The sequence below is a fragment of the Micromonospora sp. KLBMP9576 genome (assembly GCF_050941805.1).
Lineage (GTDB): Bacteria > Actinomycetota > Actinomycetes > Mycobacteriales > Micromonosporaceae > Micromonospora.
This window is the reverse complement of record NZ_CP194567.1, coordinates 2,710,686-3,165,453: the sequence shown is the minus strand read 5'-3', so window position 1 is coordinate 3,165,453 and position 454,768 is coordinate 2,710,686. Positions and strand designations below refer to the sequence as shown.

At 73.2% G+C, this 454,768-nt stretch carries 403 protein-coding genes, 10 pseudogenes, 2 CRISPR repeat arrays and 1 riboswitch (2 of these 416 only partly in view); of the genes and pseudogenes, 176 read left to right on the top strand and 237 right to left on the bottom strand.

The window, feature by feature from the left end:
• A protein-coding gene (locus ACQ452_RS14155) for a CHAT domain-containing tetratricopeptide repeat protein (RefSeq protein WP_433393853.1) crosses the window boundary here: on the bottom strand, positions 1-848 show its beginning. The gene continues 2,080 nt to the left of window position 1, outside the view; only the first 848 of its 2,928 coding nucleotides appear in the window; its start codon is at positions 846-848; the stop codon falls past the left edge of the window.
• Positions 849-887: 39 nt separating this feature from the next.
• Between ACQ452_RS14155 and ACQ452_RS14150 the strand changes: the two genes are divergently transcribed.
• The gene (locus ACQ452_RS14150) at positions 888-1,292 is read left to right on the top strand and encodes a hypothetical protein (protein ID WP_433393851.1); all 405 of its coding nucleotides are present in this window, start codon (positions 888-890) and stop codon (positions 1,290-1,292) included.
• Between the two features lie 9 nt (positions 1,293-1,301).
• Here ACQ452_RS14150 and ACQ452_RS14145 read toward each other — a convergent pair whose 3' ends face one another.
• From ACQ452_RS14145 to ACQ452_RS14125, 5 genes are all read right to left on the bottom strand, one after another.
• On the bottom strand, positions 1,302-1,388 hold the full coding sequence (locus ACQ452_RS14145) for a zinc ribbon domain-containing protein (RefSeq protein WP_433394143.1): 87 nt from the start codon (positions 1,386-1,388) through the stop codon (positions 1,302-1,304).
• Positions 1,389-1,596: 208 nt separating this feature from the next.
• Positions 1,597-2,043: a DUF6194 family protein gene (locus tag ACQ452_RS14140; protein ID WP_433393849.1), complete on the bottom strand. Its 447-nt coding sequence runs from the start codon at positions 2,041-2,043 to the stop codon at positions 1,597-1,599.
• A 258-nt stretch (positions 2,044-2,301) separates the two neighbouring features.
• Positions 2,302-3,132 carry a nitroreductase/quinone reductase family protein gene (locus ACQ452_RS14135; protein ID WP_433393848.1) on the bottom strand — a complete coding sequence of 277 codons (831 nt, stop codon included), beginning with the start codon at positions 3,130-3,132 and terminating at the stop codon, positions 2,302-2,304.
• Positions 3,133-3,461: 329 nt separating this feature from the next.
• Positions 3,462-3,938, bottom strand: a complete 477-nt coding sequence (locus ACQ452_RS14130; protein ID WP_433393847.1) for a DUF1992 domain-containing protein — start codon at positions 3,936-3,938, stop codon at positions 3,462-3,464.
• Between the two features lie 68 nt (positions 3,939-4,006).
• Positions 4,007-4,537 (bottom strand): GNAT family N-acetyltransferase, encoded by a 531-nt coding sequence (locus ACQ452_RS14125; RefSeq protein WP_433393845.1) that lies wholly within the window; start codon positions 4,535-4,537, stop codon positions 4,007-4,009.
• Between the two features lie 132 nt (positions 4,538-4,669).
• On the opposite strand from ACQ452_RS14125, the gene ACQ452_RS14120 reads away from it, so the two are divergent.
• Positions 4,670-5,320 carry a LysE family translocator gene (locus ACQ452_RS14120; RefSeq protein ID WP_433393843.1) on the top strand — a complete coding sequence of 217 codons (651 nt, stop codon included), beginning with the start codon at positions 4,670-4,672 and terminating at the stop codon, positions 5,318-5,320.
• A 36-nt stretch (positions 5,321-5,356) separates the two neighbouring features.
• On the opposite strand, the gene ACQ452_RS14115 is transcribed toward ACQ452_RS14120, so the two are convergent.
• The 4 genes from ACQ452_RS14115 to ACQ452_RS14100 are packed head-to-tail and all read right to left on the bottom strand — an operon-like array spanning position 5,357 to position 8,733.
• Entirely contained in the window at positions 5,357-5,866 is a 510-nt protein-coding gene (locus tag ACQ452_RS14115) for an NUDIX hydrolase (RefSeq protein WP_433393841.1), read from the bottom strand.
• A 9-nt stretch (positions 5,867-5,875) separates the two neighbouring features.
• Positions 5,876-6,700 (bottom strand): SDR family NAD(P)-dependent oxidoreductase, encoded by an 825-nt coding sequence (locus ACQ452_RS14110; protein ID WP_433393839.1) that lies wholly within the window; start codon positions 6,698-6,700, stop codon positions 5,876-5,878.
• Positions 6,697-8,022, bottom strand: a complete 1,326-nt coding sequence (locus tag ACQ452_RS14105; RefSeq protein WP_433393838.1) for a flavin-containing monooxygenase — start codon at positions 8,020-8,022, stop codon at positions 6,697-6,699. Before ACQ452_RS14105 ends, ACQ452_RS14110 begins: the two co-directional genes overlap by 4 nt.
• A gap of 60 nt (positions 8,023-8,082) precedes the next feature.
• The gene (locus ACQ452_RS14100; protein WP_433393836.1) at positions 8,083-8,733 is read right to left on the bottom strand and encodes a TetR/AcrR family transcriptional regulator; all 651 of its coding nucleotides are present in this window, start codon (positions 8,731-8,733) and stop codon (positions 8,083-8,085) included.
• 71 nt (positions 8,734-8,804) lie between these two features.
• On the opposite strand from ACQ452_RS14100, the gene ACQ452_RS14095 reads away from it, so the two are divergent.
• Positions 8,805-10,151: an MFS transporter gene (locus ACQ452_RS14095; RefSeq protein WP_433393834.1), complete on the top strand. Its 1,347-nt coding sequence runs from the start codon at positions 8,805-8,807 to the stop codon at positions 10,149-10,151.
• Between the two features lie 35 nt (positions 10,152-10,186).
• Complete coding sequence (locus ACQ452_RS14090; protein WP_433393832.1) at positions 10,187-11,323, top strand: hypothetical protein; 1,137 nt, start codon at positions 10,187-10,189, stop codon at positions 11,321-11,323.
• A gap of 170 nt (positions 11,324-11,493) precedes the next feature.
• On the opposite strand, the gene ACQ452_RS14085 is transcribed toward ACQ452_RS14090, so the two are convergent.
• From ACQ452_RS14085 to ACQ452_RS14075, 3 genes are all read right to left on the bottom strand, one after another.
• The gene (locus ACQ452_RS14085) at positions 11,494-11,916 is read right to left on the bottom strand and encodes an SHOCT-like domain-containing protein (RefSeq protein WP_433393831.1); all 423 of its coding nucleotides are present in this window, start codon (positions 11,914-11,916) and stop codon (positions 11,494-11,496) included.
• A gap of 10 nt (positions 11,917-11,926) precedes the next feature.
• The gene (locus tag ACQ452_RS14080; protein WP_433393830.1) at positions 11,927-12,100 is read right to left on the bottom strand and encodes a hypothetical protein; all 174 of its coding nucleotides are present in this window, start codon (positions 12,098-12,100) and stop codon (positions 11,927-11,929) included.
• Between the two features lie 83 nt (positions 12,101-12,183).
• Positions 12,184-12,561, bottom strand: a complete 378-nt coding sequence (locus tag ACQ452_RS14075; protein WP_433393829.1) for a DUF2089 domain-containing protein — start codon at positions 12,559-12,561, stop codon at positions 12,184-12,186.
• Between the two features lie 207 nt (positions 12,562-12,768).
• Here ACQ452_RS14075 and ACQ452_RS14070 point away from each other — a divergent pair, with 207 nt between their 5' ends.
• Positions 12,769-13,374, top strand: a complete 606-nt coding sequence (locus ACQ452_RS14070) for a pyridoxamine 5'-phosphate oxidase family protein (RefSeq protein WP_433393827.1) — start codon at positions 12,769-12,771, stop codon at positions 13,372-13,374.
• Between the two features lie 9 nt (positions 13,375-13,383).
• Here ACQ452_RS14070 and ACQ452_RS14065 read toward each other — a convergent pair whose 3' ends face one another.
• Complete coding sequence (locus tag ACQ452_RS14065) at positions 13,384-14,865, bottom strand: peptide MFS transporter (protein ID WP_433393825.1); 1,482 nt, start codon at positions 14,863-14,865, stop codon at positions 13,384-13,386.
• A 209-nt stretch (positions 14,866-15,074) separates the two neighbouring features.
• Here ACQ452_RS14065 and ACQ452_RS14060 point away from each other — a divergent pair, with 209 nt between their 5' ends.
• Positions 15,075-15,416: an RNA polymerase-binding protein RbpA gene (locus tag ACQ452_RS14060; RefSeq protein ID WP_433393823.1), complete on the top strand. Its 342-nt coding sequence runs from the start codon at positions 15,075-15,077 to the stop codon at positions 15,414-15,416.
• Positions 15,417-15,487: 71 nt separating this feature from the next.
• Here the strand turns inward: ACQ452_RS14060 and ACQ452_RS14055 are convergent, their stop codons facing one another.
• From ACQ452_RS14055 to ACQ452_RS14015, 9 genes and pseudogenes are all read right to left on the bottom strand, one after another.
• The gene (locus ACQ452_RS14055; RefSeq protein WP_433393821.1) at positions 15,488-16,018 is read right to left on the bottom strand and encodes an FxsA family protein; all 531 of its coding nucleotides are present in this window, start codon (positions 16,016-16,018) and stop codon (positions 15,488-15,490) included.
• 84 nt (positions 16,019-16,102) lie between these two features.
• Positions 16,103-16,909, bottom strand: coding sequence for a polyprenol monophosphomannose synthase (locus ACQ452_RS14050; RefSeq protein ID WP_433393819.1), 807 nt, complete (start codon positions 16,907-16,909; stop codon positions 16,103-16,105).
• Positions 16,902-18,454 (bottom strand): annotated as a pseudogene (gene lnt, locus ACQ452_RS14045) (apolipoprotein N-acyltransferase). The gene ACQ452_RS14050 and the pseudogene lnt overlap by 8 nt, the downstream one beginning before the upstream one ends.
• A 552-nt stretch (positions 18,455-19,006) precedes the next feature.
• Positions 19,007-20,344 (bottom strand): glutamate mutase L, encoded by a 1,338-nt coding sequence (locus ACQ452_RS14040; protein ID WP_433393818.1) that lies wholly within the window; start codon positions 20,342-20,344, stop codon positions 19,007-19,009.
• A complete protein-coding gene (locus ACQ452_RS14035) occupies positions 20,341-20,733 on the bottom strand; it encodes a hotdog domain-containing protein (RefSeq protein WP_433393816.1) in 393 nt (130 codons plus the stop codon). The genes ACQ452_RS14040 and ACQ452_RS14035 overlap by 4 nt, the downstream gene beginning before the upstream one ends.
• Positions 20,730-21,431, bottom strand: coding sequence for an OAM dimerization domain-containing protein (locus ACQ452_RS14030; protein ID WP_433394141.1), 702 nt, complete (start codon positions 21,429-21,431; stop codon positions 20,730-20,732). Before ACQ452_RS14030 ends, ACQ452_RS14035 begins: the two co-directional genes overlap by 4 nt.
• Before the next feature lie 71 nt (positions 21,432-21,502).
• A complete protein-coding gene (locus ACQ452_RS14025) occupies positions 21,503-23,089 on the bottom strand; it encodes a lysine 5,6-aminomutase subunit alpha (RefSeq protein ID WP_433393814.1) in 1,587 nt (528 codons plus the stop codon).
• A gap of 64 nt (positions 23,090-23,153) precedes the next feature.
• Positions 23,154-24,722 (bottom strand): amidohydrolase, encoded by a 1,569-nt coding sequence (locus ACQ452_RS14020; RefSeq protein WP_433393812.1) that lies wholly within the window; start codon positions 24,720-24,722, stop codon positions 23,154-23,156.
• 5 nt (positions 24,723-24,727) lie between these two features.
• Positions 24,728-25,777, bottom strand: coding sequence for a zinc-binding alcohol dehydrogenase (locus tag ACQ452_RS14015; protein WP_433394140.1), 1,050 nt, complete (start codon positions 25,775-25,777; stop codon positions 24,728-24,730).
• Positions 25,778-25,931: 154 nt separating this feature from the next.
• Here ACQ452_RS14015 and ACQ452_RS14010 point away from each other — a divergent pair, with 154 nt between their 5' ends.
• Entirely contained in the window at positions 25,932-27,338 is a 1,407-nt protein-coding gene (locus ACQ452_RS14010) for a KamA family radical SAM protein (RefSeq protein WP_433393810.1), read from the top strand.
• Positions 27,339-27,564: 226 nt separating this feature from the next.
• A complete protein-coding gene (locus ACQ452_RS14005; protein ID WP_433393808.1) occupies positions 27,565-28,176 on the top strand; it encodes a histidine phosphatase family protein in 612 nt (203 codons plus the stop codon).
• Here the strand turns inward: ACQ452_RS14005 and ACQ452_RS14000 are convergent.
• The 3 genes from ACQ452_RS14000 to ACQ452_RS13990 all read right to left on the bottom strand — a co-directional run bounded on the left by ACQ452_RS14000 (position 28,106) and on the right by ACQ452_RS13990 (position 31,374).
• Positions 28,106-28,612: an Lrp/AsnC family transcriptional regulator gene (locus ACQ452_RS14000; RefSeq protein WP_433393807.1), complete on the bottom strand. Its 507-nt coding sequence runs from the start codon at positions 28,610-28,612 to the stop codon at positions 28,106-28,108. The genes ACQ452_RS14005 and ACQ452_RS14000 overlap by 71 nt on opposite strands.
• Positions 28,613-29,119: 507 nt before the next feature.
• A complete protein-coding gene (locus ACQ452_RS13995; protein WP_433393805.1) occupies positions 29,120-30,262 on the bottom strand; it encodes an acyl-CoA dehydrogenase family protein in 1,143 nt (380 codons plus the stop codon).
• Positions 30,259-31,374, bottom strand: coding sequence for a M24 family metallopeptidase (locus ACQ452_RS13990; RefSeq protein WP_433393803.1), 1,116 nt, complete (start codon positions 31,372-31,374; stop codon positions 30,259-30,261). The genes ACQ452_RS13995 and ACQ452_RS13990 overlap by 4 nt, the downstream gene beginning before the upstream one ends.
• 195 nt (positions 31,375-31,569) lie before the next feature.
• On the opposite strand from ACQ452_RS13990, the gene ACQ452_RS13985 reads away from it, so the two are divergent.
• From ACQ452_RS13985 to ACQ452_RS13970, 4 genes and pseudogenes are all read left to right on the top strand, one after another.
• Complete coding sequence (locus tag ACQ452_RS13985; RefSeq protein ID WP_433393801.1) at positions 31,570-32,301, top strand: dienelactone hydrolase family protein; 732 nt, start codon at positions 31,570-31,572, stop codon at positions 32,299-32,301.
• A gap of 159 nt (positions 32,302-32,460) precedes the next feature.
• Positions 32,461-33,360, top strand: coding sequence for a 5'-3' exonuclease (locus ACQ452_RS13980; protein WP_433394139.1), 900 nt, complete (start codon positions 32,461-32,463; stop codon positions 33,358-33,360).
• Between the two features lie 101 nt (positions 33,361-33,461).
• Positions 33,462-34,009 (top strand): annotated as a pseudogene (locus ACQ452_RS13975) (DUF4158 domain-containing protein).
• An 11-nt stretch (positions 34,010-34,020) separates the two neighbouring features.
• Positions 34,021-34,266, top strand: coding sequence for a hypothetical protein (locus ACQ452_RS13970; RefSeq protein ID WP_433393799.1), 246 nt, complete (start codon positions 34,021-34,023; stop codon positions 34,264-34,266).
• A 184-nt stretch (positions 34,267-34,450) separates the two neighbouring features.
• On the opposite strand, the gene ACQ452_RS13965 is transcribed toward ACQ452_RS13970, so the two are convergent.
• A complete protein-coding gene (locus ACQ452_RS13965) occupies positions 34,451-35,065 on the bottom strand; it encodes a TetR/AcrR family transcriptional regulator (RefSeq protein ID WP_433393797.1) in 615 nt (204 codons plus the stop codon).
• 46 nt (positions 35,066-35,111) lie between these two features.
• Here ACQ452_RS13965 and ACQ452_RS13960 point away from each other — a divergent pair, with 46 nt between their 5' ends.
• A complete protein-coding gene (locus ACQ452_RS13960) occupies positions 35,112-35,987 on the top strand; it encodes a lysostaphin resistance A-like protein (protein WP_433393795.1) in 876 nt (291 codons plus the stop codon).
• A 291-nt stretch (positions 35,988-36,278) separates the two neighbouring features.
• Here ACQ452_RS13960 and ACQ452_RS13955 read toward each other — a convergent pair whose 3' ends face one another.
• From ACQ452_RS13955 to ACQ452_RS13940, 4 genes are all read right to left on the bottom strand, one after another.
• Entirely contained in the window at positions 36,279-36,464 is a 186-nt protein-coding gene (locus tag ACQ452_RS13955; RefSeq protein ID WP_433393793.1) for a hypothetical protein, read from the bottom strand.
• A gap of 94 nt (positions 36,465-36,558) precedes the next feature.
• Complete coding sequence (locus ACQ452_RS13950; RefSeq protein ID WP_433393791.1) at positions 36,559-37,113, bottom strand: 2'-5' RNA ligase family protein; 555 nt, start codon at positions 37,111-37,113, stop codon at positions 36,559-36,561.
• Between the two features lie 160 nt (positions 37,114-37,273).
• Complete coding sequence (locus ACQ452_RS13945; protein WP_433393789.1) at positions 37,274-38,158, bottom strand: MHYT domain-containing protein; 885 nt, start codon at positions 38,156-38,158, stop codon at positions 37,274-37,276.
• Positions 38,159-38,303: 145 nt separating this feature from the next.
• Positions 38,304-41,108, bottom strand: a complete 2,805-nt coding sequence (locus ACQ452_RS13940; protein WP_433393787.1) for a DEAD/DEAH box helicase — start codon at positions 41,106-41,108, stop codon at positions 38,304-38,306.
• Positions 41,109-41,194: 86 nt separating this feature from the next.
• Between ACQ452_RS13940 and ACQ452_RS13935 the strand changes: the two genes are divergently transcribed.
• Together ACQ452_RS13935 and ACQ452_RS13930 are read left to right on the top strand one after the other, a co-directional pair.
• The gene (locus tag ACQ452_RS13935; protein WP_433393784.1) at positions 41,195-41,968 is read left to right on the top strand and encodes an HAD family hydrolase; all 774 of its coding nucleotides are present in this window, start codon (positions 41,195-41,197) and stop codon (positions 41,966-41,968) included.
• Between the two features lie 60 nt (positions 41,969-42,028).
• A complete protein-coding gene (locus ACQ452_RS13930; RefSeq protein WP_433393782.1) occupies positions 42,029-42,739 on the top strand; it encodes a TetR/AcrR family transcriptional regulator in 711 nt (236 codons plus the stop codon).
• Between the two features lie 90 nt (positions 42,740-42,829).
• On the opposite strand, the gene ACQ452_RS13925 is transcribed toward ACQ452_RS13930, so the two are convergent.
• Positions 42,830-43,765, bottom strand: coding sequence for a diacylglycerol kinase family protein (locus tag ACQ452_RS13925; RefSeq protein WP_433394137.1), 936 nt, complete (start codon positions 43,763-43,765; stop codon positions 42,830-42,832).
• 213 nt (positions 43,766-43,978) lie between these two features.
• Here ACQ452_RS13925 and lanKC point away from each other — a divergent pair, with 213 nt between their 5' ends.
• The 5 genes from lanKC to ACQ452_RS13900 all read left to right on the top strand — a co-directional run bounded on the left by lanKC (position 43,979) and on the right by ACQ452_RS13900 (position 50,468).
• A complete protein-coding gene (lanKC, locus tag ACQ452_RS13920; RefSeq protein ID WP_433393780.1) occupies positions 43,979-46,573 on the top strand; it encodes a class III lanthionine synthetase LanKC in 2,595 nt (864 codons plus the stop codon).
• A 6-nt stretch (positions 46,574-46,579) separates the two neighbouring features.
• Positions 46,580-46,699, top strand: coding sequence for a SapB/AmfS family lanthipeptide (locus ACQ452_RS13915; protein WP_089003486.1), 120 nt, complete (start codon positions 46,580-46,582; stop codon positions 46,697-46,699).
• 71 nt (positions 46,700-46,770) lie between these two features.
• On the top strand, positions 46,771-46,890 hold the full coding sequence (locus tag ACQ452_RS13910) for a SapB/AmfS family lanthipeptide (protein ID WP_089003486.1): 120 nt from the start codon (positions 46,771-46,773) through the stop codon (positions 46,888-46,890).
• A gap of 72 nt (positions 46,891-46,962) precedes the next feature.
• The gene (locus ACQ452_RS13905) at positions 46,963-48,693 is read left to right on the top strand and encodes an ATP-binding cassette domain-containing protein (RefSeq protein WP_433393778.1); all 1,731 of its coding nucleotides are present in this window, start codon (positions 46,963-46,965) and stop codon (positions 48,691-48,693) included.
• The gene (locus tag ACQ452_RS13900; protein WP_433393776.1) at positions 48,690-50,468 is read left to right on the top strand and encodes an ATP-binding cassette domain-containing protein; all 1,779 of its coding nucleotides are present in this window, start codon (positions 48,690-48,692) and stop codon (positions 50,466-50,468) included. The genes ACQ452_RS13905 and ACQ452_RS13900 overlap by 4 nt, the downstream gene beginning before the upstream one ends.
• Before the next feature lie 38 nt (positions 50,469-50,506).
• On the opposite strand, the gene ACQ452_RS13895 is transcribed toward ACQ452_RS13900, so the two are convergent.
• The 8 genes from ACQ452_RS13895 to ACQ452_RS13860 form a co-directional block, all read right to left on the bottom strand.
• Complete coding sequence (locus ACQ452_RS13895) at positions 50,507-51,085, bottom strand: response regulator transcription factor (protein ID WP_433393775.1); 579 nt, start codon at positions 51,083-51,085, stop codon at positions 50,507-50,509.
• A gap of 171 nt (positions 51,086-51,256) precedes the next feature.
• A complete protein-coding gene (locus ACQ452_RS13890) occupies positions 51,257-51,862 on the bottom strand; it encodes a LuxR C-terminal-related transcriptional regulator (RefSeq protein ID WP_433393773.1) in 606 nt (201 codons plus the stop codon).
• A 200-nt stretch (positions 51,863-52,062) separates the two neighbouring features.
• Positions 52,063-53,454 (bottom strand): hypothetical protein, encoded by a 1,392-nt coding sequence (locus tag ACQ452_RS13885; RefSeq protein WP_433393771.1) that lies wholly within the window; start codon positions 53,452-53,454, stop codon positions 52,063-52,065.
• Between the two features lie 246 nt (positions 53,455-53,700).
• Complete coding sequence (gene tatC / locus ACQ452_RS13880; RefSeq protein ID WP_433393770.1) at positions 53,701-54,651, bottom strand: twin-arginine translocase subunit TatC; 951 nt, start codon at positions 54,649-54,651, stop codon at positions 53,701-53,703.
• A 17-nt stretch (positions 54,652-54,668) separates the two neighbouring features.
• Entirely contained in the window at positions 54,669-54,992 is a 324-nt protein-coding gene (tatA, locus tag ACQ452_RS13875) for a Sec-independent protein translocase subunit TatA (RefSeq protein ID WP_433393768.1), read from the bottom strand.
• Between the two features lie 201 nt (positions 54,993-55,193).
• Positions 55,194-55,442, bottom strand: a complete 249-nt coding sequence (locus tag ACQ452_RS13870) for a hypothetical protein (protein ID WP_433393766.1) — start codon at positions 55,440-55,442, stop codon at positions 55,194-55,196.
• 10 nt (positions 55,443-55,452) lie between these two features.
• Positions 55,453-56,532, bottom strand: a complete 1,080-nt coding sequence (locus ACQ452_RS13865; RefSeq protein ID WP_433393765.1) for a helix-turn-helix transcriptional regulator — start codon at positions 56,530-56,532, stop codon at positions 55,453-55,455.
• Entirely contained in the window at positions 56,529-57,527 is a 999-nt protein-coding gene (locus tag ACQ452_RS13860) for a helix-turn-helix transcriptional regulator (RefSeq protein WP_433393763.1), read from the bottom strand. Before ACQ452_RS13860 ends, ACQ452_RS13865 begins: the two co-directional genes overlap by 4 nt.
• Before the next feature lie 126 nt (positions 57,528-57,653).
• Here ACQ452_RS13860 and ACQ452_RS13855 point away from each other — a divergent pair, with 126 nt between their 5' ends.
• Together ACQ452_RS13855 and ACQ452_RS13850 are read left to right on the top strand one after the other, a co-directional pair.
• Positions 57,654-58,619 carry a cation diffusion facilitator family transporter gene (locus ACQ452_RS13855; protein WP_433393761.1) on the top strand — a complete coding sequence of 322 codons (966 nt, stop codon included), beginning with the start codon at positions 57,654-57,656 and terminating at the stop codon, positions 58,617-58,619.
• A 61-nt stretch (positions 58,620-58,680) separates the two neighbouring features.
• On the top strand, positions 58,681-59,766 hold the full coding sequence (locus tag ACQ452_RS13850) for a DUF3866 family protein (RefSeq protein ID WP_433393760.1): 1,086 nt from the start codon (positions 58,681-58,683) through the stop codon (positions 59,764-59,766).
• A 108-nt stretch (positions 59,767-59,874) separates the two neighbouring features.
• Here ACQ452_RS13850 and ACQ452_RS13845 read toward each other — a convergent pair whose 3' ends face one another.
• From ACQ452_RS13845 to arc, 9 genes are all read right to left on the bottom strand, one after another.
• A complete protein-coding gene (locus ACQ452_RS13845) occupies positions 59,875-60,063 on the bottom strand; it encodes a hypothetical protein (RefSeq protein WP_433393759.1) in 189 nt (62 codons plus the stop codon).
• Positions 60,064-60,096: 33 nt separating this feature from the next.
• Positions 60,097-60,282 (bottom strand): hypothetical protein, encoded by a 186-nt coding sequence (locus ACQ452_RS13840; RefSeq protein WP_433393757.1) that lies wholly within the window; start codon positions 60,280-60,282, stop codon positions 60,097-60,099.
• Positions 60,283-60,351: 69 nt separating this feature from the next.
• A complete protein-coding gene (gene pafA / locus ACQ452_RS13835) occupies positions 60,352-61,710 on the bottom strand; it encodes a Pup--protein ligase (RefSeq protein ID WP_433393755.1) in 1,359 nt (452 codons plus the stop codon).
• Between the two features lie 201 nt (positions 61,711-61,911).
• Positions 61,912-62,733, bottom strand: a complete 822-nt coding sequence (gene prcA, locus ACQ452_RS13830) for a proteasome subunit alpha (protein WP_433393753.1) — start codon at positions 62,731-62,733, stop codon at positions 61,912-61,914.
• 61 nt (positions 62,734-62,794) lie between these two features.
• Positions 62,795-63,634, bottom strand: coding sequence for a proteasome subunit beta (prcB, locus tag ACQ452_RS13825; RefSeq protein WP_433393752.1), 840 nt, complete (start codon positions 63,632-63,634; stop codon positions 62,795-62,797).
• Positions 63,553-63,789, bottom strand: coding sequence for an endonuclease domain-containing protein (locus ACQ452_RS13820; protein ID WP_433394136.1), 237 nt, complete (start codon positions 63,787-63,789; stop codon positions 63,553-63,555). The genes prcB and ACQ452_RS13820 overlap by 82 nt, the downstream gene beginning before the upstream one ends.
• A gap of 426 nt (positions 63,790-64,215) precedes the next feature.
• On the bottom strand, positions 64,216-64,431 hold the full coding sequence (locus ACQ452_RS13815) for a ubiquitin-like protein Pup (RefSeq protein ID WP_266322224.1): 216 nt from the start codon (positions 64,429-64,431) through the stop codon (positions 64,216-64,218).
• A 105-nt stretch (positions 64,432-64,536) separates the two neighbouring features.
• Positions 64,537-66,054, bottom strand: coding sequence for a depupylase/deamidase Dop (dop, locus tag ACQ452_RS13810; protein WP_433393750.1), 1,518 nt, complete (start codon positions 66,052-66,054; stop codon positions 64,537-64,539).
• A 165-nt stretch (positions 66,055-66,219) separates the two neighbouring features.
• Entirely contained in the window at positions 66,220-68,001 is a 1,782-nt protein-coding gene (gene arc, locus ACQ452_RS13805; RefSeq protein ID WP_433393748.1) for a proteasome ATPase, read from the bottom strand.
• Between the two features lie 177 nt (positions 68,002-68,178).
• Here arc and ACQ452_RS13800 point away from each other — a divergent pair, with 177 nt between their 5' ends.
• Entirely contained in the window at positions 68,179-68,475 is a 297-nt protein-coding gene (locus ACQ452_RS13800) for a ferredoxin (protein ID WP_433393746.1), read from the top strand.
• Between the two features lie 84 nt (positions 68,476-68,559).
• Here ACQ452_RS13800 and ACQ452_RS13795 read toward each other — a convergent pair whose 3' ends face one another.
• From ACQ452_RS13795 to ACQ452_RS13785, 3 genes are all read right to left on the bottom strand, one after another.
• Positions 68,560-69,132, bottom strand: a complete 573-nt coding sequence (locus ACQ452_RS13795; protein WP_433393745.1) for a hypothetical protein — start codon at positions 69,130-69,132, stop codon at positions 68,560-68,562.
• Between the two features lie 81 nt (positions 69,133-69,213).
• Entirely contained in the window at positions 69,214-70,290 is a 1,077-nt protein-coding gene (locus ACQ452_RS13790) for a tRNA (adenine-N1)-methyltransferase (protein WP_433393743.1), read from the bottom strand.
• Positions 70,287-71,378: a site-2 protease family protein gene (locus ACQ452_RS13785; RefSeq protein ID WP_433394134.1), complete on the bottom strand. Its 1,092-nt coding sequence runs from the start codon at positions 71,376-71,378 to the stop codon at positions 70,287-70,289. The genes ACQ452_RS13790 and ACQ452_RS13785 overlap by 4 nt, the downstream gene beginning before the upstream one ends.
• Before the next feature lie 144 nt (positions 71,379-71,522).
• On the opposite strand from ACQ452_RS13785, the gene ACQ452_RS13780 reads away from it, so the two are divergent.
• From ACQ452_RS13780 to ACQ452_RS13765, 4 genes are all read left to right on the top strand, one after another.
• Positions 71,523-72,434 (top strand): RecB family exonuclease, encoded by a 912-nt coding sequence (locus tag ACQ452_RS13780; RefSeq protein WP_433393741.1) that lies wholly within the window; start codon positions 71,523-71,525, stop codon positions 72,432-72,434.
• Complete coding sequence (locus ACQ452_RS13775; protein WP_433393739.1) at positions 72,431-73,117, top strand: response regulator; 687 nt, start codon at positions 72,431-72,433, stop codon at positions 73,115-73,117. The genes ACQ452_RS13780 and ACQ452_RS13775 overlap by 4 nt, the downstream gene beginning before the upstream one ends.
• A 371-nt stretch (positions 73,118-73,488) precedes the next feature.
• Positions 73,489-74,256 (top strand): ABC transporter ATP-binding protein, encoded by a 768-nt coding sequence (locus tag ACQ452_RS13770; protein WP_433393737.1) that lies wholly within the window; start codon positions 73,489-73,491, stop codon positions 74,254-74,256.
• Positions 74,256-76,802, top strand: coding sequence for an ABC transporter permease (locus tag ACQ452_RS13765; protein WP_433393735.1), 2,547 nt, complete (start codon positions 74,256-74,258; stop codon positions 76,800-76,802). Before ACQ452_RS13770 ends, ACQ452_RS13765 begins: the two co-directional genes overlap by 1 nt.
• Before the next feature lie 52 nt (positions 76,803-76,854).
• Here ACQ452_RS13765 and ACQ452_RS13760 read toward each other — a convergent pair whose 3' ends face one another.
• From ACQ452_RS13760 to ACQ452_RS13750, 3 genes are all read right to left on the bottom strand, one after another.
• The gene (locus ACQ452_RS13760; RefSeq protein WP_433393734.1) at positions 76,855-77,508 is read right to left on the bottom strand and encodes an HAD family hydrolase; all 654 of its coding nucleotides are present in this window, start codon (positions 77,506-77,508) and stop codon (positions 76,855-76,857) included.
• A 154-nt stretch (positions 77,509-77,662) separates the two neighbouring features.
• Complete coding sequence (locus ACQ452_RS13755) at positions 77,663-78,406, bottom strand: neutral zinc metallopeptidase (protein WP_433393732.1); 744 nt, start codon at positions 78,404-78,406, stop codon at positions 77,663-77,665.
• Positions 78,407-78,557: 151 nt separating this feature from the next.
• Entirely contained in the window at positions 78,558-79,658 is a 1,101-nt protein-coding gene (locus tag ACQ452_RS13750; RefSeq protein ID WP_433393731.1) for a calcium:proton antiporter, read from the bottom strand.
• 198 nt (positions 79,659-79,856) lie between these two features.
• Here ACQ452_RS13750 and ACQ452_RS13745 point away from each other — a divergent pair, with 198 nt between their 5' ends.
• On the top strand, positions 79,857-80,927 hold the full coding sequence (locus ACQ452_RS13745) for a methyltransferase (protein ID WP_433393729.1): 1,071 nt from the start codon (positions 79,857-79,859) through the stop codon (positions 80,925-80,927).
• A 75-nt stretch (positions 80,928-81,002) separates the two neighbouring features.
• On the opposite strand, the gene ACQ452_RS13740 is transcribed toward ACQ452_RS13745, so the two are convergent.
• The 3 genes from ACQ452_RS13740 to ACQ452_RS13730 all read right to left on the bottom strand — a co-directional run bounded on the left by ACQ452_RS13740 (position 81,003) and on the right by ACQ452_RS13730 (position 82,485).
• Positions 81,003-81,677, bottom strand: a complete 675-nt coding sequence (locus ACQ452_RS13740; protein ID WP_433394133.1) for an HAD family hydrolase — start codon at positions 81,675-81,677, stop codon at positions 81,003-81,005.
• 107 nt (positions 81,678-81,784) lie between these two features.
• Positions 81,785-82,108 (bottom strand): DMT family transporter, encoded by a 324-nt coding sequence (locus tag ACQ452_RS13735; protein WP_433393727.1) that lies wholly within the window; start codon positions 82,106-82,108, stop codon positions 81,785-81,787.
• Positions 82,105-82,485, bottom strand: a complete 381-nt coding sequence (locus ACQ452_RS13730; protein ID WP_433393726.1) for a DMT family transporter — start codon at positions 82,483-82,485, stop codon at positions 82,105-82,107. The genes ACQ452_RS13735 and ACQ452_RS13730 overlap by 4 nt, the downstream gene beginning before the upstream one ends.
• A gap of 406 nt (positions 82,486-82,891) precedes the next feature.
• On the opposite strand from ACQ452_RS13730, the gene ACQ452_RS13725 reads away from it, so the two are divergent.
• The 3 genes from ACQ452_RS13725 to ACQ452_RS13715 all read left to right on the top strand — a co-directional run bounded on the left by ACQ452_RS13725 (position 82,892) and on the right by ACQ452_RS13715 (position 87,111).
• Positions 82,892-84,334 (top strand): SDR family NAD(P)-dependent oxidoreductase, encoded by a 1,443-nt coding sequence (locus tag ACQ452_RS13725; protein WP_433393724.1) that lies wholly within the window; start codon positions 82,892-82,894, stop codon positions 84,332-84,334.
• Between the two features lie 126 nt (positions 84,335-84,460).
• Entirely contained in the window at positions 84,461-85,738 is a 1,278-nt protein-coding gene (locus tag ACQ452_RS13720) for a glycoside hydrolase domain-containing protein (RefSeq protein ID WP_433393722.1), read from the top strand.
• Between the two features lie 326 nt (positions 85,739-86,064).
• Positions 86,065-87,111 carry a LacI family DNA-binding transcriptional regulator gene (locus ACQ452_RS13715; protein WP_433393720.1) on the top strand — a complete coding sequence of 349 codons (1,047 nt, stop codon included), beginning with the start codon at positions 86,065-86,067 and terminating at the stop codon, positions 87,109-87,111.
• A gap of 15 nt (positions 87,112-87,126) precedes the next feature.
• On the opposite strand, the gene ACQ452_RS13710 is transcribed toward ACQ452_RS13715, so the two are convergent.
• The 7 genes from ACQ452_RS13710 to ACQ452_RS13680 all read right to left on the bottom strand — a co-directional run bounded on the left by ACQ452_RS13710 (position 87,127) and on the right by ACQ452_RS13680 (position 99,549).
• On the bottom strand, positions 87,127-88,761 hold the full coding sequence (locus ACQ452_RS13710) for a fucose isomerase (protein WP_433393718.1): 1,635 nt from the start codon (positions 88,759-88,761) through the stop codon (positions 87,127-87,129).
• Positions 88,758-90,290, bottom strand: coding sequence for an FGGY-family carbohydrate kinase (locus ACQ452_RS13705; protein WP_433393716.1), 1,533 nt, complete (start codon positions 90,288-90,290; stop codon positions 88,758-88,760). Before ACQ452_RS13705 ends, ACQ452_RS13710 begins: the two co-directional genes overlap by 4 nt.
• Positions 90,291-90,350: 60 nt before the next feature.
• Positions 90,351-91,355 carry a substrate-binding domain-containing protein gene (locus ACQ452_RS13700; RefSeq protein ID WP_433393715.1) on the bottom strand — a complete coding sequence of 335 codons (1,005 nt, stop codon included), beginning with the start codon at positions 91,353-91,355 and terminating at the stop codon, positions 90,351-90,353.
• A 26-nt stretch (positions 91,356-91,381) separates the two neighbouring features.
• Positions 91,382-92,464 carry an ABC transporter permease gene (locus ACQ452_RS13695; RefSeq protein ID WP_433393713.1) on the bottom strand — a complete coding sequence of 361 codons (1,083 nt, stop codon included), beginning with the start codon at positions 92,462-92,464 and terminating at the stop codon, positions 91,382-91,384.
• Positions 92,461-94,023: a sugar ABC transporter ATP-binding protein gene (locus ACQ452_RS13690; RefSeq protein WP_433393712.1), complete on the bottom strand. Its 1,563-nt coding sequence runs from the start codon at positions 94,021-94,023 to the stop codon at positions 92,461-92,463. The genes ACQ452_RS13695 and ACQ452_RS13690 overlap by 4 nt, the downstream gene beginning before the upstream one ends.
• Before the next feature lie 127 nt (positions 94,024-94,150).
• Positions 94,151-96,271, bottom strand: a complete 2,121-nt coding sequence (locus tag ACQ452_RS13685) for a family 43 glycosylhydrolase (RefSeq protein WP_433393710.1) — start codon at positions 96,269-96,271, stop codon at positions 94,151-94,153.
• The gene (locus tag ACQ452_RS13680; RefSeq protein WP_433393708.1) at positions 96,271-99,549 is read right to left on the bottom strand and encodes a DUF2961 domain-containing protein; all 3,279 of its coding nucleotides are present in this window, start codon (positions 99,547-99,549) and stop codon (positions 96,271-96,273) included. The genes ACQ452_RS13685 and ACQ452_RS13680 overlap by 1 nt, the downstream gene beginning before the upstream one ends.
• Positions 99,550-99,843: 294 nt before the next feature.
• On the opposite strand from ACQ452_RS13680, the gene ACQ452_RS13675 reads away from it, so the two are divergent.
• The 4 genes from ACQ452_RS13675 to ACQ452_RS13660 all read left to right on the top strand — a co-directional run bounded on the left by ACQ452_RS13675 (position 99,844) and on the right by ACQ452_RS13660 (position 106,123).
• Positions 99,844-101,292 (top strand): FG-GAP repeat domain-containing protein, encoded by a 1,449-nt coding sequence (locus ACQ452_RS13675; RefSeq protein ID WP_433393706.1) that lies wholly within the window; start codon positions 99,844-99,846, stop codon positions 101,290-101,292.
• A 20-nt stretch (positions 101,293-101,312) separates the two neighbouring features.
• Complete coding sequence (locus ACQ452_RS13670) at positions 101,313-103,385, top strand: N-acetylmuramoyl-L-alanine amidase (protein WP_433393704.1); 2,073 nt, start codon at positions 101,313-101,315, stop codon at positions 103,383-103,385.
• Positions 103,386-103,459: 74 nt separating this feature from the next.
• A complete protein-coding gene (locus ACQ452_RS13665; RefSeq protein WP_433393702.1) occupies positions 103,460-104,449 on the top strand; it encodes an alpha/beta hydrolase in 990 nt (329 codons plus the stop codon).
• Between the two features lie 153 nt (positions 104,450-104,602).
• Positions 104,603-106,123: an FG-GAP-like repeat-containing protein gene (locus ACQ452_RS13660; protein WP_433393701.1), complete on the top strand. Its 1,521-nt coding sequence runs from the start codon at positions 104,603-104,605 to the stop codon at positions 106,121-106,123.
• A gap of 92 nt (positions 106,124-106,215) precedes the next feature.
• On the opposite strand, the gene ACQ452_RS13655 is transcribed toward ACQ452_RS13660, so the two are convergent.
• On the bottom strand, positions 106,216-107,592 hold the full coding sequence (locus tag ACQ452_RS13655; protein WP_433393699.1) for an FAD-dependent oxidoreductase: 1,377 nt from the start codon (positions 107,590-107,592) through the stop codon (positions 106,216-106,218).
• Between the two features lie 618 nt (positions 107,593-108,210).
• Between ACQ452_RS13655 and ACQ452_RS13650 the strand changes: the two genes are divergently transcribed.
• Positions 108,211-108,483: a hypothetical protein gene (locus ACQ452_RS13650; RefSeq protein ID WP_433393697.1), complete on the top strand. Its 273-nt coding sequence runs from the start codon at positions 108,211-108,213 to the stop codon at positions 108,481-108,483.
• 69 nt (positions 108,484-108,552) lie between these two features.
• Here the strand turns inward: ACQ452_RS13650 and ACQ452_RS13645 are convergent, their stop codons facing one another.
• Together ACQ452_RS13645 and ACQ452_RS13640 are read right to left on the bottom strand one after the other, a co-directional pair.
• Positions 108,553-109,365 (bottom strand): TIGR02452 family protein, encoded by an 813-nt coding sequence (locus ACQ452_RS13645; protein WP_433393696.1) that lies wholly within the window; start codon positions 109,363-109,365, stop codon positions 108,553-108,555.
• Positions 109,366-109,507: 142 nt separating this feature from the next.
• Positions 109,508-110,791, bottom strand: coding sequence for a multidrug effflux MFS transporter (locus ACQ452_RS13640; RefSeq protein ID WP_433393694.1), 1,284 nt, complete (start codon positions 110,789-110,791; stop codon positions 109,508-109,510).
• Positions 110,792-111,295: 504 nt separating this feature from the next.
• Between ACQ452_RS13640 and ACQ452_RS13635 the strand changes: the two genes are divergently transcribed.
• The 5 genes from ACQ452_RS13635 to ACQ452_RS13615 all read left to right on the top strand — a co-directional run bounded on the left by ACQ452_RS13635 (position 111,296) and on the right by ACQ452_RS13615 (position 121,382).
• A complete protein-coding gene (locus ACQ452_RS13635) occupies positions 111,296-116,752 on the top strand; it encodes a carboxyl transferase domain-containing protein (protein ID WP_433393692.1) in 5,457 nt (1,818 codons plus the stop codon).
• 397 nt (positions 116,753-117,149) lie between these two features.
• Positions 117,150-117,977, top strand: a complete 828-nt coding sequence (locus tag ACQ452_RS13630) for a carbohydrate ABC transporter permease (RefSeq protein ID WP_433393691.1) — start codon at positions 117,150-117,152, stop codon at positions 117,975-117,977.
• The gene (locus ACQ452_RS13625) at positions 117,974-118,804 is read left to right on the top strand and encodes a carbohydrate ABC transporter permease (RefSeq protein WP_433393689.1); all 831 of its coding nucleotides are present in this window, start codon (positions 117,974-117,976) and stop codon (positions 118,802-118,804) included. Before ACQ452_RS13630 ends, ACQ452_RS13625 begins: the two co-directional genes overlap by 4 nt.
• 20 nt (positions 118,805-118,824) lie before the next feature.
• On the top strand, positions 118,825-120,234 hold the full coding sequence (locus ACQ452_RS13620; RefSeq protein ID WP_433393687.1) for an ABC transporter substrate-binding protein: 1,410 nt from the start codon (positions 118,825-118,827) through the stop codon (positions 120,232-120,234).
• Positions 120,235-120,446: 212 nt separating this feature from the next.
• Positions 120,447-121,382: an SMP-30/gluconolactonase/LRE family protein gene (locus tag ACQ452_RS13615; RefSeq protein WP_433393685.1), complete on the top strand. Its 936-nt coding sequence runs from the start codon at positions 120,447-120,449 to the stop codon at positions 121,380-121,382.
• A 75-nt stretch (positions 121,383-121,457) separates the two neighbouring features.
• Here the strand turns inward: ACQ452_RS13615 and ACQ452_RS13610 are convergent, their stop codons facing one another.
• Positions 121,458-121,760, bottom strand: coding sequence for a GNAT family N-acetyltransferase (locus ACQ452_RS13610; protein ID WP_433393683.1), 303 nt, complete (start codon positions 121,758-121,760; stop codon positions 121,458-121,460).
• Positions 121,761-121,790: 30 nt separating this feature from the next.
• Entirely contained in the window at positions 121,791-123,299 is a 1,509-nt protein-coding gene (locus tag ACQ452_RS13605; protein WP_433393681.1) for a carboxylesterase/lipase family protein, read from the bottom strand.
• Positions 123,300-123,480: 181 nt separating this feature from the next.
• On the opposite strand from ACQ452_RS13605, the gene ACQ452_RS13600 reads away from it, so the two are divergent.
• Positions 123,481-125,103: an SLC13 family permease gene (locus tag ACQ452_RS13600; protein ID WP_433393679.1), complete on the top strand. Its 1,623-nt coding sequence runs from the start codon at positions 123,481-123,483 to the stop codon at positions 125,101-125,103.
• Positions 125,100-126,158, top strand: coding sequence for a tartrate dehydrogenase (locus ACQ452_RS13595; protein WP_433393678.1), 1,059 nt, complete (start codon positions 125,100-125,102; stop codon positions 126,156-126,158). Before ACQ452_RS13600 ends, ACQ452_RS13595 begins: the two co-directional genes overlap by 4 nt.
• Before the next feature lie 93 nt (positions 126,159-126,251).
• Here ACQ452_RS13595 and ACQ452_RS13590 read toward each other — a convergent pair whose 3' ends face one another.
• Positions 126,252-126,695, bottom strand: coding sequence for an N-acetyltransferase family protein (locus ACQ452_RS13590; RefSeq protein WP_433393676.1), 444 nt, complete (start codon positions 126,693-126,695; stop codon positions 126,252-126,254).
• 58 nt (positions 126,696-126,753) lie between these two features.
• Complete coding sequence (locus tag ACQ452_RS13585) at positions 126,754-127,212, bottom strand: rhodanese-like domain-containing protein (protein WP_433393674.1); 459 nt, start codon at positions 127,210-127,212, stop codon at positions 126,754-126,756.
• A 70-nt stretch (positions 127,213-127,282) separates the two neighbouring features.
• On the opposite strand from ACQ452_RS13585, the gene ftrA reads away from it, so the two are divergent.
• Positions 127,283-128,287 carry a transcriptional regulator FtrA gene (gene ftrA / locus ACQ452_RS13580; RefSeq protein WP_433393673.1) on the top strand — a complete coding sequence of 335 codons (1,005 nt, stop codon included), beginning with the start codon at positions 127,283-127,285 and terminating at the stop codon, positions 128,285-128,287.
• A gap of 37 nt (positions 128,288-128,324) precedes the next feature.
• On the opposite strand, the gene ACQ452_RS13575 is transcribed toward ftrA, so the two are convergent.
• Positions 128,325-129,827 carry a pyridoxal phosphate-dependent decarboxylase family protein gene (locus tag ACQ452_RS13575; protein ID WP_433393672.1) on the bottom strand — a complete coding sequence of 501 codons (1,503 nt, stop codon included), beginning with the start codon at positions 129,825-129,827 and terminating at the stop codon, positions 128,325-128,327.
• A gap of 305 nt (positions 129,828-130,132) precedes the next feature.
• Here ACQ452_RS13575 and ACQ452_RS13570 point away from each other — a divergent pair, with 305 nt between their 5' ends.
• From ACQ452_RS13570 to ACQ452_RS13555, 4 genes are read left to right on the top strand one after another with little or no spacing between them, the layout of a single operon-like run.
• Complete coding sequence (locus ACQ452_RS13570) at positions 130,133-130,552, top strand: YbaB/EbfC family nucleoid-associated protein (RefSeq protein WP_433393670.1); 420 nt, start codon at positions 130,133-130,135, stop codon at positions 130,550-130,552.
• The gene (locus ACQ452_RS13565; protein ID WP_433393668.1) at positions 130,530-130,859 is read left to right on the top strand and encodes a type VII secretion target; all 330 of its coding nucleotides are present in this window, start codon (positions 130,530-130,532) and stop codon (positions 130,857-130,859) included. Before ACQ452_RS13570 ends, ACQ452_RS13565 begins: the two co-directional genes overlap by 23 nt.
• On the top strand, positions 130,856-131,998 hold the full coding sequence (locus ACQ452_RS13560; protein ID WP_433393666.1) for a hypothetical protein: 1,143 nt from the start codon (positions 130,856-130,858) through the stop codon (positions 131,996-131,998). Before ACQ452_RS13565 ends, ACQ452_RS13560 begins: the two co-directional genes overlap by 4 nt.
• Positions 131,998-132,282 carry a hypothetical protein gene (locus ACQ452_RS13555; RefSeq protein ID WP_433393664.1) on the top strand — a complete coding sequence of 95 codons (285 nt, stop codon included), beginning with the start codon at positions 131,998-132,000 and terminating at the stop codon, positions 132,280-132,282. The genes ACQ452_RS13560 and ACQ452_RS13555 overlap by 1 nt, the downstream gene beginning before the upstream one ends.
• A 28-nt stretch (positions 132,283-132,310) precedes the next feature.
• Here ACQ452_RS13555 and ACQ452_RS13550 read toward each other — a convergent pair whose 3' ends face one another.
• The 3 genes from ACQ452_RS13550 to ACQ452_RS13540 are packed head-to-tail and all read right to left on the bottom strand — an operon-like array spanning position 132,311 to position 136,184.
• Positions 132,311-134,302 (bottom strand): hypothetical protein, encoded by a 1,992-nt coding sequence (locus ACQ452_RS13550; RefSeq protein ID WP_433393663.1) that lies wholly within the window; start codon positions 134,300-134,302, stop codon positions 132,311-132,313.
• Positions 134,299-135,459, bottom strand: coding sequence for a purine phosphorylase (locus ACQ452_RS13545; protein WP_433393661.1), 1,161 nt, complete (start codon positions 135,457-135,459; stop codon positions 134,299-134,301). Before ACQ452_RS13545 ends, ACQ452_RS13550 begins: the two co-directional genes overlap by 4 nt.
• Positions 135,456-136,184, bottom strand: coding sequence for an NUDIX hydrolase (locus ACQ452_RS13540; RefSeq protein WP_433393659.1), 729 nt, complete (start codon positions 136,182-136,184; stop codon positions 135,456-135,458). The genes ACQ452_RS13545 and ACQ452_RS13540 overlap by 4 nt, the downstream gene beginning before the upstream one ends.
• Positions 136,185-136,356: 172 nt before the next feature.
• On the opposite strand from ACQ452_RS13540, the gene ACQ452_RS13535 reads away from it, so the two are divergent.
• The 4 genes from ACQ452_RS13535 to ACQ452_RS13520 all read left to right on the top strand — a co-directional run bounded on the left by ACQ452_RS13535 (position 136,357) and on the right by ACQ452_RS13520 (position 141,969).
• Complete coding sequence (locus ACQ452_RS13535) at positions 136,357-139,170, top strand: M14 family zinc carboxypeptidase (RefSeq protein WP_433393657.1); 2,814 nt, start codon at positions 136,357-136,359, stop codon at positions 139,168-139,170.
• A gap of 152 nt (positions 139,171-139,322) precedes the next feature.
• The gene (locus ACQ452_RS13530; protein ID WP_433393656.1) at positions 139,323-140,159 is read left to right on the top strand and encodes a lysostaphin resistance A-like protein; all 837 of its coding nucleotides are present in this window, start codon (positions 139,323-139,325) and stop codon (positions 140,157-140,159) included.
• On the top strand, positions 140,159-141,313 hold the full coding sequence (locus ACQ452_RS13525; RefSeq protein WP_433393654.1) for a sensor histidine kinase: 1,155 nt from the start codon (positions 140,159-140,161) through the stop codon (positions 141,311-141,313). Before ACQ452_RS13530 ends, ACQ452_RS13525 begins: the two co-directional genes overlap by 1 nt.
• Positions 141,310-141,969 carry a response regulator gene (locus tag ACQ452_RS13520; RefSeq protein ID WP_433393652.1) on the top strand — a complete coding sequence of 220 codons (660 nt, stop codon included), beginning with the start codon at positions 141,310-141,312 and terminating at the stop codon, positions 141,967-141,969. The genes ACQ452_RS13525 and ACQ452_RS13520 overlap by 4 nt, the downstream gene beginning before the upstream one ends.
• A gap of 68 nt (positions 141,970-142,037) precedes the next feature.
• On the opposite strand, the gene ACQ452_RS13515 is transcribed toward ACQ452_RS13520, so the two are convergent.
• Positions 142,038-142,631, bottom strand: coding sequence for a UvrD-helicase domain-containing protein (locus ACQ452_RS13515; protein WP_433393650.1), 594 nt, complete (start codon positions 142,629-142,631; stop codon positions 142,038-142,040).
• A 600-nt stretch (positions 142,632-143,231) separates the two neighbouring features.
• Here ACQ452_RS13515 and ACQ452_RS13510 point away from each other — a divergent pair.
• The 3 genes from ACQ452_RS13510 (at position 143,232) to ACQ452_RS13500 (ending at position 150,366) form a co-directional block, all read left to right on the top strand.
• Complete coding sequence (locus ACQ452_RS13510; protein WP_433393649.1) at positions 143,232-147,467, top strand: DNA/RNA non-specific endonuclease; 4,236 nt, start codon at positions 143,232-143,234, stop codon at positions 147,465-147,467.
• A gap of 2 nt (positions 147,468-147,469) precedes the next feature.
• Positions 147,470-148,012: an SMI1/KNR4 family protein gene (locus ACQ452_RS13505; protein ID WP_433393647.1), complete on the top strand. Its 543-nt coding sequence runs from the start codon at positions 147,470-147,472 to the stop codon at positions 148,010-148,012.
• 188 nt (positions 148,013-148,200) lie between these two features.
• Positions 148,201-150,366, top strand: coding sequence for an FG-GAP repeat domain-containing protein (locus ACQ452_RS13500; RefSeq protein ID WP_433393646.1), 2,166 nt, complete (start codon positions 148,201-148,203; stop codon positions 150,364-150,366).
• 65 nt (positions 150,367-150,431) lie between these two features.
• Here ACQ452_RS13500 and ACQ452_RS13495 read toward each other — a convergent pair whose 3' ends face one another.
• Positions 150,432-151,514 carry a hypothetical protein gene (locus ACQ452_RS13495; protein WP_433393644.1) on the bottom strand — a complete coding sequence of 361 codons (1,083 nt, stop codon included), beginning with the start codon at positions 151,512-151,514 and terminating at the stop codon, positions 150,432-150,434.
• A 213-nt stretch (positions 151,515-151,727) separates the two neighbouring features.
• On the opposite strand from ACQ452_RS13495, the gene ACQ452_RS13490 reads away from it, so the two are divergent.
• The 3 genes from ACQ452_RS13490 to ACQ452_RS13480 are packed head-to-tail and all read left to right on the top strand — an operon-like array spanning position 151,728 to position 155,169.
• Positions 151,728-152,336, top strand: coding sequence for a peptidase inhibitor family I36 protein (locus ACQ452_RS13490; RefSeq protein ID WP_433393642.1), 609 nt, complete (start codon positions 151,728-151,730; stop codon positions 152,334-152,336).
• Positions 152,337-152,344: 8 nt separating this feature from the next.
• Positions 152,345-152,917 (top strand): peptidase inhibitor family I36 protein, encoded by a 573-nt coding sequence (locus ACQ452_RS13485; protein WP_433393640.1) that lies wholly within the window; start codon positions 152,345-152,347, stop codon positions 152,915-152,917.
• Positions 152,918-152,970: 53 nt separating this feature from the next.
• Positions 152,971-155,169 carry an FG-GAP repeat domain-containing protein gene (locus ACQ452_RS13480; protein ID WP_433393638.1) on the top strand — a complete coding sequence of 733 codons (2,199 nt, stop codon included), beginning with the start codon at positions 152,971-152,973 and terminating at the stop codon, positions 155,167-155,169.
• 124 nt (positions 155,170-155,293) lie between these two features.
• On the opposite strand, the pseudogene ACQ452_RS13475 reads toward ACQ452_RS13480, so the two are convergent.
• The 3 genes and pseudogenes from ACQ452_RS13475 to ACQ452_RS13465 all read right to left on the bottom strand — a co-directional run bounded on the left by ACQ452_RS13475 (position 155,294) and on the right by ACQ452_RS13465 (position 158,614).
• Positions 155,294-156,459: pseudogene (locus ACQ452_RS13475) on the bottom strand (IS701 family transposase).
• Positions 156,460-156,995: 536 nt separating this feature from the next.
• The gene (locus ACQ452_RS13470) at positions 156,996-158,267 is read right to left on the bottom strand and encodes an RNA polymerase sigma factor (protein ID WP_433393637.1); all 1,272 of its coding nucleotides are present in this window, start codon (positions 158,265-158,267) and stop codon (positions 156,996-156,998) included.
• Between the two features lie 5 nt (positions 158,268-158,272).
• Positions 158,273-158,614 (bottom strand): YciI family protein, encoded by a 342-nt coding sequence (locus ACQ452_RS13465; RefSeq protein ID WP_433394131.1) that lies wholly within the window; start codon positions 158,612-158,614, stop codon positions 158,273-158,275.
• Positions 158,615-158,992: 378 nt separating this feature from the next.
• Here ACQ452_RS13465 and ACQ452_RS13460 point away from each other — a divergent pair, with 378 nt between their 5' ends.
• From ACQ452_RS13460 to ACQ452_RS13445, 4 genes are all read left to right on the top strand, one after another.
• On the top strand, positions 158,993-160,108 hold the full coding sequence (locus ACQ452_RS13460) for a DUF4185 domain-containing protein (protein ID WP_433393636.1): 1,116 nt from the start codon (positions 158,993-158,995) through the stop codon (positions 160,106-160,108).
• A 134-nt stretch (positions 160,109-160,242) separates the two neighbouring features.
• Positions 160,243-161,370, top strand: a complete 1,128-nt coding sequence (locus ACQ452_RS13455) for an FtsX-like permease family protein (protein ID WP_433393634.1) — start codon at positions 160,243-160,245, stop codon at positions 161,368-161,370.
• Positions 161,367-162,044 carry an ABC transporter ATP-binding protein gene (locus ACQ452_RS13450; RefSeq protein WP_433393633.1) on the top strand — a complete coding sequence of 226 codons (678 nt, stop codon included), beginning with the start codon at positions 161,367-161,369 and terminating at the stop codon, positions 162,042-162,044. The genes ACQ452_RS13455 and ACQ452_RS13450 overlap by 4 nt, the downstream gene beginning before the upstream one ends.
• Positions 162,045-162,058: 14 nt before the next feature.
• Positions 162,059-162,640, top strand: a complete 582-nt coding sequence (locus ACQ452_RS13445) for a TetR/AcrR family transcriptional regulator (protein ID WP_433393631.1) — start codon at positions 162,059-162,061, stop codon at positions 162,638-162,640.
• 96 nt (positions 162,641-162,736) lie between these two features.
• On the opposite strand, the gene ACQ452_RS13440 is transcribed toward ACQ452_RS13445, so the two are convergent.
• The 3 genes from ACQ452_RS13440 to ACQ452_RS13430 all read right to left on the bottom strand — a co-directional run bounded on the left by ACQ452_RS13440 (position 162,737) and on the right by ACQ452_RS13430 (position 164,181).
• Complete coding sequence (locus ACQ452_RS13440) at positions 162,737-162,991, bottom strand: potassium transporter TrkA (RefSeq protein ID WP_433393629.1); 255 nt, start codon at positions 162,989-162,991, stop codon at positions 162,737-162,739.
• 89 nt (positions 162,992-163,080) lie between these two features.
• Positions 163,081-163,836, bottom strand: a complete 756-nt coding sequence (locus ACQ452_RS13435; protein WP_433393627.1) for a rod shape-determining protein — start codon at positions 163,834-163,836, stop codon at positions 163,081-163,083.
• A 138-nt stretch (positions 163,837-163,974) separates the two neighbouring features.
• Complete coding sequence (locus tag ACQ452_RS13430; protein ID WP_433393625.1) at positions 163,975-164,181, bottom strand: hypothetical protein; 207 nt, start codon at positions 164,179-164,181, stop codon at positions 163,975-163,977.
• Positions 164,182-164,358: 177 nt separating this feature from the next.
• Between ACQ452_RS13430 and ACQ452_RS13425 the strand changes: the two genes are divergently transcribed.
• From ACQ452_RS13425 to ACQ452_RS13405, 5 genes are all read left to right on the top strand, one after another.
• On the top strand, positions 164,359-164,799 hold the full coding sequence (locus tag ACQ452_RS13425) for a hemerythrin domain-containing protein (RefSeq protein ID WP_433394130.1): 441 nt from the start codon (positions 164,359-164,361) through the stop codon (positions 164,797-164,799).
• A gap of 428 nt (positions 164,800-165,227) precedes the next feature.
• The gene (locus tag ACQ452_RS13420) at positions 165,228-166,589 is read left to right on the top strand and encodes an endo-1,4-beta-xylanase (RefSeq protein WP_433393623.1); all 1,362 of its coding nucleotides are present in this window, start codon (positions 165,228-165,230) and stop codon (positions 166,587-166,589) included.
• Between the two features lie 105 nt (positions 166,590-166,694).
• The gene (locus ACQ452_RS13415) at positions 166,695-167,651 is read left to right on the top strand and encodes a bifunctional helix-turn-helix transcriptional regulator/GNAT family N-acetyltransferase (RefSeq protein ID WP_433393621.1); all 957 of its coding nucleotides are present in this window, start codon (positions 166,695-166,697) and stop codon (positions 167,649-167,651) included.
• 74 nt (positions 167,652-167,725) lie between these two features.
• On the top strand, positions 167,726-169,057 hold the full coding sequence (locus ACQ452_RS13410) for an extracellular catalytic domain type 1 short-chain-length polyhydroxyalkanoate depolymerase (RefSeq protein ID WP_433393619.1): 1,332 nt from the start codon (positions 167,726-167,728) through the stop codon (positions 169,055-169,057).
• 312 nt (positions 169,058-169,369) lie between these two features.
• Positions 169,370-170,422 (top strand): hypothetical protein, encoded by a 1,053-nt coding sequence (locus ACQ452_RS13405; protein ID WP_433393617.1) that lies wholly within the window; start codon positions 169,370-169,372, stop codon positions 170,420-170,422.
• Here the strand turns inward: ACQ452_RS13405 and ACQ452_RS13400 are convergent.
• The 4 genes from ACQ452_RS13400 to ACQ452_RS13385 form a co-directional block, all read right to left on the bottom strand.
• Positions 170,397-171,050 (bottom strand): RNA polymerase sigma factor, encoded by a 654-nt coding sequence (locus ACQ452_RS13400; RefSeq protein ID WP_433393615.1) that lies wholly within the window; start codon positions 171,048-171,050, stop codon positions 170,397-170,399. The genes ACQ452_RS13405 and ACQ452_RS13400 overlap by 26 nt on opposite strands.
• A 324-nt stretch (positions 171,051-171,374) precedes the next feature.
• Positions 171,375-171,851, bottom strand: coding sequence for a hypothetical protein (locus tag ACQ452_RS13395; RefSeq protein ID WP_433393614.1), 477 nt, complete (start codon positions 171,849-171,851; stop codon positions 171,375-171,377).
• A 7-nt stretch (positions 171,852-171,858) separates the two neighbouring features.
• Positions 171,859-174,528, bottom strand: coding sequence for an ATP-binding protein (locus ACQ452_RS13390; RefSeq protein WP_433393612.1), 2,670 nt, complete (start codon positions 174,526-174,528; stop codon positions 171,859-171,861).
• 112 nt (positions 174,529-174,640) lie between these two features.
• A complete protein-coding gene (locus ACQ452_RS13385; protein ID WP_433393610.1) occupies positions 174,641-176,926 on the bottom strand; it encodes a phospholipase A2 in 2,286 nt (761 codons plus the stop codon).
• 509 nt (positions 176,927-177,435) lie between these two features.
• Here ACQ452_RS13385 and ACQ452_RS13380 point away from each other — a divergent pair.
• Complete coding sequence (locus tag ACQ452_RS13380; RefSeq protein WP_433393608.1) at positions 177,436-178,113, top strand: CHAP domain-containing protein; 678 nt, start codon at positions 177,436-177,438, stop codon at positions 178,111-178,113.
• A 100-nt stretch (positions 178,114-178,213) separates the two neighbouring features.
• Here the strand turns inward: ACQ452_RS13380 and ACQ452_RS13375 are convergent, their stop codons facing one another.
• Together ACQ452_RS13375 and ACQ452_RS13370 are read right to left on the bottom strand one after the other, a co-directional pair.
• Complete coding sequence (locus tag ACQ452_RS13375; RefSeq protein ID WP_433393606.1) at positions 178,214-179,617, bottom strand: endo-1,4-beta-xylanase; 1,404 nt, start codon at positions 179,615-179,617, stop codon at positions 178,214-178,216.
• 301 nt (positions 179,618-179,918) lie between these two features.
• On the bottom strand, positions 179,919-180,839 hold the full coding sequence (locus tag ACQ452_RS13370; protein ID WP_433393604.1) for a hypothetical protein: 921 nt from the start codon (positions 180,837-180,839) through the stop codon (positions 179,919-179,921).
• A 422-nt stretch (positions 180,840-181,261) separates the two neighbouring features.
• Here ACQ452_RS13370 and ACQ452_RS13365 point away from each other — a divergent pair, with 422 nt between their 5' ends.
• Complete coding sequence (locus tag ACQ452_RS13365; RefSeq protein WP_433393602.1) at positions 181,262-183,136, top strand: adenylyl cyclase; 1,875 nt, start codon at positions 181,262-181,264, stop codon at positions 183,134-183,136.
• Between the two features lie 156 nt (positions 183,137-183,292).
• Here ACQ452_RS13365 and ACQ452_RS13360 read toward each other — a convergent pair whose 3' ends face one another.
• The 9 genes from ACQ452_RS13360 to map form a co-directional block, all read right to left on the bottom strand.
• Positions 183,293-184,012 (bottom strand): alpha/beta fold hydrolase, encoded by a 720-nt coding sequence (locus ACQ452_RS13360; RefSeq protein ID WP_433393600.1) that lies wholly within the window; start codon positions 184,010-184,012, stop codon positions 183,293-183,295.
• A 48-nt stretch (positions 184,013-184,060) separates the two neighbouring features.
• Positions 184,061-184,729, bottom strand: a complete 669-nt coding sequence (locus ACQ452_RS13355) for a M23 family metallopeptidase (RefSeq protein ID WP_433393599.1) — start codon at positions 184,727-184,729, stop codon at positions 184,061-184,063.
• Positions 184,730-184,833: 104 nt separating this feature from the next.
• Positions 184,834-185,550: a GAF and ANTAR domain-containing protein gene (locus ACQ452_RS13350; RefSeq protein ID WP_433393597.1), complete on the bottom strand. Its 717-nt coding sequence runs from the start codon at positions 185,548-185,550 to the stop codon at positions 184,834-184,836.
• Positions 185,551-185,654: 104 nt separating this feature from the next.
• The gene (locus ACQ452_RS13345) at positions 185,655-186,359 is read right to left on the bottom strand and encodes a GAF and ANTAR domain-containing protein (protein WP_433393595.1); all 705 of its coding nucleotides are present in this window, start codon (positions 186,357-186,359) and stop codon (positions 185,655-185,657) included.
• 115 nt (positions 186,360-186,474) lie between these two features.
• The gene (locus tag ACQ452_RS13340; protein WP_433393593.1) at positions 186,475-186,930 is read right to left on the bottom strand and encodes a DUF4383 domain-containing protein; all 456 of its coding nucleotides are present in this window, start codon (positions 186,928-186,930) and stop codon (positions 186,475-186,477) included.
• Between the two features lie 113 nt (positions 186,931-187,043).
• A complete protein-coding gene (locus ACQ452_RS13335) occupies positions 187,044-188,039 on the bottom strand; it encodes a ribonucleotide-diphosphate reductase subunit beta (RefSeq protein ID WP_433394128.1) in 996 nt (331 codons plus the stop codon).
• 38 nt (positions 188,040-188,077) lie between these two features.
• On the bottom strand, positions 188,078-190,492 hold the full coding sequence (locus ACQ452_RS13330; protein ID WP_433393591.1) for a ribonucleoside-diphosphate reductase subunit alpha: 2,415 nt from the start codon (positions 190,490-190,492) through the stop codon (positions 188,078-188,080).
• Positions 190,493-190,627: 135 nt separating this feature from the next.
• Positions 190,628-190,842, bottom strand: a riboswitch (cobalamin riboswitch).
• Between the two features lie 235 nt (positions 190,843-191,077).
• Positions 191,078-192,142 carry an N-acetylmuramoyl-L-alanine amidase gene (locus tag ACQ452_RS13325; protein ID WP_433393589.1) on the bottom strand — a complete coding sequence of 355 codons (1,065 nt, stop codon included), beginning with the start codon at positions 192,140-192,142 and terminating at the stop codon, positions 191,078-191,080.
• Between the two features lie 379 nt (positions 192,143-192,521).
• Positions 192,522-193,340: a type I methionyl aminopeptidase gene (map, locus tag ACQ452_RS13320; protein WP_433393587.1), complete on the bottom strand. Its 819-nt coding sequence runs from the start codon at positions 193,338-193,340 to the stop codon at positions 192,522-192,524.
• 88 nt (positions 193,341-193,428) lie between these two features.
• On the opposite strand from map, the gene ACQ452_RS13315 reads away from it, so the two are divergent.
• Positions 193,429-193,695 carry a helix-turn-helix domain-containing protein gene (locus ACQ452_RS13315; RefSeq protein ID WP_433393585.1) on the top strand — a complete coding sequence of 89 codons (267 nt, stop codon included), beginning with the start codon at positions 193,429-193,431 and terminating at the stop codon, positions 193,693-193,695.
• A gap of 385 nt (positions 193,696-194,080) precedes the next feature.
• Complete coding sequence (locus ACQ452_RS13310; protein WP_433393583.1) at positions 194,081-194,497, top strand: hypothetical protein; 417 nt, start codon at positions 194,081-194,083, stop codon at positions 194,495-194,497.
• A gap of 53 nt (positions 194,498-194,550) precedes the next feature.
• Here the strand turns inward: ACQ452_RS13310 and ACQ452_RS13305 are convergent, their stop codons facing one another.
• A complete protein-coding gene (locus tag ACQ452_RS13305; RefSeq protein WP_433393581.1) occupies positions 194,551-195,399 on the bottom strand; it encodes an AraC family transcriptional regulator in 849 nt (282 codons plus the stop codon).
• Positions 195,400-195,452: 53 nt separating this feature from the next.
• Between ACQ452_RS13305 and ACQ452_RS13300 the strand changes: the two genes are divergently transcribed.
• Positions 195,453-196,661 (top strand): MFS transporter, encoded by a 1,209-nt coding sequence (locus ACQ452_RS13300; protein ID WP_433393579.1) that lies wholly within the window; start codon positions 195,453-195,455, stop codon positions 196,659-196,661.
• Here the strand turns inward: ACQ452_RS13300 and ACQ452_RS13295 are convergent.
• Positions 196,648-199,008: pseudogene (locus tag ACQ452_RS13295) on the bottom strand (vitamin B12 dependent-methionine synthase activation domain-containing protein); the annotation flags it as partial. The gene ACQ452_RS13300 and the pseudogene ACQ452_RS13295 overlap by 14 nt on opposite strands.
• Positions 199,009-199,309: 301 nt before the next feature.
• On the opposite strand from ACQ452_RS13295, the pseudogene ACQ452_RS13290 reads away from it, so the two are divergent.
• Together ACQ452_RS13290 and ACQ452_RS13285 are read left to right on the top strand one after the other, a co-directional pair.
• Positions 199,310-199,837, top strand: a pseudogene (locus ACQ452_RS13290) (PAC2 family protein); the annotation flags it as partial.
• A gap of 84 nt (positions 199,838-199,921) precedes the next feature.
• Positions 199,922-200,713 (top strand): GntR family transcriptional regulator, encoded by a 792-nt coding sequence (locus ACQ452_RS13285; protein ID WP_433393577.1) that lies wholly within the window; start codon positions 199,922-199,924, stop codon positions 200,711-200,713.
• A gap of 201 nt (positions 200,714-200,914) precedes the next feature.
• On the opposite strand, the gene mshC is transcribed toward ACQ452_RS13285, so the two are convergent.
• The 4 genes from mshC to ACQ452_RS13265 all read right to left on the bottom strand — a co-directional run bounded on the left by mshC (position 200,915) and on the right by ACQ452_RS13265 (position 204,548).
• The gene (gene mshC, locus ACQ452_RS13280) at positions 200,915-202,153 is read right to left on the bottom strand and encodes a cysteine--1-D-myo-inosityl 2-amino-2-deoxy-alpha-D-glucopyranoside ligase (protein WP_433393576.1); all 1,239 of its coding nucleotides are present in this window, start codon (positions 202,151-202,153) and stop codon (positions 200,915-200,917) included.
• Between the two features lie 100 nt (positions 202,154-202,253).
• A complete protein-coding gene (locus ACQ452_RS13275; protein WP_433393574.1) occupies positions 202,254-203,069 on the bottom strand; it encodes an SCO1664 family protein in 816 nt (271 codons plus the stop codon).
• Complete coding sequence (locus tag ACQ452_RS13270; protein ID WP_433393572.1) at positions 203,066-203,668, bottom strand: DUF3090 domain-containing protein; 603 nt, start codon at positions 203,666-203,668, stop codon at positions 203,066-203,068. Before ACQ452_RS13270 ends, ACQ452_RS13275 begins: the two co-directional genes overlap by 4 nt.
• A gap of 157 nt (positions 203,669-203,825) precedes the next feature.
• A complete protein-coding gene (locus ACQ452_RS13265; RefSeq protein WP_433393570.1) occupies positions 203,826-204,548 on the bottom strand; it encodes an MSMEG_4193 family putative phosphomutase in 723 nt (240 codons plus the stop codon).
• A gap of 154 nt (positions 204,549-204,702) precedes the next feature.
• Here ACQ452_RS13265 and ACQ452_RS13260 point away from each other — a divergent pair, with 154 nt between their 5' ends.
• Positions 204,703-205,422, top strand: coding sequence for a DUF1275 family protein (locus ACQ452_RS13260; protein ID WP_433393568.1), 720 nt, complete (start codon positions 204,703-204,705; stop codon positions 205,420-205,422).
• A gap of 35 nt (positions 205,423-205,457) precedes the next feature.
• Here the strand turns inward: ACQ452_RS13260 and ACQ452_RS13255 are convergent, their stop codons facing one another.
• The 12 genes from ACQ452_RS13255 to ACQ452_RS13200 all read right to left on the bottom strand — a co-directional run bounded on the left by ACQ452_RS13255 (position 205,458) and on the right by ACQ452_RS13200 (position 217,424).
• Entirely contained in the window at positions 205,458-207,119 is a 1,662-nt protein-coding gene (locus ACQ452_RS13255; protein ID WP_433393566.1) for an ammonium transporter, read from the bottom strand.
• 26 nt (positions 207,120-207,145) lie between these two features.
• Positions 207,146-208,171, bottom strand: a complete 1,026-nt coding sequence (gene yut, locus ACQ452_RS13250) for an urea transporter (protein WP_433393565.1) — start codon at positions 208,169-208,171, stop codon at positions 207,146-207,148.
• 22 nt (positions 208,172-208,193) lie between these two features.
• Positions 208,194-209,111 (bottom strand): urease accessory protein UreD, encoded by a 918-nt coding sequence (locus tag ACQ452_RS13245; RefSeq protein WP_433393563.1) that lies wholly within the window; start codon positions 209,109-209,111, stop codon positions 208,194-208,196.
• Positions 209,108-209,737: an urease accessory protein UreG gene (gene ureG / locus ACQ452_RS13240; RefSeq protein ID WP_433393561.1), complete on the bottom strand. Its 630-nt coding sequence runs from the start codon at positions 209,735-209,737 to the stop codon at positions 209,108-209,110. The genes ACQ452_RS13245 and ureG overlap by 4 nt, the downstream gene beginning before the upstream one ends.
• A 93-nt stretch (positions 209,738-209,830) precedes the next feature.
• The gene (locus tag ACQ452_RS13235; protein ID WP_433393559.1) at positions 209,831-210,508 is read right to left on the bottom strand and encodes an urease accessory protein UreF; all 678 of its coding nucleotides are present in this window, start codon (positions 210,506-210,508) and stop codon (positions 209,831-209,833) included.
• Between the two features lie 24 nt (positions 210,509-210,532).
• Positions 210,533-211,096 (bottom strand): urease accessory protein UreE, encoded by a 564-nt coding sequence (gene ureE, locus ACQ452_RS13230; RefSeq protein ID WP_433393557.1) that lies wholly within the window; start codon positions 211,094-211,096, stop codon positions 210,533-210,535.
• Between the two features lie 87 nt (positions 211,097-211,183).
• Positions 211,184-212,902 carry an urease subunit alpha gene (locus ACQ452_RS13225; protein ID WP_433393555.1) on the bottom strand — a complete coding sequence of 573 codons (1,719 nt, stop codon included), beginning with the start codon at positions 212,900-212,902 and terminating at the stop codon, positions 211,184-211,186.
• A gap of 48 nt (positions 212,903-212,950) precedes the next feature.
• Positions 212,951-213,412, bottom strand: coding sequence for an urease subunit beta (locus tag ACQ452_RS13220; protein WP_433393553.1), 462 nt, complete (start codon positions 213,410-213,412; stop codon positions 212,951-212,953).
• Between the two features lie 42 nt (positions 213,413-213,454).
• Positions 213,455-213,757 carry an urease subunit gamma gene (locus tag ACQ452_RS13215; RefSeq protein WP_433393551.1) on the bottom strand — a complete coding sequence of 101 codons (303 nt, stop codon included), beginning with the start codon at positions 213,755-213,757 and terminating at the stop codon, positions 213,455-213,457.
• 172 nt (positions 213,758-213,929) lie between these two features.
• Entirely contained in the window at positions 213,930-215,360 is a 1,431-nt protein-coding gene (locus tag ACQ452_RS13210; protein ID WP_433393549.1) for a sugar porter family MFS transporter, read from the bottom strand.
• Positions 215,361-215,538: 178 nt separating this feature from the next.
• Positions 215,539-216,375 carry an undecaprenyl-diphosphate phosphatase gene (locus tag ACQ452_RS13205; protein WP_433393547.1) on the bottom strand — a complete coding sequence of 279 codons (837 nt, stop codon included), beginning with the start codon at positions 216,373-216,375 and terminating at the stop codon, positions 215,539-215,541.
• Positions 216,372-217,424, bottom strand: a complete 1,053-nt coding sequence (locus tag ACQ452_RS13200; protein ID WP_433393545.1) for an LLM class F420-dependent oxidoreductase — start codon at positions 217,422-217,424, stop codon at positions 216,372-216,374. Before ACQ452_RS13200 ends, ACQ452_RS13205 begins: the two co-directional genes overlap by 4 nt.
• Positions 217,425-217,601: 177 nt before the next feature.
• Between ACQ452_RS13200 and ACQ452_RS13195 the strand changes: the two genes are divergently transcribed.
• Positions 217,602-218,573, top strand: a complete 972-nt coding sequence (locus ACQ452_RS13195; protein ID WP_433393543.1) for an aldo/keto reductase — start codon at positions 217,602-217,604, stop codon at positions 218,571-218,573.
• 57 nt (positions 218,574-218,630) lie between these two features.
• Here ACQ452_RS13195 and ACQ452_RS13190 read toward each other — a convergent pair whose 3' ends face one another.
• From ACQ452_RS13190 to ACQ452_RS13180, 3 genes are read right to left on the bottom strand one after another with little or no spacing between them, the layout of a single operon-like run.
• Entirely contained in the window at positions 218,631-219,530 is a 900-nt protein-coding gene (locus ACQ452_RS13190) for a hypothetical protein (protein WP_433393541.1), read from the bottom strand.
• A 22-nt stretch (positions 219,531-219,552) separates the two neighbouring features.
• Positions 219,553-220,602: a WXG100 family type VII secretion target gene (locus tag ACQ452_RS13185; protein ID WP_433393539.1), complete on the bottom strand. Its 1,050-nt coding sequence runs from the start codon at positions 220,600-220,602 to the stop codon at positions 219,553-219,555.
• Positions 220,599-220,928 carry a hypothetical protein gene (locus ACQ452_RS13180; protein ID WP_433393537.1) on the bottom strand — a complete coding sequence of 110 codons (330 nt, stop codon included), beginning with the start codon at positions 220,926-220,928 and terminating at the stop codon, positions 220,599-220,601. The genes ACQ452_RS13185 and ACQ452_RS13180 overlap by 4 nt, the downstream gene beginning before the upstream one ends.
• Positions 220,929-221,021: 93 nt before the next feature.
• Between ACQ452_RS13180 and ACQ452_RS13175 the strand changes: the two genes are divergently transcribed.
• The 3 genes from ACQ452_RS13175 (at position 221,022) to ACQ452_RS13165 (ending at position 222,625) form a co-directional block, all read left to right on the top strand.
• A complete protein-coding gene (locus ACQ452_RS13175) occupies positions 221,022-221,441 on the top strand; it encodes a YbaB/EbfC family nucleoid-associated protein (protein WP_433393535.1) in 420 nt (139 codons plus the stop codon).
• Entirely contained in the window at positions 221,438-222,349 is a 912-nt protein-coding gene (locus ACQ452_RS13170; RefSeq protein ID WP_433393533.1) for an SseB family protein, read from the top strand. The genes ACQ452_RS13175 and ACQ452_RS13170 overlap by 4 nt, the downstream gene beginning before the upstream one ends.
• 84 nt (positions 222,350-222,433) lie before the next feature.
• Positions 222,434-222,625, top strand: a complete 192-nt coding sequence (locus tag ACQ452_RS13165) for a DUF5703 family protein (protein WP_433393531.1) — start codon at positions 222,434-222,436, stop codon at positions 222,623-222,625.
• Positions 222,626-222,673: 48 nt separating this feature from the next.
• On the opposite strand, the gene ACQ452_RS13160 is transcribed toward ACQ452_RS13165, so the two are convergent.
• Complete coding sequence (locus tag ACQ452_RS13160) at positions 222,674-223,324, bottom strand: hypothetical protein (protein ID WP_433393529.1); 651 nt, start codon at positions 223,322-223,324, stop codon at positions 222,674-222,676.
• 60 nt (positions 223,325-223,384) lie between these two features.
• Positions 223,385-224,707: a M20/M25/M40 family metallo-hydrolase gene (locus tag ACQ452_RS13155; protein WP_433393527.1), complete on the bottom strand. Its 1,323-nt coding sequence runs from the start codon at positions 224,705-224,707 to the stop codon at positions 223,385-223,387.
• Positions 224,708-224,878: 171 nt separating this feature from the next.
• On the opposite strand from ACQ452_RS13155, the gene ACQ452_RS13150 reads away from it, so the two are divergent.
• The 3 genes from ACQ452_RS13150 (at position 224,879) to ACQ452_RS13140 (ending at position 226,866) form a co-directional block, all read left to right on the top strand.
• Entirely contained in the window at positions 224,879-225,487 is a 609-nt protein-coding gene (locus tag ACQ452_RS13150) for a hemerythrin domain-containing protein (RefSeq protein WP_433393525.1), read from the top strand.
• A 121-nt stretch (positions 225,488-225,608) separates the two neighbouring features.
• The gene (locus ACQ452_RS13145) at positions 225,609-226,604 is read left to right on the top strand and encodes a LysR substrate-binding domain-containing protein (RefSeq protein ID WP_433393523.1); all 996 of its coding nucleotides are present in this window, start codon (positions 225,609-225,611) and stop codon (positions 226,602-226,604) included.
• Between the two features lie 19 nt (positions 226,605-226,623).
• Positions 226,624-226,866 carry a hypothetical protein gene (locus ACQ452_RS13140; RefSeq protein WP_433393521.1) on the top strand — a complete coding sequence of 81 codons (243 nt, stop codon included), beginning with the start codon at positions 226,624-226,626 and terminating at the stop codon, positions 226,864-226,866.
• 50 nt (positions 226,867-226,916) lie between these two features.
• Here the strand turns inward: ACQ452_RS13140 and ACQ452_RS13135 are convergent, their stop codons facing one another.
• From ACQ452_RS13135 to ACQ452_RS13125, 3 genes are read right to left on the bottom strand one after another with little or no spacing between them, the layout of a single operon-like run.
• On the bottom strand, positions 226,917-227,267 hold the full coding sequence (locus tag ACQ452_RS13135; protein WP_433393519.1) for a DUF3140 domain-containing protein: 351 nt from the start codon (positions 227,265-227,267) through the stop codon (positions 226,917-226,919).
• The gene (locus ACQ452_RS13130) at positions 227,267-227,434 is read right to left on the bottom strand and encodes a hypothetical protein (RefSeq protein ID WP_433393517.1); all 168 of its coding nucleotides are present in this window, start codon (positions 227,432-227,434) and stop codon (positions 227,267-227,269) included. The genes ACQ452_RS13135 and ACQ452_RS13130 overlap by 1 nt, the downstream gene beginning before the upstream one ends.
• Before the next feature lie 13 nt (positions 227,435-227,447).
• Positions 227,448-230,003 (bottom strand): ATP-dependent Clp protease ATP-binding subunit, encoded by a 2,556-nt coding sequence (locus ACQ452_RS13125; protein WP_433393515.1) that lies wholly within the window; start codon positions 230,001-230,003, stop codon positions 227,448-227,450.
• A 128-nt stretch (positions 230,004-230,131) separates the two neighbouring features.
• On the opposite strand from ACQ452_RS13125, the gene ACQ452_RS13120 reads away from it, so the two are divergent.
• The 5 genes from ACQ452_RS13120 (at position 230,132) to ACQ452_RS13100 (ending at position 235,645) form a co-directional block, all read left to right on the top strand.
• The gene (locus ACQ452_RS13120; protein WP_433393513.1) at positions 230,132-230,539 is read left to right on the top strand and encodes a hypothetical protein; all 408 of its coding nucleotides are present in this window, start codon (positions 230,132-230,134) and stop codon (positions 230,537-230,539) included.
• Between the two features lie 124 nt (positions 230,540-230,663).
• Positions 230,664-230,924 carry a hypothetical protein gene (locus ACQ452_RS13115; protein ID WP_089000636.1) on the top strand — a complete coding sequence of 87 codons (261 nt, stop codon included), beginning with the start codon at positions 230,664-230,666 and terminating at the stop codon, positions 230,922-230,924.
• Positions 230,925-230,932: 8 nt separating this feature from the next.
• Positions 230,933-232,321 carry a hypothetical protein gene (locus tag ACQ452_RS13110; RefSeq protein WP_433393511.1) on the top strand — a complete coding sequence of 463 codons (1,389 nt, stop codon included), beginning with the start codon at positions 230,933-230,935 and terminating at the stop codon, positions 232,319-232,321.
• On the top strand, positions 232,314-234,983 hold the full coding sequence (locus ACQ452_RS13105; protein WP_433393509.1) for an FtsK/SpoIIIE domain-containing protein: 2,670 nt from the start codon (positions 232,314-232,316) through the stop codon (positions 234,981-234,983). The genes ACQ452_RS13110 and ACQ452_RS13105 overlap by 8 nt, the downstream gene beginning before the upstream one ends.
• The gene (locus ACQ452_RS13100) at positions 234,980-235,645 is read left to right on the top strand and encodes a hypothetical protein (protein ID WP_433393507.1); all 666 of its coding nucleotides are present in this window, start codon (positions 234,980-234,982) and stop codon (positions 235,643-235,645) included. The genes ACQ452_RS13105 and ACQ452_RS13100 overlap by 4 nt, the downstream gene beginning before the upstream one ends.
• Positions 235,646-235,714: 69 nt before the next feature.
• On the opposite strand, the gene ACQ452_RS13095 is transcribed toward ACQ452_RS13100, so the two are convergent.
• Together ACQ452_RS13095 and ACQ452_RS13090 are read right to left on the bottom strand one after the other, a co-directional pair.
• Positions 235,715-236,983, bottom strand: a complete 1,269-nt coding sequence (locus ACQ452_RS13095) for a cupin domain-containing protein (RefSeq protein WP_433393505.1) — start codon at positions 236,981-236,983, stop codon at positions 235,715-235,717.
• Positions 236,984-236,993: 10 nt separating this feature from the next.
• Positions 236,994-237,296 (bottom strand): hypothetical protein, encoded by a 303-nt coding sequence (locus tag ACQ452_RS13090; RefSeq protein WP_433393503.1) that lies wholly within the window; start codon positions 237,294-237,296, stop codon positions 236,994-236,996.
• Between the two features lie 201 nt (positions 237,297-237,497).
• Between ACQ452_RS13090 and ACQ452_RS13085 the strand changes: the two genes are divergently transcribed.
• A complete protein-coding gene (locus ACQ452_RS13085) occupies positions 237,498-238,373 on the top strand; it encodes a DUF72 domain-containing protein (protein WP_433393501.1) in 876 nt (291 codons plus the stop codon).
• A gap of 68 nt (positions 238,374-238,441) precedes the next feature.
• On the opposite strand, the gene ACQ452_RS13080 is transcribed toward ACQ452_RS13085, so the two are convergent.
• From ACQ452_RS13080 to ACQ452_RS13045, 8 genes are all read right to left on the bottom strand, one after another.
• On the bottom strand, positions 238,442-238,870 hold the full coding sequence (locus ACQ452_RS13080; protein ID WP_433393499.1) for a DUF2267 domain-containing protein: 429 nt from the start codon (positions 238,868-238,870) through the stop codon (positions 238,442-238,444).
• Positions 238,863-239,048 (bottom strand): hypothetical protein, encoded by a 186-nt coding sequence (locus ACQ452_RS13075; RefSeq protein WP_433393497.1) that lies wholly within the window; start codon positions 239,046-239,048, stop codon positions 238,863-238,865. Before ACQ452_RS13075 ends, ACQ452_RS13080 begins: the two co-directional genes overlap by 8 nt.
• Positions 239,049-239,163: 115 nt before the next feature.
• Complete coding sequence (locus ACQ452_RS13070; RefSeq protein ID WP_433393496.1) at positions 239,164-240,036, bottom strand: DUF72 domain-containing protein; 873 nt, start codon at positions 240,034-240,036, stop codon at positions 239,164-239,166.
• 48 nt (positions 240,037-240,084) lie between these two features.
• Complete coding sequence (locus ACQ452_RS13065; protein ID WP_433393494.1) at positions 240,085-240,483, bottom strand: TraR/DksA family transcriptional regulator; 399 nt, start codon at positions 240,481-240,483, stop codon at positions 240,085-240,087.
• Between the two features lie 159 nt (positions 240,484-240,642).
• A complete protein-coding gene (locus ACQ452_RS13060) occupies positions 240,643-241,281 on the bottom strand; it encodes a uridine kinase (protein WP_433393492.1) in 639 nt (212 codons plus the stop codon).
• 81 nt (positions 241,282-241,362) lie between these two features.
• Positions 241,363-241,962: a winged helix-turn-helix domain-containing protein gene (locus tag ACQ452_RS13055; protein ID WP_433393491.1), complete on the bottom strand. Its 600-nt coding sequence runs from the start codon at positions 241,960-241,962 to the stop codon at positions 241,363-241,365.
• A 377-nt stretch (positions 241,963-242,339) separates the two neighbouring features.
• Positions 242,340-242,798: a rhodanese-like domain-containing protein gene (locus ACQ452_RS13050; protein WP_433394127.1), complete on the bottom strand. Its 459-nt coding sequence runs from the start codon at positions 242,796-242,798 to the stop codon at positions 242,340-242,342.
• 166 nt (positions 242,799-242,964) lie between these two features.
• Complete coding sequence (locus ACQ452_RS13045; RefSeq protein WP_433393489.1) at positions 242,965-243,342, bottom strand: signal peptidase I; 378 nt, start codon at positions 243,340-243,342, stop codon at positions 242,965-242,967.
• A 64-nt stretch (positions 243,343-243,406) separates the two neighbouring features.
• Between ACQ452_RS13045 and ACQ452_RS13040 the strand changes: the two genes are divergently transcribed.
• Positions 243,407-243,805 (top strand): ankyrin repeat domain-containing protein, encoded by a 399-nt coding sequence (locus ACQ452_RS13040; protein WP_433393487.1) that lies wholly within the window; start codon positions 243,407-243,409, stop codon positions 243,803-243,805.
• A 53-nt stretch (positions 243,806-243,858) separates the two neighbouring features.
• Entirely contained in the window at positions 243,859-244,806 is a 948-nt protein-coding gene (locus ACQ452_RS13035; RefSeq protein WP_433393486.1) for a DUF3500 domain-containing protein, read from the top strand.
• A 24-nt stretch (positions 244,807-244,830) separates the two neighbouring features.
• On the opposite strand, the gene ACQ452_RS13030 is transcribed toward ACQ452_RS13035, so the two are convergent.
• From ACQ452_RS13030 to ACQ452_RS13010, 5 genes are all read right to left on the bottom strand, one after another.
• Positions 244,831-245,334 (bottom strand): DUF2231 domain-containing protein, encoded by a 504-nt coding sequence (locus tag ACQ452_RS13030; protein ID WP_433393484.1) that lies wholly within the window; start codon positions 245,332-245,334, stop codon positions 244,831-244,833.
• Positions 245,335-245,611: 277 nt separating this feature from the next.
• On the bottom strand, positions 245,612-246,307 hold the full coding sequence (locus tag ACQ452_RS13025; protein WP_433393483.1) for a GAF domain-containing protein: 696 nt from the start codon (positions 246,305-246,307) through the stop codon (positions 245,612-245,614).
• Positions 246,308-246,489: 182 nt separating this feature from the next.
• Positions 246,490-248,781, bottom strand: a complete 2,292-nt coding sequence (gene secA2 / locus ACQ452_RS13020; protein ID WP_433393481.1) for an accessory Sec system translocase SecA2 — start codon at positions 248,779-248,781, stop codon at positions 246,490-246,492.
• A gap of 206 nt (positions 248,782-248,987) precedes the next feature.
• Positions 248,988-250,076, bottom strand: coding sequence for a zinc-dependent alcohol dehydrogenase (locus ACQ452_RS13015; RefSeq protein ID WP_433393479.1), 1,089 nt, complete (start codon positions 250,074-250,076; stop codon positions 248,988-248,990).
• Positions 250,069-251,076 (bottom strand): Gfo/Idh/MocA family protein, encoded by a 1,008-nt coding sequence (locus ACQ452_RS13010; protein WP_433393477.1) that lies wholly within the window; start codon positions 251,074-251,076, stop codon positions 250,069-250,071. The genes ACQ452_RS13015 and ACQ452_RS13010 overlap by 8 nt, the downstream gene beginning before the upstream one ends.
• 226 nt (positions 251,077-251,302) lie before the next feature.
• Here ACQ452_RS13010 and ACQ452_RS13005 point away from each other — a divergent pair, with 226 nt between their 5' ends.
• From ACQ452_RS13005 to ctaD, 5 genes are all read left to right on the top strand, one after another.
• On the top strand, positions 251,303-252,286 hold the full coding sequence (locus ACQ452_RS13005; RefSeq protein ID WP_433394125.1) for a glucosyl-3-phosphoglycerate synthase: 984 nt from the start codon (positions 251,303-251,305) through the stop codon (positions 252,284-252,286).
• A 73-nt stretch (positions 252,287-252,359) separates the two neighbouring features.
• Positions 252,360-253,514: a glycosyltransferase gene (locus ACQ452_RS13000; protein WP_433393476.1), complete on the top strand. Its 1,155-nt coding sequence runs from the start codon at positions 252,360-252,362 to the stop codon at positions 253,512-253,514.
• 168 nt (positions 253,515-253,682) lie between these two features.
• The gene (locus ACQ452_RS12995; protein WP_433393475.1) at positions 253,683-254,147 is read left to right on the top strand and encodes a DUF4383 domain-containing protein; all 465 of its coding nucleotides are present in this window, start codon (positions 253,683-253,685) and stop codon (positions 254,145-254,147) included.
• Between the two features lie 114 nt (positions 254,148-254,261).
• The gene (locus tag ACQ452_RS12990; protein WP_433393474.1) at positions 254,262-254,990 is read left to right on the top strand and encodes an ATP-binding protein; all 729 of its coding nucleotides are present in this window, start codon (positions 254,262-254,264) and stop codon (positions 254,988-254,990) included.
• A 107-nt stretch (positions 254,991-255,097) separates the two neighbouring features.
• Entirely contained in the window at positions 255,098-257,101 is a 2,004-nt protein-coding gene (gene ctaD, locus ACQ452_RS12985; RefSeq protein ID WP_433393473.1) for an aa3-type cytochrome oxidase subunit I, read from the top strand.
• A gap of 82 nt (positions 257,102-257,183) precedes the next feature.
• Here the strand turns inward: ctaD and ACQ452_RS12980 are convergent, their stop codons facing one another.
• Positions 257,184-258,323 carry a SigB/SigF/SigG family RNA polymerase sigma factor gene (locus tag ACQ452_RS12980; RefSeq protein ID WP_433393472.1) on the bottom strand — a complete coding sequence of 380 codons (1,140 nt, stop codon included), beginning with the start codon at positions 258,321-258,323 and terminating at the stop codon, positions 257,184-257,186.
• A gap of 229 nt (positions 258,324-258,552) precedes the next feature.
• On the bottom strand, positions 258,553-259,965 hold the full coding sequence (locus ACQ452_RS12975) for a hypothetical protein (RefSeq protein WP_433394123.1): 1,413 nt from the start codon (positions 259,963-259,965) through the stop codon (positions 258,553-258,555).
• 211 nt (positions 259,966-260,176) lie between these two features.
• On the opposite strand from ACQ452_RS12975, the gene ACQ452_RS12970 reads away from it, so the two are divergent.
• The gene (locus ACQ452_RS12970; RefSeq protein ID WP_433393470.1) at positions 260,177-260,407 is read left to right on the top strand and encodes a CDGSH iron-sulfur domain-containing protein; all 231 of its coding nucleotides are present in this window, start codon (positions 260,177-260,179) and stop codon (positions 260,405-260,407) included.
• A 41-nt stretch (positions 260,408-260,448) separates the two neighbouring features.
• Here the strand turns inward: ACQ452_RS12970 and ACQ452_RS12965 are convergent, their stop codons facing one another.
• The 3 genes from ACQ452_RS12965 to ACQ452_RS12955 are packed head-to-tail and all read right to left on the bottom strand — an operon-like array spanning position 260,449 to position 264,468.
• On the bottom strand, positions 260,449-261,540 hold the full coding sequence (locus ACQ452_RS12965; RefSeq protein ID WP_433393469.1) for an iron-containing redox enzyme family protein: 1,092 nt from the start codon (positions 261,538-261,540) through the stop codon (positions 260,449-260,451).
• Between the two features lie 50 nt (positions 261,541-261,590).
• A complete protein-coding gene (locus ACQ452_RS12960) occupies positions 261,591-263,351 on the bottom strand; it encodes a thiamine pyrophosphate-binding protein (RefSeq protein ID WP_433393467.1) in 1,761 nt (586 codons plus the stop codon).
• Complete coding sequence (locus ACQ452_RS12955) at positions 263,344-264,468, bottom strand: Vms1/Ankzf1 family peptidyl-tRNA hydrolase (RefSeq protein ID WP_433393465.1); 1,125 nt, start codon at positions 264,466-264,468, stop codon at positions 263,344-263,346. The genes ACQ452_RS12960 and ACQ452_RS12955 overlap by 8 nt, the downstream gene beginning before the upstream one ends.
• A gap of 143 nt (positions 264,469-264,611) precedes the next feature.
• On the opposite strand from ACQ452_RS12955, the gene ACQ452_RS12950 reads away from it, so the two are divergent.
• A complete protein-coding gene (locus ACQ452_RS12950) occupies positions 264,612-265,157 on the top strand; it encodes a hypothetical protein (protein ID WP_433394121.1) in 546 nt (181 codons plus the stop codon).
• Between the two features lie 70 nt (positions 265,158-265,227).
• Positions 265,228-266,088: an alpha/beta fold hydrolase gene (locus tag ACQ452_RS12945; protein WP_433393463.1), complete on the top strand. Its 861-nt coding sequence runs from the start codon at positions 265,228-265,230 to the stop codon at positions 266,086-266,088.
• Positions 266,089-266,117: 29 nt separating this feature from the next.
• Here ACQ452_RS12945 and ACQ452_RS12940 read toward each other — a convergent pair whose 3' ends face one another.
• Positions 266,118-266,480, bottom strand: a complete 363-nt coding sequence (locus ACQ452_RS12940; protein WP_433393461.1) for a DUF3817 domain-containing protein — start codon at positions 266,478-266,480, stop codon at positions 266,118-266,120.
• 185 nt (positions 266,481-266,665) lie between these two features.
• Between ACQ452_RS12940 and ACQ452_RS12935 the strand changes: the two genes are divergently transcribed.
• Positions 266,666-268,144 (top strand): glutamate--cysteine ligase, encoded by a 1,479-nt coding sequence (locus ACQ452_RS12935; RefSeq protein WP_433393459.1) that lies wholly within the window; start codon positions 266,666-266,668, stop codon positions 268,142-268,144.
• A 55-nt stretch (positions 268,145-268,199) separates the two neighbouring features.
• Here the strand turns inward: ACQ452_RS12935 and ACQ452_RS12930 are convergent, their stop codons facing one another.
• Together ACQ452_RS12930 and ACQ452_RS12925 are read right to left on the bottom strand one after the other, a co-directional pair.
• Positions 268,200-268,466: an alcohol dehydrogenase catalytic domain-containing protein gene (locus tag ACQ452_RS12930; RefSeq protein WP_433393457.1), complete on the bottom strand. Its 267-nt coding sequence runs from the start codon at positions 268,464-268,466 to the stop codon at positions 268,200-268,202.
• A gap of 74 nt (positions 268,467-268,540) precedes the next feature.
• Entirely contained in the window at positions 268,541-269,227 is a 687-nt protein-coding gene (locus tag ACQ452_RS12925) for a GNAT family N-acetyltransferase (protein WP_433393455.1), read from the bottom strand.
• A gap of 152 nt (positions 269,228-269,379) precedes the next feature.
• Between ACQ452_RS12925 and ACQ452_RS12920 the strand changes: the two genes are divergently transcribed.
• From ACQ452_RS12920 to ACQ452_RS12910, 3 genes are read left to right on the top strand one after another with little or no spacing between them, the layout of a single operon-like run.
• A complete protein-coding gene (locus ACQ452_RS12920) occupies positions 269,380-269,838 on the top strand; it encodes a DUF2975 domain-containing protein (protein WP_433393453.1) in 459 nt (152 codons plus the stop codon).
• A complete protein-coding gene (locus ACQ452_RS12915; RefSeq protein ID WP_433393451.1) occupies positions 269,838-270,056 on the top strand; it encodes a helix-turn-helix domain-containing protein in 219 nt (72 codons plus the stop codon). Before ACQ452_RS12920 ends, ACQ452_RS12915 begins: the two co-directional genes overlap by 1 nt.
• Positions 270,053-270,250 (top strand): hypothetical protein, encoded by a 198-nt coding sequence (locus tag ACQ452_RS12910; RefSeq protein WP_433393449.1) that lies wholly within the window; start codon positions 270,053-270,055, stop codon positions 270,248-270,250. Before ACQ452_RS12915 ends, ACQ452_RS12910 begins: the two co-directional genes overlap by 4 nt.
• Here ACQ452_RS12910 and ACQ452_RS12905 read toward each other — a convergent pair.
• From ACQ452_RS12905 to ACQ452_RS12895, 3 genes are all read right to left on the bottom strand, one after another.
• Positions 270,240-271,412, bottom strand: a complete 1,173-nt coding sequence (locus ACQ452_RS12905; protein ID WP_433393447.1) for a zinc-dependent alcohol dehydrogenase — start codon at positions 271,410-271,412, stop codon at positions 270,240-270,242. The two genes, ACQ452_RS12910 and ACQ452_RS12905, sit on opposite strands and share 11 nt — an antisense overlap.
• Before the next feature lie 25 nt (positions 271,413-271,437).
• Positions 271,438-272,391 carry an SRPBCC family protein gene (locus ACQ452_RS12900; protein ID WP_433393445.1) on the bottom strand — a complete coding sequence of 318 codons (954 nt, stop codon included), beginning with the start codon at positions 272,389-272,391 and terminating at the stop codon, positions 271,438-271,440.
• 165 nt (positions 272,392-272,556) lie between these two features.
• The gene (locus tag ACQ452_RS12895) at positions 272,557-273,111 is read right to left on the bottom strand and encodes a dihydrofolate reductase family protein (RefSeq protein ID WP_433393444.1); all 555 of its coding nucleotides are present in this window, start codon (positions 273,109-273,111) and stop codon (positions 272,557-272,559) included.
• A gap of 265 nt (positions 273,112-273,376) precedes the next feature.
• Between ACQ452_RS12895 and ACQ452_RS12890 the strand changes: the two are divergent.
• Positions 273,377-273,737: pseudogene (locus ACQ452_RS12890) on the top strand (sigma factor); the annotation flags it as partial.
• 211 nt (positions 273,738-273,948) lie between these two features.
• Here ACQ452_RS12890 and ACQ452_RS12885 read toward each other — a convergent pair.
• The 3 genes from ACQ452_RS12885 to ACQ452_RS12875 form a co-directional block, all read right to left on the bottom strand.
• Positions 273,949-274,290, bottom strand: a complete 342-nt coding sequence (locus ACQ452_RS12885; RefSeq protein WP_357096199.1) for an ArsR/SmtB family transcription factor — start codon at positions 274,288-274,290, stop codon at positions 273,949-273,951.
• Positions 274,291-274,454: 164 nt separating this feature from the next.
• Positions 274,455-275,597, bottom strand: coding sequence for a helix-turn-helix domain-containing protein (locus tag ACQ452_RS12880; RefSeq protein ID WP_433393443.1), 1,143 nt, complete (start codon positions 275,595-275,597; stop codon positions 274,455-274,457).
• Entirely contained in the window at positions 275,584-275,745 is a 162-nt protein-coding gene (locus ACQ452_RS12875; protein WP_433393441.1) for a hypothetical protein, read from the bottom strand. The genes ACQ452_RS12880 and ACQ452_RS12875 overlap by 14 nt, the downstream gene beginning before the upstream one ends.
• A 241-nt stretch (positions 275,746-275,986) precedes the next feature.
• On the opposite strand from ACQ452_RS12875, the gene ACQ452_RS12870 reads away from it, so the two are divergent.
• The gene (locus ACQ452_RS12870) at positions 275,987-277,345 is read left to right on the top strand and encodes a hypothetical protein (protein WP_433393439.1); all 1,359 of its coding nucleotides are present in this window, start codon (positions 275,987-275,989) and stop codon (positions 277,343-277,345) included.
• Between the two features lie 38 nt (positions 277,346-277,383).
• Entirely contained in the window at positions 277,384-277,872 is a 489-nt protein-coding gene (locus ACQ452_RS12865) for an NUDIX domain-containing protein (protein ID WP_433393438.1), read from the top strand.
• Between the two features lie 240 nt (positions 277,873-278,112).
• Positions 278,113-280,467: a CRISPR direct-repeat array (repeat unit 29 nt; unit sequence CGGAAGACCCCCGCGCGTGCGGGGAAGAC).
• 18 nt (positions 280,468-280,485) lie between these two features.
• Here ACQ452_RS12865 and cas2e read toward each other — a convergent pair.
• From cas2e to cas3, 8 genes are all read right to left on the bottom strand, one after another.
• Positions 280,486-280,764, bottom strand: coding sequence for a type I-E CRISPR-associated endoribonuclease Cas2e (gene cas2e / locus ACQ452_RS12860; RefSeq protein ID WP_433393436.1), 279 nt, complete (start codon positions 280,762-280,764; stop codon positions 280,486-280,488).
• On the bottom strand, positions 280,761-281,750 hold the full coding sequence (cas1e, locus tag ACQ452_RS12855; RefSeq protein WP_433393434.1) for a type I-E CRISPR-associated endonuclease Cas1e: 990 nt from the start codon (positions 281,748-281,750) through the stop codon (positions 280,761-280,763). Before cas1e ends, cas2e begins: the two co-directional genes overlap by 4 nt.
• Before the next feature lies 1 nt (position 281,751).
• A complete protein-coding gene (gene cas6e / locus ACQ452_RS12850) occupies positions 281,752-282,486 on the bottom strand; it encodes a type I-E CRISPR-associated protein Cas6/Cse3/CasE (RefSeq protein WP_433393432.1) in 735 nt (244 codons plus the stop codon).
• 5 nt (positions 282,487-282,491) lie between these two features.
• Positions 282,492-283,301 (bottom strand): type I-E CRISPR-associated protein Cas5/CasD, encoded by an 810-nt coding sequence (gene cas5e / locus ACQ452_RS12845; RefSeq protein WP_433393430.1) that lies wholly within the window; start codon positions 283,299-283,301, stop codon positions 282,492-282,494.
• Entirely contained in the window at positions 283,301-284,491 is a 1,191-nt protein-coding gene (cas7e, locus tag ACQ452_RS12840) for a type I-E CRISPR-associated protein Cas7/Cse4/CasC (RefSeq protein ID WP_433393428.1), read from the bottom strand. The genes cas5e and cas7e overlap by 1 nt, the downstream gene beginning before the upstream one ends.
• Positions 284,492-284,551: 60 nt before the next feature.
• Positions 284,552-285,142, bottom strand: a complete 591-nt coding sequence (gene casB / locus ACQ452_RS12835; RefSeq protein WP_433393426.1) for a type I-E CRISPR-associated protein Cse2/CasB — start codon at positions 285,140-285,142, stop codon at positions 284,552-284,554.
• 25 nt (positions 285,143-285,167) lie between these two features.
• Positions 285,168-286,736: a type I-E CRISPR-associated protein Cse1/CasA gene (gene casA, locus ACQ452_RS12830; RefSeq protein WP_433393424.1), complete on the bottom strand. Its 1,569-nt coding sequence runs from the start codon at positions 286,734-286,736 to the stop codon at positions 285,168-285,170.
• 106 nt (positions 286,737-286,842) lie between these two features.
• Positions 286,843-289,608: a CRISPR-associated helicase Cas3' gene (cas3, locus tag ACQ452_RS12825; protein ID WP_433393422.1), complete on the bottom strand. Its 2,766-nt coding sequence runs from the start codon at positions 289,606-289,608 to the stop codon at positions 286,843-286,845.
• Between the two features lie 434 nt (positions 289,609-290,042).
• Positions 290,043-291,778: a CRISPR direct-repeat array (repeat unit 28 nt; unit sequence GTCGTCCCCGCACACGCGGGGGTCTTCC).
• 249 nt (positions 291,779-292,027) lie between these two features.
• Between cas3 and ACQ452_RS12820 the strand changes: the two genes are divergently transcribed.
• Entirely contained in the window at positions 292,028-293,593 is a 1,566-nt protein-coding gene (locus tag ACQ452_RS12820; RefSeq protein ID WP_433393420.1) for a hypothetical protein, read from the top strand.
• 125 nt (positions 293,594-293,718) lie between these two features.
• Here ACQ452_RS12820 and ACQ452_RS12815 read toward each other — a convergent pair whose 3' ends face one another.
• A complete protein-coding gene (locus ACQ452_RS12815) occupies positions 293,719-294,882 on the bottom strand; it encodes an epoxide hydrolase family protein (protein WP_433393418.1) in 1,164 nt (387 codons plus the stop codon).
• Between the two features lie 114 nt (positions 294,883-294,996).
• A complete protein-coding gene (locus ACQ452_RS12810) occupies positions 294,997-295,821 on the bottom strand; it encodes an alpha/beta fold hydrolase (protein WP_433393416.1) in 825 nt (274 codons plus the stop codon).
• Between the two features lie 244 nt (positions 295,822-296,065).
• Here ACQ452_RS12810 and ACQ452_RS12805 point away from each other — a divergent pair, with 244 nt between their 5' ends.
• Genes ACQ452_RS12805 through ACQ452_RS12790 form a run of 4 tightly spaced genes read left to right on the top strand, consistent with a single transcriptional unit; the run spans position 296,066 to position 299,623 of the window.
• Positions 296,066-296,974, top strand: a complete 909-nt coding sequence (locus tag ACQ452_RS12805; protein ID WP_433393414.1) for an ABC transporter ATP-binding protein — start codon at positions 296,066-296,068, stop codon at positions 296,972-296,974.
• Between the two features lie 10 nt (positions 296,975-296,984).
• A complete protein-coding gene (locus tag ACQ452_RS12800) occupies positions 296,985-297,725 on the top strand; it encodes an ABC transporter permease (RefSeq protein ID WP_433393412.1) in 741 nt (246 codons plus the stop codon).
• 3 nt (positions 297,726-297,728) lie between these two features.
• Positions 297,729-298,997 (top strand): sensor histidine kinase, encoded by a 1,269-nt coding sequence (locus ACQ452_RS12795; protein ID WP_433393410.1) that lies wholly within the window; start codon positions 297,729-297,731, stop codon positions 298,995-298,997.
• Entirely contained in the window at positions 298,994-299,623 is a 630-nt protein-coding gene (locus tag ACQ452_RS12790; protein WP_433393408.1) for a response regulator, read from the top strand. The genes ACQ452_RS12795 and ACQ452_RS12790 overlap by 4 nt, the downstream gene beginning before the upstream one ends.
• Positions 299,624-299,690: 67 nt before the next feature.
• Here the strand turns inward: ACQ452_RS12790 and ACQ452_RS12785 are convergent, their stop codons facing one another.
• Entirely contained in the window at positions 299,691-300,332 is a 642-nt protein-coding gene (locus ACQ452_RS12785) for an FMN-dependent NADH-azoreductase (RefSeq protein WP_433393407.1), read from the bottom strand.
• A gap of 94 nt (positions 300,333-300,426) precedes the next feature.
• Here ACQ452_RS12785 and ACQ452_RS12780 point away from each other — a divergent pair, with 94 nt between their 5' ends.
• Positions 300,427-300,954, top strand: a complete 528-nt coding sequence (locus ACQ452_RS12780; protein ID WP_433393405.1) for a MarR family winged helix-turn-helix transcriptional regulator — start codon at positions 300,427-300,429, stop codon at positions 300,952-300,954.
• 36 nt (positions 300,955-300,990) lie between these two features.
• On the opposite strand, the gene ACQ452_RS12775 is transcribed toward ACQ452_RS12780, so the two are convergent.
• A complete protein-coding gene (locus tag ACQ452_RS12775) occupies positions 300,991-301,542 on the bottom strand; it encodes a YciI family protein (RefSeq protein ID WP_433393403.1) in 552 nt (183 codons plus the stop codon).
• Positions 301,543-301,648: 106 nt separating this feature from the next.
• Here ACQ452_RS12775 and ACQ452_RS12770 point away from each other — a divergent pair, with 106 nt between their 5' ends.
• The 5 genes from ACQ452_RS12770 to ACQ452_RS12750 all read left to right on the top strand — a co-directional run bounded on the left by ACQ452_RS12770 (position 301,649) and on the right by ACQ452_RS12750 (position 307,760).
• The gene (locus ACQ452_RS12770) at positions 301,649-302,491 is read left to right on the top strand and encodes a CHAP domain-containing protein (protein ID WP_433393401.1); all 843 of its coding nucleotides are present in this window, start codon (positions 301,649-301,651) and stop codon (positions 302,489-302,491) included.
• 101 nt (positions 302,492-302,592) lie between these two features.
• Complete coding sequence (locus ACQ452_RS12765) at positions 302,593-303,207, top strand: GNAT family N-acetyltransferase (protein WP_433393399.1); 615 nt, start codon at positions 302,593-302,595, stop codon at positions 303,205-303,207.
• 118 nt (positions 303,208-303,325) lie between these two features.
• Positions 303,326-304,201 carry an alpha/beta fold hydrolase gene (locus ACQ452_RS12760; protein ID WP_433393397.1) on the top strand — a complete coding sequence of 292 codons (876 nt, stop codon included), beginning with the start codon at positions 303,326-303,328 and terminating at the stop codon, positions 304,199-304,201.
• A gap of 67 nt (positions 304,202-304,268) precedes the next feature.
• A complete protein-coding gene (locus ACQ452_RS12755; protein ID WP_433393395.1) occupies positions 304,269-305,030 on the top strand; it encodes a hypothetical protein in 762 nt (253 codons plus the stop codon).
• A gap of 198 nt (positions 305,031-305,228) precedes the next feature.
• The gene (locus tag ACQ452_RS12750; protein ID WP_433393394.1) at positions 305,229-307,760 is read left to right on the top strand and encodes a hypothetical protein; all 2,532 of its coding nucleotides are present in this window, start codon (positions 305,229-305,231) and stop codon (positions 307,758-307,760) included.
• Between the two features lie 98 nt (positions 307,761-307,858).
• Here ACQ452_RS12750 and treZ read toward each other — a convergent pair whose 3' ends face one another.
• The 3 genes from treZ to glgX are packed head-to-tail and all read right to left on the bottom strand — an operon-like array spanning position 307,859 to position 314,044.
• Positions 307,859-309,592, bottom strand: coding sequence for a malto-oligosyltrehalose trehalohydrolase (gene treZ, locus ACQ452_RS12745; RefSeq protein WP_433393393.1), 1,734 nt, complete (start codon positions 309,590-309,592; stop codon positions 307,859-307,861).
• On the bottom strand, positions 309,589-311,925 hold the full coding sequence (gene treY, locus ACQ452_RS12740; RefSeq protein WP_433393391.1) for a malto-oligosyltrehalose synthase: 2,337 nt from the start codon (positions 311,923-311,925) through the stop codon (positions 309,589-309,591). Before treY ends, treZ begins: the two co-directional genes overlap by 4 nt.
• A gap of 1 nt (position 311,926) precedes the next feature.
• Entirely contained in the window at positions 311,927-314,044 is a 2,118-nt protein-coding gene (glgX, locus tag ACQ452_RS12735) for a glycogen debranching protein GlgX (protein ID WP_433393390.1), read from the bottom strand.
• A gap of 274 nt (positions 314,045-314,318) precedes the next feature.
• Between glgX and ACQ452_RS12730 the strand changes: the two genes are divergently transcribed.
• The 4 genes from ACQ452_RS12730 to ACQ452_RS12715 all read left to right on the top strand — a co-directional run bounded on the left by ACQ452_RS12730 (position 314,319) and on the right by ACQ452_RS12715 (position 319,831).
• Complete coding sequence (locus ACQ452_RS12730) at positions 314,319-314,984, top strand: response regulator transcription factor (RefSeq protein ID WP_433393388.1); 666 nt, start codon at positions 314,319-314,321, stop codon at positions 314,982-314,984.
• A 267-nt stretch (positions 314,985-315,251) separates the two neighbouring features.
• Positions 315,252-317,345: a M14 family zinc carboxypeptidase gene (locus ACQ452_RS12725; RefSeq protein WP_433393386.1), complete on the top strand. Its 2,094-nt coding sequence runs from the start codon at positions 315,252-315,254 to the stop codon at positions 317,343-317,345.
• A gap of 89 nt (positions 317,346-317,434) precedes the next feature.
• Positions 317,435-318,121 (top strand): fasciclin domain-containing protein, encoded by a 687-nt coding sequence (locus ACQ452_RS12720; protein WP_433393384.1) that lies wholly within the window; start codon positions 317,435-317,437, stop codon positions 318,119-318,121.
• 315 nt (positions 318,122-318,436) lie between these two features.
• On the top strand, positions 318,437-319,831 hold the full coding sequence (locus ACQ452_RS12715) for a glycosyltransferase family 4 protein (protein ID WP_433393382.1): 1,395 nt from the start codon (positions 318,437-318,439) through the stop codon (positions 319,829-319,831).
• Between the two features lie 179 nt (positions 319,832-320,010).
• Here ACQ452_RS12715 and ACQ452_RS12710 read toward each other — a convergent pair whose 3' ends face one another.
• The 4 genes and pseudogenes from ACQ452_RS12710 to ACQ452_RS12695 all read right to left on the bottom strand — a co-directional run bounded on the left by ACQ452_RS12710 (position 320,011) and on the right by ACQ452_RS12695 (position 325,362).
• Positions 320,011-321,294 carry a citrate synthase gene (locus ACQ452_RS12710; RefSeq protein ID WP_433393381.1) on the bottom strand — a complete coding sequence of 428 codons (1,284 nt, stop codon included), beginning with the start codon at positions 321,292-321,294 and terminating at the stop codon, positions 320,011-320,013.
• A gap of 303 nt (positions 321,295-321,597) precedes the next feature.
• A pseudogene (locus tag ACQ452_RS12705) lies at positions 321,598-323,574 on the bottom strand (sulfatase-like hydrolase/transferase); the annotation flags it as partial.
• Between the two features lie 205 nt (positions 323,575-323,779).
• Positions 323,780-325,204, bottom strand: a complete 1,425-nt coding sequence (locus ACQ452_RS12700) for a class I SAM-dependent methyltransferase (protein ID WP_433393379.1) — start codon at positions 325,202-325,204, stop codon at positions 323,780-323,782.
• Between the two features lie 8 nt (positions 325,205-325,212).
• On the bottom strand, positions 325,213-325,362 hold the full coding sequence (locus ACQ452_RS12695) for a hypothetical protein (RefSeq protein ID WP_433393377.1): 150 nt from the start codon (positions 325,360-325,362) through the stop codon (positions 325,213-325,215).
• Between the two features lie 190 nt (positions 325,363-325,552).
• Between ACQ452_RS12695 and ACQ452_RS12690 the strand changes: the two genes are divergently transcribed.
• Complete coding sequence (locus ACQ452_RS12690; protein ID WP_433393376.1) at positions 325,553-325,945, top strand: VOC family protein; 393 nt, start codon at positions 325,553-325,555, stop codon at positions 325,943-325,945.
• 120 nt (positions 325,946-326,065) lie between these two features.
• On the opposite strand, the gene ACQ452_RS12685 is transcribed toward ACQ452_RS12690, so the two are convergent.
• Complete coding sequence (locus ACQ452_RS12685; RefSeq protein ID WP_433393375.1) at positions 326,066-326,752, bottom strand: helix-turn-helix domain-containing protein; 687 nt, start codon at positions 326,750-326,752, stop codon at positions 326,066-326,068.
• 37 nt (positions 326,753-326,789) lie between these two features.
• Between ACQ452_RS12685 and ACQ452_RS12680 the strand changes: the two genes are divergently transcribed.
• Positions 326,790-327,644: an arginase family protein gene (locus tag ACQ452_RS12680; RefSeq protein ID WP_433393374.1), complete on the top strand. Its 855-nt coding sequence runs from the start codon at positions 326,790-326,792 to the stop codon at positions 327,642-327,644.
• A gap of 18 nt (positions 327,645-327,662) precedes the next feature.
• Here the strand turns inward: ACQ452_RS12680 and ACQ452_RS12675 are convergent, their stop codons facing one another.
• The 3 genes from ACQ452_RS12675 to ACQ452_RS12665 form a co-directional block, all read right to left on the bottom strand.
• Positions 327,663-329,105, bottom strand: coding sequence for a HAMP domain-containing sensor histidine kinase (locus ACQ452_RS12675; protein ID WP_433394119.1), 1,443 nt, complete (start codon positions 329,103-329,105; stop codon positions 327,663-327,665).
• A gap of 28 nt (positions 329,106-329,133) precedes the next feature.
• On the bottom strand, positions 329,134-329,880 hold the full coding sequence (locus ACQ452_RS12670) for a response regulator transcription factor (protein WP_433393372.1): 747 nt from the start codon (positions 329,878-329,880) through the stop codon (positions 329,134-329,136).
• Positions 329,881-329,956: 76 nt separating this feature from the next.
• Complete coding sequence (locus tag ACQ452_RS12665; RefSeq protein WP_433393370.1) at positions 329,957-330,190, bottom strand: hypothetical protein; 234 nt, start codon at positions 330,188-330,190, stop codon at positions 329,957-329,959.
• A gap of 174 nt (positions 330,191-330,364) precedes the next feature.
• Here ACQ452_RS12665 and ACQ452_RS12660 point away from each other — a divergent pair, with 174 nt between their 5' ends.
• The 3 genes from ACQ452_RS12660 to ACQ452_RS12650 all read left to right on the top strand — a co-directional run bounded on the left by ACQ452_RS12660 (position 330,365) and on the right by ACQ452_RS12650 (position 333,011).
• Entirely contained in the window at positions 330,365-331,303 is a 939-nt protein-coding gene (locus ACQ452_RS12660; RefSeq protein ID WP_433393368.1) for a serine/threonine-protein kinase, read from the top strand.
• 175 nt (positions 331,304-331,478) lie between these two features.
• On the top strand, positions 331,479-331,907 hold the full coding sequence (locus ACQ452_RS12655; RefSeq protein ID WP_433393366.1) for an OsmC family protein: 429 nt from the start codon (positions 331,479-331,481) through the stop codon (positions 331,905-331,907).
• Positions 331,908-332,192: 285 nt separating this feature from the next.
• Complete coding sequence (locus tag ACQ452_RS12650) at positions 332,193-333,011, top strand: hypothetical protein (protein ID WP_433393365.1); 819 nt, start codon at positions 332,193-332,195, stop codon at positions 333,009-333,011.
• Between the two features lie 42 nt (positions 333,012-333,053).
• Here the strand turns inward: ACQ452_RS12650 and ACQ452_RS12645 are convergent, their stop codons facing one another.
• The 5 genes from ACQ452_RS12645 to ACQ452_RS12625 form a co-directional block, all read right to left on the bottom strand.
• Complete coding sequence (locus ACQ452_RS12645; RefSeq protein ID WP_433393363.1) at positions 333,054-333,587, bottom strand: ATPase; 534 nt, start codon at positions 333,585-333,587, stop codon at positions 333,054-333,056.
• A gap of 167 nt (positions 333,588-333,754) precedes the next feature.
• Positions 333,755-334,201: a response regulator gene (locus ACQ452_RS12640; protein WP_433393361.1), complete on the bottom strand. Its 447-nt coding sequence runs from the start codon at positions 334,199-334,201 to the stop codon at positions 333,755-333,757.
• A gap of 70 nt (positions 334,202-334,271) precedes the next feature.
• On the bottom strand, positions 334,272-334,619 hold the full coding sequence (locus ACQ452_RS12635) for an STAS domain-containing protein (protein ID WP_433393359.1): 348 nt from the start codon (positions 334,617-334,619) through the stop codon (positions 334,272-334,274).
• 83 nt (positions 334,620-334,702) lie between these two features.
• A complete protein-coding gene (locus ACQ452_RS12630; RefSeq protein WP_433393357.1) occupies positions 334,703-335,755 on the bottom strand; it encodes a cobalamin B12-binding domain-containing protein in 1,053 nt (350 codons plus the stop codon).
• Complete coding sequence (locus ACQ452_RS12625; RefSeq protein WP_433393355.1) at positions 335,752-337,497, bottom strand: PP2C family protein-serine/threonine phosphatase; 1,746 nt, start codon at positions 337,495-337,497, stop codon at positions 335,752-335,754. The genes ACQ452_RS12630 and ACQ452_RS12625 overlap by 4 nt, the downstream gene beginning before the upstream one ends.
• A gap of 244 nt (positions 337,498-337,741) precedes the next feature.
• On the opposite strand from ACQ452_RS12625, the gene ACQ452_RS12620 reads away from it, so the two are divergent.
• Positions 337,742-338,101 carry an STAS domain-containing protein gene (locus ACQ452_RS12620; protein WP_433393354.1) on the top strand — a complete coding sequence of 120 codons (360 nt, stop codon included), beginning with the start codon at positions 337,742-337,744 and terminating at the stop codon, positions 338,099-338,101.
• A gap of 56 nt (positions 338,102-338,157) precedes the next feature.
• On the top strand, positions 338,158-338,523 hold the full coding sequence (locus ACQ452_RS12615; protein WP_433393353.1) for an STAS domain-containing protein: 366 nt from the start codon (positions 338,158-338,160) through the stop codon (positions 338,521-338,523).
• Between the two features lie 127 nt (positions 338,524-338,650).
• Here the strand turns inward: ACQ452_RS12615 and ACQ452_RS12610 are convergent, their stop codons facing one another.
• Positions 338,651-338,962, bottom strand: coding sequence for a hypothetical protein (locus tag ACQ452_RS12610; RefSeq protein WP_433393351.1), 312 nt, complete (start codon positions 338,960-338,962; stop codon positions 338,651-338,653).
• A gap of 219 nt (positions 338,963-339,181) precedes the next feature.
• Here ACQ452_RS12610 and ACQ452_RS12605 point away from each other — a divergent pair, with 219 nt between their 5' ends.
• On the top strand, positions 339,182-340,162 hold the full coding sequence (locus ACQ452_RS12605; protein WP_433393349.1) for a DUF2267 domain-containing protein: 981 nt from the start codon (positions 339,182-339,184) through the stop codon (positions 340,160-340,162).
• Positions 340,163-340,222: 60 nt separating this feature from the next.
• Positions 340,223-341,014, top strand: coding sequence for a spermidine synthase (locus ACQ452_RS12600; RefSeq protein ID WP_433393347.1), 792 nt, complete (start codon positions 340,223-340,225; stop codon positions 341,012-341,014).
• Positions 341,015-341,165: 151 nt separating this feature from the next.
• On the opposite strand, the gene ACQ452_RS12595 is transcribed toward ACQ452_RS12600, so the two are convergent.
• The 5 genes from ACQ452_RS12595 to ACQ452_RS12575 all read right to left on the bottom strand — a co-directional run bounded on the left by ACQ452_RS12595 (position 341,166) and on the right by ACQ452_RS12575 (position 348,426).
• The gene (locus tag ACQ452_RS12595; protein WP_433393345.1) at positions 341,166-342,467 is read right to left on the bottom strand and encodes an NAD(P)/FAD-dependent oxidoreductase; all 1,302 of its coding nucleotides are present in this window, start codon (positions 342,465-342,467) and stop codon (positions 341,166-341,168) included.
• 58 nt (positions 342,468-342,525) lie between these two features.
• A complete protein-coding gene (locus ACQ452_RS12590; RefSeq protein WP_433393343.1) occupies positions 342,526-344,679 on the bottom strand; it encodes an amylo-alpha-1,6-glucosidase in 2,154 nt (717 codons plus the stop codon).
• A 306-nt stretch (positions 344,680-344,985) separates the two neighbouring features.
• Positions 344,986-346,005: a TerC/Alx family metal homeostasis membrane protein gene (locus tag ACQ452_RS12585; protein WP_433393341.1), complete on the bottom strand. Its 1,020-nt coding sequence runs from the start codon at positions 346,003-346,005 to the stop codon at positions 344,986-344,988.
• Between the two features lie 227 nt (positions 346,006-346,232).
• A complete protein-coding gene (locus ACQ452_RS12580; protein ID WP_433393339.1) occupies positions 346,233-347,258 on the bottom strand; it encodes a glycosyltransferase family 9 protein in 1,026 nt (341 codons plus the stop codon).
• Positions 347,251-348,426, bottom strand: coding sequence for a glycosyltransferase (locus tag ACQ452_RS12575; RefSeq protein ID WP_433393337.1), 1,176 nt, complete (start codon positions 348,424-348,426; stop codon positions 347,251-347,253). The genes ACQ452_RS12580 and ACQ452_RS12575 overlap by 8 nt, the downstream gene beginning before the upstream one ends.
• A 75-nt stretch (positions 348,427-348,501) precedes the next feature.
• On the opposite strand from ACQ452_RS12575, the gene ACQ452_RS12570 reads away from it, so the two are divergent.
• On the top strand, positions 348,502-349,668 hold the full coding sequence (locus tag ACQ452_RS12570; protein WP_433393335.1) for a CaiB/BaiF CoA transferase family protein: 1,167 nt from the start codon (positions 348,502-348,504) through the stop codon (positions 349,666-349,668).
• 69 nt (positions 349,669-349,737) lie between these two features.
• On the opposite strand, the gene ACQ452_RS12565 is transcribed toward ACQ452_RS12570, so the two are convergent.
• Positions 349,738-350,148, bottom strand: coding sequence for a DUF2267 domain-containing protein (locus tag ACQ452_RS12565; RefSeq protein WP_433393333.1), 411 nt, complete (start codon positions 350,146-350,148; stop codon positions 349,738-349,740).
• Between the two features lie 154 nt (positions 350,149-350,302).
• Here ACQ452_RS12565 and ACQ452_RS12560 point away from each other — a divergent pair, with 154 nt between their 5' ends.
• Positions 350,303-350,575 (top strand): DUF2795 domain-containing protein, encoded by a 273-nt coding sequence (locus ACQ452_RS12560; protein WP_433393332.1) that lies wholly within the window; start codon positions 350,303-350,305, stop codon positions 350,573-350,575.
• Between the two features lie 125 nt (positions 350,576-350,700).
• On the top strand, positions 350,701-351,354 hold the full coding sequence (locus ACQ452_RS12555) for a DUF1345 domain-containing protein (RefSeq protein WP_433393331.1): 654 nt from the start codon (positions 350,701-350,703) through the stop codon (positions 351,352-351,354).
• Between the two features lie 276 nt (positions 351,355-351,630).
• Here ACQ452_RS12555 and ACQ452_RS12550 read toward each other — a convergent pair whose 3' ends face one another.
• From ACQ452_RS12550 to ACQ452_RS12530, 5 genes are all read right to left on the bottom strand, one after another.
• Positions 351,631-352,296: a hypothetical protein gene (locus tag ACQ452_RS12550; RefSeq protein ID WP_433393330.1), complete on the bottom strand. Its 666-nt coding sequence runs from the start codon at positions 352,294-352,296 to the stop codon at positions 351,631-351,633.
• A gap of 48 nt (positions 352,297-352,344) precedes the next feature.
• Positions 352,345-353,316 (bottom strand): pirin family protein, encoded by a 972-nt coding sequence (locus ACQ452_RS12545; protein WP_433393329.1) that lies wholly within the window; start codon positions 353,314-353,316, stop codon positions 352,345-352,347.
• Between the two features lie 116 nt (positions 353,317-353,432).
• Positions 353,433-354,023, bottom strand: a complete 591-nt coding sequence (locus tag ACQ452_RS12540) for a hypothetical protein (protein ID WP_433393327.1) — start codon at positions 354,021-354,023, stop codon at positions 353,433-353,435.
• Positions 354,024-354,470: 447 nt separating this feature from the next.
• Positions 354,471-355,301: a DedA family protein gene (locus tag ACQ452_RS12535; RefSeq protein ID WP_433393326.1), complete on the bottom strand. Its 831-nt coding sequence runs from the start codon at positions 355,299-355,301 to the stop codon at positions 354,471-354,473.
• 96 nt (positions 355,302-355,397) lie between these two features.
• On the bottom strand, positions 355,398-358,778 hold the full coding sequence (locus ACQ452_RS12530; protein WP_433393324.1) for a BTAD domain-containing putative transcriptional regulator: 3,381 nt from the start codon (positions 358,776-358,778) through the stop codon (positions 355,398-355,400).
• A gap of 147 nt (positions 358,779-358,925) precedes the next feature.
• On the opposite strand from ACQ452_RS12530, the gene ACQ452_RS12525 reads away from it, so the two are divergent.
• The 3 genes from ACQ452_RS12525 (at position 358,926) to ACQ452_RS12515 (ending at position 360,961) form a co-directional block, all read left to right on the top strand.
• Entirely contained in the window at positions 358,926-359,804 is an 879-nt protein-coding gene (locus ACQ452_RS12525) for an alpha/beta fold hydrolase (protein ID WP_433393322.1), read from the top strand.
• A gap of 108 nt (positions 359,805-359,912) precedes the next feature.
• Positions 359,913-360,137, top strand: coding sequence for a hypothetical protein (locus ACQ452_RS12520; RefSeq protein WP_433393320.1), 225 nt, complete (start codon positions 359,913-359,915; stop codon positions 360,135-360,137).
• Positions 360,134-360,961 carry an MOSC domain-containing protein gene (locus tag ACQ452_RS12515; RefSeq protein ID WP_433393318.1) on the top strand — a complete coding sequence of 276 codons (828 nt, stop codon included), beginning with the start codon at positions 360,134-360,136 and terminating at the stop codon, positions 360,959-360,961. The genes ACQ452_RS12520 and ACQ452_RS12515 overlap by 4 nt, the downstream gene beginning before the upstream one ends.
• Before the next feature lie 7 nt (positions 360,962-360,968).
• On the opposite strand, the gene ACQ452_RS12510 is transcribed toward ACQ452_RS12515, so the two are convergent.
• From ACQ452_RS12510 to ACQ452_RS12485, 6 genes are all read right to left on the bottom strand, one after another.
• Complete coding sequence (locus ACQ452_RS12510) at positions 360,969-362,555, bottom strand: protein kinase domain-containing protein (protein ID WP_433393316.1); 1,587 nt, start codon at positions 362,553-362,555, stop codon at positions 360,969-360,971.
• 169 nt (positions 362,556-362,724) lie between these two features.
• Positions 362,725-362,928 (bottom strand): hypothetical protein, encoded by a 204-nt coding sequence (locus ACQ452_RS12505; protein WP_433393314.1) that lies wholly within the window; start codon positions 362,926-362,928, stop codon positions 362,725-362,727.
• A gap of 2 nt (positions 362,929-362,930) precedes the next feature.
• Positions 362,931-363,767 (bottom strand): substrate-binding domain-containing protein, encoded by an 837-nt coding sequence (locus ACQ452_RS12500; protein ID WP_433393312.1) that lies wholly within the window; start codon positions 363,765-363,767, stop codon positions 362,931-362,933.
• Between the two features lie 93 nt (positions 363,768-363,860).
• The gene (locus tag ACQ452_RS12495; RefSeq protein WP_433393310.1) at positions 363,861-364,709 is read right to left on the bottom strand and encodes an SAM-dependent methyltransferase; all 849 of its coding nucleotides are present in this window, start codon (positions 364,707-364,709) and stop codon (positions 363,861-363,863) included.
• Positions 364,710-364,816: 107 nt separating this feature from the next.
• Positions 364,817-365,698, bottom strand: a complete 882-nt coding sequence (locus ACQ452_RS12490; RefSeq protein WP_433394118.1) for a helix-turn-helix domain-containing protein — start codon at positions 365,696-365,698, stop codon at positions 364,817-364,819.
• Between the two features lie 156 nt (positions 365,699-365,854).
• On the bottom strand, positions 365,855-366,094 hold the full coding sequence (locus ACQ452_RS12485) for a DUF397 domain-containing protein (protein ID WP_433393308.1): 240 nt from the start codon (positions 366,092-366,094) through the stop codon (positions 365,855-365,857).
• A 263-nt stretch (positions 366,095-366,357) separates the two neighbouring features.
• Between ACQ452_RS12485 and ACQ452_RS12480 the strand changes: the two genes are divergently transcribed.
• Entirely contained in the window at positions 366,358-367,008 is a 651-nt protein-coding gene (locus ACQ452_RS12480; protein WP_433393306.1) for a GGDEF domain-containing protein, read from the top strand.
• 85 nt (positions 367,009-367,093) lie between these two features.
• Positions 367,094-367,744, top strand: coding sequence for a flavodoxin family protein (locus tag ACQ452_RS12475; protein WP_433393304.1), 651 nt, complete (start codon positions 367,094-367,096; stop codon positions 367,742-367,744).
• Between the two features lie 3 nt (positions 367,745-367,747).
• On the opposite strand, the gene ACQ452_RS12470 is transcribed toward ACQ452_RS12475, so the two are convergent.
• The gene (locus tag ACQ452_RS12470) at positions 367,748-368,230 is read right to left on the bottom strand and encodes a type II toxin-antitoxin system PemK/MazF family toxin (RefSeq protein WP_433393302.1); all 483 of its coding nucleotides are present in this window, start codon (positions 368,228-368,230) and stop codon (positions 367,748-367,750) included.
• A gap of 88 nt (positions 368,231-368,318) precedes the next feature.
• On the opposite strand from ACQ452_RS12470, the pseudogene ACQ452_RS12465 reads away from it, so the two are divergent.
• The 5 genes and pseudogenes from ACQ452_RS12465 to prfH form a co-directional block, all read left to right on the top strand.
• Positions 368,319-368,477, top strand: a pseudogene (locus tag ACQ452_RS12465) (DUF4291 family protein); the annotation flags it as partial.
• A gap of 8 nt (positions 368,478-368,485) precedes the next feature.
• On the top strand, positions 368,486-369,166 hold the full coding sequence (locus ACQ452_RS12460; protein WP_433393300.1) for a hypothetical protein: 681 nt from the start codon (positions 368,486-368,488) through the stop codon (positions 369,164-369,166).
• Positions 369,167-369,272: 106 nt separating this feature from the next.
• The gene (gene blaOXA / locus ACQ452_RS12455) at positions 369,273-370,214 is read left to right on the top strand and encodes a class D beta-lactamase (RefSeq protein WP_433393298.1); all 942 of its coding nucleotides are present in this window, start codon (positions 369,273-369,275) and stop codon (positions 370,212-370,214) included.
• 222 nt (positions 370,215-370,436) lie between these two features.
• Positions 370,437-371,612: an RNA ligase RtcB family protein gene (locus ACQ452_RS12450; protein ID WP_433393296.1), complete on the top strand. Its 1,176-nt coding sequence runs from the start codon at positions 370,437-370,439 to the stop codon at positions 371,610-371,612.
• Positions 371,609-372,304, top strand: a complete 696-nt coding sequence (prfH, locus tag ACQ452_RS12445) for a peptide chain release factor H (protein ID WP_433393294.1) — start codon at positions 371,609-371,611, stop codon at positions 372,302-372,304. The genes ACQ452_RS12450 and prfH overlap by 4 nt, the downstream gene beginning before the upstream one ends.
• On the opposite strand, the gene ACQ452_RS12440 is transcribed toward prfH, so the two are convergent.
• Entirely contained in the window at positions 372,293-372,979 is a 687-nt protein-coding gene (locus ACQ452_RS12440) for a macro domain-containing protein (protein WP_433393292.1), read from the bottom strand. The two genes, prfH and ACQ452_RS12440, sit on opposite strands and share 12 nt — an antisense overlap.
• A gap of 187 nt (positions 372,980-373,166) precedes the next feature.
• On the opposite strand from ACQ452_RS12440, the gene ACQ452_RS12435 reads away from it, so the two are divergent.
• Positions 373,167-374,786 (top strand): ADP-ribosyltransferase domain-containing protein, encoded by a 1,620-nt coding sequence (locus tag ACQ452_RS12435; protein WP_433393290.1) that lies wholly within the window; start codon positions 373,167-373,169, stop codon positions 374,784-374,786.
• Between the two features lie 146 nt (positions 374,787-374,932).
• The gene (locus ACQ452_RS12430; protein ID WP_433393288.1) at positions 374,933-375,808 is read left to right on the top strand and encodes an alpha/beta fold hydrolase; all 876 of its coding nucleotides are present in this window, start codon (positions 374,933-374,935) and stop codon (positions 375,806-375,808) included.
• A 46-nt stretch (positions 375,809-375,854) separates the two neighbouring features.
• Here ACQ452_RS12430 and ACQ452_RS12425 read toward each other — a convergent pair whose 3' ends face one another.
• Entirely contained in the window at positions 375,855-376,502 is a 648-nt protein-coding gene (locus ACQ452_RS12425) for a hypothetical protein (protein WP_433393286.1), read from the bottom strand.
• An 89-nt stretch (positions 376,503-376,591) separates the two neighbouring features.
• Between ACQ452_RS12425 and ACQ452_RS12420 the strand changes: the two genes are divergently transcribed.
• Entirely contained in the window at positions 376,592-377,863 is a 1,272-nt protein-coding gene (locus ACQ452_RS12420) for a serpin family protein (protein ID WP_433393285.1), read from the top strand.
• A gap of 18 nt (positions 377,864-377,881) precedes the next feature.
• Here the strand turns inward: ACQ452_RS12420 and ACQ452_RS12415 are convergent, their stop codons facing one another.
• From ACQ452_RS12415 to ACQ452_RS12400, 4 genes are all read right to left on the bottom strand, one after another.
• Complete coding sequence (locus tag ACQ452_RS12415; RefSeq protein ID WP_433393283.1) at positions 377,882-378,817, bottom strand: TauD/TfdA family dioxygenase; 936 nt, start codon at positions 378,815-378,817, stop codon at positions 377,882-377,884.
• A 31-nt stretch (positions 378,818-378,848) separates the two neighbouring features.
• Positions 378,849-379,589, bottom strand: a complete 741-nt coding sequence (locus ACQ452_RS12410; RefSeq protein WP_433393281.1) for a thioesterase II family protein — start codon at positions 379,587-379,589, stop codon at positions 378,849-378,851.
• Between the two features lie 249 nt (positions 379,590-379,838).
• Positions 379,839-380,228 (bottom strand): DUF2267 domain-containing protein, encoded by a 390-nt coding sequence (locus tag ACQ452_RS12405; protein ID WP_433393279.1) that lies wholly within the window; start codon positions 380,226-380,228, stop codon positions 379,839-379,841.
• Positions 380,229-380,322: 94 nt separating this feature from the next.
• A complete protein-coding gene (locus tag ACQ452_RS12400) occupies positions 380,323-380,820 on the bottom strand; it encodes an N-acetyltransferase family protein (protein WP_433393278.1) in 498 nt (165 codons plus the stop codon).
• Positions 380,821-381,019: 199 nt separating this feature from the next.
• On the opposite strand from ACQ452_RS12400, the gene arsB reads away from it, so the two are divergent.
• The gene (gene arsB, locus ACQ452_RS12395) at positions 381,020-382,129 is read left to right on the top strand and encodes an ACR3 family arsenite efflux transporter (protein WP_433393276.1); all 1,110 of its coding nucleotides are present in this window, start codon (positions 381,020-381,022) and stop codon (positions 382,127-382,129) included.
• Between the two features lie 29 nt (positions 382,130-382,158).
• Here the strand turns inward: arsB and ACQ452_RS12390 are convergent, their stop codons facing one another.
• From ACQ452_RS12390 to ACQ452_RS12380, 3 genes are read right to left on the bottom strand one after another with little or no spacing between them, the layout of a single operon-like run.
• Complete coding sequence (locus ACQ452_RS12390; protein ID WP_433393275.1) at positions 382,159-383,571, bottom strand: MGH1-like glycoside hydrolase domain-containing protein; 1,413 nt, start codon at positions 383,569-383,571, stop codon at positions 382,159-382,161.
• Complete coding sequence (locus ACQ452_RS12385) at positions 383,568-384,386, bottom strand: TIM barrel protein (RefSeq protein WP_433393273.1); 819 nt, start codon at positions 384,384-384,386, stop codon at positions 383,568-383,570. The genes ACQ452_RS12390 and ACQ452_RS12385 overlap by 4 nt, the downstream gene beginning before the upstream one ends.
• A complete protein-coding gene (locus ACQ452_RS12380; protein ID WP_433393271.1) occupies positions 384,386-385,423 on the bottom strand; it encodes a zinc-binding dehydrogenase in 1,038 nt (345 codons plus the stop codon). Before ACQ452_RS12380 ends, ACQ452_RS12385 begins: the two co-directional genes overlap by 1 nt.
• A gap of 116 nt (positions 385,424-385,539) precedes the next feature.
• Here ACQ452_RS12380 and ACQ452_RS12375 point away from each other — a divergent pair, with 116 nt between their 5' ends.
• Genes ACQ452_RS12375 through ACQ452_RS12360 form a run of 4 tightly spaced genes read left to right on the top strand, consistent with a single transcriptional unit; the run spans position 385,540 to position 389,419 of the window.
• Entirely contained in the window at positions 385,540-386,934 is a 1,395-nt protein-coding gene (locus ACQ452_RS12375; RefSeq protein WP_433393269.1) for an ABC transporter substrate-binding protein, read from the top strand.
• Positions 386,931-387,893, top strand: coding sequence for a carbohydrate ABC transporter permease (locus ACQ452_RS12370; RefSeq protein WP_433393267.1), 963 nt, complete (start codon positions 386,931-386,933; stop codon positions 387,891-387,893). The genes ACQ452_RS12375 and ACQ452_RS12370 overlap by 4 nt, the downstream gene beginning before the upstream one ends.
• Entirely contained in the window at positions 387,893-388,759 is an 867-nt protein-coding gene (locus ACQ452_RS12365; protein WP_433393265.1) for a carbohydrate ABC transporter permease, read from the top strand. The genes ACQ452_RS12370 and ACQ452_RS12365 overlap by 1 nt, the downstream gene beginning before the upstream one ends.
• A gap of 54 nt (positions 388,760-388,813) precedes the next feature.
• Positions 388,814-389,419 (top strand): class I SAM-dependent methyltransferase, encoded by a 606-nt coding sequence (locus ACQ452_RS12360; RefSeq protein ID WP_433393263.1) that lies wholly within the window; start codon positions 388,814-388,816, stop codon positions 389,417-389,419.
• Positions 389,420-389,441: 22 nt separating this feature from the next.
• On the opposite strand, the gene eccB is transcribed toward ACQ452_RS12360, so the two are convergent.
• On the bottom strand, positions 389,442-390,830 hold the full coding sequence (gene eccB, locus ACQ452_RS12355) for a type VII secretion protein EccB (RefSeq protein ID WP_433393261.1): 1,389 nt from the start codon (positions 390,828-390,830) through the stop codon (positions 389,442-389,444).
• A 202-nt stretch (positions 390,831-391,032) separates the two neighbouring features.
• Between eccB and ACQ452_RS12350 the strand changes: the two genes are divergently transcribed.
• From ACQ452_RS12350 to ACQ452_RS12325, 6 genes are all read left to right on the top strand, one after another.
• Positions 391,033-391,302, top strand: coding sequence for a metal-sensitive transcriptional regulator (locus ACQ452_RS12350; RefSeq protein WP_433393259.1), 270 nt, complete (start codon positions 391,033-391,035; stop codon positions 391,300-391,302).
• Between the two features lie 125 nt (positions 391,303-391,427).
• Positions 391,428-392,831, top strand: coding sequence for an MBL fold metallo-hydrolase (locus ACQ452_RS12345; protein ID WP_433393257.1), 1,404 nt, complete (start codon positions 391,428-391,430; stop codon positions 392,829-392,831).
• 98 nt (positions 392,832-392,929) lie between these two features.
• Positions 392,930-393,535, top strand: a complete 606-nt coding sequence (locus ACQ452_RS12340) for a rhodanese-like domain-containing protein (protein ID WP_433393256.1) — start codon at positions 392,930-392,932, stop codon at positions 393,533-393,535.
• Entirely contained in the window at positions 393,532-394,395 is an 864-nt protein-coding gene (locus tag ACQ452_RS12335) for a sulfite exporter TauE/SafE family protein (RefSeq protein ID WP_433393254.1), read from the top strand. The genes ACQ452_RS12340 and ACQ452_RS12335 overlap by 4 nt, the downstream gene beginning before the upstream one ends.
• 117 nt (positions 394,396-394,512) lie before the next feature.
• The gene (locus ACQ452_RS12330; RefSeq protein ID WP_433393252.1) at positions 394,513-395,226 is read left to right on the top strand and encodes a spermidine synthase; all 714 of its coding nucleotides are present in this window, start codon (positions 394,513-394,515) and stop codon (positions 395,224-395,226) included.
• 239 nt (positions 395,227-395,465) lie between these two features.
• Positions 395,466-397,154, top strand: coding sequence for a long-chain-fatty-acid--CoA ligase (locus ACQ452_RS12325; RefSeq protein WP_433393250.1), 1,689 nt, complete (start codon positions 395,466-395,468; stop codon positions 397,152-397,154).
• Positions 397,155-397,171: 17 nt separating this feature from the next.
• Here the strand turns inward: ACQ452_RS12325 and ACQ452_RS12320 are convergent, their stop codons facing one another.
• Positions 397,172-397,537 (bottom strand): hypothetical protein, encoded by a 366-nt coding sequence (locus tag ACQ452_RS12320; protein ID WP_433393248.1) that lies wholly within the window; start codon positions 397,535-397,537, stop codon positions 397,172-397,174.
• 65 nt (positions 397,538-397,602) lie between these two features.
• Positions 397,603-399,414 (bottom strand): acyl-CoA dehydrogenase, encoded by a 1,812-nt coding sequence (locus ACQ452_RS12315; RefSeq protein ID WP_433393247.1) that lies wholly within the window; start codon positions 399,412-399,414, stop codon positions 397,603-397,605.
• 460 nt (positions 399,415-399,874) lie between these two features.
• On the opposite strand from ACQ452_RS12315, the pseudogene ACQ452_RS12310 reads away from it, so the two are divergent.
• Positions 399,875-401,448, top strand: a pseudogene (locus ACQ452_RS12310) (pectate lyase family protein).
• Between the two features lie 95 nt (positions 401,449-401,543).
• On the opposite strand, the gene ACQ452_RS12305 reads toward ACQ452_RS12310, so the two are convergent.
• The 4 genes and pseudogenes from ACQ452_RS12305 to ACQ452_RS12290 form a co-directional block, all read right to left on the bottom strand.
• The gene (locus ACQ452_RS12305; protein ID WP_433394117.1) at positions 401,544-402,209 is read right to left on the bottom strand and encodes an alanine--tRNA ligase-related protein; all 666 of its coding nucleotides are present in this window, start codon (positions 402,207-402,209) and stop codon (positions 401,544-401,546) included.
• A 143-nt stretch (positions 402,210-402,352) separates the two neighbouring features.
• Positions 402,353-402,715 (bottom strand): annotated as a pseudogene (locus ACQ452_RS12300) (alanine--tRNA ligase-related protein); the annotation flags it as partial.
• A 258-nt stretch (positions 402,716-402,973) separates the two neighbouring features.
• Entirely contained in the window at positions 402,974-404,116 is a 1,143-nt protein-coding gene (locus tag ACQ452_RS12295; RefSeq protein WP_433393246.1) for a fatty acid desaturase family protein, read from the bottom strand.
• A gap of 15 nt (positions 404,117-404,131) precedes the next feature.
• Positions 404,132-405,226: a ferredoxin reductase gene (locus tag ACQ452_RS12290; RefSeq protein WP_433393244.1), complete on the bottom strand. Its 1,095-nt coding sequence runs from the start codon at positions 405,224-405,226 to the stop codon at positions 404,132-404,134.
• 84 nt (positions 405,227-405,310) lie between these two features.
• Between ACQ452_RS12290 and ACQ452_RS12285 the strand changes: the two genes are divergently transcribed.
• The 8 genes from ACQ452_RS12285 (at position 405,311) to ACQ452_RS12250 (ending at position 415,613) form a co-directional block, all read left to right on the top strand.
• Positions 405,311-406,549, top strand: coding sequence for a PucR family transcriptional regulator (locus ACQ452_RS12285; RefSeq protein WP_433393243.1), 1,239 nt, complete (start codon positions 405,311-405,313; stop codon positions 406,547-406,549).
• Positions 406,550-406,788: 239 nt separating this feature from the next.
• Entirely contained in the window at positions 406,789-408,174 is a 1,386-nt protein-coding gene (locus tag ACQ452_RS12280) for a hypothetical protein (protein ID WP_433393242.1), read from the top strand.
• Positions 408,171-409,253: a transporter substrate-binding domain-containing protein gene (locus ACQ452_RS12275; RefSeq protein WP_433393240.1), complete on the top strand. Its 1,083-nt coding sequence runs from the start codon at positions 408,171-408,173 to the stop codon at positions 409,251-409,253. Before ACQ452_RS12280 ends, ACQ452_RS12275 begins: the two co-directional genes overlap by 4 nt.
• A 14-nt stretch (positions 409,254-409,267) precedes the next feature.
• A complete protein-coding gene (locus ACQ452_RS12270; protein ID WP_433393239.1) occupies positions 409,268-410,137 on the top strand; it encodes a hypothetical protein in 870 nt (289 codons plus the stop codon).
• Entirely contained in the window at positions 410,134-412,359 is a 2,226-nt protein-coding gene (locus ACQ452_RS12265; protein ID WP_433393237.1) for a tetratricopeptide repeat protein, read from the top strand. Before ACQ452_RS12270 ends, ACQ452_RS12265 begins: the two co-directional genes overlap by 4 nt.
• Before the next feature lie 35 nt (positions 412,360-412,394).
• Complete coding sequence (locus ACQ452_RS12260) at positions 412,395-413,366, top strand: VWA domain-containing protein (RefSeq protein ID WP_433393235.1); 972 nt, start codon at positions 412,395-412,397, stop codon at positions 413,364-413,366.
• Positions 413,367-413,368: 2 nt separating this feature from the next.
• Positions 413,369-413,881 carry a hypothetical protein gene (locus tag ACQ452_RS12255; RefSeq protein WP_433394116.1) on the top strand — a complete coding sequence of 171 codons (513 nt, stop codon included), beginning with the start codon at positions 413,369-413,371 and terminating at the stop codon, positions 413,879-413,881.
• Between the two features lie 7 nt (positions 413,882-413,888).
• Entirely contained in the window at positions 413,889-415,613 is a 1,725-nt protein-coding gene (locus ACQ452_RS12250; protein WP_433393233.1) for a hypothetical protein, read from the top strand.
• Positions 415,614-415,653: 40 nt separating this feature from the next.
• Here the strand turns inward: ACQ452_RS12250 and ACQ452_RS12245 are convergent, their stop codons facing one another.
• Positions 415,654-416,004, bottom strand: coding sequence for a VOC family protein (locus ACQ452_RS12245; RefSeq protein WP_433393232.1), 351 nt, complete (start codon positions 416,002-416,004; stop codon positions 415,654-415,656).
• 50 nt (positions 416,005-416,054) lie between these two features.
• Positions 416,055-416,372 (bottom strand): DUF5988 family protein, encoded by a 318-nt coding sequence (locus ACQ452_RS12240; protein WP_433393230.1) that lies wholly within the window; start codon positions 416,370-416,372, stop codon positions 416,055-416,057.
• A gap of 525 nt (positions 416,373-416,897) precedes the next feature.
• On the opposite strand from ACQ452_RS12240, the gene ACQ452_RS12235 reads away from it, so the two are divergent.
• Positions 416,898-418,301 (top strand): acyl-CoA synthetase, encoded by a 1,404-nt coding sequence (locus ACQ452_RS12235; RefSeq protein ID WP_433393229.1) that lies wholly within the window; start codon positions 416,898-416,900, stop codon positions 418,299-418,301.
• Positions 418,302-418,326: 25 nt separating this feature from the next.
• On the opposite strand, the gene ACQ452_RS12230 is transcribed toward ACQ452_RS12235, so the two are convergent.
• Positions 418,327-418,854 carry a 4'-phosphopantetheinyl transferase family protein gene (locus ACQ452_RS12230; protein WP_433393227.1) on the bottom strand — a complete coding sequence of 176 codons (528 nt, stop codon included), beginning with the start codon at positions 418,852-418,854 and terminating at the stop codon, positions 418,327-418,329.
• 22 nt (positions 418,855-418,876) lie between these two features.
• On the opposite strand from ACQ452_RS12230, the gene ACQ452_RS12225 reads away from it, so the two are divergent.
• From ACQ452_RS12225 to ACQ452_RS12210, 4 genes are all read left to right on the top strand, one after another.
• Positions 418,877-421,366, top strand: a complete 2,490-nt coding sequence (locus ACQ452_RS12225) for a LuxR C-terminal-related transcriptional regulator (RefSeq protein ID WP_433393225.1) — start codon at positions 418,877-418,879, stop codon at positions 421,364-421,366.
• 387 nt (positions 421,367-421,753) lie between these two features.
• The gene (locus ACQ452_RS12220; protein WP_433393223.1) at positions 421,754-424,588 is read left to right on the top strand and encodes a helix-turn-helix transcriptional regulator; all 2,835 of its coding nucleotides are present in this window, start codon (positions 421,754-421,756) and stop codon (positions 424,586-424,588) included.
• Between the two features lie 107 nt (positions 424,589-424,695).
• Complete coding sequence (gene crcB / locus ACQ452_RS12215) at positions 424,696-425,094, top strand: fluoride efflux transporter CrcB (RefSeq protein WP_433393221.1); 399 nt, start codon at positions 424,696-424,698, stop codon at positions 425,092-425,094.
• Positions 425,094-425,489 carry a fluoride efflux transporter FluC gene (locus ACQ452_RS12210; protein ID WP_433393219.1) on the top strand — a complete coding sequence of 132 codons (396 nt, stop codon included), beginning with the start codon at positions 425,094-425,096 and terminating at the stop codon, positions 425,487-425,489. The genes crcB and ACQ452_RS12210 overlap by 1 nt, the downstream gene beginning before the upstream one ends.
• A gap of 28 nt (positions 425,490-425,517) precedes the next feature.
• On the opposite strand, the gene ACQ452_RS12205 is transcribed toward ACQ452_RS12210, so the two are convergent.
• Together ACQ452_RS12205 and ACQ452_RS12200 are read right to left on the bottom strand one after the other, a co-directional pair.
• On the bottom strand, positions 425,518-426,240 hold the full coding sequence (locus ACQ452_RS12205; RefSeq protein ID WP_433393217.1) for a VOC family protein: 723 nt from the start codon (positions 426,238-426,240) through the stop codon (positions 425,518-425,520).
• Positions 426,241-426,387: 147 nt separating this feature from the next.
• Positions 426,388-427,227, bottom strand: coding sequence for a LysR family transcriptional regulator (locus ACQ452_RS12200; RefSeq protein WP_433393215.1), 840 nt, complete (start codon positions 427,225-427,227; stop codon positions 426,388-426,390).
• A gap of 106 nt (positions 427,228-427,333) precedes the next feature.
• On the opposite strand from ACQ452_RS12200, the gene ACQ452_RS12195 reads away from it, so the two are divergent.
• Positions 427,334-428,065 carry an SDR family oxidoreductase gene (locus ACQ452_RS12195; RefSeq protein WP_433393214.1) on the top strand — a complete coding sequence of 244 codons (732 nt, stop codon included), beginning with the start codon at positions 427,334-427,336 and terminating at the stop codon, positions 428,063-428,065.
• Between the two features lie 347 nt (positions 428,066-428,412).
• Positions 428,413-428,766, top strand: a complete 354-nt coding sequence (locus ACQ452_RS12190) for a DoxX family protein (RefSeq protein WP_433393213.1) — start codon at positions 428,413-428,415, stop codon at positions 428,764-428,766.
• 54 nt (positions 428,767-428,820) lie between these two features.
• On the opposite strand, the gene ACQ452_RS12185 is transcribed toward ACQ452_RS12190, so the two are convergent.
• Genes ACQ452_RS12185 through ACQ452_RS12165 form a run of 5 tightly spaced genes read right to left on the bottom strand, consistent with a single transcriptional unit; the run spans position 428,821 to position 435,592 of the window.
• On the bottom strand, positions 428,821-430,317 hold the full coding sequence (locus ACQ452_RS12185) for an MFS transporter (protein ID WP_433393212.1): 1,497 nt from the start codon (positions 430,315-430,317) through the stop codon (positions 428,821-428,823).
• A complete protein-coding gene (locus ACQ452_RS12180) occupies positions 430,314-432,140 on the bottom strand; it encodes an IucA/IucC family protein (protein ID WP_433393211.1) in 1,827 nt (608 codons plus the stop codon). The genes ACQ452_RS12185 and ACQ452_RS12180 overlap by 4 nt, the downstream gene beginning before the upstream one ends.
• Entirely contained in the window at positions 432,137-432,703 is a 567-nt protein-coding gene (locus ACQ452_RS12175; protein WP_433394114.1) for a GNAT family N-acetyltransferase, read from the bottom strand. Before ACQ452_RS12175 ends, ACQ452_RS12180 begins: the two co-directional genes overlap by 4 nt.
• 5 nt (positions 432,704-432,708) lie before the next feature.
• The gene (locus ACQ452_RS12170; protein ID WP_433393209.1) at positions 432,709-434,007 is read right to left on the bottom strand and encodes a lysine N(6)-hydroxylase/L-ornithine N(5)-oxygenase family protein; all 1,299 of its coding nucleotides are present in this window, start codon (positions 434,005-434,007) and stop codon (positions 432,709-432,711) included.
• Positions 434,008-434,035: 28 nt separating this feature from the next.
• Complete coding sequence (locus ACQ452_RS12165) at positions 434,036-435,592, bottom strand: pyridoxal phosphate-dependent decarboxylase family protein (protein ID WP_433393207.1); 1,557 nt, start codon at positions 435,590-435,592, stop codon at positions 434,036-434,038.
• A gap of 284 nt (positions 435,593-435,876) precedes the next feature.
• Between ACQ452_RS12165 and ACQ452_RS12160 the strand changes: the two genes are divergently transcribed.
• Positions 435,877-437,946 carry a penicillin acylase family protein gene (locus tag ACQ452_RS12160; protein ID WP_433393205.1) on the top strand — a complete coding sequence of 690 codons (2,070 nt, stop codon included), beginning with the start codon at positions 435,877-435,879 and terminating at the stop codon, positions 437,944-437,946.
• 73 nt (positions 437,947-438,019) lie between these two features.
• Here the strand turns inward: ACQ452_RS12160 and ACQ452_RS12155 are convergent, their stop codons facing one another.
• The 3 genes from ACQ452_RS12155 to ACQ452_RS12145 form a co-directional block, all read right to left on the bottom strand.
• Positions 438,020-439,477, bottom strand: coding sequence for a cellulase family glycosylhydrolase (locus ACQ452_RS12155; protein WP_433393203.1), 1,458 nt, complete (start codon positions 439,475-439,477; stop codon positions 438,020-438,022).
• Between the two features lie 262 nt (positions 439,478-439,739).
• On the bottom strand, positions 439,740-440,975 hold the full coding sequence (locus ACQ452_RS12150) for a S8 family peptidase (protein WP_433393202.1): 1,236 nt from the start codon (positions 440,973-440,975) through the stop codon (positions 439,740-439,742).
• A gap of 77 nt (positions 440,976-441,052) precedes the next feature.
• On the bottom strand, positions 441,053-441,235 hold the full coding sequence (locus ACQ452_RS12145; RefSeq protein ID WP_433393200.1) for a hypothetical protein: 183 nt from the start codon (positions 441,233-441,235) through the stop codon (positions 441,053-441,055).
• 276 nt (positions 441,236-441,511) lie between these two features.
• Here ACQ452_RS12145 and ACQ452_RS12140 point away from each other — a divergent pair, with 276 nt between their 5' ends.
• Positions 441,512-442,363, top strand: a complete 852-nt coding sequence (locus tag ACQ452_RS12140) for a hypothetical protein (RefSeq protein ID WP_433393198.1) — start codon at positions 441,512-441,514, stop codon at positions 442,361-442,363.
• Between the two features lie 78 nt (positions 442,364-442,441).
• Here the strand turns inward: ACQ452_RS12140 and ACQ452_RS12135 are convergent, their stop codons facing one another.
• Positions 442,442-445,354 carry a BTAD domain-containing putative transcriptional regulator gene (locus ACQ452_RS12135; protein WP_433393196.1) on the bottom strand — a complete coding sequence of 971 codons (2,913 nt, stop codon included), beginning with the start codon at positions 445,352-445,354 and terminating at the stop codon, positions 442,442-442,444.
• A gap of 318 nt (positions 445,355-445,672) precedes the next feature.
• Here ACQ452_RS12135 and ACQ452_RS12130 point away from each other — a divergent pair, with 318 nt between their 5' ends.
• Positions 445,673-445,924, top strand: a complete 252-nt coding sequence (locus ACQ452_RS12130; protein WP_433393195.1) for a hypothetical protein — start codon at positions 445,673-445,675, stop codon at positions 445,922-445,924.
• Positions 445,925-446,053: 129 nt separating this feature from the next.
• Here ACQ452_RS12130 and ACQ452_RS12125 read toward each other — a convergent pair whose 3' ends face one another.
• Together ACQ452_RS12125 and ACQ452_RS12120 are read right to left on the bottom strand one after the other, a co-directional pair.
• Entirely contained in the window at positions 446,054-447,685 is a 1,632-nt protein-coding gene (locus tag ACQ452_RS12125) for an MDR family MFS transporter (RefSeq protein ID WP_433393193.1), read from the bottom strand.
• Positions 447,682-448,149, bottom strand: a complete 468-nt coding sequence (locus tag ACQ452_RS12120; protein ID WP_433393191.1) for a MarR family winged helix-turn-helix transcriptional regulator — start codon at positions 448,147-448,149, stop codon at positions 447,682-447,684. Before ACQ452_RS12120 ends, ACQ452_RS12125 begins: the two co-directional genes overlap by 4 nt.
• A gap of 110 nt (positions 448,150-448,259) precedes the next feature.
• Between ACQ452_RS12120 and ACQ452_RS12115 the strand changes: the two genes are divergently transcribed.
• On the top strand, positions 448,260-448,877 hold the full coding sequence (locus ACQ452_RS12115; RefSeq protein WP_433393190.1) for a TetR/AcrR family transcriptional regulator: 618 nt from the start codon (positions 448,260-448,262) through the stop codon (positions 448,875-448,877).
• Positions 448,878-448,909: 32 nt separating this feature from the next.
• Here ACQ452_RS12115 and ACQ452_RS12110 read toward each other — a convergent pair whose 3' ends face one another.
• The 4 genes from ACQ452_RS12110 to ACQ452_RS12095 all read right to left on the bottom strand — a co-directional run.
• Positions 448,910-449,938 (bottom strand): ParB/RepB/Spo0J family partition protein, encoded by a 1,029-nt coding sequence (locus tag ACQ452_RS12110; protein ID WP_433393189.1) that lies wholly within the window; start codon positions 449,936-449,938, stop codon positions 448,910-448,912.
• A 220-nt stretch (positions 449,939-450,158) separates the two neighbouring features.
• On the bottom strand, positions 450,159-452,162 hold the full coding sequence (locus ACQ452_RS12105) for a tachylectin-related carbohydrate-binding protein (protein WP_433393188.1): 2,004 nt from the start codon (positions 452,160-452,162) through the stop codon (positions 450,159-450,161).
• A gap of 155 nt (positions 452,163-452,317) precedes the next feature.
• A complete protein-coding gene (locus ACQ452_RS12100) occupies positions 452,318-454,699 on the bottom strand; it encodes a hypothetical protein (RefSeq protein ID WP_433393187.1) in 2,382 nt (793 codons plus the stop codon).
• Between the two features lie 63 nt (positions 454,700-454,762).
• A protein-coding gene (locus ACQ452_RS12095; protein WP_433393186.1) for a polymorphic toxin-type HINT domain-containing protein crosses the window boundary here: on the bottom strand, positions 454,763-454,768 show its final stretch. 9,654 nt of this gene lie beyond the right edge of the window; the window shows 6 of its 9,660 coding nt (coding positions 9,655-9,660); its start codon lies beyond the right edge, outside the window — the gene reads right to left on this strand; its stop codon occupies positions 454,763-454,765.

Here is a 454,768-nt window from a genome sequence, read left to right as displayed (position 1 = left end):
TCCGCCGCCGCGGCGTGGCCCACGAACACCAGTCGCGACCACGTCTGCGAGCGCAGGGTCACGGCCAGTTCGGCGGCCGAGCAGCCCGCCGCCGCGTCGGCGCCGAGCAGCGCGTCGCCGTCGCCGGTGCGCTCGCGCCACTGCGCGGGCACCCCGTCGGGATAGATGCGGCCGACGCCGGCCGCGGTGGGGTCGACGACCCGCAGCGCCCGGCCACCGCCGGTCCAGGCCGCCGCCGGCGCGGCCAGGTTGACCAGCAGGCCCGGGCTGATCCCACCGAGGACGCTCGCGTGTTCGACCAGGCGTACGTCGTGCTCGTCGTCGATGACGAGCAGCTCCCACGGTACGGTCGCAAGCCCCGGGCCGGGCGCGACGACGACGCTCGTGTGTTCCGCGTCCGCCGTCCTGATCCGCTCTCGCAGCTCGCGGGGCAGCAGGATGGTGCCCAGTTCACGGCAGAGCGCGAGGTTCTCGGCGGGGGTCACCATCGCGCCGGTCCACGAGCGCCGCGCGGCCGAGTTGAGCAGCGCGACCCGTTCGCCGAGAAGCTCTATCCGGCTCGCGATGACCGACGCCGTCGACGTGGGGTCGGCGTCGGTCGGTACGGCCTGCCGGATGCGGCTGTCGATCCCGGCCAGAGCCGCCCGCTCCTCGGCGAGCAGGCCGGGTAGCGCGGCCTGCAACGCGGCCAGGGGCCGGGCCAGCCGCTCGGCGGGAATCGAACCCACCGCCAGCGGACCGGGTTCGGCCACGAGGCGCATGTCCGAGCCGAGCCACCAGTGCACGTGCTCGGCGGTCCGCCAGAAGCCGAGCCACCATACCTGGGCCGGCACGGGGTGACTCTTCACGGGCTCCTTCCCGGTGCGGCGGTCTGCCAGCATGTGCGCATGACGCAACTGATCGTGTCGCTGGACGACGGTTCCTCTCTCCTGCTCGACGGGCTCGTCGAGGAGGAACTGTCGGCGGCGGCGCACACCCTCGACGTCGGTGACTTCCTGCGGGAAGCCGTCCTGGCGGGCGTCACCGGGAACTTCAGCTATGACGTGCTGAAGGCCGTGGCGACCCAGCTGCGCGCCCGCGGTTTCCTGCTGCGGCGGCCCGCGCCGACGGCAGCCGGCATCGCGTCGACGATCACCGCTCATCTGAGTTCGACCGGGTACCGCACCATCGAGATCACGCAGGTGGCGCAGCTCGTGGACAGGTCATGGTCGGCGGAGGGTACCGCCGACCAGCGCCCGTTCGATGTGCGTACCGACCCGGAGGGGCAGGTCATGCAGGTCAGGGTGCGGTGATCGGCTGACTCAGCCGTTGCCGCAGTGCGGGCACTTGTTCACCCGATCGGACTTCGGCTGCCCGCAGTAGGCGCACTCCACCGTTTCCGCGATCATCGATGTTCCCTTCCGACGTCGATCGGCCCCAGGTCACCGCTTCGGCACCGTACGTTACCCGCTTTCGACGCGCCCATCACCGATCGAAAGGGCGACCGGAGCGTCCCCATCGGTCGGTGCCGGGCGACCGACGGCCCGTGTCCACCGTCGACCGGCTCCGCTCGATCGTGGACGGTGGCCGCCGCCGTCGTGGCCCGTGGGGCCGATCTCAGGACGGGTCCCGCCGGGACCGGTGGTTGGCGTGCTTGCGGGCCGCGAAGTCGTACGCCTCGGCGAGCAGCCGCCGCACCACGTCCACGCTCGCCTCGCCGGGGTTCACCACGCACACCCAGTGCTGCGGGGCGTAGACCGGGTGCGGCAGCACGGTGTCCGTGACCGCGTGGTCGACGGCACTGTCCGGCCCCCGCCGGGGTGCGAACAGCGCCCGGTAGGTCGCGCGGGTCAGGCCGATGTTGAGCCGCCACGCGCCCGTGCGGTCCAGCGCGGAGGCGTCGTCGTAGCGGTCGCCGGTCACGATCGTCGCGAACGGCAACTGCCGCTCGGCGGGCAGGTCCCGCCCCGGGTCGTAGACGAAGAAGGTGTCGCCGTTCGCCTCGAGGGTGTCGACCCCGTCGAAGCTCTCGCAGACGTACCGCTTCAGATCCGCTATCTCCATGCCTCAATTTTTTCATTGAAATGGTTGTTGAGGCTTCTGGTCGATTTGCGCTGTTCCTGGCCGGGAAAGCCTCAAATCCGGGCGCAACCCGGCGGGTGCCGGACGCGGCCCTGACCGGACCCGCGTCGGGCTGAGCTGCCGGCCCACGACGGCTGAACCCGGCCGCCGGCCGGGACGGGCCGCCCCGGTGGCACGGCTTACGCCCGCGACCGGGGCCGGCCGGCCGCCGGATCCGGTCGCGGGCGCTGCCGCCTGCCGTTACCGGGTGCCGTCGAGCACGGGAATGAGCTGCTCCTCCTCGTACGTCAGGTGGTCCTCCAGTTCCGTGGTGAGGCGCTCCACCTCCCGGCGGGCCTCGGCGGGGTCGGCGTCGGGGTCGCCGACGACCTGCTGGAGACGGTCGACGAGCGCCGCGATACGGCGGTGCTCGTCGCGCAGCCGGTCCAGGGTCGCGGCGAGGTCCGGGCGTTGCCCGTCGAGCGCGGCGAACATGCCGTCGTCCTCGTTGCGGTGGTGGTGGTGCAGGCCGTGGCAGAAGGTCAGGCAGTTCACCCGCAGCTGCGCGCCCAGGCCGGTGCCGGAGCGGGCGACCTCGGCGCGGATCAGCGCCAGTTCCCGGCGGAACGCGTCGTGGACCAGCTTGAGCGCCGCTCCCCAGGACGCGGCCTCGGGTGGCCCGCCCGCCACCTGGTGCAACGCCACCACGGGAATCACCCGCGTCGTCTTCTCCTGGTACGCGGCCCATCCCGGGTCGGCCTGCACGGCCCGGGCGAAGATCGTGTCGCGTTCGGCGCCGGTCAGCACCTGCGCGCGGGCCCGGTAGGTGAAGACCCCGTCCTCGACGGTGGCGTGTGGATCGGCGAGCAGGTTGTGGTACCAGTGTGGGTGTTTCGGGGCGCCGCCGGCCGAGGCGATGACGAGGATGCGTTCGCCGTCGGGCAGATAGCCGACCGGGGTGGTGTGGGGGGACCCGGAGCGGGCGCCGGTGGTGGTGAGCAGGATCAGCCGGGCACCGGCGAAGGGCCCACCGACCCGCCCGGAGTTGGCGCGGAACTCGTCGATGATCTGCTGGTTGAAGTCGTTGGGCAAGGCTCTGCTCTCTGCTCGGGCAGGAGGATGCGGCCACGGTGGATCGCCCGCCCGGCGACCGGTGGCGGCGAGGACGCGGATACGCCGGCGCGCGGCCGGCGTGGACGGTGGGTTGGAGCGCGCTGTGGTGGGACGGGGTGTCGAACACCCGCGGGGGCGCAGCGTCGGCGGCGCACGGGCCCGCCCCCGGCTCACCTGTCGGCCGGGTGCCCTGTCCGCTCGTGGCCCATGGCCGACCCGGCAGTCACGGATCTGACCCTAGTGCTGGCGGCCCCGGCCGGCAAGCACGTGCGGTCGGCGGGCGACCGACGACGGCTTCCTGCTCGCGGCTATCCCGCCGTGCGGCGGCGCCAGGGCACCCGCCAGCCGCGCCGGCGTGGCGGGGCCGCGGGCTGCTGCGGCGCCGGGGGTGCGGCGGCGCGGCGCTCCCGCTCGGCTCGCCAGCCGGCGAGCACGTCGTCGGTGTTGACGGGTCGCACCGAGACCCGGGGGCCGGTGGGCGTACGCAGCCACGACACGATCTGGGTGTTGAGATCGGCGACGAAGGCGCGCACGGACTCCTCCGTCGGCAGGTCACGCACCTCGTCGGGTAGCTGCTCGATGCGGCGGCGTAGCTGCAGCGGCGTCGGCAGCAGCAGATCGGTGGGCAGCTTCTCCCGCTCCAGGAAACTCTTGATCCACCACGACTCGTCGTACGGTTGGCCGCGGCCGGGAAGGGGCTTTCCCATGCCGGGCAGGTCGTCGAACTCGCCCTGCTCCTGCGCGGCGCGGATGCGCGCCTCGACGCTGGCTTCCCAACTGTCCACCTGCCGGCACCTCCCCCGGCCCCACGGTAGCGCGAGCAGTCCGGGCAGCCGGCGCCGTCGGCCGGGCGTCAGGCCCAGCGGGCGTGGCGGTGCCCGTCGCGGGGAAACGGCGGCCGGGCCGCCAGCACCTCCTGGAAGGGGTAGCCGGCCTTCTCCGCGACCCGGCAGGACGCCGGGTTGTCGACCTGGTGCATCAGGTCCAGCCACCGCAGGGCGGCGAACCTGGCGAACGCCCAGTCGGTGACGGTCGCCAGGGCGTGCCCGGCCACCCCCCTGCCTCGGGCGGGCGCGGCGGTCCAGTAGCCGACCTCGGCATGGTCACCGTCGGCGGTGACGTTCTTGAGGATCACCTGCGCCACCAGGGTCTCGCCGCCCGGCGACGGTTCCAGCACGGCGAAGCTGAACCGGCGGCCGTCGGCCCAGTCCCGGCTGGCCGCGGCCAGGAACCGGTGCGCCTCGGCGGTCGTGGTCACCGGCGCGCGCGTCCAGCGCCGCAGCACGGGATCGTGGTATGCGGCGATCAGTGCGTCGGCGTCGGCGTCGCGCCAGGGCCGCAGCAGCAGTTCCGGCAGGAGCGGGGTGGCGGGGGCGTGCAACATCGGGCCAGTGTGCCCGTGGCCGGCCCGGCGGTGGGGGCCGGCGGACCGCTCGGGCGGCACGCCGAAACAGGGCCAACGGCCCGGCGGCGCGCGGCGTAGGGTCGCGGTGAGTCGGGCGAGACGGGGGACACCATGGTCGGTACGGGTGCGCTGGTGGGTATCGCGCTGGTGGCGCTGGGAATGGTGCTGACCCCCGGCCCGAACATGGTCTACCTGGTGTCCCGGTCGGTGACCCAGGGCCGGCGGGCGGGGCTGGTGTCGCTGCTCGGTGTCGCCGCCGGGTTCGGCGTCTACCTGGCCGCCGCCGTCGCCGGCATCGCCACGGTCTTCGTGCTGGTGCCCGCCCTCTACACGGCGGTCAAGCTGGCCGGCGCGGGATACCTGCTCTGGTTGGCCTGGCAGGCGCTGCGCCCGGGCGGGCAGTCGCCGTTCGCGCCGGTGGCGCTGCCGCCGGATCCGACGCGGCGGCTGTTCACCATGGGCCTGGTCACCAACCTGCTGAACCCGAAGATCGCGATCCTCTACGTGTCGCTGCTGCCGCAGTTCATCGACCCGGCGCGCGGGCACGTGGCGGCGCAGAGCCTGCTGCTGGGGCTGACCCAGATCGTGGTGGCGTTGACGGTGAACACGCTGATCGTGTTCGGTGCCGGCGCGCTCGCCGACTTCTTCGCCCGCCGGCCGCTGTGGCTGCGGGTGCAGCGGCTGGTGATGGGCACGGTGCTGGCGGGGCTGGCGGTGCGCATCGCCACCGACCGCTCCCGTGCCGCCGTCGCCCTGCCCTGACCTGACCGGGCGGCACAGCGCGGGCTGACCCGGCGCTCAGAGCGCGTCGGGCTGTCCGAGGGCGGGATGCGCTTCGCCGGGAGCGGCATGCCAGACGGGGCCGTCCGCGCGCAGCGAGGTGCTGATGCGCAGCCGCGACCACTCGTCGAGTTCCGGCGGGTCGGCGGGGTCGAACCAGGCCACCTCGGTGGACTCGTCGTCGTTGACCCGTGGCTCGCCACCCACCGCCCGGCACCGGAACCACACGTTGAGGTATTCGCAGACGTCCCCGTTGGGATAGACGACGGGGTGCGTCGCGACGCCGGCGACCCCCTCGACGCGCACGTGCACGCCGGTCTCCTCGTACACCTCCCGCACGACCGCGTCGGCGGGTTGCTCGCCGGACTCGACGAGGCCGGCCGGCACCGACCAGCGGCCGTTGTCGGCACGCCGGGCCAGCAGCACCCGCCCGGCGTCGTCGCGGACGACTCCGCTGACACCGGGCAGCAGGAGCAGGTCGTGGCCGACGTGGACGCGCAGCTTGGCGACGTACGGGGAGATGCCCACCCGGTCAGGCTAGCCGGCGGCCCCGCGGTGCCGGCGCAGCATCCCGGCGGCCAACGGCGCGGCGTCCAGGTCGCCGGCGGCGATCCGGGTGGCGACGGTACGCCGCACGACCCGGTCGGCCAGCGCCGGCGCGTGCCGGGCGAGGGCCAGCTCCAGGCGCCCGCGTCGGGTGGTGGCCACGTCCCGGGGCGCCCGCCGGGCGGTGGCGGCGCGCAGGATCGCCGCGACGACCCCCTGCACCGGCTCCGGGCGGGACACCCCGTCGAGGGAGAGCCCGGCGTCGACGGTGCTGTCGTGGATCGGCGAGGCGACCATGCTGGGGTAGACGACGCTCACCCCGACGTGGGTGCCCACCTCGTGGCGCAGCGCGTCGGCGTAGGCGACCAGCGCCCGTTTGCTGACCCCGTACGCGGCGGCCAGGGGCAGCGGCAGCAGGGCCATCCGGCTGGCGACGAAGACGACCCGGCCGCGTGCGGCCTCCAGGGCGGGCAGCGCGGCTGCGGTGGTCCGCCAGGCGGCGAGCAGGTTGACTTCCAGCTGCTGGCGCACCACCTCGTCCGGTGGCAGCTCCGCCGGGGCGGGTCCGCCGACGCCGGCGTTGTTGATCAGCAGGTCCAGCCCGTCGAGCCGGTCCACGGCGGCGGCGACCACCGGCGGCACGGCGGCCGGGTCGGTCAGGTCGCAGCCGAGCACCGGCACGCCGTCGATGGTGCCCGGCTGGCGGTCGACGCCGACGACCCGGGCCCCGGCGGCGGTCAACGCGGCGCACAGCTGCCGGCCGAAGGTGCCGCTGGCCCCGGTGACGAGCACCCTGCGCCGCGCCAGCCGGCTCATCGGGTGGCCCCGGCGGCGCGGGCGCGGCGGGTGCCGGCGGCCAGTTCCCGCCCCAGCTCGGCCAGGTACGCGTCGAAGTCCACCCGCATCGCGGGTCGGCGCTGCCCCCACCGGGCGGCGGCGGCGCGCAGCTCGGCCCGGCAGGCGGCGCGCTGCGCCTGCGGCGCGGGCAGGGTGTAGCGGCCGGACAGTTGCGCCGCGACCAGCCTGGCCTGCGCCTCGACCAGCGGGAACGCGGCGCCGGTCGACTGCATCAGCCCCACGAACGCCAGGCCGGGCGCGTCGAGGTGGAACACGTGCCGGTACAGCGGCAGGGTGTCCGCCCCGTCGCCGAGCAGCGCGGGGTCGAGGAACGGAATTTCCACCCGGTAGCCGGTGCACCAGATCACCAGGTCGATCTCGTCGGCGCGGCCGTCGGTGAAGGTGACGCGCGCACCGTCGAAGCCGGCGATGCCGGGGCGGGGCTCGATCTCGCCGTGGGTCAGCCGGGACAGCAACCCGTCCGACAGCGTCGGGTGGTCCTGGAGGAAACCGTGGGTGGGGGCGGGCAGGCCGTAGCGGGTGGGTGTGCCGACGGTCGCGGCGAGCATCCCTTGGGTGACGCGCTGGCGCAGCCGCCACGGCAGCCGTCGGGCCAGCGCGCCGTTGAGGGTGTCGGACGGGCGGCCCAGGAGGTGTTTCGGCACCACCCAGACGCCCCGGCGCAACGACAGCAGGGTGCGTTCGGCCGCGTACGAGGCGTCGACGGCGATGTCCATGGCGGAGTTGCCGCCGCCGACGACCAGGACGCGCCGGCCGGCGAGTTGCTCGGGGCCCCGGTAGTCATGGCTGTGCATCTGCTTCGTGGTGCAGGTGCCCGGGTATTCGGGGGTGGGTGGCTTCGGCACCCGGTTGTGGCCGTTGGCGACCACCACGGCGGCGACGGTGACGTCGGTCGGGCCGTCGGGTCCGTCGGCGTGCACCGTCCACCGGCCGTCGGGTTCGCGCACGACCCGCTCGACGGTGTGCCGCAACCGCACCGCCTCGTGCAGCGCGAAGCGGTCGGCGTAGTCGGTGAGCCAGCCGGCGACCCGGGTGTGGTCGGGGTAGTCGGGCCAGTGCGCCGGCATCGGGTGGTCGGCGAACTGGGTGCGCGCCTTGCTGGTGTTCAGGTGCAGGGTCCGGTACGCGGGCGAGCCGGGCGCCCCGTACACCCAGAGGCCACCGACGGCGTCGGCCGTCTCGAAGCAGACGGCGGGCACCCCGACGTCGGCGAGCGCCTTGAGGGTGGCCAGCCCGGCCGCGCCCGCGCCCACCACCGCCACGGTCGGCTGTGCGCCCATCGCCAACTCCTCCCACTAATCCAACGTGCGTTGGATAATGGCCCCGGCGGCGGTCGTCCGTCAAGGCGTCGCCGGGCCGTACAGGCCGTCGAGGAAGCGGTGCACGAAGGCACGGAACTCCCGCCGCTCGCGCGCCTGCGAACCGCCGCTCGCGGCCAGGGCCACCACGTGACCGTGCACCGCCCACACGAGGCTGCGTACCGTCACGTGCGGCGCCGGCTCGACCAACGCCCCACTCGCCGCGGCGGCGGCCAGCAGATCGGTCACCAGCCGGTAGAGCGGGGCCGCGTACCGCTCGTCGAGTTCGGCGTGCCGTTGCGGCTCCAGCCAGCGGCGCAGCCACAACGAGGTGGTCTCCGGCCGGTCCTCCAGGAAGTCCACGAACACGTCGACCAGCTCGTGCAGCGCACGCCGGGCCTCGGTCGGCCCGCCGTCGAGCGCACCGCGGGCCCGCCCGGCCGCCGCCTGCAGCACCTCCCGCTCGGCGGCGAAGACCCGGGCGAAACAGGCGTCGTAGAGCTGCGCCTTCGTACCCGTGTGGTGCGAGACCGTGGCGACGTCGACGCCGGCCGCCGCCGCGACCTCCCGCAGCCCGACGGCGTCGAAGCCCCGCCGGGCGAACAGCGCGCTCGCCGCGGCGAGCACCACCTCCCGGGTGGGCCGGCTCTGCTCACGACGGGGCCGCCCGGGTCGACGGCGAGGCATGGTCATGGCCGCCATTCTCCCCCTACAATCCAGCATCCGTTGGATTGCGGGCGGCGCGCCCGGAGAGGAAGGCCGCCATGACCGGGCTCCACCACCAGCAGGCCGACACCGACGCCACCACCCTGCCCCGCGGGCCACTGGTCGGCTTCGCCGCCGGTTCCCTCGGCATGGGCGTCTGGGTGACCGTGCCGGGGTTGCTGCTGCTCTACTTCCTCACCGACGTGCTGGCCGTCGCCCCCTGGCTGGCCGGCCTGGCGCTGCTGCTGCCCAAGGTCGCCGACGTGCTGCTGCACCCCTGGGTCGGGCACCGCTGCGACGTCGAGCAGGCCCGCCGGGGCGACCGACGCCGCCTGCTGCTGCTCGGCTGCGCCCTGCCGCTCGCCTTCGCCACTCTCTTCGCCGTGCCCGGAGCGCTCACCGGCGCGCCGGCCGCCGCCTGGGTGGCGCTCGCCTTCGTCGCCGGCAACCTGCTCTTCGCCGCCTACCAGGTGCCCTACCTGGCCACCCCCGCCGACCTGCGGATCGGCTACCACGAGCGGACCCGGCTGATGGCCTTCCGGATGGTGGTGCTGACCCTCGGCATCCTCGTCTCCGGGCTGCTGGCCCCACTGCTGACCGGCGGAGAGAACCCCACCCGGGGCGGCTACCAGCGCATGGGCGTGCTGCTGGCCGTCGGGATGCTGGCCGCCATGCTCATCGGGGTGGCCGGCATCGGCCGGCTGCGCCGGGCCGCCGCCGCGCCGCCCGCACCGCACGTCGGCGGCTGGCGCGGCCTGGCCGAGGCGCTGCGCGACCGGCAGTTCCGTTGGCTGGTCGCCGCGTACCTGGCCATGTCCACCACCACCCACCTGGTCCTCGCCGCGGTGCCCTACTACGCGGAGTACGAGCTGGGTCGCCCCGGCCTGACCACCGTGCTGGTGGCCGCCTTCGTCGCCCCGGCGTTGCTGGTCACCCCGGCCTGGCTGGCGGTGGCCCGCCGCTTCGGCAAGCAGCGCGCGCTGCTGGGCGCGCAGGGCGCCTTCGCGGTCGGCTCGCTGGTTCTCGCCGTCGGCCGCCCGGCGGGACTGCCGGTGCTGGTGGCCGCCGTGGCGGTGCTCGGGGTCGCGTTCGCCGGGATGCAACTGCTGCCGTTCTCGATGGTGCCCGACGTGATCCGTGCCGGCGGCGGCGCCGCCGGCACCTACACCGGGGTCTGGACCGCCACCGAGGCCACCGGCGCGGCGCTGGGCCCGTGGGCGTACTCGCTGTGCCTGGCGGCCGGCGGTTTCGTCGCCTCCACCGCAGGCGACAGCGTCACCCAGCCCGACGGTGCGGTCGACGCGATCCGCTGGGGCTTCGGGCTGCTGCCGGCGGCGGCGATGCTCGTCGCGTTGCTGCTGCAACGCCGCTACACCCTCGACCGGGCGGCCCGCACGGCCGGCTGAGCGGCCGGGCCCCCCGGCAGTAGACTCCGCCCTCGATGGACGCCGAGCCCACCCCTGCCGAGACCCGCCCCTGCGCCCACTGCGGCCGCCAGGTGCCGCAGCGCGCCGGCGCGGGCCGGCCGTTCCGCTACTGCCGCGACAACGACGGCGCCTGCCAGCGGGCCTCACGCAACAGCCGGATGCGGCACCGCAACGCCCCCGGCCTGCCCGGTCAGGTGGCCCGCACCTGGGAGGCGGTGGACCGGCTGGAGCAGGTCGCCGAGAGCCTCGCCGAGGCGCTGCACGCCGAGTTGTCCCCGGTCGGCGTGGAACGCCAGCTCGCGCAGGCCCGCGCCGACGCGGCGACCCAGGTCGCGGCGGCACAGACGGAACGCGACGAGGCCCGCCGCGACGCCGAGGATGCGGCCGCGGACGCCGTCCGGGCCCGCGAGCAGGCCCGCTCCGCCGCCGCCGAGCGGGACGCCGCCCACGACGAGGCCCGGCGCGCCGTCGAGCGGGCCACTGCGGCGCTCGAGCGCGCCGACCGGGCGGAGGCCGCCCGCGACGACGCCCGCCGGCAGGCCAGCGCCGCCGAGGCCCTGCGGACGCAGGCTGAGCGGGACCGCGACACCGCCCGCCACGAGCTGCGTGCGCTGCGCGCCGAGGTGGACGTCGAGCGCCGCCGTGCCGCCGAACTCACCGGCGAGCGCGACGCCGCCCGCGCCGACGCAGACCGGGCGACGCGCGCCGCCACCGAGGCGCTGGACCGCGCGCAGCGCCTGCACGCCGACGCCGAACAGGCCCGCGAGCGTGCCGAGCAGGCCCGCGCCGAGGCTGACGTCGCCCGCACGGCCGCCGCCGAGGCCGACACGGCCCGGCAACGCGCAGACGCCACCCGCCGCGACGCCGAGGCCGCCCGGCAGCGCGCCGACGCGAGCGCCGAACAGGCCCGCGCGGAGTTGGCCGACCTCGCCGGCCGCCACGACACGCTGCGCGCCGACCTGGCCGCCGCGCGCGCGGCCGCGAGCGACGCCGAGGGCCGTGCCGGCGACCTGGCGGTACGGCTACGCGCCGCCGAGACCGACCGCGACGAGGCGCAGCGGCGCACGGCCCAACTCGCCGACCAGGTCAGCCACCTCGCCGCCGCCCTGGCCAACCTCGGCTCCCCCGGCCCCGCCCGGCAGGGCGCCTGAGCGACCCGAGCGGGGCCTTCAGCCGACGCGGGCCTCGCCGGTGTCGACGTAGGCCCGCCCGGCCGAGCGTTAGCATTCAGATTCGCGGTTCAACCGTTTCTGCGGTAGCGGACGCGGCCTCGGGAGGGTGTTCCCGCACCCTCCCGAGGGTCCGTCCGGCTCGACGGCGGCTACTCGCAGAAGACGCGCACCTTGGCATCGGGCTGGTCCACCTCCACGGTCATCTCGTCGAGGTGCTCCACGAGCGTCTCGAGCTGTTCGGGCTTGAGCTGCGTCAGGTCGAACGGCACACCCGACTTGTTCAGTTCGGCGTTGGCGTGGCCCAGTGCCTGCGGCGGGATCAGGGCCGCCAGCCGTACGCCGGCCCGTAGCAGTTGCAGCGGCACCCGTATGTTGACCCGGCCCGGCTCGCCGTCGTCGACGGTGTCCACCACCACCCGCAGGTACTTCGCCTTGTTCTTCGGCCGGGCGTCGGGACTCGACGCCGCCGGCGGCTGGTGGCGCTCCAACGCGGCGATGAGCTGCTCCGCTTCCACTGCGGTGATCTTGCCCTCGGCCAGCATGTCGAGGATGTCCTTGCGTTGTTCGTTCATCGATTACTCCCTATCGGATGGTGACGAGCAGGGCCGTGCGGCCCTGCTCGATGTCGACCCGGGTGCCGGGCAGCGCGGAGACGACGCGCCAACCGGTGCCGAGCGCGCGCGCCACGCTGACGCGGTACGCGAGACAGGCCACGGCCGCCGCCAGCACGACCAGGACCACGAGCGGCGAGAACACGAGCACGACGGGAAGCACCGGGACCCAGATCCGGACGGGACGACCGGAGCGGCGTCGCACCCGTACGGTGACCGACCGCGGCATCACGCGTGGCCCTCCAGCTCGGAGACCGCCTGCTGGGCGGTGATCTCGCCGCGGCGCAACCGGTCGATGACGTCGGCCCGCGACGGCGCCGGATCGGTCTCGACGAAGTCGAGCATCTGCGTGATCCGGTGCAGTCGTGACTTGACCGTCGGGTAGCTCACCCCGAAGATCCGCTCCATCTCCTTGATGGAGCCGTGGCACCGCACGAACGCCGTGACGAAGACCTGATCCGCCACGTTGAGCTGCGCCAGTTGCGGCGGCTCGAACTCGCCCTCGATCGCCACGCCGCTGCCCGCCAGGCGTACCCGCTCGACGACGAACGGCTGACCCCGGGTCAGGTCCGTGAGTTCCTGCCAGTCCATCACCTGCTCTGTCATGTCTAAGTTATATCCACCCTTGAATTAATTTTGTAGATGTTGACCTTGATTTCTTTATTTTGGCCGTGGGGGTCGCTGCTCTCTGACGCCGACGGCGACCGCGTACGGATCGTCGCCGCGTCCTGCTGGGGGAGACATCGGCGAGCTGTCGTACGACGGCGGCGACCCGGGGCAGCAGCCGGGCGGCTGTCAGGTGACGATGTCGGGATGGGAAAGACACACGAACGCGTCGAGGGCCGGCTGCGCAGCTTCATCGAGGCCCAACCGATGTTCTTCACCGCCACGGCCCCGCTGTCGGGCGACGGCACCATCAACCTGTCCCCCAAGGGCTTGCGTGGCTCGTGGGCGGTCCTCGACGCGCACACCGTGGCATACCTGGACTTCGCGGGCAGCAACGCCGAGACGATCGCGCACCTGCGCGAGAACGGCCGCGTCACGCTCATGTGGTGTGCCTTCGAGGGGCCACCGAACATCGTGCGGGTGCACGGGCGCGGCGAGCCGGTGTTCCGCGACGACCCTCGCTGGGGCGAGCTCATGGCGCACTTCCCCGACATCGACACCAGCCTGCACGGCCTGCGGGCCATCATCGTCGTGCACGCCGAACTGATCCGCGACACCTGCGGCTACGCGGTGCCGTTCATGTCCTACGACGCCGACCGTGACCTGCACGCCAGACGGTTCGCCCGGGAGGACGACGCGTCGCTGAGCGCCTACTTCGCCGGCAAGGACCACGTGGCCCACAGCATCGACGGGCTGCCGGGCCTGCCGCTGCCGCTGCCACCGACCCCGGGGCCCACGAGCGCGGGCCGCTGACCGTCCGGGTCAGTGGATGCCGGCCATCAGGGCGCGGATGTGCCGGGCGAACATCACCGCGCCGAGCCCGAGGGCGACCGAGGCGAGGCCGAAGGTGAGAAAGTAGGTGGGTTCTGGCCAGGTGTCGGCCAGCCGCGCCACCTGCCCGCCGACGGCGTCGCCGACGGAGCTGGCCAGGAACCACAGCCCCATCATCTGGCTGGCATACTTCACCGGCGCCAGCTTGGTGGTGACCGACAGCCCGACGGGGCTCAGTGACAGCTCACCGGCGACCTGGATGGCGTAGACGGCCACCAGCCACCACGGGGAGACCAGGTCGCCGCCGACGGCGGCCTGCGCCGCGGCGGCCATCAGCACGAACGACAGACCGTTGAGCACCAACCCGACGGCGAACTTCACCGGGGTGGCGACCCGGTTGCCCAGGCGCAGCCACAGCAGCGCGAACAGCGGCGCCCCGACGATGATCAGGATCGGGTTGACCGACTGGAGCCAGGACGCGGGGAAGGTGAACCCGGCGACGTCACGGTCGGTGTTCTCGGCGGCGAAGATGTTCAGCACCGAACCGGCCTGGTCGTAGATCAGCCAGAACGACGCGGCGAAGACGAACAGCCACACGTACGCCTTCATCCGGCTGCGTTCGGTGGCGCTCAACTCCCGGTCCACCATGATCCGCACGAAGTAGCCGACGGTGATCAGCACGGTGGCCGCGGTCAGCAGGTTCACCACGACGTCGACGGTCAACGCCCCGAACACGGCGAGCACGACGACGGCGAGCACGAGCGCCCCGCTCCCCACGGCCACCCGGATCAACGCCCGCCGGCGGTCCGCCCCGAGCAGCGGATCGGCGGGCCGCGCGCCGGCGTCGCCGAGGTTGCGCCGGCCCAGCACGTACTGGATCACACCGAAGGTCATGCCGATCGCGGCGGCACCGAAGCCCAGATGCCAGTTGATCTTCTCGCCGAGGAGTCCGGTGATCAGCGGCGCGGCGAACCCGCCGAGGTTGATGCCCATGTAGAACAGCGAGAAGCCGGCGTCACGGCGTGGGGAGTCGCGGTCGTACAGGTCGCCGACCATGGTGGAGATGTTGGGTTTGAGCAGGCCCGTACCGACTACGATCAGCGCCATGCCGGCGAACACGCTCCACGGCACCGGGATCGCCATCACGTAGTGCCCGACGGCGATGATCACACCGCCCCACAACACGCTGCGCCGCGCGCCGATGAGCCGGTCGGCGACCCAACCGCCGGGCAGCGCCATCAGGTACACCATGGCGTTGTAGGCGCCGTAGACCGCGCTGGCGGTGGCCTGCTCCATGGCCTGCCCGCCGTCGGCCACCGACGCGGTCAGGTACAGCACCAGGATCGCCCGCATCCCGTAGAAGCTGAACCGTTCCCACATCTCGGTGAGGAACAGCGTGGACAGGGCCCACGGGTGGCCGAAGAACGTCCGCCCGGTGGGTGCTCGGACGCCGAGCGGCGCGTCACCGGCCATCGCAACCTCCGCGGTACGGGGACGGCTAACATCCCCGTTGGCGGTGGAAACACTCCACCCGGCCGACGCGGCCCGGGGCGACCCCGCCGGGCGGTCGCCATGGCCGGCTACCCTTGTGCAGTTACGCCCGGGTGCCCGGGCGGGAATGACCCGGCGGCAACGGGCCGTTACACCGAGAAGACCAGCACCACAACGAGGGGAAGTCGATCATGGGCGAGCGTATGCTGCGTGGTAGCCGTCTGGGCGCGGTCAGCTACGAATCCGACCGCAACACGGAGCTCGCGCCGCGTCAGACCCGCGAGTACCTCTGCGCCAAGGGCCACCAGTTCGAGGTGCCGTTCGCCGTCGACGCCGAGGTCCCCATGACCTGGGAGTGCAAGTTCGACGGCAGCGTGGCCCGGCTGGTCGACGGCAACGAGCCGGAGCAGAAGAAGGCCAAGCCGCCGCGCACCCACTGGGACATGCTGCTGGAGCGGCGCTCCATCGCCGAGCTGGAGGAGATCCTCGCCGAGCGGCTGCAGGAGGTCCGCACCCGCCGCGGCCGCGCCTGAGCCACACCGACAACCACGGCGCCCCGGGAAGCATCCGCTTCCCGGGGCGCCGTGTGTGTGTCGGCCTACGATCAGTTCCGGCCGGGCTCGACGATCTCGCCCTCGATGGCACGCCCACCGTCCACGACGCTCGGCGGCGCGGCCGGCGGCGGTGGCGACGCCGGTTCCTGCGGCTGCCCGCGACGCACCCGCACCCGGCGGGGCCCGAACAGGTCACCGGCGACCATCGACGACACCCGCCGCTCGGCGGCGCCCTGCACCCCGGCACGCGCCAGCCGGCGCACCGGCGGCACCAGCAGCAACAGCCCCACCAGGGCACTGAGCAGGCCCGGCGTCGCCAGCAGCAACGCACCGCCCAGCCCGACGAGACCGTCGGTCACCTGCCCGCCGGGCGGGCGGCCCGCCTGCGCCGATTCCCGGAAACCCCGCCAGGCCCGCATCCCCTCACGCCGCAACAGCACCAGCCCGAGCAGCGACGCCGCGAACACCGCCAGCAGCGCCGAGCCGAACCCGATCGCCCGCCCCACCGCGACGAAAACCACCAACTCCAGCAGCACCGCCACCAACAGGGCCAACGGCACAAACCTCAGTCCTCGGCGCATCTCACCCCATTCGCCTTCGGCGGCACCCCGGCGCGGAGACCCCGCGCGGGCACCGGCGCCCCGTCCAGCATGACACGACCCCGCTCAGGGCCACCGCACCTGACCGGTCGGGGTGCCGTGCAGGCCCCGACGCACCGCCAACCGTCGATCCTGCATCCCCCACGCGCTGATCCGCCACAGCGCCTCCGCCACGATCAGCGGACTCATCTTGCTGCTACCGCGCTCCCGCTCCGCGAACGTGATCGGCACCTCGACGATGCGCGCCCCCGAGCGGTGCGCCAACCGCGACAGCTCCACCTGGAACGAGTAACCCTGCGAACACACCGACTGCAGGTCGATCTCGTCCAGGGCCGCCAACCGGTACACCCGGTAACCGCCCGTCGCGTCGGACAACGGCATCTTCAACGCCAACCGCGCATACAGGTTGCCGCACCGCGACAGCAGCAGCCGCCGCAACGGCCAGTTCAACACCCGCGCGCCCCGCACCCACCGCGACCCGATCACCACGTCGGCGTCGCGGGCCGCCGCCAGCAACGCCGGCAGGTCCTCAGGGGCGTGCGAACCGTCCGCGTCCATCTCCACCACCGCGTCGAAGCCCCGCTCACGCGCCCACGCGAACCCCGCCAGGTACGCCGCACCGAGGCCCTGCTTGCCCTCACGGTGCAGCACGTGCACCCGCGCGTCGGCGGCGGCCAGGGCGTCGGCGAGCGCGCCCGTGCCGTCGGGACTGTTGTCGTCGGCGACCAGGACCTCCACCGACGGCGCGGCCCCGCGCACCCGCGCCACGATCTGCGCCACGTTGTCGGCCTCGTCGTAGGTCGGGATCACCACGAGGACCCGCCCCACGCCCGGATGACCCCCGTTCCCCCGGGTGCCGGTCGTCTCACCCACCGCCGCCCCCCTCCGCCGGCGTACCGGCTGATGTCACCCCGCGTGCTGCCGGCGGCGCAGCACGCCCGCGCCGACCAGGGCCGCCACCGCCAGGGCGGCCAACGCCACCTCCGGCCACAGCCCGAGCCGCGTGGCCAGGGTGCGCCGCTCCGCCAGCCGCAGCTGCCGCACCACGACCTCCCGGGTGTTGAATCCGGTGGCGTCGCTTACCCGCCCATCCGGGGCAACGAACCCCGACACCCCGACCGTGGAGGCCATCAACGCCGGCCGGCCGTGCTCCACCGCCCGCAACCGCACCATGGCCAACTGCTGGCGCGCCTCCGCCACGTCGAACGTCGCGTTGTTGGTCTGCACCACCAGCAACTGCGCCCCACCCGTGACGGTGTCGCGCACCACCTCGTCGTAGGCGACCTCGAAGCAGATCACGTCGCCGAGCACCACCGCACCGGCCCGCAGCACCCCCGGCTCGCTGCCGGGCACGAAATCGGCGCGTACCCGGTCGACCTGCTTGCTGACCAGCCGCGCCACGTCACGCATCGGCACATACTCGGCGAACGGCACCGGATGCCGCTTCGTGTACAACTGCTCCAGATCCGCACCGCTGCCCGGACGCCACAGAATCCCGGCGTTGCGGACCTCCCCCTCCCCCGGGCCACGCAGCACCGCCCCCACCAGGATCGGTACGCCCACCGCGTCGGCGGCCCGCGAGATACGCGCCCCGGCCGCGGCATCACGCAGCGGGTCGATGTCGCTGGAGTTCTCCGGCCACACCACCAGGTCGGGACGCGCCCGCCCCCCGGCGGCCACCTGACCCGCCAACTCGAGCGTCGCGTCGACATGGTTGTCGAGCACCGCCTGCCGCTGGGCGTTGAAGTCCAACCCGAGACGCGGCACGTTGCCCTGCACGATCGCCACCGTGACCGCGTCACCGGTGCCCGAAGCCGCCACCGGCACCGACAACCCCACCGCCGGCACCACGAGCACCGCCGCACCCAGCGCCACCACCGGCAGCCACCGCCGCCCCCCACGGCGCACCTGCCACAAATGCCACAGCGCCGCAGCGAGCAACCCACCGGTGAACGCCACCGCGAACGTCACCAGCGGCGCCCCACCCACCGCCGCCAACCGCAGCAACGGCGAATCGTCCTGGCTGAACGCCAACCGCCCCCACGGGAACCCCCCGAACGGGGTGCGGTCACGCAGCGCCTCCTGCCCCACCCACAACGCCCCGGCCACCACCGGCCAACCCCACCGCCACCGCTGCACGAGCGGCGACGCGTACGCCCCCGCCGCGCCCAGCAGCGCCAGGTAACCGGCCTGCAACAGCGACAGCAGCACCCACGGCAGATACCCGGTGTGCAGGTTCGTCCAGCTCAACAGCGGCGCGAACAACGCCACCCCGGTCAGGAACCCCAACCCGGCGCCCGCGCGCGCCCGCCGGCGATGCGTCGCCGCCGCCAACAACGCCACACCCAGCGGCGCGAGCGGCCACAGCCCGTACGGGGGAAACGCCGCCAGCAACGCCAACCCGGCCACCACCGCCATCGGCACGGCCACCCGCAACGGCACCGCCGGCGCAAGCCCCACCGGCCCGACACCCGGCACGCTGCTGTCGCTGGCCGGCACGCTTCCCACGATCACAGGCCGAAGGCTACCCGCCCGCCCGACACCACCCTCGACACGGCGGACAGGCCGTGCAGGGCCCGGACAACAAATCGGGGCGCGGCCTAAGCCGCGCCCCGATGCTCCCAGGCCCTTCCCGGCCGGTGGGGCGAGAATGAGCTACGCCGACCTTCGGACCGACCTGACGCGGGACTGGCTGCCCCCGCCCGGCCGTTGTCTACTGGCCGTGCACCTCACCCTGCCCGTACACCGGTAACCGCGGCCGGTTCGCGCCGCCCCGCCGACCCCCGCCCGCTGGACCTGGCCGCCGCGACGCACTGCTCACATGTCGCTCGGCCAGCGGACGAAGGGACGAAGCGAACAACAGCCGCTTCCCGTAGTAGGACTCAAAGACGGTACGGCGCGGACCCCCGCCGCTGTCAACCCACCCGGGCCTGTCGTGTGATGCGCCACGGCGTGTCGCGTCGGCGAGTCTCAATCCGTGCCCAGGTGCCGGCGCAGCAACGCCACCGCCGCCCCCGGATGCTCGGCCGCCAACAACCCACCGGCGGCCAACACGTAGTCCGAGTCGACGACCGGCCGGGCCGCCCGCGGCAACGCCCACCCACCACCATGATCAGCCAGCACCGCACCCAACACACCGGCCGAAGCCGCGGCCGAAGCATGCCGCAACACCCCACCGGAACCCACCAACAACCGCACGTCACGCAGGTCCCGGCCAGCCCGCTCCCCCGTGCCCACCCCCCGGGCGTGCCGCCGCAACGCCACCGTCGCCGCCAACGCCGCGATCCGGGCATCCACCGCCCGCTCCGCGTCCCCCGACGGCAGGAAACCCGGATCACCGGCCCGCGCCGCCGCACCCGCCGCCAACTCGTCGCGCTCCGCGTCGCCGAGCAACCGCTCCTCCACGCCCGCCCGCACCACCCCCGGGGCGCTCCACCGCACCCCCAGGTCCCCCTCGACGGTACGGGCCCGCCACAGCGACCCCGCCACCTCACGCCCCGGCCCGGTGGCCCGCTCGTCCGGCGTCAACACCGAATACACGTCGGTGGTGGCGCCACCCACGTCGACCACCACCAGATCACCACCGAGGGCGTCGGCCAGCACCTCCACCCCCGTCAGCACCGCGTCGGGAGTCGCCGCCCGCACCAGCCGCGCAAAACGCGAACCCCGCGACAGCCGCTTGCCACCGATCACATGCCGCAGGAACACCTCCCGGATCGCCGCCCGCGCCGACGACGGCGCCAACACCCCGATGCGCGGCAGCACGTTGTCGGCCACCGTCACCGGCACCCCCGCCGAAGCCAGCAGGGCATGCAGGTCGTCGCGGACATCGACGTTGCCCGCCAACACCACCGGCACCCGCCACCGCGCCCGTGCCAGCCGCGTCGCGTTGTGCGTCAACGTCTCCGCGTCACCGCCGTCGGTGCCACCCACCAGCAACACCACGTCCGGGCGGGCCGCCCGCAACCCGGCCAACTCCGCCGCGCCGAGCCGACCCGCCGCCACATGCACCACGTTCGCGCCCGCCGACAGCCCCACCCGCCGACCCGCCTGCGCCGTCACCAACGGCTCATAGCCGACGACCGCCAACCGCAACCCACCACCGGCCGACGAACACACGTACCACGGCGCCGCACCCACCGCCAGACCCGACGCCGCCGCACCCACCGCCGCGTCCAGGCCGTGCAGCACGTCCGTGCCCACCGTCGTCGGCGCCGCCGACGCCGCCACCAACGCGCCCGCGTCGAGATCCACCACCGCCACCTTCGTGTACGTGGACCCCACGTCGGCGCAGAGCGCGTATCTCACGCCACCGGCGGAACGACCACCGTGCCGGTCGCCGTGACCGCCACGATCGGCTCCGCGAGCACCTCCGCCGCCGACTCACCCCGATCCGGACGCCCCCGGCACACCACCGACGCCACGAAATCGATGGTCCGGCTGCGGGTACCCACCCGCGTCACCGTCGCCGACACCTCCAGCACGTCGCCCGCCCGCATCGCGGCACGAAACTGCACATCCGCGTACGACGCGAACAACCCCTCGTCGCCGTCGGTGCGGATACACACCTCCGTGGCCACGTCCCCGAACAACCCCAACGCGTACGCCCCGTCGACCAGGTTGCCCGCGTAGTGGGCATGCGAATACGGCACGTACCGCCGGTGCACGACCGTCAGACCCACCCGGGAATCACTCATGCCTTCGCCCTCTTGTCCGTGATCAACGCATGCACCAGGAAACTCGCCACCTCACCCGGAGTCGTCCCCCGACCGAAGATGCGATCCACACCCAACTCACCGGCCATCTTCTCGTCGAAGCGCGGCCCACCCACGATCAGCAACGGCCGCCGCCCCGCCGGCATCGCCTCCCGGAACGCCGCCGACATCTCCCGCGTGTTGTGCAGATGCGCGTCACGCTGCGTCACCACCTGCGACACCAGCACCGCGTCCGCCCGCTCCACCCGGGCCGCCTCCACCAACTCCGGCACGCTCACCTGCGCACCCAGGTTCGTGACCTTCAACTCCCGGTAGTACTCCAGGCCCTTCTCCCCCGCGATGCCCTTGACGTTGAGGATCGCGTCGATGCCGACCGTGTGCGCGTCCGTGCCGATGCACGCCCCCACCACCGACACCTTGCGCCGCAACCGCCGCTTCACCACCGCGTTGACCTCCTTCGCCGACAACAGCGGGAAATCACGCTCCACCACCTGCACCGCCGACAGGTCCACCAGATGGTTCACCCGCCCGTACACCACGAAGAACGTGAACCCGTCACTCATCGGCTTGGCGTGCACCAGCATCGCCGGATCGATGCCCATCTTGTTCGCCAACTGCACCGCCGCGCCCTCGGCCCGCTTGTCGTGCGACACCGGCAACGTGAACGACACCTGCACCATGCCGTCGCCCGTCGTGTCACCGTACGGGCGCACGATCCTCTTCCCGGCGTCCCCACCGGCCTCGACGGCACTCACGCCCCCACCACCTCCGCACCCGCCACCGCAGGCGCCTCCAGGATCTCCGTCGCCGGATTGAAATAGTCGGCCTCGTGCGCGGCCACCCCCGCCAACCCCTTGCCCCGGTCCGCCGGCCGCTTCATGATCCCGAACGTGCCCTCGGCGATCGCCGTCAACAACGACTGCTCACCGATGCGCTCCAACAACTCGGTCGCCTCACCGAGCACCCGATTCGCCCGCTGCTGGATGAACCCGCCCGACGCCGGCACGAAGTCCTCGTGCAACCCACCCGCCGCACCCAGCACGTACCGCACGTTCTGCAACGCGATGTCCCGATCCGACAACCACGGCGTCACCACCGCCTCGGTCATCATCCCCACCAACAGGATCCCCTGCCCCGTCAGCGCACCCACCAGATTGAAGAACCCGTCCAGCAGATTCCCCCGGAACACGTCCCCCGTCATGTGCTTCGTCGGCGGCATCCACTTCAACGGCGCGTCCGGGAACAACTCCCGCGCCAACAACGCGTGCGCCAACTCCAACCGCAACGACTCCGGCACATCAGGATTGATCTCGAACGCGTGCCCCAGACCCAACTGCCAGTCCGCCAACCCCGCCTCGTGCGCGAAGAACTCGTTGAGCAACTGCGACACCGTCACCGTGTGCGCCTCGTCCACCGCGTCCGCCGTCGTCAGGTAGTTGTCCTCACCGGTGTTGATGATGATCCCCGCCCGCGCGTGCACCTGACGCGAGAACCGCTGATCCACGAACGTCCGAACCGGATTGATGTCCCGGAACAAGATCCCGTACATCGAGTCGTTCAACATCATGTCCAGCCGCTCCAGGCCCGCCAACGCCGCCATCTCCGGCATACACAGACCCGACGCGTAGTTCGTCAGCCGCACATAACGGCCCAACTCCCGCGACGTCTCGTCCAACGCCGCCCGCATCAACCGGAAGTTCTCCTGCGTCGCGTACGTGCCCGCGAAACCCTCGCGGGTCGCCCCCTCCGGCACATAGTCCAACAACGACTGCCCCGTCGACCGGATCACCGCGATCACGTCCGCACCCGCGCGCGCCGCCGCCTGCGCCTGCGGAATGTCCTCGTAGATGTCGCCGGTCGCCACGATCAGATAGATCCACGGCCGCTGCACCGGATCACCGAACCGCCGCACCAGACGATCCCGCTCCGCACGCCGCCGATCGATCAACCGCACCCCCGCACCGACCGCCCGACGCGCGGACCTACGCGCCGCCGTGGCCGCCCTACCAACCGGCACCTCGAACCGCACCGACCCCGCCGCCGCCTTCTGCGCCAGCAACGTCACGTCCGCGATCTGCTCCCGCACCAACGCGTCGAACACCGGCACCGCCACCCCGTGCCCCAACCCCACGTCCGCGACCACCGCGTCCACCAGCCGGTTCACCCACGGAATCCCGTCCGGATCCGCCCCGGACACCCCGGCCAGCCGCAACACCGCCCGCTCCACCGACACCGTCGTGTGGCTACGCGCCAGATCCACCACCGGCTGACCGGCCCGCCGCGCCAACTCCCGCGCCCGCGCCACCAGCCGCGGATCAAGATCAAGCTTGCCCGTCACACCCTCACCCCGCCCCGCCCCACGACCACGCCCTGCGCCCGTGCCATACCGATGGTTCGCCCGCTCACGAAGACCCTTCCTCGAAGATCACGTCACCGCGCAACACCGTGCGCCGACACACCGGCAACGGCGTCGGATCCTGCGGACCACGCGCCTCCGGATCCTGCGCCAACAACACCGGCAACCCCCGCTCCAACCCCGCCGGCGTCGACCACACCGCGAACGTCGCCGGCGCCCCCAACGCCAACACACCCTCGTTGTCCCGGCGCACCGCCCGCCACCCACCACGCGTATGCGCCGCGAACGCCGAACGCACACTCATCCGCTGCGTCGGACTGTGATGCCACACCGCCGCCCGCACCGCACCCCACGGATCCAACGGCGTCACCGGCGAGTCCGACCCGAACGCCAACGCCACCCCGACGCCGTGCATCGCCCCCACCGGATTCGACGCCAACGACCGGTCCAACCCCAACCGCGACTCGTACATCCGACCCGCGCCACCCCACAACCGGTCGAACGCCGGCTGCACACTCGCCACGATCCCGAACTCCACGAACCCCGCGATCAACCGCTTGTCCATGATCTCCGCGTGCTCGACACGATGCCGCGCCGCCCGCACCCGCTCCGTACCCAGCCGCTGCGCCGCCCCCGCGAAACCCTCCAGCACCGTCGAGATCGCCGCGTCACCGATCGCGTGGAAACCGCCCTGCACCCCGTGCGCCGCACAGTCCAACAGATGCGCCTCCACCTGCCCCGCATCCAGGTACCCGTGACCGCGACCCCCGTCACCATCCAGGTAGTCCCGCGACAGATGCGCCGTACGCGCCCCCAACGCCCCGTCGGCGAACAGATCACCCCCGGCACCCACCGCACCCAGCTCCCGGGCCCGCGCCGCACCCAGCAGCTCACCCCAGTACCCGTACACCTCCGCCACGCCGTCACCCGACAACGCCAACAGCCCCGCGAAGTCCTCCTCGCCGGAAATCTCCGGACCACCACACTCATGCACCGCCGCGACACCCAACGACGCCGCGTGCGCCAACGCCGCCCGCTGCGCCGCCACCCGCTGCGCCGCCGACACCGACCCGAACGCCGCCGCCCGCACCACGTGATGCGCGTCCCGCCGCAACCACCCCGACGCGTCGTACCCCGCCGCCGAGGCCACCCGCGGACACGCCGCCAACATCGCCGCCGACACCAACGCCGAATGGATCGACGCCTGCGACAGATAGAGCCGCCGCCCCCCGGCCGCCCGGTCCAACGCCGCCGCGTCCGGCAGGGCCGCCACCGGCCACGCCGACTCGTCCCAGCCGTGCCCTAGCACCACCGCATCCGACGGCAACCCCGCCGCGAACCCCGCCACGGCCGCCAGCAGCTCCCCCGCCGAACGCACCGCCGACAGATCCAGCCCCGACAACGCCAACCCCGTGTCCGTCGCGTGCACGTGCGCGTCGACGAACGCCGGCGTCACCAACGCCCCGTCCAGGTCCACCACCCGGTCGGCACCCGGCGCATCCGCGTCCGCCCCCAGCCAGGAGATCCTGCCGTCGCTCACCAGCAGGGCCGTCGCACGCGGATCAGCCGGGCAGTGCAGCGTCCCGCCGCGGTACAGGATCGAGGGGTTCGTCATGACCATCAGTCTGCCGCCAGCCGCGCCTCGAACAACGCCCGCACCCCCGACTCCGACCGCAGCAGACCCAGCGCGAACTCCGCATGCCCCGGCACGTACCCGTTGCCGACCAGCATCGTCACGTCCGCCGCCAGGCCCTCCGCCCCCAACGCCGCCGCCGCGAAACTCGTCGCCATCGAGAAGAACACCACGGTGCCGCCATCGGCCGTCGCCAGCACCGCACCGTGCTCACAACCCGGCACGTCCACGCAGACCACAGTCACGTCCGCCGGCGCACCCAACGCCGTCGTCACCGCCGTCGACAACGCCACCGGATCCCGGGCGTCGGCCAACGCCACCGAGTCCGCCAGCCCCACCGCCGCCAGCGCGTCACGCTCCGCCACCACCGGCACCACCCCGACCGTACGGGCGGCACCCGCGCGCCGCGCCGCCGCCAGCGACAGCGACCCGCTCTTTCCCGCACCCCCGATCACCGCCACCCGCACCGGCGTCGGATCCCCGGCCCGCTGACGATCCGCCACGTACCGCGACACCACCCGCGCCGTCAACGCCGGCGCCCCGCACACGTCCAGCACCGCCAGGGACAGCTGCGGATCGAGATCCGCCGGTAGCACCGCCACGATCGACCGGGCGAACAGGATCGCGTACCCGTCACACGGCACCTGCTCACTGCGCCCGTCCCAGCGGGCCAACCCGTCGAGGATCACCAGCGGCGTCAAGGTCAGCGACACCAGGGTCGCCACCCGCTCCCCCGCCTGCAACCCCAGCGGCGAGCGTCGCCCCGCCTGCTCCACCGTGCCGATCAGCATCCCGCCCGAACCCGTCACCGGGTTCTGCATCTTCCCCCGGGCCGACACGATCTGCAGCACCTCGGCGCGCACCGCGTCGCCGTCCCCGCCGTGCTTCTCCCACAACTGCCGGAAACTCGCCGCGTCCAGGTTCAACCGCTCCACCCGGATCCGCACCTCGTTCGGTGCGATCTCCGGACGTGCGTCCAGGCGCCACGCCGCCTGCGGCAGCACCCCCGCCGGTTCGACAACTCGGTGCAGACCCACCGGTGACGTCACGCCGACCTCCCCCTGTCGTACCGCTCGAAGCCCCGGCCAGGGCTCGCGTAACGGGAAAACTTCCGGCAGACTAATTTCTCTGCCGAATATTTTCCAGTAGCCTTCGGTGTCGCTGATCAACCACACACTTCGAGGAGGGGCCGTGACCCAGACCCAACCGGTGGAAACCATCCCTGCGCCCCGCCCGGCGCCGGTCGCGGTCCCCACCGCCGGACAGCCCTACGAATACCGCCGCGCGCCCCTCGTCGAACCCGACTGGACCCGCTTCCCCGGCTGGCGCCACGTCACCCGCGAGCAGTGGGAGAACGCCCAGTGGCAGCGCGTCAACTGCGTCAAGAACATCAAGCAGCTGCGCACCGTCCTCGGCGACGGGGTCGACGAGTCCTTCTACGCCGACCTCGAGGCCGACCAGAAGGCCCTGGCCACCATGTCCATGCTGGTGCCGCCGCAGATGGTCAACACCATGGTCCCGCATGAGCCGATGACGACCGAGGCGTTCCTCGCCGACCCCATCCGGCGCTACATGATTCCCGTCGCCTCCGACCGGCGCACCGACTGGCCCTCCCACCCGTACGCCAGCCGCGACTCGCTGCACGAACACGACATGTGGGTCGCCGAGGGTCTCACCCACCGATACCCCACCAAGGTCCTTGCCGAGCTGCTCTCCACCTGCCCGCAGTACTGCGGGCACTGCACCCGCATGGACCTCGTGGGCAACTCCACGCCCGCGGTCGACAAGCTGAAGCTGACCCTCAAGCCCGTCGACCGCTACGACGCCCACATCGGCTACCTCAAGGCCCACCCCGGCGTGCGTGACGTCGTCGTCTCCGGCGGCGACGTGGCCAACGTCCCGTGGAAGAACCTCGAGTCCTACCTGATGCGGCTGCTCGAGATCGAGACGATCCGCGACATCCGGCTCGCCACCAAGGCCCTCATGGGCCTGCCCCAGCACTGGCTCCAGCCCGACGTCGTCGAGGGCCTCGAACGGGTCGCCCGCACCGCCTCCCGCCGCGGTGTCAACCTCGCCATCCACACCCACGTCAACCACGCCCAGTCGCTCACCCCGCTGGTCGCCCGGGCCGCCCAGACCGCCCTCGACGTCGGCGTGCGCGACGTACGCAACCAGGGCGTGCTCATGCGCGGGGTCAACGCCACGACCCCCGACCTGCTCGACCTCTGCTTCGCCCTGCAGGGCGAAGCGGGCATCCTGCCGTACTACTTCTACATGTGCGACATGATCCCCAACGCCGAGCACTGGCGGGTGCCGGTCTGGCACGCCCAGCAGCTCCAGCACGACATCATGGGCTACCTGCCCGGTTACGCCACCCCGCGCATCGTCTGCGACGTGCCCTTCGTCGGCAAGCGCTGGGTGCACATGCTCACCGAGTACGACCGCGACCGCGGCATCTCGTACTGGACGAAGAACTACCGCACCTCCATCGAGTCCGCCGACGCCGAGGCGCTCGACCGCCGGCACGCCTACTACGACCCGATCGACACCCTGCCCGAGACCGGGCAGCAGTGGTGGGCCGCCCACCGCGACGACTGACCTCCACCCACACGACGCCGCGCCCCCGGAGCCGACCACCGGCCCCGGGGGCGCGGCGTTTTCATCGTGGTCGCTGCGCTCCCCTGCCGCGTTCTCCGTCAGTCCCCGTGTCCCTGGCGCGGTGTGCTGGCTTCTTTCGGTGGTCGTCGGGTCCCGCACACCGGCTAAGGCATCCTAGGACACTAGGTGAACGGTGGGACGGGGTCACCTCTGGTTGACTGGGCGGATGGGAGAGATCCTGCTGATCCGGCACGGCGAGACGACCTGGAGCGCCAGCCGCCGGCACACGTCGTACACCGACCTCCAGCTCACCCCCGACGGCGAGCGACAGGCCCGGGCCCTCGGCCGGATACTCGCCGGCCGCCGCTTCGCCGCCATACTGACCAGCCCCCGCGCCCGGGCCCGGCACACCGCCCGGCTCGCCGGGCTCACGGCCACCGCCACGCTCGACGACCTGGCCGAGTGGAACTACGGCACGTACGAGGGGCGCACCACCGCGGACATCCGCGAAGAGGCACCCAACTGGTCCATCTGGACCGACGGCTGCCCCGGCGGGGAGTCCCCCAACGAGGTCGGCGAACGCCTCGACCGGGTGCTCGCCCGTGTCCATCCGCTGCTCGACCGGGGCAGCGTCGCCCTCGTCGGGCACGCCCACAGCCTGCGCGTGCTCGGCGCCCGCTGGGTCGGCCTACCGCCCTCGGCCGGCGGGCTGCTGCGACTGGACACCGCGACGGTCAGCGTCCTCGGCCACGAGCACGGCCGCCGGGTCATCCTGCGGTGGAACCAGCCGGTTCCCCCGGCGCCCGCGAACGCGCCCGAGTCTGGGGCTCGCCACTGATCTTCGGCGGCCGGTTCTCGTACGGCGTCGACAGCACCACCGTCGTGCGGGTGGTCACGTTCGCCGCCATCCGGATCTCCTGGAGCACCCGCTCCAGGTCGGCGGAGCTGGCCACCCGCACCAGCAGCAGATAGAAGTCCTCCCCCGCCACCGAGTAGCACGAGTCGATCTCGGGCAGATGGGCCAGCCGCTCCGGCGCGTCGTCGGGCTGCGACGGGTCGAACGGCCGGATCGCCACGAACGCGGTCAACGGCAGATCGAGCGCCTCGAAGGAGACCCGCGCGGCGTACCCCTTGATGACGCCGCGCTGCTCCAGGCGACGAACCCGCTGGTGCACGGCGGAAACCGACAGGCCCACCCGCTCCGCGAGATCCGTGTACGACAGCCGGCCGTCAGCGGTCAGCGCGGCGACGATGGCGCGGTCGATGTCCTCCACGGCGTGCAACCTACCGGGAAAACCGCTTTCCGGCGACGACGCGGCCCCGCTGGCCCCCCGACGCGACGCCGGACACGCGCCGCGACGGGGGGCGGTGGCGCGGTCGCGCGGTGGTCGCCACGGTCGCTGCGCGGTGCGGGTGGTCGTCGACGGAGGCGGCCGTGCGTTCGGCGCGCCGATTCGCGCCGGTAACGATCCGTAAGGATCGGGCACCGCCGCTGGCGTCCTGACTACGTGTAACGGATACTTTCCCCGCAGCAGGTCGGTCGATCTCGGACTGGTTCACCGGACGCTACTGACCTGCGGTTTCATCAAATGCCTCGCTACCAGCCCGGCACCCCCCGCGCCCCCTTTGCTCTGCTGCCATATCCGCACCGATCACTCAGGGTGCCCGGTGCGGTGATGGATGCAGAGCAAAGGGGGCGCGGGGAGGAGGGCGGAGACCCAACACCTGTTACCTTCCGTGACCAGGAGCGCCCGCCCCGTCCCCCGCAGCGGGACGGGCCGTCAGGCCTTCGCCAGCGAGCGGGAGATGACCAGCCGCTGGATCTGGTTGGTGCCCTCGACGATCTGCAGGACCTTGGCCTCACGCATGTAGCGCTCCACCGGATGGTCGGCGACGTAGCCGGCGCCGCCGAGGACCTGCACCGCGTCGGTGGTCACCCGCATCGCCACGTCGGTGGCGAAGAGCTTCGCCTTCGCCGCCTCGATGGAGTAAGGCCGGCCGGCGTCGCGCAACCGGGCCGCGGCCAGCATCAGCGCCCGCGCCGCGGAGATCTGGGTCGCCGCGTCGGCGAGCATGAAGCCCAGCCCCTGGAAGTCGACGATCGCGTGGCCGAACTGCCGCCGTTCCCGGGCGTAGCCGACCGCGTAGTCCAACGCCGCCTGGGCCAGCCCGACCGCGCAGGCCGCGATGCCGAGGCGGCCGGAGTCGAGGGCGGACATCGCGATGGTGAAGCCCGCCCCCTCCCCGCCGATCAGTCGCTCGGCCGGGACCCGCGCCGAGTCGAAGGCGACCTGCGCCACCGGGGAGGCGCGTAGCCCCATCGTCCGCTCCGCGGCCTGCGGCCCGATGCCCGGCGTGTCGCGGTCGGCCAGCAGGCAGGAGATGCCCTTCGGGCCCGGACCACCAGTGCGACAGAAGATGTTGTAGAAGTCCGCCACCTGTGCGTGCGTGATCCATGCCTTGGTGCCGTCGACCAGGTAGGCGTCGCCGTCGCGCACCGCCCTGGTGGTCAGTGCGGCGGCGTCCGACCCGCCCTGCGGCTCCGAGAGGCAGTACGCCCCGAGCAGCTCCCCGCCGATCATGTCGGGCAGCAGGGTGCGCTGCTTGTCCGTGCCGAACTGGGCGACGGGGTAGCAGGACAGGGTGTGCACGCTGACGGCCTCGGCGACCGCGAGCCAACGGCTGGCCAGGATCTCCAGGACCTGCAGGTAGACCTCGTACGGCTGGGCGGCGCCGCCGTGCTCCTCGGCGTAGGGCAGCCCCAGCAGGCCGGCCCGCCCGACGGTACGCAGCACCTCGCGGGGGAACTCCGCACGCTCCTCGAACCCGGCGGCCCGCGGCGCGAGCTCCCGGTCGGCGAGTTCGGTGGCGAGGTCGAGCAGGTCGTGGGCCTCGTCGGTGGGGAGGATCCGGTCGACAGTCATAGCGCTATGAGCTCCGTGGGGGTGGTGTTGAGACGCTGCACGCCGTCCGGGGTGCAGACGACGATGTCCTCGATGCGGGCGCCGTGCCGGCCCGCCAGGTAGATGCCCGGCTCGACGGAGAACGCCATTCCCGCGGCCAGCACACGGCCGTTACCGGCCACCACGTACGGCTCCTCGTGGCCGTCCAGCCCGATGCCGTGGCCGGTGCGGTGCAGGAACTCCGCGCCGTAGCCGGCGGCGGCGATCGGTTCCCGGGCCGCCGCGTCGACGTCCTCGGCGGTAACCCCGGGGCGCACCGCCGCCACCGCGGCCCGCTGGGCGGCGTGCAGCACCGCGTAGTAGTCGACGAACTCGGCCGGCGCCGGGGCGCCGGCGACGTAGGTGCGGGTGCAGTCGGAGCGGTAGCCCGAGGGCATGGTGCCGCCGATGTCCACGACGACCGGCTCACCGGCACCGATGGGGCGGTCGGAGGTGCCGTGGTGCGGGCTGGCGCCGTTCGGACCGGCGGCGACGATCACGAAGTCGACGGTGACGTGGCCGGCGGCGCGGATCGCGGCGGCGATGTCGGCACCCACCTCGGCCTCGGTGCGTCCCGGGCGCAGCCACTGCCCCATCCGCTCGTGCACCGCGTCGATGGCCGCGCCCGCCTCGGCCAGCGCCGCGACCTCGGCCGGGGACTTGTGGACGCGCATCTCGCGCAGCACCTCGCCGGCCAGCCGCTGGGTGGCGCCGGGAAGCGCCGCGCGCAGGGCGAGCACCTGCTCGGCCCACATCCGCTCGGCCAGCCCGACCGTCGCCACCGGCCCGCCGAGCGCGGCGACGAGCAGCGGGTACGGGTCGGTGCCGTCGGCGTGGTCGACGATGCGTACGCCGGTGGCCGGTGCCGGGGACGCCTCGGCCGCCGGGCGTTCCAGGGTGGGCACGATCAGCGTCGGCTCGCCGTGCGCGGGCAGTACCAGGCAGGTCAGCCGCTCGCCCTCGTGCGCGTCGTAGCCGGTCAGGTAGCGCAGGTCGGAACCCGGGGTGAGTAGCAGCGCGTCCAGGCCCGCCGCGGCGGTGGCGCGCTGGGCGTCGGTCAGCCGGCGGGGCGGGTACAGCTCGTCAGAGGCCACGCGCTGAGCTTAACGGCCGTTCGGGCGTCGACCCAGTCACCCGGGACGGGAGGACCTTCGGTGGTACCGTCGGCGTCGCCGTGCGCCGCTGCTGACCGAGGAGGTGAGACCCATCGACGCTGTGACAGATCGGGGCTCCCTCCCCCGCATGGTCTAGGGAGTGCCCGCAGCAGGCATCCCGAAAGGCATGAACGCATGCGCTTCACCTCCGAGACCTCGTCCGAGGGCGTCCGAGAGCAGCTCTTCACCGTCGATGCCGTCCCCGGCGTGCTGTGGACGCCGGAGGGTGCCACCGGCACCCGTCCCCTGATCCTGCTGGGACACGGCGGTGGCCAGCACAAACAGGCCCCCGGCATGGTGTTTCGTGCCCGCCGCCTCGTGGGCGAGTGCGGGTTCGCCGTGGCGGCCGTCGACGTGCCCGGCCACGGCGACCGACCGACCGATGAGCGGTACGACCGGATCGCCAGCGACAACCAGGCCCGGGTCGCTGCCGGCGAGGAGATGGCACCGCTGATCGCCGCCTTCCAGGCGCTGGTGGCTCGCCAGACCGTCCCGGAATGGCGGGCGGTCCTGGACGCGCTCCAGGAGCTGGCACACGTGGGTGCTGGCCCGGTGGGCTACTGGGGAGTGTCGCTGGGCTGCGGACTCGGCGTCCCGTTCGTCGCCGCCGAACCCCGGGTCCGCGCGGCGGTGCTCGGCCTGGGCGGCGCGTCGGCGTCGACCGAGGCCGCCGCACGGATCACCGTCCCGGTGCAGTTCCTCGTGCAGTGGCACGACGAGCGCGTGCCACGGGCCGAGAGCCTCGCGCTGTTCGACGCCATCGCCGCCACGGAGAAGACGCTGCACGCCAACCCCGGCAAGCATGGCGAGATCCCGGCCTTCGAGTTGGACGAGCACCTGCGGTTCTACGTGCGGCACCTGGGTTGAGCCCGCCACGGCGGCGCGCGGTCAGCCCGCACCGGGCAGCGCGCCGGCGACTCGACGGCCGAGGTCGTCGCCGGTCTCGGCGCAGCGCCCGGTCGCGCCGTACCCGGAACGTCGGTGGGGTGTGCCAGGCTGTCGGGCGTGGCACAGCGACCCCCGATCATGCTCATCGACGCGCCCAGCCTCTACTTCCGGGCCTACTTCGGCATTCCCGAGTCAGCGGCGCGGGCCGCCGACGGCAGCCCCGTCAACGCGGTACGCGGCTTCCTCGACATGCTGGCCAGCCTGGTCCGCACCCGCCGGCCCGACCGGATGGTCTGCGCCATGGACCACGACTGGCGGCCCGAGTGGCGGGTGGCGCTGCTGCCGTCCTACAAGGCGCACCGGGTGGCCCCCGAGGGCGGCGAGGTGGTGCCCGACACGCTGAGCCCGCAGGTCCCGCTGATCCTGGAGGTGCTCGACGCCATCGGCATCGCCCACGTCGGCGCTGCCGGCTATGAGGCCGACGACGTGCTCGGCACCCTCTCGGTGACCCAACCGGCGCCGGTCGAGGTGGTCTCCGGCGATCGGGACCTGTTCCAGCTCGTCGACGACGCCCGCCCGGTCCGGCTGCTCTACGTCGGGCGGGGCGTGGCCAAGCTGGACGACTGCGACGACGCCGCGGTGCGTACCCGCTACGGGGTGCCGGCGGGCCGGTACGCGGACTTCGCCGCCCTGCGGGGCGATCCCAGCGACGGGCTGCCGGGGGTGGCGGGCGTCGGCGAGAAGACGGCCGCGCGGCTGATCGAGCGCTACGGCGACGTCGCGGGCATCCTCGCCGCCCTGGACGAGCCGGACGCCGGCTTCGCCCCGGGGCTGCGCACCAAGCTCGCCGCCGCACGCGACTACCTGGCCGTCGCGCCGAAGGTGGTCCGCGTCGCCCTCGACGTGCCGCTGCCCGAGCTGGACACCGCGCTGCCGGTCGCTCCCGCCGACCCGGAGCGCCTGCTGGAGCTGGCTGCCGAGTGGAACCTGGCCGGGTCCACCCGCCGGCTGGTCGACGCCCTCGCCGGGCGCGCCTAGCCCTCGAGCGGGCTGGTGGCCGGGCCATCGCTGCCACGTCGAGCCCGTCCGACTTGCAGGATCGTGTAATCAAATGATCTCCGGCTGTGAAACATCCTTTGATGAGTCTTGGGGATCTGGTTGAGCACTGGACGTTGGTCGGTGCTGAGCAGGACCTGGTCGCGGCGAAGCACCGCGATACGCAGCTCGGGTTTGCGCTGTTGCTGAAGTTCTACGGCCGGTTCGGCCGGTTCCCGCGCGGCCGGGCGGAGCTGCATGAGGACGTGGTGGAGTTCGTCGCGCGGCAGCTGGCGTGGAGCCTGGATCGCTGGGCTTCTACGAGTGGGCCGGGCGCACGATCAAGCGGCATCGAGCTGAGATCCGCGCTCATCTGGGGTTCCGGGAGTGCACGGCCGTCGACGCGGAGAAGCTGACGGATTGGCTGGCCGGGGACTACGCGCAGAAGGAACGCCGGTTCGAGCTGGCCAAGGATGCGGTGCTGGCCGAGCTGCGAGCGCCGTCGATCGAGCCCCCGACGCCGGACCGGGTGGACAAGATCGTGCGGTCGGGTCCGCATCAGGCGGAGAAGATCCTCGCCGGGCCGATAACACCCACACCCCGGCCCGGCAACGCCCGCATCTGGCCGTGGTCTGCACCGCCGGCCTGGTAGCCGAACACGACATGGACACCGAACATGGCGTCGATCTCGACGACCTCGATCCACAGCACAGTCTGGTCACCGACCCCACCGTGATGCGGCTGCGCGCGGCCGCGCAGCTGCTCGGCGACGACGTCTGGATCGCCGTCAAACTACCCGGCGAGTACGACGGCGACGACGACCTCGACGACGACGCGGCCATCCGCCGATGGACCACCGTGGCGCTCTACCCCGACGAACTGGGCTGGCTGCGCGGGCCCTGGCGTTGAACGCCGGAGAACCGGACGAAGACCTGGAACCGCTGCTATGAGCAGGTTGAGCGCGGTCAGGATCGAACCGGCGGCCGTCGATCAGGCGGTGTCGTCGTCCAGTGGTCGACGACGTCGCGGAGCAAACTCGCTGCTGATGGCCTCATCCGCAGTTGTCTGACCACTGGTGTCGCGGCTCGGGCGCCTACCGTCCCGCGACGAGGGCCAAGTGCCGATGCACCGCTGCGCGCAGGTCATCGGCCGACATCCGGTCTGGGTAGGTGACCGCCTGAAGTGTCAGTCCGTCAACGAACGCGTGCAAGTGCTGGGCGCACTGCTCGAGGTCGGCGTCGGAGAGTTCGTCACCAGTTGGCTTCGGCACGGCGGCACCGCGACACAACGCGACCGCGAGGCGGCAGATGTGTCGTGTGCCGGCCCACCCCTTGATCCGTAGCTCCTCCAGAGTGTCGTCGAGGCGAGACCGCACGAGACAGGCCAGCCACACATCCGCCTCGACCCGGCGTTGCTCATCCAATGGCAGCAGAGCCTCGATCATCAGCTGGGCGCGGTCCGCAGGGTCGTCGTCGGACTGTAGGAGCGCGGTGACGCGGGCACTGATGTTACTGCCGATGGCGAGGGCCGCGAAGCGCAAAAGTCCTTGCTGGTTGTCGAAGTAATGCCGAAGCCCGCCCATGGATAGGCCGGCCTGCTCCGCGACCCGCCGCACCGTCGCGGCCTCGATCCCGTCGCGACCGATGACGACCCATACCGCGCGGGCGATTTCGGCGCGGCGCTTGTCATGGTCGACCACCTTGGGCACTCCACCGTTATAGCGCACACTTGTGCCGCCCTATTACCGTACAGCTGTGCGGAATAAGCGTGGGTATCTCGGCTCCGTCGTTCTCATCGCTGGCCTGGCGGCGATTGCCATCTCCGCGGTGGCGCTGCTGCTCACCAGCAATGGAGAGGTGCGGTACTCGGCCGACCACAGTGACACCGTTCCCTTCTGGCACCGTTGGGTGCCAGCCCTGGTGGGCATCGGGCTCATCCGGCTCATGCCCGTGGGCGCCAGCCTGCTCGCCGCGCCTGAACCGTTGGTCCGCCCGACCAAAACCCGGCGAATCGAAGCGTTGGTCCTGCTGGCAGCGGCTGTGCTGTTCGCCGTGGGCCTGCGATTTGCCGGTGGCGGTGAACCGGCCCACACGCTGCTGAAGCTGCCGTTGCTTCTCGGCGTACCAGCGGTGCTTTTCTGGGTCGTGCGGCGCCTCAACGATGTGCCAGTCAACGGTGATCGCGGCGGTCTCACTGGACGATGGCGCTGCTGGGGACCGGTCGTCCCCGTGGCGGCGTGGCTCGTCCTGGCGTACGCGAGCCCGCTCGCGGTCCCTGCCGGCGATCTTCCCGACGACGATGCCGTGTCGCTGATCGCGATCATCGTGGTTGGTTTCGCTGTCAACAGCTTGCTGGAGGAGGTCTTCTATCGTCGCTGGCTGCAGACCCGCTGGGAGGCGCTGCTCGGAGCATGGCCGGGTATCGTCCTCGCGTCCCTGCTGTGGGCGGTCTGGCACGTGGGTATCCAGGGCACCGGTTTCCTGGCCGCCGACCTCGCATCGGTCGTGGTCGGCCAGGGCGTTCAAGGCCTATTTCTCGGCTACCTGTGGAGCCGATACCGCATGATGTGGCCCATCCTGACCGTCCACGGAGCAATCAACGCGGCGACAATAGTGATCGCTCTGCTGTAGCGGCAGACGGCCGTCACCCGCCGATGGACCACCGTGGCGCTTTACCCCGACGAACTGGGCTGGCTGCGCGAGGCTCTGGCTCTCAACACCGACGCCTATCGCCCTACCGCTGGTCCCGCCAACGAGGCCGTGGCACGCTCAATCGCTCGGTGGACCGTCGAGCGGGCCACACGAACAACTCGGCCAGCTCGGCACTGGTGTGCTCGCCGGCTTTGTGCAGGGCTACGAGGTGCGCTTCCCACCCGGGCCGGCCCGTGAAGATCAAATATTTGGCCCCTGGTGTCGCGGTTCTTACCAACACCCCGACTTGGCCATGAGCATCAGCAACGACGCACCCTGTTCACCGAGGTGGGTCAGGGCGGAGTGCCGGTACTCGTGTAGGTCCCAGCCCGTGCCCGGTCCGCGCAGGGCGGTGTGCTCGTCGAGCAGCGCGCGGGCCTGCCCGTCCGAGAGGCGGCCCAGCCCGTGTGCGGGCACACGACGCGTGCGCTGACGACCTTGCCTGGTCCCGGGCGGCGCTTTGCCCTCAGTTCTTGGCGATGCTCCTATGGCCAGGTCCGGGTTGCTGCGGCTACCCGCCGATGGGGAAGTCGCGGATGGTGTGCCAGCCGTTGGGTTTCGGCGTCCCGGCGATGAGCCGGACCGTGTCGACGGTTGCGCGGATCGGCAGGAACCCGGCGACCGCATCGGCTGCTTCGATCAAGGCCTGTTTCGGTGCGTCATGGCCAATGGTCAAGTGCGGCACGACGTCGGTGTGCACCCCTTCGTACGGCGGCGCCTGAGGAAAGCGCCGCCATACCGCGGTGGTCAGCGCACGAAACGGATCGTCAGGAGTGGGAGCCAGCCAGACCACGGTGTCGCCGAACCACCGCACGCTCGTGAAGTCGGCCGTGAACGGGGGGATGGATGCGACGACATCGCCGATGGTGCACTGCGCCCCGTCATCGAGCTCCTCTGGGGCCAGGAACGGATACAGAACAGTGACGTGTGCCGGCACGCCCCAGCTCGCGGCTCTGTCGAGCACCGTCCGCCATCGGCCTACGGCCTGCTCCGCCTGCGGTATGGGCACGATCAGCGCTGTCTGCGTGGGTGGCATCGTTGAAGTTTCCGACTTCGACCCGGTCACGGTCCACTTGGTATCGGTCGGCTGTTGACGCCGCGGGAGCCGCCCGGCCGGGCGGGCACGGATCCACCCGTCGCACCCACCCGTGCCCCGCCTCGCGCGGCGAGCGCTGCCGCGCCTACGCCCTCGGACCGGAACAGGCCGAGGCCGCTCGGGGCGACGTTCAGCGTGGCGGGTGGTCCCGGCGGGACGGGAACGGGGTGCCCGGCCGGCCGAGCGTGGATCGGGCCCGCAGCCCCACCGGGTCCGCGGCCGGCACCGGTGGCGCCTGGGACGGCCTCGGTTCCCGCAGCGTGCCGAGGTACGCCGCGGCCGCCCGGTCATCGTCGGTGGGGGCGGCGAGCAGCGCGTAGACCAGCCCGACGACGCCGAACACCACCGCGAGGACGATCGGCACGAGCAGGGTGCTCACGCCGGCCCCGGACATGTCGCCCTGCCCGGCGTGCGAATGCACCGACATGGCGCTCATGCCGGTGTAGTGCATGCCGTTGACCGCGACGGCCATCAGCAGCGCCGCACCGACGATCGCCAGCCCGCGGCGGACGGTCACCGCGAGCCAGAGCGCCACCGTGGCCGCGACCACGGCGATCACGATCGACAGCACGACCCGCGTGGTGTCGTAGTCGATCCGGCCGTTGAGCCGCATCGCCGCCATCCCGGTGTAGTGCATCGCGGCGACCCCCGCCCCGGTGAACAGGCCCCCGGCGAGCAGCCGCGCCGCCGAGAATCGCCCGGTGCCGACCACGGCCAGGCCGATGCCGACCGTGATCACCGCGATCAGCGCGCTGCCGACGGTGAGCGGTACGTCGTACCGGATGCGGGTGCCCTCGACGGCGAAGCCGAGCATCGCCATGAAGTGCATGGTCCAGATGGCGGTGCCGCCGATGGCCCAGGCCGCCAGAATCCCCCACCAGGCGCGCTGGCCGGGGCTGGTGGCGGTGCGGATCCGTCCCGCGCTGATCAGGCCCAGGGCCGAACCCAGCACCGACAGCGCATAGCTGAGCGCGGGGGTGATCCACCCGTACTCGAAGTGATCGATCTCCGCCACGACGGCTTCTCCCAGGTCGACTACCGGCGCGTAACGTGTCGCAGCAATGATCGGGGATGCCTCGCGCAGACACAACAGCACGGGAAAATTCGGGGCGCCGGGGCGGTGTGTCGATCGATCTCGCCGGCGGTGACCGACGCGGCGATCAGGCCGGGCTGTGGTAGGCCAGCACGCCGCGGTTCACCGCGGCGATCGCCTGGCGGGCGGTGGACCGGAGCTCCGCCGAGGCGCCGCCGGAGTCGGCGAGCTGACCGAGCAGGTCGACGACCTGCCGCGCCCACCGGACGAAGTCGCCCGCCGGCATCTCGCCGTCGATCTCGTGGCCGCTGCCGAGCACCTTCGCCAGCGTCTCGCCCCGCGCCCACCGGTAGACCGGCCAGGCGAAGCCCAGGTCGGGCTCCCGGGTCACCGCGAGACCACGGGCCGCCTCGTCGGCCTCGATCTCGCTCCACAGCTTGAGCGTGTCGTCGACGGCGTCGGCCACGGGGCCGCGCGGCAGCGACGCCCGCTCGTCGACGTCGCGGCGGGCCTCGAAGACCACGACGGAGACCGCCGCCGCCAACTCGGCCGGGGAGAGCCCGTCCCAGACGCCGCGCCGCAGGCACTCGGCGACCAGCAGGTCCGCCTCGGTCCAGATCCGGCCCAGCATCCGGCCGGCGTCGGTCACCGAGCCGTCCGGCGTGAGGTAACCCCGGGCGGTGAGTAGCGCGACGATCAGGTCGAACGTGCGGGCCAACGAACCCGTGCGGCCGGACACCCGCTGCCGCAGCTCCTCGGTGTCCTTCTCCAGGCGGCGGCGGCGCTCCGCCCAGCGGGCGTGCTCCTCCCGGTCCGCGCAGGCGTGGCAGGGGTGCCGGCGCAGCTCGGTGCGGAGCTGGCTGAGCTGAAGGTCCTCGCCGGCCGCCGGCCGGGACCGGCCACCCCGGCGACCGGCGTGCCGGTCCAGCCCGGTGCCGCTGATCTCGGCGGCCAGGTCACGCCGCGCGCCCGGCGAGCGGTGGTTGAAGTGCTTGGGCACTCGCAGCCGCGCCAGGACCTCGGCGGGGGTGGTGAAGTCACCGGGGCCGACCCGGCCCGCCCAGCGGTCCTGGGTGAGCACCAGCGGCCGGGGCTCGCCGAAGCCGCCCGTCGCCGGGTCGAGCACGACGGCCAGGCCGGCCCGCCGGCCCGCCGGCACCCGGATCACGTCGCCGACCCGCAGCCGCTCCAGCGAGGTCACCGCGGCGGCCTTGCGCTGGCTCTGCCCCTGTCGGGCGATGGCCCGCTCCCGGTCGGCGATCGCCACCCGCAGCGCGAAGTACTCGTCGAAGTCGCCGTGGTGGCAGGCCGCCTCCGCGCCGTACGCCTCGACGGTCTCGGTGTTGCGCTGCACCTGGCGGGCCAGGCCGACGACGGACCGGTCCGCCTGGAACTGGGCGAACGAGGACTCCAGCAGCTCCCGGGCCGGCTCGACGCCGACCGTGCCGACCAGGTTGACCGCCATGTTGTACGAGGGCCGGAAGCTGGACCGCAGCGGGTAGGTGCGGGTGGAGGCGAGACCCGCCACGTGCCGGGGATGGGTCTCCGGGGACCAGACGACGACGGCGTGCCCCTCGACGTCGATGCCGCGGCGGCCGGCGCGGCCGGTGAGCTGCGTGTATTCCCCCGGCGTCAGGTCGACGTGCGCCTCGCCGTTGTATTTGACCAGGCGCTCCAGCACCACGCAGCGCGCCGGCATGTTGATGCCCAGGGCGAGGGTCTCCGTGGCGAAGACCGCCTTGACCAGGCCCCGCAGGAAGAGTTCCTCGACGACCTCCTTGAACACCGGCAGCATGCCGGCGTGGTGGGCGGCCAGACCCCGCTCGAGGCCGTCGAGCCACTCCCAGTAGCCGAGGACGGTCAGGTCCTCGCCGGGGATGGCGGTGACGCGCGACTCGACGATGTGCCGGATCTCCGCCCGCTCCTCGGCGGAGGTGAGCCGCAGGCCGGCGGCGAGGCACTGCTGCACGGCGGCGGCGCAGCCGGCGCGGCTGAAGATGAACAGGATCGCCGGCAGCAGCCCCTCGCGGTCGAGCCGGTCGACGATGTCGGGGCGCATCGGGCCCCGCCAGCGCGGCCCGCGCCGGCCGCTGCCGGGGCCGGCGCTGCGCCCCTCGCCGAGTTCCAGCCGGCGTACGGTGTCGCGGGTGTAGCGCAGCAACTCGGGGTGCACGTCGTGTTTGCGGGCGGCGTCGGCGTCGTGGAACAGGTCGAACATCCGCTTGCCGACCAGCATGTGCTGCCACAGCGGCACCGGCCGGTGCTCGCTGACCACCACGGCCGTCTCACCGCGCACCGTGACCAGCCAGTCGGCGAACTCCTCGGCGTTGGACACGGTGGCCGACAGGGAGACCAGGGTGACCGAGGCCGGCAGGTGGATGATCACCTCTTCCCACACGCCGCCACGGAACCGGTCGGCGAGGTAGTGCACCTCGTCCATCACCACGTACGCCAGGCCCTCGAGCGTGCTCGAGCCGGCGTAGAGCATGTTGCGCAGCACCTCGGTGGTCATCACCACCACCGGGGCGTCGCCGTTGATGGCGTTGTCGCCGGTGAGCAGCCCGACCTGCTCGGCGCCGTAACGCTCGGCGAGATCGTGGTATTTCTGGTTCGACAGGGCCTTGATCGGGGTGGTGTAGAAGCACTTGCGCCGTGGGGGCGGCGGCCCGTCGGCCGGGGCCGGCGCGGCGGCGGCCGTCGGCGTGCCGCGCAGTGCCAGGTGCACGGCGAACTCGCCGACCACCGTCTTGCCGGCGCCGGTCGGGGCGCAGACCAGCACGCCGCTGCCGCGTTCCAGCGACTGGCACGCCTCTCGCTGGAAGTCGTCGAGCTCGAACCCCAGATCGAGGGCGAACTCGTCCAGCGCCGGAAACTGGGAGGCCTGCGCGGCCCGGCGGCGGGCCGCGGCGTACCGCTCGGCGGGACTCGACATGCCTCCAAGATTAATGCGTACCGCCGACAGCCACCGGGCAAGGCCGACCGGCGGCGCGGTCGGACGTGGTCGGTAGGGTGCACGACGTGCCGGAGCATGCCGAACCTCCCCCCGTTTCGCACGGTGCCGACGACGCCGCTGGCCCGGGTCCGTCCCGCCGGCCGGTGGAGGCGGTCCTGCTCGACTTCCACGGCACCCTGGCCCAGGTGGAGGAGCCCCGGGAATGGGTGCTCGCCGCCGCGGCCGCCTGCGGGGTGAGCCTGGAGCGGATGCGGGCCACCTCGCTGGCCGACCGGCTGCTGACCGCCGGCCGGGCGGGCGGGCCGCCACCGGCCCGGGTGCCGCCCCGGCTCAGCGAGCTGTACGCCGACCGGGATCTCTACCCGCACGCCCACCGGGGCGCCTACACGGGGCTCGCCGAGACCGTGGACGCGGGCATCGAGGGCTTCGCCGAGGCGCTCTACGAGCGGCTGCTGGTGCCCGAGGGGTGGGTGCCATACCCGGACACCGCGGCGACCCTGGCCGCGCTGCGCGACGGTGGCGTCCGGGTGGCCGTGGTCAGCAACATCGGCTTCGACATCCGGCCGCACTTCGAGGCGTGGGGGCTGGCCGGCCTGGTCGACACGTTCGTTCTGTCGTACGAGGTGGGGCGCTGCAAGCCGGACCCGGCGATCTTCCTGCGCGCCTGCGGGATGCTCGGCGTGGATCCGGAGCGGGCGCTGATGGTGGGCGACACCCCGGCCGACGCGGGGGCCGTCGCGGCCGGGTGCGCGGCGCTGGTGCTGCCGGCCGCGGAGGCGGGGCGGGCCAACGGCCTGGGCGCCGTCCTGGACCTGGCCGGGGTCGCGCACCAGCGCTAACGCCACGGCGACAGCGCCGTTAACGCACGCCGCTAACGCGAGGACGTTATCGTCGCTCTCATGATCACTGAGACGTCGCCCCGGGACCGGATCGTCCGGGCCGCCGCCGCCCTGCTCGCCGAGGGCGGCCGGGAGGCGGTCTCCACCCGCGCCGTCAGCCGGGCGGCGGGGGTGCAGGCGCCGACGATCTACCGCCAGTTCGGCGACATGCGTGGCCTGCTCGACGCGGCGGCCAGCTACGGGTTCGCCGCGTACCTGCACGGTCAGGCCGCCGGTGAACTCGCCGGTGACCCGGTCGACGACCTGCGCCGGGGCTGGGACCTGCACGTCGGCTTCGGCGTGGACAACCCCGCGTTGCACGCCCTCGTGTACGGCGACCCGCGCCCCGGGGTGACGCCGACCGCGGCCCGGGTCGCGGCCGACATCCTGCGCCAGCTCGTGCACCGGGTGGCCGAGGCGGGCCGGCTGCGCACCGGCGTCGACGAGGCCACCGAGATGCTGCACGCCACCGGCTGCGGGGTCACCCTCACCCTGATCCGCACCCCACCGCCGCGGCGCGACCCGGCGCTGTCGACCCGGACCCGCGAGGCGGTGCTCGCGGCCCTGGTCACCGACTCCCCCGCCGCCCGGGCGACCTCCCGCGCCGACCGCCCCGTGCGGCACGCGGTGGCCCTGCGCGCCGCCCTCGACACCCTGCGCACCGACCTCACGGCCGCCGAACGCGCCCTGCTCGCCGAGTGGCTCGACCGCCTCGCCCGCACGGCCTCCTGAGCCGCGGCACGCCGGCGCGCGGCACCTCCCGACGAGGCCGGCCGGCCCCCGCACCGCGCCGAACGCCGCCGACGACCGGCGGGGGCCGACTCAACGCAGCAGGCGCAGGGCGGCCGGGGCCGCGGTGACCGTCAGCGGGAGATCCAGGGCGCGCTCGCCGTCGGCGTAGGTGGTGATGCCCTCGGCGGCCAGCTCGACCGTGCGGGCACGATAGCCGCGCACCAGCGGGTGGGCCACGTGGGTGCCCCGGTAGATGCGCGGCTTCACCCGGACCAGGGTGCGCCGGTCGAACCGGCCGCCCACCACGACGTCGAGCAGGCCGTCGGTCGGGTCCGCGTCCGGGCAGATCCGCATGCCGCCGCCGTAGCTGGCGCAGTTGCCCACCGCCACCAGCACGGCGTCCACCTCGTGCGCCACCCCGTCGAGCCGCAGCGTGTAGCGGCGCGGACGCAGCCGGGCCAGCTCCACCAGGATCGCCAGGTCGTAGCGGCGCGGACCACGCGGCCAGCGCATCCGGTTGGCGCGCTCGTTGACGATCGCGTCGAAGCCGGCCGCGAGCACCGACGCGTACCAGCGGCGGGTGCCGTCGGCCGCGGTCATCAGCGCCAGGTCCACCGGGCGGGTACGGCCGGCGCGCAGCGCCGCCGCGATGACGTCGACGGCGGCCAACGGATCGGCCGGCAGGCCGACGTCGGCGGCGAAGTCGTTGCCCGTACCCAGGGGCACGGGACCGAACGGCAGCGCCGTCCCGGCGATCGCCTGCACCGCACGGTGCACTGTCCCGTCGCCGCCGAGGGCGACCAACGCCGACGCGCCGTCGTGCACCGCCGCGCGGCAGGCCGCCTCGGCCTCGTCGGCGGTGCGCGCAGGCAGCACGCGTACGGGCCGGCCGGTGGCCGCGAGCCGGTGCAGGAGCCGCGGCAGCAGCCCCCGCTGCCGTCCCCGCCCCGCCGCCGCGTTGACCAGCACGGCGACGGGCCCGTCGGCGGCGACGTGGGGGTGATCGGCTGCGTTCACGGCGAGCACCGTACCGCCGGCGGGGCGGGCGGGCGCGCCGGCCCGCGCCCCGACCACTGCGGTCCGGCCCGCCGCGCGCAACTGACTTTTGTCACGGCCGACCGTGCGGCTCGCATCCATCCTCATGACTGAACGCACTGGAAGCGCCATGGCCCGAACGGACAGACTCGAATCCATCAGCAGGACGACGGCATCGACCGAACAGCGGAGGGGGTGGTCACGGTGGACGAACGCTACGACAGCTACTGCGCCGCCGACCGGTTGTTCTACGACTCGCTCGGCAGCGCGGTCGAGCAGCCCACCTTCGCGGCGGCACGGCGGCCCGTGCCCGACGGCTGGCGCTCCGAGCCGCTCGACGACTGGCTCATCTACGCCCCGGAGGGCGGCACGTTGCCCCAGCAGGGCTGGAAGATCCACGTGTCGGCGACGCTGGACAACGCCGAGCGGGTGCTCGACGCCGTCTGGGACTACTGCGTCCCGCGCGGGCTGTCCTTCAAGTTCCTGCGCGGCCCGCGCACCCTGCTGCTGCGCAACTCCAAGTACGCCTCCCGGGCGGCAAGCGGCAAGTTCGTCACCGTCTACCCCCGCGACGACGCGGAACTCGAACTGGTCTGCAAGGAGCTCGACGAGCTGCTCGCCGGCGAACCCGGCCCGTACATCCTCAGCGACCTGCGCCACGGCGCCGGCCCGGTGCACGTGCGCTACGGGGGCTTCGCCGCGCGCTACTGCCACTCCCCCGACGGCCAGGTGGTCCCCGCGATCGAGGACGACACCGGCACGCTGGTGCCCGACCGCCGTGACCCCGTGTTCCACCTGCCGTCCTGGGTGGAGTTGCCCGACTTCCTCGGCCCGCACCTGGCCGCCCGCAACGCCAACAGCACCGACGAGGTGCCCTACCGCATCGAGAAGGTCATCCACTTCTCCAACGGCGGCGGCCTCTACGTCGGCCGGGACGTACGCACCGACACCCGGGTCGTGCTGAAGGAGGCCCGGCCGCACGCCGGCCTCGACGCCGACGGCACCGACGCGGTCACCCGGCTGCGCCGGGAGGCCGACGCGCTGCGCCGGCTCGCCGACCTGCCGCAGGTGCCCCGGGTGCACGACGAGTTCGCCCTCGGCGAGCACCGGTTCCTCGCGCTGGAGTTCATCGAGGGCCGCTCGCTCAACAAGGTGCTCGTCGAGCGGTACCCGCTGATCGACGCCGACGCCACGGACGCCGACCGCGCCGAATACACCCGATGGGCGCTGGACGTGCACCGGCAGGTCGAACAGGTCGTCACGGCGATCCACGAGCGCGGGCTGGTCTACGGCGACCTGCACCTGTTCAACGTCATGGTCCGGCCCGACGACCGGATCGCGCTCGTCGACTTCGAGGTCGCCGCGCCGATCGACGGGCACCGCCGCCCCGGTCTGCGCAACCAGGGCTTCGCCGCCCCCCGGGACCGCACCGGCCCCGCCGTCGACACGTACGCCCTGGCCTGCCTGCGGCTGGCCCTGTTCCTGCCGCTCACCCAGCTCGTCCGCCTGGGCCCCGCCAAGGCCGCGCACCTCGCCGACGTGATCGCCAGCCACTTCCCGGTGCCGAGGAACCTCCTCGACGCCGCCGTACGGGAGATCACCGGCGCGACGGACGCCGAACCGGCACCCGACCTCACCGTCGACGTCGGTCCGGCCCACCGGGACCGGCTCGCCCGGGCGATCCTCGCCAGCGCGACACCCGAACGCGACGACCGGCTCTTCCCCGGCGACATCGAGCAGTTCCGCAGCGGCGGGCTCAACCTCGCCCACGGCGCCGCCGGCGTCCTCTACGCCCTGCACGTCAGCGGCGCCGGGCGCTGGCCGGAACACGAACGGTGGCTGGTCCGCCACGCCACCTCGCCCGCCTCCGGCACCCGGTGCGGCTTCTACGACGGCCTGCACGGCGTCGCGTACGCCCTGGACGCGCTCGGCCACCGGCAGGACGCCCTCGACGTGCTCGACATCTGCCTGCGCCAACCGCTGGACGGCCTGGACCACAGCCTCTCCGGCGGCCTGTCCGGCATCGCGCTCAACCTTGCCGAGCTGGCCGGGCGCACGGGCGAGACGACCCTGCGCGACGCCGCCTGGCGGATCGCCGAGCGGGTCGTCGACCAGCTCGGCGACGACCCGGGGCCGGACGTCAGCGGCGGGCGCAACCCGTACGCCGGGCTCCTGCGCGGCCGGACCGGGCCGGCACTGCTGCTGGTGCGGCTGCACGAGCTGACCGGCGACCCCGCCCTGCTGGAGCACGCCGCCACCGCCCTCCGGCAGGACCTGCGCCGCTGCGTGGTCCGCCCCGACGGCGCGCTGGAGGTCAACGAGGGCTGGCGCACCATGCCCTACCTCGGGCAGGGCAGCGTCGGGATCGGGCTGGTGCTCGACCAGTACCTGCGCCACCGCGCCGACGAGGATTTCGCCGAGGCCAGCGCCGGGGTGGGCCGCGCCGCCCGGTCCCCGTTCTACGCGCAGTCGGGCCTCTTCGCCGGGCGGGCCGGGATCCTGGCCTACCTGGCGGCGTACCCCGACGACCCGCGACGGTGCCGCGAACGCGACGCCCAGGTGGCCCGGCTGGCCTGGCACGCCCTGCCCTACCGCGACGGCACCGCCTTCCCGGGCGAGCAGCTGCTGCGGCTGTCCATGGACCTCGGCACCGGCACCGCCGGCGTGCTGCTGGCGCTGGCCGCCGCGCGGCCCGACGCCCCGGTGAGCCTGCCGTTCCTCGCGCCCCTGACGGGCGCCCCCGACCCCCTCGCCCCGGCGAGGGCCACCGATCCGACCGACCAGCACGGAAGGAGGTGACACGACATGGCGCTTCTCGACCTCCAGGGCATGGAGATGGCCCCCGCCGACCGCACCGGCGGTGGCAGCCGGGCGAGCCTGCTGCTCTGCGGCGACAGCTCGCTGTCCGTCACGACCTGCAACTGATCCAGACGCCCTCACCGGCGACATCAGGGCCAGACCACTCGACTGACCAGCACAGAAGGAGATGACTCGACATGGCGCTTCTCGACCTCCAGGGCATGGAGATGGCCCCCGCCGACCGCACCGGCGGTGGCAGCCGGGCGAGCCTGCTGCTCTGCGGCGACAGCTCGCTGTCCGTCACGACCTGCAACTGATCAGATCGTCACGCGAGGCCCTGGGCGGGTAGACGTATCCGCCCAGGGCCGCACGTCTTCGTGGGAGGACCAATGCGGACGTCGACCGGCTCCGACCGGCTGCTTCGGCGGGTGGTCCGCGACGGCGGCGGCTGGACGGTCCTGCTCGCGGCGGTCGCGCTCACCGGCGCCGCCGCCGAACTCGCCCTGCCCGCCGCGCTCGGGCTCGCGGTCGACGCCGCCGTCGACGGCGACGGGGGCGCCCGGTGGCCGGCCGCCGCCTGCGGCCTGATCGCCGTCCTCATGGTCACCGACATCCTCGCCGACGTGGCCAGCGGCTACGGCGCGGCCCGGGCCACCGCGCGGCTGCGCCGGCGCCTGCTGCGGCACCTGTTCGCCTGCGACGTCCGCGCCGTGCGCCGTTACCCGGTGGGCGACCTGGTCGGCCGGCTCGTCGGGCAGGCCGCCGACGCCGGGCAGGCCGGCACCGCCGTGGTGCTGGGCGTCGTCGCGCTGCTGCCCCCGCTCGGCAGCGTCGTGGCGCTCACCCTGCTCGAACCGCTGCTCGGCGTCACCCTGCTCGGCGGCCTGGCCCTGCTCACCCTGCTCATGCGCGCCTTCGTCACCGACGCCTCCGCCGCCGTCGCCAACTACCAGCGCGTGCTGGGCGACATCGCCGGCCGGCTGCTCGAGGCGCTGGGCGGGGCCCGCACCATCGCCGCCGCCGCGACCGCCGACCGGGAACGCGACCGGGTGCTCGCGGCCCTGCCGGAACTGCGCGGGCACGGCCTGCTGAGCTGGCGGCTGCTGGCCAGGGCGAGCGCCCGCACCGCCGCCGTCGGGCCGCTGCTGCAGGTGGCCGTCGTGGCCGTCGGCGGGTACGCGCTGACCGTCGGCTGGCTAACCCCGGGCCAGCTCGTCGCCGCCGTGCAGTACGCGGCCCTCGGCGCCGGGCTCGGCGCGGTGCTGGCCACGTTGAACCGGCTGGTACGCAGCCGCGCGGCGGCGGCCCGGATCGCCGAGCCGCTGGCGCACCCGGTGCGCCCCGACGGCGACCAGGGGTTGCCGCCCGGCAGGGGGGAGCTGCGGCTGCGTGGCGTGGGCGTGCACGCCGAGGACGGTCGGCCGGTCCTCGACGGCATCGACCTGACCGTGCCCGCGGGCACCACCGTGGCCGTCGTGGGGCGCTCCGGCGCCGGCAAGTCGACCCTCGCCGCGGTCGCCGGCCGGCTGCACGACCCCGACACCGGCGAGGTGCTGCTGGACGGGGTGCCGCTGTGCCGGCTCAGCCCGCCGGCGTTGCGCCGGGCCGTCGGCCACGCCTTCGACCGGCCCGTCCTGGTCGGCGAGACGGTGCACGACGCGATCGGGCTGGGGCTGCCCGCCGACGCGGCCCGGGCGCCCGCGGACCCGGCCGGGTCCGCCCCGGCGGTGCTTGGCGCGGCGCGGGCGGCGCAGGTGGCCGACGTCGTCGCCCGGCTGCCCGAGGGCTTCCGCACCCGGCTGGCGGACGCGCCGTTCTCCGGCGGCGAGGCGCAACGCCTCGGGCTGGCCCGCGCGTTCAACGCCGAGCGGCTGCTCGTCCTCGACGACGCCACGTCCAGCCTGGACACCGCCACCGAGCACCGCATCGCCCGGGCCGTGGCGGCCGGCGCCGGCGGGCGTACCCGCCTCGTGGTGACCCACCGCGTGACGACGGCGGCTGCGGCCGACCTGGTGGCGTGGCTCGACGGCGGCCGGCTGCGGGCCGTGGCCCCGCACCGGCGGCTCTGGGCCGACCCGGACTACCGCGCGGTCTTCGCGCCCGACGGGGAGCCCCGATGAGCGGCCCCGGCGTGCGCCGGACCACCTGGGCGGCGCTGAGCGCCCGCCGCCGGGCGCTGGGCGCGCTGGCCGCCTGGTCGGCGGTCGAGGCGCTGCCGGCGCTGCTCGGCGGGATGCTGGTGGCCCGCGCCGTCGACCGGGGCTTCCTGGCCGGACGGTTCGGCACCGGCCTGGCCTGGCTGTGCGGGCTCGCCGTGGCCGTGCTGGTCGGCGCCGCGGCCACCGGGCGGGTGTACCGGGGCCTCGGGGCGCTGGTGGAACCGTTCCGCGACGAGTTGGCCGGCCGGGTGGTGCACGGGGCGCTGCGCGAGGCCACCCGGGCCGGCGGCCGGGCGGACAGTGCCGCCGTGGCCCGGCTGACCCACCAGGTCGAGGTCGTCCGGGACACCTTCGGCGGCCTGGTGCTGGTGGTACGCGGGTTCCTGTTCACCGCCGGCGCCGCGCTGCTCGGCCTGCTCGCCCTGGCCCCGCCACTGGCCGTCGCGGTGGCCGCGCCGCTGGCGGTGGGGCTGGCCGTCTTCGGGGCGTCGCTGCCGGCCATGGTCGCCCACCAGCGGGCCCAGGTGACCGCCGGCGAACGGCTCGGTCGGTCGGCGGCGTCGGCGCTGGCCGGGCACCGCGACGTGGTCGCCTGCGGTGCGCAGGCGCGGGTGGTGTCCGAGGTGGGGCTGCGCGTCACGGCCCAGGCCGACGCGGAGCGGACGCTGGCCCGGATGGCGGCGCTGCGCAGCCTCAGCCTCGGGGTGGGCGGCTGGCTGCCCGTGGTGGTGCTGGTGCTGGCCGCGCCATGGCTGGTACGCCAGGGGCTCAGTGCCGGTGCGGTGCTGGGCGCGCTGGTCTACGTGACCACCGGCCTGCAACCGGCCCTGCACGCGGTCGTGCAGGGCGTCGGTGGCGGCGGCCTGCGCTACGCCGTCACCCTGGGGCGCATCCTGCGCACCAGCGGCCCGCCGGGGCCCAATCCCCGGCCGGCCGCCGGCCCGCGCGGCGCCACCGCCCTGGCGGTCCCGCCCCCGGCCGGGGGCGACGCCCCGGCGGTCGAGCTGCGCGGGCTGACCTTCCGGTACGGCCCGCACGCACGGCCCGTCCTGGCGGACCTCTGCCTGAGCGTGGCGGCCGGCGAGCATCTCGCCGTGGTGGGGCCGAGCGGGGCCGGCAAGTCCACCCTGGCCGCGCTGGTCGCCGGACTGGTGGCGCCGGATGCGGGCACCGTGCACCTGGCGGGCGTGCCGGTCGCCGGCACGCCGCCGCAGGAACTGGCCCGGCTGCGGACGCTGGTGCCGCAGGAGGCGTACGTGCGCACCGGCTGCCTCGGCGACAACCTCCGTTACCTGCGCCCCGACGCCGACGACGCGACCCTCCTCGACGCCGTGCACGCCCTCGGGGCCGGTGCCCTGGTCGCCCGGCTCGGGGGCCTCGACGCCGCGCTCGATCCCGCCGCGCTCTCCGGCGGGGAACGCCAGCTCGTCGCCGCGGTGCGCGCCTACCTCGCCCCGGCACCGCTGGTGATCCTCGACGAGGCGACGTGCCACCTGGACCCGACGCTGGAGGCGACCGTCGAGGACGCCTTCGCCCGCCGGCCCGGCACCCTGGTGGTGATCGCGCACCGGATCAGCTCGGCGACCCGGGCTGGCCGGGTGCTGGTGTTCGACGGCAACCGGCCGCTCGTCGGCACCCACGACGACCTGCTGACCCGCTCACCCACCTACCGCGAGCTGGTCGGGCACTGGGCGGACGTGGCACCGCCGGCCCGCGTCCCGCTCGGCCGGACCTGAGCACCCACGCCGGCCGCACGGGGACCGCCGGCAGGCCGTCAGATCCAGCCGGCGTCCCGGGCGAAACGCACCGCCTCCACCCTCGTCCGCGCGCCCGCCTTGCGGTTGATCCGGCCAAGGTGGTTGCGCACGGTGCCCGGGGCGAGCCCCAGCGCCCGGGCCACCTCCGCGACCGGCGCCCCGGACGCGGTCAGGTCGAGGATCTCCGTCTCCCGTGAGGTCAGTGGGCTGTCCCGGATCAGTGCCGCCATGACCAGGTCGGCGTCGACCACGCACTCGCGCCGGGCCAGCCGCCGGACGCCGTCCACCACCCGGTGCGGCGCGACGTCACTGCCGAGGATGCCGACGGCGCGCCCCGGCACGAGGACCCGGTGCAGGCTGCGCGCCCGACGCCGGTCGGCGAGCACCAGCAACGGGCACGGCCCCGCCAGACCCGCCTCGCCGATGAGGTCGAGGTCGACGACCGCGACGTCGGGGCGCCGCGCCCGGACCGCCGGGGGGAGGGCGTCGTTGCGGTCCAGTTCGGCCACGACGTCGATGTCCTCCTCGGCGGCGAGCACGAGTGACAGGGCGCCACGGACCAGGGCACCGTCCAGGGCGAGCAGGGTACGGATCACCGTCGGTCCTCCGAAGCGTCGCTCAGTCGGATCACGGAACGTAGGAATTCAAACACGTTGCGACGCGTTCCGCGCGGCGAGCAGCCCGCCGGCGGACCTCGATGAGCGGCGGCCGTCGCCGTACGCCCGGTGGCACGGGCCGGGCGTCCCGCCCGGCCCGTGCCAGGGCCGCTACATCCAGCCGTCGCGTCGAGCGCGCGACACCGCCTCCATGCGGTTGCGGGCGCCGGTCTTACGCATGATCGCCGACAGGTGGTTGCGTACCGTCCCGTGCGCCAGGTAGAGCCGGCGGGCGATCTCCTTGAGCGGCACGCCCTCCGCGGCGGCCCGCAGCACCTCCACCTCGCGGCGGGTCAGCGGGCTCGACGTGGGACGCAGCGCCGTGACGGCGGCGGCCGCGTCGATGACCTTCCCGCCCCCGGCGAGTTCCCGGACGGCACCGACCAGCGCCGCCAGGGACGCGTCCTTGCCCACCAGACCCCGTACGCCGGCGGCGAGCAGGTCTCCGACCATCCTTTGGCTCCACCCGCGGCCCATCACCAGCACGGCCGTGTCGGGTACCGCCCCGGTGATCCCCGCGACGGCCTCGACCGGATGCGGGACGTCGGGCGCCAAATCCACCAGCACCACGTCCGGCCGGTGCCGGCGCACCAGTGCGGGCACCGGCGCCATCCCGGTCACCTCCGCGACGACCTTGATGTCCTCCTCACTCGACAACGCCGCGCACAGCGCGGTGCGCAGCAGACCCATCTCTTCGACAACGACGACGCGAATCAACGCCTTGGCTCCGATCTCGGGGGCGCGGGGGCCGCCGCGTGATCCCGTCTACGGGACCACGCGGGCCCGGCCGCGCGAAACGACTCAGGTCCGGCCCGTGCCACGTCGACGACTCGACGCTCAGGGGCACCGTGTGACCCGACACCGGGCGTACCCGGCCGGACGGACCGGGCGAGCGCGCGGGCAGGCCTGTCGGGACCTCAGCCGGGGCGGGCGCTCACCCCGGGGAACCTGTCACCCGGGGCCGACAGCGTGGGTGGCGGCCCACCGGTGGCGTCCCTGGGGCGCTGCGCGCCGGCCGATGGCACGGCCAGCGCCGGGGAACCGCCGTCCGTGCTGGTCGCGACGCCGTCCTCGCCCGGCACCGAAGGGCGGGTCGGCAGGCCGGCCGACCCCGCGGTCGTTGCCGGCGCGACGGCCGCACGGCCGGGCCGCGCCTCGGCGTCGCAGGCGGATGCCGGGGCGGTCGGGAGCCCTGCCACGACGCTGCGCGCCGGGGTGCTCGTCGCCGCCGGCACCGACGCGTCCGGTGCCGGCACGGCCACGTCCGGCGGCGACGGGCCCGGCCCGTCGCCGGGCGGTGACCACGGCTCAACGGGCAGGACCGGCGCTGCGGGCAACGCGGGCACCAGCACACCGGGCGGACCGAGCACGCGCGACAGCACGGTGCCGGTGGCGGACAGGGTCGTCCGCAGCACCGGCGCCACGACCGACGACGCCAGCGCACCCACCGGGCGCACGACGGACGACGCCACCGCGACGACACCCGGCAGCAGCGGCGTCCCGGCGGAGACCACGGGCCGTACGACGGACGACGCCACCGCGACGACACCGGGTGGCTGCGACGTTGCGGCGGGAGCGACCGGAGGCACGGCGGACGACGTGACCGCGCCGACCAGCGGTGTCCCGGCGGCGACCGCCAGCCGCGTGACGGACGCGGCCACCCCCACGAGCCGGGTCTCCGGCGAGGCACCCGCACGGGCCGCCGGAGGGGGCCGGGACGGGGCCGGGTCGCTGACGCGGCCGGCCGAGGGAACCGGGGCGGTGACGCGGGCCGCCGGCCGGGCCGGGGCGGTGACGCGGGCCGGGGTTTTGACGTCGCCTGCCGGCCGGGCCGGGCCGCCGTCCGCACGGGCGCCGCCCGGGGCGGCGGGAGCGGCGGCCGGGGGGCGGTGCCGGCGACCGTCGCGGGAGTGGTCCCGGTCCGGAACCACGGTCACCACCCGCCGGCCCACCTCGGTCACGAGGTCGCCGACCGCCGCCACCGACGCCGTGCGCGCACGCGGTTGCTCCCGCTGCCCGGCGCGGGTCGCCGAGCGCTGGGGCCGGGCGGGGTCGCCGCCACCGCGTGCCGGGGCGGCTCGGATGCCGGAAGGGTCCGCGGCGGCGGTCGGGCCGCTGCGCGCCACGGCGACGCCGCCGGGGGCCGCCGCCTCGGCCGGCTCGCTGGCGAGCACGGCACCCAGCACGCCGGCCCCCACGGCGACTCCCCACAGCACGGCGAACCGGAGCGCGGACGCGGCGCGCGGACGCGGCGGCGACGCCGCCTGCGGCGCGGTGGAGGAGGTACGACGAAACGTCGGGCGACGCACTGGACAGCGACCTCCCTCGTCGGCACGTCGACACATCGTATGGATGCACCTACCCGATCGCAGCTTGTAGATGCCTCATGACGGATTGCCGACTGGGCGCTGACGAGGGGGCCGTCGTGCGTTAGGCAGCGGCGGAGGCCCGACGTGAGCGGCCACGGGACGAGGCGGGGCCGGCCGGCGACTCGGGGCCGGAAACGGAACAAGCCCCCCGGCCGGAGGGCTTGTTCGTCGCGCGCGGGCGATCGGTCAGGTCATGTCGTCGTAGCGGCGGTCGATCGGGGCGGGCGCGGCCACCGGCTGCGGGGCCGCGACCGGCACGCTCGCGTCCACCCGCGGCCCGGCCTCCACCGGCTCGGGGTCGGCCTCGAGCGGCGACACCTCGTCGTCGTCGAGGCCGGCGTAGGTCTCCTTGCCGCGTCCCCGACGCTTGTCGTTGAGGAACGCCACCCCGACCGCGACGAAGTAGAGCAGCGACAGGCAGAGCGCCAACAGCGTCATGCCGAACGGTCCCGGGTCGGGGGTGGCCACCGCCGCGAACGCGAAGCAGACGAAGACCACGGCCCGCCACCAGCTGAGCAGCCGGCGGGCGCTGACCACGCCGGCGAAGTTGAGCATCAGCAGGGTGAGGGGGAACTCGAACGCCACCCCGAAGAGCAGGATCATGTTGGTGACGAACGAGATGTAGCGGGTCACTTCCAACTGCGAGTCGGTGCCGGTGACGCCGGCCTCCAGCAGGAAGGCCAGGCCCTTGTCGACCACCAGGAAGGCCAGCAGCGCGCCGGCGGCGAACAGGGGCGCCGCGATGACGACGAAGATGTACGCCCACTTGCGCTCGTGCCGGTGCAGGCCGGGCGCGATGAACGCCCAGAGCTGGTAGAGCCAGACCGGGGCGCCGATGATCAGGCCGATCCAGAGCGCCAGCTTCAGCTTGAGGATGAAGCCGTCCGTCGGGGCGAGCTGCAGGAAGTTCTGGCACCTGCCGTCGACGGTCATGCCGGGAAGCTGGCAGTATGGCTGCTTGAGCAGGTCGAACGCCGGCTGGGCGAGCAGGTAGCCGAAGATCAGCCCCACCGCGATCGCCAGGGAGGCGCGGAACAACCGGGTGCGCAGCTCGCGGAAGTGCTCGATGAGCGTCATCGAGCCGTCGGCGGCCCGCGCGAACTTGCTCGCGCCGCGCTTCTTGAGGGCGAAGGCCACGGTCTCGGGCCCTTCGGTCAGTTGTCGCGGACGCGCTGCACCGGGTCGCTGACCGGAGGTGCGTACGGCTGCTGAGGGGTGACGTACGGCTGCTGCTGACCGGCGGGCGGGGGCGCGTACGGCTGGCCCTGCACGGTCTGCGGCGGGACCGGCTGGTAGCCCGACTGCGCGTCAGCCTTCCCGGCGAGGTCGCCGTCCTCGTGCAGGCTCTTGGTCTCGGCCTTGATGATCCGCAACGAACGGCCCAACGAGCGGGCCGCGTCGGGGAGCCGCTTCGCACCGAAGAGCAGGATCAGCACGACTACGAGTACGGCGATGTGCCACGGCTTGAGGGCACTCATGGGAAGCTCCACTCGCTCTGTGTCGTCGTAGGGGGTACCGCGACCCATCGTACGTGCGCCGACGGCCGTTGCCACCCGCCGGGTGATGGTGATCAGCCCGGCCGGTGAAGTCTCGACCAACGCGGGACGTCCCGTCAACCACCGCCGGCCGGTTCGTTCCTGCGCGGCAGCCGACCGGTTCGCGCAGGGGACGGGAAGCGATCAGCCGCCGCGCTTGGCCTTGATCACGGCAATCCGCCGCTGGGTGGTGTCGACCCGCTCCTGCAGGGCCTCCGCCCGCGCCTGAAGCGTCTCCGCGGTCTCCCGCAGCGCCTCGGCCTCGCCGGCGCGGCGTTGCAGGCGCACGGCCGCGCGACGCAGCCCGGGAAGCCGCGCCAGCACCGGCCGCAGGGCCAGGGCGAACACGACGAACGCGAACAGCACCACCGCGAGCACGATCCACTTCACCACGGCGGCCAGCCTACTGGGTGCCCGCGGTGACCGCCGGGCCGGCCGGGGACACCGCGCCGGGCACGTCCGCGGTCACCGCCCGGGACGCCTGCCCGAGGCCCGCCGGACCCTGGGGTGCCGGCGTCGCGTACGCGTCGAGGGCGGCGGCCGCCGCGGCCCGGACCTGCTCCGCCAGCTCGACCGGGGCGACCACGGTCACGTCCGGGCCCAGGCCCAGGACGAACCGGCGGGCCCAGCCCAGGTCGGTGACCCGCAGCGACACCAGCCAGTGGTCGCCGCCGCCGGCGTCGACCCGTTCGCACGGGTAGTACTCGGTGAGCCACCGCTCGCCCCGGCCGATCCGCAGGGTGATCAGCGGCAGGTCCGGCGACGGGCGGAACACGCCCTCGGTGAGATCGTGCGGGCGGGCCTGCGGCGGCACGACGGCCCGCTCGTCGAGCTCGGTGACCGCGTCGATGCGGTCGGCGCGGAACAGCCGCACCGCCTCCGCCCGGCGGCACCACGCCTCCACGTACGCCCGGCCGCCGACCATCAGCATCCGCAGCGGGTCGACGACGCGGTCGGTGGTCTCGTCGCGCGCCGCCGTGTAGTAGGTGATGCTCAGCGCCCGGCCGCTCTCGACGGCCGTGCGCAGCTCCTCCACCCGGTGGGTGTCGGCGGGCATCCGGACCTCGACCGGCGCCGCCACCAGGTCACCGGCCGCGTGTTCGATCTTGGCGAGGGCGCGCTCGACGGCCTCCCGGTTGGTCACCCCGGGGGTCTCGGCGAGCATCCGCAGCGCCACCACCAACGCGAGGGCCTCGTCCGGGGTGAGCCGCAACGGCCGGTCGATGCCGGCGTCGTAGGTGATCGTCACCCGGTCGCCGTCGAACGCCATGTCGATCAGGTCGCCCGGGCCGTAACCGGGCAACCCGCACACCCACAGCAGCTCCAGGTCCTCGCGCAACTGCCGCTCGGTGACGCCCAGGTCGCCGGCCGCCTCGGCGAGTTCGATGCCGGGCCGGGCCAGCAGGTAGGGCACCAGGTTCAGCAGCCGGGCCAGCCGGTCGGCCGACGCCCGGGAGCCGCCCCGGGCGGCCGGCCGGGTCACCGCACACCCCCGGCAAGCGCGAAGTCGTCGTGCCGGGCGGCGATCTCCTTGAGCCGCTGGATCACCGCGTCGCGTACCTCCGGCGGATCGAGCACCCGCACGTCCGGGCCGTAGCCGACGAGCTGACCGGCGAGGACGTCCGCGTCGGCGTAGGGCAGGACGAGCCGGTCACCGTCGGGCCCGGCGGTGACGTCGACCGCCCAGCGGCGCAGCCCGGCGGCACGGCCGGCAGCCGCCAGCACGGTGGCCCGCCCGGTGCGCTCCACGGGCCCCGACCAGCGGGCCACGTGACTGATCAGGTCGAGCCCGGCCGGCGGCTCGTAACCCCCGGGGGCCCCGGTCGCCCGGACCGCGCCGACCACCCGGGACAGCCGGAAGCAGCGGGTCGCCGCGCGGTCGAGGTCGTGCCCGACCACATACCAGCGGCCCCGCCAGCAGACCACGCCCCACGGCTGCAGGCGACGGCGGGTCGGCTCGTCGCGGTCGGGCACCCGGTAGTCGAAACTGACCTCACGCCGGTCCCGGGCGGCGGCGGTGAGCGGCGCGAACGCCGGATCCACCGTCACCATCGGCTCCAGACCCAACGTGGCCTGCGGGTCCACGTCGACACCGGCGGCGCGCAGCTTCGCCAACCCGGAGGAGGCGGCGGCGGCCAGGCCGGCGTGCTGCCACAGCCGGGCGGCGATACCGACGGCGGCCGCCTCGTCCGGTTCCAGGGGGATGTCGGGCAGCGCGTACTCCCGGTGGGCGATGCGGTAGCCGGGCTCCGCGTCGAAGACGCTCGCCGTCCCCGTCTCCAGCGGCACGCCCAACTCGCGCAACTCCGCCTTGTCCCGCTCGAACTTGCGCTGGAACGCCTCGTGGTCACGCGCGTCGTCCGGATCGTGCTCGTAGCCGGGCACGGTCGCGGCGATCTGCGCGGCGGTCAGGAACCGTCGCGTGGAGAGGAGGCAGATCACCAGGTTGACCAGGCGTTCGGTGCGGGTCCGCGACACGCGGTAGACGCTAGCAGCCCGGCCGCCGCGCCCGTGCACCCACGCGGGCACGTCGCGCGTCGCGTCACCGCCGGCCGGGCCCGCGGTCGCCGGGCGCCCGGTCGCCCGCGACCTTACAGTGGCCTGGTGACCCAGCCACAGGCCAGGCCGGAGAGCGTCGGCACCGTGCTGGTCGCCGGGGCGGCCAACCTCGCCATCGCGGTGGCCAAGCTGATCGCCGGGGTGCTCTCCGGGTCGGCGGCGATGCTCTCCGAGGCCGTGCACTCCGTGGCCGACACCACCACCGAGGTCCTGCTCTATCTCGCGCTGCGCCGGGGGTCGCGGCCCGCCGACGCCCGGCACCCCTTCGGGTACGGCAAGGAGAGCTACGTCTGGGCGTTCCTGGCGGCGCTGTTCACGTTCGTCGCCGGGGCCGGCTTCGCGATCACCCACGGCGTCACCACCATCCTGGTGCACGAGCACAGCGGCGACTACCTGGTCTCCTACATCGTGCTGGCGGTGTCGTTCGCCATCGAGTCGGTCTCGCTGGCCCGCGCCGTGCGGCAGGTCCGCAGCGAGTCCCGGCGCTGGCGCACCACCCCGCGCCGGTTCCTGCGGCTGACCTCCGACACCGCCGTGAAGGCGGTGTTCCTGGAGGACGCCGCGGCCCTGATCGGGCTGGTGCTGGCCGCCACCGGGGTGGCCCTGTCCCAGCTCACCGGGGACGAACTGTGGGACGGCGTCGCCTCCATCCTGATCGGCGCGCTGCTGCTCGTGGTGGCCACCGTCCTGGCCCACAGCAACATCTCGCTGCTGGTCGGCCGGGCCGTGCCCGAACGGCTGCGCGGCGAGATCGCCGACGAACTCGCCGCGCTGCCCGCCGTACGGCGCGTCGACACGCTGCTGACCATGCAGCTCGGACCGGGCGACGTCCTGGTCGCCGCGAAGGTCGACTTCGACGACGAGGCCAGCGGCGCGCGCATCGAAGCCGCCGCCGAGGAGGCCGAGCGGCGCCTCGCCGCCCGCCACCCGTACGTCCGGCACGTCTTCCTCGACCCGACCAGCGGCGCCGGCCCCCGCAACGGCCGGGAGCCGGACGGTCCCGCCGCCTGAGTCACGTCCGGTCACCGCCCCGGGCGCGGCCCGTCGGGGCGACGACGCTAGCGTGCGCGGCATGGTGCGATGGCGGTCGGGAACGGTGACGGGGCTGCGGCGGCAGTGGGCCGGGGCGGTGGAACTGGACGTCGACCTGCCCGACGGCGGCACCGTGCGTGCCCTGGCCTATCCCGCACTAGTCGGCCGCCCCGAGCCCGGCGACCGGGTGCTGCTCAACGCCAACGCGCTGCTGATGGGCCTCGGCACCGGGGGGTACGCCCTGGTCGTGGCGCTGCCCGACCGGCTGCCGCCGGACCCGCCGCAGGCCCTCGACACCCGCGACGCCGGCCACCTGGTCAAGGCCCGGTACACCCCGCTGCAGCCGATCCTGCTCGGCGTCGACGAGGACGCCTCCCCGCACCGGCAGGTCATGGCCGCCGCCGACGACCTGGGCGGCCTGCCCGTCGTCACCGCCGACCTGCACTCCGCGCTGCCGGCGATCCTGGCCGGTATCCACGCCGACGCCCCCGCCGCCCGGGTGGCGTACCTGCTGACCGACGGCGGGGCGCTGCCCGCCTGGTTCTCCCGCACCCTCGCCGGGCTGCACGCGCACCTCGCCGGCACGGTCACCGTCGGCCAGGCGTTCGGCGGTGACCTGGAGGCCGCCACCGTGCACAGCGGGCTGCTCGCCGCCCGGCACGTGCTGCGCGCCGACGTGGCGATCGTCGCCCAGGGGCCGGGCAACCTCGGCACCGGCACCCGGTGGGGCTTCTCCGGGGTGGCCGTGGGTGAGGCCGTGAACGCCGTCGCCACGCTGGGCGGGCGGCCGGTCGGGTCGCTGCGGATCTCCGACGCCGATCCCCGGCCCCGCCACCGCGGCGTGTCGCACCACAGCCTCACCGCGTACGGCCGGGTGGCCCTCGCCCCCGCCGAACTGGTCGTGCCCGACGGCCTGGCCCCGGCGCTGGCCGACGAGGTCGACGCGGCACTGGCTCCCCTGGCCGAGCGGCACACCGTCGTGCGGGTGCCCACCGACGGCCTCGACGCCGCGCTGCGGGCCACGCCGGTGCCGCTGTCCACCATGGGCCGGGGCCTCGACGCCGACCACGCCTACTTCCTGTCCGCCGCCGCGGCCGGTCGACACGCCGCACGCCTGCTCGGCTGAGCACCGACGGGCCACCGGTGCCGAAGTTGCCGCCGGACCCCCCGGACGGGCCGGGGTCAGCCGTCGTGGCCGGCCGCCCGGGCCGCCTTGACCAGCTCGGCCGTCACGTCACGACCATCGCGCCGCACGGCGGCGGCGATCCCCAGCAAACGCCCGCAGCTTGTCGCTGACCTCGGCGGTCGCCGGATCGGCGCGGACCTGGTCGACCAGCCGCATGCCGGCGGGCAGCTGCGCCGCCGCGAACGCCGAGTACGACGCGCAGCAGAACGACGGTGCCAGCGTCGGCGGGCCTGTCACAACTCCCAGGTTGCGGCGTCGCCCGGGACCGGCTCAGGCCAGGAAGATCAGGGCGAGCCAGGCGCCCACGATCAGCACCAGCGCGAGCCCCAACACCCAGGTGGGCACCGTGTAGTCGCCGCGCCGGTTGCGTTCGATCTCGGCACGGATCTTCTCGCGGCGGCGCTCGGCCCAGTTCTGTCGGGCCCGGCCGCTGTCGGGAGGTTCGGAAGTCGTCATGGCGCGGTCAGCCTACCGGCCCCGCCCGCCCGGACGGCCGCCAGGACCGCACCGGAGCGGACGTCGCCGTCACATGCTGGCGATCAGCCGCTCCACCCGCTCGTCGTACGCCCGGAACGGGTCCTTGCAGAGCACGGTGCGCTGCGCCTGGTCGTTGAGCTTGAGATGCACCCAGTCGACGGTGAAGTCGCGCCGCTTCTCCTGCGCGTGCCGGATGAACTCCCCGCGCAGCCGGGCCCGGGTCGTCTGCGGCGGGGTCTCCTTGGCCTCGAAGATCTCCGGATCCGTCGTCACCCGGTCCACCTCGCGGCGCCGCTCCAGCAGCCCGTAGAGGCCCCGGCCCCGGCGCACGTCGTGGTAGGCCAGGTCCATCTGGGCCACCCGCGGGTGCGACAGCGGCAGGTCGTGCTTGCGCTGGTAACGCTCGATGAGCCGCAGCTTGGTCACCCAGTCGATCTCCCGGGACACCGGTTCCAGATCACCGGTCTCCACCGCGCGCAGCACCCGGCCCCACAGCTCCACCACCCGCTTGGCGGCCTGGTCACCGCCGCGCCGCTCCACGAACTCGGTCGCCTTGGCCAGGTATTCCTGCTGGATGTCCAACGCGCTGACCTCCTTGCCCGAGGAGAGCCGCACCTTGCGCCGGCCGGTGATGTCGTGCGACACCTCGCGGATCGCCCGGATCGGGTTCTCCAGCGTCAGGTCGCGCATCACCACCCCAGCCTCGATCATCCGCAGCACGATGTCGGCCGTGCCGACCTTGAGCAGCGTGGTGACCTCGTTCATGTTGGAGTCGCCGACGATGACGTGCAGGCGGCGGTAGCGCTCCGCGTCCGCGTGCGGCTCGTCGCGGGTGTTGATGATCGGCCGGCTGCGCGTCGTCGCCGACGAGACACCCTCCCAGATGTGCTCGGCGCGTTGGGACAGGCAGTAGACCGCACCGCGCGGCGTCTGCAGCACCTTGCCCGCCCCGCAGATCAACTGCCGGGTGACCAGGAACGGAATCAGCACGTCGGCCAGCCTGCCGAACTCACCGTGCCGCGACACCAGGTAGTTCTCGTGGCAGCCGTACGAGTTGCCGGCCGAGTCGGTGTTGTTCTTGAACAGGTAGATCTCGCCCGCGATGCCCTCGTCGTGCAGCCGCTTCTCGGCGTCGATCAGCAGACCCTCCAGGATCCGCTCGCCGGCCCGGTCGTGCGCGACCAGATCCACCACCGAGTCGCACTCGGGGGTGGCGTACTCCGGGTGCGAACCGACGTCCAGGTAGAGCCGGGCCCCGTTACGCAGGAAGACGTTGCTCGACCGGCCCCACGACACCACACGGCGGAAGAGGTACCGGGCGACCTCGTCGGGGGACAGTCGCCGCTGCCCCCGGTAGGTGCAGGTGACGCCGTACTCGGTCTCGAGGCCGAAGATTCGCCGCTCCATGATGAGACATTAGCCGCCCGAGGCCCCAGATGGGCAGCGCACGCCACGCCCGTTCCATCCGGCGCCGCCCCGCCGCGTCCCGGTGGCCGGGGGACGGCGCCGCCGCCGGCGGCGCCGGGCCGCTGCCGCCGCGTCCCGGATGGACGCGAGCGGCGGCCCCGGGCGCTCTCGCCCGGGGCCGCCGCTCGCGAGGTGTTCCCGCTACGCCTCGGGGGCGTCCTGGCCCTCCAGGTCCGCAGAGCCGGCCGACGTGGTGGGCTTCTTCGCCTCCGTGGTCGGCGACGCCGGCGTCTCGGGCCGGGCCGACACCGGCTCCTCGGCCTTGTCGCCGTCGAGCAGCGCCGTCAGCGCGGCCCCGGTGATGCGGCGGAACGTACGCCCCACCCGGCGCCGGTCCAGGACCGCCACCTCCAACTGGTTGGCGGCGATGGTCCGCGAGGCGCCACCCTCTCCCCCGACGCTGCCCAGCGCCTGGACGGCGACCTTCACCGCCTCGCCCAGCGACATGTCCGGACGGTGGTGTGACTTCAACACGCCGGTGATCGCCTCGGCCTGCCCGCCCATCGCCATCCGGCCCGGCTCGTCGTTGACGGAGCCGTCGTAGGTGAGCCGGTAGAGCTCGTCCTCCTCGGCGGTGCCGCCGACCTCGGCCACGCAGATCTCCACCTCGAACGGCTTCGACTGCTCGGTGAAGATGGCGCCCAGGGTCTGCGCGAACGCGTTCGCCAGCGCCCGGCCGGTGACGTCGCGCCGGTCGTAGCTCAGACCGTTGAGGTCGGCCATCCGCACCCCGGCGCGGCGCAGGTTCTCGAACTCGTTGTAGCGGCCGACGGCGGCGAAGCCGATCCGGTCGTAGATCTCGCTGACCTTGTGCAGGGCGCTGGAGAGGTTCTCGGCGACGAAGAGCACCCCGCCGGAGTAGCTCAGGACCACCGCGCTGCGGCCCCGGGCGATGCCCTTGCGGGCCAGCTCGGAACGGTCGCGCATGATCTGCTCGGGCGAGGCGTAGAACTGCATGGCCACGGCGGCGGTTCTCCTTAGGGCGCTGTGCTGACGGCTGCTGACTGCTGCGGGCGGGGGTGGATCAGCCGCCCGGGTTCTCCATCCGGCCGGCGACCACGCTCTCGGCGATCGCGGACATCTCATCTTCGGTGAGCCGGTGGGTGCCCTCCGCCGTCGCGGTCATCACCACGGGATAGATCCGCCGGATCAGGTCCGGCCCGCCGGTGGCGGTGTCGTCGTCGGCGGCGTCGTAGAGCGCCTCGACCGCCAGCCGGACCGCCTCGTCGATGGAGATCCCCGGCTGGAAGCGCTTCTTCAGCGCCGAGCGGGCGAAGATCGAACCGGAGCCGATGGCGTCGTAGCCGGTCTCCTCGTAGGGGCCGCCGGTGACGTCGAAGCTGAAGATGCGGCCGGCCCGCGCCGGGTCCTTCGCGGCCAGGTCGTAGCCGGCGAAGAGCGGAATCACCGCCAGGCCCTGCATCGCGGCGCCCAGGTTGCCGCGGATCATCGAGGCGAGCCGGTTGGCCTTGCCGTCGAGCGAGAGCATCGCGCCCTCGATCTTCTCGTAGTGCTCCAACTCCACCTGGAACAGTCGCATCAGCTCGATGCCGATCCCCGCCGTGCCGGCGATGCCGACGAGGGAGTGTGCGTCGGCGGGGTGCACCTTCTCGATGTCGCGCTGGGCGATCAGGTTGCCCATGGTGGCCCGCCGGTCGCCGGCCATCACGACACCCCCGTTGGCCACGATGGCCACGATCGTCGTCGCGTGCGGCGCCATGTCGGCGGCCATGCCCGGCGGCAGCGGCCGGCGGCCGGGCAGCATCTCGGGGGCCGCCTTGCTCAGGAACGAGGTGAAGGAGGACGTCCCCGCGTTGGTGAACACATCTGGTAGACGCCCGGATGGATCAAAGCCCGCTGCCACGTGGTTCCTCTCAGATATGTGATCGCCCCGGCCGGCCGCGACTGATCGTCACGGAACTGGCCGAGACCACCGTTGCAGTTGAAGCACAGTATCCCGCGCACCCATCCGGTGCGATGATCGTGGTCCAGATGTTGCGGGTCCGCGCCGCCGCAGATCGCGCAGACTCCGCCCTGCTCGGCCAGGAGCTCGTCGAACCTCTTTCACCCACCCCGGTAGCGCGCCGCCGAAGATGGCGTGCCCGCCGGCCACCGTTCAGCCCGGGCCGTCTCCGTGCTGCGCGCGCCATCACCGGGCTTGCAGCAGCCGTGCGGTCCGCTGCCCTCCGGAGATCCCGCCGGCTCGATCTGCTCGCAGCCCGCGCACCACTTCAGACCCGCACCGACCGGCACGACGCGACGCCGCTGCGGCCCGATGCCGCGCCTGGGACGACTCGCCCTGCAACGGGCCGCCGCACCGGACGCGCGGCGGCAGGCAGGATCGTTCACCCGCCGCCGACCGCGATGGAACCCGGCGACGGGCAGCGAACGGTCACCCTGGGGGCACACCTTGCCCGACATGCTTGACGAATCGGGAATAAGTTATCATTCCCCGCCCTTCTGGACATAACCGCGCACGAATTCCTCGGCGTTCTCCTCGAGCACGGAGTCGATCTCGTCCAGCAGGTCGTCGACGTCCTCGGTGATCTCGGCGTGCCGCTCGGCGACCTCCGGATTCGCCTCCGTGGTGACGTCCTCGACCTCCTCGCCCTGACGCGACTTGCCCGACTGCGACTGCCCGCCGCTGTCACGAGTGGCCATTGCTGCCTCCTCCACGATCGCCCTGCGATCAACTTACCTCGCGGAGACGACGAAAAAGCCCGCCGCGCGTCGGCTTCGGCACGCGGCGGGAATCGTCGCCGACGCTCAGCCGCCGGTGAGGGTCTCCAACAGGTCCTTCGCGCTGGGGCAACGGTCGAAGAGCGCGCCCACATGGCTGCGGGTGCCCCGCTCCGGCTCCATCATCGGCACCCGCACCAGCGACTCCCGCCCCACGTCGAAGATGACCGAGTCCCAGCTCGCGGCGACGACCTCGGAGGCGTACTGGGCCAGGCAGCGACCGCGGAAGTACGCACGGGTGTCCTCCGGCGGCTCGGTCATCGCGGTGCGGGTCTGCTCCTCGTCGAGCAGCGTCCTCATCGCGCCCCGCGACACCAGCCGGTGGTAGAGGCCCTTCTCCGGGCGGACGTCGGAATACTGCAGGTCGACCAGTTGCAGCTTGTGCGAGCCCCAGCCGAGCTGCTCGCGCTCCCGGTAGCCCTCCAGCAGCCGCAGCTTGGCCACCCAGTCCAGCTCGTCCGCGCAGAGCATGACATCGCGGCCCAGCCGGTCCAGCACGCGCTCCCAGCGGTCGAGCACGTCGAGGGTCTGCTCGTCGGCGTCGCCGCCGTAGCGATCCTCCACGAAGGAGCGCACCCGCTCGTAGTAGGCCCACTGCACGTCCAGGGCGGTCAGCCGTCGCCCGTCGCGCAACCGCATCCGGTGCGTCAGGGACGGATCGTGGCTGACGGCCCGCAGTTCACTCACCGGGTCGGCGATGCCGAGGTCGGCGCCCAGCGCCTTCTCCTCGATCATGGTGAGGATCAGCGCCGTGGTACCGAGCTTGAGGTATGTGGAGATCTCCGACAGGTTGGCGTCGCCGATGATCACGTGCAACCGGCGGTACTTGTCGGCGTCGGCGTGCGGCTCGTCGCGGGTGTTGATGATCGGCCGCTTGAGGGTGGTCTCCAGGCCGACCTCGACCTCGAAGAAGTCCGCGCGCTGCGAGATCTGGAAGCCGTGCTGCCCACCGTCCTGGCCGATGCCGACCCGGCCGGCCCCGCAGACGATCTGCCGCGTCACGAAGAACGGCGTCAGATACGCGACGATGTCGGAGAACGGCGTCTGGCGGCGCATCAGGTAGTTCTCGTGCGAACCGTAGCTGGCGCCCTTGTTGTCGGTGTTGTTCTTGTAGAGCTGGATCGGCTGGGTGCCGGGGATCGTGGCCGCGCGGCGGGCCGCCTCGGCCATCACCCGCTCCCCCGCCTTGTCCCACCGCACCAGGTCCAGGGGGTTGGTCACCTCGGGCGTCGAGTATTCCGGGTGGGCGTGGTCGACATAGAGCCGCGCCCCGTTGGTCAGTATCACGTTGGCGAGCCCGAGATCCTCGTCGGCCAGCGCCTCGGCCGGGTCGTACGCGGCCCCGGAGTAGGTGAAGCCGCGCGCGTCGCGCAACGGCGATTCCTCTTCGTAGTCCCAACGGGCACGACCGCCCCGGTTGAGTTCGGGACGCGCCCCGTAGGCGTTGACCACCTGGGATGAGGTGACCATGGGGTTGGCCCCGGCGTGGCCGGGAACGGAGATGCCGTACTCGACCTCGGTGCCCATGATCCGTCTTACGCTCATCGACCTACCCGCTTCGCTCGCCCGACCCGGTCCCCCGTCACGTCGAGCGTAGTCGGCCGTACGGCGGAAGGGGGCTCGCCGGACCGGCGGCCGGGACACGGCGCGCGGGCGGGGACGCCGAGCGGGGCCCGTGACGTCTCGCGTCACGGGCCCCGTCGGCGTCCGTCAGAGGTACTGGCCGGTGTTGCTGGCGGTCTCGATGGACCGGCCGGCCTCGGTGCCCTTGCCGCCGGAGACGAGCGTACGGATGTAGACGATCCGCTCGCCCTTCTTGCCGGAGATGCGGGCCCAGTCGTCGGGGTTGGTGGTGTTGGGCAGGTCCTCGTTCTCCCGGAACTCGTCGACGCAGGCGTCGAGGAGGTGCTGCAGGCGCAGGCCCTTGCGACCGGAGGTGAGGAACTCCTTGATGGCCATCTTCTTGCCCCGGTCGACGATGTTCTGGATCATCGCGCCGGAGTTGAAGTCCTTGAAGTAGAGGACTTCCTTGTCGCCGTTGGCGTAGGTGACCTCGAGGAAGCGGTTCTCCTCGGTCTCCGAGTACATCCGCAGCACGACCGCGTCGATCATCGCCGCGACGGTGGCCTGGGGGTCGCGACCGTGCTCGGCCAGGTCGTCGGGGTGCAGCGGCAACCCGGAGAGGATGTATTTCGAGAAGATGTCCTTCGCCGCCTCGGCGTCCGGACGCTCGATCTTGATCTTCACGTCGAGTCGGCCGGGGCGCAGGATCGCCGGGTCGATCATGTCTTCCCGGTTGGAGGCGCCGATGACGATGACGTTCTCCAGCCCCTCCACACCGTCGATCTCGCTGAGCAGCTGCGGGACGATCGTGTTCTCCACGTCGGAGGAGACCCCGGAGCCGCGGGTGCGGAAGATCGAGTCCATCTCGTCGAAGAACACGATGACAGGCGTGCCCTCGCCGGCCTTCTCGCGGGCCCGCTGGAAGATCAGCCGAATGTGCCGCTCGGTCTCGCCGACGTACTTGTTGAGCAGCTCCGGGCCCTTGATGTTGAGGAAGAAGCTGGTGTGCTTCTCCTTGCCCGCCCGCTCGGCGATCTTCTTCGCCAGCGAGTTGGCCACCGCCTTGGCGATCAACGTCTTGCCGCAGCCGGGCGGGCCGTAGAGCAGGATGCCCTTCGGCGGGCGGAGCTGGTGCTCACGGAACAGGTCGGCGTGCAGGAAGGGCAGCTCCACCGCGTCGCGGATCTGCTCGATCTGCGAGTGGAGGCCACCGATGTCGGTGTAGTCGACGTCGGGCACCTCCTCCAGGACCAGCTCCTCGACCTCGCTCTTCGGGATCCGCTCGTACGCGTACGCCGAGCGGGGCTCGATCATGAGCGAGTCGCCGGCCCGGATCGGCGCGCCGATCAGGGTCTCGGCGAGGTGCACGATGCGTTCCTCGTCGGAGTGCGAGACCACCAGGGCCCGGTCGCCCGGGCCGTCGTCGGGACCCGCGAGGATCTCCTTGAGCATCACCACCTCGCCGACCCGCTCGTAGCCGAACGCGTCGACGATGTTGAGCGCGTCGTTGAGCAGGACCTCCTGACCGCGCCGCAGCTCGGCGACGTCCAGCGAGGGTGAGACGGCGACGCGGAGCTTGCGCCCGCCGGTGAAGACGTCCACCGTGCCGTCGTCGTGTGCCGCGAGAAAGACACCGTAGCCACTCGGCGGCTGCGCGAGGCGGTCGATCTCCTCCTTGAGCGTCACGATCTGCGCGCGGGCCTCCTTGAGGGTGCTCACGAGCCGGTCGTTGTTCTCGGTCAGCCGCGCCAACTGTGCCTGGGTGGCCGCCAGCCGCTCTTCGAGCTGCCGGACGTGTCGGGGGCTTTCGGTCAACTTGCGCCGCACCAGAGCGAGTTCCTCCTGAAGGAACGCGACCTGCGTGGAGAGATCGTGGGCCTCCTTCTCCCACCGTGCGGCGCGCGAGTCCGCGTCGTCGCTGCGTGCCACGTCCCACCTCCCCGGGGGGCTTGAACGTTCTGCCCTAACACTAGCCGCTATGAGGCCGATTCGGTCCCATGCAACGCGCTCGTCACCGAAGCTTGATCGCCAAGGGTGGCCCCGGGGGCCGGTCGGGGCGTTCGGGTACCGTCGGGGCGTGGGACGGGAGAACATGGGGGGTGTGCCGTGGCGGAGGTCATGACGGATCAGCTGCAGGTCTGGGTTGACCAGGAGCTCTGCACGGGAGACGGGCTCTGCGTGCAGTACGCGCCCGAGGTGTTCGAGTTCGACGTCGACGGCCTCGCGTACGTCAAGGGACCCGACGGTGAACTGCGGCTGGCGCCCGGCAGCCGGGTCGACGTGCCGGAGCACCTGCGCCTCGAGGTGATCGACTCGGCGAAGGAGTGCCCGGGCGAGTGCATCCACGTCGTACGCGGCAGCGACGGCGTCGAGGTGGCCGGCCCGGAGGCCGAGCAGGACTGACCGTGCCGGGCCGCCCGTGACCCGGGCGGCCCGGGCGCTCCACCGGCCGGACGCACGGCACCGCCGGCGAGCCGGGCGCGGGAGTCAGAGCATCGGGCGGCCGACCACCGAGGCGACCAGGCGGGCGAACTCCTCCAGGCGGGCGATCTGGCCGGCACCGCCGTCGTCGAGGGTCTTGCCGAAGCGCAGCGCGTCATGTCGGGGCGCGCCCACCGCCTCGTCGCTCGGCGGCGCCTCGTCCAGCGAGGTGAGCAGCAGGTAGACGTCGATGCTGTCGACCCGGATCCCGCCCGCCTCGTCGCGGGTCAGCCGCCGCCGGCAGCCGACCTCGGTCACCGTGGAGACCGGCACCACCCGCAGCGACGAGGTCATCGACCCCGGCGGCCCCTCCTCCGGCGGCACGTCCTCGCCGTGCCAGAGGACGAGGCGGCTGCCGTCGCAGACCACGACCTCCTGCCACACCCCGTTGACCTCGTTGACGAAGCGTTCCAGGGTGAAGCCGAGCACCGAGGCGCCGCGCAGCACCCCGCCGAGCGCCTCCAGGGCGACGTCGGGGTCCCGCAGGTACGCCCGCGCCGCCGATTCCAGGTCCTGGTAGGGCGACCAGTCCGGGAACACCGCCGGCAGGTCACCCCCGCCGAAGCCCGGCCGGCTCATGCCACCTCCCCGTGCCCGGCCCGCCGGCGCGTGCCGGCGGGCGGGATCCGTCCGTTCACTCCTCGTCGCACCGCTGCGCCGTCACGGCCGTTCCGGGTCCCCGGCCGCCGTGACCCGCCCTGTCCCGGCAACCGCCGGGGCGGCCTCGGCAGCCGCCGGCGGGGCCTCGGCGACAGCCGCCGGGACGGCCTCGGCAGCCGCCTGCCGGGCGGCCTCGGCGTCGCGCAGCACCTGGCGGCGTTCGGCGTACGCCTCGGCGCCCTTGCTGGGTTTGCGGCGCCGCGGCGGCGCGGTGACGCCGGGCGCGAGCTTACGCGCGGAGACCAGGAACGCCGTGTGGGCGATCATGCGGTGGTCCGGGCGAACGGCGAGCCCCTCGGCGTGCCAGTCGCGCACCAGCGACTCCCAGGCCCGCGGCTCGGTCCAGCCACCGCGTTCGCGCAGCGCCTCGACCAGCTCGGAGAGCTGCGGGGTGGTGGCGACGTAGCCGATGAACACGCCGCCGGGCACCAGGGCCCGCTCGACCATGTCGAGGGTCGCCCACGGGGTGAGCATGTCGAGGATGATCCGGTCGAAGCCGGTCTCGGTGCAGCCGGCGACGTCGCCGACGTGCAGGTGCCACGCCGGGTGCGGCCCGTTGAAGAAGGCCTCCACGTTGCGCCGGGCGATCTGGGCGAAGTCGTCGCGCACCTCGAACGAGTGCAGCTCCCCCTCGGTGCCGACCGCGCGCAGCAGCGAGCAGGCCAGCGCGCCGGAGCCGGCCCCGGCTTCCAGGACCTTGGCGCCGGGGAAGACGTCGCCCATCGCGACGATCTGGGCGGAGTCCTTCGGGTAGATCACCTGGGCGCCGCGCGGCATGGAGAGCACGTAGTCGGACAGCAGCGGGCGCAGGGCCAGGAACGCGGTGCCGCCGCCGGAGGTGGTGACCACGCTGCCGTCGGGCAGACCGATCAGGGCGTCGTGTTCCAGGATGCCGCGGTGGGTGTGGAAGGCCTTGCCGGGCTCCAGGGTGACCGTGTGCATCCGCCCCTTGGGGTCGGTCAGCTGCACCCGGTCGCCGGGCCGGAACGGGCCGCGGTGCACGGGAGGCAGTGCCGGGGTGCCGGCGGGCGCCGGGACAGCCGGGTCGGCCGGGGCGGCGGGGGGAGTTGCGGTCACGTGTTCATCTTCCGTTGAGGTTCGAGGAGCTGAGCCAGATCCGCGATGTGCAGGATGCCGACGACATCTTCGCCTGCGGTCACCACGTACTGCGCGCCCGGGTGGGTCTGCACCGTCTCCATCACGCGTTCCCCGTCGAGCCCGACCGGCAACGCGGGCAGGTCGGCCAGGGACCTGGCGACCGCGTCGACGGCCAGCCACGGGCGACGCTCCACCGGTACGGCCTGGGCCGCGGCCGGGTCGACCAGGGCGACCGGCCGGCCGGTCGGGTCGGTGACCAGGAGCGCGGCGCCCGGGTTGCTTCCCTCGGCGCGCCTGCGGTACGCCTCGGCCAGCGGCGTGCCGGCGGGCACGGCCAGCGCCGGCCGGGCCAGCCGCGACAGGTCGATCAGCGGGAGGCGGCGGCTGATCCGGGCCAACCGGATCGACTGCCCGGCGCCCCGCCACAGGGTGAACGCGACCAGCAGCATCAGCGGCAGCGCCAGCGGCGCCAGGACCCGGGTGACGGTGAGCAGGGCGACCAGCGCGGCGGTGCCGACGGCGACGGCCCGCCCCACCCAGCCGGCGACCTCGGTGCCCCGGTGCCGGTCGCGGGTCACCGCCCAGACCGCCGCCCGCAGCGCCCGGCCGCCGTCGAGCGGCAACCCGGGCAGCATGTTGAACAGCGCGACGATGACGTTGCTCACGGCCAGCTGGAACGCGAGCTGGTGGGCGAGGGTGCCGTCGGGCAGGGCGAGGGTGGCGGCGACCGCGATCGCGCCGAGCACGGCGGAGACGGCCGGCCCGGCGAGCGACACCAGCAGGTCGACGCGGGGTGTCGGGGCGTCCCGGTCCATCTCGGTGTAGCCGCCGAGCAGTTCCAGGGTGATCCCCCGCACACCGATTCCGTGGCGGCGGGCGGTGAGCGCGTGGCCGAGCTCGTGCAGCAGCACCGAGCCGAGCAGGGAGACCACGAAGCCGAAGCCGATCAGGTAGCCGGCGACCTGGGACAGGTCGAGCTGGCGGCGGGCGAACTCGGCGTACAGCACGGTCACCAGCAGGGTGAGCAGCACCATCGAAGCGTTGAGGTGCAACGGCACCCCGAACACCCGGCCGACGGTCAGGCCGCTGGTCGCGTCGGGTCGGCGGCGCGGTCGCCTCGTCTGCTCCATCGCCTCGATGCTACGCGGCGGGGATCATGCGCCGGTGCGGCGACGGGCGCGCTGTCAGACGGGTGCCCTAACCTTCCGGGCATGACGGCGCAACCGGTGACCACGCAGCAGTCCCCACCTCCGGCCGAGGTCCCGGCGACGGTGCGGGCCTCCCTGTCGCCGTCGCGGGCGGCGGATTTCAAGACCTGCCCGCTGCTCTACCGACTGCGCAGCATCGACCGCCTGCCCGAACAGCCGACGGTCGAGCAGGCCCGCGGCACGCTGGTGCACGCGGTGCTGGAGCGGCTGTTCGACCTGCCGGCGCAGGGGCGCACCCCGACGGCGGCGGGCGACCTGGTGGCCCCGCAGTGGGACAGGCTGGTCACCGAGCAGCCGGAGCTGGCGGCGTTGTTCGCCGACGGCGACTCCCCGGCGGCGGCCGAGTTCCTGCGCTCGGCCAGCGGGTTGCTGGAGGGCTACTTCGCGGTGGAGGATCCGCGCCGGTTGGAGCCGGCCGAGCGGGAGAGCCTCATCTCTGCGGTGGTCGACGACGAGCTGCTGATCCGCGGCTACGTCGACCGGCTCGACGTGGCGCCCGACGGGGCGCTGCGGGTGGTCGACTACAAGACCGGTGGCGCGCCGCGGGAGGCGTTCGAGGCCCGCGCGTTGTTCCAGCTCAAGTTCTACGCGCTGGTGCTGTGGCGCACCCGGGGCGTGGTTCCCCGGGTGCTGCGGCTGCTCTACCTCAAGGACGCGGAGATCTGTGACTACGCGCCGGACGCCGACGAGCTGCTGCGCTTCGAGCGCACGGTGGTGGCGTTGTGGCGGGCGATCGAGCAGGCGACCGCCCAGCAGGATTTCCGCCCCCGGCCGAGCCGGCTCTGCGACTGGTGCAGCCACCAGGCGCTCTGCCCCACCTTCGGCGGCACGCCGCCGCCATTCCCGACCCAGGCGGTGCCGGATCCGCGGCGTGACGCCCGTTCCCGCCCGACGCCTCCGGGCGCCGACGGGTGACCGAGGCGGCGTCGCCGCCACGTCCGGTGCGCGTCCTGCTCGCCGACGACCAGCCGCTGCTGCGTACCGGCTTCCGGTTGGTGCTGGGCGCGGCGGGTGACCTGCACGTCGTGGCCGAGGCCGCCGACGGCCTGGCGGCGGTGGAGCTGGCCCGCCGGCTGCTGCCCGACGTCGTGCTGATGGACGTCCGGATGCCGCGGATGGACGGGGTCGCCGCGACGCGGGCGATCGTCGACGCCCGGCTGCCGGTGCGGGTGCTGATCCTGACCACCTTCGACCTGGACGAGTACGTGGTGGGTGCGCTACGGGCCGGGGCGAGCGGCTTCCTGTCCAAGGACGTGCCCGCCGACGACCTGGTGGACGCCATCCGCACCGTGGCGGCCGGGCACGCGGTGGTGGCACCCCGGATCCTGCGGCGCCTGCTGGACCGCTTCGCCGGCGCGCTGCCCGACCCGGCGACCGCACCGCCTCAGGTGCTGCGCGCGCTGACCGAGCGTGAACGCGAGGTGCTCGTGCACGTGGCGCGGGGGCTGTCCAACGCCGAGGTCGCCCGGGCGTTGTCGGTCAGCGAGACCACCGTCAAGACCCATGTCGGGCACGTGTTGACGAAGCTGGGCCTGCGCGACCGGGTGCAGGCAGTGGTGCTGGCGTACGAGTCGGGCCTGGTCCGCCCGCAGAACTAGCGCCTCGTCGCCGGCGGGTCGCGCCGTGGCCGGGGACGCGCCGCACGCGACGCAGCGGTTGCCCCCGTCACCTACCGTGACCGACGGTGCCGCCGCGAGGTTGGTCCTGGGGCCGTGTCGGTGTGCACCGGTGCCGGCCGGTGGCGCGTGCGCCCGGCCCGGTGCTGCCGGCGCGCCCCGGCGTGGGCCGGCCGCCCGCGCGACTCAGGGAGAACCCTGAGCCGGTGTGGGGGGCACCCGCAGCGCGAAATCCGCCCTGGGCTCCGCCCGGAGTCGGACGGATCGGGGCGGGCGAGCACAGATGATGGGACTTGCCGTGCCGGACCAGCGGGGGCGGTACGGATCGAAGACAGACGGAAGAGGTAGATGACGTGACCGCGACGGTAGGCCGGCACGCGCAGGCCGCGGCCCGGGCGAACGACGTGTGGAAGGTGTACGGCAGCGGCGAGGCGCAGGTCGTCGCGCTGCGCGGGGTCACCGCGGAGTTCGAGCAGGGCCGGTTCACGGCGATCATGGGGCCGTCGGGCTCCGGCAAGTCGACGCTGATGCACTGCCTGGCGGGGCTGGACTCGGTGACCCGGGGCACGGTGTCGATCGGCGACACGAAGGTCACCGGTCTGGGCGACGCGGGCCTGACGAAGCTGCGCCGCGACAAGGTGGGGTTCATCTTCCAGCAGTTCAACCTGCTGCCGACGTTGACGGCCAAGGAGAACATCCTGCTGCCGCTGTCGATCGCCGGGCGCAAGCCGGATCCGGCCTGGTACGACACGGTCATCGCCACGGTCGGGCTGCGCGACCGGCTCGACCACCGGCCCGCGCAGCTCTCCGGGGGCCAGCAGCAGCGGGTGGCCTGTGCCCGCGCGCTGGTCGCGCGCCCCGAGGTGATCTTCGCCGACGAGCCGACGGGCAACCTGGACTCGCGCGCCGGCGCGGAGGTGCTGAACTTCCTGCGCGACTCGGTACGCGAGCACGGGCAGACCATCGTGATGGTCACCCACGACCCGACCGCCGCCGCGTACGCCGACCGGGTGGTCTTCCTCGCCGACGGGGAGATCGTCTCGGAGCTGATCGAGCCGACCGCCGACACGGTGCTGGACACCATGAAGAAGCTCGACGCCCCGACCGAGGTGACGCGCTGATGTTCCGCGCGACCCTCAAGAGCCTGCTGGCCCGCAAGGTCCGACTGATCCTCTCCGGCCTGGCGGTGGTGCTGGGCGTCATGTTCGTCTCCGGCGCGTTCGTGCTCACCGACACCCTCGGCCGCTCGTTCGACGCGATCTTCGCCGACGCGTACGAGGGCGTGGACGTCAACGTCGCGGCCAAGCCGAAGGTCGACGGCGGCGACAGCGGCATGCAGGCCGTCTCCCCGGTGCCGGCGGCCACGCTGGACGCCGTCCGGGCGGTGCCCGGGGTGGCCGGGGCGACGGGTCTCGTCGCCGTCGACGGGGCGCGGTTGGTCGGCGGCAACGGCAAGGCGGTGGCCTCGTTCGGCCCACCCCAGCTCGGCGAGAACTGGACCGGCGAGAGCGACCTGGTGCGGCTGCGCGAGGGGCGCGGCCCGCAGGCCGACGACGAGATCGTGATCAACGGGGCGCTCGCGGCGGCCGGCAAGGTGAAGGTCGGCGACCGGGTCGGCGTGCTGACCCTCCAGCCGAAGCAGGAGTTCACGGTCGTCGGCGTGTTCGGCTACAGCGGCGGCCGGGACTCCGTCGGTGGCGCCAACGAGATCATGTTCACCACGCCTGTCGCGCAGCGGCTGATGCTGGGCGCCCCGGACACCTTCAGCAACATCTCGGTCACCGCCGCCGACGGGGTCTCCGACGAGGCGCTGCGTGACGCCGTGGCCGCCGCGCTGGGCACCGGATTCGAGGTCAAGACCGGTGCGCGGCTCTCCGCGGACGCGGCGTCCAGCCTGAAGGAGGCGCTGTCCTTCTTCAACCGGATCCTGCTCGGCTTCGCGGCGGTGGCGCTGCTGGTGGGCACCTTCCTGATCCTCAACACCTTCTCGATCATCGTGGCGCAGCGCACCCGGGAACTGGCGCTGATGCGCGCCGTCGGGGCCAGCGGCCGGCAGATCATCGGGTCGGTGGTGCTGGAGGCCGTCGCGGTGGGGCTGGTCGCCTCGCTGCTCGGCCTCGGCGCGGGCATCGGCATCGGCGCGCTGCTGGCGTACCTGTTCAGCACCTTCGCCGGCGGGCTGAGCCTGGCGGGGATCGGCGTGCCGCCGTCCGCCGTGATCGGCGCGTTCGCCGTCGGTCTGGTCATCACTGTGGTGGCGGCCCTGCTGCCGGCGCTGCGGGCGTCGCGGATCCCGCCGATCGCGGCGATGCAGGACGTCGCCACCCCGGACCGCCCGCTGACCAGGATCACCCTGGTCGGGGCGGTCGTCACGGCCATCGGCGGCGCGCTGCTGGCCCTGGGGCTCACCGGCAACGCCGGGGGCAGCACCCTGGCCACCATCCTCGGCGGGGTGCTGTTCGCCTTCATCGGTGTGGCCCTGCTGACGCCGTTGATCAGCCGGCCGGTGGTGAGCCTGCTCGGTGCGATGTTCGCCTGGTCGGTGCCGGGCAAGCTGGGGCGGCTGAACTCCGGGCGCAACCCGCGCCGCACCGCCATCACGGCCGCCGCGCTGATGGTCGGCATCGCCCTGGTCACGGGGGTGACGGTGATCCTGGACTCGGCGAAGAGCAGCATCGGCGGGCTCGCACAGGACACCCTCAAGGCGGAGCTGGTGATCTCCGGGGCGCAGAGCGGCCCACGGTCGCCGAGCTTCGACCCGGCGGTGTTGGAGAAGGCCGCCGCGATCCCGGGGGTACGCCTGGTCGACGGCGAGTACGGCGACCTGGCGATGGTCGGCGGGGAGCGGACCTGGGTGGCGGCGAGCAGTGACGTCGCCGCGCTGCGGCAGATCTTCGGGGCCGAGCCCACCGCCGGGAACATCGACCGGCTGGGGCCGGGCGAGATGCTGGTCAGCTCGGACACCGCACAGGCGCGTGGCCTCTCCGTGGGCTCGACGGTGCCGGTGCAGACGTCGCGGGGCGAGGCACGCACCTACACGGTGTCCGGTGTCTACGCCAGTTCCGAGCTGACCAACCCGGTGGTGCTGCCGCCGGAGGCGGCGAGCGGCTTCGCCATCCCGCAGCCGATCCAGGGGTTCATCCAGCTCGCTCCCGGTACCCGGGCGGCCGACGTGCAGCCACGGATCGAGGCGCTGCTGGCCGATTCCCCCGAGGTGTCGGTGGCCGACCGGGAGGCGTTCATCGAGCAGCAGACCGGTCAGCTCGACGGGCTGCTCATGATGATCCAGATCCTGCTGGCGCTGGCGATCGTGATCGCCGTACTCGGCATCATCAACACCCTGGCGCTGTCGGTGCTGGAACGCACCCGGGAGCTGGGGCTGCTGCGGGCCATCGGGCTGCGCCGGGCGCAGACCATGCGGATGATCACCGTGGAGGCGGTGGTGATCTCGGTCTTCGGCGCGCTGCTCGGTGTCGTCGTCGGCGCCGGCCTCGGCGCGGCAGTGGTCGAGGCGCTGCGCGACGAGGGGATCACCGACCTGGTGCTGCCCTGGGCCCGGATGGGGATCTTCCTCGGCCTCGCCGCGATCGTCGGGGTGATCGCGGCGGCGCTCCCGGCGGTCCGGGCCGCCCGGATCAACGTGCTGGGCGCCATCGCCCACGAGTGATCCGGCGCGCGACACGTGGGGTCCCGCCGGCTGGCGGGGCCCCACGTCGCGGTCAGGCGCCGGGCGGCGGGGCGCCGAGCAGGGCGGTCAGCAGTTCCAGGTCCGCCCCCGTCAGGCTCTCCACCTGGTGTACGCCGTCGCGCGGCCCGATCGGCACCTCCGCCGGTACGGCCAGCACCGCCGCGCCGGCGGCGAGCGCGCTGGCCACCCCCGTCGGTGAGTCCTCGATCGCCACGCAGCGCGCGATCGGCACGCCGAGCAGCCGGGCGGCCGTCAGGTACGGCTCCGGGTGGGGCTTGGCGTCGTCGACCTCGTCGCCGCAGACGATCGCGTCGAAGCTGTCCCGCCCGAGGGTGTCCAGCGCCACCTCCACGAGGGGCCGGACGCTGGAGGTCACCAGGGCGGTCGGGATGCCCGCCGCGCGGACCGCCCGCAGCAGCGGCAACGCGCCGGGGCGCCAACGCAGCCCGGTGCGGAACAGCTCCAGGATCCGGGCGTTGATCCACGCCTCGCTGGCCGCGGGGTCGCGCTCCGGTTGGCCCAGGTCGTCGTGCACGATACGCATCGACGCCGCCATGCTGGTGCCGATCACGGCCCGGCGGGCGGAGTCGGAGAGGGTACCGCCGTACTCCGCCGCCAGTTCGCGCAGCGCAACGTCCCACAGTTTCTCGCTGTCGACCAGGGTGCCGTCCATGTCGAAGAGCACGGCGGCCGGGTGGTGGCTGCTCAGCGGGTCCTCCCTCGGTTCGGGTACCCGGGGATCCTCTCAGCCGCCACGCCGCCGCCGCACGCCCAGGTGCCGGCGCAGTGACCTGACCGACGGGGTGGTGCGGGCGCGACGGCGGCGGCCCGGGCGGCGCTCAGCCGAGGCCGCAGGCGTCCAGGGACCGTTCGTAGCCACGGAAGAACGCCTCGGTGCGCTGCTCGGCGGTGCCGTGCGAGCCCTCGGCGAACCAGGGCTGGTCGGGGGCGTCCCCGACGGCCAGCAGCCCTTCGCGGAACTCGTCCAGGTCGCCGGCGTCGAGCGCGAGCGCCTTCGCGCGCACCGAGTCGCCGAGGTACGCCCCGGCCATGCAGTCGGCCTGCAACTCCTGCTCGATGGTGTAGGAGTAGCGGATGCCGAGGCGGGTCTGGATGCCGTGCGCGTACTCGTGGCCGAGCAGGTAGAACACGAACGCGTCGCCGACCTGGCGGAACGCGCCCACCGACCAGTTCACGTCGTAGGCGATGAAGTCGCCGGCCGAGCAGTAGACCGCGTTGTTGCGCGGCAGCGGCTGCCCGCCGCAGGAGACCTGACCCTCCCGCTGGTAGGGCGTGATGCGGCTGATCGGACGGAATCGCTGCCCCGAGGCGCGGAACTGCTCGGCCCAGTACCGCTCGGCGATGCTCTGCGCGTCGACGACGTCCTGCTGGAACTCCGCGACGCTGGTGGTGCCGTCGGCGCGGGTCTGTCCCGCACCGGGCGAGGCCGGGGCACCGGGGCGCTGCGGGGCCGGCTCCTCGGGCTGCGACACCCCGCCGACCGCGCAGGCCGCCCCCGCGACGAGGGCCGCCACGAACCCGGCCAGTGTGTTTCGCCCTCGTCGTCCCGCCCTCGTCGTCACAGCGCCCTCCCCGGCCTCGGCGATGCCGTCTCCACTACCCCGCGAGGGCTTCGTCATACCGGCGCCCTTCCGAGCTGGCGACCGGGGGCGCCGCGGTTGTCGGCTCCGCCCGAGGAGCGGCCCCGTGGGCTTCGTTGCTCCGGGCGGGCGGTCAGGGGCTGGCGGCGAGGAAGACGAACGCGGCGAGCAGCACGAGGTGCACCCCGCCCTGGAGCACGGTGGCCCGCCCCGGCACCACGGTCAGCACGCTGGTGACGACGGTGAGGGCGAGCAGGGTCAGCTGGGTGCCGCCCAGGCCGAGCAGCAGCGGTCCCTCGAGCCAGATCGAGGCGAGGGCGATGGCCGGGATGGTCAGCCCGATGCTGGCCATGGCCGAGCCCAGGGCCAGGTTCAGGCTGATCTGCACCCGGTCGCGGCGGGCCGCCCGGGCGGCGGCGATCGTCTCGGGCAGCAGCACCAGCAGCGCGATGATCACGCCGACGAACGAGGGGGGCAGGTTCGCCCCGGCGACGGCGGACTCGATCGCCGGGGACACCGACTTGGCGTCGCCGACGACGGCGACCAGCGCCACCACCAGCAGGCCGAGGCTGAGCAGGGCGGCCCGGTTCGACGGTGGCTCGGCGTGTTCCTCCGGGTCGAGCACCCGTCCCTGGCTGTTGACGGAGAGGAAGTAGTCGCGGTGCCGGCCGGTCTGCACCATGACGAACAGGCCGTAGAGGGCCAGCGAGGCCACCGCGGCGAAGGCGAGTTGTGTCGGGGTGAACTGCGGGCCGGGCCGGCTGGTGGTGAAGGTCGGCACCACGAGGCTCAGGGTGGCGAGGGTGGTCACGGTGGCCAGCGCCCCGCCGGTGCCCTCGGGGTTGAACACCGCCACCCGGCGGCGCAACGCGCCCAGCAGCAGCGACAGCCCGAGGATGCCGTTACAGGTGATCATGACGGCGGCGAAGACGGTGTCCCGCGCGAGGGATGCCGTCTTCTCGCCGCCACTGATCATGAGGGTGACGATCAGGGCCACCTCGATGACGGTGACGGCCACGGCGAGCACCAGCGAGCCGTATGGTTCGCCCACCCGGTGGGCCACCACCTCGGCGTGGTGCACGGCGGCCAGCACCGCCCCGGCCAGCAGCACGGCCACCACGACCACGACGGGGCCGGAGAGGTCGCGCCCCCACGTCAGGAACAGCACCAGGATCGCCAGCACCGGAACGAAGACGGTCCAGTCGGTCAGACGGGTACGGAACGGCGCGGCCATGCCCCCAACCTTCTCAGGAAGGACGATCATCCAATCGTCAACCGGCGGGACCGGCCGGGCCATACCGTACCCGGTCCGGTGACCTGCGCCGGTTGCCGGTGCGGGCGCCGCCCGGGTCGGTGAGGATGGGCGGCACCGGCAACGCGACGCGACCGGGTCGGTCCACCGTGGACGGCGGCCGTGTGATCCCATGTGCCAGTGATCACCCCCACCCCTCTCATGCGTCTGGTGGCCGGCGTCTGGGGCTTCAAGACCCTCGCGGCCGGCGTCGAACTCGGCCTCTTCACCCGGCTGGCGAACGGGCGTAGCCTCACGGTCGGCGAGGCCGCCGCCGAGTTCGGGCTGCCCGAACGCCCGGCGGATCTGCTGCTGGCGGCGAGCGCCTCCCTCGGCCTGTTGGAGAAGGCCGGCGACGGCTACCGCAACTCCGAACTCGCCGAGCAGTTCCTGGTCGAGGGCCGTCCCTACTACTTCGGTGCGCAGATCCGCTACTCCGACCTGCACACCTACCTGCCCTGGCACCGCGTCGGCGAGGCGCTGCGCAGCGACCGGCCGCTGACCTGGGACCCCCAGACGCAGCAGTCGATGTTCGACACCACGGACCCGCAGATGCTGGCGCAGTTCTGGGACGCCATGTCCGCCACGTCCAGCTTCACCGCCCGGGCGCTGGCCGACGCGTACGACTTCGGCGCGCACACCCGGCTGCTCGACGTCGGCGGCGGGGCCGGGGCGTTCCCGATCGAGTTCTGCCGGCGGCTGCCCGAGCTGCGGGCGACCGTCCTGGACCTGCCGCACGTCTGCGCCCGCGCCGAGGAGCGGATCGCGGCGGAGGGCCTGAGCGGGCGCATCGACGCGGTCGGCGGCGACTTCCTGGCCGACGCGCAACTGCCGGCCGGGCACGACGTCATCCTGCTGAGCATGATCCTGCACGACTGGGACGAGCCGACGAACCGGGCGCTGCTGGCCCGATGCCACGCGGCGCTGCCGCCCGCCGGGGCCGTCGTCATCTGCGAGCTGCTGCTCAACGACGAGCGCACCGGCCCGCCGGAGGCGGCCCTGATGGGCATGAACATGCTGGTCGAGACGGAGGGCGGCCGGAACTACTCCGGTGCCGAGTACGCGGCCTGGCTCACCGACGCCGGCTTCGTCGACGTCCGTACCGTGCCCCTCGACGCCCCCGGTGCCAACGGCGCGGTGGTGGCCCGCCGGGGGAATCGGCGCACTCGTGCTGCCGGCGAAGGGTCCGCCCGCGCGACGCTGTCGAGCTGATGTCGTAGCCGATCGACCGGCCGCTGGCGCGTCACCGCACCCGGCCGGCACCGCGTCCGGCCGCCTGACGAGGCACTAGCCGGCTGCCGCGTTGTGTTTCGCGACCAGGCTCGGGAGCTCGTCCAGCGAGTCGATGCGGAACAGGCACCCCTCGGACACGGCCGGCATGTCGAGGATGTGGCCCCACGGACCGCGCCGGATCAGACACGTCATCATGCCCGCCTGCCCGGCCGGGCGTGCGTCGTTGTCGGGCCGATCGCCGACGTACAGGATCGAGGATGCCTCGCCACCGCCTTCGCGGACGACCCGCTCGAAGAAGGCCGGTGACGGCTTGTCCACGCCCCAGCCGCTCGACGTGCCGATCACGTCCACGCCGAGGTCGAGGGCGCGCAGGGTCGCCTCGGCGTGAGCCGGCTGGTTGCCGGCCAGGCCGACGAACAGGCCCTGGTCCTTCAGGGCGCTCAGGCACGCCCGCGCATCGGGGTAGAGGTCCTCTTCGCCGAACGACTCCGGACTGCCGGCAGCCGCTCGGCGCTCGAGCTCGGCCACGAGATCGAGATCGGGACGGAAGGCCCGGAAGGTCTCCCGATAGTCCAGACCCCGGGCGATCACCGCACCGAAGACCGCCGAGAACGTGTGCCGTGGAACGCCGAGCCAGTCAGCCCAGGTCTCGAACTCGCGGGACTCGTCGAGGATCGTCCCGCCGACGTCGAAGAAGACAGCATTGATCGTTCGTGTTCCCCCGGTCATGGTCACCCCGGAAGTAAACCATCGGGGGACGACCGCTCGCCGTCCCAGCCGACGGCCGGCTCGCGCACCGACGGGCGGTGCCGAGCACCGACCCGCCCGTCAGCGGGTCAGCCGTGGGCGCCGAGTTCGACGAGCAGGACGCCGGCGGCGACGAGGGCGATGCCGAGCATCATGACCCTGGTGAGGGGTTCCCCGAAGACGAGCCGGGCGAGGATCGCGGTCAGCGCGATGCCGACGGCGGCCCAGACGCCGTACGCGACGCCCACGGCCATGCCGTTGCGCAGGGCCAGGCTCAGGAAGACGAAGCAGCTCACATAGCCGCCGACGACGACGGGCGCCCACGCCTTCCTGCGTAGGCCGTCGGAGGCACGCAGCGCCATGGTGGCGGTCACCTCCAGGGCTATCGCCGCCGCGAGGAACACCCAGCTCATCGTGCCCCCTCGGGCTCGTCGCGGACGTCGGCCGGTGTGCTCTGCGCCGCTGCGCCCGGGGGGTGCGAGCCGAGCTCGACGAGCAGGACCCCGGCGACGATCACGGCGAAACCGAGCCCCATCACCCAGGTGAGCGCGTCGCCGAAGAGCAGCGCGGCCAGCAGCGCGGTGAGGGTGACCCCGCAGGCGGCCCAGATGCCGTAGGCGACGCCGATCGGCATGCCCTGGCGCAGCACCGCCGAGAGGAAGACGAAGGAGAGGGCGTAGCCGACGACGACCAGGGCGAGCCACGCCGACCGGTCGTTGGCGGCGCGCAGCGCCAGGGTCGCGCTGACCTCCAGGACGATGGCTCCGGCCAGGTACAGCCATTGCTTCACAGGTGGCCGCCTTCCGCGGTCAGGTCTTCGAAGGAGCACGACGAGCGCGTCGCGGCCCCGGGGGCGGGCGGGAGCAGGCCGGTGACGGCGACGTTGCGGCGGCCGCCGACGCCAGCCGGGCCAGGGTGAGCCGGGTCCGCGCCGCCGGCGGCAGGCCCGGGGGCGGGTCTGAGCACCTGGCGGGCCGCCGGATCCAGGGCCCCGACAGCGTCGGGCGGTAGGCGGCCTCCGCGGCGACCGCGTGCTCCGCGCGGCTGACGTCGGGGCGGTACGCGACGCGCGCGTGGGGATCACCATACCGCCCGCGCCCACCTGGTCGCCGAGGCGCCGTCGCGTACAGTTCCGGGTCGGAGTTGGCGAGGGCCGGGGAGACCCGGCGCGGGGAACGGGACGAGACGACGACGGCATGGCAGCGGACAGGAACATGGAAACCGGCATCGACCCACGCCAGCTGGAGAGCTGCCTGAGCGTCTTCGAGGCCCTGGAGGACCTGCCGCCCGACCACCCCGACGTGGTGCGGGTGCAGCGGGCCACCGCACGGCTCTACAAGGTGATCAAGCAGCGTCGGCGCGAGGAGCGGCGCGACGCCCTCGCGGCGGCCGACCGCGCGGTCACGGCCGCCACCGCCACCGGCGCACCGGGCCGGATCGACGACGAGACCCAGGGGATCCCGCTCGCCTCCCCCACCGACGGCAACACGGCCGGCTTCCTGCACAACCCGCGCGGCTGCTATGTCTGCAAGCAGCGCTACCGCGAGGTGGACGCCTTCTACCACCAGCTCTGCCCGGCCTGCGCCGCGCTGAACCGGCAGCGCCGCGACGCGCGCACCGACCTGACGGGCCGCCGGGCGCTGCTCACCGGCGGGCGGGCGAAGATCGGCATGTACATCGCGCTGCGGCTGCTGCGCGACGGCGCGCACACCACGGTGACCACGCGGTTCCCGCACGACGCGGTACGCCGCTTCGCCGCGATGCCGGACAGCGGGGACTGGCTGCACCGCCTGCGCGTCGTCGGGATCGACCTGCGCGACCCCGCCCAGGTGATCGCCCTCGCCGACTCGGTCAGCGACCAGGGACCACTCGACATCCTGATCAACAACGCCGCGCAGACCGTCCGCCGCTCCCCCGGGGCGTACGCGCAGCTCGCCGCCGCCGAGGCGGCGGCCCTGCCGGAGGGGCCGTTGCCGGAGATCGTCACGTTCGCCAAGCCGGCGGGCCGGGGCGAGCCCGTGGGCGGCCTGACCGCCTCGCCCGCGCTCACCCCGCACGCGCTCACCGCGCTGGCGCTGACCAGCGGTTCCGCCTCGCCGGAGCGGATCGCGGCGGCCACCGCCATCGACGCCGGCGGCCTGGTGCCGGACCTCGACCCGGTCAACAGCTGGGTGCAGCGGGTGCAGGAGGTCGACCCGGTCGAGCTGCTGGAAGTGCAACTGTGCAACGTGACGGCGCCGTTCGTGCTGGTCAGCCGCCTGCGGCCGGCGATGGCGGCGGCGCGGGCCAGGCGCAAGTACGTGGTGAACGTGTCGGCGATGGAGGGTCAGTTCGGTCGCGGCTACAAGGGGCCGGGGCACCCGCACACCAACATGGCCAAGGCCGCGCTGAACATGCTGACGCGCACCAGTGCCCAGGAGATGCTCGTCGACGGCATCCTGATGACCAGTGTCGACACCGGCTGGATCACCGACGAGCGGCCCCACCCGACGAAGATGCGGCTGGCCGACGAGGGCTTCCACGCCCCGCTGGACCTCGTCGACGGCGCGGCCCGGGTGTACGACCCCATCGTGCGCGGCGAACAGGGCGAGGACGTGTACGGCTGTTTCCTGAAGGACTACGCGCCCTGCGCCTGGTGAGCGACGCGTCACCGACCGCCACCCCACCGACGGCGGCTCGCACCGCTATTGCCAATCTTCGATGCGCCATGTAAAAGTTCTTCACTGCAATCGACCTCGTGTAAGAAATCCTTCGAGGGGACCAGGATGAGAAGAACCACCACATGGCTGTGGAGCCTCGCCACCGCGGCGGGGCTCACCCTGACACTCGGGTCGGCGGCCGTCGCGGAGCCGACGGCGACCGCTCCGCCGCAGCCCGCACCGCAGCAGGTCGCGGCGGCCGTCGGCCCGCAGCCCGGCAACTTCACGGGCAAGGGCTTCGACACCTGCACGGCCCCCTCGCAGGCGGCGATGAACGCGTGGCGCGGCAGCTCGCCGTACGGCGCGGTGGGCATCTACATCAGCGGGGCCAGCCGCTCGTGCGCGCAGCCCAACCTGACCGCGAACTGGGTCACCAACCAGACCGCCAACGGCTGGCGGCTGATCCCCATCGAGCTCGGCTACCAGGCCCCCTGCGGCACGCGTACGCCGAAGATGTCCGCCGACCCGGCCACCGCACGGTCGCAGGGCCGCACCGCGGCCACCAGCGCCGCCAACGCCGCGGCGGCGCTGGGCATCGGGGCCGGCAGCACCATCTACAACGACATCGAGCAGTACCCGACGACCACGGCGTGCCGGGCCGCGGTGCTGTCGTTCATCTCCGGCTGGGTCGAGCAGCTACACACCCGCGACTACCTGGCCGGCATGTACTCCAGCGGGTCGTCCGGCATCCGCGACGTCTGCCTGGAGTACAACAACCCGAGCTACCTGCGGCTGGACCAGATCTGGATCGCCTGGTGGAACGGCAAGGCCGACACCGACGCGGGCACGTACTGCTCCGACGCGTACTACGCGAACCACCAGCGGCTGCACCAGTACGCCGGCGAGGTGACGGAGACCTGGGGTGGCGTGACGATCAAGATCGACCGCAACTACCTGGACGTGCGCACGACCACGCAGCCGCCGCCGCAGCAGTGGAGCACCATCGTCGACAACACCACGTCCGGCCGGTTCACGGCGGGTGCGGCGTGGAGCACGTCGGGGTACTCCGCGCAGCGGTACGGCACCGACTACCGCTTCGCGAACCCGACGCAGGCCAGCGACGTCGCCTGGTACCGGGCGAACATCCCGGCGACCGGCAGCTACGAGATCTCGGTCTGGTATCCCGCCGACGCCGGATACAACGACCGCACGCCGTACCTCGTCGCCACCGCCTCGGGCAACCAGTCGGTGACGGTCAACCAGCGCGTCAACGGTGGGCGGTGGACGTCGATCGGCGTGTTCACCCTCGCCGCCGGCGACGGTGACAAGGTCGGGGTGAGCCGCTGGACCGCCGGCACCGGTTACGTGATCGCCGACGCCGTGCGGATCACCCGCACGTCCTGACCCGGCACGCCGTCGGGGCGTCGTCGGCGCGGTCGGATGACCCGCCGGCGACGCCCCGCGCCGTACCCGGCCCCGGTCGCCGACCCCCGGTCGCCGGCCGCGCCCCGCCACCACCGCCCCGCCCCGCCGCCACCGCCGGACCGCCCCGCCGTGCCGTCCGGTCGACCGCGCCGGCCCAGGCCCGAGGCCCGGAAGAAATCGATTCCCTGTTGTATAGGATCCCAGGTTGACCACGCTCGGATGGTGAGGCTGCGACGCAGGGTGGCGTTCCTGCGGCCACCCTCGGGCGGCCACGGGATCGAGTGCACAGCGACAGGGGACGACCCATGACGACCATCTATGACGTGGCTCGCCGTGCCGGGGTCTCGGCATCGACGGTGTCCAGGGTGCTCAACGGGCACGCCTCGGTGGATCCGGACCTGGCGGCACGGGTACGTCAGGCGATGCTCGAGCTGGACTACCGTCCGAACGCGGTGGCCCGCAGCCTGCGCCGGCAACGCACCAGCCTCTGGGCGGTGATCATCTCCGACATCGGCAACCCGTTCTTCACGGCGCTGGTGCGCGGCATCGAGGACGTGGCGCAGGAGGCGGGCTTCTCGGTGGTGCTCTGCAACGGCGACGAGGATCCGGAGAAGGAGGCCCGCTACGTCACGGCGGCCCTGGCCGAGCGGATGGCCGGCGTGATCATCTCGCCGTCGGGCGGACCGGCACTGATCAACCGGCTCACCGAGGCCGGGATGCCGGTGGTGGCCATCGACCGTCAGCCCCAGGGAGCGGCGGTGGACACCGTGCTCGTGGACAACGTGCACGGCGCCGAGACGGCCACCGCCCACCTGGTCGACAGCGGCTACCGCCGGATCGCCTGCATCACGGGGCCACGCCAGATCTCCACCGCCGTCCAGCGGCTGCGCGGATACCAGCAGGCCCTGCGCGCCGCCGGACATGGCGTGCCGGAGGAACTGACCCGGTACGCCGACTACCGCGAGGACGGGGGGTACCAGGCCATGGCGTCGCTGCTGAGCGCGGCGCAGCCGCCGGACGCGGTCTTCGTCGCCAACAACCTGATGACGGTGGGGGCGATGCAGTGCCTGGTCGACCGGGGCGTCCCCGTGCCCGCCCGGTGCGGCGTGGTCGGGTTCGACGACATCCCGTGGGCCCATCTGGTACGCCCCTCGCTGAGCACCGTCGCGCAGCCCACGTACGACCTGGGCCGGGCCGCGGCGTCGTTGCTCACCGGGCGGATCGCCCACCCCGCCAGGGCGTCCTCGACCATCACCCTGCGGACGACCCTGCGGGTACGCGAGAGTTCGGTCCGCCAGCCACCGCCCGGGCAACGGGCGGCGGACCGGGAGGACACCGCCCGCATCGGCTGAGCCGGACCGCCCGGCTCAGAGCGCGACGTCGCCGCAGAGGTGCACCCGGACCCCGAGGGCGTCGAGCATCGCGGCCTTGGCGCGCAACGCGCGGTCGGCCGCCCCGGCATCGGTGGCGTAGACGACGTTGACGTGGTTGGCCTTGTGCCGGGCCATCAACTGGTCCCGGCCCACCCCGTGCAGCACGGCATGCATGATCGGCCACTGCGGGGTGGTGGCCCGCAGGCGGCGCTGCGTCTCGGCGTCCGGCAGCTCCACCACGCTGCCCCGGCCCAGGTCGGCGTGCAGCGCCCCGTCCATGATGAAGATCCGTGACCAGACGATCTCCCCCGGGCGGGAGACCCCGCTCAGGGTGCCGCCGCCCAGCGGAAAGTACATCGGAGGCTGCCGCATGCTGTACGAGCGGTCGTAGCCCCCGTGGTGGGACGCCGGAACGGCGCCGGAGATCTCGAACACCCAGACGAAGTCGGGCCCGTACCGCTCGCCCCAGCGGATGTCGTGCAGAGTCGTGGCCGGGTCCATTCCCATCGCGGTCCAGATCCGGTTCGTGACCAGCGAGTCCACCGCGACCGCCTCGTCGACCTCGTTGAAGTGCGGCAGGGCCCGGCCGGCGTAGAGCTCGCGCGAGCCGTCGCGGCTGGTGACCGGCGGGCGCGACACGTTGTTCAGCAGCCCCTCCGCCAGGTCGCTCGCCGGCACCGTGTCCTTGAGCCCCTGCTGGTACTGGATGCCGACCGCGTCCAGGCCGAAGTCGTCGGCGATGCGCAGCGCGGCGACGTACATCCTGCACTGGCTGAGCAGTTGGGCGTCGGTCAGCTCGCTCGCCTCGTCGGTGCCGGTGTGGAAGGTCATCCCGGCGGCGTCGAGCCAGGCCCGCACCGCCTGCGCCTCCGCGTCGGGCACCCGGGCCATCTCCGCGACCAGCGCGCTCTGCGACAGCCGCTCCTTGTAGATGCCGAGGGGGTTGAGCAGCTCGTCGTCGATGATCGCGTTGTACATGCCCATGCAGCCCTCGTCGAAGACGCCGACGACGGCCGGTCGGCGCCGCAGCTGGCGGGCCAGCGCCACCCCGAGCTCGACCTCCGGGTCGGCCGGTAGCGGCGGCAGGTCCCGCACGTGGCTCTCGTCGTGGGTCAGCTCACCGGTCTCCAGCCAGCACTTCAGCCCGTTGCGGGCCCACTCGTCGGTGAAGTCCTCACTCCACAGCGTCGAGTACCGCACGCCGGCCTTGGTGAGGCTGCCGGCGAGGTTCAGCAGACCGACGAGGCCGGGGAACTCCCCGCTCCAGTTCGCCACGAGCAGGATCGGCCCGCGGTGCGCGCGCAGCCCGGCCAGCACGTGGTGGCTGTACTGCCACACCGCCTCCACGACCATGAGCGGGGCGTCGACCGGGATCTGCTGGAAGATCTCGATGCCGGCACGCTGGCTGTCGATGAAGCCGTGGCCCGCCTCGGCGTCCACCGGATGGGCCCGTCGGGTGTGCCACCCCAGGGCGCTCACCGCGTCGGCGAGATCCTCCTCCAGCCGATGCTGTGTCGGCCAGCCGGTGACGTTGGCGCTGGGCCGCAGGTCACCGCTGGCGACCGTGTAGACCGTCTGGGGGGCGGTGGCCGGCGGGTCGAGCAGCACCGGCATCGTGTAGTTGCTCACGGGTTGACTTCCTCCACTGGCTCGGTGATGGCTGGCTGGGGTGGGATCGCGAGACGCGCCTGCCGGGCGGCCAGCGCGTGGGCCACGGAGCTCGATGCGGCGTAGAGCTGCCGGTAGAGCTGGTAGAGCTCGTCGTAGTCGGCGGCGAACTCCGGACGTGGCTCGCGGACCTCGGCGATCGGGTTCCACCTGTCGATGTCGACCCGCTGCACCACGGCGGCGGCGAGGAACGCGGCGCCGTAGCTGGCGCCGATGGTGACCGACGGGACGTGCTGGGCCAGGCCGGTGATGTCCGAGACGATCTGCGTCCAGAGCGCGCCCTGGGTGCCGCCACCCACGGCCACGACCCGGCGGATGTCGCCGCCGGCCGCCTCGATCGTCTCGATGTTGTGCCGTGCCCCGAGCCCCGTCGCCTCCAGGGCCGCCCGGTAGATGTCGCCCCGGCCGTGGGAGAGCGTCAGGCCGGCGATGACACCACGGGCGTCCGGGTCCAGCAGGGGCGTCCGCTCGCCGGCGAAGTACGGCAGCATGAGCAGCCCGCGCGCCCCCGGCCCGGACCGCTCGGCCAGCCGCAGCAGCTCCGGGTAGTCCTCGGCGCCGAAGAGCTCCCGCAGCCAGCCGGTGACCGCCCCGGAGGTGGCCATGCCGCCGGCCAGGTTGCGGGTGCCCGGCAGCGCGCCGACGGTGCCCCACAAGGAAGGGCTGGTCAGCGGGTGCGGCACCGTGTGCAGCAGGAACATGGTCGTGCCGTACATGAGCATCAGGTCGCCGACGCGGTGGGCGCCGACGCTGAGCGCCTCCGACCAGGCGTCGATGGTCCCGGTCACCACCGGCGTCCCCGGTGCCAGCCCGGTGACCTCGGCGGCCTCGCCGGTGATCCCGCCGGCCACCTCGCCGGGCCAGCGCAGCTCGGGCAACTCCAGCCCCGGGGCGATCTCGTCGGCCCAGGGCCGGTGCCAGCGCTGCTCGACGCTGTCGTACAGCGGCGTGCACTGACTGGCCGAGTGCTGGTCGAGCAGGTACTGGCCGGTCAGCTTGAAGACCAGCCAGGAGCTGGGCATGAAGAGCCGCCGGGCCCGCGCGAAGAGTTCCGGCTCGGCGTCGGCGACCCAGGCGACCTTCGCCCCCGCCGCCTGGGTCGACAGCGCCGATCCGCAGCGCCGCAGGATCTCGTCCGCGCCGAGGCGCGCGGTGAGGCGCGCGATCTGCGGCGTGCTGCGGGTGTCCACGCCGTAGAGGATCGCCGGCCGCAGGGGCGTGCCGGCGGCGTCGGTGAGCAGCACGCACGGCCCCATCCCGCTGACCCCCACCGACACCACGTGGGCGTCGCCGGGGGCGAGCAGGTCGCGGGCGAGGGCCACGAACTCCGCCCACCAGACCTGGCCGTCCATCTCCACCCAGCCCGGTCTCGGCCGCTGCACCCGGTGCTCACGCACGCGGGAGCGCAGCACCCGCCCGGTCAGGTCGACGAGCACCCCCTTGCTGCTGGACGTGCCGATGTCGACCCCGAGCACCACCGCCGTCGTCATGCCGGACCTCCCCGATCTCTCCTGCCGCGTCATGGCCGTCGGGCCACGCCGGGGCACCGCTCAGGAGGCGCCACCGAGCTTCGCGTACGTCTCGGCGGCGTTCTCCTTGGTGATCCGCATCGTGTCGAGCGTGGTCGTGCGCGGCACGCCCTGGGTGCAGTCGACGAGGATCCTGCGGGCCAGGTCGACGGCCTCCCGCCCGCCCGTGGCGTACTGGAAGGTCGCCGCGAGCCGGCCCTGCTCGACGGCCTTGATCCCGCCGGACGGCACCGGCAGGGCGTCGATGCCGGTGAACTTCACAGTCGTGTGCAGGCCGGCCGCCTTCGCGGCCAGGTACGCGCCCTCGGCCATCGGGTCGTTGTGCGCGTAGACCGCCGCCGCGTCCGGGTGCGTCTTGAGCAGCGCGTCGGCCACCGACTGGCCCTTCTCGCGCAGCCAGTCGCCGGGTTGGCTGGCCACCACCTCGATCTTCGGGTTGGCCGCGATGCCCTCCCGGAAGCCCCGGGCGCGTTCGGCCGCGGGCGTCGAGCCGGGCAGGCCGCTGATCTCGATGACCTTGCCGCCGTCGGGCAGCAGCGTGGTGGCGTAGAACTCGCCGGCGGCCCGGCCGATCGCGACGTTGTCCCCGCCGATGAAGGCGGTGTACGCGTCCCCCTCCACCTTGCGGTCCAGGACGATGACGGGGGTGCCCCGCTCGTGCGCCTTGCGGACCACCGCCGTCAGCGGCTTGGCCTCGTTCGGGGAGATGATCAGCAGGTCGACCTTCTGGGTGAGGAAGTTCTCCACATCGGCGACCTGCTTGCTGTTGTCCTGTGCGGCGTCGGCGACCACCACGGTGAAGCCGGGCACGGACCCGGCCGCCGTCTGCACGTCATTGTTCATGACCTGCCGGTACGGCTCGGCGTTGTTGGCCTGCGACATGCCGATGCGGAACTCCTTGCCGGTGCCGCACTTCTGGGCGGCGGCGCCGCTGGCGCCGTCGGACGGCTTTTCCACACTGCACGCGGTGGCCCCGGCGAGTGCGCCGGTGCAGAGCAACGCGAGAAGGACGGTACGGGTGCGCATGACGACGCTCCTTGGTCGGGGGTGGTTCAGACGATGCTGCGGCGCAGCTTCTGCAGGGCGGCGGCGGCCACGATCACCAGTCCTTTGATCAACAGCTGCACGTTGGCATCGATGTTGTTGAGGGCGAGGATGTTGTTGAGGATGCCGAGCAGCAGCGCCCCGGCGAGGGTGCCGGCCATCGAACCCGTCCCCCCGGCCAGGCTGGTGCCGCCGATGACGACCGCGGCGATGGCGTCGAGTTCGTAGCCGGCGCCGTCGTTGGGGCTGCCCTGGTTGAGCTGGCCCGCGTGGATCACGCCGGCCACCGCGGCGAGCAGGCCCGCGATGGCGAAGACGGCGACCTTGACGCGCAGCACCGGCACACCCGAGAGCCGGGCGGCCTTCTCGTTTCCGCCGATGGCGTAGACGTGGCGGGCGAACGCGGTCTTGCGCAGCACGACGATCGCCGCCACGCCGATGCCGACGAAGAGCACCGCCGGGATGGGCAGGACGCCGTTGATGCTGCCGTTGAGCAGCTCGAACGCCGGGGGCGCCTGCTGCGGGCCGTCGCCGTAGGCGATGGGGATGCCGAGCCCGCCCGACCAGATCCGGGCGAGGCCCCGCGCCACCTGGAGCCCGGCGAGGGTCACGATGAACGACTGGATGCCGAGCCGGGCCGTCGCGTAGCCCTGCAACGCGCCGAAGAGGGCGCCGATCAGCAGCACGACGGTGACGGCGGGCAGGATGCCGAGCCCGGAGTCCACCATCAGCGTCGCGGTGCCCACGGCGGAGAGGCCGAGGATCGCCCCGACGGAGAGGTCGATGCCGCCGAGCAGGACGACGAAGGTCATGCCGACCGCGATGATGCCGATCTCGGACACGGCACGGACGATGTTGCCGAGATTCTCGGTGGAGAGGAAGAGGATCTCGCCGTCGCGACGCGGCGAGACGGCCACGGCCAGCACGAACACGACCAGCAGCGCGAAGAGGCTCTGCAGGGCGAAGAGCCGCTCGACGAGCTCCGCCCGCCCGGCCGGGCGGCGCCACCGGCCGGCGGGCTGCGCGTCGCCTCCCCCGGCCCGCCTCACCGGCGTGCCGGAATCCGTGTCTGGTGCGCGCAGGTGGGTCATCGGTCGTTCCCTTCGGCGGCCGGGCCGCCCGTCGCCGCGGTCAGGATGTCCTCGCCGGTGCACCCGTCGGCGGAAAGCTCCGCGACGACCGCTCCGCGCCGCAGGACCACGATCCGGTCGCAGACGCCCGTCAGCTCGGGCAGCTCCGAGGACGCGAGCAGGATCCCCACGCCGTCGTCGGCGAGCCGACGCAGCAGGCGGTAGATCTCCGCCTTGGCGCCGACGTCGACCCCGCGGGTCGGCTCGTCGAGCAGCAGCAGTCGGGGACCGGTGAGCAGGTGCCGGGCGAAGACGACCTTCTGCTGGTTGCCGCCGGAGAGGGCGCCGACCGGGGCGGCGGCCGAGGGCGTCCTGATCGCCAGGGCGGCGATCTGTGCGCGTACCGCCTCCCGCTCGCGCCCGGCCCGGAGCACGCCGGCGGTGCTGAGCCGGCGCAGGGCGGCCAGCACGATGCTGTGGCCGACCGGGTGTTCGAGGACCAGGGCGGAGCCCCGGCGGTCCTCCGGGACGAAGCCGACGCCGGCCCGCAGGGCGCCGCGGGGACCACGGGGGGCGTACGGGCGGCCGGCGAGGCGGATTGTGCCCGTGCGGCGCCCGGCGGGGCCCGCCCCGTACAGGGTCTCGAGCAGTTCGGTGCGACCGGCGCCCATCAGCCCGGCCAGCCCCACGATCTCGCCGGCGCGCACGGTCAGGCTGACCCCGGCGGGCTCGCAGCGCCCGGGGCGGGCGGCCCGGGGCCGCACGGCGAGGTCCGCCACCTCCAGCACCGGGGGCCCGGCGGAGGGCTGGGTGCCGTCGACGCGGGCACCCGCGCCGAACAGCGTCTCGGCCGGGCGGCCGACCATCAACGTGATGATCTTCCGGCGGTCGGCGGCGTCCGGGCGCAGGGTGCCGGCCACCTCGCCGTTGCGCAGGACGGTCGCCCGGTCGGCGATGTGCTCAATCTCCTCGAGCCGGTGGGAGATGTAGACGACCGCCACGCCCCGCTCACGCAGCGCGCGGATGGCGCTCATCAGTCGCCGTACCTCGGCGTCGGCGAGCGCGGCGGTCGGTTCGTCCATGATGAGCACCCGGGCGTCCAGGGCCAGCGCCCTGGCGATCTCGACGAGTTGCTGCTCGCCGACGCGCAGCGAGCCGACGGGCCGGCGCGGGTCGATCCGCGCGCCCAGCGGTCGCAGCCGGTCGGTGGCCATGCGGGCCATCGCCCGGCGGTCGAGCATCCGCAGTCGGGTGCGCGGTTCCCGGCCCAGGACCAGGTTCTCGGCGACGGAGAGCGCGGGCACCAGGTCGAGTTCCTGGTGGATCGTGGCGATCCCGGCGGCCTGGGCGGCGGCGGGGTTGGCGAAGCGGACGGGTCGGCCGCCGACCGAGATCTCCCCGTCGTACTCGGTGACGACCCCCGACAGGATGTTGATCAGCGTCGACTTCCCCGCCCCGTTCTCGCCGAGCAGGGCGTGCACCTCGCCCGCGCGCAGGGTGAGGTCCACGCCGCGCAGGGCGTGCACGCCGCCGAAGCGCTTGGCGACGCCCGTCATCGCGACGGTCACCTCGGCGCTCATGCGGACCTCCGGGTTCCTGGGACATCGATTGCCGGCGAAAAATAGAGCAAGATCGAATTGCTGTCAAGGGCGCGGTGCGGGCCGGGCCACCCCGTGGCGGCCCGGCCCGCTCCGATGCCGCACCCCCCTACGGCACCGCGTTGACTGCCACGTGCACGGTGTTGGCGAAGGCGGTGTCACGCTCGACACCGGTGGCGGCGAGCCGCCACGTCCCACCCGCGTACCGACCGGGTGACCACTCCAGGCCGCCGTTGCGCCAGAGCGGCTGCCAGGCCGCCATCGAGTGACCGGCGTCGTACCAGGTGTTGTCGCCGCGCCAGGCCGAGTTCCACCGGTGCGCGGTGACCAGCGACAGGCCCGGGCCGGAGGTCATCGTCCACATCGGGAACCCATCGGCGTCCCCGGTCGGCCGGGCCGCGAGGGCGGGATCGCCCACCGCCGGCAGGGCGCCGTCGACATTGAACGCCGCCTCCCACACCGGCGCCGTCGTCGGGCCGTCGACCGACCAGGTGACGTCGCTCTGCAACCCCGGCCCGGTCCAGCGGGGCGACACCGTGAGCAACCAGTCGGCGGTGACCGGCTCGTCGCCCATCCGGATACCGACCAGGTTGAGCCGGGATCCGTCGGCGGAGACGTCGACCCGGGCGGGCGGACCCGCCCGGTCGGTCACGTCGAAGCGACCGACGGCCAGGTAGGGACCGGTCCCCCGGTGCGACGAGTCCAACGCCGCCCGGAAGACCCCCGTGCCGCCGGGATCGACCGCGAGCGAAGCGATCCGGGTGTGCGGCCAGGTCCGCACGTCGGCGCGCAGGAAGTTGGTGTTCACCTGGTAGCCCCGGGCGACGACCCCGCTGGACCAGGTCAGCGGCGCGAGCCACAGCCCACCCTGGCCCCAGCCGGCGTGGCTGAGATACCAGTTGTCGCCGTCTACCACGACCTCGGCGGCGTGCGCGTCGAGCACGGTGACCTTCTCCGCCCCCTCGAAGCGCAACGGGTCGCGGCTGCGGTAGACCGCGGTGCGCCGGTACGCCGCCCCGTAGTCGGTGCCGTCACAGCAGACGAAGAGGTACCACCAGTCGCCACGGCGCACCACGAAGGGCGATTCCGTCTGCCCGCCCGCCCGGCCCGTGTGCGGCGACGTGTACGCAATCCCGCGGTCGCTCCAGGTGCGAAGGTCGGTGCTGGTGCGGTAGGCGACCACGTGGTTGCCGCCCTGCGGGTTCGAGGTCGCCGTGTAGTACATGACCCACCGGTCACCGACCCGGGTCACCATCGGGTCGCGTCCCTCCCAGCCGTCGGTGAACAGCGTGGTGTTGGTGCGGTCCCAGGTGAACATGTCGGTCGAGGTGGCCAGGTGCATCCGGTAGTTCGCGAAGTCGGGGCTCCCCGCGGCGTAGAACATGTAGTAGACGCCGCGGTCGTAGACGATGTGCGGGGCCCAGATCCAGTGCTCGCCCGACTTGATGCTGGCCGTCAGCGCGGGTGGCCGCTTCGTCCACGGCCCGGTGGGTGTGGGTGCCGTGGCGTGGCCGAAGATCCGCTCGTCCTGTGGCGCGCCGGGCTCCGCGTGGGTGATGCCGATAGCGTGCCACAGCCCGGTCTGCTGGTTGCGCACGATGGTGTGGTCGTTGAAGTACCAGGGCGCCGACTCCCCCACGCTCGGGTCGTAGATCCGGGTCAGCGGCCCGCGCGCCGGCGTCTCGGCCACTGTCTCGTACGCCGTGGTGGTGACCGACGCCAGCGGGCCGACCCGGCGCAGGCTGATCGTGTCCAGGCCGGCGAAGAAGCCGGTGGAGGCACCGGAGCGCCCGCTCACCGTCACCGTCAACCGGTGCACGCCGGCGGTGAGCGAAGCCGATCCCACCGGCACCGCCTCGACGCGCCGCACCGTGGAGGCGTGGCCGTCAAAGAGCTGGCCGACGGCCACACCGTCGACGGCGAAGCGCAGGGTGCCGTAGTCGGGGGCGCGGGTGAGCACGGCACCGATGTCGTACTGCCCGGCCGGCACCGACGGCAGCGACACGGTGACCGAGTCCCCCGCCCGGCCGGCACGCAGCCAGAGCTGGCGGCCGGCCGACCAGTCGACCCCGCAGCAGTTGGACTGCGCCTCGACCGGGGCGGTGGAGGAAACCACCTGCAGCGACTCCACCTCCGCCCGGACGACGTCGTCAGCGGCGGCCGGGGTGGCCGGTACGGTCAGCAGGGCGGCGCCGACCAGCAGCGCAGCGAGTATCCGAGGAATGCGCATCACGACACGCTCGGTCGGGGCAGGTCGCTGCCGGGAGCGAACTCTTCGTGCCACCGGACCCCGGTACCACCGAAGGAGCTACCGGTGGCCAGCGCCACGTACACGTCCGCTTTTGTACCTCGGGTGAATGTCACCAGATCCGCCTTTCCATCGCCGTTGAAATCGCCAAGTCCGGGGAGTTCGTCGTCCACCCCGAACCAGTCATGCCACTTGCCGGCCTGCGCTACGAAGCGCGTGCCGTCGGAGAGCGCCACGAACACGTCACCGGCGCTGCCCCGGGTGAACGTCACGACGTCGTCGCGTCCGTCGCCGTTGACGTCGCCCAGTGCCGGCAGATGGTTGCCGAGCACCAGCGAGTCGTGCCACTTCCAGCCGTCCTCGACGAACCGGGTCCCGTCGGAGAGGGAGACGAAAGCGTCGGCGGTCGTGCCCCGGGTGAACGTGACGATGTCGTCGCGTCCGTCGCCGTTGACGTCGCCCACCGCCGGATATTCGTCGCCGAGCGCGAAGTGGTCGTGCCACTTGACGCCGGGTCCGAACCCGTCGCCGGTCGACAACGCCACGTACACGTCGCCGGCGCCGCCACGGGTGAAGGTGATGATGTCGGTACGCCCGTCGCCGTTGACGTCGCCGACGGCGGGGACCTCCGTGCCGGTGGCGAAGAAGTCGTGCCACTTCACGCCGGGCGCGTAGGACGTGCCGGTGGAGAGCCCCACGTAGACGTCGGCGTTGTCGCCCCGGGTGAACGTGATGATGTCGGCCCGGCCGTCACCGTTCACGTCGCCGGTGAGCGGGATCTCCTCGTCGACGGCGAAGAAGTCGTTCCAGACCTTCGCCTCCGGCCCGAACTTGGTGCCGTCGGAGAGGGAGGTGCGCACGTCGGCGGCGGCACCCCGGGTGAACGTGACGGCGTCGTCGCGGCGGTCGCCGTTGGCGTCGCTGGTGTTGCGGGCGCGGGTGGTGGCCGAGACCTCGAGCGAGGGTGCCGAGACGTTGCCGGCGCCGTCGAACGCGACGACCCGGTAGTGACGGGTCTGGTTGGCCGGCAGCGGGCCGTGCCGGAAGGCGGTCGTGCGGGTGGTGCCGACCAGGTTGGCCGGGGTGATGGCGACCCCGGAGTTGCGTGAGGCGTAGACCCGGTAGCCGGCCACGTCCACGTTGTCCGACGACGCCGACCAGGCCAGGCCGAGGGCGTGCACCCGACCGGTTTCCAGGCGCAGCCCGGCGACCGGGCTCGGCGCGGTGGTGTCGGCGAACGGCGCGACCATGCTGTCGGCCTCGTAGCGGGCCGCCGTCCAGGCCGGGGCGCCGGCGGCCGGCGTCAGGGTGACCGTGACGGTCGACCGGCCGGCGGTCACCGCCGCGGGCAGGACGAACTCGTCGGCCAACCAGCGCTGCCGGGTGTTGCCCAGCGGCTGGCGCCACACCCCGGCCGGCTTGCCGTCGACCGAGACGGCGACCTCCTGGTATCCCGCGGCCTGGTCGCCGTGCCGGCGCAGCCGTACGCCCTGGTTGGCGGGGTCGACGGCGAGCCGGAAGCTGGCGGCACCGCTGGTGGCACGGATTCGGCCGGCGACGGGGGCGTTGTCGTCGTCGCCCTCGTACGCGGCGGTGAGCGGGTACTCGGTGCCGGAGTCGGTGTAGGCGTGCCCGGACCGGCTGGCCGCGTCGCCGGTGACAAGCGTGTCCGTGCGGCGCAGGCCGGCTGTCGGTTGGGTGTAGAGGAACGCGGTCGAGGCGTAGTCGGCCGGCATGTCGTTGGCGGGCCCGTGCTCGATGCCGAAGCGCAGCGCCGAGGCGTAGGACACCGCGTCGCCGATCATCAGTCGGTACATGGCGTCGCACTCGTGGACGCAGCCGCCGGAGCGCACCAGGTGGGCGGTGTTGCCGGTGAAGACGCCGCTGTACTCGCCGCGGTTGAAGTACCAGCCCGACTCGTAGAAGTCTTCGGTGCCGGTGCCGTAGATCTGCGGCGTGGGCGAGCCGTCGACGTGGATGCGCTCGTCGCCCTCGAGGTAGTTGCGGGTGTTCCCGCCGATGATCTGCCCCCGGGCGGTCTGGGACACGCCGACGAACCGTCCCCGGCCGGCCTGGTCGGCGACGATCCAGTCGCTGCCGCCCACGGTCTGCGCGCGCCGGGACTGGGTGGTGAAGTAGCCGGCCACGCCGTCGGAGGCGAGGGCGCCGGTCCAGGCGGTGCCCGGCGCGGTGGTCACCTCCGCCTGGACGCCGTTGACGGGCGCACCCGTGGTGTTGGTGAGCGACACGGTCGCGGTGGAGCGGAACGGCATCGGCCACCAGGCGCTGTACCAGCCACCGGGCGCGGCGTCCATGGCGAACATCAGGGAGCGCACGGAGCGCTCGCCGAGGCCGGCGCCGAAGAACTCGCCCACCGGGCTGTCGACAGTGGTGCGCCCGTCGAAGGCGATCCGCAGCCGCAGGCCCGACAGTGTCGTCGCGGTGGCGGCGGCATCGGGCAGGCGCAGCCTGAGCGCGGTGACCGCGGCGGGGCCGGTGAGCGTGGCGAGGGTCGCCCCTGCGCCGGCCGGGACGTCGACCAGGGCGGTCCTGGTGCTCGCCCCCGGCTGGGCGGGCTTCGGGTCGCGCAGGCCGGTGGCGCGCAGCTTGTCGACCACGTCGACGGCGGGGTCGGCCGGGTCGAACCGGGACACCCCGACCGCGTCGGCGAACGTGCGGTACGTGACGTGGTGGAAGAGCGGGTTGGACTGGGTGGTGATCCGCATGGACTCGCGGTACGGCATGGGCACCTTGATGGCCACCCCGCCGGACGTCTGGTCGGCGTTCGTCACCAGCGGGAACACGAAGGGGTGGCCGAGGCCGCCGTCGACGAGGCGTTGGAGGTTGGCGTCGAGCACCGTGACGCCGTCGAGCTCGATGCGGATCCAGCCGGTGGCGCTGACGTTGCCGTCGTCGCGGGTGAACCAGATCGACTGCACCTCGCCGGGCCCGCGGTCCTCGGCGATGACGCAGCCGTTCGCCTGGCGTAGGCAGGAGTAGGTGCCGACGAAGCCGTCGTCGTTGGAGCCGTCGCGGGCGAAGCTGGAGAACTGCCGGGTGCGGCTGCCGGCCGCCAGCTCGGGCAGCCGGTCGAGCCTGCGGTAGATGTCCCAGCCGACCGGGCCCTTGTCGGCGGCGGCGGCGAGCGGCGCGGTGCCGCCCGCCGTCGGCGCGGACGGGGCGGCGTGTGCAGCCGTCGGCGGGATCATGGCCGCCAGCGCCACGGCAAGAGCCAGCCAGCGGCGGGTGTGGGGCTTCATGGATGTCCCTCCAGGAGGACCGTCGAGACGCGAGAAATCGATTGCTCGGCAGTAAACTGAAGCCATCGCGAGATGTCAATAGCCTGCGACGGCGGCTCGGTTGCCGAAGGAAGTTCGCGGCACGCATTGACAGCCATGAAGACCCTGGCGATACTCCTCAGCAATCGATTTCTCAGCCGGGCGGGGAGATGTCCGCGCTGCGGCACACCGGCCGGCCCTTCCGGCGGCCCGCGCCGGCCGCCCCGTGGACGCAACCGCTCGCCGCGCCCACCGACATCCCCTCAGAGGAGCATCGTGAGACGCACCCCCCTCGCCCTGCTGATCGGCCTCTGCACCGCACTGGCGTCGGTCGTAGCGACCGCACCGGCCCAGGCCGAAGCCCCGATCAGCACCCTGGCCTGCCCCATCCCGCCCGGCCACGACGCCGCCATCAACGTGATCGTCTACCGGACCGCCCGGGCCCACAACGTCAACGACAAGGTGCTGCTCTCCGCGTTCCAGGCCGGCTGGGTCGAGTCGCGCATGAACAACCTGCCGTGCGGCGACAAGTCATCGCTGGGGGTGTTCCAACAGCGGTGGGACTTCGGCTGGGGAACGAAGGAACAGATCATGGACCCGGTCTACGCCACCACGCAGTACATCACCCGCGCGATCGTCTGCGACCGGAACAACCCCGGCTACAGCGCCGGTAACGTCGCCCAGTGCGTGCAGCGCTCCGGCTACCCCCTGCGCTACGACGAGGTGACGGCCAAGGCACGCAGCCTGCTCAACGAGGCGGCGCGTAACCACGCCATCGCCGCGGGCTCCGCCACCGACGTCACCGGCGACGGGCGCGACGACATCATCACCTTCACCCAGAACGCCCTCGCCGACGTCTACGTCAGCACCTCCACGGGCGGCGGCTTCGCCGGGACCTCGGCGAAGTGGAACGACTTCTTCTCCATCGGCGGCGAGACGGCCACGACCGGCGACGTCAACGGCGACGGCAAGGACGACATCGTCACCTTCACCCACAGCAACAACGGCGACGTCTACGTGGCGTTGTCGAACGGCAACGGCTTTGGCCCGAGCCAGAAGTGGCACGACTGGTTCGCCCCCGGCGCGGAGATCGGCGCGGTCGGCGACGTCAACGGCGACGGCCGCGACGACATCGTCACCTTCACCCACAACGCGACCGGCGACGTCTACGTGGCGCTCTCCACCGGATCGTCCTTCGCCGGCACCGAGCTGAAGTGGCACGACTACTTCGCCATCACCGGCGAGTACCCCGCCCTCGGCGACGTCAACGGCGACGGCAAGGACGACATCATCACCTTCACCCAGGGCCCCAACACCGCCTCCGACGTCATCGTGGCGTTCTCCAACGGATCGTCGTTCGGGGCGCCGCAGAAGTGGCACGACCTCTTCGCCGTGGGCGCCGAGCTGCCCCGCGTCGGCGACGTCAACGGCGACGGAAAGGACGACATCGTCACCTTCACCTGCGACAACAACGCCGACGTCTACGCCGCCGTCTCCACCGGTTCGTCGTTCGCCGGCACCACCGTCAAGTGGAACGACTTCTTCTGCCTCGGCGGCGAGTTCCCCTACCTCGCCGACGTCAACGGCGACGGCAAGGACGACGCCATCGTCTTCACCAAGGGCAACACCAACGACGTCTACGTCTCGCTCTCCACCGGCACCTCCTTCAGCCCCAGCACCAAGTGGCACGACTTCTTCGGGCTGAACGGCGAGACGACCCTGTGACAGGCAACCGGGAGACCACCATGAGAACCAGCAGAACCTCCTGGCGTGCGGGCCTCACCGCCGTCGTCGCGGCGGCGCTCCTGAGCCCCGTCGCGCCGGCCACCGCCGCGCCGGAGCGCCCCGCCAATCCGCTCGGCACCGCCTTCAGCCGGGCGGCCGGCGAGTTCGACGTGCCCAGGGACCTGCTGGTCGCCGTCGGCTACGGCGAGACCCGACTCGACGGGCACGGGGGCGAACCCAGCCAGGCCAACGGCTACGGCGTCATGCACCTGGTCAGCAACCCCCGCCAGCGCAGTCTGGAGCGGGCCGCCGAGTTGACCGGCCAGCCGGTGGCCGAGCTCAAGTCGGTGACCTCGGCCAACATCAGGGGCGGTGCGGCCCTCCTGCGGGACATCGCCGACGCCGAGGGGCTCACGGCCGGCGACCGGGACCGGGTCTCGGCCTGGTACCCGGTGGTCGCCCGGTACGTCCAGGCCGCCGACGACGCGACGGCACGCCTGTACGCCGACCACGTCTACGACCTCCTGCGCGGTGGCATCGCCACCGCCTCGGTGCGGGTCGCGCCGCAGCGGGTGCAGCCGGAGCTCGGCCGCTACGCCCGCGTCGCCCCCGCCGGGCCGCAGAGCGCGAGCGCCCTCGCCGCGTTGCCCGAGTACGCGCCGGCCCGATGGATCGCGGCGAACGGCGCCAACTACACGCCGGGCCGCTCCTCCCGGATCACCACTGTGGTGCTGCACGTCACCCAGGGCTCGTACGCGGGCACCATCAGCTGGTTCCAGAACCCGTCGTCGCAGGTGAGCGCGCACTACGTGGTGAAGTCGAGCAACGGCGAGGTCACCCAGATGGTGCGCGAGGGCGACACCGCGTACCACGCGCGGTCGGCCAACGCGTACTCGCTCGGCATCGAACACGAGGGCTACGTCGACAATCCGAGCTGGTTCACCGAGAGCATGTACCGCTCGTCGGCGGCGCTGACCCGCTACCTCTGCGACAAGTACGGGCTGCCGAAGAACCGTACCGCGATCAAGGGCCACCACGAGATCCCGGGCAACAGCCACACCGATCCAGGCCCGCACTGGAACTGGAACCACTACATCTCGCTGGTCAACGCCGGCGGCGGTGGCGGCTCGGGTGGTCGGTATCTGGCAGGGTCGCCGACGGACTTCACCGGCGACGGCAAGGACGACATCGTCACCTTCAACAAGGGCAACCTCAACGACGTCTACGTCTCCACCTCCACCGGCAACTCCTTCGCCGGCACCTCCATCAAGTGGAACGAATTCTTCGGCCTCAACAACGAAACACTGCTCACCGGAGACTTCAACGGCGACAACCGCGACGACATCGTCGCCTTCACCCACGGCACCCTCGCCGACGTCTACGTCTCCACCTCCACCGGCACCGGCTTCAATCCCAGCACCAAATGGCACGACTGGTTCTCCCCCCACGCCGAAGTCGCCGCCGTCGGCGACGTCAACGGCGACGGCAAGGACGACATCATCACCTTCACCCACGACAACAACGCCGACGTCTACGTGGCGCTCTCCAACGGCACCTCCTTCGACGGCACCGCCATCAAATGGCACGACTACTTCTCCATCACCGGCGAATACCCCGCCCTCGGCGACGTCAACGGCGACGGCAAAGACGACATCATCACCTTCACCCAAGGCCCCGACACCGCCTCCGACGTCATCGTCGCCCTCTCCAACGGCACCTCCTTCGGCCCACCACCACAGAAATGGCACGACCTCTTCGCCGTCGGCAACGAACAACCCCGCGTCGGCGACATCAACGGCGACGGCAAAGACGACATCGTCACCTTCACCTGCAACACCAACGCCGACGTCTACGCCGCCGTCTCCACCGGCTCATCATTCGACGGCACCACCGTCAAGTGGAACGACTTCTTCTGCCTCGACGGCGAGTTCCCCTACCTCGCCGACGCCAACGGCGACGGCAAAGACGACATCATCGTCTTCACCAAGGGCAACACCAACGACGTCTACGTCTCACTCTCCACCGGCACCACCTTCAGCCCCAGCACCAAATGGCACGACTACTTCGGCCTCAACGGCGAAACCACCCTCTGAACCACCCGCATAGACAGCGCGCCCCGCACCACAGTTCATCGGCTCGGGCGCGGACCCACCTAAAAGGAGAAAGCATGGATCACACCCCTGTCACCGGCCGGGCCGTCAGCCGACGGCGGCTGCTGACCGGTGCCGCCGGCGTCGCCGCCGCTGGCGCGTTCGCCGGTGCCGTCGCCGCGCCGCTGCCCGCCTCCGCCGCCCGCGATGGTTTCGGCCTGCGCATCGTCCACCCGAACACCAACACCGGTCGGTTGCAGTACTGGCGGTTCGAGACCAACGAGATCGAGTGGGACCCGGCGGTCAACATCCTGCTGCCCGAGGGTTACCACACCAGCGGCAAGCGCTACCCGGTGCTGTACATGCTGCACGGTGGGGGTGCCGACTTCCGGCAGTTCGACCAGATCGGCAATCTGGTCGGCAACAGGGAAATCATCGTCGTCATGCCCGATGCCTCCACCGGCTGGTACTCGAACCCCGTCAGCAGCTTCGCCGGGCCCCGTAACTGGGAAACCTTCCACATGATGCAGTTGCTGCCGTGGGTCGACGCGAACTTCCGCACCTTCCCCGAGTACGACGGTCGCGCCGTCGCCGGCTTCTCCATGGGCGGGTTCGGCGCCCTGAAGTACACCCACAAGTACTTCGGGCACTTCTGCTCGGTGAGCGCCCACTCCGGCCCGGCCAGCCTGCGCCGCGACAACGGCATGGTGGTGCACTGGGCCAACGTCACCTCGGCCGCCCTGGACCTCGGCGGCGGCACCGTCTACGGCGCCCCGTTCTGGAACGAGGCGCGGGTCTCCGCCGACAACCCCATGGAGAACATCGAGCGCTACCGCGACAAGCGGATCTTCATGGTCGCCGGCACCTCCCCCGAGCTGGTCAACGGCGGCATCAAGTGGGTAAGCGAGCGGGAGGTCCTCGCCGGACAGCGGGAGTTCCGGGCGGCCCTGACCCAGGCCGGCATCCCGCACGACGCTCGTGAGGCCCCGGGCGGCCACGAATTCCGGGCGGACCACTTCATCGACGACCTGGACGGGATGATGGCGCGCCTGCGCCGCGCCGGCTGACCTCGTCGACGACGCGCCGCCACCGCAGACATCGGTCTCGGCCCGGCGGGCGTCGTCGGCGGTGCGCACCGTCTTCTCCCCGCCGACCGTCCCGCACGGTGACGGCTCCTCACTCTCCCCCGCCATTCGAGTCTTCCCCGACGGGAGTCGCTCATGTCACGGCACCCCAGGACCAGGCTGCGTCGCACCCTGGTCGCCCTGCTCACCCTGACCCTCGGCGTCCTCACCGGCGTGGTGGTGTCACAGTCGCCCGCGCTCGCCGCACCGAACTTCAAGGCCCCGTTCCCGTGCGGTCAGCGGTGGACCTACAGCCACCACAGCTCCGAGGTCCGCCAGGCGCTGGACTTCGTGCGCTCCGACGGAGGCACCGCCGGCACGCCGCAGGTCGCCTCCGCCGCCGGTGTCGCCCGCCGGCACTCGCAGCCCAGCGGCGCCGGCAACTACATCGTCATCGACCACGGTGGCGGCTGGACCACCTACTACTTCCACCTCAACGCCTACTCGGTGCCCGACGGCGCGTACGTGCAGCAGGGCCAGCAGATCGGCACGACGGGCAACACCGGCAACTCGTTCGGGGCGCACATCCACTACGAGCAGCTCTACAACGGCGTCGGGCAGCCGATCGTGATCAACGGCATGTCGCTGGCGCCGTATCCCGGCCAGTACAACCAGCGGTACCTGGTCAGCGACAACTGCGGCGGCGGTGGCGGCTCGGGTGGTCGGTATCTGGCAGGGTCGCCGACGGACTTCACCGGCGACGGCAAGGACGACATCGTCACCTTCAACAAGGGCAACCTCAACGACGTCTACGTCTCCACCTCCACCGGCAACTCCTTCGCCGGCACCTCCATCAAGTGGAACGAATTCTTCGGCCTCAACAACGAAACACTGCTCACCGGAGACTTCAACGGCGACAACCGCGACGACATCGTCGCCTTCACCCACGGCACCCTCGCCGACGTCTACGTCTCCACCTCCACCGGCACCGGCTTCAATCCCAGCACCAAATGGCACGACTGGTTCTCCCCCCACGCCGAAGTCGCCGCCGTCGGCGACGTCAACGGCGACGGCAAGGACGACATCATCACCTTCACCCACGACAACAACGCCGACGTCTACGTGGCGCTCTCCAACGGCACCTCCTTCGACGGCACCGCCATCAAATGGCACGACTACTTCTCCATCACCGGCGAATACCCCGCCCTCGGCGACGTCAACGGCGACGGCAAAGACGACATCATCACCTTCACCCAAGGCCCCGACACCGCCTCCGACGTCATCGTCGCCCTCTCCAACGGCACCTCCTTCGGCCCACCACAGAAATGGCACGACCTCTTCGCCGTCGGCAACGAACAACCCCGCGTCGGCGACATCAACGGCGACGGCAAAGACGACATCGTCACCTTCACCTGCAACACCAACGCCGACGTCTACGCCGCCGTCTCCACCGGCTCATCATTCGACGGCACCACCGTCAAGTGGAACGACTTCTTCTGCCTCGACGGCGAGTTCCCCTACCTCGCCGACGCCAACGGCGACGGCAAAGACGACATCATCGTCTTCACCAAGGGCAACACCAACGACGTCTACGTCTCACTCTCCACCGGCACCACCTTCAGCCCCAGCACCAAATGGCACGACTACTTCGGCCTCAACGGCGAAACCACCCTCTGAAAGGGCAGCGCCGCAACCGCCGGCGGCCCGTGAACCGCAGAGGTGCGTCAAGCGCGCCACCTCGTGTGGGGGTTACGGGCCGCCGGCGGCGGTCAGCGCGCGCGCAGGTTGGCGCGCAGCGCGCCGAGGACCACGCGGGGGGTGGCCAGCGAGCTCGGGTGGGCGCGCATGGAGACGACCTCGTTGAAGCGCCGGGCCGTCGGCACGTCCGTGATGGTCGCCGAGACGATCTGCCCACTGGCCCAGCGGGAGAGCCGGTAGCCGCGCGGGTACGGCCCGTCGACGTGCGGCAACGCCAGGTCGGCGGAGGTCGACATCGACCACGCGACGTCGACCACGACCTTCTGCAGGGCGAAGAAGCGGTGTGCGGGCACGCCCGGTGCCGGCTTCGACCGCAGGTACGTCGACAGGCACGCCGCGTGCAGTGCCGCCGCCGTCATGCCCTGCCCGTAGACCGGGTTGAACGACGCGACCGCGTCGCCGACGCTGACGAGCCCGGCCGGGAAGCGCCGCAGGCGGTGGAAGTCCCGCCGCCGGCTGTCGGCGTGGCGGTAGGTCCGGACGTCTCCCAGCATCTCGTTGCCGGCGAGGGCACCGAACTCCGGTGGGAACTGTTCGCGCAGCCGGCGGACGAAATCGTCCGCGCTGCGCCCCGGGCGGTTGTCGCCGTAGCCGGCCATCATCGCCATCCAGCGGCCGTCCTCCACGGCGAAGAACGCGGCGCCGGCCACGTCAGACGACGCCGCCGCGGTGTGCAGGGCCATGACGACCGTGGCGTCCGGGTCCGCCTCACGGCGGCGGAACAGTGCCGTCGCGTAGTTGAGGTCGACGGTCATCCGGCGGGTGGTGGGCCGGTCCCAGCCGGCGTGTGCCAACCACTCGGAGAGCCTGCTCGAGCGTCCCATGGCGTCGACCACCAGATCGCCCGGCTCGACGCCGGAGGTCCCGTCGCCGTCGCAGCGGACCCCGGTGGTCACGGCCCCGTCGACCACGAGGCCCGTGGCGCGGGCGGTGACCGTCTTGACGTTGGGCAGCCGCAGGACGCGCTCGCGGATCAACCCCTCCAGGAAGGGCCGGGTCCCGGCGAGGCTGTCGGACTCGTCGGGTACGACGACCTTGCGGCGACCGTCGAGGTAGGTCCGCCGGGCTGCCGGCGGGGCCGCGATCGCCCCCCGGGCCAGGGCCTGTTCGCGAAAGCCCGGGAAGAGGTGCTCGAGCTGGCAGAGGCCGCCGGGCAGCAGCGCGTGCAGTTGCGTTCCCTGTGGCACGCCCGGCCGCCCGCCGGTGAGCTGGGGATCGTCGCGGTCGACGATGACGACGCTCTCCGCGTAGTCGGACAGCACCCGGGCCGCCAGCAACCCGGCGACGCTGCCGCCGACCACGACGGCCCTGCCGACGACCGGGGACGCCTGCTCGGGTGGCCGCACCGCGTTCAGCGCCGCGAAGACCCGGGCCGGAGACGAGGACATCATGCTCTCCAAGGGGACGAGGTCCAGGTTAGAGACTGCGCGTGGGCAGACCGGCGATCGATCGACGCGACGCCCGACGATCGTCGCACAGGCACCGGACGCAACGCGGCCTTCCGGAATCGTCGATCAGCATTCGATGACGTTGACCGCGAGGCCCCGCGTCCGTACGCCGGCCCGCGTCAGCGCGAGCGCGGCGGGCCAGCCCGGGGAATCCCGCACCGACCACGACGATCCGGGTTTCCGTGCGGCGGCATACCCGCTTCGGCCGCCACCATCACGGACAGCCAGCTTGATATTCCTCTTCGTGGTGGCGCGATGCGATGCGATGAGCTGAGGCTCGGGGACACGAAGGAGGGTGCCGTGCGTTACGTCCACGGCCCGGCGGCCGAGTGCGACCTCCCCCTGGCGGCCGATCCCGCCCAGGTGTGGAGACTGGTCACGGACATCGAGTTGCCCGCGCGATTCAGCTCGGAGCTGTGCCGGGTGCGCTGGCTGGACGGCGCCGAGGGGGGGCGCCCTCGGAGCCCGGTTCGAGGGGCACGACCGACATCCCGCGCCGGGCGAGTGGCGCACCATCTCGCACGTGGTGCGGTTCGACGAGCCACGGTCTTCGGCTGGGTGGTGACCAACCCGGACAACCGCTTCGGCGGCGGCCCCGCCGACCCCGGGCGGCCGGGCGCCAGGTGGCAGTTCCGCGTCGACGCCGAGGACGACGGCTGCCGGCTGCCGCACTCCGTGCGGATCGGCCCCACCCGCACCGGGCTCAGCATGGTCATCGACCAGGCTCCCGAACACGAGGAGCAGATCATCGAGCGCCGGCTGACCGCCCTGCACGACGCCATGACCACCACGTTGCAGGGCATCCGGGGCCTCGCGGAGCAGCCGCGCTGACCGTCGGCGGCGCGGCCGGGCCCGCGGCTCATCGTGACGGCGGGCCGCACCGCTCGGCCGCGTCCGCCGTCACCCGGCAGCGCGGCTGCCGAGCCGCTGCACGAACGCGCCGTACACGGGGGTGTCCGGCAGGTTGTCGCGGATGGCGAACACCACCCGGTCGAACCGGTCGACCTCCGCCAGCGCGTCGGCGAAGGCGCCCGCCACCGTGGCGGGATCGTTGCGGAACACCCCGCACCCCCACGCGCCCAACACGATCGTCCGGTGCCCGTGCGCGGCGGCCACCTCGAGCACCCGCCGCGCACGCCCGCGCAGCACCGCCGGCACGTCGGCGACGTGCCCGGGCTGGTTACGGACGATCGCGCCGAGGTTCGGCGCCGCGGCGGTCAGGAAAGACGTCGTGTACGGCAGGTCGAGCAGCGCGCCCCTGTCGTCGCGGAACACCGGCACGTGCGGGGAGTAGACGACCCGGTCGCTGTATCGAAGGTCGCGCTGGCCCCGGTGGAAGGCGTAGAAGTCGGGCGCGGCGCGCAGGCACGGATACAGCGCGGACGACCGCGCGATGCTCTCCTCCTGCGCCTTCGCCCCGCCGAGGAACCCGCCACCGGGGTTCTTGGCCGAGGCGAACACCAGACACGCGGCATCCGGCCCGAGCCGGCGGGCCGCCTGCGTCGTCGACTCGCGCGTCACCTCGACGTCACCGGCTCCGACCGGCGGGTCGCCGGCCGGGAGGATCCCGCCCGGGAGGTGGTGCCGGGTGCCGGCCACCGCGGCCCGCACCTGCGCATCGATGACGACCTCGTCGCCCGCGCCGTTGCGGTAACGGCCGGACTCGGCGATCGCCACCGTCTCGCGGGCGATCTCACGAAGCCGGCCGCTCACCGGCACGCCCGGCGCGCTCGCCCATGGGAGATACTCACAGCCGGCAGGCTAGGGCGCCGACCGGTTCCGCCGCCACCCGTTTCCGGCCCGGTCGCGCCGGCGCGTCGGTGGTGCTCCGGCCGCTGGCGGGCCGCGCGTGCGCTCAGTGCACCGCCACGAACGTCGCGTCCGGCTCGAGGTCGGCCAGCCGGGCCGGGCGCACCACGACGAGCAGCACCGCCAGCGCCGCCACCATGCCGCCCGCGACGACGGCGGCCATGGCGACCGCCCCGGTGCCCAGCACACCCACCAGGGGCGCGGCCAGCGCACCGACGCCGAACTGCACGGCGCCGAGCAGTGCCGAGGCCGTACCGGCCGCCTCGCCGTGCCGGGACAACGCCAGGGCCGGCGCGTTCGGCATCGCGAGGCCCGCCGCCGCGAGCACCACCCACAACGACACCAACAGGCTCGGCAGCCCGCCGAACCCGGTCACCGCGAAGGCGAACAGCGCCGCGCCGGCCACGCTGCCCGCGGCGAGGGCGACGACGAGGATCCGCTGCGGCGAGTGGCGACGCAGCAGCCGTACGTTGAACTGGGTCGCCGCGATCAGCCCGACGGCGCCCGCGCCGAAGGCCAGCCCGAACTGCTGCTCGTCGAGGCCGTACTGGTCCTGCAGGACGAACGACGACCCGGCCACGTACGCGAACAGCGCCGCCATGGCCAGCCCGGCGACCAGGATCAGGCCGACGAACGTGCGGTCGCGCAGCAGTGAGCCGTAGACGGTCACCGTCGCGAGCACCCCGCCGCGCCGGCGCCGCTCAGCCGGCAGGGTCTCGCGCAGACCCAGCGCGGCGACCACGACGAGCAGCACCCCGAAGGCGGCCAGCGCCACGAACACGCCGCGCCAGTTCGTCCAGCGCAGCAGCCCTCCGCCGAGGGTCGGTGCGAGGATCGGCGCCGCCCCCATGACCAGCAGCAGCCGGGAGAGCAGCTTCGCGAAGGCCGCGCCGTCGAACAGGTCGCGGACCACGGCCATCGCGACCACCGAGGCCGCGGCGACGCCGAGGCCCTGCACCACCCGCAGCGCGCCGAGGACCGCGATGCTCGGTGCCACGGCGCAGAGCAGCGACGCCACGACGTGCAGCGCGATGCCGGCGATCAGTGGCGTGCGCCGGCCGACGGCGTCGGACAGCGGGCCGATCAGCAACTGGCCGATGGCGAGGCCCGCCAGCATGCCGGTGAGGGTCAGCTGCACCGCCGCCGACGTGGTCTGGAAGTCGGCGACGATCGCGGGCAGCGCGGGCAGGTACATGTCGATGGTCAGCGGACCCACCGCGATCAGCGACCCGAGGACGAGCACGAGCCGTAGGCGCTGCCGGGGACCCATCAGGTCGCCCGGCATCGGTCGGGGCGCCGACGCCCCGGGGGCGGTCGTGGTGGCCGTCATCGGGTCGGGGCCGACGGGTCGACGCGCGCCCGGGTGGGCGGGGGTACGGGAGTCACAGGTGGCTCCAAATCCGGATTCGGTGGCTGATGCCCGGTCGGCGGCGGGACGAGAGGCTCCCCGGCGAGCGGCGGCGGGGCGCCTCCGGTCGCTGCCCTGCGGCCGAGCCCTCGCGGGCCACGGCCGGGCCCCGCGCCGCCACCATGGTCTCATCCCGGCCGGGGCAGGCCGCGACGTGGGCCGTGGCGGTCGCGCGGCACCGCGACGGGCGGGCGCCGGTCGCACCGGTCCGGCGACGGGAAGCGCCGGTGTCCCAACACGCGGGAGGCGCGCGTCGCGAAGTTGGGACGCGCGCCTCCCCTTCCCAGCTCACGGCCTTGATCGCGGGTGTACCCGAGGGGACTGCAACCCCTAAGCTTCTGGTCCGTGGACAGCAGGGTGGACACTTCCGGAGGTGCCGGCTCGTCACGGCGCGCGCATCATTGGTCTACAGGAGGGCTCTTACCGGTGTTCAATCGTGTCGCCATCGTCAACCGTGGTGAAGCCGCCATGCGGCTCATCCACGCCGTACGAGACATTGCCGCGGAGACCGGAACACGGATCGAAACCGTCGCCCTGCACACCGATGTCGACCGCGCGGCGACCTTCGTGCGCGAGGCGGACCTCTCCTACGATCTCGGTCCCGCCGCCGCGCGCCCGTACCTCGACCTGAAGGCGCTGGAGCGCGCGCTGGTGGAGACCGGCGCCGACGCCGCATGGGTCGGCTGGGGCTTCGTCGCGGAGGACCCGGCGTTCGCGGAGCTGTGCGAGAAGCTCGGGGTCACCTTCGTCGGACCGAGCGCGGAGGCCATGCGCAAGCTCGGCGACAAGATCGGCGCGAAGCTGATCGCCGAGGAGGTCGGCGTGCCGGTCGCACCGTGGAGTCGCGGCGCGGTCGAGACCCTGGACGCCGCCCTCGCCGCGGCGGCCGGGATCGGCTACCCGCTGATGCTGAAGGCGACCGCGGGCGGCGGCGGGCGCGGCATCCGCGTCGTCACCAACGAGACCGAGCTGGCCGACGCCTACGAGCGCACCAGCCAGGAGGCCGCGCGGGCGTTCGGCAGCGGCGTCGTGTTCCTGGAGCGCCTGGTCACCGGCGCCCGGCACGTCGAGGTCCAGGTGATCGCCGACGGCCAGGGCACCGCGTGGGCGCTCGGGGTGCGCGACTGCTCCGTGCAGCGGCGCAACCAGAAGGTCATCGAGGAGTCCGCGTCGCCGGTGCTCTCCCCCGCGCAGACGGCCGAGCTCAAGGCGTCGGCCGAACGCCTGGCCCTGGCGGTCGGTTACTGCGGCGCGGCGACCGTCGAGTTCCTCTACCACCCCGGCGACCGGGCCTTCGCGTTCCTCGAGGTCAACACCCGCCTGCAGGTCGAGCACCCGATCACCGAGTCCACCACCGGCTTCGACCTGGTCAAGGCGCAACTGCACGTGGCCGCTGGCCGGCGCCTCGAAGGCGAGCCGCCGGTGGAGCGCGGGCACGCCATCGAGGCCCGGCTCAACGCCGAGGACCCCGACCGCGACTTCGCGCCCTCCCCCGGGCGCATCGCGCGGCTCGACCTGCCCGCCGGGCCCGGCATCCGCGTCGACACCGGCGTCAGCGAGGGAGACACCATCCCCGCCGACTTCGACTCGATGATCGCGAAGATCATCGCGTACGGCCGCGACCGCGACGAGGCGCTCGGCAGGCTGCGCCGGGCGATGGCGCAGACCACCGTGATCATCGAGGGTGGCGCGACGAACAAGAGCTTCGTGCTCGACCTGCTCGACCAGCCCGAGGTGATCGACGCCAGCGCCGACACCGGCTGGATCGACCGCGTCCGGGGCGAGGGCAGGCTCGTGACGCACCGGCACTCCGCCGTCGCGCTGGCCGCCGCCGCCATCGAGGCGTACGAGGAGGAGGAACGCGTCGAGCGGCAGCGGCTGCTGTCGACGGCGTTCGGGGGGCGCCCGCAGGTGCAGCACGACAGCGGCCGGCCGCTGGACCTCAAGCTGCGGGGCGTCGACTACCGGGTACGCGTCGCGCGCGTCGGCGCCCACCGGTTCCGCGTCGGCATCGAGGCGGGCGGCACCGTCCGCACCGCCGACGTCGAGCTGGACCGCTTCGACCGGCACACCGGGCAGGTCGTCGTCAACGGCACCCGGTACCGCCTGCTCATCGGCACGCACGGCCCGATCCACCTGGTCGAGGTCGACGGCGTGGCGCACCGGGTCAGCCGCGACGAGGGCGGCGTGCTGCGTTCGCCCATGCCCGCGCTGGTCGTCGCCACGCCGCTGAAGATCGGCGCCGAGGTCGAGGCGGGCGCCCCGGTGCTGGTGCTGGAGAGCATGAAGATGGAGACGGTGCTGCGGGCGCCGTTCCGGGCGCGGCTGAAGGAATGCGTCGTCTCCGTGGGCAGCCAGGTGGAGACGGGTGCGCCGCTGCTGCGGCTGGAGCCGCTCGCCGACGGCACCGAGGCCGACGACGCCCCCGGCACCGAGCCGGTCGAGCTGGACCTGCCCGCCCCGCCCGGTGAGATCCCGGCGCGCGAGCGCGCCACCCGCGGCCAGGAGGACCTGCGCAGCCTGCTGCTGGGCTTCGACGTCGACCCGCACGACGAACGCCGACTGCTCGACGACTACCTCGGCGCGCGCCGGGCGGCCACCGAGGACGGCCACCGGCCGCTGGCCGAGGAGCTCGAACTCGTCGACGTCTTCGCCGACCTCGCCGAGCTGAGCCGCAACCGGCCGACGGGCGAGGACGGCAGCGGCCACCAGCCCAGCGCCCGCGAATACTTCCACACCTACCTGCAGTGTCTCGACGTGGAGCGGGCCGGCCTGCCGGCGACGTTCCAGGCCAAGCTCGCCAAGGCCCTCGGTCACTACGGCGTCGGCGACCTGGAGCGCTGCCCCGAGCTCGAAGCCGCCGTGTTCCGGATCTTCCTCGCGCAGCAACGCGCGTCCACCGACGCCACGATGATCGCCACGCTGCTGCGTGGCTGGCTGCGGGAGCCGCCGCCGGACGAGGCGCTGCGCGAGCCCGCCGGTCTCGCGCTGGAGCGCCTGGTGGCGGCCACGCAGGTCCGCTTCCCGGTGGTCAGCGACCTGGCGCGCGGCGTCGTGTTCGCCTGGTTCGCCCAGCCCCTGCTGCGTCGCAACCGCGCCCGCGTCTACGCCGACGTGCGCCGGCACCTGCGCCACCTGGACGCGCACCCGGACGCGCCGGACCGCCCCCAGCGCATCGCTGAGATGGTGCGCTGCACGGAGCCGTTGGTGCGGCTGCTCGGCCAGCGCCTCGTGCGGGCCGACCTGGACAACGCGGCCATGCTGGAGGTGCTGACCCGGCGGTACTACGGCAACAAGGGCCTGACCGGCGTGCGCACCAGCGAGGCCCGGGGCTGCACCTTCGTGGTCGCCGAACGCGCGGACTCGTGCGTGGTCTCCTGCGCGGTGGGCTTCGACGCGCTGGGCGACGCGCTGCGCGGGCTCACGGAGCTCGCGGCCGACCACGACGCCATCGACGTGGACATCTACCTGTCCTGGGAGCGGCAGCCGGCGGACTTCGACGCGATGGCGGCGGCGCTGCGCGAGGTCGTCGGCGCGTACCCGCTGCCGAAGCAGGTGCGGCGGCTCACCACCACCGTCGCCGGTCGCGGTGGCGGGGTGATGCACCACCACTTCACGTTCCGCCCGTCGAGCATCGGGATGACCGAGGAGCGGCTGATCCGTGGCCTGCACCCGTACATCGCGCAGCGGATGCAGTTGGAGCGGCTCAGCAAGTTCGACCTGACCCGGCTGCCGTCGTCGGACGAGGAGGTCTACCTCTTCCAGTGCGTGGCGCGGGAGAACCCGTCGGACGACCGGCTCGTCGCTTTCGCCCAGGTACGCGACCTGACCGCCCTGCGGGAACACGACGGCAGGCTGGTGGCGCTGCCGACGGCCGAGGACACCATCGCCACCTGCCTCGACTCGATCCGGCGCGCGCAGGCGCGGCGGCCGTCGAAGAACCGCTTCAGCACCAACCGGATCGTGCTCTACGTCTGGCCGCCGAGCGACATCACCCGCGCCGAGTTGGAGATGCTCGCCGCGCGCGTGCTCCCGATGACCGCGGGCGCCGGCCTGGAGGAGATCCTCTTCATCGGCCGGCAGCGCGACCGCAGGACCGGCGAGCTGGCCAAGACCGAGGTGCGCATCACGTTGCACGCCACCGGCGGCGCGGAGCTGAGCATCGGCGAGCCGTCGGACGAGCCGGTCGAGCCGCTCGACGACTACCGGCAGAAGGTGCTGCGGGCGAGCAGCCGCAACGCGGTGTACCCGTACGAGCTGACCGGGTTGCTCGGCAGGTTCGTCGAGCACGACCTCGACGGCGGGCACGCGCTGGTGCCGGTCGAGCGGCCCAAGGGCCGCAACAGCGCGGCGCTCGTCGTCGGCGTGGTCAGCACGCCCACCCCACGGCACCCGCAGGGCGTCACCCGGGTGGTGCTGCTCGGCGACCCGACGAAGTCGCTCGGCGCGTTGTCGGAGCCGGAGTGCCGACGCGTGATCGCCGCGCTGGACCTGGCCGAGCGGATGCAGGTCCCGCTGGAGTGGTACGCGCTCTCCTCGGGCGCCCGGATCTCCATGTCCTCGGGCACGGAGAACATGGACTGGGTGGCCGCGGCGCTCAAGCGGATCGTCGAGTTCACCCAGGACGGCGGTGAGATCAACATCGTGGTCGCGGGCATCAACGTGGGCGCGCAGCCGTACTGGAACGCCGAGGCGACGATGCTCATGCACACCAAGGGCATCCTGGTGATGACGCCGGACTCGGCGATGGTGCTCACCGGCAAGCAGTCGCTGGACTTCTCCGGCGGGGTGTCGGCCGAGGACAACTTCGGCATCGGCGGCTACGACCGGGTGATGGGCCCGAACGGGCAGGCGCAGTACTGGGCGCCGGACCTGACGGCCGCGCGGGACGTGCTGATGTCGCACTACGAGCACACGTACGTCGCGCCCGGCGAGGCGGGGCCGCGGCGGGCCGAGACGACCGACCCCGTCGACCGCGACGTCTCCGGCTTCCCGCACACCGTGGTGGGCAGCGACTTCACCACCGTCGGCGAGATCTTCTCCGCCGAGGCCAACCCGGACCGCAAGAAGCCGTTCGACATCCGTACGGTGATGCGGGCGCTCTCCGACCAGGACCACCCGGTGCTGGAACGGTGGGCGGGCATGGCCGACGCGGAGACCGTCGCCGTGCAGGACGTACACCTCGGTGGCATGCCGGTGTGCCTGGTCGGCATCGAGTCGCGGGCGGTGCCGCGGCGCGGTTTCCCGCCCACCGACGGCCCGGACACCTACACCGCGGGCACGCTGTTCCCGCAGTCGTCGCGGAAGGCCGCGCGGGCCATCAACGCGGCCAGCGGCAACCGGCCGCTGGTGGTGCTGGCGAACCTGTCGGGCTTCGACGGCTCGCCGGAGTCGATGCGCAAGCTGCAACTGGAGTACGGCGCCGAGATCGGTCGGGCGATCGTGAACTTCCGCGGGCCCATCGTCTTCTGCGTGATCTCGCGCTACCACGGCGGGGCGTTCGTGGTGTTCTCGAAGGCGCTGAACCCGAACATGACCGTGCTCGCGCTGGAGGGCTCGTTCGCCTCGGTGCTCGGCGGCGCCCCCGCCGCCGCCGTGGTGTTCTCCGGTGACGTCAACGCCCGCACGGCGGCCGACGAGCGCGTACGGGAGTTGGAGGGCCGGGTCGCCGCCGCCACCGGCACCGACCGCGCCGCGTTGACCGCGGAACTCGACGAGCTGCGCTCGTCGGTGCGGGCGGAGAAGCTCGGCGAGGTGGCCACGGAGTTCGACCGCGTGCACAACATCCACCGCGCGGTCGAGGTCGGTTCCGTCGACGCCGTGATCCGCGCGGCGGAGCTGCGCCCGCGCATCATCGAGGCCATCGGGTCCCGCCTGGGCTGACGGTGACCGCGCCACGGCGAGGAGTTCGCCGTGGCGCGGCAGGCCGGCCCGCTCGGCTGCGGCGCCCGCCCCGGCGCAGACACGTCAGTCGTCTGCGCCGGGGCGGGCGTTGCTGTCTTTCACGATCCACGTGCCCGCCCACCACCGTTCGCCCCGCCCGGTGCGGCGCGTTCGTTTCGTCCGCGTCCGGCGTGGACCCGTGGCGTCGACGCAGGGTGACAGCATTTCGATCTGTGAATGAGGTTGGTAGTGTGCTGCCGTGCCTCCCCCCTCCACCGTCAGCGCACCACCGGGCGAACGCTCCCTGACCTCCGAATCCACGCTCCCGACCACCCGACAGGCACGACGCGCGCGCTTCGGCGAGCACGGCCTCGCCTGGCTGATGCTGTTACCGTCCGTGACGGTTTTCGCCCTGTTCGTGTTCTGGCCGCTCGGGCGGACCCTCTACCTCTCCGTGCACGGCAACGACATCTTCGGGGCCGCGTCCGAGTACGTCGGCGCGGCGCACTACCGGGACATGCTCTCCGCGGAGTTCGGCGGGGTGCTGGCCACGACGGCGCTGTTCACGCTCTTCTCGGTGGTGCCGGCCGTGCTGGGCGCGCTCTTCGTGGTGCTGCTGTTGGAGGCCCGCATCCGCGGGGTACGGGTGCTGCGCACCGCGTTCGCGCTGCCGTTCGCGTTCTCGGTGGCGACCGCGTCGGTCATCTTCGCCGTCATCTACAACCCGGCGATCGGGGTGGCGAACGGCCTGCTCGGGTCCCTCGGGATCGACCGGGTCAACTGGTTGACCGATCCGTCGATCGCGCTGGTCGCCGTCTGCGCCGCGACGGTGTGGATGAACTTCGGATACAACATCCTCGTGCTCTCCGCCGGAGTCTCGGCCATCTCCCCCGAGGTGGTCGAGGCGGCCCGGTTGGACGGCGCGACGGGCTGGCGGCTCGCGACCCGGATCACCATGCCGCTGCTCTCCCCGCAACTGTTCTTCCTCGTCGTGGTCTCCACCATCCACGCCCTGCAGAGCTTCGGGCAGATCCACATCCTGACCAAGGGCGGGCCCGACCAGGCCACGACCACGCTTGTCTACTCGATCTACGAGAAGGCGTTCGCCTTCGGTTCCTCCGACTTCGGCGCGGCCAGCGCGCAGGCCGTCGTGCTGCTGGTCATCATGCTCTGCTGCACGGCTGTCCAATTCGGCATCCTCGAACGGCGGGTCCACTACCGATGAAGAAGCTCCGCCTCGGGAAGATCGCCGTCTACGTCGTGCTCGGCCTGGCCGCGATCCCCGTCCTCTTCCCGATCTACTACGGCTTCGTCGGGGCCGTGATGGGCCCCGGTGACCTGGCGACCTACCCGCCCGCGCTGGTGCCGAGCTCGCTGCACTGGCAGAACATCACCGACGTGTTCAGCTCGGTGCCGCTGGGCCGCTTCTACGCGAACTCCGCCGTGCAGGCCGGGGTCATCACCGTGGCGCAGGTCGTCACCAGCATCTTCGCCGCGTACGCCTTCGCGTTTCTTCGCCTGCCCGCGAAGGCGGCCACCTTCGCCCTGTTCCTCGCCACCCTCATGGTGCCGTGGGAAGCCATCATCATCCCCAACTACCTGGCCATCTCCGACTGGGGCCTGACCCGGGGCGGGCTGACGTACCTCGGCCTGGTCCTGCCCTTCCTCGCCTCGGCGTTCGGCACGTTCCTGCTGCGGCAGGCGTTCATGCAGTTCCCGAGCGAGCTGCGCGACGCCGCGGTGATCGACGGATGCGGGCACTGGCGGCTGCTGTGGAAGGTCATCGTGCCCCTGTCCAAGCCGTCGATCGCGGCGGTCGGGGTCTACGTCTTCCTCTCGGCGTGGAACCAGTACTTCTGGCCGCTGATCCTGATCCGCGACGCCGAGTTCCAGACGCTTCAGATCGGCATCTCCCAGCTCAACGACGCCGAGGCGGCCCAACCGGGCCTGGTGCTCGCCGGCGTCGCGCTCTCCCTGATCCCCACGCTGGCCGTCGTGATCTTCGGTCAGCGCTACATCGTCCGCGGGCTGACCGCCGGCGCGCTGCGTTGAACCGTCGAGAAGGAGAACCAATGAGAAGACCTCGGCTCCGCCGTACCGCGGCGGCGTTCCTCGCCGTCGTGGCCGCCGCCGCGCTCACCGCCTGCGGCGACTCCGGGTCCGGCACCGACAGCGGCGGTGACGCGCTCGACGCGCCCGGCGCCGACGTGCTGGCCCAGGCCACCGGCAAGACCACCATCGAGTTCTGGCACGCCATGAAGGGAGCCAACGCCACCGCCGTCGACCAGCTCGTCGCCGACTTCAACGCCCAGAGCGGCGGCAAGGTCGAGGTCAAGGCGCTCTTCCAGGGCAGCTACGACGAGACGATCGCGAAGTACAAGGCCTCGGTCCAGCAGAAGAGCACCCCGGCGCTGGTCCAGATCTACGACATCGGCAGTCGCTTCATGGTCGACTCGAAGCAGGTCGTGCCGATGCACAAGTTCATCGAGAAGGACGGTTTCAACGCCGGCGAGATCGAGCCGAACATCGCCAGCTACTACTCGGTCGACGGCAAACTGTGGTCGATGCCGTTCAACTCCTCGACCCCCCTGCTGTATCTCAACAAGGAGGCGTTCGAGCGGGCCGGCCTCGACCCGACGAAGCCGCCGAAGGACCTGGCCGAGCTCGGCGAGCTGGCGAAGAAGCTGACGGTCAAGGACGCCAGCGGCAAGACCGTCCAGTACGGCTTCAACGCCGCCATCTACGGCTGGCTGCTGGAGCAGCTCCTCGCCACCGACGGCAAGGAATACTGCGACAACAGCAACGGGCGCAAGGGCCTCGCCACGAAGGTGCAGTTCGACCAGGAGACGGCCGTACGGGTCGCCCAGTGGTGGACGGACCTGGTGAAGGGCGGCTACGCGACGAACACCGGCCGCAAGACCGACGACGCCCAGGCCGCCTTCAAGGCCGGTACGGTCGCCATGCACCTGGAATCCACCAGCGTGCTGCGCGGCTACGTCGATGCCGCCAAGGGCAAGTTCACCGTCCTGACCGCCCCGTACCCGAAGGCGAGCAGCTCGTCCACGGGTGGGCCGATCATCGGTGGCGCCTCGCTGTGGATCAGCGGCGTCGGCCGGAGCGCCGCGGAGAAGCGGGCGGCGTGGGAGTTCGTGAAGTTCTCCGCCAGCCCCGTCCAGCAGGCCAAGTGGCACACCAGCACGGGGTACGTGCCGATCAACGCCAAGGCGCTCGACGAGCAGATCGACAAGGACTGGATGACGAAGTTCCCCCAGTTCCGCACCGCTGTCGACCAGCTGCACGCGCTGCCGCCGTCGGTGGCGTCGGCCGGCTGCCTGCTGGGCGTCATGCCGCAGGCCCGCAAGGCGTCCGAGGACGGCCTCGAGGCGGCTATCGTCGGTAGCAAGCCGGCCGAGCAGGCCATGAAGGACGCGGCGGCGAGCGTACAGGGTGCCATCGACAGCTACAACAAGTCGGTCAGCTGACCTAGCCTAGCCATCGGGCCGATCCGGTCCCGGACAAGGGCCAGCTCCCCCGGGGGAGCTGGCCCTTGTCCGTGCCGTCGTCGTCCCCCGTCCGCCGAACCGGCGCGGCCGGGCCTGCGCCCGTACAGTGGACACGGTTTTGCCGCCTTGTCCCCGGCAGTCCCGGGGCCCGGCCCGCCGCCGGGCGCCGGCTGCCGACCGGAAGGAGCACAGTGAACCGACGTGTCCGCGCCGCACTCGCCGGGGCCGTGACCGCCACCCTGCTGACCACCGCCGGCACCACCCCGGCGGTGGCCCACGGGCGGGCGAGACCCGCCGAGATCTCGCTACCCGACGGCTTCCAGCCGGAGGGCATCGCCACCGCCGGCAGGTACGCCTACCTCGGCTCCCGCGCCACCGGCGCCATCTACCGGGCCGACCTGGTCGACGGCGACGGCCGGGTGCTCAGCCCGGCCACCGGCACGCCCTCCCTCGGCCTCAAGGTCGATCCGCGCGGCCGGCTCTTCGTCGCCGGCGGCACCGCCGGCGACGCCCGGGTCATCGACACCCGCTCCGGCGAGGTCCTGGCCCGCTACCAGTTCGCCACCGCCCCAACCTTCGTCAACGACGTGGTGCTCACCGACGAGGCCGCGTACTTCACGGACTCGAACTCGCCGGTGCTCTACCGCCTGCCGCTCGGTCGCCACGGCAACCTGCCGGCAGCCGACGGCTTCACCACGATCGCGTTGACCGGCGCGTTCCAGCAGTCGGGCACCGGCGTCAACCTGAACGGCATCGTCCGCACGCCCGACCGCACGGCGCTGGTCGTCGTGCAGTCCAACACCGGCCGGCTCTTCCGCGTCGACCCGGTCACCGGCGTCACCACGGACATCGACGTGCCCGGCCACACCTTCGCCAACGGCGACGGGCTGCTGCTCATCGGCCGCACCCTCTACGTGGCCCAGAACCGGCTCAACCAGATCGCCGTGGTCCGGCTCAACCAGGCCGGCACCGCCGGCACCGTGACGGCGACGATCACCGATCCGAACTTCGACGTGCCGACGACGGTCGCCAAGGCCCTCGGCCGGCTCTACCTGCCCAACGCGCGCTTCACCACCACCCCGACCCCCACGACCCCGTACACGGTGGTCGCGGTCCGCGCCCGCTGAGAGGAGGCCGGGGGTACGCGTCGACCGCGCGGCCCCCGGCCCCGGCGTCCCGGGCGTCGGGCCCCGCGACCCCGGCTATTTCACCTTGCGCGTCGAGCGGGCCACGATCGCGTCGTATGCGGGGTGTCGGCCCAGCCAGTCGCTGAGGAACGGGCAGATCGGCACCACCGTCCGGCCCCGGGCGCGGGCGTCGTCCATGACGGCACGGGCGAGGGTCGAGCCCACCCCGTGGCCCTCGAACTCGGCCTCGACCTTGGTGTGGGTGTAGGCGATGACGCCGCCGGTCAGCTGGTAGGTGACCACGCCGGCCAGCGCCCCGTTCTCGTCGCGGGCCTCGAAACGCTCGCGCTCCGGCGCGTCTGTGACGGTGAACTGCATCCCCCCATCCCACCACGCGTCGGCGCCGGGTCAGATCCCGTCCCAGAAGGTCAACTGGTGCGCGGCGGCCCGGTCGAAGCGGCCCACCCGGTCGAGGTCCAGGCCCTGGACGTACGGGTGGTGCCGCCAGGCCGGCAGTCCGTGGCCGTTGGGGTTGCCCGTGGCGGCGAACCGCGCCCAGTAGCCGATCATCAGATCGCCGAGCCCACGTTGCCTGTCGGTCAGCGGAGCGGACTCCCACGACGGGTCGAACAGAAACGGCAGCTCCGAGCCGTGCGAGGCCAGGGGCCGCACCTCATCGTCGGGGTACGGGAACAGCGGCGGCGCCGTCCGGTCCAGGAACTCGTAGGAGTAGACCGGCACGTGCCTGGCCAGCAGGTTGTCGGTGTCCCGCGCCGGCCGCGCCCATTCGAGGTCGCTCATCATGGCGGCGGCGCGCTGGGTGGGCCTGTCGCCGGGCGGGTAGGCGGCCAGGACGGCCGGTGCCCGGTCCCCGAAGATCTGGGTGACGCCGTCGACGTACTGCGCGACGGTGAGCTTCGGGTACAACAGTGCCGCGAACATGGTGCCCTCGTCGCGGGTGATGCCGGACAGGATCGGCACCCGGTGGAAGCGTCCCTCGGCGAAGACCTTCGCCGGGTCCTCCGGCAGTACGGCGTTGCCGTATCCGGGCAGGGGCAGTGCGGGCTGTGCGAGGAGTTCCGACACGGGCCTGCCCCGCAGGCAGGAGACATCGGGGCAGGAGACCTGGTCGGCGATGAACTGCCCGTGCCCCTGGTGGGCCGAGGCGGGAAGCCAGAGTGGCACGTTCATGAGCTTCGGCAGGTCGTCCGGGCTCCAACAGGGGGAACTCTGGGTGATCGCGCGGTGGAACAGGCCGGCCGCGGCCGGGGAGGCGAGCTGGGCGCACACCGAGTGCGAGCCCGCCGACTCGCCGGCGAGCGTGACGTTGCCGGGGTCCCCACCGAACGCGCTCGCGTTGCGCCGCACCCACCGCAGCGCCGCCTGCTGGTCCTCCACGCCGAACGCGCCACCGTTCGACAGCCCCGGATGGCCGAAGAAACCGAAGATCCCGAGCCGGTAGTTGACGGTGACCACCACGACGTCGCCGCGCGTGGCGAGGCGGGTGGCGTCGTAGTCGCTGCCGGCCCCCTTCATCAGGCTGCCGCCGTGCAGCCAGACCAGCACCGGCTTGGGGCGGCGGGGCGAGACGCCACGCGGCGCGGTCACGTTGAGGTAGAGGCAGTCCTCGCTGTCGCTGGCCGGCAGCCCCCAACTGTCGGCCGTCTGCGCGCACCGGCCGCCAGGCTGTGTCGCGTCACGGATGCCGGTCCACGGCTCGACGGGTTGCGGTGAGCGCCAGCGCAGTTCCCCGACGGGCGCGGCGGCGTAGGGAATGCCCTGGAAGATCCGGTGGTCACCGCGCACGGTGCCGGCTATCCGGCCGGTGTCGGTGCGCACCGTGGCGGGCGCGGCGGCGGCGGGGACAGGCAGCGCCAGGAGCGCGACGACGGTCACGATGGTCGTCAGGATTCGCATGCGTCCAAGGTGTCACCCGGCACCGGGCCCGCGAAGAGGTTTTCCTACCCGAAGGGGTGCACCTACCCCCACCCCTGACACGCCGGCGGCACGCGCCGGAGGGCTTGCGCGATTCACGTCCCGGTCCGATCATCGGAAGATGGCAGACATCGACGCTGATGAAAGCGATTCGCGAGCGGCCGTGCCAGGGCAACGACGCGACGGCCGCCCGGACGAGCCGGCTCAGGTCGACGTCGACCGGGCGCTGCTCGGTGGCGCCACCTACCGCGGTCTGGCCGAGCAACGGCTCTCCCCCGCCGAGGAACGTTTCGAACGGCGGCGCCGCACGGCGGGCCTCGTCCTCGCGCCCGCGCTGGCGTTGGTCTTCCTCGCCCTGCCGCTCGACATGCCGCCCAGCCAGCAGACCCTGGCGGGCATCCTGATCGGTGTGATCGCCCTGTGGATCACCGAGGCGGTGCCGATCCCGGTCGGCGGCCTCATCGGGGTCGGCGTGATCGTGCTGATGGGCGTCGCCCCCGCCGGCGATGTCCTGCAACCGTTCGGCTCGTCGACAGTGTTCACCTTCATCGGCGCCTTCATCCTGGCCCAGGCCATGCTCAAACACGGCCTGGCACAACGCTTCGCGTTCCGCATCCTGTCGCTGCCCGGGGTGGGCAGGACCACCGGCCGGGTGGTCGTCGCCTTCGGCGCCATCACGTGCCTGCTGTCGGCGTTCGTGTCGAACACCGCGACGGTGGCGATGCTGCTGCCCACCGCGCTGGGCATCCTCGCCGTCATCGCCAAGCTGCTGCAGAGCCGCGGCCTGACGAAGCCGGGCTGGGACCCGACCCGGTTGCGGGTCGGCTTCGCGCTGATGCTGATGCTGGCGTACGGGGCCAGCGTCGGCGGCCTGCTGACCCCCGTGGGCACGCCGCCCAACCTGATCGGCCGCGCGCTCATCGAGGAGGCCACCGGGGAGCGGATCTCGTTCGCCGGCTGGATGGCCACGGCCCTGCCGATCTGCCTGGCCATGTTCCTGGTGCTGGCCACTGTCCTGCTGCTGCTGAACAAGCCGGAGATCCGCCGGATCGAGGGCGTGGAGGAGTACGTCGCCGCCGAGCGGGCGCGGTTGGGAAAGCTGTCCCGGGCCGAGAGGAACACGCTCGTCGCGTTCTCGGTGACGGTGGCGCTGTGGGTCCTGCCGGGCATCGTCGCGCTGGTCGCGGGCACCGAGTCCAGCGCCTACGAGACGGTCAGCGGCCGGCTCAACGAGGGCATCGTCGCCGTGCTCGGCGCCTCGCTGCTGTTCCTGCTGCCCACCGACTGGCGCAACCGGGAGTACACGCTCAACTGGGCTGACGCCGCCCGCATCGACTGGGGCACGATCCTGCTCTTCGGCACGGGCATCATCTTCGGGTCGCTGCTCGACGACACCGGCCTCGCCAAGACCATCGGCACCGCCAGCTCCGACGCGCTCGGCCTGACCAACGTCGTGGCGATCACCGCCTTCGCCGTGCTGCTGGCCATCGTCATCTCCGAGACGACAAGCAACACCGCGTCCGCCGCGGTCGTCGTACCGATCGTCATCCCGGTCGCCGTCGCCGCCGGCGTGGACCCGTTCGTACCCGCCCTCGCGGCCACCTTCGCGGCGTCGTTCGGCTTCATGCTGCCCGTGTCGACGCCGCAGAACGCGGTGGTGTACGGCTCCGGCACCGTGCCGATCACCCGGATGATCCGCTCCGGTGCCTCGTTCGACGTCATCGGGGCGATCCTCATCCTGCTGCTGCTGCCGCTCATGGTCGCCGCCGTGGGGCTGGGCCGATGAGCCAGCGGATCGCCGTCGTCCCCGGCGACGGCATCGGCGTCGAGGTCACCGCCGCCGCACGTACCGTCCTCGACGCCGTCTGCCGCCGGCACGGCATCGAGCTGCGCTACGACTCCTACGACTGGTCGTGCGAGCGGCACCTGCGCGAGGGCGCGATGATGCCCGCCGACGGGCTGGACGTGCTGCGACCGTACGACGCGATCCTGCTCGGCGCGGTCGGTGCGCCCGGCGTGCCCGACCACGTCTCGCTCTGGGGCCTGCTGATCCCCATCCGGCGCGCCTTCCGGCAGTACGTCAACCTGCGGCCGGTGCGCGTCTTCGACGGTGTCGACAGCCCGGTGCGCCACGCACGCGCCGGCGAGGTCGACCTGGTGGTCGTACGCGAGAACGTCGAGGGTGAGTACAGCGAGATCGGCGGGCGGCTCGGCCGCGGCCAGCCGGAGGAGTTGGCCGTGCAGGAGTCGGTGTTCACCCGGGCCGGGGTCAGCCGAATCGCCGACTACGCCTTCGCGCTGGCGCGCACCCGCCGCCGCCACGTCACCTCGGCGACCAAGTCGAACGGCATCGTGCACACCATGCCGTTCTGGGACGAGGTGGTCGCCGAACGGGCGGCGGCCTTCCCGGACGTGCGGTGGCGCGGCGAACACATCGACGCGCTGGCCGCGAAGTTCGTGCTCCAGCCGGGCGGCTTCGACGTGGTGGTGGCGTCCAACCTGTTCGGCGACATCCTCAGCGACCTCGCCGCGGCCGTGGCCGGCTCCATCGGCATCGCCCCCTCCGGCAACCTCGACCCCACCCGCACCTACCCGTCCATGTTCGAGCCGGTGCACGGCTCGGCGCCGGACATCGCCGGTCAGGGGGTGGCCAACCCGGTCGGGGCGGTGTGGTCGGCGGCGATGATGCTGGAGCATCTCGGGCACCCGGCGGCGGCGCGGGACGTCCTGGCGGCCATCGAGGCGACGCTACGCGAGGCGGGCACCCGCACCCGCGACCTCGGCGGCACGGCCGGCACCCGCGAGGTGACCGCCGCGCTGGTCGAGCGCATCGGCCGGTGAGCCGCCCGGCGACCGCCGGGGGCCCGCGAGAGCGGTCGGTGCGGGCAGCCGGGCTCGGCCGTCGTCCGCAACGGCGACGGCCGGGGCCCGGTGTCATCGGTCGGTCTCCAGCGTGTAGCGGATCTTCGCCGAGCCGTGCGCGCCGAGCCGGTCGTAGAACCGGCGTGCGCCGGCGTTCCAGGCCGGTGTCTGCCACTGCATCTGCCCACGGCCGGCCCGGAGAGCGACCGCCTCGAACAGTCGCCTGCCCCAACCGCCGCCCCGATGACCGTCGGTCAGGAAGAGGCAGTCCAGATGCAGGTGTTCGGCACCCGACCAGGTCGAGAACTCACGGCTGAAGGTCGCGTAGCCGGCCAGGTCCCCGTCGGTCGCTTCGAGCACGAGGCAGCCCAGCCGCGGCTCGGCGTCGAACAGGGCCCTGTTCAGTCGCTCGGCCAGGTCGGCGGGAACCGGTCCGCCGCGTTCGTGGGCGGCGTGGGCGGCGCACAGGGCGACCAGGTCCGGCAGGTCCGCGGGAGTGGCCGGGCGGATGCGCATCAGCCGCGGCCGTCGCGCCGTTGCCGCCCACGGTGGTGCGGCCACCGTGGGCGATCGCTCAGCAGCCGCACGAGGCGGCCAGGTCGGCTGCGGTCAAGGTGTCCACGGGTCGGGTGACGGAACCGTCGGGGGTCTGCACCGCCAGGCCCTCACGGACCCAGTACTCGTACCCGCCGATCATCTCCTTGACCTGGTAGCCGAGTCGGGCGAAGGCGAGGGCGGCCCGGGTGGACCCGTTGCAGCCGGGCCCCCAGCAGTACGTCACGACGAGCGAGCCGGGTGCGACGAGGTCGGCGGCGCGCTCCGGGATCTCCACGGTGGGCAGGTGAACGGCGCCGGGGACGTGCCCCTGGTCCCACGCCTCGACGGCGCGCGAGTCGACGACCACCAGGTTGGCGAGGCGGGCGTGCAGGTCGGCGTGCACGTCGCTGACATCGGTCTCGAAGGACAGTTTGGCGGCGAAGTGCGCCGCGGCGTCGTCGGGGCGGGGTGGACGGGTGGAGAAGGAAGCTGACATGTATTGATTCTCGGTGGGTGGCCGCCCGATCGGCAGTGGCGTTCGCGCCGCTACCCGCTAATATGCCGCCATGACGGCCAGCGCTTTTCACACCGGCGCCCGTCCACGCGTGACGGTCCTCGCCTACGACGGCATGTCGGCGTTCGAAATGGGCATCGTGACCGAGGTGTTCGGCCTCGCCCGGCCGGAGCTGAACGTCGACTGGTACGACCTGACGATCTGCGCCGAGCAGCCGCGCAAGATCCGGCTCGTCGGCGGGGCCACGCTGAGCACCGACCACGGGCTGACCGCGTTCGCCTCGGGAGACACCGTGATCGTCCCGGGCGTCCACGACGTACGCGCCGACGTGTCGCCCGCGCTGGTCGCCGCCCTCCGCCGGGCCAGCGGACGCGGTGCCCGGGTCGTGTCGATCTGCTCCGGCGCGTTCGCGCTCGCGGCGGCCGGGTTGCTCGACGGCCGCCGCGCGGCGACCCACTGGCGCTACGCGGACCTGTTGCGACAGCGCTATCCGAGGGTGCGGGTCGACCCCGACGTGCTCTACGTCGACGAGGGTGACGTGCTGACCGGCGCCGGCAGCGCGGCCGGTCTCGACCTCTGCGTGCACCTGGTGCGCCGGGACTTCGGGCCCAGCGTGGCCAACGCCGTTGCCCGGCGGCTGGTCATCCCCCCGCACCGCGACGGCGGCCAGGCCCAGTTCATCGAGACACCGGTGACCGACGACGTCGACGACAGCCGGATCACCGAGAGCATGACCTGGGCCCTGGCCAACCTGGACCGGCCGATCACCGTGGACACGCTCGCGCGACGCGCGCACATGTCGACCCGCACCTACCTGCGCCACTTCCGGCAGTGCAGCGGCACCAGCCCGATCCGCTGGCTGATCGGCCAACGGATCCAGGCCAGCCTCCCCCTGCTGGAGACCACCGGGCTCTCCATCGACGAGATCGCCGCCGCAACCGGCTTCGAGACCGCGGTGACCTACCGGCACCACTTCCTGCGGGCGATGCGCACCTCGCCGTCGGCGTACCGGCGGGCGTTCCGGTCCCCCGCGCCCGCCGGCGCCGCTGCGCCCTGAGCCGGCGCGGCCGGGCGCCTCAGCGCGCCGTGGGTGGTCAGCTCGCGGCGGACGCCGCAACGGCCCGGCGCGCCACACCGAGCGCGTCGACCACGGCAGCTATGTCGTCCGCCGTGGTGCGGTGGCTGGTCAGGCACATCCGGATCGCCGCTCGACCGTCGAGTAGCACCAGACTGATCCAGGCCCGTCCACCGGCCACCACGTGGTCCACCGCCGCCCGATGCCACCGCTGGCTGGCGACCGGAGCGAGCCCGTCGGCGGCCGGGTCCACGACGCACACCAGCGGCAACGGTGTGTCGTTGACCCGCACCCAGCCGCCCTCGGCGAGCCGCCGGGCCAGCAACTCGCCGAGGGCGACGTCGCGCTCGAACTGTGCGGCGTAGGCGGGCCGACCGGCGACCGCCAGGGCCAGGAAGGCCTTCAGTCCGGCGAACCGGCGCGACCACTGCACGCTCGTGGTGTACGGGTCGCCGGCAACCGCGCTGTCCACCGGCATGTACCCGGTGGTCACCCGGAAGCTCGAGGCCAGCGCGGACGGATGCCTGGTGAGGAACATCCCCGCACCCATCGGAGCGGACAACCACTTGTGGGCGTCCACCGTGACGCTGTCGGCCTGCTCGATGCCGGCCAGCAGCGGACGAAGCCGGTCCGACAGCGCCACCGCGCCGGCCCAGGCGGCGTCGACGTGAAAGTGCATGCCCGTGTCGCGGGCCACCGCGGCCAATTCGACGAGCGGGTCCAGCGCCCCACCGCCCGTCGTCCCGGCCGTCCCGACCAGCAGGAACGGCAGCCGACCCGCCGCCCGGTCCGCGGCGTGCATCAGGCGTAGCCGGCCCACGTCGAGGCGGCACGACGCATCGACCGGCACCAGCCGCACAGCGTCGCGGCCGAGGCCGGTCAGGTGCGCGATCTTCAGCCAGGCCAGGTGGCTCTCGCGCGAGGCGTACAGCACCGGAGGGCCGGGCACGGACGCGATGCCGGCGTCCGGGTAGGAGGCGAAGCGGCGGGTCAGCGCGATCACGACGGCGGTGAGGTTCGCCTCCGCACCGCCGGTGGTGAAGCTGCCGGCGCTGGTGTCCGGCATCCCGAGCCACTCGGCGAGAACCCGCAGCACGTGTCGCTCGATCTCCACCGCGGCGGGCGCGTGGCTGTACGCGGCGAGCTGCGGGTTGAGCCCCGACGCCAGGAGATCGCCGGCGACCCCGGGCCAGGTCGGCGTCGGGTTGAACAGACCGAAGTAGCGCGGGTGGGTCGGATGGACGCTCCACCGGACCAGCATCGTGACCACGTCACGAAGGACCCGGTCGGCGCCCCGGGCGGTGGCGAAGTCGTAGTCGACGAGCCAGTCCCGTACCGTCGCGGTGGCCAGCGCCGGATCCGCGGGTGCCACCGGCACGTCGTCGATGACCTGGGCGTGCCGCACCACCAACTCGGTGGCCAGGGCGAGCAGCCGGGCACCCTCCTCGGCCCCCAGGTCGAGCGGTCCGGGCGCCCACAGCGGCCCCTCAGGCGTCACCCTCTCGGCGTTGGATTCCCTCACGACACGTCTCCCCTCACCCATCCACGTTCTTCGGCGGCCTGACGCAGACGGTGACCGTCCCATCCCTCGTGTGCGGTGCGGAAAAGTCAGGCTCGGCTGCCACCAGCTTCCGCTGCCAGGTCGGCTCTCCGGCAGTGCCACGGCGGCCATCATCAGGGAAGATCCGGCCAGGACCGCTGCCCTGATAGCGGCACTCCGCGCAGGCGACGAGACCGCCGTGGAGAGTCAAAGATCGACAATCTGAGGCAACGCGCCGCGCCGTCAATTGATAACCTTGCCGGGACCACGGCGACGGTGAGCGGCTGATGTCCACCGGGAGGGTCGGGATGTGGACGGACGAGGCCGCGTTGGACGCGGCGGCACGCCGAGTCGACCGCTGGGAAGCGGCCTTCACCGACCGGGCGCAGCGCACGCGTTCGCTCACGTCGCGAATCCAGGCGTTGACCGGCGCCGCGCGCAGTCCGGACCGGATGGTCGAGGCCACAGTCGACTCTTCCGGCCAGTTGGTCGACCTGCGGCTGGACGAGCGGACCCGCCAGCACCCCGCCGCACACACCGCCGAGCAGATCGTGGCCACCGCCCGGGCCGCCTGCGCCGACCTGCTGCGGCAGGTCACCGAGGCCACCCAGGAAGACCTCAGCGACGACCCCGCCGGGACGGCGATCGTCGAGTCCTACCAACGGCACATACGCTCCGGTCCTGGTGGCACCGGTGCCACCGGGTGACGGCATCCACGTCCGGCCCGAGGACCTGACGGCCCATGCCGGCCACCTCGAACACTGCGCAGACCGCCTCGACACCGCGAAAGGGGCCGGCCAGCACGTCCGGCTCGGTACGGCGGCGTACGGGCAACTCTGCGCGCTCATGCCGATGCTGCTCGACGACCTGCAACGAACCCTCGTCGACGGCATCGGCACGGCGGCCGAGTCGGTCCGCGACACCGCCCGCGGGCTACGACTCAGCGCGGAGCACTACCGCGCGGCCGACGCACGCGCCGAACGGTCACTCAACCAGGTGCAACGCCGACAGTGACGAACCCACTGGTAGCCGTCGCCGTAGACACCCCCGCCAGCGCGTGGGCCGGGGTGTGGATCCTCGAGGACATCGAGCTCATCCACCAGGGCGTACGCGATGGTAGCTGGATCGACGGCACCCTCGGTGTGGTCAGTGCGGGCCTCGACGCGCTCGCCCTCGTCTCCGACCCCGTGGGCGCGCTCCTCCAGTACGGCATCGCCTGGCTCATCGAACACGTCAAGCCATTCAGCGAAGCCCTCGACTGGTTCGCCGGCGACCCGGCCCAGATCACCGCCCACGCCCAGACTTGGCGCAACACCGCCGCGTCACTACGCGAGACCGCCACGAACCTGGCTCGTGACGTCCGCACGGACATGGCCGGGTGGGGTGGCCTCGCCGGGCCTGCCTATCGCACCCGGGCAGCCGAGCAGCAGCAGGCGATTACGGGTCTGGCCAGGGGCGCCGAAACGATGGCGGCCATCACCGAGGCAACGGCGGGTCTGGTTGCCGCCGTCCGACTCCTCGTCCGCGACGCCATCGCCACCTGTGTGTCCCGACTCGTCGTCTACGCCGCCGAACTCGCCGCCACCGCCGGGCTCGCCACTCCCCTGGTCGTCGAACAGGTCACCACGCTGGTGGCGTCCTGGGCGGCGCGCATCGCAAAACTGCTACGTGGGCTGATCAACAGCCTGAGGAATATCATCCCCCTCGCCCGCGGGCTCGCCGATCTCATCGACCAACTCAAGCAGGCGCTGGGGCGAATCGGCAGCACGAGGGCCGGCGCGGAGAGCCTCAGTCGGGTTCGCGGGAAGGGAACTGGTCCTCGGATTCCGATGAACAGGGACGCCGTGCAGGCCATCGCCGCCAAGTACGGTACGGATATATCTGATATACCAGTCACCATCAACAACCGGGTTTCGGGCGTCTGCGGGGTCACGAGGCCCGACGGCTCGATAATGCTGTGCCGTGAGGCTTTCCGCAGCGAGGAAGACCTGGCCCGTACGCTGGAGCACGAGCGTTTCCACGTCTCTGAACTACGTGACGGGCAGCCGTACCCGACCACCCGTCACGAAGTCGACGCCTTCGAAGATCGGGCCTATGCACATGAGGAACGATGGTGGACGGACCACCCGGCCAGGCCGGAGGGAGCCCGCTGATGGCCACATTCGATAAATGGCTGGAGGCCTTCGACGCGGTCTACCAAACCCTGCCGGAAGCACCAGGTCTCGCCTGCCCGAACTGCGGGCACCGAACGCTACGACTCGTGTTCACAGCGCGACCCTCGGCTGACCACGGCTACGCATCGTTCTGGTGCGACACCTGCCTGGAGGGAATCTACGTCTCGCGGACATTCATTCCTGCCGGGGTCGCTGTCCGCGCTGCGAACGACCCGGCGGCGGGGCGCAACCACGGAATTCCCGACTACCGCCTTGTGACGTAACGGTTGCACCAACGACGAACCGCATGGACTAATCGAGCAATCTACGTGTGATCTTCCCGATGTTGGTAAGCCTCTCGTCGGCACGGTTGCGTCGATGTTTCACCCATTCCTTGCCCTCGGCGGCGACACCTTCGAGGACGTGCAGGGTGTGACTGAGCCCGGCGGCGTCCAGCGACAGTTCAGCGATCTTCGTTGGATTCTCGTCGTCCTGAAGCGACTCGTTGTCAGGTGCACTCACAAGGATGGAGATGGGGTTTCCGTTGAACAGCGTCAGCTCGAAGGTCTGCTGCTGGGTGGCGATGCCGTCGATCCGGACGGCGGCGACGGCGTCGAAGCGGTAGTTGAGCCGCTGGTTGGTGCGGGGCGTGGCGGTTTCGAAGTCAAGATCGATGCTGGCCTGCCGGACACCATCGTCGGTAAGCAGAAACAGCAGCAGGCGATAACGGGAATACCGCCACGGTCCCTGCGGATACCGAGCCCTTTTACAGCTTGCCGCTGGTGCCTCGATAAAGGCGTGTGCGATCACGTGGCTGGGATGGAGCCGGTACTGCTGCATGGCCTGGTCGACCAGGACCTTCCGGTCACCTTCTAACCAGGCAGCCATTTCGGTGTCCGACGGCTTGTCGGACAGCTTCTGACACCACCGGTGGTAGGCGGCCCAGCGGGCCGTTTCCTTTTCCTCTCGTTCCGCCTGGTCAGCGACGACCCTGCGCCGCTCGGCGACGATCCGAAACGACGAGCGCACCGCCGGCACCGCGGACGCCACGGCGAGCACGAGCCAACCTGCACCGGACAGGGCGACCCCGGCCATGACGGCAGGGACGACCCAGAGGCTCCCAACGGCGAGGAGAGCCAGGCCACCGATATGAAGAATCCTGGTCCGGGCCGGGACAGACAGCTGCTCGCGATACGCCGTCAGCGTGTCCCGCTCCCATTGCCCTCGCACATCGCTGACCAGATGCCGGACAAGCCATGCAATCCGATCGGCCTTGATGCCTTGTTCCCGGTAGAGCTCGGCCACCTCGTCACGGAGGTGCCGCCGGATCCCCGCCGTCTGGGTGAGCCAGTAGGTTCGGCCGGTTCCTTGGGGAACGTACAGGCCGAAGTAGCGGTCGAAGAGCCGGTCCACCTTGCGGGCGTAGCCACCCGCTGGCGCCTCCCTTCCCCGCTGGCGGGGCGCGCGGATCTGCGCCTCCTTAGCGCGGAGACGCGTCCTGCGGTAATACCGATCCGATCCGCCCGCACAGAACGCGGCCAGCCCCGTCAGCCCGGCGAGCAGGCCAAGGAGCGGATCGAACGCCCCACGAGCCGCCACGAGCATGGTCAGCTGCACCGCGGCGAGGGTGAACACGGCCGCGCCCACGCCAGCACAGAGCCAGTCACGAAAGGCGATGACGGCGGGCCGCACCGGCAGCGTCCGCGGCTTCGCGGGTACGGGATGGAAGAACTTCCAGACCCGCGTGAACCGTTCGCCCGCCGTGCGCTGGAAGTCCGCGAGAGCGACGGACTTCCGCCACATCTCATCCTGCACCGCGCCCTCAAGCAGCGCCTCGAGGTGGCCGTAGATCTCGTCGCGTTGACACTGATTCAGCGAATCGATTTCTTTGATCACTATCTCCGTCTCCGCTGGGCGCACTGGTGCCAGGAGGCGGATGATGCTCTTCAACCCCACCACCCATTCATTGTGATCGTCGAGGTCCGACAGGCTGGCGCAGATCACGGCGAGGCGATCTAACTCCTCGGGAGCGAGTTGGCGCAGGGTGCGTCCGCTCAGCAAGGCGATGAGCCGGTAGAACTGGACTTCGGCGGTGACGAGCCCGCCTGCGACAGCCTTCTCGATCAACTCGCGTGCCTGATCACGAACACGGGCGTCGAGATACTTCAAAGCAAAGGTGAACTGTTCTTCGGGACTGGCGTTCGGTGGCAACCGGTAGAAGTTGATGTCGCCGTGCACCACTCCTGCCTGCACCTCGACGCGAGCGTCTCCCTTCGCGACGTTGGTCGAGGTCGGGGCCGTCATGACATGCCCCGTACCACGGCGATGATCGCCGCAAGCCGGGCCGAAAGCTCAGTCACGTCGGCGACCAAACCCCGCAGCCGCTTGAGCGCGACCATCAGGCCGCTCCTCTTCTCGGGTATACCCGCAGAGGCGCATTCCGTTGCCGCATCCAGTTCCGATTCGGCAGCGGCATAGGTTTCTTGATCTAACTGTCCGTCAAGGTGCGCCTGCTTGAGGTGGGTTCGCAGCTCCGCGATGCTGGCGGCCAAGTCGATTGGCCGCTCGGTGCCAGCGCCGACGTTGACGTTGCCGTAGATCTGCCCAGCCTGCACTCCGACTTGAGCATTCCCTGAGGCGGTGTTGCGGTTACTCATGGGCATCTTGGGGCTCCCGTCCCGATCCGCCGAGCCTGCTTGGCCGGTCGGATCGTCGATGAACAGTTCTTGCGCCAGAGCAGTCGCGAAAGCGGCCGCGTGACTTGCCGCCTTCGGCTGCCAGTTCTGCCCGTCACTGGCTACCTTGGTGCCGTCGGCGTGGTCGCTGATGCCACGGATGACCACCACGGGCAGCGCCCGGTTGAGGTGCCCCGCCTGGGCCACACCCGCCGCCTCCATCTCGATCGCGACGGCGTCGTTGTAGTGCTGGCGGATCCAGCGGGCCTGCTCCGACCTCCCCGAGTCCTGCACGACCTCGCCAGCGGCGACCGGCCCAAAATGGACGACGGGCGCTGCCCCCGTGGGAAGACCCCGGCGCCAGGCGCTGGACCTGGCGACGTGGTGGGCCACCTGGTCGGCCTCATGCGGGATCTCCCACGCCTTCGGGCGGGCTTTCAAGCCGTCGTCCTCGCTGGTGCCACCGTGATAGGCGTAGACCTTGCTGGCCACGACAACGTCGCCGAGCCGAATGTTGGGCCACAGGCCACCGGCGACTCCCACGAACAACAGGGCAGCCGGGGCAAACTCCGCCATCGCCCGCTCCGCGAGTACGGCAGCAGGATGGTTGCCCTTACCGACCAGACCAAGCGCGACACTGCATCTGCTCTGGCCGATCCGGCCGACCTCGAATCGGGTGCCGGCGGGATGTCGACGTGGCCGCAGGCCGGTTAACCGCTCGCGGACCGCTTCGTACTCAAGGTTCAGCGCCGTGAGGATCACGACAAGGCTGCTGTTCGTACTCACGTTGTCTCCTTGCCTGCTCGACCGAGAGGGCGAGTCATCGGAGGGTGAAGGGTCGTGCGGGGGCCAGGTCGGAACAGGCGAGCGGGACGCCCGCCCTCCGTCCTGCGAGTAGGGCCGGCGGGAACGATGAAGCCGTCCACGCTCTGCACTTTTCGGTAGAAGTTCCGTGCGTCGAGCGGCACGCCCCACACCGCCTCGTAGACGTTCTGAAGCTCTGAGATCGTGAACGTCGGGCCGCAGAAGGCGGTCCCGAGCGCCGATCGCTCCAACTTCTCCCGTGCCTGGTCAACACCGTCGGTCAAGATCTGTACATGGTCGAAGGCGAGGCGGGCGTCATCGGACAGCGCCTGCGCCACGGGTGTCCAGCACGCCTCTGACGCATCGGTACCGGCAACGGGCTCAGGCAGCCGAGGCGCGATGGCCAGGTAAGCCGCAGAGACCACCCGACCCCTCGGGTCACGGTCCGGCGCACCGTAAAAACCAAGTTGTTCAAGGTGTAGCTGATCCGGCCCCAGGCCAGCTTCCTCGGCAAGCTCCCGATGAGCCGCGGCCAGAAGATCTTCCTTCTCGTGGCTGAGGAAACCGCCAGGCAGGGCCCACGCGCCCCGATAGGGCTGGACGCCGCGCTCGATCAGCAGCACATGGAGGCGGGATTCCCGCAGCGTGAGGATGACGAGGTCAACGGCAAGGAGAACAGCCGGAGCAACCCAGCGATCGTCAGACATGACTTCACCATAGGCTTGATGTCACTCTGACAGGAAGCCTGGCAGGTGTCGGATTCCAGCACTCCAACCAGGGCGATTCCCCGGACTGCCGCCACATATTGACGGCCGGAAATCCCTGGTCCTAGGCTCGGAGCACGCTGGTTCACTTCCCGGAGCGGAAAACAGGGCACACATGCGACGATCAGGGCGCCGATCCAGGGCAGTTTCCCCGAGGCGGCTGGCGGGCGCCGCCGCGCTCGTCCTGCTGGCCGCGACGACGCCGCTGCTGTTGACCGGCCCGTCCGTCGGGGCCGCACCCCGCGTACCGTCGTGCAGCGCCGACCCGACCGCCCGGCTGGCGTCGGTGCCGAGCCCGCAGAGCTTCCTCGGTTTCCCGCTCGGCGCCGGGCAGGAACGGGTGGTCACCAACGACGAGGTGCGCGGCTACCTCGGTGCCGTGGACGCCGCCTCGGACCGGGTGGTCACCGGCAGTATGGGCACCAGCGTGCTCGGCCAGCCCCTGCCGTACGCGGTCGTCTCCGCCGACGACAACGTCCGGCGCGGCACCCTGCGGCGCATCGCCGACGACGTCCGCTCGCTGCGGGACCCGCGCCGGACCAGCCAGCGGGCGGCCGGCGGGATCGTCGCGGAGACGCCGGCGATCGTCTGGATCACCGCCAACGTCCACGGTGGGGAGAAGAGCGGCGCCGACGCCGCCCTGAAGACCCTGTACGAGCTGGCCGCCGGGCTGTCCTGCGAGGTCGCGCGGCGCAACGACAACCTGGTCACGGTCATCGTGCCGACGCAGAACCCGGACGGCCGCGACGCCACCCGGCGGCAGAACGAGTACGGCTTCGACCTCAACCGGGACTGGTTCGCCCGCACCCAGCAGGAGACCGACGGCAAGGTCGAGCTGATGCGGCGGTACCCGCCGCAGGTCTTCGTCGACGCCCACGAGATGGGCGGCCGGCAATACTTCTTCCCGCCCAACGCCGACCCGATCCACCACGAGATCCCCGGGGAGGCCGTCGACTGGATCAACCGGATCGGCGAGGCCAACAAGGCGGGGTTCGGGTTCAACGGCGCCTGCGGCGACGCCGTCACCACCGAGTGTTACTTCAACTACTCGACCTACGACCTGTTCTTCATGGGCTACGGCGACACGGTGCCGGCCGCCGGCTTCGGCGCCGCCGGGATGACCTTCGAGAAGGGCAGCGCGTCGGCCGTGGCCGACCGGGTCCAGCAGCAGTTCCACACGCAGTGGGCGACCCTCGGCTGGGCCGCGGCGCACCGGCGCGAGGTGCTCAACGGCTACTTCACGATCTGGAGAGACGCCCTCGCCGAGGGGCGGGCCGGGGCGCTGGAGCCGAACGAGGTGGTCCAGCCGGACAACACCGTCCAGTTTCCGGTGCCGCAGCAGAGCGTCCGGTCGTACTTCCTGCTGCCGGACCGGCAGCTCGCCGACGCCCGCCGGCTGGTCGAGCGGCTGCGCCGCATGGACGTCGAGGTGTACGAGGTCACCAGGCCGCTGAGGCTGCCCACCGCCCGCGTCTTCGGCGGGCGCAGCGCCACCGGCCTGACCGTGCCCGTGGGCTCCTACTGGATTCCGATGGACCAGCCGCAGAAGCACTGGATCCAGGCGATCATGGGCGAGGACCCGTACGTGCCGTTCCCGTACTTCTACGACGTCTCGTCCTGGAGCAATCCGCTGCTGATGGGGCTGAACGCCGTCTGGACCGGCGTAGGCGTGCGGCCCCGCGCCCGCCTCGTCGAGCGCGCCGAGGACATCGGCGGTGGCCGCGCCTCGACCGCGCCGAGGTGGGGTTCCTACACCTACGAACTGGACTCCGCCGCAGCCGCCGAGTTCACCTTCGCCCTGCTGGGTCGGGGCGCCGGGCTCGTCCGCGACCTGGACACCGCAGCGGTCGGGTTCCCCGCCCGCGCCCTGACCCCCGAGGTGGACCGGGCGGCCCGGAGACTCGGCGTCACGCTTACCCCGCGCCGCACGGCCGCCGCCGGCACGCCGCTGGTCCGCCCGGACGTCGGGCTGTTCCAGGGCACCGGCATCTCCACCACCGCCGGATCCCACGGGGAGGCGCGGTACGTGCTCGGCAAGCGGTGGGGCCTCGACCTGACGCCGGTGACCACCGCCGACATCAACGACAACACGCCGGCCTTCACCGGCCGCAGCGCGCTCCTCGTCCCCGACGGCAGCAACCCGACCGGTGGGCTCACCGCCGCCGGGCAGGCCAACCTGCGCGCCTGGGTCGCCGAGGGCAACACCTACCTCGGGCTGCGCAACGAGGGCACCCGGCTGGCCCGCGCCGCCGGCCTCACCTCCACCACCGAGAAGCCGAAACCCAGCGGGTACACGGTCATCGGCTCGCACCTGCGCGTCGACGTGGACGCCGACAGCCCGGTCGCGTCGGGCCGCCCGGCGGAGGACTTCGAGTTCAACAACAACGACCCGATCCTGAGCCCCAGCAGCACCGGCACGAACGTGCTCCGGTATCCGAGCGGCAGCACCTTCTGGGCCAACGGCTACACCGTCGGCGCCGACGCCCTCAGGGGGACGGTCGCGTTGGTGGACGAGCCGACCGGCGCCGGGCGGGCGGTGCTGTTCGCGTTCAACCCGCTCTTCCGGGCGTACAACGAGAGCGGCCTGCACCTGGTCGCCAACGCGCTGCTGCACCCGGGTGACGGCGGGGCGCGCCGCGCCAGCGGCGTCGACCCGGCCCGCGCCGCCGCGGCAGCCGCCGGTGCGGCGGAGAACCTCGGCGGCGAGTGGCGACCGATCACCATCGAGGTGGCCGCCGCCGACCTACCCCGCACCCGGGCGGTCGTCGGCCGGTTCACCGGCACCGCCCGGATCTCCGTCGCGGGCGGCTCGGCCCACCTGGTGATCCCGAACCCCGGCGGTCTCCAGGTCGACGAGCACCCGTTCCTCGGCGACCTGGTGCGGGCCCTGCGGGCCGAGCGGATCCCGCTGCGCTCGGTGGTGGGCTGACCGGCGGGGCACGCAGCGACGGGTGCGCTGCGTGTCCCCCGTGCGAGCTACCCGCAGGTGTCCACCGCACGGTGACGTTTCCTGACCGGCGACTCCATAGCGTTTGACGTGGCCGCTGCGCTCCAGCCGCGGACCTCGTTGAAGGAGTCGTCGTGCGTCTGTTGAAGCAGCTCGTGGCCGTCGTGGCGGTCACCTTCGTCGGCAGTCAGGGCCTCGCCGCGGTGGCGGGCGACACCTGGCTCACCCTGGCCGTGGGTGTGCTGACGGCGGTGGCCGCGCTCGGTGTCTACGCGTGGGTGGTGCGGCGCACCGAGCGCCGCGAGGTCACGGAGCTGGCCCGGGCCGGGGCCGGGGCCCGAACCGCCCGGGGGGTGCTGATCGGGTTCGGCATGTTCGCGGCAGTGATCGTCAACATCGCCTTCCTCGGCGGCTACCACGTCAACGGTCTGGGTTCGGTGTCGGGCGCGGTGGCCCTGTGCGGGTTCATGGCCGCCACCGCCACGACCGAGGAGCTGATCTTCCGCGGCGTCCTGTTCCGCGTCGTCGAGGAACGCCTGGGCACCTGGATCGCGCTGGTGCTGACCGGCGTCGTGTTCGGCCTGATGCACCTGCTCAACCCGGACGCCAGCCTGTGGGGCGCGGTCGCCATCGCGATCGAGGCCGGCTTCATGCTCGCCGCCTGCTACGCCGCCACCCGCAACCTGTGGGTGCCGATCGGCCTGCACTTCGGCTGGAACTTCGCCGCGGGCGGCATCTTCAGCGTCGTGGTCTCCGGCAACGGCGAGTCGACGGGGCTGCTGGACGCCACGACGTCGGGCCCGGCCCTGATCAGCGGCGGGGACTTCGGACCGGAGGGCAGCCTCTACACGGTGACGGCGGGTGTGGTGCTGACCCTGGTGTTCATGTGGCTGGCCCACCGCCGTGGTCACCTCGTCCCGCGTCGCCGCCGCGCGGCCGGCGTCGAGCCGGCGACCGCTACGGTTTCCTGATGATCGACCTTCGGACGCTCCCGGACTCGTGGCGGCGCTGGCCCGTCACGGTCCGGGATCTCCCGTTGGCGCTGTTGGTCGCCCTCGCCTCGGCGGTCCCGGCGCTGCACAACCACGGTACGCAACTCGGCGACCTGCCCGGGCGTCCGTTCGACGCGCTGGCCATGGTCGCGATCGCCCTGGAGTGCCTTCCGCTCGCCATCCGCCGGCGCTGGCCGGCGCTCTCCCTCGCCCTGGTGTCGCTCGGCTTCGCGATCGACCAGCTCCGCGCCTACCACACGGTGGCGGGCGCCGCGTTGGCCATCGCGCTGGTGAGCGCGGGGGCGCACGTGGAACGTCGCCGGCGTACCAGCGTCGTCCTGGCCTCCGTCGCGTACGTGGCGCTGGCCGTCGCCCTCGACCGGCAGGGCTCGCCCGAGGGCGTGACCGGGTTCGTCACGTTCTACCTGGCGCTGACCCTCGCCTGGGGCATCGGGGCCTGGCTGCGGCAGTCCCGCGCCGCCGAGGCCGAGCGCCGCCACCACGTCGCCGTGACCGCCCGCGCCGCCGAACGCACCCGCATCGCCAGCGAACTGCACGACGTCGTGACCCATCATGTGACGGCGATGGTCGTGCAGGCCGAGGCCGCGCGCTATCTGACCGCCGCCCCCGAACGCCTCGAGGTGACCCTGACCGCCATCACCGACACCGGCCGGCGGGCCGTCACCGACCTGCGGCACCTGCTCGACCTGATCAACCCCGACCATGACGCCGAACCGCGTACGCCGTCCGTCGGCGAGTTGCGCGCCCTCGTGGCGCAGACCCGGCAGGCCGGGCAGCCGGTGGAGTTCACCGAGGAGGGCACGCCGGCCGGGACGACCGGCGGCGCCGAACTCGCCGCCTACCGGATCGTGCAGGAGGCGCTGACCAACGCCCTCAGGTACGCCCACGGCAGCCGCACCAGCGTGCACGTGCGGCACGGCGAAAGGGAGATCACGGTGGAGGTCGGCACCGACGACGCGGGCCCGTACGCCACGGCTCCCGGCGGGAGCGGGCGCGGCCTCGCCGGGCTCCGCGAACGGGTCGGCGTGCTCGGCGGCGAGTTCCGCGCGGAACGCCGGTCGGGCGGCGGCTTCGTCGTGCGGGCCCGCATCCCCACCGGAAGCCCGTCGTGACCGCGCCGATCCGGGTGCTGGTCTGCGACGACCAGGCCCTGATCCGCACCGGCTTCGCCACGATCATCGGCGCCCAGCCCGACCTGGAGGTGGTGGGCGAGTGCGGGGACGGGCGCGCCGCCGTCGACCTCGCCGGCCGGCTGCACCCGGACGTGGTCGTGATGGACGTCCGGATGCCGGTGCTCGACGGCATCAAGGCGACCCGCCTGCTGGCCGGCGCCGGGGTGACGCACCCCGTCAAGGTGCTCGTGGTAACGACGTTCAACCTCGACGAGTACGTCTACGAGGCGCTGCGCGCCGGAGCGAGCGGGTTCCTGCTCAAGGACGCCCCGCCGGCCCAACTGCTGCACGGCATCCGCACCGTCGCCAGCGGTGCCGCGCTGCTGGCACCCGAGGTGACCCGGCAGCTCATCGGCAGGTACGCGGCGCGGATCCGTCCCGCCGAGGGCACGCCGGCCGACGTGGGGCTGACCCCGCGCGAGCTGGAGGTGCTGCGCCTCATCGCCGACGGCCTGTCCAACAGCGAGATCGCCGCGAACCTGGTGATCAGCCAGGAGACCGTCAAGACGTACGTGTCGCGCATCCTCACCAAGCTCGACCTGCGCGACCGCGTGCAGGCGGTGGTCTACGCGTACCGCGCGGGCCTGGTGACCTGAGCGGGGCGTCCGAAGGCCGTAGGGGTGCCGGTCGGGCATCCACGTTCGGTAGTCAGGCGGTACGGATGTCACGCCGGCTGGTCGTCCGAGGCGAACGGCAGCTGGTCGACTCCCCTCGGCTGGTCCCGGACCCGCACGGCGGGGATACCGGCCCTGTCCAGTTCGTCCTGCACGTTGCCGAGCATGGTGTTGAACCGTGCGCAGACGGCGATCTCGCTGGGCTGGACGCCCTGTTCCCGCCACTCCCCCACCCGCCCGACGAGCGCCGCGATCTCGGCCTGCGGTGTCGGACGGCCCTGCGTGTGTGGCCGCTTGCCGTGCAGCAGCGACCGGTAGCCGGTGAGGCTGTCCTCCCCCTCACCGCCGTGGTTCTCGACCCGCGCTCCGACGAGCACGCCGGTGGACCAGGAAAGGATCTCCTCGGTGCTGCGGTAGTTGATCCGCAGCCGGCTACCGCGCCCTCCGACGGAAATACCGAGGGCGCTGAGGGACACCTTGGAGTCGTAGATCCGCTGGTGCGGGTCTCCGGTGATGAACAGGTCGTCGGGGCCGGGCGCCACCACGGCACGCAGCACCCGCCACTGCGCGGGGTGCAGGTCCTGGGCCTCGTCCACGACCACGTGGTCGTAGCCGTGGACGCTGGACGAACGCGATGTCGACAAGCAGCTCTGGAACCTCCCGATCCCGTTGCACGACGCCCGGGAACGCGACGCATCAACGGCTCGCGGAACTCGGCCGTGAGCAACGCCAGGCTGTCGCCGGGCTCAGCTTCCACGAAGGCATGAACTTCGTGACGATGCGCCGCCGACTCCGAGCCGAACTCGCCCGGCAGCCGGCGGCCTCGGATATCGAGGTCATCGTCACGGATCTGCTCGGATGACGGACCCGGGCATCCCACGCCAGCACCTTCCGGCCGCAGTGCGACGACCCTGGCCGACACCTGTCTCGGGCGACCTGTGGGCCCAGATTACGCCGCCCACACGGACCGGCACGATACCCAGCGGCGAACCGACGGGCTCGTGGGGCGCGGAATCCCCAAGCAGCCGCCTGGAGCGGCGTGACCGGCGGGCCGTTCGTCCTGTACGCCGGAGGGCGCCAGGAGCCGCCCGCCCCGCGCTGCTGCCACGGCAGGCCCGGGCGGACGTCGACCCTTCTGTCGGGTAACCGACAGACCCCTCGGGCGGGCACCCATGTCGATCTCACGACGTCCATAGTGGTGCCTGCCGCGCGTCTCATCCATCGATGGACAGGCGCGTAGTCGTATGCCGGAGGATGCCGGGTGGACCGGTATTCCGCCTGTTGCTGGCCGCCTCCGGAGCATCGAGGGATCACTGGCCCGCGCATCGTGCGCTGGTCGTTCAACCCGCGCCGCACCGATCACCCTGACGGTGGGCAGGCCGCCTCGTGTGCGGCCGCGCTCTGTCTGCATGGCCGTTCCAGGCAGCTGGATCGGCCGGCACCACGTTGCTGAGGGACCAGACGGGGGTCCGATGAAACAAAGGACTGGAGTCGCTTTGCTGATCCGACATCTACGCCGACTCGTCGTCATGACGATGACGGTGGCTCTGCTCGCGGGGCTGACACCGTACGGGGCGATCGCCGCACCGCCTACGCCGTCCCCCTCGCCGGGGCCTGCGGTCACCAAGCCCGGGCTCTCGCTCGAGGATCTGTTCACGTATCCGACGTTCGCGCCGAGGACGACGCGTGCCGGGGCGACCGACGACGTCACGTACCAGTTGATGTGCTGGTACGCCGAAGCGCACGCCGATCCGGAGGTGCGCACGGCGGCCGCGGCGGCCCTGGCCGGCGGTGACGCGGCGATCGCGGCGTTCCTGGCCCCGAACGGCGGTTACACACAGGCCGTCCGGCAGGCGGAGCAGCGCCGGCTCCGGGCAGACCAGGCACTGATCGCGGAGATCACGGCGTTGCGGGGCACCGGTGGCCCGGTGTTCAACGCCGAGGTCGAGCGGGTGCTCGCCTCGACGGCGAAGCCACGGGACCGGCAGGCATTCAAGGCCTACGGGGCGCAGATCTCCCGCGAGCGCGACGCGGAACTGGTGCAGCGGCAGGCGGCTCGGGCCGCGGAGCTGCGGGCCCGGGTGCAGCTGATCGTCGACTCGACGAACAGCGTCGAGCACCCCACGGTGCACGCCGACGCGATCGAGGCCCTGGCCGGCGGTGACGCGGCGATCGCGGCGTTCCTGGAGATCGGCCTGCTGATCGCCGGTGAGATCGATGCGGAGTTGCGCGAGGAGCTGATCGCCGCCCAGGAGGCGGAGCTGCGGGCGATCGAGGAAGCCTCCGATCTCGCGGTGCGCTCGCGTAAGGCGAACGAGGCGCGGGTGCGGCTGATCCAGGCGCACGGTGCCGGCCTGAAGGCCTTGAAGCAGTCGGCGAACTCGATGACCAGTGGCGCGATCAACGGCCGCCGGGCGGCGCAGATCCTGGAGGCGAACGGCTCCCTGCAGGAGCTGGAGGCCGTGAAGGCCGCGGCGACGGTCCACCTGACCGATGCCCGCAACTTCGCCACCGAGGCCGCGACCGCCGCGACGCGCGCGCGGGAGGCCGCGAATGTCCTGATCAACGAGGCCGGGCTGCCCTACGGTGCCGAGTGGGCCGACATGGCCCAGGGCCTGGCCCTGTCGGCCGAGGCCGCGTACCAGGCCACCCAGAGCGCCGTGCACGCCATCGACGCGACCATCGCCACGCACAAGGCCATCGGTCACGCCGACGAGGCGCAGAAGCGTGCCGACCAGGCGGCGAAGTGGAAGCAGCAGGCGATCCAGCAGCGTGATGCCGCCGAGAAGCTCGCCGCCGTGGCGAAGAAGGAGGCTGACGCCGCCGACCGCGCCGCGGAGCGGGCGGAGACCCACCGCAGGGCCACGGAGGCGAAGACGGCCGAGGCCTGGGAGCACGCCCGCAAGACCGCGGAGCACCGCGTGGAGGCCCAGCGTCAGGCGGACATCGCCGCGAACCAGCGCGAGATCGCCGAGGCCGAGCGGCAGAACGCCGAGGCGCACTACGCCACGACGCAGGCGCAGGCCGCCGAGGCCAGTCGCAAGCGTGGCCTGGCCAAGGTTGACGAGACGAACGCCAAGGCGGAGCGCGACCGCGCCGTGGCCGCCGAATCGCGGGCCGAGACGGCCCGCGACAACTCCACGACCCGTGCCGAGAGTGCCCGGAGGCTGCGCGACGCGGCGTTCGACGCGGCGGAGAAGCGTGATCTGCTGCTGGCCCAGGCGAAGGCCGCCGAGGCCGCCGCGGCGGCGCTGCCCGCAGGGCAGGACAAGGAGGAAGCCGCGGCAGCCGCCCGCGAGGCCAGGGCGGCTGCCACGAAGGCGCAGCAGGACGCGAACAGTGCGAAGACCAACGCCGACGACGCCACGGTTGCGGCGTCGAGGGCGGACGCGGCAGCCACCGAAACGGAACGCGCCGCGGCCCGGGCCTGGGAAGCGGCGCAGAAGGCGGAGGCGGCTGCTTCGGCGTCCCGCCGGGCGGCCAGTGCCGCCGAGGCCGAGGCGGCGAAGACGCACCAGGCGGCCCAGGCCGCCCGGAAGCTGGCCGCTGCGGCGACGGCCGAGGAGGTCAAGGCGGCCCGTGCGGTGGAGGCGGCCGATCGAGCGGCGCGGGGTGCGGCGACCGCGGCGGTCAAGAGCCTGTGGGCGGCGGACCGCTCCTCGGGCGAGGCCACGGCTGCCACCAACGAGGCCGCGTCGGCCACGGTGCAGTCGGAGAACGCCTACCGCTCCGCGGCTGCCGCGCGGTCGGCGGCCACGGCCGCGTTGATTCCGGCCTCGCAAGCTGTCGAGTTGCTCGCGCCGTTCACCGCCACCGACGTGAACGCCGATTTCGCCCGGGAGGTGGCCGACCTCGCCGTGCAGATCAGCGAGGAGCAGGCGAGGGCGGCGGAGGCGCGGGCCGCCGAGGCCAGAGATGCGGCCGTACGCGCCGGGCAGGCGGCGGAGGAAGCTCAGGAGGATGTCAGGGAGGCATATCTCGCCGCCGCACGGGCGGCCGATCACGCCGCCGCGGCAGCCCAGGACAATGCCCGGGCGAAGCGGGCCGCGCTGCGGGCCAAGGAGCAGGCGCGCCTGGCTCGGGCCGCGGCAGCGAGTGCCCGTAACGCCGACGCCCAGGCCAGAAGGGATTCCCTCGACGCCCGGACCGCGGCGAACCGCGCCACCGAGGACGCCAACATCGCCGGGTTGAGCGCGGCCGAGGCCGAGCGGCTCAGCACCCTGGCGCGCCAGCTGGCCGACCAGGCCCAGCGCGACGCCGACGCCGCCCAGGAGTCCGCCCGCCAGGCGCAGGCGCACGCCGATGAGGCGGACCGGGCAGCAAGGTACTCCGAGCAGTACGCCGCGGAGGCGGCGAAGGACGCCGAGAAGGCGAACCAGTACGCCGACGAGGCGGAGGCGGAGGCGGCGCGACTCGAGGCAGAGATCCGGGCGGCGGAGAACGCCGACCTCGACGCCGGGTTCGACCTCACGCCCGAGCTGCTGGCCGATCTCCAGGACTACCTGACCGCCGAGCAGTTCGCGACGATCGAGCCGTTCATCGCCGTGTCCCGGGGCGAGGTGTCACAGTTCCTCGTCCAGTACGGACCCCAGCTGATCGGCGAGTTCTTCAACGTCGACGACATCAGGGCGTGCTTCAGCGGCAAGATCCTTTCCTGTCTCATCCTGGTCGCCGAGCAGCTCGGCCCCGTCCGAGCGTTCAAGGCGCTGAAGCTTCTCTACAAGGCCACGATGTCGGTCAAGGCGTTCTGGGACGCGGTCAAGAAGGCCCGCAAGGTCATCCGCAACGTCACCAAGAAGCTCGACAGCTGCAAGAAGGGCCTGATCAAGGACATCGTCGGCGATCTCGTGGGCGAGGTCACCGGCGCACAGGCTGCCGGGGACGGCGTGAAGGCCGCCGCCACAGGACCGCGGAAGAAGTGCAAGAACGACTTCCCCGACACGTGCGACGAGGACCTCACCAGGCGGTCCCCCCAGGGCGGCCGACAGCTCAACAGCAGCTGCGTGTGCGGCGCGCCCCGCACGACGCGTTTCAACTACCTGCCCATGGTCAATGGCCGCCCGACAGGGGTCAGGGCCACCATCTGCCCGCAGGACCTCAAGCCGTCGCCGGTGGTCAAGGAGGACATCTCGAGAGTGCCTGTCGTCGGCTTCCCGAGCCCGAATCCCACCGCTCCCGACGGTCTGCACACCTACGATCGTTCGCACATCCTCGGCGAGCGGTTCCACGGCAAGGGCGCCACGGACAACCTCTTCACGGGATATCGGCAGATGAACACCAGCGCGATGAAGAGGTGCGAGACAGCCATGGCCAAACAACTCGCGAACGGTAAGACGGTCATCTACACCGGTGAGCTCAGTTACCCTTCAGGCTCCGCGCTGATCCCGTCCGGGATCCAGATGATCGGATACACGAGCGACGGCACCATGCTCTTCAACAAGTTCATCCCAAACCAACCGGGGTTGGCCAAGAAATGCTGAATTTGAGCGACCTCGAGCGCCTCGCGCCCGCGCTGCTGCCCCACCGATCGGCGACCGTGCGGCCGATCGACTGGGCGGCGTTGCAGGCAGCTCTGGGCGTCGCGCTCCCGGCGGACTACCGTGAGTTCGCGGATCGTTACCCGCCCCTGTGGATCGACGGCGTGATGATCCTCCGGGTGCCTGAGCCCGGTGACGAGAGCACCTTTGTCAGTGGGGTGTTCAGCATCAGCGAAGAGATGGACAGCCTGGCCGAGGACGACATGACGGAGGACTACACGTTCTATCCGGCGGAGGGCGGGCTGATCTGCTGGGGCGCCACCGACACGTCGGACTACTTCTTCTGGCGCAACAACGGCCCGGACCCGGACCGGTGGCCGGCGGTGGTCTACTCCGGTAACGGTCACTGGTGGGAACACGAGGGCGGCTTCCTGTCGCTGCTCGTCGGCCTCATCGACGGCACGGTCGCGCACCGGGGCCTGCCGCCCCAGCCGGGGCCGAACCCGACTGTCGCACTGGCGGTGCGGGCACCCGACAGTCAGGAGTGACGGCGCAGCCCTCCCCGGTCGGTGCGCACCGACCGGGGAGGGCTGCCGTCCGACGGCTGGGTCACCGCGCGTGACCACCACATCGATCTGCCTGGGGGCATCCTGCGCCCCCGCTTTCGGGCACAATCCGAGCACCTGGCCTTCGCGACCGTGAATGGACCGGGGAATTACGACGGGAAAGGCTGAACATGGGGGTACGTCACATCGTCGCCGCTTCCGCGGCGGCGACAATTCTCCTGGCCGCGCCGGGCGCGGCTTTCGGCGCGTCACCGGAGCAACGTCCGGCCGGGGCCGCCGTCACGGTGGACGATCCGCCGGACATCGAGGTCCCGAGCGACCCCGAGGAGCTGCCTCCGCCGCCGGAGGCGACGATCCTGGAGAAGGAGCGCGCCGGCCTCGTCGTCGGCATGCCGGCGTCCTCCTGGGAGGAATACGCCAAGAACGACTACCAGTTCACTGTGGAGCTGTGGCGCCGGGCGGTCTTCGACACCGAGGTGCGCGCCAGCGCCGAGCTGGCGCTCGGCACCTACGACCCGGACACCCAGCGGTGCGACGCCTGCACCACCCTCATCCGGACGAACATCTACGCGGCCAACGACCGGGACATCCGCCAGGAGACGCAGGACCGCACGGCGGCGTTCGAGGCCCGTTACCGGCGTCAGGCGGTCGCCGACATGGTGGACTACACGTTCCCGGACGCGTCCGCGGTCGGCTCCGGTGACCGCAACTTCGCCTTCAACATCTGGGAGCACCTGCGCGCCACCAAGCCGTGGGCGACCCGCTCGATCGCCGCGGCGGCCACCGCTGTGACCGCCACGCCGGATGCCCGCATCGAGTTCCTCACCTCGTTCGGGGCGAGCTTCTTCTACCCCGACCAGGCCGACCACCTGGCCGACATCCACGAGGGCGACCAGGAGGCGAAGGCGGAGGCCGAGCGCCGCGCCAAGCGAAAGTACGCGGGCATCGCGGTCGGCATCTCGTTCGGTCAGCCCGGCAACGAGGACGAGTCGTGGTATCTGGTCAGCGACAGCGTCTTCCTCGACCGCCTCTACACGAGGATCGAGAACGACCCCTTCTACACGCTGACCTCGCACGCCATCGCCATCGTGCTCTACGACGAGGGCCCGGCCGCGTGGCGGGCGTTCATCGACCAGGGGATCCACGTCGTGGCCGCGCAGGACGAGGAGCGGCGCCGCGTCGAGCGGTACGAGAAGATGCGCGCGGTCGTCACCGCCATCCGTGACGAGGCCGAGCGACTGGCGTACAAGAACCGGGCGATCGCCGCCAACGCGGCGCTGGCGACCGGCAAGCTCAGCCCACTGATCACCTTCGAGCAGACGTACGACAGGTTGCCCCCGGACGCCAGTGACCTGACGGCGTTCTACGACAACGGCACCGCCGCCTCGACGATGTGGGTCTTCGGTCAGGTGGGCCGCAAGGCGGGCACGGTGCGCAAGGTGTGGACGTCGCCGGTCGGTTGGCGTGCGCTGAACGCCCAGCCGGTCAACGGCGAGTTCGACGGCCAGCCCGGGCAGGACAGCGCGGTGCTCTACAAGGCGGCGAACTTCAGCTACCGGCTCGAGGTGTTCGGCAAGGTCGACGGGTTCACGGGCGCCCCCCGCACGGCGTGGGAGCTCAGGCCCACCACCTCGACCACCGGCTACACCCTGCAGACGCCGGTCGCCACCGACGTCAACGCCGACGGGCGCACCGACATCGTCGTCTACGGCACCGACGCGGCCAAGAGGCCGGTGCTGGTGACGCTGTACGGCGAAGCGGACGGCACCTTCCGCCAGACGGTGGTCACCGCGCCCGCCGCGCTGGTAACCGGCCGGGTGGTGGCCGGGGACGTCAACGGCGACCGCCGGGGTGACCTCGTGACGTTCGTCCAGCACGCCACCAAGGGCGCCCAGATGTGGCTCGCCCTGGGCGGCGACGCCGGCTTCGCCGCACCGGTGGAGCGCTGGTCGAACACCGGGGTCAAGCTGGCCGAGGCCGGCACGCCGGTGATGGGCGACTTCGACCGGGACGGGCGGGCCGAGGTGGTCATGATCCGCAAGAAGACGACCACGACCTCTGGGGCGTGGCTGCACGACAACATCGCCTCGGGGACGGTCAGTTTCGCCGAGAAGTGGGCGTCGCCGGCGGCGTGGACGTTCGACGCGCTCTCTCCGGTCGCCACCGACGTCAACGGGGACGCCCGCGTCGACCTGGTGGTGATGCGGCGCGACGACACCGCGAAGGCGTCGGTCTGGTCGATCCGGGCCAAGTCGGGTGGCTTCGAGGCGGCCGTCCAGCCGTGGAGCTCGGCGAAGGGCAGTTGGCGGATGGCCAACACCCGGATCTCGCGCTGACCGGTCCGACACCGCGAAAGGGCCGGGTCACCAGTTCGGTGACCCGGCCCTTTCGCGCGTGCGGCTCAGCCCTCGACGGGGGGCCGGATGTCCTCCTCGGCGACGAGCGCCTCCTGCAGGATCTGCTGCCAGTACGCCGCCCGGTCACGGGCATTGCGGGCGTCGCGCTCCCAGCCGTCCCGGTTGCTGCGCGCCGGCCTGGCCATCGCCCGCCAGTTGGGACCGACCTGCCGCATTGCCAGCTGGTAGACGGCCGACCACTGCGCCGCCTGCGCGTCCGCGGTCTGCTTGGCCGCCAGCCAACCGGACACCGACGGTGCCGCCCCGGCGGCCACCTGGCCCCATGCGTCGGCAGCCTCCTGCTGCAACGCCCGCTGCGCCTCGCCGCTGGCCGCCTCGGCCGCCGCCTGTGCCGCCAGTGCGGACTGCTTCAGCCGGTCGATCGCCGCGAACCAGCGCATCTCCTGCTCTGCCGTGGTGAGCTGGAACCGCTCGAAGTCCAGCTTGCCGAAACTCGCCCACGCGTACGTGTAGAACTCGACGATGTCGCTGTCGGTCGCCTCAGGGCGCAGCGCCCACGCCGCCGCGATGCGCACCTGCTCGCCCTGCGCCGTGTCGCGCAGGCCAGCCACGTAGTCGCGGTCGAACTGCTGCAGCGCCGCCTGGTGTGCGCCGTCCTCGTCGCGTGCGCGTTGGTCGGCGGCGCGGGCCTCGGCGAGCCCGAAGCGCACGAAGTATTCCTTTTCCGGGGCCGAGGCGGTCCGGGCCGCGTCCGCGGCACTCCACACCCACGGCGACGTCTCGTACGCGTGGGTGGCCAGCACCCGCGCGATGATGTGGTCGTTCATCATCGCGTCCTGCTCGGCGCGTTCGGTGGCCTGACACCACCCCGCCGGGATGAACTCCTTCACCGCGATCTCGCCGCGCGGCGAGTTGAGCGCGGTCATGGCGGCGGCCCGGACCGCGCCGTAGGGCGACGCGATCGCGAGGTGCGTGGCCAGCGCGCGCGGCGTCAGCAGGTTTGTCAGTGTCCCGCTGGCGAACTCGCAGGGGATGCTGCTCGGCTCGGCAGCGAGGGCGGGTGTCGCGATGACACCCGTGGTAACGGTGGCGGCGACCAGGGTGCCGGCCAACCAGGTGCGAAACATGCGGGTTCCCCGTTTCGATGACTGTGACTTTGTCAGCCATAGATCATCTCTCATAACCAGCCGGGTAGCGGTCCCCTCGCGTCTTCGCTGTCAGGTAGCCGACAGAAGCGCCAAACCGGCACTCGCATCGATGGGTTGCCATCCATAGTGGGTGCTTCTCATCGCGACCGTCGTTCGACGACGAACGGCTGCCGCATGCCCGAAGGAGGTTTCTTGAAGGGTTTCCGAATACCAGCGCTGTGCGCGTTGCTGGTCGCGGCCTTGGCCGTGGCCGGGTCGTTGGCGGTGGCGCGGGTCGGCACCGCCGCTGCCACTGCCGCAGGCCGACTGCCCGACGCGCGCGCCGCAGCGGCACAACTGGACCGGCTCGTGCAGCACAACCCGGGAGCGCAGCGGCTGGCGCCGAACGCGGTGCGGTTGGCCGACGGGGCGATCCTGTCCTTCCCGGTGGCCGGCGTCGCCGAGGACGCGTGCCCGTACGAGGACGTGTGCCTGTTCGAGCACGCGAACTTCGGCGGCGAGCGGCTGCGGTTCAGCATCTGCGCGACCTACGAACTCCGCCACTACAAGCTCTCGGACGGGCGGCTGTGGAGCAGCGAGGTCAGCAGCTTCGTCAACCGCCTGCCGGTGGGCAGCTGGGCCTACCTCTGGCACAAGGGCGGTGCGCTGCCGGCCGAGACCGGCATGGCGAAGTGGGAGCTGCTGCACTCCTCCCGCGCCGCTGCCGCCGACCAGCCCGCCCAGCAGTTCCCGTCAGTTGGCTGGAACGACCGGGCAGAGGTCGTCAAGCCCGCGCGCGTGCCCACCGCTCAATGCCTCTAGGAGAAACCGTGCGATTCCGCCGTCGTACCCTCGGCGTTCTACTGACCGCGGTGCTGGTAGCCATCGGAGCCGGGGTGGGGCCGTCCGCCCAGGCCGCACCCGACGACCGGCTTCAGCGGCTGCTGGCCAACAATCCCGGATCACGGATAGCCGGTTCGGACTCGGTCATCACCAAGGAGGGCGTGACCCTGTCGCTGCCGTCGGCGCAGCGGGTGGCCGGCCTGGCCGACGTGCCCGAGACGCTCTGCTCGTACGAGCACCTCTGTCTGTTCGAGCATTCCGAGTTCGGCGGTGAGAAGCTCACCGTCGGCACCGACTGCGCCGTCTTCCCCATCTGGCATCTGAAGATGTCGAACGGCAAGTACTGGGGCACCGACGTCAGTAGCTACATCAACAACCAGAGGGCCGGCACCTGGGTCTTCATGTGGAACAACTACGGCGCCACCGACACGGCGGACCGGAACAACTGGGAGCTCATCGAGGGCTCCAAGGCCGCCGGCCAGGGCCTGGCCAAGGGCGTCGCGTGGATGCCCAACAACGACATGGTCAACGTCGTGCGCCCGTGCCCCGGCCCATGGTGATCCGGTCGCTCAACCTGACATCGAATACTCGCACCAGCTCCACGGGGGATGTAATGGGTAAGCCATCGAAGTTCTACGTACGTTCGAGACGGGTCACCACGGTGGCCGCCGCGATGGCGGTGGTCCTGGCGGTCCCGGCCCTGGCGCTCGCCGGCGAGCCGAAGGAACCGAAGCTCACTGTGCCCGCGCCGGCGCCCACCGCCGGCGCGTCGAAGGGCGGGGCCGCGCCGCGCACCTTGGGAATCACCTCCACGGGCACCGTGCCCGTCGCCACCGACGACGAGAAGCTGCTCGCGGCGCCGGTCGTCGGGTTGGACCTGTCGCAGCCGAGTAACCCGCTGAGCTTCCCGGACCGGGACTTCGTCTTCGAGCTGTGGCTGCTGGCCAGGCCGAACACCGAGGTCAAGGGGGCGGCGCTGCTCGCCCTGGGCGACTGGGACCCGGACTTCCAGGAGTGCGTGGCCTGCACCCTCTACATCCGCCGCGGCATCCACGAGGCCGCCGAGCGTGACGTGCGCAACGAGATCCGCGACCGGCAGAACGCCGAGGTCGCCGAGCGGCGCCGCGTCCAGGCCGCCGAGTTGGTGGAGCTGCCGGTGACGCCGAACCTCATCGGCTCCACCGACCGGGACTTCGTCATCGCCCTGTGGACGTTCCTCAAGAACAACAAGGCCGGCTTCACCGGCACCATCGCGGCGGCCGAGCAGGCGTTCACCACCACCCCGGAGGCGCTCGAGGCCTTCCTGGGCGGCGGGCTCGCCGCCGCCTACGCGACAGATCAGCGACGCCTGATCGACGAGGCCGAGGACCGCGACGAGGCGCAGAAGGCCGAGGACAAGCGCCGCTTCGACCGCAAGAAGGCGGCAAATGCCGTCGGGATCGACGCCAAGGTCACCGACGACGTCTGGATGGCCAGCACGGACGACGTCTTCCTGCGCGACATCGCCCGCACCCTCAGGGGTGTGCAGTTCTGGACGCTGACCTACGCCGCGCTGGCCGACGAGGTGCTCAACGGCTCCGAGGACTCCTGGAAGGCGATGATCGCGACCGGCATCTACGAGCAGGTCGAGCTCGACCGGCTACGCCGCAACAAGGAGATCATCGACGGTTACAAGGTCAAGGTGACCGAGGTCCGCGACGCCGCCATCAACGACGGCTACAAGAACATCGCCCGGGCGGGCACCGCGGCCCTGGCGAGTAACTCGATTTCGCAGCTCTGGTCCTACCTGGAGAAGCGGGAGTCGCTGCCGGCCGACAGCACCGAGATGACGCTGATGAAGGCCACCAGCACCTCGAGCCACGTCGTCATCAACCGCGGTGGGCTCGGCCGCTGGTGGAGCAGCGACCGACAGGCGTACAAGTCCGGCAACAGCTGGGATTCGCGCAAGTCGCGCCCGTACAACGGTGATTTCGACGGCGACGGCAAGCGCGACGTCGCGGTCCTGCATGGATCGTCACTCACGTGGCGGGTGCAGTTCTTCACCAACATCGACGGTGCGGCCCCGACGCCCAGACTGGTGTGGGACGCGCCCCCCAACTCCACCGGCAAGGGTTACGACCTGCGCTCGGCGGCCGCCGGCGACATCAACGGCGACGGACGTGCCGACCTGGCGGTCTACGGGAAGAACGCGGCCGGCAAGTCGATGCTGCTGACGCTGAGTCCGAACGCCGCCGGCGCCTGGGCGGTCAAGGAGACCCTCGTGCCCGACGTGCTCATCGCCGGCCGGCTGGTCGTCGGGGACGTGAACGGCGACAAGAAGGCCGACGTGATCACGTTCAGCCAGGACAGCAGCCTGGGCATGCGGATGTGGGTGGCGCCGACCAGCACCGCCGGGGCGCCCGGCACCGCGGTGGCCAAATGGGCCGACAAGAACTTCGCGCTCAGCACCACGACCGAGCCGGTGGTCGCCGACTTCAACAAGGACGGCCTGGCCGAGGTCGCGCTGTTCCGCAAGGAAAAGGAGACGTTCTCCGACAACGGCGCCAGCCTGCACCTGTTCGCCAAGCTCAATGCCACGGTGACGCGCAGCGAGGCGTGGCGGATCGAGGGCGGCCTCGGCGCTGCCAAGATCATCCTACCGACTCCCGCGGACGTCAACGGTGACGACTACGTGGACCTGCTGGTGCACTACGCGATTGTCGACGACCAGACGCGTACGTACGTGGTGCTGAACGGCCCCGGTGGCTTCAACCTGATCAAACAGGTCGGCGCCGACAGCAACAAGACGGCCGATCTGCGCATCGCACGCTAGTACTCCAGCCGTACCTGGTGGAGTCGGAGTCTTCGCTGGTAGTGAGCTGTTCTGGCGCGGTATTGGTGTCGGCGTCGCCATCGTGACCATCGATGGATGTGGTCGAAGGGTCGGATGGTGGTGATCAGGTGTGCCAGCAGACGGCGGACCTCGCCGAGGGTGAGGGGAATGAGGCCGTCGTGGTCGGATGCGGCGCCCCCTTTTTGGCCTGGGCGGCGGTGACGGCGAGGTAGGCGTGGGCGCACAGAACGAGAGTTATGTGCCGGTACCAGGCGTCGTACCGCCGCACCTGGTAGTGGTCCAGGCCGACTTCGGTTTTGGCGGTCTGGAAGCACTCCTCGACCGCGCCCACCGGGTCCCGGCGATGCGGATCAGGTCCTCGTCGAGCGTCTCGGCGGGGCCGAAGCACAGGTAGTAGGCCAGGTCCGTGGGGTCGGTGATGCTGCGGCGGATCAGCAGCCAGTGGCCGTAGTCGTCGTCAACGCCGGGCAGGGAGGCCACGGCCCAGTCGTAGAGCCGTGGCCCTTTGGCGCCGTCGCCGCAGCTGCGGCGCTTCCACGCCAGCCTTGGCGCGGCGGCGGCGAGAACGTCCGGGCGGGAGTTTCCCACCATGGTCGGGACCCGCTGGTTGCGGGGAACGGCCAGGACGTAGCCGATTCGCTGCTGCTGCAACCACGTCCGGAACTTCGAGTCCTGCCCGTAGGCCTCGTCCGCGGTTACCCATCTCGCTGGCAGGCCGGCGACGATGGCGCGTTCGACCATCCGCAGCCCCAGCGCAGGCTTCGTGGCGAACTCGACGTTCGCGGCGATGCCGGCCTCAGCGCGGCGGGCGGGGTCGTCGCACCAGCCGCGGGGTAGATACAACTCACGGTCGATCAGCGTGCGCCCGGCCGGGCTGGCGTAGGCGAGGAACACCCCGAGCTGGCAATTCTCCGTCCGCCCGGCCGTGCCCGAGTACTGGCGCTGCACCCCGGCCGACTTGATCCCCTTCTTCAGGAACCCGGTCTCGTCGACGATCAGCACCCCGTCGTCGTGGCCGAGGTGCTCGGTCACGTAGACGAACAGGTCGTCACGAACAGCGTCCGGGTCCCACGCGGACCTGTTGAGCAGCCGTTGCATCCGGTCCGGCGTGGTGTCGCCGGCGGCCTCTGCCAAGGTCCAGCCGTTCTTACTGGCCAGCGGCGACAGCAACCCGACCAGATAGGTCAGCGCCTGCCGGCGCGGCTCCGCCCGCCCGAACCGGTGCGCGAACCGCGCCAGCAGATCGTCCAACCCTGCCCGCCAGCCCACGATCTCATCGATCAACACAAGCACGGGAGCCTGCCCGCCCTCCGACGGACCACAACAGACAGACGGTGCGACCACGCCACCCATACGCCGAATAGCATCGACATCCGCAGCTGCACGGCCGGCATGACTCAGACGCCGATCATGCCTATGAGCTGCTGAAACTTCAGATCAGGCAAGTGCGGCTGGAGTACTAGCCCGACGGCGGGTTCCCCCACGGGGGAACCCGCCCAGGGCCTCGGCACAGTCGCGCAGTGGACAGGCCCTGCGCCGATCTCACTCGACATTCACCCATCTTCTGGGAGTTTCGCTCCGCCCTCTGGGACGGCAGCAGATCTTGGCAAAAAAACGGCCCCTGGCGGGGCATTTTCTTACCAAGATCTCTCCGCACGTTCAGCCGTGGCGTCAAGAATCCGGAAACCCTCACGACTTTGCCGGGGCCTGGGTCGGCCCGGGCCTGACCCCCCGAGTGATGCCGGCCGACGGCCTGCGCCCGCCGGGCACCCCGGCCCGTCCAGACCCGACGCACCCCAGCCAGTTCACGTGATCGCCGCCAGCCTGCGGCGCAGCAGGGCCCGCTCGGGTTCGGTGCCGGCCAGGCCGAGCGCCTCCCGGTACGCCCCGGCGGCCTCCGCGTGCCGCCCGAGCTGATACAGCAGGTCGCCCCGCGCGGCCGGGTAGGGGTGGTGGCCGCGCAGCAGCGGCTCGTCGGCCAGCTCGTCGAGCAGCGCCAGGCCCGCCGCCGGGCCATCGCGCATCGCCACGGCGGCGGCCCGGTTCAGGGCGACGACCGGCGACGGCGCGAGGGCGAGCAGCACGTCGTAGAGGGCCACGATCTGCGGCCAGTCGGTGCTGGCGAGGTCGGCCGCCTCGACGTGCAGGGCGGCGATCGCGGCCTGCACCCCGTACGGGCCGGGCGGGCCACCGGTCAGCGCGACGGGCACCAGGTCGAGGCCTTCGGCGATCATCGGGGCGTCCCAGCGGCCCCGGTCCTGTTCGTCGAGCAGCACCGGTTCGTCGTCCGGGCCGGTGCGGGCGTCGCGGCGGGCGTGGACCAGCAGCAGGAGCCCGAGCAGCCCGGTGACCTCCCGTTCGGCGGGCAGCAGCCGGCGCAGGATCCGGGCCAGCCGGATCGCCTCCTCGGCGAGGTCGAGCCGTTGCAGGCGCGCGCCCCCGCTGGCCGCGTAGCCCTCGGTGAAGATCGAGTACACCGCCTGGAGCACTCCCGGCAGCCGCGCCGGCAGCTCCTGCACGCCGGGCACCCGGAACGGGATCCGGGCCTCGTGGATCTTCTTCTTCGCCCGGGTGATCCGCTTGGCCATCGTCGCCGCCGGCACCAGGAAGGCCCGGGCCACCTCGGGCGTGGTCAGCCCGGCCAGGTAGCGCAGGGTGAGCGCCCCACGGTCCTCGGCGGCGAGCGCCGGATGCGCGCAGGTGAAGAAGAGCTGGAGCCGCTCGTCCGGCAGGTCGCCGCCGGGTGGCGGCGCCCAGGCGGGGTCCGCCCGGTCCGCCTCCGCCTGGAGGACGGCCAGTCGTGCGGCGAGGGCCCGGTCGCGGCGTAGCCGGTCGACCGCCCGGCGGCGTGCCGTGGTCATCAGCCAGGCGCCGGGTTTGGGCGGAACGCCGTCGATCGGCCACCGGGCCAGGGCCGCCTCGACGGCCTCGGAGGTGACCTCCTCGGCCAGGTCGAGGTCGCCGAAGCGACGGACGAGGGCCGCCAGCAGCCGGCCGCGTTCCTCGCGGAACACCGCCTCCACGACCGCCGCCGGCACCTCGTCCGTCCCCCCGGTTTCGGCGGGCGCTCCACCCACCGCGCTCAGCCCCCGAACTCGGCGACCGGCCGCACCACGACGGAGCCGCCCCCGCGCGCCCCGGGGCAGCGCGCCGCCCAGTCGAGCGCGACGTCGAGGTCCGGCACGTCGATGACGTAGAAGCCGCCGAGGATCTCGCGGGTCTCCGCGAACGGCCCGTCCGTGACGGTCCGCCGGCCGGCCCCGTCGACCCGGACCGTGGTGGCAGTGACGAGGTCGGCCAGCGACTCCCCGGAGACGAGGATTCCCGCTTCCCGCACCTGCTTGTCGTAGGCCATCCAGTCGCTGACGTCGCAGCCGACCGCCCCGCCGTCCTCGCCGACCGCACCGGCCTGGATGAGCAACATGTACTTCACGATCCGACTCCCTTCCCGTGTCGCGCCGTCCTGCCGTGCCGGGCGACGCCGTACGGCATCACTACGGACGGGAGGCACCCGGATGGACACATCCCGGCCAGAATTTTCGCGCGCCGCCCTGACGACTCCCAGCCGGCACTGCGAGGCCGCCCAGGCGGCCCAGACGCTACGGGGACCGGTGCGTGGTCCCCGCCCTGGTCCCGCCGCCCGCGACCCGGTGCACCGGGCAGAGCCGACCTGAAACCGGGCGGAAATTCTTGACCACCACCGGGCATAGACCGTAAATTTCGTTCAGTTATCTGCATCAATGAACCAGTGCCGCTGCCCTACCCGCGCGACCCTGCGGCACCCATCGCGACAAGGACAGTTATGACTATTTCCCGACGCTCGTTACTCGGAGCGGCCGCCGCGGCCGGCGTGGCCTCGGCCATCGGCCCGGCCATCGCCCCCGGCGCGGCCCAGGCCGCCACCTGGCGTAAGCGCCTCACTGGCGCCGACATGGACACCAACCACCGGTGGCAGGTCGCCGGCACCGACCTCGGCATACCGTACGTGCTGGAGAACGGCTCCATCGGCTACCTGCTCGGCGATACCTTCAACACCCCGTGGCCGGAGGGCCCGCCGATCCCCAACGACTGGCGCTCGCCGGTCATGCTGCGCTCCAACGTGCACCCCGGCGCGCCGGGCGGCATCGTCTTCGACAGCGCCGCCCGTGTCGCGGGCAACGGCCGGGCCCCGGAGCTGATGCACAACGGTCACTTCGGCATCGGCATCGACGGCATCTGGGAGGTGACCGTCATCCCCAACGACGGCATCAGCTTCCCCGAGACCGGCCGCCAGCTCGTGTCGTACATGAGCATCGAACACTGGAACTCCGCCGGCCCGCTCGGGCCGCACTGGCGGTCGCGCTACGCCGGGCTGGCCTACAGCGACAACGGCAACGACTTCATCCGTACGCCGCTGAAGTGGTGGAACGACGGCCCCAACACCGACCCGTTCCAGATGTGGACGATGCAGCGCGACGGGGACTGGGTGTACGTCTTCTCGGTGCGCTCCGGCCGCCAGTACGGGCCGATGATGCTGCGCCGGGTCCGCTGGGACCGCATGTTCTTCCCCGAGTCGTACGAGGGCTGGGGCTGGAACGGCAGCGACTGGGGTTGGGGCCGTCCGTGCACGCCCATCATGAACGGCATCTTCGGCGAGCCGTCGGTGCGGCGGCTGGCCGACGGCACCTGGGTGATGGCCTATCTCAATGGGATCACCGGTTGCATCGTCACCCGCACGGCGTCCGGGCCGGACCGGGCCTGGACGGGGGAAAAGATCCAGGTCACCTCCTTGCAGGAGCCCGCACTCTACGGTGGCTTCATCCACCCGTGGTCCAGCCGGCGGCCCAACGACCTGCACCTGATGGTCTCGAAGTGGCCCAAGACGCCCGAGGGGCGCAGCACCGCCTACCACGTGAGCCAGTTCGTCGGAACGGTCTGAGCAGGCCCCGCCGACCCCGGGGATGAGCCGCCCCACCCGACGGTGAGGCGGCTCGTCACCCCCAGAAAGATGCCGACAGCATGTTGCTACGATCCTGACATGCAGTCGACAAAATCCGGCCCGCGGCGGTGGGCATGTTCCTAGCGGTTCGCGAACTTCGGTTCGCCAAGGCCCGGTTCGGCCTGATGGGGGCCGTCGTCGCGCTCATCACGGTGCTGGTGGTGCTGCTCTCAGGGCTCTCCTCCGGTCTCGTGAACGACGGCGTGTCGGGGCTCCAGCGCATCCCCGCGACCTCCTTCGCCTTCGAGTCCGGCGTGCAGCACGACTCGGCGTTCTCCCGCAGCGTCGTCGACATCTCGGCGGTCGAGTCGTGGCGGACCCAGCCCCGGGTCGCCGACGCGGCGCCGTTCGGCAACACGCTGATCAACGCCCGCAGCGGCTCGGGCGTGGAGGTCGACCTCGCGTTGTTCGGCGTGCCGGTCGACTCGTTCCTGGCCCCGCCGGTGACCGACGGCGACCGGCTGGGCGCCGCGAACGGCATCGTGGTGAGCCGGACCGCGATCGACGCCGGCCTGCGGGTCGGCGACACGGTGACCGTCGACCGCATCGGCGCCCGGCTGACGGTGGTGGGCGCCATGGCCGACCAGCACACCTTCGGTCACGTCGACGTGGCCTACCTGCCGCTGCGGGCCTGGCAGGAGATCAAGGCCGGCGTACGCCCCGGCGAACCGGTCCCGAGCGGCACGTACGACGAGATCACCGCCGTGGCGGTGCGGGGTGTCGACGGTGCCGAGATCGACCTGACGGCCGGCGACCGGGCCGCCCGCACCGAGAGCCTGACCCGCACGGAGACGTACGGCGCCTCGCCCGGCTACACCGCCGAAACGTCGACCCTGCGGCTGATCGAGTGGTTCCTCTACGCCATCTCCGCGCTCGTGGTCGGTGCCTTCTTCACCGTATGGACCATCCAACGCCGCGCCGAGATCGCCGTGCTGCGCGCCATGGGCGCACCCACCGGATACCTGCTGCGTGACGGGCTGGCCCAGGCCCTCGCGCTGCTGCTGCTCGCCGTCGGCGTGGGCGTCGCGGTCGGCGTCGCGGCCGGCAGCCTGATCGGCGGCGCCATCCCGTTCGCGCTCAGCGCGCCGGCGATCGCGGTGGCCGCCCTCCTCCTGCTCGTCCTCGGCCTGGTAGGTGCCGCCGTGGCCATCGTCCGGATCGCCGCTGTCGATCCCCTGATCGCACTGGGAGCGAATCGATGACCGACACCGGCCTGGTCATGAGCGGCGTGACCCTGCGCTTCGGCGACGGCGACGACACCGTGCTGGCCCTGGACGGGGTCGACCTGACCGTCGCTCCCGGGGAGTTCGTCGCGGTGGTCGGCCCCTCGGGGGCGGGCAAGTCCAGCCTGCTCGCGGTGGCTGGCGGGCTGACCGTCCCGACGTCGGGTCAGGTCGCCCTCGCCGGGCGGGACATGACCGTGCCGAGCGCGCGGGCACGGGCGGCCCTGCGCCGGGAGTCCGTCGGCTTCGTGTTCCAGTCCGGCAACCTCATCCCCGCGCTGACCGCCGTGGACCAGGTCCGGCTGCCGACCAGGTTCGCCGGTAAGGGCTCCGAGGCCCGCGACGCGCTGGGCCTGCTCGGCGAGGTCGGGATGGCCGAGAAGGCGAACCGCCGCCCGCACCAACTCTCGGGCGGCGAGCGGCAGCGCGTCGGCATCGCCCGTGCCCTGGTCAACCGGCCACGACTACTCTTGGTCGATGAGCCGACCGCCGCCCTCGACCGCACCCGCAGTCACGAGGTGGTGGGGTTGCTCGCCCGCGAGACCAAGGAGAACGACGTCGCGACCGTCATGGTCACCCACGACCACGACGTGCTGCGCCACTGCACAACCGTGTACGAGATGATCGACGGGCGACTGATGCCCGTACCGTGACGACAGGGAGACCCGTGCCGAAGATCCAGGCGCCGACGGTGGCTGAGCACCGTGCCCGGCAGCGCCGGGCGATCCTGGCGGCGGCCCGCGAGATCCTCGCGGAGAGCGGGGCGCAGGCGCCGAGCCTGGCCGAGGTCGGCAAGCGGACGGGCTTGGCGCGCCCCAGCGTCTACCAGTACTTCAAGTCACGGGAGGACCTGCTCAACGCCGTGATCGCCGACATGTTCCCCGAGTGGTCGGCGTACGTCGCGCAGCAGATGGACCGGGCCACCGACGCGGGCGGGCGGGTGCTCGCCTACGTCGAGGCCAACCTGCACCTCGTCGCGCAGGGTGAGCATGCGGTCATGCGCGGTCTCGCCGGCAGCGTGTCGGGCAACGTGCTCGCCGAGGAGAGCCGCACGCTGCACGACCAGTTGCGTACGCCGCTGGTGGCGGCCCTCGCCGAGCACGGCGCCACCGATCCGGACAGCGCGGCCGAGCTGATCCAGGCGGTGGTCTACGCGTCCTCCCAGATGATCGAGAACGGCACCCCGGAGGCTGCCGTGGTCGCTCTCACCCGGGAGCTACTCTGCCCTTACCTGCACCAACGATGCTGACCCGGCGGCGGGCGGGCTGCCCGCCCGCCGCCGGATCGCGGGCGGGCAGCCACCGGCGCACCGGCCCCGCGAGCCGGGCAGGGCGTCGACACCACCTCACCGCGGCGCGACGAGCTGCCTCGCGGACGGGTCGGTGACGACGTCGAGCAGGCCCAGCAGGCTGGCGAGGACGATGGCCTCGTCGCGCCCGAGCGTGATGCTGCGGGTGGCGTCGGGGTCGTCGCCGTCGTGGTAGACCAGCTCGCGCCGGCCACCGGCGCGGTGGGTCACCACCCCGATGCGCACGCCCGCGTCGGTGGTGAACATGCGGCGGAGCCCGATTCCGGGCAGGGGGGTCAGTTCGACGTCCATCGAAACTCCAGGTGGCGCGGTGGAAGGTCGGCAGCGACCGGGGGCGGCGGCACGGCTGCGATGCGGGCACCGTGCGCGCGACCACCCGGTCAGCCGGTGAGGAGCAGGCGCAGGCCGGTGAGCGTGGCCAGGTGCGGATCGGCGGGCATCGTGACGACCCGACCGGTCAGGGCGGCCAGGCGGGCCGCGAGTTGCGGGTGCGCCGCCCCGCCGCCGGTGATCAGCAGCCGGCGCCGCCCCGGCCGGGTGCCCAGGCGACGCACCGCGGCGGCGATCAGCGGCGCCGGGTCGAGGCCGTCGGGCACGTCGACGCGCTCGGCCGCCTCGACCGCGCGGTCCGCGATGCGGACGATCTCGGTCCGGCCCTGTCCGATGTCGACGGTGACCACGTCGTCGCCGTCGAGGTCGGCACGGCAGCCCAGGGCGGCTGCCAGCGGCTCCTCCACCGTGGCGACGCGCCCGCCGAACGCCTGCCGGACCACCGCGTCGAGGAGGTCCTGCTGGCGCAACGTGGCGGTGGCCGGCACGCCGACCACGACCGGGGAGACGTCGTCGCCCGGCCGTCCGCTGGCGGCGGCCAGCACCCGCAACAGGTGTACGCAGGCGAAGAAGTCGGCCACCACGCCGGAGCGCACCGGCCACAGCAGCTTGGCGTCACCGCTGTCCCGTAGGGCGATGGCGGCCCGCCCGACGGCCTGGGCGCCGGACGGCGTCCACGCGACGACGGCGGGTTCGGTGACCACCGTGCCGGAAACCGGCGTCCAGAGGCGCACCGTCGAGGTGCCCAGGTCCAGGGCGACGGGGTGGCGTAGGCCGCGGCGGGCGTACGCGCCGGGGGTCAGCATGGTCACCGCCCCCGCGACAGGGCGCCCGTGACGGCGTAGGGCACGGGTCGGGACAGGGTGGATCGATCACGATGTGGGGTCGGCATGGTGCTCCAAGCCACGGGCCCGAGTCAGGTGACGCGGGGAGGCGGACGGGCTTCAGACGGCGAGCGTCAGCCCGGGCGGAGCGCGGTCGGCCGACCAGGCGGGCACGCAGCCGGGAACGGCCCGTCCCGTGCGCCGGAACACGATGCACAGCCCGACGGCTCGGGCCGCGGAGAGCACCATGAGCAGCACGGTCAGCATCAGCAGCCCCGGCAGCGTGACCCGCTTGCCGGCGCGGCGGAGACCGTGCCGATCCTGCATACGGCAACCATAGCCGGGCGACCCGCCGGCGGCCATGTCGTCGCCGGGCGTGCGCCCGCCGTGATGCGCGGTCCGGGCCCGCCGGCCCGGCGCGTCGGGCCGATCGGCCCTGCCGGCGTTGTCCGCCGCGCGCGCAGGATGGCAGCGGGCCTCGTCGTGATCCTGGAGATGATCAGCATGTGCAACTACTGCGGCTGTCGCGAGTTCCCGCTGATCGGTCGGCTCTCCGCCGAGCACGAGGCGATCGCCAACGCGGCGGGCCGGGTGCGTGACGCGGTGCGGGCCGGGGGCGCGGACGCGCCAGCGGCGCTCGACGCGCTGTTGGCCCTGCTGATCCCGCACACCGCCACGGAGGAGCAGGGGCTCTTCGTCGAGCTGCGGGCCGAGGGCAGCCTGGCCGAGGCGGTGGAGAAGCTCTGCGCCGAACACGACGACATCCACGGCGTGCTCGGCGCCGTGGACCGGACGGCGCCGGACTGGCCCGTGGTACTGGCCGCGTTGGACCGGCTGCACCGGCACATCGACAACGAGGAACACGGGCTCTTCCCGGCCGCGGTGATCGCACTGCCCATCCCGGCCTGGGACCGGATCACCCCGGCCGCCGACGCCACGCGGTAGGTCCCGCCGGAACGTCGATCGCCGGTGCGGCGGACCGGGACGCCGACGGAGCCGGCGTCGGCGTGCGCCGCGAGCGCCGGCGCGCCGGGTGCCACCCTGGCATTACGGAAGGCTGCCGAAAAATCCGGCCTACCGACGTCCATACCGGTCGGCACGGGGCCCTGCGGGCGTCCGATGCGACTTCCCTCTCCCCTGCTGAGCTGGCGACGAGCGCAGATTATCCAGGGCGGGCCCCTCCTTAGCTATCGTTAGTTTTCCGGAAATTCTTGCTCGTCTATGCGTGGCGCTGCCATACTCCACATCCACCGGGGTCGATTGCGGCGGATTCGCAGCCCCTGCGCGCAGCCCGCCGAGCGGCCCCGATCCAGCACCCCCCACCACACCGGTCCACCCCCGACGGTGCGGACCGGCCCCCGGAAGGAGCAAAGATGATCGAGAGGTGCCACCGGGACATCCGGCCCAGATCGCGCTCACGCGTACGCGTGGGGCTCGCCGTCGCGGCCGTGGGGCTGCTCGCCGCGACCGGCGCCACGGTCCTGCCCGGCGCGGCGAGCGCCGGGACCACGCTGGGCGCGTCGGCGGCGGAGCGCGGCCGATACTTCGGCACCGCCGTGGCGGCCAACAAGCTCAGCGACAACACCTACGTCACGATCCTGAACCGCGAGTTCAACTCGGTGACGCCCGAGAACGAGATGAAGATCGACGCTACCGAGCCGCAGCAGGGCCAGTTCACCTTCGCCAACGCCGACCGGATCGTCAACCACGCCCGGGCCAACGGCATGCAGGTGCGCGGGCACACCCTGGCCTGGCACTCACAGCAGCCCGGCTGGATGCAGAACATGAGCGGCAGCGCCCTGCGCCAGGCGATGCTCAACCACGTCACCCAGGTCGCCACCTACTACCGAGGCAAGATCCACTCCTGGGACGTGGTGAACGAGGCGTTCGCCGACGGCGGCAGCGGCGCCCGGCGCGACTCCAACCTCCAGCGCACCGGCAACGACTGGATCGAGGCGGCGTTCCGGGCGGCGCGGGCCGCCGACCCGGGCGCGAAGCTCTGCTACAACGACTACAACACCGACGACTGGAGCCACGCCAAGACCCAGGCCGTCTACGCCATGGTCCGCGACTTCAAGCAACGCGGCGTGCCGATCGACTGCGTCGGCCTCCAGTCCCACTTCAACAGCGGCTCGCCCTACCCGGGCAACTACCGCACCACGCTGTCCAGCTTCGCCGCGCTCGGCGTCGACGTACAGATCACGGAGCTGGACATCGCCGGCGCCTCGGCCACCACGTACCGCAACGTGGTCAACGACTGCCTCGCGGTCTCCCGGTGCACCGGGATCACCGTGTGGGGCATCCGGGACAGCGACTCCTGGCGGGCCCCCGACAGCCCGCTGCTGTTCGACAACAACGGCAACCGCAAGGCCGCGTACGACGCGGTGCTCGCCGCCCTCAACAGCGGCGGCACCACCCCGCCGCCGACCACCCCGCCGCCGACCACCCCGCCCCCCGGCGGCGGTGGCTGCACCGCCACCCTGCGCGACGGGACCCGCTGGGGCGACCGGTTCAACAGCGAGGTCACGGTCAGCGGCGCGTCGAACTGGACGGTCGTCGTCGCGGTGACGCCCCCACAGCGGGTCTCTGCCACCTGGAACGGCAGCCCGAGCTGGGACGGCAGCGGAAACGTGATGACCATGCGGTCCAACGGCAGCGGCAACGTCTTCGGCTTCACCACGATGGCCAACGGCACCTGGAACAGCCCGCAGGTGCGCTCCTGCACCGCCTCCTGACCGGACGGTGCCGCAACGGGTGCCCGGGGCGGCGGCAGCATCGCCGCCCCGGGCACCGGCGCGCCGCTGGAGCCGACTCCATGATGCCTGACTAAAGTCAGGATCATGGAGTCGGAATTCATCGCCGTCGTGCGGCGGTTCAACCGGACGGTGACCCAGCGGGTGGGGGCCCTCGACGACGAGTACATGGCCCGCGCCCGCCCTCTCGCGCAGGCGCGGCTGCTGTGGGAGATCGGCCCCGCCGGCGCCGAGGTCGCGGCGCTGCGCTCCCGCCTCGGGCTGGACTCGGGCCACCTCAGCCGCCTGCTGCGCGCCCTGGAGGGCGACGGGCTCGTCACCGTCGGGCCGTCCGAGCAGGCCGGCGGGGACGGGCGGGTCCGGGTCGCCGCGCTGACCGACGCCGGCCGCGCGGAGTGGGCCGAGCTCGACGAGCGCTCCGACGGCTTCGCCCGGTCGATCCTCGCACCGCTGACCGGACGACACCGCGAACGGCTCGTCACCGCGATGGCCGAGGTGCAGCGGCTGCTCGTGGCGTCGATGGTGACCATCGGGCCCTGCCCGCCGGGCGACCCACGGGCACGAGCGTGCGTACGCGCCTACGCCCGGGACGTGGCCCGACGCTTCGACGACGGGTTCGACCCGGCCCGGAGCAACCCGGTGCGCGACGACGAGCTGGCTCCCCCGGCCGGCGTGTTCCTGCTCGCCACCCTCAACGCCGAGCCGGTGGGCTGCGGCGCGGTCAAGCTGCACCCCGACGCCCCCGCCGAGATCAAGCGGGTCTGGGTGGCCGACTCGGTCCGGGGCCTCGGGATCGGCCGGCGGATGCTGCGCGAGCTGGAACGGTACGCCGCCGAGCGGGGCTGGAGCGCCGTCCGACTGGACACCAACCGCAACCTGACCGAGGCGATCGCGATGTACCGCGCGGCGGGTTACCAGGAGATCGAGGCGTACAACACCGAGCCCTACGCGCATCACTGGTTCGAGAAGTACCTGGCGGCACAGCCACCGGCCGAGCCACTTGCCAGGCCCCTCCACTCGATAGAGAATGGTCGATGTTCCTGAGCCGGACGTGATCGGGCAGCCGGGCAGCCCTCGATCGGAACCCCGCCCTGTCCGCACCCCCCGGAGGAACCTCCATGAGAACCAGACTCCGACTACTGTGCGCCGCCCTGGCCGCCGCCGTGCTGACGACGCTCGCCGCGGTGTCACTCGCCCCGCCGGCGTCCGCCGCGACGCTGAGCGAGGTAACGAGCTTCGGACCCAACCCGAGCAACCTGCGCATGTACCTGTACGTGCCGGACTCCGTCGCGCCCCGGCCCGGGCTGCTGGTCGCGGTGCACTACTGCACCGGCACCGGCCCCGCCATGTACGCCAACACCCAGTACGCGGCGCTGGCCGACCGCTACGGCTACATCGTCGTCTACCCGTCGGTGACCCGCAGCAGCCAGTGCTTCGACGTCGCCTCCCCGCAGGCGCTGCGCCGCGACGGCGGTAGCGACCCGGTGGGCATCAAGTCGATGGTCGACCACGTCCGGCAGCGCTACGCCGTCGATCCCGACCGGATCTTCGCCACCGGCATCTCGTCGGGCGCCATGATGACCAACGTCCTGCTCGGGCTCTACCCGGACGTGTTCAGCGCCGGCTCGGCGTTCTCCGGGGTCCCCTTCGGCTGCTTCGCCACCACCAACGGCTCCGAGTGGAACAGCGAGTGCGCCAACGGGCAGGTCGTCAGGACCCCGCAGGCGTGGGGCGACCTGGTCCGTGCCGCCTACCCGGGCTACACGGGTCGCCGGCCCCGTATGCAGACGTGGCACGGCACGAACGACGAGGTGCTGCGCTACCCGAACTTCGGCGAGCAGATCAAGCAGTGGACCAACCTGCACGGGCTGAGCCAGACGCCGACGTACACCGACAGCCCGCAGGCCGGCTACACCCGCACCCGCTACGGCGGCAGCGGCGACCGGGCCCCGGTCGAGGCGATCAGCATGCAGGGCGTGTCGCACAACCTGCCCGTCGACGCCGCGCAGGCGATCCGCTTCTTCGGGCTCGACACGGCCGCACCACCGACGACCCCACCCCCCACGACCACCCCACCGCCGTCCACTCCCCCGCCGTCCACTCCCCCGCCGTCCACTCCCCCGCCCCCGCCGGGCGCCTGCCGGGTCGGATACTCGGTCAACGCCTGGAACACCGGGCTGACCGCCTCGGTGACCGTCACCAACACCGGCGCCACGACCATCACCGGCTGGTCCCTGGCCTTCACGCTGCCCGCCGGCCAGAGCGTCACCAACGGCTGGAACGCGACGTACGCCCCGGCCAGTGGCGCGGTCACCGCCCGCAACGTCGCCTACAACGCCACCCTCGCGCCCGGCGCGTCGGTCAGCATCGGCTTCCAGGCCACCCACACGGGCGACACGGGTCAACCCGCCTCGTTCGCCCTCAACGGCGCCACCTGCACGATCGCCTGAACCGCCCGGGGGCGGCGCCGGCATCGGTGCCGCCCCGGGGCGTCGCGCGATAGGCACATTGCCCGTCGCAGCGAGGCTCGGCGCCCTCGCCGCCCTGGTCCTCGCCGGTAGGCGGGCCCCCTGGACGTCCTCGCTGCCGTCCGCATCCGCATGCCGCGCGGCTTTCGCCGACTTGCTGCCAACTCCCGCCATCTGACATCGCCCACCGGAGGCCGATGTATTTCGCTCTGTCGATAAGGCTCCGTAAAGGTGTCCACCCGCCCACGCCACCGCCCCGGGGCAGACGGCGATTGCCCACCATCGGGAGGAAATGTGCCTACCAATCTCGCGGGAAGAGCGCGTCGTTCGACGCTCGTCCTGCTCACCGGCGCGGCGATGGCAACGCTGTTGTCCGTCACCGCGGCCGGTGCCGCGCCACCGGCCGGCCCGGCAGAGAGCCACGCGGGCGGCGCCACCGCCGCCGCGGTCGACGTGTACATGCAGGACACGCCCGCCGACGTGGGCCTCGAGCCGCACGCGCTCAACCCGCTCTGGCAGAGCCCCGACATCAAGGTCTGCCACACCGCCGTCGAGTGTGCCACCAGCCAGAACCCGATCGTCGGTCAGCGCAACTACATCTTCGTCAAGCTGCGTAACCCCGGTCCGTACGGCGACAGCGTCATGGAGGAGGGCACGATCTGGGTCTACCGGACCACGCCCGGCGGCGGGGCGGCCTGGCCCGGCGCGTGGACGCAGATCGGGGCGATGGCGGTGCCGGTCCACCCGGGGGTCACCACTGTCACCATCCCGTGGGACGGCGTACCCGGCCCGGGGCACTTCTGCCTGCTGGCCCGCTGGGTCTCCCCGAACGACCCGATGACCTTCGAGGGGCCGGACATCGGCGTCAACACCCGGCACAACAACAACATCGCCTGGCGCAACGTCGACTCGGTGGCGCTGACCGCCGGCGGCCAGGCCCAGATCCGGCCGTTCGCCATCGGCAACACCCTGACCCGGGCGGCCCGCAGCAGCGTGGTGTTCGGCCAGGCCGGCACCGCCTTCCAGGCCGCCGGTGGCCGGCTCGTCGCCGACCTCGGGCCGACCCTGTTCGAACGCTGGGCCAAGGGCGGCAAGGCCGGCAAGGGCGTCCGGGAGGTGGGCCGCAACCAGGTCGAGATCGTCGACATCGGCCAGGCCAGCCTGGACAACCTGGACCTGAACGCCGGTGAGCGGATCGCGTTCTCGCTGAGCTTCACGGCAGCCACGCCGACCCGGGAGAGGACCGCCGTCACCGTGACCCAGGTCGGCCCGGACACCACCGGCGCCGCCCGGGCCGACCTCGGCGGCGTGCGGTACGACATCACGGTGGCCCAACGGGCCGGTTAGCCGCTCCGAAGGCTGTGCACGGAGGTCGCGGACGGGGCCCGCGGCCTCCGTTGCCGACGAAGGAGGCGAGTGCGGGGCAGGTCCGCAACTTGTGCAGGCACCGGGCCTGGGTCGGGCCGACACTGCCCACCGGCATTCCCAGCCGCGCACCGATCTCTCGGTAGCTGACCGGCGGATCGGCCATCAGCAGGACGAGCAGCCTCCGGCAGCGCGGCGCCAACTGCGCGAACGCCTCCCGCAGCGCCTGCTGCCGCTCGGCGCGCAGCAGGCCGTCGTCCGGGGTGACCGGGTCCACCAGCAGGCGAGCACCGACGTGAGCGTCGACCGAATCGTCGTACGGGTCGAACGGCTGGGTCCGCCGGCCGTGGCGGAGCAGTCGGTGACACTCACGCCGGGCGGTGGTGATCAGCCAGGCGGGCAGGGCGTTCGGCTCCCGCAGGCGGCCCAGATGCTCCACCGCCCGAAGCCAGACGGTCTGGTTCACGTCCGCCGCGTCGACCTGGTCGAGCCCGTATGACCTGATCACCGAGAGCACCAGCGGGGTGTAGCGACGGACCAACTCACCCCACGCCCACTCGGCACCGCAGGAGGCGGCGGCGACCAGCCCGGCCGCGCCGCGCTCGCTCATCGGGACACCGCCCGGCGCGCCGATACCGGCCGCAGCCGACGGGTACGCCGCAGTCGGGGCGCCGAATGGGCGGAACTGTCGGGACGACCCAATGGAGGCGATGCCAGAAAGTCGTCAGACGGCACCGATCCTCCAGGCGGTCGAGAGTGCGTGGCCGGCGGGCCGGGACAGCTCGGTGAGGGCACTCCGAGGCCCGCCCGACCACCTCTAATCATAGATGATTATCGATCACACGACGCTCGCGCGACTGGCGCTCCTTCCCTCGGCGCGATTACTGGGAACCGCGACCGCGGGACCCTTCCCGGCGGCCGAGTGACAGCGGCGCTACTCCTCGAAGCGCTCGGCGTCCTCCGGCACCCAGGGGAAGGCGACTTCGGGCCAGCGAGCGGCGGCCCACGCGTCGACGTCCACCGCCATGACAGCGTCCACGAATACCTGAGGCGGTTGGTAGCCGTGTGCGGTGATGTAGTGGCCGATCAAGAACGGCGCGGCGTACGCGATCCCGGCGGCCCCGGGTATCCGGATCTCCCCGTTCCCCTCAGGGGCGTCCTCCGGCGGACACAGATCACACTCGTGCGTTCCCAGGCAGACGTTCATCCACTGCAAGGCTTGGACGCTCTTCAGCTTCCCGGTGAACGCCGCCGGGACCGGGCCGGCCGGGTACGGCCGCCCTGCCTCCAGCCAGCCGATGTTCAGCCGGGTGTAGGCAGGACGGAAACCAAGGCCGTAGAAATGCGACACCGGGTCCGTGAACTCGTCGTAGACCTGATATTCGTAGGCGGTGAGGTCCTCGTAGAACATCCGAGCATCATCGCCGTGGTGCCCACCCTCCGTCGGTCCCGCCCGCCTGGCGGATCAGCAGCTCCAGCTCGCTGGTCCTGTCGGTGCTCCCCAGGCGGGCGAACAGGGCGTGCGCCTCCTGGAAGGCCTCCCGGGCCGCCCGCGGGTCGGAGCCCAGCCGGGCCCGGCCCAGGATGGTCAACGTCGCGGCCTGGGAGGAGTGCCAGCCCCGGGTGCGCCACAACGAGACGGACTCCTCCAGATAGGGCACGGCCCGGGACGGATGCCCCGCGGCCAGTTCGATCTCGCCGAGGAGTCGCAGCGCCTCGGCGCCGTGGTGGGTCAGGTGGTATTCGCGGCTGAGCGCCAGCGACGACTCGGCGGCCTCCCGCGCGCCCGGGGCACCCCGTTTGAAGTGCAGCTGAGCCATGGCCAGCAGGGTCAGCGCCGCCGTGTAGTCGTCCCGATAGGCGTGGGAGATCGCCAGGGCCTCGGTGAGCAGTCGCAGGCTCTCGTCGAAGTTGCCCAACTCGCGGTGGGCGATGCCGGAGAACTGCAGCGCGGTCGCCTCCCAGCGCGGATTGCCCAGCCTCCGGGCCCGGTCGAGTGCGGCGGCCGTGTGGGTGGCCGCCGTGTCGAACTGTTCCTGTTCGAACGTGGCCACCGCCAACGCCAGGTGGGCCCGCGCCTCACCGCCGAGATGACCCGACCGCGAGGCGAGTTGCAGGGCCCGGTCCGCCATCGTGACGGCCTCTGGATACGAACCCGCTCCCGTCAACGCCCACGAGCACATCACGGCCGCGTCAGAGCTGCCCGCGTCGTGGCCCAGGGCGCCGAACATCTCCAGCAGTCGGTGCGAGTCGGCGTGCAGCCGTGCCATCGCCACGCCGTCCCGTGGGTCGGCTGTCCAGGTGTTCACGTCGATCAGGCCGCGGAGCATGGCGGCCTCGCCGAGCAGGTTGCCCGCCTGCCGGCACAGGGCCATCACCTCGGAGCTGAGGCTGGTCCAGTCGGCGTACATGCCACGTAGGTCGAAGTACTTCTCCAGCCGTCCCGCCAGGTCGAAGGCAAGGTCGTCGAGGCCGAGCCGGCAGGCCTGACGGGCGGCGGCGACCAGCGCGGCGCGTTCGGCGTCGAACCAGTCCAGGGGCTCGACGCCCCGCACCTGCTCCTGCGCCCAGTCGATCGACGGGCGCGGCGCGGGGCTGGAGATGAGGGCGAAACACGGGCCCGGGATCGCCGGGACCATCCGCTCCGCGAGCGCGGCCCACGCGCCGAGCCCACGGGCGATCGCCCGTGCGATGTTCTCCTCCGACTCGTCCCCGGCGGCCGACTCCACCGCGAACAGCCGGACCAGATCGTGGAAGCGGTAACGAACCTGGCCCGCCGCGTCGGTGCCAGCGACGGCGAGAAGCTGAGCGTCGACCAGCGTCTCGACGTGCTCGGCGCCCTGCTCGAACGGGCAGTCCAACGCCGTCGCGGCCAACCAGGTGGGAAAGTCGGGCAGGTCGAAGTGGGCGAGCAGGCGAAAGAGCCGGCGGGGCTCCTCGTCGAGTTCGCGGTAGCTCAGCGCCAGCGACGCCCGTACCGCCAGATCGCCCGTGGTCAGCCGGTCCAGCCGCCGCTGTTCGTCGCCGAGCAACGACGCCAGGTGCGCCAACCGCCAGGCCGGCCGGGCCGCCAGCCGCGCCCCCGCTATCCGTACGGCCAGCGGCAGGCCGCCGCAGTACTCGACGATCTCGTTGGCCTGGTCGAGGTGCCGCATCACGCGCTCGCCGTCGGCGATCCGGGCAAGCAGCCGAATCGCCTCCGCCGGCGTGAACAGCTCCAGTTCGAGGTGCCGGGCGCCCTCGATGCCGGTCAGCCGCAGCCGGCTGGTCACCACCATGGCGCACGTCGGGGCACCGGGCAGCAGGGGGCGGATCTGCCCCTCGGAGCTGGCGTTGTCGAGCACCACCAGCACCCGGCGGGGGGCCAGCAGGGTGCGGTAGACCTCGGCGCGTTCGCTCTGACCGTCGGGGATGGCGCGAGGGTCGACCCCGAGGGCGCGCAGGAACCGGGCGAGCACGTCACCCGCGCCCAGTGCGGAACCTTCCGCGTCGCGCAGGTCCACCCAGAGCTGGCCGTCCGGGTATGCCTCGGCCAGTAGGTGCGCCACGTGCAGGGCGAGCGTCGTCTTTCCGACGCCGCCCATACCGGAGATGGCCACGACCGCCGGGACACCGGGACCGTCGTCACCGGACGGAAGCGGGGTCAGCAGGTCCCGCAGCAGATCCACCTGCGCCGCGCGACCGGTGAAGTCCGCGATGTCGGGCGGCAGCATGTTGGGCGCCGGGCGGGCGGGCCGGGTAGTCGAGGTCGGGGTTTGTTGTTCCCCGGGGGTCGGACCCTGGCTGCCCGGTTGCCCGAACCGGGCCACCAGCGCGTCCCGCGCGGCCACCCACTCGGCCACTGCCCGGTCATCCAGCCCGCAACCACGGACGAATCCCTGCACCACCTCGCGCCTGGGCAGCGTCGAGCGGCTCAGCACGGAGGCGAGGGTGCTCACCGCGAGGTGATCGCCCGCCGCGCTCGCCTTGGCCGACACCTGCCGGAAGGTCAGGCCGGACCAGGTTCTCAGTGCGCGCAGCGCGGCGACGAACTCGGCCGGCGTCACCGGCTGCTCGGGGCGCGGCGGGTCGAGACTTAGCTGCGTCATGTCCACCCTCCGGCACAGGCATTGGCAGATGCCTATCGTAGTGCCGGCGGGTGACTGTTCTCTGCCCGCAGCGGGCCGGGTGGTTCCCGCCCGGACGGGAACCGAAGGGCGGTCAGTATTCGCTGCGGTACTTCATGCTCCGGCCGCCGGTCAGTCGCACGGCCGTGTAGTAGGTGTAGGCGGTCGATCGGCAGTCGGCGCGCACCCGGGTGCTGTAGCGGGGGCAGGTGTGATCGCGCAGCAGGCTGTAGAAGAGCGCGTCCACGGACGCCTTCTTGGACTTGTCCCACTGCGGCGTCTTGAGATAGATGATGCCGTATCCGTAGTCGTGCGCGTCGCAGGCGCTGCGGAAGTCGAAGCCGGACGGCCGGTCGGGAGACCACGTGCAGTGATCGTCGGTGACCCCGACGACCGCCTTGCGGGTCGGCGTTCGCTTCCACGACGGCTGAATCTTCCGCCCCCCGTACTCCATCGGCACCGGGCCGGCCCAGCAGCCGTCCCGGCCGAGAAGGTACTGCGAGGCATACCTGCACCCCACGGGCAGCGCCAGAGCGGCCGGGCCCCTCGTCGCACCGGAGAGCCTGCCCGGCGCGGCGTACGTGAGCGTCCACGCCCCCTCCTGGGGGGTGTTCAGCTGGGTGATGTTGCCCGAGATGTCGTAGCCATACGCGGAGACCAGTACCGGGTCGCCGTCGACCTGCCGGACGTCGCGGACCTCCCGGAGCCGCCCGAGCTGATCGTACGCGTAACGGACCACGGTGACCGGGACGGTGCCGCCGCCGGCGATGCGGTCGATCTGCCTGAGCTGCCCGGCCACGTCGCCCAGTTGGGTGGCGGTGGCGGTGGTGCTCGTCGCGTAGCCGAAGGTCGCCGAGGCGCAGCCGGACGCGTTCGGCACCGTGCAGTCCTCCTGCTCGGAGACGGGTGCGGTGATCCGCCCGATCCGGCCCTGCGCGTCGTACCCGATCAGCACGGTGCCGGTCGCGGTCTCGCCGATGCTGGTGATGAGCAGGTCCGCGCCGACGGCACGCCAGAGGTAGGTGAGGCCGTCGGGACCGCCGCTCTGGGTGAAGCTGCCGTCCGCGTTGCGGACCACAGTGGCGCCGTCCTCGGCGACGAAGGTGCCGGGTCGCGCCGGGTCGGCCTCGAAACGCAGCGACTGGGTACCGATCGAGAGCTTGACCTGGACGTAGCCGTTCGCGCTGTGGTCCCTGAGCCGGTTGCCGAGCATGCCGCCGAGGGGTTCGAGGCGCCAGTTGGGGCCGAGCACGCTCTCGTTGGGGTTGGTCAGGTCGATCCGCTGTCCCGCGCTGTGGCTGCGCAGGGTGAGCAGCCCGTCCTCGACGACATCCGAGCCGCGGGTGACCCACGACCCGGTCTCGGGCTCCGCGAGGCCCGGCCACAGGTCGGCCGGTGCGGGGCCGGGATCGGCCGGGTCCTCCCCCTCGCCGGGCGTGGTCGGGATCTCCGAGGTGACCGTCAGCGTCGGTGGGGGCCCCAACTCGTCGGTGTTCTCGCCGGAGGTGAACACCCGGTAGTTGGCGGTCGAGGTCTCGCTTGGCGATTGGAGGACCAGGCCGTGGTTCTTCGCGGTACCGGCGGCCCACTGGCCCACGATCCCGGTGACGTCCCAGGACATCCGTCCACTGCCGCAGCCGCCCGACTGCGATCCCTCCCGGCTCAGCACCGCGTCGGTGCCGCTGCTGGTCGGCTGCGGTGTCCAGGTCAATGCGGTGGGCTCCCAGAAGTCGGTGACCCGGCGGACCTGGATGCCCGCGCCGACCGCGGCGCCGCACCCGGGAGCGTCCACGTTCGTGAGGGTGAGTTCCGCGCTCGTCGGGACCTGGAGTCCGCGCGTGTCGAACGCCAGGTAGACCCGGGCCTTCTCCCCGTCGGCTTCGGTGCCGGCCTTGAGGTACTCGCCGTCGGCGTTGTTCCCGTCGAAGCCGCTGTTCACGTCGGTGTCACCGAGAAGCGGGAGCGCCGCTGCCGGCTCGACGGCGGCCGGAGCCGTCGCGGTGGGGTCCGCCGCCGTCCTCGCCGGGCGACGGAGCGCTACCCACGACCCGTCCGCCCCCCGTGCGCGGACGGGTCCGGTGGTGATCTCGGTGACCAGCTTGCCGTCCGGGGTCGCCCTGGTGATGGAGGTCGCGGTCGTCGCGGTCGTCACGATCACCGGCCGGCCCGTACGGCGCGCGTCGGTCGCTGCCGCCCGGGCCGCCCCGGCGTGGCGGGCGGACGGCGCGGCGGCGAACACCGGCGCCCCCGTACTGCCGGGCGCGGCGCCGGCTGCTTCGGCGGGCGTCCAGGGTGTGATCAGGAGCGCCCCGGCCGTGACCAGGGCGCCGACGGTCGCGCGTGACCGCCGTAACGGTGCGGTGGTGGTTTTCCTACTCATCGGAGTCCTTAGGGGAGGCGGGGGGCGGTGGTCGCGCCGTCCGACCCGTGATGGCTGAGCGACGCCGCTGTCTCCGCGGTGACGGAAACCCGCAACGGATCGAAGCACGTCCACGGCGGGAATGGCGTTGTCCCGGCGTTCCGAGCTGTTCGGGACAGACTCGGACAACGAACGGCCGTCCGATTCCAGAAAGCTCCGATCACCATCCGGCGGGGCCGGGACGCGATTGCGCCGACAATTGTCCGGAATTTCCCCGCACCGTCTCGGATCTGCGCTCGCCGACGTTCTCGGCGCAAGCCCGTTCGAAGCTGTCCGGGTCTGTTCCGAATCACTTCCGCGGCGCTGGCATCGCTTGTTAGAAATGCACCGCATCCGTTGTGGAGTTACCCGCCGAAACCCGGTAGCCGCACGGATGACGGCGACGATCTTCCGCCGTGGCACCGCTGAGCGCGGCGAACCGGTCGCGCACCCGCAGCACCGGCTGCGGGTCCATCCCATGAGGAGGTTCGATGAAAACCGTACAGAGGCTCGCCACCGTGGCGGCAGCGTTGGCCGTGACCGGCGCCGGCGTGGTCATCCCGGCGACCGCCGCCCACGCCGCCGACACCACCCTGGGCATCGACGTCGGCAACATCGCCTACACCCAGCTCTACTCGGACAACGCCGACGTGCAGAAGCGAGTGTCCGAGAAGGGTGGCAACTGTAACTTCTACACCGGGTTCTGGGCCGACCCCAACAACGACCGGTACGACAACAACCCGGCCTCCACCTGCGGGACCTCAAGCAAGGGCTACGAGTACCGGGACGGCACGAAGTCCTGGGTGACGGTCAACTGGCGAGCCCGCGCGTGGTGTGCCGACTTCGCGAAGTTCGCTTTCTACTGGGGCACCGCCAAGTACACGGGCCTCAACGCGCTCGCCTCGAGCTTCAGGAGCTACGGCGTGAACAACGGCACCTGGCACCCGAAGGGCAGCTACATCCCCCGCAAGGGCGACGCGGTCGTGTACGACTGGGAGGGTAACGGCGTCATCGACCACGTCGGCATTGTCACGTCGTACCAGGAGAACAACACCGACGGCACCTTCAACTCGGTCGAGGGAAACCGCTCCGACCAGGTGAAGCACGTCTTCAACACGTCGAACAGGGCGGCGTCCGTCGTCGGCTTCACCTCGCCCGTACCCAAGTAGGCGACCGGGCGGCGCAACGCCTGCCGCTGCGGTCAGACGCCGAAGGGCGCATCACAGCCGGCCCGGCGCGGGAGAAACCCCGCGCCGGGCCGCGGTCGGGTCAGCTCGGGGTGCAGGTGGGGGTGCCGGTCGGGCCGACACCGGTGCCCTGGAAGCCGAACTCGGTGGTGGTCCCGGCGGAGAGCCGGCCGTTGTACTCGACGTTGCGGAACGTGACCGCGCCGCTGATGCCGCTGCCGCGCGCGTTCCACGTGTTGGTGACGGTCGCGCCGCCCGGCAGGGTCACGGCGACGGCCCAGCCGTCGATCGCCGTGGACCCGGCGGTGACGCGTACCGTCGCGACGAAGCCGCCGTTCCAGGAGTTCAACGACACCGTGGCGGCGCAGCCGCCGGAGGGCGGCGGAGTCGTCGGGGGCGGCGTCGACGGGGGCGCGGTGGTGGGCGGCGGGGTCGTGCCGCCGCTGTTGAGGGCGTCGAGGGTGGCGCTGTACGCCGGCTTCTTGTTGCCGTTGCCGTCGAAGAGCAGCGGGGTGCCGCTGGCCCGCCATGAGTCGGTGTCCCGGATGCCCCACACGGTGATTCCCGTGCAGCGGGCCACCGCGAGGCAGGCGCGCACGACCCGGCCGTAGTTGTCGGCCTGCGGCTGGCCCGAGCCCTCAATGTCCAGCTCGGTGATCTGCACGTCCACGCCGAGGTCGGCGAAGCCCTGCAGGGTGGTCTGGTAGTTGCCGGGCACCGGCGAGGCGGCGTTGAAGTGGGACTGGAGGCCGACGCAGTCGATCGGCACGCCGCGTTGCTTGAAGTCGCGGACCATGGCGTAGACGGCCTGGGTCTTGGCGTGGCTCCAGTCGTCGGTGTTGTAGTCGTTGTAGCAGAGCTTCGCGCCCGGGTCGGCGGCCCGCGCCGCCCGGAACGCCGCCTCGATCCAGTCGTTGCCGGTGCGCTGGAGGTTGGAGTCGCGCCGGGCGCCGCTGCCGCCGTCGGCGAACGCCTCGTTCACCACGTCCCAGGAGTGGATCTTGCCTCGGTAGTAGGTGGCGACCTGGGTGACGTGGTTGAGCATCGCCTGGCGCAGGGCGCTGCCGCTCATGTTCTGCATCCAGCCGGGCTGCTGTGAGTGCCAGGCCAGGGTGTGCCCGCGCACCTGCATGCCGTTGGCCCGGGCGTGGTTGACGATCCGGTCGGCGTTGGCGAAGGTGAACTGGCCCTGCTGCGGCTCGGTAGCGTCGATCTTCATCTCGTTCTCGGGCGTCACCGAGTTGAACTCGCGGTTCAGGATCCCGACGTACGTGGCGTCCGACAGCTTGTTGGCCGCCACTGCGGCGCCGAAGTAGCGCCCCTTCTCGGCGGCGGACGCCCCAAGGGTGGTGCCGGCAGCGGCGCCGGAGGCCACCGCCAGGGTCGTGGCGGCGACGGAGAGACCGACCACCACCGACGCCAGCGCGACGCGCGGTCGCCAGCGGGTCACCGGGCGCCCGTTGGCGCGGGCGAGCGTGTTGTCCATGACAGAGCCTTTCGGATGGGTCGAAGGACGAGCGAGACCGCCTCGACAACCGCCCGCCACGGCCCGGGGCCAGTGAGTGGTCGCCCGGAGACCGCCTCACCGCCCGCATCCCTCGACACCGCGGGGTTGATCGAAGCTCTTCCATCGGACCGTATCGGAAGGTGTCCGGAACCTCAACGCCCGATTATCGCCTTCTTCCGGAGAGCGGCCCCCGCCCCGCGTCACCCGACGAGCATCCGCCCTGCTCGCAGGCGTTTCCGCAGCGGCGACGAAACCGAAACTATCGACGCCTGGCCATCCGTCACCGGCCGCCGGCGGGTTCGTCCGCCCCGGCGCTCATCCGCTCCGACGCGCTGGCCGGCCGGCGCCGGAGTGGCCGGCCGGCCGGCTCGCCGACCCGCCGCCCGCGCCCGGTCAGACCCGCGACGAGCAGCAGGTACGCCGTCAGCTCCACCGCCGCCGTGAGCGCCGGGACGGGTTGCGGCACCGCCAGCGTGGGGCTGATCGCGTGCCAGGCGAACAGGGCGGTCCCGTCGGCGACGCTCATCGGCAGCGATATCGCGACGATTCCGGCGTCCAGGTGCGGCAGTGCCACCACGGCCAGCAGTGCCGCCCCGGCCGAGGCGAGCCACCGGCCATGCCCGGCCAGCGACGCGGCGAGTGCCAGCGCCGCCAACCCGAGCGTCAGCGCCGGCAGCACCGCGAGGCTCACCCCGGCCATCACCTCGTCGACGTCGTCGAGGATCCACGGCTGTGCGGCGCGCACGCCGGACCAGACTTCGAACAGCCGCACCACCGCGTACGCCGTCATCGCCACCGCCGCCACCGCCGCGACGGCCATCGGGCGCCGCCGCCAGCCGCCGCGGCGCCGCACCGCCAGCAGCAGCGCGACGGCGGTCAACGAAGCCCAGGTCAGGGACAGGGCAACCGAGAAGCCGGACGACATCGCGACCTCGCCGATCCGGGTGACGGCCCGCCAGCCGTAGCCCCCGGTGCCCGGCTCGGCCGGCACCGTGCGGACCGCGTCCGCGAGCAGCACCACGAGGGCAGCCGGCACCACCCAGCGCGGGCCCGGCGCTCCCCGCCGCACGGCGCAGGCCAGCAGCAGGGCGATGCTCAGCACCTCGGCGTAGCGCCACAACGGATCAGCCACCAGGATCCCGGCCACGTGCGCCGCCGCGCACACGGCCGCGGCGGCCAGGAGAAGTCGACCAGTACGCACGGCGGCATCGTGCCACGGGACACCGCCGGGCGCCGCCCCGCGACGCTGACCGGGGACGCCACCTGCGCGCCGCACCGCCCCGCGACCGCCGGGAGCGTGGTGTCCTGGGCCGGGCGACCCGTTCCAGGTCCCGCCCCGGGCCTTCGGGCACCGGGCGCGCCCGAACGACAGGGCGCGGATCGGGCGGGCCGCAACGGTGGCGCCGGGGCGGTTCACAGGGTAGAAACATGCCAACCCTTCTGTTCCCGGCTCAGGTAAGTCGCGACGGCGAGAGAGCGCTCTCAGCGCCTCCCTCGCCGCCACCCCGCACGAGGCAGCTCGACGACGACCGCGCTCCGGCACGGGAGCCCCGCGCCCGAGCGCCTCCCCACCGCGTCGCCGCGCCCGGCACCCTGTTCCGGCCGGCGGAGAGGACAACCCGTATGAGAACGCAGTCCCCCGACGGGCGACGGCGGCTGCGCCGGGCGCTCGCGCTCGGCCTGGCGCTGACGGCGGTCGCCAGCACGAGCGGCACGGCCGCCACCGCCGGCCCGCTGCGGCACGGCACACCGGACTTCGGGCCCAACGTGACGATCTTCGACCCGCGCACTCCGGTCGCCGAGATCCAGGCCACCCTCGACGCGGCGCACGCCCGGCAGGTCGACGCCGAGATGGGCACCGCGCGGCACGCGTACCTCTTCAAGCCCGGCAGCTACGGCACGGCCGCGCAGCCGCTACAGGTGAAGGTCGGCTACTACACCGAGGTCTCCGGCCTCGGCGCCTCCCCCACCGACGTCGCCGTCACCGGCAAGATCGAGGCCTACAACCGCTGCCTCGAGGGCGGCGGGACGAGCAACTGCATCGCCCTGGTCAACTTCTGGCGCACCCTGTCCAACCTGTCGCTGTCGGTCAACGCCGCCGGCCAGGACGGCTGCCGGTCCACGGCGAACTTCTGGGCGGTCTCCCAGGCGGTGTCGATGCGTCGCCTCGACATCAGCGGCGGCGGACTGTCGCTGATGGACTACTGCACGGCCGGCCCACAGTTCGCCAGCGGCGGCTTCATCGCCGACTCGCGGCTGCCCGCCACCACCAACGGCTCCCAGCAGCAGTGGCTGACCCGCAACAGCGAGGTCGAGAGCTGGTCCAACGCCGTCTGGAACCAGGTATTCGCCGGCACCGTGGGCGCCCCCGACGACGCCGGCTTCCCCGACCCGCCGTACACCACGCTGGAAACCACGCCCCTGAGCCGGGAAAAGCCCTACCTCTACGTCGACGACCGGGGCCGCTACCAGGTCCGGGTGCCCGCCGCCCGCCGCGACACCCGGGGCGTCTCCTGGGACGAGGGCATGACGCCGGGCCGCACCATCGGGATCCGGGACTTCTTCGTCGCCAAGCCCTCCGATCCGGTGCACGTCATCAACCGCCAGCTCGCCCGCGGCAAGCACCTGCTGCTCACCCCCGGCGTGTACGACATCGCCCGCAGCATCGAGATCAAGCGGCCCGACACCGTGGTCCTCGGCATCGGCCACGCCACGCTGACCGCCGTGCACGGTGCCGTTCCGCTGGAGGTCGCCGGCGTGCCGGGAGTGGTCGTCGCCGGGGTCACCATCGACGCCGGCCGGACCGAGTCGCCGGTGCTGCTGCGGGTGGGCCGCGAGCACGGCCGCAACGCCAGCACCGCGCGCAACCCGATCACGCTCTCCGACGTGTACTTCCGCGTCGGCGGGCCGCACGTCGGCAGGACGAACACCGCGCTGGAGGTCAACGCCGACCACGTCCTCATCGACCACACCTGGGTGTGGCGCGGTGACCACGGCGTCGAGGGCTTCACCGAGGGGGTCAACGGCGACACCGACCGCTGGCGGACCAACACCGGCCGCTACGGCGCCGTCATCAACGGCGACCACGTGATCGCCACCGGCCTCTTCGTCGAGCACTTCCAGCGGTACAACACGGTCTGGAACGGCGAGCACGGCACGACGATCCTCTACCAGAACGAGCTGCCCTACGACCCGCCGACGCAGGCCGACTGGATGAACGGCAAGGTCAACGGCTGGGCCGGGTACAAGGTCGGCGACCGGGTGCGGCACCACACCCTGCACGGCGGCGGGGTGTACGTGTTCAACCAGAACAACCCGTCGATCCGCACCGAGAACGGCTTCGAGGTCCCCGTCACCCCGGGCGTCCGGCTGCACCACGTCATGACGGTGAACCTGAGCGCCGGCACCATCGACCACGTGGTCAACGGCGTGGGCGCGGCGGCCGACACGACCAGGGTCGGCACGCCCGTCTACGTCACGCGGTATCCCGCCTCGTAGCTGTCGGAGGCAACCGGGCCGGACGGTGCGCGTACCCCGCACCGTCCGGCCCGGCCGTCAGCCGGCGCACACCCGCAGGTAGCCCGGCAGCTCGATGTCGCCGTGGTGGTTCCGCACCTCGTCGGCGTGGTGCGTGACGGCCCCCGCCCGGAAGGCTCAGCGTCCGGCGCGGGCCGTGAGGAAGCCGTCGACCGCGGCGAGGAACTCCGCCGGGCGGCTGGCGTGCACGTGGTGGCCGGCCTCGACAGTGACGAGGGCGGCGTCGGGCATCCGGTCGACCATCTCGGCGAGCAGCCGCTGCGGGATGGTGCTGCCCGGGCCGCCGCCGATCACCAGGGTCGGGACGTCGACCGCGGCGGTGCGGTCCCACCAGGCCGGATCGGGGTCGTTGAGCTGGGCGCGGATGGCGTTGACGGCGGCGAAGTCGAACGGCGTGGGCGTCCCCGGCGGTGTCAGGGGCGGCCGGTCGAAGTCGCCCGGCCGGGGCGCCGCCACGTCCTCCAGGACCAGGTGCGTGAGCCGGTGCGGGGCGGCCTCGGCGAGCAGGATCGCCACGGTGCCGCCCATGGAGTGGCCCACCAGCACGCACCGGGCGATGCCGAGCGCGTCGAGAAACCCGAGGACGTCGTCGCGCATCAGCTCGAACGAGTACCGCCCCGGCCGGTCGCTGCGACCGTGGCCGCGCAGGTCCAGCGCGTATGCCCGGTGCCGGTCGGCGAGAGCGGGCAGCACCCGGTGCCAGTCGCGTTCGTCGTCGCCGAGGCCGTGCAGCAGCACCATGGGCGGGTCGGTCTCGGCGCCCGCGACGCGGTAGGCGATCACCACCCCGCCGACGGTGACGGCCCGCGGCGTCCCGATGGTCTCCGGCTCGCCCATGCCGTACACCGTATCGCCGCCGGCGGCCACCCGTGCCCCCGTGACGGGTCAGCCGGGCGGGCAGTTGTTGCTCTCCCGCCTGACCGTGTACTCGGTGTCGTCGTGGGTGATGCCCGACGGCGCGCCGTCGAAGTAGGACTCGACCTTCTCCCAGCCTCGGCGCTGCTCGTAGTGCAGGTGCGGCGCCCCGGAGTTGCCGGTGCTGCCGACCCGCCCGATCTGCTCGCCCTGGGCGACCCGCTGGCCGACCCGCACCAGCGGCGGCTCCAGCAGGTGCAGGTACTGCGTCTCCCACCGGCCGCCATGGTCGATCTTCACCCAGTAGCCGCCGCCGCGGCCACGCGGCCCGTCCGGGTCCTCGGGGGTACGACCACCCAGCGACCCGTTGATCCCCGCCACGGTCACCTCGCCGGCGTAGGACGCGAGCACGGGACGTCCCCACGCCCGCCCCTCGGTGGGGAACAGGTCGACGTCGTAGTCGTCGTGACCGGGATAGGTGCCGAGCTGCCACGTCTCGCCGCACGCGACGGGCAGTTGGAAGAGCGGACGCGGACCCGCCGGCCGCACCAGCGGCACGACCAGCACCGCGACGGCCACGGCGACTGCGAGGACAACCGCGACGGCCACGGCGACGAGCACCGCCCGGGTGCGGCGGCTGCGCCCGCGGCGGTGGGGGCGGGGGCTGGTGGGGTGGCCGGTCGTCACCGGCCCGAGCATGGCAGACGCCGCAAAGGGCCGCGGGCCCGCACCCCGCCCCGGCGCGAACATGCCGGCCGCGAGGAGCGGGAACGCTACGGCCGGGCCACGCCGGCCCAGCTTCCTCAGCGTGGGAGCTGCCCGAGGATCTGCGTCGCCGTCACCGTCAGCGGTGTCCCCGGCCCGCTCGCCCGCACCAACCGCCGGTACGCCCCGGCGGCGGGCAGACGCTCCCGACCCATGACGACGCCGATCGCCCGCTGGATGACGTCGCGGGACCGCAGGGCGCCCGTCAGCCCGGCGACGAGTTGCTGGCCGCCCGCGCCCACCGCTGGCAGCGGCCCCGCCTCGCCGGCCGGGCGGTAGCAGGCCCGCACGTGCCGGGTCAGCGACCGCATCGCGTCGGCGTCGCGGGCGTAGAGGTTCAGCGCGGCCAGTGTCGCACCACTGCCCGCGAAGAGCGGGACGGACAGCGAGGCCCGCACCCCGGCCTGCCACGCGACGTCGCGGAAGCCTGGCCAGACCAGCGCCTGCGCGATGTCGGGCACGGCCACCAGCTCCCCCGAACGCAGCGCCGCCAGACAGGGGCCGTCGTCCTGCGCGTACTGGGCCAGGTCCACCGCCTGCGCGACCGGGCCGCTGGCGGCCTCGGTGCGGTGCCCGCCGGCATCGTGCACGGTGACGGAGACGTAGTCGACCGGGTCGACCAGGGTCGCGGTCAGCCGCACGATCCGTTCCAGCAGTCGCGGCACGGTCGGGGAGTCGTCCGGAACGCCCGCGAGGGCGACGACACTGCTGGTCAGATCGCCCGACGGAAAGCCGGGCCGGTGCGAGGACGTCACGTCTCTCCTTGCTGCCACGGGCCGGCCGGTAGGCCGTACACCCGATCCGTCCTTCGTCCGTTGCCCCATGCCCGGATGCGGAAACCACGACGGCGACGGGCGGATCACCGCCCCACGGCCCGGGACACGAGGGCCTCCGCGACGTCGCGTACCTTGCGGTCGGTGTCCTGGGCGATCCTGGACATCAGCGCGAAGGCCTCCTCGGCCGAACAACGCCGCTCCCCCATGATGATTCCCTTGGCCTGCTCGATCACCGCCCGGCTGCGCATCGCCTCGCGCATCTGTTCCGCGAGCGTGGCGGCGCTGTCGTAGAGGTGGGCGTTGGCCAACGCGACGGCGGCGTACGCGGCGAACTGCTCCGCCACGGCGATCGCCGCCGGGTCGAAGGCGTGCGTCTCGTCGCCGTAGACGTTGAGGGCTCCCACGACGGCCTGCTGGATCGGCAGCCCGATCGACAGGGAGCTGCCGACGCCCCGGTCGCGGGCGTAGGCCGCCCACTCCGGCCACCGCGACTCGGCGCTCATGTCCGGCACGCTGACCGAGTCGCCGCTGGGCGAGGCGTCCAGGCAGCGGCCGAACCCACGCTGGTACTGCCAGTTGTCGAGGTCGTGGGCGAGCTCGCTGGTGGACGCCAACGTACGCACCTCGCGGGCGCGCACCAGCGTCACCGAGACGTCGCTGGTGCCGGGCACGGTGCGGTGCACCAGCTCCGCGATCCGCTGCATCATGTCGTCGAGACCGACCTCGTCGAGTCGGATGCGGCCAAGCTCCGTGAAGGCGTTCCGCGGGCTCAGTGCCGGCTGTCCCATCGGTGTCCCCCTGTCGTACGCGTCTCGTCCGCGGCCCGGCTGACGCCCGGTCTCCCGGCCACGTCGCCCACCACGCGTCCCGTGGTGGGCGACGGGCCGGCGGCCGGACCCGAGGTCAGCGGCGGTCGGCCGGGCGGCGGGTCAGCCCCAACCCGAGGGCGATCATGCCCAGGCCGAGGAACAGGTGCAGCCAGTTGTCGGCCCCGTTGAGCGGCACGAAGTTCGCCCCGCTGTCGTGGTCGATCACCAGGCCGTAGAGCCACAGCACCAGGTAGACGGCACCGCCGGCGACGAGATAGGTGCGGGCGCCGGAGACGGTGCGGGCCAGCGCGAGCCCGGCGACGCCGAACGCCAGGTGCACCAGGTTGTGCAGGATCGACACCTGGAACAGCCCCAGCAGCTTCGCCTCGGACTCGTGCCCGGCGAACTGCAGGGTGTCGTAGTCGCTGGTGATGCCGGGAATGAAGCCGAGCACTCCGACGAGGACGAAGACCGCGCCGACCACCTGCGCGGCGGTGCGTACGGGGTGCTTGCCGGTGGTCGTGCTGCCCGGGCCGGATCTGGTTACCATCTGCTCCTCCTCTACACGATTTAGCGATCCAGTCCCCCCGCGAGCCGGGCTCAAACCAGCACCGGTCGTGGTACCCGGGGCGCGTCGCAGGCCACGGGGTGCCACGACCCGGCTCAGAAGTCGTCGTCGAAGGCGACGGTGCCGCTCACCCCCACCTGGTACGCCGACACGCGCCGTTCGAAGAAGTTGGACAGTTCCTGCACGTCCTGCAACTCCATGAACGCGAACGGGTTGGCCGACCCGTAGTGCGCGGGGATGCCGAGCTGCGCGAGCCGCCGGTCGGCGACGTGTTGCAGGTATTCGCGCATGTCGGTCAGGGACATCCCGGGCACGCCCCGGCCGAGCAGGTCCTCGGCGAACTGGACCTCGCACTCGACGGCCTCGGTGAGCATCTGCCGCACCTGCTCGACCAGCTCGTCGTCGAACAGGTCGGGCTCCTCGCCCCGGACGGTCTCCACCACGTCGAAGGCGAAGGCCATGTGCATGGACTCGTCGCGGAACACCCAGTTGGTGCCGGACGCGAGCCCGTGCAGCAGCCCCCGGGAGCGCAGGTAGTAGACGTAGGCGAAGGCGCCGTAGAAGAACAACCCCTCGATGCAGGCGGCGAAGCAGATCAGGTTGAGCAGGAACGCCCGCCGGTCCTGTCGGGTACGCAGCTCACGCAGGTCGCCCAGGGAGTCGATCCAGCGGAAGCAGAAGTCGGCCTTGCGCCGGATCGACGGGATGTTCTCGATGGCGTCGAACGCGGCGAAGCGTTCGGCCTCGTCGGGCACGTAGGTGTCGAGCAGGTTGAGGTAGAACTGGACGTGCACGGCCTCCTCGAACAGTTGCCGCGACAGGTAGAGCCGGCCCTCCGGCGAGTTGACGTGCTGGTAGAGGTTCAGCACCAGGTTGTTGGCGACGATGGTGTCGCCGGTGGCGAAGAACGCGACGAGGCGGCTGACCAGGTGCCGCTCGGCCGGGGAGAGCCGGTCGAGGTCGGCGAGGTCGGCGTGCAGGTCGACCTCCTCCACGGCCCAGGTGTTGCGGATGGCGTCGCGGAACCGGTCGAAGAAGTGCGGGTAGCGCATCGGGCGCAGGGTGAGATCCATCCCCGGGTCGAGCAGCATGTGGGTGGTCCTCGGGTCGCTGGTGGTCGTGGTGGTGGTCACTGGCAGGCCTCGCACGACTCGGGGTTCTCCAGGGAGCAGGCCAGCACCTCGTCGACGGGCGCCGGCACCGCGACGACGCCGCCGGCCCGGGCCGGTCCGGCGGGCGCCACGGTGGCCTGCTGGATCCGGGTGGCCGGGCGCGAGCGCAGGTAGTACGTGGTCTTCAGCCCGGCCTTCCAGGCGTGCAGGTACATCGAGGAGAGCTTGCCGATGGTCGGCGCGGCCAGGAACAGGTTCAGCGACTGGGACTGGTCGACGAAGGGGGCGCGGGCGGCGGCCAGGTCGATCAGTGCCCGCTGCGGCAGCTCCCAGGCGGTGCGGAACAGCTCGCGGACGTCCGCCGGCAGCTCCGCGACGTCCTGCACAGACCCCTCGGCGCGTTTGATCGCCGAACGGATCGGCTCCGTCCACCGGCCCCGGGCCTTCAGCTCACGGACGAGGGCGGTGTTGACCTGGAGGAACTCGCCCGACAGGGTCTCGCGTTTGAACAGGTTGGACACCTGCGGCTCGACGCACTCGTAACAACCGGCGATCGAGGCGATGGTGGCGGTCGGCGCGATCGCCACCAGCAGCGAGTTGCGCAGCCCGTACGCGCCGACCCGCTCCCGCAGCGCGGCCCACCGCGCCGTCTGGTTTCCCGTGACACCCCACAGGTCGGGTTGCAGGTGCCCGCGCGCCGCCCGGGTCTGCCCGTACGCGGGGTGAGCGCCGAAGCGGCGTGCCAGCTCGGCGGAGGTCTCCAGGGCCGTCAGGTACAGCTCCTCGCTGATCCGGGTGGACAGCTCCCGGGCGGCCGGGGAGTCGAACGGCAACCGCAGCGCGAAGAACACATCCTGCAGACCCATCAGCCCGAGCCCGACGGGACGCCAGCGGGGATTGCTCGCCGCCGCCTGCGGTGTCGGGTAGTAGTTGATGTCGATGACCCGGTCGAGGAACGTCACGGCGGTGCGGACGGTGGCGCGCAGCCGCTCCCAGTCGAGGCCGCCGTCGGCGAGGTGGGCGGCGAGGTTGACCGAGCCGAGGTTGCACACGGCGGTCTCGGCGTCGCTGGAAACCTCGATGATCTCCGTGCACAGGTTGGACAGGTGCACCACGTTGCCCGGCTCGGCGGTCTGGTTGCACAGCCGGTTCGCGGCGTCCTTGAACGTCATCCAGCCGTTGCCGGTCTGCGCGAGGGTGCGCATCATCCGCCCGTACAGCTCCCGCGCCCGCACCTGCCGCACGTAGCGGCCCTGCTCCTCGGCGGCCCGGTACGCCGCGTCGAACTCGGCACCCCACAGGTCCGGCAGCTCCGGCACCTCGTCCGGGTCGAACAGCGACCACACCCCGTCGGACTCCACCCGGCGCATGAACTCGTCGGGCACCCAGTTGGCCAGGTTCAGGTTGTGGGTGCGCCGGGCGTCCTCGCCGGTGTTGTCACGCAGTTGCAGGAACTCCTCGACGTCCGGGTGCCACGGCTCCAGGTAGACGCAGGCCGCGCCCTTGCGCCGACCACCCTGGTTGACCGCCGCCACCGAGGCGTCCAGCGTCCGCAGCCACGGCACGATCCCGTTGGACTGCCCGTTGGTGCCCCTGATCAGCGCCCCCCGGGAGCGGACCCGGGAGAACGCGATGCCGATGCCCCCGGCGAACTTCGACAGGTTCGCCACCTGCGCGTAGCGCTGGTAGATCGAGTCGAGTTCATCGCGCGGGGAGTCGACCAGATAGCAGGAGGACATCTGGGTGTGCCGGGTGCCGGAGTTGAACAACGTCGGCGAACTCGGCAGGTACGCCAGGCTCGACATCAGCCGGTAGAACCCGATCGCCTCGGCCGGGGTCTGCGACAGGCCGCAGGACACCCGCAGCAGCCAGTACTGCGGGGTCTCCAGCACCAGCCGGCTCGTCGGGTGGCGCAACAGGTACCGGTCGTACACCGTCCGCAGGCCGAAGTACTCGAAGCGCAGGTCGCCGCGCGCGTCGACGGCCGCGTCGAGTTCGGCGCCGTGGCCGGCCACGAACGCGGCGGTGTCGTCGCCGATCAGGCCCTCGGCGTGGCCGCGGCGGATCGCGTCACCGAACGAACCGATGCCCTGCCGGCGGACCTCCTTGTCGACGTAGCCGGCCAGCAGGCGGGCCGCCAGTCGCGAGTACTGCGGCTCCTCCCCGATCAGCTCCGCGGCGGTCTGGATGGACAGCCGGTCCAGCTCGGCCGTCGTCGCGCCGTCGTACAGGCCGCTGATGGTGCGGGTCGCGACCCGCAGCGGGTCCACGTCGGCGAGGCCGTCGGCCCACCGCCCGACGTACCGGACGATCCTGTCGACGTCGACGGGTTCGGTGCCGCCGTCGCGCTTGCGGACGTGCATCTGCGCTCGACGCCGCTGCGTCGGCGGGGCCGCACCGGCGGCCGCAACGTCCTCGGTGACTGTCACCATTCACTCCTCGCGCCTTGATCCCAGACGGATTTCCTGGGCACGCGCGGAGCGGACACCGGCGACGACGCGCCGTCGAGGCGCGCGTCGGGCGGCGTCGGCCGTCCCGCGCGGCCTCGGACCGCCGCGTGCCCGATGCGGGTACGCGGCGCGCTGGCAGTCTTCGGACTCGCGGACGCGACCGGCCTCGCCGGTCTCCTACTGGCCGTCGCTTCCCAGGCCGTTGGCGGCCCAGTGCTGATGACGGCGGTCGTTCCCACTCACCGCTGCGGGGCAGTCCCGGATTTCCACCGGGTTCCCTCTTGCCTCGACCGCCCCGGATGAGCGGCCGAACCAGCTACGTCCGACACCATATATAGGGACGGCATCGTTTGTCACACCCCACATGTGGGACTCGGGCGTGTCGGCGGCTGGCCCGGTCGCGCGACGCGATTCCGGGGGCCGTCGGCGCGTACCGGCGCATCGATGCCGGTCCGCAGGGTCCTCGGGTTCCGGCACCGGCCGGCCGGCCGAGGGGGTCAACACCGAACGGGCGGACCGCGGTCGCGTGACGACGCGACCACGATCCGCCCGCGGGCGGTACCAGGGTCAGACCCGGGTGACCCGGACGGCGTCGGCCAGGACGTAGCCGGTGGCGTTGGTCCAGCGGCTCACCCCGACCAGGTTGCGGTCGCCCGCCGCCAGGGGGAAGTTGCCGAGCGAACGCCAGGCGCCGCCGCTCGTCCGCTGGTCCACGTTGACCGTGCGGGTGCCCGAGGAGGTGACGACGACGTGCGGGGCCGAGCTGTTGTAGCCGGGGTCGGCGGGGTGGCGCACCTCCACCCGGTAGTCCCCGGCCGCCGGAATGTCCACCTTGAACCACGCGGCGTCGCTGGCGGGCGTGGGGCTGGCGAAGCGGTAGTCGGCCCCGTAGCGCTGGGCCGAGTAGGAGGAGGTGCCCCAGTTGGTGCTCGCCGTGAAGCGTCCCGCGGTGGCGTTGTCCACGATGACGCTGAACGCCGGCGGGTTGGGGGTGCTCAGGCCGAGGTAGGCGGCGATGCCCTGCGCGTGCCCCCGGGCGGTGGCGGTGATGAAGTCGGCCCGCTTGAGCAGGTTCGCGTCGGCGACGGTGTCGATGAAGAGGTTCTCGGTCAGCACCGAGGGCATGGCCGCCTCGCGCAGCATGTGGAAGTTCGCCGTCTTCAGGCCCCGGTCGGTGACCCCGCCGATCGTCCGCTGCGCGCCGATCACCCTCGGGTGCAGGGCATTGTGCAGGTTGACGGTGGCGCCGCTCGCCGACGGGTACCGGTAGCTCTCGAAGCCGGTGCCGCCGCCGGAGTTGATGTGCACGCTGACGAGCAGGTTCGCGCCCCACGCGTTGGCGTCGTCGGTGCGGTAGGCCAGGCTGCGCGTGATGTCGGTGCTGCGCGACATCCGCACGTCGACGGCCCAGTTTGCCAGCAGGATGCTGCGCAGTTGCAGCGAGATGTCGAGCGTCAGGGCCTTCTCCTGCAGCCCGTTGCCGATCGCGCCGGGGTCGGTGCCGCCGTGGCCCGGGTCGATGTAGACCTTGGGCAACGCGGCCCACGCGGGGGCCCCGAGGATGGGGACGGTGGCGGCACCGGCCAGGGCCGCCAACAGGGTACGCCGCCGGAGCGTGGGGTTGTCGCGCATGTGCACCTCGTCATCAGGGGCCGAAGAGATCGACAGTGCCCGCAATATAGCGGCATATCGATGCTCGATGAAAGATGTCTACGCAACTTGGTTCGCATGTCGAAGGTTTCCACCCCCGCCGGGGACGGGAAGGAGTGGCCCCCTGGCGTCCATCCCGCCCGCGCAGCGGCAAGCCGTCCCGCCCGCGCAGCGGCAAGCCGTCCCCGCCTCTGCGCGGGGCCGCCCGCCCTGCCGACACGCCTCGGCCGCGCACGGACCCGCCGCGTCGCCGCCCTTTTCCGCAGTTCCCGGGTTCACGCCCGCGGCGACAGCGGTCAGGAGGCTGCGACGCCAGGAGGCCCGCGGCGGTAGCGGGCCAGAAGGCCGCGACGACAGCTGGTCAGGAGGTTGCGGCGGGCTTCCTGGTGGAGTCGGACGACGTGTCGCCGCGAGCGGGGCGGCGGGTCAGGACCTGGGGGCCGGAAGGCGTGACGGCGACCGTGTGTTCGGAGTGGGCGGTGCGGGAGCCGTCGGCGGAGCGGATCGTCCAGCCGTCGCTGTCGAACATGATCTTGTTTGTGGAGCGGCAGAACCAGGGCTCGATGGCGATGGTGAGGCCGGGATCGAGTCGCATGCCGCGCCGGGCGCGTCCGCTGTTGGCGACGTGCGGGTCCTCGTGCATGGTGCGGCCGATGCCGTGGCCGCCGAACTCGGAGTTGACGCCGTAGCCGTAGGAGCGGGCGACCTCGCCGATCGCGGCGGAGATGTCGCCCAGGCGACCGCCGGGCTGGGCGGCGGCGATGCCGGCCTCCAGCGCGACCTCGGTGGCCTCGACCAGCTTCAGATCGGCCGGGTCGGGGGTGCCGACGATGACGGAGAGCGCGGAGTCGGCGACCCAGCCGTCGATACCGACCGCCATGTCGATGCTGAGCAGGTCACCGTCCCGCAGGACGTAGTCGTGCGGCAGGCCGTGCAGCACCGCGTCGTTGACCGACAGGCACAGCACGTTTCGGAACGGGCCGCGACCGAACGACGGCGCGTAGTCCCAGTAGCAGGATTCGGCGCCGCGTTCCTTGATCCGGCGGCGGGCGTGGTGTTCGAGTTCCATCAGGTTGACCCCGACCGCGGCGACGCCGCTCAGCTCGGCCAGCAACTCGCCGACGAACCGACCGGCCACCGCCATCCGGCCGATCTCCTCGGCGGACTTGAGCTCGATCACGACAGCCTCCCTCTCCGGGTGCGGTATTTTTATACCGGTATTTTTATACCACGACAGGTTGGACGCTCCGGAGGGATATCCTGCTGGCATGGTTCGCCTACCGCTCACCGCCGAACAGATCGCTGCGGGCCAGCGCCTCGGATCCGCGCTCCGGGCCGCACGGGCCGGCCGCAGCCTCGTCGAGGTGGCCCTCGCAGCCGGCATCTCCCCCGAGACGCTGCGCAAGATCGAGGCGGGCCGCCTTCCCGCACCGGCGTTCGGCACCGTGGTCTGCCTCAGCCAGGCCCTCGACGTCCCCCTCGGCGACCTGGCCGACATCTGGCTCGCCGACACGCCCATCCGCCAGGCGTCCTAGCGGCCAGCCACCCCAGCATTCCGGCCGGCTCGCGGGCTGTGCGTCGTGCGACGCTTTCGAGCTGAGCCGTTTACGTCATCAAGGCGCTGTCGGTGCTCAGGACTGCCGGCGCATCGGCGCTTCAGCGCTGTCGGCACGTCAGCGCTGTCGGCGCTGTCGACCCCCGCAGCACACAGACGGCCGGTGAGTCGTTTGCGACATCAGCTCGAAAGCACCGCGTTAGCGCACCTCAGGACGGCGACGGCGACACTTGGCGTTATGTTGATCAACAGCGGGGACGTACTCGACCAAAGCGGACGACTCCGCTTCTTACCTGTTGCAGGGTGCTCGACGCCCACGCCGCCCGTCGAGGGCTGCCTTGCTCGCCCGCAATAGCATCGCCGGCGTGATTCTCCCGACCTACCCGTATCTGCCCATCGCGGCGATCGTGCCGTGCCTTCTGATGCTGCTGGTCGGTCTGTTTGACGATTTCGGGCCACCGCCGCCGGTTGGGAAACTGGTTCCTGGGACCGTGATAGCCGTCCAGCGGGACAGCAGCGGCCGGGGCGTCTCCGCGCTGTTGAGCGTCGATACAGCCGATGGGCGGGTCACCTGCGGCATCGACCGGGCGGCGTTTCCTGGCGAGCGCGTCCCGCCACTGCACACACAGGTGACCGTTGACCACACGCCTGCGGCCTGCGCCCTACCCCCGGTGTCGCAGGAATTGCCTCGTTGGTCGATCCTCGCAATGGGCGGCGGCGGTCTGGCACTGATGATCTTCTGGCTCTGGGCTGGCCGGCGGGCCCCACGGGCTAGACTCTGAGCGCCGTGGGCTCGCACGGACGCTGGCGGTCTTCCAGTCAGACGTGTCACGGATCAAGTGGCAGCGGTCCGTGACGCATCAGGTGGAACCCGACACCGCCGGCAGCCGGCCGGCCTCGCCTCGGGCACGCCGACCCCGGCCCCACCCTGCGGGCCTACACCCATCCGCAGCCGGGTGCCCGGGGTGTGGCCGAAGGCGCTGCGGAACACGTCGATGAAGGCGCTGGCCGACGACCAGCCGCACTGATGTGCCACTGCGGTTACCGGCGTCCCGTTGGCCAGCAGGACCAGGGCGTGGTGCAGGCGCAGCTGGGTGCGCCACTGTGGAAACGTCATGCCGAGGTCCCTGTGGAACAGCCGGGACAAGGTTCGGTCGCTGGCACCGACCGCACGGCCAAGGTCGACGAGCGTGCGCTTGTCGCCCGGGTTGGCGTGCAGGAGGGCGCACACGGTGCGCAGCAGGGGGTCGGTGGGTGCGGGGACGTGCAGCGGCTGCTGAGGAGAGGCGCGTAGCTGGTCGAGCAGCACGGCACGCAGTCGGCCGCGTTCCGGCCCTTGTTCGCCGGGGGTGCGGGTGTAGGCGACGATCAGCTCGCGCAGCAGCGGGCCGACGGCGAGCACCGTTGGGGTGTCCAGGTCGAGCGGGTTGTCCGTGGCAGGCAGCCCCACCAGGTGAAGCTCCAGTTCGCCGTAGGCGCGGTGGGCGTGCACGGTGCCGGCCGGCACCCAGATGGCACGAGTACCCGGGGTGATCCATGAGCCCCTGTCGGTCGTGACGGCCAGAACCCCGCGAGCGGCATAGACGATTTGGTGGTCGTCGTGGCGGTGTGCGTCGATCTCGCCGCCGGACGCGAGCAACTGGGCGCGAGTGGAAGCCACGGGGTTGTGGCGGATTTCCGTCATTGTCTGTCAGGTCCTCGGAAGTCAGACAGGGCGTGTGTTGCCACCCTTGCATGGTGCGAAGGAAAACCTCGATCACGTTGCTCGCCGCCAGTCACGCCTGTGTCGACATCTACCAGGGGACCGTCGCGGCGCTGGTACCGCTGTTCGTCGCGGAACGCGCCTACACCTACGCGGCAGTATCCGGCATCGTCCTCGCCGCCACGCTGCTGTCCTCGGTCGCCCAACCGGTGTTCGGCGCGCTCACCGACCGGTGGGCCATACCGTGGCTACTGCCCGTAAGCACGCTGCTGGGCGGGGCTGGCATCGCGGTGAGCGGACTGAGCGGCGAGTACACCCTCACCTTGCTGTTCGTGGCGCTCTCCGGTGTCGGTGTGGCCGCCTACCATCCCGAGTCCGCGCGCATCGCCCGTGAGGTCAGCGAAGGCAGCCACACCGCCATGGCGTACTTCTCCACCGGCGGCAGCGTCGGTTTCACCCTGGCCCCGCTGATGGTCGCAGGCATCACGGTCCTCGGCGGGCTGAGCTGGACGCCGTTAATGGTCGTACCAGCCCTGGCCGGAACCGCGATGGCGATGCCCGTGCTGCGTGCCCTGGCCCGCCGCAACAGCGCCGCAGGCGGGAAACCGGCACCCGTCGGGCGCGACGACACCGCTTCGTTCATGCGGCTGACCTTCGCGGTGGTATTCCGCTCGATCGCCTTCGTCGGCCTGAGCACGTTCATTTCCTTGTACGCCCAGCAGCGCATGAACGGCAGCGCGGCTGCGGGCACCGCTGCTCTGTTCGTGCTCTATTTCGGCGGCGTGGTCGGCTCGGTGCTGGGTGGTAACGCCGCACGACGGTGGGGCCGGGTGGCGGTGTCCCGCTGGTCCTACGCGACCACCGCCATCGCGATCGCGGGTGTGGTGTGGGTTCCCGGACCGGCGATCTACCTGTTCTTGGCGCTGACCTCCACCGGCCTCTATGTGCCCTTCTCGTTGCAGATCACCCTCGGGCAGGACTACCTGCCCACCCGGGTCGGCACCGCCAGCGGGATCACGCTGGGCCTGGCGGTGAGCATCGGCGGGCTCGCCAGCCCCGCCATCGGGGCCCTGGCCGATGCGACGTCACTACGAACCGCTCTGACACCACTGACCGTAATGCCGGTCCTGAGCTGGCTGATGTTCCGTACCCTGCGAGACCCCCAGGCGCCGAAACCTGACGGCGGCGGGCGGCTACCAAAACCCGCTGATGCTTCCCCGGCCTCCGCCGTCACTTGGCGTTGAAGTAGCTCGCCTCCGGGTGGTGCACCACGATGGCGTCCGTCGCCTGCTCCGGAATCAACTGGAACTCCTCCGAGAGCTGCACGCCGATCCGCTCCGCGCCCAGCAGCTCCACGATCTTCGCCCGGTCCTCCAGGTCGGGACAGGCCGGGTAGCCGAACGCGTACCGGCAGCCCCGGTAGTCGGTGCGCAGCAGGCCCGCCAGGTCCGCCGGGTCGTCGTCGGCCACCGTACGGCCACCGGGCAGGGTCAGCTCCGAGCGGATCCGCCGGTGCCAGTGCTCCGCCAGCGCCTCGGTGAGCTGCACCGACAGCCCGTGCACCTCCAGATAGTCGCGGTACTCGTTACGGGCGAACATCTTCGCCGTGTACTCGCTGATCGGCTGCCCCACGGTGACGAGCTGCAACGCCACCACGTCCGGCTCGTCGCCGCGCGGGCGGAAGAAGTCGGCCAGGCAGAGCCGCCGCTCCTGTCGCTGCCGCGGGAAGGAGAACCGTGCCCGCTCGGAGTGCCCGTTCTCGTCCAGCAGCACCAGGTCGTTGCCCTCGGCGTACGCCGGGAAGTAGCCGTACACCACGGCCGCCTCCAGCACCTGGTCGGCGATGAGGCGATCCAGCCAGTAACGCAGCCGGGGTCGCCCCTCGGTCTCCACCAGCTCCTCATAGGACGGCCCCTGCCCGCTGCGGGCGCCCCGCAGGCCCCACTGCCCGAGGAAGGTGGCCCGCTCGTCGAGCAGCGCCGCGTAGTCGGCCAGCGGCACGCCCTTGACCACCCGGGTGCCCAGGAACGGCGGGGCGGGCACCGCCACGTCGGTGGCCACGTCCGAGCGGACCGACGCGTCGTCCAACTCGGGCAGCGACTCGCTGACGATCGCCCGCTGCCGTTCGCGGCGGGCCCGGCGGGCGGCCAACGCCGCCTCCCGCTCGGCGTCGACGACCGGCGCCCCGCCGCGCTTCGCGGTCATCACCCGGTCCATCAGCGACAGTCCCTCGAAGGCGTCGCGGGCGTAGTGCACCTGCCCGGGGAACCTCGACCGCAGGTCGTCCTCCACGTACGCCCGGGTCAGCGCCGCCCCGCCCAGCAGCACCGGCCAGCGCTCCGCGACCCCGCGCGACACCATCTCGGCGAGGTTCTCCTTCATGATGACGGTGCTCTTGACCAGCAGCCCCGACATGCCGATGGCGTCGGCCCGGTGCTGCTCGGCGGCCTCCAGGATCGCGCTGATCGGCTGCTTGATGCCGATGTTGACGACCTCGTAGCCGTTGTTGGACAGGATGATGTCGACCAGGTTCTTGCCGATGTCGTGCACGTCTCCGCGCACCGTGGCGAGCACGATGCGACCCTTGCCGCCGTCCTCGGCGGTCTCCATGTGCGGTTCCAGGTATGCCACCGCGGTCTTCATCACCTCGGCGGACTGGAGCACGAACGGCAGCTGCATCTGCCCCGAGCCGAACAGCTCGCCGACGACCTTCATGCCGTCGAGCAGGATGTCGTTGATGATGGACAGCGGGCTGCGCCCCTGCGCCATCGCCGCGTCCAGGTCGGCCTCCAGGCCGGTGCGCTCGCCGTCGATGATCCGCCGCTTGAGTCGCTCGTCCAACGGCAGGGCGGCCAGTTCCTCCGCCCGTCCGGCGCGCGCCGACGCGGCGTCCACGCCCTCGAAGGCCTCGATGAAGCGCTGCACCGGGTCGTAGCCCTCGCGGCGCCGGTCGTAGATGAGGTCCAGTGCCACCTCCCGCTGCCCGTCGGGGATCTTGTTGAACGGCAGGATCTTGCTGGCGTGCACGATCGCGCTGGTCAGCCCCGCCTGCCGGCACTCGTGCAGGAAGACCGAGTTGAGCACCTGCCGCGCCGCCGGGTTCAACCCGAAGGAGACGTTGGAGATGCCGAGGGTGAAGTTGACGCCCGGATAGCGGCGGGCGATCTCCCGGATCGCCTCGATCGTCTCGATGCCGTCGCGCCGGGTCTCCTCCTGGCCGGTGGCGATCGGGAAGGTCAGCGCGTCGATCAGGATGTCCGCGCGGTCCATCCCCCACCGCCCGGTGAGGTCGTCGATGAGCCGGCCCGCGACGCGCACCTTCCACTCGGCGGTACGCGCCTGCCCCTCCTCGTCGATGAGCAGCGCCACCACGGCCGCGCCGTGCTCGCGGACGATCGGCATGACCCGGGCGTAGCGGGATTCCGGCCCGTCGCCGTCCTCGAAGTTGACCGAGTTGACCACGCACCGGCCGCCCAGCATCTCCAGCCCCGCCTCGATCACCGCCGGCTCGGTCGAGTCCAGCACGATCGGCAGGGTGGAGGCGGTGGCGAAGCGGCCGGCGAGTTCCCGCATGTCCTGCACGCCGTCGCGATCCGGTCTGCGAGCACGTCGAGCAGTGAGGTACGCACGGGACCAGGTTAGTGCCGTCGCGAGGCGATCGATTCCCTCGCCCACGCCTTCCCACATCGTGTCGGGGGAAGGGGATACTGTCCGGTTCATCGTGGTATGGCCGGGCGTTGCCGGACAGGACCGGCGCGGCCGACGGGCCGCGTCCGGCCCCGACACGTAGGCTGACGGACGTGAAGGACTACAGCGACAACACCACGCCCGGCGGGCGGACGACCGGGTCCGGTCCCGGTGCCACCCGCGACGAGCAGGGTGAGGTGACGGCGTGACCGAGTTCGACGGACTGCCGGTGCTGCGGTCCCCCGTGGCGATCGCCGCCTTCGAGGGCTGGAACGACGCCGCCGACGCGTCCACCGCCGCCGTCGAGCACCTCGAGCAGGTGTGGCAGGCCCGCCAGATCACCGAGCTGGATCCGGAGGAATTCTACGACTTCCAGGTCAGCCGGCCCACCATCACGATGGCCGAGGGCGAGACCCGCCAGGTGCAGTGGCCGACGACGCGCTTCATGGTGGCCAGCCCCGAGGGCACCGAGCGTGACGTCGTGCTGATCCGCGGCATCGAGCCGAGCATGCGGTGGCGCACCTTCTGCGAGCAGGTGCTGGAGATCTGCCACAGCCTGGAGGTCGAGCGGGTCGTGGTGCTCGGCGCGCTGCTGGCCGACGTGCCCTACACCCGGCCGCTGCCGATCAGCGGCAGCGCCTCCGACGCGGAGGCCGCCCAGCGTTACCAGCTCACCCCCACCCGCTACGACGGGCCGACCGGGATCGTCGGGGTGCTGCACGACGCCTGCAACGGGCCCGTGTCTTGGCGTGTCCGGGGTGGCGCCGTCACCCCCTCTAGGGCATCCTAGGAACCTAGCTGTGATCGAGGAGGCGGCATGCAGATCAACCCTGGGGCGGCCGAATTCCCGCACCGCCAGATCGCCGGGCAGCTCAAGGCCCAGATCCGCCGCGGCGACTGGGCGCCGGGCGAGCGCCTGCCGTCCATCCCGGCCATCGCCGAGATGTTCGGCGTGGCGAAGCAGACCGTGCAGCGCGCCGTCGACCAGCTACGGGTCGAGGGCATCCTGATCACCAAGCCCGGCTCCGGCACGTACGTGCGAGGCACCCGGCGGCGGCTCAACCGGCTCTCCCGGGGCCGCTACGGCGGCTTCCGCGGCTACCACGCCGACCTGGCCGCCCGATACCGGCAACAGCTCGTCTCGGTCGGCCGGTCCGCCGCCCCGCCGGAGGTCGCCGACGCCTTCGGGGTCGCCGACGGCACCGAACTGCTCTGCCGGCGCCACCTCGTACGCACCGAGGACTCCCCGGTCGAGGTGGGCGCCTCCTGGTTCCTGCCCGCCGACGCCGCCGGCACCTCCCTGGAACGCGCCGAGGCGTTCGGCCGGCCCCTCTACCAGGAGGCCGAGGAGGCCACCGGCCGCCGCTACGTCTCCGCCACCGACACCATCAGCGCCCGCCAGCCCAGCCGGGAGGAGGCCGAGATCCTCCAGATCCGCCCCGACACCCCCGTGCTGCACCTGCTGCACGTCGCCTACGACGGCCACCGCAAGCCGATCGAGGTCGCCCAGGCCACCTGGCCCGGCCCGGTCACCACGCTGACCGAGGAATACCGCATCCCCGCCCCCGCCGCCGACCCGGACCCCGACCCCGGCCTGGTCCTCGGCTGACTACGCGCACGGGCGGGGTCGCCGGTGAGCCCGCCCCGGGGCGGTGCGTCCCGCGCGGCGCGGGACGCAACCCGCCCCGTCGAACGGAACGCACGGGCCGGAACCCGCCAAGGTCGTGTGGACGTGCGGGCCGCAACCCGCCCGGTCGAACGGAACGCGCGGACCGGAACCGCCGCCGAGGCGCCGCCCACGGCGGCGGGCTCAGAGACGCAGGCCGAGAAGGGCGTCCAGGGCGTCGGCGAACAGGGCGGGGGCGGCCGGGTCGTCGGCAACGCCGGAGAGGGCCGCGTCGGCCCACGCGTCGGCCAGCGCCACAGCGCCCGGCGAGTCCAGGTCGTCGGCGAGGCGGGCCCGCACGGCGGCCAGGAACTGCGCGCCCGACGGGCCGGCGGGGCCGGCGGCGGCCCGCCGCCAGCGGGCCAGCCGCTCGTACGCGGTGGCGAGCAGCTCGTCGGTCCAGGCGCGGTCGGCGCGGTAGTGCCCCGACAGCAGGGCCAGCCGGACCGCCATCGGGTCGACCTGGTCGGCGCGCAGCCGGGACACGAAGACCAGGTTGCCCCGGGACTTCGACATCTTCTCGCCGTCCAGGCCGATCATGCCCGCGTGCACGTAGTGCTCGGCGAACGGCGCCACGCCGGTGAGCCGTTCGGCGTGCGCGGCGGAACACTCGTGGTGCGGGAAGATCAGGTCGTTGCCGCCGCCCTGCACGTCGATGCGGTCGCCGAGCAGGTTGAGCGCGATGACCGTGCACTCGATGTGCCAGCCGGGGCGGCCGGCCCCCAGCTCGCCGCCCGGCCAGGACGGCTCGCCCTCGCGGGCGCCCCGCCACAGCAGCGGGTCGAGCGGGTCGCGCTTGCCGGGCCGGTCCGGGTCTCCCCCGCGCTCGGGGAAGATCTCCAGCATCTGCTCGCGGGTCAGGTTGGACTCGTAGCCGAAGTGGGGAACGGCGCTCACGTCGAAGTAGACGTCACCCGAGCCGTCCGCCAGCCGGTACGCGGCCCCGTCCTTGAGCAGCAGCAGCACCCGGTCGGCGATGTCGGGGATGGACTCGACCGCGCCGACGTAGTGCGCCGGCGGGATGATCCGCAGCGCCTCCATGTCCTCGCGGAACAGCGCGGTCTCCCGCATCGCCAGGACCTTCCAGTCCTCGCCGTCGCGCTGGGCCCGCTCCAGCAGCGGGTCGTCGATGTCGGTGACGTTCTGCACGTAGCGCACGTCCCGGCCCGCGTCGCGCCACACCCGCTGCACCAGGTCGAACGCGATCATGGTGGCGGCGTGGCCCAGGTGCGTGGCGTCGTACGGGGTGATGCCGCAGACGTACATGCTCGCGGTGCCGTTCGGGTCGCTCGGGTGGGCGCCCTGTCGCGCGGAGTCGAACAACGACAGCGGCCCGCCCCTGCCCGGCAGCCGCGGCACCTCATGTCCCGCCCAAGAGTCCATGACCGTCAGCCTAGCCAGCCGACCGGGCGGGGCAGACCCGGCCCACAGTGATCATCACGACAGCGCCGCAACGCGGGGGACCCGGGGGCCGGTTCGGCCCTCACATGGGGGGCCAGGGCACCGCGGGCCAGTCCGGCGAGGGCTGCGGGAACCGGCCTGTCTGCCGCAGCCGGTCGACCCGGGCCGCCAGCTCGGCGATCTCCCGGATGGTGAGGTGCTCGGCCAACTCGGTGCCGAGGGCCCCGGCGAGCTGACCGGCGAGCGCGCCGAGCATCTCCAGGGCGTCCGGGGGCAGTTGCCGCCCGGCCCAGCCCCACAGCACCGTACGCAGCTTCTCCTCGGCGTGGAAGCTCACCCCGTGGTCGACGCCGTAGAGCCGGTCCTGGGCGCCGGTGAGCACGTGCCCGCCCTTGCGGTCCGCGTTGTTGATCACGGCGTCGAGCACCGCGAGCCGGGCCAGCCTCGGGTCGTCGGCGTGGGCCAGCGCGTACGGGGTGCCGTCGTCGTCGCGGGCCGCGGCGATCGGGAACCAGCGGGGTGGCACCGCGTCGGCCGGCACGAACCCGACGAGGGGTTCGGCGTCGTCCGGCTCGTCGATCCAGAGCTGGCAGGACCCCGGCCCGAACGGGCCGTCGCGCAGCACCGTCGGCGGCACCAGGTCCCAGCCGGTGGCCCGGGACACCACGTAGGCCGAGACCTCCCGGCCGGCCAGCGTGCCGTCGGGAAAGTCCCACAGCGGGCGCTCACCGCGCACCGGCTTGTAGACGCAGCGGGCCGTCAGCCCGTCGAGGGTCAGGATGCCACGCAGGGTGGTGTTGGAGGCGTCGACGAGCCGCCCCTCGAGGTCGAGGTGGCCGTCGCGGAGCAACCGGAGCGCGGCCTCGCCGTCCTGTCGGGGCTGAAGATCCGACGTCACCGGTGGTAACCGTTGTGGCGCGGGCAGAGGTGGCCGGCGGGGTCCAGCGGCTGGCCGCAGAGCGGGCAGGGCGGCCGGCCGGCGTTGACGACCCGCCGGGCCCGCTCGATGAACTGGCGGGTCGCCCCGGGGGTCAACCGCACCCGCAGCCGGTCGAGATCGTCGTCCGGCTCCTCGTCGGTGTCGACGTCGACGTCGACGTCATCGTCGACGTCATCGTCGTCGGGCCCGCCCAGCTCGACCTCGGTCTCCCCCTCGCCCACGGCGATGGCCTCGATCACCACGGTCGCGGTGTCGACGTCGAACGCCAGACCGAGCGTGCCGACGCGGAACTCCTCGTCGACCGGTGTGTCCAGCGGCTCGTTGTCGCCGACGACGGCCACCGTCTCCGGCAGGTCGACACCGAATCGGCGCTGCGCCTCGGCGAGCAGCTCCTCCAGCTTCTCGGCGAGCAACGACACCTGGACCTTTTCCAGCGCGACGCTGACCAGCCGGCCGCCGCCGCGCGCCTGAAGGAAGAAGGTGCGCTCCCCCGGCGCCCCGACCGTCCCGGCGACGAACCGCTCCGGCGGCTCGAAGGCGTACACCTGGTGGGTCATACCCACGACCCTATCCGGCCCGCCACGGCGCCGCGCACCCCACCGACGCGATTCGCGGCACGCCCGGTGAACCGGCCCGTGCCGCCGGGCGCGGCGCCCGGTACGGGCCCGCGCCGGGCCACGACCGGTGGCCGCGGGCCCCGGCGGCGCCCGCCGGTCACCGGCCCGCTCCCGCGCCACCACCGACGGGCGCGTCGGAGTCGGCCGCGCCGGCCGCGCGCGCCGCCCGCCGACGGCGCTTGGCCGGCGGCGGCACCAGCGCCGCCAGGTCGCCACCGGTGTCGTTGAGCCGCAGCAGGAACGGCCGCAGCGGCGTGTAGCGGATCGCCGTCACCGAGGCCGGGTCGGCCACGATCCGCTGGAACAGGTCCAGGTGCACGCCGAGCGCGTCCGCCACGATCGCCTTGATCACGTCGCCGTGGCTGCACGCCAGCCAGACCGCCTCCGCGCCGTGCTCGGCGGTGATCCGGGCGTCCCACGCCCGCACCGCGCTGACCGCCCGCGCCGCCATCGCCGCCATCGCCTCCCCCGCGGGGAAGACCGCCGCGCTGGGGTGCTGCTGGACCACCGGCCAGAGCGGCTCCTTGGCCAGCTTCTTGAGCGGTTGCCCCTCCCAGGCCCCGTAGCCGCACTCGATCAGCCCGTCCTCCAGCACCGGGGCGGCACCGGGCAACGCCAGCTCGAGGGTCTGCCGGCACCGGATCAGCGGGCTGGTCACCACCGCCGCGAGCGGCACCGCGCGCAGCCGCTCGCCGACCGCGCTGGCCTGGGCCCGCCCCGTGTCGTCCAACTCGACGGGCTGGCGGCCGGCCAGCCCGCCGTCGGCGTTCGCGGTCGTCCGGCCGTGTCGCAGAAGCAGAAGGGTCGCCACGAGCACCACCCTATGACCTGCCGCCGGGGGCGCGCCCGCGCGGCGGCGCTGGTGCCGTCGGCGCCGCCCGACGCGGTTTGCCGGCAGGCAGCCGGGGAATGGCCGCAGAATGCCGGCAGCGGGCGGACAGGAAGCCCGGCCCTGACGGGGAGGGTGCGACGCGATGGGCGACGCGGCATCCGCCGGCGCCGGCGACCCGCAGGATTCGTACCAGGAATTCCGGTACCCGCTGGCGGTCCTGGCCCTCACCACCGGGGTCGCCGGCTTCGTCGACGCCTTCGCGTTCCTGCGCTACGGCGCGTTCGTCGCCAACCAGTCCGGCAACGCCATCTTCCTCGGCATCGGCGTGGCCGGACGCCATCCCACCTGGTTCGAGTCCGCCGCCTCACTTGTCGCGTTCGCCGCCGCGACGGGCGTGGTCTCGCAGCTACGCCACGCCCGCAGCCGGTGGTCGCCGGCGGCCCGGGCGCTCGCCGCCGCCGTGGCCGCGATGGCGTTCTGGGCCGGGCTCAACGCCCTGTTGCACCACGGCCACCAGGGCGGGCTGCCGCGGATCGCGCTGGCCGCCGCCGGCGGCTTCGCCATGGGCGCCCTGGCGACGCTGTTCGCCCGCACCGCCGGGATCACCACCGCCATCACCTACCAGTCGGGCACGATCGCGAAGACGGGCGAACGCGTCGGTCGGTGGCTCGCCGGGTCGGGCGCCGAGCGCTCGCGTGCCCGGCAGGGCACGTTCCTCGGTCTGCTGGCGCTGACCTGCTATGCCGTCGGGGGCGGTGTCGGGACCGTGGCCCAGGCGCACCCGCTCTGGGTGCCGGTCTGGGGGGCGCTCGTGCTGTCCGCCCTGGGGCTCCTGCTCCGCCCGGTCCGGCGGCGCGGCTGAGGGTTCCCGCCGCGCCCGGCCGGCGGAGACCGGGCTCACCGCACGTCGGTGGCGAGCTGGACGTCCTGCACGAAGCTCTCCGTCCGGTCGGCGCCGTAGCGGCCCAGCACCTCCAGCACCGCGGGCACCGCCGCCTGCTGCGCCACCACCTCGACCCGGGCCCGCTCCGCGAGATCCTCGTCCTGCCAGTACCCCCGGGGCAGCGACCGGGGCGCCGGATCGGCGGTGGAGACCGTGGCATCGGAGACCACGATGGAGAGGGCGCCCGCGTCGAGCAGGGCTTCCCGCAGCTCCCGGGTGTTCGGCAACAGCGTCGGACTCATCGTCGCGGTGACCAGCCGGGCGGCCTGGCCCGGCGACACGGCCACCGCGCCACCGCGGTGGCGCCCGCCGCCGCTGGACCGCCCGTGGGCGCCCGGGCCGCTGAGCCCCGCCACGCCCCCCAGGTGGTACGCCTCGGCGTCCTGCTGGGCGCGGTCGAGGTTCTCCTGGGTGTCGGCCGGTGCGCGCAGCCCGACGAGCGCCTGCACGGCGGCGGCGATCGCCCAACTGAGCACGAAGGCGAAGGCCACCACGGCGACCACGCCGACGAGCTGGTGCCAGAGCAGGGAGCCGCCGCCGCCGAGGAAGAGACCGTCCTTGCCGAGCGGGTTGGTGCCGCTGTCGCCGAAGAGGCCCAGCAGCAGCGAGCCGAGCATGCCGCCGACGAAGTGGACCGCGAGGACGTCCAGGGCGTCGTCGAGCCGCAGCAGGTACTTCAGCCGCAGCGCGGTGTGGCAGACCAGGCCGGCGATGGCCCCGATGGCGATGGCGGAGAGCGTGTTGACGTACCCGGCGGCCGGGGTGATCGTCGCGAGGCCGGCGACGGCGCCCGAGACGCTGCCCACCACGGTGCTGTGGCCGTCCTTCAGCCGCTCCGCCACCAGCCAGACCAGCATGCCGGCCGCGGCCGCGAGGTGGGTGTTGAGCACCGCCTGGGCGGCCACCCCGTTGGCCTGCAACCCGTCGCCGCCGTTGAAGCCGAACCAGCCGAACCAGAGGATGCCCGCGCCGAGGATGGTCAGCGGGACCGAGTTGGGCGGCGCCTCGCTGTGCGGCCAGCCCCGCCGGCGCCCGACGACCAGCAGCACGCCCAGGACCGCCGCGCCCGCCGAGGCGTGCACGACCATCCCGCCCGCCCAGTCCTGGGTGCCGAAGTTGGCCAGCCAGCCGTCGGGATGCCACAGCCAGTGCGCGATCGGGGCGTAGACCACGACGGACCAGATGGCGAGGAACAGCGCCCAGCCGACGAACTTCAGCCGGCCGGCCGTGGCCCCAGTGACGAGCGCGGGGGTGATCACCGCGAACATCATCTGGTACGCGACGAACGCCAGGGTCGGGATCGTCACCGCGCCGGCGACCACGTGCAGGTTGGGCGCGGGCGGCACCCCGAGGCCGGTCAGGCCGAGCAGTTCGAGGTTGCCGAAGAGGCCGGTGCCGGCGTCGTCGCCGAAGGCGATGGTGTAGCCCACGAGCACCCAGGTCAGGCTGACCACCCCGAGCGCGATGATGTTCTGTTGCAGCATCGCGAGCACGTTGCGGGTGCGGACCATCCCGCCGTAGAACACGGCCAGGCCGGGAGTCATGAACAACACGAGGCCGGCGCAGACCAGCACCCAGGCGGTATCGCCGGGGTTCACCGCGTCCTGAGCGAGCACGGGAGCTCACCTCTTTCTGGGTACGGTCAGACGGTGCGTTTCACCGTCGAGACGATGGTCTCCTTGACGCGTTCGTGGTTGGGCACGGGCGCGAAGTGCCGCCTGGGCAGCAGCAGCAGCCAGGTCGCGATGTTGAACGGCCCGGTCAGCACGGGGATGGCCAGCGGGGTGAGCACGGTCGCCAGCCCCATCTGGACGAAGAGCGTCAACGCGATGCCGAAGACGGTGTAGACGGTCACCAGCACGCCGGGGCGGTGCATCACCGCGCCCACCGCGATCGCCGTCAACACCGCGTTGAAGCCGTACAGGCCCTTGTCGAGCGAGTCCCCGGCGGCACCGAACCAGAGCGCCAGCAGGGTCGCACCGACGCTGCCGACCAGGGCGAAGAGCGCCGACCAGCGGGAGTTGATCAGCAGCGCGATCACCATGAGCAGGCCGCTGACCCAACTGTTGACCAGGTAGACCTGGGACACCCCGCGCAGGAAGATGGGCACGAGGTCCCAGTCGAAGCTGCCGCCGGGCAGCGCTGCCTCGCCGGGCAGCATCGGCTTCGCGTTGGTCAGCACCGTGAACTTGTCGAACTGGTACGCGGCCAGCAGCAGCACCCAGGTGGTCAGCACGAACGGGAACGTGAACGCGGTCAGGCCCCAGGTCTTGAAGACCGCGTTGAGCGCCAGGGTCAGCACCGTCGTGGCGATCGCGCCGAGCACGAGATAGAGCCACATCAGCGGGCGCTGGTCGAGGAACGTCGGGACGGCGATCCCGGTCAGCAGTGGGCTGAAGCCGAACATCCCCTGCCGCAGCGAGGTCCGGTCCACCTGCAACACGATGGCCGTGGCGGTGCCGACGACCAGACCGAGGACGGCGCCGCCGAAGATCCGGGGCTGCCCGCTCTCGACCGCCCCCCAGGCGATCGCGACGAGGATGATCAGGCCGGTCAGCGGGTTGTTCTGGAACATGACCTGCGCGGGTCCGCGCAGGCATGCGTCGACGAACTCGACCAGCGGGTTTCCACTGCTCAGCCTGTGCCAGCCGTGCGTCACCGCGCTCACGGCAACCTCCCTGTTTGGTGGTTCAACGCCAGCTGAACGCGGGCGGAAAGGTCTGGCCGGTCACTTCTTCCCGGGCCGCCACGCAGAAGGCGCGTACGGCGGCGCGCACCGGCTCGGTCTCCTGTCCCAGCACCTTGAAGATCAGCCCTGCGTCGTTGGGCAGCCGGCTGACGCCGCTGGCCAGCGGCGTCAGCTCGTCCCAGAGGGGGGTGCGGGTCCGCTCGTAGACCCGGGCGGCCCGCTCGGCGTTGGTGAGCAGCACGACGTTGCCGAAGACGTGGAAGCGGTCCATGACCCCGACGCGGCCCACGTCGAACTGTCCCGGCGAGGCCACGAACTTCTCCACGAACAACCGCCGGCCGTCCGGCCGCTGCGCCCGCAGCGAGCAGGAGAAGAGGTCGTAGGCGAACAGTTCGCCGTCGCGGTAGTGCTTCCGACCGGGTTGCAGCACCTCGCCGTAGAGCATGGTGGCGCTCTCCGGCAGCCGCACCCGGGTGTCGGTGACGAACCGGCTGCCCCGGTACGGGATCACGGGCTCCGGCAGGAACTCCAGGTAGGTGTCCTCGCCGAGGGTGAACCGCTGCAGCTGCGCGCCGTAGTTCGCGTCCATCTCCTGGATCTTGGTGGCGGACTGGGTCACCAGGTGCGCCTGGCTGCCGGGAGCCAGGTCGACGTCCAGCTGCAGGCGGTCGCCCTGCAGCACGCCCCCGGAGGTCGTCAGGATCATGACGCACGGCAGCTGCGGCATCTCCTCGTCCCAGTACAGCGCCCGCTGCACCAGCAGCGGGGACTGCCGGTAGAGATCGCGCAGGATCGTGCGGTCGCCGTGCCGCTCGAAGCCGAGGCGCAGCACCCCCACCTTGCCGTTGTACCCGGCGGGCAACTGGGCCGGCTGCTCCTGGTACGGGCGCAGCTCGCGCGCGCTGTCCAGTGTGATCATGCAACCACTTCGGCGTCGAAGAGGGCGTTGCGCCGGATCAGCGAGACCAGCTCGTCGATGCCCTCGCCGGTCTTGCAGTTGGTGAACACGACCGGTTTGCCGTTGCGCATCACGTCCGCGTCGCGGGCCATGACGCCGAGGTCCGCGTCCACGTAGGGCGCCAGGTCGGTCTTGTTGATCACGAGGATGTCGGACTTGGAGATCCCGGGACCGTTCTTGCGGGGGATCTTGTCCCCGGCCGCGACGTCGATGACGTAGATGAAGTAGTCGACCAGGGCGGGGCTGAAGGTGAGGGTCAGGTTGTCCCCGCCGCTCTCGATCAGCACCACGTCGCTGTCCGGGAACCGGGCCTCCATGTCCTCGACGGCCGCCAGGTTCATGCTGGGGTCCTCGCGTACCGCCGTGTGCGGGCACGCGCCGGTCTCCACCCCGATGATCCGCTCCTCGACCAGCACCCCGGTCAACGCGCGTCGTACGTGCTTGGCGTCCTCGGTGGTGACGACGTCGTTCGTGATCACCAGCACCCGCAGTCCGTTGTCCACGAACCGGGGCACGACAGCCTCGATGATCGCGGTCTTACCGCTGCCCACCGGGCCGCCCACGCCGATACGGCTTGCCGACTTCATGATGTGACCATTCCTTCTGCGAAGAGGTTTCAGTGGTTCTGGGACACGGGTCCCGGCGTCGGACGGGAGCCCGCCGAGCTGGCGCGGGGTCCGTCAGCTCATGAACATCCGCACGTGGGTGTGCTGGTGCGCCGCGGCCAGCACGTCGAGGTGGGGGCCGAAGGTCTGCATGTCGTCGAGACCGGCGGTGCGCACCTCGTGGTAGTCGTCGGCGACCCTCTCGTTGACCGCGTAGAGGATCGACTGGGCGTCGAGGTGGTCCACCCGCATGAGCCGGACCGCCGCGCCGAGCACCGTCGAGGCGGTGCCGTACTGGTGTGCCGCGAAGGCGTCCTGCTCGCTCACCCCGAGCTCGGCGAAGAGCACCCCGAGCGCGACCGGGTAGGTCACCGGCACTCCGGTGGCCGACTCGTCGACGCGCTTCTTGAGCAGCGACTCCCCGACGATCCGGGTCGACGCCTCGGCCAGCTTGCGCCCCATGCGTACGGACATGACGCGCATCTCTTCGTTGATCTTGCGGAGGTAGACGGCCTCGTCGGCCTGCCGGATCCGGTCGAGGTCCCCGGCGGCGGCGGCGCGGTGCCCGGCGAGCAGGGCGACACCGTCGCCCGTGGCGGCGAGCCGGGTGAGCGTGCGCACGAAGTCCTGCAGGCTGCCGCGGTCGTGCACCGCGCCGTGCTGCACGGCCATCTCCAGCCCGTTCGAGAAGGAGAAGGCGCCCACCGGAAACACCGAGTCGCCGAACTGCAACAGCTTCAGGGTCTCGACCATCTCGCGCACCGTCCGGCCCCGGCCTCAGTTGAGTTCGGCGGGCAGGTGCGTGTGCGGCGTGGAGTCCGCCCCGCCGAAGAGCCGGCGCGACTCGTGCGGCGCGAGATACGCGATGATCTCGGTGCCGGGCAGGAACTCGTGCGTGATCCCGGTGAACGCGTGGGTGCGCATCACCGAGTCCATCACCTTGCGGTCCACGGTCAGCGGGACGTACATCTTCGTGCCCTTGACCACGGCCGGCCAGTGCTGGTTGCCGATCGCGTGACCGAGTTCGACGGCCGAGCGGATCAGCAGGTCGGCCGACTCGCCGCGCAGGCCACCGAGGTCGACGACCATCACCTCGCCGAGCTGCACCCGGGCCACCACCGCCGTGGCGGTCAGGTCGTCCCAGGCCAGGACGTCGCCGTCGCGCAGCCGTACGCCGCGGGCCAGCGAGACCGACAGCTCCGCCCCGGAGCTGGTCATCTTGCGGATGCGGCTCTTCTGGGCGTCCCACTGGTCGAGGACCAGGTCGTCGATGCGCGCTTGCCTGAGCCGGACCGTCCAGTCCGGCTCGTTCATGTTGCCCAGCACCGTCTCGACGAGCACGGGCTTCTCCTTTCGGTCGTGGCGGTGGCGCCGCGGGGGCGCCGGGTGGTGCCGGGACCGGGCACCGGCGAGCCGGTCCCGGCGGCGTCAGCTGAAGAAGTAGAGCTGGCTCATGGGCAGGTTCCTGGCCGCCGGCACGGTCGCGTGCACGCCGTCCATCTTCACGGCGAAGGTCTCCGGATCGACCTCGAGCTTCGGCGTGCGGTCGTTGCGGACCATGTCCCGCTTGGTCAGGCCGCGGGTCCGGTAGACCGGGATGATCTGCCGTTGCAGGCCGAGCTTCTCGGCGACACCGGACTCGTGCGCCGCCCGGGACACGAAGGTCACGCAGGTCTTGGCGAGCTGGCTGCCGAACGCGCCGAACATCGGTCGGTAGTAGACCGGCTGCGGCGTCGGCAGCGAGGCGTTCGGGTCACCCATGATCGACCAGGCGATCATGCCGCCCTTGATCACCATCTTCGGCTTCGTGCCGAAGAAGGCCGGCTCCCAGAGCACGAGGTCGGCCATCTTGCCCGGCGTGACCGATCCCACCACGTGCGAGATCCCCTGGGTGATGGCCGGGTTGATGGTCATCTTCGCCACGTAGCGCAGCACCCGGAAGTTGTCGTTGCTGTCGGAGTCCTCGGCGAGCTTGCCGCGGACGACCTTCATCTGACCGGCGAGCTGGATGGTCCGCAGCCAGGTCTCGCCGACGCGTCCCATCGCCTGCGAGTCGCTCTGCATCATCGAGATGACGCCCTCGTCGAGCAGGACGTCCTCGGCCGCGATCGTCTCCGTCCGGATCCGGCTCTCGACGAAGGCCACGTCCGAGGGGACCTTGGGGTTGAAGTTGTGGCAGACCATGATCATGTCGTACAGCTCGGCCTGGCTGTTGATGCCGTAGGGCACCGTCGGCGTGGTCGAGCTCGGCAGCACGTTCATCTGGCTGGCGATCTTGATGACGTCCGGCGCGTGTCCGCCACCGGCGCCCTCGGTGTGGAAGGTGTGGATCGTCCGGCCCTCGAACGCGGCTACGGTGTCCTCGAGGTAGCCGCTCTCGTTGAGGGTGTCCGTGTGGATGCTGACCTGCACGTCGAACTCGTCGGCGACGTCCAGGCAGGCACGGATCACCGCGGGCGGCGCGCCCCAGTCCTCGTGGATCTTGAAACTCGGCGCGCCGGCCATGATCTGTTCCACCAGGGGCGCCCGGCCGGTGCTGTTGCCCTTCGCCATCAGGCCGATGTTGATCGGGATGTTCTCGAAGGACCGCATCATCGCCTGGATGTTCCACGTGCCGGGGGTGATGGTGACGCCGTTGCTGCTGTCCGACGGGCCGGTGCCACCTCCCCACAGGGTGGTCACGCCGTTGCTCAGGGCGGCGTACGCCTGCTGCGGCGCGACCAGGTGCACGTGGGCGTCGATGCCCCCGGCGGTCAGGATGAGGTGCTCACCGGAGATGGCGTCGGTGCCCGGCCCGGTGATCAACTCGGGGGTGACCCCCTGCATGATGTTCGGGTTGCCGGCCTTGCCGATGCCGGCGATCTTGCCGTCCTTGATCCCGACGTCGGCCTTTATCACGCCGAGGGTCGCGTCGACGATGGTCACGTTCGTGATGACCAGGTCGAGGCCGCCCTCGGCGTTGGTGTACTGGTTCTGCACGCCCATGCCGTCGCGCAGCGTCTTGCCCCCGCCGTACATCACCTCGTCACCGAGGACCCGGAGGTCCTTCTCGATCTCGATGTACAGCTCGGTGTCGCCGAGCCTGATCTTGTCGCCCGTCGTGGGGCCGAACATTCCGGAATACTCTTGCCGAGATATCTGGCTCATCGAATCATCTCTCCTGCCCGAGGCGGGCCGCCCCGCGGGATAGTGGATCTACTGTTTCTTGCCCTTGGGGTTCTCCTGCTGCTCCGGGCCGAACTTGAAGCCCCGGGTCTTGGCGTTGTGGATCGCCTCGGTGCGGTCCGGCCGGTAGGTGGGAGCCGACTGGCTACCGGTCCATCCCTGCACGAGCCCGTTGAACCCGTACACCCGTTGCAGCCCGGCGAAGGGAACGAGCTCCACGGTCTTCTTGTCGCCCGGCTCGAAGCGGATCGACGTCGTCGCCGGGATGTTCAACCGCTTGCCGAAGGCCGCCTCGCGATCGAAGGCGAGCATCCGGTTGACTTCGAAGAAGTGGAAGTGCGACCCGACCTGGATCGGCCGGTCACCGGTGTTCTGGACGACGACTTCCGTCACCGGCCGCCCCTCGTTCAACTCCAGCGGCTGGTCGCTGAGCACGTAGCCACCGATGGGTCGCAAGTGCTTCGAGTTCGGGCCGGGATGCTGTTTGGCCATTTCTGCTCCGCCTTCCTGGAGACCGCGTCTGCGCTGGTGCGCCTACTGGATCGGTGAGTGCACGGTGACCAGTCGCGAGCCGTCGGTGAACACGGCCTCGACCTGGATCATGGGCAGCATGTCCGGCACACCCGGCATCACGTCGTCTGCGCCGAGAGTGCTGCGGGCGTCGTTCATGACTTCCTCGACGGTCTTGCCCTCGCGGGCGCCCTCGAGGGCGGCGGCGCAGATCACCGCGACGGCCTCGGGGTGGTTGAGCTTGATCCCTCTGGCTTTGCGGGCGTTGGCGACGACGGCCATCGAGAGAATCGTCAGCTTGTCGAATTCCTTCGGTGTCAGATGCACTGTCCTGGTCCTTCGCGACTGTCGATCGGGAGCCGCCACCCGCCGAACCCGGTGTGGAATCCAACGTCGGCGCCACGGCTCAATACGGGGCCTATGTCCGTTAAGCCTGGTTACTGCGGCTTAGGGAGAAAAGTACGCTTCGCGCCACCAGTGCGAGGCTGGAACCGGGAAACTACGAGGACCGGCGGGGACGCCGGGCGTGGGCGCCGGTCGTCCACATCCGCTGGATCTGCTCGAGGGTCCGGCCCTTCGTCTCCGGCAGGTAGCGCCAGACGAACAGGAAGCCCAGCACGCAGGTCCCGGCGAAGAGCGCGAACACCCCCGAGCGCCCCAGGGCGCTGAGCATGCTCAGGAAGAACTGTGTGATGAGGTACTCGGTGCCCCAGTGCGTGGCGGAGGCGATCGCCACGCACCGGCCCCGGATGCGACCCGGGAAGATCTCGTTGATGACGGTCCAGGCGACCGGCCCGATCGACATCGCGTAGAACGCCACGAACATGACCACACCGACCAGCAGGAAGATGCCCGCGTCGGTCGGACGGTGCTGCGCAGCCCCCGCCGCCGCCGGCGCGATCCTCGCGAAGCTGACGCTGACCACGACGAGGGACACCGCCATGCCCAGCAGCCCGACCAGCAGCAGCGGCCGGCGGCCGAGCCGGTCGAGGAAGGCGACCGCGACCAGCGTGAAGAGGGAGTCGACCGCGCCGATCGCCCAGGTGGTCGCGGCCAGTTGCGACTGCGGGGTGTGGAACCCCGCGGCCGAGAAGATCGAGTCCGCGTAGTAGATGATCCCGTTGATCCCGGTCAGCTGCTGGAACAGGGCCAGGCCGACGCCGAGCACCAACGGGCGCCGCCACCGGTGCGAGAGCACCTCCCCCCAGCCCGCCTTCCCGGTGTCGAGGCTCTGCTCGATGGACTGCAACTTCTCGGACACCTTGCGCGCCGGCGTGGTAGCCCGCAACGACGCCTCCGCGCGGCGCCTGTCCCCTCGGCGCAGCAGCCACACGGCCGAATCGGGAATCACGGTGGTGACCAGGGCGAGCGCCACCCCCAGCAGCGCCGCCGCCCCCAGCAGGTAGCGCCAGGAGTCGCCCGTGTCGAATAGCTCGTCGGCCAGGTAGCCGACGAAGATGGCGAACGTGGTGGAGAACTGGTAGATCGCCAGGAGGCTGCCGCGGATCCGCTCCGGCGCGGCCTCGGCCGCGTACATCGGGCCGGCGACCGAGGCCACCCCGATGCCCAGCCCGAGGACGAGCCGCGCAACGAACAGGACCCCGATCACCGGCGCGACCGCCTGCACGAGCGTGCCCAGCACGAACGTCGCGGCGGCGACCCACAGGGCGCCGCGGCGACCGAACCGGTCCGCGAGGTGACCGCCGATCAGCGCCCCCACCAGCGCCCCGGGGGTCACCCAGCTCGCGGCCACCTCGGTGGCGAACGTGTCCGCCTGGAAGGTCTGCCGGATGTCGCGCAGCGCTCCGCTGATGACACCCTGGTCGTAGCCGAAGAACGCGCCGGAGAACACCACGACGGAGACGACCGCGACGAGGTTGCGTCTCGGCGGCCTCCCCCGCCCGCGCCCTCCACCGTCGCTGGCCGTCACGGTCGCCCCCTCTGGCGCGAAGACCGGCAGATCACGTCCGAACGCAACGCGTATCGAAAGGGTAGATCCGAAAGATCCCGTTGGGGCGAAATGACCGAAACGCGGAAGAGGGGCTGCCCACCACGCGCGTCGGCCCCCGACCCCACACGGGGGACGGAGGCCGACGCGGACCGGAGGCTCAGGTGGCGCTGATGGTGCCCGTCATCAGCAGCGCCAGGACCAGGGTGCCCACCGCGACCCGGTACAGCACGAAGACGTACAGGGTGTGGTGGGCGACGTAGCGCAGCAGCCAGGCGATGGCCGCGTACCCCACGCCGAAGGCGATGACCGTGGCGACGATCATCTGGGCGAGGCTCGGCACCGAGGTGCCGGCCGCCGCCGGCTCGAAGACGTCACCGACGCTGAAGATCCCCGACATCACCACCGCCGGGATGGCCAGCAGGAACGAGTAGCGCGCCGCCGCCTCCCGGGTCAGGTTGAGCAACAGCCCGGCGGTGAGTGTGCCGCCGGAGCGGGACACCCCCGGTACCAACGCCATCGCCTGGGCGAAGCCCATCACCACGCCGTCGCGCATCCGGAAGTTGACCAGGGTACGGCTCTGCCGCCCCCAGTACTCGGCGAAGGCCAGCACGAACGCGAACACGATCAGGGTGGTGGCCACCAGCCACAGGTTGCGCCCGGCGGTGCGGATCTGGTCCTTGAACAGGAAACCGAACAGCCCGATCGGGATCGAGCCGATGATGACGTACCAGCCCATCCGGTAGTCGAGGCTGGAGCGCACCGAGGAGTCCCTGATGCCGACCAGCCACGTCCGGGTGATCCGCCAGATGTCCTTGGCGAAGTAGATCAGCACCGCCGCCTCGGTGCCCAGTTGGGTGACCGCGGTGAACGACGCCCCGGCGTCGCGGTCGAAGAAGATCGCCGAGGTGATCCTCAGGTGACCGGAGGAGCTGACCGGCAGGAACTCCGTCAGCCCCTGCACGATGCCCAGGACGATGGCCTCGACCCAGGTCACTCCCCGACTCCCGAGAGGTCGAGCGCCTCGGCGACGGTACGCAGGGTCTGCACGCCGCTGTCCCGGTCGGCGGCGAAGAGGCTCACCGACAGGGTGGTGACACCGCTGGCCGCGTAGTCCCGCATCCGCTCGGCGATACGCTCCTTCGGGCCCAGCAGCGACGTACGGTCGATGAACTCCATCGGCACCGCGGCAGCCGCGTCGCGCTGCCGCTTCGTCAGGTAGAGCTCCTGCACCTCGTTGGCGGCCTCGCCGTAGCCCATCCGGGTGGCGAGCTGGTTGTAGAAGTTCTGCTGCCGGCTGCCCATGCCGCCCAGGTAGAGGGCCGCGTACCAGCGGACCAGCTCGGCGCAGGTGGCGATGTCGTCACCGACCACCACGGGCACCGACGGGACCACGTCGAAGCCGGCCAGCTCCTTGCCGGCCTTCGCCCGCCCGGCCCGGACCGACGCGAGCTGCTCCTCGGCGAACTCGGGGGCGTAGAAGACGGCAAGCCAGCCGTCGGCGATCTCGCCCGCCAGCTCCAGGTTCTTCGGACCCACGGCGGCGAGATAGATCGGGATGTGCTCGCGCGGCGGGTGGAAGCCCAGCTTCAACGCCTTGCCCGGCCCGTCGGGCAGCGGCAGGGTGTAGAACTCGCCGTCGTACGCCACGCTCCTGCGCGCGACGGCCAGCTTCACGATGTCCACGAACTCTCGGGTGCGCGCCAGCGGCTTGCCGAACCGCACGCCGTGCCAGCCCTCGGAGACCTGCGGGCCGGACACACCGAGGCCGAGGCGGAACCGGCCGCCGGAGAGCGCGTCGATGGTCGCCGCCGTCATCGCGGTCATCGCCGGGGTGCGGGCGGGGATCTGCATCACCGCGCTGCCCAGGTCGATGCGTTGCGTCTGACCGGCCATCCAGGCCAGCATGCTCGGCGAGTCGGAGCCGTAGGCCTCCGCCGCCCACACCACCGAGTAGCCGAGCCGGTCCGCCTCCTGGGCGAACGCCAGATGGTCGGCCGGCGTGCTCCACGCCGTCTGGTATCCGAGGCTGAGCCCGAGTCGCACTAGGTCCTCCCCCATAAGCACCGCAGGTCGCATCAGGTTACGCAATGCCGCAAGACGCGGCGCGCGCCGGCTCTCACCCCCACCGGGGCCGTCCGGACGGTCGGAAACGCGACGCGCCCGGCAGAGTTGACGGGAGCGAGGATATCGGCGGGGCCAGGTTCGAAATAGGGTTCACCCATGCAACAGCGACCGCTCGGCCGAAGCGGGCTGGCGGTTTCGCGGCTCGCGCTCGGCACCATGACGTGGGGCCGGGACACCGACGCCGACGATGCGGCCGCCCAGCTGAAGAGTTTCCTCGACGCGGGCGGCAACCTGGTCGACACCGCCGACGTCTACGGCGACGGCGACGCCGAGTCGGTGATCGGGTCGCTGCTGGGCACCCTGGTGGCCCGCGAGGACGTGCTGATCGCCACCAAGGCCGGGCTGCGGCCGGGCCCCGGCCGGCGGCGGGACGCCTCCCGGGGGCACCTGCTGCGCACGCTGGACGCCTCCCTGCGGCGGCTCGGCACGGACCACGTCGACCTGTTCCAACTGCACGGCCACGACCCCGACACCCCGCTGGAGGAGACCCTCGCGGCGCTCGACCACGCGGTGTCCAGCGGCCGGGTCCGCTACGTCGGGGTGTCGAACCTCTCCGGCTGGCAGACCGCGCGGGCGGCCGCCTGGCAGACCGCCTGGCCGGGGCGCGCCCCCGTGGTGGCCACGCAGGTGGAGTACTCGCTGCTGGAGCGGGGCGTGGAGCGCGAGGTGCTGCCCGCCTGCGAGGCCCTCGGGCTGGGGGTGCTGCCCTGGTCGCCGCTGGGACGCGGGGTGCTCACCGGCAAGTACCGGCACGGCCGGCCCGCCGACTCGCGGGCCGCGTCGCCGCACTTCGAGCGGTTCGTCGCCACCTACCTGGAGCCACGCTGCTCCAGCATCGTGGAGGCGGTCGCCACCGCCGCCGGCGGGCTGGGCGTCTCGCCGGCGGAGGTGGCGCTGGCCTGGATCCGCGACCGCCCCGGGGTCGTGGCCCCGATCCTCGGCGCGCGCACCGTCGGGCAGCTGCTCGGCGCGCTCCAGGTCGAGCGGATGACCCTGCCGGAGGAGATCGTCACCGCGCTGGACGACGTGTCGGCCGTGCCGGTCGGCTATCCCGAACGCGACAGCTGACCCCCCGGGCGCCGCCGGCTCGCGGCCCGGGCGCCGGCTTCTCGGCGGGATGGCGGCTCACGGCGGGGGGCGCCGGCCGGGCAGCTCGCGGACGGCGGCGAGGAAGCGGGACTGGTCGTCGCGGGTGGCCGGGTTGACGATCCGGATCCAGGACCCGTCGTCGAACACGAGGGTGGACGGAAACTGCATGAGCCGGGTCGCGCCGTGCTCGCAGTCGACGCGGGCGACCCGCCGCCGCGGGATGCTCCAGAGCACCTGGGGGCGCCGCCGGTCCGCACGGTCGGGGTCCGGGCGGCGGCCCATCCGCAGCAGGTGCAGGTGGGTGTCGGTGACCGCGAGCGGGGTGCCGGTGTAGCGCTCGAGGAAGAGCAGCAGGCTGCCGGCGAGCGTCGCCAGGTCACCGCTGAACACGTACCGCCGCCGGTAGGCGATCTCGGCGAGCTGGTCCGCCAGCGGGCGGTGGCGGCTGAGCCGGAACAGCGCCCGGAACGCCTCCTGCTCGGCGGTGAGCGGCAGCGGCTGCCGGGGCGCGGCGGACGGCGCGGGCTCCGGCTCGGCCGCCGGCGGCGAACCGGCGGCGAGCACGGCGGCCCGGCCGGGCAGCAGCAGGACACCCGCGGCGACCCGTACGGGCGTCAGCACCGCGTCCACCCAGGCGACCGGGTTGACGACGTTGAGCAGACCGAACAGCGCGCGCGGGTCGAGCGCCTCGGCCAGCTCCGCGCCCACCCGGTCGGCGAGCTGGTCGCCGGCCCGGTGGTTCTCCGGGGCCCGCACCGGCGCCAGGCCGACGTAGCGCAGCTCCTCGCCGGGCAGCAGGGGCGCGACCAGGGCGCGCTCCGGCTCGTCGGTGGTGCGGAACTCGTCGCGCAGCTCGCGGGCCTTGTCCCGGGCGGCCCGCGCGCCGCCGAACACCGCGTCGGTCAGCCGGCCCAGCCGGCCGCGCCCCTCGGACACGTTCCACCCCCTCGATCGGCCGTCAGCCGCCGGCCGCCGGCTGCCCGAAGACATTCTGGTCGACCCACTCGGCGCCGCCCCGCACCGCCGCGTCGACCTTGTCGTCGACCGGTCCCGCGCCGGGCACCGACAGGCCGGAGACCAGTGCGACGCCGCCCCAGGCGACGCCGTGCACCACGGAGTTCGGGACGTTCCACGGCAGGTTGGTGGCCCAGTCCCGGCCGATCATCCGCGCCCCGTCGGCCACGCCGTGCGCCCGCAGCGCGCCCATGCGTTCGAACGTGGACATGTCGAACGGCGTGCCGGACTTGCCGAGCTTCCAGCTGCCCTTCGCCGGGTCCGTGAAGCTGTGGAACCACTTGTCGGCGGCGCCGGCGTCGCGGCGCTTGTCGGCGTACTTCTGGCCCGTGCGCAGCGCCTTCTGCTTGTCGACCAGCTTGTCCAGGTGGTTGCGCAGCTTGCGCAGGTACAGCAGGACCCGCTGCAACAACCGGACGACCTTCTGCAGGTGCGCCGCCAGCGGCCGGATGATCCGCAGCATCCGGGTCAGCGCGATCATGCCCCTGGTCACCCCGAGCGCCACGCCGGCCGCCCAGGACGCCCCGGCGGTGAACGGGGCCATCACCAGCGCCGTGACCAGCGTCACCAGCAGGAAGTTGACGAACTCGACGCAGACGTCGACCAGCACGTCGTGCACCATCTGCAACGCGTCGGCGACGCCGCGCAGGTATTCGGCGGTGGCGGCGAACTGTTCGGCGACGTCGCGCAACTGCTGCTCGACGTCGGCCATCCGCCTGCCGTACGCCTCCCCCGCCGGGGAGCGCCAGCCGACCTGCTCGGCCTCGCGTACGCCGCGGTGGCGCACCGCCACCTCGCGTACCTGCCCGGCCAGGGCGTCCCACTCGGCGGCCTTGGCGCGCAGCACGACCGGCTCGCCGTCGACGAGGTCGACGAGCTGGATGAGCGGCCAGGCGAGGGTGCGGCAGACGCTGTCGACGACCTTGTCGACGCCGGACAGCGCGCCGTCGATGCCGTTCCAGAGCTCGACGGCCGTCCCCGCCGGTCCGCTCACCGGGGCGGCCCGGCACCGATGGCGCGGAAGGACCCGTCGATGTCCCGCTCGGTGCGCTCGTAGGCCTCGGCCGTCGCGCCCAGCGCGTCGCCCACCCGCTCGAACGCGTCGTGGCCCGAGCGGAACAGCTCCATCCCGCCCGTGGCCTGCTCGGCGTACTTCTCCTCGAGCAGGTCGCTGACGAACGGCAGCCGCCCGAAGGCGCCGCCCGGGATGTCGCCGGCGGCCATGATGCGGCTCTCCAGCGCGGTCAGCGAGGCGGCCACCCGCTGGGCGGCAGCCTCCAGCCGACGCACCGCCTGCACGTCGACGTCGATGTCAGGCACGCCGTTCCTCCCCCACTCGCCCGGCGGGACGACGATACGATCATGGGGCGGCCGGCCGCCACCCCCGGGCGGCAGCACGCACGGGAGGTTCTGATGTCCGACCCGCTCTCCGCGTTCGACGGCCTCGCCGGACGGCTCGCCGACATCGAGCGCCGCTTCGCCGGGCTCGCCGACGACCTGGACGAGCTGAGCGGGACCGCCACCGACGACAGCGCACTGGTGTCCGCGACCGTGGCCGCCACCGGCGAGCTCACCGGGCTGGACATCGCGCCGACCGCCCTGCGGGTGGGCACGCAGGACCTCGCGGCGATGGTGTTGCAGGCGTACCGGCAGGCCCGCGCGGCGGCGACCGCGCAGCTCGACGAGCGCACCGAAGGGCTCGACGCGACGCTCGGCGCGAGCCTGAACCAGATCTTCGGCGCCCCCGGCGACTTCGCCTCGCTCGGCCGGCTGGACGAGGCCATGGGACGACTCGGGCGGCTCGAAGGACGCACCCCGCGGCCCCCGGCATGACGTCGCCGGGCTGGTCCGACGTCGCCGCCCGGCTCCACGACACGCTGTCGGGCTGCGCCCGCGACACCGACCTGGAAATCGCCGCCGGCCCCCGCCGGCTGCACCTGATGGTCCGCCGCGACGCCGTGCGCGGGGTCTGCCCGCCCTACGACGAGCGGGGCCTCGCCGAACTCGGCTGGCGGGCGCCGCACGGGGCCGGCGGCTGGTGGTACGAGACGCCACGCAACGCCGAGGGCCTGCGTTGGTGGAGTGGATTCGCGGCGCGGACCGCCGCCGTGGTGCTCACCACGGAGCCCGGCGCGCTGTCCTGCCAGATCCTCCCGCCCACCGGCCCCCGGGTCCGCCCGGAGCCGACCGTGCCCCGCGCCCGGGCGGAGCCGACCGCGCCCCCGAGCGGGGCGGGACACCCCCCGGTGGCGGGCCGGGCCGAGCCGGCGCCCGGGGCCGCGGCGCTTCCCGCGGGCCCGCGCGGCACCGACGCCGAGCAGGTGGCGGCCGGCCCTCCCGGCCAGTCGGGGGACGGACCCGTCCCGCCCGGCCAGGGCGTGCTCGACCTGCTCGACGACGCCGGCGCGCGGCGAGACCTGCCCGTCTACCTCGGCATCCTCGCCGCCGCGGCGGTCTGCGTACCGCTGGCGGCCGAGCCCGGACCGGAGGGTGACGTGCCGTGGACGGTCGTCACCGACCCGACCGGCGCGCCGCTGCTGCCCGTCTTCACCTCCCCGGACGCGCTGACCGCCTTCGCCGGGCCGGGGGTGCCGTTCGTCGCCGTGCCCTGCGCGGACCTGCTCGCCCGGTGGCCCGACCCGGCCTGGGGCCTGGTCGTGGACGCGGGCACCCCGCGCGCCCTGGCCCTGGGCGCGTCGTCGCTGGCCGCCCTGCTCGCCGCCAACCCACCGACCGGCTGACCGTCCGTCGGCCCCCGCCCCGGGCGGCGCGGATCACCGGCGATGGGGTGGCGCGGGGCCCCGGGGCTGGGCAGCATGGTTGTCATGGACTACGAGTACGCGCCGCTGCGGTTGCCGCCGAACGTCGACCGGTCGACCGCCGCGGCGCAGTTGGCGATCCAGGCGGAGTTCTCCGGATGGGAGCTGGCGCGGGTGCGGCTGTACCGCGACGGCACCCGGCAGGTGGTGCTGCGCCGCCGTCGGGTCAACCAGCCGCAGCCGGGACTCTCCTACTGACCACGCGCCCGGGGCCCGACCGGACGGTCAGGCCCCGGGCGGCACCGCCTAGTGGGCGTGGTCGTGCTCCTCGTCGAGCTCCATGAACGGGTGCTCGTCGAGCCGGCCGACCAGCCGGTCGTCGGCGGCCGGCTGGAACGGGCCGACCGCGTCGTCGTCGTCGAAGGACTCCAGGTCGACCGGGGTGCCGACCTCGCTGACCATCACCACGCCGTCGAGGGGCTCCAGCTCCGGCACGTCCAGCGCGCCGAGCGAGCCGTCGCCGCTCTGCAGCAGCTCCAGCACCGCCTCGCCGACACCCTCCACGGGCTCCGCCTCGTCCTCCGCCGGGGTGCTCTCCCGCCGGGCGGCCTCGGCGACGCGGATCAGCGCCGACACGCTCGGCACCCGGTAGTCGCGCCGCTGGCGCACCGAGACGATCCGCGGGTGCGGGTCGGTGGGCTCCTCCCCGTCGGCGCCGAGGCGCTGGTCGCCCACCTCCGGGTCGATCGCCTCGACGTCCCACGGGGTGACCTCGCCGAAGGCGTCCAGAAGTTGCTCGTCGTACGCGAAGGACGCGTTGTTGAGCGCGAGGTACGCCTGCCAGACGTCGTCGTCGTCGATGCGGCCCTGCGCGGCACGGACGGCGGCCAGGTGGTGGCGGGCCGCATCGATCACGCGCTCGAGGGCGGCGTCCAGCTCACCGTGCTGGTCGGTCATGTGGGTAAGTCCCTTCACGATCAGAGATTCACGCCGCGGCACCGGGGGTGCCGAAGCGGGTTAGCAGGTGCGGAGGAACCGGTCGAGAACCCGCACGCCGAACTGTAGTCCGTCCACCGGAACCCGCTCGTCGATGCCATGGAACAGCGCGGAGAAGTTGAGGTCGGCGGGCAGCCGCAGCGGCGCGAAACCGAAGCAGCGGATGCCGAGCTGCGAGAACGCCTTGGCGTCGGTGCCGCCGGAGAGCATGTACGGCACGGGTCGCGCGCCCGGGTCCTCCGCGCGCAGCGCGGCGGACATCGCCTCGACCAGGTCGCCGTCGAACGTCGTCTCCAGCGCCGGCTGACGTTGCACGTACTCGATGGCGATGTCCGGGCCGACCAGCTCGCGCAACTGCCGCTCCAGCAGCTCCGACTGCCCCGGCAGGCTGCGGCAGTCGATGGTGGCGGTGGCCCGGCCGGGGATGACGTTGTCCTTGTAGCCGGCGGCGAGGCGCGTCGGGTTGGCGGTGTTGCGGATCGTCGCGCCGATGATGTTGGCGATCGGCCCGAGCTTGGCGATGGCGGTCTCCGGGTCCTCCGGGTCGAGCTCGATGCCGAGCAGGTCGGAGACCTCCTCGAGGAAGGCGCGCACGGTGTCGGTCACCACCACGGGGAAGCGGTGCCGGCCGATGCGGGCCACCGCCTCGGCGAGCGCGGTGACGGCGTTGTCGTCGTGCATCATCGAGCCGTGCCCGGGGCGGCCCTTGGCGTGCAGGCGCAGCCAGTCGATGCCCTTCTCGGCGGTCTCGATGAGATAGAGCCGCTGGCTGTCGTTGACCGAGTACGAGAAGCCGCCGACCTCGCCGATGGCCTCGGTGCAGCCGTCGAACAGGCCGCGGTGCCGCTCGACCAGGAAGTGCGCGCCGTAGTCGCTGCCCGCCTCCTCGTCGGCGGTGTAGGCGAGCACGATGTCGCGGGGCGGGCGGACGCCGGTGCGCTGCCAGTGCCGCACCACGGCCAGCACCATGGCGTCGAAGTCCTTCATGTCGATGGCGCCCCGCCCCCACAGGTAGCCGTCGCGCAGCTCACCGGAGAACGGGTGCACCGACCACTCGTCGGCGTCGGCGGGCACGACGTCGAGGTGACCGTGCACCAGCAGCGCCCCGCGGCTCGGGTCGGCGCCCGGGATGCGGGCGATCAGGTTGGCCCGGCCGGGCGCCGACTCGTGGATGACGGGCTCGATGCCCACCTCGGCCAGTTTCTCCGCCACGTACTCGGCGGCGAGGCGCTCCCCCGCGCTGGTGTCGTTGTCCCCGGTGTTGGTGGTGTCGATCCGCAGGAGGTCGCGGCAGAGGTCGACGACCTCGTCGGTGGGGTCGGGTCGGGCGGCGTCGCTCGTCATCGGTATTTCATACCAGCCCAGGGGCCTGATCAGGTCGCCCGATCCGCCGGTTCCCGCCTCGCGGTGGGGGCGGCCGGCGACCGGGCCCGGTTTCGCCGCCGGTGCGCCCGGGTACCGCCGGTCCCGACCGCGCCCCACCACGTGCTCCGCCCGCCACCAGAGGAGGGCAACATGACCGTTCCCCTGCCACCGCTGCCGCCCGCCGGAGAGGACGAGGGCTTCCGGCCGGGCGGGCGCAGCATCGCCGACATCGTCGACGCCGAGCACCGGCAGCTGCGGGAGCTGGTGCTACGGCTCACCGGCCCGGGCCCGCAACCCGCCCCCGCGCGCGGCCTGCCGGTGCTCACCGCGGCGCTGTCGCGGCACCTCTCCGCCGAGGAGCAGTACCTGCTGCCGGCCGTGCGCAGCGCCCGGCCCGACACGGCGGACCGGGTCGACCGGGCCCTCGCGGCGGACCGGGCCCTGCTCAGCGCGCTGCAGGGGCTCACCGACGACGGGCTCGCCGACGTCGCCGCGCTGGTGCACCGCCACGTCGAGGAGGCCGGCGCGCTGGTCGCGGCGCTGCGCGAGGTGGCCAGCGCCGAGGAGCTGATCCGGCTGGGCAACCGGCTGGAGATCGCCGAGGAGGCGGCCCCGACCCGCCCGCACCCGGGCACCCCGACGACCCCGCCCTGGAACCGCGTCGTCGAGCCTGCCGTGGGCGTGGTCGACAAGGTCCGCGACGCCGTCACCGGCCGGCCCACCTACCTGGCCGACCTGACCGAGCCGCCGCCGGGTTGAGCCGCCGGGGCGGCCCTGGCCGCCGCCCGGCGCGGCGGGCCCCCGCGATCCCGCAAACATCGGAGGTCGTTGATGCCTCCAGGGCCTTCCGTCGATCGCTGCGGGGTCATACCGTCACCGTATGAATCTGGAGCTGCGACACCTGAGGGTGGTCTGCGCGATCGCGGAGACGGGGAGCGTGACCAAGGCGGCATCGACGCTCGGCCTGGCCCAACCGGCACTCACCGCCCAGCTCCAGCGCATCGAGCGGACCCTGGGCGGGCCTCTGTTCGAACGGGACCGCCGGGGCGCGCGCCCCACCGTCCTCGGCGAGCTGGTGCTGGCCCGGGCCAGGGTGCTGCTGCCGGCGATGAAGGGCCTGCAGGACGAGGCGGCCCGGCTCGCCGGGGCCGGCGACACGCTCCACCGATACCGGTTCGGCGGGGTGAACAGCCCCATCCTCGGGCGGCTCGTGCACCGGCTCGCCGCCGAGCCACCACCGGCACAGATCACCACCCACGCCTCCTGGTCGGCCGACGAGCTGACCCAGCTGGTCGCCGGCGGCCGGCTGGACTTCGCGCTCATCGGGGTGTGCGGCGACGCGGCCCCGCCGGCCGAGTGCGGGCTGAGCTGGCGGGAGGTGGCTGTCGACCCGGTGCTCGTCCTGCTGCCCGAGCAGCACCCGATGGCCGGGCGGGCCGAGGTGAGCCTGTTGGAGCTGCGCCGGGAACAGTGGATCGCCGCACCCGGCGACGGCTGCTTCGGCGACTGCTTCGCCGCCGCCTGCGCCCGCGCCGGCTTCACCCCCCGCAAGGTGTACGAGACCGACGTGCGCTGCTGCATCGACATGGTGGACTCGGGGGAGGCGATCGCGCTCTGCCAGGCCACCTTCCGCCCCGTCGCCGGGCTCGTCACCCGGATGCTGACCGGGACGCCGCTGCGCTGGCGGCTGATGCTGGGCTGGCACCCCGACTCCCCCGCCGCCCGGGACGCCGAGCTGGTGCTGCAGACGGCGCTGGCCGCGTACACCGACTCGCTGGCGGCCCACCCGGCGTACCTGGCCTGGCTGCTGCGCAATCCGGGCTACGGGGCGCGGCGGCTGACGACCGCCGGTGCCGAGGGGGTGCGAACGGCGTGACGCCGGGTATCAGGCGGGCATGACCGATCTCTACCCCGCCGCCGACGACCGGGAGATCCTCCGGCAGGCCGCCGCCGCGCACACCGCCGCCGTCCGCGACATGGAGGCCTTCCTGCGCCGCCTGCCCGAGGTGCCCGACCCGGCCGACGTCACGGAGTACGCCAACCTGCTGACCCGCGAGGCACAGACGCTCGCCGACCGCGAGGCGGCGGCCGACGCCGCGGGCCTGACGATCGGCAGCCTGGAGAGCGAGCACGGGTGAGCACGACGCCGGCGGCGCCCGGGAACACCCGGGCGCCGCCGGTCGGCCGGTCAGCGTTCGACGAGGACGTCGTGGCCCAGGTCGAGCAGGGAGTGCCGCCACCGGTCGTCGGCGTTGCCGCGGGGCGGCTTCTCGTCCAGCCGGGACTGGATCTCGTCGATCGCATCCCGCATCACCTCGATGTCCTCCCCGGTGAGGTCGACCTTGCGTTTGGTCAGCACCCGCAGGATCCGCCGCCCCAACGCGGGCAGGTCGAGATCGGGGTCGGGCCCGAACGCCTCCTCCCCGGAGCCGCGGGTCAGCAGCCACTGCCGCAACTTCTCCGACGGGACGTTGACCTGGGCGTGGAAGTCGTCCCAGAGCACCTCCACCTCGGGTTCGATGCGCTGCTCGCGTACCATCAGCCCTCCTCTCGACGGCGGCGGTCGGGCTCCGCCGGCTCCGGGTCGTCACCCTGCTGGCCCACGCCCTCCGGTGGCACCCGCACCCGGGTGGGGTTGGCGGTCGGCGGGGCCACGATCGGGTCGGACCGGTCGGTCTCGTCCCGGTTCTCCTCGGGTTCGCTCATGGCCGCCCTCCGGTCATCGGGGATGTGACGTGGTGGCCGCCGCGTGGCCGCGCTCGCCGGCGGCCACGTCGAAGGTGAGCCGCCCGTCGCGGGCGTCCACTGTGACCTTCTGCCCGGGTGAGATCGCCGATTCCAGCAGCATCCGGGAGAGATGGTTGTCCACCTCCCGCTGGATGACCCGGCGCAACGGCCGGGCGCCGAACTCCGGCTGGTAGCCGTGCTCGGCGATCCAGTCGACGCCGGCGGTGGTGAAGTCGACACCGATGTCCTGCGCGTGCAGGCGCCGGCGGGTCTCCTCCAGCAGCAGGCCGGTGATCTGGCGCAACTGCTCGGCCTCCAGCCGGCGGAAAATGATCACCTCGTCGATGCGGTTGAGGAACTCGGGGCGGAAGTTCTCCTGCAACCGGCGCATCAGCCGCTCGCGCAGCTCGTCGCGCTCCTGCTCGCCGCCGTCGGCGCCGGTGCCGAACCCGACGGCGCGCTGGGCGCCGCTGATCAGCTCCGAACCCAGGTTGCTCGTCATGATCAACACAGTGTTCTTGAAGCTGACGGTGCGGCCCTGGCTGTCGGTGAGCCGCCCGTCGTCGAGCACCTGCAACAGGATGTTGAACACGTCGGGATGGGCCTTCTCGATCTCGTCGAGCAGCACCACCGCGTACGGGCGGCGGCGCACCGCCTCGGTGAGCTGGCCGGCCTCCTCGTAGCCGATGTACCCGGGCGGGGCGCCCACGAGCCGGCTGATCGTGTGCCGCTCCTGGAACTCGCTCATGTCCACCCGGACCATCCGGTCGGCCTCGCCGAACAGCGCCTCCGCGAGCGCCCGGGCCAGCTCGGTCTTGCCGACACCCGTGGGCCCGAGGAAGAGGAAGCTGCCCATCGGACGGTCCGGGTCCGCCAGCCCGGCCCGGGACCGGCGGACCGCCTCGGCGACCGCGGTGACCGCGTCCTCCTGGCCGACCACGCGCTCGTGCAGGTGACCCTCCAGGCGCAGCAGCCGGTCGCGTTCCTCCTCGGTGAGCTGGCTGACCGGGATGCCGGTGGCCCGGGAGACCACCTCGGCGATCTCCTGCGTCCCGACCGCCGGCACCTGCGAGGAGACGCCGTCGTCGCCCCGGGCGCGACCCATCTGCTCCTCCAGCTCGGCGAGCCGGTCGCGCAGCGCGGACGCCCGCTCGTACTGCTCGTCGGCGACGGCCTGCTCCTTGTCCCGGCGTACCTCGTCGAGCTGGTTCTCCAACTCCCGCACGTCGGAGGCGGGGGTGCGGGTACGCAGCCGGACCCGGGCGCCGGCCTGGTCGATCAGGTCGATCGCCTTGTCCGGCAGGAACCGGTCGGTGACGTAGCGGTCGGAGAGCTCGGTGGCGGCGACGAGCGCCTCGTCGGTGAACCGCACCTGGTGGTGGGCCTCGTAGCGGTCGCGCAGCCCGCGCAGGATCGCCACGGTGTCCTCGACGGTGGGCTCCGGCACGAACACCGGCTGGAACCGGCGGGCCAGCGCCGCGTCCTTCTCGATGCTCTTGCGGTACTCGTCCAGCGTGGTCGCGCCGACCACCCGCAGCTCGCCACGGGCCAGCGCCGGCTTGAGCATGTTGGAGGCGTCCATGCCGCCCTCGCTGCCGGACCCGCCCGCCCCGACCAGGGTGTGGATCTCGTCCAGGAAGACGATCAGCTCCTCACGGTGGGCCCGGATCTCGTCGATGACCTTCTTGAGCCGCTCCTCGAAGTCACCCCGGTACCGGGTGCCCGCCACCAGGCCGGCCAGGTCGAGCTGGATCACCCGCTTGCCGAGCAGGGTCTGCGGCACGTCGCCGTCGCAGATCCGCTCCGCCAGGCCCTCCACGATCGCGGTCTTGCCGACGCCCGCCTCACCGATCAGCACCGGGTTGTTCTTCGTCCGCCGGGACAGGATCTCGATGGCCTGCTCGATCTCGTCGGCCCGGCCGATCACCGGGTCGATCTGGTCGTTGCGGGCCAGGTCGGTGAGGTCCTGGCCGTACTGGTCCAGGGTGGGCGTGCCACGGTCGGGCTTCGGCCCGGTCATCGGCCCGCGCTCGGCGCTGGCCGCCTGCAACGACTCGGGCTGGATCCGCCCGGCGGCGAGCATCCGCCCGGCCGGGGACTCCGGGTTCAGCGGCAGCGCCATCAGGATGTGCTCGGGGCCGATGTAGTTGGCGCCCATCGCCCGGGAGAGCTGGTGGGCGTCGAGCAACGCCCGCTTGGCCGCCGGGGTGAGCGACAGGTTGGGCGGCACCTCGCCCCCGGGCGCCCCGTCGCCGCGCCCGCCGAGCGCGTTGAGCAGCGTGTCCGGGTCGGCGCCGGCGCGGCGCACGAGGTCACGCAGCGGCTCGCGTTGCAGCGCCGCCCAGAGCAGGTGGTCGGTGTCGAGGTCGCTGCTGTGCCGCTGGGCGGCCCGACGGGCCGCGTCGGCCAGCATCTCCCTGGCGTCGGCGGTCATCAGTCGGGTGATGTCGACCCGGTGTGCGGGGCGGCGCCCACCCTCACCCCGGCCGAAGTACCGGGCCAGGAACTCGTCCCAGGGGTCGGAGCCGAAGTCACCGGGTCCCATCATGTCTGTCCTCCGCAGTCGGGTGCGACACGGTCGCCAGGGGCTACCCGACGCCCGCCCCGACAAACGCCCTGCGCCACCCGCCGGGGTGGATGCCCACCGACGGGCCGGGCGGGTGGCAGGCTGGCGGGATGGAGCCGACGACGCCGCTGTTGATCGTGGACGCCGCCAACGTGGTGGGTTCCCGCCCGGACGGCTGGTGGCGCGACCGGGCCGGCGCGACCGTCCGGCTGCGCGACTCGCTGGCGGCGGTCCGCGCCGCCGGGCTCCCCCCGGAGCTGCCGCCGGCGGTGGAGGTGGTGCTGGTGGTGGAGGGCCGGGCGCGGGACGTGGCGGGCACCGCCGCCGTCCGGGTGGTCGCTGCCCCCGGTTCCGGGGACGACGCCGTCGTCGAGCTGGTCGCCGCCGCGCCGCAGCGCCGCCGGCTGGTCGTCACCGCCGACCGTGAGCTGCGGGAACGCGTCACCGCGCGGGGCGCCGAGGTGTACGGGCCGAGGTGGCTGCGGGAGCGGATCGGCGCACCCGGACAGTCCCGTTGACCGGACCGATGCCCCTTCCGGTCGACAACCGGTCAGCGGGGCGGGAACACTGACAGGACGGATTTTCTCTCACCGTGAGGGATAGGCTGTAATGGAGGCCTCCCCGCCCCCAGGAGGTTTCGCCGTGGCGAGCGTCGCCGAGCTCAAGGCAGCCATCGATGTCGCGCTGCAACAGATCGGCGACGGCCAGAGCGCCGTGCAGGCGGCCGGCGAGAAGCTGGCCGAGGCGCAGCAGACCCTGGCCGGCGCCCTGGAGGGCAGCGGGCACGAGACGGTCGAGGCGGCCCAGTCCTCGCTGACCCAGGCCAGCCAGGAGCTGGAGGAGTGCCTCGCCGCGACACTCGTCGCCGTCGAGCAGGCGCAACTCTACGTCGCGACGCTCTGAGGCCGGTCGTGTCCATCGTCGAGGACATCGCCGCCCAGGTCCGCGCCGCCGCCGACGACCTGCCGGTGGCGCAGCTGGCCCTGGCGTTGGACAAGTTCGGCGCGGCCGCGGAGCGGCTGCGCTGGGTCCGGCAGGAGTCGGCCAACCCGATGGGGGTGCCGGAACTCTCCGCCGCCACCGAGCACGCCGAGACCGCCGGGTACGCGCTGCGCGTCGCGCAGGAGCAGTTGTCGGCGTACCTGGCCGCGATCGGGCTGGCCGCCGACGGCTCCGCACCCCCGGGAGCGCGGGAGGAGCAGCGCCGGCCCGCGCACGACGCGCCGCGCAGGGCGGCACCGGGTGCCGCCGCGCCGGAACCGGCCGCTGGGCCCGCCCCCCGCCGCTGGTGGTCGGTACGGGTGGCCGAGCTGACGGGCGGCCGGGAGGGCCAGCCCGACGAGCCCGCCGAGCACGTCGACGACCCTCGGGAGCTGCTGCGCCGGGTGGTCGGCGGGGTCCGCGCCGGCGACCGGGGCCGGCTGCACACCGAACTGCGCCGCGCGCACGCCGACGTCGGCCTGGGCCTGGCCGCGGTGGCCCCGCCGCTGCTGCGCGAGCTGGCCGGGGAGCTGCTCGGGCACCCGCCGCGCGCGGAGGATCTCGGACGGTTGCACCGCGAGCTGGACGGCCGGGTCCGGGACCTGTTGCCCGGCCTGCCCCCGGCGGTGCTGGACACCCTGCTGACCCGGGTCTGCCGGATGCCTCCACCCCGGCGCGGCGAGGCGGAGCAGCCGCACGCCGCCGACCCGGCGGTCACCGCGGGGGTGCTCACCGGGGTGCTGCTGGACCGGCTCGGCCGCGACCTGCCCACCGACGACGAACGGGCCCGGCGGGCCGAGACCGCCCGGCAGCAGCGCGCCACCGCCGGGCGGGACCGACAGGACGAGACCGCCCGCAACCGGGCCGACGACGCCGACTGGCAGCGCCGCGCCGCCGCCGCGCAGGGCCGGGTGGCCGCCGGGCGGGAACGCGTCGCGGTGGCCCAGGACCGGGCGGCGGCGGCCCACGACCAGGCCACCGCCGCCCGGGAGCGGGTGGCCGCGGCCCACGACCAGGCCGCGGCCCGCGACCGTGCCGAGGCCGCCCGCGACGCGGCAGCGACCCGGGACCGGGCGGGCGGCTCCCCGGGCGCGGACGACACCCGGCCGGACGGGGCCGCCGACGGCCCCCCGGCGGATCCGGGCGGCAGCCCGCCGGCGCGACGGGGCGCGGCGGCGGGCGGCGGGCGGCCGGGCGGCGAGGACGCGGCCGGCGGACGGCCGGCGGGGTCCGCCGGACGCGTCTGGTCGAGCCCACCCGCGGGCCGGCCGGCCGCGGGCGGCACCACGGACCCACGCGGTCGGGGCGTCGATGGCTGACCGGCGCACCCAGCTGGTCGCCCGGGTCCGGGGCATGCTCGGCGACGCCCTCGGCACGACCCGGGCCCGCCTGTCGACCGCCCAGGGCGAGCTGGCCTCGGCCCGGGAGCGGCTGGCGAAGGTCCGGCGGGCCGCGGCGGCCGTACCGGAGCGGGTGGGCGCGCAACGCGACCGAAGGCTGGCGGAGATCGACGACCGGCACGCCGCGCGGATCGCCGAGCTGGCCCGGCACGCGGCGGACGCCGCGCAGCGGGAGGCGCCCGGGGCCGCGTCGGCGGACTGGACGCGGTGGCGACCCACCCCGACCCGCCGGGCCGAACCGCCGGGTGCCCTGCGCATCGGCACCGTACGCATCCCGGGCGCCGAACCGGTGCCGGCGCTGGTGCCGCTGCTCGACGCCGGGCACGTCGAGCTGACCGACGGCGACCGGGCGGGCTGCGAGGCGGTGGTGTCGGCGCTGCTGCTGCGCGGCGTCGGTCGCGCCGACCCCGGCGCCGTCCGGCTGATCGGCTACGACCCGGAGCACCTGGGCGGTGGCCTGGCCGGCTTCGCCCCGCTGAGCACCGCCGGGCTGCTCACCTTCGTCGGCCCCGGCGGGCTGGCCCGGTTGCTCGACGACCTGGTGGAACAGATCCGCCGGATCAACGAGACGGTGCTGGCCGGGGAGTACGGCTCGCTGCGCGAGCTGGCCGCCGTCACCGGTCGCCGGCCCGAGCCGTGGCGGGTGGCGGTGCTGCTGGGCGGGGACGAGCTGTCCCGGCACGAACGCGGGCAGCTCGACCGGGTGGTGCGTACCGGGGCGGCCTGCGGGGTGCACCTGGTGGTCCGGGGCGTGCCGCTGCCGGAGGATCCCACCGTGACCCGGGTGGGCGCGCACGCCGACGGCGCCCGCATCGGCGGGCCGAGCGGCCTGCCCGTACGCCTCGACCCGCCGCCCCCGTCGACCCTGGTCACCGAGACGTGCCGGGAGGTGGCGGCGCGGGTCAACGCCGGCCCGGCCCCCACCCCGTTCACCGACCTGCTGCCGCCGGTGGAGCAGATGTGGCGGGAGAACTCGGGCGGCGGGCTGACCGCCCCGATCGGCGAGGGACCGCACGGCCGGCCCGTGCTGTTGACCCTCGGCGACTATCCGCCGCACGCGCTGATCGGCGGCCCGTCCGGCACCGGCAAGACGAACCTGATCTTCGCCTGGATCGGCGCGCTGGCCGCCCGCTACTCCCCCGCCGAGCTGGAGTTCTATCTGCTGGACTTCAAGGAGGGGGTGTCCTTCGCCCGGTTCGCCCAGGGTCGGCGGGACCCGAGCTGGCTGCCGCACATGCGGCTGGTCGGGATCAACGTCAACACCGACCGCGAGTTCGGCCTGGCGTTGCTGCGCTTCCTCGCCGAGGAGCTGCGCCGGCGGGCCGACGCCGCGAAGAAGCACGAGGTCACCAAACTCGCGGAGCTGCGCGCGGTCGACCCGACGGGGCACTGGCCGCGGATCGTCGCCGTGGTCGACGAGTTCCAGATGCTGCTGGCCGGGCGCGACGTGGTCGCCCGGGAGTCCGCCGACCTGCTGGAGGACCTGGCCCGGCGGGGCCGGTCCCAGGGCATCCACCTGGTCCTCGCCTCGCAGGACGTGCGCGGCATCGAGGCGCTGTGGGGGCGCCCGGCCCTGGTCGCGCAGTTCACGCTGCGCATCGCGCTGCCGAAGGCGTTGCGGATCCTCGCCGAACGCAACGACGCCGCCCAGTCCCTGCCGCGCCACCACGCGGTGGTCAACGCGGAGTCCGGCATGGCGGAGGGCAACGAGGTGGCCCGGATACCGTCGGCCAGCGACTGGGAGACGTGGAGCGAGTTGCAGCACCGGCTGTGGCGGATGCGGCCGCAGGACGCCGCACCGGCGCGGCTCTTCGACGGCGACGCGATCCCCCGGCTCGCCGACGCGCCGGACTTCCGGGCGCTGAGCGCGCCGGAGACGGGGCTCGCGCGGGCGCCGGTCGCGCTGCTCGGCGAGATCATCGACGTCCAGGCCCGCTCGGCGGTGCTGCGGCTGCCCCGGGCGCCCGGCCGCAACCTGGCGGTGCTGGGCACCCGGGTGGACGAGGCGTGCGCGGTGCTCGACGCGGCGGCCCGTTCCCTGGCCCGCCAGCACCGTCCCGGCACGGCCCGGTTCTCCATCGCCTGCCTCGACCCGGACGCCGACCCGGCCGCCCGAGCCCTCTACGACGACCTCGCCGACGACGCCGCCTGGTACGACGAGGAGACCGTCGGCGAGCTGATGGTCGAGGCCGCCGAGGGGCTCGAAGCGCCGGGTCCCCCGCACTACCTGCTGCTGTTCGCCGTCGACGCGGCGGCGGGGGCGCTGGCGGCGCGCGTCGGGCGGCGCAGCGGGCTGGAGGAGCTGCGCCGGATCCTGCACGACGGGCCGGAGCGGCGCACCCACGTGCTGGCCTGGTGGCGGGGGGTGGCCCGGATGCGGGCGGACCTGGGCGGGCCGGCCGCCCGGACGGACCAGATCGGCGCCTGGGTGGCGCTGGACGCCCACGGTGGTGAGCTGGGTTCGCTGTATCCGGGCACCGGCGGCCCGGACTGGTATCCCCGCCCGTGGCGGGGGTTGTTCTTCGACCGGTCGGTGCACCGCACCGGTCAGGTGATCATTCCCTACGGGCCGGCGCGATGAACGAACCGGTGACCAGTCAGTCGTACGTGGCCCAGATCCGTCGGCTGGCCGAGCTGAACGCCCGGCTGCGCGCCCAGCGGGCCGAGGCACACACCTGGCACGCCGAGCAGTGTGCCGCCGCCGAGCGGGCCGTCGCCGAGGCGGAGGCGGAGCTGCGGCGCGCGGAGCGGGAGTTGGTCGACGCCCGGGAGGAACAGGAGCGGGTGGACGCCGAGGTCGCCGAGCTGTGGCAGTCGCTGCGCGATCGGCTCGGTGGCGCGGGGCGGCGCGCGGGCGGCCCCCCGGCGCCGGCGGCGGGCGCGACGGGCGACCCGGCTGTGCTGCTGGCCGGCGTGCGGGACCTGCTCAACCGCACCCGCCAGCCGGGTGAGCTGCCGGCCTCGGTCAACCCGCTGCTGGCGTTGTGCGGGGTGGCCGGCGCGGTGTTCGCGTACGTACTCGGCGGGGCGGCCCGCGCGGCGGGCGAGCGGTACGGCGGCGAGTTGGGGGTCGGGCTGCCGGTGCTGGCCCTGGTGGTGACGCTGCTGGGCCCGCTGGTGGGTCTCGTGCCCGCGAAGCTCCTCGCCGACCGCCGGCACGCCGTGCTCGGCCCGCGGCCGATGACCGTCGTGCTCGTCGCCGGGCTGGTGACCACCGTCGCGTTGCTGCTGGCCGTCCGCTGATCCCGCGCCGCGCCGCACGTTGCCCCGCGCGGGGCGACCTACGGACCGGGCCGTGCCGGCCGACGTCGATCAGGCGGGGACCAGCACCGCCTCGCGCAGCAGGCGGCGGGCCAGGGTGAGCCGGTCGGCGTCGTCGTCGAGGCCCGGCAGGTCGCCGACCCGGACGGATTCGCCGCCGAGCAGGGCGCGCACCGCCGGCGCGCACGACGCGGGCAGGGTGATCGTGCGGTCGAACAGCACCAGCGCGACCCGGTCGCCCCGCTCGGCGAGCCGCCACCGCAGGCCACCGCGTGGGGCGAGGCGGGTGTCGGCGTCCAGCGCCGCCAGGGCGGCGGCCTGGGCCAGGGGCCGGATGGGCGCCGGGCGGGCGGCCGGCCAGGCCCGCTGCCGCAGCCGGGCGGCGATCGCCGCCGGGTCGGCGCGCAGCAGCCAGTCCCGCAGCGCCTCCACCGTCTCGGTCAGCTCCGGCTCGATGGCGTCCGGGTCCGACAGGTCGGTGCCGAACGGCAGGGTGGCGCGCAGCCGCTGGTCCTCGGCGGCGAGGGCGAGCAGCTCCTCGACCATGGCGTAGCGGGTCAGCGCCCGCACCCCGACGGTCAGGTGCAGGGAGGCGGACTCCTGGGCCTGCGCGCTGTGCAGCCAGCCGCGCGGCAGGTAGAGCGCGTCACCGGGGGCGAGCACCACGTCGAGCGCGGCGGGTCCGTCGGCCGTGGCGGCGACCTCGTCGGCCCGGCCGCCCCAGGGCTGCTTCTCCAGCGGGTCGGGCAGCACCGGCGGGTGGATGCGCCAGTGCTTGCGGCCGTCGACCTGCAGGACGAAGACGTCGTGCGTGTCGTAGTGGGTGGCGAAGCCCTGGTTGCCGGCGGGGGTCAGGTAGGCGTTGACCTGCAACGGCTGCCCGACGGCGGTGCCGAGTTCTCGGGTGAAGTCGATCAGGGCCGGCCAGGTGCGGTGCAGGCCCTGCAGGACGAGGGTGGCGCCGCCGGCGTACAGCTCCAGGACCCGCTCGTCGAGGACCTGGTCGCCGATCTCCGCGCCGGCGCCGCCGCTGCCGGTGAAGCGGGCCGCCGGCACGAGCTGGCCGTCCCTGGCGATCCGCAGGAAGGGGGTACGCAGGCCACGGCGGCTGAGCAGCTCGTCGGCGTCGGCGGGGCTGAGCAGGTCGGTGAAGCCGGCCGGGTTGGGCAGCTCGTCGGCGCGCGACAGCAGCGGCGTACGTCCCCAGTGGGCGGCGGCGAACTTGGCCGGCTCGACGCAGACGCAACGGGCGAGCGCGTCGGTGGCCACGGACGGCGCCGCCGGGCGGCCGTGGCCGCCCGGCGGGTCGATGTCTGTCACGGCTGGTCCTTCAGGCGCTGCCGTCGGCGCCACCGTCGTGCTGGCCGGGGGTCGCGCCACCGTCGGCCGGACCCTCCGCGCTGCCGTCCGCGCCACCGTCGTGCTGGCCGGGAGTCGCGCCACCGTCGGCCGGACCCTCCGCGCTGCCGTCCGCGCCACCGTCGTGCTGGCCGGGAGTCGCGCCACCGTCGGCCGGACCCTCCGCGCTGCCGTCGGCGCCACCGTCGTGCTGGCCGGGAGTCGCGCCACCGTCGGCCGGACCTTCGAGGCCGCCACCGCTGGTGGTCTGCATGTCGTCGTCGTTGAGTGCCATGGGTGCTCCCTAGGGATGTGCCGCCCCGCCGGTTACGCCGGGGTCCGTCGTGCAGCGGTGGTACCCCCCGCGCGATCTTCTGTAACCCCACCGTAGACGGTCTTTCCGGCCCACACCGGCGGTTCGCGGTGCAGGGGTGCGGCCCGGTGCGGGACGGGCGCCCCTGGCGTCGCGTCGCCGCCCGGCGCGAGGGCGCCGGCGGTGGCAGGATGGGTGCTGCCCGACCGGGAGGTGCGCGATGACCGAGCTGCGGCAGGCCGGCCGATGATCCTGCTCGGCACCTCGGGGTGGCAGTACCGCGACTGGCGGGGCCCCTTCTATCCGCCCACGCTGCCGCAGCGGCTCTGGCTGGAGCACTTCGCCGCCCGGTTCGCCACCGTGGAGGTGAACAACGCCTTCTACCGCCTGCCCGAGCGCGACACCTTCGCCGCCTGGCGGGACCGCACGCCGGACGACTTCTGCGTGGCGGTGAAGATGAGCCGTTACCTCACGCACATCAGGCGCCTGCGTGACCCGGCCGAGCCGGTGGCCCGCTTCCTGGGCCGGGCCACCGCGCTCGGCGACCGGCTCGGCCCCGTGCTGCTGCAACTGCCGCCGAACCTGACCGCCGACCCGGCGGCGCTGGACGCCACGCTGCGGCTCTTCCCCGCCGAGGTGCGGGTCGCCGTCGAGCCCCGGCACCCGTCGTGGTGGACCGACTCCACGCGCGCCGTGCTGGAGCGGCGGCGGGCGGCGCTGGTCTGGGCGGACCGGCGCGGCCGGCCCGTGGCGCCCCGCTGGCGCACCACCGACTTCGGCTACCTGCGGCTGCACGAGGGGCGGGCCGCCCCGTGGCCCCGCTACGGCCGCACCTCGCTCGCGTCCTGGGTGCGCCGGCTGGCCGACGGGTTCGGCGACGACGAGCCGGCGTACGTCTATTTCAACAACGATCCCGGCGGCGCCGCCATCGTCGACGCGACCGCCTTCGCCGCGCTCGCCCGCCGCGCCGGCCGGTCGGTCAGCCGGGACCCGGGGACACCGCCGGCCCCCGCCGCCCGGCCCGCCGACCTGACCGTGCCGTCGCGTGGGCCGACCTGACCGCGCCGGCGTGTCCGGCCTGACCGGCGTGGCCCGCCCCACCGGGCGGCGGGGCGGGCCGGCGCGGGTCAGGGAATCATGGTCGCCACGTCGCGGGGCATGGTGGCCTTCACGTCGTCCCACTCGCCCTGCGTCACGTGCCGGCGCAGGGTCTCCAGCACCACCCGCACCACACGTTCGGGGCCGCCCTCGACGTCGTACGGGAAGCCCTGCCGGACCTCCAGCAGGAAGTCGTCCCGGTTGAGTTTCACCGGCACGTCCTGTGGTTGCCAGCCGTCGAAGTAGATCCCGCGCACGAGCACCGGCAACTGCGCGGCGAACTCCACGCTCTCCTGCACCGGCATCCGGTCGCGCAGCAGGTGCAGCACGGTGCGCAGCGCCGAGTAGGACTGGTTGCGCCGCGACTTGGGCCAGCCGTAGGCCTGCTCGATGTCCCGCAGGATCAGATTCGTCTTGTCCATGGAGGACTCGAACGCGGAATGCAGCTGCTCAGCCATCTCCCCACCCCCGTACGTCGGTCTCCCAGCGTCGGTCGTCGTCGCGGCGCGGCGGCCCCACCGGGCCGCGCGGCTGCCGGGTCACCCCGACCCGGACGGGACGCGGCGCCCGGCGGGCGCCGGCGGCCGACCCGACGACGTGCAGCACCCGCCGGCCCGGCACCACCCGAACCGTCATCTCCACCCACCTCCGTGGTGTAGCCGGCGCACCCGCCGGTCGCGGGCACGCACCGTGCATGCTGCGCGACGACGGGGTGAGGCGTCCTCACCCGGACGGGGTGAGGCGGTCCCGCTCAGGCCGCGTCGAGCAGCCCGGCGAGGGTCGCCGCGTTGGTCTGTGCGAAGTCCCGGTAGCAGTTGTTCATCAGCACGTGGGTCTGCGCGGTGGAGTCGGCCAGCTCACGCAGCTTCGGCGCCCAGTCGCGCAACTCCCGCTCCGAGTAGCGGTAGCCGAACTTCTCGTGGATGTCCCGGCTGGTCCACCTGTCGCTGTGGCCGTGGAAGCGGACCACCGCGAGATCCGCGGTGGCGGCCAGCACCGGGGGCACCGACGAGCGGTGCCCCTGCGGCATGTCCACGCAGACGTACGCGAGTCGGTGCTGGCGCAGGAAGGCGATGGTCTCGTCGGCGTTGGCGCCGTCGAACCAGGAGGCGTGGCGGAACTCGTAGACCGGGCGCAGCGGGGCGCACCGTTTCGCCACCTCCAGCAGGTACTGCTTGTTGTCCCGCCTGATGGTGAACCAGGGTGGGAACTGGAACAGCAGCGCGCCGAGCTTGCCCGCCGCCACCAGCGGGTCCAGCGCGGCGAGGAAGCGCGTCCAGACCTCCTCGTACGCCTGCGCCGGCAGGTCGCCATGGTAGAGGTTCTTCTTCCCCGTCTCCGGCCGGAGATCCTTGTAGAGCGCGCCGACCCGGGTGGGGTGCCCGGTGAGCAGGCTGAACGCCTTGACGTTGAAGGTGAAGCCGGCCGGGGTGCGCTCGGCCCACAGCCTCGCCGTCCGCTCGGCGGGCGGCGCGTAGTAGGTGGCGTCGACCTCGACCAGCGGGAATTGGCGGGCGTAGTACGCCAGCCGCTTCTCCGGGGTGTCGGCGGTCTGCGGGTACCAGCCGGAGTCCAGCAGCGTCCGGTCGGTCCAGGAGGCGGTGCCGACCTTGATCTCACCCATCAGTCGACCTCGCCGCGTTCCGAACCGACCGGCAACCGTTGGCGGGGATCAGGCCGCCCGGCGCTCCCGGTTCTGCTTGCACTGCACGCAGGTGGTCGCGGAGGGGAAGATCTCCAACCGCTCGACGGGGATCGCCGAGGCGCAGCCCTCGCAGAAGCCGTAGGTGCCCTCCTCCAGCCGGGTCAGCGCGTGCTCGTACTGGACACGGCGGTCGAGGATGGTGCGCAGCAGGGACTGGGCGGTGTCCCGCTCCGCCGTCTTGGTGCCGCTGTCGGCCTGGTCGTCGCCGGCGGTGTCAGCCACCTCCACCAGCCGCAGCACGTGGCTCTGCAGCACCGCCTGCTCGTACTGCGCGGACAGCTCGTCGTAGCGGGCCTGCAGGGAGCGCCGGATCTGGTCGACCTCCGTCTGGGATCGGCCCGTACCGATCGTGTCGTGGACGAGCATCGCTGCCTGCCTTTCTGCCCTGAGGTTCCGCCGGGGCACCGGGTCCGTACGCCCGACGCCGGATCGGTCCTGGCACGGGCGGATCACCCGTGCTCTGTGAGCCGGGCGATTACCCCGCTGCGGCGCCGAGCAAACCGACGATTTTCGGGCCCATCGGCGTCAGGGCGACTCCGGGGGCTCGACCAGGGCCGGGTGCCGGGGATCGTCGGCGCGCACCACGACGTCGGCGAACGAGGCGGGCGCGACCTCGTCGGCGTAGCGGGCGAAGGCGGGCAGCGTCCAGCGCAGCGCCGGGTCGGTGCGCCGGGCCAGGGCCGCCGCCGAGAGCGCCAGGTGGACCGTGACGTCGAAGGGCAGGCCACCGCCGAGCAGCAGCGCCCCGCTGACCAGCAGGACGCCCCCGGTGGGCAGGTCCACGTACGCGGCGCGGCTGGCCCGGTCGGCGGTGGCGTCCCAGAGCGAGGGCAGCACCCGGCCGGTGCCGTCGGGGCCGGCCGGGTCGAGCACCTCCCGGCGCAGCCCCGGTTCGTCGACCCAGCCGTCGTAGTACGCGTCGGGGTTCCGCCGGCCGTACTCCAGGCGCACCGAGGCGGGCCGGAGGAAGTCGGCGGCACGGACGTGCAGGGCGGGCCGGCCGAGGGCGCGCAGCGGGTCGACCAGCGCGCCGGCGAGTTCGTCCGGGCCGGCCGCCGGGGCCCCGTCGACGGCCACCCGCAGCCGGCCCGGGGCGTCGGTGCCGGCGAGGCGCTCGGTCAGCTCGGCGACGAGCCGCTGCGGGGAGATGGGTCGGATCCGCATCCGACCATGGTGCCCCGCCACCCGTCGCCGCCGCGCGGGGCGGGGTGGCGACGGGTCGGCCCCGCGCGCGCCCGCGCGGGGTCAGCTACTGCGGTCGATGGTGACGCGGGCGTCGTCGGCGAGCCGGTAACCCACGCCGTAGACGGTGGTGACCAGCGGGACGTCGACGCCGACCTTGCCGCGCAGCCGGCGGACGTGCACGTCCACGGTGCGCACGCCGGCGTGCTCGTAGCCCCAGACCGCGTTGAGCAACTGCAACCGGGTGAACACCCGACGGGGGTGCGCGACGAGGTGCAGCAACAGGTCGAACTCCAGCCGGGTCAGCGGCAACGGCTGGCCGTCGCGCAGCACGGACCGCGACGACGCGAGGATGTGCAGGGTGGGGATGGTGGCGGCGACCGGGCGGGCCGGGGAACGCCCCGCCGGCACCGGGTCGGGCCGACGCTCGACGGCGGCGATGATGGTGCCCTCGCCGCGTTCCAACATCTCCCGGGCGGCCTCCAGCAGCCGCCGCGCGGGCGGGGTCAGCGACTCCTCGCACGCCAGCGGGATGTTCAGGGTCACCGTGAGCATCGGCGCGGCGATGGTCACGGGGCGACGCTGGCCGCCGGGGGGTCGGCCGGGAACGGCGGGCTGGGACGTATGCCAGCCGGCGCGCGGCGAGGCGGGGCTGACCGACATGGTCCTCCTTGGCTGGTCCGGGTGTATCTCCCCACGGCCCGGGACGCCGCTTCATCGATGCTTCCCGGCACCCGGGCGGGGGTCAAGGGGCGAATGCGTTGCATGACTGTGACAATTGACGAACGCATCGGAGCCGACTGCTCGCTCTGCGTATGAAGCCTGATGATTACAGCAGAGTCGCCGGGATGCCCCGATACGGGGGTGCCCGCCCGGTTCGCGGTGCTCGAGGCGGGTGTCGCCGCCGGCCGGGGGCCGGGCACGGCGGCGGCCCGGTGGGTGCGCACCCCGTCACGAGCCGCCGGCGCCCGGCGTACCGGGGACGGGACGACGAGCCTCCCGCACCGGGCGCGGCGGTCAGGACGGCGGCGGGCCGACGCTCACCGGGGGCGCGAGAGTGGACGCACGCCCCGGCGGGTGGGGCCGAGCACGGGCAGACCGGCGAACCGCCAGGCGACGAAGCCGCCGACGACGTCGGTGGCGTGGCGTAGCCCGAGCTCCTGCAGGGCGGCGGCGGCCAGCGAGGAGGTGTAGCCCTCCTGGCAGATGACCACCACCCGCAGGTCGTAGCCGACCGCCTCGGGCAGCCGGGCCGGACATCGGGGGTCGAGGCGCCACTCCAGCACGTTGCGTTCGATCACCAGCGAGCCGGGCACCGTGCCGTGGGCGGCCCGCTGGGCGGCCGGGCGGATGTCGACCAGCAGAGCCCCGCCCCGGTACGCCAGATGTGCGCGCTCCGGGTCCAGCCGGCGCAGGCGCGCCCGGGCGGTGGCCAGGATCTCGTCGATGCCCCGGGAACCCGGCGGCGGCACCAGGGACGGGTCGTCGGCCTGCGCCATGGTCGTGGCCTCCACTGCTCGGCGGTGCACATCGGACGGCGGATCGCCGGCGCCGGGTGGACGTCGGTCGGGCATGGCGGTCCTCGCGGCTCGGCGGGTACGTGCCACCAGAATAGCCCCCTAACCCTACTGGTTTAGTATGCAATCCCAGCGCTCGGGACGCTGGTCAGCGGCGCACCGGCGGCGCCACCCGGTAGCCGGGGACCGACGGCCAGCGCACCGTCAGCACCACCGACTCCCGTTCGGCGTACCAGGAGTGGTCCACACCCCGCCCCCACACCACGTAGTCACCGGGCTCGCCGAGCACCACCGTCCGGTCCGGCAACTCGACCCGGAACCGGCCACTGACGAGCACCAGCAGGGCCGTGCGCCGCTCACCCGTGGCCCACCGCGAACGCGTCTCCCCGGCCGGATGCACCCCCCACTTCACCTCGACGTCGGCGCTGTGCCGGGCGTCGCCCGGTGGCATGAAGTGCCCGAGCAGCCAGCCGGCGTTCGTCGCCCCGTCGACGCCCGCGTTGCCCACGTGGACCCTGTCGTCCATCGAACCCTCCCCCAGCCTGCCGGCCGAGCAACGTACCAGGCCGGCCGCCGACTAACCTGGACCGGTGAGTGAGGAACTCGACGCCGAGACCCTGGCGTTCGCGCACCGGATGTTCGACCTGGCGCGCGACGGCGCCACCGCCGAACTGGCCGACTACGTCGACGCGGGACTGCCCGTCGACATGACCAACGACAAGGGCGACACCCTGCTGATCCTGGCGGCGTACCACGCCCGGCCGGAGACCGTCGCCGCGCTGCTCGCCCGGGGTGCCGACCACTCGCGGACCAACGACCGGGGGCAGACCGCGCTGGCCGCCGCCACCTTCCGCAGCAGCACCGAGGCGATCCGGGCGCTGCTCGCCGCCGGGGCCGACCCGCACCACGGCAGCCCGTCGGCGGTGGAGACCGCCCGCTTCTTCGACCTGTCCGAGATGCTCGCGCTACTGACCGCGTCGACCGGCTGAGCGGCGGGCGGGTCGGGCGACGCCACGCCCACGACGCCCGGTATACAGGGTCGGTGGACGATCCCCTGCCCGAGCAGATGCGCACCGCCGCCACGGCCCTGCTGGGCGCGCTGGACGAGCCCGCCCGCGCCCGCGCCGTGCACCGCTTCGACGACGAGGCGGCCCGCCGCTGGCTCGAGTACCGGCCGCGGCCCCGGCCCGGCGTCTGCCTGGCCGACCTCGACCGCGCGGGACGCAAGGCCGCGCACCGGCTGCTGGCCACGGCGCTGAGCCCGTCGGCGTACGCGCAGGCCATGGCGATCGTCGCGTTGGAGGAGGTGCTGGACCGGGCCGAGGGCTGGCGCCGGGGCCGGCACAGCGGCGACTACTGGGTGGCCATCTTCGGCGACCCGGCCCGCGACGACGCGTGGGCGTGGCGCCTGGAGGGGCACCACCTGTCGGTGGGCATGACAGTGGTGGCCGACCAGGTCTCCCCCGCGCCGATCTTCCTCGGCGCCAATCCGGCCACCGTCCGGTACGCCGGCCGCCCCGTCTCCCGACCCCTGGCCGTGGAGGAGGACCTGGCCCACGCCCTGCTCGACGCCATGGGTCCGGCGGCCCGGGCCGCGGCGGTCGTCGCCGACGAGGCGCCCAGGGACATCATCAGCGCCACCCGCCCGCGGGTCGACGCGCCGCTGGAGCCGCTCGGGGTGCCCGCCGACCGGCTCGGCCCCACCGGCCGGGCCCTGCTGGACCAGCTCGTGGCGCTCTACCTGGACCGGCTGCCGCCGGAGTTGGCGATCCGGGAGTCACGGCGGCTGGGCGTGGGCGAGCTGCACTTCGCCTGGGCCGGCCCGACGGCGCCCGCGACGCGCCACTACTACCGGGTGCAGGGCGACAACCTGCTCATCGAGTACGACAACACCGCCGACGACGGCAACCACGCGCACACCGTGCTCCGCCGCCCCAACAGCGACTTCGGCGCCGACGTGCTGGCCGCCCACCACGCCGAGTCCCACTGACCCGCAGCGCGCCCCGCCCGCCGCTCAGAGGCGGTGGTGGGCCAGGTCGACGGTGGAGTCGCGACGGTCGACCAGGGCGTCGAGGCCGCGGGCGTCGGCGCGGCTGCCGGCCTCGAAGCGGCGAACCAGCCGGGCACCCAGCGAGACGCCGACCGCGCCGACGCCCAGGGCGACCAGCTCGGTGACCAGCAGCACGACCGAGGCGCCCCGCTGCGGCGCGTCCGCGCGGACGAGGCAGGCGACCAGGAACAGCGCGGCCATCCCCACGTTCACCAGGTTGAAGGTGATCGCGGTACGGCGGGTCCGGTCCACCGGGACGTCCCACAGGTCGATCATGCCGGCCACGGCGGCCAGGGCGGCGGCGAACAGGGCCGCCACGGACGTCCAGTAGCCCACCTCGCCGAGGAAGGCCGGCCCGCCGAGCACGTCGGTCAGGTCGAACACGGTCGCGCTCACGAAGAGCCCGAACGGGAACGTCACCAGCATCGGTTGGATAGGGTGCCCCTGCACCCGCAGCCGGCTCTGCATGGTTCCTCCCCAGGCTCGCGCGTGTCGCCAGTCCAGGGTGCTACCCGCGCGCCACCCCGGCGAAACAGCAGGAGCCCCGGGCCTCCCGCGGGCCACACCGGCAACGGGCGGGTGCGGGTACGGTCCGGGTCGGTCGTGCCGGGTGCGGTCCGGTCAGTTGTCCCGGGGGCGCGACACGGTGCATGGACCAGGCTCGCGCGTGTCGGTCAGGGTGCTACCCGCGCGACGGCTGAGCCCCGGGCCTCCCGCAGCGGGGATGTCGAGTGACGACGTCCGGTCAGTTGTCCCGCGCACTGCGCAGCACGACCTGGCCAGCGCCGCACTCGTCCAGCGCCTCCCCGGCCGGGCAGCCGCGCTGCGTCATGATCACGCCGATCGCCTGCCCGATCACCCCGTCGCCGAGGGCCGCGGAGTCCGCCTCCCCGGCCCGCGCCGCCTTACGCGCCCGGTCCCGGACGGCGGCGAGCAGCAGCCCGGCGTGCTCGGCGAGCAGCATCGCGGTGAGCTGGTGCCCGGGGGTGAGCAGGTCGGTGCCCCCGGCATAGAGGTTGATCGCCCCGATCACCTGCTCGTCGACGTCGACCGGCGCCGAGATCACCCCGCGCACGCCCAGCTCCCGCGCCCGCGGCGTCCAGGCCGGCCAGCGCTCCTCACGGTCCAGCCGGTCGGAGAGGATCATCTCCCGCCGCCGGATCGCGTCCATCGCCGGCGAGTCCGGGCCGTGCCGCAGGTCGTCGAGGCCCGCCAGGCGGGCGTCGGAGGCCGCCACCCCGGCCGGCTCGCCGGCGCGCAGCGCGGTGAAGCCGCACCAGCTCACGCCGGCCACCGCGTCGCGGGCCGTACGCACCAGCGCGTCCAGTGCCTCGTCGAAGTCGTCCACGGCGATCAGCCCGGCGGTCAGCTCGCGCAGCAGAGCGGCGGTCTCCAGGACACCGAGCCGTTCGACGGCCGGATCCCGCATGTCCAGGTTCACCGGCCCGCTGCCTCCGCCGTCTCGGCGCGTGCCATCGCACGCCCGACCGGCCCCGTCACCTGTGCCATGTCTGGTTCTCTCCCGACTCCTCGGACCAGAGGCCTACTACCCTCGCAAACCAGGGTCGAAACGGCGCAAAAGGGGGCCCCTTCCGGCACCGGGTGCCGGAAGGGGCCGATGTGTCAGCGCGAGGCGGAGCTGAGTCGCCGACCGACAGAGGCGATCAACCTGTCCAGCTCCGAGCCGAACGGGTTGTCGTGCACCAGGTAGGTCCAGGTGGCGCTGGGCCGCACCAGCTTCGCCTCGTCCGGCTCCCAGCCCTCCTCGAACTCCGTCTCCTCGAAGGTGTCGATCGTGCGCCGCTCGATCTCCGGGACCAGGTTGTTGAACGCCGGCACCGCCGCCCGGTGGAACTCGTCGAGCGGGTCGAGCCGGCCGAGCGCGCGCAGGTGCACGCCCTCGCGCACCTCGGAGAGCTCCGCGAGGTGCTCGGCCCAGAGCCGGTCGAGGTGGAACAGGGCGATCGACCGGGCGACCCGGGCCAGCAGGTCCTCGTCCATCTCGCCGGCCTTCTCCGGCACCCGCTCCAGCAGCATCAGCGCCGCCACGTCGCTGGTGAGCAGCCGCTCCCGGCGCTCCGCGAGGGCCTTGCGCTGCTGCTCGATGACCACGCTGTAGCGCCAGGTGTTGCGGTGGATCTCGTGGTTGACGCCCTCGGCGACCCGCTGGGCGTGCTCCACGGCGTACTCGACCTGCTCGTCGGTCACCAGGCCGTCGGCGTTCATCCGGGGCGAGGCCGGGACGGCGTCGCCGGCGTGCCGCACGACCAGGTCGTCCTCCAGGCTGACGAAGAAGACCGAGCCACCCGGGTCGCCCTGGCGGCCGGCCCGACCGCGCAGCTGGTCGTCGACGCGCCGGCTGTCGTGCCGGCCGCTGCCGATCAGGTAGAGGCCGCCCAGCTCGGCCACCCGGTCCCGGTCGGCCTGGTCGCTGCCGCCGAGGCGGATGTCCACGCCCCGGCCGGCCATCTGCGTGGAGACGGTCACCGCGCCGTACGCGCCGGCCTCGGCGATGATCGCCGCCTCCTCGTCGTCGTTCTTCGCGTTGAGCACCACGCAGGGCACCCCGGCGGTGTTCAGACCGGCCGCCAGCCCTTCGGACTCCTTCACGTCCAGGGTGCCGACCAGCACCGGCCGCCCGCGGTCGTGGTGGCGCTTGATCTCGTCGATCAGCGCCTCCTCCTTCTCCGCCCGGGTGGCGTAGATGCGGTCCGTCTCGTCCTCACGCACGCAGGGGGTGTTCGGCGGGATCACCGCCACCTCCAGGTCGAAGAACTCCCGCAGCTGGTCGCCGACCAGCACCGCGGTCGCCGTCATGCCGCACACCTTGGGATAGAGCCCGATGTACGCCTGCACGGCGATGGTGCCGAGCACCTCGCCCTCGGCGCTGGCGTCGAGGCCCTCCTTGGCCTCCACCGCCGCCTGCAGCCCGTCGGGCCAGCGCCGGCGCTGGGCGACCCGGCCCCGCATCTCGTCGATCAGCTCGACGGAGCCGTCGCGCACGATGTAGTCGACGTCGCGGTGTAGCAGGGCGTGCGCGTGCAGCGCCACGTTCACCGCGGAGAGCTGTGCGACGTGTTCCTCGTCGTACAGGTCGATGCCGAGGCGGGCCTCCACGGCGGCCAGGCCGGCGGCGGTGAAGGCGACGCTGCGGCCGTCCTCGGCCACCGTGTAGTGCTTGCCCTTGCGCAGGCCGCGCACCTGCGCGGCGGCGGCGTGCACCGGATCCTGCTCGCCGGCGACCGCGCCGGCGAGCACCATCGGCACCCGGGCCTCGTCGATGAGGATCGAGTCGGCCTCGTCGACGATCGCGGTGCGCAGCGGCGGCTGCACCCGGTCCTCCACCTCGGTGACGAGCTGGTCGCGCAGGTAGTCGAAGCCGGCCTCGCTGACCGAGACGTAGGTGACGTCGCAGGCGTACGCGTCGCGCCGCTCCTGCGGGGTGGACGCCTCGTTGACCCAGCCGACCGTCAGGCCGAGCAGCGTGTAGACCGGCTCCATCCAGCGGGCGTCACGGCGGGCCAGGTAGTCGTTGACGGTGAGCACGTGCACCGGGCCGTTGCCCAGCCGGACGTGCCCGTACGCGGCGACGGCGGCGGTGAGCGTCTTGCCCTCACCGGTGGCCATCTCGGCGACCTTGCCCGAGAGCAGCGCCATCGCGCCGAGCAGCTGCACGTCGTACGGCCGCTGGTCGAGGCCGCGGCGGGCGGCCTCGCGGCCGACCGCGCAGATCTCCTCGTAGCTCGTGGCCTTGCCGGCGACCTCGGTCAGCTCGGCGTCGTCGAGCGCGGAGAGCTCGTCCTCGCGCGCCTCGACGGCCGGCAGCAGCTTCTCCAACGGCCCCAGGTCGACCGTCGTCCCCGGGCGCTGGAGGAACCGGCGGAACCTGTTCTTCAAGCGTTGCGACACACCCATGAGCGGCAACGGTACGCGACCGGACCCGGCATCGGCGGCCCACCCGGCGCGCCGCCGTACCGGTGTCGCCGCCGGACCGCCCGCGAGCTGCCACCGGACCAGCCGGAAGCTCACACCGGACCAGCCGGAAGCTGGCGGCGGCCGGCCGCCCGAGCCCGCCGCGGGGGCCGGCCGCGGTCTCGGGCGCGGCCGGCCCCGGGCGACGGTCAGACGGTCAGCACCACCTGGAGTTCCTGGCGGCGCCGCTCGGCGAGGTCGGTCAGCAGCGTCGGCGCCTCCTCGAACGGCACCACCGCCGAGACCAGGTGCTTGCGGATCACGTCCCCGTACGCGCGCAGCAGGTCGATCGTCTCGGCGGAGAGGCGCTCCCGGTCCCAGGTGGGGGCGAGCCCGCGCGGCACCCGGCCGATCTGCGCGCAGCGCAGCGACAGCCCGTTGTGGTGGAACTCCTCACCGAGGCGGACCGCGTCCGCGCCGTCCTGGTAGAAGGCCAGGTCGACCACCGTGCCCTGAGGGCGCAGCAGACGCAGCGCGAGCTGCAACGCCCACGCCTGCCCCCGGCACTGGAACACCACGTCGGCGCCCCGGTCGCCGGGGCCGTGCGCCCAGCGGGTCTTGAGCACCACCGCCGGGTCGTCGGCCTCCGGGTCGAGGGTCTGCAGGCCCAGGGCCTCGGCGACGGCCCGCCGCTGCGGGGTCGGGTCGAGCACCACCACCGAGGCGGCGCCGTGCCGCCTGGCGAACAGGGCGGTCAGCAGGGCCACCACCCCGCTGCCGACGACCGCGACCCGGCGGCCGCGCACCCCGTCGCCCAGCGACCGCACGTCGGCGCCGTGCAGGTCGGCGGCGGCGTGCAGCACCCCGTTGGCGCAGATCGGTCCCATGTGCGCGACGTAGACGCCGAGCAGCGGGTCGAGGTCCTCGGGCAGCGGCACGAACCGCTCGGCGACCGGGTCGGCGACCCAGCCGGTGCGGTGGCCGTACGTCATCGCGCCGACGGTGCCCTCGGCGATGGCCGGGGTGCGGCTCTGCACCACCCGGCCGACCTGCATGTAACCGAGCCGGTTCACCGGGTACGGGGTGCTCGCCGCGCCCGGACGGAAGAGCCCGAGGGCGGCGTCCCAGGTGACGTTCAGGTAGGGGTTCGTGCCCTTGACATAGCTCAGCTCGGTGCCCGCGGAGACGCCGCTGAACAGCGTCTCGACCCGGAACGTGCCCTCGGTCAGCTCCGGGGCGTCCTGCTCGACCAGCTCCACCCGGCCGGGGCCGCTGACCACCACCACCTTGTCACGCATCGACCGTCACCCCCGTGCTCAGCGGCGCGGCGGCCGGGGCGTCCAGGCGCACCGGCCGGCCGGTGCGGGCGGAGTCGGCGACCGCGAGGGCGAGCCGCTGGGTGCCGAGGGCCTCGGCGTACGGGACGCGCACGTCGTCGCCGACGCCCCGGACCGCGTCGACGAAGGCCCGGTCCACGGCCACCCGGGCGGCGTCCGGGTCGGCCTCGAAGCGGCGTTCCCCGTCGGCGTCGCGGACCACCAGGGCGTCCTCGGTCAGCGACAGCGCCAGCCCGTCGGCGAGGATCTCCAGCCCGGCGCGGTGCTTCCAGCCGAGCACGCAGGCGGCGGTGAGGGTGCCGACCGCGCCGTTCGCGAAGCGCAGCGTCGCGGTGGTCACCGAGTCGATGTCGGCGCCGTCGACGGGCGGCGGGGTGCCGTTGCCGTACGCGGTTACCTCGGTGACCTCCCCGACCAGGCACCGGACCAGGTCGAGCACGTGGGCGGCCTGCTCGACGACCGGGCCGCCGGAGCGGTCCCGCCGCGACCACCACGCCACCGGGGGGACCTTGTCCCACCACGCGCCGGCGACCATCCGCACCGGACGGTCGCCGAGCAACTCCCGGGCCTGCTGCACCACCGGCAGGTACCGCCAGTGGTGCCCGACGCCGGTGAGCAGCCCGCGCCGGGCCACCAGGTCGGCGATCCGCTCGGCGGTCACCAGGTCGACGGCGACCGGCTTCTCCACGAACATCGGCACCCCGGCCGCGACGACGGCCTCCTCCGCCGGCCCGTGGGCGAACGGGGGCACGCAGACGTAGACCGCGTCCGGGCCGGCGGCCAGCAGCTCGGCGACGTCGCCGAAGGTACGGGTGCCGTGCGCCCGCGCCAGTTCCTCCGCCGCCTGCGGCAGCACGTCGGTCACTCCGAGCAGCTCCACGTCCGCGAAGCCGCCCAACACCCGGGCGTGGCGTTGCGCCACCCCGCCGGCCCCAACAAGTCCCACCCGGCACGTGCGCATATGAAAAGCCCTTCGTCATGTTTTCGTGTTTCAGCGACAGCACTCCCCTGGCGCGGTCGCAACCAAACGTTCACCGGGGCGCAACTCGGTCACGGCACCATCGTGATCAAGCTGTTAGCCATCAGCGGTTAGCGCGAGGGGCGGAGTGGGAAAAACAACGAACGGTTTTTCCACCACGATCATGGGGGTGCCTGTGCGGAACGCGGAAACGACGGTTTCACCGGTGGTGGAGGCGTGGGCCACATACCGCACCACCTCCGCCAACGACTGGCCGGCGCGGCGCCTGATGCGCGCCAAGGGAGACAACAGGGTCAGCGTGGTGCTGCCGGCCCGCAACGAGGAGGCGACAGTCGGCGCGATCGTGTCGACCATCCGTGAGCACCTGATGGAGCGGGTGGCCCTGGTCGACGAGCTGATCGTCGTGGACTCCCGGTCCACCGACCGCACCGCCCAGGTGGCCCGCGCGGCCGGCGCGGAGGTCGTCGGGCAGGACGCGATGACGCGGGGGCTGCCCCAGCTCACCGGCAAGGGCGACGCCCTCTGGGCGGGGCTGGCCGCGGCCGAGGGTGACGTGGTGGCGTTCATCGACGCCGACCTGCGCGAGTTCCGCCCGCACTTCGTGACCGGGCTGATCGGACCCCTGCTGACCGACCCGTCGGTGGACTTCGTGAAGGGCTTCTACCACCGCCCCCTGGTCGGGGCGTCCAGCGTGGAGGCCGACGGCGGCGGGCGGGTGACGGAGCTGATGGCCCGGCCGATGCTGAACCTGTTCTGGCCGGAGCTGGCCGGCTTCGTGCAGCCCCTCGCCGGTGAGTACGCCGGGCGCCGGGAGGTGCTGGAGCGGGTGCCGTTCGTCTCCGGCTACGGCGTGGAGACGGCCATGCTGATCGACCTGCTCGAACTGGTCGGCCTGGACGCGCTGGCCCAGGTGGACCTGGGCGAACGCAAGCACCGCCACCAGGACACCGCCGCCCTGGGCCGGATGTCGGCGCAGATCATGCTCACCGCCTGGTCGCGGTTGCAGCGGCGCGGCTGGGCGGCACCGGGCGCGATGCCCGCCGCCCTGCTGACGCAGTTCCGGCGCGGCGGCTCCGAAGCCCTGCCGAACCTCGACCGCGAGATCGTCGTCAGCGACGTCTCCGTGGCGGAGCGCCCGCCGCTGGCGGAGCTGCGCCACCGCATCCCCCGCCGACGCGTCGCCGCGGCATGAGCGTGCGACAGGTGATGACCGTGGGCCCCGGGGCGCGGACGCCCCGGGGCCCCGCCGAGGTAAGGAACCCCGCATGAGCCTGACCGTCCTGATGAACGCCGGTCCCTGGCTGTCCGTGCCGCCACCCGGCTACGGCGGCATCGAGAACGTGATCGCGACGCTGGTGCCGGAGCTGCGCCGGCTCGGCGTACGGGTGGTGCTCGCCTCGGTCGGCAGCAGCACGCTCCCGGTCGACGAGATGTTCTCGGTCTTCCCCGACGGCCAGTTCCACGCCCTGCAACGGCCGTACAACCAGGTCTGCGGCATCTCGCAGGCGCACCTGTCCGGGGTGGTGCGCGCGCTGCGCTCCCGCGACGACGTCGACGTGATCCACGACCACGTGGAGGCCGTCGGCCTGGCCACGCTCGCCGCCATGGGCCCGGACGCCCCGCCTGCGCTGCACACGCTGCACTGGGACCTGGCCAAGCACCCCGCGCTCTACGGCAACTTCGACGGCGGCGACCGGGTCCGGGTCAACGGCGTCTCCGCCTCGCAGGTGGCGCGCGCCCCCCGGGCGTTGCGGGAGCACTCGGTGGGGCACGTGCACCTGGCCACCCCGCTCGCCGTGGACGCGGACCGCCGGCCCCCGGCGGTCAAGGGCGACTACCTGATCATCCTGGGCCGGATCAACCCGGGCAAGGGGCAGGACGTGGGGGCGCGCCTGGCCCAGCGGTTGGGGCTGCCGCTGGTGCTCGCCGGGCCCGTCGGCCCGTACCACCGGCCGGAGGACCTGGCCGCCGCCGGGGACGAGGCCCGGCAGAACCCGGACGTGCGGTTCTTCCACGACGAGGTGGCCCCGCACGTCGACGGCGACCTGGTCCGCTGGGTCGGCACGGTGGCCGGGCAGGAGCGCGACGACCTGCTGGCCGGGGCGCGGGCCTCGCTGTTCCCGCTGCGCTGGGAGGAACCGGGCGGCACCGCGGTGGTCGAGTCGTTGGCGCTGGGCACGCCGGTGGTGGCGACCGCGCGGGGCTGCCTGCCCGAGCTGATCGAGCACGGCCGCACCGGCCTGCTGACCACCGACGAGGACGAGCTGGGCGACCTGCTGCTGGCCGCCAAGACGCTCGACCCGGGCGAGTGCCGGCGCGAGGCCGCGCTGCGCTTCACCCCGGCGGTGATGGCCGAGAAGTACGTGGGCCTCTACGAGCGGGTCCGTCAGGGCGCCGCCACGCGCCTGCAACCAGCCTGACGGAGGCCGTGCGTCGCCGGGCCGCCCCGCCGTGCGTCGGCGGGGCGGCCCGCTCGCGTTGTGCCGCCGGCACCTCGACGCCCCGCAGTGCCGGTGGCCGGGGGGTTTGCCGGCGGGGGCAGCGGGAAGTCGCGCGACGCCTGGCTTCCGCACAGTAAGGAGATGGCAGTGACCGGTCCCACGGCGCGCTCGCGCGCCCGGCACGACCCGGCGGACGGCAGGGCGCCGGTGCGGCGGGCCGCCACGGTCGTGTCGGTGCTCTTCCTCCTGATCGGCGTGCTCGGCTTCGTGCCGGGCGTCACGAGCGACTTCGGCGACCTGCGCTTCGCCGGGCACGAGTCGGAGGCCAGACTGCTCGGCCTGTTCCAGGTCTCCGTGCTGCACAACATCGTCCACCTGCTCTTCGGGGTGGTCGGGCTGGCGCTGGCCCGCACCATCTCGGGCGCCCGGACGTTCCTGGTCGGCGGCGGCGCGATCTACCTGGTGCTCTGGCTCTACGGGCTGGTGATCGACCACGACAGCGAGGCCAACTTCATTCCGCTCAACACCGCCGACAACTGGCTGCACCTGTTCCTCGGGCTGGGCATGATCGCGCTCGGCCTCCTGACCACCCGGGGCCGCCCCCGACGGTGACGCACCGTGACCCATCGGACCGACCGGCGGTGCACGCCCGCCGGCCGGTCCGGTTTGGTGCCGCGCGGGCCCGGGTAGTTCGCAGATCTACCGACGAGGCGAAACGAGGTGCCCATGCCGAGCCGGATCAGCTGCGAGGTGCAGGACGAGTCACCCGTGACCGTCGTGCGCGTTCGGGGCGGCCTCGATCTCGGCACCATGCGGACGGTGCACCACACGCTGGACGGCTGCCTCGCCGAGCAGCCCGACGCCCTCGTGGTGGACCTCACCGACGTCACCGTGGGTGACCCGCTGGCCCTGTCGGTCTTCGCGGCCGCCGCCCGCCGGGCGGCCGGCTGGCCCGCGGTGCCCGTCGTGCTCTGCGCCCCGCCGCCCGAGGCGGCGGACTGGCTGGCGCGGTCGACCGCCTGCCGGGTGGTGCCCGTACGCCCGGACCGCGACGAGGCGACCCGGGTGGCGAACGCGGCGGCGGCGCCCCGGCTGCGGGTCCGCCTCGAACCGGTCGCGGACGCCTGCCGGCGGGCGCGGGAGCTGGTGGGCGACGCGTGCGCGCGGTGGCAGCTACCGGCGGCTGCCGGCCCGGCGTCGCTGGTGCTCAGCGAGCTGGTCGGCAACGTGGTCCGGCACGCCGGCACGCCGATGCGGGTGACGCTGACGCTGTGCCGGCCCTACCTGCACGTGACGGTGGCCGACGGCAGCCGGGCCGTGGTCCGGGAGAGGTCCGCCGACCCGCGGGTGGAGGGTGGCCGCGGGCTGATGCTCGTGCGCGAGCTGGCCCAGCGGTGGGGCAGCGTCCCGGTGGGGGACGGCAAGGTCGTCTGGGCCACCCTGCCCGCCAATTGACCTAATTTACCACTCTCGCCTGAATAACCGCTGTCGCCTGGTTTCATGGCATGAGGGGCGGGTAGGCCGCGCCGTCCTATCTGTCGTCATGGCGGGGTGAGAGGCACATGCCCAAGCGGGTAACCACGGAACCTGCACGTGACCGGGGGCCGGCGATCCTGGTGCCGGCGCGATTCGGCGGCTTTCCCGGGCCGCTGCGCAAGGCGGTCCCGGGCGGAAAGCTGACCCGGTTCCTCGGCACCACGGACCACAAGCAGATCGGTCTGCTCTACCTGCTGACCTCGTTCTGCTTCTTCCTGGTCGGCGGGATCGAGGCGATGCTGATCCGGGCCGAGCTGGCCCGGCCCGGCCTGCAGTTCCTCTCCGCCGAGCAGTACAACCAGCTCTTCACCTCGCACGGCGCGGTCATGCTGCTGCTGTTCGCCACCCCGGCGGCGTTCGGGTTCGCCAACTACATCGTGCCGATCCAGATCGGCGCGCCCGACGTGTCGTTCCCCCGGCTCAACGCCCTCGCCTACTGGCTCTACCTGATCGGTGGCCTGATGGTGCTCGGTGGTTTCCTCACCCCGAACGGCTCCGCCGACTTCGGCTGGACCGCCTACACGCCGCTGAGCAGCCAGGAGCACTCGCCCGGCGTCGGCGCCAACCTGTGGGTGATCGGCCTGGTCGTCTCCGGGCTGGGCACCATCCTCGGCGCGGTCAACCTGATCACCACGATCCTCACCCTGCGCGCGCCCGGCATGACCATGTTCCGAATGCCGATCTTCACCTGGAACATGCTCTTCACCAGCGTCCTGGTGATCCTGGTGTTCCCGCTGCTCGCCGCCGCGCTGCTGGCCCTCGCCGCGGACCGGCTGCTCAACGCCCACGTCTACGACCCGTCGACCGGCGGGCCGATGCTGTGGCAGCACCTGTTCTGGTTCTTCGGCCACCCCGAGGTCTACATCATCGCGATACCCTTCTTCGGCATCATCACCGAGATCATCCCGGTCTTCTCCCGCAAGCCGATTTTCGGCTACACCGGCCTGGTGCTGGCCACCATCGCGATCACCGTGCTCTCGATGACCGTGTGGGCGCACCACATGTTCGCCACCGGGCAGGTGCTGCTGCCGTTCTTCAGCATCCTGAGCTACCTGATCGCGGTGCCGACCGGGGTGAAGTTCTTCAACTGGATCGGCACGATGTGGAAGGGGCAACTCACCTTCGAGACGCCGATGCTCTTCGCGATCGGCTTCCTGGTCACCTTCCTCTTCGGCGGCCTCACCGGGGTGCTGCTGGCCAGCCCGCCGGTGGACTGGCACACCCACGACACGTACTTCGTCGTCGGGCACTTCCACTACGTGCTGTTCGGCACGGTGGTCTTCGCGCTCTTCGGCGGCCTCTACTTCTGGTGGCCGAAGATGACCGGCCGGCTGCTCGACGAGCGGCTCGGCAAGGCCCACTTCTGGACGATGTTCATCGGCTTCCACGGCACCTTCCTCGTCCAGCACTGGCTGGGCAACGAGGGCTTCCCCCGCCGGTACGCCGACTACCTGCCCAACGACGGGTTCACGGCGCTGAACACCGTCTCCACCATCTTCTCGTTCGTGCTCGGCGCCTCCACGCTGATCTTCATCTACAACGCCTGGAAGTCCTGGCGGTACGGGGCGGTGGTGACCGTCGACGACCCCTGGGGTTTCGGCAACTCGCTGGAGTGGGCCACCACCTGCCCGCCGCCGCTGCGCAACTTCGACCGGATGCCCCGCATCCGCTCCGAGCGCCCCGCCTTCGACCTCAAGTACGGGCCGCTGGTCGCCGACCTCGGCCGCGACCTGCCGCAGCGCGCCACGAAGCCGCCGCAGGACTTCCGCGACGAGTTGCACCGCGAGAAGCACCGGCCCGACTCCCCGTCGCTGGAGGGGGCGCACGGCGCGCGCGAGGCGACCGCGTACCACCCGGCGCCGCAGTCCGGGGCGCGGCCGGTGGACGTACCGGAGCCCGACGACGTGCGCCGGCCCAGCTTCGAGCAGACCGACGAGCCGGAGGAGACCAACCTCGGCGCCCAGCGGGAGACGCAGGAGAACGACCAGTGGCGGCACCCGCGCGGGCCCGGCGACACGCCGGAGCACTGAGCACGCGTACGCGGCGGGGCCGGCACCGCGTGGGTGCCGGCCCCGCCGCGCGCCGTGCCGGCTGTGGTGGGGGTCGGTGCGCTCAGCCCTCGCGGGCCGGGGCCAGGCCCGCCGCGGTGAGCGAGCGGCGCACGGCCGGCTGGACCCGGGTCAGTCGCAGCGGCACCCCGGTGCGGGCGGCGGCCTCGCGGCCCGCCAGCAGCGCCGCGATGCCGCCGGCGTCGAAGTCGCCCGCGCCGACCAGGTCGACCACCACCTCGGCGGGCTGCCCGGTCACGGCCTCCAGCATCGCCCTGCGGAGCTGGTCCGCGCCGTGCCGGTCGATCTCCCCGCCGACCTCCACGACCACCCGGTCGCCGTTGTGCCGCACCGAGATCCTCGTCTTGGCCGGCTCGGACTCGGCGGCGCCGTTCTGCCACGGTGGCGCGGCGTCGGCGAGCATCGCCTGGCGCAGCCAGGTCAGCGCCCGCGACAACAGTCGGGACACGTGCATCTGGGAGATGCCGAACCGGGCGGCGATCTCCGCCTGGGTCTGGTTGCCGTAGAAACGCATGGCCAGGATGCGCCGCTCCCGCCAGGGCAACCGGTGCAGCAGCCCGCTGACGGTCACCCGGTCGTCGACCGATTCCAGTGCGTTGTCGGACTCGCCGACGAGGTCACCGAACTCGGCGGAGCTCTCCCCGCCGACCGGCGCGTTCAGCGAGGCCGGGCTGTAGCCGGCGGCCGACTCCAGCGCGGCGAGGATCTCCTCCTGCGGCGTCTCCAGCCGCTCCGCCAGCTCGGCGACCGACGGGGCCCGGGACAGCTCGCTGGTCAGCGCCGCGGTGGCCTGCCCCACCTCCAGGATCAGGTCGCGCAGCCGGCGCGGCACGTGCACGCCCCAGGTGCGGTCGCGGAAGTGCCGCTTGATCTCACCGACGATGGTGATCGCGGCGTACGCGGTGAACGAGCCCCGTTCCGGGTCGTACCGGTCGACGGCGTTGACCAGGCCGAGGCGGGCGACCTGCTCGAGGTCCTCCAGCGGTTCGCCCCGCCCCCGGTAGCGGCGGGCCAGCCGGCCCGCGAACGGCAGGGCGAAGCGGACCAGGTCGTCACGTGCCTCCTGGCACCGTTGCGGCGGTAGGCCCTGGATTCGGGCCGCGTACGCCAGTGCGGCCGCGTCCAGGTCCTCCAAGCCCCGTTCGGTCGGTGGTGGTGGTGTGGTGGTGGTCTGTCCGAACATCCGCGCCTCCCTCAGGAAGGTCCCCCGCCCGGATACAGGAAACCGGTCGTGCGCGCGCGTGGTCGCACCACGCACCGGGCCGGAAAGTGGGTCACATGACTGGGATGCCAGCGGGCGACGACGGCGTGCCACAGGGCGCGGTCAGGCCGTCGCAGCCAGCGGTGTTCCCGCTTCGTAGGTACTCAACCACGGGACCCCGGGTTCGCGAGGATGTTTCGAAAGGGCCGGCTCAACAGACCTGTAATCCCTGGTGGGAGCCGCTGTCGCGCAGCGCCGCGAGGGCGTCGACGACGGTCATCGGCGGCGGCGTCGGCAGGTCGTACGGCTGCGCGCGCAGCACCTCCGTCGCCCGGCGGGTGGGCACCGAGGTGACCGGGTAGCCGCGTGCCGAGCTGCGGTCCAGCGCCCTGCGGCGACGGCCGAAGCCGGCGACGGCCAGCCACTGCGGCAACCCGGCCAGCGCCGGCGACCGCAGCCCGGGCGGCTCGGGCAGCACGTCCACCGAGCTGAACGCCTCGCTGCCGGCGAGCCACCACTCCGCCTGCTCCACGCTGCGCCGGGTGGCGTTCTCGCACCAGTAGGGCACCATCCCGGCCCGTACCACCTGCCACGGGTCGAGCAGCCGGCCGCACTCCACCACCAGCCGGTCGCCGGTCTTGCCGGCGGCGCGCAGCCAGCGCCGGTACAGGTCGGCGGTGGCGGCGCTGAGCGCCTCCGGTCGGGGCACGAGGACCTGGTGCAGCGGATGCCCGTGCCGGCCGGTCCACTCCCGGACGGCGGCCTCGAGACCGGGCTCCACGCCGTGCTCGGCCGGCCCGGGCGGGGAGGTGACCTCCGGCGGCGCCCAGCGCGCGCCGTCGCCGCCGACCGCGCGCAGCACCTGGCGCAGGGCGTGGCTGTCGGGGTGGAAGTCGACCGGGTCCAGGCCGCTGGCCGGGCAGCCGACCTGGAAGCTGTGCCCGGGGGCGGAGTCGAACACGGGCCAGGTCCGGGCGTCGTGCAGCAGCAGCACCGGGGCGGCCGGCTCCAGCCGGTCGGCCAGGAAGCGCGCGTACGCGGCCGGCAGGCCCTGCCACCGGGCCGCCAGCGACACCGTCGCGCCGGCCAGCGCGCCCCGGCTGGCGGGGCAGTGCACCTGGCGTACGTGCAGGTCGGCGTTGCCGGCGAGGAAGCGGGCGGCGAGCGCGGCGCCGTGGTCGAGGGCGGCCCGCGGGCGGTCCACGGCCCCCTGAGCCCAGTGCGCGGTCATCTCGAACCCGGCCGGCAGCCAGGGCACGCCGAGCGCCAGCGCCAGGTGCGCGACCGCGCCGTGCGGCGAGCCGATCAGGGCGCCCGGGTAGCGGCGGCGCGGGTACTGCTCGGCGAACCAGCGGGCGACCCGGTCGGCGTCGACCTCGGCCGTCTGGCCGGGGGTGAGCGCCACCCGGCCGGCGGCCCGGGTCACGGCCGCACGCCGCACCGGCTCGGGCGCGCCGGCGAACCGGGACAGGGGTCCGGGGTGCCCGGGGTGCCCCAGGTCGGCGCAGTCGGCGCCGCGCAGCGCCCGCGCGGTGGCGGCCACCAGGACGCGGGCGAGGCTGCCCGCGGCCACGACCCGGTCGCCCGCCAGCCCGGCACCCGCCGCCGTGAGCCCCTCGCGCACCTCGTGCACCGGCTCCACCTTGCCTCGTTCGCTCACCACGCGGCCCGGCTTCCCGCCCCGATGCGGTTCAAACGGGGCATCCCCCACCGTGCGGGAGCAACCAGAAGATCCCGGACGGGTCGCCGAAGCGGGCGGGGACGCCGGGCGCCGGCCGGTACGACACGCCGGTGAGCCGGGTTTCAGGGTCGGCGCAAGGGGCACATCAGCGCCCATGCGCAGCGACGACGACGCCCCCGCGGCGACGACCACCATCACCCCGTACCGGGACGGGCCGCTGCTGGTCCGGGGCGATTTCGCCCTGGTCACCCCCGACGGCGAGACCATCGACGCGAGGCGGGGCACGGTGGCGCTGTGCCGGTGCGGCAAGTCGGCGCTCAAGCCGTTCTGCGACGGCACGCACAAGGCCGTCGGCTTCCGGGCCGGCACCGCCCGCGACCGCTGACCCACCACCTCACCGCGTCGCGCCGGACGGGCCGGCCGGCGTCAGGCCACGACGGCGGCGCGGCTGCCGGGTCGCGGGCGCCCTCGCAGGTCGATGCGGATCCCCGCGGCCTGGTCGCGCAGCGACGTGCGTCCGGCGGCCCAGGCGTCCAGCAGGTGCGCGGCGAAGAGCCGGTCCACCGCCAGCGCGGCGGCGGCGCCGAACAGCACGTCCGGGGCGAGCCCCGGCTCCACCCGCACCAGTCCCCCGCACAGGTCGTGCGCGGCGATCTGCTCGTGCACCGCGTCGGCCTCGACGTGCTCGTCGTAGAAGCGGGTCACCGGGCCGGTCAGGCCGAGGCGGCGCAGCCCGTTGCCGTATCGGCGGTTCGGCAACGAGGAGGTCATCTCGTACGCGGCCAGGTGTCCCATCAGGGCGCCGCGCAGCCGACGGTGCAGCCCGAACAGCGACATCAGGTTGTTGGTGGCCAGGGTGAGCGCCGGCACCTCGTCCAGGTGGGCGGCGTACCCGGTGTCCAGCCCGAGCCGGCCCAGCGTGACGCGGAACAGCTCGGCGTGCATCCGGTCCAGCCGCCCGTTGCCGTACTCGTCCATCTGGATCTCCACCAGCGCGGCCTTCGCGGGGCCGCCGAGGCGTGGCAGGGCCCAGCTGTGCGGATCGGCCTCCCGCAGGTGGTAGATCGAGCGGTGGGTGACGAACTCCCGGAACTGCGCCAGCGACGCCCGGCGCTGCAGGTGCCCGGCGAGCGGCGGCCCGTCGTCCGCGGCGACCACGTCGGCCAGGGCCGCCGGCACCTGACCGGGCGGCACGGCCGGCAACGGCCCCACCAGCGCCCGCACCGCCGCCTCGAAGATCCGTTCGGCGTACGCGCGCAGCCCGAGCAGTGACGGCTGCCACTCCCAGGCATCGTCGACGCCCCGCCAGCCCCGGTAGTGCAGCTCGTAGCAGCAGAAGAGGGTGAGCTGAAGATCCTCGTCGGTGAGCGGGGTGGCCGGGTCGAGCCCGGCGCCGAGCCCCGCCGGCAGGTCGTGCGGCGCCCGCCGCAACGCGTCGAGAAGCGCCGCCGAGACCGGCCCACGGGGCTGCGGCAGGGGTGCGGGACCGTACCGGCGATCCGTGGGTTCTTCGGGCAAGGTGACCTCCAGCGTCTACTGCACCGGTCCAGTGCCCCCGAAGCGGGCGGCTAAACGAGGTCGTCGGCCTCCACGGCCACCCCGGCGGCGAGCATCCCCTCACGGACGCGCCGGGCGGCGTCGCCGCCGGCGAACACCTCGCGCAGGTCCGCGAACGCGGGCTCGGGGGGCAGCAGCCGCACCGCCGGGTCGACCACCGCCTCCAGCACGCAGGGACGGTCCGCCGCCAGCGCCTCGTCCCAGGCCGCCCCCACCAGCTCCGGGCGGTCGACGCGGACGCCGTGCAGCCCGAGCAGCCGCGCCCAGCCGGCGTACGGCACGTCGGGCCGGCGGTGCGTCGGGTCGGTCGGCGCACGGCCGCCGCCCCTGCCGGACTGGTCCCGGTTGTTGAGCACCAGCACCACCAGGCGGGGATCGGCCCACTCCCGCCAGTGATGCGCCACGGTGACCAGCTCCGCGAGGCCGTTGAGCTGCATCGCGCCGTCGCCGAGCAGGGCGATCACGGGCTGGTCCGGGACGGCGAGCTTGGCCGACACCGCGTACGGCAGGGCGCAGCCCATCGAGCCGAGGGTGCCGCAGAGCTGCGCGTTGACGCCGGGCGGCAGCTCCAGGTGCCGGGCGTACCAGTACAGGACCGACCCGACGTCCACCGCTACCGCCCCGCGACGCGGCATCCGGGCGGCCAGCTCGTGCAGCACGAGCTGCGGGTTCACCGGCTCGGCGGGGGCGGCGGCCCGCTCGGTCCGCTCGCCGCGCCACCGCTCGACCGACGCCTCGACGGTCTCCCGCCACCGGGAGTTGGGCCGCTCGGGCACCCGGGTCAGCAGCGCCCGCAGCGTCTCCTGGGCGTCGCCCACCAGCGGCACGTCCACCGGGTACCGGCTGCCGACGCGGCGGCCGTCGATGTCGATCTGCACCGTGCGGGCCTGCCCCGGCATCGGCAGGTAACCCGACCACGGGTTGTTGGTGCCGACGAGCAGCAGGGTGTCGCAGCCGCCCATCAGCTCGGCGGCGGCCGGCGTGCCGACCTCGCCGAGGACGCCGGTGTGGAAGGGCAGCCGCTCGTCGAGCACCGGCTTGCCCAGCAGCGACGCGGCCACGCCGGCGCCGAGCCGGTCGGCGAGGGCGACGATGTCCCCGGCCGCGCCCCGGGCGCCCTGGCCGACGAGGATCGCGGTGCGCTGGCCGTTGGCGAACAGTTGGGCGGCGGCGTCCAGGTCCGCCTCGTGTGGCAGGACCCGGGCCAGCGGTTCCCCCGGCGTCGCCGAGAGCACCCCGGCGGCGTACGCCTGCAGGTCGGGCGCGGCGGCCTCCTGCAACTGCCGGGGCAGCACCACACAGACCGGGCTGCGGGTGGCGGCGGCGGTGCGGAACGCCTGGTCGAGCAGGGCCGGCACCCCACCGGGAGTGCGCCCGTAGCGGACGAACTCGTGGCACACGTCGCCGAAGAGCCGGCTCAGCCCGATCTCCTGGTGGGCGGCGCCGAGCGGCCCCGAGACGTCCTCGCCGACGATCGCCACCACCGGCTTGCTGTCCAGTTTGGCGTCGTAGAGGCCGTTGAGCAGTTGCACGGCGCTCGGCCCCTGGGTGGCCAGGCAGACCCCGATGCCGCCGGTGAACTTGGCGTGCCCGGTGGCCATGTAGGACGCCGTCTCCTCGTGGCGGGCCGGCACGAACGCCGGGTCGCCGCCCGCGGCGTCCAACGCCTCGACCACCGGCGCGACGGCCTCCCCGGGATAGCCGAAGACCCGCGGCACCCGCCACGCGCGCAGCCGCTCGACCACCAGGGCGGCCACCGTACGCTCAGCCATCGCCGCGACCCGGCGTGCCGGGGTCGACGTAGCGCAGCACCGCGCCGACCCCGTCGGCCAGCTCCGGCGCCTCGTCGGGGCCGAGCACGGTCAGCTCGGCGTCGGTGCCGACCAGCGCGCGCACGAGCGCGGCGTCGGCGCGGACCTTCTCCGGGTCGCGTACGGACATGGCGGCGAGCTGGCCCGGGTCGGTGGCGATCTCGGTCGGGTCCGGCCCGATCCAGAGCTCCCCGTTCGCGGACGGGTCGTCGACGAGGAGCATCGTCTCGACCTGGTTGCGTTGCAGTGCGGACACCACGGCGTCCAGCCCGGAACCGACGTCCTCCTGCATGCCGAAGCGGTCCAGCACGGCGGAGACGCGCTGGTCGGCGACCTCGGCGATGGTCTGCACGGTGAGATCGTCGAGCAGGCTCTGGTCGGCGCCGTCGCCCCGGGAACCGGCGTCGGTGCGCACCATCAGATCCTGCCAGCGTCGCGGCATCTGGGCGGCGATCATGCCGGTGGCGCGCATGTCGCCGGCGACCACCACCACCTCCGCACCGACCTTCTCGGCCAGTTCCACGGTGGCGGCGGTGACGTCGCCCGCGTTGTGGTGCCAGGCCTCCATCGCGGCCTTCTGGTACTTGGACTGCGACCAGCCGCCGGGCTGCACCCGGCGTAGCTGGAAGTGCTCCCGGCCGCTCACGTGGGCGCGGCGCGGCACGCCGCCGGCGCTGATCGCGGTGGCGTCGGCGCCGGTGCGGTCGGCCAGCACGCGCACCCAGGCCACCTGCTCGCCGCGCTGCGCCAGCAGCGGCATCACGTGCGGCAACGGGGTGTACGCGGCGAGGTCCCGCAGCGGCGGCGCGGAGAGGTACTCGGAGAGCACCACCTGGCCACGGGTGCCGAAGACCGCCAGCCCGTAGTCGCCGGGCATCGGGTCGTGGCCCCGCACGAGGAGTTCGACGGCGTCGATGGTGGCGGCGTCGGCGCGCTGCTGTTGCAGTCGCTCGCGCAGGGCCCGCCAGCGCAGGTCGAGCGCCGGGTGGGCGTCCTCGGTGTTGGCGGAGGCGTCCAAGTACACCGAGACCCACGGTCCCGGGCGGTCGTAGAGCGGGCGCAGGAAGGACAGCTGCATGCTCGACCCCTTTCCAGCTCGGCCCCCCGCTTACCCCCGCCGCCGCGGATGTCACCTGGCCGACGCGCCGGGGGTGAGTGAGGTTCATTCATGTCGTTCAACCCGTACGACCGATACCATCGGTGCACGCAACCGGACTCTGGGTGGTGAAGATGGACAGCGACGTGCAGACCCGGCGGATCGTCCACCCGACCGAACGGATCGTCACCGGCCGGATCGTGCGGCTCCTGGACGGCTACCCGCGCGAGGTGCGGATCGGCCAACCGGTGCTGGTCGCGGTGCTCGCGGCGGCCGGCGTCGTCGGCCTGCTGGCGACGCTGGCGCGCTCCCTGCTCTCCGCCGGCTCCGGCGCGGCCCGACGGCCGTTCAAGGAGCTGAAGAAGGGCCCGGAATACCTGGTCACCCCGGTGCGGCTGCGCGACACGGCCGGGCGGCTCTGCGAGGTCGAGCTGCACGGGCACCTGCCGCAGAGCGCCGTGCACCCCGCCGACCACGTGCAGCTCACCCTGCGCCGGCAGGCCGACCCGGACCTGCCGCCGAAGATCGAGCGGATCGTCAACCTGACCACGGGCCAGTTACTCACCCCGCGCACCGCCACCCTCTGGTCACACCTCGGGCCACCGCTGCTGCTCCAGGCGACGCTGGGCACGCTGCTGGTCGCCGTGGCGGCCTGGTTCGCGCTGACCTGACGCCCGCCGGGCGCGGGCCGGCCCGGCGGGCGGGGTTGCCGCAGGCGGGCCTGCGGGTACGGTGCCGGTCATGTTCGAGGGTTTCACGCTGGAACACGTCGATGTCGGCGAGGTGCGACTGCGGGTCCGCCACGGCGGTTCGGGCCCACCCGTGGTGCTGCTGCACGGGCATCCGCGCACCCACGCCACCTGGCACCGGGTCGCGCCGCTGCTCGCCCGCGAGCACACGGTCATCTGTCCGGATCTGCGCGGCTACGGCGGCTCGTCGAAGCCGCCGAGCGACCCCGGGCACACCGCGTACGCGAAGCGGGCCATGGCCCGCGACGTGGTCGGCCTGCTCGACGCGCTCGGGCACGACCGCGCGGCGGTGGTGGGGCACGACCGGGGCTGCTACGCGGCGATGCGTACGGCCCTGGACCACCCGGAGCGGGTCAGCCGGCTGGGCGTGCTCGACGGGGTGCCGATCGGGGAGGCGCTGGCCCGCGCCGACGCCCGGTTCGCGGCCCGCTGGTGGCACTGGTTCTTCCTCGGCCAGTCCGACAGGCCCGCGGAGCGGGTGATCAACGCCGACCCGGACGCCTGGTACGGCGGCTCGCCGGCCGCCATGGGCGAGGAGGCGTACGCCGACTACCGCCGGGCGATCCACGACCCCGCGACGGTGCACGCGATGTGCGAGGACTACCGGGCCGGGCTCGGGCCGGACCGGGCGGCCGACGACGCCGACCGGGCGGCGGGGCGGCGCATCGCCTGCCCCGTGTTGTTCTGCTGGTCGGAGCGCGACGACATGGTCGACCTGTACGGCGACCCGGCGGCGATCTGGCGGGACTGGGCCGACGACGTGCGGGTGGCCCCGATCGACTCGGAGCACCACATGGCCGAGGAGGCACCGGGGCAGCTCGCCGCCGCGCTGGCCGGCTTCCTCGCCGGTTGAGCGTGCGGCCCACGCCGGGCCGGGCCCGCTCAGCGTCCCGCGGGCACCTCTTCGCCGACGGGGGTCCGCGACCGGTCCGGCCCCTCGTCGGCGCCGCTCAGCATGCCGCGCCGGGCGGCCCAGCGCTCGAAGACCAGGGTGGCGAACGGCGGCACGGCGCAGGCCAGCGCCACGAGGGTCGGCCATGCCCGCCACCGGTGCAGCCGGGCCATCGCGAGCACCAGCACGCCGTACGCGACGAAGAGGGCGCCGTGGACCGGGCCGAAGATCTGCACGCCGATCTCGTTGCCGGGCGGGCCGTACTTGACGGCCATGCCGATCAGCAGGGCCAGCCAGGAGCAGGCCTCGGCGATCGCCGCCGCCACGAACAGCCTGGTGATCTTCTCGCGCATCGTCACTCCCTGACCCGGTTGCCGCACATGCTAGCGGCCGGTCCGGCGGGGACGGGCGTGCGGGCGGCGGAGGCGACAGGAATCACGCGGGCTCCGGCCGGGTACGTACAGGGACCTTCGGGTCTTCCCCGGTCCGCCCCGCGCGTGCGAGGTTAGGGGGACCAACGGGTGACAGGGCGGTGACCATGGGCGAGGACGTCGGCGTGCGGACCTTCAGTCGGGAGGACCGGGCCCGCTATCGCGAGAAGGTGCGGCGGTGCCTGGACGTCTTCGCGGAGATGCTGCGGGAGTCGCGGTTCGACGTGGACCGGCCGATGACCGGGCTGGAGATCGAGCTGAACCTGGTGGACGAGGCCTCGATGCCGGCCATGCGCAACGCCGACGTGCTGGCCGCCGTCGCCGACCCGAGTTTCCAGACCGAGCTGGGCCAGTTCAACGTCGAGATCAACGTGGCGCCGCGCCGGCTGGCCGGCACCGGCACCGGCGAGTTCGAGCAGAGCGTGCGGGCCAGCCTGAACGCCGCCGAGGCCCGGGCGCGGGCCGTCGGCGCGCACATGGTGATGATCGGCATCCTGCCGACGCTGCGACCGGAGCACCTGACCGCCGAGACGCTGTCGGCCAATCCGCGCTACGCGCTGCTCAACGAGCAGATCTTCGCCGCCCGCGGTGAAGATCTGCGGATCGCGATCGACGGCGTGGAGCGGCTCGCGGTCACCGCCGACACGATCACCCCGGAGGCCGCCTGCACGAGCACCCAGTTCCATCTCCAGGTGAGTCCGGCCCAGTTCGCCGACTACTGGAACGCCGCGCAGGTGATCGCCGGCGTGCAGGTGGCCCTGGGCGCGAACTCGCCGCTGTTCTTCGGCCGGGAGCTGTGGCGCGAGACCCGCATCCCGCTGTTCCAGCAGGCCACCGACACCCGGCCGGACGAGATCAAGGCGCAGGGGGTGCGCCCCCGGGTGTGGTTCGGGGAGCGCTGGATCACCACGGTGTTCGACCTGTTCGAGGAGAACGTCCGCTACTTCCCGGCGCTGCTGCCGGTCTGCGACCCGCAGGACCCGGCCGAGGCCCTCGCCCGGGGGGACGTGCCGAAGCTGGCCGAGCTGCGGCTGCACAACGGCACCGTCTACCGCTGGAACCGGCCGGTCTACGACGTGCTGAAGGGCCGCCCGCACCTGCGGGTGGAGAACCGGGTGCTGCCGGCGGGGCCGACGGTGCTCGACACCGTGGCCAACGGCGCCTTCTACTTCGGCCTGGTCCGGGCACTCGCCGAGGCCGACCGGCCACTGTGGTCGCAGATGTCGTTCAGCGCGGCCGAGGAGAACTTCACCGCCTGCGCCCGGCACGGCATCGACGCCCAGGTGTTCTGGCCCGGCCTTGGCTACCTCCCCGTCACGGAGCTGGTGCTGCGCCGCCTGCTGCCGCTGGCGCACCACGGGCTGGACCGGTGGGGCCTGGACCCGGGCGAGCGCGACCGGCTGCTCGGCATCATCGAGCAGCGCTGCCTGACCGGGCGCAACGGCGCGACCTGGCAGGTGGAGACCCTGCACCGGCTGGAGGCCACCGACCACCTGGACCGGCCGGAGGCGCTGCGGGAGGTGGTGCGGCACTACGTGGCGCTGATGCACAGCAACCGCCCCGTGCACGAGTGGCCGATCCCCTGACCGTGAGCCAGCCGGCGGGCCGTGGGCGAGCCCGGGCCGACCGGGGCACTGCGGGTCAGCCGGGTGCCCCGACCCGGGAAACGACGTTCAGTCGCCGAAGCGGGCGACGAGCCGCCCCGTGACCTTGTTCTTCCCGGACCCCGGAGGAGCAGACGCCCACAACGTCGCCGATCTGCCAGCCCTCGACCTGCGCGCCGAGCGCGCTGATGACGCCCGCGTTCTCGTGCCCCTGGGTCATCGGCAGGAACGGCATCGCCGCCGCACCGATCTCCATGTACATGAGGTCGCTGTGGCACAGGCCGGCGGCCTTGACCTGCATCATGTCCTTTCTGTGGGGATATGCACCGAGCGCAGCTCGGTGCGGATCGCCGCCGGGAAGGCCGGGTCCGCCGACCGTCAGGACGGCTGCCCCGCCTCGGCGCGGAACGCCCCCGACACCGCCGACCGCACCGTCCAGCCGATCGTGGCGTACAGGGCGCGTCCGTCGTCGGTGGCGACGAGGATCCCGGTGCGCATCCCGCGACGCGCCGCGTCGTCGCAGAGCGCGCGCATGACGACCCGACCCAGGCCGCGCCGCCGGTGCGCGGGGTCCGTCTCGACCTGGTCGACGATCCCGAACTCTCCGGCGCGGGCCAGCTGCCCGCGGGCCGCCTGCCGCCCGGTGGCGTCGAGGACCCGCGCCACGACGACCTCGCCCTCGGCGACGACCCGGATCGCGTACGAAGCGGGGGGCTCGACCGTGCCGCAGGTGAGCGGTGCGCTCATCAGGTGGCCGGCGACGTCCATCGTCCAGGCGTCGGGCAGGGCGGCGCGCAGGCCGGCGGGATCGCCGCTGACCTTGATCCAGGTACCGGGCGCGGTCAGCGTGCGGCCGAGCCGCCCGAGCGCGTCGGCGTCGTAGGTGTGCAGCACGTGGCGTACGCGATGGCCCGGCAGGCCCACGTCGACGCGGAAGCCGCCGGGGACCGCGACCGGGGCGGGGGTGCCCCGGGAGACGGCCCAGCCACGCACCCAGGCCGTCATCAGCTCGGGCACGGCGTGCGGCCCGCCGGTCACGGCGGGCCGGGTGAGCGTGTCCGGCACGGGTGGTCCTCTCCGCCGATGACGTCGTCGCACCGCCGAGCTTATTGCACATAATTGGCAACAAGAGCGGGAGGGTGTCAACTCCAGCCAACCCTATTGACATTCGATAGGTTACGAGTGACAGTCGATGTATGTTGACCGAGCATCGAGCGGTGGCTCCGCTCAGAATCTTCCTCGTGCTGCTCTTCGGGATCCTGGTGTTGTTCCAGACCTTCTCGCTGCCCGGACAGTTCGCACACCTGGCCGAGGAGTCCCCGGAGCAGGCCTACCTGCGCTGGCCGGCGACGGCCGTGACGGTGTTCTGGGTGCTGTGCATCCAGGTGGTGATCGTGGCCACCTGGAAGCTGCTCACCCTGGTGCGCGACGACCGCATCTTCAGCGACGCCTCCCTCGGATGGGTGGACGCGATCGTCTGGGCGATCGCCGCGGCCTGGGTGGTGCTGCTGGGCGTCTTCCTCTACGTCGGCTTCACCGCGTCCGACCCGGGGCTGCCGCTCCTGCTGTTCCTGATGCTGGTGGGCGTCGCCGCGCTGGCGCTGCTGATGGTGGTGATGCGCGCGCTGCTGCGGCAGGCCACGACGCTGCGTACCGACATGGAAGCGGTGATCTGATGCCCATCGTCGTCCGCATCGACGTCGAGTTGGCGAAACGCAAGATGAGCGTCGGCGAGTTCGCCGAGCGGGTCGGGCTCACGCCGGCAAACGTGGCGGTGCTGAAGAACGGCCGGGCCAAGGCGGTGCGCTTCAGCACCCTGGAGGCCATGTGCCGGGTGCTCGACTGCCAGCCCGGAGACCTGCTCGAGTGGGTCGAGGAAGGAGAAGACCGATGATGACGTACCTCGTTGCCCTGCTCGCCGCCGCGACCGGCGTCGCCGGCGTCGTGCACGGGGAGGCCGACGACTCGCCGGGCCTGCAACTGCTGGGCGTCGCGCTCGTCGTCGCCGCGATCGCGTTCGCCGTGCGCCGGGCCCGACGCGGCCGGCAGCGGCACGACGGACCCGGGCCAGGCCGGCTCACACCTTGAGGACGACCTTGGTGCAGTCGTCCTGCTTCCGCTGGAAGATCTTGTAGCCCTTGGCCGCGTCCCGCAGCGGCATCCGGTGGCTGACGACGAAGCTGGGATCGATGTCCCCACGCCGGATGCGGTCGAGCAGCGGCCGGAGATAGCGCTGGACGTGGCACTGGCCGGTCCGCAGGATCAACGACCGGTTCATGAACGCCCCCATCGGGAACTTGTCCACGAAGCCCCCGTACGCGCCGATCACCGAGACGACGCCGCCGCTGCGGCAGGCCAGGACCGCCTGGCGCAGGGCGAACGGCCGCTCCGTCTCCGCGCGGGCGGCCTGCTTGGCCCGGTCGTACGCGTACATCGCGGCGTTGCCGTGGTGCCCCTCCAGGCCGACCGCGTCGATGCAGGCGTCGGGCCCCCGCCCGGCGGTCATCTCGTTCAGCGCGTCGCGCACGTCGGTGTCCTCGTAGTTGATCGTCTCCGCGCCGGCGTGCTCGCGCGCCAGCCGCAGCCGGTACGGGTACCGGTCGATGACGATGACCCGCTGCGCGCCCAGCATCCGGGCGCTGGCGGCGGCCAGCAGACCGACCGGGCCGGCCCCCCACACGGCGATCACGTCGCCGGGCTTGATGTCGCACATCTCCGCGCCCATGTAGCCGGTGGGCAGCACGTCGGCGAGCAGCACCGCCTGGTCGTCGGGCACGTCCTCGGGCACCTTGACCGGGCCGACGTCGGCGAACGGCACCCGGGCGTACTCGGCCTGGCCGCCGGCGTAGCCGCCGAGCAGGTGGGAGTAGCCGAAGATGCCGGCCGGCGAGTGGCCCATGATCTTCTCGGCCATCCCGGCGTTGGGGTTGGAGTTCTCGCAGACCGAGAAGAGGCCGCGCCGGCAGGAGGAGCAGTGCCCGCAGGCGATCGGGAACGGCACCACCACCCGGTCGCCGGGGCGCAGGTTGCGCACCTGCGGCCCGACCTCCACCACCTCGCCCATGAACTCGTGGCCGAGGATGTCGCCCTTGCGCATCGCCGGGATGTAGCCGTGGTAGAGGTGCAGGTCCGAGCCGCAGATCGCGGTCGAGGTGACGCGTACGATCGCGTCGCGCGCGTTCATGATCGTCGGGTCGGGCACGTCGACGACCTTGACGCTGTCCCTGCCCGTCCAGGTGGTGGCCTTCATGGTTCGTCCTCTCGGGTCGCGGGGATCAGCGGCGGGCGATCGGCAGCGGCTGGGCGGGGCGCTGCATGGCCTGCTGGCGCAGGGAGATGCCGTGCGGGCTGCCCTCGGAGCGGACCACCTCGCCGGTCTCCACGACCTGCTTGAACCGGCGCAGGTCGTCGCGGACCTGCTGCTCCGGCTCCTCGCCGAAGATCTTCGCCACGGCCCGCCCGAACGCGCCGGCCGGCGGGGCGTAGCGCAGCCGCACCCGGACCTCGGTGCCGCGCTCGGCCGGCGCGGACACGAACCGGACCCGGCCGGCGTTGGGCACCCGGGTGCCGGGCAGCGACCGCCAGGCGAGCGACCGGTTCGGCTGGTCGTCGACGATCTCCGCGTCCCACTCGATCCGGCGGCCGGCCGGGCCGCGCGCGATCCAGTGCGAACGGCGCAGGTCGTCGACGCGGACGGCCTCGAGGTGGGACATGAAGCGGGGCAGGTTCTCCAGGTCGCGCCAGAACCGGTACGCCTCGGCCGGCGAACGGTTGACGGTGACCGCGACCTCCATGTCGATCACGCGCCGCTGTGCGGCGCGGGCCCGCCCGGCGCGCACGGCGGCGAGCAGGTCCACGACGGCGATGCCGCCGACCACGGCGGTGCTGGCGGCGACCCGGCGACGACGCTCGCCACACCGGTCGGACAGCGCCCGGCCGAGCAGGGCGAGGTCGACGACGTCACCGGCCACCCGGGTCCACGTCCAGCCGACCGGCCGGCGCCCGCCGAGCAGGCCCGCCGCGTGGACCAGCTCGCGGGCCCCCACGGCCCGAATCACCGTGCACGCGGCGGGCGAGTCGTCGACGCCGGTCAGCCGGGCCACCGCGTGCGGCGCCAGCAGACCGCCCGCCCCCAGGGCGAGGCTCACCGCGCCCAGCAGCCGGGGCGGACCGGTGCCCCGGCCGGCCCGCTCCCGCTGGCCCAGCGGCATCGGATCGGTATCGTCCACGTCGCACCACCGTCAGATCGTCCTGGCCCGCCCCCGGGGACGGCCGCGGCGGGCAGCCGCCACGCCTGACGCTATGCCCGCCGCTGGCCCGACGAGCGCCGTTCGGGACAGAACGGCGCGGGTCCGGCGCGGACGACCGCGACTCAGGGCACGACTGGAGCACCCCTACCGGACGACCCGGAACCGCAGGTGGGTCACTTCCTGGGTGTACACGGCCTCGAGGCTCTCCAGGGCCAGCGAGGGCGCGCCCAGGTTGTCGAAGAGCCGGATGCCGTTGTCGATGAGCACCGGCCGCACCGCGACCCGGATCTCGTCGACCAGGCCCGCCGCCAGGCACTGCTGGGCGATCTGGGCGCCGCCGCCGATCACCACGTCCCGGTCGCCGGCCACCTTCTTCGCCTGGCGCACGGCGGACTCCACCCCGTCGGGCACGAAGGTGAAGCTGGTGTCGCCCTTCGCCGGTTCGTCGGGGGTGCCGTGGGACACGATGAAGTGCTCCACCTTGAACGGGTTGTCGACGAACCCGCCCTGGCTGGCCCCCATGTCGTACGTGCGGCGGCCCATCACCATGGCGCCGATGGTGGACGTCTGCCGCTCCACGGCCGCCTTGTTCTCCGGCGACGGGGAGAAGAACCAGTCGTGCAGCCCCTCCGGCTCGTCCTGCGGGCCGGCGACGCACCCGTTCACCGACATCGTCATGTCCAACACGACCTTGCCCATTGACACCTCCATCATCCGAGCCTTCCGGCGGTCCGGCGGACGCCCGGCGCACCGGGCTCCGACGTTGGGGGCCACCCGGCGTGCCGGGCGTCCGCGGTACGACCCGACCGTGGCGGCCGGTCGTGCTGTCACACCGTGCCCTCCCGACCGGGCACCCATGCCCGACCCTGCCATCCCGGGGTCGTCGCGGGGCGCGGGGCGCCATCTGGGAGACGGCCCGCCCCGGCGGCCGGTGCCACGATGGGTCGGCGGCGGCCACCGCCCGATGCACGACGCCGAGGATCTCGTCCAGGAGACCTACCTGAGGGCGTGGCGCTCCTACGACGGTTTCGAGGGGCGCTCGTCGCTGCGGACCTGGCTCTACCGCATCGCCACCACCGCCTGCCTGCGGGCGCTGGAGAACCGCAGCCGCCGTCCGCTGCCGGTGGGGCTCGGCGCCCTGCTGGGGCTCAGCAGCGCCGCGGTCGACAGCCTGCTGCAGCGGCCCGGGCCAGCCTGGACGACCTGTCGCCCCGCGAGACCAGGTCGCCGAGCCCACGTCCGCCGCCGAGCGGGAGTTGCTCGACCGGTACGTGACGGCGTTCGAGAAGAAGGACGTCGCCGGGCTGGTACGCCTGTTCGCGGCGTTCGGGCTGCCCGCGACGGCCACCGAGGCCCGGCTGGACGGGTTGTCGGGCCGGGCCGCCGGCGCGGAGCCACCGGCCCCGTGGTCGCTGGCGCCCGCCGTGCCGCTGCGGGCGCGCTGACCCCGCCGCCCGGCGCGGTCTTCGCCCACGGGCGCACGCTCACGGGTCTCGCCCGGGGTGGGCCTCCGTCACCGATCGGCGGCGGCGCCGCTCAGCGGGCTCGCTTCGTCGCCCGCTTACGCGGCGGCGTCAGCAGGTCGGCGATCGTCGCGATCGCGGACGGCACCAGGCGGTAGTACGCCCAGACGCCGCGCTTCTCGCGTTCGATCAGGCCGGCCTCGGTGAGGATCCGCAGGTGATGGCTCACGGTCGGCTGGGAGAGCCCCAGCGGCGCGGTGAGGTCACTGACGGACGCCTCGCCTTCCGGCGCGGACTGGATCAGGCTGAGCAGCCGCAGCCGGGCCGGGTCGGCGAAGGCCTTCAGCACTCCCGCGAGCCGCTCGGCGTCGGCGCGCTTGATCGGCTCGCCGGCGAGCGGCGAGATAGCAGGCATTGCGGTCTTGGCAGCCACGTCCTCGATACTCGCACCAACCGCATCGACAGAGTGGAGGAATCGGACTAATACTCCGATGGCGGCACCTTTCACCAACCAGGCCGGCCGCACCGCCCCGGCCCCGGAGCACCATCGACGCCGGGTGCGCACGACGGCCGGCGGGGTCAGCGGGTCAGGCCCACCAGCGTCGCCAGCCGCGCCACGCCGGCCGGCGCCGGGTCCGCCCGCGCGATCTCGGCCAGCACGGTACGCCCCACCGGCCGGCACCGGACCTCGGCCGGCGCGAGGTCGTCCGCCTCGACCAGCGCCCGCCCCGCCCCGCGCCTGTCACCCACGTGCAGGTACGCCCGCGCGGCGTCCACCAGGTACGCGGCCCGGTGCTCGACCGGCAACCGCCGCCACGCCTCCCGCCGTACCACCTGCTCGTGCCGGCTGACCGCCTCCCCGGCGTCACCCGACTCGCCCGCCGCCACCACCCGGGTCAGCTCGACGGCCGCCGGCCCGAACGCGGTCCGGTGCGGGTCGTCGCCGGTGACCCCGGCGGCGAGCCTGGCGGCCCGTTCCGTCAGCTCCCCGACCCGCCCGGCCTCGCCGCAGCCGGCGGCGGCGAGCGCGGCCTGGAGCAGCAGCGTCCCGTACACCGGCTCCGACGCGGGCCCGACGCGGCGCGCGGCGGCCGTCGTCGCCACCAGCGCCAACCGGTCGCGGCCCAGCGCGCGCAGCGCCTGGCCGACCGACACGGCCGCCGCCCCCGCCAGCACCGGATCCGCGCCGGCCACCGCCACCGCCCGGTCCGCGGCCAGCCACCCCAGGTCGGCCTCGCCGAGCTTCACCAACACCGACGACGTGATCCGGTACGCCTGCACCAGCAGCTCCGGCTCCCGCGCCCGCACACCCTGCGCGGCGGAGAGCAACCCCGGCAGCAACCGCACCACCTGGGCGTAGCGCGCGTGCTGGTAGGTCAACCAGGCGTGCGCGACCTGCCGGCCCGCCTCCACCACCGACACCACCGCCGGGCGGTCGTCGTAGCGGGCGAGGGCGGCGCGGACGCCGTCCACCCCCTCCGGCGGGCCGACGCCCGGCGCGGCCTGGCGGTGCTCGCCGAGCAGCACCAGCGGGTCCACCCGCAGCACCCGGGCGACCTCCCGGATCACCGGGTACCGGTGGAGCGGACGCACACCCCGCTCGGTCTTGTCCACCCAGCTCTTCGACCTGCCGAGCCGGTCGGCGAACATCTGCTGCGTCATCCGCCGCCGCACCCGCCACCGCGCCACCCGACGCCCGATCGGCTCGTCAGCGCTGGTCACGCCGCCACCGCCGGTCCGGCACCGCCCGGGTGGTCTCCTCCACCGGTACGCGCTCCGCCTCGGCCCGCGCGAGCAGCCGCCGCTTGGCAGCCTCCCGCTCGGCAGCCTCGGCCTGCTCGCCAACTGACTCATCGTCTCGGCCCTGCATCCGTGCCTCCGTCGATCGAAGGGCGCGACGGTAGGGCTTGGGAGCATCCCTATCGCCACGCCCACAGGCTCTTGAGGCCAGCGAAGTCGACTGATGCTCGGCAGACCAGATGGCGGGCGATGCGAGCCATTGCGCAGCCGCCGGCACCTGATTGCGCGGGGTTGCGCGGGCCCCCCGCAGCGAGGCGAAAGCTCATAGGCTTGTCACTGCTGGTAGTCACTCGATTCCTGGAGGCTTGCCCATGGCGCGGCCGGTCACGAATGCGATGTTCCAGGAGATGCTGCACGCTGCCGGCTACGGCAACGCACACGCCGCCTTCGCCCGGCAGCTCAACCATGCCGGGCGTGTTCACGGCACCTGGCGTTACGACGCCGCCAGTGTCTACTGGTGGCTACGAGGGCGTCGGCCCGCCGAACACGTCCAGGCCACCATGGCCGAGACGTTCGCTCGTAAACTCGCCCGGCCCGTTGCCGTTACCGAGCTTGGGTTCGAGGCAACCAATGTCACGGTAAGCGCCAGCTACCCCGCCTCCGCGAGTCACGCTATCGACACCGCCGAGAAACTCTGGGCGCTGCTCGCCAAACAGCTCGACTCCAGCCCCGCCGGAACATTCCACAGCGGCGACGCCCTACGGGCCGCGCTCGCCTGGCGATACGACCGGCCCGACGAAAGAGTCGCTCGAAGCGGGCGACAACTGGTCACGAGGGCGGATATTCAATCCTTGTACGCCCTCGCCGAGCACTTCATGAATCTCGACCGGCGACACGGGGGTGGCTCACCTCGCACCCGGGCGATCATGGCCGACTTCCTTGTACGCCAGGTAGCCCCGATGCTGCGAGGCACCTACACCGAGGCCATCGGGCGCGACCTCATGCGAGCTACCGCCACGCTCGCCGGTCAGCTCGCCTTCATGTTCTACGACGCGGGCGCACACACCTCCGCCCAACAACATTTGACCATCGCGCTGCGGCTCGCCAAAGCCGCCGACGATCGCCTCTACGGAGCCCACCTACTGGCCAACCTCGCCACCCAGGCTGTCTACCTCGGGCATACCCAGGACGCTGCCCGGCTCGCCGAGGCTGCCATCGACGGGGCAGGTCGTGCCCCTGCCGCGGTCCGCGCCCGGCTCTACACGACCGCTGCCAGCGCATATGGCCGAGCAGGCGAACGACGTGCCTGTGAGACCGCGCTCACCAAGGCCGAACAGGCAATCGACCGAACGGACACGGGCGAAATCCCGCGCTGGGCCACATACTTCAGCCCGGCTCACTACGCCGGCACCGCCTTAAAGTGCCTGAGTGATCTTCGCTTGCCCGAACAGGCCCTACGACACGCGCCTGTCGCGATCGCTCTCACCAACCAGAACGCCAGAACCCTGGCCCTGCACACCGCACTCATCGCCATGACCTATGCCCGCGCCGGAGATATCGAGGCCGCCTGCCACTGGGGTCGAGAACTCGGACGGCACCTACCAGACGTCCGCTCCGTCCGCGTGACACACCGCATACGTGAACTCACCACCGCCCTGAACGCCTACCAGGCAGTGCCCCAGGTCAACGCCCTGCTAGAGACTCTGAGGGCTCCGGTGCCAAACGAGTAAGGCGAGTCCGTCGAGTCGGGTCGGCTAGCGTCAACGGGGTGACTTGGACGGAGCCGAGCATCTGGTACGCCAACCTGCCGGCCTTCTACGCCGCCGCAGCCGCCTTCATCACCGACCAAGACGGCAAGGTTCTGCTCGTCAAACCCACGTACCGCGACCATTGGTCCTTTCCCGGCGGATACGTCGAAGAAGGCGAGTATCCACATGTGGCCTGCGCTCGCGAGATCCAGGAAGAGCTAGGGGTCGTCTTGGCGGTGAAAGACCTGCTCGTTGTGGACTGGGCTCCGCCAGCAGGGCAGCGGCCCCGCTCAATCATCAGCTTCACCTTCGACTGTGGGATCGTCCCTGACCACGCTGGCTTCGACATACCCAGTCAAGAGCTTGACGACCTCGCGTTCTTCAGACCGTCAGAGGCCGAGCAGCGCCTTCCGGAAAACGTCGTTCCCCGGGTAAGGGCGGCAATGAAGGCCCGAGTAGAACAGTCACCGGTTTACCTGGCCGGCGGGTCAGACCGGAAAAACCGTTAGAACCCAACTCCCATCGCCGAAACGTGCGAGGGCGACGAGTCAAGGATTCCGGCGCTCTCGTGAAGGCTAGAAGCCCCCGTGCATGGGGAGCCGCCAACGGTCGCGCGGCAGCACTGCATGTGCGAAACCGGGCGCGTGCGGGGACGACTACAGCGTCGCCCGCTGCACGTCATCCATGGTCGGAAATCCCCGCGCGTGCGGGGACGACGGTCGAGGTGGACGTCGCCCACTGAGCGTCTCCGAAAAACCCCCGCGCGTGCGGGGACGACCGCGCGTGCGCGCGAGGCCGACCGGTCGCGGACGAAAAACCCCCGCGCGTGCGGGGACGACCGCGCGTGCGCGCGAGGCCGACCGGTCGCGGACGGAAGACCCCCGCGCGTGCGGGGACGACCGGCCCTTGAGCAGCTTGAACACCTTGCGGGACGGAAGACCCCCGCGCGTACGGGGACGACGCGCCGTGTTTGGTGAAGTAGACCGCGACCCGCGGAAGACCCCCGCGCGTGCGGGGAAGACATGGTGTCGCCGGGCCGCACGTAGCCGAGCAGCGGAAGACCCCCGCGCGTGCGGGGAAGACCAGCTCCTGCGCACGCAGTTCCGCAACCGCCGCGGAAGACCCCCGCGCGTGCGGGGAAGACGCGGTCGTGGTCGTGGTGGTCATGGCGCGGTCCGGAAGACCCCCGCGCGTGCGGGGAAGACCCGTCGGCGTCCCACCCCCCGGCCCGGGACTCCGGAAGACCCCCGCGCGTGCGGGGAAGACAGGCCGGTGAACTGCGCTTTGTAGCTGGCCTTCGGAAGACCCCCGCGCGTGCGGGGAAGACCCGTCGGCGTCCCACCCCCCGGCCCGGGACTCCGGAAGACCCCCGCGCGTGCGGGGAAGACAGCGTCACCGGCCCCTCGTAGTCGCTGCCGTCCGGAAGACCCCCGCGCGTGCGGGGAAGACGCCGCGACCCTGCTGTCGACCTGGTCCTACGGCGGAAGACCCCCGCGCGTGCGGGGAAGACACCTGCTGACGAACGCCGACGATCTCGCGGGCCGGAAGACCCCCGCGCGTGCGGGGAAGACGCCGGATGCGCCGACCGTCACCACCGAGACCTCGGAAGACCCCCGCGCGTGCGGGGAAGACATCCCCTGTTCGCCGGAGCCTTCCCAGTACCGCGGAAGACCCCCGCGCGTGCGGGGAAGACCCGTCACTGAGGTAGGCGCGGACGCGCTCCGGGGGAAGACCCCCGCGCGTGCGGGGAAGAGTACGCCGAGACTGACGCCGACATCGTCGAGGTCGTCCAGGGCGGAAGACCCCCGCGCGTGCGGGGAAGACCGGTGGCGGCCGGGTACGGCGGCGGCGGTGTTCGGAAGACCCCCGCGCGTGCGGGGAAGACCGGATGAGCCGCGGCGCCCACGGCCGGGACGCCGGAAGACCCCCGCGCGTGCGGGGAAGACGCCACCACCGGGTGAAGCCCTAGGTCAGACATGGGAAGACCCCCGCGCGTGCGGGGAAGACGCGACGGAGAAAGGGACGTCCACCTCGGCCATGGGAAGACCCCCGCGCGTGCGGGGAAGACCGCATGGCGTCGGCGATGGCCCGGCGGCGGAGCGGAAGACCCCCGCGCGTGCGGGGAAGACGCCTCGTCCTGGGCCACGACGATGCCGCACCACGGAAGACCCCCGCGCGTGCGGGGAAGACTCGGCCCGCTGAGCCGACCGCAAAATCCGGGGGGAAGACCCCCGCGCGTGCGGGGAAGACGGGCAGCCGACACCCGACGCTGCGGCGGACGTGGGAAGACCCCCGCGCGTGCGGGGAAGACCCGATGGCGGCCAGGAGCACCACGAACGGCACGGGAAGACCCCCGCGCGTGCGGGGAAGACCCCATCTCCCGAATATCCGTCATGATCTCTCCCGGAAGACCCCCGCGCGTGCGGGGAAGACGTGCTGGCGTCGCAGCAGTCGACCCTGGATGCCGGAAGACCCCCGCGCGTGCGGGGAAGACTCATGGACGCGCTCAATGGTGCGGACCGGGCGGGGAAGACCCCCGCGCGTGCGGGGAAGACCGGGCATCCGCGCCCGTCCCTGCGGATACGTACGGAAGACCCCCGCGCGTGCGGGGAAGACTCCAGCGCGACGAGCAGAGCCACCTCGTGGTCGGGAAGACCCCCGCGCGTGCGGGGAAGACTTCTTCTCGGCGTCGATGACGCGGCGGTTGGCCGGAAGACCCCCGCGCGTGCGGGGAAGACTGCTGCGACGCCAGCACCAGCGCCACTCCCACCGGAAGACCCCCGCGCGTGCGGGGAAGACGGACGGATACCGCACCCCTCGGTACGGGTGCAGGGAAGACCCCCGCGCGTGCGGGGAAGACCTGCTTGGCCCATTCAAGCAGCGCAGTGTCCCGGGAAGACCCCCGCGCGTGCGGGGAAGACTGGTGGATGGCGCGGGAGTCGAGCGTCCGGACCGGAAGACCCCCGCGCGTGCGGGGAAGACGAGACGCCGGCCTCGGTGTCGGCGGACTCGAAGGGAAGACCCCCGCGCGTGCGGGGAAGACACCGGTACCGGGCGGGTAGTGCGGGACATCAGCGGAAGACCCCCGCGCGTGCGGGGAAGACACTTGCTGACCTGGTCTTTTATCGGCGAAGTCGCGCCACCAGCATCAGTCCGTCGAGGTCGACGGGCACCCACCTGTCGCGTCCGGTGGTACGGATTGCCCAGCCTTGCTCGTTCTGAGCAGGCTCGACCATGATGGCTTGCCCGTCACCGACCCTGGTTGCAAGGAGCGCCCAGAGCCGGTCGCGTACTCGGGTACTGGGGTTGCCGACGAAGACTCCGGCAGCAACCTCGATCATCCAGCGGGTGAGGTGTCCGCGGAGCCCTTCGGCCACGGCGATGAGAACGACGACGGTCAAAAGTCCACCTTGGGTTCGCCCAGGTCTGGCCCGGTGACCCCGACGAAGGAACTGCCGTCGAGGCTGTCGGCGTAATCGTTTGCCCAGTTGATGCCGCCTGGCACGGAGCCGAGGTCCTCGTCCCAGAGCGCGTGTTCGTCGTGGTCGGTGACGTCGCCCCCAGTGAGCAGCAGGGCCTTGATGTCCTGCACGATGCGAGTCATCAATTTCCCGTCGGTGACCCGGTCGCGGAAGGCGGTACGCGCATCCCGTTCGCTGGTGAGGCCTCGGGCGGCCAGGTCGAATGCCAGCGGGATGGTGTAGTCGGCCTTGTAGAGGTCCGCGATGTCGAGCACGAACGAGGTGGCACCGCCGGTGTGCACGAAGCCAAGCCCGGGGCTCGCGCCCAGCCCGACTATCGCCGCATGGCAGATGCCGTAGAGGCAGCTGTGGCCGGCGGACAAAAGCCGGTTGACATCGTCGCCGGCTTCGAAGGGTTGGCCGGGTTTGTAGAGCCGCCCATCCCAGGGCACCCCGGTCCGTGCGGAGTGGGCGCGGTAGATCTTTTTGACCCGAGCGCCCTCTCGTCCGCGTAGCTGCTGCATGGTCAGCGTGTTTACGTCTTCGCCGGGGAAGCGCATACCGTACATGCGGCGGGCGACGGCGAGGCGTTCCTTCGTGCGGGTGACCAGGTACGCCTGGCGGAGGAGTAGTTGCGACCCACGGCTGGGGCCGATACCGCTGGCGTAGAGACGGACGCCTTTCTCGCCGACCCAGGTGATGGCGGTTCCGGAGTCGGCCAGCAGGCGTACGGCGGCGGTGGTGATGCGCGCTCCGGGGCCGATCAGCAGGGTGGCGATCATCGCGGCGGGTACTCGGACGGTGCGTTCCCGATTGACCAGCGCTACCGCGTTGTCGTCGCGGTCGATGTGACAGCGCTCGACGTAGACGCTGGAGATTCGGTCACTGATGCGGTGGAGGTCCTGCGGGTCGGCGAGCCACCACACGTCAGGTTTCCTGAACGGGCTGTGGCGGGGCGAGGGTGAGCAGGCCGAAACCGTAGGCTTTGGCAGTGCCGATGCCCGCAAGCAACGCGGTTCGGGCCGGCGTCGGGTCGTCGATGCGCAGGAGACCGTCGAAGGTAACGCTTTCCAAGGTGACCGGGGGTGCTGACGTGCCGCGGTCGGTCTTGCGGAAACGGATCTGGTGTCGGTCCGTGACGCGTAGAGCCGGAACCTCGTTGCCGTCAACAGTGTCGGTGAGCACCGTGCAGCCGTTGCGGTTGAGTCGCTCGATGACCCAGTTGATTTGATCGGGGAGTTTGCGGTGTGCCACACGTACGCCCCGGGGTCGGTTGGTGGCGAGTCGTTGGGATTGCATCTCGGACGGGCGTTCGGGTTTTTTGGTGGCGCCGGTGGGGTTGGCTTTCAGGCGGAAAGCAAAGGTGCGGCCGCGTTGGATCTGGTCGAGTAGCGGCTCGTACGGCTTGGTCAGGGACTGCGGCTCGTCGGCCGACGGCCAGCCGGCCTGCTCGACGAGATGCTCCCACGACGGTGTGGACTGAGTCAGGACCAGAACCGCGAGGTGGTGCTGGTGATTCTCCATCCGCCACAGGACACGTTCATCGACTGGTTGCCGGCTGAGGCCGCCGAGAATGGCGGCGTGCAGGACCTGTGGGTTACGGAGCATCCGTTGCGCCTGGGTCCGGAGCGGGTTGAGGCGGATCCGGGACAAATAGGGCATGTCAGCTACCACCCGAGCAGCGCGAAGGGATCATGGTCGGTTTGGTCGGTGCCGGGCCAACCTGTGGAGACGCGGGCCCACTCCTGTCGTACCCGGCGGGTGCTGAACCCACGGCGTAGGGGGTCGAAGGAGTGGGGTACGTCAACGCGCACGTCGTTGCCATCGTCGTCGTCGACGGTGATCGGCAGGTCGAGCGTCGATGGGCGGAGGTTGCGGGGGAAACGCGACGCGCGGTGGCGGTCGCTGGCTTGCCAGGGCACGTGGGTGAGCACCTCGGCTGGTCCGCCGGTCCACAGCGCGGCCGAGTCCGCCCGGTGTGTCTGGTCCGGTGTCAGAAGCAGGGGCATCGTGGGCGGGCAGGACCGCCGGCCGAGCGCGAGTGGGAAGGCAGGCTCGCGTAGGGCGTCGACGAGGCTGCGAAGAAACTCAATCCGGCCGCTCACCGCCACCACGAACACCGCGTCCTGGAGGTAGAAGCGATGTGTAACGTGCGTGAGTTTGGCCGGTGACGTCAGCTTCTGCAAGCCTTTGGCGTTGACGCTGGCGGAGAGTAGCGGACGACCCCGAAAATCGCTGACCGTGTGGTAGTCCCGCAGCAGCGTCCCTGGCTGGTCGGTGCGCACGCCGAGGCAGAGGCCGAGCAGGTCGTCGATCGAGTCCTGACGGCGGAGCCCCTGGGCGGCGGCGAGCAACCCGAGGACGCCGCTCTTGGTCGGCTCATCGAGGGTGTCCCGACGGTTGAACTGGCTGCGCCCGCCCCACGATTGCAGCGGACCGGCCATGCGGAGCACCAGGCAGAAGGTGTCGTCGGTCATCAGGACTCCGCAGACCCGTCCAGTCGGGGACGCACAGCCGTAATGATCGCGTCGATGCTCTCGTCGAGCCCGCACACTGGGCCGAACGCCTGGGCGGCCTCCGCGGCAGGGTCCCGATCCTGGTGGCTGCTCATGCCGGCGAGCGATGCCGGGTCATAGACGGTGGAGACCGCCATGGGGGTCAGACCGAAGGACGTGCTGGTCCGGTTGGCCTCTCGGGCCAGGGAGAGGGCGGCCCTGGCTGCGATGCCGTGGGTGCTGCGAACGGGACTTTCGAATGCCGAGACGAGGTTGACCGGCTGATCCGTGCGCACCATGTAGCTGACCAGGCTGGGCACGGTGCGGTGGGCGAAGGTGTTCTGGTGTCCGGTGGGCATCGAGGTGACGAATGCCCGCATGAACGCGCGCACAGCCTGGATCGTCACCTCGATGTCGTTGTCGAGGTTCTCGGCCAGGTGCTGTACGTCGAGGGTGGCGTACCGGTAGAGCGTGGCGGACGTGAACTCGACAGTGCCCATCATCGCGGCGCCGGCGTCCTCCTCCCGCGTCTTCTCGTCGTCGACCGCCGTGTAGTAGTCGAACTCGACTTCCACCGGGTGGACCGACAGGGCGTGCGCTACCTGTGTGGCCGCGTCCACGTTGAGGGCGGGGATGTCGGCGACCATCCGACCGAACAACGCCACGTCGATCGGGTGCTTTGCCATCAACTGGGCGCGAACAGGCAGCTCAGCGACGGCCTTGGTCAACGCGTCATCCGCCAGCGCGGTCAGTTCGCTGGCCCGATCGGAGACCAGAGCGACGATGGCGTCGAGCTGGCTTCGTCCGAAGAACAGCAGGTAGGCGCTCTCCGTGGCCTTCTTGCCGGCGGTGACCTTGAGATCGTGTGCCAGCAGGGCGTTGCTCAGCCGGGTAGCGGCTTCTGCGGACACCCGGGCCCTCTCGGTCAGGCGAGCGGCGAGCAGCGTTGACACTCGCTTGGTACGCGTGCCGAGCTGATCTGCGGGAATACCCAGATCGTTCTTGAACGCCAGGCGCGTCGCGCGCTTCCATGCTTGCGAGGACACGCGCAGGCGGCGTGCGCCGCCGTAGATGGCCTGCTTCGGGCTGCCGGCATCGTCGCGGTTGAGGTTCGACGGGGGTACGGACTGCAAGATGTGGATGTCGATGTAGGTGCGGCGGCGATCGGTCACCGGGTCTCCTCGTAGTAACGGGTCAGCGGACGTGGGATGGGTCAGTCGCTCGGAAGTCGGTCAGGCAGTCGATGGCGTCATGTCCTGCTCGGTCGCTGGTTCCGCCTTCTTGTCGTGCGTGAAGTACTGCGAGCCCCACCTTCGTCGCACCGTGTGGACCCGGTCCGGGTGCTGCCAGTCGCACAGATCTCTGAAGAGCCGGGTGTAGTCCAGTGGCTGGGCCGGCCTGAACGCGCGGAGTTGGCTGACCAGGCCCCGGAGGTGCGCCGACACCTCAGCGAAGCTGGTCGCCGTCGCTGCGGCGCCGAACCGCCGGTCGATCGCACCGGCGGCGAACTTGTCGCCGTGACGCAGCTTGGCCAAAGCCGTTCCCAGTCCGATGTCGGGCTGATGCATCAGACGGGACTGAGACTGCTGGTGCACGGCGAAGAGCGTCAGGACGGCGTGCTCCGCCCGTAACTCTGGAGTCAGCCACCCATCGGGGTGCAGCCGGGTGTAGTACGGCCACATCGCCGGCACCGACCCGGGGTCATGGTTGAGCCCGCTGCGGAGCGCCGCTAGGTCGCGTCCCTCCGGCCCGGTCTTGGGAAATTCGCGTTCCCAGAAGTGTCGACGCCGTTGCCTTCGGCGTTCGCCCTCGCTGATGCTCATCCACGCAACTCCGCTCGTCAGGGGATCAGGATTCGAAGCCAAGAATCTTGTCGACCGCGCGGCGATGCCAGATCGCGGCGGTGCTGGCTCGATAGACCTTCTTCTGTTTGTCGTCTTCTCGGCCGACAAACGCCTGCGGTGGCACCGCAGCTAGTGCACGCTCAGCGGCTGCGAGCGCGAGCGACCGAGCTGTGCTCCGCCACGCGTCTTGGGCCTCGCCGTACCGATGTGGTTGCTGTTGCAGACCGGCCAGCAGGCGGCGTACGACGGGATTCAGTTCGTGCATCAGGGCATCCCCCACCCGGAGGCCCTTGTCCCACGGCACCGGACTACCGCCGCTGGCCCGCCGCAGATTGTCGTCGAGTTGGTTGCCCGCCCGACGAAGCTCCTCCGCCTCCCGGACGACGGATTCGACGACCTGTCGCACCTCGGCTTGTCCGAGTGCCGCCACCGGCAGCGGAATCATGTCGATGATGAGGTCCTCGACGACCGCCGACTGATTGCCGTACTCCACGCCAACAGCCAGGATCTGCAGCGGTACGTCGATGTCGAGTTCGGCAAGCTGGATGATCAGATTCGAGCTGGTGTACGCCGCCTTCTCTTCAACGTCGGTGGCCAGGATCGAAGTCAGGCCGCGCCACGCGTCCTGGCCGACCCGGTGTCGCACGGGGAGCACGGGTGGCTGACCGGCGCGGGGCTTGTCGACCTGCCGCCAGGCGGTGTGCGGCTCCACATCCTGCGGCAACGGCTGCAATCGGTCGCCGGCGGTGAGGACGACCCGCCGCACCAGGACCCTTCCGTCGGGGTTCCGCTCGGGTATGAGGCGCACGCGCCGCGACTTCCAGGTCAACAGATCGAGCAGCCCCAGCGCGCTCCTCTGTTGCCAGGCACCGGTCAGGGGGTGAGCCCGACGCCATTGCGGCATGTCCTCCGGCGGCGGCTGTCGGACGATCCGGCTGTTCAAGATCAGGGTCTCCGCGACGTTACGGCCGACAGGCACCGTGACGCCCAGAGCACCGCACGGGCCGAGGGGGTTCCCGGTGGTCTTGCCACCCTTCACCTCCGGGTCGTCAGCCGCCCCCGACTTGATCGCTGCCGTGTCCCAACATTGGGCCGCCAGCATCGCGCGAACCGCCTCGGCCGGAGTCAACGCCGGAGGGGTGGCCTCGGTACGCGCCGTGAACAGGGGCACGTTGTTTCCGGTGGCGATCGAGGCAACCAGCAACGACACTGGCTTGTCCTCGTTCTTCCCCGTCCGCAACCCCGCCGCCTGACCGAACGGGCGGACGCCGAACAGGTCAAACCGATCGCGATAGTGGTTGAGGTAGCCCTTGATCTTCTCGTCCGGGAGGCGGCCCTCACGCCAGCGACGCTTCCACTCGTCTTCGCTTTCCGGGATGCCGCAGGCGTCCCAGTAGACGGGCAGCAGGACCTGCCGCAACGCCGCCACGGTCTCCAACGGGTTCGCGATCGCCAATCCGTCAATCTCGTGCGCACGCGACAGGACGTCGAGGAGGGACAGCAACCGAGGGTGACCGCCCTCGACGACGGGGACCCACGGCTCATCCACCAAGCTGAACGAGAATTTCTCCATCAACACTCCGCAGGATCGTTAAGATTCATGGGATTTCGCACTCTTTGGACGATCATGATTGTCACTATTTACCGCGCCCTAGCAACAAGGCCCTCAACGAGTTCAGTCATGCGGGTTCGTCCAACAGGCCGAGGCACTCGTCGTATGTGAGCCGTCGTCCGCCTAGGACGGCGGTTCCGCACGCGTCAAGCACCAAGGCTGAGGAACGCGACAACCAGGCGTTGCCGTACCAGCCAGGCAATGGGTTAAGGCTCTTTGCCGCCTCGGTGAGCACGGGTCGAGCCGGCAGTCGCACGGTCGAACCGACGACTTCTTCGGCGAGCCCTTCATCGCTGATGTCCCCGTTCGGCCCGAGGTTACGTCCACCGAGGGTGAGGTATCGGCCGCTCGCCTGGCGGACGAGTACCACCTCCGCTGACTCAGGCCCGTCCCGCACCACGGCGGCCAGTTCTTCGTCTCCGGATGCCTCGCCGGTCGCCCGGTTGTGCAACCCAGCCAACGTGGGAGCGCCCAGCTCGCTCTCCCCCGCCAACAGGAACGACTTCGCCGATTCCCGCCTCTCGCTCTCGTCTGCCTGCCAATCGTCGTGAGCGGCGGATGCTGCCTCTCGCCACAGATCAGGAACGATTTCGCCGTCGCCGTATCCCCTCGCCACGAGGTTGGGAACGTCGCCGGGGATGCTCCAGCCGCTGCTGGCGGCAGCCTCTTTCACCAGCGCGGCGGCCCGAAGCAGCGGGTATCGACCGTAGATGTACTCGGCGCCACTGGGGAAGATCGGCGGCCCGGCTACATGGGTCTTGATGCCGGCTACGAACACCTTGGGCAACCGAAAGCGGTCCGGCCGGGTGTGGCGGTGCACCCGACCGAGTCGTTGCAACAGAAGATCAATTGGCGCGATGTCAGTGACGAGCACATCCGCGTCGACGTCGAAGGACTGCTCAGCAAGCTGGGTCGCAACCACGACCAGGCGGAACGGCCGCTCACGACCTGCGGTCGGAGGCCCCAACAGATCGAAGGCCTTGGTGGTACGCGCGGCACGTTCGGCGACCGTTAGACGTGCGTGCAGCAGGATCAAGTCGGCCGCGTCCAACTTCTCGGCAAGCGCATCATAGGTCTGCTGAGCCCGGCCAACCGTGTTTCGGATAACCAGGGCACAACCGCCTTCACGCAGCTCACTGTCGAGCAGGCTCACCACCACGTCCGGAGCGTCCGCTGGAGCTTCTTCCAGTAGTTCGACAGCCACGGGGATGCTCCGACGCCACGACGGCGCCGTCTGGTTGGCAGACGTGACAGCACCATCAGCGACGGTGAGCGCGTGCAGTACGGGATAGTCAGATGTCGCCGATACCGCCGGCACATCGACGACTCGCCGGCTCAGCGCACCCTGCAGGTAGGCCCGCATCAAGCTCTCCCTCTGCTTCGGCGGCAGTGTCGCTGACAGAAGGATGACGGGTACGCCCGCGTCTGCCAGCCAGCGCAGCGCCTCATGGAGGAACTGCGACATGTAGACGTCGTAGGCGTGAATCTCGTCCAGGATCACCACTCGGCCGGCCAAGCCCGCGTGCCGAAGCATAACGTGCTTGGTTCGGGTTGCGGCGTAGAGCAGGTGATCCACAGTCCCGACCGTGATCGGCATCAGCATCCCGCGCTTCGGACCGAGAAACCACTGAGCCGGCGCGTGCTCCGGACGCTCCCAGCGGCTATTGCCGGCGAGGCCGAAGTCGTCAGAACAACCGAGATCGTCGATGCCAGCAAACTGCGTCCCCTGCTGAAGCGCGTTCCAGTGCGCATTGAACATCCGCTTACCGTGCAGCAGCCCCACCGGGAGCCCTCGATCGATCTGATCCGCCCACCGGAGCACCCGCTCGAACATCGGGTCGCTGGTCGCCTGCGTCGGCATCCCCACGAAGACGCCGTCGCAGCCGAACCGCCGCCCCAACACCTCCGCCGCAGCGAGAGCCGCCTCGGTCTTCCCCTCGCCCATTGGCGCTTCGACGATCAGCAGACCGGGCGCAGCCAATTGCTCCGCCAGGTCGACGCAAGCGGCTTGCAGGGGGCGAGAGGGCTTACCGAACCTCACCTCGACCAGATCCGGCATCCGCCGGTACGGCGCCGCATCCCAGCCGCCCCGTAGTTCCAGCTCCGCCCAGGCATCCCGCGCCCGACGTCGGGCGCTTCGCATGGACACCTCAGACAAGCTGAACTCACCCGGGAAGTGGTCACTGCTGGCAATCCAGTCCGCCATGATGACGAACCCGGACAGCGCGAGCTGCACCCCACGACGCGGCACCGCCACGGGTGCCAAACGCGCTATATCGACCTTGAGGGCGTGGGCAACCGCGTACACCAGTGCGACCTGCGCGGACTCCCACGCAGGGCCATCCCCCTGAGCGTTACGAAGCCGTCTCGCCTTCTTATGAATCGCGCCTGACGGGACCAACCCATGATGGCCCGCAATCAGAGGCCATACCCATGCCCGAGCTGACTCGCTCCATCCCGCCTCGCCCAGCACGGAATTTATGATCACCGCGCCGGCACAGGTGTGGTGCCACTTCGCCGACTCCCCATTCAGGCTGCGCCAGCCCAGACCCGCATCCCGAACCGCCGTCGCCAGTGAATCGACCTTGCGCTGAAACGCGGGTGATGCCTTCCCGACGTCGTGCCAGCCGCACAAAAGAGAGAAGAATTCGCGGCCCCTCTTGTCGGTCAGCCTATCCAACTGCCCCTTCAGGCGAGCAGCGAGATACCGGTCCCAGATCAGCTCCGCCACGGCCGCCGTATCCAGCAGATGCTGCAGGAGCAGGGATGGGCGACCCGCAGCAGACGACTTTGCCCACAAGACGGCGAGAGCGACGCTCGGATCGGACGACATGACCCGGGACTTTAGGAAGCACCCCCGACAGGGAAGGCCCCGACAGTCGGTGTTGTCATTTTCCCGACAGAAAGCGCATCAGTAACACGGGGCCCAGCTGCCAACGTGAGTTATTTTCTGAGTGCCACCCGTCCCTCAGGGTGCGGACCGAAGCTGTACGAGTCCAAGGCGGGCTCTTGGCGCCGTCATCCTCATCGCCGCAGCGCGGACACTTCACCTGTGGATAATCGAAGTCTCCGCCGGCGCCCCCATACCCGAGCACGCAACCGCCTGTGGGCCATACTCTCTACACGGCAGGAGGCCGACGCTGGACCAGCGGCAGCGAACAAGGATCGGTAATGCGCACCGCAGGCCGTGACCGATGGCTCCCAGTAGCCCTCGACGGACTAATGCTGACGGCCCTGCCACGCCGATAAAACTCCAGGTCAGCAAGTGTCGTCCCCGCACACGCGGGGGTCTTCCGAGATCGCGTTCATGCAGCGGGTGGTGGACGCGGTCGTCCCCGCACACGCGGGGGTCTTCCGGTGAAGGCGGCCAGCATCGCCACCTACCTCGGGTCGTCCCCGCACACGCGGGGGTCTTCCCGATGTTTTCGGGCCGGTCGGCCCTCCGGCCGTGTCGTCCCCGCACACGCGGGGGTCTTCCCCCCGAGAGGGTCCGCGCGTACCTCAGCGACGGGTCGTCCCCGCACACGCGGGGGTCTTCCCACCGCCGCCGCCTAGGCCAAGGTCAACTCCTTGTCGTCCCCGCACACGCGGGGGTCTTCCCTGATCGCGCGGGCGTACGTGGAGCACGCGGGCGTCGTCCCCGCACACGCGGGGGTCTTCCGCAGGACGCGCCGAAGCCGGCCAAGGCCGAGCCGTCGTCCCCGCACACGCGGGGGTCTTCCGGGTCGTGCGGGGCGCGAACTTCGAGACGAAGAGTCGTCCCCGCACACGCGGGGGTCTTCCGATCCCCGACCTCATGTCCGCCACCGAGACGGCGTCGTCCCCGCACACGCGGGGGTCTTCCCGCCGGTCCCGGGTCCGGGGCGTGGACGGGGCTGTCGTCCCCGCACACGCGGGGGTCTTCCGCCGTCGAGATCGATCACCGCCACGTACGGCCGGTCGTCCCCGCACACGCGGGGGTCTTCCCGTGTTGGCGGACAGCGATTGGCCGGAGTAGTAGTCGTCCCCGCACACGCGGGGGTCTTCCCCTGGTTGGTGCGATCAACGGCCCGGATGATCGGTCGTCCCCGCACACGCGGGGGTCTTCCGCACCATGTCGACGTGTCCGGCCGACGTGGCCCGTCGTCCCCGCACACGCGGGGGTCTTCCGGCCGAGTACGACGCGCTGCGCGCGGACGTGTCGTCGTCCCCGCACACGCGGGGGTCTTCCCAGGGCCGATCGTGGCGCCGAGGTGTAGACGATGTCGTCCCCGCACACGCGGGGGTCTTCCCGCCGAGCGCGACGACGACTCGGAAGAGGTGAAGTCGTCCCCGCACACGCGGGGGTCTTCCGTCCTCCCACTGCGTCTGGGCGCCCAGGTTGCCGTCGTCCCCGCACACGCGGGGGTCTTCCCCGACGAAGGACGTCTTCACGGTCCGGGACCTGGTCGTCCCCGCACACGCGGGGGTCTTCCCCGGCGACGCTGACTCGGTGACGTGGCCAGTGCGTCGTCCCCGCACACGCGGGGGTCTTCCCTGCTCCCCACGGCGGCGGCACAGGTTGGCGGCAGTCGTCCCCGCACACGCGGGGGTCTTCCTCGGTCGCGCTCGTCGAGTCCTCCGGCCTCCCTGTCGTCCCCGCACACGCGGGGGTCTTCCGCACTGTTCTGCCCCTACAGATTGATCTAGGAGGTCGTCCCCGCACACGCGGGGGTCTTCCCCGGGTCGATCACGGGCTGGCCATCCTTGCCGGGTCGTCCCCGCACACGCGGGGTCTTCCGCGAGCTGCTGGAGGCGTTCTCGCTCGGGGAGCGTCGTCCCCGCACACGCGGAGGTCTTCCGGGGCCACGATCGACCCGACCTGCCTGCTGATCGTCGTCCCCGCACACGCCGGGGTATTCCCCTGCGCGGCTGGCTCCAACTCGGCGCCGACCCGTCGTCCCCGCACACGCGGGGGTCTTCCGTCCGAGCCTTCGCCACCGCGCCCGAACCCGATGTCGTCCCCGCACACGCGGGGGGGGGGCTTCCCGCCGCCACGCCGTGCTGTCTGCAACGTCGAGTCATCCCCCGCACACGCGGGAGTCCGGCCGCGGTACGCATGAGCCATCCCAGGTTGAAGGTTCGAGTTAGGCACCAACATGTCCCCCCACAGATGTTGGAAAAGCGGCACCGCCCGTGTCCGCCACCTGACACGCGGTGGCAAGGCGCGTGGTTAGGCTGCCCTGGCGTCCACGAGGGAGCCCGGCTTCGCCGCTACCGGAGGTGTCACCACCATGGACGGTCGAGCGGCACATCCCGTGAGGCGTACCGGCACTCTGCTTCTGGCGGCACTGAGCGCGTTCCTGCTGCTCGGCGTCGACGCGGTGCTCAGGCCGGTCGCGCCGGTCCGGGCCGCCACCGCCGCCGCGACCGTCACCGGCATCCTCGCCGAACGCTCCGGTCGGCCAGCCGCGCGGGTGAGCGTCACCATGGAGCCGAGCGACGGCACCGGGAACCCGAAATACTCGGCCGCCACCGACCGGGCCGGCCGGTGGCGGGTGGTCGGGGCACTGGCCGGGCACTACCGGATCACCTACCACCTGCCCGGTGCCGCCGCGCCGCGCTACTACCCGGGCCGCGTCTCGCACCCTGTGGGGTTCGTCGCCGTTCCGGCGCGGGGCCGGCTCGTCGTCCACGACGTCCTGCCCCGAGCCGGCCGGATTCGGTTCGTGGCGGCCGACGCGGCAACCGGTGTCCGGGTGCGGGACTTCTGCGTGCAGAACCCGCTGGAACTCGGCTTCTACTGCACCGGTCCCTCGGGACCGTTCCCCGACGGGTACGTCGACCTGGAGTTGCCGCCCGGCACGTACCGGTTCACCGGCGCCGCGAAGGACGGCGTGCACGAGGGCGGGATGGTCGACGCGACGGTGGTCGACGGCCGGGTGACCCGGGCGACGCTGCCGGTCCAGCCGCCCGGTGCCGAACTGCGGGTGGTGGTGCGAAACCGGGCGACCGGCGCGCCGGTGCCCAACGCGGCGGTGCGGGCCCTGGCGGTGGACAAGCGGTTCCCTGATGTCTGGGACGTCACGGAGATCGCCGACGAGCACGGGGTGGTGCGGTTCCGGAGCCTCTTCCCGGACCGGTACCACCTCTGGGCGGGCGCTGCCGGACACGGCGCGCAGTGGGTCGGCCCGAACGGTGGCACCGGCGACCGCGCCACGGCGCTGGTGGTCGAGCCGCGCCCCGGGGTCACCACGCTGCCCGACATCCTGCTGGACGGGGCGGGGTCGATCACCGGATCGATCACCGACCGGGTGACCGGCCAGCCGGTGTCGGTGACCGTCGCCCTGACGACCTTCGACCCGTTCTGGTACGAGACCACGCCGCAGGTTCCCGGCGACGGCTCGTACACGTTCAGCGGGCTCGGCCCCTACGAGTGGTCGCTGGCGTTCATCCCCCGGGGCCACGGCGGAGCCGGCAGCGCGTATGCCACCCAGTGGTCCGGTGGGGCGCCGAACAGCATCAAGGCCGCCCGGATCAGGGTCGTCGCCGGCGGCACGACCGTGGCGAACGAGCGGATGAGCGCCGGTACGGCCGTCTCCGGCAAGGCCGACGGCCTACCGAAGTACGAATACGCGGGCCCCCTCTACGCCTACAACGCCGACACCGGCGACATCGTCGCGGTCGACGAGAACGTCGAGGACGGCCGGTACGACATCCGGCTCGTGCCCGGCCAGCGCGTGCGGTTCTGCCTGTCCACGGTCCGCTGCCACCCGGACTTCACCCGGTTGGCCGACGCCACGGCCTTCCGGGTGGGGACGCGCCCGTTCACGGTCGACTTCCCCGGCCGACGCCGCTGACCCGTCCCGGACGCCCGCCTCACGTGCAACGGGTGGTCGAGTCGCCGGGGCGGGTGACCGCCCCGGGCGCTCGCGCACATTGCCCGGACCCGCAAGCCCGGCGGGTGGCCGACCGTCGGTGCCGGTTACGCCCCGCCGCGCAGCGGCCGGAAGAAGTCCCGCAGGTCGTCGGCGAGCAGGTCGGGTTCCTCCAGGGGCAGGAAGTGGCCGCCGCGCGTCGGGCCGCGCCACTGGCGCAGGTCGCGGTAGGTGCGTTCGGCGTACTCGCGGGGGTAGTCGCGGTCCTCGGGGGTGAGCCGGATTCCCGCCGGCACGTCGACGGCCTCCAGGGGTGGGGTCCGGGAGTCGTCGTAGTAGGGCCTGAAGGACGAGCCGATCGTCCCGGTGGCCCAGTAGAGGGTGGCGACGGTGAGCAGCATGTCCTTGCTGAACCGGGATTCCAGGTCCCCGTCGCAGTCGCCCCAGGCCCGGTACTTCTCCACGATCCAGGCCGCCAGGCCGGCGGGCGAGTCGAGCAGGGCGGCGGCGAGGGTGTCCGGTCGGGTGCTCTGGATGGCGGCGTAGCCGTCGTCGCCGTCGTCGCCGTTCGAGCGCGCTGTCAGGTAGGCCTGCTCGGCTGCGGACAGCGGGTGGGCGTCGTCGAGGACGGGGTGCAGGTTGGGGTGGTGGGTGTGGATGCCGAGCACCCGCTGCGGGTGCCGGGCGCCGAGGAAGCCGGTGACGTGGGAGCCGATGTCGCCGCCGTACGCGCCGAACGCGGCGTAGCCCAGGACGTCCGTCATCAGCCGGGCCCACAGGTCGGCGACCACCGGCGGGATCACCGGGCCGTGGGCGGGCAGGTCCGAGAAGACGAAGCCGGGCAGGGACGCGACGACGACGTCGAAGGCGTCGTCCGGGTGGCCGCCGTGGGCGGCGGGGTCGGCCAGCCGCGCCGCCAGCGGCAACATCTCCACGAAGCTGCTGGGCCAGCCGTGGGTGAGTATCAGCGGCAGCGGAGGGCGGTTGCCGTTGGCGGTGGCGGCGCGCAGGTGCACGAAGTGCACGCGGCGGCCGTCCAGGGTGGCGGTGTAGTGCGGCACCGCGTTGAGTTCGCGTTCCCGGGCCCGCCAGTCGAAGTCGGTGCGCCAGTAGGTGACCAGCTCGCGCAGGTAGTCCGGGTCCGTGCCGGCGCCCCACCCGGTCGCGGTGGGGCGGGCGAACCGGGTGCGCGCCAGCCGCTCGGCGAGGTCGGCCAGCAGGTCGTCGGGGACGTCGATGGTGAACGGCACAGCCTGGGGCGGGGACGGCATGGGGGTGGCCTCCGTGACCTGGAACGGATGGGTCGCACGATCCCCAGGTCAGCTCGCCGTGTCGGCTCGCCCGATGGCTGCAAGGGAAGCGCCTCGGATGCTACCTTGCGGCCCTCATCCTGTCGCTCCCCTCCGGGTGCGACCGACGAAGTCGCACATGAGCGACACGGCCGCGGACGCGTGCGTTTCCAGCAGGAAGTGGCCGGCGTCGAGGACGTGGGTCTCCATCCTGGGCAGAGCCCGCATCCAGGACAGGGTCTCTGCGAGGTCGAAGAAGGCGTCGTGCCGCCCCCAGAGCAGCAGGGCCGGCGGCTGCCACCGCGCGAGGTACTCGGCGATGGCGTCGAACCTGTCGACGTGTCGCCCGTAGTCCGCGATGAGCGCCCGCTGGGTGTCCAGCCGGCCGGGCAGGCGCATCACCCGCCAGTCCTCCTCCCAGCTCTCGGCCGGGATCCGCGCGGCCACGTCCGGCGGGACGCCGGCGAGATACTGGTCGCGGATGCCCTCGAAGGTCAGGTGCGCGGTCGCCGCCGCCTCGTTCTCCGGGCTCGGCTGTGACCAGTAGGCCATCGTCTGGGCCCACTGCGGCCCGAGCCCCGTCCGGTGGGCGTTGGCGTTCTGGACGATGAGGCCGAGCACCTTCTCGGGCGCCGCCATGGCGATGTGCAGCCCCACCGGTGCCCCGAAGTCGTGCAGGTAGACGTGACGCGGCCCGATCCCGAGCCGGTCCAACAGCTCGGAGATCGCCGCACCGAAGGCGGCGAACGAGACCGCCGGCAGGACGTCGGATTCGCCGAAGCCGGGCAGGTCGGGCGCGATCACGTACGCGGCCCGCGCCAGCTCGGGTACGACCTGCCGGAACGTGCGCGCGGAGCTGGGGAAGCCGTGCAGGAGCAGCACGGCGGGCCCGGCCGGGTCGCCTGCCGTGATGAAGGACAACTCCGCGCCGGTGGAGAGGAGAAGTCGTTGCCTGCTCGGCGGACGGATGTCGAGGCTCCTCTTCCCGCTCGGCGGATCTCGCGCGACGGCTGCGCAGAGGCAACATAGGCACGTCTTCGGCGTCCGGCCGCCCTGCTGAGCCAAGCATCAACCGATCGGTTGACGGTGGGGCCCACCGGGTTCCGCGCCGATCGTCGCCACGCAGTCGATTCGGCGCGCCCGTGCCGGGCGGCACGCTGCTGTCATGGCAATCATCGAGGTGGACGGCCTCGTCAAGCGCTACGGCGAGCACACCGTGGTGAACGGCGTCAGCTTCGCCGTCGAGCAGGGCGAGATCTTCGGCATCCTGGGCCCGAACGGGGCCGGCAAGACCACGACCGTCGAGTGCGTCGAGGGGCTGCGTACGCCGGACGGCGGCACCGTGCGCGTCTGCGGCATCGACCCGCGGCGCGACTCCGGGGAGCTTCGGCAGGTGCTCGGCGCGCAACTGCAGGCCAGCGAGCTGCCCGACAAGATCAAGGTCGGCGAGGCGATGCGGCTGTACGCCTCCTTCTACCGCGAGCCGGTCGACTGGCGGGAGCTGATCGACAGCCTGGGCCTCACCGGCAGGCTCGACACGCAGTTCCGGCGGCTCTCCGGCGGGCAGAAGCAGCGGCTGTCGATCGCGCTCGCGCTGGTCGGCAACCCGAGGGTGGCGGTGCTCGACGAGCTCACCACCGGCCTGGACCCGCAGGCGCGGCGCGACACGTGGGACCTGATCGAGGGCATCCGCGACCGGGGGGTGACGGTCCTGTTGGTCACGCACTTCATGGCGGAGGCGGAACGGCTCTGCGACCGGCTGGCCGTGATCGACGCCGGCCGCCTCGTCGCGCTCGACTCCCCCGCCGGGCTGGTGGCGCGCGTCGACGACCGGCAGCGGATCCGGTTCCGGCCCTCCGCGCCGTTGGACCACGCCCTGCTGACCGTGTTGCCCGAGGTCACCTCGGTCGAGCGGGCCGGCCGCCAGCTCGTCGTGACCGGCACGGGGAACCTGCTGTTCGCCGTGACCACAGTGCTCGCCCGCAGCCAGGTCGTCGCGGCCGACCTGCGCGTCGAGCAGATCTCGCTGGACGACGCGTTCGTCGCGCTCACCGGCCGCCCCGTCGACGCCTGAGGAGACCATCATGTCCGCCCTGTCCCGGCTCACCGCCACCGAGACCAGACTCTTCCTCCGCGAGCCGATCATCGTCTTCTTCGGGCTCGGGTTTCCGCCGCTCCTGCTGGTCATCTTCGGTGCGATCCCCGCGTTCCGCGAGCCCGACGCGGATCTCGGCGGTCTGCGGACCATCGACCTCTACGTGCCCATCCTGGTCGCGCTGGCCGTCGCCATGTTCGCCCTCAACAGCCTGTCCCAGCTTCTCGCCACCTACCGGGAGAAGGGCGTGCTGCGTCGCATGCGGACCACCCCGGTCAGGCCGGCGGCCATGCTCGGCGCACAGTTGCTGATGTCCACGCTCATGTCGGTGGTGACGATGCTGGTGCTGCTCGCCGTCGGCCGGTTGGCGTTCGACGTGCGCCTGCCCCGGCAGGTGCCGGCGTACCTGACGAGTTACGTGCTGGTGGCGCTGGCGATGTTGGCACTCGGTCTGCTCGTCGCCGCGCTCGCCCCGACCGGCAAGAGCGCCGGCGCGGTCGGGACCGTGCTGTTCTTCCCGGTCGTGTTCTTCGCCGGCCTGTGGATCCCGCGCGACAGCATGCCCGGCGTGCTGCGGACGATCAGCGACTTCACCCCGCTCGGCGCGGGCGTGCAATCATTGCAGGACGCCACGGCCGGTCACTGGCCGCAGTTGCTGCACGTGGCCGTCATGCTGGGCTGGACGATCGTGGCCGGTGGGCTGGCCGCGCGATACTTCCGCTGGGAGTAGGTCGTGAGCATCGAGGCCGAGCTGCGTGCGGAGTTCGACCGCTGGGAACGCAACGAGACGGTGTTCTTCAACGTCCTGCCATACTTCCTCCTGTCGGTCTGCACCCTCATCACGCTGCTGCTGCCGCTGTGGGACGTGCCGCTGAACCTCCCGGTGGTGCTCGGGCTCACGCTCGTGATCGCGCTCTGGGTGGCCTGGTTCCACGCGCGCCCGCGGTGGCACCGCAGTGGTCCGCTGATGGGCCTCTACTACGCGGGGTTGATCGTGTTGGGGGCGAGCGTGGTGGCGCTCGCCCCCTGGTACGGCATCTTCACCTTCGTCGGCTACGTCCACGCGTTTCTGTTCCTGAAGGGCCGCTGGCGCTACGTCGGGGTCGCCGCCACGGCGATGATCCAGGCCGCGTCCTCCACGGGCGGCATGGCCGGCGCCGAAGTCGACGAGTGGTTGGTCCTCTCCCTGGTCATCATCGTCCTGGCCGGGTCGTTCTTCCGCTTCGCCGAGCTGGACGACCGGCGTAACCACCGGCAGAAGCAGGCGCTCGCCGAGTTGCACGAGGCCAACGTCAAGCTGGAGGCGGCGCTCGCGGAGAACGCCGGCCTGCACGCCCAACTGCTGGTGCAGGCGCGCGAGGCTGGGGTGCTCGACGAGCGGCAGCGGATGGCGCGGGAGATTCACGACACGCTGGCCCAGGGCCTCGCCGGCATCCTCACCCAGCTCCAGGCCGCCGAGCAGACGGCCGACAGGCCCCGGACGTGGGGCCGGCACGTGACGAACGCGATGAACCTGGCCCGCGACAGCCTCACCGAGGCCCGCCGGACGGTTCACGCGGTGCAGCCGGAGGTGCTCGCCGACGCCCGGCTGCCGGACGCGATCAGCGACGTGACGCGGCGGTGGTCGCAGGTGCACCACATCGACGCGTCGCTGACCACCACCGGCGACCCCCGCCCGATGCACGCCGATGTCGAGGTGACGCTGCTGCGGGCCGCGCAGGAGGCGCTCACCAACGTGGCCAAGCACGCGCACGCCAGCCGGGTCGGCCTGACCCTGTCGTACATGGAGGACCTGGTGACGTTGGACGTACGCGACGACGGGGTGGGTTTCGAGCCGGCTGTCAGGCGGGCCAGCGGTGCCACGGACGGGGGGTTCGGGCTCGCCGGCATGCGGCAGCGGGTGCAGCGCCTCGCGGGGCGGTTGGAGATCGAGTCGGAACCTGGTGGCGGCACGGCGATCTCGGCGACCGTGCCGGCCATCCCCGCGGGGGCCGGGCTGTGATCTCGCTGCTGATCGTCGACGACCATCCCGTGGTGCGCAACGGGCTGCGGGGCATGTTCAGTGCCGATGCGCGCTTCGAGGTGCTCGGCGAGGCGGGTGACGGCGCGGAGGCCGTCGCCGCCGGGGAGGCGCTCCGACCCGACGTGATCCTGATGGATTTGCGGATGCCGAGGGTCGACGGTGTCACCGCCATCAGGGAGCTGGCGAAACGCGGGGTGCCGGCCCGCGTGCTGGTGCTGACGACCTACGACACCGACAGCGACGTGTTGCCCGCCATCGAGGCCGGTGCCACCGGCTACCTGCTGAAGGACGCGCCGAGTCAGGAGCTGTTCCGCGCGGTGGAGGCCGCCGCGCAGGGGCAGGCGGCGCTCTCCCCCGCCGTCGCGACCCGGCTCATGCGTCAGATGCGGCAGCCGGCCTCGGAGCCGCTGTCGCAGCGGGAGCTGGAGGTCCTGGAGCTGATCGCCCGCGGCGCGACGAACCGCGAGGCGGCGAAGCAGCTCTTCATCAGCGAGGCGACGGTCAAGACGCACCTGCTGCACGCGTACGCGAAGCTCGGGGTCAACGACCGGGCGGCGGCCGTGGCCACGGCCTTCTCGCGGGGCTACCTGACACCTCGGGAGTGACCCCGGGGCCGGCTGCCGGTGTCGACGGCCGTCAGGTGGTCGGCGGTCGGTCGCGGCGGTACCTGGCTCAGGCGGCGTAGCGGGCGGCGAGTGCCGCGCCGGCCTGGGCCGCTGCCGACTCGGCGGCCTTGCGCATCATCGAGGCCACCTCGGCGAACTCGTCGAGGGCGGGGTTCACGCCGACGAGGGTGAACTCCCGCTCGACCACCGTGAGGTCGGCGCCCCAGATGTCGGCGAGGATCCGGCGCAGGTAGTCGATGTTGTGGTCCCAGCCCTCGCGCGGGGTGCCGGGGCCGTAGGCGCCGCCGCGGGTGGTGACCAGGACCGTCGGCGTCCCTTCGAGCAGAGGGGTGCCCTGGGGCGCGCCGGCGAGGGCCAGGTCGAGCCAGGTCTTCGCGTGCTGTGAGACGCCGAAGTTGTAGAGCGGCAGGGCGAGGACGGCGCTCGTGGCCTGGCGCAGTTCGGTGGCGATCTGCTCGGCGGTGGCGAGCGCCTCGCGCTGGGCGGGGGTGCGGTCCCCTTCCGCCGTGAAGCCGCCGGAGATCGCGGCGGCCCAGGTGGTCGCGGGCAGCGGGTCCTGACCGAGGTGACGCCGCACGACCGGCACCTCGGGGCGGGCGGCGGTGAACTCGTCGAGGACGAGGTCGGCGAGCGCGCCGCTGGCGGAGCGGTCGCCCTGGATGCTGGCGTCGACGCGGAGCAGGGACATGCGGATCTCCTGGCGGGTGAGCGCGGCTTGAATGTTCAAGTAGAAGCTACGTACCTCAACTTGAATGTTCAAGTGGTGGGATAGGGTTCCACCTGTGAGCGCCGACACCACCAGCGAGACCGCCGGCCGGAACGACGTGCCGTGGCTGTCGGGCGACCAGCAGCGCGACTGGCGCTCCCTGGTCGCACTGCTGGCGACCCTGCCCCCGGCGATGGACGCGCAGCTCAGGCGGGACGCGGGCGTGAACCTCTTCGAATACCAGGTGCTCGCGGCCCTCTCCGAAGCGCCCGAACGCACCCTCGGCCTCAGCGAGCTGGCCGAGCTGGCCCAGGGGTCGCTCTCCCGGCTCTCCCACGCGATCACCCGGCTCGAACGGTCCGGCTGGGTGGAGCGGCGCAGCTACGCCGACCGGGGTGGCCGGCGCGCGAAGGCCCTGCTCACCGACACCGGCATGGCGAAGCTCGAGGAGATCGCCCCGGGTCACGCCCGCGAGGCGCGTCGCCTCGTCATCGACGTGCTCACCCCCGGCCAGCTCTCCGCGCTCGGCGACGCCGCCCGCGCCATCACCGCCGCCGCGCTGGCCGGGGCGACCGAGGCGTGCCGGCAGGCCGGCGACTGCTGACCCGATCACCCGGCGTCCCCGCTGAGCCGCCAGCGGTCACGCCGGCCGCCCGCCGAAGACCCAGTCGTGGACCTCGACGTCGGCGTACCGGCCCGAGGTCAGCACGGCCCGCGCCCGCTCCGGGCCCTCCGCCCGGATGAGCGCCGCCGTGCCCAGCCAGGTGCCGCCGTCGTCGGACAGCAGCGGCCCGTACGCGATCAGGTCGTCCCGCTCCGGGCACACGTCCACCTCGGCGGCCCGCCCCGCGCCGAGGCCGAGCACCAGATAGCGGTTGCCGCCCGTACGACCCCCGGGGAAGTCCCACATGGTGCGCCCCAACGTGTTGTGCCACCGGCGCAGCAGCACGTCCCGGTACACCCCGGCCTGGTAGCCGGGCTCGTCGAAGGCGAACGCCCGCGCGGCGGCGGCGTCCGGCAGGTCGACGATGTGCACGCTGCCGGTCGGCGTCTCCCCGTCGGCGGCGAGGGTCGGACCGCGCGCGATCATCCCGGCCGCGTGCCGGTCCATGAAGGACCAGTGCTCCTCCCGCAGTTCCAGGCGCAGGGCCAGGGAGTCGCGCCGGTCGCGGTGGTAGCAGAAGAACTCCATACGGCAGATCATGGCGTACGCGGGCGCGACGTATATCGGGTGTGGACGGTGATCTTGACTTGTAGGGTGGCCCCTCCGTCACACCCTCCGGAAAAGGACAGCGGACATGCCCAGGATCTCCACCCGTCTTCTCGGCGCCCTCGCCACCAGCGTGCTCGGCGCGACCCTCGGCGTCCTGGCGGTCGCCACGCCCGCGCAGGCGGCCGCCCGCGACGGGATCTGCGACACCGGCGAGTTCTGTTACTACTACAACAGCGACCACGCGGGGTCACTCTCCGACCACGTCGGTTCGCTGGCCGAGTACGGCTCGACCCAGCCCGACTGCTACGAGTTCAAGGGCGCCGGCAGCGGCCAGGGCCTGTGCGTCAAGAACAACGCCGCCTCCGCGTGGAACCGCACCGGCAGCACCGTGCGGGTCTACTTCAACACCGGCTACGACGCCTCCTACGCGTACCAGGACTTCGCGCCCGGCGCGAAGACGAACCTGAACGCCACGCTGAAGAACAACAACGCCTCCCACCAGGCGCTCGCCACCGGGGGGACCTACCCGGCCAGGGACGACTACCCGTACAAGGGGCAGACTTCGGGCAACGACCCCTGGTACTTCTACAAGGGGCAGTGCACCAGCTTCGCGGCCTGGGCGCTGCGCAGCCGGGTCGGCGTGCCCTTCACCGGCCAGTACGGGGGCCAGAGCTGGGGCAACGCCAAGAACTGGGCCGGCGCCGCCGGGCGCGCCGGCGTACCGGTGCACAACACCCCGGAGGCCGGTGACATCGCGGTGCGCCTCGGCGGCGAGTACGGCCACGTCGCCTTCGTCACGAAGGTGAACTCGAACGGCACCTTCGAGGTCGACGAATACAACTACGCCACCGCGTACGCGTACAGCCACCGGACGGTGTCCGTGGGCACCGCCGACAGCCAGTTCTCCCGGTTCATCCGCTTCCAGTGACCCCGGGCCTCGACTGAGGGACGCGGGCACGCCAGCCCACCGGGGTTGGCGTGCCCGAATCCCGGTCGCGCCCCCCGGCGGCCCCGTGCGACCCTGCCGACATGGTTCAACCGATCTTGCGGTCCGCTCGCCTGCTGATGGTCCCCCTCGCCGACCGGCACCTGGAGCTGGAGGTGCAGCTCGACTCCGATCCCGAGGTGCTGCGCTACCTCTTCGGCCGGGCCCGGTCCCGCGACGAGGTGGCCGCGTCGCACGCGGGGCGGCTGGGCCTGGCCGAGAAGGTGGACGGCCTGGGCTTCTGGATGGCGTTCGGCACCGACGGCGGGGCACGCGGCTCGGTACGGCCGGCACGCGAGGAGGACGGCGACTTCGTCGGGCTCATGATGCTTCCGCCCGCGCACGGCCCCGACCAGCCCGACGACCCGACCGTCGCCGACCTGGGATACCGCCTGTCCCGCCGGTGCTGGGGAAGAGGGCTGGCCAGCGAGGCGTCCCGGATCCTGCTGCGGCACGCCTTCGACACCGTCGGACAGGCCCGGGTGATCGCGCAGACCATGACGGTGAACGCCGGCTCGCGACGCGTGCTGGAGGCCGTCGGCATGCGCCACGTCCGCACGTACTTCCCCTCCTGGGACGACCCGCTGCCGGGCACGGAGCAGGGCGAGGTCGAGTACGAGATGACCCGCGGGATGTGGCAGGCGGGTCGGATCCGGTGACGGCCGGCGGTCGGTGCCCGCGGGCGCACAGGCGAGGCGGTCGGCGTCGCCCAGCGGGACCGCCCCGCACGGGCGCGCTCAGCACGTTCTGTCGGCCGTCGGCCATAGGCTGCCGGGCATGACGAAAAGCCAGACGCGCACGCTCACCGCGCCCGACGTCGACCTGGTCTACGACGTCCGGGACCCGCTGCCCGGCTCCGGCGGGCACCGCACGCTGCTCATGATCGGCCAACCGATGACGGCGGAGGGCTTCGCCGCGCTCGCCCCCCACTTCACCGACCGGACGGTCGTCACCTACGACCCCCGGGGGCTGGGCCGCAGCGTCCGCAGGGACGGCCGGTCGGATCACACGCCGCAGACCCAGGCGGCCGACCTGCACCTGCTGATCGAGGCGCTCAGCACCGGCCCGGTCGACGTGTTCGCCAGCAGCGGCGGCGCAGTGACCGCACTCGAACTGGTCACGGCCCACCCCGGCGACGTCGGCACGCTGGTGGCGCACGAGCCGCCGATCAACTCCGTGCTCCCGGACGCCGGGGCCGCCGAGCGCGCCCGGGCCGCCTTCCACGAGGCGTACCAGGCGCGGGGCACGGGCGCGGGCATGGCCGCCTTCATGGCCATGGTCTCCTGGCAGGGCGAGTTCACCGACGCCTACTTCGCCCAGCCCGCGCCCGACCCGGCGGCGTTCGGCCTGCCGACCGACGACGACGGCTCCCGCGACGACCCGCTGCTGTCGAAGGCATCCTGGGCGATTTCCGACTACCGCCCGGACGCGCAGGCGCTCGCCGCCGCGCCGACCCGGGTCGTGATCGCGGTCGGCGAGGAGACGGCGGGGACCTACACGGCGCGTACGGCCGTCGCCATCGCGGAACTGCTCGGCCAGGAGGCCGTGGTGTTCCCGAGCCACCACGGCGGCTTCCTCGACGGCGAGTTCGGTTACGCGGGCAAGCCCGCCGAGTTCGCGGTGCGGCTGCGAGAGGTGCTGGACGCCGGCTGACCACGCCCGGCCCGCACCGCCAGGCGGGCCGGAGCCTGGGCCTGCGTACGCCTGTCACCATGTCGGCGTGACCCGCGAACCCCCCGGACCGCCTGCCGCCCATCCGTTCGCGGGCGCGACGATGATCCGCTGGCGCGACCCCGTGCTCTGGCGCTGCCTCGCGGCGCACGCCACGATCACGTCGCTGCTGGCCCTGCTCGATCGGGGCGCGGGTCCGTGGGAGTCCCCGTACGCCCAGGTCCTTGTCGCCGGGCTGGCGGTGGTGCCCCTGGTCGCGGCGGTGTTCCTGTCCGTCGGGGGTCAGCCCGGCGCGGGTGGGGCGATGTTGGCCAGCGCCGCCCTGATGGTGCCGGTGGCGGCGCTGGGGGTGGCGGAGGGCGCGCTGGCGCTGGCGGCCGACGCGCACCTGGCGACGGTTGCCGCCGCGGGATGCCTGCTCGGAGCGGGTGTCTCGGTGGTGCTGTTCGGGCTGGTCAGGGTGTGGCAGCGCTACACGGCCAACCTGCCGGCCGGGTCGTCGCGGGCCCGGGGCAGCGCGATGCCCGGCGTCCTCGTCTCCGCGCTGCTCGTCGCCGTCGGCACGTACCTCGCGCCCGAGCGGCAGCAGGGCCGGCGGCTGGGCTCGGTCGTCTGGGTGTTGTCCCGAAAGGCGGAGATCCAGAGCCCGTTCTGGTGGTGGGCCGGTTGGGTCGGAGTCGCCGGCTGCGTGGGATCGCTGGTGGTGCTCGCCCTGACCGAGCGCCGCCGGCAGCACCAGCTCCGCGCCGCCGGCACCCGCGCCCCGGCGGCGGACCGGCGTCGCCGGCGCCGTCGCCCGCCCGGCCGGTAACGGCTGCCCCGCCGGGATCGTCCGCGGCGGCGCGATGGCCAGTGGTCCGGGGGATGACCCTGCGCCGACAGGAACGCCGCCTGCACACCGGCATGTCGAGTTGTCTATCCGACCATCGGACGGGCTGCGTCCCGGCCCTCCACTGTGCTCTGCTTGACGGGACTCGTGTGTCCGTCGAGGGAGAGAGTTGGACGACCAGTGAGTCTGGACGACGTGTTCGAGCCGGGGTGGTCTGCCCTTGACCTCTTCGCCGATCGCGTGCCGGAGAGCACGGCCTTTTCGGTGGCGGTGCTGAGTCATCTGTCGAATGTGCTCGACGGGCGTGCCGTACTGCGCCGCCCCGTACGCAACAACGTGCTCACCTTCTACGGCGTGGGTGGCATCGGCAAGACCGAGCTGTCCCACCGGCTCGAACGCTGGCTCGCGGGAGAGGCGGCCGGCGGCACAGACTGGCCCGAACCGCTCCGCTTCGACCACCAGGTGCGCTGCGCCCGGCTGGACTTCCACGGCTCCCACACGGTCGACGCGATAGGTGCGGTGCTCGCCCTGCGCTCGGCGGTGGCGGGCCCGGGGCGGCCCTTCCCGGCCTTCGATCTGGGTCTCGCCGCCTGGTGGTCGCACGCCCGGCCGGGTAGCCCGCTGCCCGAGTTCCGCAACCGTTCCGGGTTCGACGTGCGCGGCCAGATCATCGACACGGTGGGAGATGCGGTCGGCAAGGCCGGTTACGGGCTCGGCGCGGGGCAACTGACGGTCCGGGTTGGGCTGGCGGTCATCAACGCCATTCGCCAGGGGCGGCTGCGCGACCGGATGCTGCGGGGTTGTGCGCCCCTGTCGGTCATCGCCGAGGAAGCTGGCCGCCAGGCCACGCCGTGGGTGGCCGCCACCCTCGCCGGGCTGCTGTCCTGGGATCTGGAACGGCTGGTGCGCCCGGAGCGGGCGCTCGTCGTGGCGTTCGCCGACGCGGTCGAATACGTCCAGGGTGGCGACCGTACGCAGGAGAGCCTGCTCAATCGCATCGTGCATCTGACGCCCGGCGTGTTGTGGGTCATGACCACGCGCCGCAGCCTCGACTGGGCGGACTCCGCCGTGCCGGTCCTGCGGGCGACCGGGGCGCACGTCTGGCCGGGCCTGCACCTGCGGACGGCGACGGAACCGCGGCAACACCTGGTCGGGGACCTTGCCGATGTGGATGTCACCCGGTTCCTGGAGCACGCCTCCGGCAGCCGGGGCAACCCCGAGCTGAGCCCCGACGTCATCAGGCGCATCCGGGACGGTGCCCACGGTCTGCCGCTCTATCTGGACCTGTCGCTGTCCATCGCCCGGCAGGCCGGGCAGGCGCCGGACCCGGAGCTGTTCGGCGGGCCGCTGCCCACCCTGGTCACCCGGATCCTCGCCGACCTGCCCGAGGCCGAGCGGGACATCACCCGCACGGCGGGTCTGCTGCCGCAGTTCGACGCGCCACTGCTGGCCGAGGCGGCCGGGCGCAGCGAGGGCGACGCCGTCCGGTTCTGCGCGCGTACCCTCGTCAAGGAGCAGGACAATCGGTGGTTCCCGTTCCGGCTGCACGACGCCGTCCGGGCTGCGCTTCGCGACGAGGCGGTGACCGAACCGGGTGCCTGGACGGCTGAGGACCGACGGCGTCGCGCCGGCGACCTGCTGGCGGGGCTGCGCAACAGACACGACGAGGCGCCGGAGGATGTCGAGCGACGGCTTGCCGTGCTGGAGTTGGCGGCCCGGCTCTGCGCGGATCACGACCTCAGGGCGGACTGGCTACGCAGGTCCCTCTTCGAGATGCCCGCGATGAGCCGTACCGCCGAGCGACTTCCGCCGGCGAACGAGGACACCTGGATAGGCAACCTCGCCCGTTTCTTCGACGCTTACCGTGGCGGCACCTCCCAGGACCGGGTCGCCCACTTCCGGAGGCTGCTCGACACCCCGCTGCCGCCCGACATCGCCCGCGCCACGCGGTTGTTCCTCAGCTACACGCTGCGCGGCCAGGGTGAGGCGGAGGCCGCCCTGGCCATCCTCCGTTCTCTGCTCGCCGCCGAGCCCCAGTCCTCCCTCATCCGCTACCAGGTCTGTCTCACGTTGCTGTCGCTGCGCCGGTTCGACGAACTCGAGCGGCACCTGCGGGAGTCGCCGCCGAGCGAAGAGACGGAGATCCGGCGGTTGGTCAGCGACCTCGCCTGGGAACGGGGCGACCTCGTCGAGGCGATCGTCGGCCCCCGCCTGCGGGCCGAGCACCTGCGGAGCCGGGGCAGACACCGGGTGGCGCTGGAGAACGAGAGTGCGGCGCTCTGGCGTTCCGCCGTCGCCGGGCGCACCACCGTCGAGGCCTGCGACGACATGATCGCCAGAAGCGACTGGTACGGCCTGCGGCTCGGTCTCCGCACCGCGCTCACCGCCAAGGCGGTACTGCAACTGCCGGACGACGACCTCGCCGCCGCGACCGCCGCCGAGATCGACCGGGTACGCGCCGACACCGAGCCTGTCGGCTGGCGGGAGTGGACCGTTGCCGTGTTCCGGGCGCTGCGCCGCGGCGACCACCAGGCGGTCGAGCAGATCAGCGCGGCCGCCACGGCGAACGACACGAGTCGTGGCCCTGCCTGGGTGCCCCTCGATCGGGCCCTCCGGTTCGCCGGCCATCCCTCGATCTTCGCCGCGCACATGGGTGGGGACCTGCCCGTCGACCCGCGCTGGCATGCCGTGATAGCCAGCCTCGTCGGCTGAGTCGAGCGGCCGGTGTGGCCACGGAGCGCACGGGCCACGGAGTACACGGGCCACGGAGCGCACGGGCCACGGCGCCTGCTGGCCGACACGCCCGACGGTCAGAGCGCCACGACCGCCGCCGTCTCGGCCGGCAAGTCGATGCGGTCCCGGGTCACCGTGACCCCCTCCCCCGTGGCCAGCAGCACCCGCCGCGCCACCCCCGGCAGGGTGACCCGCTGCGGCTTGGCGGCCAGGTTCGCCACCACCAGCGTCTCGCCCCGGCGCAGCACCAGGAACTGGTCGCCGTGGCGCGCCTCGACGCTGTGCAGCCTCGGGTCGGACAGGTCGGCGCGGCTCTTGCGCAGCGCGATGAGCCGCCGGTGGAACTCGTACATCCCGCGGTGTTCGGGTTTGTCCAGCTCGGACCAGTCGAGCCGGGAGCGGACGAAGGTCTGCGGGTCCTGCGGGTCGGGGACGTCATCGGAGGCCCAGCCGTGGTCGGCGAACTCCCGCTTGCGGCCGACGGCGACGGCGGTCGCCAGCTCCGGTTCGGGGTGGCTGGTGAAGAACTGCCACGGGGTGGACGCCGCCCACTCCTCCCCCATGAACAGCATCGGCGTGAACGGCGCGGTGAACAGCAGCGTCGCCCCGACCCGGAGCAGGGCGGGCGACAGCGACGCGGAGATCCGGTCGCCCGTGGCCCGGTTGCCGATCTGGTCGTGGTTCTGCAGGTACGCGACGAACCGGTGCCCCGGGGTGCGCTGCCGGTCCACCGGCCGGCCGTGGTGGCGGTCGCGGAAGCTGGAGAAGGTGCCGGCGTGGAAGAAGCCGCCGGTCAGCACGTCGGTGAGGCACTCCAGGGAGCCGAAGTCGCCGTAGTAGCCCTGCCGCTCACCGGTGAGCAGGGTGTGCAGGGCGTGGTGGGCGTCGTCGTTCCACTGGGCGTGCAGGCCGAAGCCGCCGGCCTCGCGGGGGGTGATGAGCCGGGGGTCGTTGAGGTCGGACTCGGCGATCAGCGACAGCGGCCGGCCCAGGTGGGTGGCGAGGGCCTCGACCTCGATCGCGACCTGCTCCAGCCAGGGTGTGGCGCGGGAGTCGGGCATGGCGTGCACGGCGTCGAGGCGCAGCCCGTCGACGTGGTAGTCGCGTAGCCACATGAGGATGCTGTCGACGATGTAGCGGCGCACGCCGTCGGAGTGCGGGCCGTCGAGGTTGACGGTGCGGCCCCAGGTGTTGCTCTGCTCGGTGAGGTACGGCGCGAACATCGGCGCGTAGGCCCCGGAGGGCCCGAAATGGTTGTAGACGACGTCGAGGATCACCCCCAGCCCCTTCGCGTGGGCGGCGTCGACGAGGCGTTTCAGGCCGTCCGGCCCCCCGTAGGGCTGGTGCGGGGCATACCAGCAGACCCCGTCGTAGCCCCAGTTGTGCTCGCCGTTGAAGGCGTTGACGGGCAGCAGCTCGATCAGGTCGACGCCGAGGTCGACGAGGTGGTCGAGGCGGCCGATGGCGGCGTCGAAGGTGCCCTCGGGGGTGAACGTGCCGACGTGCAGCTCGTAGAGGACGCTGCCGGGCAGTTGCCGGCCCGTCCAGGACTGGTCGGTCCACTCGAACGCGGCGTGGTCGTAGCGGCGGCTCGGGCCGTGCACGCCGTGCGGCTGCCACGGGGAGCGGGGGTCGGGCAGGGCCCGATCGTCGTCGTCGAGCAGGAACGCGTAGTCGGTGCCGGGGTCGGCGGTGGGCACCTCGACGCGCCACCAGCCGTCGGGACCGACGCGCATCTCGTGGTCGGTGTCGCCGGGCAGGCGCAACCGCAGGCGGCTGGCCCGGGGCGCCCACACCGTGAACTCGGTCATGACGAAGCCTCCACGGACTCGGTGGTGGGAGCCAGCAGCGCGACGGGATAGGTGGCCAACAGATCCGCCAGCGGGGTCTGCCCGCCACCGTGGACCCGGCCGGTGAACACGTCGGTCATTTCGTGAACGGGAAGCGACAGGGTGGTGTCGCCCCAGCCGCCGGCGCGGGCCAGGCCCAGCGGCAGCCGGGTGGCGACGGCGATCGCGCCGCCCCGGTCGAAGGCGAGCGCGTGCCGCCCGGCGGGGCCCTGGGCGGGCACCGGCCGGTAGCCGGTGAACAGCTCGGGACGGTCGCGGCGCAGCCGCAGGGTCCGCGACACCACGAGCAGCTTCGCCGCGCCGGACGCGTCGACGGGCGGGGTCGCGCCGGCGTCGAGGCGGGCCAGCATCTCCCGGCGTACGGCGAAGTCGACCGGACGGCGGTTGTCGGGATCGACCAGGGAGTTGTCCCACAGCTCGGTGCCCTGGTAGGTGTCGGGTATGCCGGGCATGGCGAGCTGCACGAGCTTCTGGCCCAGCGAGTTGGACCAGCCGGCGGGGGTGATCTCGTCGGCGAACGCGGTCAGCTCGGCGGGTAGCCGCGGGTCGTCGTACATGGCGTCGACGACGGCGTGCATGGCGTCCTCGAAGGCGGGGTCGGGGTCAGCCCAGCTCGTCGACACCGACGCCTCCCGGGCGGCCTTCTCGGCGTACGCGTGCAGGCGCTCGCGCTCGATGGGCCAGGCGCCGACGGCGGTCTGCCAGAGCAGGTGCGCGAAGGCCGGGTCGGGCAGTGGGGCGCGGTCCGCCCACCGGGTGACCAGGTCGGCCCAGCGGCCCGGCAGCTCGCTGAGCACGGCGAGGCGGGCCCGCACGTCCTCGGAGCGCTTCGTGTCGTGGGTGGAGAGGGTGGTCATGCTGGCCGGCCAGCGCACCTGCCGGGCGGCGGCGAAGCGGTGGAATTCGGCCGGCGGCACCCCGAAGTGGGCGGGGCTGCCGCCGACCTCGTTGAGCGCGACGAAGCGGCTCCACCGGTAGAAGGCGGTGTCCTCCACGCCCTTTGCCATGACCGCGCCGGTGAACTGTGGGAAGCGCCGCGCCAGCTCGTCGTCGGGGTCGCGCAGCCGGCGGGTCAGCGCGTCCAGGGCGGCGGTCAGGTCGGGGCGGCGGCGGCCGGCCTCGGCGCGGGCGGCGGCCAGGTGCCGGGCGCCGTGCGGCGGGTAGCCCCGGTAGACGGCGAAGGCGGCAGCCAGCTCGGCCAGGCCCGCGCGGGCGGCGTCGCGCTCGACGTCACCGGCGAGCGCGGCGAGCCGGGTCAGCTCCGCCGACAGCAGCCGGGTGGCGGCTTCCAGCTTCGTGTCGTGGGTGAGGTCCTGCCAGGAGGTGCGCCGGCCGGTCAGGTGGGTGTCGAGGGCGGTGAAGTCGCCCTCGGCGTCGGGGTCGACGAAGAGCCCGCCGGCGGCGACGAGGGCGTCGTAGCCGGTGGTGCCGTGCACCGGCCAGTCCGGCAGCTCCTCGCCGTACTCCAGGATCTTCTCCACGATCAGCCAGGCGTCGGGCGCGGCGGCGCGCAGCCGGGCCAGGTAGCCGGCCGGGTCGCGCAGCCCGTCGGGGTGGTCGACGCGGATGCCGTCGATCTCGCCGGCCGCCGCCCAGCGCAGGACCAGCTCGTGGGTGGCGGCGAAGACCTCCGGGTCCTCGACCCGCAGCCCGGCCAGGCCGGAGACGGCGAAGAACCGGCGGTACGTCAGTTCGGCGTCGCCGCGCCGCCAGGAGACCAGCTCGTAGTGCTGCCGGTCGTGCACCTCGCGGGGGGTGCCGTCGCCGGTGCCGTCGGCGACCGGGAAGCGGTGCTCGTGGTAGCGCAGCTCCCCGTCGGCGAGCGTGAGGTCGTCGAGGGCGGCCGGGGAGTCGGCCAGCGCCGGCAGCAGCAGCCGGCCCCGGTCCCAGTCGACGTCGAACCAGTTCGCGTACGCGGAGCCGCGGCCCCGGCGCAGCACGTCCCACCAGGCGGGGTTCGCGGCGGGCACGGCCACCCCGGCGTGGTTGGGCACGATGTCGACGACCAGGCCGAGGCCGGTGGCGCGCAGCGCCGCCAGCAGCCGCGCCCGGGCCGCCTCGCCGCCCAGCTCGGGGTTGACGGCGCGGTGGTCGACCACGTCGTAGCCGTGCGCGGAGCCGGGGGTGGCCGTCAGCAGGGGCGCGCTGTAGAGGTGGGTGACGCCGAGGGCGGCGAGGTAGTCGGCGAGCGCCGCGGTGGTGTCCAGGTCGAAGCCGGGGCGCACCTGCACCCGGTAGGTGGCGCCCACCCGGGGGGCCGGCGCGTGGGCGTGGGATCGAGGGGTGTCCGACATGTCAGGTGATCCTCTCCAGCACCACCACGCACCGGTCGGGTACGCAGAGGGTGTGGCCCGCCTCGACGACGGTGGTCTTCTCCGGTTCCGGTTCGGCGGTGCTGATCACCAGTTCCCAGCGCTGGCCGAACTCGGGGCCGGGCACGGTGAAGTCCAGCGGCGCGTCGTGGGCGTTGAAGCAGAGCAGGAAGGAGCTGTCGACGTGGCGCTGGCCGTACGGGCCGCGCTCGCGGATGCCCTCGCCGTTGACGAAGAGCGCGACGGAGCGGCCGAAGTCGTTGCCCCAGTCCTCGCCGGTCATCTCCCGCCCGTCGGGGGTGTACCAGGCCAGGTCCGGCAGGGGCTCGTCGACCTCGCGGCTGCGTACGGTGAAGCCGGTGAAGAAGCGGCGGCGGCGGAACACCTGGTGGCGGCGGCGGAAGTCGACGAGTTTGCGGGTGAACTCCAGCAGGTCGGTGTCGACGTCGTCCCAGTCGACCCAGGCCAGCTCGCTGTCCTGGCAGTAGGCGTTGTTGTTGCCGCGTTGGGTGCGGCCCAGCTCGTCGCCGTGGCCGATCATCGGTACGCCCTGGGAAAGCACCAGGGTGGCCAGGAAGTTGCGGCGCTGGCGGGCGCGCAGGGCGCGTACGTTCTCGTCGTCGGTGTCGCCCTCGACGCCGCAGTTCCACGACCGGTTGTGGCTCTCCCCGTCGCGGTTCTCCTCACCGTTGGCCTCGTTGTGCTTGTCGTTGTACGACACCAGGTCGCGCAGCGTGAACCCGTCGTGGCAGGTGACGAAGTTGATGCTGTGGAACGGGCGGCGACCGTCGTCCTGGTAGAGGTCGGCGGAGCCGGAGATGCGGGAGGCGAACTCGGCGAGGGTGGCGGGCTCGCCGCGCCAGAAGTCGCGCACGGTGTCGCGGTACTTGCCGTTCCACTCGGTCCACACCGGCGGGAAGTTGCCCACCTGGTAGCCGCCCGGCCCGACGTCCCACGGCTCGGCGATGAGCTTGACCTGGCTGACCACCGGGTCCTGCTGCACCACCTCGAAGAAGGTGGAGAGGCGGTCGACCTCGTAGAACTCGCGGGCGAGGGTGGCCGCGAGGTCGAAGCGGAACCCGTCGACGTGCATCTCGGTCACCCAGTAGCGCAGCGAATCCATGATCAGTTGCAGCGAGTGGGGGCTGCGGACGTTGAGGCTGTTGCCGGTGCCGGTGTAGTCGACGTAGTAGCGCCGGTCGGACTCGCTGAGCCGGTAGTAGCTGGGGTTGTCGACGCCCTTGAAGCTCAGCGTCGGGCCGAGGTGGTTGCCCTCGGCGGTGTGGTTGTAGACCACGTCGAGGATGACCTCGATGCCGGCGGCGTGCAGCGCCTTGACCATGCCCCGGAACTCCTGCACCTGCTGGCCGAGGTGCCCGAGCGCCGAGTAGCCGTGGTGCGGGGCGAAGAAGCCGATGGTGTTGTAACCCCAGTAGTTGCGCAGCCCCATGTCGGACAGCCGGTGGTCGTGCACGAACTGGTGCACCGGCATCAGCTCGACGGCGGTCACGCCGAGCTTCGTCAGGTGCTCGATCATCGGCGGCGAGGCGAGGCCGGCGTACGTGCCGCGCAGTTCCTCGGGGATGTCCGGGTGGCGCATCGTCAGGCCACGCACGTGCGCCTCGTAGATCACCGAGTGGTGGTAGGGGGTGCGGGGCGGGGAGTCGTTGCCCCAGTCGAAGTACGGGTTGACCACCACCGACTTCGGCATGAACGCCGCCGAGTCGCGGGTGTTCATGCGCTCCGGGTCGCCGTGCTCGTAGTCGTAGACGGCCGGGTCCCACCGCACGTCGCCGTCGACGGCCTTGGCGTACGGGTCGAGCAGCAGCTTCGCCGGGTTGCAGCGCACCCCGTTGGCGGGGTCGTACGGGCCGTGCACGCGGTAGCCGTAGCGCTGCCCCGGCTCGATGCCGGGGATGTACGCGTGCCACACGTACGCGTCGACCTCCCGCAGCTCGACGCGGCGTTCCGCCCCGGTGTCCCACTCGTCGAACAGGCACAGCTCGATCCGCTCGGCCACCTCGGAGAAGATCGCGAAGTTGGTGCCCATCCCGTCGTAGGTGGCTCCCAGCGGGTAGCGCTGCCCCGGCCAGACCTGCATGTCGCTCCTTCGAACCAAGATCATGAGCGCGCACCGCACCATGAACGCACCGCTCGGCGAGGCCGACGGCGCGCGCCCGGGTATTGCCCCGCCGCTTCGGTCGCCAATCCACCCGATCGGCGGATGGCCGAAACTGGCCCGACTGGTAACGACGTCGGCGTTCGCCACCGTACGCGGTCCGGCCGTCGCTGATTACGATCTTGCATCCGCACTGGTCGCGGCGCTGATCATCGGACAGACTCGCAGGACCCGGCTGGGACGAGGCCCGAGGGGGATGCGTGTGCGGGTGCTGCTGGTGGAAGACGACCTGCGCGTGGCGGCTGCCCTCTCCAAGGCCCTGCGCCGCCGGGGGCACGAGGTCGTGTCGGCGCTGACGGCGGCCGAGGCGGTCCGGGCCGACCCGGTCGACCTGGTCCTGCTGGATCTCAACCTGCCCGACCGCGACGGGCTCGAGGTGTGCCGGCGGCTGCGCCAGCTCGACGAGGACGTCGCCATCATCGCGGTCAGCGCCCGCGCCGAGGAGCACGACCGGGTCGCCGGCCTGCGTGCCGGCGCCGACGACTACGTCGTCAAGCCGTTCTCCATGATGGAACTGGAGGCCCGCATCGAGGCGGTGCTGCGCCGCACCGCCCGCAGCGCCCGCAGCACCACCAGCGAACTGCGGGTCGGCACGCTGCGCATCGACGTCGACGCCCGGCGGGTCTGGGTGGGCGAACGCGAGGTCGGCCTGGCCCGCAAGGAGTTCGACCTGCTGATGGCGTTGGCCCGACAGGCCGGCGCGGTGGTACCCCGCGACCGGTTGCAGCTTGACGTCTGGCAGACCACCTGGGCCAGCCGGCACAACCTCGACGTCCACGTCGCGGCCCTGCGCGGCAAGCTCGACGACGCCGGCCTGGTCGAGACCGTCCGCGGCGTCGGCTACCGGCTACGCGCCGGCTGACCGGGCACGGCCCCGGCCACCGGACGCGTGCGCCTGCGGGCACCGTCGGTGAGCGGGGCGGGCCAGCGGGCTGGGTATCCGATGCCGGTGCGGGTGGCGGTGATCGGGGCACGCCCGCGCCGGCCCTGCCGCAATCTCAGGTGATGCTCAAGAAACCCTCGTGATGCGCCAACGGCGTGCCGCGTGCGAGTGTGCTGGGGCACACAACCCCCGCCCACCTCCTGTTTGGAGATCCCCCCTTTGCGATACAGACGGACAACGGCAGGTGTGTTCTCCGCGCTGCTCGTCGCCACCATGGTGGCGACGGCGGTGCCCGCGCAGGCGCAGCCGCAGCCCACCGCGGCCCAGCAGCAGGCGGAGCCGAACCAGGTGCAGGGCCTCAAGGTCACCCAGGGCGACGGATACGCCACGCTGGCGTGGGACCTGGTGGACGGCGCCACCGACTACCAGATCGAGCGGACCCCCCACGCCGAGGACGGCACCCCCGGCACGCCGGTGATCGCCGGCGTCTGGCGCCCCAACCGCCAGATCAACAACACCGAGCCGACCTTCGCCGACGCCGGCTTCGTTCCCGGCGACCGCTTCCAGTGGCGGGTCCGGGCGCGCTTCGGCACCGAGGCCCAGCCCTACTCCGCGCCGGTCAGCGGCACCACCCGGGCGCACTGGGGCAACCCGGGCACCCCCGGTGAGGGCCTGCGCACCCAGTGGGAGGACACCCTGGGCGCGCAGTACACCAGCGACGTCAACGAGTACGCGTACACCGCCGCGATCGACGCGGCCAGCGACCGCGTCCGGGTGGTGGAGATCGGCCGTACCGTCCAGGACCGGCCGATCAACATGCTCGTCATCGGCTACCCCAAGCCGCCGGCGACCGCGAAGGCCGTGGCCGCGAGCAACCCCCTGATGGTCAACTGCAACGTGCACGGCAACGAGCCGGGCGACCGCGAGGCCTGCCTGATCATGGCCCGGCAGCTCGCCTTCGCCAAGGACAGCAGGACCCTCGACCTGCTGTCGAAGACCACCATGCTGATCGTGCCCACGCTCAACGGCGACGGGCGGGCCAACAACACCCGCGGCAACTCCACCGGCCAGGACCTCAACCGGGACCACTCGCTGATCCGCCAGCCGGAGACCCGCGCCCTCGCCGCCATGGTCCGCGACTACCGGCCGATCGCCGGCTACGACGGCCACGAGTACGGCAACGTCAACACCGGTGACCTGCCGATGCTGCCGCCGCGGCACCAGAACGTGGCGCAGGGGATCTTCGACGAGTCGCAGGACATGATCGAGGGCCACATGTACACCCAGGGCGCCAAGGACGGCTGGTGGGCCTGCCCCTACGGCTGCACCTCCAACGCCACCGTGGGTCTGAGCGAAGAGACCATCCTGCGCAACACCCTCGGCCTGAAGAACGTCGTCAACTCCCTGCTGGAGCTGCGCAGCTCCGGCGGACCGACCCGGCCCGACGAGAGCAACACCGCGAACAACCGCCGGCGCAAGACGTACTCCGCGCTCTGGACGTTCAACGAGTTCTTCACGTACCACGGCGCCAACGTCAAGGACATCACCTCCGCCCGCGCGGAGGCGATCACCTTCCAGTCCGCCAACGAGGGCCGGATCGTGTTCCGGGGCTCCCGGAAGATCGAGGCGTACCCCGCCCCGCACCCGGGCGAGGCCCCGCCGCCGGCGGACGCCCCCACCCCGGAGCGCATCCTCGAGCAGCCGCCGTGCGCGTACAAGCTGACCGAGGAGCAGTACCACGGTGAGCGGACCGACGGCCCGGAGGGCGGGCGCACCACGGCCGCCCAGCGCATCGCCGCCCACGGCTGGAAGGTGATCAAGGTCGCCGACGGCTACCTGGTCCCGCTCTCCCAGCCCGAGCGGGGCCTGATCCCGCTGCTGCTCGACGAGCAGGCCGTCGAGGGCCTGGTCGCCGGCGAGCGGATCGCCCCCACCCTGACCGGCACCCGCAACGGCCCGCTGGTCGTCTCCGGCGTCGCCTGCCTCGACGGCGCCACCGTGCGGGGGCCGATCCAGGTGCGCCCCGGCGCCACCCTCATCGTCAACGGCAGCTCGCTGCACGGTCCGGTGAACGCCGTCGGCGCCGCCGGGGTCGTCATCACCGACAGCACGGTCAAGGGCTCGGTGCTCGCCACCGCCACCCGCGGCCCGGTCGTCCTGGTCGGCAACGAGCTGACCGGCCTGGTCGGCGTCTCCGCCGGCAATGGCACCGCCGCGCTGGTGGCCGGCAACACCGTCAAGGGCGCGCTGACCTGCCTCGGCAACGCCGAGGCGCCGATGAACATGGAGGTCGCCAACAGCGTGCGGGGCCTGAAGTTGGGCCAGTGCGCACGGCTGTGACCTGCTGATTCCCGCCTGAACAGGGTGCCGGCAGGTCGGCTGGGCCGACCTGCCGGCACCCCCCGCACCGGCCGTGGAGTGGAGAAGACGTGCCCGACACCCGTACCCCGGGGCCGCGCCCCGGTCCCCCGACCCGGGTCGCCCGCCGCCGGGCGGTGACCGGGGCGACCCTGGCCCTCCTGCTCGCGGTCGCCGGGTGCACCGGCTCGTCGCGGGACCGGCCCGCCGCGACCCGGGCCACCGGCGACCCCACACCGGCCGCCGTCAGCGGACCGCTCTGCGCAACGCTGCCCTCGGGCACCGAGCCGGGCAACCCGGGCTCCCTCGCCAGCCAGCCACCCGCGCAGGCCCTCACCTGGATTCCCGTGCTCGCGACGTTCGAGGCGGCCGTCCGGGCCACCGGGATGGGCGGGGAACTCTCCGCCCCCGGGGGGCTGACCATCCTCGCCCCCACCGACGACGCCTTCCGGGCCAGCTTCTCCACCGCCAACCTCGACGAGCTGCTGCTCAAGGACACCGACACGCTGCGCGGGCTGCTACGCGACCACCTGGTCGCCGGGGCCCGCCCGGTCGCCGAGCTGGTGGCCGCCGGCTTCGTCACCACCCTCGCCGGCACCGCGCTCACCGTCACCGCCGCCGAGCCGGGGGCCCGGCTGGCCGACCGGGCCGAGACGGTCTGCGCCGACTACCGGGCGACCGGCGCCCGCATCCACGTGATCAACAAGGTGCTCGGCAGCCTGCCGGAGACCGCCCACGAGGAGGACCACGCCCACTGAGTGGCAGCCCGCCCCCACGGGCCGCCGCCACCGGCCGCCGACCCCCGCGTACGGGGTCGGCGGCCGGTTTTTTGCGTCCCGGCACCCACCGGCCGATCGGCCGATGACCGGAATCCACCCGACTGATGCGACCTAGACCTTCAGGTGTCGTCCGTCACCTTGGCCCCTTTCGAGATGCGGGATCGACCGGGATGCTCTTTGCTTGTTCGCGGGGCGTGCACGCGCGCGCCCCCCACTCGGCCCCTCGGCCACCCCCACCGACGTTCCGCCGCCACCGATGCCGGCGCGTACCACCCTGCACGGACGGAGACAGATGTGACGACCCTGCGGGTCGGCGAGCAGCCCACCACCAGCCCGGGCCGGGCCCACCGGCCCACCCTCACCTCCCGGCCCCAGGTCCCGACGCCCACCTCGGCGACAGGCACGCCCCCGCAGACCCGCCGCATCCTCATGCTCTCCTGGGAGTACCCGCCGGTCCTCGTCGGCGGCCTCGGCCGGCACGTGCACGCCCTCTCGGTCGCCCTCGCCGCCGCCGGGCACGACGTCACCGTCGTCACCCGGCACAGCGAGGGCGCACCCCTGGAGGAGTACGCCGACGGCGTCCGCATCGTCCGCGCCGCCGAGGACCCGGTCACCTTCCCCCTGGCCACCTCATCCCTGCTGGCCTGGACGATGGCCTTCAACCACACCCTCACCCGCGCCGCCCTACGCGCCACCGAGGCCGGCACCTACGACGTCATCCACGCCCACGACTGGCTCGTCGCGCACACCGCGATGACCCTGCGCGAACACCTCGACATCCCCCTGGTCAGCACCATCCACGCCACCGAGGCCGGCCGGCACCAGGGTTGGCTGCCCGAGGAGATGAACCGCACCATCCACGGCGTCGAGCACTGGCTGGCCGGCGAGTCGGGCCGGGTCATCGTCTGCTCCGGCTACATGCGCGACGAGGTGACCGGGCTCTTCGGCGTGCCGGCCGGCCGCGTCGACGTGGTGCCAAACGGCGTCGAGCCGCACCGCTGGCGGGTTCCGGCCGCCGCCGTCGCGCAGGCCCGCGCCCGGTTCGCCGGGGACGGCCCGCTGGTCACCTTCGCCGGCCGGCTGGTCTACGAGAAGGGCGTGCAGCACCTGATCGCCGGGCTGCCCCGGCTGCGCGAGCGGCACCCCGGCCTGCGGGCCGTCATCGTCGGCGACGGGCCGTACCGCGGCGAACTGGAGACCGAGGTGCACCGCCTGGGCCTCGGCGGCACCGTCAGCCTGCCGGGCTTCCTCGGCGGCACCGACCTGCCCGCCGTGATGGCCGCGTCGGACTGCTTCGCCGTGCCGAGCATCTACGAGCCGTTCGGGATGGTCGCCCTGGAGGGCGCCGCCGCCGGCGCTCCCCTGGCGGTCGCCGCGACCGGCGGGCTCGCCGAGATCGTCGAGCCGGGGGTGACCGGGGTGACCTTCCGGCCGCACGACCCGGACGGGCTGACCGAGGCCATCGACGCGTTGCTGTCGGACCGGGACCGGGCGCGCACGCTCGCCCGCCGGGCCCGCGTCATGGTGCACGAGCGGTACGGCTGGCCGGCCATCGCGCAGCGCACGGCCGCCGCCTACGCGTCGGCGATCGCCACCACCGGTGCGTTCGCCGCCGAGCGGGTCACCCGGGTACGCGGCCTGCCGGCCATCGCCGAGGGCAACCTCCTGGCCGCCGCCGGCCTGCGCTGACGCGACGAGGGGCGCCCGCCGGCCCCGGCGGGCGCCCCTCCGCTGCCCCTCGCGTCGCCACCGCGGTCAAAGCGCCGCCGGGCAGGACGTGGCGCCGGCCGTGGGCGGTGCGGCTCGACACGGCGAAGGCCGCCGACCCGGTGCGGGTCGGCGGCCTTCGCCGTCGGTACGGGTGGGGCTCAGCGCTGGGCGAACGGGGTGTAGTCCCGCTCGGGGGCACCGACGTAGAGCTGCCGCGGGCGACCGATCTTGGTCTCCGGGTCGTTGATCATCTCGCGCCACTGGGCGATCCAGCCCGGGAGCCGGCCCAGCGCGAAGAGCACCGTGAACATCTTGGTCGGGAAGCCCATGGCCTTGTAGATCAGGCCGGTGTAGAAGTCCACGTTCGGATAGAGCTTGCGGGAGACGAAGAACTCGTCGGCCAGCGCGATCTCCTCCAACTGCATCGCGATGTCCAGCAGCGGGTCCGGCTTGGCCATCCGGCCGAGCACGTCCTGGGCCGCCTTCTTCACGATCGCCGCGCGCGGGTCGTAGTTCTTGTAGACCCGGTGGCCGAAGCCCATCAGCTTCACGCCGTCCTGCTTGTCCTTCACCTTGCGGACGAAGGACCCGACGTCGCCGCCGTCGAGCTGGATCTTCTGCAGCATCTCCAGCACGGCCTGGTTGGCGCCTCCGTGCAGCGGGCCGAAGAGCGCGTTCACGCCCGCCGAGACCGAGGCGAAGAGGTTGGCGTTGCTGGAGCCGACCAGCCGCACGGTCGACGTGGAGCAGTTCTGCTCGTGGTCGGCGTGCAGGATGAACAGCATGTCCAGCACCTTGGCCATCACCGGGTCGACCTCGTACTGCTCGGCCGGCACGCCGAAGGTCCCCCGCAGGAAGTTCTCGACGTAGCCCAGCGAGTTGTCCGGGTACAGCAGCGGCTGGCCGATCGACTTCTTGTACGCGTACGAGGCGATCGTCGGGACCTTCGCCATGAGCCGCACCGTGGACATCTCGACGTGCGAGGCGTCGAACGGGTCCAGGCTGTCCTGGTAGAAGGTGGAGATGGCGCTCACGGCCGAGGAGAGCACGGCCATCGGGTGCGCGTCGCGCGGGAAGCCGTCGAAGAAGCGGCGCATCTCCTCGTGCAGCAGCGAGTGCCGGCGGATCCGCTCGGTGAAGTCGGTCAGTTGCTGCTCGGTCGGCAGCTCGCCGTAGATCAACAGGTAGGAGACCTCCAGGAAGGAGGACTTCTCCGCGAGTTGCTCGATCGGGTACCCACGGTAGCGCAGGATGCCCGCGTCACCGTCGATGTAGGTGATGGCGGACGAACAGGCCGCGGTGTTGACGAAACCGGGGTCGTACGTCGTCATCCCGGTTTCCTTCAGCAGCTTGCCCACCCCGATGCCGGCGGGGCCCTCGACCGCGGAATGCACCGGCATCGAAAGCTGCCCACCGGGGTGATCGAGCTTGACTTCCGTCATGTTTCCCTCGCTTCGCCGGCAGATCTGCGTTGAATTGCCTTCGCTTTTACCGTAATCACGGTCGAGGTGATACCGCCCGTCGTGGTTCGACGGTGAGGCATGCGTCACGCGTTTCCCGACGAGCGAGCCGCGAAACCCGCCCAATCCGGGCGTGCCCTGCCGACAGGACACGAGAACGCCACAGCCGTGGCGCCGCCGCCGGCCCGCCATCCACGCCGCCAGCAGGCGGTCCGCGTCCTGTCACGCGCTCCCACGGGACGCGAACCTGCCCGGCGGCGACACCACGCGCCGCGCCGGGCTGGGTCAGGAGAGGGTGAGGTGCAGGAGGGTGCCGCCGGGGGTCACCCGGTAGACGTCGAGGCGGTTGGTGCCGGCGCGGAAGAGCCGGTCGTCGTCGAGCAGGGCGGCGAACCGGCGCCCGCCGTCGTCGCGGGGCACCACCGGGACGACCGCGCCGACGCGGCCGTTGACGGCGATCGCCAGCGGCGTGCCGTCGGGCACGTCGTCGGGCACGTCGCCCCAGATGGCGGCCGGCAGCCGCCCGGTGTCCGGGTCGACCGCCCCGAAGGCGCCCAGGTCGGCGACGCGGGCGCTGCCGCCGGCCGGGCGCTCGCCGACGGCGGTGCCCACCAGCGGGTGGGGTGCCGGCGGCGGGAGGGGGGCCGGCACGCCGCCGGCCACGGGGGTCGGCTGGCCCGGGCGGTCGTAGAAGACCTTGCCCGCCTCGGCGCGCGGGGCCTGCCGCGCCGAGCGGCCGTCCACCGGCCCGGGCAGCCGGATCGCCGCCTCGTCGGCGATGGTGGGCAGCAGGTCGACGTGCTGCCAGTTGCGGTCGTCCACCCGTCCGGCGCGCTGGCCCGGGGCCTTGACGAAGGTCGGCACCCAGGCGACCTCGCCGGGGGCGGTCCGGATCGCGTCCATGCCCCGGCCCTGTGCGCCCGGGGTGAAGCTGACCCCGTGGTCGGCGGTGACCACCAGCAGGGCCCGGTCGTAGAGGCCGCCGGAACGCAGGGTACGCAGGGTCTCCCCGATCAGCCGGTCGGTGTAGCCGAGCTGCGCGAGGTGCCGCCGGCGGGCCAGTTCCGCCCAGCCGGCGCCGTCGTTCGGCAGGTCCTCCGGTGCGTCGTAGCGCGCCCCCGACGGCAGGTACGCCCACGGCGAGTGCGGCATCAGCAGGTGCAGGAAGTGCAGCGTCGGGCGGGGCGCCGGCCGCAGCCCGGCGAGGAAGCTGGTGAACCGGGCCGGCTGGTTGTCGTCCAGGCTGTCCCAGCGGAACTTGGGGTCCGCGGGCACCGCCTCGGCGGCGTCGATGCCCGTCTCCGCCCGGGTGCGCTCGCGGTAGGAGTCCTCCGGGTCGACGCGGCTGTCCACCGGGGCCGCCACCTGGCGCAGCAGCTCGCCGGCCTGCCGGACGAGCACGCCCATCCCCTGCTGCGGGCTGACGGGCCGCTCACAGCGGCTGGGCGGGCAGAGCCGGGTGATGCTCTCCTCGGCGCGGACGTCGTACAGGCCGCCGAGGGCGGTGAAGAGGTTGTCCGGGTACTGCGAGTAGTGCGGGGCCGCCGCCCGCTGCGGGTACCGGCCGGTGAGCATCGCCGGCAGCGCGTAGGGCGTCCAGCCGCTGACGCCGGTGGCGTTGCGGTACCAGGTGGAGCCGGCGGCCAGTTCGGCGAAGTGCGGAAACCGGGCGGCGTCGATCCGCCCGTCCGCGCCGAGCAGGGAGACCAGGGGCAGTTCGTCGAGGACCAGCACGACCACCGGCGGGTGGTTGCCCGGCCCGGCGACCCCGGCGGCGCCGCCCTCACCCCCGGGCAGCACCACGGTCGAGGTGGGTGAGGCGAACACGAACAGCCCCACGAAGAGCAGCGGCCCGGCCGAGGCCACCCGCAGCACCCGCCCGGGCGCGCGCCACCGCCGGTGCGCGAGGGCCCCGGCGGCGCCGGCCAGCGCGGCGAGCAGCAGCAGCGGTACGCCCCGCAGCGGCGTGCCGTGCCGGCCGGCCTGCACGGCCAGCGCGGCGAGCAGCAGCCCGACGAGCAGGGTGTGGGTGGCCGAGCGGGTGGCGTGCCCGGCCAACCGGGTCAGCGCGCCGAGCGCCGCCACGGCGGCGGTGGGCGCCAGCGCGATCAGCGCCACCAGCAGCAGGATCTCGCGGCGGTCCGCCCGGTGGAACAGGAAGAAGTCGGGGCTGCGGCCGAGGACGTCCAGCAGCGGCTGGGTGACCACGAGCCCCACCAGCCCCGCCATCTCGGCCAGCCGGCCGGCCTCGCCGCGCCAGCCGCCCGCCGGCCTCGACCGCCGACTCGCCCGCTCGGATGCCGGCGCCGCAGCGGCCGGGGCGGACGCCGACGGCGCAGCGGCCCGGTCGGGCGCCGACGGCGCAGCGGCCCGGTCGGGCGCCGACGGCGCAGCGGCCCGGTCGGGCGCCGACGGCGCAGCGGCCCGGTCGGGCGCCGACGGTTCGCGGGCCTGGTCGGGGGGCGGCTCAGCCACCCACGACCGCCGCGTAGAGCGTCCGGGTGCCCGAGGGCAGGTCGAGGCGGCGGATGATCCGGCAGCGCGCGGCGAGCAGCCGCTCGAACTCGGCCGGTCGGTAGTCGGGGAAGAGCCCCTCGGGCTTGTTGGCCAGCAGCCGACGGGCCATCGGGTCCTCGGGGTGGACGAACTCCACCACCAGGCGGGCGCCGGGGCTCGCGAGGCCGACGAGCCAGTCCAGCACCTCGGGCAGCGGCACGTTGCGCCCGATCGCCAGGTGGTGCACCACGGCCAGGGCGAGCACCGCGTCGGCTGCGGCCCGGTCCGCGAACGAGGCCCGCTCGACGCCGCGCCAGCCGCCGCCGGGCGACGGGTCGGCGAGGTCCATCACCAGGGGCAGGATCCGCCGCTCCCCCCGCGCCCGCAGGTCCCGGTAGAGCCCGTCCAGCACGGCCGGGTCCTGCTCCACGGCGACGACGTAGTCGGCGTGCCGGGCGGCGAGGCGGGCGTACCGGCCGTCGTTGGCGCCGAGGTCCAGCGCGAGGTGGGGCCGGGGCCCGTCCGCCAACGCCTCGACGACGAAGCGTTCCTTCGCGGACCGGTCGTCGGCCGTGTACGCGCAGGTGCGTTGGTAGTCGACCCAGTGGCTGGCCGCCGGGCGGTGCTCCAGCCGCCGCACGAGCCTCTCGATGCCGCGTACGGTGGCCAGCGCCAGCTCCCGGGAATAGCCGGCAGCGCGCAGTTGGGAGCGGACGTCGGCGGTGCTGGCGCGCGCGTTGCGCCGCTGCATGGCGTCGTGCAGGTGCACGTGGGTGGGCACGCCGGGCAGCAGCCGCCGGGTGCCGCCGAACAGCCGGCGCATCTGGTCGGGTTCGATGCCGTCGACCCGGGCGCGCAGCCAGGGCTGGAAGTCGAGGCCGAGGTGGGCGCCGAGCAGCAGCGGATAGAGCAGCGTCTGGCAGAACTGCCGGTACCCGGCCCAGGGCTCACCGTCGCGGGCCGGGGTGAACGAGCCGACGTCGATGAAGACCGGCTCGGTGCCGCGCCACTGCAGGTTGTAGGCGGAGCCGTCCTTGGTGGTGAACCCGGCCGGCAGCGCCGCCCGCAGGATCTCCAGGTGCAGCAGCGCCGCGTCGCGCAGCATGGTGTAGGACCACTCGTACGGGTGGGAGACGAACGGGATGCGCTCGTGGCGGAGCACGGTGTCCCACCGGTCGCCCGACGCCACGGCCGGCGGCGCGACCGCCTCGGTGCCGCACACCTTGCCGGCGGCGAGCAGCGGCGGGAAGAACTCGCTGGCGGCCAGCGCGCGCCACTCCCCGGCGGCCTGCTCGTCGAGCCCGCGCAGCACGTCGCCGTCGAGGTGGAAGACCCGGTTGGTGGGGTCGCGGAAGGAGCCCGGCTCGGTGCGCAGGCCGGTGCGGGAGCTTCCCATCGACCGGGTCAGCCCTGGTCGGTGGGCTGGCGGCGGAACCGGTCGACCAGCCGCCGCCAGTAGAGCTTGGCCGCCACGGCGGCGCCGGCCACGCCGCCGACCACCGCCTGCACGATCAGGCTGCCGGACCCCGCGTCCAGGTAGGCCAGGTAATCCACCGACCGCTCCTTCCATCGCGTCTCGACACCGGCGCACCCCGGGCAGGACCCTATGGGTGATTTGCCCGTAAAGCCGGAGTTGTCTGCCACGCTACGCCGATCGTCCCGGTCGTGCGGGCCACACCCGGCACTCCGCCGGTTGTCCGTTTCGTTCAAGACACGACCGGGGCACATCCCTACGGTGGAGCCCATGGCACCGACACTCGACCTCATCGGGATGGTCAGCAGCGACCTGCCCCGCTCCCTCGCCTTCTACCGCCGCCTCGGCCTCGACATCCCGGCCGACGCCGACACCGCGCCGCACGTGGAGGTCACCCTGCCCGGGGGCCTGCGGTTGGCCTGGGACACCGCCGAGACCATCCGCGCGTTCGACCCGGACTGGCAGCCCGGGGGCGGCGGCGGGGCCAGCCTCGCCTTCCGCTGCGCCGACCCGGCCGAGGTGGACCGGGTCTACGCGGAGCTGGTGGCCGAGGGCCACGAGGGCCACCTGCCCCCGTGGGACGCCGACTGGGGCCAGCGGTACGCGGTGGTGCGCGACCCGGACGGCAACGGCGTGGACCTGTTCGCCACGCTCCCCCGCTAGCTGCAGGAAGGGTCCCTTCCTGACGCACGGCGTCAGGAAGGGACCGTGGTCTGGTCAGGCGCGCTGAGCGTCAGCGGCCGCCCGGGCGACAAGATTGCCGAGGGTTCAGGAACAACCTGCTCAGCGGGGCAGCAGGGCGGTGGGCGGCACCCCCGCCAGGTCGCGTACGTCCCGGGTCAGGTGGGCCTGGTCGGCGTAGCCGCAGCGGGCCGCCACCTCGGCCAGCGGGGTGCCGGCGCGGGCCAGCGCCAGGGCGCGCCGCATCCGCAGGATCCGGGCCAGGGTCTTCGGGCCGTACCCGAACAGGTGCCGGCACCGCCGGTGCAGGGCGCGCGGGTCGAGGCCCAGCCCGGCGGCGGTCGCGGTCACGGTGGTGCCGGCGGCCAGCGCGGCGGCCACCCGCGCGCCGAGCGGATCGGGCCCCCCGGCCGCCCGCAGCCGCCGCGCGGCGACCTCCGCCAGCACCTCGGCCGGGGCGGTCTGCGCCCGCTCGGCCAGCTCGGCGACCACCGGGTCGCCCCACAGGTCGGCCAGGGGGACCCGCCGGTCGCGCAGCTCGACGGCCGGCACGCCGAGCACCGCCGGACCGGCGCCCGGCGGCAGCCGCAGCCCCACCCAGCGCTCCGCCGGCCCGCCCCCGCTCAGGTGGGCGGTGCGGTCCGGCCCGGCCACCACCAGCCCCCGGCGGCTCGACCAGAGCAGGTCGACACAGCCGTCGGGAAGCACCCTGCTCGGCGCGGCGCCCGCCGTCGTGGCGCTGCGCCAGAGCACCGCACCGGCGAACCCGGCCGGGTGTTCCTCGTACATGCCGCCCAGCCTGCCACGACCGGGCTAGCCTCCGGAGGTGCGATGGTCGGTGCTGGACGCTCCCCTCGACTCCTCCGGACGCGGCCGGGGCGAGCACCGGGCGCCGGCCGCGCTGCGCGCCGCCGGGCTGCTGGGCCGCGTCGGCGCGGCGGACGCCGGCACGGTCGACGCCCTGATCACCGACCCGACCCGGGATCCGGAGACCGGCGTCGTCGGCGTCGACCGGGTACGCAACGCCGGTCGGGCCATCGCCGCCCGGATCACGGCGCTGGTCGGCGCGGGGCGGCACCCGCTGGTCCTCGGCGGCGACTGCGCGATCCTGCCGGGCATCCTGCAGGGGCTGCCCGCCGGCTTCGACCTGTGGTTCCTCGACGCCCACCTCGACTTCGAGGACGGCCGCAGCTCCCCCACCGGCGAGGCGGCCGACATGGACCTGTCGATCGTCACCGACCACGGCCCGGCGGGGGTCCTCGACCGGGAGGGTCCGCTCGTCGACCCCGACCAGGTGCACGTGCTCGGCCACCGGCCCCTCGACCCGGCCAGGTCCGACGGGCGCGAGGCCGCCCGGATCGACCCGGCCGTACGCCTCGTGCCGGCCACCCGGCTGCGCGGCGCCGACGCGACGACGGAGGGCCGGCAGCTCGCCGTGGGCACGACACCGGCCTGGCTGCACCTCGACCTCGACGTGCTCGACCCGCTCGTGCTGCCCGCGGTCAGCTACCCGGAACCGGGCGGCCTGGACTGGGCCGACCTGACCGCGCTCGCCCGGCCGCTGGTGGGCTCGGGCCGGCTGCTGGGGATGAGCGTCACCGACTTCAACGCCGACGAGGACCCGGACGGGCGCCACGCGGAACGGATCGCGCAGGTCCTCGCCGACCTGCTGGCCGACTGAGGCGCGGGGCCCGCGCGGTCACGGGTCGGTGCTGGCCCCCGGCAGCCGGACGGTGAACACGGTCCGGCCCGGCCGGCTGTCCAGCCCGACCGTGCCGTGGTGCGCCTCCACCACCGCGGCCACGATCGCCAGGCCCAGGCCGGTGCTGCCGTGCGCCCGGGAGCGGGAGCTGTCGCCCCGGGAGAAACGCTCGAACACCTCGGCACGCAGCTGCGGCGGCACGCCGGGGCCGTCGTCGGCGACGTCGAGCACGGCGACGTCACCGGCCACCCGCAGGGTGCTGGTGACCGTGGTGCCGGGCGGGGTGTGCACCCGGGCGTTGGCCAGCAGGTTCACCAGCACCTGGTGCAGCCGGGCCGGGTCGCCGGGGACCCGCACGACGACGTCCGGCAGGTCGAGGCGCCAGCGGTGCTCCGGCCCCGCGACGTGCGCGTCACCGACGGCGTCCACCACGAGGGCGGACAGGTCCACCGGCTCGACCGCGAGGGGGCGGCCCGAGTCGAGCCGGGCCAGCAGCAGCAGGTCGTCGACGAGGCTCGTCATCCGGGCGCTCTCCGACTCGACCCGGCGCAGCGCGTGGGCCACGTCGGGCGGCACCCGGTCCCGGCCCCGGCGGGCGAGTTCGGCGTACCCCCGGATGGCCGCCAGCGGGGTACGCAGCTCGTGGCTGGCGTCGGCCACGAACTGGCGTACCCGCGTCTCGCTGGCCTGGCGGGCGGCGAGCGCGGCGGCCACGTGCCCCAGCATCCGGTTCAGCGCCGCGCCGACCTGCCCGACCTCGGTACGCGGGTCGGTGTCGGCGGCCGGGACGCGCACCGACAACGCCACCTCGCCCCGGTCCAGGGGCAGCTCGCTGACCCGGCCGGCGGTGGCGGCCACCCGGCGCAGTGGCCGCAGGGTCGCCCGCACGATCAGGGCACCGGCCCCGCCGGCGACCAGCAGCCCCACGGTCGCCACGCCGGCCTGCGCGGCGACCAGCCACCAGACGGTCTCCGACACACCCGACAGCGGCAGGCCGAGCACCCGCACGTGCCCGTCCTGGTACTGCCGGGCCACCACCCGGTAGTCGCCGTGCTCCCCCAGCCTGCGGGTGCGGGGTCGGCCGTCCGCCGGCATGTCCACGAGGCCGGCCAGGTCCGCGGCGGAGACGGCGCGCTCCTCGCGGTCGACGAGGATCCAGCCCCGCACCACCCGCCCGTCGACGACCTGGGCGGCGACGGTGCCCGGCGGAAGTCCCCGGGGAATCCACGCGCCCGGCGGGATGCCCGGGCCGGGCGTCTCGGCGGGCGCGGGCAGTCCCCGTCCCGGGGCGGCGCCCATCGGTGCCAACTGCGCGTCGACCCGGTCGACCAGGAAGTGCCGCAGCGCGACCGTGGTGATCCCGCCGATGGCGACGCTGACCAGGGCCAGCAGGCCGACCAGGATGACCACCAGGCGGGTACGCAGCGACCGGCCGGCCAGCCAACGGCGCAGCCGGCCGCCCGGCCGCTCACTCCGCCGGACGAAGGACATACCCCGCGCCGCGCAGCGTGTGGATCATCGGCTCGCGGCCGGCGTCGATCTTCTTGCGCAGGTACGAGATGTACAGCTCCACCACGTTCGCCTGACCGCCGAAGTCGTAGTTCCAGACCCGGTCGAGGATCTGCGCCTTGCTCAGCACCCGGCGCGGGTTGCGCATCAGGTAGCGCAGCAGCTCGAACTCGGTGGCGGTGAGGGTGACGGGTCGACCGGCGCGGCGCACCTCGTGGCTGTCCTCGTCGAGGGTGAGGTCGCCGACGGTGAGCACCGCGTCGGGGCGGGCGGCGACGGCGAACCCCGAGCGGCGCAGCAGCGCCCGCAACCGGGCGATCACCTCCTCCAGGCTGAACGGCTTGGTCACGTAGTCGTCGCCGCCGACGGTCAGCCCCGCGATGCGCTCCTCCACCGCGTCGCGGGCGGTCAGGAAGAGCACCGGCACCGTCGGGGCCTGCTCACGCAGCCGGCGCAGCACCTGAAAGCCGTCCAGGTCGGGCAGCATCACGTCGAGCACCACGGCGTCCGGTTGGAACTGCCGCGCCGCGCTCAACGCCGACGTGCCGTCCCCCGCCGTACGCACCTGCCAGCCCTCGTACCGCAACGCCATCGACAACAGGTCGGCCAGGGTCGGCTCGTCGTCGACCACCAGCACCCGCACCGGCTCGCCGTCGGGACGGCACAGCTCGATGCGACCCGCCGCGGCCCGACCGTCGGTCACCATGGCCCCCATCGTGGGGGGTGCCGCTGTGCCCGGCTTGTGCGCGACCTGTGCCCCCGCTGTGCGTCGGCCGGCCCACTCATTCGGTCATGCCCACCGGGTAGGTGTGCACGAAACGCATCGTCCAGGTGCCGCCGCCGACGGGCGGCTCGCGCTGGTAGAGGTGGTCCGGTCCGCCCGCGGCGGGGGTTTGCACCGCGTCGGGGTGGCGCAGGATCCAACGCGCCGGCGGGGCGCCGTCCGGCCCGGCGGGCAGCTCCCGGACCAGGTCGTGGGCCGGGCCGCCGACGAAACGTACGGTCACCTCGCTCATCCGCGCGCCCGCCTTCCCCGTGCCGGCCAGGCACCGGCCCCGGTTCGCAAGCTACCGCAGCCGGGCGCCGCCCCGCCGGCATCCGGCAGCGGTTTGCCCTGATCGGAGCGGGGGTACCGCAGCGTTTGTCGAACTCGTCTGTGGGGACGGGCCGCGAGGCGTGGGGAGCTGTCGATGAGAACGCTGGACGGGCGGTACCGGCTCGAACAGCGCATCGGTGTCGGGGGCATGTCGGAGGTCTGGCGGGCCCACGACCCGGTGCTGGACCGGCCGGTCGCCGTCAAGGTGATGTCCCCCGGTCAGGACACCTGCGTGGAGCGGATCCGCGCGGAGGCGCGCTCCGCCGCCCGGCTGGTGCATCCCAACGTGGCCGCCGTGCACGACTTCGGCGCCTGCGGCACGGGCCACGACGGCCCGGTGCCCTACATCGTCATGGAGTTGGCCGAGGGCGAGACGCTTGCCGCGCACCTGCGGGCCGGCCCGCTGGACTGGCGCATCGCCGTACGGGTCTGCGCCGAGGTGAGCGCCGCGCTGGCCGCCGCCCACGCGCACGGCATCGTGCACCGCGACGTCAAGCCGGCCAACGTGATCCTCACGCCGACCGGGGTGAAGGTGCTCGACTTCGGCATCGCCACCCCCTCCGGCGCCCCGGACCGGTTGCCGGCGGGGATGGTCGTGGGCACGCCGGCCTACCTCGCGCCGGAGCAGCTGGAACAGGCGCCGGCCACACCGGCCGTCGACATGTACGCCCTCGGCGTCCTGCTCTACTACTGCCTGGCCGGGCGGCTGCCGTACCAGGCGGACACGACGACGCAGTTGCTCGGCGCGCGCCTGCGGCAACCGCCGGCACCGTTGCCGCAGATCGCCGGGCTGCCGCCGGAGGTGGCCGAGCTGTGCGCGGCCTGCCTGGCCGACGACCCGACGGACCGCCCGTCCAGCCTGATGGCGGCGCTGCTGCTGGCCGAGGCCGTGGACGCCCGGGTGTACGTGCCGATGCGCCAGCCCAGCGTGCCCCGGCAGCGCGACGCGTCCACGTCGCCGTGGACCGAACGGGCGGCGGCCGAGCCGACCGAGGCGGCCGCCCTGCCCGACTGGTCCACCCGGGCCGGCTGATCTTCCCGCCCCGGCGGCCAACCGGCCGGGCGGGCAGCATCCGCTCCGACCCCGCCCGCACCGGTGGACGCCGGCAGGCACGCTGCGGGCCGGGGCTGCCGCCGCCCCACCGGGTCGGCCGCGTTTCACCGCCCGGGGGTCGGGTAGCCGGGCGGGTGAGCGAGGGAGGAACGCGATGCCGGAATCGAGCTCCTGGCTGAACGAGACGGCCACCGCGACCGCGGAGGGCGGCCACGTACGCACCGACGACGGGGGTCTTTCCACACCCCTGGCGTCGCCGCTGGCACCACACTGCTCGGGGCTGACCCCGGAGCAGTTGCTCGCCGCCGCCTTCGCGTCCTGCCTGCACCACGCGGCGGTCGAGGCGGCCGGCGAGATCACCGACGAGGCGCACACCGTGCAGGTACGCGCGGAGGCGAAGCTCGGGCGCGACGACGACGGCTGCTACCGGGCCGACGTGCACGCCTCCATCTCCTCGGCGGGCCTCACCCGTCAGCAACTGGCCGAGCTGGTCGAGCACGCGGACCGGCTGTGGCCCTTCTCCAGCAGTGACGGCAGCCGGCACCGGCTCACCGTGACCCAGGCGGAGAACGGCCGGCACTGACCGGCCGCCGGAGAGCCGGTCGGCCCGGTCGTCGGCTGACCGGTGGTCGGGGGTGGGCTCCACCGTTCGTGGGAGGCCCCGGGCCGCTCGCGCGGGACGCGCCGGGGATGGCCGGCACGCCCGGATGCTAAGGCCATAAGCGACATCTCCGAAAAGGAGGATCCGTCGCTTCTGCCTCTTCAGTGATCGTACGGGGGTAATAGCCACCCGGATCGGCGCGCATTGTGGCGCGCGCCACCGCCAGCGCCCGATGGCAAGCCGCGCCCGCCTCTCTAGCCTCGGCAGGTGCACCCTGACGACTCCCCCGACCAGCGGCTCACCCCACGACGACCGGGCACCCCTTCGGGCGATGCCCCCTCGGCCGGGCGGCCGACCGGCCGCCACCGCGGCGTGGGCCGGCGGCGACGTGCCGGGCGGGACCTGCTCGCCACGACCCCCGCCCGGGTCGCGCTCGCCGCCGGCGTCACCTGCTGCCTCGGCGTGACCGCGTTCGTCTGCACGCGCGAGGACCCCGACGCCGCGCGCAGGCCCGTGGCCGAGGCGCTGGCCGAGCGGGCCGCCGACCAGGAGCGCGCCTCGCGCTCCCTGGACCGGGCGGCCACGCGCGGCGCGACACCGACCCCCTCGGCCACCCGCGCGGCCCCGCGCACGCCGGCCCCGCCACCCCGGCCGCGCCCGGTCGCCGGGCTCACCCCGGCACAGCTGGAGAACGCCAGGATCATCGTCGCCGTGGGCGTCGAGCTGAAGATGCCCCGCCGCGCCCTGGTGGTGGCCGTGTCGACGGCGATGCAGGAGAGCCGCCTCTACAACCTCGCCAGCGACGTGCTCCCGGAGTCCAACCGGTACCCGCACCAGGGCAGCGGCTCCGACCACGACTCGCTGGGGCTGTTCCAGCAGCGCCCGAGCAGCGGCTGGGGCACCGTCGGCGAGCTGATGCGCCCGGCGTACGCCGCACGCGCCTTCTACGAGGCGCTGCGGGACGTTCCGGGCTGGCAGCGGCTCAGCGTGGCCGACGCCGCCCAGGCCGTGCAGGTCTCCGCCTACCCCGACGCGTACGCCCCGCACGAGAGGGCGGCCACGACAGTCGTCGCCGCGCTGACCTGACGGGACGGCAGGGGCCGCGCCGACGTGCCGGTACGGCTCGGGTCAGCGGCTCCCCGTGCGGCCGGCCGGCGGCTCGCGGGACGCGTCCGCGCCGCCACGGCCGGCGATCCGGGTCGCCGGCACCCCCGCGGCGGCGGTCGGCGCCTCCGGCGGGACCGGCTCGACGGTGAGCCCGCCGAGGAGCTGCTCCACCCGGTCCGCACGCCCGCGCCGGGCGTGCAGCGCCGTCTCGAGGTCCCGGCGGGCCTGCACCGCCTCGGCATAGACACGCTCGCGTACCCGCCGGGCCTCCTCCCGGGCCGCGTCGAGTTCGGCCCGCGCCCGCTCCAGGAGGTCGACCGCCGCCCGCTCGGCCTCGTCCGCCCGGCGGGACCCCCGGCCCGGGTCGCCGAGGTCCAGCCGCTCGATCAGGCCGCGCAGCGCCGTCGCCTCGTCGCGTAGCTCGTCCCACTCGCGCCCGGCCCGGGCCACACCCTCCGCGCGGGCGGCGAGCCGGGTCAACCGGATGCCCATCTCGTCCAGGCAGGAATCGACCTGCCGCTGGTCGTAACCGGTCCCAACGACGGAGAACCTCATACTGTCGCCCCCAGGCAGCCGATGCTTCCTTCCCCACCCTGGATCCTGCGCGCCGGGCACGGCAGCGGAGGGCGTTCGGGAAAAATGCTCAGCATGCGGAAGCCCCGGCAGGCAAACCCGGCGGGGCGAGCGGGGCGTACCGGGCGGGGGGTGACGCTCCCGATCCCTCAGGAGCGCTTCGGAAGCACCACCACCCGGCCGAAGAACTCGTCGATGCGGTGCACCACGTCGTTGAAGTCGTCCAGGTCGATCGGCTTGGTCACGTACGCGTTGGCCTGCAGGGTGTAACTGCCCACGATGTCGGTGTCGGCGTTGGAGGTGGTCAGCACGACGATCGGGATCGTACGCAGGTCCTCGTCGCTCTTCACCTCGCCCAGCACCTGCCGCCCGTCCATCCGCGGCATGTTGAGGTCGAGCAGGATGACGTCCGGCCGCCGGGCGTCGGCGTGCCGGCCCTCGCGGCGCAGGAACTCCATCGCCTCCTCGCCGTCGCTGACGACGTCGATGACCTTGTCGACGTCGGAGTCCGCGAGCGCCTCCTCGATCATGAGAACGTCACCCGGGTCGTCGTCCACCACGAGGATGCGAACCGGACCAGCGCTGTCTGCACCCATCACTACCTGCTTCGTTGTCGGTGGAACGGAGAACCTGGGACGCTCTGTGCCGGCGGGGAAATCTAGCCCATCATCCGGCCGACCGCGCCGTGGGGTCGGCCCGTGCGGACTCGAATCCCAGCACCTCGGCCAGCCCGGTCACCTGGAGCACCCGCTCGACCCGGCCGCTGGCCCCGGTCACCCGCAGCCACCCGCCGTCGGCGGCGACCCGGTTGTCGCCCCGGACGAAGACGGCGATGCCGGTGGAGTCACAGAAGGTGAGCTCGGTCAGGTCGATCAGCAACCGGCGCTCGCCGCCGTCGATCAGCCGGTCGATGACGGCGTTGAGCTCGGGCGCGGTGCCCAGATCCAGCTCGCCGGCCAGCCGCAGGCACCTCCCCCCGCCGTCGCGATCGGCGTACGTGACGGTGAACGTCACCCCTGGTCCCTTCGCTCCACCGCAGGCGGATGCTTGCAGTATGGAAAGTATAAGCAGGGGTGCCGCCGGGGCCACACCGGCGCTCAGCGCGAACCGGCTCCGCCCGTCGCGGCCACCGACGAGTGGGCCTCGTCGAGGAAACGCGCAGCCCGCGGGAAGTCACGCAGGACCCGGCCGTAGTGTCCCAGAGTCACCGCCACCGCGGGCGCCGGCACCCCGCGGCTGGTGAGGATCTCGACCAGCCAGCCGACGAACTCGGTGAACAGCGACATGTCGTCGACATAGAGCGCGGCGGCCAGGAAGTCCACGATGTAGCCCAGGTCGCTGATCGTGGAATCCAACTGGCTGGGCGTGTAGTCGCGGGTGCCCGGGGCGCGTTCCCGCAGCTCGGCCAGCGCCCCGTCGATCAGCTCGCCCCGCCGCTTGAGCAGGCTGGCGTACTCGTCGTCGGCCAGGTGCGACAGCTCGGCCGGCGGCACGCGGCGCAGCGCCCGCTCGTCGGCCACCAGGGCGGCGGCGCTCGGGGCGTCGGGCGCCCAGGCCGCACCGAGCAGCCGGGCCCAGCGCCCGTCCGCCCCGAACCCCCGACCGCCCACCACCACCGGCACGTCCACGCGGCGGCACGCCTCGATCATCCGGTGCGCGTGCGGCAGCCGCACCGGCAACGCGCAGGCGAGCGCGACCGCGTGCGCGTCGTGCCGGTGCAGGTACGACACGAGATGCGCGGCGGGAACGCTCGCGCCAAGGAAGGTGACCTGCCAGCCCCGCAGCCGCAGCACCTCGGCGACCAACCGGGGCGGCAGGGCGTGCCACTCACCGTCCATGCAGGCCACCACGATCCGGCCCCGCGTCGGGCGGGGATTCACGTACGAGGCGACGGCCGCCACCACCCGCTCGCTGATGTGCGTCGCGGCGTGCTCCTGCGCGACGCTCCACTCGTTGCGCGCCCACCGCTCCCCCACCTCGGCCTGCGCCGGGGCGACGAGGTCGAGCAGGACACGCTCGGCGGGCACGCCGGCCGCCAGCAGTCCGGTGGCCACCTCGGTGGCGGCGTACTCGTCAGCCTCCTCGAGACAGGCCAGGTAGCTGTCCCAGGCGGCGGCCGGCGTGGCCGTGGTCGTCGGGGCTACGGTCACGCTCGGGTCTCCCTCGGTCCGGCGGTCCCGAGCGGGTCGGGCACCGCGTGCAGGTGCCGGGGCGTGCGCCCGCCCGAACCGGTCGCGCGCAGCGCCAGCACGGCGATGTCGTCGTGGTCGCCGTGGGCCAGCCAGTCGCAGGTCACCTGCTCGACGCGCTCGGCCAGGGCCGGCGCGGGCATCCGCTGGCAGCCGGTGAGCGCATGGACGAGCCGCTGGCTGCCGAACTGCTCGTTGCCACGGCGCCCGCCGCGCGCCTCGGTCACCCCGTCGCTGTAGAGCAGGCAGGTCTCGCCCGGCGCCAACCGGACGCTGACCTCCCCGATCCGGGGGTCCGGCACCACGCCGACCAGCATGCCCGACAGGGGCACCTGCTCGACCTCGCCGGAGTCGCGCAGCACCAGCGGCGGCAGATGCCCCCCGCCGGCCAGGGTCAGGGTCAGCCCGCCCTCGCGGTGCGGTCGGACCACCCCCAGCACCATCGTGGCGAACCGCCCCTGGCCCTGCGCCTGACTGGTCTCCAGCAGGGCGTCGTTGAGCAGCCTCAGCAGGCGCCCCGGATGCGACTCCACCCGGTGCAGCGCCTGCAGGCACTGCCGGAGCTGACCGGTGAAGACCGCCGCCTCGACACCCTTGCCGGAGACGTCACCGAGGAAGAACACCGAGCCGCCGTCGGGCAGCCGGTGCGAACCGTAGAAGTCGCCGCCGATGCGCAACCCGGCCTGCGCGGGCCGGTACGCCGTGCCCCACTGGACCCCGGCCGCCCCGGTCGGCGGCACCGGCTCCAGGCTCGCCTGCAACGTGTCGGCGACCTCGGCCTGGTCGCGGTAGAGCAGCGCCGTGGTCAGCGCCGCCCCGGCCCGGCCCGCGAAGGCCCGGACCAGGTCCACGTCGGCCTCGTCATACCAGCGGTCGACGCCCCGCGCGACCAGCAGCACGCCGGCCGGGGCGTCCCGACCGGGCAGCGGCACCACCCGCGCGCAGACGTCCGCCACGGTCAGGCCCGGCAGCCAGCCGGCCTCCACGGCCTGCTCCACCAGCCAGTCGAGGGTGTGCGGCTCCGCGCCGTCCAGCCCCTCGGTGATCGCCGCGGGCAGGTCGGCGGCGGGCAGGGCACCGCTGTCGACAACCGGGGCGTCGTCGTCGGCGTGGGCGGCCCGCCACCAACGGGCCCGCCCCGAACGGGGTGCCAACACCAGCACCGCCACGTCGCCCAGCGTCGGCACGGCGAGCCGGACCACCGCCGCGGCGGCCCGGTCCGGGTGCAGCGGGTTGCCGAGTTTCTCCCCGACGACCGCCAGGAACGCCGAGCGGGCCCGCTCGGCGAGCAGGGCCTCGGCGCGCTCGACGGTCTCGGTGACGTCCTCTACGTACCAGCAGCAGCGGGCCGCCGGCAACGACACCCGGCGCGTACGCAGCCGGCGGCCGTGGTGGGTGAACTCGCCGTCCACGCTCAGCGCGGTGACGCCGGCCGCCGGCTCGCCCCGGCGGACCTCGGGCAGCAGCCGCTCCGCCACGGGGCTGACGTGCCGCACGACGCCGCGCGCGTCGCAGACGACGAGGCCCTCGCGGAAGTGTCCGACGACCTCGGACCAGTCGGGCGCCGCGGGCGGCCGGTCGACCGCGAACGCGGTCGACGGGCGGGTCGGGGCAGCGGTGGACCACACCGAGGCCCGTTCGGCACTCGGCGTGGGAATCCGTCCGTCGCCGGGATCTGAGTCCCGGACGTCGGCAGTAGTCACCGGTTGGGCCCCACTCCTTGTCGACACCCGATACCACCCGCGAGGCGGCGCATGTGGTCAAATCTCTGCCACCCACCCTACGCGCGCATGCCACGACCGCCACTCGACGCACGTCGGGAGCCCGCCGGTCGCCGCCGGGCGGGACCCGCCGGTGATTGCTACGCTCCTGTCATCCCCGCCCTCGGTGGCCTGCGGAAAGGCGTGATCTGTGCTGTCGTATCGCAGCGAACCCCAGGTGACCCCGGTGAGCGTCACGGTCGACCGGTCGGACGCGGGCGCCCCGCTCGTCCGCGTCGGAGGCGACTTCGCCTACCCCACCGCGGCTCCGGTGCGCGCCGAGGTCGACCGGTTGCTCGCGGACGCTCCGCCGGCGCTCGTCCTCGACTTCAGCGACCTGCTCTTCATCGACAGCACCGGCCTCGGGGTCATCGTGCACGCGTGGCGCGAGGGGCAGCGCTGCGGCACGACCCTCCGGTTGCGCGCCACGCCCCGGTTCCTGGAGACCATCCTCGACATGACCGGCGTGACGGGGCTGCTCAACCGACCGCTGGGCGAGGGGCGCACGGCGGCGGACGGCCGCGAGCCCGCCACCGGCTTGGCCTGACGCGTGTCGCCCGCCCCGGCTTTGCTCCTGGGCCCGCGGCCGGGGACAATGGGGGCATGGCCGCCCAGCTCTTGACCATCGAGGTGACCCGGCTCGACGCCGGGCGCGCCCGGCTCCGGCTCTCCGGTGAGCTGGATTTCGACACCGCCCCGGAGCTCGTCGCCGCCGCCGCCGACCTGCGCCGCGACGGCTACCAGGAGCTCCTGTTCGACGTGGGCGGCCTGCACCTGTGCGACTCGTCCGGGCTCAGCGCGTTCCTGACCGCCCACCGTGGCGGCGCGGTCACGATCCGGCTGTACGGGGTCGGCCCCCAGCTCCAGCAGCTGCTCGACCGCACCGGGCTGACCGAGTTGCTCGCGGTGCGACGGGCCGCCGACGGCGGCCAGGCCGCCCCGGGCGCCGACATCCGCCAGGTGGGCTGAGCCCGACCCCCGCGCCCAGCCGACCGGCGCGGTGCGGAACCCGCCCCCGCTCATCCCCGGGAACCGGCGCGGCCGTCGACGGGTCCGGCCCCCGGCCCGGGGCCGGGGCCGGGGGCCACAGCAATGATCAGGGCGCGGTGAGCGGTTGCAGTCGGGGTCCGCTCGTCCGCTGTGGCGTCACCGGCGCCTCGGCGTCCTCCGGCCGCCCGGAATCCGGAGTGTGGAAGAGATAGCGGACGAACACCCCACCCGCCTCGTTGTCGTCCGCTCCGGGCCACTGCCCGATGCAGTCCACGCCGACCACCTCGCGACCCGAGCCGTCAGCCTCCTCCAGCAGCGCCCACAGGCTCACCGAATAGCACCGGGTGTCCTCCGGTGAGAGGCGCCAGCGCGCGTACCAGCCGGGTCGGGCGGGAACGATCTCGACGATCCTCTTCATCACGACCTGCCCTTCCGCGTTCTCGGAAGTCCTCCGGTCCATGACGATCGTCGGCGCCGGCCGGGTGAGCGCCCCTCACCCCCGCCGGATGAAGCTCCCCCGGCGCCCGCCGGCCCGGCCGCCGGCGTCCGTTTCGCCGCCGCCGGCGTCCGTTTCGGTGCCGTCGGCGGCGGGAAGGCGACCGGCGAACCCAGGCAACAGCGGAAGCGAGGTGTCACCATGCGCAAGCAGATGGAGGGCGACAACCAGCGCCGCCGCACGCTGGCCCGCCAGGCCCGCGAACGCGGCATGCAGGCCAGCGAGACGGGGGCCAGCCTGAGCGCCTCCAAGCAGCAGACCCACCTGGAACAGGGCAAGCGGGCCGGGCCGCCGCCCGCCGGCAGCCGCCACAAGCCGGACAGCACCCGCGGCGGGCCGGCGCCACCACCGGCGGGCGTCGCGCGATCCCCCCGCCCCCTGCCCGAACCGGGGCCGGGACCGGCGGACGGCACCCCGATCGGCTACCACGCGCTGGTCGACGACGTGGTACGCCGCACCGGGGCCGACTTCCGCACCGCCAAGGTCGGGGTCGAGTCGACCGTGCTGGTCCTCGCGTGGGCCCTGGACGAGGCGGAGCGCCGGCGGCTGCTGACGGCGGTGCCGGCGAAGCTGCACGACGTCGTCCCGGTGGACGGCATCGAGCGGCACCGGGACCTGCCCGGCTTCCTGGCCGAGGTGGGCCGGATCAGCGGCCGCACCCCGGAACAGGCCCGCTACCAGGCGGAGGCGACAGTCGCGGCGCTGGCCGACCACGACGGCGACCTGGTCGAGTCGCTGCACGTGCCCGACGGCCTGCGCGACCTGCTGGAGCCGCCGCAGGTCGGCGGCGGAGTGGTAGGCGCCGTCAGCGCGACGCCCCCGCTCAGCGACGCGGACCTGCGGGAGGCGCTCAGCGGGCTGCCGTACTGGTCCGGCGACGGCAACGCGTTGTCGCGCACCGTGCAACTGCCGGCGGACAACCTGGACCGGGTACTGGACCGGATCGACCGGCTGCGCCAGGAGACCGGTCGCGGCCCGCGCATCGGTCGCGCGGAGCCGACCACCGCCGTGCTGACCGTACGGTCCCGGCAGGCCGGTGCGGTGACGGCGCTGGACGTGGACCTCGCGCACGCCGTCGACGCCGCGATCGACGAGGCCGGCGCCGGGATGGCCGCCGGCTGACCCCGGCCGGGCCGGCGGGCCGGCACCGGCCCGCCGGCCCGGCACGGTTAGCCTGCCGGGATGGACTCCGAGGTGCCCCCGCTGGAGCTGGTCGTCGACCCGGCGCGGCCCACCGGGCGTACGCTGCTCGCCGCGGGCGTCGAGCAGTCCTACGTGGACGTCCGCGACCCCCGCCACCTGCACTTCGAGTACGTGCGGCGGATGGCCGCCGTGGCGGACCTCGCGGCGCCGCCCGGCCGCCCGCTGGACGTGCTGCACCTCGGCGGCGGCGCGCTGACCCTGCCCCGCTACGTGGCCGCGACCCGGCCCGGCTCGGCGCAACTGGTCGTGGAACGCGACCCGGCGGTGGTCGACCTGGTGGCGCGGGAACTGCCGGCGCCGCCCGCCGCCGTCGACGTGCGGGTCGCCGACGCCCGCGACGCGCTGACCCGGGCGCCCACGGCGGGCTACGACCTGGTGCTCGCCGACATCTACCGGGCGGCCCGGATGCCGGCCCACGTGCGCAGCCTGGAGTTCGCCGCCGAGGTGGCCCGGACGCTGCGCCCCGACGGCATCTACCTGCTCAATGTGACCGACCTGCCGCCGCTCGTCTTCGCCCGCGTCCAGGCGGCCACCCTGCGGGCCGTCTTCGCCGACGTGTGCCTGCTGGCCGACCGGCGGATGCTGCGCGGGCGGCGGTACGGCAACGTGGTGTTCGCCGCCGCGCCGCGAGCCGGGCGGCTGCCGGTGGCCCGGTTGTCCGCCCGGGTCGCCCGGGACCCGGTGCCCGGCGGCGTGCTGCACGCCGCGACCCTGGACGCCTTCGTCGCCGGCGCCCGCCCCGCGACGGACGCCGCCACCGCCCCCGGCTGACGCGTCTCGTCGTCGTCGGCGCCTGGATCCTGGTGCCGATCGGCCCCTGGAGGGGCCGTTGCGTTCCAAGGTCGCCGGCTGTGGGCTCGCGCGCCGACGGCGTACCAATGATCTGGAAACGCGTTCGCAGGGCCGGCCCACCCAGGCTTCGTCAGCGGGCCCGGACGGCCACCTCCGGCGAGGAGCTTTCCAGGGGCACCGCGTTGGCCGGGACCAGGCCGAGCTGCGCCGCCGGGCGCGGCAGCGCGGCGTCGAGCATCCAGTCGGCGCTCACCCGGGCCCGGTTGCCCGGCATCGCCAGCAGGTGGTAGCCGCGCGTGACCGCCTTGGCCGGCAGCCCGGACAGCGACACCTTCAGCGGGTTCGCCGCCGCGTCCTTGCCACCCAGGTCGACGACCCAGCCCAGGTCGTGGTGCTTGTAGGGTCTGCGCCGACCGTGCCCGTAGGCGGCGGCGATGTTGTGCGCGACCAGTTTGCCCTGCCGCTGCGCGTGCTGCGCGGTCATGGTGCAGATCTCCCCGGGGCGGGCCAGATCCGGCACGGCGGCGGCGTCGCCGCAGGCGTACACCTCGGGGAAGCCGGGGACGTTGAGGTACTCGTCGACGACCAGACGACCCCGCTCGGTACGCAGGCCCAGCTCGGCGACGAACGGGTCGGGACGCACGCCGACGCACCACACCAGGGTGCAGGTGGGCACGTACTCCCCGTCGGTGAGCTTGACCCCGTCGGCGGTGGCCTCGGCCACGGAGGTGCCCATCCGCACGTCCACGCCCCGGCGGCGCAGCACCCGGTCGGCGGTGGTGGACATCCGCTTGTCCAGCTCCGGCAGGACCCGGGGCGCGACGTCCAGCAGCATCCACTTCGGGCGGATCTTGAGTCGGGGGCGCTGGGAGAGCAGTTCGTCGGTGAAGAGCTGGCCGTGCGCGGCCACCTCGGTGCCGGTGTAGCCGGCGCCGACGACCACGAAGGTGGCGCGGGCCTGCTGCTCGGCCGGGTCCTCGGTCTGCTCGGCCAGCTCGATCTGCCGGATCACGTGGTCGTGCAGGTAGAGGGCCTCGGGCAGGCCGCGGAAGCCGTGGGCGTACTCGGTCACGCCGGGGATCGGCAGCAGCTTGTTGACGCTGCCGACGGCGAGCACCAGCCGGTCGTACGCGATCCGGTTGCGGTCCCCCTCGGGCTGGGTGAAGCCGACCCAGCGGTTCTGCAGGTCGACGTGGTCGGCCTCGCCGATGAGCACCCGCACCCCGTCGAGCGTCCCGGTCAGCGGCACGGCGATCCGGCGGGGCTCGACGACACCGGCGGCCACCTCGGGCAGCAGCGGCAGGTAGAGGAAGTAGTCGGTGGAGTTCAACACCACGATCTCGGCGCGGCCCCGGGCCAGCCGGCTCAACGTCTTCGCCGCGTGGTAACCGGCGAACCCGGCCCCCACGATCACCACACGAGGTTTCGTCATTCCGGCCCCGTTCCCACCCGCTGCCAGGACAAACGTGGCGGGTCGGACGACTACCCCCTCAGCACTGCGCCAGGCGGACGTGCCCGGTGCGCCCGACGGCCTCCACCTCCCAGCAGTGCCCGAACGCCCGCACCCGGTCGGCCACGATCCGCCCGATCTCGGGCGGGATGTCGGGGTCGAGGACCAGCCGACCGTCCACCGGGTTGACGCCGAGCATCGCCCGGACCAACGCCAGCGGCGTGCCCGTCGCCCACGCCTGCGGGCTGCACGCCGTCGGGTACGGGACGGCGAAGATCAACCGCTCCCGCCGGAACCCGCTGATCGCCTCCGGCAACCGGTGACCGAACTGCTCGGCGGCGTCGAGCATGGCCAGGCTGATCCGGTTCGCCTCCGCCCGGTAGCCGTAGCGGGCCATGCCGAGCGCCGCCAGCGAGTTGTCGTGCGGCCAGACGGTACCCAGGTGGTAGCCGAGGGCGTTGTAACTGTGCTCCTGCCCGGAGAGGGTACGGATCCCCCAGCCGGAGAACATGTCCTCGGCCATCAACTGCCGCACGACCGTCCCGGCCCGCTCCGGCGGCACGATCCCGCTCCAGAGCAGGTGCCCCATGTTCGAGGTCTTCGAGTCGATCGGGTTCTTGTCGCCGTCCAGCCCGACCGCGTAGAAGCCGCCCCGCTCGTCGATCCAGAAGTCGCGGTTGAACCGCTCGTACAGGGCGGCGGCCTCGCCGCGCAGCCGACGGGCCAGATCCGGATCGGTGAGCGGGCCGTCGGCCAGCTCGGCCAGCCGCAGCTTCGCGTCGTAGACGTAGCCCTGCAGGTCGCAGGTGGCGATCGGCAGCACCGGAAGCCGGCCGTCGGCGAAGCAGACCCCGTCCGGCGAGTCGCGCCAGCACTGGTTGCCGAGCCCTTCCGGCGAGCGCGTGGCGTACTCGACGTAGCCGTCGCCGTCGTGGTCGCCGTACCGGTCGATCCAGTGCAGCGCGGCGAGCGCGTTGCCGCGCAGGAAACGGACGGTCTCGTCGTCGCCGGTCCACCGCCAGTACTCCGACAGCAGCACCAACCAGAGCTGGGTGGCGTCCGCCGAGCCGTAGTACGGCCCGTACGGCTTCGCCCCGGTGCGGGTCAGCTCGCCGCTGCGTACCTCGTGCAGGATCTTGCCGGGTTCCTCGTCGGTGAAGTCGTCGCAGCGCTCGCCCTGCAACCGGGCCAGCGCGAGCAGCGCGCCCTTGGCCAGCGACGGCCCACCGACCAGCGTCTGGTACGCGGTGATCAGGGTGTCGCGGCCGAAGACGGAGAGGAACCAGGGCAGGCCGGCGCCCGGGAGCATGATCCGCTGCCCCTTGACCTCCAGGTCCAGCCGTAGGGCCGCCAGGTCGTCGCGGCTCTGCCGGATCGTCCGGTCCAACGCCTGGTTGTCGCTGCGCAGCGACGCCCGCCCGACGGCCCAGCGCCGCACCGGGTCGTCGGCCCGCCCGTGGAACACGTCGGCGATGTCGCCGCGCACCGGCTCCACCACCCCCATCCCCGGCGGCAGCGGCACGCGCAGGTCGAGTTGCCACTCCTGCCGGGCGGGCAGGCTGATGTCCCAGACCAGTTCGTCGCCCTCGACCCGGTCGGCCGGGCGGGAGCAACGCACCCGGGTCTCGGCGGAGAAGTCCCCCCGGGCGCAGGTGAAGCACAGCTCCGAACCGTCCGGCGCGTGGCTGCGGGTGATGTCCGCGGAGCGGTCCCGGACGCCGGACTTGACCTCGAAGAGGTCGGCGAAGTCGACGGCCACGGCCAACCGCAGCTCCAGGCGGATCGGCTCCGGCCGGAAGGACACCAGCTCCACCCGCTCGTGGAAGCCGTCGCCGACGTACCGCAGCCGGCGCAGGCCCAGGGTGTCCGGCGACAGGCCGGGCTGGGCCGGGTTGGTCAGCACGTACTGCGCCGAGTAGTGCTCGCCGGTCTCGGCACGCAACAGCAGCAGCCGCTCGCCGTTGATGGTGAGCACCCAGCCGCTGAGCAGCCGGGTGTCCAGGTGCACGAGGCCGCCGATGCTGCCCGGCGGCACGTCCCCACGCGAGTCGGAGTACATGAAGGTGGGGCCGCTGAGCACGGCGATGGAGTCCGGGCCCAGCTCGGGCGGCATGGCCCGCTCGTCGCCGAGGTCCGCGGCGGCGGCCCGCAGGCCCGGCGTGGGGTCGGCGGGGGTCGGACGCACGACAGCCATGATCCCAGCGTAGGGAGATCATCGCTTGGCGTCATCACCCGCTCCGGGTGAACCCGTCGCGCGGCCGGCCCCGGCCCCGGCGGGTGCCGTTGTCGCCCACCGTCCGTGGTCGCCCACGCAGGTCGGCCAGCGGAAGGTCAGTGGTGTAGCCGCCGCACGAGTGGGCCCGCCCGGCGGCAGGGCCGGCTCCGCGGAGCGGGGCCGGCCCTGGAAGCCCGGTGACACGATTCCCACCCGTCAGTCGTACCACCGCGGGTGCGGCGGCGAGGCTCGGTCGGTGGCAACCGCACCACGACGGGTGACGCCTCAGTGCCGCTCGACGACGACCTCCTTCTCGTCACCGTCGCTCTTGCTGGTGGCGCGCAGGCTGGTGAGGGTGACGACGACCAGCACGCCGATGATGACGCCCAGGGAGGCGAGGGTCGGGATCTCCGGCACGCCGGGCCAGATGCCGTGCGCCCAGTGCAGGCCGAGCTTGAGGCCGATGAAGGCCAGGATGACCGCCAGGCCGTAGCTGAGGTGCACCAGGCGGCTGAGCGCGGCGTGCAGCACGAAGTAGAGCGCCCGCAACCCCAGCAGGGCGAACGCGTTGGTCGCGAACACCAGGTACGGATCCTCGGTGATGCCGTATACGGCGGGCACGGAGTCGACGGCGAAGACGATGTCGGTGGCGAGCACCGCGACCACCACGAGGGCGAGCGGGGTGAGCGTCCGCCGCCCGTCGAGGCGGACGATCATCTTCGTGCCCTGGTATTCCTCGGTGACCGGCATGAACCTGCGCAGCAGCTTCACCGAGCGCATGTTGTTGATGTCGACTTCCTGCTCGTGCCCGGTGAGGGCGTCGCGCAGCAACTTCGCCGCCGTGAGCAGCAGGATGATCGCGAAGAGCAGGAAGGCGAAGTCGAGGGTCTGCAGGGCCGCCGCCCCGACGGCGATGAAGATCGCCCGCAGCACCAGCGCGCCGGTGATGCCGTAGAGCAGCACCCGCTGGGCCAGCACGGCCGGCACCGCGAACGCGGCCAGCAGCAGCATGAAGACGAACAGGTTGTCGACCGAGAGGGACTTCTCCACCAGGTAGCCGGTGAGGTATTCCACACCCTGCTGGGAGCCGTAGCGGGACCAGACCCAGGCGCCGAACGCCAGCGGTAGGGCGATGTAGAAGGCGGACCAGCCCAGCGCCTCCCGCATCGACACCTCGTGGGGTCGGCGGGTGACCAGGAAATCCAGCACGAGCAGCGCCAGTACGCCGGCGATGGTGACCGCCCACAGCGTGGGCGTGCCGACCGACTGGAGCTCAGTGGCAGCTAGATATGGCAAATCGGACATGGAGCCTCCTCGAACACCCTGTCATGTTCGAGGTCTCCTTCACCCACGTTTGCGTGGGCAGCCACCCGAGGCGTGCGCCGGGCACGCCGTACTGACCGGGATGACTCGTGGGAAGTACTCCCCTCGTCGCGACAAGGTTAGGGCAGGCCAGAGGGCTCGGCAAACGGGCACGCCAGAGCGGGCGTGCCCGCCCCCGCCGCCCCCGACCGGCGCCGGGGCGGAGCGGCTCAGCGGGGGTCGATGTCCGCGGGCGCGGGCAGCGGTCGGTGGGCGGTGACGGCGGCGAGCACCGCGGCCACGTCGAGGTCGGCCATGCACGCCGGGCCGGCCGCGTCGAGCGGGCAGCGGGCCTCCCACCAGCAGGGCTGCTCCGTGATGGCGGTCGGGCGCCGGTGCACGCACTCCGGCAGGCCCTGCAGGTCGATGCCGCCCATCCCGTAGCGCCGGGCGTGCGTCGGCCCGAACAGCGCCACCGTCGCCGCGCCGGCGGCGGCGGCGAGCCGCACCGGCCCGGTGTCCGCACCGAGCACCACCCCGCCACGCCGGCCCACCGCCGCGAACTGCCCGGCGAGGGTGGGCAGGTCGGCGCGGGGCAGCGGCACCCCGAGCGGCGCCCCGGGATCGACCGCGCCGGCCGTCAGCACCGGATGCCCCCGCCGGGCCAGCGCCCCGGCCAGCGCCCGCCAGCGCCGCCGGGGCCAGCGCTTGACCGCCATCCCCGCGTCGGTGACCAGCACCACCGGCGGCGCGGGGGCCTCCCCCACCAGCCGCCGCACCACCCGCTCCCCCGCCCGCCGGGCCGCGCCGGGCAGGTGCACCCGGGGCCGGGCGGGCGGACCGTCCGCGCCGAGCAGCCCCTCGGCGCGCAGGATCTCCAGGTAGCGCTCGCCGACCGGCTGCTGCGGCGGCGGATCGCGCCACAGGTTCGTCACGGCCCGCCCGGCACCGGCCTCCAGCAGCTCCGCGATGCCGTCGTAGCGGGTGGTGCTGACCGCCAGGTCCGGCCGGGCCGCCGCGAGCGCCTCGACGACCGCCGCCCGCTCGGCGCCCGGCCGGCCGTGCCGGGGGGTGCGCACCTCGGCGACGGCGGGGTCGGCGCGCAGCAGGTCGGCCCCCGGGTCGTGGGTGAGCACCCGCAGCCGCGCGCCGGGGTTGCGGCGGGCCAGCCCGTGCACCGCCGGCAGCAGCACCAGCAGATCGCCGATGCCGCCGAGCAGGTCGACCACCAGGATGTCCCGGTACCCGTCAGACATGGCGGCCCAGGGCGCGGGCGTAGAGGTCGCGGTGCCCGGCGGCCACCCTCGGCCAGGAGTACGCGGCGGCGAAGGCCCGCCCGCGTTCGGCCAGCCGGCGGCGCAGCACCGGATCGGCGAGCAACCGCCCGACGGTACGCACGATCGCCGCGCTGTCCCGCCGGGCGCCGATCACCGCCACCGCGCCGCTGCGGCGCAACCCGTCGTCGCCGGGATCGGGCGTGGTCACCGCCGTCGGCACGCCGTGCGCGAGCGCGGCGAGCAGGGCCCCGCTCTTCGTGCTCACCCCGGCGGTGAACGGCAGCACCGCCACGTCGGCGGCGTGCAGCGCGGCGGAGACCCGGGCGGCGGGCAGATGCCCGGTGAACGTCACCGCGTCGGTCACCCCGCACCGGCGGGCCAGCCCGGTCAGCTCCGCGCGGAACGCCTGCGCCTGCGGCTCCGGCAGCGCCTGCGAGGTGAACCCGCCGACCACCAGCAGGCGCAGGTCCGGATGGTCGCGGCGCAGCCCGGGCAGCGCCTCGATCAGATACCGCAGCCCCTTGACCGGGTGCACGAAACCGAAGAAGGCCAGCAGCGGTGCGCCCTCGGGCAGTCCCAGCTCCCCCCGCAGGCGCAACCCCTGCGTGGACGCGCCCACGTGGTCCACGACGTTCGGGGCGATCGGGATGTGCGTGGCCGCCCGGCCGGTGCGGGCGTGGACCACGTCGCCGTGGCCGGGGTTCGTGACGATCACCGCCGCGCTGGCCGGCACCAGCCGGCCGGATTCCCGGTCCCAGCAGCGGGCCCGCTCCAGCGCCGAGAAGATCGGCCCCGGCAGCCAGCCGGGGCTGGCCCACCAGCCGTACTCGTGCAGGGTGGTGACCAGCGGCACCCGGCGGGGCAGCCGCCACGGCAGCAGCCCGGGCTGCCCGGAGAACCCGTACGCCGACGGGGCGAACTGCACGTGCACCACGTCGGGCGCCAGCTCGCGTACCTCGCGGGCCGCCCGGGCGGTGGCGGCCCCCCAGCGGCCCCGCTCCCCGGCCGGGCGCACCGGCACCGGGGTCACCTGCACGCCCACGCCACGCAGGGCCGTGACCAGGTGCGTCACGTAGTCGCTGACGCCGTCGGCGTCGGGGCGACCGGGGCCGTGCAGCATGGCCACCCTGATCCGGTCGTCGACCACACGCCACCTCCCGCGTCTCGGCGCGCGGGTTCCCGACCCCTTACGGCACAAACGCGCCTCACCTAAGGTGTGTCGATGACCGAGGACGTCCCGGCCGGGCCGCTGGCCGGCGTGCGGGTGATCGAGCTGGCCGGCATCGGGCCCGGCCCGTTCGCCGCGATGATGCTCGCCGACCTGGGCGCTGACGTGATCCGGGTGGACCGGGCCACGGACGTGGACCCGGACGCGTTCGGCACCCCCCACCCCGATCTGCTCAACCGGGGACGCCGCTCCGTCGGGGTGGATCTGAAGTCGCCCGGCGGCCGGGAGGTGGTGCTGGCCCTGGTCGCCGGCGCCGACGCGCTGATCGAGGGCTTCCGCCCGGGGGTCACCGAGCGGCTCGGCGTCGGCCCGGCGCACTGCCTGGCCGCGAACCCCCGGCTGGTCTACGGGCGGATGACCGGCTGGGGGCAGGACGGCCCGGCGGCCCCGTACGCGGGGCACGACATCGGCTACGTGGCGCTGACGGGGGCGCTGCACGGGATCGGCCGGGCCGGCGAGCCCCCGGTGCCGCCGATGAACCTGCTGGGCGACTTCGGTGGCGGCGCGATGATGCTCGCCCTCGGCCTGGTCTCCGCCCTGTACGCGGTGCGCGGCGGGGCGCGTGGGCAGGTGGTCGACGCCGCCATCGTCGACGGCGTGGCGGTGCTCACCACCCAGATCCACGCGCTGCGCCGGCTGGGCATGTGGCAGGACGCGCGCGGGGTGAACCTGCTCGACGGCGGCGCCCCGTTCTACGACACCTACGAGTGCGCCGACGGCCGCTACCTGGCCGTCGGCGCACTGGAGCCGCGGTTCTACGACGAACTCGTCCGGCGCACCGGTTTCCCGCTGCCCCCCGACGAGGCGCCCGACCGCACCGACCCGGCGAACTGGCCGGCGTTGCGCCGGGCGTGGGCGCGGTTGTTCCGTACCCGCGACCGGGACGCGTGGACGGCGCTGCTGGCCTCCTCCGACGCCTGCGTGGCGCCGGTGCTGGACTGGCGGGAGGCGCCGCGGCACCCGCACCTGGCCGCGCGGGGCACCTTCGTGCGGCACGGCGGGGTGACCCAGCCGGCCCCCGCGCCCCGCTTCTCCGGGACCCCCACCGCGCTGCGCCGCCCGCCGCCGCAGCCGGGCGAGCACACCGACGAGTTGCTGGCCGAGGCGGGTTTCACCGCGGACCGGGTCGCCGCCCTGCGCGCCGCCGCCGCTGTGGCCTGACTGTCACCGCCGGCCTGCGCGCCGCCGCCGTGGGCTGACTGCCACCGCCGGCCTGCGCCGTCGACGGCGTCAGGGACGGCGCAGGGTGGCGCCGGGCGCCATCGCGGGCTCGACCATGTCCCGGTAGTCGCGCGGGAGCTGGACCACCACGTCGTCGAACTCCCCGCCGCTGACCGCCTCCCGCAGGGTGACGAACACCGCCCGGGCCGCGTCGCGGGCCGCCGGCTCCGTCACCCCGGCCCGCAGGGCGACGCGGGCGACGAACTCCGCCGACCCGAACCGCTGCGCCGACTCGGTGCTCGGGCTCGGGTTCAACACGAGCTGCAACGGCTTCGGCAGTTGGGCGGCCAGGTCCAGCGCCTCGCCGCCGGTCAGCCGTTCGGCGAGGGTCTCCAGCGTGGCCCGGGTCAGCGCCACCGCCTGCTCGGAGGAGGTGGCGGTGCGCCGGGCGACCTGGTCGACGAAGGTGTCGTAGTTCATCAGTACCCCCTGTGGCTGCGTCGGGGCCTGCGCGTACCCGCCGACGCGGCCGGGAAACGGCGGCGGATTGCCGTGCCGGACGGCGCGTGACGCCCCGCCGGGCGGGTAACCGCCGCCGGTCGTGACCGCATCGATGCCCCGGAGGACCGACACCATGGCGAGTTACGCCGACGTGCTGCAGTACCTGTCGAGCCTGGACTACCCGGCCGGGAAGGACGACGTGGTGCGCGAGGCCGAACGGGAGGGCGCCCCCGCGGACGTGCTGCGTGCCTTGCGGGCCCTGCCGCCGGTCGACTACGCCAATGGCAACGAGGTGGCCCGTTCCGCGAACATCGAGGCGGCCCCGGAGGTCGGCTCCGCCCAACGGGCGGTGCAGGCCCGCGACAAGCGGCACCAGCGGGTGTCGCAGCACCTGCGCGGCATCTGAGCCTTGCTGTCCACCGCCCGGGGCGCGTCCCGGCACCGGCGCTTCCCGCCACCGGGCCGCCCCGCCCCGGGCGCGCCGCGTCCGGGTGTGCCCGGGTCGCCCGGCGGCACCCGCGCCGGCGGCGGATGACGACGCGCCGCCCGGGCGGGCTGAGCCCGGCCGGGGTCCAGCTCACCGTGATGGGTGCGCTCGGCGTGCTCGTCGGCGGGCTCACCTGGCTGGCCGCCGCGCCGGCGCTGGCGCCGCTCGCGGGCTGGGACGCCGCCGCGCTGGGCTGGCTGCTGCTGGTCTGGCGCAAGCTGTGGCCGATGGACGCGCGGCGCACCGCCCGGTCGGCGGTGTACGAGGACCCGAACCGGGCGGCACGCGACGTGCTGCTGCTCGCCGCCTGCCTGGCCAGCCTGCTGGCCGTCGGCGTGGTGGTGACCCGGGTGCACGGTGCGCCCGCCACGCTCGCCCGCAACGTCTACGGCGGGTTGGGCGTGCTGAGCGTGCTGCTGTCCTGGCTGGTGGTGCACACCGTGTTCGCCGCCCGGTACGCGCGGATCTACTACACCGGCCCGGACGGCGGGGTCGACTTCAACCAGGCGGAGCCGCCCCGCTACTCGGACTTCGCCTACCTGGCGTTCACCGTCGGGACGACCTTCCAGGTCTCCGACACGCCGCTGACCAGCAACGAGATGCGCCGCACGGCGTTGCGACACTCGATGGTGTCGTATCTGTTCGGGGCGTTCATCATCGCGGTCACGGTGAACCTGCTGGCCGGTCTGGCGAAGTGAACAGCGGCGGCGCCGGCGGGAAGGGGGCGCGGTGCCGGACAGGTGGGCGCCCCCGCCACGAACCGCGGCCGGGGCGCCACACAGAACCTGTCCGGTGGTCGGTCGAGCCCGAACCGGGCCGCGACCACCAGGCGATCGATGACCACCCGAACCGGGTGGCCGTCAGTGCCGCGACCATCATACGATGAAACATCATCCGTTCGGCTGATTCCCGGCCAACTGTGGGCCAGCCCACCTGCCCGGCCCCACGCGGGTTCGCGGCCGTCGGCCCCGGCGTCAGCCGGCCAGCTCCGCGTACCGCCGCTCCAGGTCGACGCGGGCCAGCGCCCCGACCAACCAGGCGAGACGTTCGGATTCGCCGCTGCCGGCGAGTCCCGCCAGGTCGTCGGCGGAGCTGCCCAGCCCCAGCCGGCGGGCCGCGGCGAGCGCCCTGCGGTCGGCCACCGGGGCCACCTCCCGCCACAGGGCCTGGGCCTCGCGCAGGAACAGGTCCACCACCGCGGCGTCCACGCCGGGCAGCTCGGTGAGCAGCTCACGCTCCCGGGCCGGGTCGTGGTGGGCCACCGCGCGCAGCCGGCGCAGATCCCCCCGGTAGCGCTGCACCACGGCGCGGGCCAGGTCGCCGAGGGTGTCGGCGAGCGCGTCGACGTCGCCACGCTGGCCGCTGTCGCGCAGCACCCGTGCCCGACCGGCGTGCGGGGAACGAGCCAGCCGGGCGGCGCTGTCCCAGCCGGCGGCGGGCAGGGCGTGCGCGCTGTCCAGGGCGCGCCGGAAGTCACCCCGACGGGCCAGCAACACGGCGAGACAGAGCACCTGGAACAGGCTGGCCGGGTTGTTGACCACCCGGAAGCCGTACTGCTCGGCGAAGCCTCGACCGCTCCCGGCGAGCCGGCGGGCCAGACGTTTGCGGTCCTCGACTGGGGAGGTGACTCTGGTCGGCATGCCGGCGACTACCCGCGCCGCGCCCCGTCACGCTTGCCCTGCGCGGGCTCAGCCGCGCAGGCCGCCGCTGCGGTCACGGGCCTTGAGGCGGGTGGTCGGCAGCGCCGGAGCGGGCAGCGGCGGGGCGGGATCGTCGGCGACGACGCCGAAGCGCCGCCCGGCCGTCCAGTCCGCCCGGGCGGCGGCCACCTCCTCGTGCGAACGACCCACGAAGTTCCACCACATGACCAGCGGCTCCTCGAACGGTGCCCCGCCGAGCAGCAGCAGCCGGCTCCCCGGCTCGCCGGTCAGGGTGAGCCGCTTTCGGCCCGTGCCGAGGTAGAGCAGCGCCCCCGGCGCGAGCGGCACCCCGTCGACCTCGGCGGCACCGGACATGGCCAGCAGCCCGTACTCGAAGTCGGGGCGCAGCGGCAGCGTGGCCGGCGCGGGCCCGTGCAGCTCCAGCTGGGCGCCGAGCAGCGGCGTGTGCGTCACGGCCGGGGACCGTTCGCCCGCCAGCTCGCCGACCAGCAGGGTGACGTCCAGCTCGCCGTCGCGCCAGCGCGGCAGGTCGGCGTGGTGGGCGAAGTCGGCGGACCCGGCGCGGGCCGGGTCCGGCAGCGCCACCCAGAGCTGTACCCCGTGCATCAGCGGCGGATGCCGCTCGGGGGAACGCTCGGAGTGCGCGATGCCGCGCCCGGAGGTCATCACGTTGAGCTGGCCGGGGCGGATCGGCTGGACGTTGCCGAGGCTGTCGCGGTGCAGGATCTCCCCGTCGAGCAGCCAGGTCACCGTCTGCAGCCCGGTGTGCGGGTGCGGCGGCACCTCCATGCCGGGCCGCTCGGCCACGTCGTCCGGGCCGAAATGATCCACGAAGCACCAGGCCCCGACCATCCGCCGCTGTCGCTGCGGAAGCAGCCGACGAACGGTCGTGTAGCGGCCGAGCGGCACGTCGTGGCCCGGCAGCAGGACGCTGCCGGGATCCGCGTCGGCCACGCCGGGTGGCCGGGTCCGCGCGGGCATCTTCTCGGTGCGCTCCACGGCCCGACTGTACGCCCGGCAGGGCTCCGGCCCCGCAGGCCTTCTCGGCGGACACGGAACTGGCCGGCACCCCACCCGGGGTGCCGGCCAGCGGCGTTTGGCTCGACTGCTCGTGGTCAGCTGTTCCAGTGCTCGGCGACGAGGTCGGCGGCGAGCTGCTCCCACTGCGCGTAGTGATCCGGGTACGCCGACACCTGCACCGTCTGCGCGGCCTCCGTCAGCGGCATGTCCCGCCACCCGTCAACCTGCTTCAGACCCTTCAGAAACGCCGTCGTCGCGTACTCCGGGTCGGTGATCTGCTCGATACTGCCCCAACCACTGGACGGACGCTGCTGGAACAGGCCCTGCGAGTCATGGTCGTTGCGGTCACCCAGGTGACCCAGGTTCTCCAACTTCGACTCCTGCAACGCCGTCGCGATCGACACCACCGCGGCCCGCTCATCCATACCGGCCCTCTTCGTCGCCGCGATGACCGCCTTCACGTTCGCGACCTGCTCGTCCGACAGGTCGATACGCGACTGCTCACCCTGCACACCATGCGGGACCAGCTTGCCCATGTCCGGCTTGTCGGCCCGCACCGCCACGGCCACCGCCCTGGTGTCCACACCCGCCGTGGCGGCGGTGTCGCTCATCGGACCGGCGGCCACACCACCGGCGAACGCCAGACCAGCCAGACCAAGCACGCCGTTACGAATGATCGTGTTCATGAGATGTGCTCCATTCGGGGGTCGGCACCACACACACCCGAGGGGGATCGGGATCAACCGTGCGGATGCAAGCACCGTCAGGCGCTCAAATGAACCAAGGGGGGAATCTCTCCGACGCCTCGCCGAAGGAAGAATCAGCGACCAAACACCGCCGAACCCCGGAGGGGGATCCGCACGTCAGCCGGACCATGTGTAACGACCCGCCACCCACCGTCATTCCCCGGGGGCCGGACCCGCCAGCCCACCGGCGCGGCTCCTGCGGTCGTACCCATGGTGTAACGACCCCCGGCCCGCCACGATTCCGCCCCCACGATGCCCCCGGTCACACCCCGAACCCCGACAGCGGCGCCCAGCCCGGGCCGGACCGCCCACCCGGAACCCGACAATCACCCCGACCGGCCGGGAACGTGACCGCCGGGCCGTACCCGCCGGGGTGGCCGCGCCGGCTCAGTGCGACAGGTCGCGGTCGCGGCCGACGCCCGACCCGTCCGAGTACGCGCTGCGGTAGATCGTGCCCCGCCCGCTCGGATCCGCCTCGGGCGGCAACGGGGCGAAACCGACGGACGGGTCGGAACCGACCGACACGTCGGGATCGGCGGCGGTTGCCTTGGCGCGCCGGGCCCGGACGACCCGGGAGATGACGAACCACCCGGCAGCCGCCACGCTGGCGACGATGACCACCTTCTGCAGCACACCGGCGTAGCCCTCGACCAGGTGCCAGTTGTCGCCGAGCAGGTAACCGGCCATCACGAAGGTGGTGTTCCAGATCAGGCTGCCGAGCGTCGTGTAGACCGCGAAGGTCAGCACCGGCATCCGCTCCACGCCGGCCGGGATGGAGATCAGGCTCCGGAAGATCGGAATCATCCGGCCGAAGAAGACGGCCTTCACCCCGTGCCGCAGGAACCACTCCTCGGTGCGGTCCACGTCGCTGAGCTTGACCAGCGGCAGCCGCTGCGCGATCGCCCGGATCCGCTCCCGGCCGAGCGCCGCCCCGATCCAGTACAGCGCGAGGGCGCCGACCAGCGAACCGAGGGTGGTCCAGAAGATCGCGCTGACCACGCTCATCCGGCCCTGGCCCGCGACGAAGCCCGCCAACGGGAGGATCACCTCGCTGGGGATCGGCGGGAAGAGGTTCTCCAGGGCCACGGCCAGACCCGCGCCGGGGCCGCCGAGCCGCTCGACCAAGCCGATCACGAAGCCGACCAGACCGTCCTCGGGCGGCGCGGCCTTCTCGGGGGCGGAGCCGGAGACGAGCAGGGCGTGCGCGGTACGAATCATGGCCCACACGCTACGAACCCATCCTGAGCGCCCGCCATGGGGCCGGCCCTCCCGTTCCGCCGCGCCTGGGTGCGGAGGCCAGCGGGGTGGAAGGTCCTAGTGGGCGGCCCGCGCGGCGACCGCGTCGGCGCTGCGGCGGTGCGTGGCGGCCTCGTCGGGGCGACCCAGCCCGTCCGCCAGGTCGGCGAGGTACCGAGCCACCGGGCCGAGGGTCAGCACGCCGCTGCCGGCCCCCGCCAGCTCGTCGGCGGCGGGGACGAGTCCGGCGTACACCCATCGCATCGTGACCTGGTCGTCGAGGGCGAGGGCGGCACGCGCGGCGAGGCAGAGCCGGGCCTCGCGCAGCAGGTCGTGCGGCGACTCCGGGAGGGCCCGCAACGCGGCGGCGGCCTCGTCGCGACGACCGGCGGCGAGCAGGACCAGGGGGCGCACCCAGGGCTCGTACGGGCCGAGGTCCCCGCCGGTCCCGGTCGTGGCCCCCCGCCCCGGCCCGCAGAGCCGCAGCGACAGCAACGCCAGCGCGAGCAGACCCCGCTCCATGCCGGGCATCCCGCTGTCGGCGAGCGGGACCTGGGCCGCCCGGTAGGCGTCCGCCGCCTCGGCCGGGCACCCGCCGACCGCCAGCCGCAGGGCGGCGTACCAGCGGGTGAAGACGCCCACCAGCGGCAGGTCGTACCGCTCGGCGAGGCGTTGCGCGGCGGTCGCGTGCGCGTCCGCCGCCCCAAGATCGGCCAGCGCGCAGCGCGCCTGGAGGAGGACGAGGTGGCCGAGGACCTCGAAGCTCACCAGCCCGTGCCGGCCGGCCAGCTCCACCAGTTCGGCGCCGACGCGGGCGCGCTCGTGGGCGAGACCGGCCCGGCCGAAGGTGTGCAGGAAGCGGGCGTTGAGCGCGTGGGCGAGCAACGCCGGGTGCGCCAGTCTCCGGGCGATCGTCTCCGCCTCGGCCGCGGCCCGGCGACCACGGTCGGTGGTGGTGCCGCGCAGTTCGACGGCGAGGGTGCTCAGCAGCCTGCTGCGTCGTTCCGGCTCGTCGTCGCCGAGTGCGGCCAGCGTCCGCTCGGCGGCCAGGACGACCTGGTGGGAGAGGCCTTCGTCGTCGTTGCGGGTCCACACGGCCGGGACGTCGAAGGCGGTGAGGACGCCCACGGTGAGGGTGGGGTCGTCGAGCCCGGCGGCGGTGTCGATGGCCGTGGCGCGCAGGCGTCGCGCCTCGTCGAGATGGCCGGTGACGGCGAGTGCCCGGCCCAGCCCCATGACCGCGTCCAGCCGTGCGCGTACGTCGCCGCCGCCCGCCCGGTCGTGGGCGTCGACCGCCAGTCGCCACAGCCGCGCCGCCTCGTGCGGCTGGAAGCGCCGCTCGGCCCGCTCGGCGGCCATGCCGGCGTAGCGGGCGGCGCGCGGCGCGGTGGCGGGGGTCGCCGCGAGGGCGAAGTGGTGGGCGAGGGCGGTGACGTCCCCCGGGTACAGCCGCTCGATCGCCTCGCCGGCGGCGGCGTGCCATCGGGCCCGGCGTGGCGCGGACAGGTCGCCGTAGAGGGTGTCGCGCACCAGGATGTGGGTGAACCGCAGTCGCCGCTCACTGCCGTGCTCGGTGAGGAAACCGGCTGCCAGGGCGAGATCCAGGTCGTCGAGCACCGACGTGGCGTCGCCGGCCAGCGCGGTCAGCACGTCCGCGTCGACGTCCCGGCCGAGCACGGCGGCCCGCCGCAGCAGGGTCCGCGCCTCCTCCGGCAGCCGGGTCAGCCGGTGGCGGATGACGTCGCGTACGCCCGCCGGGACCTCGTGCGCGGCGGCGTCGTCCCCGCTGGCGAGCAGCCGCGCCAGTTCCCGGACGAAGAACGGGTTCCCGCCGCTGCGCCGGTGGATCAGGCGTACGACGGTCGGGTCAAGCTCCTGCCGCGCGCCCGCCTGTCGGGCGACGGCCCGGGCCAGGTCTCCGGTCGCCGCAGCGTCCAGGCCGCCCAGGTGGACCCGGGCCGGCTCGACCCGGGCCATCCGGGCCAGCGCGGCGGCCAGCTCCGCGGTGATCTCCGCCGTGCGGTACGTGCCGACGACCAGCACCGGCCCCGTCACCGGCTCGGGCTCCCCGACCAGGGCGGCCAACAGGTCCAGGGTGTCGGCGTCGGCGCGGTGCAGATCGTCGACGACGAGCAGCACCGGTCCCCGCTCGGCCGCCGCCGAGACCAGCGCGGCGGCGGCGCGGCGCTGCCGGAACCGGGCCACCGCCGGGTCCTCCCCCCGGCCCGCGACACCGGGCACCGGTCGTATGCCGGGCGCCGACCGTATGCCGTCGGGCTGCGGCAGCAGGACGTCGGGAGCGGGGGTGAGCGCGGCGGTGATCTGGGCCCACGGCCAGGCGACCGGGGCGCCCTCGTACTCGGGGCTGCGGCCCCACGCGGTCGTCCAGCCGGCGACGGCCAGCTCCCGGGCGAGGGCGTCGACGAGGGCGGTCTTGCCCGCGCCCGGCTCACCCGAGACGAGGGCGAGCGTGGGCGTGCCGTGCCGGGCGACGTGGGCGGCGGCCCGCCGCAGGGCGGTCAGCTCCCCGTCACGCCCGACGAAGGGGCGCTCGTCGCGCGCGGCCACCGCTGCGGCCCGCACGGGCGGGGGCGCGTCGCGCCGGCCCACGGCCGCGTCGGCACCGGCAGCGGGCGTGCCGGCGGCGGACGTAGCGGCGGCGGACGGTGGCGGGATCAGCTCCGGGGCCTGGGCGAGGATGTCGGCCTCCAGCCGACGCAGCCGGGGGCCCGGGTCCACGCCGAGCTCGGTGACCAGGGCGTCGCGGGCCTGCCGCAGCGCGGCCAGGGCCTCGCCCTGGCGGCCCGAGCGGTACAGGGCCGTGGCCAGCAGTTGCCAGGCCTCCTCGCGCAGCGGCTGGCCGGCGGTGTGTGCCCGCAGTCCGGAAGCCGCCTCGGCGGACCGGCCGAGGGCCAGCAACGCCTCCGCCCGCCGCTCCACGGCCAGCATCCGCAACTCGTCGAGCCGGTCGATCTCCGCGCGGGCCCAGGGCTCGCCGGCGAACTGCGCGTACGCGGGGCCACGCCACAGGGCGAGCACGTCGTCCAGGCGCTCCAGCGCGACCGCGGCGTCGCCCGCCGCGAGCAGTCCACCCGCCTCGCCGAGCGCCGCTTCGAACCGCCAGGCGTCCACCGCCTCCGGTGCCGCGCGCAGCGCGTAGCCGGGCGGGGCGGTCACCAGCAGGCGGGCCGGCGCCCGGGGCGGCCGCTCCGGTTCCAGGCTGCGGCGCAGGTCGGCGACGAACGTCCGGATCGCCCCCACCGCGCCCTCCGAGGGCGTCTCCCACAGGTCGTCGACGAGCCGGTCGACCGGCACGACCCGGCCCCGGGCGACCAGCAGTCGGGCCAGTACGGCCCGGTGGCGCGGCCCCTTCAGCGCGACGGGGCCCGCGTCGTCGACCGCGCCCACCGGGCCGAGCACGACGAAGGTCACCGCTCCCGCCCCAGGTCGCCTGGTCATGGCACCAATCTAGGCAGGTCCCCACCGGTGGGCGCCGCGCGGTCGCTCATCCGTTGCTGACCGGGTGCTGATCGCCGCCGGGCACGCTCGGTGCCACACGACGTGGTCCCCCTCGACCACCCCACCGCACCCTGGAAAGGCCCACCCATGAGCCCGACGATCAGCGGATTCGACTACCGGCGCGTCACCGTCGCCGACGGCGTGACGCTCAGCGCGGCCGTCGCCGGCAGCGGCAGCCCGGTCGTGCTGCTGCACGGCTTCCCGCAGACCCACCTCATGTGGCGGCACGTCGCCACCGACCTCGCCGCCGGGCACACCGTGATCTGCCCCGACCTGCGGGGCTACGGCGACAGCGACAAGCCCGCCGACCCCGACGGGACCGCGTACTCGAAGCGGACCATGGCCGCCGACGTCGTCGCGCTCGCCCGGGCGCTGGGCCACGACCGGTTCGCCCTCGTCGGGCACGACCGCGGCGCGCTGGTCGCCGTGCGCGCCGGCCTGGACCACCCCCGGGCGGTCACCCACCTCGCCGCGCTCGACGTGCTGCCGACCCTCGACACGTGGGACGTCATGCGCGGCGTCAGCGCCGCCGTCGGCTTCCACCTCTACCTGATGGCCCAGCCGCCCGGCCTGCCCGAGCAGCTCATCGGGGGCAACCCGGACGCCTTCTTCGGCCACTTCCTCGACGCCTGGACCCGCGACCCGCAGGCCATCCCCGCGGAGGTGCGGGCCGCGTACCTGCGGGCGTCGCGGGAGTCAGTCGTCTCCATCGTCGCCGACTACCGGGCCACGGCGGGCATCGACATCGAGCACGACCGGGCCGACCGGGCGGCCGGCACCACGCTGCGGATGCCGGTCAGCGTGTTGCAGCAGGACTGGGGCGCCGCGCTCGGCTACGACGCGGCCGGGCTGTGGCGGGCCTGGGCGCCGGACCTGGAGCACCGGACCGTCTCCTGCGGTCACTTCATGGCCGAGGAGGCACCCACCGAGGTCGTCGGGGCCCTGCGCGCCCTGCTGGCCCGGTAGCCGCGCCGGCCGGGGCTCGGTGGCCCCGCAGCCCGGCCGACGCGGGCCGGCCGGGGTGTCGGACCGCTCGCCTAGAGTGTCCCCGATCGGCGGGCGAGGAGGGGCGACGTGCGAAGGCAACCGACAGGGGGCACGGTCCGCTCGGCGGACGGCACCATCGTCCACAAGCGTCTCGGCGCCGGGCCCGCCGTCGTCCTGGCCGAGGCCGCCGGCCGGTCCCGGTGCTTCGGGCCGAGGCGGGCGCTGGCGGCGCTGCTCGAGGCGCCGACGGTGCTGGACGAGGCGCTCGTCGGGGTCCTCGGCGGCCACTTCGCGGCCCGGGGCGACTCGTGACCGGCCGGCTGGCGCAGTTGTGGCGCTACCCGGTGAAGTCGATGCTGGGCGAGCGGCTGCCCGCCGCCGACGTCGGCCCGGCCGGGATCGCGGGCGACCGGCGGCTGGCCCTGCGGCACCGCGACACCGGCCGGGTGGCCAGCGCGAAGCACCCCCGCCTCTGGCGCGGGCTGCTCACGCTCCGCGCTGCCGGGGCGGCACCCGCCCCGGTGCGGATCACGTTGCCCGACGGGCGCACCCTGTCCACGGTGGACCCCGACGTCGACGACGTGTTGTCCCGGGTGCTCGACATACCGGTGACGTTGATCGACCGGCCGCCCGCCGGGGCGACCCTGGACCGGGCCGACCCGGACGCGGTGCTGGCCGCCGGCCTCACCGCCGAGGTGCCGGTCCACGTCAGCTCGCTCGGGGCGGCGGCGCCCGGCACCTTCTTCGACTTCGCCCCCGTGCACCTGGTCACCACCGCCACCCTCGCCCGGGTGTCGGCCGAGTTGCCCGGCGCCGCCGTCGACGCGGTCCGCTACCGGCCCAACCTGGTGCTCGACGTCGACGCGGAGGGCTTCGCCGAGAACGGCTGGGTCGGCCGCGAGCTGCGGATAGGTCCGGATCTGGTGCTGCGGGTGCTGGCCCCGACGCCGCGCTGCGCGGTGCCGACCCTGGCGCACGGCCCGCTCCCGCCACAGGCACAGGCGCTGAGCGTCCCCGCCCGGCTCAACCGGGTCGCGCCGCTGCCGCAGCTCGGCCCGCAGCCGTGCGTGGGCGCGTACGCGCAGGTGTTGCGGGGCGGCCGGGTGGCACCGGGTGCCGTGGTCGAGATCGGCTGAGCGCCGTTCAGTCGTCGTCGCCGTCGCCGTGGCCCCGCGCCGCCTTCTCGACGCGGTCCAGCAGGGAGTCGAGCCGGGCCGCCGTGTCGGGCGGGATCTTCCCCTCCTCGGCCTCGTCGGCGAGGCGCTCGCGTAGCTGCTCGACCCGCTTCGCCCGGTCCCTCGACCTGTCCTCGCTCAGGTCGGCGAGCTTGTCCCGCAGCCCCTCGACCGTCTTACGGTCGATCTCGCCGCGGGCCTGCGCCCAGGCGAGCACGGCGATGAACTCGGCGGCGAGCTGGCGCAGGTCGACCGGTTCGGGCCGGGCGGTCACCGACGGGGGCGCGGAGCTCGGCGGCCGGGGCGTCGGCTTCGCCGGGGTCGGTGTCGCAGCCGGCGGGCCTGCCGTGGCCGCCGCTGTCGGCGGCGGATCGTTGCCGTCGCCGAGGACGAACGCCCCGGCGAGCCCGACGAGCAGCGCGACGCCGACCGCGACGAGCGCGGTGACGGGCCTGTCCCGCCCGGTCCCCCGGCCCCGGCCGGGACTGTCGGTCGCCGCGCGGGGCCCGTCCACCGGGACGGGGTGCGGCACCCGCGCGCGCCCGGTGCCGAAGGGGCCCCGGTTCGGGGACGACAGCGCGCGATCGACCAGGGTCGGCGGGTGCGTCGCCGTGGTGTCCGGGGTCGGCGAATGCGGGGCGCCGCCGGGCGATGTCGAGTGATGCGACGCCGCGCCGCCGGGCAGGGTCGGCAGGACGGCCGTGGACGGCTCGGCCGGCGCGGAGGCCGCGCCGAAGCGGGCGGCCAGGTGCGCCGCGGTGGGCCGGTGCGCCGGCTCGACGGCGAGGCAGGCCAGGGTCAGCTCGGCGACGTCGGGCGGCAGCCCGGGGACCCGTGGGGGCGCCACCGCCGCCGGCCCGGCGTGCACCTCCCGCGCGTCCTGCCACGTCCGTACGGGCAGCGGGGCCCGGCCGGTGAGGGTGCGGTAGAGCACCGCCCCGAGGGCGTAGACGTCGCTGGCCGGGTTCGGCGGGCCGGGTCGCATCCGCTCCGGTGCGAAGTAGGCGGGCGTGCCCATCAGCGGCTCGCCGGTCCGCCCGGCGAGCGGGTGGCGCGGCCCGCCGAGCGCGGCGATGCCGAAGTCGAGCACCTTGGCGCCGGTATCGGTGAGCATGACGTTGCCGGGTTTCACGTCGCGGTGCACCACGCCGAGGTGGTGGGCGGCGGCGAGCGCGGCGGCGATCTGACCGGCCACCCGTACCGCCTGCGGCCAGGGCAGCGGGCCGTCGGCGAGCCGGTCGGCGAGGTTACGCCCCCGCACCAGCTCCATCACCAGGTACGGCACGACCGCCCCGCCGGCCAGGGTCGCCTCGGCGTAGTCGTAGACCTGGGTGACGTGCGGGTGGGTGAGTCGCGCGGCGGCGCGCGCCTCGCGGTGGATGGCGGCCCGCAGCTGCGGGTCGGTGGCGAACTCCCGGGTGAGGGCCTTGACCGCGACGGGGCGGCGCAGCACCTCGTCGTCGGCGCGCCACACCTCGGACATCCCGCCGAGGCCGATGCGCTCGCGCAGGACGTAGCGGTCGTCCAACCGGAGGTCGGGCGAGAACGGCGACATAGCCGTTCAGTCTGCCCTGCCGGCGCGGCGGCCACCAGTGCGCGGTGCCCGGTCGCGCGCCGGTCGCCGGGTCGGGCCGCGACGACCGGCGCAGCGGTCGGGGTTCGGGCCGCGACGACCGGCGCAGCGGTCGGGGTTCGGGCCGCGACGACCGGCGCAGCTGCGGCGGTCAGGAGCAGCAGGGCACCGGGGCCACCGGCGACGGCTGGATCCGGTCGGCGAGCCGGCGCAGGACGCTGGCGGCGGCCAGCCGGGTGAGGGCGAGAGGCGCGGCGTGGGGCCGATCCGGGCGGACCGGGGCGTCCGGGCGGGCGGAGTTGACGTGGCGGGTCACCGCGTCGAGGGCGGATACGAAACCGGTGGGCTGTTCCATGGTCAGCTCCTTCGCGCGGGTCCGGTGGATGACCGGACGACGAGTGTGGTGGGCAGCAGAACGTGGCCGGCCGCCGGGTCTGCGGGCGGGTCGAGCAGGAGTTGGGCGGCGGTGCGCCCCTTCTCCTCGGCGGGTTGCCGCACGGTGGTGAGGCCGGCGGTGGCGGCCTCGGCGATGTCGTCGAAGCCGGTGACCGAGATCGGCGGGCCGCCGGCGTCGGCGATCGCGTCGAGGACGCCGAGGGCGAGCACGTCCGCGCAGGCCAGCACCGCCGTGGGCGGTTCGGTGGCGGCGACGGCGGCGGCCCCGGCCGACCGGCTGTTGTCGGTGGCGGCGAGCACGGTCAGCTCGGACCACGCGACGCCGACCTCCGCGAAGGCGTCGGCGAACCCTGCGAGCCGGGCCCGGGTCGTGGGATGCGCGACGTCGGCCACGTCGGCGAGGTGCACCTCGCCCGGAGCCGCGTCGGGGCGCACGGCGTCGCCGAGCAGGGCGACGCGGCGGTGGCCGAGGCCGGCCACGTGCGCGGCGGCGGCCCGTGCGGCGGCCCGCTCGTCGATGCCGACGTAGCGTTCGTCGGGGCCGGGGCCGGCGTCATCGCGGGGAGCGGTGGTGACGACGGGCAGGCCACGCTCGCGCAGCACGTCGACGAGCCAGCCCTCGTCGCCCACGCAGTAGACGCAGAACCCGTCGACGGCGGCGTTCTCGACCGCCCGTCGGGCGTCCGCCTCACCGGGCGGCAGCGGTACGAGCAGCAGGTTGGTGCCGTGCCGCTCGGCCGCCTGCGCGACGCCGGCCAGGAACCGGACCGCGAACGGGTCGGTGAAGGCGTAGGACATCTGCGATTCGAAGAGCACCCCGAGGGCGCCGACGTAGCCGCGCCGCAGCGACCGGGCGGTGGGTCGGGGCCGGCGAGCGCGCCGTCGCGCCGCTCAGCCCCGGCGGGCCACCGCCGCGTACATGCTGACCTCGGCGGCCGACGGGCGAGGCTGCGGGGCGTCCTCGGCCCGCCACTCGGCGACCGAGGTGACGCCCGGCTCCACCAGCTCCAGCCCACCGAAGAACTCGGCGAACTCGGCCCGGCTGCGCAGGTTGATCAGGCCGTGCGGGCCCTCGCCCCGGGCCGCCGCCTTCGCCTCCTGCACGACGGGCGGGGGCAGGTAGTCGTGGGTGGCGTGCGAGGCCGCCAGGTAGCTGCCCGGCGGCAGCGCGTCGAGCAGCCGGGCGACCAGGGCGTACGGGTCGTCGTCGTCGGCGACGAAGTGCAGGATCGCGATCAGCATCAACCCGACCGGCTGGGACAGGTCGATGGTGCGCAGCAGGTCGGGATGGCGCAGGATCCGCTCCGGGTCGCGCAGGTCGGCGTCGATGTAGGCGGTGGCGCCCTCGGGCGAACTGGTCAGCAACGCCCGGGCGTGCGCGAGCACGATCGGGTCGTTGTCGACGTAGACCACCCGCGACTGCGGGGCGATCGCCTGGGCGACCTCGTGGGTGTTGTCGGCGGTCGGGATGCCGGTGCCGATGTCGAGGAACTGGCGGATGCCCGCCTCCCGCGCGAGGTGGCGCACGGCCCGCCGGAGGAAGCGGCGGTTCTCCAGGGCGGCCGTCCGGATCGTCGGGAAGGACGCCGCCACCGCGTCACCGGAATCCCGGTCGGCCTGGAAGTTGTCCTTGCCGCCGAGCCAGTAGTTGTAGCGGCGGGCGGGGTGCGCCACCGAGGTGTCGATGCGGTCGCTCGGCGGGTTGGGGTCGGTCGTCGCACCCGGGGCATCGGTGGTCAAGGCAGCCTCCACGACTCTGCGCCACCCGCGACCGGGGGCGTCCGTCCACTGTCACCGGTCGCCGATGATGGTAGCCGTATCGTCACCCGGGCGAGGCCCCGCCGAACTCACCCCGGGTGCAGGCCGTCCAGGATCCCGCCGAGGATCTCCGGCGTACGCTCCGGCGGCTCGGCCTCCACGCAGAGCCGCTCCATCGCCACCGCGTAGTGGTCGAGGTCGTCGCGCTTGTCGAGGTAGAGGGCGCTGGTCAACTGCTCGATGTAGACGATGTCGGGCAGCTCGCGGTCGCCGAAGCGCAGGATGGTGAAGGCGCCGCCCGCCGCGGCGTGACCGCCGGCGGCGAACGGGATGACCTGGAGCCGGATGTTCGGCGCCTTGGTCGACTCGATCAGCGCCGACAACTGCTCGCGCATCACCCGCGCGCCCCCGATCGGCCGGCGCAGCGCGGCCTCGTCCACCACCGCCCAGAGCTGCGGCGGGCTCTCGCGGTGCAGCAACCGCTGGCGCTGCATCCGCAACGCGACCCGACGTTCGATCTCCGCCGGCGCCGCCTGCCCGTGCCCGAGCAGCACCACGGCGCGGGCGTAGTCACGGGTTTGCAGCAGGCCGGGCACGAACTGGACCTCGTAGCTGCGGATGCGTACGGCCGCGGCCTCCAGGCCGAGGTACGACTGGAACCAGTTCGGCAGCACGTCGCCGTAACGGTGCCACCAGCCGGGGCTGTTGGCGTCGCGGGCGAGCTTGAGCAGCGCCTCGCGCTCCTCGCGCGCGCTGACGCCGTAGAGGGTGAGCAGGTCCGCGACGTCGCGCTCCTTGAAGCCGACCCGACCCAGCTCCATCCGGCTGATCTTCGACTCGGAGGCGCGGATCTCCCAACCGGCGCCCTCCCGGGTCACCGCGCTGGACTCGCGCAACCGGCGCAACTGGGCACCGAGCAGCATGCGCAGCACGGTCGGGCCGGCCGTCGAACCGCCCTCGGCGGGACCCATCGTCACTGCCGACCTCCACACGCCGGTTAGTGCCGACCGGATGCCCCCGCGCGGCCGACGAGTAAGCATGCCATGAACCGTGAGTGAGGTGAACGCCCTCGGCGTGGGTGATCGCCGCCGCCCGACGGGGACGCCCGCCGGCTGCCGGCCGGACGCTCAGGAGATCAGGTCGTCGAAGTCCCCGTCGCGGGCGCCCAGCACGAAGGCGGCGATCTCGTCCACCGTGTAGATCAGCGCCGGCCCGTCCGGGTGCCGGGAGTTGCGCATGGCTATGCCGGCGCCCCCGGGAAGTTCGGCCAGCTCGACGCAGTTGCCGCTGGGGTTGCTCCGGCGACTCTTCTGCCAGTCGAGCGGGGGGAGCTGGGTGATCGGAACGCCGTTCGGGGGCTGTTGCATGGGCGTCTTTCTCTCGCGAGCCCCGTCGACGCCGGACAGTGGATTCGGTGCGGGGTCGTACGGCATCGACGAACGGGCTTCCTGCACGTGCATCTGCTATTGCATCTGCATCGGACAGCGAGCATGATAGCCCAGATGATCGGTACCCATCCGATCACTCTGCGTCACCTGGACCTGGGCTGCCGCCAGGGCAGACAGGACCCGGCACGGGCCGCTGACCATCGCGCGCGACGGCCGGAGACATCGTGCTGATGGGAGGTCGCGTGCCGGATCCGTTGGCCATCGCGTCCGGCGTCTGTGCCGCCGGGGCCCTCGTCACCACCTGGCAGCTACGACGCCGCGCGATCGAGGCCGAGGTCGAGATCAGGCAACTCCAGGCCGAACTCGCCGCCGAGCGGCACGCCGCCAGCCACGACCCCCTCACCGGCCTGCCCAACCGCCGCGCCTTCCACCGGCTGGCCGCCGCGCTGCTCACCGACGCCGCCGGTCAGCCGCTGGTCGCCGTGGTGCTCGACCTCGACGACTTCAAGCAGATCAACGACCGCTACGGGCACGCCGCCGGCGACCATGTGCTGGTCAACGTCGCCCAACGGCTCGCCGCCTTCGCCGGCGACAACCTGGTCGCCCGCCTCGGCGGCGACGAGTTCGCCGGGCTGCTGACCAGCCCGACGATCGACCGGCGGTGGATCGAGCACGCCACCCGGCGGCTCTGCGACAGCCTCGCCGCGCCGATCCCGCTGGGCGGTCGCAGCGTCCGGGTGACCGCCTCCGTCGGGCTCGCCCCCGTCACCGGGCCGGGACAGCTCACCGAGGCGCTCGACCGGGCCGACGCCGCGATGTACCAGGCCAAGAGCCTCGGGGTGGCCCGCCCGCGCCGGCAACTCGTCGACACCCCCCACCTGGCCGAGTGCTGAGCCCGCCACGCGGTGCACGTGTCCCGCGCCGCTCGCCGGGTATGCCGCTCGGGTCAGCGTCGCGCCCGCCGAGAGGGGAACCGCCGTGCCCAGCATCCGGGCCCTGGTCCTGAACTGCACCCTCAAGCGGTCCCCCGCACCGTCGAGCGCCGAGACGCTCGGGCGCGAGGTGCTCGACGCCCTCGCCGGACAGGGCGTCGACGGCGAGCTGGTCCGGGTCGTCGACCACGACGTGCGCTTCGGGGTCTCCGTCGACGAGGGCGACGGCGACGGCTGGCCGGCCATCCGGTCCACGCTGATGGCCGCGCAGATCCTCGTCATCGCCACGCCGATCTGGCTCGGCCAGCCGTCCGCCGTGTGCAAGATGGTCCTCGAACGGCTCGACGCCGAACTCTCCGAGACCGACGCCGAGGGGCGGCTGCTCACCTACGGCAAGGTGGGCGCGGTCGCGGTCGTCGGCAACGAGGACGGCGCGCACCACACCATCGCCGAGGTGCAGCAGGCCCTCAACGAGGTGGGGTTCACCTGCCCCGCGGCCGGCGCCACCTACTGGGTCGGTGAGGCGCTGCACACGGTCGACTACCTCGACGTACGCCCAAAACCCGACACCACGGGCCGCACCACGAAGGCGCTGGCGCTCAACAGCGCGCACCTGGCGCGGCTGCTGGCCGAGCAGCCGTACCCCCCGCCCGACGCCCGTTCCGCCGCGGTCGGCCCGAGCCGCGAGCCGGCCTGACGCTCAGCGCCAGCCGTAGCCGGCGCGCAGCGCCTGCCCCACCCGGTCGAACCGGGCCCGGTCCAGCACCGCGCCCTCCCGGCGGATGCCGTCCTCCCGCATGGTCAGGACCCGGTCCAGCCGCACCCAGCTCGGCCGGTCGTCCCGGTCCCACTCGCCCGGCCCGAGGGCGAACCAGTGCCGCTGGCCGTCGCGCTCGCCCTGGCTGGAGAGCATCAGCGCGTACAGGGTCCGGCTGTGCCGGCCCACCACCAGCACCGGACGGTCCTTGCCCTGACGCGGGTCGTCCTCGTACGGCACCCAGGTCCAGACGATCTCGCCCGGGTCGGCGTGCCCGTCGAGCTCCGGGGCGTACGCCAACTGCCGGCGCTGCAACGCGGCCACCTGGCGGGGCCGGGCTGGGCGCGCCGCGCCGGGCCGGGGCCGGCGCGGCGACGGGATGACGCCGCCGATCCGGGCCGCCACACTCCTGAGAAGACCTGCCACGCCGGCAGCCTATCCCCCGCCGCGCCGTCGATCCCGGTGGGGACAATCCGGTGGACCGGGGTGGGGGCGATCCGTCAGGATCGGCGTCATGCCGGTTCCCCTGCGCCGGGCCCGCGCCCGGTACACCGCCGACACCGTCACCGTGCACCAGGCGTACCCGGCGGACGTCGCCCGCCCCGCGGGCCGCTTCGTGCCGCCCTTCAAGCGGGACCGGATGACGCGGATCAAAACGTCCTTCCGCTGGATGACGGCACCGTGACCGGCCCCCGCGCCTCCGGGGGACGTGCCGTGCCGCACCGCGACGCCGCCCGCCACCCGCCGGTGCTCCAACCGGTGCTCGAGGTGGCGCCCCTCGGCGACTTCACCCTCTGGCCGGTGACCGACGTCGAGGGGTGGCTGGTCCTCTCCGGCGCCCTGAGCGCGCCCGAGGTGGGCACCGCCGTGGCGCGGATCGCGGCGTACAACCACCTCGACGAGCGCACGACGTGGCCCGGCGGGACCGATCCGCTGACCGCCGTGCGGCCGGTGGTGGCGGCCGGCCCGGAGCCCGGCGCGCTGCTGGTGCCCGGCGGCCTGCGGCTCAGCGATCCGGGCACGGGGGCCCGGGTGGAGCCGGGGTGCTGCAACGGGGTGGAGGACTGGCGCGAGTGGTACGGGCTCCGGGCGGGGGCCCTGCTGGACCTGGGCCACGATCCCACCCCCTGGGCGGAGCCCCGCCCGGACGGGACGCTACGGGTGTGGGCGGACGAGGAGGGCAGCTCCTGGGTGGACACCGACCTCGACGAGCTAACCGGCCTCCTCGACGGCGTCCGGGCCGACCTGGCCGGGTTCCTGCGGGCGCTGCGCAGCTGGGCCGACGACGTCGTACCCGCCGCGGCCACCGACCTGGTCGCGAGCCTGGACCGGCACCTCCAGGTGACGGGGCCGGTCGCGTGAGCCGGCCGGCGAAGGGCCCGGGAGGCGTTCGCGCCGGGGCGACCCGTACCCGCCGACCCGTGTTCTACTCAGGCGTCGTGACCGGCACGGACGGAGGCGGTGGCAGATGAACCTCGAGGTGCGCCGGGGCCCGACCGCGACGCGGACGGCGTCCGCCCGGCTGCGGCGGCGGGTCGCGGGCGCGGCGACGGCCGCCCTGCTCCTGCTGGCCGGGGCGGCCGGCTGCGGCGAGGGCGGACGCCCGGATCCCCCGCCGGCTGGCGTCGCGTCCGCCACCGCCGCCACCACCACCCCGGCCCCGGCCCGCACGCCCACCGTGCAGGTCCGCGACGAGCTGGCGGGAGTGTTCCGGCAGGCCGGCCTGCGGGGCACCTTCGTGCTGTACGACGTGACGGCCGAGCGCGTCGTCATGGTCGACCGGGAACGGGCCGAACGCCGGTTCGTCCCCGCCTCGACGTTCAAGATCCCGCACAGCCTGATCGCGCTGGAGACCGGCGTGGTCCGCGACGAGCAGGAGAAGGTCCCGTACGGCGGCCAGCCGCAGCGCGTCGCCGCCTGGGAACAGGACATGGGGTTGCGCGACGCGGTCCGGGTCTCCAACGTGCCGGTGTTCCAGGAGCTGGCCCGCCGCATCGGGCCGGACCGGGAACGGGAGTGGCTGCGCCGGCTCGGCTACGGCAACGGTCAGGTCGGCGCGGCCGTGGACCGGTTCTGGTTGGACGGGCCGCTGGAGATATCGGCCGACGAGCAGGTGCGGTGGCTGGCCCGGCTGGCCCGGGGCGACCTGCCGGCCGACCGGGGCCACCAGGGCACCGTCCGGGACATCCTGCGCCTGGAGCGCACCGACGGGTACGCCCTCTACGGCAAGACCGGCCTGACCGACGCCACTGACCCGGACACCGGCTGGTGGGTCGGCTGGGTCGAGCGCGGCGACCGGCTGTACTGCTTCGCACTCAACGTCGACATCCGCGCGGACGGCGACGCCGACAAGCGCCTGCCGCTGGGCCGGGAGCTGCTGCGCCGCCTCGGAGCCCTGCCCGCCACGTGATCACCGCCCCGGGCGCAGGAGCCGATGGCCGCGCACGCCGCCGGCCGGCGGGTGCCCGGGTCCGGTGAGGGCCGATAACCGCTTGTCCCGCCCGGTCGGCTTCGCCATGCTGTCGCCCATGACGTTCTGACGGACAGCATCCTCGTCGCGCAGCGACACCCGGGACCGACCGGTGTCGTGCTGCCGCCCGTCCACTCCCGTCTTCGCGAGAAGCGAGCGTCCGTGTCCACACAGCTGTCCCCGCCGCAATCCGCCCCCGCCACCGTCAGCCTGTTCGCCTCCCCCGCGAGTTGGATCGAATCCGACGCCCTCGCGCAGTGCCGGCAGGTCGCCGCCCTCGACGGCATGATCCACGTCGCCGCGATGCCGGACCTGCACCCGGGCAAGGGCGCCCCCATCGGCGCCGCCATGGCGTCGCGCGTGCTGTATCCGTTCCTGGTGGGCTCCGACATCGGCTGCGGCATCGCCGTGTTCCCCATCCGGCTCAAGCGCGCCGTGCCGGAGCGGCTCGCCGCCCGGTTCCCCGACCTCGACCGCCCACTCGATCCCGAGCGGGACGCCGACGACCCCGCCTGGGCCGTCGTGGCGGGCGACATCCCCGCCGGTCACGTCGAGGGTCTCGCCACGGTCGGTCGGGGCAACCACTTCGTCGAGTTGGCCCGCGTCGGAACCGTCTTCGAGGCGGGTCACGCGAGCCGGCTGGGGCTCGCCGTCGGCGACCTGGTGCTCGTCGTCCACTCCGGTTCCCGGGGGCTGGGCGAGCGGATCCTGCGGGCGCACACCGAGTCCCACGGCGCGGGCCGCGCCCCCGATCCGGCCGCCTACCTGGCGGCACACGACGAGGCCGTGCGGTGGGGTTCGCTCAACCGGCGGCTGCTGGCCGCCCGGGTCGCCCTCGCCCTGGGGGCCGAGCCCCCCGAGCCCGTCGTCGACCAGTGCCACAACCTGGTCGAGGTCCGCGACGGGATCTACCTGCACCGCAAGGGCGCGGCACCGGGCGACGGCCGCGACGTGCTCGTCGCCGGCACCCGGGGCACCCCCTCCTACCTCGTGGCCGCCCACGCCGGCCCCGAGGCCAACCACTCGGTGGCGCACGGTGCGGGCCGCAAGATGTCCCGCGCCGACGCCCTGCGCCGCGGCCGGGCCAAGCACACCGTCGAGGAGCTGCGGCGCACCCCCGTGGGGTCGTTGGTGGTGTGCGGCGACCGTCAACTGCTCTTCGAGGAGGCGCCCACCGCCTACAAGCGCATCGAGCAGGTGATCACGGACCTGGTCGAGCACGGCCTGGCCACGCCCGTGGTCACCACGGTCCCCCTGGTCACCTACAAGACGCCCGACGCCGGGCCCGCCGCCCGTGCGGAGCGCCGCGACGACCGACGCAGGCGGGGCCGGCAGTGAGCCAGCACCTGCTGCTGTCGGCGGGGCGCGGCCCGCAGGAGTGCGCCTGGGCGCTGGCCCGGCTGCTGCGCCGCCTGGAGGACGACGCCGCCCGCCGGGGCCTGACGACGCACCGGGTCGAGACCGTGCCCGCCGAACGGCCCGACACCTACCGGTCGGTCCTGCTCCGGATCGCCGGCAGCGACGCCGTGGCGTTCGCCGCCTCGTGGACCGGCACCCTGTGCTGGCGGGCCCCGAGCCCCTACCGGGCGGGCACCGGCCGGAAGAACTGGTATGTCGTCGCCCACCCGTGCCAGCTCGACAGCCCCGCCACGACGTTCGCGCAGGCCGACGTCGACATCGTGGCCTGCCGTACCGGCGGCCCCGGCGGTCAGCACCGCAACAAGGCCAGCACGGCGGTGCGGGCCACCCACCGTCCCTCCGGCCTCGTCGTCGTGGTCGACACCGAACGGCAGTTCGGCCTCAACCGGCGCCTCGCCCTGCGACTGCTGCGCGAGCGCATCGCCCGTGGCGACGAGAGCGCGCAGCGGGCCCTCGTCACCGCCCGCTGGCGCGTGCACGACGAGCTGGTGCGCGGCGACCCCGTCCGCGTCGAACGCCCGGAACCGGCGGGGCAGGAACCGGCCCCGACGCGGCGCAGGCGCCGAGCCCCGGGCCAGACCGTCCCCCGCAGGGGCAGGTCAGCCCCGTGAGCGACGCGGGCCGGGGGTCGCCGGCACCGCCACCCGCACCCGCTCCTCCTCGGGGCGGCTGCCGATGTCGTCGAGCTGCCCCCGGATGGTCTCGCGCAGGTCGTCGTAGTCGTGGAAGCGATAGTCGTTGAAGAGCGTGTAGCCGGTCCACATGAGGTTGGCGCAGACCCGCGCCGGCACCCGGCCCGTCGCCGCGCCCAGGCCGACCAGCGCCACCGACGAGATGCTGCCCGGTTGCCGCGCGTTCTGGGCGTGGACGGCCTGGAACGCGGCGGCGCACGCCAGCGCCACGTTCAGCGTCTCGCTGACGTTCTGCGCCGACTGCTCCATGGTCGGGGTCGAGATCAGAAACGTCGGGTTGACCGCCCCGGACGGCACACACACGGCGCTGCCCACCGGCAGGGACCCGCCGAACTGGTCGCGGATCGCCCGCTGGACCCGCAGTTGGATGCCCGCGCCGAGGTGCCGCTTGATGACCGCGTCGACGCCGCCGTCCATCCGGCCCCGGGAGTTGGTCGGGCTGACCCAGGCGTCGGCGTGCCGGGTCAGGATCGAACCCTTGTGGATCTCGACCTCGGGGGTGTCGGCGAACGCCGCACGCCACGCCCGCACCACCTCCGCGTTGACGTCGGTCAGCACCACCCTGAGCAGCGGCTTCTCGCGGTCCATGGTCATTGTTCACTCCCGGGGGGCAGGGCTGGCTCCGATGTGGATGACGCTAGCGCGGCCCACCGACAACTCTCTGCGGCGCTACGCCGCCGCCGTCTCCGGGGTCGGGACTGTCGGCCCCGGCCGGCACAATCACCGCGCATTGATCAACCGTGCCGTCGAAGCGGTACGATCCGCCACCTCGGAGCCCTCGATGAGCGACACCACCGCCCCCGCCGTGCCCGACCCGAAGGACCCGCTGGCCCTCGCCGACCTCTTCACCGGTGGCGGCGAGCCGTGGCTGCCACTGATGAAACCGGTCATCGAGGCGCAACCGGACGCCGCAACCTTCATCGGCCCGGGCCGCAGCCCGATGGTCGTGCCGGTGCGGGAGCTGACGTTCCAGGCGCTCAAGCCGAACCCGCCGCAGAAGTGGAAGGTCGTCGTCTTCGGGCAGAACCCGTACCCGCGCACCGAGAGCGCCACCGGCATCGCGATGTTCGACAACACGTTCCACCGCTGGGACGACAGCCAGTTCGGCAGGGTCGTCAGCATCCGCTGCATCATCAAGGCGGCCGCGATGTGGAAGCACGGCATCGCCAAGAAGACGCCGATCGCCGACGTCCGCGCCCTGCTGCGTGAGCACGACACCGTGCAGCCACCGGAGTGGTTCCAGGCGATGCTCACCCAGGGCGTGCTGCTGCTGAACGCGGCGCTCACCGCCAGCGGCGACGGGGCGCTGGCCACCGACCGGCACACCGCGTTCTGGCGGCCGGTCGTCGAGACCCTGGTCGAGGAGATCCTCAAGGCCAAGCAGCACGCCGCCGACGAGCAGGACCGGGGCGTGGTGTTCGCGTGGTGGGGCGCGCACGCGCGCAGCCTCAAGCGGGTCGTGCTCCGGCTCGAGAAGAGATACCCGGGCGTGGAGGTCCGCCACATCGACCACCCCAACCCGGCGGCGCAGGGCGACATCTTCTGCGACGGCAACCACTTCGCCGACGTGAACGAGGCACTCCGGAGGCTCGGCGCCGACGAGATCGACTGGCTGCCCCGCAGGGGGTGGAGCAGTTCGGCGGCGCACGCCGGCGGCACGGACGCGGCCACGGCCGAGCGCATGGGGGCGTTCATCACCTCCACCATGGAGCTGCACAAGCTCTACCTCGAGCGGCTGGCCAGCGTCAAGGACGAGGGGCTCGCCCTGCCCGCCATCACCGGCGTGTTCGACACCCCGCTCATGGACTTCCGCGCGGCCGTCGCCCCGGTGGTCAGGCTGCTCGCGGGGCTCGACCGGCACGTCGAGCAGTCGTACCGCTTCGGCGAGAAGCAGGCCGACGGCGGGGCCGACGGCCTCAGCGCCAGCGAGGTCGCGGCCCTCTACCTCTACACCTGCGAGTCGGCGTTCTACCGGCGGATCAACGCCACCCTGCGCGACCCCGACCGCAGTCGGATCGTGCCCTACCTGGCATACCTGCGGCTGCTGTTCTCGGCCGTGTCGCGGCTGCCGGCCCGCACCGAGCCGCTGTGGCGCGGGGTGTCGCTGGACCTGCGGGCGCAGTACCCGCTGGGCGGCACCGTGACGTGGTGGGGCGTCTCGTCGTGCACGTCGGAGTTCGGCGTGGCCCGGGCGTTCCTCGGCGGGCGCGGCAAGCGGACCCTGTTCGAGGTGCGGCCCGTGCGGGCGGTGGGCATCCGCCGGTTCTCCGCGTTCACGGGGGAGGAGGAGGTCATCCTGGCCCCGGGCACGCAGCTCACGGTGACCGACGTGCGGACGGAACGCGGCGGGCTGTGCACCGTCAGGCTGACCGAACTGGCCGAGCAACGCCAGGTGGCGTGAGCGGACTACCGGACCCGGGTCGGGCGTGGCGCCGCAGCGCCGGCAGCACGCCCGACCGGATCGAACAGGACCGAACAGCACCCGGTACGGGGGCCTTTCTGGCGCGGTCGAGGGGCCCACCCGTTCCGTGGCCGGTCAGGAGACACATGGTGGCCCACCCGCCCGTGCACCACAGGACCGTCGAGGTCGACGGGGTCACGATCTTCTACCGGGAGGCGGGGCCGCCGGACGCGCCGGTGGTGCTGCTGCCGCACGGCTACCCGTCGTCGTCGTTCCAGTTCCGCGATCTCCTGCCCGCTCTCGGTGACCGGTGGCGGGCGATCGCGCCCGACCACCCCGGCTTCGGCTACAGCGACACGCCCGATCCCCGCCGGTTCGCGTACACCTTCGACGCCTACGCCCAGGTGCTCCGGCGCTTCACCGAGACGCTGGCGCTGAGCCGCTACGTCATCTACCTCCAGGACTACGGCAGCCAGTTCGGGCTGCGCCTGGCGATGGCCGCCCCGCAGCGGGTGGCCGGGCTCGTCATCCAGAACGGCGACATCTACGCGGACCAGCACGGCCCCAAGTACGAGCCGCTCAAGAGGTTCTGGAGCCACCCCACCGACGAGGGCCGTGACCGCCTCGCCGCCGCCGTCGACGAGGCGGGCTTCCGCACCGAGTTCCTCGGTGAACTGCCCGACCGGCTCCTCGACCGGGTGAGCCCGGACCTGTGGCGGCTCTCGGCGGCCCTGCTGGATCCACCCCGACGTGCTGCCCTGGTCCGGCTCCTCGCCGACCAGGGCAGCACCCTCGCCTGGTTCCCCCGCCAGCAGGAGTACCTGCGCCGGCACCGGCCGCCGACGCTCATCGTCTGGGGGCCGCACGACGGCTACATGCCCGAGGGCGCGGCGCGTGCCTACCTGCGGGACCTGCCCGACGCGGAACTGCACCTGCTCGACCGCGGGCCCTGGCTGCTGGAGACGCACCTGGAGGAGGTGGTGCGCCTCGTGCGGGACTTCCTCGGACGCGTGCACGCCTGACCCGCCGTCGTCGCTGGTGGGGGGCGACCCCGCGGTCGCGGAAGGGTCACCAACTGCCGTCCTCGTCGTGCGCCGACAGGTACGGCCGGCGGCCGTGCGTCGACCACCACCGCGCCGCGGCGCGGGCCCCGTCCGTCACCAGTGCCGGAAACTCCCCGGGCACCTGCCAGCCGAACGGGAACGGGAACTGCTGCACGTGGTCGGCCAGGAATTCGACCATCCCGCGGTCGTCGGCCGGCTCGGCCCGCACCTGCGACACACCGCGCTCGCTGGCGGTGACGACCCACCCGCCGTCGGGCCGGCGTACGGCGGTGAACCTCGGCTCCGTCTGCCAGGCGAACCGCCCCTCGCCCACCTCGACGTGCTGCCAGCTGGAGATCCAACTGCGCTCTCCCCAACTGCGGATGCCGCACAGCAGACGGAACAGCCCGATCGGGCTCCAGCCGACGTCGAACCGGCTGACGAGCGCCACCCGCAGGATCGTGGCGCACGGATAGGCGCGTTCGCACTCGACGCACGTCACCGGCTCGTCGCGGCCCGGTCGGTGTGGCGTGAGCGCCTGGCCGAGCAGGAACTGGTGCACGCCGACCGCCTCGCCCGGCCGTTTGAGCTGCGACAGGTGCAGCATCAGCAGCTGGTGGAAGCGGCGCGCGTCGTCCTGGCCGGCGAAGGGCGGTACGGGAATGCCTGGCATGGCCACGACGATGGCACACCCCGTCGCGATCACCGTGGCCCGCCCGGCGTCGCTGCGGCGAGGTTGCCCGGGCCGGGCACAGTGGACCGGTGACGACCGACATCAGCGCTGCCGTGGCCCAGTACGCCGACCGCCTGCACGCCGCGATCGGCGACAGCCACCACGTCGCCTCCCCGCTGGGCGCGTGGTTGCTGCTGGCGCTCGCCGCGCCGGCCGCCACCGGCCCGACCCGGGCGGCCATGGAGAAGGCGCTCGGCACCGACGCGGCGACCGCCGCGAAGGCCACCCACGCCCTGCTGGCGCAGCCGCATCCGCTGGTGCGCGCGGCGACCGCGTTCTGGCAGCGGCAACCCGGCAGCCGCACCGCCCGGCTCGACAGGTGGCTGGCGGCTCTGCCCGGGTCGACCACCACCGGGCCGCTGCCGGAGCAGGCCGAGCTCGACGCGTGGGCCCGCGAGCACACGCTCGGTCTCATCAAGGAGTTCCCGATCGCGGTCGCGCCGCAGACGCTGCTGATCCTCGCGAACGCGCTGGCCACCCGGGTCTCCTGGGCGGAGCCGTTCCGGGTGGCGTCGGCCGACGCACTCGGGTCGGGCAGCCCGTGGGCCGGCGGGCTGCGCCGGGTGTTGCGCAGCCCGGAGCACAACCACCGGTGCTGGATCGCGGACACCGAATGGGCCGGCACCGTCGCCGTGCACGCCGCCCCCGCCCGTCCGGCGGTGACCGACCGCGGGGCCGGGCTGCTGGTGGTCTCCGTCGCCGCCGCGCCCGACGTGCCCGCCGGGTATGTCCTCGCGGCGGCCCACGAGGTGGCGACGGCCGCCGCCGACGCGCCGGAGCGGGACCTGCCGACGCGGCGGCGGTCCCTCTTCCGCATCCCGCTGGGCGAGAGCCCGCTGTGGACGCTGCGCGAGGAGCACATCTTCACGGACGCGCCGGACGGCCGGGAGGAGCGGTTGACGGCCGTGCTGCCCTGCTGGTCGGCCGGCAGCCGGCACGATCTGATGGGGCGTGGGCTGGGCTTCGCCGCCGCCGCGGAGGCGTTCGGGGAGCTGCTGGGCTCGCCGGAACTGGGGTTCGAGGCGGTCCAGCAAGCGATGGCCCGCTACGGCCGGTACGGCTTCGAGGCGGCCGCCGTCACCGTCCTGCACGCCGCGGTCAGCCTGCCCCCGCCGGGGGTGGCCCGGATCGCCGAACTGCGCTTCGGCCACCCGTACGCCGTGGTGGCGGTCGCCACCGACAGCCGGGGCGGCGGCGACGTGCCCGGCCCGTGGCACGGGATGCCGGTCTTCTCCGCCTGGGTCGCCGAGCCGGAGGAGCTGCCGGAGGCCGACGTGGCGGGCCGCCGCGACATCGGCTGACCGTGGAGGCGCCGCCGGTCAGGGGGCGTGCGGTTCGGCCATCGCGACGGCTATCCTGCGGGGGCCGGTGAACGGCTCCCGCCCGTGCGCGGCGGTCATGTTGTCCACGACCAGCACGTCGTCGCGCCGGTAGTCGAAGCGCACGGTGGCCGCCTTGTACGCCGCCCGCAGATGCTCCACCACGTCGGCGGGGATCTCGCCGCCGTCGCCGTAGTAGGTGTTGGCCGGCAGCCCCTCGGTGCCGAAGAGGGCCAGCAGGCCCTCCTGGAGGTCCTTGGCGAGGCTGCTCACGTGGAAGAACGTGGCGTGGTTGAACCAGCGCGGGGTGTCCGAGCCGGGCCGGTGGTGCACGGCATCGCGCACCGCGCGGGTACGCAGCCCGTCGTTGCCGCGCCACTCCAGCTCGATCCGGTTCGCCACCGCGTACGCCTCGACCTCGGTGCGGTCGTCGGTGCCGAACACGTGCTGCCACGGGGTGCCGAAGTCGGCGTGGAAGTTCCGTACCACCATCCAGCGGCGGCGCACGAACTCCTCGCGTACGGTCGCGTCGATGCCGGCGTACACGCGGCGGACGTCGGCCAGCGGCGTGGCGCCTCGGGTCTGCGGCGGGGTGATGCAGTAGAAGAACAGCGTCAGCGGCCAGCGGGCCTGGTACGAGTTCTCGTTGTGCAGGAAGATCTCCTCGTCGGGCGGGTAGTCCGTCGAGGTGTAGACCCGCCCGGCGATGGCGTGCCGGGGCGACGACCGTTCGGTGTAGACCAGCGGCTCACCGGAGAGCGCCCGCACCGCCCGGTCGAAGCCCTCGACGCCGCCCACGTCGAACCCGCGGAACAGCAGGCCGCCGTGCTCCACCAGGCTCGCGCGCAGCTCGGCGCGGCGGGCGGCGATCAGCGCGGTCAGCTCGCGGCCGTCGTTCTCGACGACCACCGGCAGGGTGGCGGGCTGGGCGGTCATGCGCTGGCTCCTGTCGTCGCTCACCGTCGGCTCACCCGTGGCTGCGGGCGGCGGCGAGGTCCGCCCGGATCGCGGCGAGCAGCTCGGGCAGCCGCTCGTTGAGGAAGAAGTGCCCACCGTCGATCTCGTGCAGGGTGAAGCCGGCGGCGCTGTGTTCCCGCCACCCGGCGCTGTGCTCCGGGCTGACGGTGTCGTCGCCCCGGCCGCTGAACGCCACGATCGGCACCGGCAGCGGTTCCTCGGGGATGTAGCGGTAGCCGTCGACCTGGGCGAAGTCGGCGCGCAGCATGGGCAGCAGCAGCTCCACCAGTTCGCGGTACTCCAGCAGCCCGGCCGGCAGCCCTCCCCCGGCGTCGAGGCGGCGCAGCAGCTCGTCGTCGTCCACCATGGAGAGGCCGTCGAAGTTGCTGGGCGCGACGACGTGCGGGGCGCGGGCGGCACCGACGTAGAGCCGCAGCGGCAGGGGCCGGCCCGCGCGGCGCAGCTCGCGGACGACCTCGAAGCCGACGCGCCCGCCCATCGAGTGGCCGTAGATCGCGTACGGGCCGCGAGCCCGGTCCGCGACGGCGGACGCGATGTCGGCGATCCGGAACACCGGGCTCTCGTCGATCCGGTGCTCGCGACCGGGCAGCTGCACCGCGAGCACCTCGACGTCGGGGCCGAGCTGGTCCTGCCAGCGGCGGAAGACGCTCGGGCCGCCGCCGGCGTAGGGCAGGCAGAACAGTTGCAGTGGTGCCGACTGCCAGTCGCCGCAGGAGGGGAACCAGGTCACCGCGCGCCTTTCGATGAGGGCCGTTCCGGTGCCGCTGACGCGGGAACGGGTGGGTCGTGGGGCCGGGGACGGGTGGGGTGCGTCCCCGGCCGGTCCGGTCCGGTGCGGGCCGGCCGTGCCCCGGGCGATGGTGCGCCCGGGGCCTCATGGTCTGCCTATAGATTCGCGATGGGAGCAGCATAAGGCTCGATGTCCGGCCGCCGCCGGGTCGCGTGGGGTGCGTCGCGCACCGGTGGGTGGGCCGGCGGCTCAGGCGTCGTCGGGCCGGGGGATCGGCTGGGTCGTGCCGTCGAAGTCCCGGGGCAGCCGGGCGACCATGTCGCGGAACTCGTCGACTGTCACCGCCCCCCGCAGGGTGGCGAAGACGGCGCCGATGCCCGCCCGGGCGGTGTCCTCGTCCAGCCCGGCCCGCTCCCCCACCCGGCGGACGAAGTCGGCCGGGTCGAGCGGGGCCGACGGGTCGGCGGCGGGGCCGGAGCCCGCCAGGTAACCGTCCAGGTCGTCGGGGGGGTCACCGGCCGGATCGCCGCTGACCCGTTCCACCATGGTCTGCAACACGGCGCGGGCGATCGTGGCGGCCTGGGCGGTGGGCAGCCCGGCGCGGCGGGACACCGCGTCGACGAAGAGGGGAAACCGCACGGGCGCCTCCTGTGCTCACAGGTCCCGCGCATACCCGCCGCCCACGCCGGCAAACGGCCGCTCGTCCGGCGCGTGGGGCGCCCGCGTCCGACGGTCAGTCGACGACGGGGCTGCGTCGTTCCAGCAGCACCACGTCGCGCCAGCGGCCGTGGTGCCGGCCGATCCGCCGCCGCGCGCCGACGATCCGGAAGCCGGCCCGCTCGTGCACCGCCAGGCTGGCGGCGTTCTCGGGAAACACGCCGGCCTGGATGGTCCACACCCCGCCGGCCTCGGTGGCGACGATCAGCGCGTCGAGCAGCAGGCGGGCCACCCCGCGCCCACGGGCGGCCGGATCGACGTAGACGGAGTGTTCGACCACGCCGGCGTACACCGGGCGGCTGGAGACCGGCGAGACGGCGACCCAGCCCCGCACCGCGCCGTCGGCGTCGACGGCCACGAACCGGTACGCGAGGGCTCTGCCGGCGTCGAACGCGGCCCAGTCCGGGGCGGTGGTCTCGAAGCTGGCGTGCCCGCCGTCCAGGCCCGCCTGGTAGATCCGGAGGACCTCGGCGGCGTCACCGGCGCGCATCGGGCGGATGGTGACCTCGGTCATCGGCACGCTCCGTTCGGCCTCGCCGGGGCGTACGGCCATCCGGCTCGTCGGCCGTCCCGGGGACGGCCGGAAGGAAGAGTTGCACGCTGATTAGACAGGTGTCAACCTAGAGGCCCGTCGAAGCAGACGGCACCCGCCGAGGCGGGACGCGGGTCGACCGGCTCGGCCCGACCGCCTCGCACCACCGGACAGGAGCACCGTGAGCAGCACCACCCACGACGACCCGGCCGCGCCGGCCGTACTCGCGCGCCTGTCCCGCCTCGACCGGTTCCTGCCGGCCTGGATCGGCCTCGCGATGGTCGCCGGCCTCCTGCTCGGCCGCTGGGTCCCCGGCCTGGACACCGCGCTGGACGCGGTGCGGATCGGCGGCGTCTCGCTGCCCATCGCCCTCGGCCTGCTGATCATGATGTACCCGGTGCTGGCGAAGGTCCGCTACGACCGGCTCGACACCGTCACCGGCGACCGACGGCTGCTGGCCTCCTCGCTGGTGCTGAACTGGGTCGTCGGGCCCGCGCTGATGTTCGCCCTGGCCTGGATCTTCCTGGCCGACCAGCCCGAGTACCGCACCGGCCTGATCATCGTCGGGCTGGCCCGTTGCATCGCCATGGTGATCATCTGGAACGACCTGGCCGGCGGCGACCGCGAGGCCGCCGCCGTGCTGGTCGCGCTCAACTCGGTGTTCCAGGTGCTCGCGTTCGGCGTGCTCGGCTGGTTCTACCTCGCGGTCCTGCCGGGCTGGCTGGGTCTGCCGGGCACCGAGCTGGCCGTCTCGGGCTGGGACATCGCCGGCAACGTGCTGATCTTCCTCGGCGTGCCGCTGGTCGCCGGCCACCTCACCCGCCGCCTCGGCGAGCGGGCCAGGGGTCGCGACTGGTACGAGCGGCGGTTCCTGCCGAGGATCGGCCCGACGGCGCTGTACGGGCTGCTGTTCACCATCGTCGTCCTGTTCGCCCTGCAGGGCGAGGCGATCACCGCCCGCCCGTTGGACGTGGCCCGCATCGCCCTGCCGTTGCTGGCCTACTTCGCGCTGATGTGGGGCGGCTCGTACGCCCTCGGCCGGGCCGTCGGGCTCGGCTACGCGCGCACCACGACGCTGGCCTTCACCGCCGCCGGCAACAACTTCGAACTCGCCATCGCCGTCGCCATCGGCACCTTCGGCGTCACCTCCGGGCAGGCCCTGGCGGGGGTGGTCGGGCCGCTGATCGAGGTGCCGGTCCTGGTCGCCCTGGTCTACGTCTCGCTGTGGGCCCGGCGCCGGTTCTTCCCGTCCCCGCAGCCGGGGCGGCCGACCGCCGCCGTCCCGCGTTGAGGTCGCCGGCGAAGGGCGCACCCGTCGGCTCAGCCGGCCGGGTCGTCGGCGAGGACGTCGAGCAGCAGGGCGGCGGTCCAGCCGAACGCCGGTGAGCCGAGCCCGGCGCCGGTGTCGGGGTGGAAGTACTCGTGGCAGCCGGCGCCGGTCACCAGCTCGATCATCGAGTCACGCAGGCCCCCGGCCAGGTCGGGCCGGCCGTGGCTCAGCAGGCCCTGGCGCACCCACCAGTTGATGTTCATCCAGCTCGGCCCGCGCCAGTAACGCAGCGCCTCGAAGTCCGGGGCGGTGCGGTCGTGGCTGGGCAGCGGCCGGTCCATCCGGGCGGCCAGCCCGAAGCGCGGCGAGCACGCCTCGGCAACGAGCGCCGACGCCTGCCGGGCGGGCAGGTCGGGCAGGATCAGCGGGGCCAGGCCGAGCACCGTCCGGGCCGGCACCAGGCGCCCGGCGCGCAGGTCCCGGGGCTGGAAGGTGCCGGTCGTCGGGTCGTACAGCCGGCGTACCAGGGCCTCGGTGATGCGCGCGGCGCGCTCCCGGTGCGGGCCGGGGTCGGCGCCGACCAGCGGCGCGATCCGGGCGAGGGCGTGTTCGGCGGCCCCCGTCGCCGCGTTGAGCAGCGGGCACTCCACCAGGAACGGGTGCCGGCCCGCCAGGTCCTCGTCGCGGTAGCGGCGCTCACGGTAGGACGCCACCAGCGCGACGTAGCGCGCGTAGTCGAGATCCGTGGGGCGGTGCGCGGCGTCGACGTGTGCGGTGTCGTGCCGCCGGTACGCACGCATGGCGGCGGCGTCGGCGGGCACCGCCGCCAGCGGAGCGTCCCAGGCCGGGCTGTTGTCCAGCCCGGACTCCCACGGGTGCACGATGCAGGCCAGCCCGCCCGCGCCGAAGTCGCGGCGGGTGGCGAGGTAGCGCTGCTGGGCGACCAGCCGGGGATAGAGCCGGGCCAGCGCCGCCCGCCCGGCCCCGGTGGGCGCGCGCCGGTACGCCAGCCACGCGGCGGGGGCGTGCACCGGTGGCTGGACCAGCCCGGAGGTGGCGGCGGCCGGGGCGCCCTCGGCCAGCGCCGAGTCCCAGAACTGCGGCCCCGGGAAGTACGAGCCGACGCGCAGCGCCGGGTTGAACACGATGTGCGGCACCCGCCCGTCGACCCACTGGGCCCGGAACAGGCTGCCCAGCTCGCGCCAGGCCCGCTCGGGGCGCACGTGCGACCAGCCGATCGCGATGAACGCCGAGTCCCAGCTCCACTGGTGGGGGTAGAGGGTGCGCGAGGGCACGCTGTGGTCGTGCTCCCAGTTGGCCTCGAGGGTGGCCACGGCGAGGCGACGCAGCGCCACGGCGTCGCGGGCCGCGCCGGGCGTGGTGTCGGCGCGCGGCCCCGGGGCGCCGGTGCGCGGGCGGTCGGCGGTGCCGGCACGCCGGCCGTCGGTGGTCCCGGCGCTCATGCCGCCACCTGCCGGGGCGAGGCGTGCCGCAGCACGGTGGCGGCCTGGTGCAGGGCGCGGACGGGATCGCCGCGCAGCCGGCACTCCAGCGCCAGCCAACCCTGGTAGTCGATCTCCAACAGGGTACGCACCAGGGCCGGCCAGTCCAGGTGCCCGGCGCCCGGCTGGAGCCGGTTGGAGTCGCTGACCTGCACGTGAGCGAGGTACGGCGCGGCGGCGCGCAGCGCCCGGTGCACGTCGTCCTCCTCGATGTTCATATGGAACGTGTCCGCGCCCACCCGCACGGAGGGCAGCCCGACGGCCGCGCAGAGGGCGGCGGCGTCGTCGAGCCGGTTGACCATGTGGTCCTCGTACCGGTTGAGCGGTTCCAGCAGGAGCAGGACGCCCTCGGCGCGGGCGTGCTCGCCCAGCTCGCCGAGGGCGTCGACGAGCACCTGCCGGTCGCCGGCGGCGGAGCGGGGCGGCTCGAACGGCGGCAGCCGGCGGGAGAACATCCCCCACGCCGCCGGGGTCATCGCGCCGAGGCCGCCGAGTTCGGCGATCACCGAGAGCTGGGAACGCAGGTTGCGTACGGCGTCGCGGGAGCGTTCGGGATCGAAGTCGCCGATGAAGTGGTCCATCTCCACGCAGACGGTGGGCATGACCACCCCGGCGGCGCGGGCCCGGCGCAGCTCGGGCAGCCGGCGGGCGAGGCCGAGTTCACCGCCGCCGCGCAGCTCGATGGCGTCGTAGCCGAGCGAGGTGGCGAGCGCGTACTTCTGGATCAGGTCGGCACCCGGCAGGAGCTGTTCCTGGCAGGCAAGTGGAATCGTCATCAGAACCTCAGCACCACTTGGAGGACATCGGGGTCACCGCGGTCGAGCAGCGCCAGCGCGTCGGCCACCGCGCTCGCGTCGACTACGTGGCTCACCAGCGGCAGCGGGTCGACGCTGCCCTCCGCCACCAGGTCCATGAAGGTGTGTGTGACGCGCGCCCCGGTCCACCGGCCGGCCATGCCGGGCACCGGCGTCGGCCCGGAAACCTGGGCCGCCACCAGCTGGATCCGGTTGTGGTGGAACTCCTCACCCAGGCCGAGCGCGTCGGCCTGCCCCTGGTAGAAGCCGGCGGCCACGACGCGGCCGGCGTGGGTGGTGGCGCGGATCGCCTCGTGCAGCGCCGGGTACATCCCGGACAGCTCCAGGCAGACGTCCGCGCCCCGGCCGCCGGTCACCCGGCGCAGCGCGGTCGCGGCCGACTCGGCGCCCGCGTCCACGACGAGCCGGGCGCCGAACCGGCCGGCGTGCGCCAGCCGGGCGGGCACCCGGTCGACGGCGGCGACCCGCGCGCCGGAGAGGACGGCCAGCCGGGTGGCGAGCAGCCCGATGACGCCCTGCCCGAAGACCGCGACCCAGTCGCCCAGGTGCAGGTCGCCGGCGAGCACGGCGGTGAGGGCGATCGCCCCCGGGCGGGCGAAGACCGCCGCGAGAGGATCCAGGCCGGCGGGCAACGGGTATACCGAGTCGGCGGGCACGACCGCTTCGGCGCGGTGGCCCCAGATGCCCCAGACGAGCTGCCCGGCCCGCCGGTCGGCCACGTCGGGCGCCAGCTCGACGATCTCGCCGACCTCCTCGTAGCCGAAGCCCACCAGGGGGTACGACGCGGCGGCCTGCCGGGGCACGAACATCCGGGCGGCGTCGTCCCAGTCCTTGTTCAGCCGGGGATTGCTGCCCCGGTAGAGGGTGAGTTCCGTGCCGGCCGAGATGCCGGAGTAGCAGGTGCGGATCCGGACCTGGCCGGGGCCGAGCGGATCGAGGGGGCAGGGCTCGAGGCTGATGCGTCGAGGCCCGGCGAGCGAGACAACCCAGTTGACCATGAGTCACATCCCGATAGCACTGGGCTCCAGTCTAGGCAGAAAATCGGGATATGTCTTGTAATTGATCAATGAGAGGCGTTGAATCCCTTCTATACCCTTCCAGAGGAGTGCCATCGATGTCAGCACCTCCGATGCGGATACTCGCCGCCACCCTGATCATGGCAGTCACCGGGGCCAGCCTGCTGGCCTGCGGGGATGACGGTTCCGACAGCAACAGCAAAAAGATCACCGTGTGGAGCCTGGAGGACGTGGCCGACCGGGTCACCGCCACCAAGGCGATCGTCGCGGACTTCACCGCCCGCACCGGCATCGCGGTCGACCTGGTCACCGTCAACGAGGACCAGTTCCCCGCCCTGATCGCCACCAGCGCCGCCGCCGGCGAACTCCCCGACGTGGTCGGCTCGGTGTCCCTCGCCGGCATCCGCACCCTCGCCGGCAACGAGCTCCTGCACCCCTCGGCGAACGCGGAGGTCGTCGAGAAACTCGGCCGGCAGACCTTCTCGCCACGGGCCCTGGAGCTGACCGCCGACGGCGACCGGCAGCTCGCCGTACCCAGCGACGGCTGGGGCCAGCTACTCGTCTACCGCAAGGACCTGTTCGCCGCCGCCGGGCTGCCCGCCCCCGACACGTACGACAAGATCGCCGCCGCCGCGACGAAGCTCAACACCGGCGGCGTGGCCGGCATCACCGCCGCCACCGCCCCCGGCGACGTCTTCACCCAGCAGACCTTCGAACACCTCGCGCTGGCCAACAACTGCCAGCTCACCGACGACTCCGGGGCCGTCCGGCTGGACTCCCCCGAGTGCGTGGAGGCGTTCCGGTTCTACGGCGAGCTGATCCGCACCAGCTCGGTCAGGGGCGCGCAGGACGTCGACACCACCCGCGCCACCTACTTCGCCGGCAAGGCGGCCATGCTCGTCTGGTCGCCGTTCATCCTCGACGAGCTGGCCGGCCTGCGCAACGACGCCAAGCCCACCTGCCCGCAGTGCCAGACCGACCCGACGTTCCTGGCGAAGAACAGCGGCTTCGTCACCGCGATCAAGGGTCCCAACGGCGCCGAGCCCGCCCAGTACGGCGAGATCAGCTCCTGGGCGGTGCTCGACGGCGCCGCCACCGAGCCGGCGCGGTCCTTCGTGGAGCACCTGCTCGGCGACGCCTACCCGAGCTGGTTCGGCATGTCCCCCGAGGGACGCTTCCCCGTGCGCCGGGGCACCTCCCAGGAACCCGAGAAGTTCCTCACCGCCTGGAACGCCAGCCAGGCCGGGGTCGACACCAGGAAGCCGCTCGCCGAGGTCTACGGCGACGAGGTGCTCGCCGGCCTGCGGGGCAGCCCCGACACGTTCCAGCGCTGGGGCCTCACCCAGGGCCAGGGCAAGCTCGTCGGCGCGATCCTCGGCGAGTTGCCGGTGCCCAAGGCTCTGAGCGACGTGATCGCCGGCAAGACCGACGCCGCCGCGGCCGCCGGCCGGGCGAAGAAGGACGTGGAAGCGATCAAGGCGGGCGTCAATTGACCACCGCCCCACCGGGCACCGACCGCTCCCCCACCGGGGAGCGGCCGGCCCCGGCCCGCCGCCGCCGGCCGCTGACCCTGCGCCGGCGCGAGTCCCGCGCCGGCCTCGCGCTGGTCGCACCGACCCTGCTCGTCGTGGTCGCCGTCATCGGCATACCCATCGTCTGGACCGTCGTGCTGGCCTTCCAGCGGGTACGCCTGGCCACGCTGCGCCGCACCGGGCTCTTCGGCGAACTCACCATGGACAACGTCGAGCGGGTGCTGAACACCCCCGGCTTCGCCGACACGCTCTGGACCACCCTGGTCTACAGCGTCTCCAGCACCACCGGCTCGATCGTGCTCGGCCTGGTGGCGGCGCTGGTCGTCCGCCGGCCGTTTCGGGGTCGCACCCTGGTCCGCGCCTCGATGCTGCTGCCGTACGTGGCGCCGGTGGTCGCGGTCACCTTCGTCTGGCAGGTGATGCTCGACCCGCAGCTCGGCATCGTCAACGACTGGGGCCAGCGGTTCCTCGGCTGGGACACCCCGGTGCCGTTCCTGTCCCAGGAGTCGACAGCCCTGGCCACGGTCGTCGCCTTCGAGGCGTGGCGGTACTTCCCGTTCGCGTTCCTGTTCCTGCTCGCCCGGCTCCAGGCGGTCCCCGGCGAGCTGGAGGAGGCGGCCCGGGTCGACGGGGCCACCCCCACCCAGCGGTTCCGGCACATCCTGCTGCCGCAACTGCTGCCCGTGATCGGCCTGCTGGCCGTGCTGCGCTTCATCATGACGTTCAACAAGTTCGACGACGTCTACCTGCTCACCGGCGGGGCCGCCGGCACGGAGGTGGTCAGCATCCGGGTCTACGAGTTCCTGACCGCGCGCACCGACGTCGGCGCGGCAGCGGCGCAGGCGGTCGTGCTCGCCGTGGTGCTCATCGTGTTCGTGCTGGTGTACCTACGCTTCTTCGGCGCACGGAGGGACGGCTGATGGACCGCGACCGGATCGAGACGGTGGGGCTGCGCTGGCTGCGCCGGCTGGTGATCGCCACGTTCCTGCTGGTCACGATCTTCCCCTTCTACTACATGCTGGTGCTCTCGGTGCGCCCCATCGAGCGGCTGCTGCTCGACCCCGGCTCGCTGTTCGTGAGCCTGGGCGAGCTGACCTTCGACACGTACACCGAGGTGGTCAGGGCCGTCGACGACGGCGGTCAGGGCTTCCTCACCTTCATGGGCAACAGCGGGCTGGTGGCCGTCGCGGCGACGCTGCTGACGCTGGCCGTGGCGATCCCCGGCGCGTACGCGGTCGCGCGGCTACGGTTCTTCGGCCGGCGGCAGGTCGACTTCCTCTTCCTGGCGGTCTACCTGTTCCCGTCGATCGTCATCGCCATCCCGCTGTTCGTGGTCTTCACCCGCGCCGGGCTGCGCGGCTCGCTGTTCGGCCTGGTGCTGGTCTACATCTCGCAGACCCTGCCGGTCTCGGTCTACATGCTGCGCAACTACTTCGAGACCATCCCGGTCAGCCTGGAGGAGTCGGCCGCGATCGACGGGGCCGGGCGGCTCGGCATCATCCGCCGGGTCAGCCTGCCCCTCGCCGCGCCGTCCATCGTGGCGGTCGCCCTGTACGACTTCATGATCGCGTGGAACGAGTTCCTGTTCGCCCTGCTCTTCCTGGTCGACAAGCCGCACCGGTGGACGGTGTCGCTGGGGCTGGCGCAGCTCGCGGACGGGGTCGAGGTGCCCAAGACGGTGCTGATGGCCGGCTCGGTGATCCTCACCCTGCCCATCGTGATCCTCTTCTTCGCCAGCGAACGCCTGCTCACCGAGGGGCTCACCAGCGGCGCGGAGAAGGGCTGAGCGGGGTGTGCCCTGCCGCCGCGCGGTCGCCACCGCCCCGGCTACGGTGGCGGCATGGCAAACCCGACCCGATGGCAGACCGAGACCGGCCCGGAGCACTCGCAGTGGTACATCGACCGGTTCCGCCGGCTGGCCGCCGAGGGGGCGGACCTGGCCGGGGAGGCGCGGCTGATGGACGCGCTCGTCGCGCCCGGCTCCCGGATCCTCGACGCCGGCTGCGGCACCGGCCGGGTCGGCGCGGCACTCGCCGCCCGGGGTCACCGCGTGGTCGGGGTGGACGCCGACCCGGCCCTGGTGGCGGCCGCCGCCGCCGACCACCCCGGCCCGCGCTGGCTGGTCGCCGACCTGGCCGAGCTGGACCTGGCGGCGGCCGGCGAGGCGGAGCCCTTCGACGCGGCTGTCGTCGCCGGCAACGTGCTGGCCTTCGTCGCCCCCGACACCGAACGGGAGGTGCTCCGCCGCGTCGCCGCCCACCTGCGCCCCGACGGCGTGCTGGCGGTCGGCTTCGGCACCAACCGGGGCTACCCGCTGACCGGGTTCGACGCCGACGCGGTCGCCGCCGGCCTGCGCCTGGAGCACCGCTTCGCCACCTGGGACCTGCGCCCGTGGCGCGACGACGCGGACTTCGCCGTCACCGTGCTGCGCCGCCCCGCCGGCTGAGCACACCTGCCGGCCGGCGGCCTCACGCGGGGGCGGCGACGACCCGCGCGGCCGTCGGGTCGAGCGGGGCACCGGCCGGCACCAGGGCGACCAGGCTCGCCGGCAGCCGCACCGGCCGCACGTCGCGGTAGCCGAGCATCCCGAGCACCTCGCCGCCAGCGAGGACGTACCGCCGGCCCAGGTCGGTGACCACGGAGACCGCTCCCCCGGACGCGCCGGGCGCCGCGACCGCCTCGACCACGGCGCCCCGCCCCGGCTGCACCACGACGTGGTCGGCCCGCACCCCGCCGCCGGCCGCCGTCGCGGTACGCGGCGCGGCGGCGAGATCGGGCAGCCGGACGCCGAGCCGTACCTCCGCGACGCCGCCGTCGTCGCCCACCCGGGCGCACAGCCCCGCCCCCTCGCCGACGGCCAGCCGGGGCGGCGCGAGCGGTGGGGCGGTCGGCCCGGTCGGGGCGAGGTCGGGCAGCTTCGGCAGCGCCGCGAACCGACCGAGCGTCATCGGTTCCGGTTCGCCCTGGCCGGTGCGGGCGAGCAGCAGTCCGGCCTGCAACTCGGTGATGCCGGCCAGGCCGTCGCGCAGCGCGACGGCGTACTGCCGGCCGCCGCCGGAGTTGCTTACCAGGTAGACGTCGCCGACGCGGGCCCCGGAGACCCGCGGGGAGCGTTCCCCTTCGGCGGGCAGCGCCAGCGGGGCGAGGTCGGCGCCGGCGGGCAGGCTGTTGAGCAGGGCCGGGGCCACCGGGACCGCCCGGGCCCGGGTGACCGCCAGGGCGGCCAGCACCCGGCTGGCGTCGCGTACCAGGTAGCGACGCTGGTGCCAGACGAGGTGCAGCCCGCCGTCGGGATGGCGCAGCAGCAGCGCTTCCTCGCCCAGAGGGCGGCCCTCGCCGCCCGGGACGCCGATCAGCAGCGCCGAGCGGGGCGCCGACCGGTCGGCCTCGGTGCCCGGCACGGAGCAGACCGTCCACGCCGCGGTGGACAGCCGGCCGCGCGCGGGTAGCGAGTCGGGGGCGTCGGCGATGCCCAGTGGCAGCCCGCGCGGCACCCCGTCGATGGCACGGCGGGAGACGAGCACCGTCTTCGGCCGCTCCGCACCGATGATCAGCAGGGCCGAGGCGTAGTTGAGCACCGGGTGCAGCTTCTCCTCCCGGTAGACGAACCGCGCGCCGGACTCCTTCTCCACGATCACCGCGCCCGGGTCGCGCCACGTGCTGCCGCCGCCGGTGAAGAGGCCGTAGAGGGCGAAACCGCCCAGCCCGATGGCCGCGACGAGCACGCTGGCCAGACCGGCGCCGGCCAGCCGCCGAAACGGCGACTGCGCCGGGTCGGTCTCGCGCATCACCAGGGCGGCGACCGCCCGCTGGACGGTGAACTGGTACGAGTGCAGCTGGTCCTGCCGCGACGGCATGGGATCCCTTCCGGTGTGACGGTCGGGGCACAGGATAAGCGCTGCGTCGATATCCCGAGGACCCTGTGTCGCGACGCCCGGCGGTCGGCGGCATGACCGGGGTCACGGCGCGGAGGTGCCGCGCGTGGATACCCCCGGGGGTAGCATGGGCCCCGGACCGGGTACCCCCGGGGGTATGTTGGACGAGACGAGGAGGTGCGCGGTGAAACTCCGACCCGAGATGACCGGCGAGGCGCTGACCCGCCTGAAGCGGGCCCGGGGCCAGCTCAACGCGGTCATTGAGATGATGGAGACCGGCCAGGACTGCCGCGAGGCGCTGACCCAGCTCGCCGCCGTGTCGAAGGCGATCGACCGGGCCGGGTTCAAGATCATCGCCTCGGGGATGCGGCACTGCAACACCGCGCGCGAGCAGGGCGAATCGCCGGAGATGACCGAGGACGAGCTGGAGAAGCTCTTCCTCGCGCTGGCCTGACCACGCCCGGAAACGCCCGCCGCGTCACGTGGGCGCGGAGTGGGCGGTTAGTCGACACGCACCCGCCGGCACCCCGGCGTGTGCCCACCACATACCCCCAGGGTATAAAGGCAAGGAGTAGCGCAATGACAGTTGAGGTGTCCGTCATCGCGACGTCCTCGCTCGGCGACCGCAGCTATCTGGCCTCGGACGGCACGGCCGGGATCGTCGTCGACCCCCAGCGCGACATCGACCGGGTCATGTACCTCGCGGGTGAGAAGGGCGTGCGGATCACCCACGTGGCGGAGACCCACATCCACAACGACTACGTCTCCGGCGGCCTGGAACTGGCCCGGCTGACCGGCGCCCACTACCTGGTCGCCGCACCCGACGAGGTCGGGTTCGACCGCACCCCGGTCACCGACGGCACCACAGTGACCGTCTCGGGCTCGATGCGGTTGCGCGTGGTGGCCACGCCGGGGCACACCTTCCACCACCTGTCGTACGTGCTCGACGAGGCGCGCGACGGCGACTGGCACCCCGTCGGGGTGTTCACGGGCGGCTCGCTGCTCTTCGGCACCACCGGCCGCACCGACCTGCTCGGCGGCCAGCACGCCCACGAGCTCGCCCACCGCCAGCACGCGTCGGCGCGGCGGCTGGCCGACCTGCTGCCCGACGGCGCCCAGGTCTGGCCGACCCACGGCTTCGGCAGTTTCTGCTCGGCCGGCCAGTCCGACGCCCCCGAGTCGACGATCGGCCGGGAGCGGCAGGCCAACCCCGTGCTGCGGCTGGCCGCCGACGAGTTCGTCACCGAGACCCTGGCCGGGCTCGACGCCTACCCGGCGTACTACGCCCACATGGGCGTGGCGAACCTCGCCGGTGCGGCGCCGGCGGACCTTACCCCGGTCGCCCGGGCCGACGCCGCCGAACTGCGGGCCCGCATCGCCGACGGCCAGTGGGTCGTCGACCTGCGCCACCGCAGGGCGTACGCCACGTCGCACCTGGCCGGCACCGTCGCCCTCGGGCTCGACGGGCCGATGTCGACCTGGCTCGGCTGGCTCGTCGACTGGGGAACGCCGATCACCCTGCTCGGGGAGAGCGCGCAGCAGATCGCCGACGCCCAGCGCGAGCTGGCGCGCATCGGCATCGACCGGCCGGCCGCCGGGGCCACCGGGGAACCCCGCCAGTGGGCCGTCGAGCCGGGGCAGCTGCGGGAGCTGCGGACGGCCGACTTCCCGGCGCTGGCCGCCGCCCGCGCCGGAGACACCCCGGCGCAGCTGCCCGGCCCGGACGTCGTACTCGACGTGCGGATGACCAACGAGTGGGTCGACGGTCACGTCGACGGCGCCGTACACATCCCGCTGCCCGACCTGCCCGGGCGTCTCGCCGAGGTGCCCGCCGGCGCCGTCTGGGTGCACTGCGGCTCCGGCTACCGGGCCGCCGCCGCCGCGTCGCTGCTGGCCAACGCCGGTCGCGAGGTCGTCGTGATCGACGACATGTTCGGCCGGGCCGAGGCCGCCGGCGTCGCCCTGCGCTCCGGCAACGCCTGAGCGGCCCCGCGCTCACCGCCGACGGCCGCGCCGGCGACCCGCCAGCCCGGTCACATCCAAGCCCTTTTCGGGCAACTCATCCCAGCCGAGGACACCTCATGGACACTTCGTCAACCACCCGGCCCACCACGCTCGACGCCGCCGGCCTGCGGGAGCTGATCGACTCCGGCCACGCTCCCCGCCTGCTCGACGTGCGCACCCCCGCCGAGTTCGAGACCGCGCACATCCCCGGCGCCCACAACGTCCCGCTCGACCTGCTGCGGGAACATCCCGAGGAACTGCGCCGCCACCTCGACGAGGACGTGGTGCTGATCTGCCGCTCCGGCGCCCGCGCCACCCAGGCCGGACAGGTCCTCGCCGGAGTCGGGCTGGCGCACCTCAGGATCCTCGACGGCGGCATGACGGCCTGGCAGGCCGGCCACGCGCAGGTCGAGCGGGGCGTCCCCCGCTGGGACCTGGAGCGGCAGGTCCGCCTCGTCGCCGGTTCGATCGTCCTGGTCAGCATCCTCGGCTCGGTCTTCGTGCCCGGCCTCAAGTGGGTCGCCGGCGTCATCGGCGCCGGCCTCACCGTCGCCGCCGTCACCAACACCTGCGCGATGGGCATGCTGCTCGGCCGGCTGCCCTACAACCGCGGCCCCGGCGGCGAACTGGACACCGTCGTCCGCCGCCTGGCGGACCACCCGACGCCCCGGCAACGGTCGTGACCGGCGGCCTCGCGCTGACCCTCGGACTGGCCGTCCTCATCGGGGTCAGCCTCGGCCTGCTCGGCGGCGGCGGCTCCATCCTCGCCGTACCGCTGCTGGTCTACGTCGCCGACCTGCCGCCGAGAGAGGCGATCGCCACCTCGCTGCTCGTCGTCGGGGTGACCAGCGCCGTGGGCGTGCTGCCGCACGCCCGCGCCGGCCGGATCAGATGGCGCACCGGCCTTATCTTCGGGCTCGCGGGCATGGCCGGCGCGTACGCCGGCGGCCGGCTGGCCGCGTTCGTCCCGGCGGCGCTCCTGCTCACCGGCTTCGCCGTGATGATGCTCGCCACCGCGACCGCCATGATCCGCGGCCGGCGCGGCGGCGGCGCGGGCGGCGCGGCCCGACCCGAGCTGCCGACGCTGCGGGTGGTGCTCGACGGCCTCGTGGTCGGGCTGGTCACCGGCCTGGTCGGGGCCGGTGGCGGTTTCCTGGTCGTGCCCGCCCTCGCCCTGCTCGGCGGCCTGCCGATGCCGGTCGCGGTCGGCACCTCGCTCGTGGTGATCGCCATGAAGTCGTTCGCGGGGCTGGCCGGGTACCTCTCCACCGTCAGCATCGACTGGGGCCTGGCCGCCGCCGTCACCGGCGCCGCCGTGCTCGGCAGCCTGGCCGGCGGCCGGCTCGCCGGGCGCGTACCGGAGGCCGTGCTGCGCGGGGCGTTCGGCTGGTTCGTGGCCGTGATGGGCGTCTTCGTCCTGGCCCAGCAGCTACCCGAGCGGCTGCGGACCGAACCCCTGCTGTGGGCCGTCGTCGCGGGCGCGGCGGTGGTGGTGGCGGCGGTCGCCGTGGTGCGCCGTCGCACCCGGACGCGACGGCCGTAGGCGACCGTTCAGGCGCGCAGGACCAGCCCGTCCCGGCACCGCGTCCGACCCGGTGACGCGGCCGGGACGCAAGCCGGTTGCCGGGGGTCCGCGCGCCGGCGGGTAGCATCCGGGCCCGTGGGCGTGCGATTCGAGGAACTGGCCTGGCGGGAGACCCCGATCGGCCTCATCAGCCTGCGCCGGCGCCGCGACCCGTCGCTCGGCGTCGAGGTGTACGAGGTCAAGCTCGACGACGAGTTCCTGATGTCCAGCCTCTTCCCCGTCGCGGAGATCGAGCTGGCCCGGCTGGGCCTGGCCCCGCTGCGCGGGTCGGGGCTCGACGTGGTCGTCGGCGGCCTCGGGCTCGGCTACACCGCCCGCACCGCGCTCGAAGACGACCGGGTCGGCTCGCTGCTGGTCGTCGAGGCGATCGAGGACGTCATCGACTGGCACCGGCGGGAGCTGCTGCCCTTCGCCGCCGGGCTGGCCGCCGACCCGCGTACCCGGTTCGCGCGCGCCGACTTCTTCGCCGCCGTCGCCGACGGCACCGGCTTCGACCCGCAGGAGCCCGGACGGCGCTTCCACGCCGTGCTGCTCGACGTGGACCACTCGCCGCGCAACGTGCTGCACCCCGCCCACGCCGCCTTCTACACCCCCGACGGCCTGCGCCGCCTCGCCGCCCACCTGCACCCGGACGGGGTGTTCGCCCTCTGGTCGGACGACCCGCCCGACTCCGACTTCGAGGCCGCTCTCGCCACGGTGTTCTCCACCGCCCGGGCGCACGTCGTCCCGTTCGCCAACCCGCTGACCGGCGGGGAGTCGGCCAACACCGTCTACGTCGCCCAGCGCTGACGGCGCGGGCCCGCCTGCGGGGCGCCCCGGCTCGGGCGGCCGGGCGGGGCGTCCGGCCGGGCGGCGTTGCGGTGCGTGCCGCGCCGAGGACTTCGGGATGTGGCGGCATGCCCGGGTGCGGGCCGGGAAGGCCGCACGGCACCAGCGGCGGGTCGCGAAGGGGACCCCGACCGTTACCTACGGCACCGTAGGTTACCGTTAAGTATGACCTTGGTGGGCGCCACGGGCGGAGGAGAATCATGGACCTGAGTGCGGAGCGGCCCTGGTTGCGCAGCTACGCCCCGGACGTGCCGGCGACCGTCACACCGTCCGACGAGTCGCTGGTGGACCTGCTGCGCGATGCCGCCCGCCGCTTCGGCCCCCGGGTCGCCCTCGACTTCTTCGGCGCCACCACCACGTACGCCGACCTGGACGCCCAGGTGAGCCGCGCGGCCGAGGTGCTGCGCCGGCTCGGCGTCGGCCGCGGCGACCGGGTCGCGCTGGTGCTGCCCAACTGCCCGCAGCACGTCGTCGCCTTCTACGCCACGCTGCGCCTCGGTGCGGTGGTGGTGGAGCACAACCCGCTCTACACCGCGCAGGAACTCGCCCAGCAGCTCGCCGACCACGGCGCCCGCGTCGCGGTGGTCTGGGACAAGGTCGCCCCGCTCGTCCACGACACCGCCGGCGAGACCGCCGTCGAGACGGTGGTCGCCGTGGACCTCACCACCGCGCTGCCCCGGCGGAAGCGCTGGGCGCTGCGGCTGCCGCTGGCCCGGGCGCGGGCCACCCGCGCGGCGATGACCGCCCCCGCGCCGGGGGCGCTGTCCTGGGAACGACTGGTCGCCGCCGCCGGGCCCCTGCCCCCCACGCACCCCGCCCCCGGGCCGGACGACACGGCGCTGTTGCAGTACACGGGCGGCACCACCGGCACCCCGAAGGGCGCGATCCTCACCCACCGCAACCTGCGGACCAACGCGGCGCAGGGCCGCGCCTGGGTGCCGGGCCTGCGCGACGGCGAGGAGACGGTGTACGCGGTGCTGCCGTTGTTCCACGCGTACGGGCTGACGCTCTGCCTCACCTTCTCGGTGAGCATCGGCGCCACGCTTGTGCTGTTCCCCCGCTTCGACCTGGACCAGATGCTGGAGGCGGTACGCCGCCGCCCGCCGACCTTCCTGCCCGCCGTACCGCCGATCTACGAGAAGCTGGCGACGGCCGCCCGGGAACGCGGGGTGGACCTCTCCTCGGCCCGGTACGCGATCTCCGGCGCCATGTCGCTGCCCCCGGCGACGGTCGAGGTGTGGGAGTCGGTCACCGGCGGGCTGCTCGTCGAGGGGTACGGCATGACCGAGACCTCGCCCGTCGCGCTCGGCAACCCGGTCTCCCCCGCCCGACGGCCGGGAACTGTCGGCGTGCCGTTCCCGTCCACCGAGATCCGCATCGTCGACCCGGAGGACCCGACCCGCGAGCGCGCGCCGGGCGAGGCCGGTGAGCTGCTGATCCGGGGGCCGCAGGTGTTCACCGGCTACTGGAACCGCCCGGCGGAGACGGCGGCGGTGCTGCTGCCCGGCGGCTGGCTGCGCAGCGGGGACATCGTGGTGGCCGACGCCGACGGCTTCGTCAGCGTGGTCGACCGGATCAAGGAGCTGATCATCACCGGCGGGTTCAACGTCTACCCGTCGGAGGTGGAGGACGCGCTGCGCGGCGCTCCCGGCATCCGCGACGCCGCCGCCGTCGGCCTGCCCGGCGAGCACGGCGAGGAGGTGGTGGCGGCGGTCGTGCTGGACGAGGGCGCCGACCTCGACGAGGCGGCCGTGCGGGCGGCGTGCCGGCGGGGGCTGGCCGGATACAAGGTGCCCCGGCGCCTGGTCGTCGTCGACGACCTGCCCCGCTCCCAGATCGGCAAGGTCCTGCGCCGCGAGGTGCGCGACCGGCTGCTCGCCGAGGGCTGAGCCCGCTCCCCCTCCCGTCAGCGCAGGGGTGGGCCGGCCCGGAGGATGCGCCGGGCCCGGCGGCGGTCGAGCCAGCGCGGCTCGGGCGGGTCCGTCGGGTCGACGCCGGTGACCAGTTCCAGCAGGATCAGCACCCAGAAGCCGGCGGCGCTGAGCTTGTTGCGGGCCCGGCCCGGCTCGGGCGCTCCCGGCGGCAGCACGACCTGCGCCCAGCGCCAGGCCACCCAGGCGACCTCCCGGTCCGGGTGGTGCCGTCCGGAGCGGCTGAGCAGGCGGACCTCGCGCCGCGCGGGCGCCGGCAGTCGCCACCAGCCCCGCAGGACCGCGAGCCGGTCCTCGGCACCGTCGGCGGGCGGGGGGACCGTCACGTCACCGGGGTTCATGCCTGGTAAGGATAGCCAGGACCGCACACCGTCCGCGGCCTTCCCGAACCCCGGCCCGGCGGGGCTCAGAACCAGTCGTCGCGCATCTGGAGGGTGGTGCGGTCGAGGCCGTCCAGCAGGTCGAACTGCGGACCGGTGCGGGGCAGCTCGTGGCGGAAGAAGTACCGGGCGGCCTGCCGCTTGCCGGCGTGCAGGTCCGCGTCCGGACCGGGGTCGCCGGCCGCCTCGACGACGAGGAGCTGCTCCAGCCACATCCAGGCGATCACCACGTGGCCGACCGCCTCCAGGTAGACGCTCGCGTTCGCCAGCGCCACCTCGGGATCGCCGGTGCCCCACAGCCGCCGGGTGACCAGGAAGACCCGGTCGAGGGCGGTACCGAGCGAGACGGCGAGGTCGGCGGCCTCGCCCCCGAACTCGCTCGCGCGGGTGGCCGTGGCCCGGGCGGTGCGCACCAGCAGCGTCAGCCCGGCCCCGCCGCGCATGGTGACCTTGCGCCCCAGCAGGTCCAGCGCCTGGATGCCGTGGGTGCCCTCGTGGATGGGGTTGAGCCGGTTGTCGCGCCAGTGCTGCTCGACGTCGTGGTCGCGGGTGTAGCCGGCGCCGCCGTGCACCTGGATGGCCAGGTCGTTGGCGGCCAGGCACCACTGTGCCGGCCAGCTCTTCGCGATCGGGGTGAGCACGTCCAGCAGCAGGTGTGCCCGCTCCCGGTCCGCCGCCTCCGGCGCCGTCGCCTCCTCGTCGAGCAGCCGACCGCAGTAGAGGACCAGCGCCAGCGCACCCTCCACGTAGCTCTTCTGCGCCAGCAGCATCCGTCGTACGTCGGGGTGGGCGACGATGGGCACCTGCGGCGCGGTCGGGTCCCGGTCGGCGAGCGGGCGGCCCTGCGGGCGTTGCCGGGCGTACGCCAGGGACTTGAGGTAGCCGGTGTAGCCGAGGGCGGTGGCGCCGGCGCCCACCCCGATGCGCGCCTCGTTCATCATGTGGAACATCTGGGCCAGTCCCTGGTGCGGCTCGCCGACCAGGTAGCCGACCGCGCCGGGGCGCCCACCGGGCCGGTGCCCGCCCTCGCCGAAGGCGAGCAGCGCGTTGGTGGTGCCCCGGTAGCCCATCTTGTGGTTGAGGCCGACCAGGGTGACGTCGTTGCGGGCGCCGGGCGCGCCGTCGTCGCCGAGCAACATCTTCGGGACGATGAACAGCGAGATTCCCTTCACCCCGGGCGGGCCGCCGGGGATCCGGGCGAGCACCAGGTGGACGATGTTCTCCGCCAGTTCGTGGTCGCCGCCGGAGATCCACATCTTGGTGCCGTGCAGCCGGTACGTCCCGTCATCCTGCGGCTGCGCCCGGGTGGTGATGTCGGCCAGCGAGCTGCCGGCCTGCGGTTCGGAGAGGCACATGGTGCCGAAGAAGCGCCCCTGCACCATCGGCCGCACCCAGGTGTCGATCTGTTCGGGGCTGCCGTGCGCCAGCAGCAGGTTGGCGTTGCCGAGGGTCAGCAGCGGGTACGCCGAGGTGCCGGGGTTGGCGGCCTGGAGCCAGGCGAAACAGGCGGCCCGTACGACGTGCGGCAGTTGCATCCCGCCGACCGAGGCGTCCATACCGGCGCCGAGCAGCCCGGTCTCGGCGAAGACGTCGAGGGCCTGTTTGACCTGGGCGATGGTGTGCACCCGCTCGCCGTCGAAGGTGGGCTCGGCGAGGTCGGCGGCCCGGTTGTGCGGGGCGAACCGCTCGGCGGCCACCCGCTCGGCGAGTTCCAGTGCGGCGTCGAAGGTCTCCCGGGAGTGCTCGGCGTAGCGGGCGCGCCCGGTCAGCCGGGTCACCTCCAGCCAGTCGTGCAGCAGGAAGCGCAGGTCGCGACGGGAGAGCAGGGTGGACGACACGGGTCTCCTTCCGTCGGCGGGCGTGCCGTCGGCCGCGGCGCGGCCCGGCGACGCCCCCGCGCAGGTCATCCTGACCGATCCGGCCCGCCAGCGCACCACCCGCCGGCGCCCGCTCACATCCCGCCGACTCCCGCCGGGGACCCGGCGGCGCTCCGGCCGGCGCCGCCGGAGACCGGCCGGCAGGGCATTTGACCGCAATCCGGGCGGGCCCTTGCCATATCGATCGACGGCTCCCTATCCTTCGCTGGAAAGCGCTTTCCAGGCTGCCACGCCGCGGCGACCGGGCCGCCGGATCGGCGGAGTGGCCAGGCCGGGGCGCGATGGCACCGCGCTCCGACACCGACGGACCCGACCCCGCGGGCCGCGACGCGACCGCCGGTCCGGCCACCGGCGAAGGCGGGCCCGCCGACCACCCGACCGGCAGCACCAGCCGGCAGACGAAGAGGAAGACGAGGCGAGCATGAGACGACCAGTCGCACTGCGACTCCAGGTGGCCCTGGCCACGACGGCCGTCGGGGCCGCGATCGGCGTGGCGGCCCTGCCGACACCCCCCGCGTCGGCGGCGGCCGGCAGCGCCACCGGCTACGCGACCCGCAACGGCGGGACCACCGGCGGCGCGGGCGGGCAGACCGTACGGGCCAGCACGGGCACCGCGATCCACGCGGCCCTGTGCGGCCGGGCCAGCAGCAGCACCCCGATCATCATCGAGGTGTCGGGGACCATCAACCACGGCAACACCAGCAAGGTGTCGGGGGGAAGCTGCAGCACCGCCGACGGGGTGATCGAACTCAAGCAGATCAGCAACGTCACGATCATCGGGGTCGGCGGCGGAGCCGTCTTCGACCAGTTGGGCATCCACATCCGCGAGTCCAGCAACATCATCATCCGCAACGTGACGGTCCGCAACGTCAAGAAGTCGGGCTCGCCCACCTCCAACGGCGGCGACGCCATCGGCATGGAGAGCGACGTCCGCAACGTCTGGGCCGACCACCTGACGCTGGAGGCCTCGGGTGGGGAGTCGGAGGGCTTCGACGGCCTCTTCGACATGAAGGACAACACCCAGTACGTCACCCTCTCCTACAGCATCCTGCGCAACTCCGGCCGCGGCGGCCTCATCGGCTCCAGCGAGAGCGACCGCTCGAACGGCTTCGTCACGTTGCACCACAACCGCTACGAGAACATCGACTCCCGTACGCCCCTGCTGCGCGGCGGCGTCGCGCACGCCTTCAACAACCACTACGTGAACCTGCGCGAGTCCGGCATCAACTCCGGGCCGGGGCGCAGGCCCGGGTGGAGAACAACTACTTCGAGGACTCCAAGGACGTCCTGGGCACCTTCTACACCAGCGAGCGCGGCTACTGGCAGGTCGGTGGCAACGTCTTCGACAACGTGACCTGGTCCAGCCCCGGCAGTGACAACTACCCCGCCGGCCCGAACCCGCAGTCCAACACCACGGTCAGCATCCCGTACCCCTACTCCCTCGACGGGGCCGGCTGCGTGCCGGCGGTCGTCCGGCAGACGGCGGGCGCCAACACGGGCCTGCGGGAGTCGGACGGCAACTGCTCGCCGCAGACCCCGGCGCCGACGCCGACCAGTCCCACGCCGGCACCGACCGGCAGCCCCACCCCCGGGCCGACGAGCCCCACGCCGACACCGACCCAGCCCGGCGGGACCAACCTGAGCCTCGGGGCGGGTTCCGACGGCTCCAGCAAGGCCGACGGGACGAGCTACGGCAACGTACGCGACGGCAACCTGGGCACCTGGTGGTCACCGGCCGGCGCCACCGGCGACGTCTCGATCAAGTGGGGCTCCGCCACCACGGTGTCGAGGGTCGTCATCCGTGAACCGTCGGGCACCCAGGGCAGCATCGGGTCCTGGCAGGTCGTCAACCACGCGACGGGCGCCGTCCTGGCCGCCGGCAGCGGTGCGGGCGTCATCACCTTCCCCGCGACCGCACTCACCAAGATCACCTTCAGGATCACCGGTTCGACGGGCGCGCCGAGGGTCGCCGAGTTCGAGACCTACGCCAGGTAGCGGCGCGGTCGCCCCGGCGGTCCGGGACCGGCATCCCCGGACCGCCGGGCGACGACGAGCCACCGACGCGCGTCCCCGGGTCGCTCGCGCCGAACTCAGCCCGCCTCGGCCAGCAGGCCGTCAACGAGGTCGCGCGGCAGCCCGTGGGTGTCGTGCAGGTCGCGGTAGTCCTCGTCGCTCAGCGGGCCCCGGGACCGGCGTCGGGCGACCACCGGCCGCCCGCGCCGCAGCAGCTCCCGGAACCGCCGCTGCTCGGTGGAGAGCACGTCGCACACCTCGTCGACGGTGTCGGGCTGCCCGAAGCCGTCAAGGGTGTGCCGCACCACGCCGGTCGGCAGGTCGGACAGGGTCCGGGAGTCGTCGTCGCGCCACAGCGCGGTGAGCGCCCGACGCAACAGCCGGCGCAGCACGTACCCGCGACCGGTGTTCGAGGGTCGCACGCCGTCGCCGACCACCACCACGGCCGCCCGCAGGTGGTCGGCGACCAGGCGCAGCGGCGCGTCCCGCAGACCCCACACGTCGCGCCCGCCGCCCACCCACGGCGCCAGCGCCTCGCCCTCGAAGACGGTGCGGTGCCCGCCCAGCACCATCTCCAACCGTTCGAGACCCATCCCGGTGTCCACGTTGGGCTGCCCCAGCGGCGACAGCCGGCCGTCGGGGTGCCGGTGGTAGCGCATCCCGACGTGGTTCCACAGCTCCATCCACCCTCCGTCGGTCCCGGGGGTGCCCCGGGGCGGGCCGTCACCGGTCCAGACGAAGATCTCCGTGTCGGCCCCGCACGGCCCGGTGGGGCCGTTGGACCACAGTTCTCCTCCCCGGTCAGCTCCACGGGCAGGCCCAGCTCACCCCACGCGCGCAACGACGGCTCGTCCGGGCCCACCCGGTCGTCGCCGCCGAAGACCGTCGCGTACATCCGGTCGTGGTCGATGCCGAAGCCGTCGCGCAGCAGCTCGTAACCCCAGCGCAGGCTGCGCGGCAGGTCGTAGTCGCCGAGCGACCAGGAGCCCAGCATCCGGAACAGGGTCAGGTGCGTCGGGTCGCCGACCTCGTCGAGATCGGTGGTGCGCAGGCAGCGCTGCACGTTCACCAGCCGTCGGCCCAGCGGGTGGGGCCGCCCCAGCAGGTAGGGGGTGAGCGGGTGCATTCCGGAGGTGGTGAAGAGCACCGGGTCGCCCGGCGGCGGGACCAGGGAGCCGTCGGGCACGAGTTCGTGGCCGCGCTCGCGGAAGAAGTCGAGGAAGGTGCGGCTGATCGGGTCGTACGTCATGGCGGTGGCCTTTCCGGGTGGGAGCGACCGGAAGGGGCCCGCCGCCGGGAATCGGCGGAACTGACGCGACGAGAAGGCCGGCGGACCGTTTCCGGTCGCCGGCGGGAGATGTGGGATCAGGCGGCGGCGACCGACGAGCGCGAAGCTCGCGCGGCCGCGGCGGCGAAGAGGTGCCTGATCTCCATGCCCCCGACTGTACGCACACGTCGGCTCCGCCACCCACCGCGTTTCGCGGCGGGCGGCGGAGCCGGGACGGGCTCAGACGCCCGCGGAGACCAGGGCCGGGGCGGGCCGGTCGTCGGCGCGCTGCGGCGTCCTGCGGTTCGGCAGCGAGAGCCGGAAGACCTTCCTCCACGCGGAGAAGACCTGCCGGGGCAGCGACCCGCTGGTGTACTTCAGCCCGTAGCGGTCGAACAGGGCCCGCACCTCGGGGGCGATCTCCTGGTAGCGGTTGCTGGGCAGGTCCGGGAAGAGGTGGTGCTCGATCTGGTACGACAGGTTGCCGGTCATGATGTGCATCAGCCGGCTGCCGTCGATGTTGGCCGAGCCGAGCATCTGCCGCAGGTACCACTCGCCGCGGGTCTCGCCCTCGATGGAGCGCCGGGAGAAGGTCTCCACCCCCTCGGGGAAGTGCCCACACATGATCACCGAGTGGCTCCACAGGTTGCGCACGATGTTGGCCGTGAAGGTGGCGGCCAGCGTGTGCAGGAACGAGGGGCCGGACAGCAGCGGGTGCAGCACGTAGTCCTTGAGCACCTGCCGGCGGATCTTGCGCCCCACCGCCCTGGCCCGGGCCCGGAACTCCGGCCGCTTGTGGCGGCCCTTGCGCAGGTTGCGTCCCAGCTCCAGGTCGTAGGCGGCGATACCGTACTCGAAGAAGCAGGCGTTGATGAAGTTCCACAGCGGCTGGCCCAGGTGGAACGGGTGCCACCGCTGGTCCTCGTCGACCCGCATGATGCCGTAGCCGAGGTCGTTGTCCTTGCCGATGACGTTCGTGTAGGTGTGGTGCAGCTCGTTGTGCGAGTGCTTCCACTGGTCGGCCGGGGTGACGTGGTCCCACTCCCAGGTGGTGGAATGGATCTTGGGGTCGCGCATCCAGTCCCACTGGCCGTGCAGGATGTTGTGCCCGACCTCCATGTTCTCCAGGATCTTGGCCACGGAGAGGCCGGCCGTGCCGACGAGCCAGGCCGGCGGGAAGAGGGAGAACAGCAGCACCACCCGGCTGCCCACCTCCAGCTTGCGCTGCACCGAGATGACCCGGCGGATGTACGCGGCGTCGCGCTCGCCCCGGTCGGCGACCACCCGGGCGCGGATCGCGTCCAGTTCCTTGCCGATGAGCTCGATGTCCTCGGCGCTCAGGTGGGCGATCGGGTTGACGGTCTTGTTCTGGATCGTGGTCACGTCAGGTGCTCCCGGTCAGTGGTCGATGTCGCAGGGGCCGGCCGCGGCCGACACGCAGGTCTGGATACGAACGCCGTCGCCGGGCAGCGCCGTGGTCAGGTCGCCGTTGCGCAGGTCCCGCACGGCGCCCTGGCGCAGCGGCAGGACGCAGCCGAAGCAGATGCCCATCCGGCAGCCCGAGGGCATCAGCACCCCGGCGTTCTCGCCGGCGTCGAGCAACGGGGTGGCGCCGTCGGCGGCGACGGTGACCCCCGAGCGGGTGAAGGTGACGGTGCCGCCCTCGCCCGCCGAGATGACCGTCGGCCGGAACCGCTCGGTGTGCAGCCGGTCGCCGCACCCCCGGGCCGTCCAGTGCGCCTCCAGGGCGTCGAGCAGGCCGATCGGGCCGCAGGCCCAGGTCTCCCGGTCGAGGTGGTCGGGCACGAGGCGGTCGAGGTCGGCCACGGTGAGCAGGCCGTCGGTGTCGGTGTGCCGCTGCAGGAGCCGGATCGCGCCCCGCCCGGCCAGCTCCCGCAACTCGGCGCCGAAGATCACATCGGCCGGGGTGGGCGCCGAGTGCACCACGACGACGTCGGCGCCGTCCAGCACGCCGGCGCGCAGCATCCCCATCACCGGGGTGACGCCGCTGCCCGCCGTCACGAAGAGCACCCGGGCCGGCGGCCTGCCCGGCAGCACGAAGTCGCCCTGGGCCTGGTCGAGGTGGACCAGCGTCCCGGGTCGCGTCCGGCGCACGAGGTGACCGCTGACGACCCCGTCGGGGATGGCCTTCACGGTGATCGAGATCTGCCCGTCCCGGCCGCCCGGGGCCGACGTGACCGAGTAGGCCCGCCACTGGCGTACGCCGTCGACGTCAACGCCGAGGCGGACGTACTGCCCGGGGGTGTGTCCGCGCCAGTCGCGGCCGGGCCGGATCACCAGCGTCGCCGCGTCGGCGGTCTCGGGGCGTACGGCGACGATCCGGCCGCGCAGGTCGGCGCCGGAGCGCAGCGGGGCCACCATGTCGAGATAGTCGTCGGGCAGCAGGGGGGTGGTGACCGACGCGGCCAGCCGGAGGATCCTGGCCCGCAGGGCCGCCTTCCCGGAGGGGCTCGGGTCGGTGGTGGTCGTCATAGTTCGATGATCGCGGCACGAGGGCATAAAATCTTGACCTGTAGAGGTAGTTTGGGCACGCCATTTTGTGCGGAGGGAACAATCGTGTCGGAACGCTCGGAGGCGACCCGCCGCGCGGCCCGCCTCGAACTCGACCCCCCCGTGACCGACGCGCTGCACGAGCGCCTGCCCCTGCTCGCCGCCCGCACGATGACCGCCATCACCGCCGAGGTGCCGAGCTACTCCGGCACGCTGACCGGCCAGATGCGCGCGAAGATCGAGACGGCGGTGCAGCTCGCGCTCGGCACCTTCCTCAAGCTCATCGGGCGTTCCGAGGGCGCCGACCCGAGCACCCCGCTCGTCGGCGCGCTGGAGGCCGCGTACGCCCTCGGCAGCGGCGAGGCGCGCTCCGGCAGGAGCATGGACGCCCTGCTCGCCGCGTACCGCGTCGGCGCCCGGGTCGCCTGGCGGGAGATGTCCGCCACCACCGTGCAGGGCGGGCTCTCCGCCGCCACCGTGGCCCAGTTCGCCGAGCTGATGTTCGCGTACATCGACGAGCTTTCCGCCGCCAGCGTCGCCGGCCACGCCGACGAGCTCGCCAGCGCCGGCCGGGCCCGGCGACGCAACCTGGAACGACTCAGCCAGCGGCTGCTCGCCGGGGAGCCCGAGGAGGTGCTGCTGCGCAGCGCCGAGCAGGCCGACTGGCCGCCGCCGCAGACCCTCACCGTCGTCCTGCTGCCCCGGCCCAACCTCCGGGCGGCGCTCGCGCGGCTGCACCCGCACACCCTGGAGAGCGGCGACGACCCGCCGGCGGGCGGGGCGGGCGAGGACCTGGCGGTGCTGCTGGTGCCCGACACGCACGGCGACCGGCGCCGGCAGCTCGCCCGGGTGCTGCACGGACGCCGCGCCGTGCTCGGCCCCGCCCGGCCCTGGGTGCGGGTGCTCTCCTCCTACCAGCGGGCGCTGCGCGCCCTGTCGCTCGGCCTGGGCCCGACCGACGACGGTCCCGCGCTGGACACCGAGGAACACCTCGCCGAACTGATGCTGCGCACCGACCCGGAGGGGCTGGCGGACCTGCGCGCCCGCGTCCTGGCCCCCCTGGCGGCGCTGCCGCCCGGCACCGCCGAACGGCTCGCCGAGACGCTGCGTAGCTGGCTGCTGCACCAGGGCCGGCGCGACGACGTCGCCGCCGACCTCTTCGTGCACCCGCAGACCGTCCGCTACCGGATGGGCCAGCTCCGCGAGCTGTACGGCGAACGCCTCACCGACCCGGCGACGGTCCTCGACCTCACCGTTGCCCTGGCCTTCCCGCCCCGCGCCGAACCCGACGAGCCGGCGACCTGACCGCACGCACGGGGCCCTGCGTGTCCGCGCGGTCACGCTCAGGTCAGATACCGGACATACCCGTGCCGCGCAGCGACGCGCGGTGACACCCTGAGCGCTCCCCGACCGCGAACCCCGACCACCGACCAGCCCCGCCGGGGCCGGCGATGGGCCGCGCGGGCGGGGCACGGGGCACCTCCGGTACCGCGACGTCCCCGCCCGGGGGCCGCCGGTCGGGCCCCGGCGAGCGGAGGACGCGCATGGCGTCGCACACGGGGAACGAGTCCGGGGTCGACCGCGTCGGCCCGGCCGCCGGGCCGGGTGGCACGCGCCGGCTGCGCGACCTGCTGCGCACCACCCCGGCACTGCTCGTGCTCAGCGGCGCCGTGCTGCTCGCCGCGCTGGCCGCCACCGCCGTCGTCGCCGTGCAGTCCCGCACTGCGGCCAGCGCGCTGGGCGGGCGGTCCGCGGCGACCGCCGTGAACACCAGCACCACCGCGCGGCAGATCTACCAGGGCCTCGCCGACGCGGACGTCGCCGCCAGCGCCGTCTTCCTGCTCCCGCCGGCCGAGACCCGGCGCGCCTCCCTGGTGGCCGCCTACGACGCGGCCGTCCACCGGGTCGAACGCACGCTGACCGACTCGATGGGCAACGCCGCCGGCGACCCGGACCGCCTCACCCGGCTGGCGACGATCGCCGCCCGGCTGAAGGTCTACCGCGACGTCGTGTGCGCCGCCGTGCGGGCATCCGGTCCGCTCTCCGGGGCGGGCGCCGGCGACCCGTCGCCCTGCCCACCGGCGGGAGCCACGGAGCAGGTCGGTACGGGCAGCCCCGCCGTCCGCGCGGTGCTCGCCTCCGCCTATGCCCGGCAGGCGTCGCACTACATGTCCACCGAGCTGCTCGCCGCCGCCCAGGGCCTGTGGAACTACGACACCAGGCTGCTGCTCGACGCCCGTGCCGCCGCCCGCCCGTGGCTGGCCGCGTCGGTCCTGCTGCCGCTGAGCACCCTCGCCGCCCTGGTGGCGGTGCAGGTGTGGCTGCGCCGGCGGACCCGCCGCCGCCTCAACGCCGGCCTGCTGCTGGCCTCGGTGGGCACGGCCGCCCTGCTGGCCATGCTGGCCTCGTCGTGGTGGCACTGGCCGCAGGCCGACCGGGGGTTCCCGGCGCTGGAACGGGCCATCGACGCGCAGAGCGCCACCCAGCAGCGGCTCGGCGCCCTGCTCGCCGGCCGGGCGGACGTGTACCTGGGGCTCGGCGCGAGCGTCGACCCCGCCGGGCACCGGGCCGACTTCGACCGCCGGGACCTCTGCCTCGCCCCGGCGGGCACACCGGGACCGCAGACGGACCGGATCGACTGCACCGCCCTGACGCGGACGGTCTGGCCGGCCCGGCAGAGCCGCACCCCCGACGCCTTCCGCGACGCCGTCGACACGGTGCTCGCCGACGGCTCGGCGGGTCAGGCCTTCGTCGCCGCCGAGGGGCACCTGCTCAACGAACTGACCACCCGCAACGAGGAGGTCTCCCGGATGGTCGCCGATCTGCCCGAGACGCCCCGCCACCTCGGCGCCGCAGCCGCCTGGGTCACGCTGCTCGCCGCCGCCGGTGGGCTCGCCGGGCTGCGCCGCCGCTACCTGGAGTACCAGTGACCGCACCGGGACGGACCGCGACGCGCACCCGCCGGGCCGCCTGCCTCGCCGCGCTGCTGGCGGTCCTGTCCGGCTGCACCGGGCCCGCGACGCCCGCCTCCGCTCCCCCGGCGCGACCTCCGGGCGTGGCGCAGGTGCCGACCACCGACACGGCCGGCGGGGTCTGCCCCGTGCGCCGCAGCCTCCCGCCCGACCCGACGCCCCCACGGCGCATCCTCGACAAGGGCGAGCTGGTCGCCGGCGTGGACCCGTCGGACGCCACGATGAGCCACTGGGACGCCGGCAGCCAACGCTTCGAGGGCTTCAACATCGAGCTCATGCTGGCGGTGACCCGCGCCCTCTGGCCGGCCGACGACCCCCGCGACCGGCTCACCTTCAAGGCGGTGCCGCCCGGTCAGGGCGCCTTCACCATGCTGGAGAACGGCGAGATCGACGTCGTCGCCACCTCGCTGACGGCGTCCTGCGAGCGGGCCCGGCGGGTGCTGTTCTCCAACGACTACCTCGACTCGGGCCAGACGGTGCTGGTACGCCGACGCACCGACGGCAGCCCCGAGTTCGCGGGCATCGAGCAGCTCGGCGGCCGGCGGGTCTGCGCCGCCGCGAACACCACCTCCCTGGCGATGATCGCCGGCTACCGCACGGCGGCCGGCGCGCGGCCGGTCCCGGTGCAGGCCGTGCACCCGATCGACTGCCTGGTCATGCTGCGCCAGGGCCAGGTGGACGGGGTCAGCACCGACGACAACATCCTGCTGGGCTTCACCCGGATGGCCCCGGACACGACGTTGGTGACCGAGGCGCCCCGGCCGGACCTGCGCTCCTGCGCGTACCACCGGGACGAGAACTGCACCTGGTTCACCGACGAGCCGCACGCCTTCGCGTTCCACCTGACCGAGGGCCGGGAGCTGGTCGCGTTCGTCAACCACGTGCTGGCCCGACCGCCTACCGCGAAGGTGTGGCAGGACGCCCACGAGCGGTGGCTCGCCGGGCACCGGGACCGGGGCATGCCGTCGCCCGAGCCGCCGACCACCGACTGGCCGCCCCCCGACCCCGCGTCGACCAGCCCGCGGCCGGCCGACTGATGGGCGGCGGCGCGATGTCCGTGCGGGAACGCCTCGACGCGACCCTCGCCGCGCACACCTGGATCTGCGAGCACCTGCTCGACGTCCAGCAGCAGGTCACGGACGCGTTCCGGCAGCCCGACGGCCCGGCTGCGGCGCCCGCGCAGCAGGCCCGGGACCTGCTGCACCGGCTCGGCTGCCTGTCGCTGGCCCTCGACCGGCTGGTGGACGACCTCGACGGCGTCGAGGAGTCGACGGGGGCGGGCGAGGAGGCCCTGGTCGGGCTGCTGACCGGCCCGTGCCAGGTCCGGTTCACCGCGGCCACCGGCGAGCCGGTGCGGGTGGAGGCGATGAGCGTCCAGGAGATCCTCGTCGCGGCCCGCGAGCACGTGGCCCGCATCCACGGCATCGTCGAGGCGTACGGCCGACAGCGGTTGACCGTCCGGGCGCAGCGGCTACGTTCCTCCGTGCAGCGGCTGCGGCAGCTCGCGACGCAGGCCACCGCCGAAGGACTGGGCGACGGGACGGACCCGGTGGCGGCGCTCGCCGTCGACGGGCTGCTGGGCCAGCTCGCCGCCGTGGAGACGGCGGGCCGGGGCCGGTGGCTGCGCGGCGACGTCCAGCCGGAACGCGACGACGGGTCGCTGGGGGCAGCCGTCGACCGGGCTGTCGAGCGCACCGACACCGCGCGGCGTCGGCTGCGCCGAAGCTGCCACGCGGAGCTGACCGGGCGGCTGGAGGCGTACCGGCAGAAGGCCGTCGACGAGGGCCGCGCCGAGGATCCGCAGGTCGAGCGGGCCTACCGGGAGGCGCTGACCGCGCTGCGTCCCGGCGTCTTCACCGTGACCGCCGCCGGCCAGGCGGTGCGGACCTACCAGCAGGCCGTGAACGGGGGTACGCGATGACGGCGAGCCGCGGCTGCGCGGAGCGCAACTGTCCCGGCGTGGTGGACGAGGACGGGTACTGCCGGCTGTGGGGGCACGAGTGCACCGGGGCCGGCGGGCAGGTCGGGTCCGGCGGGCAGGTCGGCGTCGATGCGCACGGCGGGGCCGGCGGGCACGGCGGGATCGACGCCGGCCCCGCCGCGGTGCTCGGGCCGGCCTTCGACCCCCGGCCGGGGCGCGCGGCGTCGCGGCCGTGGGAGCGACCGGCCGTGCTGCCGACCGCACGGCCCCACGACCCGCTCACGGCGGTGGTGTCGCAGCCGGTCGTCCCCGAACACTCCCGCTACTGCGTCCGGACGAGCTGCCGCCGCCGGCTGCCCCGCCTCACCGGGTTCTGCCCGGACTGCGGCACCCGGTACTCGTTCACCCCGCCCCTGGCCGACGGCGACCTGCGCGCCGGGCGCTACCGGATCGAGGGCTGCCTCGGCAACGGCGGGGTCGGCTGGGTGTTCCTCGCCCGCGACGAGGACATGGACGGCGCCTGGCGGGTGCTGAAGGGGCAGCGCAACCCGGAGGACCGGGAGGCCATCGCGGCGTTCGTCGCCGAACGGCAGGCGCTGATCGCGCTGAACCACCCGAGGATCGTCACCATCACCCACGCGCTGCGCCCCGAGTCCGACCGGGACGCCGGCTACCTGGTGATGGAGTACGTCAACGGCGGCACCCTGGAGGAGGCCCGCAGCGCGGCCGGCCCGGGCGGCGGGCCCTGCGCGGTGGACGTGGCGCAGGCGCTGGGCTACGCCGTGCAGATCCTCGACGCCTTCGAATACCTGCACGACCAGGGCTGGCTGTACTGCGACCTGAAGCCGGAGAACGTGATGCGGGTCGGCGGCCAGGGCGCCAACGACCCGATCAAGCTGGTCGACTTCGGCGCGGCCCGTCGCATCGACAACACGGTGAGCCCGGCGTGGGGCACCGTGGGCTACACCGCGCCGGAGGTGGAGCGGCTCGGCCCCACCGGCCCGAGCGTCCGGTCGGACCTCTACACGGTGGGCCGGACCCTCGCCGCGCTGGCCCTGGTGCCCCGCTCCACGGAGGTGACCCGGATCCCGGCCGGGCAGGACCTGCTGCGGCTGCCCGTGCCCGCGCGGCTCGACCCGTTCCTGCGGCTGCTCGCCCGGGCCACCGCCGCGGCACCGGACGACCGGTTCGCCACGGCCGCCGAGATGCGCGAGCAGGTCCGGGGCGTACGACGGCAGGTCAGCTCCGCCACCGACGGCGTGCCCCGGCCGACCCGGTCCACCCTGTTCAGCCCGTCCGCGTGCGCCTTCGCCCTGCACACCGACCGCGACGAGCACGACGTCGTGGAGATCGTGACGGGCCTGCCCGTGCCCCTGGTCGACGGCGCCGACCCGGCCGCCGGGTTCCTCGCCTCGCTCGGCTCCGCCGACCCGGCCGAACTCATCGAGCTGTTGAGGACCGCCCCGCAACGGACCGCGCAGGTGACCTACCGCGCCGTGCGGGCCCACCTCGCCGCCGGGCGGGTCGACGAGGCGGAGCCGCTGCTCGCCGCCTTCCCCGAGGAGCTGCGGGACTGGTCGCTGTGGTGGCACCGTGCCCTGGTGGCGCTGGTGGGGCGCGACGCCGCCACCGCCCGACGCCGCTTCGAACAGGTCTACGGCTGGCTGCCCGGCGAGGTCTCCACCCGGCTCGCGTACGCGGTGTCCTGCGAACTCGACGGCGACCCACGCACCGCCGCCGACCACTACCGGGGTGTGTGGGACGCCGACCCGAGCGTGGTGGCCGCGGCCTTCGGGCTGGCCCGCTGCCTGCTGGCGACAGCCGACGCGCGCGGCGCCGCCGACGCCCTGCTGCGGGTGCCGCAGTCGTCCCGCGCCTCGACGGCGGCGGTGACGTGCGCGGTGCGGATCCTGCTCGACGCCCCGGACGACGGGCACCGCCTCGACGCCGCGCTCGAGGCCGCCACGCTCGTCGACAAGCTCCCCCCGTTCGACGAGCGTGAGCAGGTGGAGGCGCACATCCTGCGCATCGCGCTCGACTGCGACCTCACCGAGGCACGACACGGCGGCCGGCTGCTGTTCGGTCACCGGCTCGACGGGGACGCCCTGCGCCGCGCGTTCGAACGCCGCTGCCGCTCGCGCGCCCGGCGGACCGCCGACCGGCGGGAGCGGATCGCGCTCGTCGAGCTGGCCAACGCGTACCGGCCGGTGACGTGGTGGTGAGCCCGGTCGCCGGCCCCGACGAGAAGAGGTCACCCGTGTCCCCCGCCAACGATCTGCCGCTGCGGCTGCGCGTGCACCACACCGAGTGTGTCTCCGCCGACGGGGCGGTCCTCGACGTGGTCGCCACCGTACGGGGCGAGGAGTCCGCCCACGCGGACGTCCGGCACGACGGCCTGGCGGAGGTGATCCTGCTCGACTCCTCGGGCTCGATGGGGGCACCGCAGGCCAAGATGTACGCCGCCCGGCGGGCCACCGCCGCCGCCGTCGACGCCCTGCCCGACGGGGTCGCGTTCGCGGTGGTCGCCGGCACCGCCCGCGCCACGATGGTCTACCCCGGTGACCGGCGGCTGGCGGTGGCCGACGAGACCACCCGCGCCGCCGCCCGCCAGGCCCTGCGGCACGTGACGCCGCACGGCGGCACCGCCATCGGCGCGTGGCTGCGGCTGGCCCGCGAGCTGCTCGCCACGCGCTCCGACGCGATCGGGCACGTCATCCTGCTCACCGACGGCCGCAACGAGTCGCAGGGCCCCGCCGAGCTACGGGCTGCGGTGGACGACTGCGTGGGCCGGTTCACCGTCGACTGCCGCGCCGTGGGCTCGGCCGACGGCGTGCACGACTGGGACGCGGCGGAGCTGCTGGGCATCGCGGAGGCGCTGGGCGCCAATCCCGTCGTGCCGGTCGAGGACCTCGCCGGGCTCGCCGATCAGTTCCGGGCGGTGCTGACCCGCGCGATGTCCCGGCGGGTCCCCGACGTCCGGCTGCGGGTACGCACCACCGGGCTGGCCCGGGTCCGCTTCGTCAAGCAGGTGCACCCGGCGCTCGCCGACCTGAGCGGGCGTGGCGTGCCGGCCGGCGAGCTGAGCACCGACTATCCGGTCGGCGCGTGGAGCCCGCACGACCAGCGCGACTACCACGTGGCCCTGGAGGTGGACGCGATGGCGCCCGGGGCGCGCCGGCGCATCGGTTGGTTGAGTGTGCACGCGGGCGCCGGCGCATCGGTTGGTTGAGTGTGCACGCGGGCGCCGGCACGGAGGCGGTCGAGGTGCCGCTCACCGTGGAGTGGACCGAGGACGCGCTGCGTTACTCGGAACTCAACGAGAGCGTCGCGTACTACACCCGCCAGCAGGACTACGCGGCGGCGGTCCAGCGGGGGCTGACGGCCGCCCGGGCGGGCCGGGTCGCGGAGGCGGAGGAGCACCTCGGGCACGCGGTCGCGCTCGCCCACGCGGCGGGCCGCGACGGCGACATCGCCCTGCTCGCCCGCGTCGTGGACGTCCGGGACGCCGCCGGCGGCCGGGTCCGCCTCAAGCCCGACGTCGACGTCCGGCTCACGCAGTCGTCCCTGGTGGTGGCCCACCACACGTCCCGGTGGGGACCGCAGGAACCGCCCGAGCAACGGGCCGCGCCGGCGCAACCTTCCGCGCCGTGGCGGCACTGCGGCGAGGAGCAGACCGGCGCGTACTGCGAGGGATGCGGCGCCCACCACCTGTCGGCGGCGCGACCCGGCGCGGGCCGGCCCTGAGCAGCCGATGGACCTGGACGTCTCGGACAAGGTCGCCAGCGTCGTCAGCGGCGTGCTGGCGCTCGCCACCGCGATCGTCGCCCTCCGCCACCGCGCCCGCAGCCGACGCGGTTGGTGGAGTTCACTGCGCCCGCTCTGGCACGGGGAGGCCGACGCCGGCATCGTCCATCCGCACCGCTTCGGCGGTTACGTCAAGCCGCTGTCCGAGGTGTACGTGCCGCGCCGGGCGGTGCCCCGGCTCGCCCCGTCCGGCGAGGGCGTCGACGTGGCGGATCTGCTCACCGGCGCCGGCAACGTGTTGCTGATCGGGGAGCCGGGCAGCGGAAAGACGGCGCTGGTGCGTTACGAGAGCGCGCGCTCGGCGCGGCGGTGGCTCGCCGCACGCGGCCGACGGCGCAGCTGCCCGCCCGGGCCGGTGCTGGTGAGCCTGCCGGCCGCCGCCCTGGTGCACCAGCCGCTGCCCGCCGCGCTCGCCGAGGCGTACCCGGGCGACGGCACCCGCCTCGACGTGGAGCGGCCACCCGTTCCCGGCCGGCGGTGGCTGGTCTGCGTCGACGCGCTCGACGCCGTCGCCGACCCGGACGAGCGGGCCGTCGTCCTCAACCGCCTCGCGCAGCTGGCCCGCTCCCCCGGCCCGGCCGCCGCGACCCGGCCCTGGCGGCTGCTGGTGACCACCCGGCACCTGGCGGAGGACGAGCTGGCCGTGCTGGGCGACGACTACCCCGCCTACCACCTGGCGCACTTCACCGACGCCGACGTAGCGCTGCTGGCGGCCCGCTGGTTTCCCGACGACCACACCGCCCGCAGCTTCCTGGACTGGACGCACGCGCAGCGCATCACCGAACCGGTGCACAACCCGCTCACCGCCACCGTCGCCGTGCTGGTCTGGGAGGGCGGGCAGGCGGGGGCCGCCCCGACGCCCGGCCCGGCCGCCCTGCTCGACGAGTTCGTCCGCGCCCTGCTGCGCGGCGGCCGGGCCAGCCTGGACGCCGCCTGCGAGGCGCTGCGGCACCGCCCACCCGAGGGCGAGGCGGTCGCCGCCTGGCTGGGCACCCGGCACACCGACCTGGTCGAGGTGGCCGCGACCGCCGCCGTCGCCGGTGGCGACCCGGTGGCGGCGGTCGTCGACTGGTCGGCGGCACACGCGCCGGCCTCCCCGGTGGCGGTGCTGCCCGACTGGCCCGCGCACGTGCGGCAGGTCCTGCTCGCCACCGACCTCTTCCGCGCCGACCGGCACGCCCTGGCGTCGGTCTGGCCCAGCCTGGTGGAGTACCTGGCGGCCGGGCCGCTGGCCCGGGACTGGCGGCCGGACGAGTGGGTGACGCTGATGAACACCGGCCCGACGCGGTTCGTGGCGTTGCGGGCGATCAGCCGCGCCGCCGTCGCGCCGGCGTTCCTGCGCGAGCGACTCACGGAGCCGCACGGGGCGATCGCCGCCGGTCATCTGCTCGCCGACCGGGGCACGGCCGGCACCGGCGCGCCGGCGTTCCGGGCGGACGTGCTGGCGGCGCTGCTCACCCACTGGTCCGGCGGGCCGGACGGCCCCGCCGGACACGACGCCGCGCGGGAGTGCTTCTCGCTGTTGACGACGCTGGCGGCGGGCCGCGCCGACCGGGACCTGCTGCACGAGATCGCCACGGACCCGCGACGGCCGGGAGACGTCCGCCGGGCCGCCGCCCTCTTCTTCGCCGTACGCACCCGCAACGCCCACCGTTCGCCCGCGCCGGGGTGAGCACGGCGGCCACCCCGGCGCGGGCGGGCGGGGGCGCGGTCTATCGGTTCGGCCGCGGGCCGACGAGGGTCCAGCGGAAGCCGGCCGGGTCGCGGAGGGTGACCTGGTGCGGCGCCTGGGACTGGGGCTCGACCTGGGCACCGGCGGCCAGCGCCCGACGCAGCACCGACTCGGCGTCGGCCCGTTCGATGATCAGCGCGCCCGCGCCGTCCGTGGGCCGCCCGGCCTGCGGACCCGCCTCGTGCCACTCGCTGACGGTCAGCCGGTGGCCGCCGACGGCCAGCTCGGCGCGCAGCACGTGCCCGTCGAGCAGGCACTCGCGGTCGAGCTGGACCGCGCCGAACACCTCCGTGTAGAAGGCGACGGCCCGCGCCGTGTCGCTGACCGCCACGTGGCGCCCCGGCCGCTGGCCGCGGGTGCGCACGGGACTGCCGCCGGCCGTCACTCGGCGATCCGGGTGCGGCCGGTCCACCGGAAGACCACGGGAACGTCGACGAGGTCGAGGGAGGAGACCCGCTCGAAGTGCTCGTAGCCGCCGTAGTGCCGGACCTTGACCTTCTGCGCCACCTGCCCCGTCCGGTGACTGCGCAGGTCGGCCGGGAAGTCGGCCGGGCCGCCCTCGAGGACGACGTCGATGACGTCGGCGGCGTCCCGCAGGACCGGCTGCGGCTGCGCCGGCCGGGCGGACCGGTCGTCGGTGTCGACCTTCGCGCCGCCCGCCGCGCGGGCAGTGGTGACCGACTCGGAAACGTCTCTCATGACACGACCTCCGTCGTATTCCGCGTGCCTCGGGCGGGCCCGCCGCTGCCGGCGGCGGACGCGTCCGCACAGGCCTGACGACACCCGCTGCCGGGCGCCCGGAGGGCGTGCCGTGGCGAACCGCGCCGCCCCTGACCAGCCGTCCGTTCTCCTCGAACGTAATCCTGGTCACCATTCACCGGACACCCTTACCGCCCCCTGGGAGAGGCGTCGGCGACCACGCTGTTTCTGCGGCGCACCCGGCAGCGGCGGGCGCGCTCCCGGGCGGTACGAGCCGCTCGGCCGCAGCGGCGGGCGACCTGGCCGCCGGAGGCGGATTGCGCCGCGGGCGCTCCCCCGCGGGTACGGCGGCACGCCAGGGTTGGCGCACCAGGACAGGGGTGGCGCGGGCTGCTGCCCGGCGACTACGGTCGGGACACCGGACGTTCCCGCCGCCGGCCCCGGGGCCGGCATCACCGGGGCACCCGTCGGCCGGCGGCCGGGCTCCGGGGTCGGCACCGGGCCCCGACCCGCAGGAGGACGTCGATGTCGCTGTTGAGCTGGCTGGCGGAAGCCACCGACGAGCGGCCGGACGCGGTGCGGGTGGGCGACGACGCGGTGTCCTGGCCGCGGCTGCGCGGTCTCGCCGCCGCGGTCGCGGACCGGCTGCACGGCCTCGACCGGGTCGCCATCGAGGCGACGCCCACGTTGCACACGGTCGTGGGCGTCACGGGCGCGCTGGCCGCGGGCGCCGCCGTGGTGCCCGTGCCGCCGGACGCCGGGCCCCGCGAACGCGACCATATCCTGCGCGACTGCGGCGCGCAGGCGCTGCTGGCCCCGTCGGGCACCCCCGTCCCCGGGGGCGGGCCGCCGGTGGTCCCCGTCGACCTTCGGCAGGCGTCCGACACCGTTCACCGGGAACCCGACCCGCGGGACACCGCGCTGATCCTCTACACCAGCGGGACCACGGGAGCGCCGAAGGGCGCGGTGCTCTCCCGCCGGGCGATCGCCGCGTGCCTGGACGGGCTCGCCGAGGCGTGGGCGTGGACCCCCGACGACCTGCTGGTACACGGCCTGCCGCTGTTCCACGTGCACGGCCTGGTGCTCGGGGTGCTCGGGCCGCTGCGGGTGGGCGGCCGGCTGCACCACGTCGGCCGGCCCCGCCCCGAGCGGTACGCCGCCGCCGCCGGGTCGCTCTACTTCGGCGTGCCCACGGTGTGGTCGCGCATCCGCGACGACCCGGCCGCCGCCCGCGCGCTGCGCCCCGCCCGACTGCTCGTCTCCGGCAGCGCGCCGCTGCCGGAGGCCGTCTTCTCGGGGCTGGCCGCGCTGAGCGGGCACCGCGTCGTCGAGCGGTACGGCATGACGGAAACCCTGATCACGTTGAGCGGGCGGGCCGACGCGCCACGGCGCGCCGGCACCGTCGGGACGGCGCTGCCGGGCGTACGCACCCGGATCGTCGACGAGCACGGCGCGGCGGTGCCCGCCGACGGGGCCGCGATGGGCGAGTTGCTGGTGCGCGGCCCGACCCTGTTCGAGGGCTACCTCAACCGTCCGGACGCCGACGCCGCGAGCCGCACGCCGCAGGGCTGGTTCCGCACCGGTGACGTGGCGAGCGTCGGCCCGGACGGCTGGCACCGCATCGTCGGCCGCGCCGCCACCGATCTGATCAAGAGCGGCGGCTACCGGATCGGTGCGGGCGAGGTCGAGGACGCGCTGCTCGCCCACCCCCGGGTCCGGGAGGCGGCCGTGGTGGGCACCCCCCACCCCGACCTGGGGCAGCAGGTCACCGCGTACGTCGTCGGCGACGGGATCAGCGACCGGGAGCTGATCGACTTCGTGGCCCGCCACCTGTCGGTCCACAAGCGGCCACGGCAGGTGCGGTTGGTCGACGCGCTGCCCCGCAACGCCCTCGGCAAGGTGCAGAAGAGCCTGCTCGGCGCGGAGTGACGCCCCGGCGCCGACGCGGGCCGGCTCAGGCGGGGGCGGGCACGCCGATCGCGGTGACCACCAGCCCTCGGTCGACGCGGTACCGGCCGGTGAAGGCGCCCAGCCGGGTCCCGTCGAGCACCGGCCCGGGCACGAGCAGGGTGGCGTGGAACAGGCCGGCGGCCGGGTCCACGACGATGTCGGCCTCGGAGAAGTCGAGCCAGCGCCGGGTGAGCGGAAACCAGGCCTTGTAGACCGACTCCTTGGCGCTGAACAGCAGCCTGTCCCAGCAGACGGCCGGTTGCGCGGCGGCCAGCCGGGCCAGGCGCTCGCGCTCCGCCGGTAGGGCGATCGCGTCGAGTACGCCGTCCGGCAGGGGGGCGTGCGGTTCGGCGTCCACACCGAGGGTGACGAAGGCCGTCCGCCGGCCGAGGACGGCCGCCCGGTATCCCGCGCAGTGCGTCATGCTGCCCACCACGCCGTCCGGCCAGAGCGGTGCGCCTCGTTGCCCGGACAGGATCGGCACCGCCGGCAACCCGAGCGTGGCCAGGGCCCGGCGGGCGCAGTGCCGCACCGTGGTGAACTCCCGTCGGCGCTTGTCGCTGCCCCGCTGCCTGGACTACGTCGCCCGGCGCAGCACCACGACGCTCACCGCGGGTGATGATCGCCGCGCAGGGTGCTCACGGAATCCCCCCCGGACGTCGCCCGGCGCGCGCCTGCTCACGGAATCCCCCCGGACCGCGCCCTGGCACCCCGAGGCCTACGAGGGGCTGCTCCAGCCCGCCCGGCTCCAGCGGATCCGGGTGCCGCTGCTCACCTCCCACGGGACGTTCGAGCTGCTCGCGGCCCGGCTCGGCGTACCGGTCGCCAGGAGCGTCGCCGACGAGTGCCACCGGATCAGTGGTGGCAGCCCCCTGCTCGTGCAGGCGTTGGCCGACGACCAGCTCGCCGAGGGGGCCGCCCGCGACGACCGGCCGGTGCTCGGCGAGGCGTTCCGCGACGCCGTGCTGAGCTGCCTCTACCGCTGCGAACACCTGCTGCTGCGGGCCGCCCGGGCGCTCGCGGTCAGCGGGCAGTCGCTGCGCGGGGGCCTGTCCGCCCGCCTCGTCGAGGGTCACGGCGCGGCGGTGCTCGAGTCGATCGACGTGAACACCAGCGGGGGCCTCGTCGTGGACGGCCGGCTGCGGCACCCGGCCGTCGGCCAGGCGGTGCTCGACGGGATGACGGCGGAGGAACGCGTACGCCTGCACCGGCAGGCCGCGGGCCTGCTGCACCGCGACGGCGCGCCGGCCGGCGAGGTGGCGCGGCACGTGGTCCAGGCCGGCACGCCCGTCGAGCCCTGGATGACGCAGGCACTCGTCGAGGGCGGCGAACAGGCGCTGCGCGACGGCGATGTGCACACCTCGCTGCGCTACCTGCGGCAGGCCAACCGGGAGTGCCCCGACGACGGTGCCCGCACCCGTGTACGGTCCGCGCTGGTCCGGGCCGAGTGGCAGCTCGACCCGCAGGCCGTACTGCCGCACCTGCCGGGGCTGGTCGACGCGGTGCGGTCGGGACACCTGGGGGCCCACCAGGCCGCCCGGCCCGTCCACTACCTGCTCTGGCACGGCCTCGTCGACACGGCCGTCGAACTCGTCAAGCTCCTGCGCGAGCGCCACGAAACCGGCGACACGCAGTCCGTCACGGACCTGTTCGTCACGAACGGATGGCTGACGATGCTCTATCCGGGGGCGCGGGCGGACAGTCCGGCGCCGCCCCTGCCGACGCACGACCCGCCCGCCCTCTCCCGCATCAGGCAGCAACTCCAGGGCGCCAACATGCTCGGCGCCGTCCTGGAGCGCGGCGACAGCGCCGCGGTGGACGACGCCGAGCAGGCGTTGCACGCCGCCGGGCCGGACCTCGACACCTCCTGCTGGACGGCGGTCTGTGTCCTGCAGGCGATGATCTACGCGGACCGGTTGGACATGGCCGAACACTGGCGTACCCGGCTGCGTGACGCCGCCGCCACCCACCGCCACCCGACCCCGTCGGCGGTGCTCGACGCGCTGGCGGCGGTGATCGCGTTGCGTCGCGGCGACCTGTCCGGCGCGCGGAGACTGGCCGACGGCGCGCTCGCGCGACTGCCCGCGCGCGGCTGGGGTGTCGCCATCGGCCTTCCGCTGGCCGTGCGCCTGCGCGCGCTGACGTCCCTGGGCGAGCTCGACACGGCGGCGGAGTGCCTCCGCGTGCCGGTGCCGGCCGCCCTGTTCGAGACGCGCCTGGGACTGCACTACCTGCACGCGCGCGGCGGGTACGCGCTCGCGGCCGACAATCCGGCGGCCGCCCTGGCCGACTTCCAGCTCTGCGGGCGCCTGATGGCCCAGTGGCGGCTCGACCTGCCGGCGCTCGTGCCGTGGCGCACCGACGCGGCCCGGGCGCTGCTGCGTCAGGGCAACCGTCAGCAGGCCGAGATCCTGGTCCGTGAGGAGTTGGCCAGGCTGCGTCCGGGGCACCTGCGCCAGCGCGGCGCGGCGCTGCGGGTGCTCGCCACCGTGACGGACCCGCCGGATCGGCTGGAGCACCTGCGGGCGTCCGTGCACGCGCTGCAACAGTCCGACGACCGGCTGGAACTGGCCCACAGCCTCACCGACCTCGGCCACGCCCACCAGGTCCTCGGGGATCACCGGCAGGCCCGCGGCGCGGCCCGGGCGGCCCGCACCCTCGCCGAGGAGTGCGGCCTGCCGCTGCCGGGGCAGGATCCGCCGTCGGCCGGGCGGGCAACGGCACGGCCGCGGGGCACGCCCGGCCCCGTCGACGGTCTCAGCGACGCGGAGAGCAGGGTCGCGATCCTCGCCGCGCAGGGCCACACCAACCGCGAGATCGCCGACAAGCTCTTCCTCACCGTCAGCACGATCGAGCAGCGCCTGACCCGCGTCTACCGCAAGCTGGCCGTGAACTCCCGCAGCGAGCTCGCCGCGCGGCTGCGGCCACCCCATCCCGGGGCGATCGCGGCGGGTCGCGGCGCGGCGGTCACGGACGACGCCGGCCGTCGCCGGGTCGCGGGGTCCGGGCACCCGCAGACGCCGGGCGGGCCCGGCTCCCACTGACCGGGGCGCGTGCCCGTCGACCGGGCCCGCCGTACGGGCCTCAGCGCCGTCGGCCGACGGCACGGGTTCCGTCATGCGTGGGCGCGTCGCGCGCATACCCTCCTGCCGGCCGCTCGCGCAACCCCTTGGGGCCGCTGAAATCCCGCCATCGTCCCGCCAAAGCGTGGGGTCTGACGCCCGTTGTCGGGCCGGCGGGCCGGTGCCAAACTCCCCTCAGCGATCGGCCCGCCACCCACGGCGGGCCAGGTCAGGCCCATCGACCCGATGGTGGTGTCCGCGGCTCCAGACGTCCGCGGCACCCCGGATCGGGTGGCGGCGTCCGTCCCAGGGGTGGTGCCCGGACCGGTCCTGCGGTCCGGGCACCGCCGACGAGAGAGGCACACGCACGTGATTCTGGCGCAGCGGGAGGAACAACTCACCCGGCTCCGTAACGCCTTCCTGTCCTGCCGGGAGCAGCGGCGGGGGCACGTCGCGCTGCTCACCGGTGCCGTCGGCAGCGGCAAGACCAGCGTCCTGGACGTCTTCGGCGCCTGGTCCGCCAGCGCCGGCGCCCGGGTGCTCGCCGCCGCCGGTTCCCGGGCCGAGCGGCAGCTCGACCTCGGCATCCTGCGCCAGCTCCTGCACAGTGCCCGGCCCGACGCGCGGCAGGCGACCGTCGTGGACCGGCTGCTCGGTGACGGCGTCGCGGCCCTGCCCCTGCCGGAGTCCGACCGGGACGACGGCGACTCGCGCGCCCTCGACCAGGCCTGGGCGCCGCTGCTGCACGGCGTGTTCACCGCGCTGACCGACCTGGCCGACCGGGCTCCGCTGGTCATCGTGGTGGACGACGCGCACCACGCCGACCCCGCGTCGCTGCACTGCCTGCTCTACGTGGCGCGACGCCTGCGACACGCGCAGATCATGATCCTGCTGGCCGAGGCCGGTACGCTGCGGCCGGCCCACCCGCACTTCCGCGCGGAGCTGCTCAGCCTGCCGCACCTCTCCCGGGTCGCGCTTCCCCCGCTGGGCGCGGCGGCGATCGCACAGCTGGTCGACAGCGGCCACGGGCGGGCCGAGGCCCGGCTGGCCGCCGAGCGCTGCCTCGCCGTCACCGGCGGCAATCCCCTGCTGGCCCGGGCGCTGGTCGAGCAGCAGGGCGGCGGGATCGGCCACGAGGCCGACGGGGCCGGCGGCGACGCCTTCGAGCAGGCCGTGATCGGGTGCCTCTACCGCCACGAGCCGCCCGTCCGCCGGGTGGCCCAGGCGCTGGCCGTGCTCCATCGTCCGGCCCCCGCCGAGCTGCTCGGACAGGTGCTCGACGTGGCGGCCGAAGCCGCGGTGCCCGCCGTACGGGTGCTGCGGATGTCGGGTCTCGTCGACGTCGACCGGTTGCGTCACCCGCGCATCCTGCGCGCGATCCTGGCCGACCTGCCACCCGAGGAGCGTCGTGCCCTGCACCGGCGGGCCGCCGAGGTGCTGCACGACAACGGCACCGACGCGAGCGTGGTCGCCGAACACCTGGTGGCCGCCGGCTGGGCGGGCCGCCCGTGGGCGGCGTCCGTCCTGCGGGAGGCCGCCGGGCAGGCGCTGGCCGCCGGCCGCCCCGACGTGACGGCCGCCTGCCTGCGGCTGGCGGGACGGGCCGCGACGGGCGACGGGCAGCGCGACCGGGTCGACGCGATGCTGGTGAACGCGCGCTGGCAGGTGAACCCGCTCGCCGCCAACGGCCACCTGAACGACCTCGTCGAGGCGGCCCGCGCGGGCGGCTGGTCCACCCTGTCAGCGGTGCCCTACCTGCTCTGGCAGGGGCGGATGGAGGAGGCCGTCGAGGCGGTGACGGCCGGCCCGGCAGAGGACGACGGCGCCCGCGATCAGCGTCAGATGTGGCAGCTGCTCGTCTCGCTCTCCTGCCCGGACGAGCTGCGCGCCGTGCGGGAGGCCCCGCACCCGTGGGCCCACGGCGGCGGCCACGCCGGCACCGACCCGTCGTTGCAGGCGCTGGCGCTGCTCGGTTCCGCCCTGATGCCGGCCGCCGGGACGGACACCGTCGGCGCCGCCGAGCAGTTCGTCCAGCGTCACCACGCCGACGAGGGCGCCCTGGGCATGCTCACCACCGCCCTGCTGGCGCTGCTCTGGAAGGGCCGCTCCGACCGGGCCGCGTACTGGGCCGACCTGCTGCTCGACCGCCCCGCGACGCGGCACGCCCCGGCCTGGCGGGCCGTCCTGCGTGCCGTGCGCGCCGAGGCGGCGCTGCGCCTCGGCGACCTGCCGGACGCGGAGCGGCACGCGCGCACCGCCCTGGAGGACCTGCCCCCGGCGGCGTGGGGAGTCGCCGTTGCCGGCCCGCTGGCCACCCTCGTCTCCTGCGCGACCGAGGCCGGCCGGCCGCACGAGGCGGAGCGCTGGCTCGCGATCGCCCTTCCCCCGGGCACCATCCGCACCCCCCTCGGCCTGCACTATCTCGCGGCCCGGGCCCGCCACCACCTGGCGGTGGGGCGGCCGCTCGCCGCCGCCAACGACCTGCGCCGGTGCGGTGAGCTGATGAGCACCTGGGGCATCGACGGGGGCTCGCTGGTGCCCTGGCGCCTCGAGCTGGCCCGGGTCCAGTTCGCCGTCGGCAACAAGACCAACGGCACCAAGCTGCTGCTGGATCAGCTCCGCGCGCCGCACGGGATCGACAACCGCACGAGGGGCCGCGCCCTGCGCCTGCTGTCCGGCACCGCCCCCCAGGAGCAGCGCCGCAAGCTGCTCTCGGAGGCGGTCCACCTGCTGCACGTCAGCGGCGACCGGCTGGAGCTGATCCGGGCGCTGGGCGACACCGGCCAGTCGCTGCACCGCGCCGGCGACTCGGCCCGCGCCCGGGTGGTCGTGCGCCGCGCGTACCAGCTGGCCCAGGACTGTGGGGCGGCCGTGCTGGCCCAGCGGCTGATCCGGCGCGAGCAGGCGGGGCCCGACGCGCCGGTGGGCTCGCAGCCGGCGAGGCCGGCCTGTCCGCCGGCCGCGCGGGCCGGCGAGGCGGACGACGGGCTGAGCGAGGCGGAGCGACGCGTCGCCGCCCTCGCGGCACAGGGGCACAGCAACCGGCAGATCTCCGGGCAGCTCTACATCACGGTCAGCACCGTGGAGCAGCACCTGACGCGGGTGTACCGCAAGCTGAACGTCAAGCGCCGCACCGACCTGCCGACCCGGCTCCTCGCGTACGCCGAACCGCCCGCCGACCGGGAGCTCGGCGTCGTCTCCTGACCAGCAACCACCCGCCGCGACCGGGGGCGTGGTGCGTTCGCCCACCGTACGGGTGAGATCCGTCCGACCTCGGCGGCGGTGGCGGACTTCGGTGGACTAATGGATACGTGAAAGTCCTAGCGATCATCATCGGGGGTGGCATCGGCGCCACCCTGAGGTACGTCCTGGGGCTCAACTTCGCCCCGCCCACGCCGCCGGACTTCCCCTGGGTCACCTTCGTGGTCAACATGGTGGGCGCCTTCGCCCTCGGCGCCGTGATGACGCTGCTCGCGGCGCACCGGCTACCGGGCCCGTGGGGCAAGCCGTTCCTCTCGACCGGCCTCATCGGCGGGTTCACCACCTGGTCGCACTTCATCGTCGAGGCCGATCAACTGATCGGGGCGCGACGCAGCGGGACCGGCATCATCTATCTCGTCGTGAGCATCGTCCTCGGGGTGGTCGCCGCGGCACTCGGCGCCCGCCTCGCGGAACTGCGGGTGGGCCGTCCGACGGGCAGGCACGCCTGATGTGGGTGGGCATCGGGGTGTTCCTGGCCGGCGGGCTCGGCGCGCTGAGCCGCGCCGGGGTCGACGCGCTGGTGAAGCCGTGGTGGAAGGGGCGGGTCACGGGATCCGGCAGGGCCTTCCCGGCGAGCACCTTCCTGATCAATGTCTCCGGCGCCTTCGTGCTCGGGATCGTCACCGGCTACGCCGCGAAGAACCTCGGTGGTGGGGCGCAGGACTTCGCCACGGTCGCCGGGGTCGGCTTCCTCGGCGCCTACACCACCTTCTCCACGGAGGAGTGGCACACGCTGGGACTGCTGCGCAGGAACGCCGCCGTCGAGGCCTTCAACGTGCTCGGCAGCCTCGGCGCGAGCCTTGTCCTGGCCGCGTTCGGCCTGTGGCTCGGCAGTCTGATCTAGGGGCCGTCCCGGCAGCGGCCCGGAGGGACTACCGGGGCGTCAGCACGCAGAACCCGTTGCCGTCGGGATCGGCCATCGCCACCCGGGCCGCTTCGCCCCTGTCGGTGTCGATCCGGGTAGCCCCGAGGGTGAGCAGGCGGTCCACCTCTGCCTGCCGGTCACCGGGCACGGGTGGGGCGAGGTCGAAGTGCACCCGCTCCCGGCCGTCGCCCGACATCAACGGCGGGCCGCCCCACGTGATCTTCGGACCGCCGTGGGGTGAGCGGATCGCGGTCTCCTGGTCCTGGTCCCAGACCAGCGGCCACCCCAGCGCCGCGCTCCAGAAATAGCCGACCTCCCGCGAACCGTCGCAGGCCAGCGCGCCGACGAAGCCGCAGTCGGCGAGGAACTTGTTGCCCGGTTCGATGACGCAGAACTCGTTGCCCTCGGGGTCGGCGAGCACCACGTGACCCTCCTCCGGGCGCTGGCCGATGTCGATGTGTTGCGCGCCGAGCCGCAGCGACCTGGCGACCGTCCGCTGCTGGTCCTGCGGGGAGCTGCTCGTCAGGTCGAAGTGCATCGGGTTCTGGGTGGCCTTCTCCCGCTCGGTCGGCAGGAAACGCAGGCGGAACCCGGTGTCGTCGGTGGGCAGCAGCGTGACGCCGTCGTGCGGGTCGTCGACCAGCTCCCACTCCAGAAGCTCGGACCAGAACCGCCCGAGACGAAGCGGCTGGCGCGCGTGAAGGCAGACCGCGAACAGTTGAGAGGTCATCGCTGCCCAGCTCCGATCCGGGTGGCCGACGGCCGGCGGCGGGGTGCCTGCCGGCCTGCCGGAGCCTAGGGACGGGCCGGGGCGTGCGCATCCGAGTATCCGGCGGCGGCCGGCCCGGAGGCGGGGTCGCCGCGGTGCCGGTGGGCGCTACAGGCGGGTCGCCGTGCGGACCAGCCCGGCGAGTGCGCGGGACCGGCTGTGCGGCGGCCAGGCGATCACTGTCGTCACCGTCGGGGCGTCCAGCACGGGTACGGCGGCGACGGTGCGGGGCAGGCGGGCCCGGCACGAGTCCGGGAGGACGGCCGAGGCCCGACCGAGCCCGATGAGCTGGTAGATCTGCTCGTGGGACTGCATCCGCGGGCCGGTGCCGTGCGGGTCGGAGCCGGGCGGGCGTGGCATCGGCAGGCCCGGCAGTTCGCTCACGTCGGCCATGCGCAGGTGCGCCCGGGAGGCCAGGGGGTGCCCGGCCGGCAGGAGCGCGACCTGACTCTCCGTGTGCAGCTCCTCGGCGTCGAACCCCACCGTCGAGTCGAACGGCCGGTGCAGCAGGGCCACGTCGGCGCGCCCGTCGCGCAGCAGGCGTTCCTGCTCGCCCGGCCCGCACAGGAGCACGTCCACGGTGACCGCGCCCGGTTCGGCGGCGTACGCGTCGAGCAGCTTGGTGAGCAGTTCGCTGGCCGCACCGGCCTTCGTGACCAGGACCAGGCCGGGGTCGCCGGTGGCGGCGAGGGCGGCGCGGCGGGTGCGGCGGTCGGCGGCGTCGACCGCGTCGAGGGCCGCCCGGCCCTCACGCAGCAGCACCGAGCCGGCCTCGGTGAGCGTCACGGCGCGGCTGGTGCGTTCCAGCAGGGTCACGCCGAGCCGCCGTTCGAGCTGCTGGATCGCGCGGGACAGCGGCGGCTGGGCGATCCCGAGCCGCCGCGCGGCCCGCCCGAAGTGCAGTTCCTCGGCGACGGCGACGAAGTACCGCAGCTCCCGCGTCTCCATGCCGCCACGATACGCCGGCACGTCCGGGCCGCATCCATACCCTCCAGGTATCGACGCCCACCCGATCGGTGTTGGCCCCCGCCCGGGGCGCGGACAGGATCGTGACATGACCGAACGGAAGATTGCGCTCGTCACCGGCGCGAACAAGGGAATCGGGTACGAGATCGCGGCGGGTCTGGGCGCCCTCGGCTGGAGCGTCGGTGTCGGCGCCCGGGACGAGCATCGGCGCAACGCCGCCGTGGAGAAGCTGCGCGCCGCCGGCGCCGACGCGTTCGGCGTGCCGCTCGACGTGACCGACGACGCGAGCGTGGCCGCCGCCGCGAGGCTGGTCGACGAGCGCGCCGGGCGCCTCGACGCGCTCGTCAACAACGCCGGCATCACCGGCACGGTTCCGCAGGAACCCACAATGGTGGATCCCGCGGTCGTGCGGACGGTCGTGGAGACCAACGTGATCGGCGTCATCCGCGTCACCAACGCGACGCTGCCGCTGCTGCGCCGTTCGGCGTCGCCACGCATCGTGAACATGTCCAGCGGCGTCGGCTCCCTGACCCGCCAGGCCGCCAGCGCGGACGAGAGCCTGACGGGCCCGGTGGCCGTCGCGTACGCGCCGTCGAAGTCCTTCCTCAACGCCGTCACCATCCAGTACGCCAAGGAGCTACGCGACACGAACATCCTGATCAACGCGGCCTGCCCCGGTTTCACCGCCACGGACCTGAACGGCTTCCGCGGCGTGCGTACGCCCGAGCAGGGCGCGGCGATCGCGATCCGGCTCGCCACCCTGCCCGACGACGGCCCGACCGGCGGCTTCTTCGAGGACGCCGGGGTGGTGCCCTGGTGACGCCCGCGTGCCGTCGCATCGGTCCCGCAGGCCGACCGCGCCCGTAGGCCACCTGGCCGACGATGGTTCGCGGGGCGCTTGCGTGGTGCGACTCAACCGGCCCGAACCCGCGGCGTTGACGCGGGCCGGGCAACGTCCCGGCGGTGGCACTGACCGTGACGTGCGTGAACAGGCGCTGGTCCCCTGTACGTCGACAGGGGACCGGCGCGCGCATGTTCGTCGCCGGCTCAGGCCGAGCGTCCCCGGGTGGTCATCGACGCCGTAGCACGCCTCGACGTGCCGCTGGGCCGCCTGGCCCGGCCCCGGTACGGTCGTCCGCACGTTCCGCCTTTCCCCAGGGAGATTCCGTGCGCGCTCCGATCGTCGTCCTCACCCTCTTCCTCGCCGCGGTCTTCCTGGCCACCGCCGTACCCAAGCTCACCGGGCAGGCGCAGATGCGCGAGCGGATGGCCCACCTCGGCGTCTCGGAGCCGCTCACCCGCGTGGTGGGGATGTTGGAACTGGCGGCGGTCGCCGGCCTGCTGCTCGGGCTGCTGTGGGCGCCGCTGGGCGTCGCGGCGACGGTCGGCCTCACCCTGCAACTGGCCGGCGCGGTGGTCTACCACGCCCGCGCGAAGGACCCGATCGGGATGACCCTGACGCCGGCGGTCTTCGCCGTCGCCACGGTGGCGCTCGCGTACCTGCACGTGCGGCAGGGCTGAGGCGAGCGGCAGCGGCGGCGCACGCACGCCGCGCCGCCGGAGTGCGGGCCGGCGTCAGCCGGTCCGCTCGGCGCGGCGCAGCAGCGCGGCGGCGACCCATCCGCCCACGAAGACCGCCACGGCCCCGACCGTCTGGCCGGTCTCCAGGGCGGACCGGAACGCGGCGGAGACGACGGCGCGCTCCGACTCGCCGCTTGCGGCGGCCAGTGCGGCGGGGAACGATCCGGCGCCGGCCAGCGCGGCGGGCAGCAGGGCGGCGAACCGGGCGTTGAGGACCGCGCCCAGCACGGCGACGCCGAGGGCGCTGCCGACCTCCGTCATCGTGCCGTCCACGCCCGCGCCGGCCCCGGCCTTCTCCGGCGGGATCGCGCTCATCACCGCCTCGACGATGGCCGGGTTGGCCAGGGCGCAGCCGGCACCCATCACCAGCAGGCCCGGCAGCAGCACGTGGTAGCCGTCGGTCGGGGCGTGGGTGATCAGGGCGAGCCCGCCGGCGAGCAGGCTCATGCCGAGGGCGATCGACCAGGCCAGGCCGAGCCGGCGGATCACCCGCGTGGCGACGCCGCCCACGTTGAGCAGCACGATGGAGAGCGCGAACGGCACCATCCGCAGCCCCGCCTCCCAGGCCGGGTAGCCGCGGACGAACTGTAGGTGCTGGGTCAGCAGGAACAGTGCGCCGGTCGCGCCGAAGGTGATCAGGACGACCCCGGACACCGCGCCCACGAAGCGGGGGTTGCGGAAGAAGTGCGGGTCCAGCATGGGGTCGGCGACCCGCCGCTCCCAGGCCACGAAGGCGGCCAGCAGCAGCACCCCGGCGGCACCCGCGCCGAGCACCGGGGCGGCGGACCAGCCGCGCTCCGGGCCGGCGATGATGGCGTAGACGACCCCGGTCAGGCCGGCCGTGGAGAGCAGCACCCCGCCCAGGTCGAGCCGCCCGCCGGCCGGCTGGCGCGACTCCGGCACCAGCAGCCACGCCGCCACCAGGCAGACCAGCACGATCGGCACGTTGACCAGGAAGATCGCCCCCCACGGCAGGTGGGCGAGGACGAACCCGCCGAAGGGCGGGCCGGCCGCGAACCCCAGCGCGCTCGCCGCCGCCCAGACACCGATGGCGCGGGAGCGCTCGGCATGGTCGAAGACCTGCATCGCCACCGCGAGGGTGGCGGTGACCAGCAGTGCCCCGCCGATCCCCATGCCGGCGCGGGCCGCGATCAACTGACCGCCGGACTGGGCCAGCCCGGCCAGCAGCGAGCCGAGCCCGAAGACCACCAGGCCCGTCAGCAGCATCCGGCGGCGACCGTACCGGTCGGCGGCGCTGCCCGCGGTGAGCAGCAGCCCGCACTGGACCAGCGCGTACGCGTTGATCATCCACTGCACGTCCGCGGTGCTCGCGGCCAGCTCCGTCGTGAGCACGGGAATCGCCACGGTCAGCACCGTGTTGTCGAGCACCACGGTGACCTGGGCGAGGCAGAGCACGGCGAGGATCAGCCACCGGCCGCGTACCCGGGTGTCCGCGTCACCGGCGGGCGGCTGGATCGTCGCGGTCGTCATCGGGGCGGGGCGAAGCGGGCGATGGGGTTCGTCAGGGTACCCACCAGTTGCAGCGCGGCCGACGGGTCGGCGAGGTCGACCATCTGCTGGTTGTTGCGCAGTTGGAGCCGGTTGAGGCAGGACAGCGCGAACCGCGGGGCGAACAGGTCGTAGCGGCGCAGCCGCTCGGCGAGGTGCGGGACGCCGCCGGCGTAGTCGGTCGCGCAGTCGGCGACGGTGCGCCAGAAGGTCTCCTCGTCCAGGACCCCCTCGGTGACGAGGATGGCGCTGAGGTAGCGCAGGAACCCGTCGAAGACGTCGGTGAAGATGCAGAGCAGCTTCATGTCCTCCGGCACGTCGGCCCGGATCCGGCGCACCGGCGGCGGCAGGTCGGCGTCCGGGTCCATCACCACGATCTCCTCGGCGATGTCCTTGAAGATCGCCCGCTGGACCGTGTCGCCGGCCAGCACGAGGATGACGTTCTCGCCGTGCGGCATGAAGGCGAGGTCGTGGGCGTAGAAGCTGTGCAGCAGCGGGGTGAGGTAGGCGTCGAGGTAGCGGCGCAGCCACACCTGCGGGTCCAGCCCCGAGCGGGCGATCAGCGCGGCGGCGAACGAGCGGCCGTCGCGGTCGGTGTGCAGCAGGGACGCCATGCTGGCCAGCCGCTCCCCCGGCGCCAGGGCGGGCACCGGGCTCTCCCGCCACAGCGCGGCCAGCATCTTGCGGTACGGGGAGTACCGGTCGGTGGCCGCCTCGTACTCCAGGTGCCGGTACCCGACGGCGGCCCGCTCGCGGATGATCGTCAGCCCGGTGCGCCTGAGGACCTCGTCGCCGTCGACGAGCGCGGCGAGCCAGTCGTTGATGGCCGGGGTGGCCTCCATGTACGCGGCGGAGAGCCCCCGCATGAAGCCCATGTTCAGCACCGACAGCGCCGTCTTGACATAGTGCCGCGACGGGTCGGTGACGTTGAAGAAGGTGCGGATGGACTGCTGGGCGAGGTACTCGTCGCCGCCGGCACCGAGGCACACCAGCCGGCGCTGCGCCACCTCGGCGGCGAAGGTGACGGAGATCTTGTTCCACCACTGCCAGGGGTGCACCGGGATGAGCAGGTAGTCGCCGGGATCGAGGCCGAGGCCGGTCAGGGTGTCGGCGAACCCGGCGAGCGCGTCGTCGCCGAGTTCGGCGCGGACCAACGTGTCGTAGTCGAGGTCGGCGGCGCAGGTGAAGGTGGTGCGGTCGCGGTGCGCGGCCAGCCAGATCAGCCGCACCGGGTTGCCGGCCTCCGGGGCGTACCCGCGGTATTCGTGGACGCCGAAGCCGATGCGGCCGTTGTTGGCGACGAAGCCGGGGTGGCCCTCGGTCATCGCGGTCTCGATGGCCTGGAAGTCCGCGCCGGCGAGGTCGGCGGCGCCGAGCGCCGGCTTGTCCAGCTTGTACGCGGTGCTGGCCAGGGTGGAGCTGATCTCCTCCAGGTAGACGGGGAGGATCTGGTCGGTGAGGCCGAGCGCGCCGCGCAGGTCGAGGCAGAACTCCAGGGCGTCCAGCGGCAGCGCGGTGTCGCCGCGGTGGCGCGTGATGCTGGCGGCGTCGATACGCCAGTGGTCCAGGGCCAGCAGGCTCGCGGTGAACCGGTAGACGACCTCGCCGTCGTCCCCACGGACCTGGTAGCGCCGCTGCCCGGCCGGGACGGACCCGCCGGCGGGACCGGGCTCGTCGGTCGCGACGGGCTCCGGGGCGAGCAGGCGCTCGTGGGCGAACTCGGCCAGCGCCTTGCGGACCAGCAGCCGGTTGGCGTGGGCCCAGTTGGCGGGCGTCAGGTGGGCCACGGATGCGGGCGGGTTCACGCGGGCACGTCTCCTCGGGTTGCGGCGTGGAACTTCTCCCGGGTGCAGACGCTGAGCAGCGCGTCCTTCTCGGGCTTGCGGATCGGGCCGACGACGGTGAAGCCGACGGCCGCGTTGAGCGCGTGCACCGCCGTGTTACGCACGTCCGGCTCCACGACGACCCGGCGGGTGGCCGGGTCGGCGAAGAGCCACGCCATGACGGTGGTGATCACCGCACGGGTGAAGCCGTGCACCGGCACCTCGGCGGGTGCGCAGAGAAAGTGCATGCCGACGTCGCCGACGGCCGCGTCGTACCGGCCGGCGAGTTCGACGTGGGCGGGGTCGTAGCGCTCGGCGAGGAAGGCCGGCCGGCCCTCGTGCAGGCCGAGGAACGCGTCGTGGTGCGGGTGCGCGGCGATGCGCCGGTACTCCTGCGCGACCCGCGCCACGTCGGCGTCGGCCATCAGCCAGAACGCCGCCTTCGGGTGGGTCACCCAGCGGTGCAGCAGCGCGGCGTCGGCGTCCGGATCGAGGGTACGCAGGGCGAACTCGCCCAGCCGGTCGTCCACCCGGCGGTAGCGCACCCCGGTCACGACGCCGCCCCCGCCGGCGCCCCGAACTCCTGGAAGGCGATGCCCTTCTCGATCGGGTAGTGCTCGCGGCCCAGCAGCTCCCGGATGATCCACGAGTTGCGGTACGGGCCCATGCCCAGGTCGGGCGAGGTGACGCTGTGCGTGTGGGTGCCGGCGTTCTGCAGGAAGATGCCCCGCCCCGTGTGGTCGATGCTGTAGTTGCGGGCCACGTCGAAGCGCCCGTGCGCGTCCCAGCGGATCCGGTCGCGCACCGGTTCGAGGAACTCCGGGAACCGGTACTGGTAGCCGGTGGCCAGCACCAGGGCCTGCGTGTCCAGGGTGAAGTCGCGTTCCTGCTCGACGTTGCGCAGGCTCAGCGTGTACGTCCCGGTCCGCTCGTCGTGCTCGGCGCCGGTCAGCTCGGTGTTGGTCAGCAGCCGGGTGCGGGGCGGCCCGGCGATGCTGCGGGCGTAGAGCAGGTCGTAGATCTCGTTGATCAGGTCGGCGTTGATGCCCTTGAACAGCCCCTTCTGCTCGGACTCCAGCCGGTAGCGGGTCTCCTCCGGCAGGGCGTGGAAGTAGTCCGCGTACTCCGGCGAGGTCATCTCCAGGGTCAGCTTGGTGTATTCGAGGGGGAAGAACCGGGGCGAGCGGGTCACCCAGTTGAGCTGGTAGTCGTACGCGTCGAGGTCGCCGAGCAGATCGCGGTAGATCTCGGCGGCGCTCTGCCCGCTGCCGAGCACCGTGATGCTGCGCTTCGCCCGCAACGCCGCCCGGTGCTCCAGGTACCGCGAGGTGTGCAGCACGTCGCCGCCGAGCCCCGCGCAGGCGTCCGGCACGTACGGCGGGGTGCCGGTGCCGAGCACCAGGTGCCGCGCCCGGTAGCTCACCGGCTCCCCGGTCGCCGTCACCGTCGCCCGCACCGTGTAGTGCTCGTCGGCCGGGTCGAACTCGACGGCGGTGACCCGCTGGCCGAACCGGACGCCGCGCAGCCTGGCGGCGGCCCACCGGCAGTAGTCGTCGTACTCGCTGCGCAGGGGGAAGAAGCTCTCCCGGATGTAGAACGGGTACAGCCGCCCCGACTCCTTCAGGTAGTTCAGGAAGGAGTACGGCGAGGTGGGGTCGGCGAGCGTCACCAGGTCGGCGATGAAGGGTGTCTGTAGCCGGGTCGACTCCAGCAACATCCCGGGATGCCAGCTCAGGGTCGGCCGGGCCTCGAGGAAGAGCCCGTCGAGTTCGTCGATGGGCTCGGTCAGGCAGGCCAGACCCAGGTTGTACGGGCCCAGCCCGACGGCGATGAAGTCGTGCGTCGACATGCGGTCATCTCCAGAGGGGGGTGGCTCGTCAGCCGACGGGGCAGGGCAGCGCGGCGGCGGCCCGGGTCTGCGCGTACCAGTCGGCGTGCTCGGCGACGAGGTCGACGACGTGGGCGATGTCGTCCAGCGTGGTCTCGGGGTTGAGCAGGGTGAACTTGAGGTAGTGCGCGCCGTCGACCCGGGTGCCGGCGACGAGACCGGCGCCGGAGGCCGCCAGCGCCTCGCGGGCGTACAGGTTGGCGTCGTCGACGACCTCCCGGCCGGCGGCGGGCGGCAGGTAGCGGAAGACCACGGTGCTCAGTTGCGAGCGGGTCACCACCTCGAAGCGGGAGTCCTCGGTGAGCAACTGCCACGCGGCGGCGGCGCGGTCGAGCACCTCGTCGAAGAGCGCGCCGATGGCGTCCGGCCCCATGATCCGCAGGGTCAGCCAGAGCTTGAGGGCGTCGAAGCGGCGGGTGGTCTGCAGGCTCTTGTCGACCTGGTTGGGGATGCGCTGCTCGACCATCCGCGCCGGGTTCAGGTAGTCGGCGTGCCAGGTGGCGTGCCGCAGCGTGCGCCGGTCGCGCACCAGCAGCGCGCTGGAGCTGACCGGCTGGAAGAACGACTTGTGGTAGTCGACGGTGACCGAGTCGGCCCGCTCGATGCCGTCGAGCAGGTGCCGCCGCGTCGGCGACACCAGCAGCCCGCAGCCGTACGCGGCGTCGACGTGCAGCCAGATGCCGGCGGCCGCGCAGATGTCGGCGATCTGCGGCAGCGGGTCGATGGTGCCGAAGTCGGTGGTGCCGGCGGTGGCGACCACGGCCATCACGATCAGCCCCTCCTCCCGGCACCGGGCGATCTCCCGGGCCAGGTCGGCGGTGCGCATCCGCCGGTCGGCGTCGGTGGGCACGGTGAGCACCGCGTCGGCGCCGAGGCCGAGCAGCTTGGCCGCCTTCTGGACGCTGAAGTGCCCCGCCGACGAGGCGAGGATGCGCAGCCGGGACAGCAGCTCCGGGCGGGACTGCCGCTCCGTCGCCCGCCCGACGAGTCTCGCGCACGTCTCCTCGCGGGCCAGCAGCATCGCCTGCAGGTTGGACTGGGTTCCGCCGCTGGTGAAGACGCCGTCGGCGGCCGGTCCCAGGCCGGTCCGCTCGGCGGTCCAGTCGACGATCCGGCGCTCGATCAGCGTCGCGCCGGCGCTCTGGTCCCAGGTGTCCACCGAGGAGTTCACGGCGCTGAGCACGGTCTCGGCGAGCAGCGCGGGGATCACCACCGGGCAGTTGAGGTGCGCCAGGTAGCGGGGGTGGTGGAAGTAGACGGCGTCGCGCAGGTAGACGTCGTTCAGCTCGTCGAGAGCGGCGCCGCTGTCGCCCAGCGGCCGGTCCAGGTCGATGCCGGCGACGCGTGGCGCCAACTCGTCCGGTGTCACGCCCGTGAACGGCCGGTCGACCTCCGCCACCCGGGCCGCCACCCGGCCTACCCCGTCGGCCAGCACGCGCCGGTAGTCCTCGACCGTGGCGGCGGTGAACAGGTGGGCGCGGGCGCCGTCGCGGGCGGGGGCCGCCCCGGTCGAAGGCACCGGGGCGGGGCATCCGGGCAGGCTCATGCGGGTCCTCAGCGGTCGGTGGCGGACGTGGGCGGGGACGTCGGGGCGTCACCATCCGCCCGCAGTCCGTGATCGAGTCGGCTTAGGTTACCCTAACCTAAGGATCTGTCAACATCGCTGCCCCGGCGGGGATCCGACCACAGTGGCCGGCACCCGACCCGTCGCGCGGGCACCCGGTGCCATGGACCGCGCCGCCCGGGTAGGCTGCCCGAAATTAGGGGAGGGTTGCCTAAGTTGAGATTTCCGTGGCAGGCGGGACGACCGTCCGTGCGGGCGGCGCGACGATGACCGGCATCTATCGCGACAGGTGGGGTGTCCCCCACCTGCGCGCCGGATCCGTCGATGACCTCGCCCGGCTGCAGGGCCGCGTCGCCGCCCTCGACCGGGCCTGGCAGATCGAGGTCGAACGGTGGCGCTCGGAGGGCCGGCTCGCCGCGCACGTCGGCCCCGCTGAGCTGGGCTGGGACGGGTTCGCCCGCCGGGCCCGCCTCGACGACACCGCCCGGCGCTGCTTCGAGCGGCTCGCCCCCGCCACCCGACGCTGGGTCGCCGCCTACGTGGACGGCGTCAACGACGGGCTCGCCGAGGGCGCCGCCGAGGCACCCGAGTTCGCGGCGGCGGGCTGCGCCCCCGGCCGATGGCGACCCTGGTCGCCGCTGGGCGTCTTCCTCGTCCAGCACGTGCTCTTCTCCACCTTCCCCACCAAGCTGTGGCACGCCCACGTCGCCGCCACCCTCGGCCCGGCGGCGACGGACCTTTTCGCCGCCGAGGGCCCCGGTGGCTCGGGCAGCAACGCCTGGGCCGTGCCCGGCGACCCCGGCACCGGGCGCGCGCCGGTCATCGCCGGCGACCCGCACCGCATCCTGGAGCTGCCCGGCATCTACCAGCAGGTGCGCCTCGCCTGCCCCGAGTTCGACGTGGTCGGCTTCGCGTTCCCCGGGGTCCCCGGCCTGCCCCACTTCGGGCACGCCGGCGAGGTCGCCTGGGCCGTCACCAACGCGATGGCCGACTACCAGGACCTCTACCGCGAGGAGTTGCGCCGCGACGGCGAGCGGGTCCTGGTCCGCGAGGCGGACGGCTGGGTGCCGGCGCACCGCCACGTCGAGCGGATCGAGGTCCGCGGCGGCGAGGCGCAGACCGTCGAGGTGATCGAGACGCCGCGCGGCCCGGTCGTCGACCACGACCGGGGTACCGGCGAGGCGATCAGCCTGCGCGTCCCCAGCCGGGTCGAGCAGCGCCTGGGCTTCGACGCGCTGCTGCCGCTGCTGCGGGCCCGCAGCGCCGACGACGTCGCCGAGGCTCTGCGCGACTGGGTCGAGCCGGTCAACAGCGTCCTCGCCGCCGATCGGCGCGGAACGGTCCTGCAGCTCGTCGCCGGGCTCGTCCCGCTGCGCGACGAGCGGTGCCGCCGGGAGCCGGTGCCCGGCGCGGACGCGCGGTACCGGTGGCCGGGCCGCTACGCCGCACCGCGCCGCGCCGTCGTCGACGGGCTCGCGGTCTGCGCCAACGACCGACGCCCCGACGTGACCGACCTCGGCGCCGGCTTCGCCCCGCCGCACCGCGCCCGTCGCATCCGCGCCCTGCTGGCCGACGGGGCCCCGGCCGACGCCGTGCACGTGGACACCCGGCTGGAGACCGGGGCGCTGCGCGGCGTGCTCGACGGCGTCGACCCCGACGGGCTCAGCGAGCCCGCGCGACGCCTGCGTGCCCGGCTGACCGGGTGGGACGGGCACATGCGGGCCGACAGCGCCGACGCCGGTGCCTGGGCCGCCTGGCGCACGGCGTTGACCCGCCGGCTGCACGAGCACCCCTGCCTGCGCCCGCTGCGCGACACCCCGAGCGCGTTCGACGGCCTCTTCGCGCCGTGGACCGACCCGCTGTCACGCATCGGGCACGCCCTGGACGCGGTGGCCACCGGGCTGCACCGCCTCGGCGGCGAGATCGGGCCGGTGGCGGCCGGGGCGCTCGAGGACGTCGCGACCGGCGACCCACCCGGGCGCTGGGGCAGCCGGCACCTGCTGCACCCCGTCCACCTCCGGGTCGCCCCGGCGGTCGACGAGGCGGTGCGGACCATGCGGGAGCGGGTCGCGCTGGCCGGCGACTCCGACTGCGTGCTGGCCACGTCGAGCGTTCCCGGGGTGTCCGACGCGTGCTGGCGGGGCCCGGTGGCCCGCTACGTGTGGGACCTGACCGACCGCGCCGGGAGCCGCTGGATCGTTCCCTTCGGCGCCTCGGGACGCCCCGGCGACGCGCACTTCGACGACCAGCTGCCCCTGTGGGCGGGCGGCGAACTGGTCCCCGTCGTCACCGACTGGCGGGAGCTGACCCGGGAACCACGCGACGCGCCCCCGTGACCCGCACCGGCCGGGCACCCACCACGCGTGGGCGAGGCCCCGCCGGTGCGGCGGGGCCTCGCGTACGGACCGTTCAGGCGGTGGGGAAGTTGTCCGGGGTGCGGATGCGCTCGCGCATCAGCGCGCCCGACCCGGTGAGCACGCCCGGGCCGGTGTACGTGCCGCCGGCGCAGGTGCCCGGCCGCAGCGCGGCGCTGCCCTCGGCCTTGTCCGAGTAGGTCCAGTTGGCATAGCTGATCTTCAACCGGTCCAGCAGGTCGAGCCAGGCGTTGCTGCTGGCGACGTCAACGCCGCCGTCACCGGTGTAGTCCACGGTGCCGAACTCCGTGACGAACAGCGGCAGCCGGGCGGCGGCCCGCTCCACCTCCGCCCGGTAGTTGTCCCGGTGCGACGCGGCGTAGAAGTGGAACGTGTACATGATGTTGGTGGCGTTCACCGGGTTGTTGATGACCTCGTTGGCGTTCGAGCCGTCCGAGACGCCCAGCGAGGACCAGCCGCGGGTGCCGACCACGACCACCGCGTCCGGGTCGTTGGCGCGGATGACCGGGATGACCTGCTCGGCGTAGCTCTTGATGGTCGCCCAGCTCACGCCGTTGGGCTCGTTGGCGATCTCGTAGATGACGTTCTTCTTGGTGGCGTTGCGCGCGGACACGGCGGCGAAGAAGGTCTTGGCCCGCTCGAGGTTGTGCGTCGGGTCGCCCGGCGTCAGGGTGTGGAAGTCGACGAGCGCGTACATGCCGCGCTGCTCGGCCTCGTCGACCAGGGCGTTGACCCGGTTGGTGAACCCGGCCGGGTCGGTCTCGTAGCCGTCCTCCTGCACATACATGGCGATGCGCAGCAGGTCGGCCCGCCAGTCGTCGGCCAGCGCGTCGAGGGAGGCGTCGTTGAGGCAGTTGGCGAACCACTGGATGCCGTGGCTGCTCATGCCGCGTAGCTGGATCGGCCGGCCGTACTGGTTGCAGAGGTTGACCCCGCACACCCGCACCTGGCCGTTGATCGCGACCGGGGTCTGGCCGACGGGCGGTGGGGTGGTGGGCGGTGGGGTGGTGGCCGGCGGGGTCGTGGGCGGCGGCGCGGTGGTCGGGGGCGGCGGGGTCGGCGTGGCCGCGCCGGTGCAGGCGGTGCCGTTGAGGGTGAACGTCGTCGGCGCGGGGTTGGCGCCGATCCAGGTGCCGTTGAACCCGATGCTCGTCGACGCGCCGGTCGCCAGGGCCCCGTTCCAGCTCGCGCTGCGCGCGGTGACGGCGGCGCCGGCCTGGCTCCAGGTGGCCGACCAGCCCTGCCCGACCCGCTGGCCGGCGTCGGGGAAGGTGAAGCCGAGCGTCCATCCGTCGACCGCGTCGCCCAGGTTCTTGATGGTGACGTTGGCGGTGAAGCCGCCGGACCAGCTGTTGGTGGTGTAGGTGACGGCACAGCCGGTGGCGGCCTGCGCGTCGGCGGCCGGGACGGCGGCCGACGCCGCGACGGTCAGCGCGCCGAGCGCGCCGGCCAGGACCAGGGTGCGCCGGGAGGGGCGCGACAGGAACTTCATGCGGGATGCCTTCGCTTCCGATCGGTGGCGGGGTGCGGCCGGCCGGTCCGGTGGCTCGCGCGCAGCCGCCCGGCACCGGGCAGGCCGGTCGAGGACTCCCGCGAACTGCCCTGCCCAGAGGCTCGGGAGCGCTCCCAGTGATGGCAGCTTAGGCGGCCCGCAACGCCACCGCAACATAGAGATGCGTCGACGCGATCCGGACCCGGAGGACGACACGCGCCGGCCCCGGGACGTCCCGGGGCCGGCGTGTCGACGGGGTCGGTCAGAAGGTCGGGGCCAGGTAGAGCAGGCGGTTCGGCGAGCCGGTGCCGGGGTTGGTGATCACGTTCGGCGTGGCCTGGCCGACCAGGTACGAGTGCACCTGGGCGGGCGTCCAGCTCGGGTTGACGCTGAGCACCCGGGCGGCGGCCCCCGCGACGTGCGGCGCGGCCATCGAGGTGCCGCTGATGGTGTTGGTGGCGGTGTTGCTGTTGTACCAGGCCGACAGGACACCCACGCCCGGGGCGAACATGTCGGTGCAGGTGCCGAAGTTGGAGAACGAGGCCCGCGCGTCGTTGCTCTGCGACGCGTTGACGGTCAGCGCCGTCGGCACGGAGGCCGGCGAGAAGTTGCAGGCGTTGGCGTTGGAGTTGCCGGAGGCCACCGCGTAGCTGACGCCGTCGGCGATCGAGTTCGCCACCGCGGTGTTCAGGGACGCGTTGGTGGCGCCGCCGAGGCTCATGTTCGCCACCGCCGGCTGACCCGCCTGGTGGTTCGAGGTCACCCAGTTGATGCCCGCGATGACCTGCGCCCAGGTGCCGCTGCCCTGGCAGTTGAGCACCCGGACGGCCACCAGCCGGACGTTCTTCGCCACGCCGTAGGTGTTGCCACCGACGGTGCCCGCGACGTGCGTGCCGTGCCCGTTGCAGTCGGCGGCCGGCAGCGCGTTGTCGATCGCGTCGTAGCCGTCGACGGCCTGGCCGGCGAAGTCGTTGTGGCTGGTCCGGATGCCGGTGTCGATGATGTACGCCGTCACGCCCGTGCCGCTGCTGTTGTAGGTGTAGGCGCGGCTCAGCGGGAGGTTGCGCTGGTCGATGCGGTCCAGGCCCCACGGCGGGTTGTTCTGGGTGGCCGCCAGCGACACCTCGTGGTTCTGCTCGACGTAGTCGACGGCGGGGTGCGCGGCGAGCCGCTTGGCGGCCCGCTCCGACAGTTTCACCTCGAAGCCGTTGAGCGCGTCACCGTAGACGTGGCCCACGTTGCCGCCGAAGCGGGCGGCGAGGGATCCCGCGGTGCTCTTCACCTCGCCCTGCCGGGTGCCGGCACGGCCGCCGACGCTGGTGTCCTTGAGTACCACGATGTAACTGTCGGCCACGGCGGTCGAGCCACCGGCGCTGCGGATCTCGCCGGTGGCCGAGGCCGCCGCCGGGGCGCCGAGCATGGTGGTGACCATGGCTGCGCTGGCGAACACGCTGGCCGCAGCGGCGAGGGTACGCCGGTGGGTGCGGGGGAATGTCATACCCCGGTCCTCCTACTGTGGTGGCCCCCGGGCGGCTCGTGACGCACCCGACAGGCAATCTGGACGATGAGCAAACCTTAGCCGCGATATTCATGGTCGTAAATTTTGTTGATGTTCACGATATGAGGAAGATGTTGGCGAGCCGATCCCGTGAATGCCTTGCGTGAGGAGGCATTCCATTGAGACATTCCGATGGCTCGCGCCACCGGCAGCGCGAAGTCGGCGGGCGGTGGCAGCCGCCACGGCGTGATCTTGCTCACATTCGGCCGCGACGACGCGCCGCCGCCCCGGACCCGGGGCGCAGCAACGGGAATCCCCTTCGGCCAGCCCGGATTCGCCCGGCCGACCCCCGGGCCGCCGCAGCCCCCCGGACACGCACCGAGCCGCGTCCAATACGGAGAGTCATTAGGCGCCCGGCCGAGATGGGGCAATCAAGGACAGCCCGTTCGGCCGCTCACTACCACGGTTTGCGGCGCTCACTACCCTGATCGTTGATCCCGTGCCTGGGCACCCGTCGACAGCGATAAGGGCTTCACATGAGCGACAGTTACCCTCCGTACGGAGGGCAGCAGCCGGACCCGAACGTCACCCCCTGGAGCGGGCCACCGGCCCCGCAGCAGGGCGGGTACCCGGGATACGGGCAGCCAGCGCAGGCGCCGCAGTTCGGCGCCCCTCTCCCCCCGCCGCCGCAGAAGTCGAAGAAGGGCCTGATCATCGGCCTGGTCGCCGGTGCGGTGGTCCTCATCCTCGCCGTCTGCGGCGCCGGCATCGGCCTCCTGATCGTCAACGGTGACGACGACGAGCCGACCACGGTCGCGACCGGCGCCCCCGGCGCGACGCCGGGCACGGACGCCTCCCCCACCCCGGGGCAGGAGGACCCCCAGCCGCCGAACAACAACGCGGTGACCGCCCGCTACTCCAGCGACCTGTCCAACGTCTGCGAGGGCGGCCAGATCCTCAACGCGGCGCCCTACACCGGCCGGGTCGGCGCCAAGGCGTACACGTTCTCGAACAACCCCGACCGGCCGACCTCCTGGTCGTTGAAGTCGGTCGCCTCGGACAAGCCCTACTACGCCAAGAGCGCGGACTTCGAGACGGTCTCGGTGGTCGGCTGCCTGAAGTTCGTGGAGGGCAGCGAGGGCACGCCCAAGGCCTGCCAGTACAAGGACAGCTCGGGCAAGCAGGTCACCGTCAAATACATCTCGTCGCGCTACATCCTGACCTTCCACGCCGCCAAGACCGGCGAGAAGATCGGCGACGGCGGCATCGTGAACGCCCCGGCCGCGCGGTGCCCGAGCTTCATCTCGTACAACAAGTCCACCATGATGTCGTACGCGGCGCCGGACTCCGGCACCATCGAGGCCTCCTTGGACGGGTTCCTGTCCTGAGCGGTCGCGCCGACGGCGGGCAGGGGCGAGTCGTGCCCCTGCCCGCCGTCGTCTGCACGTACCGGCGGCAGCGGAAGGTCAGAGCGGGCCGAAGTACTCGACGTACTGCGGCTCCCGGTAGCCCGGCAACGAACTGATCAGGTCCCGCGCCTCGGCCGCCAGGGTGGCCGCGGCGTCGGGGTCGCCCGCCGCCGCGGCGACGCGGCCCCGTGCCTGCCGCGCGACGGCCAGCAGGTAACGGTCGCCGATCCGGGCGGCGGTGGTGCCCGCCTCGTCGGCGTCGCGGGCGGCGGCGGCGTGGTCGGCGAGTCGCAGGTGGGCCGCCGCGCGGGAGAGCAGGGCCTCGCAGCGCGACGGCAGGTCACCGGAGCGGTCGGTGGCCGCCACCGCCTCGTCGAGGCACTCCCGCGCCTCGGCGGGGCGGCCGGTGCGGCACAGCAGTTGGCCCCGCATGCTGAGGGCCGCGCCCACCAGACCGACGGCGTCGATGTCGCGCGCGATGCGCAGCGCCTCCTCGACGTCCGCGAACGCCTCCTTCTCGGCCCCCGCCGACAGGCGCACCTGCGCGGCGTTGCTGAGGGTCGCGCCGACCATGAGCGGGCGGTCCGACTCCCGGCGCAGGGCGAGCGCCTCGTCGTGATAGGCGAGCGCCCGCGACACGTCGCCCATCCGGTGGCGCAGGTTGCCGAGGGCCTCCAGGCAGGTGGCGATCCGGTCCCGGTCGCCGAGCATCTGCAGCAGGTCGAGGCAGCGCAGCAGGTCCGCCTCGACGACCGACGGATCGGCCGTGCCCTTGTTGAACACCGCCCGGTAGAACAGCGCGGCGCAGTGTTCGAGCGCGAGGCCGAACCGCTCGGTGGCGGCGGCCGCGCCGTCGACGAGGGTGAGGGCCTCCTGCAGGTAACCGTGTCGACGCAACGAGGCGACGCTCGCCCAGGCCAGCCCGGCGGCGAGCTTCACGACGGCCGGCGACGAGTCGGCCGCCTGCCGGAAGGCGGCCAGGATGTTGAGATGCTCCTCGGCCAGCCACCGGGCCGCCTGCGTGGGGTCCGCCGGCAGGTCGTGCCACGCGGGCCGGGTCCGGTCGCCGGCCCCGATCGGCGCCCAGCCCGCGTTGGCCATCCGTTCCAACTCCCGGGCGCCCTGCACGTACGTCTCCAGCAGCCGCCGCAGCGCGGCCTCCCGGTCGTCGGTGCCGTCGTCCTCGGCCCGTTCGACGGCGTACAGCCGGACCAGGTCGTGGATGCCGTAGACGCCCGGCTCCCGGGGCTCCACCAACCGCTCGTCGGCGAGCCGTTCCAGGACGCTCTCGGCCCGCGCGGGCGACTCGCCGAGCAGGGCGGCGACGGCGCGGGCGGTCACGGTGGGCAGGTGGGCGCTGCCGATCATCCGGAAGGCCCGGGCGCAGAGTTGCTCCCGGGCGCCGCCGTCGCGCAGCGCGGCGTAGGTGAGGGCGATGGTCGGCCGGACGCTGAGGTCGTCGAACTCCAGCTCGCTGAGGCGCAGCCCGGGATCGGCGAGGCGCTCGACCAGCCGGGCGATCGGCCAGCCCGGCCGGCTGGCCAGCCGGGCACCGGCGATCCGGATCGCCAGCGGCAGCATGCCGCAGAGCTCCACCAGGCTGGTGGCCGCCTCCGGCTCGGCCGCCACCCGGTCCGCGCCGCAGTCGCCCGCGAGCAGCCCGACCGCCTCCGTGCGCGACAGCAGCCCCACGGCCAGGTGCCGACCGTTGGGCAGCGTCGCGAGCATCCGCCTGCTCGTCACCAGGACGCCGCAGGACGCGTCCCCCGGCAGCAGTGCCCTCACCTGTGCGGCATCCCGGGCGTTGTCGAGGACGACGAGCACGCCCCGGCCGGCGATCTGCGACCGGTAGGCGACGGTGGCCTCGCCGACGTCGGACGGCACGGCGCCGCCCGGCATGCCGAGCGCGCGCAGGAAACGGCCGAGGACGTCGACGGGCCGCAGGGGTGGCAGGTCGGCGTCCGCGCCCTGCAGGTCCACGTAGAGGGCCCCGCCCGGGTACCGGTCGGCGAGGTGGTGCGCGATGCGGGCGGCCAGCGCCGACTTGCCGGCTCCGCCCGGGCCGTGCAAGGCGACCACCGGGCTCGACGTGGCGCCGTCGAGCCAGCCGCGTACGGCGTCGATCTCGGCCCGCCGGCCGACGAACGTGTCGACGGCCGGCGGCAGACCGCGGACCACGACCGGGACGGGCAGCGACGGCTCCGCCTCGTCGGTCAAATGCGGGCTGTGGTCGATGATGCCGCGGTAGAGCGCCTCCAGCCAGGGGCTGGGATCGATGCCGAGCTGGTCGGCCAGCACCCGCCGGGCCCGCAGGTACGCCTCGACGGCGCCGCCGACGTCGCCCGTGCGGTAGAGCGCGGTCATCAGCTGGCCCCAGCCCCGCTGGCGTAGCGGGTGGGTCTCGACGTGCGCGCGCAGCCGCCCGACCAGCTCGGCGGAGGCGCCCAGGTCGAGTTTGGTCTGGAGGTGTTCCTCCTCGACCAGTAGCCGCTGCTCCCGCAGGCGCGTCAGCCGCGCGGCGACCGCGCGCGGCAGGGGCAGCCCGGCGAGCGGCGAGTCACGCCACAGGGTGAGCGCGTGGGCCAGGCTCGCCTCGGCCTGCCGCAGCTCGCCGCGGTCACGGGCGTCGCGGCCCTGCTGCGCCGCCGCCGCGAACTCGTCGAGGTCCCGCTCGCCGGGACGCACCGCGAGCAGGTAACCGCCGGTGCCGGTGTGCAGCCGGCTCGTGCCGTCCGGCGGCTCACGCAGGACTTGGCGCAGCCCGTGGGCGTACGTCCTGAGGTTGGCCGCGGCGGAGGCCGGCCGCGGGTCCTCCCACAGCATCTCGGCGAGGTGCTCGGTGTGCAGCACCTCGTTCGGGTCGAGCAGCAGGGCGGCACAGAGCAGCCGTTGCTTCACCGTGCCGAGCGGGACGGGCCGGCCGTCGATCACGACCTCCAGCGGCCCCAGGAGTTGGAATCGCACGGCCACCGGGGCTTTGTACCACAGCGACGGCACCGGCCCGTGGTTGTCGGCCCGCTTCGTCCCGGCACGTGACATTGGTGCCGTCCACATCACTCAGAGTGACTTCTTGGTGGCGCTCGCGGTGCCGGTCCCGCCCGGCCGCGGTGGTGCGTGGCACCGCCCGGGCCACGCCACGCGACTGCCGCCCGGCCGCCGGCAGAGCCGATTCACCAGCATGGATAGCGCCGGGCCGACGTGACCCATCCGTGACCGGCCCGGTATTGACCTTGGCCCTCGGCCTGGATCACGCTCCCTGCATCCGACGGACAACTCCAGGGAGGTCACATGCGGACGGTAAGCAACGGACGCCTCACCCGGCTCCTCGTGCCGGGCGCGCTCCTGTTCATGGCTCTCGGGTCGCCGGCGGTCGCCGGGTCGACGGCCGACGACTCCGTCACCCGCACGGTCGCCGGGTCGGCGCTCGGCCTGTCCCACGTCGCCCCGGCACCGCTGCTCAAGGCCCCGCCGAACGAGTGCACCGACCAGAGCCGCGTTCCGCAGTTGTGGGACAACCTGTTCCCGGCCTGCAACCGCTAGTCGGCGGCGATCGACGGCGGCGCCGCCCGGTGACGCCGGCGGGTCCGCGCCGGACGACGGCCTGACGACCGGACAGCGGGGCCGCCACCGTCCCCAGGACGGTGGCGGCCCCGCTGTCGCGCTCACGGGTCAGCGGCGCAGCGACGCCTCCCGGCCGTCGGCGTCGGCGCCCCGGTCCGCGGCCTCCCGGCCGTCGGCGACCGCGGCCGTCGGCGTGCCGGCGTCCGGCAGGTCCAGGCTGGTCCGCAGCGGCACCGGCCTGAGCAGCAGCGCCGCGATCACGCCCACGACGGCGATGACGGCCGAGATGATGAAGATGTGGCCGGTGGCGTCGCCGTACGCGGCGCGCACGATCTGCTGGACCATCTCCGGCATGGCCTCGACGTTCAGGCTGCCGGACCCGGCGCTGGCGGAGGCGGGGATGCCGGCGGCGGTGAGATCGGTGGTGATCTGGTCGGTGACCTGCCGGGCGAGGACCGCGCCGAGCACCGAGACACCGATGGTGCCGCCGAGCGACCGGAAGAACGCCACCGTCGAACTGGCCGCGCCGATGTCGCGCAGCGAGACGGTGTTCTGCACGGCCAGGACGAGGTTTTGCATCGTCATGCCGACCCCGACGCCGACGATGAGCATGGCCGCGCCGACCAGCACCAGCGAGGTCTCGTGGTCGATGGTGCCGAGCAGGCCGAAGCCGATGACGAGCACGACCGCGCCGATCACGATGTACGGCTTGATCTTCCCGGTCTTCGTGATCAACCGGCCGACGACGATCGACGAGCCGAGGACGCCGGCCATCATCGGGATGGTGAGCAGGCCGGCCTCCGTGGGGCTGTAGCCGCGGCCGATCTGGAAGTACTGACCGAGGAAGACCGCGCCGCCGAACATCGCCATGCCGACCGCCAGGCTGCCCAGGATGGCCAGGGCGGTGGTGCGCTGACGGACGAGCTTGAGCGGGATGACCGGTTCCTCGGCCCGGGACTCCACCAGGACGGCCAGGGCGAGCAGCACGACCGCGCCGCCCACCATGGCGGCGGTCTGCCAGGAGAGCCAGGCGAACGAGCCGTCGACGAAGGAGATCCAGATGAGCAGCACGCTGACGCCGGCGGCGATCAGGGACGCGCCGAGGTAGTCGATCTTCACGTTCTCGCGGCGGACCGTCGGCAGCCGCAGGGTGAGCTGCAGGAGGACCAGCGCGATGGCGGCGACGGGGACGCCGACGAAGAAGCACCAGCGCCAGCCGAGCCAGGAGGTGTCGACGATGAGGCCGCCCAGCAGCGGGCCGCCGACCGTCGCCACGGCCATGACGCCGCCGAGGTAGCCGTTGTACCGGCCGCGCTCGCGCGGCGGGATCATCGCGGCGATGGCGACCTGGACGAGGGCCTGGAGCCCGCCGACGCCGATGCCCTGGAAGGCGCGGGCGGCGATGAGCTGCTCGGCGTTCTGGGAGAAACCGGCGATGACCGAGCCGACCAGGAAGACCACGATGGCGATCTGGACCAGGAGTTTCTTGTTGAACAGGTCGGCGAGCTTGCCCCAGATCGGGGTGGTGGCGGTCGCGGTGAGCAGGGTGGCGGTGACCACCCAGGTGTACTGGATCTGCGACCCGTCCAGCGCTCCGATGATCTTCGGCAGCGCCGTGGAGACGACGGTGCCGCTCAGCATCGCGACGAAGAGCACCAGCAGCAGACCGCTGAGTGCCTCCAGCGTCTGCCGGTGCGTCATCGGCGGCGCGTCGCCGGCCGTGGTGGTGGGTGCGCTCATCGCGCGGCCTCCTGGTTGTCTTGGTGTCCGAGGGTGGTCTCGATGTCGCGGTTCAACCGGCCGAGGGCGGTGGCCAACGCCGCCGTCTCGGCGGGCGTCCAGTCGGCGAGCGCGGTGTCGAGAATCCGGCCGTACCAGTCGTAGGTGTCGGCCAGGGCGGCCCGGCCGGCCGGCGTGACGGTCAGCAGGCTGGCGCGCTTGTCGGCGGGGTCGACACGCCGCTCGACCAGACCGTGGCTGACGAGCGAGGCGACGGCGCGGCTGACGGTCGACGGGTCGAGCCCGCTGCGCGCCGCCAGCTCCCGGGCGTGGCAGTCGGCGGGAAGCTCCTCGATCTGGCCGAGGAGACCGGCCAGGCCGATCGGTACGCCCGGCCGGATGGCGGCCCGCCGCCCCTTGATCAACCGTACGCACCTGAGCAGCTCGGACAGCCTCGCGCCAAGCTCGCGGCCGGCGTTCTCCACCCCGTCCCCCTTGCATGCAGATGGTTGCCGCATACAAGCATCTGCTGATCTTGCCCAAAGTGCAAGTTTGCGCGATGAGAACTGAATCACGTCCCCGTAGGCTGTCGACCATGGCGGAGACCACCGGGCTGCGGGAGCGCAAGAAGGAGGCCACCCGGCTGGCCCTGCACGAGGCGGCGCTGCGCCTCGCCACCGAGCAGGGCCTCGACCGCGTCACCGTCGAGGCCATCGCCGACGCCGCCAACGTCTCCCGCCGGACCTTCTCCAACTACTTCTCCGGCAAGGAGGAGGCCATCTTCCACGGCGACGCCGTGCGGCTGCGCCGACTGCTGGAGCTGATCCGCCGGCAGCCGGCCGACGGGCCGCCGTGGGCCGTGCTGAGCGGGGCCGCCGAACGCCTCGCCGTCGAGGCGTACGGCAACGCCCCGCCCTCCTGGCTGCTGCACCGCCGGCAGCTACGCGGGCACCCCGGCCTCGTCGCGCACCAGATCGCGGCCTACACCGCCATCGAACGCGAACTCGCCGACGACCTCACCCACCGCTTGACCGGGTCCGACCGGGCCCTGCGCTCCCGGGTCCTGGCGGCGATCTACCTGGCCACCCTGCGGGTGGCCATCCAACACTGGATCGAGCACCCCGAAGGCCCGCTGCTCGACATCCTGCGCACCGCGCTCGCCGAGGCCGCGCCCACCCAGGCCGAGCCCCACCCGCCGGCGCGGGCCGGCTGACCGCCGGCGGCGCGCCTGCCCCGCCGCGACGGTCAGCGCCCGCGCGACGGGGCCTTCTCGTCGCCGAACTGTTCGGCGAGATCGAGCCAGCCGACGGCGCAGGCGCGGGCGACCTCGTCCAGCGAGCGCCGACAGTGCCCGGGGGCCGCGTCCACCATCGGGCCGGACTGCTCGAGGAAGGCCAGCGTGGCTGACAGCAGCCGGAGCAGAGCCCGGCCACGGTCGGAGTAGCGCAGGGCCGGCTCCCGAGCCAACCACTCCAACTGCTCGCGGATCCTCCGCACCGTCAGCACCGCGTCCGCCCCGGCCCACTGCTGTCGGGCGGGCCCGGCCGCGCCGCCGGTGTGACCGATCATCTCGGGGACCCCGGCCCCCATGCGCCGCCGTACGTCCAGGGCGGTACCGACGGAGACGCCGGCGCGGCGGGCCACCTCGCGCAGGCTGGCGTCCGGCTCATCGCACATGATCTCCTCGGCCATCCGGCGCCCCTCCTGGGCGGAGAGCGGATGCCGCCGGCCGTCGCGGCCGAGCCGGGTCTCGGGCCGCCGGCCGTCGTCGACCGAATCCCGTCGCAATCCGGCGACCGTGCGTGGCGCGACCCCGCAGACCGAGGCGATCCACCGGTCCGAGCAGTGGGGATGCGTGTCGAGGATGCGCCGCACCGCCGCCGCCCGGTCCTTCGCGCGCAACGGCCTGCCGTGGGCGGCGTTGAGCCGTACCGCGACGACGAAGGCCTCCTCCGTGCTGCCCGCGAAGTACACCACGGGCACCTGCTCCTGGCCGCGGCTGCGTGCCGCCGCGAGCCGGTGCAGCCCGTCCATCACCCGCATCGTCGCCCGGTGCACCACCAGGGGCGGCAGCTCGTCCGCCAGCGCGGCCAGGTGGCGCGCGTGGGAGCCGTCGATCCCGTCGAGCCGGGGCGACAGGCCATCGCGCAGCAGGGTGACATCCACCCGCTCGACCTCGCCGGGGCCGACGCCGAGCACGTCCGCGATCCGGGGTGCCGCCAGCTCGTCGCGTCGCACCGCGACCTCGGTCGCCGCCACCGGTCCAGGACGCATCGTCCCTGCTCCCATCAGACAACAGCCACCCGAACGACCGCCTCGGCCGCGTCGGCTGGGACAAGCTACCGCCGGGCCGACGGGCGTGGGTACAGGCGGCGTACACGGTGCGTACAGGGTGCTGGGCGGCCGACGCGGCACCCTTCGTGGTCGGCGCCGCACCCGACACGGAAGGGGCCCGTGGGCGGCGAGCGCCCACGGACCCCTTCGCGGTCGTCGTTCAGCGGGGCACGGGCGGCGGCGCGGGCAGTACGTGCCGCCGGAAGGTGGGCCGCACCGTCGCCGCCGCGGCGCTGAGACGGGCGCTACCCGCGCCGGCCAGCCACGCGGTCGGCTCCTGGACGGTGTACAACCGCAGCGAGCCGGCGGGGGTACGCGCGAGGTAGGCCACGTTCGGACCGTTGGCGTTGCCGAAGCTGAACGCGGTCGGGTCGCTGGCGTACGTCTCGAACGCGTCCTGGGCGGGAATCCAGTCGCCCCAGACGCCGCTGCCCTGCGCCGTCTCGGCGGCGTAGTGGATGTAGCCGTCGGTGCCGCGCATGTAGACCCCGATCCGGCCGCTGACCGGGCTCAGCAGCGCGCTCGGCGCGCCCGCCGCGACGGTCCCGGTGCCGCCGAGGGCCGTCCACGTGCCGGTGAAGGTGCCGTCGACGCGGCGTTCCGTGGCCACGATCCGGCCCCCGCCGTCGCGGGCGAAGATCCGCATCCGGTAGCCGGGCAGCAACACCACGGCCGGGGTCCCGGTGAAGCCGCTGCCGCCGAGACTGGTCCACGGCCCCAGCGCGCCGCCGGCGTACCGGGCCGCCCGCAGCGAACCGGCGCGGTCCGCGACGACGACCAGGGCGCTCGCGTCGGCCAACGGCACCGCCACCGGCGTGCCGGCCAGGCCGCTGCCGCCGAGCTTGCGCCAGGCCAGCAGGTCCGGGTGCACCGGGTCCTGCCAGCGGGCCCACATGGCACCGGCCGCGTCCACCGCGAACGCGGCCTCACGCTGGTCGGACAGGCGCACGGTGGCGGGCGCGGACGCCATCCGGCCACCCAGGTCGGCCCAGCCGCTCCAGCCGGGGCTGCCGGCGACGGACTGGGTCCGGGTCCAGACATCGCTGTTGATGTTGCGGGCGGTGATCCGCACCAGGTTCTGGGTGTCCTCGGACAGTGCCGGCACCCCGCTGAAGCCCTCGCTGCCGGAGACCGCGGTCAGTTGCAGCGAGCTGAAGTTGTCCGGGCTCATCCGCCCGTGCAGCAGCCGGCCGATGTTGTCGGTGGTGGCGATCTCGATGCTGTTGGAGGCGGCCTGTGTGACGGCTGCGGGCGCGTGCTGGAGCACCTGCACCGGCGGCCGGGCCGGCACGTGCGACGCGGTGAGCCTGCAGGTGTCGGTGATGGCGGCCACGCTGTTGAAGATGTTCCAGCCGCTGCCGATCACCCGCCCCATGATCGTGAAGGTGCGGTTGTCCTCCCGGAAACGGTACTGCGACACGTTCCCAGCGCTGTCGATGCCGAACAGGGTGTCGCCGCCGACCGAGAAGATGCCCCTGCTGAAGATGTTCCAGCCGGTGCCGACGGGCTGCTGGTGCTCGAGCCAACGCTGGCTGTCCGGCTCGTAGCGGTAGCGGAAGAGCCGGCCGTCGGTGGCGTCCCGGGCGTAGAGCACGCCCTGGCCGGCGGCGACGATGAGGTCGAAACGACCCCAGCCGGTGTCGAGCAACCGGCCCGAGAAGAGCCACTTGCCCGCGGCCTCGTCGTACCGGTAGGTGCGCAGCCTTCCCTCGCCGTCGACGAGGTAGAAGTCGCCCCGCTCGTCGACGGTGATCCTGTTCCGGAACCCGGCGGTGGCGTACTGGGTGAAGCTGGTGCTGATCAGCTGACCGCCCAGGCCGTTGGTCATCTCCCAGCCGCTGCTGGTCCAGCGGTAGCGGTACAGGCCATTGGCGTTGATGCCGTACAGCCGGCCGCCCGGGCCGCCGATGACCCGACCGAAGGCCTGCCAGCCCGTACCGCCGGAGTGGGGGCTCGACCAGGTGGAGCTCGCGCTGCCGGGCGAGTGGAGGGCGTAACGCCAGATGTTGCCGCCGGCATCCGCGCCGAAGACCGACGCCTCGGCGGCGCAGCTCACCGTGTCGGCGGCCCGCACCGGTGTCGGCTGGACCACCGCCAGCAGCGCCGCGGCGAGCGCCGCGACCTGTACGGTGGCCAGCCGGCCGCGCCATCGTGACCGATTCATCGCATACCTTCCCATCAGGCTGACGTCGCGGGCACCGCCGGTTCCCCGAGGGAGCGACGGCCGGATCGACGGTCAGTTGATCAATGTTGAGCGGTGGAACCACTGGCGTGCCGGTACCGGGTGGGCGCGGGCCGGGCCCGCGCCCACCCGTGGGGTCAGGCCGGTGGGGCGGGCAGGGTGTGCGCGGCGAAGGTGCCGCGCGCCGCCGAGGCGGGAGCGGTGTCCCCGACCCGTCGCGGCGTTACGGTCGAGCCACCGCTGGCCGCGGCCGCGAGGCCCGCCACCGGCTGGCGCTCGTAGATCCGGCTCGCGTTGTTCGCGTTGCGGAACAGGATCAACCACGTCTGCCCCGCACTGTTGGTCACGGGCACGATCGTCGGGTCCGTCGCCGCCGACTCGAACAGATCCGGGATCGCCGCCGACCATCCGCCGAACGCTCCGGAACCCTGCGCCGTCTCCCACGACAGCATCACCTCGCCCGACGGGCTGCGGGTGACCACCGCCGTGCGGCCCAGCACCGGATCCAGGACCGCCGCCGGCGCACCCGCCGACACGTACGACCCCAGCGACGTCCAGGCCGCCGGGAACGTCCCCGCCACGTCCTGGTACTTGGTCGCGATGGTCCCGTTCAGGGACCGCACGAACACCCGCATCCGGTACCCCGGGGACACCACCACCGCCGGCGCGCCGGCGCCGGTGCCACCTAGGCTCGTCCACGCGGACAGGGTGCCCTCGACGTACTCGGCCGTCTCCACGGTGCCGGTGGCGGTACGCAGGAACAACCGCACCCCCGTGCGGGTCTGCGCGACGACCGGGGTGCCGACGAACTCCCGGTCGACCAGGGCCCGCCAGGCCGGAACGGTGCCGGTCTGCTGGTAGACCCACAGCTTGCCGTCGACGTCCACGGCGAACACCGCCATGGTCCCGGAGGGCAGCAGCACCACCGCCGGTGCGGCGGCCATCGATCCGCCGAAGTCCGACCAGGGTGCCCACGTCGCCGAACCCACCGCGGTCTGCGTACGCGCCCACACGTCCGAATCCGAGTAGTGGGCCGCGACCTGCACCCGGCCGTCGCCCGACACGCCGAGCGACGGTCGACCCGAGAACGCCTCGTTACCCGACACCACGCTCCACTGCACCGTGCCGAAGTTGTCCACATCGGGCTGGTGACCGACAAGCACCCGGCCGATGTTGTCCGTGTACGCGTACTCCAGCATCCCCAGCGCCGCACCCGCCGCCGGGCCGGCCTGCACCCCCACCGACGCCGCGAACGGCTGCACCGGCGCGGCCGGAATCGGGTCGGTGAAGAACCCCTGGATGTCCACGATGAGGCGGGCGGAGCCGCCCGACACGTTCTTCAGCCGGACGTGGCCGTTGGTGCCGGGTTTGACGATCACCAGGCCAGCCGCGTTGTACGGCCTGCGCGCGTGCACCTGGCTGACGTCGGGTTCGGTCCCACCGGTCGGCCACACCCTGAAGCCACCGGTGGCGCTCGGGTCGGCGACGGTCACGTTGAGGACCACGCCCGCGACGCCCCGGGTCGGCAGTCCGAGCCTGCCGGCCACCTGCACGTCGACCGCGCCACCGTGGGCGATCGCGCTCACGCCGTCGTAGAGCCGGGTCGCCGCAAGGGGACGGAAGCCCGCGCCCTGGCTGGCGCTGCCGGTGATGTAGCCGTAGGGGGCGACGATCAGGTCGATGGCGGCGCCGCTGCGGTTGGTGAACGTGACCTGACCGGCCGAGGAGAGCGGCAGCGACACCGTGTGCGAGTGGTGCCCGCTCTCCTCGAAGTTCAGCGCCGAGTGCGCCGCGGCGGCGGCGCCGGCCGGCGTCACACCGAGCCAACCCTGCGCGGTGACGTCGACGGTGACCACGTTGGCCAGCACGGCCGTCGCGGTGGTCGGGATCACGCCACCGGCCAGCGTCACCGTGCGGGTGCCCATCGCGGGAATCTTCGCCTTGGTCGTCCCCAGGCCGAGCTGGGTGTCGACAAGCTTGTTCTGCGAGACGGGAACGAAGCCCCCGCCGCCGCCGACGGTGGAGCGGAAGTAGCCCTGCGCGGTGGCGATGACGTGGGTGTCGCCGGTGAAGTTCGCCACGGCGATCCGGCCGTTGGTGCCCGGCTTGACGACCGTGGTGTTGGAGACCTGCTCGCCGTGGAAGTTGTTGACCATCGAGACCCCGTTCGGACTGGTGCCGTCGGGGTAGGCCCGCAGGAAGCTGTAACCGGTGCCGTCCGTGGTCACCAGCCGGAGCAGGACCCCGGCGACCCCGGCGGAGGGGATGCCGCCGACGCCCAGGACCGGGAACGTCACCACGCCGCCGGCCCCGATCACGCCGGTGCGCCCGCCGACGCCGGTACGGGTGTCGAGCAGCGCGGCGCCGCTGGGCAGCGGCACGTAGTCGCCGCCCAGCCCGGCCGCGTCCGCCGAGACCGGCGCCGGGCGCGACACGGCCACGCCCAGTGCCGCCACGAGCAGCATCAGCACGGTCAGCAGCCGGACCGGCCGCGTTCGGTACGTGCCTTCGGTCAACACGTCACTTCCCTCTTCGTTGTGGTTGGTAGATGGTCGGTGGTTGGTGCCGGGGCGCCGACGGCGTCAGAA

Bases quoted from the DNA above. Each gene is read 5' to 3' on its own strand.
- ACQ452_RS14150 (WP_433393851.1), top strand. From the start codon at position 888: ATGACGCAACTGATCGTGTCGCTGGACGACGGTTCCTCTCTCCTGCTC.
- ACQ452_RS14145 (WP_433394143.1), bottom strand. From the start codon at position 1,388: ATGATCGCGGAAACGGTGGAGTGCGCCTACTGCGGGCAGCCGAAGTCC.
- ACQ452_RS14140 (WP_433393849.1), bottom strand. From the start codon at position 2,043: ATGGAGATAGCGGATCTGAAGCGGTACGTCTGCGAGAGCTTCGACGGG.
- ACQ452_RS14125 (WP_433393845.1), bottom strand. From the start codon at position 4,537: ATGTTGCACGCCCCCGCCACCCCGCTCCTGCCGGAACTGCTGCTGCGG.
- ACQ452_RS14120 (WP_433393843.1), top strand. From the start codon at position 4,670: ATGGTCGGTACGGGTGCGCTGGTGGGTATCGCGCTGGTGGCGCTGGGA.
- ACQ452_RS14110 (WP_433393839.1), bottom strand. From the start codon at position 6,700: ATGAGCCGGCTGGCGCGGCGCAGGGTGCTCGTCACCGGGGCCAGCGGC.
- ACQ452_RS14105 (WP_433393838.1), bottom strand. From the start codon at position 8,022: ATGGGCGCACAGCCGACCGTGGCGGTGGTGGGCGCGGGCGCGGCCGGG.
- ACQ452_RS14100 (WP_433393836.1), bottom strand. From the start codon at position 8,733: ATGACCATGCCTCGCCGTCGACCCGGGCGGCCCCGTCGTGAGCAGAGC.
- ACQ452_RS14095 (WP_433393834.1), top strand. From the start codon at position 8,805: ATGACCGGGCTCCACCACCAGCAGGCCGACACCGACGCCACCACCCTG.
- ACQ452_RS14090 (WP_433393832.1), top strand. From the start codon at position 10,187: ATGGACGCCGAGCCCACCCCTGCCGAGACCCGCCCCTGCGCCCACTGC.
- ACQ452_RS14085 (WP_433393831.1), bottom strand. From the start codon at position 11,916: ATGAACGAACAACGCAAGGACATCCTCGACATGCTGGCCGAGGGCAAG.
- ACQ452_RS14075 (WP_433393829.1), bottom strand. From the start codon at position 12,561: ATGACAGAGCAGGTGATGGACTGGCAGGAACTCACGGACCTGACCCGG.
- ACQ452_RS14070 (WP_433393827.1), top strand. From the start codon at position 12,769: ATGGGAAAGACACACGAACGCGTCGAGGGCCGGCTGCGCAGCTTCATC.
- ACQ452_RS14065 (WP_433393825.1), bottom strand. From the start codon at position 14,865: ATGGCCGGTGACGCGCCGCTCGGCGTCCGAGCACCCACCGGGCGGACG.
- ACQ452_RS14060 (WP_433393823.1), top strand. From the start codon at position 15,075: ATGGGCGAGCGTATGCTGCGTGGTAGCCGTCTGGGCGCGGTCAGCTAC.
- ACQ452_RS14055 (WP_433393821.1), bottom strand. From the start codon at position 16,018: ATGCGCCGAGGACTGAGGTTTGTGCCGTTGGCCCTGTTGGTGGCGGTG.
- ACQ452_RS14035 (WP_433393816.1), bottom strand. From the start codon at position 20,733: ATGAGTGATTCCCGGGTGGGTCTGACGGTCGTGCACCGGCGGTACGTG.
- ACQ452_RS14030 (WP_433394141.1), bottom strand. From the start codon at position 21,431: ATGGTGCAGGTGTCGTTCACGTTGCCGGTGTCGCACGACAAGCGGGCC.
- ACQ452_RS14020 (WP_433393812.1), bottom strand. From the start codon at position 24,722: ATGACGAACCCCTCGATCCTGTACCGCGGCGGGACGCTGCACTGCCCG.
- ACQ452_RS14005 (WP_433393808.1), top strand. From the start codon at position 27,565: ATGGGAGAGATCCTGCTGATCCGGCACGGCGAGACGACCTGGAGCGCC.
- ACQ452_RS13995 (WP_433393805.1), bottom strand. From the start codon at position 30,262: ATGACTGTCGACCGGATCCTCCCCACCGACGAGGCCCACGACCTGCTC.
- ACQ452_RS13985 (WP_433393801.1), top strand. From the start codon at position 31,570: ATGCGCTTCACCTCCGAGACCTCGTCCGAGGGCGTCCGAGAGCAGCTC.
- ACQ452_RS13980 (WP_433394139.1), top strand. From the start codon at position 32,461: ATGCTCATCGACGCGCCCAGCCTCTACTTCCGGGCCTACTTCGGCATT.
- ACQ452_RS13970 (WP_433393799.1), top strand. From the start codon at position 34,021: ATGGACACCGAACATGGCGTCGATCTCGACGACCTCGATCCACAGCAC.
- ACQ452_RS13940 (WP_433393787.1), bottom strand. From the start codon at position 41,108: ATGTCGAGTCCCGCCGAGCGGTACGCCGCGGCCCGCCGCCGGGCCGCG.
- ACQ452_RS13930 (WP_433393782.1), top strand. From the start codon at position 42,029: ATGATCACTGAGACGTCGCCCCGGGACCGGATCGTCCGGGCCGCCGCC.
- ACQ452_RS13915 (WP_089003486.1), top strand. From the start codon at position 46,580: ATGGCGCTTCTCGACCTCCAGGGCATGGAGATGGCCCCCGCCGACCGC.
- ACQ452_RS13910 (WP_089003486.1), top strand. From the start codon at position 46,771: ATGGCGCTTCTCGACCTCCAGGGCATGGAGATGGCCCCCGCCGACCGC.
- ACQ452_RS13905 (WP_433393778.1), top strand. From the start codon at position 46,963: ATGCGGACGTCGACCGGCTCCGACCGGCTGCTTCGGCGGGTGGTCCGC.
- ACQ452_RS13900 (WP_433393776.1), top strand. From the start codon at position 48,690: ATGAGCGGCCCCGGCGTGCGCCGGACCACCTGGGCGGCGCTGAGCGCC.
- tatA (WP_433393768.1), bottom strand. From the start codon at position 54,992: ATGAGTGCCCTCAAGCCGTGGCACATCGCCGTACTCGTAGTCGTGCTG.
- ACQ452_RS13850 (WP_433393760.1), top strand. From the start codon at position 58,681: ATGGTGCGATGGCGGTCGGGAACGGTGACGGGGCTGCGGCGGCAGTGG.
- ACQ452_RS13840 (WP_433393757.1), bottom strand. From the start codon at position 60,282: ATGACGACTTCCGAACCTCCCGACAGCGGCCGGGCCCGACAGAACTGG.
- pafA (WP_433393755.1), bottom strand. From the start codon at position 61,710: ATGGAGCGGCGAATCTTCGGCCTCGAGACCGAGTACGGCGTCACCTGC.
- ACQ452_RS13815 (WP_266322224.1), bottom strand. From the start codon at position 64,431: ATGGCCACTCGTGACAGCGGCGGGCAGTCGCAGTCGGGCAAGTCGCGT.
- dop (WP_433393750.1), bottom strand. From the start codon at position 66,054: ATGAGCGTAAGACGGATCATGGGCACCGAGGTCGAGTACGGCATCTCC.
- ACQ452_RS13795 (WP_433393745.1), bottom strand. From the start codon at position 69,132: ATGAGCCGGCCGGGCTTCGGCGGGGGTGACCTGCCGGCGGTGTTCCCG.
- ACQ452_RS13780 (WP_433393741.1), top strand. From the start codon at position 71,523: ATGACGGCGCAACCGGTGACCACGCAGCAGTCCCCACCTCCGGCCGAG.
- ACQ452_RS13765 (WP_433393735.1), top strand. From the start codon at position 74,256: ATGTTCCGCGCGACCCTCAAGAGCCTGCTGGCCCGCAAGGTCCGACTG.
- ACQ452_RS13750 (WP_433393731.1), bottom strand. From the start codon at position 79,658: ATGGCCGCGCCGTTCCGTACCCGTCTGACCGACTGGACCGTCTTCGTT.
- ACQ452_RS13740 (WP_433394133.1), bottom strand. From the start codon at position 81,677: ATGACCGGGGGAACACGAACGATCAATGCTGTCTTCTTCGACGTCGGC.
- ACQ452_RS13735 (WP_433393727.1), bottom strand. From the start codon at position 82,108: ATGAGCTGGGTGTTCCTCGCGGCGGCGATAGCCCTGGAGGTGACCGCC.
- ACQ452_RS13725 (WP_433393724.1), top strand. From the start codon at position 82,892: ATGGCAGCGGACAGGAACATGGAAACCGGCATCGACCCACGCCAGCTG.
- ACQ452_RS13720 (WP_433393722.1), top strand. From the start codon at position 84,461: ATGAGAAGAACCACCACATGGCTGTGGAGCCTCGCCACCGCGGCGGGG.
- ACQ452_RS13715 (WP_433393720.1), top strand. From the start codon at position 86,065: ATGACGACCATCTATGACGTGGCTCGCCGTGCCGGGGTCTCGGCATCG.
- ACQ452_RS13705 (WP_433393716.1), bottom strand. From the start codon at position 90,290: ATGACGACGGCGGTGGTGCTCGGGGTCGACATCGGCACGTCCAGCAGC.
- ACQ452_RS13700 (WP_433393715.1), bottom strand. From the start codon at position 91,355: ATGCGCACCCGTACCGTCCTTCTCGCGTTGCTCTGCACCGGCGCACTC.
- ACQ452_RS13695 (WP_433393713.1), bottom strand. From the start codon at position 92,464: ATGACCCACCTGCGCGCACCAGACACGGATTCCGGCACGCCGGTGAGG.
- ACQ452_RS13690 (WP_433393712.1), bottom strand. From the start codon at position 94,023: ATGAGCGCCGAGGTGACCGTCGCGATGACGGGCGTCGCCAAGCGCTTC.
- ACQ452_RS13685 (WP_433393710.1), bottom strand. From the start codon at position 96,271: ATGCGCATTCCTCGGATACTCGCTGCGCTGCTGGTCGGCGCCGCCCTG.
- ACQ452_RS13680 (WP_433393708.1), bottom strand. From the start codon at position 99,549: ATGAAGCCCCACACCCGCCGCTGGCTGGCTCTTGCCGTGGCGCTGGCG.
- ACQ452_RS13670 (WP_433393704.1), top strand. From the start codon at position 101,313: ATGAGAACCAGCAGAACCTCCTGGCGTGCGGGCCTCACCGCCGTCGTC.
- ACQ452_RS13665 (WP_433393702.1), top strand. From the start codon at position 103,460: ATGGATCACACCCCTGTCACCGGCCGGGCCGTCAGCCGACGGCGGCTG.
- ACQ452_RS13660 (WP_433393701.1), top strand. From the start codon at position 104,603: ATGTCACGGCACCCCAGGACCAGGCTGCGTCGCACCCTGGTCGCCCTG.
- ACQ452_RS13655 (WP_433393699.1), bottom strand. From the start codon at position 107,592: ATGTCCTCGTCTCCGGCCCGGGTCTTCGCGGCGCTGAACGCGGTGCGG.
- ACQ452_RS13640 (WP_433393694.1), bottom strand. From the start codon at position 110,791: ATGACGGCCACCACGACCGCCCCCGGGGCGTCGGCGCCCCGACCGATG.
- ACQ452_RS13625 (WP_433393689.1), top strand. From the start codon at position 117,974: ATGAAGAAGCTCCGCCTCGGGAAGATCGCCGTCTACGTCGTGCTCGGC.
- ACQ452_RS13620 (WP_433393687.1), top strand. From the start codon at position 118,825: ATGAGAAGACCTCGGCTCCGCCGTACCGCGGCGGCGTTCCTCGCCGTC.
- ACQ452_RS13610 (WP_433393683.1), bottom strand. From the start codon at position 121,760: ATGCAGTTCACCGTCACAGACGCGCCGGAGCGCGAGCGTTTCGAGGCC.
- ACQ452_RS13605 (WP_433393681.1), bottom strand. From the start codon at position 123,299: ATGCGAATCCTGACGACCATCGTGACCGTCGTCGCGCTCCTGGCGCTG.
- ACQ452_RS13595 (WP_433393678.1), top strand. From the start codon at position 125,100: ATGAGCCAGCGGATCGCCGTCGTCCCCGGCGACGGCATCGGCGTCGAG.
- ACQ452_RS13590 (WP_433393676.1), bottom strand. From the start codon at position 126,695: ATGCGCATCCGCCCGGCCACTCCCGCGGACCTGCCGGACCTGGTCGCC.
- ACQ452_RS13585 (WP_433393674.1), bottom strand. From the start codon at position 127,212: ATGTCAGCTTCCTTCTCCACCCGTCCACCCCGCCCCGACGACGCCGCG.
- ftrA (WP_433393673.1), top strand. From the start codon at position 127,283: ATGACGGCCAGCGCTTTTCACACCGGCGCCCGTCCACGCGTGACGGTC.
- ACQ452_RS13570 (WP_433393670.1), top strand. From the start codon at position 130,133: ATGTCCACCGGGAGGGTCGGGATGTGGACGGACGAGGCCGCGTTGGAC.
- ACQ452_RS13555 (WP_433393664.1), top strand. From the start codon at position 131,998: ATGGCCACATTCGATAAATGGCTGGAGGCCTTCGACGCGGTCTACCAA.
- ACQ452_RS13550 (WP_433393663.1), bottom strand. From the start codon at position 134,302: ATGACGGCCCCGACCTCGACCAACGTCGCGAAGGGAGACGCTCGCGTC.
- ACQ452_RS13540 (WP_433393659.1), bottom strand. From the start codon at position 136,184: ATGTCTGACGATCGCTGGGTTGCTCCGGCTGTTCTCCTTGCCGTTGAC.
- ACQ452_RS13535 (WP_433393657.1), top strand. From the start codon at position 136,357: ATGCGACGATCAGGGCGCCGATCCAGGGCAGTTTCCCCGAGGCGGCTG.
- ACQ452_RS13525 (WP_433393654.1), top strand. From the start codon at position 140,159: ATGATCGACCTTCGGACGCTCCCGGACTCGTGGCGGCGCTGGCCCGTC.
- ACQ452_RS13510 (WP_433393649.1), top strand. From the start codon at position 143,232: ATGCCGGAGGATGCCGGGTGGACCGGTATTCCGCCTGTTGCTGGCCGC.
- ACQ452_RS13500 (WP_433393646.1), top strand. From the start codon at position 148,201: ATGGGGGTACGTCACATCGTCGCCGCTTCCGCGGCGGCGACAATTCTC.
- ACQ452_RS13495 (WP_433393644.1), bottom strand. From the start codon at position 151,514: ATGTTTCGCACCTGGTTGGCCGGCACCCTGGTCGCCGCCACCGTTACC.
- ACQ452_RS13480 (WP_433393638.1), top strand. From the start codon at position 152,971: ATGGGTAAGCCATCGAAGTTCTACGTACGTTCGAGACGGGTCACCACG.
- ACQ452_RS13465 (WP_433394131.1), bottom strand. From the start codon at position 158,614: ATGTTGCTCATCCAGGCCGGTGCGGTCGGCGAGGACGGCGGGGCGGTC.
- ACQ452_RS13460 (WP_433393636.1), top strand. From the start codon at position 158,993: ATGACTATTTCCCGACGCTCGTTACTCGGAGCGGCCGCCGCGGCCGGC.
- ACQ452_RS13455 (WP_433393634.1), top strand. From the start codon at position 160,243: ATGTTCCTAGCGGTTCGCGAACTTCGGTTCGCCAAGGCCCGGTTCGGC.
- ACQ452_RS13450 (WP_433393633.1), top strand. From the start codon at position 161,367: ATGACCGACACCGGCCTGGTCATGAGCGGCGTGACCCTGCGCTTCGGC.
- ACQ452_RS13440 (WP_433393629.1), bottom strand. From the start codon at position 162,991: ATGGACGTCGAACTGACCCCCCTGCCCGGAATCGGGCTCCGCCGCATG.
- ACQ452_RS13435 (WP_433393627.1), bottom strand. From the start codon at position 163,836: ATGCTGACCCCCGGCGCGTACGCCCGCCGCGGCCTACGCCACCCCGTC.
- ACQ452_RS13430 (WP_433393625.1), bottom strand. From the start codon at position 164,181: ATGCAGGATCGGCACGGTCTCCGCCGCGCCGGCAAGCGGGTCACGCTG.
- ACQ452_RS13425 (WP_433394130.1), top strand. From the start codon at position 164,359: ATGTGCAACTACTGCGGCTGTCGCGAGTTCCCGCTGATCGGTCGGCTC.
- ACQ452_RS13420 (WP_433393623.1), top strand. From the start codon at position 165,228: ATGATCGAGAGGTGCCACCGGGACATCCGGCCCAGATCGCGCTCACGC.
- ACQ452_RS13415 (WP_433393621.1), top strand. From the start codon at position 166,695: ATGGAGTCGGAATTCATCGCCGTCGTGCGGCGGTTCAACCGGACGGTG.
- ACQ452_RS13410 (WP_433393619.1), top strand. From the start codon at position 167,726: ATGAGAACCAGACTCCGACTACTGTGCGCCGCCCTGGCCGCCGCCGTG.
- ACQ452_RS13400 (WP_433393615.1), bottom strand. From the start codon at position 171,050: ATGAGCGAGCGCGGCGCGGCCGGGCTGGTCGCCGCCGCCTCCTGCGGT.
- ACQ452_RS13395 (WP_433393614.1), bottom strand. From the start codon at position 171,851: ATGTTCTACGAGGACCTCACCGCCTACGAATATCAGGTCTACGACGAG.
- ACQ452_RS13390 (WP_433393612.1), bottom strand. From the start codon at position 174,528: ATGACGCAGCTAAGTCTCGACCCGCCGCGCCCCGAGCAGCCGGTGACG.
- ACQ452_RS13385 (WP_433393610.1), bottom strand. From the start codon at position 176,926: ATGAGTAGGAAAACCACCACCGCACCGTTACGGCGGTCACGCGCGACC.
- ACQ452_RS13380 (WP_433393608.1), top strand. From the start codon at position 177,436: ATGAAAACCGTACAGAGGCTCGCCACCGTGGCGGCAGCGTTGGCCGTG.
- ACQ452_RS13375 (WP_433393606.1), bottom strand. From the start codon at position 179,617: ATGGACAACACGCTCGCCCGCGCCAACGGGCGCCCGGTGACCCGCTGG.
- ACQ452_RS13365 (WP_433393602.1), top strand. From the start codon at position 181,262: ATGAGAACGCAGTCCCCCGACGGGCGACGGCGGCTGCGCCGGGCGCTC.
- ACQ452_RS13360 (WP_433393600.1), bottom strand. From the start codon at position 184,012: ATGGGCGAGCCGGAGACCATCGGGACGCCGCGGGCCGTCACCGTCGGC.
- ACQ452_RS13355 (WP_433393599.1), bottom strand. From the start codon at position 184,729: ATGCTCGGGCCGGTGACGACCGGCCACCCCACCAGCCCCCGCCCCCAC.
- ACQ452_RS13345 (WP_433393595.1), bottom strand. From the start codon at position 186,359: ATGGGACAGCCGGCACTGAGCCCGCGGAACGCCTTCACGGAGCTTGGC.
- ACQ452_RS13340 (WP_433393593.1), bottom strand. From the start codon at position 186,930: ATGGTAACCAGATCCGGCCCGGGCAGCACGACCACCGGCAAGCACCCC.
- ACQ452_RS13335 (WP_433394128.1), bottom strand. From the start codon at position 188,039: ATGCTGCTCGACCCGGGGATGGATCTCACCCTGCGCCCGATGCGCTAC.
- ACQ452_RS13330 (WP_433393591.1), bottom strand. From the start codon at position 190,492: ATGGTGACAGTCACCGAGGACGTTGCGGCCGCCGGTGCGGCCCCGCCG.
- ACQ452_RS13325 (WP_433393589.1), bottom strand. From the start codon at position 192,142: ATGCGCGACAACCCCACGCTCCGGCGGCGTACCCTGTTGGCGGCCCTG.
- ACQ452_RS13315 (WP_433393585.1), top strand. From the start codon at position 193,429: ATGGTTCGCCTACCGCTCACCGCCGAACAGATCGCTGCGGGCCAGCGC.
- ACQ452_RS13305 (WP_433393581.1), bottom strand. From the start codon at position 195,399: ATGACGGAAATCCGCCACAACCCCGTGGCTTCCACTCGCGCCCAGTTG.
- ACQ452_RS13285 (WP_433393577.1), top strand. From the start codon at position 199,922: ATGCAGATCAACCCTGGGGCGGCCGAATTCCCGCACCGCCAGATCGCC.
- mshC (WP_433393576.1), bottom strand. From the start codon at position 202,153: ATGGACTCTTGGGCGGGACATGAGGTGCCGCGGCTGCCGGGCAGGGGC.
- ACQ452_RS13270 (WP_433393572.1), bottom strand. From the start codon at position 203,668: ATGACCCACCAGGTGTACGCCTTCGAGCCGCCGGAGCGGTTCGTCGCC.
- ACQ452_RS13260 (WP_433393568.1), top strand. From the start codon at position 204,703: ATGGGCGACGCGGCATCCGCCGGCGCCGGCGACCCGCAGGATTCGTAC.
- ACQ452_RS13245 (WP_433393563.1), bottom strand. From the start codon at position 209,111: ATGATCACACTGGACAGCGCGCGCGAGCTGCGCCCGTACCAGGAGCAG.
- ureG (WP_433393561.1), bottom strand. From the start codon at position 209,737: ATGAAGTCGGCAAGCCGTATCGGCGTGGGCGGCCCGGTGGGCAGCGGT.
- ACQ452_RS13235 (WP_433393559.1), bottom strand. From the start codon at position 210,508: ATGGTCGAGACCCTGAAGCTGTTGCAGTTCGGCGACTCGGTGTTTCCG.
- ACQ452_RS13225 (WP_433393555.1), bottom strand. From the start codon at position 212,902: ATGAGCCAGATATCTCGGCAAGAGTATTCCGGAATGTTCGGCCCCACG.
- ACQ452_RS13220 (WP_433393553.1), bottom strand. From the start codon at position 213,412: ATGGCCAAACAGCATCCCGGCCCGAACTCGAAGCACTTGCGACCCATC.
- ACQ452_RS13195 (WP_433393543.1), top strand. From the start codon at position 217,602: ATGCAACAGCGACCGCTCGGCCGAAGCGGGCTGGCGGTTTCGCGGCTC.
- ACQ452_RS13175 (WP_433393535.1), top strand. From the start codon at position 221,022: ATGTCCGACCCGCTCTCCGCGTTCGACGGCCTCGCCGGACGGCTCGCC.
- ACQ452_RS13170 (WP_433393533.1), top strand. From the start codon at position 221,438: ATGACGTCGCCGGGCTGGTCCGACGTCGCCGCCCGGCTCCACGACACG.
- ACQ452_RS13165 (WP_433393531.1), top strand. From the start codon at position 222,434: ATGGACTACGAGTACGCGCCGCTGCGGTTGCCGCCGAACGTCGACCGG.
- ACQ452_RS13160 (WP_433393529.1), bottom strand. From the start codon at position 223,324: ATGACCGACCAGCACGGTGAGCTGGACGCCGCCCTCGAGCGCGTGATC.
- ACQ452_RS13155 (WP_433393527.1), bottom strand. From the start codon at position 224,707: ATGACGAGCGACGCCGCCCGACCCGACCCCACCGACGAGGTCGTCGAC.
- ACQ452_RS13150 (WP_433393525.1), top strand. From the start codon at position 224,879: ATGACCGTTCCCCTGCCACCGCTGCCGCCCGCCGGAGAGGACGAGGGC.
- ACQ452_RS13145 (WP_433393523.1), top strand. From the start codon at position 225,609: ATGAATCTGGAGCTGCGACACCTGAGGGTGGTCTGCGCGATCGCGGAG.
- ACQ452_RS13140 (WP_433393521.1), top strand. From the start codon at position 226,624: ATGACCGATCTCTACCCCGCCGCCGACGACCGGGAGATCCTCCGGCAG.
- ACQ452_RS13135 (WP_433393519.1), bottom strand. From the start codon at position 227,267: ATGGTACGCGAGCAGCGCATCGAACCCGAGGTGGAGGTGCTCTGGGAC.
- ACQ452_RS13130 (WP_433393517.1), bottom strand. From the start codon at position 227,434: ATGAGCGAACCCGAGGAGAACCGGGACGAGACCGACCGGTCCGACCCG.
- ACQ452_RS13125 (WP_433393515.1), bottom strand. From the start codon at position 230,003: ATGATGGGACCCGGTGACTTCGGCTCCGACCCCTGGGACGAGTTCCTG.
- ACQ452_RS13120 (WP_433393513.1), top strand. From the start codon at position 230,132: ATGGAGCCGACGACGCCGCTGTTGATCGTGGACGCCGCCAACGTGGTG.
- ACQ452_RS13105 (WP_433393509.1), top strand. From the start codon at position 232,314: ATGGCTGACCGGCGCACCCAGCTGGTCGCCCGGGTCCGGGGCATGCTC.
- ACQ452_RS13100 (WP_433393507.1), top strand. From the start codon at position 234,980: ATGAACGAACCGGTGACCAGTCAGTCGTACGTGGCCCAGATCCGTCGG.
- ACQ452_RS13090 (WP_433393503.1), bottom strand. From the start codon at position 237,296: ATGGCACTCAACGACGACGACATGCAGACCACCAGCGGTGGCGGCCTC.
- ACQ452_RS13080 (WP_433393499.1), bottom strand. From the start codon at position 238,870: ATGGCTGAGCAGCTGCATTCCGCGTTCGAGTCCTCCATGGACAAGACG.
- ACQ452_RS13075 (WP_433393497.1), bottom strand. From the start codon at position 239,048: ATGACGGTTCGGGTGGTGCCGGGCCGGCGGGTGCTGCACGTCGTCGGG.
- ACQ452_RS13070 (WP_433393496.1), bottom strand. From the start codon at position 240,036: ATGGGTGAGATCAAGGTCGGCACCGCCTCCTGGACCGACCGGACGCTG.
- ACQ452_RS13065 (WP_433393494.1), bottom strand. From the start codon at position 240,483: ATGCTCGTCCACGACACGATCGGTACGGGCCGATCCCAGACGGAGGTC.
- ACQ452_RS13060 (WP_433393492.1), bottom strand. From the start codon at position 241,281: ATGCGGATCCGACCCATCTCCCCGCAGCGGCTCGTCGCCGAGCTGACC.
- ACQ452_RS13055 (WP_433393491.1), bottom strand. From the start codon at position 241,962: ATGTCGGTCAGCCCCGCCTCGCCGCGCGCCGGCTGGCATACGTCCCAG.
- ACQ452_RS13050 (WP_433394127.1), bottom strand. From the start codon at position 242,798: ATGGCGCAGGCCGACGACCCGTCCCTGGTGCCGCCGCCGGGTTCCCGG.
- ACQ452_RS13045 (WP_433393489.1), bottom strand. From the start codon at position 243,342: ATGGACGACAGGGTCCACGTGGGCAACGCGGGCGTCGACGGGGCGACG.
- ACQ452_RS13030 (WP_433393484.1), bottom strand. From the start codon at position 245,334: ATGCAGAGCCGGCTGCGGGTGCAGGGGCACCCTATCCAACCGATGCTG.
- secA2 (WP_433393481.1), bottom strand. From the start codon at position 248,781: ATGGGTGTGTCGCAACGCTTGAAGAACAGGTTCCGCCGGTTCCTCCAG.
- ACQ452_RS13015 (WP_433393479.1), bottom strand. From the start codon at position 250,076: ATGCGTGACAAGGTGGTGGTGGTCAGCGGCCCCGGCCGGGTGGAGCTG.
- ACQ452_RS13010 (WP_433393477.1), bottom strand. From the start codon at position 251,076: ATGCGCACGTGCCGGGTGGGACTTGTTGGGGCCGGCGGGGTGGCGCAA.
- ACQ452_RS13000 (WP_433393476.1), top strand. From the start codon at position 252,360: ATGAGCCTGACCGTCCTGATGAACGCCGGTCCCTGGCTGTCCGTGCCG.
- ACQ452_RS12990 (WP_433393474.1), top strand. From the start codon at position 254,262: ATGCCGAGCCGGATCAGCTGCGAGGTGCAGGACGAGTCACCCGTGACC.
- ctaD (WP_433393473.1), top strand. From the start codon at position 255,098: ATGCCCAAGCGGGTAACCACGGAACCTGCACGTGACCGGGGGCCGGCG.
- ACQ452_RS12980 (WP_433393472.1), bottom strand. From the start codon at position 258,323: ATGTTCGGACAGACCACCACCACACCACCACCACCGACCGAACGGGGC.
- ACQ452_RS12970 (WP_433393470.1), top strand. From the start codon at position 260,177: ATGCGCAGCGACGACGACGCCCCCGCGGCGACGACCACCATCACCCCG.
- ACQ452_RS12960 (WP_433393467.1), bottom strand. From the start codon at position 263,351: ATGGCTGAGCGTACGGTGGCCGCCCTGGTGGTCGAGCGGCTGCGCGCG.
- ACQ452_RS12955 (WP_433393465.1), bottom strand. From the start codon at position 264,468: ATGCAGCTGTCCTTCCTGCGCCCGCTCTACGACCGCCCGGGACCGTGG.
- ACQ452_RS12945 (WP_433393463.1), top strand. From the start codon at position 265,228: ATGTTCGAGGGTTTCACGCTGGAACACGTCGATGTCGGCGAGGTGCGA.
- ACQ452_RS12940 (WP_433393461.1), bottom strand. From the start codon at position 266,480: ATGCGCGAGAAGATCACCAGGCTGTTCGTGGCGGCGGCGATCGCCGAG.
- ACQ452_RS12935 (WP_433393459.1), top strand. From the start codon at position 266,666: ATGGGCGAGGACGTCGGCGTGCGGACCTTCAGTCGGGAGGACCGGGCC.
- ACQ452_RS12930 (WP_433393457.1), bottom strand. From the start codon at position 268,466: ATGATGCAGGTCAAGGCCGCCGGCCTGTGCCACAGCGACCTCATGTAC.
- ACQ452_RS12915 (WP_433393451.1), top strand. From the start codon at position 269,838: ATGCCCATCGTCGTCCGCATCGACGTCGAGTTGGCGAAACGCAAGATG.
- ACQ452_RS12910 (WP_433393449.1), top strand. From the start codon at position 270,053: ATGATGACGTACCTCGTTGCCCTGCTCGCCGCCGCGACCGGCGTCGCC.
- ACQ452_RS12905 (WP_433393447.1), bottom strand. From the start codon at position 271,412: ATGAAGGCCACCACCTGGACGGGCAGGGACAGCGTCAAGGTCGTCGAC.
- ACQ452_RS12895 (WP_433393444.1), bottom strand. From the start codon at position 273,111: ATGGGCAAGGTCGTGTTGGACATGACGATGTCGGTGAACGGGTGCGTC.
- ACQ452_RS12885 (WP_357096199.1), bottom strand. From the start codon at position 274,290: ATGCCTGCTATCTCGCCGCTCGCCGGCGAGCCGATCAAGCGCGCCGAC.
- ACQ452_RS12875 (WP_433393441.1), bottom strand. From the start codon at position 275,745: ATGCAGGGCCGAGACGATGAGTCAGTTGGCGAGCAGGCCGAGGCTGCC.
- ACQ452_RS12870 (WP_433393439.1), top strand. From the start codon at position 275,987: ATGGCGCGGCCGGTCACGAATGCGATGTTCCAGGAGATGCTGCACGCT.
- cas6e (WP_433393432.1), bottom strand. From the start codon at position 282,486: ATGCCCTATTTGTCCCGGATCCGCCTCAACCCGCTCCGGACCCAGGCG.
- cas5e (WP_433393430.1), bottom strand. From the start codon at position 283,301: ATGACCGACGACACCTTCTGCCTGGTGCTCCGCATGGCCGGTCCGCTG.
- casB (WP_433393426.1), bottom strand. From the start codon at position 285,142: ATGAGCATCAGCGAGGGCGAACGCCGAAGGCAACGGCGTCGACACTTC.
- casA (WP_433393424.1), bottom strand. From the start codon at position 286,736: ATGGAGAAATTCTCGTTCAGCTTGGTGGATGAGCCGTGGGTCCCCGTC.
- cas3 (WP_433393422.1), bottom strand. From the start codon at position 289,608: ATGTCGTCCGATCCGAGCGTCGCTCTCGCCGTCTTGTGGGCAAAGTCG.
- ACQ452_RS12820 (WP_433393420.1), top strand. From the start codon at position 292,028: ATGGACGGTCGAGCGGCACATCCCGTGAGGCGTACCGGCACTCTGCTT.
- ACQ452_RS12815 (WP_433393418.1), bottom strand. From the start codon at position 294,882: ATGCCGTCCCCGCCCCAGGCTGTGCCGTTCACCATCGACGTCCCCGAC.
- ACQ452_RS12805 (WP_433393414.1), top strand. From the start codon at position 296,066: ATGGCAATCATCGAGGTGGACGGCCTCGTCAAGCGCTACGGCGAGCAC.
- ACQ452_RS12800 (WP_433393412.1), top strand. From the start codon at position 296,985: ATGTCCGCCCTGTCCCGGCTCACCGCCACCGAGACCAGACTCTTCCTC.
- ACQ452_RS12785 (WP_433393407.1), bottom strand. From the start codon at position 300,332: ATGTCCCTGCTCCGCGTCGACGCCAGCATCCAGGGCGACCGCTCCGCC.
- ACQ452_RS12775 (WP_433393403.1), bottom strand. From the start codon at position 301,542: ATGGAGTTCTTCTGCTACCACCGCGACCGGCGCGACTCCCTGGCCCTG.
- ACQ452_RS12770 (WP_433393401.1), top strand. From the start codon at position 301,649: ATGCCCAGGATCTCCACCCGTCTTCTCGGCGCCCTCGCCACCAGCGTG.
- ACQ452_RS12765 (WP_433393399.1), top strand. From the start codon at position 302,593: ATGGTTCAACCGATCTTGCGGTCCGCTCGCCTGCTGATGGTCCCCCTC.
- ACQ452_RS12760 (WP_433393397.1), top strand. From the start codon at position 303,326: ATGACGAAAAGCCAGACGCGCACGCTCACCGCGCCCGACGTCGACCTG.
- treZ (WP_433393393.1), bottom strand. From the start codon at position 309,592: ATGACCGAGTTCACGGTGTGGGCGCCCCGGGCCAGCCGCCTGCGGTTG.
- treY (WP_433393391.1), bottom strand. From the start codon at position 311,925: ATGTCGGACACCCCTCGATCCCACGCCCACGCGCCGGCCCCCCGGGTG.
- glgX (WP_433393390.1), bottom strand. From the start codon at position 314,044: ATGCAGGTCTGGCCGGGGCAGCGCTACCCGCTGGGAGCCACCTACGAC.
- ACQ452_RS12730 (WP_433393388.1), top strand. From the start codon at position 314,319: ATGCGTGTGCGGGTGCTGCTGGTGGAAGACGACCTGCGCGTGGCGGCT.
- ACQ452_RS12710 (WP_433393381.1), bottom strand. From the start codon at position 321,294: ATGACGGAAGTCAAGCTCGATCACCCCGGTGGGCAGCTTTCGATGCCG.
- ACQ452_RS12700 (WP_433393379.1), bottom strand. From the start codon at position 325,204: ATGGGAAGCTCCCGCACCGGCCTGCGCACCGAGCCGGGCTCCTTCCGC.
- ACQ452_RS12690 (WP_433393376.1), top strand. From the start codon at position 325,553: ATGGCACCGACACTCGACCTCATCGGGATGGTCAGCAGCGACCTGCCC.
- ACQ452_RS12685 (WP_433393375.1), bottom strand. From the start codon at position 326,752: ATGTACGAGGAACACCCGGCCGGGTTCGCCGGTGCGGTGCTCTGGCGC.
- ACQ452_RS12670 (WP_433393372.1), bottom strand. From the start codon at position 329,880: ATGGTGACCGACGGTCGGGCCGCGGCGGGTCGCATCGAGCTGTGCCGT.
- ACQ452_RS12665 (WP_433393370.1), bottom strand. From the start codon at position 330,190: ATGAGCGAGGTGACCGTACGTTTCGTCGGCGGCCCGGCCCACGACCTG.
- ACQ452_RS12660 (WP_433393368.1), top strand. From the start codon at position 330,365: ATGAGAACGCTGGACGGGCGGTACCGGCTCGAACAGCGCATCGGTGTC.
- ACQ452_RS12655 (WP_433393366.1), top strand. From the start codon at position 331,479: ATGCCGGAATCGAGCTCCTGGCTGAACGAGACGGCCACCGCGACCGCG.
- ACQ452_RS12645 (WP_433393363.1), bottom strand. From the start codon at position 333,587: ATGAGGTTCTCCGTCGTTGGGACCGGTTACGACCAGCGGCAGGTCGAT.
- ACQ452_RS12640 (WP_433393361.1), bottom strand. From the start codon at position 334,201: ATGGGTGCAGACAGCGCTGGTCCGGTTCGCATCCTCGTGGTGGACGAC.
- ACQ452_RS12615 (WP_433393353.1), top strand. From the start codon at position 338,158: ATGGCCGCCCAGCTCTTGACCATCGAGGTGACCCGGCTCGACGCCGGG.
- ACQ452_RS12610 (WP_433393351.1), bottom strand. From the start codon at position 338,962: ATGAAGAGGATCGTCGAGATCGTTCCCGCCCGACCCGGCTGGTACGCG.
- ACQ452_RS12605 (WP_433393349.1), top strand. From the start codon at position 339,182: ATGCGCAAGCAGATGGAGGGCGACAACCAGCGCCGCCGCACGCTGGCC.
- ACQ452_RS12600 (WP_433393347.1), top strand. From the start codon at position 340,223: ATGGACTCCGAGGTGCCCCCGCTGGAGCTGGTCGTCGACCCGGCGCGG.
- ACQ452_RS12595 (WP_433393345.1), bottom strand. From the start codon at position 342,467: ATGACGAAACCTCGTGTGGTGATCGTGGGGGCCGGGTTCGCCGGTTAC.
- ACQ452_RS12590 (WP_433393343.1), bottom strand. From the start codon at position 344,679: ATGGCTGTCGTGCGTCCGACCCCCGCCGACCCCACGCCGGGCCTGCGG.
- ACQ452_RS12585 (WP_433393341.1), bottom strand. From the start codon at position 346,005: ATGTCCGATTTGCCATATCTAGCTGCCACTGAGCTCCAGTCGGTCGGC.
- ACQ452_RS12580 (WP_433393339.1), bottom strand. From the start codon at position 347,258: ATGTCTGACGGGTACCGGGACATCCTGGTGGTCGACCTGCTCGGCGGC.
- ACQ452_RS12570 (WP_433393335.1), top strand. From the start codon at position 348,502: ATGACCGAGGACGTCCCGGCCGGGCCGCTGGCCGGCGTGCGGGTGATC.
- ACQ452_RS12565 (WP_433393333.1), bottom strand. From the start codon at position 350,148: ATGAACTACGACACCTTCGTCGACCAGGTCGCCCGGCGCACCGCCACC.
- ACQ452_RS12560 (WP_433393332.1), top strand. From the start codon at position 350,303: ATGGCGAGTTACGCCGACGTGCTGCAGTACCTGTCGAGCCTGGACTAC.
- ACQ452_RS12555 (WP_433393331.1), top strand. From the start codon at position 350,701: ATGACGACGCGCCGCCCGGGCGGGCTGAGCCCGGCCGGGGTCCAGCTC.
- ACQ452_RS12550 (WP_433393330.1), bottom strand. From the start codon at position 352,296: ATGCCGACCAGAGTCACCTCCCCAGTCGAGGACCGCAAACGTCTGGCC.
- ACQ452_RS12540 (WP_433393327.1), bottom strand. From the start codon at position 354,023: ATGAACACGATCATTCGTAACGGCGTGCTTGGTCTGGCTGGTCTGGCG.
- ACQ452_RS12535 (WP_433393326.1), bottom strand. From the start codon at position 355,301: ATGATTCGTACCGCGCACGCCCTGCTCGTCTCCGGCTCCGCCCCCGAG.
- ACQ452_RS12530 (WP_433393324.1), bottom strand. From the start codon at position 358,778: ATGACCAGGCGACCTGGGGCGGGAGCGGTGACCTTCGTCGTGCTCGGC.
- ACQ452_RS12525 (WP_433393322.1), top strand. From the start codon at position 358,926: ATGAGCCCGACGATCAGCGGATTCGACTACCGGCGCGTCACCGTCGCC.
- ACQ452_RS12510 (WP_433393316.1), bottom strand. From the start codon at position 362,555: ATGTCGCCGTTCTCGCCCGACCTCCGGTTGGACGACCGCTACGTCCTG.
- ACQ452_RS12505 (WP_433393314.1), bottom strand. From the start codon at position 362,928: ATGGAACAGCCCACCGGTTTCGTATCCGCCCTCGACGCGGTGACCCGC.
- ACQ452_RS12500 (WP_433393312.1), bottom strand. From the start codon at position 363,767: ATGTCCTACGCCTTCACCGACCCGTTCGCGGTCCGGTTCCTGGCCGGC.
- ACQ452_RS12490 (WP_433394118.1), bottom strand. From the start codon at position 365,698: ATGGGTCCCGCCGAGGGCGGTTCGACGGCCGGCCCGACCGTGCTGCGC.
- ACQ452_RS12485 (WP_433393308.1), bottom strand. From the start codon at position 366,094: ATGCAACAGCCCCCGAACGGCGTTCCGATCACCCAGCTCCCCCCGCTC.
- blaOXA (WP_433393298.1), top strand. From the start codon at position 369,273: ATGAACCTCGAGGTGCGCCGGGGCCCGACCGCGACGCGGACGGCGTCC.
- ACQ452_RS12440 (WP_433393292.1), bottom strand. From the start codon at position 372,979: ATGACCATGGACCGCGAGAAGCCGCTGCTCAGGGTGGTGCTGACCGAC.
- ACQ452_RS12435 (WP_433393290.1), top strand. From the start codon at position 373,167: ATGAGCGACACCACCGCCCCCGCCGTGCCCGACCCGAAGGACCCGCTG.
- ACQ452_RS12430 (WP_433393288.1), top strand. From the start codon at position 374,933: ATGGTGGCCCACCCGCCCGTGCACCACAGGACCGTCGAGGTCGACGGG.
- ACQ452_RS12425 (WP_433393286.1), bottom strand. From the start codon at position 376,502: ATGCCAGGCATTCCCGTACCGCCCTTCGCCGGCCAGGACGACGCGCGC.
- ACQ452_RS12415 (WP_433393283.1), bottom strand. From the start codon at position 378,817: ATGACCGCCCAGCCCGCCACCCTGCCGGTGGTCGTCGAGAACGACGGC.
- ACQ452_RS12400 (WP_433393278.1), bottom strand. From the start codon at position 380,820: ATGACCGAGGTCACCATCCGCCCGATGCGCGCCGGTGACGCCGCCGAG.
- ACQ452_RS12390 (WP_433393275.1), bottom strand. From the start codon at position 383,571: ATGAGCGCCGGGACCACCGACGGCCGGCGTGCCGGCACCGCCGACCGC.
- ACQ452_RS12385 (WP_433393273.1), bottom strand. From the start codon at position 384,386: ATGACGATTCCACTTGCCTGCCAGGAACAGCTCCTGCCGGGTGCCGAC.
- ACQ452_RS12380 (WP_433393271.1), bottom strand. From the start codon at position 385,423: ATGGTCAACTGGGTTGTCTCGCTCGCCGGGCCTCGACGCATCAGCCTC.
- ACQ452_RS12375 (WP_433393269.1), top strand. From the start codon at position 385,540: ATGTCAGCACCTCCGATGCGGATACTCGCCGCCACCCTGATCATGGCA.
- ACQ452_RS12365 (WP_433393265.1), top strand. From the start codon at position 387,893: ATGGACCGCGACCGGATCGAGACGGTGGGGCTGCGCTGGCTGCGCCGG.
- ACQ452_RS12360 (WP_433393263.1), top strand. From the start codon at position 388,814: ATGGCAAACCCGACCCGATGGCAGACCGAGACCGGCCCGGAGCACTCG.
- eccB (WP_433393261.1), bottom strand. From the start codon at position 390,830: ATGCCGTCGCGGCAGGACCAGCTGCACTCGTACCAGTTCACCGTCCAG.
- ACQ452_RS12345 (WP_433393257.1), top strand. From the start codon at position 391,428: ATGACAGTTGAGGTGTCCGTCATCGCGACGTCCTCGCTCGGCGACCGC.
- ACQ452_RS12340 (WP_433393256.1), top strand. From the start codon at position 392,930: ATGGACACTTCGTCAACCACCCGGCCCACCACGCTCGACGCCGCCGGC.
- ACQ452_RS12325 (WP_433393250.1), top strand. From the start codon at position 395,466: ATGGACCTGAGTGCGGAGCGGCCCTGGTTGCGCAGCTACGCCCCGGAC.
- ACQ452_RS12320 (WP_433393248.1), bottom strand. From the start codon at position 397,537: ATGAACCCCGGTGACGTGACGGTCCCCCCGCCCGCCGACGGTGCCGAG.
- ACQ452_RS12290 (WP_433393244.1), bottom strand. From the start codon at position 405,226: ATGACGACCACCACCGACCCGAGCCCCTCCGGGAAGGCGGCCCTGCGG.
- ACQ452_RS12280 (WP_433393242.1), top strand. From the start codon at position 406,789: ATGGCGTCGCACACGGGGAACGAGTCCGGGGTCGACCGCGTCGGCCCG.
- ACQ452_RS12270 (WP_433393239.1), top strand. From the start codon at position 409,268: ATGTCCGTGCGGGAACGCCTCGACGCGACCCTCGCCGCGCACACCTGG.
- ACQ452_RS12265 (WP_433393237.1), top strand. From the start codon at position 410,134: ATGACGGCGAGCCGCGGCTGCGCGGAGCGCAACTGTCCCGGCGTGGTG.
- ACQ452_RS12250 (WP_433393233.1), top strand. From the start codon at position 413,889: ATGGACCTGGACGTCTCGGACAAGGTCGCCAGCGTCGTCAGCGGCGTG.
- ACQ452_RS12240 (WP_433393230.1), bottom strand. From the start codon at position 416,372: ATGAGAGACGTTTCCGAGTCGGTCACCACTGCCCGCGCGGCGGGCGGC.
- ACQ452_RS12235 (WP_433393229.1), top strand. From the start codon at position 416,898: ATGTCGCTGTTGAGCTGGCTGGCGGAAGCCACCGACGAGCGGCCGGAC.
- ACQ452_RS12210 (WP_433393219.1), top strand. From the start codon at position 425,094: ATGTGGGTGGGCATCGGGGTGTTCCTGGCCGGCGGGCTCGGCGCGCTG.
- ACQ452_RS12205 (WP_433393217.1), bottom strand. From the start codon at position 426,240: ATGACCTCTCAACTGTTCGCGGTCTGCCTTCACGCGCGCCAGCCGCTT.
- ACQ452_RS12200 (WP_433393215.1), bottom strand. From the start codon at position 427,227: ATGGAGACGCGGGAGCTGCGGTACTTCGTCGCCGTCGCCGAGGAACTG.
- ACQ452_RS12195 (WP_433393214.1), top strand. From the start codon at position 427,334: ATGACCGAACGGAAGATTGCGCTCGTCACCGGCGCGAACAAGGGAATC.
- ACQ452_RS12185 (WP_433393212.1), bottom strand. From the start codon at position 430,317: ATGACGACCGCGACGATCCAGCCGCCCGCCGGTGACGCGGACACCCGG.
- ACQ452_RS12170 (WP_433393209.1), bottom strand. From the start codon at position 434,007: ATGTCGACGCACGACTTCATCGCCGTCGGGCTGGGCCCGTACAACCTG.
- ACQ452_RS12165 (WP_433393207.1), bottom strand. From the start codon at position 435,592: ATGAGCCTGCCCGGATGCCCCGCCCCGGTGCCTTCGACCGGGGCGGCC.
- ACQ452_RS12160 (WP_433393205.1), top strand. From the start codon at position 435,877: ATGACCGGCATCTATCGCGACAGGTGGGGTGTCCCCCACCTGCGCGCC.
- ACQ452_RS12155 (WP_433393203.1), bottom strand. From the start codon at position 439,477: ATGAAGTTCCTGTCGCGCCCCTCCCGGCGCACCCTGGTCCTGGCCGGC.
- ACQ452_RS12150 (WP_433393202.1), bottom strand. From the start codon at position 440,975: ATGACATTCCCCCGCACCCACCGGCGTACCCTCGCCGCTGCGGCCAGC.
- ACQ452_RS12140 (WP_433393198.1), top strand. From the start codon at position 441,512: ATGAGCGACAGTTACCCTCCGTACGGAGGGCAGCAGCCGGACCCGAAC.
- ACQ452_RS12130 (WP_433393195.1), top strand. From the start codon at position 445,673: ATGCGGACGGTAAGCAACGGACGCCTCACCCGGCTCCTCGTGCCGGGC.
- ACQ452_RS12125 (WP_433393193.1), bottom strand. From the start codon at position 447,685: ATGAGCGCACCCACCACCACGGCCGGCGACGCGCCGCCGATGACGCAC.
- ACQ452_RS12115 (WP_433393190.1), top strand. From the start codon at position 448,260: ATGGCGGAGACCACCGGGCTGCGGGAGCGCAAGAAGGAGGCCACCCGG.
- ACQ452_RS12110 (WP_433393189.1), bottom strand. From the start codon at position 449,938: ATGCGTCCTGGACCGGTGGCGGCGACCGAGGTCGCGGTGCGACGCGAC.
- ACQ452_RS12105 (WP_433393188.1), bottom strand. From the start codon at position 452,162: ATGAATCGGTCACGATGGCGCGGCCGGCTGGCCACCGTACAGGTCGCG.